The organism is Bradyrhizobium sp. USDA 4473 (assembly GCF_054063335.1).
Genome location: NZ_JBSSGE010000001.1, coordinates 5,119,447 through 5,567,390, shown reverse-complemented (window position 1 = coordinate 5,567,390; position 447,944 = coordinate 5,119,447). Strand labels below are relative to the sequence as shown.

Here is a 447,944-nt window from a genome sequence, read left to right as displayed (position 1 = left end):
GGTCGCCCATGACAAGGGCCATATCGCCGCCGTCAATCTCGATACCGGCCGCAACGTCGCGGTCGACATCCTGTTCGCCAATCCGCGCAACAAGCCGTCCGCGAGCCTGCATGAAGCACTGGGCCTTGCCACCGTGGCTACGCCCGCCGGCATCGTCCTCAAGGTCGACGAACGCCGTCAAACCAGCACGCCTGGCATCTACGCCGCCGGCGACCTCACCACGCCCTTCTTGCCCTCGGTCACCCAGGCATCATCGCAGGGCGCGATGGCGGGTATCTTTGCCCAGCAGTCGATGGTGGTTTGAGAGAACCAATGAACAGCTTCGCCGGGAAATGGGCTCTGATCACCGGGGCGTCGAGTGGCCTCGGCCTCGACTTCGCAGATCTCCTGGCTGCGCAGAAAGTCAATCTCGTATTGGCGGCCCGAAGGCGGGAGTCGATGGAAAAGCTTGCCGCCGATCTCCGCCGCAAATACGGGATGGACGTGCTGGTCGAGGCGATCGATCTTGCCGCGCCGGGCGCCGCCAGCCACTTGAAAAGCAGTCTCGATGCGAGGTCGGTGACGATCGACATCTTGCTGAACAATGCCGGATACGGCTTGCACGGCGCTTTGTTGGACACGCCGATCGAGCGCACGACAGACATGATCCAGCTCAACATCACGACGCTCACAGAGCTGACCTACCTGTTCGGCCGTGACATGGCCGCGCGGCGCTCTGGACATATCCTTCTCGTCGCCAGCCTCATGGCCTTCCAAGCCGTTCCCAGCTACGCGGCCTATGCGGCGACCAAGGCATATGTACTCGCCCTTGGCGAGGCCCTGCACGACGAACTCCGCCCGCATGGTGTGGTTGTTACCACTCTCTGCCCGGGGCACACCGCGACGGGCTTCGATGCGGCAGCCGGCGCAGCCACAACGGCCTTGCTGCGCCTCCTCACCATGAAGCCTCGTCCGGTCGCCGCGAGCGGTGTGCGGGCGCTTATGGAAGGTAAGGCCTTGGTGATCGCGGGCCTGACGAACAAGATGGCAGCCTTTTCAAATCGTCTGACGCCGCGATCAATGCAAAGGGCGACGTTGAAAAGAATAGTGGACGGTTAACTCCCGGGGCGCTGGCGTGTGGAGCTCATCGAACAAGCGGGGCTCTGAAGGCTGACGATGCACACGGAGCTTCGACCCGGATCTTGTCGTTCCTCTCAAGGATCAGCGGGGAATCGAGCGCTTCATCCCGTTCGCCCTCGCTGCTCGCTGGAGAGGATGCGCGCTTTGACATCGGACGGTTCAGAGAACAAGGATATGTCATGGCACAGTACAATGCCGATCGGATCGCCGGCTGGAATGACCAAAGCGGAGAGCGTTGGCTCGCCCACCAGGCCCGGCTCGACGCCATAGCGGCGGTGTTCGGTCAGGCCGCGATCGAAGCCGCCGCGCCCGCGATGGGCGAGCGCGTGCTGGACGTCGGCTGCGGCGCAGGCGCGTCGAGTCTGGCTCTGGCTGCCCGCGTCGGCGCGGGGGGCCAAGTACTGGGCGTGGACATATCCGAACCGCTGATCGCCCGAGCGCGCGCGCTCGCGCCACAGGATGCGCCAACCCTGTTCCGCGTCGCCGACGCCAGCAGCGCCGAGCTGCCCGAGGGGGCGTTCGACATCCTGTTCTCGCGTTTCGGGGTGATGTTCTTCGACGATCCGACAGGCGCGTTCGCCCATATGCGCCGCGCGCTCAAGGCGGGCGGGCGGGTCACTTTCGTCTGCTGGCGTGGCGCGGCCGAGAACGATTGGATGCGCCTACCGATGGGCGCGATCAAAGGCATCGTCCCGGCGACCGCGCCGCCCGATCCCGAAACGCCCGGCCCGTTCTCGTTCGGCGACCGGGGGCGGGTGGCGCGCATCCTGACGGGGGCCGGCTTCACCGATATCGCTATCGCGCCCTTCGATGCTTCCGTCCCGTTTGGCGAGGGCGCGACGCGGGACGCGGCGATCGACGACGCGGTGAAGATGACGTTCGAGGTCGGCCCGCTGTCGCGCGCGCTTGTCGATCAGCCCGACGACATCCGCGCCCGCGCCTCGGCCGCGGTTCGTGCCGCCTTCGCGGACTGCCCCGGCGAGCGGTCCGTGATGATCGACGGCGCGACGTGGATCGTCACGGCGCGCAATCCTCCAAGCTGAGGGATTAACAGGTTTCGACGCGACGGCCGGCGAAACTGCCTCGCGGGCCTGGCGAATAAGACGGCCGCTTTCTCGAATCGTCCGACGCCTCTAAGGGCGCAAAGCGAACGTGGTCTGCGTTGCATCACGCGGCCAGGCTTTATGGGTACAAGGGCCGAATTGAAATGTCTTCATTTTGCGTCTGGGTACGCGCAGCGAAACATCGCCCCTTTGGAAGCCGAATGCGATCGCCTTGCCCCTACACCGTCTCGACGTCGACCACGCCGGCGACCGCCTTGATCGCGCCGGCGATCTGCGGCGAGACCTTATAGCGGCCGGGCAGCTTCATCTCCACCTCCGTCCCGAGGTCGAGCATCATCACCAGCAAGACGTCGCCGTCGGCTGCACCGACAGGCGCAGCTGACGACGCGGGCTTGGCTACCTGTGGCTTTGCCGCACCGCCCGGCACGGGCGCGGCGTCCGGCATGTTGAGCCGGCGCGCGATCGAATCCAGCGGCCTGGTGTCGCGGACGAAGATGCGCAGGCCCTTCTGCGTCTTGGCCGCGGCATGATCCAGCGGTTCGGCGTGCAGCACCCTCGCCCGCACGTCCTCGCCCTGCAGCTCGGCGCCGAGCTGCAGCAGCACGGCCGCGCCCGGCTCCAGCACGTCGCGGTACTGCGCCAGCCCTTCCGAGAACAGCACCGCCTCGAAATGGCCGGTCGGGTCCGACAGGCCCATGATGCCCATCTTGTTGCCGGTCTTGGTGCGCCGCTCCATCCGCGACACCACGGTTGCCGCGACCTTGCCCGCGGTGGCGCCGGTTTTCACCGCGCGCGAGAACTCCGCCCAGGATTGCACCCGCAGACGCTTCAGCGCGGTCGCGTAATCGTCGAGCGGATGGCCCGACAGGAAGAAGCCGATCGCATCATATTCGCGCCGCAGCCGATCCGCCGGCAGCCACGGCTCGACCTGCGGCAGGATGATGCTCGGCGCATCAGGCGCGCTGCCGAACATGTCGTTCTGGCCCGAGGTCGCCGCCTCGTGGCTGCGCTGGCAGGCGGCGAGGATCGCGTCCGCTCCGGCGAACACGCGCGCGCGGTTCGGATCGAGCGTGTCGAACGCGCCTGCCGCCGCGAGGCTCTCGATGATCCGCTTGTTGACCGCGCGCGGGCTCACCCGTGCGGCGAAATCGGCCAGCGAGGTGAAGGCGCCGCCCTTGTTGCGCTCGGCGATGATCTGCTCCACGGCCTGGATGCCGACGCCCTTCAGCGCGGCGAGCGCGTAGTAGATCGTGTTGTCGCTGACCTCGAAGGTCGCGCCGGAGCGATTGATGTTGGGCGCCTCGACCTTGATGCCGAGCCGCTGCGCCTCGGAGCGGAATTCGGACAGCTTGTCGGTGTTGTTGAGTTCGAGCGTCATCGACGCCGCGAGGAACTCGACCGGATAATGCGCCTTCATGTAGGCGGTGTGGTACGACACCAGCGCATAGGCCGCCGCGTGGCTCTTGTTGAAGCCGTAGTCGGCGAATTTGGCGAGCAGCTCGAAGATCGTCTCGGCCTGGCCCTTGCCCACGCCGTTCTTCATCGCACCGGCGACGAAGATGTCGCGCTGCTTGTCCATCTCGGCGCGGATCTTCTTGCCCATGGCGCGGCGCAGCAGGTCGGCCTGGCCGAGCGAGTAGCCGGCCATCTGCTGCGCGATCTGCATCACCTGCTCCTGATAGATGATGACGCCGAAGGTCTCCTTCAGGATCGGCTCCAGGATCGGATGCAGATATTCCGGCTCCTCGTCGCCGTGCTTGCGCGCGCAATAGGTCGGGATGTTCGCCATCGGGCCCGGGCGATACAGCGCCACCAGCGCGATGATGTCCTCGAAGCGGTCCGGCCGCATGTCGATCAGCGCGCGCCGCATGCCCTGGCTTTCCACCTGGAACACGCCGACCACATCGCCACGCGCCAGCATCTGATAACTCGGCGCATCGTCGATCGGCAGCGTCGCGAGGTCGACATGAACGTCGCGCTGCTTGAGCAGCTTCACCGCGACGTCGAGCACGGTCAGCGTCTTCAGGCCGAGGAAGTCGAATTTCACGAGGCCGGCCGGCTCGACCCATTTCATGTTGAACTGGGTGACCGGCATGTCCGATTTCGGATCGCGGTACATCGGCACCAGCTCGCTCAGCGGCCGGTCGCCGATCACGATGCCGGCGGCGTGGGTCGAGGCGTGGCGCGTCAGGCCTTCGAGGCGCTGCGCGATGTCGAACGCGCGTGCCACCACCGGATCCTCGTCGCGGAACGCCTGCAGCTTCGGCTCGCCCTCGATCGCCTGCGCCAGCGTCACCGGGGCCGCGGGATTCTGCGGCACCAGCTTGGTCAGCTTGTCGACCTGGCCGTAGGGCATCTGCAGCACGCGGCCGACGTCGCGCAACACGCCGCGCGCCTGCAACGTACCGAAGGTGATGATCTGCGCCACCTGGTCGCGGCCGTAGCGCTCCTGCACATACTGGATCACCTCGCCGCGGCGGTCCTGGCAGAAGTCGATGTCGAAGTCCGGCATCGAGACGCGTTCGGGATTGAGGAAGCGCTCGAACAGCAGCGCGAAGCGCATCGGATCGAGGTCGGTGATGGTCAGCACCCAGGCCACCAGCGAGCCGGCGCCGGAGCCGCGGCCCGGTCCGACCGGGATGCCCTGCGCCTTGGCCCACTTGATGAAGTCCGACACGATCAGGAAATAGCCCGCGTATTTCATGCGGGTGATGACGTCGAGCTCGAAGGCGAGCCGCTTGCTGTAGTCCTCTTCCGTCATGCCCGGCGACAGGCCGTGCACCCGCAGGCGGTTGGCGAGCCCCTCCTCGGCCTGGCGCTTCAGCTCGGCGGCCTCGTCGGCCGCGGCATCGGCGCTCGCCGCACCGCCGACCGTGAAGAACGGCAGGATCGGCTTGCGGGTCTTCGGCCGGAACGAACAGCGTTCGGCGATCTCCACCGTCGAGGCCAGCGCCTCCGGAATATCGGCGAACAGCACCGCCATTTCGGCGCGGGTCTTGAAGCGGTGGTCGGGCGTCAATTGCTCGCGGTTGGTCTCGGCGATCAGATGGCCGCCGGCGATGCACAGCAGCGCATCGTGCGATTCGTAATCGTCACTGCTGGCGAAATACGGCTCGTTGGTCGCAACCAGCGGCAGGCCCTTCGCATAGGCGAGATCGATCAGGCCGCCCTCGGTGCGGCGCTCCTTGTCGGCGCCGTGGCGCTGCAATTCGATGTAGAGGCGATCGCCGAACAGGCCGGCCAGACGCTCGCAGCGGGTGGCCGCAAGCGCCGCCTGCTCTGCCCGCAGCGCCAGCGCGATCGGCCCGTCGGGGCCGCCGGTCAGGGCGATCAGGTCTTCGGCGGCGTCGGTCAGCCAATCGATCTTGATGTGCGGGGTCTGGTTGACCGGTGTCTCCAGGAACGCCCGCGAGTTCAGCCGCATCAGGTTCTGGTAGCCGCGCTCGCGCGCCGCGAGCAGCACGATTCGCGTAGGCCCGCTCGTCGCCAGGATGCTCCGCGTCGTGGGGTCGACGTCGCCGAAATCCACTGCCAGCTCGCAGCCGACGATCGGCTGGATGCCGTAGCCGGCCATCTTGTCGGAGAATTCCAGCGCCCCGAACATGTTGTCGGTGTCGGTGAGCGCCAGCGCCGGCTGGCGATCGGCCTTCGCAAGCTCGCCAAGCTTGGCGATCTTGATCGAGCCCTTCAGCAGCGAATAGGCGGAATGAACGTGAAGATGGACGAATCCGGCATTCGGCATGGCTGCTTACGGGATCTCTTGAGGCAAGGCTCGAGGCAAGGATAGTGCGAGTGCCTCGGCCGGAACGCGAAAGCATCAGGCCCGACTCGCGTCCCCATCGTGGGGCCTCGATCCCGCCAAGTCCACGCCGAACACGGCGTGGCTGCAGGTCCTCCCGCTTTTCCCCAGGGGGTACCGATGCCCGTGTCCCGCGGGCACAATCTTCAGAACTGGGTGATCAGCTGGGCCCAAACCGCGATCATCCCCACGAACAGCGTGATCGATGCCAGCGCCGCAGCTTCCTGCACGAAAATCTTCAACATGGCCGCTCTCCCTGAACTGGAACGTATGCAGAACATTGTTCCTTTTTTGTTCCGGGAGTCAAGCAAGGGTGGTGGGTGAGCTTGAAAACTGACCTCGAAAGAATTCCCTTGGTTAATCATGGCGGGAGCTGGCAGCGAGGGCCCACGCCGCCCCGCAGCTTCGCATTGCCGGGCGCTTTCTCAGGACGCCTCAGCCCAGGGCAATCCCGTCCAGCCAACAAAAAACCCCGGGCTGAAGCCCGGGGTTTTCGCCGTCGCTTGGATCAAGCGAGCGATCAGTCGTTGGCTAAGTACTTGGCTCAGTACTTGGCAATGATCGGACCACCGAACTTGTAGTTCAGGCGGCCGAGGACCATGTCGGTGTCGCCACCGGTGTGGAAGCCGGTAACCGCAACACCAGCCGGGGTGACGAAGGTCGCGCCATGGGTGTCTTCGAAGATGTGGTTGTATTCGACGCCGAGCGACCAGCCCTGGGCGAAGGCGAATTCGAGGCCAACACCAACCGTCGGGCTCCAACGGGTGTCGTAGCCGGTCGAGGACGCCAGCGCGCCGCCGGGAGCCAGGAACTGGTAGTTGCGGTCGGTAACCGCAGCACCGCCCTTGGCGTACAGCAGGACGTTGTTCCAGGCGTAGCCGATCTGGCCGGTGAACAGGCCGAACGCATCGGTCTTCGAGCGAACGACACCGCCCGGGACGACCAGGTTGCCGGTGCTGCCGGAGAAGTCAGCCCAGTTGCCCTGAGCTTCCAGACCGAACACCCAGCCGCCGGTCTGCCAGCGGTAGCCGATCTGGCCACCGACGGTGCCGCCGTTGGCATCGTAGCTGCCGACGCCACCGAGGCCGTCGACCGAACGGTTGTCGTGGCTCTGGCCCCAACCACCGTTGATACCGATGTAGAAGCCGGTCCAATCATAAACAGCGGCAACCATGGGCGGCGGAGCCTTGGTGTAAGGGCGAGCCGCGAGGTCAGCCGCGGAAGCAGCGGTCGCGCTGAGCGCGATCAGGCTGGCGGTGACAAGCAAAATCTTCTTCATTTTTCCCGTTCCAACTTTTCTACAGGCCCCCAAGGCCGCGAGACACCCTCATAGCAGCCCGGAACGGAATTGCTGTAACTTCGCTGCAACAGGCAGGCCCAAACGACTTCGCTCAAATTTGAAGTTAATACTGTATTACAAGCCACTTCCTGGAACCTCTGCCACACGGCTGCCGCATAATTTTCACAATTCAAATCCGCGCGCGCAACTGCGCGCAAGATCGTGTTGACCGGCACCAGCTTGTCCGATTTGGATCATCGCCGAAATCGAATCTTCGCAGCAAAAGGAATGCACATGCGGACGATGATATTTGCTGCTGCGGCCTCGGTGGTCGCCCTCGCTACGCTCAACCCCGCTCCGTCACATGCCGTCGGCGTGCGCTACCCGTTCTGCATTCAGGGCGACCGTTATCCCGGTCTGAGCAACTGCTCTTATCCGTCGTATCAAGCGTGCCTCGCGACAGCCAACGGCATCGGCCAGACCTGCGTCGCCAACCCCTATTATGCCGGCGACAACGACCCGCGCTCGTATCTTCACACGCCCGCGCGGGAGCGCGGTGACAGCTTCTTCGATCTGTTCATCCACTGACAGTCCGGGCTTCGGGCAACGGCTGCGGAATGCGGCTTGATGCACAATTCCCGCAAGAGCTTCTATGACTCTGATGCGCAGCTTGATCCTCGGACTCGCGGCCCTTGGCATCGTCGCGAGTGCGCCGGCCAACGCGCAGAAATACGATTCGACCTCGCCGGTCTGCAAACGCAACTACCGTTGGGGCGGAGAGGACACCGACTGCGGCTACACCTCGATGGCGCAGTGCCAGGCATCGGCGTCCGGGCTGGGAGCGATGTGTATCGACAACCCCTACTATGTGGGTCCGCCGGTCGACCATCGGACGCGGGCATCCGGCAGACGGTCCCGCCCGGCCTATTGAGAATCCAGGCGCCTTCCGTGCCGCTTGAAGTACAGCGAAAAGGGCTTCGAATTCTATGGCTTAGCGCGCGCTCTTAACGCGGGGCGTCACCCGCTTCGTGCAACAATGCCGCTATTCGAGCTCGACGATCTGTCCGTTCGACAGCGACACCCGGCGGTCCATCCGCGCGGCGAGATCCATGTTGTGGGTCGCGATCAGCATCGCGACGCGGGTCGCCTTCACCAGTTGCATCAGCGCGTTGAAGACATGATCGGCCGTGCCCGGATCGAGGTTGCCGGTCGGTTCGTCGGCAAACAGCACCCGCGGCGCGTTGGCCACCGCGCGTGCGATCGCCACGCGCTGCTGCTCGCCGCCCGAGAGCTCGGCCGGACGGTGGGTGATGCGGTCGCCAAGTCCGAGATAGGCCAGGATCTCGGTCGCGCGCTTGACGGTCTCGGAGCGTTTGAGGCCGCGAATCATCTGCGGCAACATGACGTTTTCGAGCGCCGAGAACTCCGGCAACAGCCGGTGCGATTGATAGACGAAGCCGATATCGGAACGGCGAATCTGCGTACGGTCGACATCGGACATCTGCGAGGTCGGCGTACCCGCGACATAGACCTCGCCGTCATCGGGGGTCTCCAGCAGACCCGCGATGTGCAGCAGCGTCGACTTGCCCGATCCCGACGGCGCCACCAGCGCCACCGATTGGCCGGGCCACAGCGCCAGCTTGGCGCCGTTCAGGATCGTCAGCGTCGCCTCACCCTGCCGGTATTCCCGCTTGATGTCATGAAGATAGATGACCGGTGTGTCTTCCGCCCCCTCCGCCATGTGCGCTCCTATTCGTACCGGAGCGCATCGACCGGATCGAGGCGCGCGGCGCGCCACGACGGGTAGAGCGTCGCCAGGAAGGACAGCGTCAGCGCCATGATCACGACGGCGAGTGTCTCACCGAAATCGACCTCAGCCGGCAACTTCGACAGGAAATACAGTTCGGGCGAGAACAGCTCGGTGTTGGTCAGCCATGACAGGAATTGCCGGATCGATTCGATGTTCAGGCAGATCAACATGCCGACCGCAAAGCCGGTCAGCGTTCCCACCACACCGATCGAGGCACCGGTGATCAGGAAGATCCGCATGATCGAGCCCTGCGAGGCGCCCATGGTGCGCAGGATCGCGATGTCCTGCCCCTTGTCCTTCACCAGCATGATCAGCCCGGAGACGATGTTGAGCGCCGCAACCAGCACGATCATGGTCAAAATCAGGAACATCACGTTGCGCTCGACCTGCAGTGCGTTGAAGAAGGTCGAATTGCGCTGCCGCCAGTCGACCAGGAAGACCGGCCGCCCGGCGGCCTCCGTCACCAGCTTGCGGTAGGTGTCGATCTTGTCCGGATTGGTGGTGAACACCTCGATCGAGGACACGTCGTTGTTGCGGTTGAAATAGGCCTGCGCCTCGGCCAGCGGCATGAACACGAAGGTCGAATCGTATTCCGACATGCCGATCTCGAACACCGCGGTGATCTTGTAGGGCTTGATGCGCGGCGTGGTGCCCATCGGCGTCACCGCGCCCTTCGGCGACACCAGCGTGATCATGTCGCCGGCGTGCAGCGAGAGCTGGTCGGCGAGCCGGCGGCCGATCGCGACCCCCTGCCCCTCGTCAAAACCCTCGAGCGTGCCTTGCTTGATGTTCTTGGCAATCGAGGTGAGGTTGTTGAGGTCGTCGGCACGGATGCCCCGGATGAACACGCCGGCGGCGTTGAACGGCGATGAGCCGAGCCCCTGCCCGTCCACGACAGGCGCGGCAAGGCGAATGCCCTGCACCTGGCTGATGCGGTCGGCGACATCCTTCCAGTCGGTCAGCGGCGATTCCAGCGGCTGCACCAGAAGATGTCCGTTGAGGCCGAGGATCTTGTCGAGCAGTTCCTTGCGGAAGCCGTTCATGACCGCCATCACCACGATCAGCGTGGCAACGCCGAGCATGATGCCGAGGAACGAAAATCCGGCGATGACCGAAATGAAGCCTTCCTTGCGGCGCGCGCGCAGATAGCGTCCGGACAGCAGCCATTCGAATGGCGCAAAAGGCGGGGTACGGACTGGCTCGTTCATGGTCTCATCCATCTCTCGATAATCCCATGATTCGGGCCAAATGTGGCCGGATTACCCCGCCGACAGCGCAGCGTGAATAAACTTTAACCCGCGAGCTTCGCGACTACGTCGGCGGGGGTCATGTTGTCGCGCGAGCCGTCGCTGCGGCGCTTGACCTCGACCTTGCCGTCCGCAAGCCCCTTGGGTCCGACCAGAATCTGCCAGGGGATTCCGATCAGATCGGCCGCGGCGAACTTGGCGCCGGCACGCTGATCGGTGTCGTCGTAGAGCACGTCGACGCCCTTCGCCGAGAGCTCGCGATAGAGCTGCTCGCAGGCGCCGTCGACCGCAGCATCGCCCTGCTTGAGGTTGAGGATCGCGGCGCGGAACGGCGCCACCGCCTCGGGCCATTTGATGCCGGCGTCATCGTGGCAGGCCTCGATGATCGCGCCGACCAGACGCGACACGCCGACGCCGTAGGAGCCGCCATGGATCGGCACGTCGACGCCGTCGGGGCCCGCCACCATCGCCTTCATGGTGTCGGAATATTTGGTCCCGAAATAGAAGATCTGGCCGACCTCGATGCCGCGGGTGTTGAGCCGCTTTGCTTCGGGCACTTCCCGTTCGAAGCGCGTGGCCTCGTGAACGTCCTCGGTCGCAGCGTAGACCGAGGTCCACTGCTTGATGATCGGCGTCAGATCGCCGTCATAATCGACGTCCTCGCCCGGCACCGGCAGGTCCAGCACATCGCGGTTGATGAACACGCCGGACTCGCCGGTGTCGGCGAGCACGATGAATTCGTGGCTGAGATCGCCGCCGATCGGGCCGGTCTCGGCCCGCATCGGGATCGCCTTCAGGCCCATCCGCGCGAAGGTGCGCAGGTAAGCCACGAACATCTTGTTGTAGGAGCGCCGTGCGCCGGCCTCGTCGAGGTCGAACGAATAGGCATCCTTCATCAGGAATTCGCGACCGCGCATCACGCCGAAGCGCGGACGCTGCTCGTCGCGGAACTTCCACTGGATGTGGTAGAGGTTCAGCGGCAGGTTCTTGTAGGACTTGATGTAGGAGCGGAAGATCTCCGTGATCATTTCCTCGTTGGTCGGGCCGTACAACAGCTCGCGCTTGTGACGGTCGAGGATGCGCAGCATCTCCGGGCCATAGGCGTCGTAGCGGCCGCTTTCGCGCCAGAGATCGGCGAGTTGCAACGTCGGCATCAACAGCTCGAGCGCACCGGCGCGGTCCTGCTCCTCGCGCACGATCTGCTCGATCTTCTTCAGCACCCGGAAGCCGAGCGGCAGCCAGGCATAGATGCCGGCGGCCTCCTGCCGCATCATGCCCGCGCGCAGCATCAGCCGATGCGAGACGATCTCCGCCTCTTTCGGGTTTTCTTTCAGGATGGGCAGGAAAAACCGCGACAATCGCATGGCGTTACTCGGGAATCAGGAAAGCATGGGAAGAGCTGCAGTGAAACCGGATCGGGTGTGAAAACACAAGGCCGCCGAATGACAAAAACCCTTCAAATCAGGCGATTTTCGGCCCTTTGATCGAATTGCGCCCTGGCAAAGCGCCGAGCTTGCCGACCGCGGCTTTACCTGACCTCGAAATCGTCTTCCAGTGTCACTTTCTTGAAATCGCTCACCAGGGCGTCGATCTGCATGTGCCAGCGCCCCGGGACCGTCAACGGCACCTTCTTCACGTGCCAATAGCCGTCGGGACCGCGCGCGGCGGCGCGTTCCATCGGTTCGATGCCGCGCTCGGGCAGGCTCAACGTCACCGTCGCTTCCTTGGCGGCGAACGGGCTGGCATCGCCGTTCATCAGCTGCAGCACGAAGTCATTCTGCCCGACCTTGCCCGGCCCGATCAGCACCTGGAACATCGCCGCATCGGTGTGGATATGCACCGCCAGCGGAACATCGGTCGACATCGCCAGCACGCGCGGCGGCGGCGTGAAGCGCCACAGTGCGACGAGACCGAGGATGGCGATCATCAGCACGAATTCGACCGCGATCGAACGCTGCAGCGGCCGTGTCCGGTGAAATTCGCGCGCGATCGCCGGTGTGAACACCAGCCGGTTCAGCGCGGCGAACCCGAGCAGCAGCGCGACGAGCACAAGTTTCGCGACCAGGACGTTGCCATATGCGGTGTCGATCAGCGCGCCAAAGCTGTCGAGCTGGACGATCGCGAGCGCCAGGCCCGACAAGGCGATCAGTGCGACCACCGGCACCGCGAGCGTCGAAAACCGCCGGAGCACCCGCAGCAGCGTATCCTTGCGCTGCCAGGCAAGCACGGCCAGCGGAGCCAGGGCCCCCATCCAGAACGCCAGGCCGACGCCATGGATGAACAGCGCCGTCCGGGTCAGCCATTGCGGAGAAGCGGTCGCGGCATGGCCGCTGACGGCGAACGACAGCCCGACGCAGATCATCGCGACCGCGGTGCGGATGAAGGCCGCGCGGAATGACGGGCTGCGCCAGGCGATTGCCGAGATCAGCATCGCGGCAATCGCGAGCAACAGGGCCGGAAACAGGCTGGTGCCGGCGGCGCTGGCCCATGCCGCCCAGGTCAGAAGTCCCGAGAGCGGCAGGTTCAACAGGTCGACGCCCTGCAGGCCGAGTGAAGTGACCGCGCCGGCAAGGCCGATCTTCAGCGCCGACATGATCAGCCGCTCGCCGGCCGGGCCCTGCCCGATCCAGGCGGCAAAGAACACACCGCCGACGCCGGCGAACAGTCCGAAATAGAGCGCGAGCCGCGCCAGCCAGATCAGCGCGTGGAGCACGCCATCGCCTGATGGCGCCGCCGAGCCGGTGACGACGCCGATGGAGAACAGCAGTGAGCCCGCCACCGGGTGGCCGTCCTGCGACACCACCCGATAGCTCACCACCTGCGTGCCCTGAGGCAGACCTGCCGGCAGCGTCACTATCACCGATTGATCGACGGCGCGGAACGCGACGTCGCGCGGCTTGCCCGCGGCATCGAGCAGGCTAACCGCCGTCGGCGCCACCGCTTCGTTGAAACGGAGCACAACCGTCTTCGGTGCTTCCGCCACCACGCTGCCGTCCGCCGGCTCGGCCGCGATCAGGACGGCATGCGCATGGGCCGCGGTCGCAAGGCACAGCGCCAAGAACAACGCCAAGAACAACGCCGAGAGCAGCACAGCAAGACTTGCTTTCACTGCGCTTGCGACCCGCCGCATGGCCTTACGACTTCGGTAGCAGCTTGACGCCGGGCGCCGGTGTCTTGCTGCCATGGTCGTGCCCACCACCCTGCCCCTCGGCCGGGATATCGATCCAGCGGCTGACACCCTGCTCGCATTCCTGCACGACGGGGAAATACAGCGTGGTGTTGGGCTTCAACGTGTCGGTGAGAAACGTCTGCATCACGAACTCGTCGTAGTTTTGGTCCGCGAGCTTGCCGCCGCTCCAGGCGACTTCCGTGACGCCCTCGGAGAGCTTGGCACCGTGATAGTCGTATTGCGCGGCGTACTTGCCGGTGACCGTATCGAGACTCCAGCCGGGCTTCGGCATCGGCTTGACCCCGATCACGCCTTCCGGAATCTGCACGCGAATCTTGACCGTCGCCGATCCCGCGCAGCCATGCGGCACCGCGAACACCGCCTTGTAGTACGAACCGACCGTCGCCTGCTTTCCTTCGAGCGTGATATGCGCAACGGCGGGCGACGCCGCGAGCAGCGCCGCCGTGGCCATGAGGAGCGTGTGTGACCGCATGGCCGCCTCACATCTTCTTCATGTCCATGTGACCGGAATGGTCGCCATGGCCGGAATGATCGCCGCTGCCCGGCGCCTGCGCGCCGACCGCCTGCACATCGAGCGAGACCGGGACCTTGCCGGCCTTCTCGAACTCGAGCGTGACCGGCACCTTGTCACCCTGCTTCAGTGGGTTCTTCAGATCGAACATCATCAGATGATAGCCACCGGGCGCGAGCTTCACGGTCTTGCCCGGCTCGATGGTCAAACCTTTGTCGAGCGCGCGCATCTTCATCACGCCGTTGTCCATCGACATCTCGTGGACCTCGACCTTGCCGGCGATATCGGCTGTGCCCGACACCAGCCGGTCAGCCGTCGTCCCCTTGTTCTCGATCGTCAGATAGCCGCCGCCGATCTTGGCACCGTTCGGCGTCGCGCGCGTCCACGCCTGGGTGATCACGAGGTCGCCGGCCTTGACGTCCTCGGCGCGCGCGGACGTCGACACCAGCGCCGCGGTCAGCGCGGTGAGAGCGAGGATGCGGGAGAGCATTTTCATGGCGGCGGATTTCCTTTCAGGTTGAGATCGTCGCGTTATCGGATTGCTGCGGTCTGAGCTTCAGACCATTTGTTGAGATCGGCCATTTCGGCCGAGCCTTCGATCGTCGTGATCGTGCCGTCCCGCGCGATCAGCATGGTTCGCGGAATGTCGCCTTGCCAGGTCGGATCGATCTCGAATCTCAACCGCTCGGCAAAGCCGTCGTCGAAAATCCAGTTCTCGGCCGATCCGAGCCCGGCCTTATCCAGCATCGATCGGGTCGCCTCCGGGAGGTTCGGCACCAGATCGGCGCTGATCGTGACGACGTCGATACCCGGGTGATCCTTCATGAACTGACCGAGCTGCGGCAGCTCGACCTTGCAGGGGCCGCACGTCACGCCCCAGAAATGCACCAGGGTCAGATGACCGGCATGGGTATGCAGCAGCTTTTGCCAGCTGCCGCGTTCGAACGGCTTTGGCGCGCCCTCGCCTGCCGCCAATGCGGACGGCAGCGTCGCGAGCAGCACAAGAGCCGCGAGCAAATGACGCGTCATGGTTCGCCCTCGATCGCTTGAAAATGGTAACCCTCGGCCTTCGTCATCCACGACAAATAGGTCTGGCGGCCGTCCGAGACGAGCAGCGGATGGTCGGAGCTGTCGACGGTCCCGGCGATCACGGCTGGTGGCGACCAGGTCGCTCCATCGTCGTGCGATGTCATCAGATTGATCGATGTCGTTTGCCCGTCGAATTCCTTCCAGGCCATCACGAGCCCCCGCGGCCCCGCGATGATTTGCGGCCGCGACGGGCTCCGGTTCGGCTGACCGACCGGAATCGGATCGGAGAAGGTTTTGCCGCCGTCGCGCGACCGCGCATAGAACAAGCCCTTGCGCGCCTTGCCATTGGTGTACCACGTCACGTGATACGTCCCTTCGCGCGAAATGGTCAGGCTCGGACCATGGTGCGGACATGCCGCGATCTGCCAGTCGTCGCGGCTCACCCGATGCAGCTCACCCGGCGTTGCGAGATCGGTGAATGTCACGATCGCATGGTCGCGCACACCGCCTTCGAAGATGTTCCGGAACACCACCACCGGATGGCCTGCGCCGTCGAACGCCAGCGCGAGACGGCAGCATTCGCAGGTATTGTCCGCCACCAGCTGCGCATCGGAATAGGTCGCGCCGCCGTCCTTCGACGAGGCGAAGAACAATCCGGCCCCATCATATTTCTCGCCACGCTGCTGCGCCGGGACGCGGTTGCGCTTGTCGAGCCACACCGCAAACACGGCGCCGGCGGAATCGAAGCCGATCGCCTCGAACCGCTGGCTCTCATTGTTCGCGGTGATCGGCTTCGGCGGCTCAAAGCTGCGCCCTCCGTCGGTCGACCGCGTGGTCAGCACCTGACCGTTGAAGGCCTGATCGCGAAAGATCGAAAACGCCACGGCGATGCCGCCCTTGGCATCAATTGCAAGCTTCGGCCGCGCATCCGGCCCCCAATCCAGGTTGAGACGGTCACGGGTGACCTGCACCGGGGAGGAAAAGCTCGTGCCCTGGTCCTTCGAGCTTGCGACCGAGATCTGGCCTCCGGCGATCCACGTCAGCCACAACGTGCCGTCCGGCCCAAAGGCCGGCGTGACCTTGCTCGCGCAACGCAGGCTGGTGTCTTCGCAGGCCGCCTCGGAGGCGTGCTGATGGCTCATCTGCGCGCTGGCAAGGTTCGGCAGGGCCGCAAGCATCATCGTTGCGAACACCGTCAGAGCCGCAGACTTGCGGTATGTCATCGATGCGCTGCTCATTTGAACGCGATCCTCATGCCTGCCACGAAGGCGCGCGGCGATCCGGCATAGATCGAGTTGGTCGCGTTCGCCAGTACGCTCGCGGGATTTTGAATGCCGGCCGCGGTCACCGAATTCGCGATGTTGTTCGCCGAAGCCACATAAGTGCGGTCGAACACGTTCCGCACCTCGAGATACAGATTCAGCGACTTGAAATAGTCGGAGATCAGAGCCGTCGTGTAGTGAACATTGAGATTGACCAGCTCGTAGCCCGGCGCCTTCAGGAGATTGGCGTTGTCCATGTAGAAGCTGTCCTTCCACTGGACTTCGACGAACCCGCCGAGCCCCTGCAATGGGCCCGACAATTGGTCATAGCCCAACCGGGTCGTCAGCTCGTTCGGCGAAATGCCGGGGATCTTGTTGCCAGCCCGATTGAAGCTGAACACCGCACCGTTGGTGAGGTTCTCGACGTATTCCGTGTAGACCTCGTCGAGATAGGTATAGGCCGCCGTGAACCGCCAGCCCGGCAGGAATTTCCAGTCGGCGGCGAGTTCGACGCCGCGGTGCTCCGATCGTGGCGCATTGAACGTGTAGGAAACGCCGGAGATTGGCGTGGCCTGCGAAACCAGCTCGTCCTTGAAGAATTCGTAGAACCCGGTGACGCTGACCTTGAGCGCATTGTTCGGCGTCCAGTCGGCGCCAAGATCGTAGCCGAGATTCTTCTGCGTCCGCAGCTGGGTGTTGTTGCCCGACGTGCCGTCCGGCAGGACGAACAGGTTGCTGACTTGCGGTGTGCCATAGCCCGTTGCCACGCGGCCACGTAGTTGCCATTCGCTGTTGAGCCGGTAGAGCAACGCGAGCTCAGGCGCGGTATTCTGGAATTGCCGGTCCGCGGTCGTGATCGCCGTGGTCGTCGCCCCGGCCGCACCGGTGTAGGTATAGGCGGTGTTCCGCCCTGTGAGTTTGGTGGTCTCCCAGCCGATGCCGGCGATGGCCGTCAACGCAGGCGTGAGCTTCAATTCCTCGCGCGCGCGCAGGCCGTAATTCGCCGTCGTGCTGAACAGATTGCTGGACAGGCTTCCGAGCGTCGCATTGCCGCCCGGCATCACATTGCGGGTGTCGCTCGAGGCCGTGAGCGTGTTGTAGAAGCCGCCGAAATAAGTCGTCGAATCCAGTCCGAAGATATCGCCGCGCCTGACCACGTCGCTCATGTAGTTGTAAGACGGGAAGTCGCCGATCGCGCTGGTCGATCCCGTCGGCTGGCTGATGTTGCGGTCGTCGAATACGAACTGGTTGCGCCAGGTGGTCTGGTTGTCGAAATCGTGCTCCCAGCGGCCGCCGACGATGGTGCGGCGGTCGTCGCGTCCGAGGCCCGCCTGGACCGCGGTTTCCTTGTCGGTCCCCGCCGCGGAGTTGAAGCCATTGTTGAACAGGGTCACGGTTCCGCATCCCGGCGCGGCGGTCGCGCCGGTCGTGCAGCCCTGCTGGAACGGGTTTTGAGTGAACTGATTGAGCGACGAGCGGATCGGCAGCCGCGCGGTCAGATCATTATTGATCAGCTTGAACGTGAAACGGTCGTCCGGCGTCACCTGAAGTGTGCCGAGGAAATTGACGGTCTGGGTGTTGAACCAGCTGTTGCCGATATAGCCGTCGCCGCGGGCGTCGCTCGCGAACAGCGAGCCCTCGAAATTGCCGACCTTCTTGCCGGCAGCCAGATAGTTGTTGAGATAGCCGAAGCTGCCGCCGTCGACGCCGTACTCTACGCCGTCGATCGTGCCACCCGGCCGGGTCCGGAAGTTCAACGCACCGCCGGTGGCGTAATTGCCGTACAGCGCCGACGATGGGCCGCGGACCACGTCGATTGCGCCATAGGCATGCGGATCGATCAGGTCGCTGCGCGACAGGCCGTCCGGCTGGGTCACCGGGAAGCCGTCGTCGAAGATGACCAGGTTGCGGATGCCGAAACCGTTCCGGGCGTTCGACCCGCGGATCGAGATGCCGAAATCGCGTGGGCCGTTGCCCTGCTTGATCGAGATGCCCGGACTGTCGCGCAGCACGTCGGCGACCGAGAACGACGGCCGGTTGTCGAACTGGCTGCGGTCGATGGTGGTCTGGGTCTGGCCCGTGGGCGCCCGGTTCAAGCCGTCGCGGGTCGCGCCAAGAGTCTCTCCTGGTCGCGCGCCGCCAGCCGGGGCTGCGGCCACGGCCGGTGCCGCTGCCAGCTTCGGGACACGCCGGACCGATGCCGCCCGCGCGCGCGGTTTCGGCGCCGCCGGCTTGGCGCGCGCCGCCCGCGGCGATGGGGCGTCGACGGTGACGGAGGGCAGCGTCGTCTGCGCCTCCGCCTCGAACGTGAACGTGGAAAGGGCCGCGCCCAGCACGAGCGCACCTGCCCCGCCGCGCGGTTGAAACCGAAACATGGATGAATCCTGACACCGGCTGTTCGGCCGGCTTGTTCAAGGGCACTCGCCGGCGCGGACGCGCACCGGCAGCGGGAACGTGGTCAGGAGAACAGCGGCGGCGCGCGGGCTTGCGCGGTGAGGCCCGCCCGCGAACGATCGAGCTCGCTGGCGAAATCGAGCCAGGAGATCCGGCTCGGCACGCGTTCGACGGCCTGGATCGCAACTTGCGGATGATCGACCGGCGCACCGGTCTGCAGCACGCTGCAGGCGGAGCAACAGCCGTCATGGGCGTCGTGACCGGTCTGGTCGCCGTGAGCGGCTCCGGAACCGGCGTCGCCGTGGCAGATGGTGGCGGCCGCCAGCGGATCGGACAGCGCAAGGCTCGCCGCCCAGCAGGCCCCGATCGGTGCGAAAATCTGCACCAGCAGGGCAACCAGGACGATGGGCAGAAAATTCTTCAGCCGCCGGCGCATCGCAAAATCCATCCGGAACGGACCTAACCACCACGGCCGTCGGAAGTCGAGATCGTGGACGCGCCCGGTTTCTTCCAACTGACGGAATTAGCCGAGCGTGACACTTGCGTCACGGCAGTCCCGACACGGTCGTATCCCCTTACCCCATCACGTGTTTTCAAGCGACTTTCGCAACCGGCGGTGGCGCCATCCCAATCATTTCGCAAATTGCTCGAAATTTGAACAATCGTTGCCGAAAATGGTGACAAGGCTGGAAAGATGGTCTACCAATTCGGGCTCAGGCCAGCCGCGAGGTGTGTCCTGGTGGTCCAAGTCTCGGGAGGAGCCCGACGCGCACAAGCAGCGTCACCCCATCAATCAAGATCAAATCGAATTTTTGGGGCAAATAGGGTCGACACAATTTTTGGAGCAGGGCTTGGAGCCCTGCTCTTTTTTTATGTGATGATCGCATCGTGCAATGACCTCATCAGCGAATCCAATCGAACGTAGTTTCGAACTGGCAGCCGCACTCTGCGATGATCTAACGCCGCGCGTGTACCAGCGCCTGTTTCGCGAGCATCCCGAGGCGCAGGCGATGTTTCGCAGCGAAGGCAGCGAGTCCGTGAAAGGCTCGATGCTAGCTTTGACGATCGAGGCCATCCTCGATTTCGTCGGCGAGCGGCACGGACATTTTCGTCTGATCGAATCGGAAGTGTTCTCGCATGACGCCTACGGCACGCCGCGCGAATTGTTCGTCGCGTTCTTCGCCGTGATCGCGGACTGCCTGCGCGACATCCTCGGCGAGCAATGGTCGCAGGAGATCAATGCTGCGTGGCACAAGCTGCTCCGCGAGATCGAGGCCGTCGTGCTGCAATAGAAACATCTGGTAGACGCGAAGGCGTAGCGTCGCCGTTCCGATTGTGACACACTCCCTTTATCCGCGGCGCGTGCAACTGACGCCGACGGTCAGAAAAAACATGAGGGAGCAAACAATGCCAGGAATCGACAAGCGAATCGACAAGGGCATCGACAAGGGGATGGACAAGGCGTCGACGACGCGGCGCGACCTTCTGCAGATGGCGGCCGCAGGTGGAGCTGCAGCCGGCCTGCTCGGCGGAATGGGCATGACGACGTCCGCGCTCGCAGCCGAGACGGGACGTTCGGAAAAGCCGCTGAAGGCCGCATTCTCCAACGCCGGGCTGCAGGCGACGTGGTGCGCGCAGGGCAAGCAGGCCGCAGAGTTCTGGGGCAAGCTGTTCAACGTCGAGGTGACCTGGTTCGACGGCCAGCTCGACGCCGTCAAGCAGCGCGCCGCGATCGACAACATGGCCTCGCAGAAATGGGACTTCGTCGCGATCCAGGCCTTCGGCATCGGCACGCTGACCCAGCCGGTGCAGAAGATGATCGACGCCGGCACGCCTGTCATCGACATGGACACGCTGATCGCGCCGCTCGATCAAATCAACGTCCATTCGTTCCTGGCGCCCGACAACGAGTTCATGGGCGCTTCGGTGACGCAGGCGCTGTGCAACGCGATCGGCGGCAAGGGCAAGGTCATCATGACCCAGGGCGCGCTCGGCCACACCGGCGCGCAAGGCCGCGCCAAGGGCTTCAACTCGGTCGTGAAGCAGTTCCCGAACATCGAGGTGCTCGACACCCAGCCCGCCGACTGGGACGTCTCCAAGACCGCCCGGCTCTGGGAAACCTATCTGACGAAATACTCGCAGATCGACGCGGCGTTCTTCCACAATGACGACATGGCGCTCGCCGCCTACAACATCATGAAGGCGCGCAACCGCACCAACATCCTGATCGGCGGCGTCGACGCCATGCCGCCGGCGATCCAGGCGGTCAGCGAAGGCCGCATGTTCGCGACCGTCCGCAATCCGTCCTGCCGCATCCATGGCGGCGCGATCGTCGCGGGCGTTGCCGCCGTGGTCGGCGGCGAGAAGAGCGGCCAGGGCATCCCGAAGAACGTCGTCACCGACGGTCCCGTCGTGACCAAGGCCAACGCCGCCGGCATGCAATGGATGGAGGATCACTTCCTGATCTGAGCGGGCCTCATGTCGCAAGGACGCTCGGCGATCCTCGAGTTGAACCAGATCACGAAGGCCTTCGGCGGTGTCGAAGCCCTTCGTGGGGTCGACTTCGCGCTGCACGCCGGCGAGATCCATGGTCTCGTCGGCGAGAACGGCGCCGGCAAAAGCACGCTGATGAAGATCATCGCCGGCGTGCATCCGGAGTTCTCCGGCCGCTTCATGCTCGACGGCAAGGAGACCCGCTTCCGTTCCACCCGCGACGCGCACGCCGCCGGCATCGGCATGGTGCATCAGGAGCTCAGCGTCGCGCCTGACCTCACGGTCGCCGAGAACGTCTTCCTCGGCAACCAGCCCACCAACCGCCTCGGCTTCGTGCAGTGGCGGCGGATGGCGCGCGAGGCCGGCGAGCAGCTCGCTCGGTTCGGTATCGACGTCGATCCGATGACGCGGCTCGGCGATTTGCCGATCGGCTTGCAGCAGCTGATCGAGATCGCCCGCGTGCTGTTCTCCGGCGCGCGCATCATCATCCTGGACGAGCCGACCTCCGCCCTCTCCCCGCCCGAGGTCGAACGCCTCTTCACGACCTTGCAGAAGCTTCGGGACGAAGGCACCAGCATCGTCTTCATCTCGCATTTCATCGAGGACATCCTGCGCGTCTCCGATGTGGTGACCGTGTTCCGCAACGGCCGCAAGATCGCCGAGACCGCCTCCGCCGACACCACCAAGGGCGCGCTGATCGAGGCCATGATCGGCCGCGGCGGCGAGGCGCTGGAGCACAGCTACACCGACGACCTGATGCTCCCGCAATCCGGCGGCGGCGCGACGGTCCTGAAGGTCGACCAACTGTCGCTTGGCCGCACCCTGCAGGACGTCTCGTTCGAGGCCCGCGCCGGCGAGGTGCTCGGCATCTACGGCTTCATGGGCTGCGGCCAATTGGAGCTGTCGCGCATCCTGTTCGGCAAGCTGCGGCCCGACGGCGGAACGCTCGCGGTCGACGGCGCCGCGAAAACCTTCCGCAGCACCGCAGCCGCCCGGCGCGCCGGCGTTGCGCTGGTGCCGGAGAGCCGCCGCGCCATGCTGTTCCACCAGGAGCCGGTCTACAAGAACATCTCGATCAGCATCCTGGAGCGGATTTCGGCGCTGCTGCTCAAGCCGATGCGCGAGCGGGCCATCGCCCAGCGCCAGGTCGAGCAGTTGCAGATCAGGCCGCCGGTGGTCGGCCTCGATCTCGGCATGCTCTCCGGCGGCAACCAGCAGAAGGTGGCGCTGGCGAAATGGCTGACCTACCCGCCGCGCCTGCTGGTGCTGTGCGAGCCGACCCGCGGCATGGATGTCGGCGCCAAGAACGACGTCATCAACATCGTGCGCGACCTCCGCGCCAAGGGACTGGCGATCATCGTGCTCTCGACCGAGCCGGAAACGGTGCTGTCGCTGGCCGACCGCATCCTGGTGCTGAAGCGCGGCGCGGTGGTGCGCGAATTCGCCGGCGAAGCGGTCAGCAAGGATCGGCTGCTGGAGGCGGCGTAGAGCATGATCCGGAAACGTGCGAAGCGGTTTTCCGAAAGGATCATGCGCAAGTAAATCAAGGAAGCGCGATGAGCGGCTCATCGCGCTGAATGGAGTGGAATAATGGCAAGCAGTGACAGCGCGACGGCACCTGCGGATCACAAGCGGCCGCGCGGGCTGGCGTCCTTCCTGCGCTCGCAGATGCGCAACATCGCGCCGTTCCTGACGCTGATCTTCCTCAGCGCCTTCTTCGCGATCGCGAGCCCGTCGTTTGCGACCATCGACAATGTCGGCAACATCCTGACTCAGGTGTCGGTCACCGGCATCATCGCGGTCGGCCTCACCTTCGTGATCCTGTGCGCCGAGATCGACCTGTCGATCGCCAGCATCGCCAACGTGACCGGCATTGCGGTGGCGTATTTCACGTTGCAGGAATCCTACGTCAACATCGCCAACGTCCCGATGCCGGGCATCGTCGCGATCATGCTGGCGCTGGCGCTGTGCGCGCTGCTCGGCCTCGTCAACGCACTGGGGCTGACCATGATCGGCATCCCCTCCTTCATCATGACGCTCGCCATGATGCAGATCGCAGCCGGCGTCTCGGCGCTTTTGGTGCGCGGCCAGATCGCCTACAAGGTGCCGGACCTGATCACGACGCTCGGCTCGGGCTCGATCGGCGGCATCCCCTGGATCGTGATCGTCGCCGCGATCATGCTGCTCGGCGGCCATCTGGTGCTGACCTACACGCGGTTCGGCCGCTACGTCTACATGGTCGGCGGCAACCGCGAGGCTGCGGAATTTGCCGGCCTCAACGTCAAGCTCATCCTCGGCGCCGTGATGGTGATCTCGGCGGTCTGCTCGGGGATCGGCGGCATGCTCGGCGTCGCCCATTTCGGCAGCGCGCAGCAGAACGAGTTCGACACGTATCTTCTGGATTCGATCGCGGCCGTGGTGGTCGGCGGCACCAGCCTGTTCGGCGGCCGCGGCGGCATCGGCAACACCATCGTCGGCCTGTTCGTGCTCGGCGTGCTCAACAACGGCCTCGACCACGTCAATATCGACAGCTTCCTGAAGATCCTGATCCGCGGCCTGATCCTGCTCGCGGCCCTGATCATCAACGTGTATGCGCAGCGGCTGCGCGAGCAGGCGGCGGATTGAGGATGATAGAGATGAACACGCGTCTCTCTCCATTTGTCGATATGGCGGTGCATCCTCGGCTTTCGCCAGGACGACGAGGATGAGGACGCAGCTTCGCGTTCTCGCGACATGAATTGTCCGAGCTTCGCTTGTCGTTCCGCCCTCTCTCCTTGAAGAGGGCGCAGGGAAAGCCGGGTGCCGATCGCACCCATGGGCCCCGAGCAATGGGGTAGAAAGCTCGGGGCAGGACCACAGGTGTAACCGGAAACAACCCGGCCTGCGCGATGGGTTACGGCTTATACGTGCTCTCCCCGGCGAGACTGGGCTTGTTTGTCACCGTCTTCGCAACGCGCATTGCGCAATCGGAAGAGACACCTACCACTAGGGCGTCAGGCCTGCACGATTTCGCCGTCCGCCTCATGCGCACTCGTCAGTTGCGCAATCGGCGTCCACCGCATCTCGACCCGCGTTCGTGACGACCGCGAAGCGCCCCTCGATCGGGCGAGATGGGTGGATTTATACACTGAGTTGTCCTTCGGATAAAGCGAAATATTTTTGTCCAAGGGGCTTGCGCCGTCGGGCAAATCAGTGGCATGGGCACCTGCAGCGAGCCGCAGGCCAGCAAGCCACAAGCGGCCAACCGCGCGCAAGCACGTGTCGATCTTGCTCAAGCATTCAGGGCGTCCGGCGAGCGCTGTCAATGGCGCCAGGTTCTGCTATGCTGATCGCGTTCGGCAACGTCGCGGGGCAGTAGCGGTGATCCATCCGGGGGTCAGTACTGGGGAATCGCCGCCGCAGAGGCGCGTGCTCGCTATTCTGGCCGCTGATGTTGTCGGCTATGCCCGCCTGACCGAGGTGGCGGAGGAAGCTACCCACATTCGCCTGCGCGCGCTTCGCTTTGGCGTGATCAACCCGTGCATCGTCTCCTACCGCGGCAAGATCGTGAAGAATACGGGTGACGGCTTTCTCGCCTCGTTCGATTCCTCACTCGATGCCGCGCGATGCGCGGTCGCCTTGCAGCATGAAGTCGCCGCGGCACAGAGCCAAGAAGGACATGATCGGAAGATACAATTCCGGATGGGTCTGAACGTTGCACGGACCATCGTTGAATCGGAGGACATTTTCGGAAAGGGCGTCAACATCGCGGCGCGGTTGGAGCAGTCAGCGCCGGCCGGCGGCGTGGTGATTTCAGATGGGATGTTTCAGGAGATCAAGGACCGGCTCGAGGTGGCTGTCGAAGACCTCGGCCTGCTCCGGCTCAAGCATCTTTCGCGGCCGGTCCACGCTTATTCTCTCCTGCTACCGGAAGCCGAACGCTTGCCGCCGAGCCGGGCGAGCCGCCAGGCCAAGGTGCCTTTCATCGCGGTCCTGCCGTTTCGTACGCAAGGAAGCCCGGAGGACGATTACTTCGGCGACGGAACGGCCGACGAGATCGTTGTGGCGCTTCAGAGCATCCGTGGGCTGTTCGTCATTTCAAGCACGTCCACGCTTCCCTATCGTACCGGCCCCATCGACAGCCAGAAGGTCGGCCAAGAGCTCGGCGTTCGTTATGTGTTGAGCGGCAGCATCCGCCGCGCCGACAAGCAGCTTCGCATTGGCGTGGAACTGAAGGACGTCGAGGCCGGGATCGTGCTGTGGGCAGATCACTATGACGGAAATGTCTCCGAGCTATTTGAGTTTCAGAGCCGCATTGCGACGCGCATCGTGTGGAGTATCGCCCCCCAGGTCCGCGAGGCGGAGCTGAAGCGGGCACTCCGCAAGCGTTCGGACAATCTCAATGCCTATGAGTTGCTGATGAAGGCGATCGACTTCATGTATCGCATGAATTTCTTCGACTTCAGTCGAGCGGGCGAATTGTTGCAGGCCGCCATCGCTTCGGATCCGAACTATGCGACCCCCTATGCCTATGCCGCGCTTTGGCACATTCACAATGTCGCGCAAGGTTGGGGCGCCGAGGGCGGCCCCGACGCCGCTGAAGGGGCACGTCTTGCCGCCGCCGCGGTCGATCGTGCTCCGGCCGACGGCTTCGCGTTGGCGGTTCTTGGACACACCAAGGCACTTTTATTCAAAGACTACGATGCCGCACTCGACCTCTTTGATAGAGCATTGAGCGCTTCTCCCGGAAATGCTATGGCTTGGACGCTTAGCAGCGGCGTGTACGGCTACCTTGAGGAGGGGCAATCGGCAATCACGCGCGCTGAACAGGGATTGCGGTTATCGCCGGCCGACACACAGGCATATTTTTACCTGATGTTCCTCGGCCAAGCGCATTACATCAGTGGCAATTTTGATGAAGCGGTCGTCTGGGCACGCAAGACCGCTGCTCTAAACGGACGGCTATCCGCCAACTTGCGTGTCCTGGCAGCCGCCTATGTTGCAAATGGCCGAGGCGCAGAAGCGCGGGCCGTCGCCAAGACGCTTCTTGAAATACAGCCTCGCTTCCAACTTTCGGCCTACAGCGAGAGGTGTCCATTCAAAGAAGGTCTGCGGGAGCGCTTCATCGATCATTTGCGGCAAGCGGGTTTGCCAGACTGAAGTCGTGGTGCATTTCACAGCGAACGACAGGAGTCCGTGATGGGGGGCAATTGGTTCGGAGGAAATTGGTTCGGAGGCAACTGGACAGGTGGCTCGGGCGCCGGCAATGCAACGCCGGTGTTTGCGATGCGGGCAGATCGGCCCCTTGCCGAGATCGCCATACCGCGGGCGTACAACGCGAAGTTCACGGAAGCGGAATGGGATCCGGATCTGCGCGCCACGGCGATCCTGCCCGAGTTCCTGGCGCAGCAGATCGGCGGCCAGCACTGGCAGGCGGCGGTCGCGCTGCCACCACCCACCTACCCGGTCACGACGCAGATGATCGACGAACTCCTGGTGCTGGCTGTCGCGGAGCGCCCCGAAGCGCTCGGCGAGATCGTGGAGGAAGATCAGAATTTTCAGCTGCGCTGGCTGCAGCTTCTCAACATCAATGCCGCATCCCGCCCGCACACGTTCCTGCTGATGAAGATCATGGCCCGGATCGGCGAGTTCACCATGGTCCAGCTCAAGCTTCAGTATTCGAACATGGCTGGTGCCGGCGCCCCACCCTATTGGTACCAGCCGCGACCAAACCAGGTCTGCCCGACACTGTATCCGCCGGTCCCGGTCCCGGGGCATCCAGCCTATCCGGCCGGGCACGCGCTCATCGGCACGCTCACGTCCGCGTGCCTTTCCGATCTGCTGCCTCAATACAGCCAGGCATTGAGCGCGTTGGCTGCGCGAGTCGCGATGAACCGGATGATCGCGGGATTGCATTATCGCGAGGACATCGACGCCGGCGCCAGGTCAGCGCTCGCGCTGAAACCGTTCCTCACGGCTTGCCCGTTCTATGCGGCCACGTTCGCGCTCGCGCAGACCGAATGGTAGCGAGATCGCGCCCAACCTGAACCACTGGACCAGGAAGGAGCCATGAACCCCTGGAAAATGCCGACCGGCTATGTACGGGTGCTGGCGCAGCGCAATCAGCACGACACGCTAGTCCAGGCCGCGAATGACATGCTGGAGGGCCGGAGCCCAACCCGGCAAATGCGGAGTTACGCCGACGCGAATGCGACGCACGACTTCGTCGTCGACACTGAATTCGGCGCCGTGCCGATCTGGGACGGCGCCGATCGCCGACCTGCTGTCTCGATCAACGACAGGGGCGCAAAGGCACGCTCGCTGCTTGCCCTCGATAAATCGAAGAAATTCCTGATCCGCGCCTACGTTGCTCCCGCGAGCCTCGCCAAACCGGATTTCAACGATGGCGAGCCGGTCTGGTCCGACGCGGATCTCCGCGGCAACTATGCCTTACCCCCGGCAAACCAGGCCACCGGCGACACCCACCAGGTTCGGCAAGACCTCGACACGGCGACGTTGCAGGACAACGGACTCTATGGTGGAGGCGTTGCCGTCGCCATCGTCGATACCGGCATCTACAGACCGCACCTTGCCAAGCGGCTTGGCTTCAACCCGGCGCTTGATGTCGGCAATTCCTGGACGCCCCCGACCCTGGCCACGACGCCGGGTCTCAATCGCATCGGACATGGCACGATGTGCGCTTATGGCGTGCTCGCGATCGCCCCGAACGTGACGCTGCTCGATTATCCGCTGCTGCTCGGACGGCCGGCCGGGGAGCACACTGTCAGCGCAACGATCGGAGAAATGATCCGTGGCTATTTTGTCCTGATCTGGCGCTGGGCGATCATCGGCACCATTTCGCAGAGCGCGCTCGTGGTCAACAACAGTTGGGGCATCTTTCATCCGAGCCTCGACGAATTTCCGCCCAACGATCCCAGGCGTTACATCGACAATCCCAATCACCCCTTCGCACTGTATGTCTGGTTGCTGACGGCATTCGGGGCCGACGTGGTTTTCGCCGCCAGCAATTGCGGCAACGGGTGCCCGAGCGCTGTATGTCTGCAACGCACGGCGGGAATGATCATGGGCGCCAACGCGTATGACGATGTGCTGACACTCGCCGGCTGCGATATTCACGACGTGCGCGTCTGTTATTCCTCGCAAGGACCGTCGATCGCGGGCATGCCTCCACAGAAGCCGGACATCACTGCCTATACGCAGTTCCTTGGTTCGAAGGTGCTACGAGGCCCGCGCGGCTTCGAGCCGGACACCGGAACGTCGACATCATGCGCCGTCGCATCCGGGTGCATCGCCGCGCTGCGAACCCGGCAGCCCCCGACGGCGACGGATCCTGCAAGCATGATCGCAGTGTTGCAGGCGACGGCGTCGCCGGCAGGCGGCGCCGTGCCCAATTACGACTACGGCTATGGCATCATTCGGCCGGTGGCGGCGGGGCGGAGCCTCGGTATTATTCCGTGATCCGCAAGCGGCCGGCAGAGCCGGCTGTTGCAGTCGTGGCAGGATTTCCGAAGAGGCCCGGCCGAGCCGGCGCTAGACTAGCCTCTGCCGGGCAGCGGAGGATTACTCTTTTGTCGGCGGCGACGGTACATCGCGAGATCTTCGGGCCGCGATCATCTGGCGAAATCCGGCTGCCAGTGGCGTAGCTCGCGCGCGGCGTAGGTGACGGTGCCGATCGTCGTGAACGACGCCGGCTCCAGCATCATGTTGCGTGCGAGCTTCAGCGCCCGCGCCTCGCAGATCGCGCGCTGCTTCTCGTCGGCGATCCATTCGAAATCGATGTTGTGCGCGAGGCCGAGGATGCGCCGGATGGTCTTGGCGGCGGCGAAGCCGACCGTGTCCTGAAACAGCCGCGCCATGTAGGCCTGCCGCTCCGCCTCCAGCCGCGCCGCGCCCGCCTCGCCTGCGAACAGCGACAGCGGATAGCCGTCGCCTTTCGCATCGTCGCGCCAGAGCGCGAGAAATTTTCGCGAGAACTCGCTCCAGACGCCCTCGATGGTGGCCAGGAGCCAGGCCTCGAACGCGGCGCGATCGCCCGCGGCGCGCTCGTGGCCGGCGGAGGCCAGATAGGCCATCAGCAGGTTGCCGATGACGGCGCCGATGTCAAAACCCATCGGGCCATAGAAGGCGAATTCGGGATCGATCACCCTGGTCTCGGTCTCCGTGACCATGATCGAGCCGGTGTGCAGGTCGCCGTGCAGCAGCGCCTCCGGGCTCGCCATGAATTTCAGCTTGAGCCTGGAGATCGCGACATGAAGGTCGAGGTCGTCGCGGAAGGCTGCCGCCGTCGCGTCGAGATAGGGCGCGGTCCAGCGGTTCTGCTCGGCGATGCGGTAGGGATCGGTGAAGATCAGATCCTCGGTGATCTTGCAGAGCGCGTGGTTGCCGGCGAAACCGGCGATCCCCTGCTTCTTCTCCGCGGCCGACAGCGCCAGATCGGACGTGAAGAACAGCGTCTGCGCCAGGAAGGTCGAGATATCCTCGACGAAGCGCGGATAGCGCGTGGCCCCGATCAGGCCCTTGCGCATTATGATGTGCGGCTCGAGCAGCTCCATCACGGTGAGCGCAAGCGGCGCATCATGGTGCAGCACCGCCGGCACGAGTTTGGGCGCCATCCGCGCCTGATGCACCAGCGCCAGATGCTCGTAATGCGCCCGCGACAGCGGCAGCGGCCAGCTCTCGCCGACCAGCCGCACATAGGGCAGCGCCTGCTTGACGGCGATGCCGCCGCCCGGTCCCTTGACGATGAAGACGAGATTGAGGTTGCCGTCGCCGACCTCGCTGATCGACCAGTCGGCGGGGGCGCCGCCGAGGTGGGTGACGATGGCGGGAAGCCCCGCGAGATAGTCGCGCAGATCGGCTTCCCGCAGGATCCGATATGCGCTCTGCCCTGGGGCCGATTGCGCCTGCAGGTTCATCGTGGTCGCCTCCTCCGCATCGCCGGGGTGAGGTTGATCCTCACTCCATCGGCATCCTTGAAATTCCAATTCGTAGCCCGGGTGAGCCAACGCGCGCCCGATGGCAGGCTCCCCGGTACCCGGTAAAAGTGTTCCCGCATGTCGCTTCGCTCATGCGGGCTACGAACCTATTCCTCCGAACCGTTCTCTAGAACGGCATTCCCATCAGCCTCGACAACCGCTCGACCGAGAGATAGCCGGCATAATAGGCCCACATCCCGATCGCGAAGATCACGGCCGACAGCAGCGTGGTCCACAGCAGCTTGCGGCCCATTCGCGCCAGGATCGGCGCGCCGGGGTCGGTGCCGGGCGCGCCGACGCCGTCCTCGTGCTGGCTGCGCACGCCGAACGGCAGCGTCAGGAACAGCACGAGCCACCACAATACGAAGTAGATCGCAAGGCCGGTGGAGATCTGGTACGCCATATTGGCCTCAGGCCTGCTCGATCTCGACCAGGGCGCCGGAAAAATCCTTGGGATGGAAGAACAGCACCGGCTTGCCGTGCGCGCCGATCTTCGGCTGGCCATCGCCGAGCACGCGTGCGCCCTCGGCGATCATGCGATCTCGCGCCGCGATTATGTCGGGCACGTCGTAGCAGACATGGTGGATGCCGCCGTCGGCATTGCGCTCGACGAATTTCGCGATCGGCGAGGCCTCGCCGAGCGGCTCGATGAACTCGATCTTGGTGTTGGGCAGCGTCACGAACACCGTGATGACGCCGTGTTCCGGCAGCGGCACGGCGTCGGAAATCTCGGCGTTGAACGCCGTGCCGTAGATCTTCGCGGCTTTCTTGGCATCCTTGACCGCGATCGCAACGTGATTGAGCCGGCCCAGCATGTTTGTCTCCCTACCTTATAGAGCTCAAGCGCGATGCGACGATCGTGCTCCAGCTACTTGTCTTTCCATGATCTTTCGGAAATCGCCGCACGCTTTCCGGATCATGCTTCAGGCTCAGACCGTCAGGACGTGCACGACGCAGATCGGCTTCTTGCCCCATTGCTCGTTCAGCGCGGCCCGCACCGCCCGCCGCACCGACTCACCCAGCGCATCCGGATCGCGCCGCCGCGGCTTCGGCAGGCCCTCGATCGTCGATACCACCACATCGAACACGATGTCGTCGAGCAGTTCGCCCGCCGCATTGTTCTCCGGCATGCCGACCAGATCAACCTCGGGATCGTCGACCAGCTCGCCCTGCGCGGTCATGGCGATGGCGACGAAGGCGCAGCCGGCAAAGCCCATCCGGCGCCGCTCGACCACGGCGCGCGACTTGGAATCCTCCAGGATGGTCCCGTCCTTGTAGAGCCGGCCCGCCGGCACTTCGCCGACGATGCCGGGCTCGCCGGGCCCGAGCTTGACCAGGTCGCCGTTGCGGCAGGTCAAGACCTTCGGCACGCCGGCGGCGCGCGCCAGCTTGGCGTGCTCGGACAGATGCAGCGCCTCGCCATGGACCGGGATCAGGAGCTGCGGCCGCACCCAGGAGATCATGTCGCGCAGCTCGTCGCGGCGCGGGTGGCCGGAGACGTGCACCAGGTGCTCGCGGTCGGTGACGATCTCGACGCCCTGCATGACCAGGTTGTTGATGATGGAGCCGACCGCCTTCTCGTTGCCGGGAATGGTGCGGGAGGAGAAGATCACAGTGTCGCCCTTGTTCAGGGTGACCTGCGGATGGTCGTCATTGGCGATCCGGGCCAGCGCGGCGCGGGGTTCGCCCTGGCTGCCGGTGCACAGCGCCAGCACCTTGTCGGCCGGGAAATGGCCGTAGTAGTCGGCGCTGCGGAACTTGTGCGAGGCGTCGAGATAGCCGCATTCGCGGGCGACCTGGACCACGCGCTCCATGGCGCGGCCGACCACCACGACCTCGCGATCGGCGGCGTTGGCGGCATCCGCCACCGCCCGCACGCGGGCGACGTTGGAGGCGAAGGTCGTGACCGCGACCCGGCCCTTGGCCGCCTTGACCAGCTTCTTGATCGTGGCCGCAACCTCGGTCTCCGAGGGCGACCGGCCGTCACGCACCGCGTTGGTGGAATCGCCGACCAGCGCCAGCACGCCCTCGTCGCCGAGTTCGCGCAGACGCCGCTCGTCGGTCGGCTGGCCGATGATCGGGGTCGGATCGATCTTCCAGTCGCCGGTGTGCAGCACGGTGCCGACCTCGGTCTTGATCGCCAGCGCGTGCGACTCGGGAATCGAATGCGCGACCGGGATGAACTCGACATTGAACGGGCCGATATCGACCCGTCCGCCCGATGGGATCACGGTGACCGGAATTTTCGGCGGGTTGCGCTCGGCGGCGCATTTGGCCTCGAACAGCGCCGCGGAGAACTGCGTCGCGTAGATCTTGCAGCCGAGCTTCGGCCAGAGATCGATGATGGCGCCGAAATGGTCCTCATGGGCGTGCGTCAGCACGAGGCCCATCAGGTTGTTGCGTTCCTTCTCGAGGAAGCGGACGTCCGGCATGATCAAATCGATGCCCGGCAGATGCTCCTCGTCACCGAAGGAGACGCCGAGATCGACCGCCAGGAACGAACGCTGGTGGCGGTTGCCAAGGCCATAGATCGACAGGTTCATGCCGATCTCGCCGACGCCGCCGAGCGGTGCAAAGGTGAGCTCGTCGGGTCGCGCCATCAGTTCGCCCTCACCGAGGCTGCGTTGCCGAAATAGACCTCGCCGGCCGTCACGGGCATGCGCTGTCCGTCAGCGGAACGGACGATCAGGCAGCCGGTCTCATCGATCGTATCGAAGGTGCCTTCAAGGGTCGCGCTGCCGGTCTGGACCGCGACCTTGTCGCCGAGCCCGGCGGCACGCTCCAGCCACAGCCGGCGGATCTCGGGGAAGCCGCGGCCATCGTCCCAGATGCCGCGAAACTCGACCCAGGCGTCCGACAGTGCGGTAAACAGCTCCTCGGCACCGATCTCGACGCCGAGCGCGGCCAGCGACACCGCCGGCGTCGGCGTTCCCTCGGGTGCGGCGACGACATTGGTGCCGATGCCGACCACGACCGCAAGCCGATCGCCGATCGCTTCGGCCTCCAGCAGGATGCCTGACAGCTTCCTGCCGTTGGCCAAGACGTCGTTCGGCCATTTCAGGGTGAATTTCGGGGTGCCCGGCCCGAGCCGCAGCGCGGCCTCGATGCTGACTTTCCGGAGTGCTGCTTCGAGCGACAGCCCGGCGGCGAAACCGAGCGTGGCGGCGACCGCCGGCTGGACGTCCGTGACCTCGAGGATGCTGCTGGCGAGGTTGCCGCGCGGCGCGACCCAGACCCGCTGGCGGCGGCCGCGGCCGGCGGTCTGCTCCGGCGTCACGAACCACATCGGCCCCTGCTCGCCGTCGCGGGCGCGCAGCATCGCCTCGGCATTGGTCGAGCCGATCTGATCGAAGGCGGCGAGCCGATAGCCCGCCGTAATGGCCCGGGGTCCGAGCGTGAAGGTCATGTCGGAGTTATGCGCATGATCCGTTCCGAAAGCCAGCATCCCGTTTCGGAACCGTCCGCGTCAGAATAGCGACTTCGCGGCCGCCGTGGCCACGCTCACCAGCGGGCCCGGATAGGCGAAGAAGAAGATGTTGAAGATGCCGGCGACCGCAAGCACGGTGCGCAGCTCGACGCGGACCGGATCGAGCTTGCCGAGCGGCTGGTCGAAATACATCACCTTGACGATCGACAGATAGTAGAACGCGCCCACCACGCTGGTCAGCACGCCGATCACCGCGAGCGTGAACAGATTGGCCTTGATCGCGGCGACGAACACGTACCACTTGCCGAAAAAGCCCGCGAGCGGCGGCACGCCGGCCAGCGAGAACAGCAGCATCGCGAAGACGAAGGCGATCAGCGGGTTGGTGCGGGACAGGCCGGCGAAATCGCTGATCTGCTCCAGCGCCACGCCATTGCGCTTCATGGCCAGGATGATCGAGAACGAGCCGAGCGTCATCGCGACATAGATCGCGATGTAGACCAGCACGCCCTGCGCGCCCTCGACGGTGCCGGCAGCCAGGCCGACCAGCGCGAAGCCCATATGGCCGATTGAGGAATAGGCCATCAGGCGCTTGATGTTGCTCTGGCCGATCGCGGCAAACGAGCCCAGCGCCATCGAGGCGATCGCCACGAACACCAGGATCTGCTGCCACTGGGTGACGATGCCCGGGAACGCGGTCAGCGTCGCTCGGGTGAACACCGCGAGCGCCGCGACCTTCGGCGCGGAGGCGAAGAACGCGGTCACCGGGGTCGGCGCGCCCTCATAGACATCGGGCGTCCACATGTGGAACGGCACCGCCGACACCTTGAAGCACAGGCCGGCGAGCAGGAACACCAGGCCGAACACGATGCCGATGCTTCCCGTGGTCGCGGCCGCCGCGATGCCGGCGAAGCTGACCGTGCCGGTGAAGCCGTAGATCAGCGAGGCGCCGTAAAGCAGCATGCCCGACGACAGCGCGCCGAGCACGAAGTACTTCAGACCGGCCTCGCTCGACTTGGCATTGTCGCGCGCGCTGGCCGCGACGACGTAGAGCGCGAGGCTCATCAGCTCGAGGCCGAGATAGAGCGAGATCAGATCGCCGGCCGAGATCAGCACCATCATGCCGAGCGTCGACAGCAGCACCAGGATCGCGAACTCGAAATTGCGGGTCGACGGCTGCGACAGGTATTCGGTCGACAGGATCAGCGTCGCCGCCGAAGCGATTAGCGCCAGCACCTTCAGGAAGCGGGCGAAATCGTCGACGATGAAGCTGCCGCCGAAGGTGACGAGCTTGCCGGCCGGCAGCCAGAGCTCGAGCACGCCGGTCAGGATCAGCAGACACACCGCGAGCGCGGTGACGAGGCGCGTGGTGCCCTGCCCGCGATAGGCCCCGATCATCAACAGCACCATGGCGCCGACCGCGAGCACCAGCTCCGGCAGCACCGGCTGCAACTGATAACCTGCACTGGAAAAGCTCATGGGCGGAGGCCTTACTGGACGGTCAGCGCGGCTGCCTTCACGGCAGTCACGGCGGTTTGGTAATTGTTGACGAGTTGCTGCACCGAGGCCGCCGACATGTCGAGCACCGGCTTCGGGTAGACGCCGAACAGGATGGTCAGCGCGATCAGCGGGAACAGCGTCACGCATTCGCGGAAGGTGAGATCCTTGATCGACATCAGCGACGGCTTGACCAGCGCGCCGAACACCACCTTGCGGTAGAGCCAGAGCGCGTAGCAGGCCGACAGGATCACGCCCGTGGTGGCGAAGAACGCGGTCGGCAGCGAGATCTTGAAGGTGCCGAGCAGCGTCATGAACTCGCCGACGAAGCCGGAGGTGCCGGGCAGACCGACATTGGCCATGGTGAAGACCATGAAGGTCAGCGCGTAGAGCGGCATGCGGTTGACGAGGCCGCCATAGGCCGCGATCTCGCGGGTGTGCATGCGGTCGTAGACTACGCCGACGCAGAGGAACAGCGCGCCGGAGACGATGCCGTGCGAGACCATCTGGAACATGCCGCCGGCGACGCCCTGCGTCGTCACCGCGAAGATGCCCATGGTGACGAAGCCCATATGCGCGACCGAGGAGTACGCGATCAGCTTCTTCATGTCCTCCTGCATCATCGCCACCAGCGAGGTGTAGATGATGGCGATGACCGACAGCGTGAACACGAACGGCGCGAAGTCGTGGCTGGCCAGCGGGAACATCGGCAGCGAGAAGCGCAGGAAGCCGTAGCCGCCCATCTTCAGGAGGATCGCGGCCAGGATCACCGAGCCCGCCGTCGGCGCCTCGACGTGCGCATCAGGCAGCCAGGTGTGCACCGGCCACATCGGCATCTTCACCGCGAACGAGGCGAAGAACGCCAGCCACGCCCAGGTCTGCATCGAGCGCGGCACCGCGGTGTGCATCAGGGTCGGGATGTCGGTGGTGCCGGCGTTCCAGTACAGCGCCATGATGGCGAGCAGCATCAAGACCGAGCCGAGGAAGGTGTAGAGGAAGAACTTGAACGACGCATAGACCCGGCGCGGACCGCCCCAGACGCCGATGATCAGGAACATCGGGATCAGGCCGCCCTCGAAGAACAAATAGAACAGCACGAGGTCGAGCGCCGAGAAGGTGCCGACCATCAGCGTCTCCAGGATCAGGAACGCCATCATGTATTCGCCGACGCGGCTCGTCACCGACTTCCAGCTCGCGATGATGCAGAGCGGCATGATCGCGGTGGTCAGGATCACGAGCGGCAGCGAGATGCCGTCGACGCCCATGTGATAGGTGATGCCGGTGGCGAGCCAGGACGCCTTCTCGACGAACTGGAAGTCGGTGTTCGCGGCATCGAAGCGCGCGACCAGGATCAGCGACACCGCGAAGGTGATCAGCGTGGTCCACAGCGCGATCCAGCGCGCCGTGCGGTTGGCGCTCTCGTCGCCGCCCCGCGCCAGCAGATAGACCAGGATCGCGCCGACCGCCGGCAGGAAGGTCGTGACCGAAAGGATGGGCCAGGTTGTCATTTACTGGCCTCCCAAGCCGAACATGAACCAGGTGATCAATCCGGCAGCTCCGATCAGCATCGCGAAAGCGTAGTGATAGAGGTAGCCGGTCTGCAATTTCACGACGTTGCGGGTGACGTCGAGCACGCGGGCCGAAACGCCGTCGGGACCGAATCCGTCGATGACGAAGCCGTCGCCCTTCTTCCACAGCGTATAGCCGAGCCACTTGGCCGGACGGACGAAGATCCAGTCGTACAGCTCGTCGAAATACCATTTGTTGAGCAGGAACTGGTACAGCATCGGCTGCTGGTTCGCGAGCTCGACCGGCAGGTACGGCCTGCGGATGTAGAACAGGTACGAGACGAACAGGCCGAGCGCCATCATCACGGTAGGCAGCGGCGCGAGCCAGCTCGGCATGTGCTCCATGTCCTCGAGGATGTGCGGGTTCATCTTGATGGACTCGCGGAAGAACTCCTCGACGCCGTGCGGGCTGGCGAACACTTCCTTGAACGGCAGGCCGGCCAGGATCGAGCCGGCGGCGAGCACGCCGATCGGCACCAGCATCCAGACCGGGCTCTCATGCGCAGCCTCATAGTGCTTCTGGTCGTGCGGCTCGCCGAAGAACGTCTTGAAGATCAGACGCCAGGAGTAGAACGAGGTCAGGCCGGCGGCCGCGATCGTCAGGAGATAGGCGTAGGTCGCGAACGGATTGTGCGCCGCATAGGCAGATTCGATGATCGCGTCCTTGGAGAAGTAGCCGGCGAACAGCGGGAAGCCGGTCAGCGCCAGGGTGCCGATGCACATCACCGCGAAGGTGTACGGGATCTTGCGCCACAGGCCGCCCATGTTGCGGATGTCCTGCTCGTGATGCATCGCGTAGATCACCGAGCCGGAGCCCAAGAACAGCAGCGCCTTGAAGAAGGCGTGCGTGAACAAATGGAACATGCCGACCGAATAGGCCCCCGCTCCCATCGCCACGAACATGTAGCCGAGCTGCGAACAGGTCGAGTACGCGACGATGCGCTTGATGTCGTTCTGCACCAGGCCGATCGTGGCGGCGAAGAACGCCGTGGTCGCGCCGAAGAACATCACCACCGCCTGCGCGGTCGGCGACAGCTCGAACAACGGCGACAGCCGCGCCACCATGAAGACGCCGGCGGTGACCATGGTCGCGGCGTGGATCAGCGCCGACACCGGGGTCGGGCCCTCCATCGCGTCCGGCAGCCAGGTGTGCAGCAGGAACTGGGCCGACTTGCCCATCGCGCCCATGAACAGGAACAGGCAGGTCAGGGTCAGCGCGTCGACCTGATGGCCGAAGAAGTCGACGGTCTTGCCGGTCAGCCCGGGCGCGGCGTGGAAGATGGTCTCGAAATCGGTCGAGCCGACCAGCGCGAAGATCGCGAAGATGCCGAGCGCGAAGCCGAAGTCGCCGACGCGGTTGACCACGAAGGCCTTGATCGCAGCCGCATTGGCCGACGGCTTCTGGTACCAGAACCCGATCAGCAAATAGCTCGCGAGACCGACGCCCTCCCAGCCGAAGAACAGCTGCACGAGGTTATCCGAGGTCACCAGCATCAGCATCGCGAAGGTGAACAGCGAGAGGTAGCCGAAGAAGCGCGGCCGGTTCGGATCCTCGTCCATGTAGCCGATGGAATAGAGGTGGACGAGCGCCGAGACGGTGTTGACCACGACCAGCATCACGGCGGTCAGGGTGTCGACCCGCAGCGTCCAGGCCACCTGCAGGTCGCCCGACGTGATCCAGGGCAGCAGCACGACGCGGGCGTCATGGTGCATGAAGCCGACATCGACCAGGGTGAACCAGGACAGCGCCGCCGAGACGAACAGCAGACCCGTGGTAATCAGCTCGGCCAGCCGCGAGCCCGCCGCCGGCGGCTCGGAGACATGGTGGTCGTCATGGCCGCCATGCTCCATCGGCTCGTCGTGCGAGACGTGAACCTTGGATGCGTCCTCGCCGATCGTGTTGACGGGCTTCTCGCTGTGCGAGACGGCGGCATGACCGTGCGTATCATCGTGATGGTCGACGGTGTCGCCGCTCGGGCAGCGCGCATGCGCGCCGGTCAGCGCGATGATGCCCGCGAGAATGGCTCCCAGCAGCGGCAGGAAGACGATTGCCTGTATCATCGGATTCTCTCACTGCGCATGATCTCCTGACAAACGAAGGCGTTTGTCGGGGAAAACCGGCATCCACTTTTCCGGATCATGCGCGCCTAGCCCTTCATCAGATTGACGTCTTCAACCGCGATCGAACCGCGGTTGCGGAAATACACCACCAGCACGGCGAGGCCGATCGCGGCCTCGGCGGCGGCCACCGTCAGCACCAGCAGTGCGAACACCTGGCCGACGATGTCGCCGAGGAAGGTCGAGAACGCCACCAGGTTGATGTTGACCGACAGCAGGATCAGCTCGATCGACATCAGGATGACGATGATGTTCTTGCGGTTGAGGAAGATGCCGAGGATCCCGAGCGTGAACAGGATCGCGGCGACCGCCAGATAGTGCCCTAGCCCGATCGTCATTTCACCCACTCCGCCGCATCGGCATCCTGCAGGCCCTGCCCCGATGCCACCTTGCGCATCGCCATCGCCATGTCCGGCGTGCGCGCGTTCTGCACGTTGATGTTCTGCCGCTTGACGTTGGCCTTGTGGCGCAGCGTCAGCACGATAGCGCCGATCATCGCGACCAGGAGCACCATGCCGGCAAGCTGGAAGTAATGGATGTACTTCGTATAGAGCACGAGGCCGAGCGCCTCGGTGTTGCTGACATTGCTCGGGATCGCAGCCGTGATCGTCTTGGTCACCTGCGGGTTGATCACCCAGGCGCCAACGACCAGCAAGAGCTCGAACATGAAGATGCCGCCGATCACGATGCCGATGGGCAGGTACTGGATGAAGCCCTCGCGCAGTTCGACGAAGTCGACGTCGAGCATCATGATGACGAACAGGAACAGCACCGCGACGGCGCCGACATAGACCACGATCAGCATCATGCCGAGGAACTCGGCGCCCATCAGGATGAACAGGCCGGAGGCGTTGACGAAGGCCAGGATCAGATACAGCACGGAATGCACGGGATTGCGCGAGACAATCACCATGACCGCGCAGGCCACGCAGACCGTGGCAAACAGATAGAAGAACAGCGCCGGAAGGATCATGCCCTCACCTCACCGGTACGGCGCGTCGAGCGCGATCGACTTCGCAATCTCGCGCTCCCAGCGGTCGCCGTTGGCGAGCAGCTTGGCCTTGTCATAGTACAGTTCCTCGCGGGTCTCGGTCGCGAATTCGAAATTCGGCCCCTCGACGATGGCGTCGACCGGGCATGCTTCCTGGCACAGGCCGCAATAGATGCACTTCACCATGTCGATGTCGTAGCGCACCGTGCGGCGGGTGCCGTCGTTGCGGCGCGGGCCGGCTTCGATCGTGATCGCCTGCGCCGGACAGATCGCCTCGCACAGCTTGCAGGCGATGCAGCGCTCTTCGCCGTTCGGATAGCGGCGTAGCGCGTGCTCGCCACGGAAGCGCGGCGAGATCGGGCCCTTCTCGAACGGATAGTTCAGCGTCGGCTTCGGCTGGAAGAAATAGCGCATCGCCAGGAAGAACGCCGAGACGAATTCCGAGAGCAGAAGCGAGCGGGCTGTTGCGTTGACATTGACACTCATGACGGCCTCACTTCGGCGCGATGCCGGCGAACTGCAGCACACCGGCCACGATCACCACCATCGCCAGCGACAGCGGCAGGAACACCTTCCAGCCGAGCCGCATCAGTTGATCGTAGCGGTAGCGCGGCACGATCGCCTTCGCCATCGCGAACATGAAGAACATGAAGAACACCTTCAGGGCGAACCAGACGATGCCCGGAATCCAGGTGAACGGCGGCAGGTTGACCGGCGGCAGCCAGCCGCCCAGGAACAGGATCGACGCCAGCGCGCACATCGTGGTGATCGCGACATACTCGCCGAGCATGAACAGGAGATACGGGGTCGAGCCGTATTCGGTCATGAAGCCGGCGACCAGCTCGGATTCCGCTTCGACCAGGTCGAACGGCGGACGGTTGGTTTCCGCCAGCGCCGAGACGTAGAACACCACGAACATCGGGAACAGCGGCCACACATACCAGTTCAGGATGGTGAGCTGCGGGAGGCCGATCAGGTGCGCGAGGCCGCGCGTGTTCTGCGCCTCGACCACCGCCGACAGGTTCAGCGAGCCGACGCAGAGCAGCACGGTGATGATGACGAAGCCGATCGAGACCTCGTAGGACACCATCTGCGCCGCCGAGCGCAGCGCGGCCAGGAACGGATACTTCGAGTTCGACGACCAGCCGGCCATGATGACGCCGTAGATCGACAGCGACGAGATCGCGAAGATGTAGAGGATGCCGACATTGATGTCGGAAATCACCCAGCCGAGGTTGAACGGGATCACGGCCCAGGCGGCCAGCGCCAGCACACAGGAGACCAAAGGCGCCAGCAGGAACACGCCCTTGTTGGAGCTGGACGGGATCACAGGCTCCTTGAGCACGAATTTGAGCAGGTCGGCGAAGGATTGCAGCAATCCGAACGGCCCGACCACGTTGGGGCCGCGGCGGATCTGCACTGCCGCCCAGATCTTGCGGTCGGCGAGCAGGATGTAGGCGATCGCGATCAGGAGCACGACGAGCAGCAGCAGGCTCTCCGCGACCATGATGATCAGCGGCCAGAGGAAGCCGGTCCAGAACGCGCTTGCGAAGAAATCAGCCATCAGGTCACGCTCACTCCGCTGCCGTCAGCATTTTGCCCGACGCCAGCCGCGAGCATTCCGCCATCACGGCAGAGGCCCGCGCGATCGGGTTGGTCAGATAGAAATCCTCGACGGTCGGCTTGAATGCCGCCTTGTCGACGCTGCCGCCCTTGCCGGCCTGCGCCCTGACGTCGTCAGCGTTGCCGGCCTCGATCTGGTCGAGCCGCATCAGGTGCGGATAGGTCTTGAACATGGACTGGCGCAGCGCCTGCAACGAGTCGAACGGCAGCTTCTTGCCGAGCACGTCGGACAGCGCGCGGATGATCGCCCAGTCCTCGCGGGCTTCGCCCGGCGGGAACGCGGCGCGGTTGGCGATCTGCGCCCGGCCCTCGGTGTTGACGTAGATGCCGGACTTCTCGGTATAGGCCGCGCCCGGCAGGATCACGTCGGCGCGATGCGCGCCCTGGTCGCCATGGGTGCCGATATAGACCACGAAGGTGCCGTCCGGCGCCTTGATCTCGTCGGCGCCGAGCAGAAACAGCACGTCGAGCGTGCCGAAGGTCGTCATCTGCGCGGCGGTCAGGCCGCCGGTCGCAGGTGAGAAGCCGATATCGAGCGCACCGGCGCGCGAGGCGGTATCCTGCAACACGGCAAAGCCGTTCCAGCCGTCCTTGAGCGCGCCGACATCGACGGCGAGCTTGGCCGCCTGCGCCAGCACCGCGGCGCCGTCATGCCTGGTGTAGGCGCCGGGGCCGACCAGGATGATCGGGTGCTGCGCGTTCTTCAGCACGTCGGCGAAGGAATGCTTGCCTGCGACGAGATCGGCCAGGGTATCGGTGCCCGCACCGAGATAGTCGATATCATAGGTGAAGTCGGCCTTGGCGCCGATCATGCCAACCTTGAGCCCGCCGGCTCGCCAGCGCTTGCGAATCCGCGCGTTCAGCACGGCCGCTTCCTTGCGCGGATGCGAGCCGATGATCAGGATCGCGTCGGCCTGCTCGATGCCGGCAATGGTCGGGTTGAAGATGTAGGAGCCGCGGCCCGCCTTGGCGTCGAAGGCGTCGCCGCCCTGCACCGCCAGATTGACCGAGCCGAACCCGGCGAGCAGCTGCTTCAGCGCGTACATTTCATCGACCGCGGCGAGATCGCCGGCGATCGCGCCGATCCGCTTGCCGTCGCTGCGGCCGACCTTGGCCGCAATAGCGGCGAAGGCTTCCTGCCAGGTCGCAGGCTTGAGCTGGCCATTCTCGCGCACGTAGGGACGGTCGAGGCGCTGCGTGCGCAGACCATCGACGACGTGGCGGGTCTTGTCGGAGATCCACTCCTCGTTAACCGCCTCGTTGATGCGCGGCAGGATGCGCATCACCTCGCGGCCGCGGGTGTCGACGCGGATCGCGGAGCCGACGCCGTCCATGACGTCGACCGACTGCGTCTTGCCGAGCTCCCAGGGCCGCGCCGCGAACGCATAGGGCTTCGAGGTCAGCGCGCCGACCGGGCAGATGTCGACGAGATTGCCCTGCAGCTCCGAGCTCAACGCGTGCTCGAGATAGGTGGTGATCTCCATGTCCTCGCCGCGCCCGGTCGCGCCCATTTCCGGCGCGCCGCAGACTTCGGCGGAGAAGCGGACGCAGCGCGTGCACTGGATGCAGCGGTTCATCGAGGTCTTGACCAACGCGCCGAGATACTTGTCCTCGACCGCGCGCTTGTTCTCGGCGAAACGGCTGGTGTCGACGCCGTAACCCATCGCCTGGTCCTGCAGGTCGCACTCGCCGCCCTGGTCGCAGATTGGGCAGTCCAGCGGATGGTTGATCAGCAGGAACTCCATGACGCCTTCGCGCGCCTTCCTGACCATCGGCGAACGGGTCGAGATCTCCGGCGGCTCGCCCTTCGGGCCCGGACGGCAGTCGCGCACGGCCCAGGCGCAGCTGGCGACGGGCTTCGGGCCGCCCTTCACCTCGACCAGGCACATCCGGCAATTGCCGGCGATCGACAGCCGCTCGTGATAGCAGAACCGCGGAATCTCGGCGCCGGCCGCCTCGCACGCCTGCAGCAGCGTGTACTCGGCCGGCACATCGATCTCTTTGCCATCGACGATGATCTTGCTCATGTGTCTTCTCTACTCCGCCGCGACCATGTGGACGGGATCACGAACGCCCTGATCGTCGAGATCGGCCTTGTGCGAATATTGATCGATGCGCTCTTCGATCTCGTGACGGAAATGCGCAATCAGCCCCTGGATCGGCCACGCGGCTGCGTCGCCGAGCGCGCAGATGGTATGGCCCTCGACCTGCTTGGTGACCTCGAGCAGCATGTCGATCTCGCGCTTGTGGGCACGGCCCTCGGCCATGCGGGTCAAGACGCGCCACATCCACCCGGTGCCCTCACGGCACGGCGTGCACTGGCCGCAGCTCTCGTGCTTGTAGAAATACGAGATGCGCGCGATCGCCCGGATCAAATCGGTCGACTTGTCCATCACGATGACCGCCGCGGTGCCGAGGCCCGAGCGCAGCTTGCTCAGCGAGTCGAAATCCATCGGCGTGTCGATGATCTGCTCGGCCGGCACCATGCGCACCGACGAGCCGCCGGGGATCACGGCCTTCAGATTGTCCCAGCCGCCGCGGATGCCGCCGCAGTGCTTCTCGATCAGCTCGCGGAACGGAATCCCCATCGCCTCTTCGACGTTGCAGGGCCGCTCGACGTGGCCGGAGATGCAGAACAGTTTGGTGCCGACATTGTTCGGCCGGCCGATGCCGGCGAACCAGGCGGCGCCGCGGCGCAGGATATCGGGCGCGACCGCGATCGATTCAACGTTGTTGACGGTGGTCGGGCAGCCATAGAGGCCGACATTGGCCGGGAACGGCGGCTTGAGCCGCGGCTGGCCCTTCTTGCCCTCGAGGCTCTCGAGCAGCGCGGTTTCCTCGCCGCAGATATAGGCGCCGGCGCCGTGCGCGACGTAGATGTCGAACGGCCAGCCGTTGATGTTGTCCTTGCCGACCAGCTTGGCGTCATAGGCCTGGTCGATCGCGGCTTGCAGGCGCTCGCGCTCGCGGATGAACTCGCCACGGATGTAGACGTAGCAGGCATGCGCGCCCATCGCGAAGCTCGCGAGCAGGCAGCCCTCGACCAAAAGATGCGGATCGTGCCGCATGATCTCGCGGTCCTTGCAGGTGCCGGGCTCGGACTCGTCGGCGTTGACGACGAGATAGCTCGGACGGCCGTCCTTGGATTCCTTCGGCATGAACGACCACTTCATGCCGGTCGGGAAGCCCGCGCCGCCACGGCCGCGCAGACCCGATGCCTTCATCTCGTTGATGATCCAGTCGCGGCCCTTGTCGATGATCCCCTTGGTGCCGTCCCAGGCGCCTCGGCGGCGCGCGCCCTCGAGGCCCCAATCATGCAGGCCGTAGAGGTTCTTGAAGATGCGGTCCTTGTCGTCGAGCATAACAAAAACTTTCCGAACATCACCGATTGGCTTGGGAGTAAGCGAGCCCGGCGGCGCAGCCGCCGAACACGATGGCCCACAACAGGCTGGATTCCAGCGTGGCGCTCAGGCCGTAACGTTGCAGCAGGAACATGAAGCCGGCCGCGACGGCGGTATGCAGCGCGATCGTGCGCCAGGCCTGCATCGCTGCGCCCCTCCCTGCCCCGTCTTCCTGCCCGTTCGCCCGCACCTGAAAGCCCCGCATCAGGTGGTTTCCTTCAGCGTCGTCGGCCCGCCTGCGGGCGCCGAGAACTGACGGTCGATCTGCGGGCCCGGCTTCGGCGGATTGCCGGCGGCAAAGCCGTCGAGCACCTTGCCGAAGCTTTCCTTGGTCAGGTCCTCATAGGTGTCCTTCCAGATCAAGACCATCGGCGCGTTCACGCAGGCACCGAGGCACTCGACCTCTTCCCAGGAGAAGTTGCCGTCCTTCGACAGCTGGAACGGATCGTGATGGATGCGATGCTGGCAGACCTCGATCAGGTCGGCCGCGCCGCGCAGCCGGCACGGCGTGGTGCCGCACACCTGGACATGCGCCTTCTTGCCGACCGGCGAGAGCTGGAACATGGTGTAGAAGGTCGCGATCTCCAGCATGCGGATATGCGGCATCTCGAGCAGGTCGGCGACGGCGCGGATCGCCGCTTCCGAGACCCAGCCGTCATGCTGCTCCTGCACGCGCCACAGGATCGCGATCGCGGCCGAGGCCTGGCGGCCCGGCGGATATTTCTCGATCTGCTTCTTGGCCCAGGCCAGATTCTCGTCCGTGAACGTGAAGCTCGCGGGCTGCAATTCCTTCGGGGCAAGGCGCCGGACGGACATCGATCAAACTCTCAATTAGCGCGCGGTGCGGATACGGACATCGTCACCGGTCGACCTCGCCGAACACGATGTCCAGCGAGCCCAGGATGGCGGAAACGTCGGCCAAGAGATGGCCCTTGCAGATGTGATCCATCGCCTGCAGATGGGCGAAGCCCGGCGCGCGGATCTTGCACTTGTAGGGCTTGTTGCTGCCGTCGGCGACGAGATAGACGCCGAACTCGCCCTTCGGCGCCTCGACCGCAGCGTAGACCTCGCCAGCCGGCACGTGGACGCCTTCGGTGTAGAGCTTGAAGTGATGGATCAGCGCTTCCATCGAGCGCTTCATCTCGCCACGGCGCGGCGGCGCGATCTTGTTGTCCTCGACCACGACCGGGCCCTGCCCGTCCGGCGCCTTCAGCTTCTGCACGCATTGCTTCATGATACGCACCGACTGGCGCATCTCTTCCATGCGGATCAGATAGCGGTCGTAGCAGTCGCCGTTCTTGCCGATCGGAATGTCGAAATCCATTTCGGCGTAGCACTCATAGGGCTGCGACTTGCGCAGATCCCAGGCCGCGCCCGAGCCGCGCACCATCACGCCGGAGAAGCCCCACTCCCAGGCTTCCTTCAGCGGCACCACGCCGATATCGACGTTACGCTGCTTGAAGATGCGGTTGCCGGTGAGCAGCCGGTCGAGGTCGTCGACGACTTTGAGGAACGGATCGCACCACGCCTCGATATCGTCGATCAGCTTCGGCGGCAGGTCCTGGTGCACGCCGCCGACGCGGAAGAACGCCGCGTGCATGCGCGAGCCCGAGGCGCGCTCGTAGAACACCATCAGCTTTTCGCGCTCTTCAAAACCCCACAGCGGCGGGGTCAGCGCGCCGACGTCCATCGCCTGCGTGGTGACGTTGAGCAGATGCGACAGGATGCGGCCGATCTCGCAATACAGCACGCGGATCAACTGGCCGCGGCGCGGCACGGTGATGCCGAGCAGCTTCTCCGCCGCGAGGCAGAACGCATGCTCCTGGTTCATCGGCGCGACATAGTCGAGCCGGTCGAAATACGGAATCGCCTGCAGATAGGTCTTGTGCTCGATCAGCTTCTCGGTGCCGCGGTGCAGCAGGCCGATATGCGGATCGACGCGTTCAACGACTTCGCCGTCGAGCTCCAACACGAGGCGCAACACGCCGTGCGCCGCCGGATGCTGCGGACCGAAATTGATGGTGAAGTTGCGAAGATTTTGCGGTTGCTCGTTCATGGCTTCGGCTCCGCCTTGGCCTTCTCGTCACCGGGAAGCGGATAGTCCGCGCCTTCCCAGGGCGAAAGGAAATCGAACTTGCGGAATTCCTGGTTGAGCCGGACCGGCTCGTACAGCACCCGCTTCTCCTGGTCGTCGTAGCGAACCTCGACGAAGCCGGTGAGCGGGAAATCCTTGCGCAGCGGATGGCCGTCGAAGCCGTAATCCGTCAGCAGGCGGCGCATGTCCGGATGGCCGGTGAAGATCACGCCGTAGAGGTCGTAGGTCTCGCGCTCGAACCAGTCGGCGCCCGGGAAGACGCCGATGATCGACGGCACCTGCGTGGTCTCGTCGGCCTGGCCGCGCAGCCGGATGCGGGTGTTCAGCGTCGGCGACAGCAGATGGTAGACGACGTCGAAACGCCTCTCGCGGCTCGGATGGTCGACCGCGGTGACGTCGGTGATGTTGACGAAACGGCAGCCGGGATCGTCGCGCAGAAACGTCACGACGTCCACGATTCTGCCAATCTCGACGTCGATAGTCAGTTGATTGAACGCAACCGAGTGCGCCGTGGCGGCGCCCGGAAGCGCGCTCACGATCGTCTGCCCAAGGGCGTCGAGCTTGCCGTCGTCCATGCCTGAAACCTTAGCGTTCGATGGTGCCGATACGGCGGATCTTCTTCTGCAGCAGCAGCACGCCGTAAAGCAGCGCTTCCGCCGTGGGCGGGCAGCCCGGCACGTAGATGTCGATCGGCACGATGCGGTCGCAGCCACGCACCACCGAGTAGGAATAATGGTAGTAGCCGCCACCATTGGCGCAGGAGCCCATCGAGATGACGTAGCGCGGCTCCGGCATCTGGTCGTAGACCTTGCGCAGCGCGGGCGCCATCTTGTTGGTCAGCGTGCCCGCGACGATCATCACGTCGGACTGCCGCGGCGAGGCACGCGGTGCAAAGCCGAAGCGCTCGACGTCGTAACGCGGCATCGAGACCTGCATCATCTCGACCGCGCAGCAGGCGAGACCAAAGGTCATCCACATCAGGGAGCCGGTGCGCGCCCAGGTGATCAGGTCATCGGCGGCCGCGACGAAGAAGCCCTTGTCGGACAGCTCGTGATTGACCTCGAGGAAAAACGGATCATTGGCGCCGACCGGCTTGCCGGTCGACGGATCGAGAATGCCCTTCGGGGCGGTGGCGATTGCAGGCTTGGCGATCGCCGGCTGTAGCGCGGTGGGGCTCAATCCCATTCGAGCGCACCTTTCTTCCATTCATATGCAAACCCGACCGTCAGTACGGCCAGGAACACCATCATCGACCAGAAGCCAGTGACGCCGAGCTTTCCGAACGCCACGGCCCAGGGAAACAGGAACGCCACCTCGAGATCGAAGATGATGAAGAGGATCGCCACCAGATAGAAGCGGACGTCGAACTTCATGCGGGCATCGTCAAAAGCGTTGAATCCGCATTCATAGGCGGACAGCTTTTCCGGGTCCGGCGATTGGAACGCGACCAGGAACGGCGCGATCAGGAGCGCCAGACCGATCAGGCTGGCAACTCCGATAAAGACCACAAGTGGAAGGTAATTCTGCAGGATGCCGGTCATCGGCGAGGCCTTCTTGCTGCGGTTTCGGACGTCCCGCAGATTCGTTGATTGGAATTGTTCTTGCAGGCTTTAGCGCAGCGCAACAGGGGGCGCAAGACAAGCAATTTTGACGCTTTTACCGTCGTTCCCGCGGGCTCTCGGCCTCATCGGGCGGATGCGCTTGCCTCTTCGGGCAACGCCGCGGCGGCGATCCCGTGCCCTGCAACCTCGCCATATCAGCCCAGCTCCCGTTCGGCAGCGAGCATCTCGGCGGCCGTGGCAGTCAGCCGGTCGATGTGTCCGAGCAGCAGTGCAAGTTCCTGTGGATCAAGCTGTTCCAGCAGGCGCCGGTTTCGCTCCTGCGCGCCGGCCACGATGGCGTCATGGGCGGCGAGGCCAGCCTTGGTCAGGGAGATCAGGGTCTCCCGGTTGTCGCTCGGGTTGGCCGCCTTGGACACCAGCTTGCGCGCCACGAGTTCGGCGAGCGCCCGACTGATCTGCCCCTTGTCCATGCCGACGGCCTCGGCCAGCCGCACCACGCTCATCGGCGGGCGCCGCCCGAGCGAGACCACCAGGCCGAACTCGACCGAGGACAGGCCGGTCAGCCGCTTGTAGCGCAGCATCGCGCCGCGCCTCAGCAGATTCGCCAGCACCATCAGCCGTGACGACATCATCGCGGTGACCGGCGCGAGCTCCGCGTCGATGATCGCCTCCGGCGGCAACGCCTTCTCAGTCCTGAGCTTCTCGGTCATCGCCAACCTCTGCCAACAAAGCCCGCCACTGCCAAGCTAAACGAGATCGTTGACAATGTCATCGATATATCGTTGACTTCATCAACGATGAAGCGGCCGCAGGCGTCAGACCCGCGGCGGGAGGAGACATAAATGACCGTCACCCAGCGGGATCACGACCTCGGCACGGCCTATGCGATGAAGCCGTCCAGCACCCGGACCGAGCTCACCTCGGTGGTGCGCGGCACGCCGATGGGCGAGCTGTTGCGCCGCTACTGGCACCCGATCGGCCTCGCCGGCGACGCGACCGATATCCCCAGAAAAGTCCGCGCGCTCGGTGAGGACCTGATCCTGTTTCGCGACAAGCACGGCCGGGTCGGCCTGCTGCACGCGCGCTGCTGCCATCGCGGCACCACACTCTATTACGGCAAGGTCGAGGAAGACGGCATCCGCTGCTGCTATCACGGCTGGAAGTTCGACACCGAGGGCCACTGCCTCGAACAGCCCTGCGAGCCCGACGGCGGCCTGTTCAAGGACAAGGTGCGCCAGCCCTGGTATCCGGTGCGGGAGCGCTACGGCCTGATCTTCGCCTATATGGGCCCGGCCGATAAGAAGCCTGTGCTGCCGCGCTACGAGTGCCTGGAGACCATGGACGACGGCGAATTCGTCGAGGCCGACGATTCCTCGATCGGCGGTGGCGGCCCGGCCGTGATCCCCTGCAACTGGCTGCAGCATTTCGAGAACGTGGTCGACCCCTACCACGTGCCGGTGCTGCACGGCTCGTTCTCGGGGCCGCAGTTCACCAACATGATGGCCTCGATCCCCGAGGTGAAGTTCGAGATGTCGCCGCGCGGCGTCGCGGTGCGCTCGATCCGCAAACAGGACGACGGCAGGATATTCTATCGCGTCAGCGAGGCCGCCCTCCCGACGCTCCGCGTCGTCCCCAATCCGCGGGTCGCGCAATTCGCCCGCGTCGAGTCGATCGGCTGGACCTTGCCGATCGACGACACCTCGTTCCGCATCTATGTCGCCGGCCGGGTCAAGAACTCCGGCGATATCGGCCGCATGCGTTCGAAGTTCAACGGCAAGTTCTGGTGGGACATGACCGAGCGCGAGCACCAGCAATTCCCCGGCGACTACGAGGCGCAGGTCGGCCAGGGCCCCGTGACCGTTCATTCCGAAGAGCATTTCGGCCAGAGCGACCGCGGCATCCTGATGATCCGCCGGATGCTCTCCGACCAGCTCGAGGCGGTCGCCGCCGGCCGCGACCCGATCGGCGTGTCGTTCGACGCCGATGCCGGGCCGGTGCAGTTCGAAGCGGGAAACTACATCCGCGAGGCCTGAAGGCTCGCGCCCAAGCAAACAAGAACAACAAGACAATCGAGGGGAGCAAGTCATGGTCGACGTCGCACCGCAGGCGGCTGTGCCAACGCAAGCCGCGGCCGCGCCTTCCGCGCGCCGCTACTACGCCCTTGCGCTGCTCACCATCATCTACGCCCTCAACTTCCTCGACCGCACGATCTTCAACGTGCTGATCGAGCCGATCAAGAAGGAGTTTGCGCTCAGCGACACCACGATGGGCCTGCTGGCCGGGTTCGGCTTCGTGCTGTTCTATTCGCTGCTCGGCATTCCCATTGCGCGGATGGCCGATCGCCTCAACCGCCGCAATATCGTCGCTCTCGCCTTCGCGTTCTGGAGCGCCATGACCTATCTCTGCGGCATGGCCTCCAACGTCACGGCGCTGGCACTGGCACGGGTCGGCGTCGGCATCGGGGAGTCCGCCGGCACGCCGGCCTCGCAATCGATGATCGCCGATCTGTTCGACAAGAACGAGCGTCCGCGCGCGCTCGGCATCTACGCCATCGGCACCTATCTCGGCGTCTTCCTCGGCTATTTCATCGGCGGCTACGTCAATCAGCATTATGGCTGGCGGATGGCGTTCTTCACCGCGGGCCTGCCCGGTATCGCGCTCGCCGCGGTGCTGTGGCTGACCATCTCCGAGCCAAAGCGCGGCGCAATGGCCGAAACCTTCAAGGCCGAGCCGATCGGGCCGACCTTGGGTTTCCTGGCATCGCAGCCGAGCTTCGTCATCGTGCTGGTCGGCTTCTGTCTCACGACCTACACCAATTACGCCACCGCGGTGTGGATCCCGCCGTTCCTGGCACGCATCCATCATCTCAGCAGCGCCGAGATCGGCAGCTATGCGGGCACCTTCAAGGGTCTCGCCGGCATGGCGGGCACTTTGATCGGCGGCCTCGTGGTGGCCGAAATCGGCCGGCGCGACGACCGCTGGAAGCTGTGGGCGCCGGCGATCATGTCCGGCCTCGCCGGCCCCGTCTTCGCGCTATGCATGCTGACGCAAAGCTTCACGCTGATGGTCGCAACCCTGGCGCTGACGTCGTTCATGGTCGGCTTCCATCTCGGCCCGATCTTCGCGATTGCCCAGACGGTGGCAAAGCCGAGCATGCGGGCGCTGGCCTCGGCGCTCGTGTTGCTCACCGCCACTTGCTTCGGCCAGGGCGTCGGTCCCCTCGCCGTCGGCATGATCAACGACGCCCTGAAGGGCAGCTACGGCGTCGACGCGGTGCGCTACTCGCTGCTGTCGGCGGCGGTGACGACGACGCTCGGCGCGCTGCTGTTCGTCTGGGCCGCGCGCTGGATCCGTGCGGATATCGCGCGCGCGAGCTAAAGCGTTTTCGAGCGAAGTGGGTACCGGTTCGCGCCAAGAAAACGCGTCAAAACTCTAAGCGTCGATGAAGGCCAGCAAGTCGGCCATCAGGCGCGCGCTGTGCGTCAGCGGCAGAGCGTGCGGCGCACCTTCATAGACGACGAGCTTGCTTCCCCTGATCAGCTTTGCGGTCTTCGCGCCGGTCAGCTCGAGCGGTGCGCTGGCATCCTTGTCGCCCTGCACGATCAGCGTCGGGCGATCGATGGCACTCGCCGCAGTGCGCAGATCGGCAAAGGAGATCGTCTTGCGGCAGGCCAGCGCCACCGGCAGTGGCACGCTCAGCATCATCTCCCTGACCCAGGCCCGCGTGGTTTCGGGCGTGTCGGGCATGAAGAACGGCGCCTCGTTCTCACCCATCCATTTCGAAAAGTCCTGCGCGATCGCGGCATTCTGCGCCTCGACCATCGCTCGCGGCACCGCGTCCGGATTGTCGTCGGTCTGGATGAGATACGGCGTTGTCGGCGCCACCAGCACCAGCCGCGCGATACGGTCCGCGCCGTGATGCGCCAGATAGTTCACCGCCTCGATCGATCCCATCGAATGCGCGACGATGGTGACGTCGCGCAGTCCGCGCTGCTCGATCACGGCAGCGACGTCATCGGTCAGCGTGTCGAGATCGTATCCCGTGGTCGGCAGGTCGGAACGGCCATGGCCGCGCCGGTCCGGCGCGATGCAGCGATAGCCTTTTGCATTCAAGGCGACGATCTGGTTGCCCCAGACACTGGAATTGAACGTCCAGGCGGCGAGGAACAACACCGGCCGCCCCGAGCCCCAATCCTGCACGAACAGTTTTGTGCCGTCCCTGGCGGTCGCATAAAGCGGTTGGTTGGCCATCGTGTCTCTCCCTGTGCGGATCGATCGGCGCCATGTCGCCGATGCACCGACCATCGCAAAAGGAGGCCGCGCGCGCGATTACGCGTCAGGTAATCACGCGCATGATGTCAGACTGGGCTCAAGTGAGCTTGCCGGTGTATTTCTCCAGCGCCGCCCAGGCGTCCGCGCCGTAGGTCTTCTGCCACTGCGTGTAGAAGCCGGCCTTCACCAGCGCGGCCCTGAACTGCACCGGATCGGGCTTGTTGAAGGTCATGCCCTTCCCGGTCAGTTCGGCCTGCAACGAGCGATCCATCTCGATCAGATCGGCCCGCTCCTTCACCGCCGCCGCGTCGAACGTCGTGTTGATGAGTTCGCGCAGATCGGGCGGCAAGCCGGCCATGGCGCGGCGGTTGCCGATGATCCAGTAGCCGCTCCAGCAATGGTTCGACAACGCGCAGTATTTCTGCACCTCGTAGAGCTTTCCGGTCGAGACCTGCGCCAGCGGATTCTCCTGCCCTTCGACGATGTGGGTCTGCAGCGCCGAGTAGAGCTCGCTGTAGGAGATGCTCGACGGCAATGCGCCGAGGCCGGAGAACAGCGAGGTCAGCAATGCCGTCACCGGCACGCGGATCTTGAAGCCCTTGAGGTCGTCGACGCTGTTGAGCTGCCGGCTCGACGACGAGGTGATCTGGCGGAAGCCGTTGTCCCAGACCTTCTTCAGCGGCACGACGCCAGACCTGGCGATCGCCTCGCGCACGAGATCGCCGACGCCGCCGTCCATCGCGGCCCAGACCTGGTCGTAGGACTGGAAGGCAAACCCGATGCTCGGCAAGCCTGACAGCGGCACCAGGATCGACAGCGTCAGGCTCGGCGCCGCCATCAATTCGATACCGCCGGCCCTGACCTGGGACAGCATCTCGGGGTCGCCGCCGAGCTGGCTGTTCGAAAACACCGTGATGTTGACCCGCCCGGACGACTGCGCCGCAACGTCCTTTGCGGCCTCGACGAGACGGATTGTCAGCGGATGGGTTTCCGGCGTGTCAACGCCGAGCTTAAAGTCGAACTCGGCAGCGGCAAGGACTCGTTTGCCAAACAGCGTGGCGGCGACGGCGCCAGAGCCGGTTCCCAGCAAGCCCCGGCGCGTCATTTTCATTGTTTTCATTATTGTTTTTCTCCCGAGCGCGTTCGGCGCCTGGAGCCAGTTTCGGCCCTCCGCCTGTGTGACGCAAGGCACGGTGAAACCAATCCGCCCGTGGCACGAAACCATTTCCGGGAACTCACGAAACGATCCGGAAACAGATGGGGCTTACCAGTAGCTGCCATAGACGGCGCATAGACGCCCGGAGGCGACCATGAACCACTCGATCCATTCAGCCGATCGCGCGACCCACCTCAAGATTGTGGTAGTTGCCCTCGTTGCGGCGATCGGGATTGCAGCTTTCGGCATTTCGGCCCGCAACAACGCGGATTTCACCCAGACTGCCCAGACCACCCAGGTCATCAAGGCCGGCAAGCCGGTGGCGATCACCTCGTCGGGCACCTCGACCGTCCGCTAAGGATTGCGTCAGGCTTCCGCAAACAAGACGGCCGCCTTCGGGCGGCTTTTTTGTTGCGGCTCCAACGCCGCGACCGGCGGCCGTGTCGTGCGTCTCGCTCCGGTCGGGATGGAGTGGCCTTTGCCGGCAAGTTCGGCTACGGCGATTGCAGGACCACCGAGACCGGGGCGCGCGAGATCGACGTGCGCCAGGTCGCAACCCGGCTGAGCGCCGCGAATGACTGAGCCTCGCCTGCCCGGCGAAATCATCGCAATGCCGCGGGATGCTTCCCGCCTTGGCGGATCGCACACGCTGCTCGGACTGCCGACGTCGCTGCCGCTGGTGCTCGACCTCGACGGCACGCTGATCAAAGGCGACCTGCTCTATCTCAGCTTTGTCTCGGTCCTGCGCCGCAATCCGCTGATCGTCGTGTCATGCGCCGCCTGGCTGACGCGCGGCCGCGCGGCGCTGAAGCGCCAGCTCGCGCTGCGCCAGCGCATCGACTGGAGCGAGATCGAGTTGCACCAGGACGTTGTCGCGCTGGCCGAGCGCGAGACGGCGGCCGGCCGCCGCATCGTGCTGGCGACTGCGGCCGACGCCTTGCTCGCGGACCGGCTGGCATCGCGTCTGCCCTGGATCGACCAGGTGCTCGCCTCCGACGGCGCGCACAATCTCAAGGGTGCCAACAAGGCCGATCTGCTGCGCACGACCTTTCCGGAGGGCTTCATCTACGCCGGCGACAGCGTGTCCGACCTCGCGGTCTGGGCGCATGCTGCCGGCGTGATCACCGTCAATGCGCGGGACCGCGTGCGCACCGATGCGGCCGGGCTCGGCAGGCCGGCGCTGCATTTGCCGGGCCGCGCGACGGCGGCGAAATCTTAATCGCGTCCTAACGCAGTCGTTCGATTGCGATCCGCTCCGCGATCCCCGTTTTAAAAATTGTTCCGTATGGTCTGTCTCAACAGGGGCGCAGGCCACAATGAATTTACAGCAGCAAGTCATTTCGACCGGCTTCAAGATCACCTGCACGGATTGCGGCAGCCTGGCGATCAAGGTCGCCGATCCGGCGCGCGCGTCCGGCGACACCATCATCGAATGCCGCCGTTGCAGCGCGGTGCGCGGCACGGTCGCCGATCTGCACATCCTGGCCCGGCGCGGCCGCGACCTGTTCGAATTCTAACCCCGGCGACGCCGATGCTGTCAGACCCGAAAGCGACCATGCAGAGCGACGTTCCCATGGACACGGTCTGGTCGATCCTGGAGGCGGCCAACGAACTGGGCGACACCCACACGGTCGACGCCTGCCGCCGCGTGATCGACGCCAATTTGCGCGGCGATACGCCGGGACAATCCGACCTGGAGGCCCTCGCCGCATTCTTTGCCTGATCACGGCAACGTGTGGCCGTCCATGACTTCAATACGGCACTGCGATGACAGGACGCCGGATAGAAACACACCAACACAGACCGAGACGTCGCTTAACTTTGCTTAACTTGCATCGGCCGAGTCCGGCTGGCTAGCTGCCACAAGCTTTCAATTCGGACGGACCGATGCCATTGACGCGCGATGACCTGGCTGTCGGTGTCACGATCGCCGGCTTCTTCGTCCTCAGCGTCGCCTCGCTGATCGCCTGCGGGCACGCGTTCCCGGCGATGCACGTCTGGCGATCCGACCTCACGGCGCAGGCGGTGCTTGGCACCGCGATCATGGTCGTGTTCATCCCGGCCTTCGTCGCCGGACGATTCAGCTTCGGCTATCTGGTGAGCTTCTCGCTGCTGTCGGCCGTGTTCGGCTTCGTCTGGCTCAGCTTCTTCAGCGCATTCGATTATCCGCACGCGACCGCCCGCTGGGCCATGATCGCCGCACTGGCCGCCGCGATGGTCCCCCTGATGGTCCAGACGGTCCCGCTCCGGCGGCCCGACCTGTCCGATGCGGCCGTCAAGCGCATCGCCATCGTGCTGCTGGCATCGTCGTTCGCGGTGCTGATCGGCGACATCTCCTACGGCGCCAATTTCGGCAATCCCTACGGCGCGGCGCGGAACGCGGTGGCGCGGCCGGCGCTGTTGAACTATCTGACCGGGATCATCATCGGCGCGGTGCTGCCCTATCTGTTCGCGCATTTGGCGTCGCGCAGGCAGTGGCTGCCGGCCGCCGGCGTGCTGCTGATTGCGCTCAGCTTCTATCCGGTCGTCAACAACAAGACCGTGCTGCTGTTGCCGCTCTGGCTGCCGTTCCTGTTCTGGCTGTTCGGCCGGTTCGACCCGCGGCTGGCCACGGTGCTCGCCTTCGTCATTCCGATGATCATCGGCCTCTTGGCGTTCGTCGTTCTCGGCGCCGACAGGAACTATGTCGTGTTCAGCGCCATCAATCTGCGCTTCGTCGCGATCCCGTCGCTCGCGCTCGATCAATACGCCGACTTCTTTGCCCATCATGAGCTCACCCGGTTCTGTCAGATCACCGCACTGCGCCACTTGACCGCCTGCCCGTATGGCGAGCTCGGTCCGACGCTCGGCGCGATCTATCGGGACGGCAATTTCAACGCCTCCTTCCTCGCCACCGAAGGCATCGCCTCGGTCGGTCTCGCGCTCGCGCCGGCATCGGCCCTCGTCTGCGGTCTGATCCTGGCGGTGGGATCGATGGTCTCGCGGCATCTCTCGCCACGCTTCACCGCGGTATCGTCAGGCATCGCCGTGCAGGCGGTCATGAACGTGCCGCTCACGACCGGCCTGCTGTCGAACGGCATCGCGCTGCTGTTCCTGCTGTGGTGGCTGACGCCCGAACAGCAGGCGGCAGCTTCGCATCGTCGAGAGCAGGCAGCGCAGGCCGGCGACGCCGTCGGTCTTGCCGCCTGATCGTTCCGTTTCGATCGGACGTGCGGTCGGGGGCAAGAAAGCGCGAAGCGGCCGAACAACAGGCGGCCGAACGTCTCACACTGGCGTGTGACACTTCTCAACAGCGGCAACGATCAGGGAACTAAGCTAAGGTTTTGATTTTGCGCTTGAATTGATGGCGCGAGAGACGGGACTCGAACCCGCGGCCTCCGCCGTGACAGGGCGGCGCTCTAACCAACTGAGCTACTCCCGCGGATGCTGATCATCGGACTGATCCGCGCAGGACCGAGGGCATAAAGGCCCGCATCCCGTTAGTCAAGGACGTTCCGGATCCCTGCACAGCGCCGCCGATTTTACGCTGTGGGACGCGCATTGTCGGCTATTTTCAGGGGGAACGGTGGTGTCGGCAAAGCCCCGAATCGAATAAGGCCTGATACGTCTGGGTTTCCTGTGGCCGGCCCGGCGCTGCCCATCCCCAGAACTGGCGGCTTTCAGGACTTTTCCAGACGCATTTTCCCGACGCGAACGGCGCGCCATTCGCGTGAAAGCAGCAATCCAGCCATTCAGCAACGAGGAGGGCCACACATGGCGAAGAAAGCAGCGACCCCGGCGACGATCACGCTGAAGCACCTGGCGGCGGCCATCGCCGAAGAGCAGGAACTGTCCAAGAAGCAGGCCGAGGCGATCCTGACCGACATGGTCACCCGCATCACCAAGCACCTCAAGAAGGGCGAGCGCATCAGGATCGTCGGCCTCGGCATCCTCCAGGTCCGCAAGCGCGCCGCCCGCATGGGCCGCAACCCGGCGACCGGCGAGCAGATCCAGATCAAGGCCAGCAAGAAGGTCGCCTTCCGCGCCGCCAAGGAGCTGAAGGAAGCGATCTAGGCGCTTTACGCTCCGTTGATCTCAAGCGCCATTCCGGCTCGTGCGCGGCCCCGGAGTGGCGCTTTTCTGTTATAGCTCTGTCTCCTGATGCATCCTGCCTGCGCGAACCGAACTCGCCCGGGCGCTTTGTTCCCGTCCCTCTCCTTGCGCGGTCTTCATGCTGGCACCGGCCCTCGACTTCAAGCACACCGTCACCGAGCGCTTCCTGCGCTATGTCGTGATCGACACCCAGTCCGACCCGGATTCCCCCACCACGCCCTCCACCGAGAAGCAAAAGAATCTCGGCCGCCTCCTGGTCGCCGAATTGCAGGCGATGGGGATATCGGACGCGCATCTTGATCCGCACGGCTACGTCTATGCGACGATCCCGGCCAACACCGACAAGGCGGTGCCGGTGATCTGCTTCTGCTCGCATATGGACACCTCGCCGGATTGCACCGGCAAGAACGTCAAGCCGCAGGTCGTGACGAACTACCGCGGCGGCGACATCATGCTGCCCGCCGACGCCTCGCAGGTGATCCGCGCCGCCGAGCACGAAGCGCTGGCCGACCAGATCGGCAACGACATCATCACGACCGACGGCACCACCCTGCTCGGCGCCGACAACAAGGCCGGCCTCGCTGAGATCATGGATGCCGCGCATTTCCTGGTCACCAACCCGCAGGTGAAGCACGGCACCATCAAGATCCTGTTCACGCCGGACGAGGAGATCGGCCGCGGCGTCGACAAGGTCGATATCAGGAAGCTGGGCGCCGATTTCGGCTACACCATGGACGGCGAGACTGCGGGCCATATCGAGGACGAGACCTTCTCGGCCGACGGCGCCAGCATCATCATCGAAGGCGTCGCGACCCACCCGGGCTTCGCCAAGGGCAAGATGGAGCACGCGATCAAGATCGCGGCCGCAATCGTCGATCGCCTGCCGAAGGACACCTGCTCGCCCGAGACCACCGAGGGCAAGGAAGGTTTTCTGCATCCGGTCGCGATCTCAGGCGCGCTGGAGACCGCGCGGATCGATTTCATCGTGCGCGATTTCACCGAGGCCGGCCTGAAGCAGAAGGAAACGCTGCTCGAAGCGATCGTGAAGGACGTCATGAAGGGGTATCCGCGCTCGACCTACCGCATGGAGGTCAAGCAGCAATACCGCAACATGAAGGAGGTGATCGATCGCTATCCCCAGATCGTCGCCTATGCGATCGAGGCGATCCAGCGCGCGGGCCTCGCGCCGGTGAAGACCTCGATCCGCGGCGGCACCGACGGCTCGCGGCTGTCGTTCATGGGATTGCCCTGCCCGAACATCTTCGCCGGCGAGCACGCCTTCCACTCGCGGCTCGAATGGGTCAGCCGCCAGGACATGGAGAAGGCCGTGCAGACCATCGTGCACCTGGCGATGATCTGGGAAGAGCGGGCCTGAGATCTCGAACAGTCCTCTTCGTCATTGCGAACCAACCGGTCGGCGCGAACCGCCGCCGGATGACAAGCTCCGCGAAGCAATCCATGTCTCCGCACGCGGCACGATGGATTGCTTCGTCGCTATGCACCTCGCAATGACGGCGCTAACAACCCGTTCCGTTACGCCCGCGCCGTGACGATCCAGATCGCGCCCGGCAGCAGCACCGAATCGCCCTTCGCAAACGGCGCCAGCGCCTCGCGCATCGAGGCGATGGCGGCCGCGCGCACCTCATCCGGATGCCCTTCCAGCGCGCGGCTGGCCGGTCCGATCTCGAGCGTGCCCTGGATCGCGGCATCGATGCCGCGGCCGGTGGCGACATCGAGCTCGACCCTGCACGGCTCCATCGCAATGCCGGAGAAGCCAGCTTCAGCGAGGATCCGCTTCACCCGGGCTTCGGATGCAAACGAAAACGGACCGGGATCCTCAGGCCCGAGCTGCGGCAGCTTCGGCACGTGCTTGTAGACCGCGGCAAGCGGCGCCATGAAGAACGGGTTCTCGCGCGGCTCCTGCCAGCAGGCGAAGGCAAGACGACCGGTCGGCTTCATCGCCTTGTGCAGATTGGCGAACGATGCCGCCGGATCGGCGAAGAACATCACGCCGAAGCGCGAGGCCAACAGATCAAAGCTTTCGGGCGCGAACGGATGGACGGTCGCGTCGGCCAGCGCGAACTCGACCGGCAATCCCTGCGGCGTGCTCTGCCGCGCCCGCGACAGCATCGGCTCCGAGACGTCGACGCCGAGCACCCGGCCGTCGGGCGCGACTTTCGCCGCCAGCGCGAAGCTCGAGGCGCCGCTGCCGCAGCCGACATCGACCACACGCTCGCCTCCCTTCGGCGCGGCGCGATCGATCAGGAGATCGAGCACCGGCTGCAGCACGATGTCCTGCGCGGCCTGCCGGGTGGCCCAGCGCTGTCCGCCCGGCCCGTTCCAATATGCAATCTGATCGGCGTTTTGCGGGTGGCCTGCGTTCATCGGATCAAACCTCGTTGCGGAAGCATCCGGCGATGCTAGCAGCTCTCGCGCGTCGCAGCGCGCAACATCGGCGTGACCTGATAGGTGAATCCGGCGTTGGCCCTGGTGACGGGATCGTTGGCGACGATCTCGTTGGGATCGGCATCATCCGATAGTTGCAGCACGCCCAATCCCCAGACACCGGTGGGATCGGCGACCGGTCCGAAGATCAGCGCCTTGCCGGCCTGCAGCAGCTCACCGCAATAGGCGACGTGCGCCTGCATGATGGCGGCCTCCTGCGGCGTCATGTCCTGCGGAAAGGTCGGGCGCGGTCCGGTCAATTTGCAAACGTAGTACTTCATCGGACGGATCCGCAGACGGGAATCATTTGGCGGCTGCGCTGGTCGGCTTGGCCTGCTTCGGTGCGGCGGTCTTCGCGGCAGCGCCCTTGGGCGCGTCATTGCTGCGCGCAATGCCCCACGGGTCGGACGGCTTCTGGTCCGGCACGCCGCTCAGCGCACGCTGATAGGCGCGCTGCTGCCGCGCCTCGTTGGCCAGATCCGCCGGTGATTTCTCGACCTCTTCGCGATAGCGCTGGACGTGGTCGGCCTGCGCGAGTGCTGGTCCGGCAATCATGGTGAGAAGAAAAATCGCGGCGAGTTTGCGCATGCATCAAGTTCCCGGTTAGGCGGGGAAGAATAGCATCGCAGCCGCGTCGGCATCAAACCCACATCGCATCGCGCCGGCAGGAACCGCTCTCAGGCGAAAGCGTGACTTTCGGCATCTTTTCCCCGATCGGAGACCAAATAGCCTTTGCACACCAGCGCGGAGCAAGCGCGATCCCGGCCACCCCACAACTACCCCGAGGCCGGGATCGCGCCCTCTCCGCGCGCGCATGGAGGCCGAGCCATGGCCTTGCTACGGAGAGCTCATCAGCCCGAGGCCGCCTTGCAGCTCGTGAAACACCGCGCCATCGTCATCCTGCGCGAGTACGTGCAAGTGGAGGCTGAGCTGGTTGGAAGGGCTGTGGTCCTTACCGATGGGACGGCGGGGACCGTCGCGGACGTGTTCCTAGACGAGTCCCATGGGCTGCGCATATCGATCAAGGGCCATATCGGGAAGTGGCCGATCTCGACGATCAAGATGCTTCAGCAATAGAGCGGCGGCGTATCAGAGATGGGAGAACCGGTCCGCCGCGCTCTTCGAGCTTCGGCGTGACAGCCTTCACCCTGCGGCACCGAACAAGCGGATGAATTTGTGCTCAAGGCTGGCTTGCCCAGCCGTAGCCCGTGAGGTGCGAAGGCTGGTGGGCGGTGAGAGGATCGAACTCCCGACCAATGGTGTGTAAAACCAGTGCTCTACCGCTGAGCTAACCGCCCTTGCCCGCGGCGCCTCTTTAGCCTCGCCTGCCCCCGAGGTGCAAGGCCGCAAAGTCTCGATCCGTGGGCTTCAATCCTTTTCAATCCGTGGACCGTGCCGGCAATCCCTGGAGATCGTTGATCCAGGGTGCAGCCGAGCGGCACCAGAGCTGGCGTCGCGGGGGCAATTGGCCGCGCTGGCGGATGCTGCCCCAGCGGATGCCCCAGTCGTCGGGGCCGCCATCCTCGCCGCTCGTGAACAGCGGCGAGCCGCAATCGCCGCAAAAATGCTGGAAGCGGATCCGGCCGTTATCGCCCCGCTTGCCGTACACCTTTGGCTGACGCCCGGTGAGGTGGACCTGCTCGGCGGCGCAGATCACCGTGACGCGATAGGGCGAGCCGGTCAGCGCCTGGCAGTCCGTGCAATGGCAGATCGACACGAGCTCGGGGTCGATCTCGGCCCGATAGGTCACCGCCCCGCAATGGCATTGCCCGTCGATCTGCATCCGCACTCTCCCAAGTCCGTCAGACAAAGTCACTCGCCGGACCCCGGTTCCACCAGCACGGCCGGGCCTCCGGCCTACCACGTCAGGGCGCAATGCTGGTATCCCGGATCGGCCTTGTTTGGGATACCAAACCGGGATACGCCGATCACCTGACGCAGGAACGGCGCCATGTCACAGATGCTGCAAATCCACGACCAGCTCCGGGAAATGATCCTCTCACTCGACCTCGGCCCCGGCGAACGGCTGACCGAGCGCTGGCTGGAGAGCCGGTTCGAGGGATCGCGCACTCCGATCCGCGCCGCGCTGGTGCGGCTCGAAGGCGAAGAGCTGGTCCGCCGCGACGGCCGCAACTGGATCGTCGCGCCGATCGACCTCGGTGAGCTCGAAGCGCTGGCCGAGTTCCGGATCCCGCTGGAGACGACGGCCGTCCGTCTCGCCTGTGCGCGCGCGAGCGCGGCCGACATCGCCGCGATCGAAGAGATGCTCGATGCCTGCCAGTCCGGCGCGCCGCGCGAGGAATGGCACCGGGTCGGCACGGATTTCCATGTCGAGATCGCGCGGCTCTCCGGCAACCCCTTCATCGTCAAGGCGATCAAGGGCGCCATGACCCGGCTGTCGCGGGCGCGCTGGCTCGAAGTGTGGACCGAACCGTCGCGCGAGCAGGCTTGGCGCGAGCACCGCCGCATCCTCGGCTTCATCGAGGCCAACGATCCGGAGGTCGCCGCGCGCGAAGCCGCCGATCATATCAAGGACACCCGCGATCGCCTGCTGCGTTCGCTGAACGAGGATCGCCGCGGCCTGCGGGCGCGCGGCTTCGCCGTGATCGGGCTGCGCTGACATGGATATGGAAGTCGATCGCGAAGCCCTGCTCGACGCGGGCCCCTGGAAGCGCAACCTGATCGTCTGCGTGTTCGGCTCCTTCACGACCATCGTCGGCATGACCCTGCTGCTGCCGTTCCTGCCGCTCTATGTCGAGCAGCTCGGCGTCACCGATCACGCCGCTATCGTGCAATGGTCGGGTATCGCCTATGGCGCAACCTTCTTCAGCGCGGCACTGACGGCGCCGCTGTGGGGCCGGCTTGCCGATCGCTACGGCCGCAAGCTGATGCTGATCCGCGCCAGCCTCGGCATGGCGATCGCGATGTCGCTGATCGGCATGGCGCATAACGTCTACGAGCTGGTCGGCTTGCGGCTGCTGACCGGCCTGCTCGGCGGCTACGCCTCGGGCTCGACCGTGCTGGTCGCGGCGCAGACGCCGAAGGCGCGGTCCGGCTGGGCGATCGGCGTGCTGTCCGCCGGCATCATGGCCGGCAGCCTGGTTGGTCCGTTGATCGGCGGCGTGCTGCCGAACCTGATCGGCATCCGCGCGACCTTCTTCCTGATCGGCGGCGTGATCTTCTTCACCTTCCTCGGCACCACCTTCCTGATCCGCGAGGAGCCGCGTCCGAAGACGGCTAAAGGTAGCAAATCGCGCGGCGGCTGGGCGCTGGTTCCGGACAAGCGCCCCGTCATCGCGATGTGGGGAACCGGCCTGCTGCTGATGATCGCCAACATGTCGATCGAGCCGATCATCACGGTCTATGTCGCCCAATTGGTCGAGGCGCCACAGGTCACGTTCGTGGCCGGGCTCGTGATGTCGGCTGCGGCGTTCGGCAGCCTGTTGTCGTCGTCGCATCTCGGCAAGCTCGCCGATCGCGTCGGCCACTGGCGGATCATCACCATTTGCCTTGCGGTCTCCGCGCTGCTCCTGATCCCGCAGGCTTTCGTGGTCAGCGGCTGGCAGCTGATCCTGCTGCGCTTCCTGATGGGGCTCGCGCTCGGCGGCCTCTTGCCCTGCATCGCCAGCGTGATCCGGCACAACGTCCCCGACGCCGTCACCGGCAGCATGCTCGGCTACTCGATCTCGGCGCAATATGCCGGCCAGGTGATCGGCCCGCTCGCCGGCGGATTCATCGGCGGCCATATCGGCATGCGCGCGGTGTTCCTCGGGACCAGCGTGCTGATGGCGCTCGGCGCGCTCGGCAATTTCATGGTCGAGAAAAAAGAGTAGTCGGCCTCGACCGAGCCCCCTCGCTCGCAAACCGCCAAAACAAAAACGGCGCCCGAAGGCGCCGTTTTCTATTTCAACTGGAGCTCGCGTCAGTGCGCCGTCAGGCCGCCGGACGCTTCATCCGAAGCATCGGGCTTGACGTCGACCTTGCTGGTCTCCTCTTCCCAGACGATCGGCGCGGGCACGCGGACCAGCGCCTTGGCGACGACCTCATCCAGCCGCGAGACCGGGATGATCTCCATGCCGCCCTTGATCGCATCGGAAATCTCCGTGAGATCCTTGGCGTTGTCCTCCGGGATCAGCACAGTCTTGATACCGCCGCGAGCGGCAGCCAACAGCTTCTCCTTCAGACCGCCGATCGGCAGCACGCGACCGCGCAGCGTGATCTCGCCGGTCATCGCGACATCGTGGCGGACCGGAATGCCGGTCATGACCGAGATGATCGCAGTGGCCATCGCCACGCCGGCGGACGGACCGTCCTTCGGCGTTGCGCCCTCCGGCACGTGAACGTGGATGTCGCGCCGGTCGAACATCGGCGGTTCGATGCCGTAGGTGATCGCACGCGAGCGGACGTAAGACGCCGCCGCCGAGATCGATTCCTTCATCACGTCGCGCAGATTGCCCGTGACCGTCATCTTGCCCTTACCGGGCATCATGACGCCTTCAATGGTCAACAGCTCGCCGCCGACATCGGTCCAGGCCAGACCCGTGACGATACCGACCTGATCCTCGTCGTCGATCTCGCCGAAGCGATACTTCGGAACGCCGAGGAACTCTTCGATATTCGCCTCGGTGACCTTCACCGACTTCTTCTTGGAGATCATCAGCTCCTTCACCGCCTTGCGGGCGAGTGTGGAGAGCTCGCGCTCCAGGTTACGCACGCCCGCTTCGCGGGTGTAGCGGCGGATCATCAAGAGCAGGGCCGCGTCGTCGATCGACCATTCCTTGGAGTCCAGACCGTGCTTGGAGAGCGCGCTCGGGATCAGATGCTTGCGCGCGATCTCGACCTTCTCGTTCTCGGTGTAGCCGGCGATCCGGATGATCTCCATGCGGTCCATCAGCGGGCCCGGAATATTCAGCGTATTCGCGGTCGTGATGAACATCACGTTGGACAGGTCGTAGTCGACCTCCAGGTAATGGTCGTTGAAGGTCGAGTTCTGCTCGGGGTCGAGGACCTCGAGCAGCGCCGACGACGGATCGCCGCGGAAATCGGCGCCCATCTTGTCGATCTCGTCCAGCAGGAACAGCGGGTTCGAAGTCTTCGCCTTGCGCATCGACTGGATGATCTTGCCGGGCATCGAGCCGATATAGGTGCGACGGTGACCGCGGATCTCGGCCTCGTCACGCACGCCGCCGAGCGACACGCGCACGAACTCGCGCCCCGTAGCCTTGGCGATCGACTTGCCGAGCGAGGTCTTGCCGACGCCGGGAGGCCCGACCAGGCACAGGATCGGTCCAGTCAGCTTGTTGGCGCGCGACTGCACCGCGAGATACTCGACGATGCGGTCCTTGACCTTCTCGAGCCCGTAGTGATCGGAGTCCAAGACCGCCTGCGCGGCCTCGAGGTCCTTCTTGACCTTGGACTTCTTGCCCCACGGGATCGACAGCAGCCAATCCAGATAGTTGCGCACGACGGTCGCTTCCGCGGACATCGGCGACATCTGGCGCAGCTTCTTCAGCTCGTGCTGGGCCTTCTCGCGCGCTTCCTTGGACAGCTTGGTCTTGGAGATCTTCTCCTCCAGATCGGCCAGCTCGTCGCGACCTTCGTCGTCGCCGAGCTCCTTCTGGATCGCCTTCATCTGCTCGTTCAGGTAATACTCGCGCTGGGTCTTCTCCATCTGGCGCTTGACGCGCGAGCGGATGCGCTTCTCGACCTGCAGCACCGAGATCTCGCTCTCCATCAGGCCGAGCACCTTCTCCAGGCGCTGCGTGACGGACAACGTCTCCAGGATGCCCTGCCGATCGGCGATCTTGACCGCGAGATGCGAGGCGACGGTGTCGCCGAGCTTGGCGAAATCGGTGATCGCCTGGACCACGCCGACGACCTCGGCGGAGATCTTCTTGTTCAGCTTCACATAGCTTTCGAAGTCGGACACCACCGACCGCGCCAGCGCCTCGGCCTCGACCGAGTTGGCGTCCGTGTCGGCGAGCGCAACCGCGGTCGCCTCGTAATATTCGCTGCGGTCGGAATACTTCTCGACCCGCGCGCGCTCGAGGCCCTCGACCAGCACCTTCACGGTGCCGTCGGGCAGCTTCAGCAGCTGCAGGACGCTGGCGAGCGTACCGGTCTCGTAAATTGAATCGGGAGCCGGATCATCGTCGGACGCGTTCTTCTGCGTCGCGAGCATGATCAGCGCGTCGTTCTTCATCACCTCTTCGAGGGCGCGGATCGATTTCTCGCGGCCGACGAACAGCGGCACAATCATGTGCGGGAAGACGACGATGTCGCGGAGCGGCAGCACCGGATAGGAGTGGCTTTCGCCGTGGACGATCGTTGGCCGGGGTTTTGAAGTCGTCATGGCCTATTCCTTTTGTTTTGCCCCCTTGCACGCAGTCCGCCTGCTTGCGCAACCGCCACAAGGTGCCTTGGTGATCCGGAACGAGAATGCCGTCAGCAGCCGCTTATTCCGCATCGTGAAGCGACGAATCTCAACGCGTGAGACCCCTCGCTGATAGCATTAGGTGGCTATCCGGCAGGGGGGTGTCAAGTCCGAGAAGTGCCGGGAAATATAGGCTAAACAAGCATTTGCGGCTACGCCGCAAGAGCGCTGCTGCTGCGCCACAGCGGCCGCCGGATCGCCCGGCAGCCGTGCATTTTTGGCGGGTCGGAGACCGCGCTCTTACGCGCTCGCGCTGCTCTCGACGGCGCGGTCGGAACGATCCGCGTAGATGTAGAGCGGACGCGCCGTTCCCTCGACCACTTCGCGCGAGATCACGACTTCCTCGACGCCTTCCAGGCCCGGAAGGTCGAACATGGTCTCTAGCAGGATGCTCTCCAGGATCGACCGCAGGCCGCGCGCACCGGTCTTGCGCTCGATCGCCTTGCGGGCGACCGCGCCAAGCGCCTCGTCGGCGAAGGTCAGCTCGATGTTCTCCATCTCGAACAGCCGCTGGTACTGCTTCACCAGCGCGTTCTTCGGATCGGTCAGGATCTTCTTCAGCGAGGTCTCGTCGAGGTCCTCCAGCGTCGCGACGACGGGCAGACGGCCGACGAATTCCGGAATCAGGCCATACTTCAACAGGTCTTCCGGCTCGACGTGACGGAAGATCTCACCGGTACGGCGGTCCTCCGGCGCAAGCACCTGCGCCGCGAAGCCGATCGAGGTCGAGCGGCCGCGCGCGGAGATGATCTTCTCGAGGCCCGAGAACGCACCGCCGCAGATGAACAGGATGTTGGTGGTGTCCACCTGCAGGAACTCCTGCTGCGGATGCTTGCGGCCGCCCTGCGGCGGGACCGAGGCCACCGTGCCTTCCATGATCTTCAGCAGCGCCTGCTGGACGCCCTCGCCCGACACGTCGCGGGTGATCGAGGGATTGTCCGACTTGCGGCTGATCTTGTCGATTTCGTCGATGTAGACGATGCCGCGCTGCGCACGCTCCGACGTTGTAGTCGGCGGCCTGCAGCAGCTTCAGGATGATGTTCTCGACGTCCTCGCCGACATAGCCGGCCTCGGTCAGCGTCGTCGCATCGGCCATGGTAAACGGAACGTCAAGGATGCGCGCCAGCGTCTGCGCCAGCAGCGTCTTGCCCGAACCGGTCGGACCGATCAGCAGGATGTTCGACTTCGCGAGCTCGACGTCGTTGTGCTTGGTCTGATGGTTGAGCCGCTTGTAGTGGTTGTGGACGGCGACCGACAGCACCTTCTTGGCATGGCTCTGGCCGATCACGTAGTCGTCCAAAACCTTGCAGATCTCCTTCGGCGTCGGGATGCCGTCGCGCGACTTCACCAGCGAGGACTTGTTCTCCTCGCGAATGATGTCCATGCACAGTTCGACACACTCGTCGCAAATGAAGACAGTCGGTCCGGCAATCAGCTTGCGAACTTCATGCTGGCTCTTGCCGCAGAACGAGCAGTATAGCGTGTTCTTGGCGTCGCTCGTGCCGACCTTACTCATTCATTATCTCCGTCCGCCGTTCGATCTTGTTTGCCAGATCGACCCAATCCGGCACAAAACCGGGGTCTTGGGTAGATAGAGCAAATTCCGTACCAAAAAAGACCCTACGCAATACTGACCGTTGCAATCACGGTTTATTCGAATCTCCGCGATCATAGTCGATGCATTACAGCCAACCATGCTGGCATCCGACTATCAAGAATTCGCTAATCGGATGGCCGGCTCAAGACCGTGACAATACCGTGATTTTCCACGACCGCACGTGGAATACACGTCGAAATCCACGGAACGTTGCGGGATTACCACGCCGGCCAATGAGCACGAAAGCGGAACTTTCCGCTCCCGCCCATGCACTTGCGGGGTACTCCGCCGTCCCCCGCTTTGCCGGGTATGTGAGGCGTCAATGTGGTGGTCACACCAACGCCTCGGGATCTCTGCCAGGATCAGGCGGCCTTCGCGGAGGCCGGATCCTCGGGACGCTTGTCGATCACCTTGTCGACGAGGCCGAACGCCTTGGCGTCCTCGGCGGTGAGGAACTTGTCGCGCTCGAGCGCGTCCTCGATCGCCTTGTAGGTCTGGCCGGTGTGCTTCACGTAGATCTCGTTGAGGCGCTTCTTGAGATTCAGGATCTCCTGCGCGTGCAGCATGATGTCGGTGGCCTGGCCCTGGAAGCCGCCGGAGGGCTGATGCACCATGATGCGGGAATTCGGCAGCGTGAAGCGCATGTCCTTCTCGCCGGCTGCCAGCAGCAGCGAGCCCATCGAGGCCGCCTGCCCCGTGCACAGCGTCGACACCGGCGGACGGATGAACTGCATCGTGTCGTAGATCGCAAGGCCCGACGTCACCACGCCACCCGGCGAGTTGATGTACATCGAGATTTCCTTCTTCGGATTCTCGGCCTCGAGGAACAGGAGCTGCGCGACGATCAGCGTCGACATGCCGTCTTCCACCGGGCCGGTGACGAAGATGATGCGCTCTTTCAAGAGGCGCGAGAAAATGTCGTAGGCGCGTTCGCCGCGATTGGTCTGCTCGACGACCATCGGCACGAGGTTCATGTAGGTTTCAACGGGATCGCGCATGGAAGAACCCAGGGGTTAGGGGTGATGCAGAACTTTGCTCAAGACGACACTTTGCTCAAGACGACTTGGCTTAACGCTTAACCCAGATATGGGCCAATTTCCGGCCGACAAGACCGGGCAGCTGGCCGCACTACCCATCTGGGCAGGTCGCAGGAGTTCAAGCTGATTCGCGTCCGCACGCCTAGCGACGGGAGCCGTCGCGAGGCGCGCTTTCGCGGTTCATCATTAACGCGAGGTGCCGGAATTAAGCGGCAGTTTTCTCGGCGTCGTCTTCATCCTTGAACAGCTCTTCCTTGGTGACCTTCTTCTCGGTCACATTGGCGAGCTCGAGCACGAAGTCGACGACCTTGTCCTCGTAGATCGGGGCGCGGAGCTGGGCCAGCGCCTGGGCATTGCTGCGGTAGTAGTCCCAGACTTCCTTCTCGCGGCCGGGCGTCTGGCGCGCGCGCTCGATCACGGCACGCGACACCTCGTCGTCGGTCACGGTGATCTTGTTCTTCTCGCCGATCTCCGACAGCACGAGGCCGAGGCGGACGCGGCGGTCGGCGATCTTGTGGTACTCTTCCTTGGCCGCTTCCTCGGTGGTGTTCTCGTCGGCGAAGGTCTTGCCGGACGAGTCCATCTCGGCCTTGATCGAGTTCCACATCAGGTTGAACTCTTCGGCGACAAGCGACGGCGGCGCCTCGAATTTGTGGCTCTCGTCGAGGCGGTCGAGCAGCGCGCGCTTGACCTTCTGGCGGGTCGCGCCGGCGAACTCGGCCGTCAGGCGCTCGCGCATCAGCTCCTTCAGCTTGTCGAGCGACTCGAGGCCCAGCGTCTTGGCGAACTCCTCGTCGACCGTGACCTCGCCGGGCGCCTCGATCAGGGTCGCGGTGGTCTCGAACTCGGCCGGCTGGCCGGCGAGCTTTTCGTTAAGGTAGTTCTTCGGGAACGGCACCATCAGCGTGCGGGTCTCGCCCGCGCCGATGCCGGTCAGCTGCTCCTCGAAGCCCGGAATGAACTGGCCGGCGCCGAGCACGACCTGGATGCCCTCGCCGGTGCCGCCCTCGAAGGCCTCACCGTTGATGGTGCCCTTGAAGTTGATGGTGACGCGATCGCCCTTCTCGGCCTTGGCCCCCTCGGCCTTGGCGTTGTACGGGCGGCTACCCTCGGCGATCCGCTTGATGGCATCGTCGACGTCGGCGTCGGAGACCTCGACCACCGGCTTCTCGACCGAGAACGACTTGAAATCGGCGAGCTGGATCGGCGGCACGACTTCGATCGCGACGGTGTAGGTCAGGTCGGTCTTGCCCGACAGCAATTCCTCGACCTCGGCCTTCTCGGTCGGCATCGTGATCTTCGGCTCGCCGGCGAGGCGGAAGCCGCGATCCTCGAAGATCTGCCGGTTGGTGTCGCTGATGGTCTGGTCGATGGTCTCGGCCATCACCGAGCGGCCGTAGATCTTCTTCAGATGCGCCACCGGCACCTTGCCCGGACGGAAGCCGTTGAGACGGACCTTGTCCTTGAGGTCGACCAGCTTGGCGCCCGCCTTGGCATCGAGATCGGATGCCGGAACGCTGATCTTGAATTCGTGCTTCAGTCCCTCGTTGAGGGTCTCGGTGACCTGCATGGTATCAATCTTCTTCCGCTTTTGCCGCGGCTTGAAGCAGCCGTGGCAGTGTTCAATCTGTGCGACGCTTAAGCCTTGCGGCCTGACGTCTGTGGGTTCGGCGAACCCTCGACCCCTTCGGGGCCCAAGGTTCTCCAAGAAATCGTCATGCAAACGCTGTAAGCGCTTGGTGCGGGCGGAGGGACTCGAACCCCCACAACTTTCGTCACTGGAACCTAAATCCAGCGCGTCTACCAGTTCCGCCACGCCCGCGCGAAAAGCATCCAGTCCGGCCGCGATGCCGCGGGCGGCCGGGCTTATAACATGCGCCCACCGGTTCGCAGCAAAAAAATGGCCACTGGAGAGCCCGCCCTGCGACCGATCGCGACTGGACAGGTACCCTCTAAAATGGTCCGCATCGGCCGGATGGCAAGTCCCGCAACACGTCCCGAATTTTCGCTCACCCGGCGCCACCTGATGGCCGCGCTCGGCGCCGCGGCGCTTTGCCCGGCATGGCCTGCGACCGGCTCGGCACAGGGCCGCGCCGCGGTCGCGCTGGTGGCCAAAACCGACCGCATCGCGCTGCGTCCGGACGGCCCGGAAACCCCGGTCTGGTCGCTCGGCAGCGGCGAGCTGCGCTTCAAGCGCGGCGAGCTGCTCGATGTGACCTTTGGCAACGAGCTGCCGGTCTCGGCCGCGCTCGATTGCCGCGGGCTCGATGGCATCCCGGCCGCGGAGCCGCTGGCCTCGCGGGCGCCCCTCGCCACAGGAGCAAAGGATACCTTCCAGCTGCCGCTCCGCCATGCCGGCACCTTCCTGTGCACGCCGCTGCTCGGCGATGGCGGAGCGGCGCCGACGCGGCCGCGCCCGCTGATCGTCACCGGCGCTTCCCCGGTCGCGGTCGATCGCGACGAGGTCTTGCTGATCGAGGAATGGCGCCTGCGGCCGGACGGCAGCGCGATCCCGCCCGGCAGCGATCCCAAGGATTCGACGCCAATTCATACAATTAACGGCAAAATCTCATACGAGATCTCGGCACCGGCCAATACCCGGCTCAGACTCCGCTTCATCAATGGCAGCCAACGCAGCGTGCTGGCGGTCAAGCTGGAGAACCTCGACGTCCGGGTGATGGCGATCGACGGCCAGCCGGCCGAACCGTTTTCGGCCCGCAACGGTGCCCTGGTGCTGGCTCCCGGCAGCCGTACGGATGTATTTGTCGACGCGGCCGGGCCGGCCGGAACCGGCTTTCCGATCCTGCTGCATGACGGCAAGCAGGCGCGCCCGGTCGGCAAGCTCATCGTCTCGAACGAACCGCCGATCCGGCCGGCGCCGTTCCCGCCCGCGCCGCCGCTGCCGGGTAACGACATGCCGGCCGCGCTCGACCTCAAGAGCGCCGCACGATTCGATCTCGCGCTCGGCATGCCGACCGATTGGTTCCGCCCTGCGGAGTTCAAGCCGTCGGCCGCGCCGGCGTTTCAGGCCAAAGCCGGCCGGCCGGTGGTGCTGGCGCTGACCAACCGCGGTGCGATCGCCAGCGTCTTTCGCCTGCACGGCCACCACTTCCGTCTGCTCGATCGGCTCGACGACGGCTGGAAGCCGTTCTGGCTCGACACGCTCGCGATCGAGCCCGGCCAGACCCAGCGCATCGCCTTCCTCGCCGAGTATCCCGGCCGCTATCTGATCGAGCAGGTCGCAGCCGATTGGGCCGCGCCCCGGCTCGTCCGATGGTACAGTGTCCAATAACAACAAGGGGAAACGTCCATGGGCCAGACAGTTGCGGCGATCCGCGGAGTGAAGGCGCGAAGCGTCGTGGTGCCGCTCAAGCGTCCGGTGAAGAACGCCTTCGGCGTGATCGATTCCGGCCCGCTGGTCCTGATCGATGTCGAGACCGATCAAGGTGTTACCGGCCGTACCTACATCTTCGCCTACAGCAAGCTCACGCTTAACCCGCTTTGTTATCTGATCGAGGAGATCGGCCGCGAGCTCATCGGCAAGCCGGTCGCGCCGTTCGACCTGATGAAGGCGATGGACGCCAGGTTTCGGCTGCTCGGCTCGCAAGGCCTGGTCGGCATGGCGGTGTCCGGCCTCGACATGGCCTATTGGGACGTGCTCGGCCAGCTCGCCGGCCGGCCGCTGGTCGAGCTGCTCGGCGGCTCGGCAAAGCCGATCAGGGCCTATGACAGCTACGGCGTGGTCGATCCGGTGGCTGACGAGCGCGCGCTGCGCCGTTCGCTCGACCAGGGTTTTCGCGGCATCAAGATCAAGGGCGGCGACGGCGATGCCGCCAATGACGAGCGCGTCGTCAAGGGCGTGCGCGCCCTGCTCGGTCCCGACATCGCGCTGATGATCGACTTCAACCAGTCGCTCGATCCGGCGGAAGCGACCCGCCGCATCGCCCGGCTTGCCCCCTACGATCTGCACTGGATCGAGGAGCCGGTGCCGCAGGAAAGCCTGTCCGGCCACGCCAAGGTCCGCGAGACCTCGCCGACGCCGATCCAGGCCGGCGAGAACTGGTGGTTTCCGCGCGGCTTCGCCGAGGCTGTCGCCGCCGGCGCATCCGACTTCATCATGCCCGACGTGATGAAGGTCGGCGGCGTCACCGGCTGGATGCAGGTCGCGGGACAGGCCGATGCCGCCTCGATCCCGATGTCGAGCCATCTGTTCGCCGAGGTCAGCGCGCATCTGCTGGCGGTGACGCCGACCGCGCACTGGCTCGAATTCCTCGACTTCGCCGGCGCGATCCTCACAAGGCCCGCCGAGATCATCGATGGCGCGGTGACCGCGCGCGGTCCGGGGCTCGGCATCGAGTGGAACGAGCCGGCGGTGGCGAAATATCTGGTAAGCTAGATTCGATCCAGTCTCATCGCGCTTTGGCGCGTCGAAATGGGTGAGGAGCCCGGAGGTCGTGCCAGTTCCCCCGCGCCTTTCGACCACCTCATTCGGCAAGTCCCTGGTGTTGTCGAGGCTCGTCCTGACCGGCCTGATCGCCGCATGCCTCACCGGACCGGCGTCCGGCAAGGATCGCGACGACGACAGCGGCAACTCGAACGCGGCGCCGAATATCTATCTCGATTTGCGGACAAGCTACGCAACGGTGCCGGCCGGCGCCCTGCCGGTCGGTTTCGGCAGCCCGGCTCTCTTCAGCGCGCTGCAGTCGCTCGCGCTTGCCAAGGGCGGCTCGCTTCCCGCGAGCGTACCCCTGCCATCCCGCCAATCGCTTGCCGTCGATTTCCCCTTGACGGTGGATGTCTCCGATACGGTCTCGCTCTACGCCGGCATGTCCGGCACGACGACCTACGGGCCAGCGCAGGGTTGGTCACCCTTCGACGCCACCAGTTGGAACGTCGGGTTCCAGGCGGACCTCTACAGTCAGAACGGCGGCTCGATCCCGACCATCACCTGGCAATCGACGTTCACCCAGACAATCCCGAACGGGCCGACGGCCACGACGACCTTCAACAACATTCTCGAGTTCGACTACGCCTTCGATGAGGACGCGACACGGGGAATGCTGGCGGGCATCCAGGACACCCGCGTCGAGGTCGCGACCGCGTTGGCCAGGATCCATCCGAACGTCATCGGCTATGTCGGCGGCTATTATCAGTGGCCGAGCAATTGGAAATTCACCGGCCGCGCCGGCGTGCAATACTTTGGCGGCGCGCAGCTCCTGAGCTTCGCGCCGATCCAGTCCTTCACCCAGCCCATTCTCAGGCTCGATCTCGATCGGATGGACGACAACGACAATCGTCTGTTCGGGGTCACGGCCCAGATCATATGGGTACCGAAGCCATCCTATCAGCTGACGCTGAGAACGCCGCTTTATCTCGTGCGCAAGTGATGCAGCCTGCCGCTCTCGCAATCATGAATCGGCGGATGGGCGGCGGCTGCCCACCGGCGATCATGCGCTTCACCTTTGGCACGCATTGATGTAGGCCAACAGGACATCGGAGCGCCCAATGTCCACCACCAACAAGCTGACGCTCAAATTCCGTTGCCCGGCGGAGCTTGAGGGACTGATTCCGCGGCCCATCCCGGCGGCCCAGGGTGTTCCCGACTGGCTCAAGGCGATGCCGGCGACGGCGTTCTCCTCGATCAACCTGCACGACGAGGACACCATCAAGCGCTGCCCGCCATTCGTCGATGCGATGACCTGCGGATTCCTGCTGCCGCTGGTCTGCGATCTCAAGATCGAGGACGGCGAGATCACCTGGGACCACGACCTGCCGCCGGGAGGCACGCCCGAATTCCCGCGCTCGCCGATCGGATTTCACGACCCCGGTCAGGTCACCGGCACCCCGCTGTTCGAAGAGGGCCGCTTCTTCCTCAAATTCCACAATCTGTGGACCGTCGAAGCGCCCGAAGGCTACGCGGTCTACTTCACGCATCCCGTCAACCGTTTCGACCTGCCGTTCACCACGCTCACCGGCCTGGTCAATTCCGATCTCTATGCCGACAATTGGGTGCATTTCCCGGCGTACTGGCACGACAGGAATTTCAGAGGCGTCCTGCCCAAGGGCACTCCGATCGCGCAGTGCATTCCGGTGAAGCGCGACAGCTGGACCGCGCAGGCATCGCCGTTCACCACGGATGAAGCCAAGCGCGTCGGCGAATTTCGCGGCGAGCTCAAGCGCGAGCCCAACCTCTACCGCAGAAAATTCAGGGCTTGACGCACGACGGGGTGTCGTCCGCTGCGCTCAGCCTGCGTCACCACCGAGGAATTTCGCGGCCGCGCGCTGCGAGAAGAAGAAGCGGCCATGCGACCCCGCGGCCATGACGAATGCCGCGCGTCCCAATAGCTGGGGCTGCCCCCGGACGACGGCACGCAGCGCCGCCTCGGCTGCGCCGCGCTCACCCTGTTCGAACAGGGATGACGCGAGATGGGCACGGGTCAAGCGGTCGTCCGGATACAGCGCGAGCGCGCGGCGCAACGCATCCGCGGCCGCGGCGTAATCACCATGAAGGATCAGGACTCGCCCGAGCTGGCTAAGGACGTCGGGACGTTCCGGTGCAGCCCGATGCGCGGCAGTGAGGACGCTCACAGCCCGCTCGATCCGGCCGGCATCGTGCAACAGGCGCCCCAAATCGTACTTCAGGTCGACGCTGTCAGGAGCCAGCGCAAGGGCGGCCTCGATCGTGCCGATCGCCTCGTCGTAGTCACCGGCCTTGGCGAGCTGGCCGGCGAGTTCCCGGAACGAGGGGAGGTATGGCGGCCGGCGCGCTGCCGTGCGGCGAAGCTGCGCAATCCCGTCCGGCGCGCGACCCGCGCCACACAGCAACGCGCCAAGCAGGGTTTCAACCTCGCCGTCCTCGCCGCGGCGCGCAACCCGCTCGAGCGGCGCGATCGCCTCGTCGCCTCGCTTCTGCCCCATCAGTGCATGCGCCAGCAGCAGCGCGGCGTGCCGGTCCGTGCGGTTCGATTTCAGGATGTTGGTCGCGATCTGCTCGGCCTGAGCAAACTGCTGCGCCCGCAACGCCAATGCGCCTTGTTGCAGCGCCTGAGCAAGGAAATTGTTCTGCCTGCCACTCACGAGCGAGATTCACGGTGCCGAAGGAATTTCCTGCGCGTTTAGCCCGCATCCCGCGACGCGTCCACCAAAAGTATCGTGAGACATGGCCACGAGCCGATGTTCGCATGCACGGATCATGCAAACATCACGCGCTTGATTTCACTCGCCGCCGGCGATCGCTCCGGGGCTCGGTTGCAGCTTGCCGTGCCTGCGCGAGCGGCCCCTCAGCGTCCATCGCCTCCGGCCGCAACGCCTCCAGCGGACGCTTGCGGGTCTCGATGCCGAGTACGGCGACCGCGACCGCCTGCACCACCAGCAGCCCGGCCACGACCGAGACGACGCCGGTGACGCCGAACCTCGTGAACAGCTCGACCACGGCGAACGGCGTGACGATCGACATCAGCCGGCCGGCCGTGTTGCAGATGCCGGATCCGCGCATCCTGAGCTCGGTTGGGAACAGCTCGGGGATGTAGAGCCCCCAGGCCAGCGCCAGCATCACCGCCACCGTGAACACCAGCAGGAATCCGATCACGACGAAGGCAACCGGATTGATGAACATCGGATAGATCAGCCCGAGCCCGGCCGCCGCGAGCGACAGCACGATCAGCGACGGCTTGCGGTCGATCTTCTCGCCGATCCACATGCCGGATAACGTGCCGAGTGGGCTGCCGAGCGTCATCAGCATGGTGTAGCCGAGCGACGACGACAGGTTGATGCCCTGCTTGACGAAGAAGGTCGGAATCCAGGCGATGAAGCCGTAGACCGCGGTGTTGAGCCCGACCAGGATCATGCAGCCGACGACGGTCCGCGCGATCAACGCGCGCGAGAACAGCCGCGTGAAGCTGGTATCGGGCCGGACCGGAGCGGGCTGATAGGCCGGGGTCGGCAGCGTCTTGCCGCTGCCGACCTCCTGCTCGATCGCAGCCAGCACGGCCTCCGCTTCCGCGCTCATGCCTTGCGTCTCCAGCCAGCGCGGCGATTCCGGCAGCGAGCGCCGCAGGAACCAGACCGATCATCGCGCCGATGCCGCACAGCGCGAACATCCAGCGCCAGCCGAGATGCGGAATGACGACCCAGCCGACCAGCGTCGCGACGAACAACGCGCCGTTGGTGCAGGTCGCGAGCGCCGCGCCCCAGCGCCCGCGCTGCTGCGGCGGGATGAATTCGCTGAGCACGACATAGCCGACGACGATCTCGGCGCCGAGCCCGAGACCCATCACGAAGCGCGCCGCGATCAGCCAGTTCATCGACGGCGCCAGCGTCGCCGCCAGCGCGCTGATGCCGAAGATCAGGAGGTTGGCCTGATAGGCGAACTTCCGTCCGAGGCGGTCGCCGGCAACGCCTGCCAGCCAGGCGCCGATCAGCATCCCGACAAACGTCGCCGAGATGAAGCGCGCATTCTGGGCGAGGTCCGAATATCCGGACTGGACCAGCGCGCCCAGGATGCTGCCGGCGAGGAAAATCTCGAAGCCATCGACGAACAGTCCGGCTCCGATCAGTGCGAAGATCCGGTAGTGAAATCCCGAGATCGGCAACCTGTCGAGCCGCCCGCCCGCGTTGACGCCTGTCGTGGTCAATTCTGCCTCCCTGATTTTGTTTTTTGATCGTTGTCTGCAGTGATGGTCGTGCTGGCATCATCCGGTCGAAACGCGCGCCTCCTCGCAGGCCTTGCTTGCACGCGCCGCTTCCGGCCGCGGCAAACCGAGGTTCTCGCGCAGGGTGTAGCCCTGGTACTCGCGCTGGAACAGGCCGCGGCGCTGCAGCTCGGGCACCACCAGGCGCACGAAGTCCTGGTAGGTGCCGGGCACATGGGTGGCGGCGACGACAAAGCCGTCGCAGCCGCCTTCGGAGAACCAGCGCTCCATCTGATCGGCGACGGCCTTGGGCGAGCCGACGAAGGTCGGCAGTTCGGCGAGCGTCCCTCGACCGCTGAACTGGACGAAGTCGCGCGGGGTCGGGTTGGGCTTGCCGCAGAGATTCATGACGCGGTCGCGGATCGCCTGCAGCCCGCTGATCGAGGCCAGTTCATCCGACGTGAACGGCTCGTCCATTGGCTTGGCCGCGAAATCGTAGTTCAAGACCTCCGACAACAGCGTCAGCGCATCGATCGGCTTGGCGAGGGCGTCGATCGCCGCGAACTTGTCCTCGGCCTCGGCCTGGGTCTCGGCGACAACCGGGTAGACCGCCGGCGCGATGCTGATGTCCCTGCCCGTCTTCGCCAATGTTCCCTTCAAATCGGCATATTGCCGCTTGGCGATGTCGAGAGTGGGATAGATCACGAAGATCAGCTCGCCCCAGCGCGCCGCGAAGGTCTTGCCGCGGCCGCTCTGCCCGGCCTGGATGATCACCGGATGCCCCTGCGGCGAGCGCGGCACCGTGAACGGCCCGCGCGAGCGGAAGAACTGCCCGTGATGATCGAGCCGGTGCACCTTCGCCGAGTCGGCGAACAGGCCGCTCTCGCGGTCAAAGCGGACCGCGCCGTCCTCCCAGCTGTTCCAGTGCCCGAGCACGACTTCCATGAACTCGTCGGCCCGGTCGTAGCGCAGATCATGGCTGAGATGCCGCGAGGCGCCGAAATTCGCCGCCTCGGAATCGTTCAGCGAGGTCACCACGTTCCAGGCGGCGCGGCCGCCCAGCAGCAGGTCCATCGTCGCGAACACCCGCGCGACATGGAACGGCTCGTAATAGGTGGTCGAGTAAGTCACGCCGATGCCGAGACGCTCGGTCGCCAGTCCCATCGTCAGCGCGACCGCAACCGGATCGAGCTTGGCCGCGCGCACGCCGTGGCGGACGGTCTCGCGGAAATCGTCGCCGAAGCGATCGGGGATCGCGAGCCGGTCGTCGAAGAAGGCGAGATGGAATTTGCCGTGCTCCAGCGTGCGGCCGATCTCCTGATAATACTCGCGCGAGAACCAGTTCGGCTTCGAGTCGGGATGACGCCACGAGGCCGGATAGTTCGAGCAATTCTGGGCCTGCAGGAAGCCGATCAGTTTCATCTGCCTGGTCATGGCGTCGTTCCTTCGTGGCCGCAGGATAATGGGTTCATGTCAGATCACCCCGTCGTTGCGCAGCGCGGCGAGCGCCGCCGCCGTTGCGCCGGCAAGCGAGGTCAGGATTTCATCGGTATGCGCGCCGAGCGCCACGCCGGCATGCTGGAACTGCGGCGGCGTGCGGGACATCTTCGGGATTGCGCTCGGCACCGCGATCGGCCCGGCACGCGACGGCACCTCGACGATATTGCCGCGGGCGCGGTACTGCGGATCGGCGAAGATGTCCGCGATGCTGTAGATCGGCCCGCACGGCACATCATAGCGTTCGCATTCCGCAAGCGCCGTCTCGAGCGGCATGGAGCCGATCCAGTCGGCGACCATGCCGTTGACCTCCTCGCGCCGCGCCAGCCGCCCGGCCATTGCCGCGTAGCGCGGATCGGTCGCAAGTTCGGGGCGCTGCATGGCTTGCGCCAGGCGCTCGAACATATTGTCGCTCGAGCAGGCCAGCGCCACCCATTTGCCGTCGGCGGTCTGGTAATGGCTGTGCGGCACGACGTTGACCGTGTCGGCGCCAAGCCGCTCGCGGACGAAGCCGGTCTTGGCAAACACGGTCGCCATCTCGTCGAGCAGGCGGAACACCGATTCATAGAGGGCGATGTCGACGACCTGGCCATGTCCGGTCGCGTCGGCATGGCGCAGCGCCAACAGCACGCCGAGTGCGCCCCACAGCCCGGAGATATAATCCGCGAGCGAGGTCGAGCCCGGCATCACCGGCTGGCGTCCGGCCTCGCCGGCGAGGTAAGCGAGCCCGCTGAACCCGTGGGCGATCCGGGCAAAGCCCGGCTTGTCGTGCAACGGGCCGTCCTGTCCGTAGGCGCTGATGCGCAGCATCACGAGCCTGGGGTTGATCTCGCGCAGCGCCTCGAAGCCGAGGCCCCATTTCTCCAGCGTGCCCGGCCGGAAATTCTCCAGCACCACGTCCGACTGGCGCACCAGCTCGCGGAACAGCGCAGCACCCTGCGCGTTCCTCAGGTCGAGCGTGACCGATTTCTTGTTGCGGGCCTCGCTGAGCCAGACATAGCTGTCGCCGCATTCGCTCGGCGTGCCGAACCGCCGCAAGGGATCGCCTGTGCCGGGCTGCTCGATCTTGATCACCTCGGCGCCGAAGTCGGACAGCACGGTTCCGCAGAACGGCGCCGCCACGAAGGTCGCAATGTCGAGAACCCGAATGCCGGCCAGTGGCGGCTCATGCGACATTGCGCGCCCCCTCCTTGCCCGCCGCCGCGATCGCCTCGTGACGGTCGATGATCGCCTGCGCGCGCTTCAGCACCGCGAGGTCGATCAGCACGCCGTCCTGCCCGAAGGCGCCGTCGCCGCCGGCACTCGCGGATTGGATTTTGGCCGCGATCTCGCGCGCCCAGCCGATCTCCCGCGCGGTCGGCGAGAAAATTTCATTGGCGATCTCGAGCTGCGCGGGATGGATCGCCCATTTGCCTTCGAAGCCGAGCGCGGCCGCCCGCGCGGCGCTGGCGCGAAATCCCGCGGCATCGCCGAAATTGGCATAGGGACCGTCGATCGCGCGCAGCCCGTGGGCACGGCAGGCATTGGCGATGCGGGCCAGCGCGAAATGCCACTGGTCGTTCCAGTGCATCTGGCGCGCGCCGCCCGCACCGGCATCGGTGAGCACCGCATAGCGCGGATCGGACGCGCCGATGATCTCGCCGCAGGTGCGCAGGTCGATCGAGTAATCGCCGATGCCGAAGATGACGGCCTCCAGCCGCTCCGACGCCTGCACGATGTCCTCGACATTGGCGAGGCCGAGCGTGGTCTCGATCAGGATCTCGATGCCGAGCGGCTTTGCGCGCGGGAACTCGCGTTCGAGCCCGGTCAGCAGCGCGTCGACGAAACGGACGTCGAAGGCGGTGCCGACCTTCGGCACCATGACGAGGTCGAGGCGCGGCGCGCGACTGACGATCTCGATGATGTCGCGATGCGCCCATTCGGTGTCGAGCCCGTTGATCCGCACCGCCAGCGTCTTGTTGCCCCAGTCGATCCGGTTCAGCGCCTCGATCGCGATCTCGCGCGCCTCGACCTTGCGCGGCGGTGCCACCGCATCCTCGAGATCGAGGAAGATGAAGTCGGCCGCGCTGTTCGCCGCGCGCTCGAAGAAGTGGGTGGAGGTGGCCGGAACCGCGAGCTCGGAACGCTGGACGCGGCGTGTCCGCGGCTTGGTGACGGTGAAGGACATGAAGCTTCTTTTCTGCATCGCGCCGCCGGATCGTCTCCCGCGGCCAATGCAATCATGCTAGATGTCCGACACTGATCTTTCTAACGAGATTATCTTAAGAACTATTCAGTTTGTCGGGATAATCTCTGCGGGGCACAATCGATGTCGCAGATCAATTTCAAGCTGCTGCACATGTTCATTGCGGTTGCCGAGAACAAGAGCTTTCGCCAGGCTTCCGAGCAGCTCAACCGCTCGCAATCCGCGGTCAGCATGCAGATCAAGCTGCTGGAGGACCAGGTCGGCGCCGCGCTGTTTCACCGCACCACGCGGCGCGTCGAACTGACCGCGGAAGGATTGCAGTTGCTCACGCATGCGCGACGCGCGCTCGGCGAATGGGAGAACGGTCTGCGCGAGATCCGCGAGGTGATCGACATCCAGCGCGGCACGCTGTCGCTCGCCTGCGTGCCGACCATCGCCGCGACCGTCCTGCCGCAAGCGCTGCATGCCTTCCAGGCAAGCTATCCCGGCATCAACATCAATCTGCGCGAGCTCGCGGCCGAGGACATGCTGGACTGCCTGCGCCGGCGTGAGGCCGATTTCGGCATCGGACCGGAGATGGACGGCTCGACCGAGTTTCAGTTTGCGCCGTTGTTCAACGATCCGATCTATGCCCTGGCGACGAGGGCGTTCCCGTTTCGCAAGCGCAGCTCGGTCGATCTCACAGAACTGTCCGCCTACCCGATCCTGCTCAACTCCAAATCGGCGGCGCTGCGCTCGATGCTGGAGCGCGCGCTCGCGGTGCGTAACCTTCAGATGAAGATCAAGTTCGAGGTCGAGCACAGCTATACGCTGGCCGCGCTGGCCGGCGCCGGCCTTGGCGTCGGCATTTTGCCGAAGGTCGCCCTGCCGCGGCCGGTCAGGAAGACGATGCAGGCGCTGCCGATCACGAATCCGACGCTGGAGCGCACGGTCTGCATCGTCTCGCTGCGGGGCCAATCTTTCTCGCCGGCCGCCAGCGCGCTGACGTCAGTGGTTCACAAATTCCTCAAGCCGCGCCCCTGAGCCGTCCGTCTCGGTCGTCACGCCGGAGCGAGCGCGCGGAATGCGCCGCCGAAATAGACCAGCGGTGTCTCCCCCTCACGCAAATGCATCGCGCGCACCGCGCCGACGAAGATCGAATGCGTGTCGTGCGCATGTTCGTCGATCAGCTCGCAATCGAGCCCGATCAGCGCACCTTTAAGGATCGGCGCGCCCGTGGCAAGCGACAGCCAGCCGTCACTTTCCCTGAAGCGACTGTCCCGCTCGATGCCGCGGCGGCCGGCGAACACGTTGGCGAGTTCGGCCTGGTCGGCATGCAGCATGTTGACGCCGAACGCGGCCGTGCGCCGGATCAGGCCATGCGCGCTCGCCGCGCGGTTGACGCAGGCGATCAGCCGCGGCGGCGTGTCGGACAGCGAGCAGACCGACGTCGCGGTCATTCCGGTCCGGTCGCCCGGCCCGCCCGCGGACAGGATCGTCACCGCACCGGCGTGATGTCGCATCGCCGCGCGATAGGACGCCGGGTCGACGCTCCCGTGAAACGGAGCGGCGGTCCGCTCGGTGGTGGAAAGCGGATTGCTCGGTGCGTTCATCGAATTGGTCCATGCGAGGCAACGATCGCGATCGTATAGGCCAGCCGGACCGATCGAAGAAACGCAAATATCTAACCAGTTGTTCAGTTCCCGCGAACAATGCGGGGCGGCGGCTGCCACGCAAGCGACCCGGCGTCCCTGTGCGCCGGCTTCAGCGGTGCTCAAGGCGAACGGCGAAGTAGTGCCGCATTCCGAGAGGCCTTCGCAGGGCCGCCTAATACTCAATCCCGAACTCGTCATAGAGGCGGCGGAACACGGCCGGCAGCACCTCGGTGAGGTCTTCCGCGATCAAGCCGGGCCCCGCCTCGCCGGCCGCCTCGCCGTGCAGCCAGACGCCGATGCTGGCGGCCTCGAAGGCCGCGACGCCCTGCGCCAGGAAGCCTGCGATGATGCCTGATAGCACGTCGCCGGCGCCGGCGGTGGCAAGCCAGGGCGGCGCGTTGGCGGCGATGGTGGCGCGGCCGTCGGGCGAGGCGACCACCGTGTCGGCGCCCTTCAGCAGCACCACCGCGCCGGAGCGCTCGGCCGCGGCGCGCACGCGCTCGAGCTTGGAGCGGCCGGGATGCTTGTTGGAGATGTCGCTGAACAGCCGCGGAAACTCGCCCTCATGCGGCGTCAGCACCACCCCGTGTCCATCGGACGCCTTGATCGCCTCGAACAACCGGTCCGGCGAGCCGGCGAAACTCGTCAGCGCGTCGGCGTCGAGCACCAGATGGCGCTGCGCCGACAGCGCGGTGTGCACGAAGTCGCGGGTGCGCGCGCTGACGCCGGCACCGGGGCCGATCACGCAGGCGTTGAGGCGCTTGTCGTCGAGCAGTTCGGCGAACTGGATCGGGTTGTCGACCGCGCGCACCATCACCGCGGTCAGCGCCGCCGCGTTGACGGCCAGCGCATCGCGCGGCGAAGCCAGCGTCACGAGGCCGGCGCCGGCGCGCAGCGCCGCGCGCGCGGCAAGCCGCGCCGCGCCGGTCGAGGCGAGATCGCCCGACACCACGACGGCATGCCCCCTCGCATATTTGTGGCCGTCGATCCGCGGCACCGGAAACGACCAGCGCCAGGCCTGCGGCACGTTCTCCGCGGTCAGCGGCTTGATCTCGTCGAGCACCTGCGCGTCGATCCCGATGTCGGCGACGCGCACCCGTCCGCAATGGATCCGGCCCGGCAGCAGCAGATGCGCGGGCTTCTTGCGGAAGAAGGTGACGGTCTCGGTCGCCTGCACGGCCGCGCCCATCACGGCACCCGTGGTGCCGTTGATGCCGCTCGGCAGGTCGACCGCCAGCACCGGCGTACCGTTGGCGTTGATGGCCGCGATCATCTCCAGCGGATCGCCCTTGACCGGCCGGTTGAGGCCCGCGCCGAACAACGCGTCGATGATCAGCGCCGGCTTGCCGAGCGCCTGCGGGTTGAACGGCAGCACCGGATATTTCCAGCCCTTGGCCGCCAGCGCCGCGTCGCCCTGCAGGCTGTCGCGCTCGCAGAGCAGGATCACCGAGACCTCGCGGCCGCGCGCGGCAAGCTCGGCGGCGGCGACAAAGCCGTCGCCGCCATTGTTGCCGCGGCCGGCGACCACGACGATCGGCCCCTCCTCGACCAGGTCCATCGCGGCTTCAGCGACGGCCTGGCCGGCGCTCATCATCAGCGCAAAGCCCGGGGTGCCGGCTGCGATGGTCAGCCGGTCGGCGCGCTCCATCTCGGTTGTGGTCAGAACGTCCATGCCGAATCCTCAATCGCTTCGCCTTTTCGAGAGGCAATTCCTGTGACGTTCGCGGGACTTCTCATGACCGAATGCATACGGATTGATCTATTTGCCTATTTGTTAGGCTTGGATATCATGGCCCATGTGGTTCGATATCAACCGATTGCCTGTTAAAAGGCTGATAACGTTCCGAAATCGGGGACCTTAACAACTTGGCATAGACCCTGCTTTTGAGGAAGCCGCGTACAAGGGCCGCATCATGCGACCATTGCGCGTGTTTCCGGCCACAAGCCGGAAGGCTTACGACCAACCTGACTGCGCCCCACGCGCATCGAACTCGACCCTGCAATCTGCAATGCCCGGGAGGCGCTCAGTGAAGAAGATTGAAGCCATCATCAAGCCCTTCAAGCTCGACGAGGTGAAAGAAGCGCTCCAGGAAGTCGGACTGCAAGGCATCACCGTGACCGAGGCCAAGGGATTTGGCCGCCAGAAGGGCCACGCCGAACTCTATCGCGGTGCGGAATACATCGTCGACTTCCTGCCCAAGGTGAAGATCGAGATCGTGATCGGCGACGAGCTGGTCGAGAAGGCGATCGACGCGATCCGTCGCGCGGCCCAGACCGGGCGGATCGGCGACGGCAAGATCTTCGTCTCCAACATCGAGGAAGCCATCCGCATCCGGACCGGCGAATCCGGGCTGGACGCTATTTAAGGGCGGTGCTATCCGGAATTTCTGACGGCAAAAGAGAAAAAAGGCTGCTTCGGCAGCCTGATTTCGTTTGAGCAGTCACACGAACCCGCCAAAAGCGGGAATAACGTCGCTCACCGCTGGAAACCGACCCGCACATCATAAGGGGTATTCATGAAGACCGCCAAAGACGTCCTGAAATCGATCAAGGACAACGACGTCAAGTACGTCGACCTGCGCTTCACCGATCCGCGCGGCAAGTGGCAGCACGTCACCTTCGACGTCAGCATGATCGACGATGACATCTTCGCCGAGGGCACGATGTTCGACGGCTCGTCGATCGCCGGCTGGAAGGCGATCAATGAATCCGACATGTGCCTGATGCCCGACCCCGTTACCGCGACGATCGATCCGTTCTTCGCCGAGACCACCATGGTCATCACCTGCGACGTGCTCGAGCCGACCACCGGCGAACCCTACAACCGCGATCCCCGCGGCATCGCCAAGAAGGCCGAGGCGATGGTGAAGTCGATGGGCGTGGGCGACACCGTGTTCGTCGGCCCCGAGGCCGAGTTCTTCGTGTTCGACGACGTGCGCTACTCGGCCGACCCGTACAACACCGGCTTCCGCCTCGACTCCTCGGAACTGCCGATCAATTCGTCGACCGAATATGAAGGCGGCAACCTCGGCCACCGCATCCGCACCAAGGCCGGCTACTTCCCGGTGCCGCCGCAGGACTCGGTGCAGGACATGCGCTCCGAGATGCTCGGCGCGATGGCCAAGATGGGCGTCAAGGTCGAGAAGCACCATCACGAGGTCGCGTCCGCCCAGCACGAGCTCGGCATGAAGTTCGACACCCTGACGCTGATGGCCGACCAGATGCAGGTCTACAAGTACTGCATCCACCAGGTCGCCCACATCTACGGCAAGACCGCAACCTTCATGCCGAAGCCGGTCTATGGCGACAACGGCTCGGGCATGCACGTCCACCAGTCGATCTGGAAGGAGGGCAAGCCGACCTTCGCCGGCAACAAGTACGCCGACCTGTCGGAGACCTGCCTGCACTACATCGGCGGCATCATCAAGCACGCCAAGGCGATCAACGCCTTCACCAACCCGTCGACCAACTCCTACAAGCGCCTGGTCCCGGGCTATGAGGCGCCGGTGCTGCTCGCCTACTCCGCGCGCAACCGTTCGGCGTCCTGCCGCATTCCCTATACGGCGAACCCGAAGGCCAAGCGCGTCGAGGTGCGCTTCCCCGACCCGATGGCCAACCCCTATCTCGGCTTCGCCGCGATGCTGATGGCCGGCCTCGACGGCATCAAGAACAAGATCGATCCGGGTCCGGCGATGGACAAGGACCTCTACGATCTGCCGAAGGAAGAGCTGAAGCAGATCCCGACCGTCTGCGGCAGCTTGCGCGAAGCGCTCGAGAGCCTCGACAAGGATCGCGCGTTCCTCAAGAACGGCGGCGTGTTCGACGACGACTTCATCGACGCCTATATCGAGCTGAAGATGACCGAGGTCGCCCGTTTCGAAATGACCCCGCACCCGGTCGAGTTCGAGATGTACTACTCGCTGTAAGTCTTGCAGCACGCACGAATGCGAAAGGCGCTTCCGATGGGAGCGCCTTTTGTTTTGAACGGTGCGGATGGGTAGAGCGCAGCGAAACCCATCGACTCTGGTCCGCGGAAAACATGATGGGTTTCGCTTCGCTCTACCCATCCGACGGTTCTGCGCACTTACTTTCGCGCCTTGCGATCATTCGACAGCCGGCTCGCGAATCCCTGGGTCGCCGCGATCAGCGTCTCGATCGCGCGTGACGAGCGCGCCTTGTTCGGCTTCGCCAGCTCCTGCAACAGCAGGCCGTCGATACCGGCCAGCATGAAGCGGGCGACGTCGGCGCATCCCGCCGCATCGAGCTCGCCGGTTCGCACCGCGACGCCTTGCAGGATGTCCTGATAGACCTTGATGTAGGCGTCGTACTGATAGGCCGCTAGCCCGGCCGCATCGTCACGGCGGAGCGCATAGAGCGTGAGTTCATACTGCACGATCTGCAGCTCGAGCGTTCGCGTCAGATAGCGCCAGCCGGCGCGCAGGGATTCGCGGATGCAGCTCGCGATGTCGGCGCTATCGCCGGTTTCCTCGCGCAGCGCCGTGGTGGTCTCGTCGATCAGATGTTCAAGCACCGCGAGCAGCAGCGCGCTCTTGCTCTCGAAATGATAGTGCAGCGTGGCGAGGCGGACGCCGGCGCCGGCCGCGATGTCGCGCGTCGTGGTCGCCGCGACGCCGCCGGTGCCGAGTGCCTGCAAGGCGCCCTCGATGATCTGGCGCCGCGTCCGTTCGCCCTTGGCACCGACCGCCTCACGTCCCGCGATTGCCATCCGTTTCTCCAATGCGCTCAACGATTGTTTATCCCGTGCCGCACAAATTTGCATGTTGCACAAAATTGGTCATTTGACCAGTTTTGTCTCCTGTGTTTATCCTTGCGGCAATGAGCACCGGATGAACCGGGGACAACACTCGTCGAGAGGAACGGGACCATGACCGCAGCCACCGCTCGCAACAACGACACGCTGATCCGTCACGTCGTCTACCCCTTCGCCAATGCCAACTTCCTCGCCGAGAACCCGCCAATCTGCATCGAGGGCGGCGAAGGCGTCTATGTCTCGGACGGCCATGGCGGCCGCTATCTCGACGGACAGGCCGGGCTGTGGAACGTCAATGTCGGGCATGGCCGACCCGAGATCAAACAGGCGATCATCGAGCAGCTCGATCGTCTCAGCTTCTATTCGACCTTCGGCAACACCACCAACAGCCCGTCCGTCGCGCTCGCCGACGAGCTCTGCCGGCTGGCTGCGCCGGAGGGCATGGTGCGCGCATTCTTCTCGTCCGGCGGCTCGGAGGCCAACGAGGCGGCGATCAAGCTCGCCAAGCAATATTGGCGGCTCGCCGGCCAGCCGCTGCGCACCAAGATCATCTCGCTGCGCGGCGCCTATCATGGCGTGACATTGGGAGCGCTGTCCGCCGGCGGCGTCAACGTCTACAAGGAGCAATTCACGCCACTGCTGCCGGGCTTCTTCCAGGTCGAGACGCCGCACGTCTATCGCAACCCGTTCACGTCGGACCCGGAGGCGCTCGGCCGGCTCTGCGCCGAGTTGCTCGAGCGCGAGATCGTCTATCAGGGACCGGACAGCGTCGCCGCCTTCATGGCCGAACCGGTGCAGGGCGCCGGCGGCGTGATCGTGCCGCCGGCGAATTTCTGGCCGCTGCTGCGCGAGGTCTGCGATCGCCACGGCGTGCTGCTGATCGCCGATGAGGTCGTCACTGGGTTCGGCCGCTCGGGGAGCATGTTCGGCAGCCGCGCCTGGGGCGTCAAACCCGACATCATGGTGTTCGCCAAGGGGATCAACAGCGGCTACATCCCGCTCGGTGCCACCTTGATCAACGCGAAGGTCGCAGCCGCCTTTCAGTCCGACGACAAGTCGCAATTCACGCCGCGCGCCTTCATGCACGGCAATACCTATGCCGGCCATCCCCTCGCCTGCGCCGCCGCGATCGCCAATTTGCGCATCGTCGAACAGGAGGAGCTGCCGGCCAATGCCGGCAAGGTCGGCGCCTATCTGCTGGCGCGGTTGAAGGACATCCAGAAGCGTCATCCCAATATGGGCGACGTGCGCGGCAAGGGGCTGATGCTCGGCATCGAGCTGGTCGCCGATCCCGTGACCAAGCGGCCATTCGACCTCGCGGAGAATTTCGGCCAGCGCATCTGGGAGCGCTGCGTCGCCAAGGGCGTCCTGATCCGCAACCTCGCCGATACCTTCATCATCTCCCCGCCGCTGACGTTCACCACCGAACACGCCGACAAGATCGCGGATACGTTCGACGAGGCGATCAGCGCGGTGGAATAGATCGACACGAGGCGGGCGCGACAGGGACAAGGGATCGTTCGCATGGCTACTGGGTTCGTCTGCCATGAACTTTACATGTGGCACAACACCGGCAACTGGGCCCAGGTGTTTCCGCCGGGATTGACGATCCAGCCCGGCACTCATGCCGAGAATCCGGAGACCAAGCGCCGCTTCCGCAACCTGGTCGAGGTCAGCGGCCTGCTCGATCATCTCGTGCAGATCAGGCCGCGCGCGGCGACGGTGGCCGAACTCGCCCGCGTCCATACGTCGGAGCATATCGCCCATATCAAGCGCCTCAGCGACGCCGGCGGCGGCGATGCCAGCCAACTGACGCCGCTCGGCGCCGGCAGCTACGAGATCGCATTGCTTGCAGCGGGCGGTGCCATTGCCGCGGGCGAAGCGGTCGCATCGGGCGCGGTCGAGACCGCCTATGCACTGGTCCGTCCGCCGGGACATCATGCCCGGCCGGAGCTGGGCATGGGGTTCTGCCTGTTCGCCAACGCCAGCATCGCGATCCGGCATTTGCAGGCCACCGGCCAGGTGGCGCGCGTCGCCGTGGTCGACTGGGACGTCCATCACGGCAACGGCACCCAGGCGGTGTTCTACGAAGACCCGAGCGTGCTGACGATCTCGCTGCACCAGGACAACCTGTTCCCGCCCGATTCCGGTGCGCTTGCCGAGAACGGCGACGGCGCAGGCGGCGGCTACAACATCAATGTCCCGCTGCCGCCGGGCTCCGGCATCGGCGCCTATCGCACAGCATTCGAACGCGTCGTGCTGCCCGCGCTCTACCGCTTCGCACCCGACATGATCGTGGTGGCATCGGGCTTCGATGCATCGGGCGTCGATCCGCTCGGCCGCATGATGCTGTCATCTGCGGCGTATCGCGAGATGACGCGCATGCTGCGCGCTGCTGCCAAGACGTTGTGCAACGGCCGCATCCTGATGACGCATGAAGGCGGCTACTCCGAAATGTACGCACCCTATTGCGGGCTCGCGGTGCTCGAGGAGTTGTCAGGCATCAAGACCGATATCGCGGATCCCTGGGAGCCGTTGATGGCCGCATGGGGCGGCAATGAATTGCAACCGCATCAGGCCGCGGTGATCGATGCGGCTGCCGCGCTCGTCAGCCGGCTGCCTGCTGCGCGCTGACGATGGCATTGCTGAATGCGATTGCCGGATGCCATGGCACGGTTCGTGCAGTAATCGCTGCAACAGCCGCGGCCGTGCATCTCCTGCTTTAAAGGGAGGCGTCGGATAGTCCGCGCCGGAGACGAAGGGTACTGACGATCATGCTCGACCGACGTTCACTTCTCGGCGGCGTTGCCGCCGGCGCAGGTTCAATTGCAATGCTGGCGAGCTTGAACAACGGCGCGCGCGCCGCAGGCGGCCCGGTCAAGGTGGGCTCGGCCTTGCCGATGTCAGGTTTTGCCGCCGCTGACGGCATCGAGTTCAAGAACGGCCTCACGCTCGCCGCCGAAGAGATCAACGCCGCCGGCGGCATCCTGGGACGTCCGATCCAGATCGCGATCGAGGACACCAAGGAGATGGGCGCCGATATCGTGACCCAGGCGATGCAACGCCTGATCGATCGCCACTCGGCCAGCGCGATCATCAACGGCTACAATGTCGGCACCAACATGGTGGAGATGGACGTCGCCGCCGACAACGACGTGATCTTCGTGCACTACAACACGCTGATCTCGCACAACACGAAATTCCTCAGCGATCCGCAGCGCTACTACTCCTGCTTCCAGGGTGATCCGCCCGAGTTCTACTACGGCCCCGGCTTCCTGCTGTTCCTGAAATCGCTGATCGACAGCAAGCAGTGGAACCCGCCGAACAAGAAGATCGCGATCATCCCATCGGCGAACGAATATTCGATCGTGATCGCCAACGCGATCCGCGACCGCGTCAAGGAATTCGGCTTCGAGCTCGGTCTTTATGAAACCGTGCCGTTCCCGACCAACCAATGGGGACCGACGCTCGCCAAGCTGCGCCAGGACCCGCCGGCCGCGATCGCGGTGACGCACTTCCTGCCGCAGGATCTGGCGCAGTTCATGACCCAGTTCCTGCCCGAGCCGACCCAAAGCCTGGTCTACATGCAATACGGGCCGTCACTCCCTGCATTCCGCGAGATCGGCAAGGAAGCGGTCAACGGCGTGATCTATTCCACCGTGATCGGCTGCCTGCCCGACGAATTCTCCGCGGCCTACCGCAAGACCTATCGCGAGAAGTTCGGCGCCAATGCCGCCTTCATCACGGGCTCGCAGACCTATGACGGGCTGTGGCACTATGCATTGTCGGCCGCGATCGCCGGCGGCGCCAGCGAGCCCAGCAACAAGGAGCAGACCCGCAAGATCTCGGAAGCGATGAAGCGGCTGATCTATCGCGGCGTCAACGGCATCTACCACGCCGATCCGAAGGGCCAGTCCGCCTTCTGCTATCCGACCCAGATCAAGGATCCGTCGCTCGGAATGGTGCACCAGTTCCTGCAACACCAGGACTACCGCACCGATCCCAAGCTGATCGCGCCCGCGCTCTACGCGACGGACACCATGAAGCTGCCGCCGTGGATCAAGGCGTAAAGGCCGACGCGGTGACCTCCCCTGACCAGACGAACGGCCCGCTGCTCGTCTGCGAGGACGTGACCAAGACCTTCGGGTCGCTCCGTGCGGTGGATGGTCTGTCCTTGAGCGTTCGCCCCGGCGAGGTGGTCGGGCTCGGCGGCCCGAATGGTGCCGGCAAGACGACATTCTTCGACGTCGTCACCGCCGTCACTGACATCACCGAGGGCCGCATCCTGTTTGCGGGGCGCGACATCACCGGCCTTGCCGCACATGAGGTGTGCCGCGCCGGAATCGCTCGCACCTTCCAGCTCAATGCGGCGTTCGACAGCCTTTCGGTGCAGGAGAATATCGAGGTCGCCGCGCATTTCGGCGACACTAACCGCCGCTTCCCGGGCTTTGCGGTCAGCCGGGCCGCCCGGCAACGCGCCGCCGCAGCGCTCGATCTGGTCGGCATCGCCGGCCGCCAGCGCATCGCGCGCGACCTGCCGGTGCTCGACCGCAAGCTTCTGATGATCGCGGGCGCCGTTGCGACCTCCCCGCAACTGCTGCTGCTCGACGAACCGGTCGGCGGCCTCAGCCCGTCGGAGGTCGATCGCATCGCCGACGTCGTCAGGCGGCTGTCGGCATCGGGGATTGCGATCCTGCTGATCGAGCACGTCATGCGCTTCCTGCTCTCGCTGTCGACGCGCGTGGTGATCATGCACCACGGCAAAGCGATCTTCGAAGGCGCGCCCTCGGCGGTCGCCGATGACCAGACCGTGGTCGAGACCTATCTGGGCAAGGCCGCCACCAGCCGGCTCAAGGCCTTCTTCGTCAAGCAGCCGGAGCTCAGTGCCCATGGCTGACCCGTCCAATTCCTCCGGCCTCGTCGTCAACGGGCTCGTGACCGGCTACGACGCGCGCAACGTCCTCACGGGCGTCTCGCTGTCGCTCGATCCGGGCGAGCTCGTCACCGTGGTCGGCCCGAACGGGCACGGCAAATCCACGCTGCTGCGCGCGATCTCCGGCCTGCTCCCGGTGCGCAAGGGATCGATCTCGCTGAATGGCCGCCTGATCTCCGGCCAGCCGGCGCATCGGGTCGCGGCCAGCGGCGTGATCCATGTGCCGCAAGGCGATCTGTTGTTCGCGGGCATGAGCGTTCTCGAGAACCTGCTGATGGGCGCTTATCTCGATTCCGATCAGGCGGCGGTGGCGCGGCGGCTCGATGAGGTCTTCACGCTGCTGCCAAAGCTCGCCGAGCGGCAGAGCCAGATCGCAGCCAGCCTGTCCGGCGGCGAGCGGCGGATGGTCGGCATCGGCCGCGGCTTGATGATGAAGGGCACCGTGATGCTGATCGACGAACCGTCGCTCGGCCTCGCCCCGATCATCATCGAGCAGATCTACGAGGTGATCGGGCGGTTGAAGGCCAGCGGCCGCACCATCCTGCTGGTCGAGGAGAACCCGGCGCGCGTCGCCGACATCGCCGACCGCATTCACCTGCTCGACAACGGTGCTTTCGTCTGGTCGGGCGAACCATCCGTGCTGTTGCAGCGCGACGAGCTGCTCGCAACCTATCTCGGAGGCTGATCGCGTGGAGATCATAGGACCCGTCATCGTCTCCGGGATCACCACCGGCGCGCTGTACGCGCTGGCGACGCTCGGCCTGTCGCTGGTCTGGGGCTCGCTCGGCATGCTCAATATGGCGCACGGAACGCTGTTGACGCTCGGCGGCTACACCGCGTTCACCGCCGCCAGCCAGCTTGGCTTGCCTGTGCCGCTCGCGGTGCTTGCCGCCGCCGCGGTCGGCGGCGTGATCGGCGCGCTGATCTTCATGCTGGTCGCCTATCCGCTGTCGCGCCGCAGCCCGGAGACCTTCGAGACCACCATCATGATCGCGACCTTCGGCGTCGCGCTCACGCTCGAGAATGCGGTGCTGCGGCTCTATGGCGGCCAGCCGCTGGGGCAGCCGCTCTCGGTCGGCGGATCGATCAATCTCGGCGGCTTCGTGCTGCCCTGGCAGAACCTCGTCATCATCGTCAGCGCCATCGCATTGATGGGCGCAACCGCGCTGTTTCTCACCCGTACCAAAGCTGGGCGCGCCATTCGCGCCACCGCGCAGAACCCCGATGCCGCCAAGCTGATGGGCGTGCCGGTGGCACGGGTCTATCTCCAGGTCCTGATCCTGTCCGGCATGCTCGCCGGCGTCTGCGGCGTGCTGGTGTCGTCGATCACCCAGCTCTCGCCCTCGCTCGGCGCCGATCCGATGCTGAAGGCCTTCATCATGTGCGTGGTGGCGGGGCTCGGCAACCTGCCCGGCGCGATCATCACCTCGTTCGGCCTCGCCATCGTCGAGGCGCTGGTCCAGTTCCTGGCCGGCGCGCGCTGGGGTTTTCCGGCGCTGCTGGCGATCGTGATCCTGGTGCTGATCCGCCGGCCCGGCGGGCTGTTCGGCCGGGTCGAAGTGCGGCGTCTGTGAGGCCGATGTGAAACGCAGTGATCTCGCCAACCTCCTGATCGGTCTCGTCGTGCTCGCCGCGGCGGTTGCGTTGCCGTTCTATGTCGACAGCCGCTACGTGATCGGCCAGGTCACGCTCGGCCTGTTTTATGCGATCGTCGCCTCGCAGTGGAACCTGCTGTTCGGCTTCTCCGGCGTGTTCTCGCTGGCGCAGATGGCGCTGTTCGGCTTCGGCGGCTACGCCACCGCGATGCTGTGCTTCTATTTCGGTCTCAACGTCTGGGCTGCGATGCCGCTCGCGGCGATCGCGACCGTGCTGTTCAGCCTGGTGATCGGTGCGGCTTGCCTGCGCCTCAGCGGCGCCTATACCGCGCTGCTGACGCTCGCGGTCGCGCAGGTGATGTATCTGTTGATCGTCACCGACACCGACTGCTTCGTGATGGTCGGCACCCAGTGCCGGCAACTCACCGGCGGCGCGGTCGGCTTCGCGCGCTTCGGCGATCTCGGCACCCGCGCGATGTTCAAGGCCAAGTTCCTGGTCGCGGACTACGCGCTGGTGGTGGCGCTCTTCGCGATCACGATGCTGTTCACCTGGGCCATCATCCGCGGCCCGATCGGGCTTGCCTTCCGCGCGCTGCGCGACAATCCCGGCTGCGCCATGGACCCGCGGCATCAGCCGCTTCCAGATGCAATTGCTGGTGTTCGGCCTGTCGGCGTTCTTCACCGGGCTCGCCGGCGGGCTCTATGCCGCGCATTTCAATGCGATCGGCCCCGGCGTGCTGTCGTTCTCGCAGCTGTTCTTCATCATCGCGATGGTGGTGGTGGGCGGCATCGGCCGTCTCTGGGGGCCGCTGGTCGGCGCCATCGTGCTGGTCGCCGCCGACGAGGCGATGCGCGAGATCGGCGAATTCCGCTCGCTCGGGCTCGGCATCATCATCGCCGCTGTCATGGTGCTGATGCCGAACGGCCTGATCGGCTTGTTTGAGAGCATCTGGGACCGCTTGCGCCGGCTGCGCTCGCGCGGTCCCGCGATGACGGCAGAAATCTCCGGCGACACGCCGGCGTGACCAATGGAGTGACAGATGTACGATACGATCATCGTGGGCGCAGGTTCGGCCGGCTGCGTGCTGGCCAATCGGTTGTCCGCCGATCCTGCCCGCAAGGTGCTGGTGCTGGAGGCGGGCCGCGCCGCGCCGCTGGCGTCCGACATCCCCTCGGACTGGCCGACGATGTTCAACACCGCGGTCGATTGGGGGTTCTACACCGAGCCCCAGGCCGGCTGTCGCGGCCGCCGGGTGTTCTGGCCGCGCGGCAAGATGGTCGGCGGCTCTGGCGCGATGAACGCAATGATCTACATCCGCGGCCTGCCCTCCGATTATGATGGCTGGGAAAAGGCCGGCTGCACCGGCTGGGGCTGGCGCAACGTGCTGCCTGACTTCATCGCCTTCGAGAACAATGGCGATTTCACCGACAGCCCGCTGCACGGCACCAAGGGCCCGCTGTATGTCGCCCATGTTCCGTTCGTCGATCCCCACGAAAAACTCTGGCTGGAAGCGGCCAACGCCGCCGGTCATGCGCACAATCGCGACTTCAACGGCGCGAGCCAGGAAGGCGCCGGCTTCTTCCAGTTCGTGATCAAGCAGGGCGAGCGGTTCGGCACCGGCAAGGCCTATCTGCGTCCCGCATTGGAACGGCCGAATCTGACGGTCAGGACCGGCGTCCGCGTGATCCGCGTGATCGTCGAGAAGGGCCGCGCCACCGGGGTCGACTATCTCGAGAACGGCCAGCTCAAGACCGCACACGCGGCCGGCGATGTCGTGATGTCGTCAGGCGCGATCGGCTCCGCGCAGCAATTGCTGCTGTCGGGCATCGGTCCTGCCGACGAGCTGAAGGCCGTCGGCGTGACGCCGGTGCACGATCTGCCCGGCGTCGGCAAGGATCTGCAGGACCACATCAACATCCCCATCACCTTCTACACCAAAGAGAAGATCGGCGTCGGCGCCTGGACCGACGAGAGCCTGGAGGCCAGCCTGAAGGAATGGCAGGACGGCCGCAGCGGTCCCCGCTCCTCGCCCTGGGTCGCCGCCGGCGCCCATGTCCGCAGCCGCCCCGATGTCGAGCCCGATCTGCAGCTCTACGGCGCCATCAGCCCGCACCGCGACTATGTGCGCTTCCTGTCCTCGAAGCCGGGCATCACCCTGCATTCGACCTTGCAGCGGCCGAACAGCCGCGGCGAATTGACCCTGCGCTCGGCCGATCCGCTGGAAAATCCGGCGATCGACCCGCGCTATTTCTCGTCCGATCCGAGCGGCAGTGACATCGCAACGCTGGTCGAAGGCGTGCGGATCAACCGCCGTATCGCGGCGCAGTCGCCGCTGAAAGAGCTGATCGAGGGCGAGATCACGCCGAGCGTGGAGGCGACCGGCGACGCCGACATCGCCGACTACGTCCGCGGCCATTGCACGACGCTGTACCATGCGTCCTCGACCTGCCGCATGGGCAACGACGGGATGGCAGTGGTCGATCCCACAAGCTTCAAGGTGCACGGCCTCGACGGCCTCCGCGTCGCCGACGCCTCGGTGATCCCGATCATGATCTCGGGCAACATCCAGACGCCCACGATCCTGATCGCCGAACGCGCCGCCGCCGCGATCGCCGCCTGACGTATCTGCGCCGACCTTTCCAATCGTGCGTGCAAAAGGCGCTTCCGGTGGAAGCGCCTTTTGTCGTCGTCGCGGTCGGTTACACCTTCGCTTTCGCAATCCGCCGCCCGCCGGCGTCAAGCGGCCCGAAATTGCCCGCGATCAGGTCCGGCGACGGGATCATGCCGCCGAGCGACCAGCTCGCCGGCTCGCCCTCCTCGATCTTGACCCAGACGTTGCGGCGGAAATCGGGATTACCCTGGCCCTCGATCTCGACCATGAGATCGGTGACGCGCTCGAGCATCGCGCGCTTCTGCGCGACGTCGAAGATGCCGCGGACGGTGGAAATGGTGACGTAAGGCATGGTCTCTCTCCATTGCTGAGGTGGTGACAACGATCGCGAAGATGGACCGCCATGGCCTAATCAGGCAGTGGCCGATCGGACAGAGATCGGGCAATATCTGCCACTGGCCCGCTCGCCCCGATCGGATAGGATGACGGCAACGTCTGGAGGCCCCATGAAACTTGCGATCCTTGCGCTGGAAGGCTGTATGCAATCGGCGGTCGCCGGCATCGCCGACATCCTCACCCTCGCCAACCATGTGATGCAGCTGCGCGGCGGCAACGCGCGCTTCAGCTGGCAGACGCTCTCGCTCGACGGCAAGGCAGTGCGCGCCGGCGGCGGCAAGCTGCTCGCGGTCGATGGCGCCGTCGGCAGCCGCACCGGCTGCGACGCGGTCATCGTGCCGGGCAGCCTCGTCGACCACCTGACCGCCGAGCGCCTGCAATCGCAATATGACCGCGCCGGCGCCTGGCTGCGCCGGCAGCACGCGAGCGGCCGGCTGATCGGCGCCTTCTGCAGCGGCGTGCTGCTGCTCGCCAATGCCGGCCTGCTCGACGGCCGCCGCGCCACCATCACCTGGTGGCTGCAAAGCGAGCTGCGCCGCCGCCATCCCAAGGTCGACCTCGCCAGCGATGCCGTCATCACCCAGGCCGACCGCCTGGTCTGCGCCGCCGGCCCGATGTCATGGGTCGATCTGCTGCTGCGGCTGATCGAGCTGGTCGAAGGCGCGGAGGTCGCAAAGGTCTGCGCCGACTATGCGGTGATCGACACCGCACAGCGCACCCAGGCGATCTTCATGCCGCTCGGCTACATGTTCGGGCAGGACCCGCTACTGATCAAGGCGGACATGCTGGTGCGCCGCACCGGCAGGACGCCGGTCACGGTGCGCAGCCTCGCACATGCGCTGGGCCTGAGCGAGCGCACGCTGAACCGCCGCTTCCGCGAATTGACCCACGAGCCCCCGCAGGCCTTCATCATGCGCCGCCGCGTCGAGCACGCCCGCACGCTCTTGGAGACCACGACCCAACCGATCAAGACGATCGCCCGCGCCACCGGCTACGAGGACGAGAGCAGCTTTCGCAAGGCCTTCCGCAAGCTGACGCTGCTGTCGCCGCAGGCCTATCGCGCCCAGCGCACGATGCGTGCGGCATAGCCACCCGGAAGATTACGGTCAGCAACACTGACAAACTGCGCGACGTGATGCGACGCGGCACGCACGCTTTGACGTTCGGAATCGACAATGATCGGTGCCGGGTGTTCACTCAACGGCAAGGCCCCGAAAGCGGCCGCGATAAAACAGACACGCTCATTTTGCATTTGGGAGAAACGAGATGTCCTTCGTCGCTCGGCGAATGGCGGCGGTTTCGACCGCCATCATTATTCTCGCCGTCTGTTCCGGCAGCGCATTTGCCCAGAAGAAATACGACACCGGCGCAACCGATACCGAAATCAAGATCGGCAACATCATGCCGTACAGCGGGCCGGCATCCGCCTATGGCACCAGCGGCCGGGCTCAGGCGGCCTATTTCCGCAAGATCAATGCCGAAGGCGGCATCAATGGCCGCAAGATCAATTTCATCTCCTATGATGACGGCTACAGCCCGCCGAAAACGGTCGAGCAGGCGCGCAAGCTGGTCGAGGGCGACGAAGTCCTGCTGATCTTCGCCGCGCTCGGCACGGCGCCCAACGGCGCCATTCAGAAATACATGAACACGAAGAAGGTGCCGCAGCTGTTCATTCAGACCGGTGCGACCAAATGGAATGATCCGCAGAACTTTCCGTGGACCATGGGCTGGCAGCCCAGCTATCAGAGCGAGGGCCGGATCTACGCCAAGCACATCTTGAAGGAAAAGCCGAACGGCAGGATCGCCGTGCTCTACCAGAACGACGATTACGGCAAGGACTACCTCAAGGGGCTGAAGGACGGCCTCGGCGACAAGGCGGCATCGATGATCGTTGTCGAGGATGCGTATGAGGTCGCCGAGCCGACCATCGACACGCACATCGTCAAGATGAAATCGCTGAATGCCGATGTGTTCGTCGACATCGCCACGCCGAAATTCGCGGCGCAGGCCATCAAGAAGACGGCCGAGATCGGCTGGAAGCCATTGCACATCCTCAATTCGGTCGCCTCCTCGATCGGCGCCGTGATCCAGCCTGCGGGCTTCGAGAACGCGCAAGGCATCATCTCGGTGGCCTATCTGATGGATCCGCTCGACCCGCAATGGAAGGACGATCCCGGCATGAAGGCCTTCGACGAATATCTCGCTAAGTACTTCCCCGAAGGCAATCGGGCCGACGGCCTGGTGGTGACGGGTTACAATTCCGCTCAGACCCTGGTCCAGGTACTGAAGCAGTGCGGCGACGATCTCACGCGGGCGAACGTGATGAGACAGGCCGCGAACCTCAGGGCTTTCCGCACCAACAACCTGCTGCCGGGAATCACCATCAACACCAGCCCGATCGATTTCGCGCCGATCAAGCAGATGCAGCTCCGACGGCTCAAAGGCGAGCGCTGGGAGTTGTTCGGGCCCATGCTCAGCGCGGAAGTCGGAGGCTAGCCGACCGCAGTCACCGCACCGTTGCCCTGGCATCCGCCGGGACGACGATGCGACGCCTAACGTCTACACCCTGAACAGCTTCGCGTAGCGTGCCTTGATCGCCTCGCTCTGCGCCTGCACCTGGGCCGGATCGGCCTTCAGCATCTTCAATTTGTCGAGCGGCACGTGGCCCGCCTTCTCCTTCACCTTGCCGTGGAACGAGCGGTGCGCGAACTCGTCGGCCAGCATCTGCTGGGTCTCGGCGCTGAAGACGAAGCTCTGGAACAGCCGCGCCGCGTTCGGGTTCGGCGCGTTCTTGAAGATGCCGCTCGGCACGATGATCAGCGGCGCGCCCTCGGCCGGATAGACCACCTCGACCGGCTTGCCCTGGTCCTTGGCCAGCACGAGGTTGTAGTCGTTGCCGTCGGCCATGACCGCGCGCTCGCCGAGCAGGATCTTCTTCGGCGGATCGGCCGCCGACTGCACCTGCATCACCCGCTGCTGCGAAAGCTTCTCCAGATACGGCCAGCCGAGATCGCGCGCCAGCACGAAGGTCGCGGTCATGATCGCGCCGGAGTAGCCCGGGTGACCCTTGACGATCTTGCCGCGCCATTTGGGATCGAGCAAATCGGCGTAGCTCTTCGGCGCCTCCTCGCGCCTGACCTGCTCGGTGTTGTAGCCGATCACCTCGAACCAGGCGCAGGACGTCGCGGACGTGCCGTCCGGATCGATCTGGTCGGCGGGAAAATTCCTGGCGACCTCTTCCGGCAGATAGGCGGCGAGCCAGTCGTTCTTCTTCCAGTCGAGATAATGCGCGGGATCGGTCGAGTTGGCGACGTCGACGGCATGGATGCCGCTGCCCTGCTCCTGCGCGATGCGCTGGAAGATCCGCTCGGCGCCGGAACGTTCGACGCGGATGCTGATCCCGGGATATTTCTGCTCGAAGTCGCGCGCGAGCCGCTCGGCGGTGTTCAATTCCAGCGCGCTGTAGAACGAGATCTTGCCTTCCTTCTTGGCCGCCGCGATCAGGTCCGGCGTCACCGCCTCCGCCGGCGGCGCCGCCGCCCGTAAGGGTTCGGCGAACACCATGCCGGCCGCGGTCGCTGCCGTCACCTTGAGCCAGTCGCGTCTCGACCATTTGCGGTCCTGCATTCCATGCTCCCCAGAATCGGGCCGTTGACCGGCCGCGCCGTTGTTGCAGGAGCATAGCAGCCTGGGCGCGCTACGTCTTGTCAGGCGGATTCTCGCGCAGGAAGCGTTCGAGATCGGGCTGCACGGAGTAAGGCTGCGGAACCGGATCGCCCTGGAAGTCGATCTGAAGATCGAGGCAGCGCCGCAGCATTCGCGCCAGCTCGCTGCGCCGATACGGCTTGGTGAGGAGCGGGATGCCGTGGCCGCTGCGCCCCTGCTGTGCCGGCAGCACGCCGTCGCTGTAGCCCGAGGTGAACAGCACCCGCAGCGCCGGACGCCCGGCCATCAGCGTATCGGCCAATTGCCGGCCGTTCATGCTGCCGGGCATCACGATGTCGGTGAACAAAAGATCGAACGCGGTGCCGGAGCCGACGATCTCGAGCGCGGCGTCCGCGTTGGCCGCCACCAGCACCTTGTAACCGAGGCCTTCGAGCTGCTCGGTGACGTAGGCGCGGATCGTGGGATCGTCCTCGACGCACAGGATGGTCTCGCTGCCGCCCCTGACCGGCTGATCGTCCTCTTCGGCTGCGCGCTGCGCGGCGCCGTCGGCCTTGGGCAGATAGATCCTGAAGATCGCGCCGCGTCCGGGCTCGCTCTTGACCTCGATGCCGCCGCCGCTCTGCTTGACGAAGCCGAACACCATGCTGAGCCCGAGTCCGGTGCCCTGCCCGACCTCCTTGGTGGAGAAGAACGGATCGAAGATCTTCTCCAGATGCGACGGCGAAATCCCGGTGCCGGTGTCGCTCACCTCGATCACGAGATGGTCGCCGGCGCGCTCGACCCCGCGCGCCACGGCGTCGGGAACGCCGAGCTGGACGTTGCGGGTCGCAAAGGTCAGCGTGCCGCCCTCGGGCATGGCATCGCGCGCATTGATGGCGAGATTGACCAGCGCAGCACCGAGCTGGCTGCGGTCGACAAAGGCGAGCCAGGCGCCGCGGCCAAGCTCGGTCCTGATCTCGGTCTGCGAGCCGAGCGTCTGCGATAGCAACCGCACCACCTCGCCGATCAGGTCGTTGACGTCGGTCTCCGCGGGCTGCAGCGGCTGCTTGCGCGCGAATGCCAACAGGCTCGTGGTGAGCTGCGCGCCGCGATCGGCGGCATCGCTGATCAGCTTGGCGATCGCGGCAAGCTGCGGGTTGTCCTTGACGCCGTCGGCAAGGATCTCGACCGTGCCGGTGATCACGGTCAGCATGTTGTTGAAGTCGTGCGCGATGCCGCCGGTCAGCCGCCCGAGCGATTCGGTTCGCTGCGCCTGGATCAGCTGCTCCTCGGCGATCCGGCGCTGGGTGATGTCCCGGACGAAGGCATTGATGACGTAACCGTCGCCGCGCCTGAGCGCATTGAGCGACACCTCGACGAAGAACCGGTGGCCGTCGCGGTGCACGGATTCGGACTCGTACCGCATCCCCATGCCGCCGCCGGCGGTCTCCTGCAGGAATCGGGCGATCCGCTGCCTGTGCGCATCCCGAAGCTCCTCCGGAAACACCAGCTCCACCACCCGGCAGCCGAGCGTCTCGGTCCGCGTCCAGCCGGTCAGTGCCTCGGCCTGCGGACTCCAGTCGAGCACGATGCCGTCCTGGTCGGTCTGGACGAAGGCGTCGAGCGCGGTCCTGATGATGGCCTGTGCCATCTGCTCGCTGTCGACCAGCGCCTGATGCGCCCGCCGTTGCGCGGTCACATCGTGCAGCACGGCCACCGCGCCGCGCAACCTGCCGGCGTCGTCGCGCAGCGGCCTGGCGTTGGCGACGATGCAGACCTCCGGATCCGGCGACAGCGGTCTGACGATCAGCTCGAAATCGTCGACGTCATCGCCGCGCAACGCGCGCGCCACCGGCGTCTCCGAGATCGGCATCACGGTCGTGCCGTCGGGATAATAGTTCTGGAAGCTGCGAACCCCGGTCAGGGTGTCGAAGCCGGGGTCGACTTTGTACAGCCGCCGCGCCGCGGCGTTGGCGATCACGACCACCCCATGCTGCTCGACCACCACCACCGGATCGCGGATGCTCTCGATGGTCTTCTCCAGCAGGTTCTGCCTGCTGCCCAATTGCGCCGACAACTCGGCCAGCGTCGCGGCGAGCCGCGCGGCTTCGGGATTGCCATCAGGGCGGACCGGCGCCGGCTCGCCGCGCGACAGCGTCTCCGCCGCCCGTGTCATCTGGGCGAGCGGCTCGGACGTTGGCCTGGCAATCCCCTCAGCACTCATCAATACCACCGCAACCACGCCACCCGCGAGCAGGATGCCCGACGAGGTGACGGCATGGATGAAGCCCGGCGCGAGCAGCAGCACCACGACCGGAGGCATCAACCCGGCCGCCAGGCGGCCCGACAAACTCATCCCGACCGACTCATCGCGAGCCGCTGCACCGGAAAATGGAAAAGGAAAACAGTGTCAGAAAGGACGTCGGCGCCGGGGCAATATCGGGTGGCTTACCCCTTTGCTTAGCCGAGTCCGGGCTGCCAATCCGCCACTTTCGTGTCCGTATAAGTACGGAGACAAGCCGCAGGCATGGGCCGATGCCGGATGAACCGGTCCCAGTATGGGGCGGATCGGGGTCAATTGAGGCGATCTTCGCGTGATCCCGGCCCTGCTCGGGCGACGGCGGAGACGTTCACCGCCTCGCGGAAGGCCTTGTCAAACGCGACGTGGCGCGGGAGCGAACCCCGCGGAGCTCCTGCAATGCGCGTCAGCCCTGCAGGCTGGAGCCGTTGGAGAGAACCGACGCCGGCTTGGCCAGGCCGAGATGATCGCGAAAGGTCGAACCGGAATATTCGGTCCGGTAGAGGCCGCGCCGCTGCAATTCGGGGACGACCAGGCTGGTGAAGGCCTCGACGGATTCCGGCACATAAGGCGGGAAGATATTGAAGCCGTCGGCCGCCCGTTCATCGAACCAGAACTGAATGTGATCGGCGACCTCCCTCGGATTGCCGACCACGACCGCGCCGGTGCTGATGTGTCCGACGATGAGATCGCGATAGGTCAGACGGTTGGGACCTTTGACGTCGCGGCGGGTGAGCCGCGTGACATCGGCAAACAGCCGCCGGCCGTTTTCATTAGCCTCCGCCAGCACCGCGGGATCGACCGGCGCATCCCGGTCCTGACCGGAAACGTCGACGCCGATCGCGGCCGACACCGCGGTGAGGTTGCGGCGCTTGCCCATCCTGCCGAGGGATCCGTAGCGGCTGGCCTCGCCGCCATCGCCCTCGGGCTCCAGCGCGACAAAGGAATTGAGGTGGTCGAAGATCGCGACGGCCTTCTCGGTGGTCTCCGCGACGACGGGAGTGAGCCCGGGCAGGATCGCGATGTCGGCATCGCGCCTGCCGTATTTGCCGGCCCTGGATTTGACGTCCGCGTAGTACGCCTTCGCGCTCTCGATCGTCGCCTGGCCGGCGAAGATGACATCGGCATCGCGCGCGCCGAGCTCGCGCGAACGGTCCGAGGTGCCGGCATGCAGGATCACCGGGTGGCCCTGCGGCGGGCGCCGGACATTCAGCGGCCCGGCGACGTCGAAATAGCGCCCCCTGTGATGCAGCGGCGTGATCGCATCGCTATCCCAGAGCCCCCGCACCACGGCGACGAATTCGTCCGCCCAGTCGTAGCGCCGCTCAGTGTCCCAATGGGCCTGGCGGGAGAAATTGCCCGCGGCGATCTCATCGGCGCCGGTCACCAGATTCCATGACGCGCGGCCCTGGCTCAAATGATCCAGCGACGCCAGCATCCGCGCGAGATTGTACGGATCGTAATAGGTCGGATTGGCCGTGACGACGATGCCGATATGGCTGGTCGCGGCCGCCAGGCTCGCGCCGGACACGAACGGCTCGAGGCGCGACATCTGCGAGGGATTGGTGGTTTGCAGGCTCGGATCGCTCGCGAGCCGATCGCCAAGGAACAGGAAGTCGAACTTGGCCGCCTCCACAAGCCGGGTGACCCGCTGCAGGAACTCGATGTCGAAGGCGGCGCCTGCATGCGAGGACGGATAGCGCCAGCCGCTCGGGTGTGTGCCACCGGCCCAGAACATCAAGCCGAAATGCAATTCTCGCTTGGACATGATGAAACGCTCGCAGGATGGTTCAGGCAGCCGTGCTGGCCGGCCGTGGTGCTTGCTGTTCGAAGACATTGCGCGGCCGGGCCAGGCCGAGCCTGTCGCGCAGGCTGGCCGGTCCGTCGCCGGACCGCAGCCGCTGCCGCCGCACCAGTTCCGGGACGACATCGCGGGCAAAGGCCTCGAGGCCGCGGCCGACAACCCGAGGCGCCACCAGCAGGCCATCCAGCGTCACGGCATTCGCCAGCGACTCGATCCGGTCAGAGATCTCCGACGGGGTGCCCGACAGATGATTGAGGGCGGACGTCCCTGGCGCGGCTGCCGTATGGTCCAGCCCGATGAACGGCACGATCTCCGCAAACAGGCGCACGCGCTCATCGCGCTGCGCGGCCCGCGCAGCCGCGAGCACGCCGTCACGCAAGGCGACGACATCGCCCTCCGTCCCGGCCCCGAGGATGGCGATGTCGGCGTGCCGACCCGCGAACTCCGCCGACCGCTTGTCCACCACGCGGTGAGCGACGATGACCTGGCCCTGAGGCGGCCGTGCGACGTTCAGCGGTCCCTTGACCCTGAACGAAGGCCCGGCGTGATCGATCGGATGGATCTTGCTGCCATCGACGAACACGCCGCTGTGCTTGTCGCGAACAAAGGCATCGTCCTCCCAGCTATCCCAGAGCCGGCGCGCGATATCGAGGATCTCGCCGGCACGCGCATAGTGGAGGTCAGGCGCAACCGCGGCCTGCCCGTAATTGGCGCCGGCAGGATCGACCGCGCCGGTCGAGACCAGCCAGCCGGCCCGCCCATGCGTGACATGATCGAGCGAGGCGGCGAGCCGCGTCACATTATACGGCTCGACATAGCTGGTGTTGGCCGCCGCGATCAGACCGATACGGCGCGTCCTGGTCGCGAGAAAGGACGCCGTCGTGAACGCTTCGCTGCGGGCAGGCGCGGCATCGCCGACGCTGTCGTCGATCAGGAGGAAGCCAAAGCCGGCCTCCTCCAGGTCGCGCGCAAGACTGGTCAGGTGGACGGGATTCAGCGGATCGAAGCTTTCGTCATGCGTCTGCTGGCCGGATTGCGGCGCATAGAGAAAGCCGAGGTGGAGCGGTTTGGCCATGTTGGTCTCCGTTCAGTCAGGCCACGGTTGCAGTCGCCGCTGGCTCCAGCGCGCGGAGTGCCTCGTAGATCCGGGCTTCGCGTTGCAGAAGCTCGATGTCGCCCCGCCGACGCGGGCGCGGCAGCTCGAGGGTGACGATCTCGGCGATCCGTCCGGGCCGCGGTGACAGCAGCACGATGCGATCGGCAAGGAACACCGCTTCGCCGACGTCGTGCGTCACGAACACGATGGTCTTGCGGCGCTGCTGCCAGATTCGGATCAGGTCTTCCTGCAGCCTGTTGCGGGTGACGTAGTCGACCGCGCCGAACGGTTCATCCATCAGGATGACGTCGGGATCATTGACGAGCGCACGCGCGATGCCGGCGCGCTGCTTCATGCCCCCGGAGATCTGGTGCGGGAATTTGCCGCCGAAGCCATCGAGCCCCACCAGCGCCAGATGCTCATCGACCAAACGCCGGGCTTGCTGCTTGTCCACGCCGCGTAATTCGAGCCCGAGGCCGACATTGGCCGCAACCGTTCGCCACGGATAGAGCGAGGCATCCTGGAATACGACGCCGAGCTCTCCGCCGGGGCCGTCGATCGGCTTGTTGCGAAACAGCACCGAGCCGCCGCTCGGCTGCTGCAACCCGGCGAGGATTTCCAGCAGCGTGCTCTTGCCGCAGCCGCTGGGTCCGAGCAGCACGACGAACTCGCCCTCCTCGACCGAGAAGCTGATGTTGCTGAGCGCACGCACCGGCGGCGTGCCGGGATAGATCTTGTCGAGCGACCTGATGGTGAAGGCAGGCATGCCCTCGCGCTCCTGCTTGCTCTCGCTCACTGCGTCTTGCGCCCGGGATAGACGAACGGCTTCACGTACTCCTGGGGAATGAAGCGCTCATCGATGTATTTGGCGGCGTCGTAGAACTCCTTCTGGTTGCCGACATCGATCTCGAGCTGCTGGGTGTCGTGGATCGCCTTCGGATCGATCGCCGGATTGGCGTCCCAGACGTCGTCCTCCTGATAGATGGCGCGCTTCACCGCCTCCGGATTGATCTTCAGGCGGGCCTGCAGCCAGGGCAGGTATTCGTCGTAGTGCGCCTTGGCGTAGGTATAGGACTTGAAGTAGGCCCGTAGGCCGCGCCGCAGCAGATCGGGATCGTTCGCGATCACCGCGTCGCCCGCGATCAGGACGCCGGTGTGATAGGTCGGCAGATAATCCCAGGCCCGCGCCAGCGTGGTCGAGACTCCCTCGATCTCCCCGAGCGCCGCGAAGGGCTGATGGATGATGGTGGCGTCGACCTGGCCGGTCTCCAGCGCGCCGTAGGCCTTTTCGGTGGCACCGGCGGCAAACAATGTCACGTCGCGGTCGGGATCGATGCCTTCGGCCCGCAGCAGATAACGCGCGACCGACGCGAGGTTGCCGCTGGTGTCGGGTCCGACGCCGATCGTCTTGCCCTTCAGGTCCGCAAACGACTTGATGCCTTTGCGCGCGATCAGGAAATACGGCCCTTTCGAACGGAACGCGGCGGCGACGATCTTGATCGGCGCTCCCAGGGCGGCAGCACGCAGATAGACGCTGGTCGGCCCGAAGGCGAAGGTCACGTCGCCGCGCGAGGTGGCCGTGACCGGATCCTGCGTCCCGACGAATTCGACGTTCAGGCCTTCCTCGGCGAAGAACCCCTTCTCCACGCCGAACACGATCGGCTGCTGCGTATAGCTTGTGGTGTCCTGCAGTTTGAGGGTTTTCTCCTCCTGCGCACCGGCCGCCGCGGCGAAGCCGAGCGCAAGTGCGGTCAAGACGAGCAGACGAGCCGGTAGGGCTGTTGAGAGCATGATCGATCCCTTCGAAACGAACTGTGACGGGAAGACGCGGAACCGGGATCGGTCAGACGTATTTCCACCTGAGCAAGACGCGCCGCTCGAGCAGATCAACCAGATAGATGATCAGCAATGCGATCGACGTGACGAGAATGACGAGGGCGAAGACACCGGCGGTGTCGTAGATGCCCGACAGCTTGTTGAGCAGGTTGCCGACGCCGGCCTTGGAGGCGACGATCTCGGCAAAGAGAGTCGCAAGCAGGCAGGTCGCCGCCTCGATGCGCACCGCGGCCACGATCGACGGCGTGGCGGACGGCAGCACCACCTTCCAGATGATCTGACGCTGGCTCGCGCCGAGCGCCCGCGCGACCTTGATATGGTTGTCCTGAACCTGCTTGATGCCGGCAATGGTGTTGAAGACGAACAGGAAGTAGCAAAACAGGAAGATGATGAACACCTTGTGTTCGAAGCCGAGGCCCAGATAGAGCGTGAGAAGCGGAATGATGGTGACCTTCGGGATCGCCATGAACCAGATCAGGAACGGGTTGAGAAACCGGTGCACCTTCGGGAACAGGGCCATGGCGATGCCGGTCGCGATCCCGAGGATCGCGCTCAGCGCCACGCCGACGCCGGCCTCGGCGAGGGTCACCGAAAGATGAAACAGCAAATTCTCCCTGGTGAAGAGCTGAGGGAAAGCGCCAAGAATCTGCGTCGGTGACGCCAGATAGATTCGTTTCACTGCACCGCTATCGACCGCGACCTGCACGGCCAGCAGGATCGCGGCGACCACCAGCATCTGGATGATAACGATCCACGGCAGCCTGGCGGCGTAAGAGCGTAGCGTCTTGCTTCTGTCCTTGTCAGCGGCCTGAACATCAACGACGGTTTCGATCGACTCGACTGACATAACCACGTCCCATTACGCAACGGTCGAAGATCACGCTTGCGACCGCGCTCTTGCAGTGCAAGCAAGCTAGACCATTTCGACAGAGAAGATATTCCATAGTTTCGAGCCAGGCGTGATGACCTATCTCGCAAAGCCGCGTGCGACAGTGAAGGAATATGCAGATGAACTACGCAACGCTCGCGAACACCGGAATCCAGGCGTCCCGAATTACGTCGCGTGTTCGAGCGGTGGACCGAAGGATTGAATGCCGCGGGCGGTGAGCGAGGAATTTCGGTTATCTCCTCTGCATCGGCGAGCAACGTCCCCTTGCGCGCGCGCCACTGAGTTGCCCGACGTCACAAGCCGCAACCTCCTTCGTCATTCCGGGGCTCGCGAAGCGAGAACCCGGAATCCATTTCACCACACGTGATGCGGCCCAATGGATTCCGGGCTCGTGCTTCGCACGCCCCGGAATGACGAGGGGAGAGAGCCGCGGGCCCTTACATCTGAGTTGCCCGACGGCGCAAGCCCCCCGACGAAAATATTTCGCTTTATCCGAAGAGCAACTCAATGTATGAATTCCCCGTCTCACCCGATCGAGGGGCGCTTCGCGGTCGTCACGAACGCGGGTCGAGATGCGGTGGACGCCGATTGCGCAACTGACGAGTGCGCATGAGGCGGACGGCGAAATCGTGCAGGCCTGACGCCCTAGCGGTAGGTGTCTCTTCCGATTGCGCAAATGCGCGTTGTGAAGACGGTGACAAACAAGCCCAGTCTCGCCGGGGAGAGCACGTATAAGCCGTAACCCATCGCGCAGGGAAAGCCGGATTGCTCCGGTTACACCTGTGGTCCTACCCCCGAGCTTTCTACCCATTGCTCGGGGCCCATGGGTGCGATCGGCACCCGGCTTTCCCTGCGCCCTCACCAACGGAGAGGGCGGAACGAAAGAGCAAAGCTCGGACAAAAGATGTCGCGAGAATGGAAAACTGCGTCCTCACCTAAAACCGTCATCGCACGGCTTGACCGGGCGATCCAGTACGCCGCGGCCCATCGGCTCAATAGCGCCTGCCTCTGGAATACTGGATCACCCGGTCAAGCCGGGTGATGACATCGTGCTTAAAACGCGCAGGAACAACAGCAGTGAAAGCAGCCCCTACGCCGCGCGCCGCCTCTCGCGCAGCGCGTCGCCGAAGGCCTCGAACAGCGCGCGGTTGATCGGATTGCGTTGCGGATCGTATTCGGCGTGCCACTGCACGCCGAGCGCAAAACCGGGCGCGTCGGCGATCCGGATCGCCTCGATGGTGCCGTCCTCGGCAATGCCCTCGATCACGACGCGCTTGCCGGGCTCGAGGATGCCCTGACCGTGCAGCGAATTGACCCGGATGGTCTCGCGGCCAAGGATTTTTGCGAAGGCGCCTCCCGGCGTCAGTGCGACATCGTGACGATCGGCGAACACCACGGTCGGATCGGGATGGATCTCGCCGTTCTCGAGCCGCGGCATGCGGTGGTTCATGCGGCCCGGAATCTCGCGGATCTCCGGATGCAGCGAGCCGCCGAAGGCGACGTTCATCTCCTGCAGCCCGCGGCAGATGCCGAAGATCGGCACGCCGCGCGCGACGCAGGCCTCCGTCAGCGCCAGCGCCACGTCATCGCGGTGGATGTCGTAGGGCTCGTGGGCGGCGCAGGGCTCGGTGTTGAAGCGGGTCGGATGGACGTTGGCGCGGGCTCCGGTCAGGACGACGCCGTCGACCACGTCGAGCAAGGCACCGACCTCGGTGATTTCGGGGCTGCCCGCGAACATCAGCGGCACGGCACCCGAGACCTCGGCAACCGCACGCAGGTTGCGCTCCCCGACCATCTGGACTGTGAAACGATTTTCGATGCGATGGGCGTTTCCGATCACGCCGACCACGGGCCGTCTCATTATTGAAGTCTCGCGCAATGATTCTTCTAAGCTTGCGACGTTGCGGAGACGATCATGCCTTCGAGTTCCCGCCGGATCAACCGTCTATTCCTGCACAGGGGGGCTTGCAGCCCTGCACAGATTGGCGCCCCGGCGGGCCGAAATCCGGCCGGACGCCCGGCAGGTCGTCCCCGTCACCACGGCGCGTCAGCGGCAAACCGGCACGGCCGGCCCAGCTTGATCCCGGCGGGATTTTCGCCAAAGACTGCTCCGGACACCGTCCGCGAAAGGGGAATCACCCGTGACTGACTCGGCTGACAATCGCCTGCAGGCCCGCAACGACCTGGCGTGGGCGATCGCCATCGGCGGCATCGGCATCGTGCTGTTCGCCGCCCTGCTGCTGTTCGCCTGGCAGTTCGCCGCGACGCTGTTCCTGCTGTTCGCGGGCATGCTGCTCGGGGTCGGCCTCAATGCCATGACCACCCTGCTCGGCCGGCTGACCGGGCTGCCGCACGCGCTGCGGCTTGCGATCGTCTGCCTGGCGATGGCAGGCCTGTTGTCCGGCATCGTGTTCCTCGGCGGCACCACCATCGCCCAGCAGGCCACCGTGCTGAGCAACACGATCAAATCGCAGCTCGGCAGCGTCAAGGAATTCCTCGAGCAGCACGGCGTCGATACTAGCTATCTCGATTTCACCAATGCCGCCGGCGAGGCCAAGGGCGAAGGCACAGCGGTGGCGACGACGACAACGAGCCCGGCGGCGGCGTCCCAGTCCCATGGCATCCCCGGCGCCGGCGCGCTGGCCTCCAGCGGCGGCGCCATCATCAGTCAGACGCTGAAAGTCCTGCTCGGCACCGTCAGCGTGGTCGGCAACTTCTTCATCGTGCTGTTCCTCGGGCTCGCCTTCGCGGCGCAGCCCGGCATCTACCGCGCCGGGCTGTTGTTCATCGCGCCGGCCAAATACCGCGCGCAGGCGACCGTCATCGTCGACCGCATCGGCGAGACGCTGGAGCGCTGGCTTATCGCCCAGATCATCACCATGGCGGCGGTGTTCCTGGTCACCTGGATCGGGCTTGCCATCATCGGGATTCCGAGCTCGTTCATCCTGGGCATCCAGGCCGGGCTGCTCGCCTTCATCCCGACGGTTGGCGCCATCCTCGGCGGGCTGATCGTGGTGCTGGCGAGCCTGGCGAGCGGCTGGATCGCGGCGCTGTCGGCCTTCGTCCTGTTCCTCGGCGTGCATGCGCTGGAAAGCTACGTGCTGACCCCGATCATCCAGCGCCAGGCGCTCGACATCCCGCCGGCCACGCTGTTCGCGTTCCAGATCCTGCTCGGCGTCGTGTTCGGCGTCTGGGGTCTGGCGCTGGCGCTGCCGCTGATGGCGATCGCCAAGGTGATGATCGATCACTTCAAGGCGGAGGATCAGGCTCCGGCGCACAGCTAAAGCGTTTTCAAGCGAAGTGGTACCGGTTCGCGTCAGGAAAACGCGTTAGGACGACAACGAAAGCACTTCAGGAGAACAGCAGGACTGTCCCCACCACCATCAGCAACAGGCCGAGCAGCATCACGATCGGCCAGCGGCTGTTCGGCGCCTCGTATCGCCCTTGCGCGCGCCGTTCGGCGATCAGCGCGGTCTCGTATTCATCGGAGTCCGCGAACAGGCAGGCGAATCCGCTGCGGGCCGAAGCCGCGTCGGCTTCGAGCGACATCAGGGCGGATTGCGGATTGCGGCTGCGGATCGACTCCATGCCCGAAAGCATGGGATCGAATGGTTAACCAGTCGTTACCGTGCTCATGTCCGCACAGTCGCGGGCCTCTGTCGCGCCGCGGCCGGCAGGCCGGCGGTCTTGCGCCGCCAGTTCTCCAGCGACAGCGGCAGCTCCTCCGCCGCCTCGACGCGGTTGCGGCCGCCGCGCTTGGCCTGATAGAGCGCGGTGTCGGCCGAGGCCAGCAGCACCTCGAGCTCGGTCCCGGCCGGACCGCCGGCGACGCCGATGCTGACCGTGGTCTCGACCGCGCCTTCCTCACAGGTGATGTTGCTGTTCTCGAAGGCTTCGCGCACCCGCTCGGCGACCAGGACGCCCTCCTCCAGCGAGCACGGCAACAGCGCCGCGAATTCCTCGCCGCCGATCCGGCCCGACAGATCGCTGATCCTCAGGCTGTTGACCACCACGGCGGAGAACAGTTTCAGGATCTCGTCGCCCGCGGGATGGCCGAAGCGGTCGTTGATCGACTTGAAGTGATCGAGGTCGAAGATCATCACCGTGACCGGCCGACCGGCCGTGGCCTCGCGGTCGATCACCCGCATGCAGGCCTCGGTGAAGCCGCGGCGATTGAGCATGCCGCTCAACGGATCGATCGACGCGGCCGTCTTGTGCACGGCCACTGCACGGTCCGACACCATCATGAAGATCACGAACACGGTGCCGATCGCATAGAGCACGAGTTCGATCGAGAACAGCGTGACCCAGAAGCTGGAGATGACATTCTGGCCGTTCAGGCGCAGCAGATCGCCGACCAGGATCGGCAGCATCAGCACGCAGCCATGGGCGACCGGGATCACGATCGCAATCCAGCGCCGCTGCATCGCACGGCGGCGCTCGCTCCACAGTTCAGACGCGGTCAGCGCCGCGTAGACCGCGACGATCGCAGCGCCGATGGTCAGGCGCATCGCCGGATCCTGCACCGTCGTCACCGCACCGATCCACGCGATCGGGCCGAGCAGCAGGCCCGGCAAATTGGCCTTGCGGCCGTGGAAGATCCGCGCGGCGTTCCAGACCATGCCGCAGGCGGCGAAGCCGATCGCATTGAGGCCCAGCAGCACCATCGGATCGAGCATCGCGCTGCCGACCGTCCACAGCGCGACCGAGGCCGCGCCGAGCAGATAGGCGGTGCCCCACCATTTCAGCGCGGGAATGTTCTCCTGCCTGCCGAACAGCCAAAGCATGGCGCCGAGCATGCCCGCGACCATGGTGGCGAACAAATAGAGCGTCGATGGATCGAACGACATAAACTCACCCCAGCCCGGTGTGATGCAACGTTCGCAGGCGCAATTAATACGGTGATGCAGCGCCGGTGCGAGATCGCACGCTAGAAGGCCCGAGTTCCGATTTCGTTTGCACGCACACGCAAGTTTTCATGAAAAACTGCGCTAATTCACCGCGAAGCGCGCGGCATTGGACGCAGCAAAAAGGGCGCCTTGCGGCGCCCTCTGCAACTCGATGCTCGCGGCAATTGCCGCGAATTTTACAGCTCGAATTAGCGCTTCGAGAACTGGAAGGACTTGCGGGCCTTCGCCTTGCCGTACTTCTTGCGCTCGACCGAACGCGAGTCGCGGGTCAGGAAGCCGCCCTTCTTGAGGACGCTGCGCAGCTCGGGCTCGAAATTGGTCAGCGCCTTCGAGATGCCGTGGCGGACCGCGCCGGCCTGGCCGGACAGACCGCCGCCGGCGACGGTGCAGATGACGTCGTACTGGCCGTTGCGGGCGGCAGCGACCAGCGGCTGCTGGATCATCATGCGCAGCACCGGACGGGCGAAGTAGACTTCGAACTCGCGGGTGTTGACCGAGATCTTGCCGGAGCCGGGCTTGACCCACACGCGCGCAACCGCGTCCTTGCGCTTGCCGGTGGCGTAGGCGCGGTTGAACTTGTCGACCTTCTTGACGTACTTCGGCGCGTCGGGCGCGGCCGGCTTGACCTGCGAGAGCTGGTCGAGGGACTGCAACGTGTCGGACATTATGCGGCCCTCGTGTTCTTGCGGTTCAGGGAAGCGATATCGACCTTCTCGGGGCTCTGGGCCTCATGCGGATGCTCGGCACCCGGATAGACGCGCAGATTGCCCATCTGCATGCGGCCGAGCGGACCGCGCGGGATCATGCGCTCGATCGCCTTCTCGACGACGCGCTCGGGGAAGCGACCCTCGAGGATCTGCTTCGCAGTGCGCTCCTTGATGCCGCCGATGAAGCCGGTGTGCTTGTAGTAGGTCTTCTGGTCGCGCTTGCGGCCGGTCAGCACCACATGCGCGGCGTTGACGATGATGACGTTGTCGCCGCAATCGACATGCGGGGTGTAGGTGGGCAGGTGTTTGCCGCGCAGGCGCATCGCGACGAGCGTGGCCAGACGACCGACGACCAGACCCTTGGCGTCGATCACGACCCACTTCTTCGTCACTTCGGCGGGCTTGGCCGAGAACGTGCTCATGTGTGAAATCCGTGAAAAAGAAATCGGCGCCGTATGCGCCGAACTGGGTGGGTTTCTAGAGAAGCCGCGGGCGCGCGTCAACGCCGACGCACAGGAATTACATCAGTAAAAACAATGACTTAAAAATATGGTGCAATAATACCGCGAAAAAGACTATTGATTTGGAATGGAATAGGTCGCCGTGACATGGGCGATCGGATCCGGCGAGGTGCCGGACAACAGGTTCACCTCGCCGACCGCAAGCCGCTTGCCGAGCTTGAGCAGCTTGGCGACCGCGAGCACGTCCTGCCCCGGCTGGCCCTTGCGCAGGAAGTTGATGTTGAGGTTAGTGGTGACGGCAAGGCCGATCGGCCCGATCGCCGACAGCAGCACCACATACATCGCGAAATCCGCCAGCCCCATCAGCGTCGGCCCCGACACCGTACCGCCCGGCCGCAGCATGCGCTCGCTGAAAGCCTGGCGCAGCAGCGCCGTCTCGCCATCGGCGCTCTCGATCCTGATGTCGTCGAAGGCGAACGCCTGCGGAAATTCCTTGCGCAGGAACTCCTCCAGCTCAGCCACGCTCATTTTCGCAATCGCCATGCGGTCCCTGCCCTCGCGTCTGCCTGCCTGTTACATTAAGTTGTCATACAGACCAACGTGGAATTTCACCATGTCCGCCCAAGCCGCCCGCGCAGAAGCGCCGCAACACCAGCCGATCCTGCTGCGCGAGACCGTCGGCAGTATCGCGCTACTGACGCTCAATCGGCCAGCGGCGCGCAACAGCCTGTCCGAAGGCCTGATCGGCGAACTCCACGCTGCGCTGAACGAGATCGGCGGTGACAAGAGCATCCGCGCCGTCGTGCTCGCCGCCAACGGCCCGGCGTTCTGCGCCGGCCACGACCTCAAGGAGCTCACCGCGCGCCGCACCGATGCCGACCGTGGCCGCGCCTATTTCGCTGAGATCATGAACGCGTGCAGCGCGATGATGCAGGCGATCGTGCATTTGCCGAAGCCGGTGGTGGCATCGGTCCAGGGCATCGCGACCGCGGCCGGCTGCCAGCTCGTCGCAAGCTGCGACCTCGCGGTCGCCTCTGAGGCGGCGGCGTTCGCGACACCGGGCGTCGACATCGGGCTGTTCTGCTCGACGCCGATGGTGGCGCTGTCGCGCAACGTGCCGCGCAAGCAGGCGATGGAAATGCTGCTGACCGGTGAGCCGGTCTCCGCGGCAACGGCGCAGAGCATCGGCCTCGTCAACCGCGTGGTGCCGGCAGGCACCGAGCGCGACGCCGCGATCGCGCTAGCCGAGAAGGTCGCGCTGAAATCGGCCTATACCGTCAAGCTCGGCAAGGAGGCGTTCTATCGCCAGGCCGAGATGAGCCTCGCGGACGCCTATCGCTTCGCCGCCGAGGTGATGACCGAGAACATGATGGCACGCGACGCCGAGGAAGGCATCGGCGCCTTCATCGAGAAGCGCGATCCGAAGTGGCAGGACAAGTGACGACCGCAGGTCGTCATTCCGGGGCGATGCGAAGCATCGAACCCGGAATCTCGAGATTCCCCGATGCGCGATTGCGCATCTGAGGTCTGGTGCTAACGCACCATCCCGGAATGACAAAGCGGAAGAAAAATGAATCACGACGCCTACGACGACAACTACATCCGCAGCATCCTGAACGGCGTCAAATCGATCGCGATGGTCGGCGCCTCGCCGGTCAATGTGCGGCCGAGCTATTTCGCCTTCAAATATCTGGCGCAGCGCGGCTACGACATGATCCCGGTCAACCCCGGCCATGTCGGCAAGACGCTGATGGGCAAGCCGTTCGTCGCTTCGCTTGCGGATATCGACCGCCCGATCGACATGATCGACATCTTCCGCAATTCAAGCCACATCATGCCCGTCGTCGACGAGGCGCTGAAATTGTCGCCGCCGCCGAAGGTGATCTGGATGCAGCTCGGCGCGCGCGACGATGCCGCGGCCGAGAAGGCGGAAGCCGCCGGTCTCAAGGTGGTGATGAATCGCTGTCCGAAGATCGAGTATGGCCGTCTGTCGTCTGAAATCTCCTGGATGGGCGTCAACTCGCGCACGCTGAGTTCCAAGCGTGCACCGATCCCGACGCAGGGCATGCGGCTGTCGCTCAACCGCACGAGCTTCGGCGGCGGCCAGACTGCGGCATCCGACCGCGCGGCAAAAAACAAGACCGAGACCACCTGACATCGCGGCGGAATAATCGTTCCGCTCGGCCGGTATGGCGTGGGATGCCTTTTCAGCAAATGGCGGCGTCCCGAACGCGCTTGACGGCGGCGGCCGCCGCCATCAGCATGCCGCGCATTTTCGACCAGGCCACAACAGGACACCAAGAATGACCGATCGCCTTCCGGGATTTTCCACCCTCGCCGTGCACGCCGGCGCACAGCCTGATCCCACCACCGGCGCGCGGGCGACGCCGATCTACCAGACCACGTCATTCGTGTTCAACGATGCCGATCACGCCGCCTCGCTGTTCGGCCTGCAGGCCTTCGGCAACATCTATACCCGCATCGGCAATCCGACCAACGCCGTGCTCGAGGAACGCGTCGCAGCGCTCGAAGGCGGCACCGCGGCGCTCGCCGTCGCCTCCGGTCACGCCGCGCAGGTCGTCGTGCTGCAACAGCTGCTGAAGCCCGGCGACGAGATCATCGCCGCGCGCAAGCTCTATGGCGGCTCGATCAATCAGTTCACCCACGCCTTCAAGGCGTTCGGCTGGAACGTGGCCTGGGCCGATCCGGACGAGATCGAAAGCTTCGAGCGTGCGGTGACGCCGCACACCAAGGCGATCTTCATCGAGTCAATCGCCAACCCCGCCGGCAGCATCACCGACATCGAGGCGATCGCCGCAGTCGCCCGCAAGGCCGGCGTGCCGCTGATCGTCGACAACACGCTGGCCTCGCCCTATCTGATCAAGCCGATCGACCACGGGGCCGACATCGTCGTGCACTCCCTGACCAAGTTCCTCGGCGGCCACGGCAACTCGCTCGGCGGCATCATCGTCGACGCCGGCACCTTCGACTGGTCGAAGGACAACAAGTACCCGATGCTGAGCGAGCCGCGCCCGGAATATCACGGTATCCGGATCCAGGAGACCTTCGGCAATTTCGCCTTCGCGATCGCCTGCCGCGTGCTCGGCCTGCGCGACCTCGGCCCGGCGCTGTCGCCGTTCAACGCCTTCATGATCCTCACCGGCATCGAGACGCTGCCGCTGCGCATGCAGAAGCACTGCGACAACGCCAAGGCGGTGGCGGAATTCCTCTCCACCCACCCGGCCGTCTCGGCGGTGAATTATGCCGGCCTGCCTGGCGACAAATACAATGCGCTGCAGCGCAAATATGCGCCGAAGGGCGCCGGCGCGGTGTTCACCTTCAGCCTCAAGGGCGGCTACGACGCCGGCGTCAACCTGGTGTCGAACCTGAAACTGTTTTCACATCTTGCCAACGTCGGCGACACCCGCTCGCTGGTGATCCACCCGGCCTCCACCACCCACAGCCAGCTCGACGACGCCGCCAAGGTGAAATCCGGCGCGGCGCCCGAGGTGGTGCGGCTCTCGATCGGTATCGAGGACAAGGAAGACCTGATCGCCGACCTCGACCAGGCCCTGCGCGCCTAAATCCAAAGGATGTGCCGGAGCAGTGCGCCGCATCGCTCCGGCAATTCCGGCCAAACGGCAGGTTTCCCGTTAACGCTTAATCCCGACAGGTCTCTCGTTAACGTTCAATCCGGCATAAAGTGGCAGTGATAGGCTCCGGATGATTCGGGAGACCATGGATGCTGCGCTGGATATTGCCGCTCGCGATCGCGCTGTCTGCGATATCGCCTGCTGACGCCGCCGACGGCCCGGTCGTCGCCAAGAGCCCAACCGTCAAGGCTGCACGCCAATTGCCGGCCGGCCTGCCGCGCCGGCACTACGCCTACCGCACCACCATCACAGGGCCGGCCTATGTGCGGCGCGGACGCCAGCTCGTGGTCGTCGAGCCCAAGGTGATCCCGCTCAATTCGGAGCCGTATATCCCGTTCGTGCGCGGCGAGCCGTTGCTGCCGGGATCGTCATCACTGCCCGGCTACTACGGCAATTCGCGTTCCTACAGCTATCTCGGCCCCTATTACGGCGGCGCCTATGTCGATTATTGGAACCGCCTGCCCTACGCCTGCGGCGTCTACGGCTACTGCTAGCGCGGAACGATCGCGTGGCCAGATCGCCGCAGAAATCCAGTGCGCCGGCTTCGGGAAACGCCGTCACCGCCGACCTCGTCGCCGTGCTCGTCGCCGTCACCGACGGCACGCCCAGGATCATGACCATCGCCGGCGGTGCCGCGCTGCCCAGCGGCCCGTTCGAGTTCACCCACCGCTCGCTGCAGACCGCGCTGCGAGCCTGGGTCGAGGCGCAGACCGGCCATCCGCTCGGCTATGTCGAGCAGCTCTATACCTTTGCCGATCGCGGCCGCTCCGGCGACGCCAAGGGGCCGCACAGCGTCTCGATCAGCTATCTCGGCCTGACCCGCGAGGACCGGGTCGGCGAAGGCTTCGAGGCGCATTGGTCGGGCTGGTACGACTACTTCCCCTGGGAGGATCATCGCGCCGGCCCGCCTTCGTGCCTGGCCAAGATCATCGCGCCGAAGCTGAAGGCATGGGCGAAAGCCGCGCCGACGCCGACATTGCAGCGGGAGCGCTGGCAGCGCTGCGCCATCACCTTTGGTCTCGACGATCGCGACTGGAACGAAGAGCTGGTGTTGCAGCGCTATGAGCTGCTCTACGAAGCGTCGCTGGTCCCCGAAGCCGACCGCACGCGCGCGCGCGATGCGACCGTGGTGCCCGGCAAGCCGATGACGGCGGATCATCGCCGCATCCTCGCGACCGGGATCGCGCGGCTGCGCGCCAAGATCAAATATCGTCCGGTGGTCTTCGAGCTGATGCCGGCCGAGTTCACCCTGCTGCAACTGCAACGCAGTGTTGAGGCGCTCGCAGGCCGTCTGGTCCACAAGCAGAACTTCCGCCGGCTCATCGAACAGCAGGAACTCGTTGAAGAGACAGGCGCAATGGCTGCCGATACCGTCGGACGGCCGGCCAAGCTGTTCCGCTTCCGCCATGCCGTATTGGCCGAACGGGCCGTCGCCGGGACCAAGCTTCCGCTTTCACGCACTTGACACGCTTTATGCTCAGGATAAGTATAAGCCATCTTATGCTCACGGAGAGTATAAATGGTTGCACCCGATACCGATCTGCTCACCCGCACCGCGCCGCTCTATGAGCGCGTCAGACGCGTCATCCCGCGATTCGAATGGGCCACCTTCGCCGAGGACGTCGATGCGATCCTCGCGCTGAAGCGCCGCCGCAACGCGGTGGTGCTGGCGCACAATTACCAGACGCCGGAAATCTTCCACGGAGTCGCCGATATCGTCGGCGACAGTCTGTTGCTGGCGCGCGAGGCGACCAAGGTCGACGCCGACGTCATCGTGCTCGCGGGCGTGCACTTCATGGCCGAGACGGCGAAGCTGCTCAATCCGGCCAAGACCGTGCTGATCCCCGACATGAAGGCCGGCTGCTCGCTGGCGGATTCCATCACGGCCGAGGATGTCCGGCTGATGCGCGCGCGCTACCCGGATGCGCCCGTGGTCGCCTACGTCAACACGTCGACCGCGGTGAAGGCGGAGTCCGACATCTGCTGCACGTCAGGCAATGCGCTCAAGGTCGTCGAGTCGCTCGACGCCACGCGCGTCATCATGCTGCCCGATGAATATCTGGCGCAGAACATCGCCAAGCAGACAAGCAAGAAGATCATCGCCTGGAAGGGCCATTGCGAGGTGCACGAGCTGTTCACTGCCGACGACGTCCGCCAGCTGCGCGAAAATTATCCTGATGTCACCGTCCTCGCGCATCCGGAATGCCCGCCGGAGGTGGTCGCGGAAGCGGACTTTGCGGGCTCGACGGCGGCGATGCAGTCGTTCGTCGAGACCAAGCGTCCGCCGCGCGTCGTGCTGCTGACGGAATGCTCGATGAGCGACAACATCGCGGCGCGCAATCCGGATGTCGACTTCGTCCGCCCCTGCAATCTCTGTCCGCACATGAAGCGGATCACCTTGAAGAACATCCGCCACGCGCTGGAAACCAACCAGCACGAGGTCACGATCGATCCGGAGATCGCCGATCGCGCGCGCAGGAGTGTCGAAAGGATGCTGACGATATGAGCAATGATTTCTCCGATCTCAATGGCCGCCCGGTCATCATCGGCGGCGGTGCCGCAGGACTGATGACGGCGCTGCAACTCGCGCCCGAGCCGGTCGTGCTGCTCTCGAAGTCTCCGCTCGGCGCCGAGGCCTCCAGCATGTGGGCGCAGGGCGGCCTCGCCGCTCCGGTCGGCGCGGATGACAGCCCTGCGTTGCATCTCGCCGATACGCTCGCGGCCGGTGCCGGCCTGTGCGACGCGGCGGCGGCGAGCCGCATCGTTCATGCCGCGCCCGCCGCGGTGGAGCATCTGGCCGAGCTCGGCGTCGCCTTCGACCGCCGCGCCGACGGCAGCTGGCGCCTCGGGCTCGAGGCTGCGCATCGCTGCAATCGCATCGTGCACGCCACCGGCGACGGCACCGGCCGGGAGATCATGCGCGCGCTGATCGCGGCGGTCCGCCGGACGCCGTCGATCACGCTGCTGGAAGGCGTCGAGGCGCGCCGGCTGCTGGTCGAGGACAACGCGATCAGGGGCGTGCTCGCAGCCAGCGACCGCGGACCTCTGACGATCGCGACCAACCGCGTCGTGATCACGACCGGCGGCATCGGCGGGCTGTTTTCCGACAGCACCAACCCCGCCGGATGCTTCGGCCAGGGCCTCGCGCTCGCGGCGCATGCCGGCGCAAGGCTGTCGGATATCGAATTCGTCCAGTTTCATCCGACCGCGTTCGACGGTCCGTCACGGCCGATGCCGCTATTGACCGAGGCGATCCGCGGCGACGGCGCTGTGCTCATCGACGAGACCGGGCAGCGCTTCATGGCCGGTCAGCCCGGCGCCGAGCTCGCGCCACGCGACATCGTCGCGCGCGCCGTGTGGCGCCATCGTGCCGCGGGGCATCGCACCTTCCTCGATGCGCGCCAGCATCCGGGTGCGGATTTCGCCGAGCGCTATCCCGTGATCAGCGCGTTCTGCAAGATGGCCGGTATCGATCCCGCCCGTGATCCGATTCCGATCCGGCCGGCGGTCCACTACCATATGGGCGGCATCGCGGTTGACGGCTTTGGCCGCAGCAGCGTGCAGGGCCTGTGGGCCTGCGGCGAAGCCGCACGCACCGGCCTGCACGGCGCCAACCGACTCGCCAGCAACTCGCTGATGGAGGCGATCGTCTGCGCGCGCTGGGTCGCCGAGAGCATCGAAGGCGTGAGCGCAGGCCCGCGCGCGATGCTGCGTGACGACACGCTGCCCCCGGCGTCCGATCCTTCGGCGGTACGACCGATCCTCACCCAAGGGCTCGGCGTGCTGCGCGATCGCGACCGCATCGCGCGCGCGATCCGGAGCCTCACTCCGCTCGCACGCAGCCAGAGCGCGGCATCCGACGCAGCATTGGTCGGATTGATGATGGCCGTTGCCGCGATCCGGCGTGAGGAAAGCCGCGGCGGCCATTTCCGCACCGATTTCCCGCACACCGCGGTGTCGGCATCGCCATCGTCGCTCACCCGCGCCGAGGCACTCGCCGCCGCACGCGACATCGTTGAATCCAAGCCATCAGCCAGGAGCGCCCTGTCATGACCCTCAATCCCCTATTGCCGCTGCTCTATGAACCGATCGTGCAGACCGCGCTGCGCGAAGACCTCGGCCGCGCCGGCGACATCACCGCAGACGCCATCGTGCCGGCCAGCCAGCAGGCCCGGCTGGTGATGCGGGCACGGCAGCCCGGCGTGATCGCCGGCCTCGATGTCGCGCGGACGGCCTTCCAGACGGTGTCGCCAGCCGTCACGCTGCGCGCCGAGCGGCCCGACGGCAGCGCGGTCGAGCCCGACCAGGTCATCGCGATCATCGATGGCCCAGCCCGCAGCCTGCTCACCGCGGAACGGACTGCGCTCAACTTCCTCTGCCATCTCAGCGGCGTCGCCACCGCCACTGCCACGCTGGTCAAGGCCGTCGCAGGCACCCGAGCGCAGATCGTCTGCACCCGCAAGACCACGCCGGGACTGCGGACGCTGGAGAAATATGCGGTGCGCGCCGGCGGCGGCAGCAATCACCGCTTCGGGCTCGATGACGCCGTGCTGATCAAGGACAACCACATCGCGCTCGCCGGCGGCATCCGCAGCGCGATCGAACGCGCAAAGGCCAACGCCGGCCATCTCGTCAAGATCGAGGTCGAAGTCGACACGCTGTCGCAGCTCGAAGAGGCGCTGGCGCTCGGCGTCGATGTGGTGCTGCTCGACAACATGACGACCGAGCAGCTCAGCCAGGCGGTGGCGATGGCGCGCGGCAAGGCGATCACCGAAGCCTCCGGCCGCATCACCGCGGCGACGGCGGCGGCAATTGCCGCCACCGGCGTCGACCTGATCTCGGTCGGCTCAGTGACCCATAGCTCGGCCGCGCTCGATATCGGCCTCGATTACCTGTCCTGATTGATCAGGATCAAAGCGACTGGCCGACCGGAACTAGGGTCGGCTGGTCCCGTTCGGTGCGGCGCGCCGCGAAGCGCTCGGCCTGCAACACCGCGAGCGTCAGCACCACGATCGCGACGGCCTGGTGCGTCAGCGCCAGATCGATCGGCACCTGATGCAGCAGCGTCAGGATGCCGAGGGTGGCCTGCAGCGTGATCGCCGCCACCAGCCACCAGGCGCCCGCGATCACCGCGGCGCCGGCGCGCGCCCGCACCGCATCGATAGCGTGCGCGATCGCCAGCGCGAACAACAGGTACGCGGTCATGCGGTGCTCGAACTGCACCGTCAGCGTGTTGTCGAATAAATTGCGCCACCACGGCGTCTCGAACCAGAGACGATCGGCCGACGGGATCAAACCGCCGTCGATGTCGGGCCAGGTGTTGTAGACCCTGCCCGCGCGCAGGCCCGCGACCAGCGCGCCGAAATAGAGCTGCACGAAGGTCAGCACCAGCAGCACCACGCTTGTAATCTTCAGCCTGACGGGCGCGATCACGGACGGGCGGTCGGTCAGGCGCCGCAACGTCCAGACGATCGCCGCGAAGATCAGCAGCGCCAGCACCAGATGCGTCGCCAGCCGATACTGCGACACCTCGACGCGCTCCGAGAGGCCGGATGCCACCATCCACCAGCCGACGCCGCCTTGCAGCGCACCGAGGCCGAAGATCACCCAGAGCCGCCGGCCGAGTTCGCCACTCACCGCGCCGCGCCACAGGAAATACAGGAACGGCAGCAGATAGGCCGCGCCGATCACCCGGCCGAGCAACCGATGGCTCCACTCCCACCAGAAGATCGTCTTGAACTCCGCGAGCGTCATCCCGGCGTTGAGCTCGCGATATTGCGGAATCTTCCGGTAGCCCTCGAACGCCTGGCTCCACTGCGTCTCGGTCAGCGGCGGCAGCGCGCCGGTCACCGGCTTCCATTCGACGATCGACAGGCCGGACTCGGTGAGCCGCGTGGCGCCGCCGACCAGCACCATCAGCGCGATCAGGCCGGCGACTGCGAGCAGCCATACTCGGACGGCGCGGAGCTGCGATGTCTTTGCGGAAATACCGGCCATTTCGCCCTGACTTGATTGGATTTTCGCGCCCCTTATAGTCCGCCGCGCCGGCCGCGCAAGCGCTGCCGAAACGCTTGAGATCACGAGTTACAGATATCCGCCATGGCCATACGCACCCGCAAATTGCTCGGAACCATCTTCCTGCTCATCCTGGTGGTGGTGTGGTCGCTGCTCGGCATGACCGTGGCCCAGACGCCGTGGCTCGCCAGTTCGGGCCTGTTGCAGGCGATCTTCTACGTCGTTGCCGGCCTCGGCTGGGTGCTGCCGGCGATGCCGATCGTGTCCTGGATGTCGCGGCCTGATCGCGCCTAAATCACGTGTTGGCCGCGCGCGCTCCGCGTCGGCCGCACCGGCGCGAACATCACGCCCGAGAGCAGCACCCGCATGATCCGTAGCGAACGCACCCGGCCATCCCACGCGATCCGTGGCAGCGCATGGAGATTGGTCCGGCCCTGTGCCTCGACCACCCCCGAGATGGTCGACACCGCGCTGGCAAAGCCGGTCTCCTCGGCCATCACCACATCCGTACGGGCGAAGGCGTCGCGGTCGCCGAAGGGATAGGCGAAATGCCTGACCGGCCGGCGAAGCGCGCTCTCGGCCACCGCCTTGCCCATCGCCATCTCGCGCTGCGCGGCGGCATCCTTCACGCTCGACAGCGCCGGATAGTTCACCGTGGCGCTGCCGAACGTCACGTTCGGATCGGCGGCGAGCTTCGCCAGATCCGCCCAGTCGAGCGAGGCGTCGCGTGACAATTGCACCGCGTCGGCCGCATAGCGCCGGCCGAGATCGTTCACCGCATAGGCGAGATCCGACGGCGGCAGCTGGCGCAGCCAGCCGGACAGGAAATCGAACAACTCGTATTTGTCCGACAGGCTGGAGATCGCGAAGTGGCGTTCCCTGCCGTCGATCACCAGGCTGATGCGGCGCTCGCGCGCGATGATGTCCTCCAGCGCCAGCCACCACGCCACGCCGACGCCATCCGGGAACGCCGTCGGCAGATAGAGCGTGAACGGCACGCCGTGCCTGGCGAGCACCGGATAGGCATGGGTGACGATGTCCTTGCTGGCGCCGTCGAAGGTCAGGCAAGCAAACCGCCGGCGCTCCGGCATGGTCACCGCGCGGCGGCAGGCCTCGTCGATCCCGACGATGTCGTACTTCCAGCGCTTCAGCGCACGGATCGTGCGATCGAGGAAGGCGGGCGTGATCTCCTGCGACTTCAGCGGCTGAAACCGCAACCGGCGCGCGGGACGCACGCGCGCGAAGCGCAGGATCGCCCCGGCGCCGCCGGCCTCGCGTTCCCGCAGCCTGAAGGTGCCGCTGAAATAAGCGAGCTCCATCCTGGCCCGCCGCAAGATCCCGTTATCCGGCGCCAAAATCTCCCGCCTGTCCCAGCCTTTTGCCCGGCGGTTTCCGCCAACCGCCACGCCCCCATCGAAGCATTCTTATTACTCTTTGTTGACATTTCCCTGCGAAGGTCGCGCCGGCCGAGACCTGTAAATTAATACCTTAAAAAATTTGGGCTCCGAGATGATCATGGCGGCGGCAGTTGAAGGCCAGACGGCGGGCACGCGAACATGGCCGAACGCAATCCGCGTGGCCGGCGTCGACATTTTTCATGACCTCGCGGCCGCCGAAGCGACCTGGCGCAGTCTCGAGACCCCACAGCACAGCTACACGCCCTATCAGCGCTTCGATTTCTTGGCCAACTGGCAGCGCCAGGTCGGCGAGCGCGAGGGCCTGCGGCCCTTCATCGTCGTTGCCCATGACGGCGAGCGCCGGCCGCTGCTGCTGTTGCCGCTCGCCGTCGAATCTCGCCTGGGCGCGAGCTGCGCGAGCTTCATGGGCGGCAAGCACGCGACCTTCAACATGGCGCTGTGCGACAAGGATTTTGCCGCCAACGCGACCGAGGCCGACATCACCGCCCTGATCGGATCGATCGCCGAACGCTCCCGCGTCGATGCGCTGGTGCTGTGCCAGCAGCCGCTGCGCTGGCAGGACCAGCCCAATCCGCTGGCGTTGCTGCCGCACCAGGCTTCCGTCAACGACTGCCCGCTGCTGGTGATCGAGCCCGGCGCCGCGCCCGCGACGCTGATCAGCAACTCGTTCCGCCGCCGCCTCAAGGGCAAGGAGCGCAAGCTGCAGCCGCTGCCCGGCTACCGCTATCATGTCGCGAGCACGAGCGCGGACGTCTGCCGGCTGCTCGACTGGTTCTTCCGCGTCAAGCCGCAGCGCATGGCCGAGCAGAAGCTGCCCGACGTGTTCGCCGAACCCGGCGTCGAGCAGTTCATCCGCGCCGCCTGCCTCGCGCCGCGCGCCGACGGCAACGGCTATGCGATCGACATCCATGCGCTGGAATGCGACGAAGAAGTGATCGCGATCTTCGCCGGCGTCTCCGACGGTCATCGCTTCTCGATGATGTTCAACACCTACACGATGTCGGCCAATGCCAAATTCAGCCCCGGGCTGATCCTGATGCGCGACATCATCGATCGCCATGCCGGGCAGGATTACCGCGCCCTCGATCTCGGCATCGGCTCGGATGAGTACAAGCGGCTGTTCTGCAAGGACGACGAAGCAATCGTCGACAGCTTCATTCCGCTCAGCCTGCGCGGCAAGCCGGCGGCCGGCATGCTGTCGGCGATCAGCCGCGCCAAGCGCGCGGTGAAGCACAATCCGGCGCTGTTCGAGATCGCGCAGAACCTGCGCAGCATGTTCCGCTGAGGACGCCTGCGGCGACGTCTAGGCCGACGAGCCTTCAGGCGCCTGCCGCCCGCTCTCGACACCGAGCCGCATCATCGCATCGAACACCAGCATCGCGGCCGGCGACAGCGCGCGCTTGCGCAGCTTGATCAGCCCGTAGCTCTCGAGCATCAGCTGGTCGCGGATACGCAGCATCTTGAAGCGCTGCGGATCGAGCAGATCGAAGATCAGCAAGGGGATCGGCACGATCGCATCGATTCCCGCAGCAATCCCGATCGAGGCGGAAAAGGATTCGGTGTTGATCATGCGCTGCGGGGGCGCAATGCCGCGGCTGTAGAACAGCCGCTCGAGCGCCTGGCGCATGAAGGATTCCCGCGGCTGGGAGATCCATTGCAGTTCGACGGTGTCTTCCAGATTGACGCTGTCGAGCGCCGCCAGCGGATGCTCGGCGCGCACCAGGAGAGCGGCCTGCTCGGCGCCGATCTCGTGATAGTCGAACTGCGCCGGATCGACGCCGGCGGGTATTCGCGCCACGATGAAATCGAGCTCGAGCGCGAGCAGCCGCGCGACCAGCGGCGGGCTGGTGCTGACATCGAGCGAAATGCTCACCCGGTGCAGCTTCTCGCCGAGATACTGCATGACGTCGACGACGAGGTCGATGCTGGGCTTGGCCACCGTCCCGACCGAGACGGTGCCGAGCTCGCCGGACCGGTAGCCGGCGAATTCATTGGTGACCCGGTCAAGGTCGGCCAGCACGCTCCGGCCACCCCGGATCAGGATCGAGCCGTAGGCGGTCGGCTCGACACCGCGCGCGGTCCGCTCGAACAGCGGAACCCGCGCCACCGCCTCGATTTCGGCCAGCATCTTGGATGCCGCCGACTGGGTGATGTTGAGGCGCTCGGCGGCCAGCTGCAGCTTGCGCTCGCTGTCGAGCGCGACCAGCAGGCGCAACTGGCGCAATTTCAGATTATTGATCACGGCCCGTCACCATCCTGCCCGGCTAAAGCCATCCGATCCGATCGATCGGAACGAACAGAACTCCAGATTCTTGTCTCGACGCGTTTTCTACACGCCCCCCGGTATCCACTTCGCTGAAAATACTCGAGTTCCAACGGTTATACCGCGGTGCATCATGACAGTTTCGCCGTGGCTCCATTCCCAAATGCCATTAGTCACGCGGCCGTCAATTACACAACAATGAACGCAAGGCTTGCAACAAAACTTGCAAGGGCCAAGCGACGGACCGCTGCGGGTGTACACTGTACGCCCCCGGAGAGCGCGGTGACCGTGCGCCGAATCGAAAAGCCAGAAGGGACGGGAACGATGAGCGACGATGTCGAGAAGCGCGCGGTTGGAAAGATGATGCGGCGGCTGATTCCGTTCCTCATCCTGTGTTACTTCGTGGCCTATCTCGATCGCGTCAATGTCGGCTTCGCCAAGCTGCACATGAATGCCGCGCTTGGGCTCAGCGAAGCCGCCTACGGGCTCGGCGCCGGCCTGTTCTTCGTCGGCTACTTCTTCTTCGAGGTGCCCTCCAACATCCTCCTCGAGCGGTTCGGCGCGCGGCGCTGGATCGCCCGCATCATGATCAGCTGGGGCATCGTCTCGGCGGCATTCGCGTTCATCCCGCAGATGTCGGCGGCGAGCGGCGTCTCGAGCGAATGGATCTTCTACTTCCTGCGCCTCTTGCTCGGCGCCTGCGAGGCCGGCTTCTTCCCCGGCATCATCTTCTATCTGACGCTCTGGTTCCCGACGATCTACCGCGCCCGCGTCATCAGCCTGTTCATGCTCGCGATCCCGATCTCCAGCATCATCGGGGCGCCGATCTCGGGCCTGCTGCTCAATTTGTCGGGTGCCGGCCTGACCGGGTGGCAGTGGCTGTTCATCTGCGAAGCGCTGCCGTCGGTGCTGGTCGGCTTCGCCGTGCTGGCGATGCTGCCCGACTTCCCGCGCCAGGCAAGCTGGCTGCAGCCGGACGAGATCAAATGGGTGCAGAACTCACTTGAGATCGAGCGGCAGAAGAAGGAAGCCGTGGAGCACATCTCGGTCATGCAATCGCTGACCGATTCGCGGGTGCTCGCCTGCGCGCTGGTGTATTTCTGCCTCAATGCAGCGAGCTACGGCGTCGCGTTCTTCCTGCCGACCATCATCAAGGCGTTCGGCGTCACCGACACCCAGACCGGCTTCCTCGCCGCCCTGCCCTTCGTGTTCGGCGCGATCGGCATGGTGCTGCTCGGCCGCCATTCCGACAAGACCGGCGAGCGGCGTTACCACGTCGCCGGCGCATTGACGCTCGCCGCCGTCGGTATCGGCCTCGCCGGGCTGGTCTCAAGTCCGGTGCTGATCATCAGCCTGCTCTGCCTCGCCCAGATCGGCGTCTCCGCGGTGCCGCCGATGTTCTGGCCGATGCCGGCCAGCATCCTGAACGGTGCCTCGGCCGCCGCCGGTATCGCCGCGATCAACTCGCTCGGCAACCTGTCGGGCTTCGCCGGCCCGTTCGCGATGGGCTACCTGAAGGACCTGACCGGCGGATTCACCGCGGGCCTGCTGCTGCTCGCGGTCGTCGGACTGATCGGCGCCCTGGTCACGATCCGGCTGCGGATCGATCCGGTGCTGGAGCGAGCCGCGCGCGAGCCGGTGCTGGCACACTGAAGCGCCATCAGGGAACAGCGCGAATGACGATCCGATCGGATCTCATCGCGCTTTAACGGCTCGATTCAGGCCGCCACGACCCGCGGGCCGGCAGCAGCCGCTTGCGACGGCGCGCAGGGCTTGCTCAGCATCGTCACCTCGGAGAAGCCGACGGCCCTGAGCTGGTCGACCATCGAACGGCGGGCATCCTGCGTCATCGCGGCATCGGGCACCACGACGGCCTGCGCCTTCGCGGTCAAGAGTTCGGCCGGCAGGTCGAGCGCCGAACCGGCGTCGAGCAGCACGTGGTCGTAGACCCTGAGCAGCGCATCGATCGCAAGCACGAGCCGCGGCGATTGCAGATAGCTGCGATCGAAGCCCGGACGCCCGGCGCTGACGATCTGGACGCGCGACTGCCGATCCTTGGTGATGATCTGCGCGAACGTCGCCTCGCCCTGCATCAACTCGGCAAGGCCGGGCGCTGCGGGATCGACGGTGGCTGCCGCCAATACCGGCGAGAAGCCGACGAGATCGACCATCACGACCTTGGCCTGGCGCGCCATCAGACGGGCCAGCGCCAACGCCGTCGCCGTCACGCTCTCGCCGGCCGCCGGACCGAGGACCGTGACCTTATGCGCGGCAGGGCCGGCCGCGACCAGACGCTCGGCGAGTTGATCGATCTCGTCGACCGGCTGGGCCGGCGCGGGCTGCGGTTCGCTGATGGCGGGCTCGTAGGCAACCGCCGGCGCCGGCGGCAATTCGGGCTGCGGCGGTGTCCTCGGTGCAACCGGCGCCGCGCGGGCCGGCTCAGGCGGCAGCGCTGACACCGGCTCGTCTGCGGCTGCGGTCTCCATGACCGGCTCGCGACGCCGGATCACGGCAGCCGCCGGTGCGAAGGCCCGGCCGACCGCGCCGGGCGCGGTGATCCGCAGCAGCTCGCCGGTGATGATGATGCCTGATGACAGCAACAGCGTCGCCAGCGTCGCGATCAGCACGATCGGCAGCTTCTTCGGATAGGCCGGCGTGTTCGAGACCGTGGCCCGCGAGATGATGCGGCCGTCGGTCGGCGCGGCCTCGATGTTCTCGCGTGCGGTCGCCTCGCGATACTTGGCGAGGTAGGCCTCCAGGAGATCGCGCTGCGCCTTGGCTTCACGCTCCAGCCCGCGCAGCTGCACATCCTGGCTGTTGCTCGACGAGGCCTGCTTCTTCGACTGGTCAAGGCTCGCCTGCAGCGCCTGCACGCGGCCGTCGGCGACACGGGCATCGTTGTCCAGCGAGCGCGAGATCTTGCCGGCCTCCTCGCGCAATTGCCGGTCGAGGTCGGCGATCTGCGCCTTCAATTCCTTGATGCGCGGATGGTTGTCGAGCAGTGTCGATGATTGTTCGGCAAGCTGCGCGCGCAGCGTGCCGCGCTGTTCGGCGAGCCGGCGGATCAGCTCGGAATTGAGCACTTCCGAGGCCTCGATCGGCTTGCCGCCCTGAAGCATCTCGCGGATCAGCCGCGCCTTGGTCTCGGCATCGGCCTTCAGCGCGCGGGCATTGTTGAGCTGGGTGTTCAGCTCGCCCATCTGCTGGTTCGACAGCGGGATATTGTTGGTGCCGACGAACAGGCTCGACTTGGAGCGGAACTCCTCGACCCGCGAATCGGCGTCCGCGACCTTGCCGCGCAGCTTGTCGATCTCGCCGAGCAGCCAGGTGCTGGCGGACTTGGCCTGATCCTGCCGCGCGCCCTGCTGCAGCACGAGATAGCCGTCGGCGATCGAGTTGGCGACACGCGCCGCAAGCTCGGGATCCTCCGACTGGAATTCGATCACCATGACGCGCGACTTGTCGACCGCGTAGGCCTGGAAGCGCTCGTAATAGGAATCGAGCACCCGCTCTTCCGGCGTCAGGCTGAACGGGTCACGGCCGATGCCGAACAGCGCCAGCAGCGACTTCAGCGGGGAAAAACCGCGCAGCACCGGATCGAACTCGGGGCGCTCGGCGAGCTTGTTCTTCTTGATGATGTCGCGCGCGAGATCGCGCGACAGCAATAGCTGCACCTGGCTCGTCACCGCCTCGGCATCGAGCGAGGCGCGCTCCAGGTCGCGCTCGCCGTTCGGACGCAGGAAGGCGTTCTCGCGATTGTCGATCAGGATTCGCGCTTCCGACTTGTAGCGCGGCGTCACGACGTTGACGGCGGCAAGCGACAACGCAAACACCAGCACGGTCGGCACGACGATCCAGCCGCGCTTGCGTGCCAGCGCGCGGCCGAGCACATGCAGATCGAGATCGGTTGCCTCGGCCGGACGCGCCGGCTTGTCGGGAATGGGCTTCGGCGCAACCGGCTTCACGACAGCTTCATCGGCAACGCGCGCGGACTTCGGCACCGCCCGTTGCACGACGGCCTTTTCCTTGTCTCTACGCCAGAATGCAAACCGCATAACCAACTCCCGCGGACGCCGCGACTCCCCTTCAATGGCGGCGATTACAGTCCATTAAGGTTGCTGCCGGGTTAATCGGTGCGGTTGCCGGACATCGCCGCCACCACCTGATCCGTCACTGTTTGTTAACCATGAGCGCCGTTAATCGGGACCGATATTGTCGCGGGATTCCTCACATGCGCGATCTGCGCGCTCCCCCTGTTTGTCTGATTGCTGCGCTCGCGCTGTCGGGCTGCATGGGCCGGACGTCGCCGGTTGCCGGCGACCCCGGCCTCGACTCGATGGCTTACGGCCAGCCCTCCTATGCCGCGCCGATCGCCTATGCCGAGCCCGCGCCGAGGCGCGAGGCCTATAATCTCGGCCCCGGCGACAAGCTGCGCGTCGTGGTCTATGGCCAGGAAGGCCTCACCAACTCCTATGCGATCGATGCCGCCGGCGCGATCACGATGCCGCTGATCGGCTCGGTGCCGGCACGCGGCCGGACGCCGGCGGGGCTCGCCGCCGAGATCACCGCACGGCTGCGCAACGGCTTCATCCGCGAGCCTTCGGTGGCGGTCGAGATCGAGTCCTACCGGCCGTTCTTCATCCTCGGCGAAGTCCAGGCCCCTGGCCAATATCCCTACGTGCCCAACATGACGGTCGAGAGCGCGGTGGCGATCGCCGGCGGCTTCTCGCCGCGCGCCAGGCGCGACGAGGTCACCCTCACCCACACCGATGCATCGGGCGCAGGCCGCTTCGTTGCTCCCCTGGGCACCCCGATCGGGCCTGGCGACACCGTGTTCGTCGGCGAGCGCTGGTTCTGATCGATGGCCCAGGATCAAAACCAGCAAGCGCCGCTCCGCATCCTGCACGTCGTCCGTGCCCCGGTCGGCGGCATCATTCGCCACATCCTCGATGTCGCCAACGGCCAGATCGAGCGCGGCCACCATGTCGGTATCGTCGCCGACAGCCTGACCGGCGGCACCCGCGCCGACGGCGTGCTGGCCGAAATCGCGCCGCGCCTCACGCTCGGCGTCCACCGCGTGGCGATCCGCCGCGAGCCGCGCTTCGCCGACGTCATGGTCTGGGCGCATATCGCCGGGCTGATCCGCAAGCTGAAGCCCGACGTCGTGCACGGCCATGGCGCCAAAGCCGGCGCCTATGTTCGCCTGCGGCGGCGCTCGAGCAAGGTGATCCGGGTCTACACGCCGCATGGCGGCTCGCTGCACTACCCGCTCGATACCTGGAAGGGCCGCTTCTACAGCCAACTCGAGCGCACGCTGATGAACAGCACCGATCTGTTCCTGTTCGAGAGCGCGTTTGCCCGCGACACCTACCAGCGCACCGTGGGCAAGCCGACCGGCCTCGTGCGCTGCGTCTTCAACGGCGTCACGTCGGAGGAGTTCGAGCCGGTCCGGAGGGCCGACGACGCCACCGATGTGGCCTATGTCGGCGAGTTCCGGCGCATCAAGGGCGCCGACCTCCTGATCGACGCGGTGGCGAAACTGCGCGCCGAGGGCAAGCCGGTGACACTGACGCTCGGCGGCGACGGCGAGGAATTCGAGCGCCTCAAGGAACAGGTCAAGCGGCTGTCGCTAGGCGATGCCGTCCGCTTCATCGGCCACGTCAAGGCGCGCTTCGGCTTCTCCAAGGGCAGCCTGCTGGTGGTTCCCTCCCGCGGCGACTCGATGCCCTACGTGGTGATCGAGGCCGGCGCCGCCGGCGTTCCGATGATCGCCGCCAATGTGGGCGGCATCCCGGAGATCTTCGATACCCACACCGACGCCCTGTTCGCGCCGAGCAATGCGGGAGCGATGGCCGACGCCATCAAGGCCGCGCTGGACAATCCGATGGCGACCACAGCGCGCGCGCAGCAACTGCGCGAGCGCATCTCCGAGCATTTCTCACAGAGCGCAATGGTCGAGGGCGTGCTCGCCGGCTATCGCGACGCGTTTGCCGAACGTTAACCATTTCTTGCACACGTAACCGTTTCTTCCGATTTGTCCCCTTAAGTCGCGTCCAGGGGAATTTCGCTGCTGCGCGCGGATGCCCATCTGCATGCGCAGGAATGGACGTGGACTCGTGGAACCGTTTAACGCACGCTCGATGCTGGACGCCGCGGCGTCAGCGACGGCCGCTCAGCCGCAGATCGAACGCCGCCGCCGTTTGTCGCCGGCCGCGCTCGCCGTCACCAATCAAAAAGTTCGCGGCGCCTATTCGCCGGTCGTGATCGCCGGCGTGGTTCGCCTCGCCGATTTCGTGCTGCTCAGCCTGGTCGGCGTCGGGCTCTATCTCGCCTATGTCAGGCCGCTCGCCGGCGGCGGCATCCACTGGGGATACGTCAGCTCGATCCTCGGCATGTCGGCCGCGGCCGTGGTCTGCTTCCAGGCCGCCGACATCTACCAGGTGCAGATCTTCCGCGGCCAGCTCCGCCAGATGAGGCGGATGATCTCGTCATGGGCCTTCGTGTTCCTGCTGTTCATCGGCGTCTCCTTCCTGGTCAAGCTCGGCGGCGAGGTGTCGCGGGTCTGGCTGTCGTCGTTCTTCTGCGTCGGCCTCGCGGTGCTGATCGCCGAGCGGCTGCTGCTGCGCTCGATGGTGCGGGCCTGGGCGCATGACGGCCGGCTCGACCGCCGCACCATCATTGTCGGCGCCGACCAGAACGGCGAGCAGCTGATCGAGGCGCTGAACACCGACGACGACACCGACATCCACGTGCTCGGCGTGTTCGACGACCGCAATGACGCCCGCGCCATGGATACCTGCGCCGGCTCGCCGAAGCTCGGCAAGGTCGACGACATCGTCGAGTTCGCCCGCCGTACCCGGGTCGATCTCGTGCTGTTCGCGCTGCCGATCTCCGCCGAGACCCGCATCCTGGAAATGCTGAAGAAGCTCTGGGTGCTGCCGGTCGACATCCGCCTGTCGGCCCATACCAACAAGCTGCGCTTCAGGCCCCGTTCCTACTCCTATCTCGGCAAGGTGCCGACGCTGGATGTGTTCGAGGCGCCAATCACCGATTGGGATCTGGTGCTGAAATGGCTGTTCGACCGCGTGGTCGGCGGCCTCGCTTTGCTTGCCGCGCTGCCGGTACTCGGACTGGTGGCGCTCGCGGTGAAGCTCGACAGCCCCGGCCCGGTGCTGTTCCGCCAGAAGCGCTTCGGCTTCAATAATGAGCGGATCGACGTCTACAAATTCCGCTCGCTCTACCACCACCAGGCCGATCCCACCGCCTCCAAGGTGGTGACCAAGAACGATCCGCGCGTCACCCGCGTCGGCCGCTTCATCCGCAAGACCTCGCTCGACGAATTGCCGCAGCTGTTCAACGTCGTGCTGAAAGGCAACCTCTCGCTGGTCGGCCCGCGTCCGCACGCCGTGCAGAGCAAGCTGGAGAACCGGCTGTTCGACGAGGCCGTCGACGGCTATTTCGCCCGCCACCGCGTCAAGCCAGGGATCACCGGCTGGGCCCAGATCAACGGCTGGCGCGGCGAGGTCGACACCGACGAGAAGATCCAGAAGCGCGTCGAATACGACCTCTATTACATCGAGAACTGGTCGGTGCTGTTCGACCTCTACATCCTGCTCAAGACCCCGTTCTCGCTGGTTACCAAGAACGAGAACGCGTACTGAGAATTGAGATCAACTGCCGTCAGTGCGAGGAGCGAAGCGACGAAGCAACCCATGCCGCAATTCAGGGATAGGTGGATTGCTTCGCTTCGCTCGCAATGACGAACCAAGATTTTTGTACCGCGTTGCGTGAGTATCCGATGGCCTATGCGGCGACAGCCGGGACGTCTCAATCGCTGACATCGGCGCCGTCAGGCGTGCTGGCGTTGCAGCGGGCGCTGGTGTGGCTGGCCGGCGCGTCGATCGCCATCGTGTTCATCGAGCCGAGCCCGTATGAACTGGTCACGCTGACCGCCTGCGTGCTGTTCTTCGCCACCGGCCTGCGCATGCAGCTGGTGTTCATGCCGCTGTTGTTTTCGCTGATCGTGCTCAATGTCGGCTACAGCATCGGCGCGGTGCCGTTCCTCGACAAGCCGGAGGTGGTGAACTGGGTGCTCACCTCCTGGTACATGGCCGTCACCGTCGTGTTCTTCGCGATGGTGATGTCGGAGGACACCGAAGCGCGCCTCGACATGCTGCGCCGCGGCCTGATCGTCGGCGCGATGATCGCCTCGCTCGCCGGCATCGCCGGCTACTTCCATCTGGTGCCCGGCGGCTACGACCTGCTGACGCTGTACGATCGCGCCCGCGGCACTTTCAAGGATCCCAACGTGCTCGGCGCGTTCCTGATCCTTCCGGCGCTGTTCACGCTGCAAAGCGTGGTCTCCGACCGCTTCGGCAAGGCGTTCCGCAACGCCATCGCGTTCGGCATCATCTCGCTTGCGATCCTGCTGTCGTTCTCGCGTGCCGCCTGGGGCGGGCTCCTGATCACCGCGGCCTTCATGCTGGCGCTGATGGTGTTCACCAGCCGCTCGCAGGCGCAGCGCTCGCGCATCATCGTGATGACCTTGATCGCCGCGGTCCTGGCGGTCGCGCTGATCGCGGTGCTGCTCTCGATCGGCTCGGTCGCCGACATGTTCAAGCAGCGCGCGAGCTTCGACCAGAGCTACGACGAAGGCCGTTTCGGCCGCTTCGGCCGCCACATCCTCGGCGCCCAGATGGCGCTGGAATTGCCGTTCGGCATCGGGCCGCTGCAATTCCACACCTATTTTCCCGAGGACACCCACAACTCCTTCCTCAACGCCTTCATGTCGGGCGGCTGGATCTCGGGCATCTGCTATCCGGCGCTGGTGTTCGTCAGCGCGATCATCGGCTTCCGCTACATCTACACGCGGGTGCCGTGGCAGCGCGACTATCTTGCGATCTTCTCGGCATTCCTCGGCATCGCCGGCGAGAGCTTTATCATCGACACCGACCATTGGCGGCATTTCTGGATGATGCTGGGCACGATGTGGGGCATGTACGCGGCCACCGAGCGCTATCGCGCGATGCCGGCCGAAATCAGCGACGAGACTTCGGCGGCAGCTTGAGATTGGCGCGCTGCTCCGGCGGCATGTCGATCACCGCCTTCAGTGCTTCGGTTGCTTCCAGCACGCCCTTGTAGCCGTCATTGGCGAAACGCAGCAGCAGCCGCAACTCGTCGTCGCTGTAGCTGCTCCAGAGCTTGAGCATGGCGTTCTGCATCGGCACGTAGAACTTGCCGATCTCCATCGCCTTGTCCTCAACCACCGAGATGAAGACCTTGCGGCGGTCGCTCTCGTCCCGCTCGCGGCGCACGTAGCCCGCCTTCTCCAGGCGATCGATCACCCCGGTGATCGCACCCGTGGTCAGCCCGGTGACTTCGGCGAGCCGCCCCGCGGTGACGCGGCCCTCAAGGTGCAGGATGTCCATGCACTCCATATCGGAATTGGAAATTCCGGCCATGTTTGCAACGGCTTGACCGTACATCACGCCCTGCGCGGAGGACCGCCGCATGGCCTCCTCGAGTTGCTGCATCAGCGCATCGCGCGACTTGGCGCTTGACAAAGGCGACCTCTTACCTCAGAAGATAAATATCTTAGTGACTAAGATGATTAGCCACTAACCCTTCCTAGCCGACACGGATGCATGGAGCAAGACATGATGACCAGACGTCCCCGCAAGGCACTCATCATCGGCGCCGGCATCGCAGGTCCGGTGACCGCGATGTTCCTGACCCGCGCCGGCATCGAGGCCGAGCTCTATGAGGCCTGGCCCTATTCGACCGGGATCGGCGGCGGATTGCAGATCGCACCGAACGGCATGCATGTGCTGGCCGAACTCGGGCTCGCCGACGAGCTGATCCGCAACGGCTCGATCGCGGAGTCCTTCGACTTCTATTCGCAGAGCGGCAAGAAGCTCGGCTCGCTCAACCAGAACATGCAGCAACGCTTCGGCCAACCTGCGGTGAACATGTGCCGCGCGACCTTGAACGAGACGCTGATCGACAAGGCCTGGGCCTCCAACGTCTCGGTGTTCTTCGAGAAGCGCCTGGTCAAGATCGAGGATCGCGGCGATCAACCCGTGATCGCGTATTTCAACGACGGCACCACCGCCGAGGGCGATTTCGTGATCGGCGCCGACGGCGTGCATTCGGCGGCACGGCGGCACGTGATCCCGGACGGCCCGACGCCGTTCGACACCGGGCTGCTCGGCTTCGGCGGCTTCGTGCCGCGCAGGGTGATCGAGCATCTGCCGATCGGCCAGAAGGTCGAGACCACGTTCGGACAAAGCGGCTTCTTCGGTTACGGTCTGTGCAGCCCCGATCCGGATGCGGGTGCGATGTGGTGGAGCACGCAGCCGTCGCACGGCATGACCGCGGCGGCCTACCGGCTGCAAAGCCAGGACGCGATCAAGCAGCATCTGCGCGATTTCCACGCCGGCTGGCATGCGCCGATCCCCGCAATCATCGAGGCCGCCGAGAACATCGGGGTCACCGACACGCTCGACGTCGCGACGCTGCCGACCTGGTCGCGCAAGCGGACGCTCTTGATCGGCGATGCGGCGCACGCCACCAGCCCGCATGCCGGCCAGGGCGCATCGCTCGCGCTGGAGGACGCGCTGCGGCTCGGCATGCTGATGCGCGACGGCCAGGAGCTCGGCATGACCTTCCAGGCCTTCGAGCATGAGCGGCGCCCGCGCGCCGAGAAGATCGTGGCGATCGCCCGCCGCAACGGCAACAGCAAGCGCGAGTTCAGCCCGACCGGTGCCTGGCTGCGCGATCACATGCTGAAGCTGCTGCTGCCGGTGTCGTCCAAGGGCATGGACTTCATGTACGCGTACAATCCGCGGGCGGCGGCGTAGCGCTCTCGCTGTCATGCCCCGCGAAAGCGGGGCATCCAGTATTCCAGAGACGTCCGTGCCTGAGCGGATAGGCCGCGGCGTACTGGATCGCCCGGTCGAGGCCGGGCGATGACACTGAGCAAAATTGCGAGAAACTACTTCTCAACCTCGAACGTCAGCCCGGCGTGATCGACCAGGCGCTTGATCAGTTTTCCCTGCATCGCGGCTCCCGGCGTCCAGAAGCCGGGTGCGACGTCGGGCGTATCGCGCAACAGGCAGATCGCACATTCCGAGATCATCTTCGAGGTCGAGCCGTAGCCGGGATCGCGATCGCCCTTGATGCCGGCGCGGACCGTGCGGCCGTCGGGGGCCACCGCGAGATAGAGCAGATCGTAGCGGCCGTTCTCGCGCTCTTCCTTTGACGGCCCCTCGCCCGGCTTCGGCGCGCTCGGGCCGGTCTTCTCGGCGTTCAGCGCCATCACCTTCTTGGCATTGGCCTCGCCCTTCTCGCCGGGGCCGGTCAGGACCATCTCGTCGTAGACGAAGTCGCGTCCGTAGGGAAAGCCCATCAGCATGTTGGAGCGGTGGACGTTGCGCGTGTTGATCAGCGCCATCATGAACGGCGCGGTCCACGAGTGCAGATCCTCCTCATAGGCCGGCTTGCTGCCGCGCGGCTGCTTCGGGCCCTCGAAGCCCGGCGTCAGCGCGAACGGATTGTTGAGGATCGCAACCAGGCTGAGGTCCTTGGCGACCGCATCGAAGGTCGCCTTGGCACTTGCCGCGGTGCCGCCCGACAGCGTGCCGCGCATGTCGCGCACCCGGCCCTTGACGCGCGGTGCCGGCGCGCCGAACACGCGCCTGGCTTCCTCCTGGACAAAGAATGCGCCGAGCTCGAACGGCACGGAGTCGAAACCGCAGGAGAACACGATCCGCGCGCCGCTGGCCTTTGCCGCGGCCTCGTATTTATCGATCATCTGCCGCATCCAGACCGGCTCGCCGCAGAGATCGAAATAGTCGGTGCCGCTTTCCACGCAGGCGGCGATCAGCTCATTGCCATACAGCTGATACGGGCCGACCGTTGAAATGACCGACTTGGTCTGCGCCAGCATCGCCTTCAGCGATGCGGTGTCGCCGGCATCGGCAACGATCAGCGGCATGTCGGCGGGCGCGCCGATCGCATCGCGAACCGCGGCGAGCTTGTCCTTGCTGCGTCCGGCCATCGCCCATGTCAGGCTACTGTCGCGATAGTTCGCCGCGAGATATTCGGCGACCAGCTGGCCGGTGAAGCCGGTCGCTCCGTAGACGACGATATCGAGTTTCGACGAGGACATGGATCAGGCTCCCACACAACGAAATTGCCCCGTTTTGTCATTGCGAGCGAAGCGAAGCAATCCATTTCACCGCGTGTGCGGTGCGATGGATTGCTTCGTCGCTATCGCTCCTCGCAATGACGCGCGTGCCGCTACTTTTTGTACGACACCCCCATGCCGGCGCGGACGTCGGCCTGAATGCCATAGGGCGCGATCGGGTAGCGCAGGCCGTTCTTGGCAAGCTGCTTCATTCCGGCGATCGCCTTCACCAGATAGGCCGGCGGCAGCGCCATCAGCATCTCCTCATCGGGCACGCCGCCATAGCGGCGCTCGGCGAAGCACGGCAGCGACAGGCTCGGCTCGCCGGTCTTCAGCGCCCGCCCCCACGAATCCGCGCAGGCGGTCTCGCCGACGACGCCCCATTCGAACTTCTTGTAGCCGGTATGTTGCAGCCCGTTGATCAGGATGATCATCTGCCCCGGCGTCGCATAGACGAGGCAAATGTCGGGCGGATTGAGGCGGCCGCTGGTCAGCGGGCTCACCGCCATCGCCTGGTACTGGCCATAAGGCACCACGTCGAGCGCTTCCTGGCGCTTGCGCGCGTCTTCCGCTGTGCCATGCCAGACGCCGACATAGTTCTCGCCGGCAAGCCACGTCTCGTCCTGCGGCGCGAGCCCGATCACCGCGCGGCATTGCGCGCCGACCAGATCGTCGGCGGTGATGCCGACGGTCCAGCCGAGCCGCGAGGCCATGCTGACAATCTGGTCCGTGGTGTGCACCGCCGACGGTCGGCGAATTTTTGGAATCGCCTCCATCTCCTCGACGCGCGCGAACATCTTGATGCCGATCACCGTGGTCTTCAGCCGCAGCAGGCCGTTCAGATCGGCGACGGTCGCGGCGAGATCGAATTGTTCCGGCGGTGTCTGTTGCTGCATGCGTAAGCTCCCGTGATCGGCGGCCTGGCGCCGCCTGTTGCATGGATGTTAGCCGGAATGCACGGTCGACGCGACAGGTGCCTTGCGCTACCGCGCAGCCGGTCCCGGCAGCAGATCGTCGGTTTTGCCGGCCAGACGATAGGCCACGAGCCCGATCCACTCCCGCGTGCCGAGATCGGTGCGCGACAGGCCCTCGATCGCCAGCGTCGCGAAGCTCATGACATTGCCGACCCGCCAGTCGACCGGATAGGCCTCGACGTCGAATCCCACCTTGCGGAACAGCCCGACCGCGCGCGGCATGTGATAGGCAGAGGTCACGAGCAGCCAACGCTCGCCCGGCTTGGGATCGACCAGCGCCTTGGAAAATTCGGCGTTCTCCACCGTGTTGCGCGAGCGGCGCTCGATAGTCACTCGCGACTTGGGAATGCCGAGGCTCTCGAACATCTCGGCGGCATAGTCGGCCTCGCGCGCATCGTTCGAGATCAAATTGGCGCTGCCGCCGGTGAACACCAGGCGCGCGTTCGGATATCGGCGCGCGAGCGCGGCGGCAGCGATGACGCGATCGGCGGCGCTGCGCACCACCGGCGTGCCGTGTGCAACCGACAGGTCGGCATCGATCGAGCCGCCGAGCACGATGATGCCGTCGGGCGCGCCGCGCGAGGCGTCCCATGGCGGGAAGCGCTGCTCCAAGGTCGCGATCAGCACACTGCCGAGCGGCGAGAAGCCGCAGATTGCGAGCAGCAGCACCGAGGCCACCATCAATCTGCGGCCGAGGCGCGCAAACCGCATCAGCACCAGCACGGCGCCGATCACGCCGATGCCGATCAGGAAATTGATCGGCAGCAGCATGATGCCGAGCGTCTTGGAGAGCACAAAAAACAAGGGAAGCCTCTGCGAAGTTCTGCTACAGCGTCATACGCTGCTGGCCATGCAATAAAAAGAAGTCACATGACCCATCATCATCTGAAATCCAGCCCCGAAACCTGCCATTGGGGCTTCTTCGAAGCCAAGCTGAAGCCGGTCCTGACCATCGCGAGCGGCGACGAGGTCACGATCGAGACCGTCAGCGGCGGCGCCGATGTGGTGCCCGACCGCGGCAAATTCCATGTCCCGCCGGAGCTCGACGAGATCCATGCGAAGTGTGAGCGGATGGTGCCCGGGCACATCCTGACCGGCCCGATCGCGGTTGCCGGCGCCGAGCCCGGCGACGTGCTCGAGGTCGATATCCTCGACGTCCAGCTGCGCCAGGACTGGGGCTACAACCTGATCAAGCCGCTGTCCGGCACCCTGCCCGACGATTTCCATGAGACCCGCATCCTCAACATCCCGCTCGATCGCGCGCGGATGGTCGGCCGCATGCCCTGGGGACTCGACCTGCCGCTGAAGCCGTTCTTCGGCGTGATGGGCGTGTCGCCGCCGCCGGCCTGGGGCCGCATCTCCTCGCTGATCCCGCGCGCGATGGGCGGCAATCTCGACAACAAGGAGCTCGGCGCCGGCGCCAAGCTCTATCTGCCGGTGTTCGTGCCGGGCGCGCTGTTCTCCTGCGGCGACGGCCACGGCGTGCAGGGCGACGGCGAGGTCTGCGTCACCGCGATCGAGACCGCGCTCACCGGCCGCTTCCGCCTCACCCTGCGCAAGGATCTCAAGCTCGCCTATCCGCGCGCCGAGACCGCCGACCACTACATGACCATGGCGATGGATCCCGACCTCGACCAGTGCGTGGTGCGGGCGCTGCGCGACATGATCGTGCTGCTCGGCGAGAAGCGCAACCTGTCGCGCGAGGACGCCTACACGCTGTGCAGCCTGGCCGCCGACCTGCGCGTGACGCAGACGGTCAACGGCTCCAAGGGCATTCACTGCATGATCGCCAAATCCGTGGTCCACGGCTGACAGCCGGTCGATAGGCCGCACTTGTGTTCCGCAAGCGCGGCTCGCTACACTCCCCCTCCTAACGAACAAAAATGGACGGGGACGGATATGCTGAAGGACAGGCTTTCGCCGGCCGACGAGGCTCTGCGCGACAAGGAGATGCAGGAGACGCTCGCCGCCTGCCCGCGCATCCTCGATCTCATCGCCCGCGGCCCGCAGGCCGCTCCGGACGCTGAGGCCGCGATCTATCTGCGCTCGCCGCTCGATCGCAACCCGGTCGTGATCTCGAACGATCAATTGATGGGCTCGATCAAGGCTGCGGAAGACTATTTCCGCGGCCAGGGCATCGGCAAGGACGATGCGGTGGCGATCCTGGTGCCGGCGTGTCCGGCAAGCATCGTCGCGATCTTCGGCGCGGCCGCCTGCGGCGTCGCCGAACCGCTCAATTTGTTGTTCACCCGCGAAGCGATCGCAGCCCAACTCAATGCGATCAACGCCAAACTGCTGCTGGCGCCGCCGCCGGGCATGCCCGGCGGGCTGTATGAGCGGATCGAAGGCCTCGAGCGCGAGGTGCCGTCGCTCAAAGGCGTCGTGATCGTGCCGCTCGACGGCACGATCTCGTTCGACGGCGAGGTGCTGCGGCCGGATCCGGCGTGGCGCGACGACTACGGCAAGTCCAGGGATATGCGCGAGGCCGACCGCGTCGCGGTGATGCTGCCGACCGGCGGCACGACAGGCCATCCCAAGGTGGCGCGGCTCACCAACCGCGCGATGGTCGCCTCCACCGTCTCGTCGCGAATGGCGCTCGATTTCCATCGCGGCGAGCGCGCGATGATCACGATGCCGCTGTTCCATGTCGGCGGCCTGTTCTGCACCTCCGCCAATTGCCTGTCGGCGGGCACGACGATGGTGATCCCCGGCCCCGCCGGCGCGCGCGATCCGGCGCTGGTCCGCAACTTCTGGCAGATCATCGAGCAATACCGCATCAACATCGCCGGCAACGTGCCGACCATCCTCGGCGCGCTGGCCGACGTTCCGGTCGGGGAGAGCGACATCTCGACCCTGCGCGTCACCGCCACCGGTGCCTCGATCTGCCCGCCGGAGATCGAGCGGCGTTATCTCGCGACCTGGGGCGGCGCCTGCATCCAGCAGCTTTACGGCATGACCGAACTCGCCGGCGCCATCACCCATGACGTGCACGGCGTGAAGCCGCGTGCCGAAAGCGTCGGCACCCGCAATCCGCTGGTCGAGCTTGCGATCCTCGAGGGCGACAAGCTGCACACCGGGCCGTGGCCCTCGCCGGTCGGCGAGCTCCTGACACGGGGTCCGCAGGTGTTTGCGGGCTATGTCGACAAGAAGCAGACCGAGGAGGCGTTCCGCGACGGCTGGCTGCGCACCGGCGACATCTGCCGGATCGATGCCGACGGTTTCGTCTACATCCTGGGCCGCGCCAAGGACGTCATCATCCGCGGCGGCCACAACATCGATCCGCGCGCCATCGAGGACGCCGCGCTGGCCTTCCCGGGCGTGGCGCTGGCTGCGGCCGTCGGGCGTCCCGACACCTATGCCGGCGAGGTGCCGATGCTGTTCGTCTCGGCGCAGCCGGGCGCCCAGATCGATCCGAACGCGCTCGCGGCGTTCGTGCAGGAGAATATCCTGGAGCCGCCGGCGCGGCCGCGCGTGGTGTCGGTGATTGCGGAGATGCCGGTCACGCCGGTCGGCAAGATCTTCAAGCCCAAGCTGCGCGAGATCGCCGCCGGCGAGGCGGCGCGTGAGTTGCTGGCGCTCGAAGGGTTGTCCGGCGAGGTCAGCGTCGACGCCATCACCGACCCGTCCCGCGGGCTATACCTGAGCGTGAAGGCACCGCCGGACAAGGCCGAAACGGCGGAGCGGCTTCTCAAGAAGTTCCCGGTCAAGGTCGAAGTACGACCCTAACCACTTCATTTGTCTCGATAATCAGACAAACGCGGCGCGCCGGAGTTGATCAGCGGCGTGCCGCTGGGCGGCTGTCTTCATTTTGCGGCTGAACGGCTTGACGGACAGCCTTATTCCTAAATAGACTCTAAATAGATACTTTTCAGTACGGGCGTTCAGAGTTAAGCGTTTCACCATGGCTACGGAAAAGGCCGAAACCGACCGCGTCCCGGTCACGTTGGCGCTCTCGACCATCGGATACCTCGAGAAGCTGGTGAGACAGGGCACCCACGGCACGAGCGTCCCGGGCGTCGCACGGACATTGATCGAGGAAGGCATTCGGCTCGCCATCAAGGACGGGTTGCTTGCAATCCGCGACAACGGCCGCACGCCCTGAGAGCATCCCTCGCGACAAACGCGAAAGCGTTTGGGCGGAGCTCAAGAACTAAGGGCGCGTGTGCCGGCGCGGCGGTTCAACACAGAACGTGGAACCGTCAGATGATTGCGATCGAACCCACCTGGACGCCGGAGCGCGTCGACCAACTCAAGATCTACTTTGAAGCCGGCCTCTCCTGCCGCGACATCGCCGTCAATATCGGCGTCAGCCGCAATGCGGTGATCGGCAAGCTGTCGCGGCTGAACCTGATGCGTACGACGCCGGACCAACGCCGCGCACGGCGCAAGAAGTCCGCCGCAAACGCCGCGCAGCGGGCGACCGCGAAGCAGCAGCTGCAGTTGCTGGAGGCGCTCTACGAACCGGAGCCCCGCGACGCGCCCGTTGTCAGCGCCAACAATTGCTCGCTGTTCGAGCTCAGCGAGCAGCGCTGCCGCTGGCCGATCAGCAGCCCGGGCGCCGACGATTTCTGCTTCTGCGGCAACCCGCCGCTCGGCGGCATGCCCTATTGCTCAGGGCATTACCGCCTCGCCTATCAGGCAGGATCGCGCCAGCGCGCGATGCGCGGGTAGTTAACCCCGTCATCCTGAGGAGGCCGCAACGCGGCCGTCTCGAAGGATGAACGGCCACCAGCTCGGCCGCGCATGCTTCGAGACGCGCGTTCCGCGCTCCTCCAGCGACAACGGCAAAGCCGTCGCGCGGGCATGACGGATCTTATGAGGATTGATCAACCGACCTTCCAGCCGGTCGCCGCGACGAGGTCCTGATAAAACTCCGGCGTGTAGGCCTGCTCCGGGGTCCTACGCACGCGCTCGTCGAGCAGGTGGGCATCGTCGCCGACCAGGATGCGCCAGCGATCGGTCTTGACGCCATCGAGGATGATCTTGGCGGCGGCGGCCGCCGTGGTCGGCGCCTCGTCATGGAAGATGCGGGCGCGATCGAGCGCGAGCTGCTGGATGTCGGCATCCGACATCTTGGCGACATCGATGCCCTGCCCTTGCAGACGCTGCCGGGCCTGTTTCAGCTCGTCGGCATTGAGTTGATCGGCGCCGTTCTGCACCTTGCGCGAGTTCGACACGATCGAGGTGCCGATGTGGCCGGGCATCACCACCGAGCACTTCACATGCGGCGCGTTGAGACGGAGATCGTTGATCATTGCCTCGGTGAAGCCCTTCACGGCGAATTTCGCCGCGCTGTAGGCGGTGTGCGATACGCCGAGACCGACCGAGGCCCAGAAGCCGTTGACGCTCGAGGTGTTGACGATGTGCGCCTCGTCGGCCTTCACCAGGAGCGGCAGGAAGGTACGGACGCCGAGATAGACGCCGCCCCAGCAGATGTTGAAGGTGCGCTCCCACTGCTCGCGAGTGTTGGTGAACAGGCTGCCACCGCCGCCGATGCCGGCATTGTTGAACAGCAGATGGATCTTGTCGGTCGCCTGCTGCTCGATCAGCTCGTCGCGGAAACGCTTGTAGTGATCCTCGATCGAGACGTCGGCAACGTGCGTGGTGATGCGCAGGCCCTGCGGCAGCTTCTCGACCTCGCAGAGCCGCTTGGTCTCGGCCATCGCCTCGGCCGAGACATCGCACATCGCGACGTTGCAGCCCTCGGCCACGAGCTGCCGCGCCAGCTCGCGCCCCATGCCCGTGCCGCCACCGGTGATGACGGCAATCTTCCCGGCAAAATCCTTCATGTGAGATCCGTTCCCTGATTTTTCTCGCCCTGATTTTTCTTTTCGGTTGGAGCGCGGATCGCAGTCCCAACCGCTTGGTGTAAGGCAGTCTACATCACCGAATTATCGCGCAGCAACGCCGCCTGCTGGCACGCGCAAGCGAGCTGAGTGCAGCAGATCGAGGCGGCGGGCGACGCAACGAAATCATTCCGCGAGACGAACAATCCGACTTCAATAATCGGAAGCGACAGATCGCCAACATCTTGAACGGATGAGGCGTGACAACGCTGATCGCGATCGCCGCTGCAATTTCCGACGCAGCTGTCACAGGCGCGGAAGCGATGACGCGGCCGGCGTGTGCCAGTCCACCGGACTAATGCGAATGGCTGGAGCCGACGATGCTGTTGCCGGGAGCAGACGTAACGGCCGCGTCGGCACGGAGTCCACCGGCATCATGTGCCGGGAGCACGGGACGCGGTGGAAAGAGGAAACGCCAGAGGCCGCGCCAAGAGAAGTCGATCACCACCTCATGGTGCCGCAATCCCTTGCCGCCCTTTACCAGCCCGAGATCCCGGATCAAGCAATAATGGCCGCTGCTCATGCGAGCCAGGCGGCTGTTCTTGAAGCGTCCCATGACTGACGAGAATGCACTGCGGATCGATTCCGTCAAATCTTGACGGCCTCGAATCGGAGAGGACGACGACGGGAGCAAGCTCGCATCATGGCCGGGCCCAGGCCTTGAATCGAAAGAGCCTTGAATCGAAAGAGCTTCGAATCAAAAGAGCCTTGAATCAAAAACCTCCGGCAGGGCATTGCCGGAGGTTTGGGAGGCTTAGCAGAGAGCTAAGAGCCATCATGCAATGTGTTGGCTGACGGCTATATAGTTTAGTAGATCAGGTAAGTAAATAAGTTTGCAGGCGAATGAATCGCATGGCTCGTCTTCGTTGTTCGCGTGGACCGAAATGACGCAGCCAACGCCTTCATCAATCCCGCTTTGACGTCCTTTGTTCACGCCAGGCGGCAGCCACTTCGCCGAACCACGCTCGCAGCTTTCGCGGCTGCTGTTTCCCAAACAAAAACCCCGGCAGTTGCCTGCCGGGGTTCTGTTGGATCGTGATCAGATCAACCGGTATTACCAGTTGCGCTGAGCGCGGAAGAGCATCTGGACAGTGTCCTGATCCTTCAGCTCGTAGGTTGCGCTCGGCTTGCCGATACCAGCCGAAGAGGTGGTGATCGTGCCGGCATACTTCTGATCGAGATGGACGTAGGTCACGTCGGCCGAGAAGGTCAGGTTCTTGACCGGGGTCCAACGGGTGATCACGCCGATCTGACCGATGTTGTAGTCGGGGTTGCAGCTGGTCACGCCAGCGCCGCCGCCGAAGGCGGTGCGGAACGTACCACCGACGCCGCCAATGCCGCAAATGAGCGACTTGGCCGTGTCGTTATACATGACCGCAGCGTAAGCACCGTACAAGCTGGTGTTCCAGTAGGGATCCCAGTTGTGGGTGTACGCACCGCGGAAGCCCCAGGTCTTGATCGACTGCTGCTGGCCATTCAAACCGAACACCGTGTCGGGTGCCGTGCCGAAGCCAACGCTCTGATAGACGCCGGGCAGGTTCGAACCGCCATAGATGGCGACCGAGCTGAACTGGCTGGCCAGTTCCTGGATGTTGTAACGGGTCGCACCGTCGGTGTAGACGCCCTGGATGTTGATGGTGTCGCCGGGGCCGGTCGGAATGTTCTTGATCGACAGGGCCAGTGCACCAGCCCAACCCCACTTGTCGTCGGGATGACCGGTCAGCTCGGTGCCACCGTAATAGGCAGCATGGTTGTCATGCGCGGCCACCGACGCCTGGAAGATACCCCAGGCCTGGTCGACCTTGAGCGCAGCGACGAAGTCCGGCGCGATCGTGCCGGCGTAGTCGCTCGAGCCGTAGGCGCCGCCAACCGAGAGGTTGTTCACGCCAGCCTGCATGTAGGCAACCTGATCCTGCGCCGACAGAGCCAGCGACACGCCGTTGCCGAACTGCGCGGTGTAGGTGAACTGGTTGATGCCGTTGGTGGTGCTCACGCCACCGACGAGACCGTCGTAGTTGTTGCCCGGATAACCGTTCCAGGGAGCAGCGAACTGCGAGACCGCCTTACCGATGGTGAAGCCGGCGAACTGGATGAAGGCGTAGTAGACGCCGACCGTGCCGGCAGCAACGCCACCCGACGAGGCATTGTTCGGCGCCGCCGAGGTGCCGATCGCCGAGTAGATCGACGAGCCGTTGCCCTGGCCGGTGTAGCTGTCCGAGGTCCAGGTGAACACTGCATCGAAATAGGTGCGGACCACGCCGTACTCGGTCGCGGTGCGCGTATCGATGTTCAGGTCTTCACGCGAACGCCAGGTGTAGCCGTTGGTGAAACGGTTGTTGGCACCGCTGGCGCCGTTGACGTTCGGGCCGTAGACGCTGTTGCCGTTGACGACCACGTCGGCGCGAACAAAGCCGCCCAGCTTGATGCAGGTGTCAGTGCCGGGGATGTAGTAGAAGCCCGGGCCATACAGGGAGCAAACCTTCACGTACTCGACCGCTTTGGCCTTGACGGGAAGATCGGCCGCCTGTGCCCCGCCGACCGCGACCAGCGCAGCAGCCGAGCTCAGAATAAGGCTCTTCGCCAATTTCATATTAAACCTCCAAGTTGCTCATATGCGGAGAGTCCAAGGCTGCGAGCGCCCTGTGATCCTCCCGCATTGTCCAAGACCGCTTTCCCCAAACCCCGCACCCGCAGATCAATCTGTGGTGTGCGACGGACTTGAACGATCACCGCAACGGGACGATCGAGATTCCCCTACCGCCGGGTTCAATATGCATTGGCGAGTTCGCCAATCAAAATAGTTTATAAAGTCAGGAATGCGAATGCGGCCACACTGTGTCTCGCCGGCAACGCTGGTGGTAAGCCCTTTACCTACCTGAGAAAACTTGTCACACCCTATTTCGTCGAATCTTCACGCGCCCGTTATAATTACTTTACGTTCACTTGCGTTCGTTGGTGGCTTACGAGAAAAATTCGACCGCCAAGGCGGGAAACCAAGAAATAAATCAGCGCAAAGCTGAGTCGGCACCTAAGGGAAGAGGAAAGCTTTGTCAGTGACAAGGAAGGATACGACGCGCCAGCGCGCCATCGAACATCTCGACCTCATCAAACGATTCACGCTCGAGATTTCATCGATCAATTCGCATCTGGAACGGGTCCGCCAGATCTGGGGCAAGGCCCTCGGTGTCAGCGGTCCGCAGTGGATGATCCTGATCGCCATCTCGGATCTCGACAAGGATGACGGCGTGCCGATCAACGTGGTGTCGAAGCTGCTGCACGTCGATCCGTCATTCGTGACCACGCAGTCGAAGCTGCTCGAGCAGAAGGAACTGCTGCGCCGCGCGCCCTCCCCGGCCGACGCGCGCGTGGTGCGGCTGTCACTGACCGACAAGACCCGCAAGCATCTCGCCGGCCTTTCCGAGCAGCACAAGGCGTTCAAGAAGACCGTGTTCGAGGAGTTCAGCGAGGCTGAGCTGGCCGAATTCACCGGCAAGCTTGCGATGCTGACCAACCGCCTCGAAAAGGCCTGCCTGATTGTCGCGATGGATGCCGAGAGCTGAAACGCGGGCCACAGCGGGGTCCAAAACAACCCCACCACCGAATGCTTCGGGGAACCGGCCTCCCAGATGGCAGCCATTATAAGGCCCAGATAAGGCCCAGTCCGCCTTGCGCGAACACAGGATCGCGGCTAATGGAACGGCATCGGAGCGTGGCGCAGCCCGGTTAGCGCACTAGTCTGGGAGACTAGGGGTCGGAGGTTCAAATCCTCTCGCTCCGACCATTCTTCAAACTCAAAACTTAGCCGTCCTTCATCGCCGCGTCGATCATCTGCCGGCAGGCAACCAGTTCCTGCAGCACGCGCTCGAGCCGCTCCCGATCGACCGTGGGAACGGAGGGACGCACCGGCGGCGCTGCAGCGGACGCCCTTCCGGGCTGCGCCGCGGCCTTGCCCGGCTGGGCGTGCGCCTTGTAGGTCGAGAGGATCGGATCCTCGTCGGGATCGACGAATCGGTAATCGATGCCCTGCTCGTCGCCGTCGGCTTCCTCGCTGTCGAAATCCAGGCCGTCATTGCCGTCGTGCTCATCCGGCTCGGCCATGCTGTTGCCGACCGCCTCCTCGACCGCGCCGAACGAGACGGCCGCGGTCTGGTCGGCGATGCCCTGCACGGACTTGATACCGTGCTCTTTCAGGATCCGCTGCACGCCGCGGATGGTGTAGCCCTCGCCATAGAGCAGCCGGCGGATGCCCTTGAGCAGGTCGACGTCGTCGGGGCGATAATAGCGGCGTCCGCCGCTGCGCTTCATCGGCTTGATCTGCGCGAAGCGGGTTTCCCAGAATCGCAGCACATGCTGGGGAATGTCGAGCTCGTCAGCGACCTCGCTGATGGTACGGAACGCATCCGGCGCCTTGTCCAAATGCCCGCTCCTTCTACCTCAATGCCCAGAGCCTTGCCGGTTCCGATCAAATCGGAACGCGGCCCTGGATGCTAGGTTTGGCGCGTCTTCTTCACGCGAATCGGGAATCCACTTCGCTTGAAAACGCTTTACAGCATGATCCGGAAAAGTGCGAAGCGGTTTTCCGAAAGGATCATGCTCAAACAAACAAGCTAAAGCGCGACCGCGCTTTAGTCGGCCTTGCTGCCGTCGCCATTGGTGACGACGTGGCCATTGATCCGCTGCTTCAGGATAGCCGACGGCTTGAACACCATCACGCGCCGCGGCGAAATCGGCACCTCGGTGCCGGTCTTCGGATTGCGGCCGATACGCTGGCCCTTCTTGCGCACCATGAAGGAGCCGAACGAGGACAGCTTCACCGTCTCACCCTTTTCCAGGCAATCGGTGATCTCCTTCAGCACCAACTCGACAAACGCCGATGATTCCGTGCGCGACAGCCCTACCTTTTGGTAGACCGCCTCACACAAATCGACGCGCGTTACCGTTTTTCCAGTTCCCGTGGTCATCGCCTGCCCCGCACTCTCGGCGAACAATTTCTTGACTGAAATTAAAAGCTTAGCGCGCAATGGTCAACAGCGACCAGCATTCGGGCGCCGGAAAGATACCGGCAACTTGTCGGTACTCTTTAACGAGGCGCTACCAGCGCACGAGCGCCGAACCCCAGGTGAAGCCGCCGCCCATCGCCTCGAACAGCACCAGATCGCCCTTCTTGACGCGTCCGTCCCTGACCGCGACCGACAGCGCCAGCGGGATCGAGGCCGCCGAGGTGTTGCCGTGCTTGTCGACCGTCAAGACCACCTTCTGCGGCGCAATATGCAGCTTGTGGGCCGAAGCATCGATGATTCGCTTGTTGGCCTGATGCGGAATGAACCAGTTGATGTCCTCGGCGGTAAAGCCGGTGGCGTTGAACGCATCGACGATCACGTCGGTGATCATGCCGACAGCGTGCTTGAACACCTCGCGACCTTCCATCCGGAGATATCCGACCGTCTTGGTCGAGCCGGGGCCGCCATCGACGAACAGCTTCGACTTGTGGCGCCCGTCGGAGCGCAGATGCGTGGTCAGCACGCCCGGATCGTCTGTGGTGCCGGAATGCTGCTGCGCCTCGAGCACGACCGCACCGGCGCCGTCGCCGAACAGCACGCAGGTGCCGCGGTCGTTCCAGTCGAGGATCCGCGAAAAGGTCTCGGCACCGATCACCAGCGCCCGCTTGTGGTGGCCGGCGCGCAGGAAATTATCCGCGGTGGTCAGCGCGAAGACGAAGCCGGAGCACACCGCCTGCAGGTCGAAGGCGACACCGTGGTTGATGCCGAGCGCATGCTGGACCGCAACCGCGGTGGCCGGAAAGGTGTTGTCGGGCGTCGAGGTCGCCAGCACGATCAGGTCGATCGACTGCGCGTCGACCTTGGCGTCGGCCAGCGCGGCCTGCGCGGCCTTGATCGCGAGATGCGAGGTGAACTCGTCGTCGGCCGCGATGTGGCGCTCGCTGATGCCGGTGCGCTGCACGATCCAGTCGTCAGACGTGTCGATCCGGCTGGCCAGTTCGGCATTGGTCAAAACCCGCTCCGGCAGATAGGAGCCGCAGCCGAGCACTACCGAACGTATCGCAGTCACGAGACAGCCTCCTGCGCGGTCTGCGCCTGCACCAGCGCACTGCCGTCGCGATTAAGCATCTGATTGATCTTGGTGAGGAGATCGAAGCGGGCCATCTCATAGCCAACATCGACCGCATAGGCAAAGCCTTCCGCGTTGGTGCCGCCATGGCTCTTGACCACGACGCCATTCAAACCCAATAGCACGCCGCCGTTCGACTTGTTGGGGTCCATCTTGTCACGCAATGCCCGGAAAGCGCGGCGGGCCAGCAGATAGCCGAGCTTGGACATCCAGCTCCGTTGCATCTCGTTACGGAGCAATTCCGCCATCTGCCGGGCGGTTCCTTCGGCCGCTTTCAGCGCGATATTGCCGCTGAAACCTTCGGTCACGATCACGTCGGCCAGACCCTTGCCGATGCCGTCGCCCTCGACGAAACCGATATAGTCGAGTTCCGGCAGGTTCATCGCACGCAGGATTTCGCCGGCCTCGCGAATCTCCTCGTGTCCCTTGATCTCCTCGGTTCCGATGTTCAGGAGACCCACCGTGGGCCGCGGCTTGTCGAATTGCACGCTCGCCATCGCAGCGCCCATGACCGCCAGCGACACCAGGTGGCGCGCGTCGCCGCCGATCGTGGCGCCGAGGTCGAGCACGACGGACTCCCCGCGCTTGGTCGGCCAGATCGCGGTGATGGCTGGCCGGTCGATCCCCGGCAGGGTCCGCAGGTTGAACCGCGCCATCGCCATCAGTGCGCCGGTGTTGCCGGCCGACACCGCCACATCGGCCTCGCGCTTCTTCACCGCGTCGATCGCAAGCCACATCGAGGAGGTCTTGCGGCCACGCCGCAGCGCCTGGCTCGGCTTCTCGTCCCCCGCCACGGCGACATCGGTATGGATCACCTTCGAGACAGCCTTGAGCGGGGGATATTTCGCGAGCTCGGGATCGATCTTGGCCTGGTCGCCGACCAGCAGGAATTCGCTGTCGGGATGCCGGCTCAATGAGATCGCAGCGCCGGGAATGACGACCGATGCGCCCTCATCGCCCCCCATGGCGTCAAGCGCGATTCGAACCTTGTGAGGCATGAACGTCCCGGAAGCCTGCTCTCCCACAGCCCTTCAGACGAAGACCGCGAGCTTGAAGTCACCGCCGTCAACGGCGCGCGGCCAAACACCAATTCGGGTCTAGGCCGGGCCGCGACAATAGCGTGTCCACGGTTCGGCACAACCTCTTGACCGCAAAGGATGGCGTTGCCGAACCGTCACGCGGCGCCACTCAACAATACCAGAAATGCGTTGTACTTCAACACATTATGAAACTTATTTGAAGTGACGCCAGACACCGCTCGCGCAGCGGCGCAAGCAAGCCATCCCCTCAAATGTTGGCCGAAGGCACCTTCGACTTCGCTCAGCCGCCGTCTTTGGGCTTCTTGCCGTCAGGCTTGCCCTTCAGCGCCTTCAGCGCCGCGAAGGGATGATTTTCCGGATCAGGCGCTTCAACTTCCTGTTCAAAGACTGCATCCGACTTGCGCGGATACGGGTCTATGCCGAGGAACAGCGCGTCGGTGGCGAGCCGGCCGATGTCGATGAATCCGCCCGTGATCGGCTCCGGCGGGTCCGGCGTTTCTTCGTCGCCGTCCTCGGCATCGTCGACGAGGTCGGACATCTCCGGAATCTGCTCCGGCGGCGCAAACACCACATCGATCGGCTCAATGATCTCATTCTCGATCGGATCGAGCGTGACCACGCAGGTCTGCCCGATGCGGGCCTGGACCCGGCCGGTGACGTGGTAACTGCCGTCGCTCTTCGGCTGCAGGTCGAACTCCGCCCGCGCCGAGACGACCTCGCGCAGCTCCGCGACTTCGGCCATCGCCTTGCGCGCGGCCTCGTCGGCCGCGATCTCGCGATGCAGCCCGGTCTCGGGAATCTGCGCGACATTGACGAGCACGCGCCAAGGGTCGCGGTTATCGCGGTCCGGCCGCCCTGTTGTGCCACTGCTCATGCCGCAGTGCCCGCAGCCTGCGGCGCCGGAAAGCGCCACGCGCCCCTGGTCAGCGCCGCGAGGTCGGCGCGCGCCAATTCCGCCATCGCCTCCCGGGCATAGGCGGCGAGGTCGCGGGCCTTGTCGAGGGCCTCGCCATTGAGGATGTTCTTGCAGAACGACGCGGCCAACGCCTCGTCGCTGTCAGCCGCCGCCAGATCATAGGCCGCGGTACGGCCGTAGAAGGCCTCGCCGAACGCCTGCATGCGCTTGGGCACCGTGAGGTCGCCGACGCCCATTTCCCGGAGATTGTCGTCCATGTCGATGCAGAAATGATCGAACAAGGCCTGCGATAATTCCGCGCCGCCGTCTGCGGATTTGAGTCGCCGCAACACCAGCCACAGATGCATCAGAAGCAAGTCAAAACGCCCATTAACCGTGTCGGGAACGCCCAAGTCACGGTAAAACAACGGTTCTCGCGCCTGCGTCACGATCATGCCATAGATGGTCTCAATGGTGCTGCGCGCGGGCACCCGGGGTTTTCTGAAGTGATTGAACGGCCAAAGCATGACGGGTTCCGGCTGCCGGTCCCCAAAGGGACGCCTGTTGAGGGGGCGCCCGTAGGACGCCGGCGTTATTGCAATCCATTGAGCTGCCCGGTACGTCAATGCCCCGGCCGATGCAAGAGGACGGATCAGATCCGCCGATGAACCACACCCTTTCACGACAGTCTCGCGCGGCTTCCGCGCGCGGGTTCCTTTCGCGCTTCCGCGCCATCGCGGTCGTTGGCCTCGTCTGCTCCGCCGCCCTCGGCGGCTGCACCGGCGAACAATTCCAGAAGGGCTATATCCTGCCCGATGGCGCGCTCGAGCAGATTCCGATCGGCGCCAGCCAGGATCAGGTCCTGATCGTGCTCGGCACGCCCTCGACGGTCGCAACGCTGGACGGTGAGGTGTTCTATTACATCTCGCAGCGGACCTCGCGCCCGGTCGCCTTCATGAATCAGCGCGTGATCGACCAGCGCGTGATCGCGGTTTATTTCGACAAGAACCGCCAGGTGCGCCGGCTCGCCAATTACGGCTTGAAGGACGGCAAGATCTTCGACTTCGTCAGCCGCACCACGCCGACGTCGGGCCAGGAAATGTCCTATCTGACGCCGCTCTTCAAGCTGCTGAGCTTCAACTAGAGCGTTTTCGAGCGAAGTGGACTTCCGGTTCGCGTGAAGAAAACGCGTCGAACGGGAGTCCAAAACCTCTGCTGCGCCAAGTTGTCGCGCTTGCCCGACGGGCAAGCGGTCCCCTAGGCTTGTTCGCAAACAAGAAGCCTGAACAGGGGGTAAGCGCGTGAGAGCCAAGAGATTTTCCCGTCGCACGGTATTGTCGGGCGCATCCGTGCTGGCGGCCGCGTCGATCCTGCCGCGCGCCGGTCTCGGCGCCGGCGATTGGCGGCCGAACGAGACGGTTCGCATCATCGTGCCGGCAGCGGCCGGCGGCTCGACCGACGTGATGGGGCGTCTGCTGGCGGCACATTTGCAGCCGCTCTGGGGCCAGTCGGTCGTGGTGGAGAATCGCTCCGGCGCCGGCGGCACCATCGGCACGGCCGAGGTCGCGCGCAGCAAGGGCGACGGGCACACCATCCTGATCGGCAATCCCGGCCCCAACGCGATCGCCTACAGCATCTTCCGCAACCTGACCTACAAGGCCGACCAGTTGCAGGCGGTCTCCAACATGATCCGGATCCCGAACATCGTCTCGGCGCATCCGTCGACCGGCATCAAGTCGATCCCGGAACTGATCGCCTATCTGAAGAAGAACCCCGACAAGCTGACCTACGGCTCGTCCGGCACCGGGCAGAGCCCTCACCTCACCGGCGCCTGGTTCCTGCAGCTCACTGGGCTGAAGATGACGCATGTGCCGTTCCGCGGCGCCGGACCCGCATTGCAGGCGGCGCTTGCCGGCGACATCCAGATCCTGTTCGACAACCTCTATCCGTCGCTGCCGCAGGTGCAGGACGGCAAGCTCAACGGGCTCTGCGTCACCACGACCGAGCGCAGCGAGTCCGCGCCCAATCTGCCGACGATGCGCGAGGCTGCGCCGGAGCTGGCAAAGTTCGACGTCGCGTCCTGGTTCGGCGTGTTCCTGCCGAAGACCGCACCCGCGTCCGTCGTCGACGAGCTGAACCGCCAGATCAAGGCGATGCTGGAGCGCGACGACGTCAAGAAGAACATCAGTGGCATGGGCGCGCGCGCCGACTACGGCACGCCGCAGCAATTCTCCGATTTCGTCGATGCCGAGACCAAGAAGTTCGCCGCCATCATCGAGAAGGAAGGACTCCAGATGGAGGTGAAATAGCTTCCGAACAAGGCTCGCGCCGCGCACTCCGCGTCATCCCTGAGGAGCCGCGCGCTTGTGCGGCGTCTCGAAGGATGGCCGCATGCACCGCCTCTCATCCTTCGAGGCTCGCTCCGCTCGCACCTCAGGATGGCGACCGCTGAGTTGTAGGACGCACGCGGCCCAGGCTACGAGGACTTATTGATCTTCTTGACCTTGGCGTCGGTTGCTTCGATCGACATCGCCAATTCCATGATCGCCTGCGACAGCAGCTCGATGGCCTCCTTCTGGTCCTGCGACTTGGCGGCACGCAGCGCGTAGTTCCGTGCGGATGAGAGCGACATTGATTGACCTCCGAGGTGTTGGCGCCAAGCTACTGGCGGATATCGTTGGCGGAATACACCGTCATTGCGAGGAGCGACAGCGACGAAGCAATCCATTTCCCCGCTTGTGAAGCGATGGATTGCTTCGCTCCGCTCGCAATGACGGTGCGATATTTTGCACCCACCTGAAGCAAAAACCCCGCGGCTCGCACCGCGGGGTTTGCATTCGTTCGTTGCACGCCGCTTAGCGCGCCAAGACCTTAGTGCGCCAAAATCGCCAGCAGCAGCAGCGCCACGATGTTGGTGATCTTGATCATCGGGTTCACCGCCGGACCCGCCGTATCCTTGTAGGGATCGCCGACGGTGTCGCCGGTCACCGCGGACTTGTGGGCATCACTGCCCTTGCCGCCATAGTGGCCGTCCTCGATGTACTTCTTTGGCATTGTCCCAGGCGCCGCCGCCCGAGGTCATCGAGATGGCGACGAACAGGCCGGTGACGATGACGCCGAGCAGCATGGCGCCGACCGCGGAGAACGCCGCAGACTTGCCGTCCGCTCCGCCGCCGGCGATGAAGTAGATCAGGAAGTAGACGACGATCGGCGACAGCACCGGCAGCAGCGAGGGGATGATCATCTCCTTGATCGCCGCCCGGGTCAGCAGGTCGACCGCCTTGCCGTAGTCCGGCTTGTCGGTGCCCTGCATGATGCCGGGTTTCTCGCGGAACTGACGCCGCACCTCCTCGACGATCGCGCCGGCGGCGCGGCCGACGGCGGTCATGCCCATCGCACCGAACAGATACGGCAGCAGGCCGCCGAACAGCAGGCCGACCACGACGTACGGGTTGTTCAGGGAGAAGTCGGGATTGACGCCCTTGAAATAGGCATGGGCGTTGGAGTCGCCGATGAAGAATTTGAGGTCCTGATTATAGGCCGCAAACAGCACCAGCGCGCCGAGACCGGCGGAGCCGATCGCGTAGCCCTTGGTCACCGCCTTGGTGGTGTTGCCGACCGCGTCGAGCGCGTCGGTCGACTTGCGCACCTCCTTGGGCAGCCCCGCCATCTCGGCGATGCCGCCGGCATTGTCGGTGACCGGGCCGAAGGCATCCAGCGCGACGATCATGCCGGCCAGCGCCAGCATGGTGGCGGTCGCGATCGCGATGCCGAACAGGCCGGCCAGGCTGTAGGTGACCAGGATGCCGGCGATGATGACGATCGCGGGCAGCGCGGTCGCCTCCATCGAGACCGCGAGGCCCTGGATCACGTTGGTGCCGTGACCGGTGACCGAGGCGGAGGCGATCGACTTCACCGGGCGGTAGTCGGTGCCGGTGTAGTATTCGGTGATCCAGATGATCAGGCCGGTGACCACGAGGCCGACCACGCCGCACCAGAACAGCGCCATGCCGGTGTAGTCGACGCCGTCGAGCTTGCCGAAGCCGATCAGCCAGTTGATGACCAGCGCGACGCCGACCAGCGACAGGATGCCGGTGGCGATCAGGCCCTTGTACAGCGCGCCCATGATCGACTGGCTGGCACCGAGCTTGACGAAGAAGGTGCCGATGATCGAGGTGATGATGCAGATGCCGCCGATCGCGAGCGGCAGCGTCATCATGTTCACCAGGATCGGCGTCTTGGCGAAGAAGATCGCCGCGAGCACCATGGTGGCGACCGCGGTCACCGCATAGGTCTCGAACAGGTCCGCCGCCATGCCGGCGCAGTCGCCGACATTGTCGCCGACATTGTCGGCGATGGTGGCCGGGTTGCGCGGATCGTCCTCGGGGATGCCGGCCTCGACCTTGCCGACGAGGTCGCCGCCGACGTCAGCACCCTTGGTGAAGATGCCGCCGCCGAGACGGGCGAAGATCGAGATCAGCGAGGCGCCGAAGCCGAGCGCCACCATGGCGTCGACCACGGTGCGGCTGCCCGCTTCCAGACCCATGAACTTGACCAGGATCATGAAGTAGATGGTGACGCCGAGCAGCGCGAGGCCGGCGACCAGGAGACCGGTGATCGCGCCCGCCTTGAAGGCGAGCTCGAGGCCGCCGGCGAGCGAGGTGGTTGCCGCCTGCGCGGTGCGGACGTTGGCGCGCACCGAGACGTTCATGCCGATGAAGCCGGCCGCGCCCGACAGGATCGCGCCGATCGCAAATCCGAGGGCCACCAAGAGGCCGAGGAAGTAGGCCAGCAGCACGAAGATCACGATACCGACCATGCCGATCGTCGTGTATTGCCGCCGCAGATAGGCTTGTGCACCCTCGCGCACCGCGCCTGCGATTTCCTGCATGCGGGGACTGCCCGCATCCGCGTTCAGGACCGACTGGGTCGCCCAGATCGCGTAGACGATGGAAAGCGCCCCGCAGAGCACTATCAACCACAAAGCTGTCATTGAATGTTGCCTCAGATCCTTGATGTAACCCCCGCGCCTATTTGTGCCGCTAGGGGGCAGCAGGCGCTTATTTTGCGAAGACAACCCTCCCCAAAAACGGATTGCCTCAAATCGGGCGCGACCTTGCCAAAATCGTTACCGCTGTGCAACGCCACCTGTGGCCGAAAACGCCGATATCGGCAGCAATTTGGAAGGAAAATCGGCGCCAGCCGGCGCGAGGATTCTAGAAATGGCTGTAGGACAGCCGCGTCAGCGCCAGTTCCCTGCCCTGCCCGTCGAGGAAACTGGGCGGCGACGAACCGGCGATGAGGCCACCGATCGCGGTCACCGCGACCTTGGCCTGCCGGGCCTCCCGCAGGAAGGCGTCGACATGATCGCCCGGGACCGCGCACAGGATCTCGTAGTCGTCACCGCCGGCGACGAGGGTCTCGATCCCGATCGCCTTGCGTGCGACGAGGCCCGCAGCCACCGACGACAACGGAATGCTCGGGACGTTGATCACGGCCGTCACGCCGCTGGCCGCGCACAGCTTGGCCAGATCGCCGGCGAGACCGTCGGACACGTCCATCGCCGCGCTGGCGTGGCTACGGACGGCGTTGGCAAGGAGGTTGCGCGGCTGCGGAACACGGTAGCGGGCGGCCAGAAAATCCCGGCCTGCGGCATCGTCTGCCAGCGCCGCCGCGACCGGTCCATTCCGGAGCACATCGAGACCGAGCGCGGCATCGCCGATTGTGCCGGTGACGAACACGCGGTCGCCCGCCTGCGCGCCCGCGCGATGCACCATCTTGCCCTGCGGCAGCCGGCCGAACGCCGTGATCGAGATCATCAGCGGCCCCGGCGTCGAGACCGTATCGCCGCCAAGCAGCGGACAGCCAAAATCGGCTGCGTCCTCGCCGAGCGCCCGGGCGAACGGCTTCAGCCAGACCTCATCGACCTTGCGCACGGCCAATGTCAGCACGAAGCCCGCCGGCGTCGCCCCCTTGGCCGCGATGTCTGACAGGTTCACCCGCAGCGCCTTGCGCGCCAGCGTGTCCGGCGGATCATCGGGGAGGAAATGCACGCCCTCGACGATGGCGTCCGTGGTCACCACGATGTCCTCGCCGGCCGCCCGCAGCGCGGCAGCGTCATCGTCGAGACCGAACGCGCCGGGATCGGTCGCCAGCGGCTTGAAATAGCGCGAGATAAGGGAATCTTCGCCGGAGGGGCTGTCGTGACGCTCTGCCATGTCGCGCGCCTTCCCCTCAGCTGTCATCGCCCGGCTTGACCGGGCGATCCAGTACGCCGCGGCAGCTGTTGTTGCCAATGACCGCCGCGGCGTACTGGATCACCCGCCTGCGCAGGTGATGACGGCGGAATACGTGGTTCAGCTCCGCACAAACTCGTCGCCGCGGAACTGGCGTGCGATCTGGTCGAGCACGGCGTTGACCATGCCGGTCTCGTCCTTCTCGACAAAGGCATGCGCGACGTCGACATATTCGGACACCACGACGCGGCCCGGGACGTCCTTGCGATGCTCGAGCTCGTAGGACCCGGCCCGCAGCACCGCGCGCAGGATCGCATCGATGCGCTTCAGCGGCCAGCCCTTCGATAGCGCTTCGTCGATCAGCGGATCGAGCTTGGCCTGGTCGCGCACCACGCCGGAGACGACGTCGCGGAAGAACGCCGCTTCCGCGGGCAGATATGTCTCGCCCTCGACCTCGTTGCCGAGCCAGTGGCTCTCGAACTCGGCGAAGATGTCGTTGATCCCGGCGCCGCCAATGTCCATCTGGTAGAGCGCCTGCACGGCGGCAAGCCGGGCCGCGCCGCGCCGGTTGGCTTTTCGCTCAGGGGCTTTGCCGGGTTTGTTGCTGTCAGCCATGATCAGGCCTTTGCCAGGCGGCGTTTGATCCGCAGCATCGCGATCGCCGCGCGCGCGGCGTCGCCGCCCTTGTTCAGTTCGCTGGCGCGCGCCCGCGCCCAGGCCTGGGCCTCGGTGTTGACGGTGAGGATGCCGTTGCCGAGCGGGAATTTCCGGCTCACGGCCAGATCCATCAGGCCGCGCGAGGATTCCTGGGAGACGATCTCGAAATGGATGGTGTCGCCGCGCACCACGCAGCCGAGCGCGATCGCCGCGTCATAGGGCTTGCCGTTCGCCGCGGCGGCATCGATCGCGATCGCGATCGCCGCCGGGATCTCCAGCGCGCCCGGCACCGTGATCACGTCGTGGCTGGCGCCGGCCGCCTTCAGCTCGGCGAGCGCGCCTTCCAGCAGCGCATCTTGGATGTCGTCGTAAAACCGGGCTTCGACGATCAGCACGCGTGCGCCTGATATGTCGGTCTGGTCCTTCAGGGGTGCGCGCCGCGCGTCAGCCATCTGCGTATCCGTTTCAATTTGTTGACATTCACCGATAACGTTGGATGTCAACGTTTCGCGAGTTTTTAGTCGCCCCAACGGCCGAAGCCAAGCAGGAATGCTTTCGACATCGTCATTCCGGGATGGTCCGCAGGACCAGACCGCAGATGCACAATTGTGCATCGGGGACTCTCGAGATTCCGGGTTCGATGCTTCGCATCGCCCCGGAATGACGTCTGCATGACGGCTAAGCCGTCATTTCATCTCCGACAGCCGCGCGGCGTAGCGGGCCATCAGATCGACCTCGATATTGACCTCGCTGCCGGCCTTCCAGCCGCTCAGGGTCGTGACACTGAGCGTGTGCGGGATGATCAGCACCGAAAAGGCAACGTCCTCGACCGTATTCACGGTCAGCGACACGCCGTCCAGCGTGACCGAGCCCTTGGCCGCAATGAAACGCGCCAGTTCGCGGGTGGTTCTCAGCTCAAAGCGCGCCATGTCGGGCAGATCGTCGCGCTTGACGATGGTGGCGATCCCGTCGGCATGGCCGGCCACGATGTGACCGCCGAGCTCATCACCGATCTTCAGCGCGCGCTCGAGGTTGAGCCGGCCGCCCTGCATCCAGTGCTTGGCGGTGGTCATGCCGAGCGTCTCGGCCGCGGCATCGACGTCGAACCAGGTCTTGCCGTCGGCTGTGCCGGAGGCGACCACGGTGAGGCAGACGCCATTGCAGGCAATCGAGGCGCCGTCGGCGATCGTGGTCTGGTCGTAGTCGCAGGCGATCCGCAACCGGTGCAGCTGCCCCTGCGCGACCGGCTTCAGGCTGACGATCTCACCGATATCGGTGACAATTCCGGTAAACATTACGCACGCTCGTAGATATTGAGACTGTCTTTGCCGTGGGTTTCGCTAGCACGAAGCCGAAACGCGGGCGACTGCGTGATTGCGTCGAGCGGCATTGCGTCCAGCGCGGGAACGCCATCGGCACCGATCGCATCGGGCCCGCGCAGCAGCCAGATTTCATCGACAAGGCCGGCCGCCACGAAAGAATTTGCCACGCGCGCGCCGCCCTCGACCAAAAGCCGCGTGATCCCCCTCTCCGCCAGCGCATGCAAGACGGCCGGCAGGTCGAGCCCGGCCGCGCCGGTGGTGGCCACGCGGATCACCTCTGCGCCGGCAGCGCCGAGCTTCACTGCGGCGGGCGCCTCCGCCATGTCAGACGTCACCACCCAGAGCGGCGTCTCGCGCGCGGAATGCACCAGGCGGCTGTCGCCGGAGATCCGCAGCGCGCGGTCGAGCACCACCCGCACCGGCGAGCGCGCCGCCATGCCGGGGAGCCGGCAGGTCAGCAGCGGGTCGTCAGCCCTCACCGTGCCGATGCCGACCAGGATCGCATCGCTCCGCGCGCGGAGCAGATGCACGCGGGTCCGCGCCGCCTCGCCCGTGATCGCGACCGGTTGGTGACCGCTGGCCGCGATCTTGTCGTCGGCGGACACCGCGAGCTTGAGGCTCACATGCGGGCGCTTCTCCGTGATCCGGCGGAAGTGTCCGGCATGGTCATGCGCGGCCTCCGCCCGGCACAGCCCGACATCAACACTGATACCGGCGGCACGCAGCTTGGCGTGCCCCTTCCCGCCGACCTCCGGATTGGGATCCTCGATCGCCGACACCACGCGGGCAAGCCCGGCCGCGACCACGGCATCCGCGCAAGGCGGCGAGCGGCCGAAATGCGAGCAGGGTTCGAGCGTGACATAGAGCGTCGCGCCGCGCGCCGCCTCGCCTGCGCGCCGTAGTGCCTCGACCTCGGCATGCGGGCGGCCACCGGCCTGGGTCCAGCCGCGGCCGACGATCACGCCGTCCTTGACGATGACGGCGCCGACCGCCGGATTGGGCCAGGTGCGCCCGAGCCCGCGCCGGCCGAGCGCGAGCGCGAGCTGCATGAAGCGCAGGTCGGCGGCTTTGGCTGCTTCCTTGGCCTCTTTGGCTTTCTGCGCGAACTGGTCTTCCAATATCCGGAAGATCATTTTCGCAACGTCGCGAGCCGCGGGTCCTCTTCGCCGGTCAGCTCGTCGAGCACCGCCTCAAAGTCCTTGGCTTCGCGGAAATTGCGATACACCGAGGCGAAGCGCACATAGGCGACGTCGTCGAGCTGGCGCAGATGCTCCATCACGATCTCGCCGATCGCCTCCGAGGAGACCTCCGCCTCGCCGCCGCTTTCGAGCTCGCGCACGATGGTGGAGACCATCTTCTCCACCCGCTCCGACTCCACCGGGCGCTTGCGCAGCGAGATCTGCAGCGAGCGCACCAGCTTGTCGCGGTCGAACGGCACGCGGCGGCCGTTGCGCTTGATCACGGTGAGCTCGCGCAGTTGCACCCGCTCGAAGGTCGTGAAGCGGAAATTGCAGGCCATGCAGACGCGCCGCCTGCGGATGACGGCGGAGTCCTCGGTCGGACGCGAGTCCTTGACCTGCGTATCAAGAGAATTGCAGCTCGGACAGCGCATCCAGCGGGACCTCTAGCTTGTTTGCGCGTGATTTCTTCGGAAAACCGGTGCCCACTTTTCCGGATCACACGGCTCTTATTGATAGATCGGGAAGCGATCGGTCAGCGCCTTGACGCGCTCCTTGATCGCGGCCTCGACCAGCGGCGCCTTGCCGTCCGGCGACTGCGCCAGCGCGTTCAGCACCTCGGCGATCATGCCGCCGACCTGCTTGAACTCGGCGACGCCGAAGCCGCGCGTGGTCGCAGCCGGCGTGCCGAGCCGCAGGCCCGAGGTCACGAACGGCTTCTCGGGATCGAACGGAATGCCGTTCTTGTTGCAGGTGATGGCGGCGCGCACCAGCGCCTTCTCGGAGACGTTGCCCTTCAGCCCCTTCGGCCTGAGGTCGACCAGCATCAGATGGTTGTCGGTGCCGCCGGACACGATGTCGAGGCCGTGGCCGCGCAGCGTCTCGGCCAGCGCCTTGGCGTTCTCGACCACGTTCTTGGCGTAGACCTTGAAGTCGGGCCGCAACGCCTCGGCGAACGCCACCGCCTTGGCCGCGATGACATGCATCAGCGGGCCACCCTGCAGGCCGGGGAAGATCGCCGAGTTCAGCTTCTTGGCCAGCGTCTCGTCATTGGTGAGGATCAGGCCGCCGCGCGGACCGCGCAACGACTTGTGCGTGGTCGTGGTGGTGACGTGGGCATGCGGCACCGGCGAGGCATGCACGCCGCCGGCGACCAGCCCTGCGAAGTGCGCCATGTCGACCAGCAGATACGCGCCGACGCTATCGGCGATCTCGCGGAAGCGCTTGAAGTCCCAGGCGCGCGAATAGGCCGAGCCGCCGGCGATGATCAGCTTCGGCTTGGCGATCTCGGCCTGCTTCTGCACCTCGTCCATGTCGATGATCTGGTCCTCGCGGCGCACGGTGTAGTGCGCGGCCTTGAACCACTTGCCGGACATGTTGACCGGCGAGCCGTGGGTGAGATGGCCGCCGGCGGCGAGATCGAGACCCATGAAGGTGTCGCCGGGCTGCAGCAGCGCCAGGAACACCGCCTGGTTCATCTGGCTGCCGGAGTTCGGCTGGACGTTGGCAAAGCCCGCGCCGAACAGCTTCTTAGCGCGCTCGATCGCCAGGTTCTCGGCGACGTCGACCCACTCGCAACCGCCGTAATAGCGCGCGCCCGGATAACCCTCCGCGTATTTGTTGGTCATCACCGAGCCCTGCGCCTCCAGCACGGCGCGGCTGACGATGTTCTCGGAGGCGATCAGCTCGATCTCATGGCGCTGCCGGCCGAGCTCACCCTTGATCGCGGCGGCGATCTCGGGATCGGCCTCGGCAAGAGGCGCCGTGAAGAAGGAATCGGGCGCGGAAGCAGTCTTGGGGGATGAGGTCATCGGCGAAATATCTCCACCGCCGCAAGCCCTTAGGCAGGATGCGGACGGTCACGAGTGGCGGTCGAAGCTGGTTTCAGAGCGTTACCACATCGCCCCAAAATGGCCAAGCGGTTGCGGTCGGTGGCGGTCAATTATGCCAGATATGGTGGGGATGGCGGGGATTGCGAGGGGACCGGACCATCTGGTGTGCTTCCGGGGCCGAACCTCCAGCTTCCGTTGGCCTCAGAACTCCGTTGGCCTCAGAACAACGTGGTCAGATCTCTTCGGCCGTCCACGATGCGCACGATCTCGACAGAACGGATTGGTCCGTCGTCGGCATCAGGCTGAGTGCGGGACAACAGGAGGTAAGGTGCCTCGACAAGCATCCGGACTTCATCTCGAATATCCGGGCGTCTCACACCCATTCGTGGCTGCAATGCCAGTGCATTGGCCTTGGCTTCTATTCGGTCGAAATAGCGTTCAGCTGCAGGTGGCTGCTCCAACCCGATCAGAACGTAGATTTCCAGCAAATCCTCGCGCGCTTGGTTTGACCAGATAATCTCCGCCGGCATCTCCTACGCTTTCTTCGCCGACCTGCGTGACAGTCTCGCCCGGGCTTCCTTGCGCAACGCCTTCGTGTCGAGCACGCCCGCCATCCCACTTGCCACGCCTTCGTCCCACAGCTGCCGCAGCCGTCTGACGTCTCCCTGGCGGAGTTCCCGCTTCAGCTGCCAGTCTCGGACAGCCTCCCGTACGATCTCACTCGTGGTCGCATATTCCCCGGCATCGACGGCGGCCCTGAGCGCAGCAGCCTGCTCGCCGGTCAGCGCCACGCTGAGCTTCTCAACATTGCTTGCCATCCGCACACCTCCGTGGAGTAAGAATTACTACTTTATCCTACCATTGCCAAGCGTCGCCGCCCCCTCTCACAAGGCACGGACCTGCGCGATCAGAGAGGCGCTCATACCGATTTGAATCGTTCAAGACTGGATCGATTCAAAGCTCTCTCGCAACACGTGCAATTGCGCTTCGTACTCCGTTGTCTCGCGGTCACACACGCGAGCTTAGCGCACAGCTTCGAGAGCTTCTAACTGCGCGCAGGCTGTCAACGAACATCAGCGTGATAACGACGCCGAAGAAAATTCTCTTCGGGGGCGTTGAATGACGGACGGATGGATTCGGCCGCAGCGGTTGGCTGCTTCGGCCTTGGTGGTGTTCTCGGTCGCGAGTGCGGACGATGTGTTCGCGCAGACGCAACTGCCGTCTGTGACGATCGACGCGCCGCAGCAGCGGCAAGCGGCGCGCTCACAGCAGCCTTCGCAACGGACCACGCGCGCACGCAGCGCCGCACGCCGCGCGACAAGCGCTCCGGTGAGCGCACAGCCACAGGCCGCGCAGCAGGCCGCCGGCTCAGGCGGCGGGCACGAGCGCGCCAACGGCCCGGTCACCGGCTACCTGGCGCGACAGAGTTCGAGCGGCACCAAGACCAGCACGCCGATCATCGAGACGCCGCAATCGGTGAGCGTGATCAGCGCCGAGCAGATCCGCGACCAGAAGGTCGTCAGCAAGTTCGACGAGGTGCTGCGCTACACGCCGGGCGTGATCGGCGGCACCTACGGCGCCGATTTCCGCAACGACTGGTTCATGATCCGCGGCTTCCCGGCACAGAACGAGTCGCTGTTCCTCGACGGATTGCAGCTGTTCTACACCTCCTATGCGAGCTGGAAGCTGCAGCCCTTCAACCTCGAGCGCGTCGAGGTGCTACGCGGCCCGTCCGGCATCCTGTATGGCGGCTCGGCGCCCGGCGGCCTCGTCAATGCGGTGAGCAAGCTGCCGTCCGCCGAGCCGATTCGCTACATCGAGACCGGCATCAACAATTTCGGCAACGCCTACACCCAGTTCGACATCGGCGGCGCGATGGCGCAGCCGGCGGGCGGCCAGGTGCAGTATCGTCTGGTCGGCCAGGCCCAGGGCGGCGGCACCCAGACCGACTATGTCTACGACAACAACTTCTTCTTCGCTCCGTCGGTGACCTGGCGGCCGGACGCCGACACCAGCCTCACGGTGTTCGGCATGGCCTCGCACGCCAACACCCGCGCGCTGAACTTCCTGCCCTATGAAGGCACCGTCACCAACGCGCCGTTCGGCCGGATTCCGACCAGCCTGTTCGTCGGCGATCCCGGCGTCGACCAGTTCCGCCGCGATCAGGAGATGGTCGGCTATCAGTTCCAGAAGAGCATCACCGACAACGTCGACTTCCGGCAGAACGCGCGCATGGCGCATGTCGATGTCTACTATGCCGGCCTCTACGGGCTCGGCTACGCGACGACGCCGGCGGCCGCCGACATCAGCCGCGGCAATTTCTATACCCGCGGCATCGCCACCCAGCTCAACCTCGACAATCAGGTCGAATACCGCTTCGCCACCGGCGCGCTGCAACACACCGCGCTGGTCGGCGTCGATCTGAAATATTACGGGATCGACGACCGCCAGGGCTTTGGCATGGGCACCAACCTCAAGGTGCTCAATCCGGTCTACGGCAACAATCTGCCCTACAGCGGTGCGCTGTATCAGGACGCCTATCTCACCCAGGGCATGGCCGGGCTCTATCTGCAGGATCAGGTCAAGCTCGACCGCCTGACCGTCGTGCTGTCCGGACGCCAGGACTGGGTCGATCTCACCAACAACAACCGGATCGGCGCCGATCAGAGCCGCCAGGACAGCAAGTTCTCCGGCCGCGTCGGCGCGATCTACAATTTCGACGTGGGCGTTGCGCCCTACGTGTCCTACATGACCGGCTACAATCCGGTTGTCGGCACCAATGCCGCCGGCCAATTGCTGCTGCCGGAGACCTCCGAGCAGACCGAGATCGGCGTCAAGTACGAGCCGGTCGGGCTCAACGCGCGGTTCGGCGTCGCGCTGTTCGACCTGAAGCGCAAGAACGCGCTGACGACAGACCCGAACAACCCCTTATTCCAGACCCAGAACGGCGAGGTCACCTCGCGCGGCGTCGAGCTCGAGGCGGTCGCCAACATCACGCGCGATTTCAAGCTGGTGGCGAGCTACACCAATTACGAACTGTTCGTCAGCAAGGACCTCAATCCCGCGCTGATCGGCACCGTGCCGACCAACACGCCGCGCGAGCTCGCCTCGGTCTGGACCGACTACACCTTCCGCGATGGTCCGCTCACTGGCTTCGGCCTCGGCGGCGGCGTGCGCTATGTCGGTTCGTCCTTTGCCGACACCGCGAATACCGCGCGCGTTCCGGGCGTCGTGCTCGGCGACTTTGCTTTGCACTACGAATGGGACAACCACTGGCGCGCGGCGCTCAATGTGGTGAACATCACGGACAAGATCTACGTCGCGAGCTGCGCGACCATCAGTTCCTGCTACTACGGCGATCGCCGCCGCATCACGGCAAGCCTCGGCTACAAATGGTGAGCATGCCGCGAGGCATTCTGGTCACAAACATTGCGACAGCGAGGGGCGGTATTCGACCGCCTCTTTTTTTGACCGTCGTCAGGGTGGTGTCAGCATGTCGCGCTAGGTTTCGCGCCGCGGTGATATTTGCCGCGCCCAGACTGGCCCGCTCCGAAATGCGAGCCCCGGAGCGGGCCTTTTACGTCGCCAAGGGGTTTCCCGAGGCGGCCGGGACGATTCTTCCTCAGCGTGCCGGCCGCCGCGGCCGTTCGTGATGGCCGTCGGGCCTTTTGCACCACATCGAGACCGCAACCCCGCATCAACAGCCCCTGCCCGTTCCCGGCGCGGCCGCGATGGACATCGAACGATGATTACCCGACATTGCCGCGTTGAGGGCAAGCGATGATGTTCTGGATTGCAGGTCTGGTTGGATTGGCAGGCGCGTATCTGCTCGGTTCGATTCCCGTGGGCTATCTGGCCGGGAAATTGCTGCGGGGCATCGACATCAGGGAGCACGGTTCCAGATCCACGGGAGCAACGAACGTGTTGCGGACCCTGGGCAAGTGGCCAGCGTTGGTCGTCCTCCTGCTGGATGTGCTGAAAGGCGCGGCTGCGATTGCATTTGCCCGCTGGTTCTATCCCTGGCTGTCCACATGGCCATCGGTCACGCCACCGACGGCGCTTGATCTCCCTATCGTGGTGCCCTGGGCGGTCTGCCTGGCCGGCCTCGCCGTGTTGCTGGGACACGGCCGTTCGATCTGGTTGAATTTCAGCGGCGGCAAATCCGCGGCCACCGGACTCGGCGTGCTACTGGCGATCTCGTGGCCCGTAGGCTTGGGTGCCGCGATCGCCTTTGGCGTCGTGGTGGCGCTCTCCCGGATTGTCTCGCTCGCCTCAATGCTGGCGGCGCTCACCGCGGTCGCGCTGGTCTGCGGCCTGGAGCAATCATTGCCCTATCGGCTCCTGGTCATTGCGGGCAGCCTCTACGTCATCATGCGCCATCGCGCCAACATTCAACGGCTGCTGGCCGGGACAGAGCCACGTCTCGGACAGCCGTCGAATGCGACATCGCAAAGCTAGCGCTGAGTCCGCAAACGAATCCTCGTTGGCCACAACCGGCCGAGCAGAGGCCGCAGATTCTAGGAACCTTTGCCAATTTTTCCCGTTCCACCTCCGCCGATTGATACGGCTATTGGAGGAGACAACATGAACTTTAAGACCATTGTCGCGGCATCCTTGCTTGCCGCTTTCGTCGCGCCGGCCTTTGCCGCGGACGAATACTACGTCGTGCAGGACGTCAAGACGAAGAAATGCACGATCGTCGACCAGAAGCCGGTCGACACGACGACCACCGTCGTCAGCCCGTCAGGCACCGTTTACAAGACTCGCTCCGAGGCCGAGGCCGGCATGAAGACCGTCAAGGTCTGCAGCTCCAACTAATCGGCGCTCAGCCAAGGAGTTCTCTGATGAAGAAATTTGCCATCGGCTGCATCCTGGCCGCAACGCTCGCGACCGCCGCGCATGCGGCGACCACCATGTCTTCCGCCCCGACGGAGAGCTGGACCATCACCAACTACTACAAGCAGAACGTCTACGACCCGAAGGAATCCAAGATCGGGACGATTGACGACGTGCTTGTCGACAAGACCGGCAAGGTGACCGGCCTCGTCGTTGGCGTCGGCGGCTTTCTCGGTGCCGGCGAGAAGGATGTGATCGTGCCATACACGGCGATCAAATCTCAGAAGAAAAACGACAAGTGGTGGCTCACTCTCGATGAAACCAAGGACAGCCTGAAGGCTGCGCCGGGCTTCAAGTATGATCGGGCCAGCACGACCTGGAAGCCGGACAACAAGTAAGCACTGACGTCCCGTCTGCTCCTGTGTGCAGACGGGACGCGCTCCTGCGCGGACCGGAGGAGACTGCGCACAGGCTGTGGCTTGTTGAATTCCGATCTCGCCTGCGTTTCGATGTCTGAGCGATCTGCGCCGCTCCGCTCGCGCGCTACTGCTTCCGGAATACGGGATCACCCGCAGACGCATGCGCATACGCGGGCGATGACACTGAGCAGGCTGCTTGACAGGCGAACCGGCAACACGGAACGAGAGCCCCTACAGCCCCGTATAGCCGGCCTTCACATGATCGGTGCTGCCGTCGAGCTGCCGGAGATAGGTCAGTCCGCACACGGTCAGCCGATGCGGATCGCGCTCGCCGGCGTCGAACAGCGTTTGCACGTACTCCGTCACCTTCGCCCGCGCCTCGTCGCTGGCAGCGGACGTGCGGTTGAGCAGCAGATCATACGTCTGCATGATCCGATCGATAGCGGCTTCCATTGAAGTCTCCGGGTTGACGCTCAGGCGACCACCAACGTCTCGGCCTCGAATTTCGCGATCGCCTTGTTGGCGAGGCGGAGCCGGTTCAGTTCACCGCGCTGGAACAGCTTGACGATGATGCCGAGCAAACGCTCGTTGGTGGCGAAAGTGTCGGGAATGGCGCCGGATTTGCGCAGATAGTTGGAGGCGATCGCGTAGGCGTCACCGACGACCTCGACGTTCAGCACCTCGATCCCGCGCTCGACAAGCATATCCGGCCTCTCCATCAGAGCGTTTGCAAGCGAAGGCACCACTTCGCATGAAGAAAACGCGTCCAAAGCATCCAACGTGACGAGATCCGACCGGATCACGTCACGTCGGGAAACGAGATAAAGCGCAGGGAATGTCTTGGTTCCTCACCGAGCCCCATTTATTTTCGCAACTGCAGCATGAACCAGGCGCAGCATGAAAAACGCATCGGCCGGGCATGACCGATGCGCTGACTGCAGCAAGGCTGGACTGGAGCAAGGCTGGACTGAAGCAAGGCTGCCGGTCTTCTCACACGGCCGGCTTGGCCATCAGGCGAACAACAGGAAGGCTCAGAGGCGATACAGGATCTGGTCGGTCCAGAACCGCTCGAGGCGATGCAGCGACTTGTTGAGACTCGCGAACTCCTCGTTCGAGATGCCGCCGACCTGCTCCACCGTCTTGACGTGCTTCTGATAGAGCGCGTCGACGATCTTGCGCACTTCCTGGCCCTGCGGGGTCAGGCGGATGCGGACCGAGCGGCGGTCAACGCGCGAGCGCTGATGATCGAGGAAGCCGAGCTCGACGAGCTTCTTCAGATTGTAGGAGACGTTGGAGCCGAGATAGTAGCCGCGGGTGCGCAGCTCGCCGGCGGTCAGCTCCTTGTCTCCGATATTGTACAGCAGCAGCGCCTGCACCGAGTTGATATCGGCGCGGCCGCGACGATCGAATTCGTCCTTGATGACGTCGAGGAGCCGGCGATGCAGCCGCTCCACCAAAGTCAGGGCTTCGAGATAGAGCGGCTGCACCGGAGCTTGGCCGGCAGCGCGATCGGCGGCATCCGCCGCCGTTGTCGCAACGGCTTTCATCATGACACTTCCCCTGTTTGTCGATTTTATCGACTTTATTCGACGAAACTTGTGTCCCGCCTGATAGGTCCAACGTAAGGGGCCCGTTTGAATATCCGCTTAAATAAGAGAATAAAGAGATCATGAATTTAAGACAGTGAATCGTGGATTAAGCCCATGGATCAAGGGCTTTTCGCAACTTTTCATTGACGGTGGCAGCCCCCTGTTCACGCTTCGTCTGCCTGCCCTGTCACATTCGGAAACAGCATCGTTCGAATTCGAAACGGCGGCGTAAGGTGTGTGAGGGAACCCTTTACGGTGACCGATCGGTTACCGGAAAATTCTTTGAAAATTTTATCGGGATGCATCGGAGCGGACGCGTGCGATGCGCAGGCGGTCATCATTCGTTGCCGCGGCCAGATCGGTTCCGCCGTCAGCCCGCGCAAAGCCGGCCGGCACACGCGCCGAGATCCGGTGAAATGGGTCCCGACGGCAGGTCCCGCAGAGACGCCTTGGGAATGGGGCGCCTCGAAAGGGTGCGATCTGTCGGCAGACACCTAGCAGAACCAGCTGACCTGTCTTCTCGTTGGGCGCACGGCTGCCAAAAATCGCCAGCCGCCGCCGGGTATTCGCAGCGCTGTCGCAGCCAGGCAACACTGCATCGGTCCAGCGCGGCACGCGGGCCTTATCGATGACAGGATCTATGGCGGGCGTTCGCGCGCCGACATCCAGGCCAGCGCCAGATAGGCCGCGAGCATCAGGGCCTCGAGCCCGACCACGGTGAGGCTGCCGCCATAGATGCCGGGAAACATCAGCTCGATGACCGCCATCGACACGACGGTGGTCAGCCAGACCACGGCGCCCCACGGGGTCGCGAGCCAGAGCCCGACCGCGGCGACGAGCTCGATGACGGCGAAATAGATCGTGGCGGTCTGCCAGGCCATCGACTGGTTCTCGAAGGCCTCCTCCTCGCCGCCGACGAAGCCGGTCACCTGGGCCCAGTGGTAGAGGCCCTTGGCGACCGAGACGACCGCCATGATGCGCAGGAAGATGACGAGACGCCGCGTCCAGGCATTGTCGTCCGGCTCGATCCGGTCGGACGAGATCGCGCTGACCGAGATGGCATTGTCGCGCGCCTGATCGCGTGCAGAGGTGTCAGACATCCGAATCGCCGAACAACGGCCGCAAAATGGGGTTCATGGCGCAGTCTTGGCCCGCCGGGGAGGCAAAATCAATTGCCGTTGCGGCAATTCAAGGGCGCCCGGGATGCAATGGCGGCGCCATGACGGCGCCCCTGCGAGGTGCTAGAACGCGACTTATATCAGGTCCAGACCAGTATCAGGTCCAGACAAGGCTGCCGTCGAGGAGAAGACAACATGGCGATCAAATTCGGGCGCCCGATCGAATTGCGCGACACGCCGCGGCGCCAGACCGATGCCCTCGCCTCGCCCTCGCTCGACCTCACGATCCGGATGCGCCGCAACCGCAAGACCGAATGGGCCCGCCGCCTGGTGCGCGAGAACGTGCTGACCACCGACGACCTGATCTGGCCGATGTTCGTGGTCGACGGCCACAACGCCCGCACCCCGGTGGCCTCGATGCCCGGCGTCGAGCGGCTCACCGTCGACCAGATCGTGCGCGACGCCGAGCGCGCCGCCAGGCTCGACATCCCCTGCATCGCGCTGTTCCCGTTCACCGAGCCGTCGCTGCGCGACGAGCAAGGCTCGGAGGCGCTCAACCCCGACAACCTGGTCTGCCAGGCGGTGCGCGCGATCAAGCAGGAATTTCCTGATATCGGCGTGCTCTGCGACGTCGCGCTCGATCCCTTCACCAGCCACGGCCATGACGGGCTGATCGAAGGCGGCAAGATCCTCAACGACGAGACGGTTGCGGTGCTGGTCAAGCAGGCGCTGACCCAGGCCGAGGCCGGCTGCGACGTGATCGCGCCGTCCGACATGATGGACGGGCGGATCGGCGCGATCCGCGCCGCACTCGACGACAACGGTTTCGGCGACGTCCAGATCATGTCCTACGCGGCGAAATACGCCTCCGCCTTCTACGGCCCGTTCCGCGACGCGATCGGCTCGGCCAAGACGCTGACCGGCGACAAGCGCACCTATCAGATGGACAGTGCCAATTCCGACGAGGCATTGCGCGAGGTCGAGCTCGACATCGCCGAAGGCGCCGACATGGTGATGGTGAAGCCCGGCATGCCCTATCTCGACATCGTCCGCCGCGTGAAGGACAATTTCGCGATGCCGACCTTCGTCTATCAGGTGTCCGGCGAATACGCGATGATCGCAGGCGCCGCCGCCAATGGCTGGATCGACGGCGAGCGCGCGATGATGGAGAGCCTGGTCGGCTTCAAGCGCGCCGGCGCCGACGGCATCCTGACCTATTTCGCGCCGCAGGCCGCCGCGAAGATCCGGGCGGAACGCTGACAATTCCTTCGCCGTCATTTGCGAGCGAAGCGAAGCAATCGATGCCGCCGCGAGCTGAGAAATGGATCGCTTCGCTTCGCTCGCAATGACGGCGTGGGGTAAGAACCGCTCAATTCAGCCGCCGAATCGCCGGATTATTTCAGCTAGTTAATGTTCGCGTGGACTTGGCAGGCGGGCCTCCTGATCCCATGTCCTGCGCGGGAGTTTCATCGGAGGTTGGTCATGTCTTACGGCAATGACGGCAGCACTCGGCGCAGCGAGGCTTGGCGTAGCGAGGCCTGGCGCAACGACGGCGGCGTGCCTCCGCATGCGTTCGATCCGTCGATAGAGCCGGATCTGTTCCGCGGCGTGCTGACGCGGCGCGTGTTCGCGTTCCTGATCGACCTCTTCGTGCTGTCGGTGCCGGTGATCCTGGCCGTGATCTTCATTGCGGTGTTCGGCCTTGTCACGCTCGGCCTCGGCTGGGCGCTGTTCTGGCTGGTGTCGCCGGCCTCGATCGTCTGGGCCATCGTCTATTACGGCGCCTCGATCGGCGGCCAGCATTCGGCCACGATCGGCATGCGCATGATGGATCTGGAACTGCGCACCTGGTACGGCGCCCGCGGCTATTTCGTGCTCGGCGCCACCCATGCGGTGCTGTTCTGGGTGACGATCTCGTTCCTGTCGCCGCTGGTGCTGCTGGTCGGCCTGCTCAACGGCCGCCGCCGGCTGCTGCACGACATCATCCTCGGAACCGTTGTTATCAACAGCTCGGTCCGGACCCAGGTCAGTCCGGCCGCGCGGGCCTCCTATTAGGGCCACCTAAACCAATTGACCGTTAGCCTCCGGGGGGCGATGCTAACGCGGCTGCCTTTACTGTTTGTGGAGCCCGACGATCTGACGTGACCCAGCACTCGCGTGATACCCCGCAGTTTTATCTGACGGCGCCCTCGCCCTGCCCGTATCTCCCGGGCCGCCACGAGCGGAAGGTTTTCACGCACCTGGTCGGCGACAAAGCGGGCGATCTCAACGACTTGCTGACCCATGGCGGCTTCCGCCGCAGCCAGTCGATCGCCTATCGCCCGGCCTGCGACCAGTGCCGGGCCTGCGTCTCGGTCCGCGTCGTCGCCAACGAATTCCGCCCCTCCCGCAACTTCCGCAAGGTTCTGGCCCGCAACGCCGACATCATCGGCGAGCAGCGCACCGCGGTGCCGACCTCGGAGCAATATTCGGTGTTCCGGGCCTATCTCGACCGCCGCCACCGCAACGGCGGCATGGCCGACATGACGGTGCTGGACTACGCGATGATGGTCGAGGACAGCCATGTCGAGACCCGGATCATCGAATACCGCAAGCGCAACGCCGACAGCGCCATCACCGGCCGCGGCGACGAGCTGATGGCGGTGGCGCTGACCGACGTGCTCAGCGACGGGCTGTCGATGGTCTATTCGTTCTTCGAGCCGGGGCTTGAGGCGCGTTCGCTCGGCACCTTCATGATCCTCGACCATATCGCCCGCGCCCGCCGGCAGGGCCTTCCTTACGTCTATCTCGGCTACTGGATCGAGGGCTCCAAGAAGATGGACTACAAGGGCCGCTTCCTGCCGCAGCAGCGGCTCGCGCCCGTCGGGCTGGCTGCGCGTCGACGCGACCGGCGAGGTGCCTGCGGAGCCGCAGGACTGAACGCGCGAATAGCGACTGGCCAATAGCGAATAGCCGTTGGCCCTCAATTCGCTGACCCTATTCGCTATTCGCCTGCTCACCCGAAGATCGTATCGAACAACAGCTTCACGTTCAGGATCACGATCAGCCCGGCGATGATCCACGCCACGGCCGCGACCGGCGCTGAGATCGCAAGCTTGCCCATCTTGCGCTTGTCGGACACGAAGCGCACCAGCGGGATCACCGCGAACGGCAGCTGCATCGACAGCACGACTTGGCTGAACACCAGGAGCTGCGCGGTGCCGCTCTCGCCATAGAGCGCGGCGACCACGATGACCGGGACGATCGCGATGCCGCGGGTCACCAGCCGTTGCAGCCAGTCCGGCAGCCGCAAATCGAGAAAGCCCTGCATCACGATCTGGCCGGCCAAGGTCGCCGTCACCGTCGAGTTGAGACCGGAGGCGAGCAGCGCCACCGCAAACAGCGTCGAGGCGATGCCGAGCCCGAGCAGCGGCGACAGCAATTCGAACGCCTGATCGATCTCGGCGACATCGGAATGGCCGCTCTTGTGGAAGGTCGCGGCCGCCAGCACCAGGATCGCGGCATTGACGAACAGCGCCAGCATCAGCGCGATGGTGGAATCGGCGGTCGCCCACTTGATCGCATCGCGCCGCCCCTCGTCGGTGCGCGGATAGGCGCGGGTCTGCACGATCGAGGAGTGCAGATAGAGGTTATGCGGCATCACGGTCGCGCCGATGATGCCGATCGCGATGTAGAGCATCTCCGGATTGGTGACGATCTCGCGCGACGGCATGAAGCCGCCGAGCACGCCGGCGATCGGCGGCGCCGCGGCGGCGATCTGCACCACGAAGCAGACCGCGATGACGATCAACAGCGCGATCACGAAGGCCTCGAGGAAGCGGAAGCCGCGGTTCATCAGCAGCAGCAGCAGGAACGCATCGAGCGCGGCGAGCAGCGCGCCGCCGATCAGGGGAATGCCAAACAACAGCTTCAGCGCGATCGCGGTGCCGATCACCTCGGCCAGATCGCAGGCGATGATCGCGGCCTCGCAGGCGAGCCAGAGCAAGAGATTCACCGGCCGCGAATAGGTCGCGCGACAGGCCTGCGCGAGGTCGCGGTCGGTGGCGATGCCGAGCCGCGCCGACAGCGCCTGCAGCAGGATCGCCATCAAATTGGAGAGCAGGATGACCGACAGCAGCGTGTAACCGAACTTCGATCCGCCGGCGAGGTCGGTCGCCCAATTGCCGGGGTCCATGTAGCCGACCGAGACCAGATAGCCGGGTCCTGCGAAGGCCAGCAGCCGGCGCCACCACACGCCCGTGCTCGGCACCCGAACGGTCGCGTTCACCTCGGGAAGGCTGCGCGCATGGCCGGCGTCATTGCGCCAGCCGCCCGGCCCGGCGCTGGGAGCGGAAACGGAAGGCATTTCAGGGGTCCTGGCATCCATCGCGTCAGGATGGCCGATCTCTCCCGTTATTGCAACTCATTTGCAACTGCATCTAGGCTCACGAAGCCGCGACTGCCCCGTCGGCGGCAATTCTGCGGTCCGCAGCCCTTCAGTTTTCCACAGTTGCGAAGTGGGGTGCGTTGCCGAATAACCTACCAGTTGATAGTATAATAATTGAGGATGTTGCGAGGCTGGCCCTCCGCCAAGCATGCCTCGGAGTCGCGTTCAATCCATGAAACCTTGAGAGGATACTATGGCTAAGAAAGCGAAGAAGGCGAAGAAAGCGAAGGACGACCAATGTGCACAGTGAGACGGACTCCTTGCACACCCGCACCCTCGGCTTAGTCCAGGTTGCGATCATGAACGTGATTATTAACCGACCCGATCGTGCGTACGGGACCGCAATATCCGCTGAAGTTTCTCGTATCGTTGGTCGCGAGCTCGCAGATGCGCAAATTTACATCGCTCTGGGACGGCTCGAAGAGCACGGGTTGATTAATTCTCGCGTTGATGAAGTTTCGACGCCCTCCAAGAAATCGAGAGGGCGCCCGCGGAAGTATTATGCCTCAACTGCTAAGGGGCGGAGGGCGCTGAAAGACGCGGGCGCATACACCCTTTCGACTAGCCCCTTCATGAAATCTGTTGCCGCCACTTTTGGAGGTGATCATGAAGGCACGCAGAATGGCCCGATGCCGCCCCCCGTGGTGGTGTAAAGCCGCTCTGTACGCGGCTCTGTGGCCGCGTGCAGAGTTCTACGACTACCGTATTGGACTACAGCGTAAATACTTGAGGCTTGTTCGCGATAAGGGCTTGAACGAAGCAAAAAGATATGCGCGGCGACAGGCTTTGGGTTGGTGTTGGGCGTTCGGTTGGCGTGTTGCTAGGAGTACGGTCGTCTTGTTTCACATTGCAAGATGACGCGAGCAGAATGCGGATAAAGGCGGAGCATAGTGCTCCGCCTTTTGCGTGGTCTCCGTGATCGCGCTTCACCTCACGCTCGACGCCAACGAGCGCACTTGCCCTTCCTTGCTGATGTCCCGCCTGCCTCGGCGCCTTCGCGGATTCTCGGACCGCGGCTTTTGGCGTTGTCAGGAAACGGGTGGGATCGGACGTCGTCCAACCACACACTATGGCGAGATCGAATTTGCCCAGGGATTCTGCCATGTCCGCCGATACGCCGCCTCGCCTGCCAAGCACCTTCAATCGCCTGGCCTGGTCCAACCTCGCCGCGCAATCGGCCGAGCAGATCGCGCTTGCCGCCGCGCCGATCGTCGCCGTGCTGGTGCTCGGCGTCGGCGAAGGCCAGACCGGCCTGTTGCAGACCGCGCTGACGCTGCCCTTCATCCTGTTTGCGATTCCGGCCGGCCTGTTGGCCGACCGTGTGTCGCGGCGCTGGGTGATGGCGGGCTCCGAGGCGCTGCGTGCGGCGGCGCTGGCCGCGATCCTGCTGTTGCTCTGGCTCGGCCTGATGACCTTGCCGCTGCTTGCCGTGCTCGGCTTCATCGCCGTCTGCGGCACGGTCGCCTACAGCGTCGCGGCGCCGGCGCTGGTCCCGTCGCTGGTGACGTCACAGCAATTGCCCGCCGCCAATGCCCGCATCGAGCTCGCACGCACCGTCGCCTTCGCCAGCGGCCCCGCGCTCGGCGGCGTGCTGGTCGGCTGGGTCGGCGCCGCGCCCGCCTTCGGCTTCGCCGCGGCACTGTCGGCGATCGCGGTCGTGCTGCTCGCCGGCCTCTACGAGCCGGCGCGCCAGCCCGCCCCGCGGCGTCATCCGATGCAGGACATCAAGGAAGGCGCTGTTTTCGTGATGCACCACGCCCTGCTGCGGCCGGTGTTCATCACCCAGTTCATCTTCAACACCGCGTCGTTCCTGCTGCTCGCCGTGTTCGTGCCCTATGCGGTGCGCCATCTCGGGCTCAGCGCCACCGGCGTCGGCACCACGCTTGCGATGTACGGCGTCGGCATGGTGGTCGGCGCGCTGTTCGCAACCCGGGTGATGAAGCGGCTGGCGTTCGGCACCGTGATCGGGCTCGGCCCGGTCACCGGCCTGGTCGCCTCGCTGGTGATGGCGCTGACCACCTGGATCGCGACGCCGCTGCTCGCGGGCCTCGGCTTCTTCCTGCTCGGCGTCGGCCCGATCCTCTGGGTGATCTCGACCACCACGCTGCGGCAATCGGTGACGCCGCCCTCGCTGCTCGGCCGCGTCTCGGCGATCAACATCATGAGCTACGGCGCCCGCCCGCTCGGCTCCGCGCTCGGCGCCGTCGTCGGTGGCCTCTACGGTGCCGAAGCCTGCCTCTACCTCGCGGCCGCGATCTTCGCCGCCCAGGCGCTGGTGATCCTGATGTCGCCCGCAGTGTCGCTGACGCGGCAGCCCGACATGGTCGGAGAGCCGGCACGGTGTTGAACAGCCCCTGCCCCCGCGTCATTGCGAGGAGCGAAGCGACGAAGCAATCCATTGCTCCACAAGCGGTGAAATGGATTGCTTCGCTTCGCTCGCAATGACGGGAAACGAGTCCGGCTAGCTCGCCAGGTACCGCTCATACTTGCCGCCGACCACCTCGTCGGCTGCAACGGCCGGATCCAGCGTGTAGAGATCCTGCGCGTGGCTGATGCCGCGCAGCACGAAGCGGCCGGTGGAGACCAGGTAGTTGCGGCCGGCGGCGTCGAGCCCGGTGCGGAAATCGCTCGAGGTCAGCAATTCCCGGTCGACCGACGCGCACATCGAGGCGATCCGGCTGACCTCGTTGACGGCGGGCCCGACCACGGTGAAATCCAGCCGGTCCTCGCTGCCGATATTGCCGTAAAACACCTGGCCGACGTGGAGCCCGACATAGGCTGTCGTGGTCGGACGTCCCTCGTTCTCGCGGCGATCGTTCAGCACGCGGATGTTGTGGCGGAATCTGTGCTCGGCCCGCAGCGCTGCGCGCTTGGCGCTCGCCAGGTTCTCGCTGGTGAACATCGCCAGCACGCCGTCGCCGATCAGCTTCAAGACCTCGCCGCCGGCGTCATGGATCGCGTCGATCGAGGCCTGCGCGTAGTCGTTGAGGAACGGGATGATCTCGTCGGGCCCGATGCGCTCGCTGATCGCGGTCGAGCCGCGCACGTCGGAATACCACAGCACGGCCTTGATCTTCTCGGTGATGCCGCGCTGCATGCGCCCGCGCAGCACCTGCTCCGCCGTCTCGCGTCCGAGATAGACCCGGCCGAGCGTGCGGGCGATCTCGACCTGAGCAGCCGACTTGATCGCGAGTCCGAGCACCGGCACCAGATCGCGCAGCGCCGCCATGTGATCGTCGCTGAACCCGTCCGAATGGCGCGTGGTGTAGTAGGAATAGAAGCAGTCCATCTCGCCGATCGTGCCGGCCTCGCCGAACCGGTGGACGAACGCCGCGAAATGCTTGTGGCCCTTCTCGGCCAGCTCGCCGATCATCGAGAAATCATGGTTCTCGGCGAGATCGATCACCATCTCGTCATGGCCGTTTTCGAGCATGTGATGGAACGCCGACCGCCGCCAGGTCTGACTGGCCTCGCCGCTGCTGGTCGAGCCGTATTCGAAGATGTCGGCCTCGTTGCTCTCGCCGTCGTTCCAGCGGAAGCCGCGCCCCTCGAAGATCGGATGCAGGGTGTCGATGAAGACGATCGCCCGCGACAGCGGCATGCCGGCCGCCCGGCAGCGCTCGCAGAAGCCGCGCAACAGGTCGTTTTCCGGCAGGCCGGTGAGGCCCTGGCGGACCAGCCAATTCATCAGGCGCAAGCGGGGCGTCAGTTCCATCAGTGGATTATGCCGGGCAATCGGTGCGGGAGGAAGGGCTCGTCGTCGCGTGACAGATGCGAACGCCCATGCGGCATTGCAGGGCCGCCTCGCCTCGCCATTTCACAGGGAACAGCGCGCCGATTCGGCTTTCCTTTGCCCCGCCCTTCGCGCACAAGGGCGCATGGACAACGACCGCGACGAGCCCAATCCGATCCGACGCCTCGTGCATTGGGCGATCACCCCGCCGCAATCCTATGGCGTGTATCTGGCCGGCATCATCCTGGTGTACGCCCTGTCGTTCTACGCCGGCACGATGAAGCCGAAGCACGTCCCCGCCGCGCCGGTGAGCGCGCCGTCCGCTCCGCACAGCTGATCGGGCGGTAACAAGGCCGCTCAGTCATAAAACTCCGGCGACAGCTTCAGCCCGTCGCGCTGCACCTTGTCGTGGTTGATCCAGAGCTGCGCTTTCTCTTTCGTCAGCGTGTCCGCGATCTTCTGCATCGAGGCCAGCGTCTGCTCCTTGCTGGCATTCAGGCTCGGCACCCGTCGATTGTCCCAATTATCCCTGAAGTGAACGGCATCGCCGGTCAGCACGACCGCGCCGGTGTGCGGCAGCTTGACCAGCAGCGACTGGTGGCCGGGCGTGTGGCCCGGCGTCGACAGGATCGTCACGCTGCCGTCGCCGAACACGTCGCGGTCGCCCTCGAGCCTGGTGACGGGATGCTCGGGCTTGAGGCGCGGCGCATTGTTGGCGCCGGGCCATTCGTACTCGGCCTTCTGCACATACAGCATCGCGGCCGGAAACATTTCGACATTGCCGATGTGATCGGGATGGGTGTGCGAGACCGCCATCGCCTTGATGTCCGACGGCTTGACCCCGAGCTGGTCGAGCTGCGCGGCGAGCGTCTTCGGCCGCCGCCGGGTGACGGCCTTGGGGTCGGCGGGCGCAAGGCCGTTCGGCATCGCCGCGACCGCGTCGGGAATGCCGGTGTCCCACAGGAACCAGCCCTGCGCGTGCTTGATCAAGTAGCAATTGTCGACGAAGTCCATCGACTTGCCTTCGTTCACGCCGGGCGACCAGCGCGAAATGTCGCCGGCAACGCCTTCACCGCAGTTGAGGATGTAGAGCCGCTCGACGCCGGATTTCTCCGGCTGGGCGCCTGCGTGCGGCACAGCGCCCACCGCCCAGAGCAGCATCGCAAGACCGATTGCCTTCTTCACGTCGCCCTCCGCTGATCGCGCCGGTTGTCTGCATGCGCGGCCGCAATGTGCCGCCTCGTCGGCGGCCGTGGAAGACGCGGAGATGGGCCGGTCGATCAATTGAATGCGAGTGGATGGTGACGGCTAGACCATTTCCGCCGGTGCCAGCCGGCAGGTCTCGCTGCTGATCTCGACCTGCAACGTCGCGTGGTGAATGCTGAACCGCTCCGACAGCTCGGCGCAGACGCGATGCAGGAAGACGTCATCATGGCCGCCGGGCCGCACCAGGTGCGCGGTCAACGCGGTCTCGCTGGTGCTCATCGCCCAGATGTGCAGGTCGTGCACCTCGGTGACGCCCTCGAGCGCGGCGAGATAGTCCCGCACCCGCTTGAGATCGATCCCCCTCGGCACCGCGTCGAGCGCGAGATTGACGCTGTCGCGGGCAAGCTCCCAGCCGCTCAGCAGCACGACGGCGGCGATCACCAGGCTGATCGCCGGATCGAGCCACTGCCAGCCGGTCGCCATGATCAAGAGCGCGGCGACCACGACGCCGAGCGAGACGCCGGCATCTGCCGCCATGTGCAGATAGGCGCCGCGGACGTTGAGGTCGCTGTCGCGGCCGCGCATGAACAGCAGCGCGGTGCCGCCATTGATCAGGATGCCGAGCGCCGCGACCCAGACCACGGTCCAGCTCGCGACCTCCGCCGGCTCGCGGAAGCGGTTGATCGCCTCGACCGCGATGCCGCCGACCGCGATCAAGAGCAGCCCGGCATTGAACAGCGCCGCCAGGATCGAGGCGCGGCGATAGCCATAGGTGTGGGTGTCGGTCGGACGCCGGCCGGCGAGCCACGCCCCGGCCCAGGCCAACAGCAGCGCGATGACGTCGGAGAGATTGTGGACGGCATCCGAGACCAGCGCCAGCGAGTTGGCGGAGTAGCCGAAGATCAGCTCCGCAATGACGAAGGCGGTGTTGAGCGACGCGCCGATCGCGAACGCCGTGCCGAAGCTGTCGGGCGCGTGGCTGTGCCCGGCGTGAGAGTGCCCTGCATGGGAATGGTCGTGAGAATGACCGCTGTGGTCGTGACTGTGATTGTGCGCCATGGCAACCGTCGCCCGAGATCGTCGGCGACGGTTATAGCGCGGTGAAATGTGGATACTATCACACCGCGGCAGGGCCGTAGCCCGGATGGAGCGCAGCGCAATCCGGGATCATTGCCACGTGTGACAGCGGCCCCGGATTTCACTTCGCTCCATCCGGGCTACCAAACGTTTACTCCACGCCGCGATTGAACTTGTTCGACTTCGGCAGGCCATGGGCAAGCCGGCCGGCATCGGCGCGGTTGCCGCGCCAGTCGGCCAGTTCCTTCATGGTCATGCTATGCTCGCGGCCGGCGGAGTCCTTCCAGGTCAGGCCGGTCTTGGAGTCGAACACCGCGACGTCGGACAGCGAGGCGCTGGTGTATTTCTGCAAGCGCACGCCGCGGCCGCGCGCCATCTCCGGCACCTGGTCGAGACCGAACAGCACCATTTTGTGGTTGGTGCCGATCACCGCGACGGTGTCGCCGTTGACGGTCGTGATCGCGCGGGCCTCGTTCGGCATCTCGACATTGAGCACCTGCTTGCCCTTGCGGGTGTTGCCGACGCAGTCCTCTTCCTTGACGACGAAGCCCTGGCCCTCGCTGCTCGCGATCAGGAACTTGCGCTCGCCCTTGTTGACGAACAGCGAGATGATCGCGGCGTCCTGCTCGAGGTCGATGAACATGCGGATCGGCTCGCCATGGCCGCGGCCGCCCGGCAGCTTGGCCACGTCGAGCGAGTAGAACTTGCCGTTGGTGGCGAACAGCAGCAGCTTCGAGGTGGTCTCGGCGAAGAACGAGTGCTCGAGCTTGTCGTCGGTCTTGAAGGCGAGCCCCGAGAGGTCCTCGACATGGCCCTTCAGCGTCCGCACCCAGCCCTTCTCCGAGATCACGACGGTGCACGGCTCGCGCTCGACGAGAGCTTCCTCGATCGCCGCAAGATCGTGCTCGGGCGCATCGGCGAAGGTAGTGCGGCGCTTGCCGAGCGGCGTCTTCGGTCCGAAGATGTCGCGGACCTTGCGCACCTGATCGCCGACCTTGGCCCACTGCTCGGGCTCGGAGGCGAGCAGGCCCTCGATCCCCTTCAGCTCCTTCCGCAACTCCTTGTCCTCGGTGCGGATCTCCATCTCCTCCAGGCGGCGCAAATTGCGCAGGCGCATGTTGAGGATGGCTTCGGCCTGGATCTCCGACAGCTTGAAGGTCTTGATCAGGACCGGCTTCGGCTCGTCCTCGGTGCGGATGATCTTGATCACCTTGTCGAGGTTCAGATAGGCGACGAGATGGCCGCCCAGGATTTCGAGCCGGTGCTCGATCTGGCCCTTGCGGAAGTTGGAGCGGCGCACCAGCACGTCGCGCAGATGGTCGAGCCATTCGCGCAGGCACTCGGCCAAGCCGACCACCTTCGGGATGCGGCCCTTGATCAGCACGTTGAGGTTCAGCGAGATCTTGCTTTCCAGCTCGGTCAGCCGGAACAGCGACTCCATCATCAGCGCCGGATCGACGGTGCGCGATTTCGGCTCGAGCACGATCCGGACGTCTTCGGCCGACTCGTCGCGGATGTCGGCGACCAGCGGCAGCTTCTTCTCATTGATGAGCTCGGCGACCTTCTCGACGATCCGCGACTTCTGCACCAGCCACGGGATCTCGGTGACGATGACCACCCAGCTGCCGCGGGCGCCCTCTTCCACGCTCCAGCGCGAACGGGTGCGGAACGAGCCGCGCCCCGTGGTGTAGGCCTCGATGATCGATTCCTTGGAATCGACCACGATGCCGCCGGTCGGGAAGTCCGGACCTTTGACCCATTTCAAAAGCGCCTTCGACTTGGCGTCGGGCTTCTCGATCAGGTGCAGCGCGGCGTCGCAGAGCTCGGCCGCGTTGTGCGGCGGGATCGAGGTCGCCATGCCGACCGCAATGCCCTGCGCGCCGTTGGCGAGCAGGTTCGGGAAGCCGCCCGGCAGCACCCACCGGCTCCTTCGACTGGCCGTCGTAGTTGAGGCGGAATTCAACGCCGTCCTCGTCGATGCCGTCGAGCAAGAGCCGCGCAACCTCGGTCATGCGGGCTTCGGTGTAGCGGTAGGCCGCCGGATTATCGCCGTCGATGTTGCCGAAATTGCCCTGGCCGTCGACCAGCGGATAGCGCGAGGAGAAATCCTGCGCCAGCCGCACCATGGCGTCGTAGATCGCCTGGTCGCCGTGCGGATGGAACGAGCCCATCACGTCGCCGACGATCTTGGCCGACTTCTTGAATGCGGCGCGCGGGTCGAGCCCGAGCAGGTCCATGCCGTAAAGGATGCGCCGGTGCACCGGCTTCAGCCCGTCGCGGGCGTCCGGCAGCGCGCGATGCATGATGGTCGAGAGCGCATAGGCGAGATAGCGCTCCTCGAGCGCATCACGCAGCGGCACCTCGTGAATTTCGGCCGGCTTTTCCGGCGGTATCTGTCGTTTTCCCATGGGGAGGCGTTAAACCTTGGCGGTGAATCGGGCAAGCCGCGAATCGGCGGGAATTTAGGACCCGAATCGGCCTTACGGAACCGGCGTCCGGCTCCGCCGCCTGGTGACAGCGTTGATAAATCCGTCACGGGCATCGGAATGGCCCTGGCCGCGTGGCTCCAGCACATGGCGGAGCAGGAACAGGCCGGTGATCTGGAAGCCGTCGCGCAGGTCCTGGTCCGACCAGCTGTTGGCGCCGCCCTCGCCTTCGCGCAGGAACGCCGGCAACGGCAACAGCCGGTCGCGCCACGGCTCGCCGGCGCTGCGCGACACCGCGCCACCGGATTTCGGCGATACATAGATCAGGTCGGTGGTCTCGCCGGTGGCCGCGCAATTGTCGAGGTCGAGCCCGAAGCCGAGCTCGGTCAGCATCGCGAGCTCGAACCGGATCACGTGCACGGCGGCGACGCCAGTGTCGTCGAAGTCGTCGAGCGTCCCCTGCAGCATCTCGTAGATGTCTTCATGCGGATCGCGCTCCGGCAGCAGCCGGGCCAGCGCCGCCAGGTGCGTGACGCCATAGACCGCGTGCGATGACGCCAGCAGCGTCGCCGCCCGCAGTCGCGTGCCCTCCAGCGCGTACATGCCGAGATGCTCGTCGAGCCGCGCCCGCCATACCGCGGTGACGCTGTTGCCGGGTTGCAGCAGCGGCCGCATCCGCGAGCCGGCGCCGCCGCGCACCAGGCCGAGATGGCGGCCGTGCTCGCGCGTCAACAGCTCGACGATGGCGGAGGATTCGCCATGCCGCCGCACGCCCAGCACGATGCCTTCGTCGGTCCATTCCATGGTCGGAAGTCTATCAGGATTCCGAGGGTGGACGCAGCGATCTCGACACGTCATTCCGGGGCGATGCGAAGCATCGAACCCTCAGGTGCGCAACTGCGCACCGAGAATCTCGAGATTCCGGGTTCGGTCCTGCGGACCGCCCCGGAATGACAGCGGAACCCCTACGCGTTGAACCAGCCCTGCGCGTCGCCGGTGAAGGAGTAATACAGCCCGGCCGCGGTGAGGATGCAGGACACGATCTCGATCGCGCTGTCAATCTCCAGGCCCTTGTCGCCGATCACCTGCACCAGCGAGATCGCCGACAGCACCAGCATCGCGGCCAGCGCCCAGCGCGGCCAGTTCTTGCGATGTCGCGCGGCGAGCCGGACGAAATACATCAGGAGCAGGATCATGCAGCCGGCGGTCAGCGTCTCGCCCATGATCATCTGATCGGTTCTGACATCGGTCGGCGTGCGGTCCTGGAACGCCACCGACAACGCGTCGAGCGTCAGCGACAGATAGAGCAGCACTTCGAACCACAGCACGTTCCTGGGCACGTTCATCGCTTGGGGCACGTCCATTAGCAAACGCCGGCTCTATTCCTTGGGGAAGTCCAGTCCCATTTCCTTGTAGCGATCGGGATCGTCGCCCCAGTTCTCGCGCACCTTGACGAACAGGAACAGATGCACCGGCACGCCCATGATCTCGGCGATCTCGGCGCGGGCCTGCGCGCCGATCGACTTGATGGTGGCGCCCCCCTTGCCGAGCACGATCTTGCGCTGGCTTTCGCGCTCGACGAAGATCGTCTGCTCGATGCGGATCGACTTGTCCTTGCGGTCGGTCCAGCTGTCGGTCTCGACCGTCGACTGATACGGCAGTTCCTGATGCAGATGGCTGTAGATCTTCTCGCGGGTGATCTCGGCCGCGAGATGGCGCATCGGCGCATCCGACATCTGGTCCTCGGGATAAAGGAACGGCCCGGCGGGCACCATCCTGGCCAGCGTCCGGCGCAGATCGTCGACGCCGTCGCCCGACAGCGCCGAGATCATGAAGGTGTGCTCGAAGCGCATCCGCTCGTTGGCGGCCTGCGCCAGCGCCAAGAGCTTCTCGCGCTGCACGAGATCGACCTTGTTCAGCACCAGGATCTTCGGATGCGCGACGCTCTCGAGCTTGGCCAGGATCGCATTGGCCTCCTCGTCGATGCCCGACTTGGCGTCGAGCAGCACGCAGACGAGGTCGGCGTCGTGGGCGCCGCTCCAGGCGGTCGACACCATGGCGCGGTCGAGCCGGCGGCGCGGCGCGAAGATGCCGGGCGTGTCGACCAGGATGATCTGTGCGTTGTCCTCGATCACGATGCCGCGGATCAGCGCCCGGGTGGTCTGCACCTTGCGCGAGACGATGGTGACCTTGGAGCCCACCAGCGCGTTGACCAGCGTCGACTTGCCGACATTGGGCGCGCCGATCAGCGCGACGAAGCCGCAGCGCGTCGTATCGCCCTGTGCCTCCGCCTGTTCTTTGGCTTCGTCAGTCATTGGTGCCGACGCCTTCGCGCTCGATCATCGCGGATGCTGCTGCCTTCTCGGCCGCGCGCTTGTTGCCGCCGAGGCCCTCGGCGGAAGCCAGGCCCGGCAGGTCGACCGCAACGCGGAATTGCGGATCGTGGTGCGGGCCGGTGCGTTCGACCTCGCGATAGACCGGCGTCGGCAATCCCTTGCCCTGCGCCCATTCCTGCAACACGGTCTTGGGATCGCGCAGCGGCCGGCGCAGCTTGTGCATCCGTTCGGTCCAGTTGCGCTCGACGAACTGGCGCGCCGCCTCGTAGCCGCCGTCGAGGAAGATCGCCCCGATCACCGCCTCGCAGATATCGCCGAGCACGGATTTGCGCAGCCGCGCGCCCTCGACCGCCTTCACCATGCCGAGCTTGATGTCCTCGAGCAGCCCGAGCGACTTGGCGACGTCGGCGCAGCTCTCCTTGCGCACGAGGTCGGCGAGCCGCTTCGACAATTCGCCCTCGTCGGCCTTCGGGAACGCCCGGAACAGCATGTCGGAGACGATCAGCCCGAGCACGTGGTCGCCGAGGAATTCCAGCCGCTGGTAGCTGTCGGCGCGGTTGCGGGTGGCGGGCTTCAGCGCCGAGACGTGGGTGAACGCGGTGGTCAGCAGCACGGGATCCGCGAACGTGTAGCCGATGCGCGCCTCGGTGCCCGCGATCGCGGCCTTGGCCTCGGCGGCCTTGACCGCCTTGCTGCGCCGCTTCTTCGGCGCGGCTGTGCTGTCGGCGGCAGGCGTCTGGCTCGGCTCGCCGGGCGGCGCTTGATCGTTGATGGCTGCGGTATCGTCGTTCATCGCACGATGGAGAATAGGCGATTCCACCGCACCGCGAACGGCCAGCGCCAGATCATCCAGGCCTGCTCACCCTCGGCGATCGAGAAGAAGATCATCTGGGCCCGCCCGATGATGTTCTCGAACGGCACGTAGCCGACCTGCGACAGGAAGCGGCTGTCGGTGGAGTTGTCGCGGTTGTCGCCCATCATGAAGAAATGCCCGGGCGGAACGGTGTAGACGATGGTGTTGTCCATGTAGCTGTTGTCTTGGCAGTCCAGCGCCTCATAGCTGACGCCGTTCGGCAGCGTCTCCTTCCAGCGTTTGACGTGGGTCGCGGCATCGCCGGAGCCGCAGGGGTCCTCGCCGACGTAATCGCTCAGCCGCTCCCGCTTGACCGGCTCGTCGTTGATGTAGAGCAGCCCGTTCTTGACCTCGATGCGGTCGCCCGGCAGGCCGATGACGCGCTTGATGTAGTCGGTGGAGTCATCGCGCGGCAGGCGGAACACCACGATGTCGCCGCGGTTCGGCTCCGAGCCGAAGATGCGGCCGGAGAAGATGTTCGGCGAGAACGGGATCGAATAGTGGCTGTAGCCGTAGGAATATTTCGAGACGAACAGATAGTCGCCGACCAAGAGCGTCGCCTTCATCGACCCCGAGGGGATGTTGAACGGCTGGAACAGGAAGGTGCGGATCACGAGCGCGATCAGAAGGGCATGGATGACGACGCGGATGGTTTCGCCCAAGCCGCTTTCAGATTTGGTCCCGGTGGTCACGCTCATTGCTTTCCCAATTCCCGTGGGCCTTGATGTCCACGCGGTGGCAGAACGTTCTCTTCGCGCGAAGCGCTCGGCCCTCGCGTGAGGAAAATGGCCTTGATTCTGATCTTGAGGGCAAATTCCGGCCTGAGCCCGGAATCCGCGTCTCGCTCGATATACCCTGCGGCGTTTTAGACGGTTGTTCGCAGGGGCGCAATCAATCGCCGCGTCAAAACTTCGCAATTCATTGAAATGTCAATGATTTCAGGGTTTGCTGAAGTTTTCCGGCAAAATTCCGGCGCCGCCGGTTCATCTGGCCGCGGCAACCGCCGAAATTATGACGAAGGCCTGCGCCAGCGGCCAATCGTCCGTGATCGACAGGTCGATCTGGGCCTGCATACCTTCGGGCGTCAGTTCCTGGAGCCGGGCCAGCGCCCCGCCGGTCAGCCGCATCGACGGCCGCCCACCCGGCAGGTTCACCACGCCCATGTCCTTCCACCACACCCCGCGCCGGATACCGGTGCCGAGCGCCTTGGAGCAAGCCTCCTTGGCGGCGAAGCGCTTGGCGTAGGTCGCGACCACCATCTTCTCGTTGTTGACGCGGCGCATCGCCTTGGCGCGCTCGGCGTCGGTGAAGATGCGATCGAGGAAGCGTTCGCCGTGGCGCTCGATCACCTTCGCGACCCGGGTGATGTCGATCAGATCGGAGCCGATGCCGATGATCATGCGCCGACCGCACCCGCCTTGGCGCGGCCGCGGTCCATCGCCGCCCGCATCTCGCGCACTGTCTCGGCGATGCCGACGAACAACGCCTCGCCCATCATGAAATAGCCGATGTTCAGCTCACGGATCTCGGGCAGCGCGGAGATCGTCTGCGCGGTCTCGTAGTCGAGCCCGTGCCCGGCATGGACCTCGAGCCCGGCCGCCTGCGCGAGCCGTGCGCCGGCCACGATCCGGGTCCACTCGGCCTCCGCCTTGTCCTTGTGGCCGTCGACCACGGCGTCGCACCAGCCGCCGGTGTGGATCTCGATGACCGGCGCCTTCAGCTTCGCGGCCATCTCGATCTGCCTGGGATCGGCGGCAATGAACAGCGAGACCCGGATGCCGGCGTCATTGAGCCGTGCGATGAACGGCGCCAGCGCGTTGTGCTGGCCAACCACGTCGAGGCCGCCTTCGGTGGTGAGTTCCTGGCGCCGTTCCGGCACCAGGCAAACCGCGTGCGGCTTGGTGGCGAGCGAAATCCGCATCATGTCGTCGGTCGCCGCCATCTCGAAATTCAGCGGCTTGGAGATCTCGGCCTTGAGCCGCGCCATGTCCTCGTCGCGGATGTGGCGGCGATCCTCGCGCAGATGCGCGGTGATTCCGTCGGCGCCGGCTGTGATCGCGGCAAGCGCCAGCCGCACCGGATCGGGCCGCGCCCCGCCGCGCGCGTTGCGCAGGGTCGCGACGTGATCGACATTGATACCAAGACGGAGCGGAGGAGCGTTCGACATTTTCTGACCTGCAAATCTAGTCGTGTCATGCGCGCGCGGGAGCCGCGCACCCATCTTCAGCCATTGACGCGCTCGACCCGTGCGACGACGGCCTTGGCGCGCAGCTGCGCGATGATAGCGCTGAGATGCTTGAGGTCATAGACCTCAAGATCGATGGTCAGCTCGGTGAAATCAGGCGATTGCCGCGACATGTGGATGTTGTCGATATTGCCGTCATGCTCGGCGATTACGGTCGCGATCTGGGCGAGGCTGCCTGGCTCGTTGACGTTATGGACCAGGATGCGCGCCGGGAAGCGCTGCGGCATGGTCTCGTCGATGTCCCAGCGCACGTCGAGCCAGCGCTCCGGCTCCTCCTCGAAATCCTTCAACGCCGGCGACTGGATCGGATAGATCGTGATCCCCTCGCCCGGCGTGACGATGCCGACGATCCGGTCGCCCGGCACCGCGCCGCCGTTCGGCGCGAACTTCACCGGCAGGTCGGAATTGATGCCGCGCACCGGGATCACCGAGGTGGCGCGCGCCGGATGCGGCGGATTCTGCGTCTTCAGCTTGGCGGCGAGCCCCTTCTTGGCGCCGTAGCGCACCAGCCGCTCTTCCTTGTAGTCGGGATACATCGCGCGCGCGACGTCGGACGCCTTGATCTCGCCGCGGCCGACCGAGGCCATCACCTCCTCGATCGAGCTGCGCGCGAGCCGCGGCAACGCGCCCTTCAGCTTGTCGTCGGCATATTCGATCTTGGCGCGGGCAAACAGGCGGTCGACGATGCGGCGGCCGAGACCGGCATACTGGTCGCGCACCGCATCGCGGGTGGCACGGCGGATCGCGGCGCGCGCCTTGCCGGTGCGGGCGAGCGCCTCCCAGGCCGACGGCGGCGCCGACTGCGCCTTCGAGGTCAAGACCTCGACCTCGTCGCCGTTCTGCAGCTCGGAGGACAGCGGCGCGAACTTGCCGTTGATCTTGCAGCCGACCGCGCTGTTGCCGACACCAGTGTGCACCGCATAGGCGAAATCGATCACGTTGGCGTTGCGCGGCAGCGCGATCAGCTTGCCCTTCGGGGTGAAGCAGAACACCTGGTCGTGGAACAGCTCGAGCTTGGTGTGCTCCAGGAACTCCTCCGGATTGGAGCTCTCGGAGAGGATGCCGATGGTGTGGCGCAGCCAGGCGAAGGCGTTGGACTCATGTTTCAGCCGCTCATGCGGCGAGCCTGCCCCCTCCTTGTAGAAGGCATGCGCGGCGATGCCGAACTCGGCGATCTGGTTCATCTCCTCGGTGCGGATCTGCAATTCGACGCGCTGCTTGCCCGGCCCGATCACCGTGGTGTGGATCGACCGGTAGTCGTTCTGCTTCGGGGTCGAGATGTAGTCCTTGAAGCGGCCCGGCACCACCGGCCAGGTGGTGTGGACGATGCCGAGCGCGCGGTAGCAGGCGCCGACGTCGTCGAGGATGATGCGGAAGCCGTAGATGTCGGACAGCTGCTCGAACCCGACCGACTTGCGCTCCATCTTGGTCCAGATCGAAAACGGCTGCTTGCGGCGGCCGAACACCCGCGCGGTGATGCCGTTGTTCTGCAGGTTCTTGGAGAGCTGGGTTTCGATCTCGCCGATCAGATTGCGGTTGCGCTCGGCCAGTGAATCGAGCCGCTGCTTGACCACCGCATAGGCCTCGGGGTCGAGCACGAAGAACGACAGGTCCTCGAGCTCCTCGCGCATCTCCTGCATACCCATGCGGCCGGCCAGCGGCGCATAGATATCCAGCGTCTCCTCGGCGATGCGGCGGCGCGAGGCCGGCGGCATGAATTCCATGGTCCGCATGTTGTGCAGGCGATCGGCGAGCTTGATCAGCAGCACGCGGACGTCGTCGGCGATCGCCAGCAGCAGCTTGCGCAGATTCTCGGCCTGCTTGGCCTCGCGCGACACCAGTTCCAGCCGCTTCAGCTTGGTGAGGCCTTCGACCAGTGCGCCGATCTCGTGGCCGAACACATGGTCGATCTCGGCCCGCGTCGCTTCGGTGTCCTCGATCGTGTCATGCAGCAGCGCCGCCACGATCGTGGCGTCATCGAGCTTGAGGTTGGTGAGGATCGCGGCGACTTCGAGCGGATGCGAGAAATAGGGATCGCCGGAGGCACGCGTCTGGGTGCCGTGCGCCTTCATGGCGTAGACATAGGCGCGGTTGAGCAGGTCTTCGTTGGTGTCGGGGTTGTAGGAACGGACGCGCTCGACGAGGTCATATTGTCGCATCATGCGCGTTCGCGGCTTGGCCGGCCGCTCCGCCGCGGACGACGCCGGCGCCACCGCGACCGTTTCGGTTGCAGCCTGCATCTGGATGGAACTGCGGCGTCGATACGCCATGAACTCGCTGCCTCTCGCGCGGGACCGGATGTCCCCTGTTCCTCAATCTAGTGCGCTTTTGAATGAAGCTGCACCCCGCGCGGGCCCCGGAACCATTCAAATTCCCGCGCCCGCATAGGACGCACCGTAACAGCGAAATTGTCAACAAAAGCAAAGGCCCGGAGCAATGTCCGGGCCTTTTTCAAATCCGTTCGAAACGAAGAGCTGAACGACGCGCCTACTCGTCTTCCTCGGGCTGCTCTTCCGGGGGCGCGAGCCCCTCGAGGCCCTTCAGCAGCTCTTCCTCGGTCATCCGCTCGACCGCGACCTCGGTGTCGTCGGCATCGACGCTGGCCCCGGCGGAGCCGATCAGCGGCACCGTGTCCGGCTCGGGCTCGTCGACCTCGACGAACTTCTGCAGGGAGTGCACCAGTTCCTCCTTGAGGTCTTCCGGCGAGATCGTCGAATCGGCAATCTCCCGCAACGAAACGACCGGGTTCTTGTCATTATCGCGATCAACCGTGAGTTGCGACCCCGACGAGATCATCCGGGCGCGATGCGCAGCCAACAGGACGAGGTCGAAACGATTGTCGACCTTATCAATGCAATCTTCGACGGTGACGCGAGCCATCTCGAGGCGCTCCGTGGTAAAAGGGATCGAACATGTAGGTTATGAGGGTTAGTTATAGGGCTGGTCCCGGTTTCGCAAGGTAAAATTTGTGATTTGCCTTCCCAACTGGCTCTGATAACCCGGTCTGCCGGGGCCAGAAGGGCCGGAGCGTCTGACGACATGGCTTGGTTGCTGTCCCGGACAAGTAAATCTCTCGATTGCAATGTCAAAGGTCTAGGCTTTTTGCCCTCGCCTCACCATAATTGCGGTGGTGACTGTCGTGGGGAAAGATTCACAGAACTTTAGGCAGCAGCGCCGGAAATTGCGCGCGGTTGATCACCGCCGCGCTAAGAACACTAACAACCACGCGAGAACACTTTGATGTCGTCACCTGTTTCCAACAAGATCGCGCTCTTCATCGACGGAGCCAATCTTTACGCCACCGCAAAGACGCTGGGCTTCGACATCGACTACAAGCGCCTTCTCAAGGAATTCCAGAGTCGCGGCACGCTGCTTCGCGCGTTCTACTACACGGCGATCATCGAGGATCAGGAGTACTCCTCGATTCGTCCGCTGATCGACTGGCTCGACTACAACGGCTACACCGTCGTCACCAAGGCGACCAAGGAATTCATCGACGCCAGCGGCCGCCGCAAGGTAAAGGGCAACATGGACATCGAGCTCGCGGTCGATGCCATGGAACTCGCCGAGCATATCGACCAGATGATCCTGTTTTCCGGCGATGGCGACTTCCGCTCGCTGGTCGAGGCCGTGCAGCGCCGCGGCGTTCGCGTCACCGTCATCTCGACGATTGCCAGCCAGCCGCCGATGATCGCCGACGAGCTGCGCCGCCAGGCCGACGTCTTCACCGATCTCGTCGAGCTGCAATCCAAGCTCGGCCGCGATCCGTCCGAACGTCCGGCCCCCCGCGAGCCCCGCGAACCGCGTCACCACTCCCCGCAATTCCTGCAGCGTGCGACCACCATGGCCCCACGGGGAGCCGATGACGATTTCGACGAGTAATCTCGTCACTGCTGCGACGCGACCCGACAGCAACTGTCAGCTCTGCCCAAGGCTGGCCGACTTCCGCGCAGAAGCCCGCACGCGCAACCCGGACTGGTTCAACTCGCCGGTGGACTCGTTCGGCGATCCGAATGCGCGGCTGCTGATCGTTGGCCTGGCGCCCGGCATGCAGGGCGCCAACCGCACCGGCCGTCCGTTCACCGGCGACTACGCCGGTGACCTGCTCTACGCGACCTTGCTCGAATACGGCTTCGCCAGCGGAGTCTATCAGGCGCGCCCGGACGACGGCATGAAGCTGGTCGACGCGCGGATCAGCAACGCGGTGCGCTGCGTGCCGCCGCAGAACAAGCCGCTGCCGGCCGAGATCAACACCTGCCGGCAATTCCTCCGCGCCACCATCGCGACGATGCCGAAGCTGCGCGCGATCGTGCTGCTTGGCCGAATCGCGCACGAATCAACATTGCGGGCGTTGGACATTCGCCTGGCCGCAGCGCCCTTTGTGCACGGCGCAGTGCATAGCAGAGGCAAATTCAAGCTCTACGACAGCTACCACTGCTCGCGCTACAACACGAACACCGGCGTGCTGACGACCGCTATGTTCCGGAAGGTGTTCGCGACCGTGCGCGAGGAACTCGGCTAGCGCGCTTTCCGGTATCCGCTTTGCGAAACGCAATCCGCAAATGTCGGGGACACCCTGCGCTATTTCGGAATAATAGAAGAATATCCCTGAGTTGCCCGACGTGTCAAGCTGCCTGGTCGAGCGCCGGCCGCGGCCGGCTCCTTTGCATGGGGTTGTTCCTCGGTATTTTGGCAACGCCCCGTGCGACGGCCCCCAGACTTCGTATCGCGCTAGTCCTTTCGCGGGTTGGCCTGCAGCCATTCCAGCACGTCGCCGGCGTTCCGGTCGGGCGGAAACACCGGATAGAACACGTGGCTGATGCGCGCGTCGTCGATCACAAGGGCGAGCCGCCTGATCAGGGTCAGGCCCGCGACCGCCATCGTCGGCAATCTCAGCGCGTGCGTCAGCTCCAGCGCTTCGTCCGACAGCACCGGAAACGGCAGATGCAGGCGCGAGGCCATCTCGGTCTGGTAGGCATTGCTTTGCGTCGACAGCCCGAACACCTGCGCGGCGCCGGCCGCCTTGAGCTCGGCGAACAGGTCGCGGAACGCGCAGGTCTGCGGCGTGCAGCCGCGCGCACCCGGGATCATGTCCCAATCATCGACCAGCCCGATCTTGCCGGGCTCGCCGGTTCGCGGATAGGCGAACACCACGGTGCGGCCCGTAAGCGTCGATAACGTCACCGACATGTCGTTGGTGGCCCGCAGGGTCACCGGCGGGATCGTCATGCCGACAAGATGCGCCGCGCCGCCATCGTCGGTCGGCGGGGGGATCTTGCTCCAGTCGACGTCGGTCAGGCTCGATTGCGTCATGTCCGGCTCCAAGAAGTGGCGAATGGCGAGTGGCGAATACGAATTGAAAAAGGATGTCCTTCCTGCCCTATTCGCCACTCGCCATTCGCTACTCGCTCTACCCGCGCGCCCGCATCAGGCGGCCCTTCTCGCGGCTCCAGTCGCGCTTTTTCTCGCTCTCGCGCTTGTCGTGCAGCTTCTTGCCCTTGGCGACCGCGAGCAGCAGTTTGGCACGGCCGCGCTCGTTGAAGTACAGCTTGAGCGGAATGAGCGTCATGCCCTCGCGGTCGACCGCGCCGAGCAGCTTGTTGATCTGCTTGCGGTGCAGCAGCAGTTTTCGCGGCCGCTTCGGCTCGTGGTTGAAGCGGTTGGCCTGCAGATATTCCGGGATATTGGCGTTGATCAGCCAGATCTCGCCGTCCTTGGAATCCGCATAGGATTCCGCGATCGTGCTCTTGCCGCTGCGGATTGACTTCACCTCGGTGCCGGTCAGCGAAATGCCGGCCTCGATGGTGTCCTCGATGGCGTAGTTGAAGCGGGCCTTTCGGTTCTCGGCGACAACCTTGATCGGGCGTTCGTTCTTCTCGGCCACTTTAGCTCTTCTTGAGGAGGTCGCGGATTTCCGTCAGCAGCACGACCTCGTCGGACGGCTTCGGCGGCTCGGCGGGCGCAGCCGCCTCCTTGCGCTTGAATTGGCTCATCAGGCGGATCACGATGAACAGCACGAAGGCGACGATCACGAAATTCACGATCAGCGTGATGAAATTGCCGTAAGCCAGCACCGCGCCCTGCTTCTTGGCATCGGCCAAATTGGTGGCGGTCACGTTCTTGGCGAGCGGGATGAAGTAGTTCGAGAAGTCGAGACCGCCGATCATGCCGACGATCGGCATGATGATGTCGCCGACCAGCGAGTTGACGATGGCGCCGAAGGCCGCGCCGATGATGACCGCAACGGCGAGGTCGACGACGTTACCCTTCATGGCGAAATCGCGGAATTCCTTCAGCATCCCGATCCCCTTCTGTTCGACGTTGCGCACGGTAGTGTTCACGGCGGTATGGTCCCGGTTCAGTTGATCAGGCCGGCATGCACCATGGCGCTGCGGACCGCCTGGCGGGTGGATTCGCTGACCGGCACCATCGGCAGGCGCAGCTTCTCGTCGAGCTTGCCGAGCAGCGACATCGCATATTTCACCGGCGCCGGGTTGCTCTCGATGAAGAGGTTGGTGTGCAGCGGCATCAGCTTGTCGTGGATCTTGAGCGCCGTGGTGACATCGCCCTTCTGCCAGGCGGTCTGGAATTCCGCGCACAGCCGCGGCGCGACGTTCGAGGTCACCGAGATGCAGCCATGGCCGCCATGGGCCATGTAGCCGATGATGGTGGCGTCCTCGCCGGACAGCTGGTTGAAGTCCTCGCCCATCGCGGCGCGCTGCTGCGAGACCCGCACCATGCTCGCGGTCGCGTCCTTGACGCCGGCGATGTTCTTCAGCTCGAACAGCCGCTTCATGGTGTCGACCGACATGTCGATCACCGAGCGCGGCGGAATGTTGTAGATGATGATCGGAATGCCGATCGCATCGTTGATCGCCTTGAAGTGCTGATACAGGCCTTCCTGGGTCGGCTTGTTGTAGTACGGCGTCACCACCAGCACGGCGTTGGCGCCGGCCTTCTCGGCATGCTCGGCGAGCTCGATCGCCTCCTTGGTCGAATTGGAGCCGGCGCCGGCGATCACGGGCACCCGGCCCTTGGCCTCCGCGATGCACCACTCGACCACCCGCTTGTGCTCGTCATGGCTCAGCGTCGGGCTCTCGCCGGTGGTGCCGACCGGCACCAGACCGTGGGTGCCTTCCGCGATCTGCCAGTTCACGAGACCGCGGAACGCCGCCTCATCGACCGCGCCGTTTTTGAAGGGCGTCACCAAGGCAGTGAATGATCCCCGGAATTTTGTCTTGGCTGCCATGGACTTCCTCCAAACGCTTCAGGCTAAAGGCTAGGTCGACGGACCCTTGTTGTTGTCGTGCTTCACGTCCGTGCAACCGGCACCCGGTTGTTGCGAAACGCCATGTAAGGCAATTCATATCGGGTCTGGCCGACAGGCGAAAGGGCCGCACCGTACCTATTCCCAGCCGGTTCCAGCCGCGATTTTGCCGTTGTGCTGGCGCAAACAGCCGCACCGGCAGGCTTCTTAGTATTTTGTCTACGTTTTCAATCAAATAAGAACCCATGGCCCGAACGATCCGATGATTCGGGGCCGCAGAGGACTTCTGTGATCCGATCCGCCCGCGCAGGCACATTGCGATCGACGGCGCTGGCGACGAGCCTGGCGCTCGTCGTCGGCCTTGCCGCCGTCACGGCCAGTGCATGGGCCGCCGAAGACGCGCCCGCAGCCAAGCCGGCTGCCCAGGACACGACTGCCAAATCCAGCGCTGCGAAGCCGGCCGCGCCGAAGAGTGCGGCTCCCAAGAGCACCACTCCCAAGAGCTCGACCGGGAAGCCGGTGCATTCCAAGCCGGCCGCGAGCAAGAGCGGCGAAACCAAACACAGCGCCGTCAAGACCGACGCTGCCAAGACGACCGGGTCCAAGTCCGGCACGGCCAAGACGGACGGCGCCAAGACGGACGGCGCCAGGGCCGCTCCCAAGGCCGAGGCCCACAAGACCACGACTCCTAAGTCCACCGAATCCAAGACCACCACTTCCGCGACATCAAAGCACACTGCGCCGGCTGCAACAGGAACGATCTCGACCAGGTCGGTGCCCGCGCCCGCGCTGGTTCCGGCGACCCGCCAGCATGCCGCGCCGATCGCGCGCAAGCCGGTGCTGCCTGCGGCGATCGCCGCGACATCGTCGACGTCGCAGTCGGACAAGGAAGCGCTCGCCGGCGTCGTCGAGCTGTTGCGCAAGCGCAAGCCGTCGGATGCCACCGAGGCCGAGGCCTCGATCTCCGATCCGGTCGCGCGCAAGCTTGCCGAATGGCTGATCCTGCGCAGCGAGGACAATGGCGCCTCGGTCGAACGCTACCGCGCCTTCCTCGACGCCAATCCGAGCTGGCCGTCGCAGACGTTCCTGCGCCGCCGCATCGAAGCCTCGCTGTGGGACGACCGTCGCGACGACTCCGTGGTATGGGGCTGGTTCCAGAATGAATCGCCGGTCTCGGCCAAGGGCAGGCTCGCGCTCGCCAAGGTGATGCTCGGGCGCGGCGACCGCGGCAATGCCGAGCGCCTGGTACGCGAGGCCTGGCGCAACGATCCGATGAGCGAGGACACCGAATCCGCCGCGCTCGAGATGTTCGGCTCGTTCCTGACCGCCGGCGATCACAAGGCGCGCATGGACACCATGCTCTACGGCACCGACAACGAGGCCGCCGGCATCCGCGCGGCCAAGCGCCTCGGCTCCGGCTATCTGGCGCTGGCCAAAGCGCGGATCGCGGCCAACCGAAAGGGCTCGAACCTGCGCGCGCTGCTCGAAGAGGTGCCGCGCGAATTGTCCGGCGACACCGGCTATCTGTTCGCCAAGATCCAGCTGCTCCGCCGCGAGGAGAAATTCGCCGAAGCCGCGCAGCTGATGCTGAGCGCGCCGAGGGACGCTGCGCGCCTCTACAACGTCGACGAATGGTGGGTCGAGCGCCGGCTGCTGGCGCGCAAGATGATCGACGTCAACGAGTTTCGCACCGCCTATCTGATCGCGCGCGACGCGGCGCTGCCGGCGCGCGACATCTACAAGACCGAGCAGGAATTCACCGCGGGCTGGATCGCGCTGCGCTTCCTCAACGATCCCGCCCTCGCCGCCCAGCATTTCGCGCGGATCGGCGTCGGCAGCGCCAACCCGACGGCGCTGGCGCGCGCCGGCTATTGGCAGGGCCGCGCCGCGGAGGCTGCCGGCCGCAGCCAGGAGGCGCGCGCCGCCTATGGGCGCGCGGCCGAACAATCCACCAGCTATTACGGCCAGCTCGCGCGCGCAAAACTCGGCCTGCCGCAGATCGAGCTCAACAGCGCGCCGCGCGGCCGCGGCGCCGACCGGCTCGAGATCGTGCGCGCGGTCGCCCTGCTCTACGAAATCGACGCCCGCGAACTCGCGATCCCGATCTTCGGCGACATGGGCGACAACGGCGATCCGGAAGCGCTGGCCGGCCTCGGCGAGCTCACCGCGCGCCACGGCGATGCCCGCGGCATGCTGCTGATGGGCAAGGCCGCACTCAACCGCGGCCTGCCGTTCGACCACTACGCCTATCCGGTCAACGGCATCCCCTCGTTCCGCCAGGTCGGGCCCGAGGTCGAGCAGAGCGTGGTCTACGCGATTGCGCGGCAGGAGAGCGCGTTCAATCCGGCGGTGGTGTCGCCGGCGCAGGCCTACGGCTTGATGCAGGTGACGCCGGACGCCGGACGCTACGTCGCCAAGCGCGCCGGCATCGGCTTCGACCTCAACCGGATGAAGACCGACCCGGTCTACAACGCGATGCTCGGCGCTGCCGAGCTCGGCGGCCTGCTCGAGGACTATCGCGGCTCCTACATCCTGACCTTCGCCGCCTACAATGCCGGCCGCGGCAGCGTGCGGAAGTGGATCGAGCGTTATGGCGACCCGCGCGACCCCAAGGTCGACGCGGTCGACTGGGTCGAGCTGATTCCGTTCTCGGAGACGCGGAACTACGTCCAGCGGATCATGGAGAACCTGCAGGTCTATCGCGCCCGGTTCGGCGGCGGCACCCGATTGCAGATCGAGGCCGACCTGCATCGCGGCACCGGGGTGGAATGAGCCGTTGCGGCCGGTTTTCAACAGCCGTGCGGCGACGCGCCTCCGGCCCCGCCCGATCTTCAGTCTAAGCCATTGCTACATCTTATATTTCCGTCCATGATCCGAGCCGGCGCCGGCTAGCCGATGCGCGATATAAGGGCTCGGCGCCCGCCCGCGGGCCGCCGGAGACCGCGCTGCCACCAAATCACCTTGTCGCAATCTGAATCTGCCGCTTGCGGCTCAGCGCCCACTCGGGCATATCGGCGCCACCGGAGAGGTGGCCGAGTGGCTGAAGGCAACGCTTTGCTAAAGCGTCATACGGTCTCAAGCTGTATCGAGGGTTCGAATCCCTCCCTCTCCGCCAGCCCGTTGAAATCGCCACAGAATTTCGGCACTTTTGATTGAGCCCGCTCGCCTGATACAAGCGGGCTTTCTTTTCCTATTCCGCCGGATCGGGCTTCCGCAGCGAGTCGCGGCTTCCATCGTGCATCCAACGGATCGCAGCAGCTAAGACACAATGTTGAAATTGGACGCGCTAACGGTGCTCGAGGTCGCGCCGTTCAGCCACACCGACGTGTCGCTGTCGACCTGGACCACGAAGTAGGCGCCGTTCTGGTAGGAGTGCGACAGCACGTCCGCAAACGAACTGAAGCCTGTGCCGTTCAGTTGCACCGTGTCGGTGGCGGCATTGAAATCCTGAATCACCTGGACGCTCGGCACATCGTTGGAGACAAAAGTGTTGTTGCCGCCACCGCCGAAATAATAGTTCACGCCGGTGCCGCCATCGAAATAGTCGTTGCCTGCACCGCCCAACAGCACATCGGTGCCGTCGCCGCCAAACATCACGTCGTTGCCGGCTCCCCCGTAGAGGTAGTCGTTACCTCCGTATCCGTAGGCGGTATCGTCGCCGGCATCGCCAATCAGCACGTCATTGGCGCCAGAGCCAACAGCGACATCGTTGCCGTCGCCTCCATAGGCCGTGCCTCCGCCGGACGGCATGTACAGGTAATCATCGCCCGCGTTGCCTTCGAGCAGGTCGACACCTTGATCGCCGATAAGGGTGTCCGCGCCCTGGCCGCCGTAAATGCTGTCGTTGCCCTGTCCTCCGTAGGCCATCAGCCGGTCGGTGACTGATCCGGAGCTACTGATGATAATACTGTCGTTTCCATCGCCGCCCTGGAGCACAGTCAGGGTGTTACCCAAGCCGATGGTGCCGCCATAGATCGTGTCATCGCCGGCGCCGCCGTCGATCGCAGACCCCGGTCCAGTGATGACGTCGTTACCGAGGCCACCATAGGCGTTCCCCAGACGGAAAGACCCGTCCCAGCCCGTGGTGATCGTATCATTGCCTTCGCCGCCATAAAGGAAACTGCCTTGGCCCTGGATGGAATCGTCGCCTCCATCTCCTGACAAGGTCGAATCGAAGGCTGACAGAGTGTCATTGCCTTCGCCGCCGTAGATTATGGCTGAATCCTCGTGAGAGATGCTCGAACTGAGGCTATCGTTGCCATTGCCGCCATAGATGACGCTACCGGTCATCGTCGCAACGAGCGTATCGTTGCCGTCTAGTCCATAAAATACGTCCTCACCTGCAGTTGCGGCGTGGTCGTCGTCGCTCAGCGTTCCAACGTACGTTGTCATGGCGTCCTCCGCATATCCCGCTCACAGAGTATAGTAAGGGAGTATAGCAAGCTCGCAGCACTACCAAAGGTAGACGATGGTGCGAGCGTGGTGTCGGGAACCGCAGTCCGGGAACCGGTGTCTATGCACCTCCGGCCGCAATTCGAACTCATTGCAGCTTGCTGGAGGGTTGCCGTCTCACCCTCATGGTGCCGATCGCCCTGCTTTCCGGAGCTTATGGCCAGCCCCGGACGGTTGACCTCACAGAACTTTATTTACCTTTTCGGCACCACAAATCGGACGAGATAAAGCTTCGGAAGCGAAGTATCGCGATATTGGCTTCCGGTGAGACGCAACAGGCAGCAAGCTCCATGGCCGACTACAACTTGGAAGGACCCGTCTGGTCATCGAAGACCATCACGTGGAGTTTTGCCACGGCCAATTTCTCGGGGCAGCCCGAGACATACTCGGCGTTTTTTCAGCCCGGTGAATATGAGCAGGAAATCATCGATGCCTTGAGGCGATGGTCTGCCGTGGCCGATGTGACGTTCGTCGAGGTGGCGGATTCTGCCAGCGCCGACATCCGTTTTGGACTCGGCACTTTTGACGGCCCTTACGGGATCCTGGCAGAGACCTCGTACTACTACTCCAACGGCGACTTTCTGCCCGATGTCACGATCAGCTTTGACCAGGCCGAGACTTACTCGTCTACGTCCAGCGGCTTGGAGCTTTCGGGAGGAATAAGTTTCGAGGCCGTCGCGACCCACGAAATCGGCCATGCACTGGGCCTCGCTCATTACGACGGCGGCCCGGCCATCATGAACACCTACGCTAGCGCCGGCGTGACCAATCTGACGCAGTCGGACATCGACGGCATTCAGGCACTTTATGGACCGGCCTCCGGCCAACCGGATGTCCCAGCCGGCACCGTCGTCACCAACGGCTCGGCGGCGAATGATGTTCTGCTGGGAAGCAATGCGGCCGATGCCATCTACGCTTTCGGCGGCAACGACTACATCTATGCCTACGGAGGCGACGACTTTCTGTTCGGCGGCGACGGCACTGATGTCCTGCTTGGCGGCAGCGGAAATGACGCGCTTTATGGCGGCACGGGTTTCAACTACCTGTATGGCGGCGACGGCAACGATGCGCTGTTCGGCTCGGGGGGAGCGTCGGCGTCCGATGTCAACGTGATGTTCGGCGAAGCCGGGAGCGACCTGCTCTATGGCGGAGCCGGCACGAACTATTTTTACGGCGGCGCTGGCGTCGACACCATGTTCGGCGGTTCCGGGCTGAACATCTTCATCTCGTCAGGCGAGAGCGACGGCAACGTCATCTATGGCGGTTCGGGCCAGAACTACGTCTACGGCTCCAACGGAGGCGACACAGTCACGGGCGGCAGCGGCGTCGACGTGTTTCTGATGGGCTCCGGTAACGACCTCATCAGCGGCGATGGCGGGGTTGACTACGCGTGGGGCGGCGGCGGGAGGGATACATTCCTGATCAGCGATGCCTCATCTGGAGTCATGGTGATCGAGGACTTCAACACGGGCGGTGTGAATGACCTCCTGAGCTTCGCAGCTACGTCGCTCCATTCGTTTGCCGATGTTCAGGCAGCCGAGTTCTATTCGCCCGGCATCAACACCACGATCATCACGGACGCGGCCGGCAACGCCGCCTGGCTGATCGGCATCGCGCCCGGACAGCTCAGCGCAAGCATGTTCAGCTTCGCTTGAGACGGTCGTTCCGCGCGCCCCCTTTCAGGGTGGTGGTCGCCAACAGCGCCACCCGGCTGTTCGCCTGAAAAGGCGCCGCACCACTTCCGGACCGTTGGGGGCACACGGTTGGACACGGTTTGATAGAGGCGATCGCTGACAGCAAGCCTCGCCTGGACACCGGCATTCACCTCCGCGTGAATGAAACATCATTTCCACCGCCGCGAAGCGAGCGCGCAACAAACCGCGCTCAGCATCCCCGCATCGTTTTCATTCACCTGAATATTTTCCGGAGTAGAGCCATGCAGCAAGACAGCGGCGTTCAATTCCAGGATCTCGACCAGATTTTGCGCAATGCCCAGCTTCGTCGCTCCGCCGACCTCGGTCCCTGGCTACGGCAGTGCTTCTCGCCCAAGGTAACCAGGCTCGTCTTCGCAACGTCGCTGGCTTGCATGGTCGTCGTGCTGGCGATCATCGCCGCCCCGCGGCCCGTCTCGAGCGCAGCACTTGGCAGCCAATGGCAGTGCAGCAAGGCGGCGTTCGTCCTAACGACCTGTCGCCAAGCCGGCCCTGCGCACTCATAGCGAGCAGCCGCATTGCCTGCAGGAACGTCAAGGAAGCAAAGGTGATCTGACCCAGCCGCGCGAAAGGGATCGCACGACCGCGACCTTGCTTGGCCGGTGAAACCATTTGGCGGGCGATACCGTAGCTGGAGCGCCGGCCGCTTTCTTCCATTTTGGTGCTACCGGCCGGCTGGGGCCGTTCGGTCTTTCCCAGTCACGGACGGCCCCACTTTGCGTCCATCCATGCTGGGTGTCAGCTTCCCCTCGGCCGGATTATCTGGCATCGTCATGAACGATCCTCCGCCTGGTCGGGATCGGGCTGCACGCGACGACATAAGAGACGACATAAGAAGAATTGGGATGAACGGCCCAAGCCGCGGTCTCAGGATAGCGATCTGCTTCGCGCTGGCTCTCGTTCTGCCGGCAGCGCAGACGCCGCCAAAGGTACATGCCCGCGATGCGTGGGGTGTGGTTGACAGGGAATGTCGCGATGTCGCGCCGCCGCAGGCCAAGATTCGGGCATGCCTCAACCTGCTCAGGGATCGACGGCTCTCGACCGCCTATCTTGCGCCGATCAACGGCGAAATATCGAGCACGTTCGAGAGCTTGCGGGATTACGCCAAGGCCATCAAATACAAGAAGATCGAAATTGAGCGCGCGAACACTGCGGTGACGCAACCTTCTCCGTCGCGCGAAGCTCTTCCTGCGAGTTTTGGCGCGATGTCTCTCCGTTACATGGAGCTCGGGACATTGCAGTCGCTCAATCGCCTCGCCAACTTCAACAGCCAGTCCGATGAAGCGCGCCGAGGCGCCGCCGAGGAGCAAGGCAACTACAATCTGGCGCTGTCATACAACCCGATGAACTATAGGGCCTATCGCTACCGGGCCGACATTCACAGCCTGTTCTGCGACAGCGCGTCCGCCGCTCAGGACATGGAGGCCGCAGTCAGGTTTGCCGAACAGACCGGAGATCAGGATGCCGCGCGCGACTACAAGCGCGCCGCGCTCAGCGCCTGCATTCCGGCCTGGCGCCGCGACTAGCCGGCGAGACCAAGGCTGCACCCGCCGATGGCCTCTTCCGCGCCAGACCGCCCCGACCGTAGTCCTGCGGACCCGCAACTGGCAGGCAATTTGCGATGTCTCCGTGAACGGTTCGGCGCCAGCTGTTCCCTGTGCCGAACTCAGACATTCGGAGCCCGCAAATGAACATGCATCATCGTTTTGAGACAGCCCGCGGACGCGCCGGACGCGAGTCGACGATCAGCAAGATGCTGTCCGACCTGGCCCGCGCCTGCCAGCAGATCGAAGCCGACATCGCGACCGAAGAAGCGCGCACGGGAATTTACGACCGATCGGACGCGAGGTATCCAATCCTGGCAAGGTCGCTCAACGAGCGGTGCGCCAATCTCAAGGGCACCATCGCCACACTCGAGCAGCGTATCACCGACGGATCCCGGCGCTAACGGCGTCAGCCGCTGCCGCGGGTCGACGGATCGAGATTCCGGTTCTCGCCCGGCGGGATCGGCCCAAAGCCTGGATATCTGTACCAGCCCGAAGGGAAAGGCTGTTCGCTTGGAGCAATGATGAGGTGCTGTCGCACCCGCCGGTGATGTGCCGTTGCCGCGTCGGCAGCCGCGTTCACGAGGGCCAACGTCAAGGCCAAGGACATACGCAAGGACATCCGCAAGGCGACACGCATCGCGATCACTCCGCTTCAATGAACACGTGATCGCCGACCGTAACGCTCCATTCCGCCCCGGCCCCTCACCCCTGATCAAAACGGCGAGATCGCCGATCTCCGTGACCTATCGCGGATCGCGCGGGGTCCTCCGCGGCCGCGGGAAGGCCTGCGCGCAGGCGACGCCGAGCAGCGCGAGGCCGCCGCCAACGACGTGGAAGGGCCTGACCGGCTCGCCCAGCATCACGATCGCGGCCACGGCCGTCAGCACCGGCAGCAGGTTCATGAAGATCGCGCAGCGGTTCGGGCCGAGTTGCGCGACACCACGGATCCAGAGGAACGGCAGCACCACCGAGGCCAGCGCGCCGGCATAGAGGATCAGCGGCAGCGTTGCGCCATTGATCTGCCGCAGCGGTGCCGGGGTCGCGAGGAATGCGGGAAACATCACGGCCAGCGCGCACAGCGCCTGCATGAAGGTCGATTGCCATCCGGTGATCGGCAGATTCCAGCGCTTCAACAGCACGCCATACAACGCATAGACCATCGCGGCGAGCAGCATCAGCGCGTCGCCCGCGTGCACGCCGCTCTGCAACAGCGACGGCAAGTCGCCGCCGCTGACGAGATAGACCAGCCCCGCAAACGACAGAGGCGCGCCCCAGAGCATGCCAAGCGTCGGCTGCTCGCCGAGCAGCGCGGCACTGAGCGCGACCGTCAACAGCGGTGTCAGCGCAGTGAACACGGCCATGTTGGTCGCGGTGGTGGTCTCGGCGGCCAGATACGACAGGCTCTGGAACAGGCACATCGCGAGGAAGCCGAGGATCGCGAGCGGACCGAGATGCGGCCAGATCGCGCGCCGATTGCGCCAGGCGGCGCGCGCCACGAACGGCGACATCAAGAGCACCGCGACCAGCAGGCGATAGAAGGTGATCGCCTGCGGACCGATCGTGTGCGCCGAGAGGCGCGAGACGATGACGTTGCCGGCCCACAGCACGATGGCAACGAAGGGATACAGGAGTGCAACATTCTTCTTGAACATGATCCGGCAGCGCGTTGGTGAAGGACCCACCAGCAACTAGCTGTCGCGCCAAAGTCCGTCTCACGCTAGAATGACCTCGCCTAGCGAGATTGGGACATACGATTGGGACTTGCGATTGGGACTTGCGAGACGAACGTGTTGGACGAGCTGATCACACGGCACCTCGACTATCACGCCACGGCACGGCCGATGGCGGCGATGGAGATCGACTATCCGAGCGGCGCGTCGACCGGCCAGCATGCGCATCCGCGCGGGCAATTGCTCTACGCGATCGAAGGCGTGATGATCGTGCGCTGCGCCGAGGGCACCTGGGTGGTGCCGCCCAACCGCGCGGTATGGCTGGTCGCCAATCTCGCACACGAGGTCCGGATGTGCGGCGCGGTCAAGATCCGCACGGTGTTCGTTGATAGCACCGCGGCACCCGATCTGCCGCAGACCAGCTGCGTCTTCACGGTCTCGCCGCTGCTGCGCGAATTGTTCGTCGCGGCGATGCGGGTGCCGCTGGACTACACCCCCGGCACCAGCGACGAGCGGCTGATGCGGGTGCTGCTCGACCAGCTCAGCGAAATCGATGTGCTGCCGCTGCATCTGCCGATGCCGCGCGACATCAGGCTGGCGCGGATCTGCAAGGCGCTGGTGAACCGCCCGGACGATGCCTCGACCGCCGGGCAATGGGCGCGAAGGCTGAAGCTGACGTCGAAGACGATCCATCGCCTGTTCGCGAAGGAAACCGGCATGACCTTCGGCGAATGGCGTCAGCAGGCCCGCCTGCTGTTCGCGCTCGAACGCCTCGCGCAGGGCGCGCGCGTGGTCGACGTCGCGCTCGATGCCGGCTATGCCAGCCAGAGCGCCTTCACCGCGATGTTCCGCAGGCATTTTGGCGTGCCGCCCAACGCGTTTTATCGATAGCGCGTGGCGGCGGGATAGCTAGCGCTCCGCAGGCGCGGACTGCGCCGCCGGTCCCAAAATCCATTCCCTGAACGCTGCGATCTTCGGAAGCCCCTGCCGGTTGTCGGGGCAGACGAGATAGTAGGCGAACTCCTCCAGATGCGCGGTATCGAGCAACTGGATCAGTTCGCCGCTCTCGATCTCGCTTGCGACCATCGCCGCCGGCAGCAGGCCCGCGCCCTGCCCGGTCAGCACGGCCTTCAGCAGCAGGCTGCTGTCGTCGAACGAGGGACCGCGCGGCGCGCGGACCTCTTCGATGCCGTTGGCCTGAAACCACAGGCTCCAGCCCTTGCGATCGGCGTCGTGGACCTGCGGCCAGCCCGCGAGATCAGCGGGAGAGGCCGGCCGCCCGAGCCGCGCAACCAGCGAGGGCGCCGCCACCACCACCATCGCGACCGTGACGACGCGGTCGCTGCGTAGCCCCGGATAGCGGCCAAGGCCGTGGCGCACCGCGACGTCGATGCCGCTGCGCGAGAAATCGACCAGCGTGTTGCTGGTGACGATCTGAAGATCGATCTCGGGATGCGTGTGCTGGAACGACGCCATCCGCGGCACCAGCCAGGCCGACGCGAAGAACGGCGTGACGCTCACCGTCAGTGTGCCGACGTCGACAGATGCAGCGACGCGGCGCGAAGCTTCCGCGATCTGGCGAAACGCATTGCGGATCGACGGCAGATAGTCGCGCCCGGCGTCGGTGAGGTAGATGCCGCGCGGCACCCGCTCGAACAGTTTTGTGCCGAGATGCGCTTCCAGCGTCTTGAGCATCTGGCTGACCGCGCCCGGCGTCACGCACAGCTCCTCGGCCGCGAGCTTCACCGAAAGATGGCGGGCGGCGGACTCGAACGCCTTGAGCGCGTTCAGGGGTGGAAGCCGGCTTTCCATGATTTAGATTTTCTAATCTCAATCCCGCAGCAAATCTGGTTTGCCAATTCAGCTATTCAGCGTTGGATTAGCCTATCTCAACGCTGAAAGCCGCGTCAACGCAGAGAAATCAGAGCCAATAAAGTTAGATTATCTAATCATCAAATGGAGCTCTGACGGCGGCTTTCGGTTTCCTGATGGAGACAAGACATGACTGATATCCCCAACAAGCTCGCTTTGCGCGAGATCGGCGCGCGCGGCCAAACCGGCCAACTCGTCGATCGCATCAACGCATCGCAAGCAGGCAGCCTGCCCGGCCTGCTCGACTTTCAATGGCTCGACGCCGGACGTGGCCACATCCGCGGCCGCTTCGAGATCGCCGCGAAGCACTTCTCGCCGCACGGGCTGTTGCACGGTGCAAGCCTCGTCGCGTTGGCGGATACCGCGTGCGGGTTCGGCTGCCTCGCCTCCTTGCCGGACGGCGCGATCGGCTTCGCCACCTCAGAGCTGAAGACCAACTTCATCGGTGCCGCGCGCGACGGCAGCGTGAGCTGCGAAGCCCACCTCGTTCACGCCGGCCGCACCACCCAGGTGTGGGACGCGGAGATCAAGAGCGAGGCGACCGGCAGGACCATCGCGCTGTTCCGCTGCACGCAGATGCTGCGCTATCCGCCGGCCAAGCCAGCAGATCGCGCAGCTTAGGGAGAACGAACATGAGGAACGCGGTCATGCACGCCGGTTATCAGAGAGCAAAACCGTTCTACGGCTGGGCGGTCGTCGCGGCCGCCTTCGTCGTGACCATGATCGGCTTCGGCAGCGCCTACACGTTCTCGTCCTTTGTCGAGTCGTTGCAGCGGGAGTTCGGCGCCTCGCGCGGCTCGGTCTCGCTGGTGTTCTCCTTCGCGGGCTTCCTGTATTTCGGCCTCGGAATCGTCTCCGGCCCGCTTGCCGATCGCTGGGGCGCGCGCCGGCTCGCTTGCCTTGGAATGGCACTGGTCGGTCTCGGCATGGTGCTGGCGGGACAGGCGCAGACCATCCTTCAGGTCTATGCCGCCTACAGCATCGGGATCGGCGCCGGCGTCGGCTGCGCCTATGTCCCGACACTGGGCGCCGTGCAACGCTGGTTCGTCCGGCGGCGCGGTTTTGCGTCGGGCCTCGCCGTCAGCGGGATCGGCGTCGGCACGCTGGTGATGCCGCCGCTCGCGACCTGGCTGATCACGAGCCTCGGCTGGCGCGACGCCTATGTCGTGCTCGGCGTCGTCGCAGTCGTTGCCGGGATCGGCGCGTCGCTCTTGATCGCGGACGATCCCCGGCGCTACGGCACCGGCCCGGACGGCGATCCGCTTGAGGCAGGCTCGAGCGCGCCGCTCCAGCAGGGCGTCTCGATCCGCGGTGCGATCAAGACCGCCCGCTTCGCCGGGCTCTATGCGGCCTGCCTGATCAGCGCGTTCGGGGTGTTCGTGCCGTTCGTGCATCTGGTGCCGTTTGCGGTCGATCATCAGGTGGCACCGGCGCTTGCCGTGCTGCTGCTCGGGATGATCGGCGTCGGCAGCACCGCCGGCCGCTTCTTCCTCGGCGGCATCGCCGACCGGGTCGGCCGCGATGCGTTCCTGGTCGCGATGTATCTCGGCATGGCGGTGTCGCTGGCGATCTGGGCGATCGCCGGCAGCTTCTGGTCGCTGACGGTGTTCGCGCTGCTGTTCGGCGTGTTCTATGGCGGCTGGGTCGCGATCCTGCCCGCCGTGGTGACCGATCATTTCGGCGGCCGCATTGTCGGCGGCATCATCGGCATCCTCTACACCAGCGTCGCCTTTGGCACGCTGCTGGGTCCGAGCGCCGCCGGCTTCGCCTACGACATCGGCCACAGCTACTTCATCCCGGTGGCGATCAGCGCCGCCGCCAACCTCGTCGCCGCCGTCATCGCGATGGCGACGATGCGGACGGCCTCACCGATCGTATCGGTCGCGCGGTGACGCCTCATGACGGTCGGGGATGTCAGTGCTAGGTTTGGAAAGCACCACTTCCATCGGCTCGATACCTGCATGACCATCCCGTTCGCCATGACCAATGCCTGGACATACCGGCGAGCCGACCGGGCCGGCATCGTCGAGCTGGCATCTTGGCGCGGTGCCGGCTCGCTCGGCCTCCGGCCGCACTTCCATGACGAAAGCCAGATTGTGCTGGTGCTGTCGGGGTCGCGCGCCTTTCGCATCGATGACGCGACCGTCACGGTGCCTGCCGGCCATGCCGCGCTGATCCCGGCGGGACTGCTGCATGCACCGATGCCGACGGCGGACGCGGAGACGGTCTGCCTGAACGCCTATCTACCGGCGAGCCGCGCCTGCTCGACGCTGCGGGTCGTTCGGATCGGAAAGCGCTGGCGGAGCGTCGACGAGATATCGCCCGAGGACATCCTCGAGATCGCCGACGCTAGCCTGTCGCACAAGCCGTCCCCGGCCGGGCCCACCGACCGGGCGAAGCTCGGCGGCACCCTGACCGAGAGTGCGGAGTCGATCCGCGCTATTGCCGCGAGCCTGGGACGAAGCCGCGAAGGGTTCAGCCGCTTGGTGAGGCGCGAGCTCGGCGTCGCACCGCATGCCTTCCGACAGCTCGCCCGGCTCAATGTTGCCCGGCAGTTGCTGCGCGCCGGTGAGCCGATCGCCGCAGCAGCGGCCGATGCGGGTTTCGCCGACCAGAGCCACCTCACCCGCCTGTTCCGCCGCACCTTTGGCACCACGCCGGGCGTCTACTGGCGCGATTGACGACGTCACAGACGTTCCAGACGGAGCGCGGCTCCGCCCGCTAGCCTGCTCACCCTCGAATGGGTGAAGCATGGACGTTCAGACCGGTCTCTTGCTGCTCGCCGCCGGCGTCGCGGGCGGCATCATCAACGCACTGGCGGGCGGCGCGACGCTGATCACGTTTCCGGCGATGCTCGCGGCAGGCCTGCCGGCCGTGATCGCCAACGCGTCGAATGCGGTGGCGATCTCGCCGGGGCATCTGATCGCGGCGCTCGCCGATCGCGGCAAGCTGCCACGGCCGAGCCGGCGCACGATCAGCTTCGTCGCCGTCTCCACCCTGGGCGGCGCGATCGGCGCCGGCGTGTTGCTGCTGCTTCCCGAGCGGCTGTTCGTGCTGCCGGTGCCGGGGCTGATCGCATTCGCCACGCTGCTGTTCGCGTTCGCGCCGCCGATCCAGCGATGGAGCATCGGGCACCAGACGGAGGCAGCTCTGCCCTCGACCGGTGCGAGCAGTACCGTCCTTGGATTGGCGTGCGTCTATGGAGGGTTCTTCGGCGCCGGGCTCGGCGTCATACTGACCGCGGTGCTCTCGATCACCGAGCCCAACGACATCAGGGCGATCAAGGCGTTGAAGAACCTGCTCGCGACCTGCGTGTCGCTCGCCGCCACAGTGATCTTCATCGGCGAGGGAGCGGTGCGATGGCCGGAGACGCTGGCGATGCTGCTCGGCGCCATGATCGGCGGTTACGCCGGAGGCTACCTGATCCGGATCCTTCCCGCGCCCATCGTCCGGCACTTCGTCATCGTCGCCGGAGCTGTCATGACCTTGATCTACGCGGCGCGATACTGGTTCTAGATGGAGCGAGGGAGCCGAGGCTCCCAGCTCGATAGCAGAGCGTTTTCGAGCGAAGTGGACGACCGGTTCGCGTGAAGAAAACGCGTCAAAACGACAGATTAGTGCGTCGTCATCCAGGCGCGGGCTTCGCGCTGGGCAGCCGCGATCTCGACGTCGGACATCTGCTCGGCGACTTCGCGACGGTGCGCGATCGCATCGGTACGTCCCTTGAGCGCCGCCAGGTTGAACCATTTGTGCGCCGCGACGAGATTGACCACGCCGGAGCGGCCGCTCGCCCAATACATGCCACGCTCGAACAGCACGTCCTGGATTGCCGTCGCAGCAACCGGGACCGCGCTTTCCTGATCGATGACCCCCTGAAACATTGTCGTCATTCCCCTTTTTGTTGTTGGCCGCCCTCCCCCGAGCGCGGCCCCCGTCCACTGTTGAACTACCCTGATATCCCCGGGCTGATCTCTTGATCATGCCCGCGCTGGTCCCGGAGGATCATGCGCTTGCCGTTTGCCGGCTTGTTGGGATGATCATGGCCCATCAAATTTGAAGAGCGGTTTAAGTATCGCGATGAACGGGATGTAAATCGGCGCCGCCCGGGCCGTTTGCAGGAATCGCAAAAGTGCCTGTGCCGCAGGCACATCTGTGCATTCGTGAACGCCGGTTTACCCTGCTGTTTCGGACAACGATAACCATCGCGGACAATGGCCCGCGGGCGCTGCCGCCCGGGCGGTCGGCAGTCAGTCCTGAGATTGACGAAGGGATGGCAGAACCGGCGAACGGTCCGCGGAATGACGCACCACCGGGTGCACAGGCACATGCAACGCGAGGCCGTGAAGCCTGACGTCAGTCCAGAGCTGGAATGGGGAAAATGGTTGCCGGGGCGCGGACTGCGCAGGCCGCCGGAACGAGGGGGTCGGCGAACACGTCAGGACCAGATTTCAGTCGGCATTCTCGCCGGTGAAATTGCGGAACCGAGCGGGCTCCGCACCGAACGAAGAAATCTCTGTTTCTTCTGCCGGACCGGTTTGGGAAGGTTGCCCTCTCCGAAATTCGATCCAGCCGTTTGACCTGATGTCTCGCCGACACCCTCTTTCGTCAGCCAGAGCCTTGGGTGGGATGTGCCTCTCAGCAGTCCGTCCGCCGGCTCTTGCGACGTGCCGGCGTCAAAGCCGCCGGCAATCCTCTCAAGGCGAGAGGCTTACTTCTTCTTGGCGACCTTGCGGGTCTTCTTCGCAGTCTTCTTCACTGCGCTCTTCGCCTTCTTAACCTTCTTCGCCTTCTTTGCCTTCTTAGCCATGTTGCCCTCCAGTATGTGAGATGGCTCTACTTCGCTGCGTGCACTCGGGAATCGATATGCACTACTTCCCGAATACACCAACAGACCGAAAAAAACAGTGTCCCGCTTAAGGAAGTGTTGACGCAGCGATGGCAGTGCGCACAGCGCGCGCCGCCGTTCAAATCGACGATGCATTCGCGCGACGATGCGAGAAGTGCAACAGCGGCCGACATCGGCATTTGTCAACGTCGCAGGAAATGCCTTGTATTGCAGGCTTTCGTTGAATTCGCATCGAAGCGATCGACGCGCGATCGACGTTGCGCTGAGTCGCGAGCGGCGACGAAAAGCGGCGCGGCGCGGACGCCGAGTCGTAATTTTTGGCAACGAAAAAATTTTCGTGGGAAAGACGGCTTTTGCCTCGTTTGAGGTCGTCCGAGCCGGTTTCGCGAACGAATCGCAGCTGCGCCGATTCGGCGCCGAGGGCGGCGGTGCGACCGTCGCAAGAGGCTGTGAGGCAGGATCACGCCGCGTTCACGCGCGCGCGACGAGGCGAGAGGCGATCGCGCGAGAGCATGATCCGGTCGGATCATGCGCCAAGGACAACATCATTGTCCTGTCGGTTCAGATGCCGAGCTTCGACTTCAAGAGGTCGTTGACCGCCTGCGGGTTCGCCTTGCCGCCCGACGACTTCATCACCTGACCGACGAACCAGCCGACCAGTTGCGGCTTCGCCTTGGCCTGCTCGACCTTGTCGGGATTGGCCGCGATGATGTCGTCGACCACCTTCTCGATCGCGCCGAGATCGGTGACCTGCTTCATGCCGCGCGTCTCGACGAGCGTGCGCGGATCGCCGCCCTCCTGCCAGACGATCTCGAACAAGTCCTTGGCGATCTTGCCGGAAATCGTTCCCTCGCCGATCAGGGCGACGATCGCGGAGAGTTGCTCGGCCGACACCGGCGACGCTGCGATGTCGACGCCTTCCTTGTTGAGACGGCCGAACAGCTCGTTGATCACCCAGTTGGCGGCGAGCTTGCCGTCGCGCGCCTTGTCGGCAAGGCCTGCAAGAACCGTCTCGTAGAACTCCGCGCTCTCGCGCTCGGCGACCAGCACGCTCGCATCATAGGGCGACAGGCCGAAGCCCGTAATAAAACGGGACTTCTTCTGGTCCGGCAGCTCCGGCAACTGCGCCTTGAGATCGTCGACGAAGGCCTGGCTGAACTCGAGCGGCAACAGATCGGGGTCCGGGAAGTAGCGATAGTCGTGCGCCTCTTCCTTGGAGCGCATCGAGCGCGTCTCGCCCTTGTTCGGATCGAACAGCCGGGTTTCCTGGTCGATCGAGCCGCCGTCCTCGATGATCTCGATCTGGCGCCGCGCCTCGTACTCGATCGCCTGGCCGATGAAGTTGATCGAGTTCATGTTCTTGATTTCGCAGCGGGTGCCGAACGCGGTCTCGCCGTAACGGCGCACCGAGACGTTGACGTCGGCGCGCAGGCTGCCCTTCTCCATGTCGCCATCGCAGGTGCCGAGGTAGCGCAGTATCGAGCGCAGCTTGGTGACGTAGGCCTTGGCCTGCTCGGCGTCGCGGATGTCGGGCTTGGAGACGATCTCCATCAGCGCGACGCCGGAACGGTTGAGGTCGACATAGGACATCGTCGGCGACTGGTCGTGCAGCAGCTTGCCGGCGTCCTGCTCCAGATGCAGCCGCTCGATCCCGATCGTGGTGCTGCGGCCGCCGTCGAGCTCGAGCGACACCTCGCCCTCGCCCACGATCGGCGACTTGTATTGGCTGATCTGGTAGCCCTGCGGCAGGTCGGGATAGAAATAGTTCTTGCGGTCGAACACCGAGCGCAGATTGATCTTCGCATTCAGCCCGAGACCGGTGCGCACCGCCTGGCGGACGCACTCCTCGTTGATCACGGGCAGCATGCCCGGCATCGCGGCATCGACCAACGAGACATGAGAGTTGGGCTCGCCGCCGAATGCGGTCGATGCGCCCGAGAACAGCTTTGCGTTCGAGGTGACCTGGGCATGGATCTCCATGCCGATCACGACCTCCCAATCGCCGGTGGCGCTCTTGATCAGTTTATGCGGGGCGGCAGCTGCGGTCATGGATCTCGGTTTCCGGACAAAGTGATATCTGGGATGGATTGGGCTTCGCGCAACCGACCGCGCCAGTCAAGCCGCCTTGCTGTCCCCTTGCTGCCCCTTCGCGGCCCGCAGCGGCGCGTCAGGCGCGGATCAGAGCCCGCGCCGGAACTGCTGATAGGCCTTGCTCGAGCGCAGCGCGTCCGCGCCGCCCATGATCAGCTGGTCGACCTGCTCCGGCGGCAGCGACAACCGCGTCGGGATGGCGTTCAGGATGCCGGCCCGCTCCGGTCCGAGCCGGTCGAAGCCGAGCCGCTCGACATAGATCGCGACGTCGCCGCATTTCCAGCCGGCGCCGACCCCGAGCCTCGAGCGATCCGCCGCCGACAGGCCGCAGCGCCAGCGCTTCAGCTTGCCCGACCAGTCGTCGGCGAGCGCGGTGAAGGCCGCATAGCTCGAGCGCACGCTGGCATCGATTGCGGTGTCGGCGGCCGCCGACACCAGCTCGACACCGCTCGGCCCTTCCAGCGTCTGCACGAAATCGCCTGAGATGCCGCGGCCGGCATCGACCACCAGGAACAGGATGCGCTTCAGCCTGGCCGCCTGGCGTTCGCTCAGCGGTTCATAGGGATGCTGCGCGGCGAGCAGACCGATGCTCAGTCCCGACAGGCCGTAATTGTCGACCAGGCCGCCGTCGAGCAGCTTGACGTAGCGCATCGAGCCGTCGCGGTAGCGCGCCTGGGCCTCGGCGTAGGAACGCAGCAACGGCTGCGCGTTCGGATCGTTGCGTACCCGGTCGTACCAGGGCGGCAGCGGCGCGGCGCAGCCGCCGGGATAGGTTTGTAGCACGATCGGCGCGAACGCCAGCGGCACCGCGGCCGATGCCGCCACCGCTTCGGCGACGCGATAGGCGCGGATGTCGCTGCACAGCGCGTCGAACGACGTCTTGCCGAACACGAACGGCGTGCGGTTGTAGATGTCGGAGGCATTGATCCACACCCGCGGCCGACGGTCGTCGGGCAATGCCTCGAACCGTGCGCCGTCGAACAGGTTCTGATCGAGCCAGTCGGTGAACTGGCTGTCGTTGACGCCGCCCCCCAGCGCGCGCCCGATATTGCCGAGCGAGATCCTGGTCTTCAGCCCTTCCTCGGCATTGCGCAGCAGGAAACGTTCGCGGAAATCGGCGAGCGCCGCGCGCCGCTTCAATCCGAAGTAGGCGGCGGTGATCGATCCGCCGGAGACGCCGGACACGAAGTCAACGCGGTCGAGCAGTGTCTTGGTGCCCGCCACACTCGAATGCGTATGATCGAGCTCCTCCAGCACGCCAAAGGAGAACGCCGCCGCACGGGTGCCGCCGCCGGAGAACGACAGCGCAAGCAGCAAATCATCTTCGTAGGTCGGGAAATCGCGGGCGCTGTTGTTGTCGGCAAGCGCGGCACCGAGCGGCACGTTGCCCGGGAGATTGTAGACGGACGCGCAGCCGGCAAGGCCCGCCGCCACCCCGGCCACCAGCAACGCCGACAGCCATCCCCCTATCCCCAACCCACGCACGACTACTCTCTATTGCCGCTGGTCCCCGCCCGGTTCCATTAGCCTATCACGGCCAATCTGGGCGGCGGCATGGCGGCCGAAACACGGTTAATGATCGCGGTGCCAAGACACCGGCATCTGGCTGCGGCATCCGGCACCGATCGTTCAGGCCAGCAGCGCGGAGACGATCCGCTCCCACTCGGCCTCGACCGTGTCCGTTGCGACGGGTTGGCCGGCCTGGCGATACCAGTAGCCGGCATTGGAAAGATCGCCCTCGACGCGATGCAGATGTGCGTGCACCCAGGCCGAATTGGCGTCGCTCTCGTTCATCACGATGCGGTGCGCCTGGTCCCAATCGCCCTTCCTCGCCCACCACAATGCGGCGAGCGGCGGCGACAGCGCCGGATCCGGCGCGGCGTCATTCAGGCTGGCACGGAAACCCGTCATCGCTCACCACCATTTCGGCGCCGTGAAACGTCCAGCCGCCTGCTCGATCACTTCACCGAGCGAGAACAGCGTCTCCTCGTCGAACGGACGGCCGATCAGTTGCAGGCCGAGCGGCAGGCCCTGCGTGTCCTTGCCCGCGGGCACGGCAATGCCCGGCAGGCCCGCCATGTTCACGGTCACGGTGAAGATGTCGTTGAGATACATCTCGACCGGATCGGCGCCGCCCTTCTCGCCGATACCGAACGCCGCCGACGGCGTCGCCGGCGTCAGGATCGCGTTCACGCCCTTGGCGAAGCAGTCCTCGAAATCCTTCTTGATCAGCGTCCGCACCTTCTGCGCCCGCAGATAATAGGCATCGTAGTAGCCGGCCGAAAGCACATAGGTGCCGATCAGCACGCGCCGCCGCACCTCGTCGCCGAAGCCGTCGGCGCGGGTGTTCTCGTACATCTCGATGATGTTCTTGGCCGGCTCGCGCAGCCCGTAGCGCACGCCGTCATAGCGCGCGAGGTTCGACGAGGCTTCCGCCGGCGCCACGATGTAATAGGCCGGCAGCGCGTATTTGGTGTGCGGCAGCGACACCTCGACGAGCTCGGCGCCTGCGGCCTTCAGCCACTGCGCGCCCGCTTCCCAAAGCTTTTCGATCTCGGCCGGCATGCCGTCGAGGCGATACTCCTTGGGGATGCCGATCTTCATGTCCTTCACGGATTTGCCGATCGCGGCCTCGTAATCCGGCACCGCGATGTCGACCGACGTGGTGTCCTTGGGATCGTGTCCCGCCATCGAGCGCATCAGGATCGCAGCGTCGCGCGTGGTGCGCGCGATCGGGCCGGCCTGGTCGAGCGAGGATGCAAACGCCACGATGCCCCAGCGCGAGCAGCGGCCATAGGTCGGCTTGATGCCGACGGTCGCGGTGAACGCGGCGGGCTGGCGGATCGAGCCGCCGGTGTCGGTCGCGGTCGCACCCATGCAGAGCAGCGCCGCGACTGCCGAGGCCGAGCCGCCGGACGAGCCGCCCGGCACCAGCGTGGTGTTGGAGCCTTCGCGCCGCCACGGGTTGGTGACCGGACCGAAGCACGAGGTCTCGTTCGACGAGCCCATCGCGAACTCGTCATTGTTGAGCTTGCCGAGCAGCACCGCGCCGTCGCGCCAGAGCTGCGAGGTCACCGTCGACTCGTAGGGCGGAATGAAATTGCCGAGGATCTTCGAGCACGCCGTGGTCCTGATGTCGCGGGTCGCGAACAGGTCCTTGATGCCGAGCGGGATGCCGGCCAGCGGTCCGCCCTCGCCCTTGGCGATCTTCGCGTCAGCCACCTTCGCCATCTCGCGTGCGCGGTCGGGTGTCTCGAGCACATAGGCATTGAGCACGCGCGCGGCTTCGATGGCGGCGAGATGTGCGTCGGTCAGTTCGCTCGCGGTGAAAGACTTGCTCGCCAGGCCCTCGCGGGCCTCGGCGATCGTCAGCGATGTCAAATCGGTCATTTATTGATCGGGCTGCAGAAGAACGGAGACAGGGTCTTGTCGTTGGCGGGGTCGTCCTGGCGCGCTTTATTCTCTTTGGCGCGCTCGGCGTCGAGCGCCTCGAGATGGTCGAGCACGGCGTCCATCGCCGCATTGGGATCGGCGACCTTCCCTTTGCGCTCCATTGCATCGAGGAAGTCCATATAGGCCTTGTAGGCCTTCTCATCGTCGCAGAGCAGACACATCGGGATCGTCCCAGAACAGAGAGCTACTCGACCACCTTCGGCACCAGGAAGAAGTCGTTCACGGTGTCGGGCGCGTTGCGGACGATGATATCGGCGATCTCGCCGTCATTGACCACATCGGCGCGCTTCTTCATCTCCATCGGCGTCACCGAGGTCATCGGCTCGACGCCCTCGATATTCACTTCCGAGAGCTGCTCGACAAAGGCCAGCATCGCGTTCAGCTCGCCCTGAAGGTGGGGAACTTCGGCGTCGCTGACCGCGATCCGCGCCAGATGCGCGATGCGGCGGACGGTCGTGGCGTCGACGGACATTATATAGGGCCCCAAGTCTGAAAGGTCAGGCTGAAGATCAGCCTGCCGTATAGCAGAGGCCGGTTTTGCGCCGCAACAGCGCCGGCCAAGGCCCAGCCCGAAGACCCTCGCCGGACGGGCCGCGGGCCTGGGCCGCCGACGATTCGGCGGCAAAACCGGGCGATGAAACCACTTTGCCGGCCCGGCGCAGTCGTCCGGAAACATTCGCGGCGCCTACTGCCCGCAAAGAGAAGACTACGGGAGTCCGTCATGTCCATGCCCGAAACCACCCCCCAGCCGGGAGGCTGGGACCCTGCGCTGTGGTCGATCGGTACCGTGATCGGCGTCGCGATCCTTTACGTGGCCTGCCTGGTCTGAGCGAGGCCGTCGCCATGTCGTCCCAGGCAAAAATCCTGCAGGAAAAGGCCGAGATGTTCGAGCGCCGCGCTGAAAGCGCCACCGACCCGATCTCCCGGCAACATTACCGGGAAATGGCCGCGCATTACCGCAGGCTCGCGACCGAGCATCTGGAGATCAACCAGAGCGAGCCCGCGCGTCAGGCTTGAGATCGCGTCAAGCCTGAGAGAGCGCCCCCATCCGCGCCAGCGCGGCGCCTGCCAGTGCCCGGGTCAGTTCGGCCGCGGGCATCTCCTTGCCCATGCGCACCGCCTGCCCGGCCCACAGATTGGTGAAATCGACCTTGCCCTGCTGTTCGGCCGCGGCCTTCAGCGGACCGAGCGCGGTCGCGGCATGCGGAAACGCCGGCGCGTCCGGCGAGATCGGGCCGACCTCGCGCATCACACGGTTGGCGACGCCGCGCGCCGGACGCCCGGTCATCACATTGGTGATGACGGTCGATTCATCGTTCGCCTGCGCCAGCGCGATACGGCCCTGCGCGGTCACCCTGGACTCCCGGCAGCGCAGATAGGCGGTGCCGATCTGCACGGCTGAGGCGCCGAGCGCCAATGCCGCCGCGATGCCGCGTCCGTCGGCGATGCCGCCGGCCGCGACGACCGGCACCTTCACCGCATCCACCACCTGCGGCAACAGGGAGAACGTGCCGGGCTGCTCGGAGATATTGTCGGTCAGGAACATGGCGCGATGGCCGCCGGCGTCGGCGCCCTGCGCGATGACGACATCGGCGCCGTTCTCTTCCAGCCAGATCGCCTCCCTCACCGTGGTCGCCGACGACATCACGATGGCGCCCGCTGCCTTCACCCGCTGCAACAGCTTTGGCTCCGGCAGGCCGAAATGGAAGCTGACAACCTCGGGCTTCAGCTCCTCGACCACGGCGCAGAACGCCGCATCGAACGGCGCGCGGTTCGCGGCGTTGATGTGCGCATCGGGATCGAGGCCGTGCTCGCGATAGTAAGGCGCCAGCCGCTGCCGCCATTGCGCCTCGCGCGCCGGATCGGCGTCGATCGCCTTGTGGCAGAAGAAGTTGAGATTGACCGGCGCCGACACGCGCTGGCGGATGATGTTGACCTGCTCGCGCGCCTTCTCGGCCGACAGCATCGCGCACGGCAGCGAGCCGAGCCCGCCGCCCTGCGCCACCGCAATCACCAGTTCCGCATCCATCACGCCGGCCATCGGCGCCAGCACGATCGGGAATTCGGTGTTGAAACGATCGATCAATCGACGGTCCGGCCACATGGTGTGTCTCGCGCTTGTTCAGGACAAAGATGAAAGAGAATTGCGCCGGCCCTGCAGCGACTGCTCGGCTTCGGCGACGATACGGCCGACGATCTCGGCCGCGGGAACGATATCATGGATCAAGCCGACGGACTCGCCGGCGAACACCGCAGCGATGTCGAAATTGCCCGCCTCCCTCGCGGCGGCATACTCCACCGCGATCTCGTCCGCGCGCTGCATCAGCTCGATCTCGTTTCCGCTCCAGCGCCGCAGATGATCGTTGGCAAGCGAACGCGCGGTGAACGGCGCCGGCCAGATCAATTTGCGCGACCAATCCATCACCACACCGCGCACCGTCTCGCCGCTCTTCGCCGCACGGATCAGTTGCTTCGCCTCCTCGGGCGCAGCCGCCTCGACACTGGCATAGAACCGCGTTCCCATCAGCACGCCGGAGGCGCCGAGCATCATCATCGCCGCCAAGCCCCGTCCATCCGCGATGCCGCCGGCCGCCACCACCGGCGCACGCCCCGCCGCGAAATCGATGATCGCCGGCACGATATCGAGCGTGGTGCGCGATGCGCCATGACCCCCCGCCTCGGTGCCCTGCGCGATCAGGATGTCGGCGCCGCAGGCGAGCGCGGCTTGCGCCATCTGCTCGCTCTGCACCTGGCAGATCAGGAGCGCACCCGCGGCCTTGATCCTGGGCGCGAACGGCGCGGGATCGCCGAATGACAGCATCACCGCGCGCGGCTTTGCATCCAGCGCGATGTCGATCAGTTCGGGCTGCCTGGCGAGACTCCAGGTGATGAAGCCGATGCCGAACGGCTTTGCGAAATTCTTCAGCTTTGCGGTTTCAGCCCTGAGCCAGGCCGCATCTCCGTAGCCGCCGCCCAGAATGCCGAAGCCGCCTGCCTCGCTCACCGCCGTGACCAGCCGGCTCCCCGCGATCATGGCCATCGGCGCTGCCAGGATCGGATGCTGGATGCCCATACGCGCCGTCAATTCGGTGCTGATCGGCATGCGCTCGCTCCCTGTCTTGAACTTGCTGTTCTGGACTCGCAGCCTAACCCGGCCTAACATTCTGTGAAAATGAATACTATAGAACGCTCCCATCTCTAAAATGAAACGGTGGTCTCAGATGGAATTGACCGACCTGCTCACCTTTTCCACCGTCGCCCGGCTCGGCGGCATCACCCGCGCCGCCGACGAGCTCAACACCGTGCAGTCCAACGTCACCCAGCGCATCAAGGCGTTGGAGGCCGAGATCGGCACCGCTTTGTTCGAGCGCCACAGCCGCGGCATGTCGCTGACCGGCGCCGGCCGCCGGCTGTTGCCGTATGCGCAGCGGATGGCGGCGCTGACGCGCGAAGCCGTGCTCGCCGCACGCGACGACGGCGAGCCGAGAGGTCCGCTGTCGATCGGCTCGATGGAGACGACTGCTGCGGTCCGGCTGCCGACGCTGCTCGCCGAGTTTCACCGCCGCTATCCCGCCGTGCGGCTGACCTTGCGCACCGCGCCGACCGCCGATCTCGTTGCTGCGGTGCTCGACGGTTCGCTCGACGGCGCCTTTGTCGCCGGCCCGATCGAGCACGCCGAACTGGTGGCGACATCGGCCTTCACCGAGGAACTGGTGCTGGTCACCGCACAGCGCTGGACATCGCTATCCGCGTTGCGCGCCGGCACGCCGGAGTCGGGCCCGACAGCGCTGGTGTTCCGCACCGGCTGCACCTACCGCCAGCGCCTCGAACAGGTGTTCACCGAATTCGGCTGGCCGTCGGCCGCGCGCTTCGAGCTCGGCACGCTCGACGGCATGGTCGGCTGCGTCGCCGCCGACATGGGCGTGACGCTGCTGCCGCGCGCCGTGGTCGAGCGCGACCACGTCCAGCGCGACATCAAGATCCACAAGCTCAGTCCGCAGCACGCTCGCGTCGAGACGCTGTTCATCCAGCGCCGCACCGCACATCAGTCCAGCGCGTTGCAGGGACTGGCCGCATGCCTTGGCGGCGCCGACCGGGTGATCGCCGCCTGATCGGCGTTTTCGCATGGACGCCCGCCCGCCGCCGGGCTTTGCCTCGGCGCGCGGGTGCGTGCTAAGCGCAAGGCCATGCCCGCCCCCATCCTTCCCTTGATCGAAGCTGCGCCGCATTGGCCCGAGCGCGGCGCGCTGGTCGGCCTCGACCTCGGCACCAAGACCATCGGCGTTGCCGTGTCGGACCCGGACCGGCGGCTCGCGACCGGTGTCGAGACCATCCAGCGCAAGCAGTTCAAGGTCGACGCGGCGCGGCTGCTCGCGATCGCAGCCGAGCGCAATGCGGTCGGCTTCGTGCTCGGCCTGCCGATCAACATGGACGGCAGCGAAGGCCCGCGCGCGCAATCGACCCGCGCCTTCGCCCGCAATCTCGCAAACCTGACCACGCTTGCGATCGGACTGTGGGACGAGCGGCTGTCGACCGCAGCCGTCGAGCGCGAGCTGATCGGGATGGACGTCAGCCGCAGCAGGCGCGCCGAGGTGATCGACGAGCACGCCGCGATCTTCATCCTGCAGGGCGCGCTCGACCGGCTGGCGAAGCTGCGGGGGGAGCGCTGACCATGGCCGTGGTGATCGCGGCGCTGCTGCCGGTGTTCCTCTTGATCGTGCTCGGCGTCGTCCTCAAGCGCAGCCTGATGCGGCTGGAGACCCAATGGCACGGGCTGGAGCAGCTGACCTATTACGTGCTGTTCCCGGTGCTGCTGGTGCAGACGCTGGTGAAAGCCGACCTGTCCACGGTCCCGGTCGCAGGCGCCGGCGGCGCGCTGCTGCTCGCGGCGCTCCTAATGTGCCTGCTCTGTCTCGCGCTGCGTGCGCCCCTCGCCCGCGCCAGGGTCGATGGTCCCGCCTTCAGCTCGATCTTCCAGGGCGCGACGCGCTGGCAGACCTATGTCGCGTTGTCGGTGTCGGGCAATCTGTACGGCAAGGTCGGCCTTGCGCTCGCATCGGTCGCGATGGTTGCGATCATCCCGCTGGTCAACGTCTTCAGCGTCGCCGTGCTGGCGAAATATGCCTCATCCGGAAAGCGGTCGGCGGGCGCGATCGTGATGACTGTGGTGAAGAACCCGCTGATCTGGGCCTGCGTGATCGGCCTTGCCATCAATGTCGCGCACATCCCGCTGCCGAAAATCTGGCACGATGTCGCCGATGCGCTGGGCGGCTCGTCGCTGGCGATCGGCCTGCTGGTCACCGGCGCCGGCCTGCATCTGGAAGGCATCTTCCGCCCCAGCCTCGCCGCCAGCGTCGCGCTGGCGTTGAAGCTCGTCCTGATGCCGGTGCTGACGGTCGCGCTCGCGGTGTGGTTCGGCGTCACCGGCGCCAATCTCGCCATCGTCGCCGCCTGCGCCGCGGTGCCGACCTCGCCATCAGCCTATGTGCTGGCGCGCCAGATGGGCGGCGACGCGCCGCTGCTCGCCCAGATCATCACGCTGCAGACGATCTTGGCGGCGATCACGATGCCGATCGTGATCGCGGCGGTCGGGCTGTAGCAGTCGGCAGCCTGCGCTGATCGTCGCTATTTCCCGCTCGAACCGGTGAACGCCGTATCGAGCACCTCACCGATCGGCTGCCAGCTGCGGCCGTCAAACTGCAGCAACCGCAATTGCTCGACCGGCCGGAAGCCACTGCTGTTGATCTTGATGCCCGGGAGCAAGGCCGACGCCTGGTAGTCCCTCAGCGCCGCGGCATGCTTCATGACGTCCTCGCGCGACAGATCGTTGCCGCATTGCCTCGGCACCATGCGCCGGTGCGCTGCTACGTTCCGGATCGTCAAGATGCAGACGATCCGGGGCGATCACGTTGGGTCGAAGGGCTGTTCCAGCGGGGATCTTCGCGGATGTCCCGCTCAGCTGATGATCTTGAAGTCGCCTGCCACCACACTGGTGGCGGTTGCCCCGTTCAGCCACACTGCGGTGTCGGAATTGAGCTGGACCACGAAGTAGGCGCCATTCTGATAGGAATGCGCGAGCACATCGGCAAAGGACTGGAAGCCCGAACCATTGAGCTGCACCGTGTCCTTGCCCTCGGTCCAGTCCTGCACCACATCGATGCCGCCCTGGCTGACATTGAAGGTATCGGTGCCGATGCCCGTGCCCGGACCGCCGCCGTTGCCGCCATAATAGTAATTCACGCCGGTGCCGCCGTCGAAATAGTCGTTGCCGGCGCCGCCGATCAGAACGTCGGTGCCCGCGCCGCCGTACATCACGTCGTTGCCGGTCCCGCCGTACTGATAGTCGTTGCCCGGCCCGCCGTACAGGGTGTCGTTGCCGTCATCGCCGATCTCGGTGACGTTGCCGGTTGCGCCTGCGATCTCGACGTCATTGCCGGCGCCGCCATAGGCCACGTTGCGTCCCACGAGGCCGGTGGAGAGATAGAGCCAGTCATCGCCGCCGCCGCCTTCGAGCAGATCGCGGCCATCGCCGCCGACCAGCGTATCGTTCAGGGATCCGCCATACAGGCTGTCGTCGCCGGACCCGCCATACAGGCGCGCCGCGCCGACCGCCACCATCAGATCATTGCCGTCGCCGCCGAACGCGACGTTCGGGATCGAATAGATGACATCGTCACCGGCGCCGCCGTAGATGGTGCCAGCGTCGCCGCTGTAAACGCTTCCCGGCACCACCAATCCGCCTGGAAGCGTGACAAAATCGCCATCATGCGTGTAGCCGGACGATCCGAAGATCGTGTCGTTGCCATCGCCGCCGTATATCATATTTTGCTGGTAATCGACGTAGTTGGGCGAGTAAGGATATCGAATATTCGGAAACTCGACGGTGTCCGAACTTGCGAATATGACGTCGTTCCCCGCACCGCCGTAGAGATACTTGGTATCGAGCGCATTTGACGGGACGCCATAATTGTACAACCAACCTTGCGGTTGACTGCTGTCCCCATAAACAACATCGTTTCCGTCGCCGCCATAGATGGAATCGCCGCCGTTGCCGCCCGCCAGCGTGTCGTCGCCGCCATAGCCGTTGATGACATCGTTGTCGCTTCCGCCGACGAGACTGTCGTTGCCGGAGCCACCATCATAGATCGCCATCGCATTCTCCCTGAAAATGACTTTGAAACCTTCAAGCCGCGATATTCGCTGAGGATACTACAGCACTCCCCCGGAGGTTGTATGACAATCCTTGTCATATGACGGTGCCCGAAGCGCCGTGGACGGGCGATCCGGGACTCCCGACCAGCCGTCGCGGCGCCGGCCTCGCCGCCAAGCGATGTCATGGCGCGCCAAGTGGGCGACGCTCCCTGCTCGCTTGGATCGATGGTTGCCGGCGAAGCTAGGTGTAAGGGCCCCGCACAAGAAAACAAACCATGTTCATGGCGGAATGAACGATCACTGTCAGCCAAGTCGAATTGCTGCGCCAGCGAAAATAGCCAAGAGCAAGACCTGAGACGAAAATCCAGAAACGCCAAAACCAATCGTACTGAGTATGCATCATCGCCCACACGACTGACGTCAGCACGATGGCGCCAGTCGGACCGAGGAACGACTGCGACCAGCCGCGAAACATGAATCCGCGGACAACGAGTTCCTCCATGATCGGTACGGCAATGCAGACTGCCACAAGGAGTGTCAACAGCCCGCCGGGTCCTTTGACGATCAGGAATGAATCGGGTGTGCCGTCCTCCGAACCGATGAGGAATCCGCTCCAGCTCTCGGCAACCATTATGATGGCCATGAACACCAGAGCGCGAACCAACTCATTTCTGCTCGGCCAGTTGAGCGCAAGATATTCGGCGAACCCGCGGCCGGCCATTCGGATCGCGATCCAAAGCACGCCGATCGCCAACGGGCTCGCGATGATGATGGCTGGACCTTGCCATCGCCCCTGGGCTGCGAAGTCCTGGAATTGAGCCGGTGACATCGTAGCTACGCCATCTTGCAGCGCGACGATGAACGCCACGGCGAAACCTCCCGCCAGCACATAAATGGCGTAGGCGATCAGGACGACGAATGCGGTCCCCGCGAAGTCCCAGGTTCGCGGCGGTGCCGAAGCAGGTGTCTGCGCGCCGGCATTTTCAAAGTTCGACATGCTGGATTCTTCTGCAACAATTTGGCAGCGAAGGTAGGCCCGAACTCAACCTAGCATATCGGACGATCAGCCCGCCAGCCACCAGGTCTGGATCGTCGCGGCAAAATTGTTCAGGCCGTGCAGCAGGATGGTCAGCCAGGTCGAGCCGGTGCGGAAGCGCAGATAGCCGAACAGGAGCCCGATCGTCAGCACCTGACAGAGGAAGAACCAGTCGTATTGCAGGTGCATCACCGTCCACACGATCGACGACAGCAGGATCGCGCCGTAGGGACCGAGCCGGGATTCCGACCAGCCGCGATAGAGCCAGCCGCGCGCGAACAGCTCCTCCCAGAGCGGCGCGGCGACGGCGAAGGCGATCACCAAGAGCCAGAGCGCGCTGTGCTCCTGCGCCGATTTCAGCACGTCGCCCATGAAGCCCGGCGCCACTTCGCGGCCGGCGGCGCGGGACACCATGTCCCAGGCGCCGACCAGCACGATCAGCGCGACGATGCCGATGATGACGTTCTTCCACGACGTCGAGCGCAGCCCGAGATAATCGGCAAACGAGAGTCCGGTCCGGCGGATCGCGAACCACAGCACCAGCAGCACCATCGGCAGCCCGGCGAGGACCGAGAGCGAGATCGTCAGGCCGTCGGCGACCACATGAGTGATGCCTCCTGTCGACATCTCGCCACCTTGCGCGATGATCCGCCAGATGATGACCGCGAGCTGGCCGAGGAACATCGCGGCGAAGATCAAGAGACCCCACAGCGCGGTGCCCCAGAACTTCCAGACCCGCGGCGGGCGCGGCGGCGGTTCGATCGCGGCCGGCGACGTATCGGGATTGAGTGCGTCCATCAGCAAACCTTCATGGTAGCGCCCGCGCCAGCAGCGCGCGTTGATCGGCTTCGGAAAGATCCACCGCGCCGTACATGCCGGCGTGGCGTTCGGCAAGCCGTGTCGCGGCGAACAGCTCGGCGCTTTTCGGCGAGACCTGGTTGAGCGCCGCGGTGGCCGCCAGCAGCGCCAGCTGTTCGACCGCAAGCCGCGCGACGCCCTCGCTGTCGGGACGGCGGAACGACTGCCCGATCGATGCGACGGCCTCGGCGGCGCCCGGCAGGCCCTTAGCCTGATCGGCGAGCGCACGCAGCACGGCGAGCGCGGCATCGGCCTCGCGGCCGAGCGCGCGCAGCACGTCGAGGCACATCACGTTGCCGGAGCCCTCCCAGATCGCGTTGACCGGCGCCTCCCGGTAATGGCGCGCCAGAATGCCCTCCTCGACATAGCCGTTGCCGCCGAGGCACTCCATCGCCTCATAGAGGAAGCCGGGTGCGCTCTTGCAGGTCCAGTATTTGATCGCCGGCGTCAGCAGACGCATATAGGCGGCCTCGCCCGCGTCGCTGGGCGCGCGATCGAAGGCGCGGCACAGCCGCATCACCAGCGCGATGGATGCCTCGACATGCAGCGCCATGTCCGACAGCACCGCCTGCATCAGCGGCTGATCGGCGAGATGCTTCTGGAACACGCTGCGATGCCGCGCATGATTGAGCGCATGCGCGAGCCCGGAGCGCATCAGGCCGGCGGATGCGATCGCGCAATCCTGCCGCGTCAGCTGCACCATCTGGATGATGGTGCGGATGCCCTTGCCCTGCTCGCCGATCAGTTCGGCATGAGCGCCGTGGAATTCGACCTCCGAGGAGGCATTGGAGCGGTTGCCGAGCTTGTCCTTCAGGCGCTGGAAGTGGATCGCGTTGACGGTGCCGTCAGGCGCAAAGCGCGGCATGAAGAAACAGCTCAAGCCGTCCTTGGTCTGCGCCAGCACCAGGAATGCGTCGCACATCGGCGCCGACATGAACCATTTGTGCCCGGTGATGCGATAGCCATCGCCGTCGCGCTCGGCGCGCGTCATGTTGGCGCGCACATCGGTGCCGCCCTGCTTCTCGGTCATGCCCATGCCGAGCGTCATGCCGCGCTTGGTCCACCACGGCGCAAAGCCCGGGTCGTAGGCGCGCGTTCCGATCACCGGCATCGTCTTCGCCAGGATGTCCGGCTGCGAGGCCAGCGCCGCGACCGAGGCGCGGGTCATCGTGATCGGACAGAGATGACCGGTCTCGACCTGCGCGGCGATGTAGAACCTCGCCGCGCGCACCACCTCGGCGGCGCCGCCGGCCGGCTTGCCGTCCATGGTCCAGGTCGAATTGTGCACGCCGGCATGCGCCGAGTGCGCCATCAGCTCGTGATAGGCCGGATGAAACTCGACCTCGTCGCGGCGATTGCCCCTGGCATCGAAGCTGCGCAGTTTCGGCGTGTTCTCGTTGGCGATGCGGCCGCGCTCCGCCATGGCGGCGGATCCCCAATGCCTGCCGAAATCGATCAGCTCGGCCGTGGCTGCGGCGGCGCCATTGGCCGCGACGGCCGCGACCAGCGGCGCATCCGTCGTGAACAGGTCGACGTTCCAGAACGGCGGCGACTGGTTGAGCACGTCGTGGGTGGCAAACGGAGCCTGCTTCATGGTCTCCTCGGCATTCGTCGCGCATTGGAATCGGGGGATCATAGCCCGCGCGCAGGCGCCGGGCAGCGAAAAATGCGGCTTTCGCTGCGCCCCCTATTCATGAATTGGGCTGATTTGCCCCGCGCGGCTGATGCCCCGCGCCAATGGCGGCGCAATGCCGGCGTCGCCAGGGGCGCGGAAGGCTGCGAGCGCCCCTTTGACCTCGACTGACCGCCCGTCCTTGCAGTTGGAACCTGCACTCCGGTTGGAGACCGCTTCTCTCGTGATCCACCGCTCTTGCTGCAATCCTAATCGCCGCATTTTTGGCAGCAACCAAACGCGGTCAGCATTGTTGCAGTCGCTAGCCTGCGCCGGGAAAAACAGTCAGCCAACCAAAAGAAGCGCGCATCCAGGGCCCTCCCAACCGAAAGAGAACTGATGATTGATAGATCCGAAACCGGCGGCACTGTGCGGAAACATCATGCAATACTGAGAATATCCGCGGTCGGCGTCGCGGGATTGCTGTCTATCCTGATGCTGACAGCGGTAGCGCCCCCGATCGTTGCAGATCAATCGGATCGCGCCGTGGTCAACGCACCCGTTACGCTTCTGACGGCGCCAATCAGCGGCGAAATCGAGCTGTTGACGGCGCTTCCGGGCCACGACGTCCGCGATGGCGACACGCTAGCGCAAATCAGCAATCCCAGGGTTGATCGCGGGACACTCATCTCGTTGCAGGAAAAGGCGTCCGACGCACGGCAGAAGCTCGATGCGACGCGCTCAAAATACGACTCGGACGTCAACTATGTTTCGTCTCTCGACGGCGAGCTCGCTGACCAGACAAACCAGCTCAAGGGCCAGTTCCAGTCGCAGATCGAGGAGCTTCGCGCCCGCGTCGCTCAATCCAACGCTGCGAGCAGTGAAAAGAAAGCCCTGGTCGACCGACAGAGCAATATGGTGACACGCAATGCCGCGAGCATGGATATGCTCAGGCCGACGACCCAGCAATATGCTGCGGCGATGCATGGCGCGGACGCAGAAATGGCCAAGCTGAATCAAAAGACGGCACAGCTCAACGCCCTAAGCAAGGGCATCTATATCGGCGACGAATTGGTTGCGCTCAATAATCTCGCTCAGAAACGCAGGGACATCGACTTGGACGCCATGCGGATGAAAATCGAGGAAAAGCAGCAAACCGCAGTGCTTGCCGACCTGGAGCACCTGATCGACGCCGAACAAAAACGGCTGGCGACGTTGGCCGATGCCAAAGTCCTTGCGCGCGGCCAGGGCAAGGTCTTGACCGTCGGCGCCGCGATGGGGCGACACGTGAGCGCCGGTGATACGATCAGCTCCGTCATCAACTGTGACAAGCGCTTTGTTGTCGCCATCTTCTCCTACCGGCAGGGCCAGAGCATGACGCCCGGCACGCGCGTCCGCATCGACGGCAGCTCGTTGCGATCCGGCCTCGTCACTGCGGTCGTGCCGAAGACCAGCGACAAGGCCGACGAACGCTTTGCGGTTCCGTTCCCGCAAACCGAGCGCCGCGAACTCTACGCTATCATCACCCCGGATCCGGCGAACGACGGCGGACCGGCACAGCAGGCAGCCACGGCGGAGGAGTCCGCCTGTCCGGTCGGCCAATGGGTGACGGTGACCCGCGAGAACGGCGTCGTCCCCTCGATGTCGGTCACGTGGCGACGGCTCGGCCATTTCGTCGCGGCGTGGATGCGGAACGACGCAAGCACCGTCAACGCCGCGCAGAACACGTCATCGGACGCGGATGCGCGGCGCGCTGGCATGGCTCATCTGCACGATGCATTCCGGGCCTCGCAACCGCAGCAGCCAACGGCCGATGAGAATGGGTCGCCCGGAACTCGTACCCTCGTATCGCGATGAAGTCTGCCATCGTGATGACGCTATGCGCGGCCGTCCTGGGCGCGCCCGCAGCGGGCCACACAACCCCAACCGCAAACGCATTCTGCGCCGGGTTGAAAAGGGCGGTCGCCCCGCGCGCAAGCGCGGCCGACGCGGTTTTCATCCGGAGTTACGACCCCGGCACGGATGAACCGGCGCTTCCGGCGGGTCTCGCCACGACGGCGTTCGTCTACGACAACGCGCTCGCCGCCATTGCGCTGATTGCCTGCGGCAATGTGTCGGATGCGAGGCCGATCGGCAACGCGCTGAGCCGCGCCGTTGGCAAGGACCGCAGCTTCGATGATGGCCGCGTGCGCAACGCCTATCGTGCGGGCGCGGTGAACAAGCTCGCTCCCGATCTGCCGGGCTGGTGGGATGGACATGCCAATATCTGGGCGGAGGACGCGGCGCAGGACGGCAGCTCGACCGGAAACGTCGCCTGGGCCGCATTGGCATTGCTGACCCTGCATCAGGCAACCGGGGACCCTCAATATCTCGCCGACGCAAGGCGCTTGATCGACTGGGTGATCGACACAACCGCTTCTCAAGACGGCTTTTACGGCGGCTTTCACGGCTATGATCCGAAGCAGGTCAAGCTCACCTGGATGTCGACGGAGCACAACGCCGACGTTCACGCCGCCGCGCGCTGGCTGTTTCGCCTGACCGGCGACCGGAAATACGACGGCGCGGCCGGACAGGCCAAGCGTTTGCTCGATCGCGCCTTTCGTGGCGATCACTTCCTGCTTGGGACCAAGCCTGACGGCAGCCTTGCCAACGAAGGCTTGCTCGCGCTCGACGCTCAGCTTTGGCCCTGGATGGCAATCCCTGAATCGCCCGCGGCGTGGAAGAGCACGCTCGGTTTCGCGAAAGCTCACCTCGGGGTCGATGGCGGCTTCGATTTCAACGGCGATCGCGACGGCCTCTGGGTCGAGGGCACGGCGCAGGCCGCCTTGGCCTACCGGATCGTCGGCGACACCCACGAAAGCGATCGCCTGCTGGGCAACCTGAAGGCCGACCAGACGTCATCCGGCCTGCTCAACGCCGCACGACCGGCGCGACTGACGACGGGATTGTCGATCGATCCAACCGGCGGCGATCCCGACTTTTTCTATTATCGCCGCCCGCATCTCGGCGCGACGGCGTGGGCCGCGCTGGCTGAAACAGGCTGGAATCCGTTCACCGGGAAGAGGATACGCTGATGTTTCCGACTGCCGCCGACAATTCAACGATCCTGACCATCGACATCGGAATTTTGCTCGGGCTTCTGGTCATGGCGCGACTGCTGGAGCCGCTGCGCGCCGGCCATCGTATCCTGTTCGGAGCGACGACGATGGCCCTTCTGGTCGTTTACACGCTGTGGCGATGGAACGATACGCTGCCGCCGTTTGAGTGGTCGGCGCAGAGTCTCTGGCCGCGGCTCTTCATTGCGTTCGAATCGCTTGCGATCCTGTACACGCTGATCTCGATCGTCATCCTGTTCCGCAGTACCGACCGCATCGCGCAGGCCGACGCCTCACAACAGCTTTTGGCTTCGGACGATCGCAATCCGGCTGTCGACATCTTCATCTGCACCTATGACGAACCGCTCGAAATCCTCGAGCGATCGATCCTGAGCGCGCTGGCGCTCGACTATGCCAATGCGACGGTCTGGGTCCTCGACGATACGAGACGCGACTGGCTGCGGGACTATTGCGATCGGGTCGGCGCGCGTCACCTGACGCGGCCGGATAACAAGGGCGCCAAGGCCGGCAACCTCAATAACGGATTGATCGCAACCGCTCGCGCCACCAATGCGCCGGTCATTCTGGTGCTCGATGCGGATTTCGCGCCACGGCGAGACTTCCTGAAGCGCACGATCGGCCTGCTGCTGTCCGATCCGGGGATTGCGATCGTGCAGACCCCGCAATTCTACTACAACGCCGATCCGATCCAGCATAATCTGCTGGCCGAAAAGAGCTGGGTCGACGATCAACGCTTCTTTTTCGACATCTTTCAACCGGCCAAGGATGCGTGGGGCTGCGCATTCTGCGTCGGCACCTCCTTTGTCGTTCGCCGCGACCGTCTGGATGAGATCGGCGGCTTTCCCGAGCAGGCCGTCTCGGAGGATATCAATCTCACCTACACCATGCTGGCGCACGGCTATCGCACGGCCTGGCTCAACGAGCCGCTCAGTTTCGGACTTTCAGCCGAAGGCATTCCGGAATACGTCACCCAGCGAGCTCGCTGGTGCCTCGGGACCATCCAGGTCGCCCTGCTGCGCAACGGACCGCTATTTGGCCGCGGCTTCCGCTTCACCGAGCGCTGGCACTACCTGCACGGCGTGCTGAACTGGCTCTCCAAACCGTTCGTGGTGCTGCTGTTGATCGCGCCGACAATCTATTGGTTCGGCGGGCTGCCCGCGTTCGAGGCCGACTATCAGTCCTTCCTGCGCTACGGCATGCCGGCGCTGCTCGGGCAAATCGTCTACATGAGCTGGATATCGCGCGCGCGGACGCTGCCTTTGTTCATGGAGGCGACCCACGCAGTCACCTGCTTTGCGGTGACCGCAACCCTGTTCACCGCTATCGTCAAGCCATTCGGACGCCCCTTCAAGATCACCGACAAGGGAGGCGATCGATCGGCGCCGCGCGTTCACTGGAAGCTTGCCGCCATCTTTGGGTTGATCGCGGCCAGCTCCGCAGCCAGCATCACATGGGAGTTCATCTCCCCGTATGCCGCCGACGAAATCTCCTCTCTCGATTTCTTCAACCTGTTGTGGGCGGCGATCGCGATGTTGATCGCCTTCATCGCGTTTCTGGTCTGCTTCGAAGTGCCGCGTTCCGGTCACATGTTCGAAACGAACGAGCTTGTCTGGCTCGCCGGCGAAGGAAAAATCCTTTCGTGCCGCCTGCTCGCAATATCGCCGTCCTCGGTGCGGCTCGCGGGCGCGGCTGGCGAGCCGCTCGAGCTTGCCGGCTGCCGCTATAAAATTCACCTGGAAGGGTCGGGATGGACCGACATGTCCATGGCCTCGCGATCCGGCCGCACGGTGCTGGCGCGTCTTGAGCCGAGCGCCGAACAATATGAGCGTCTGGTGGTACGGCTGTTCAGCGCATCCCAGGACAACATTGCCGGCGTCGCCAGTCTTCGCGGGGCTCTGGCGGGGCTGCTGCGCCGCGGGTTTATTGGCGCTTAGCTGAGCTCGAACCGGTCGGATCGTTGGCGCATTGATCAGTCCCTGCCCTAGATGCTGCCGTGGCTCGGCGCATCGCGACCGAGCCGCCGGTCCAGCCAATCGTTGGCCCGGGTCCTGTTGGCCTCTTTCCGGGACGCCTGGAGCGGAAAGATGTCGCCGGCGTGCAGCGGCCGGTTATCGGGATAGGACGCCAGTTGCAGGCTCGATTCATGCGCGGCGCCGTCCACCGGGGAGATGTAGGCAAACCGGATCTCGATCTTGTGCTTGATGTCGTAGCCCTGCCATTTCGGATGGTTGCGCGCCAGAAGCTCGGTCAGTTCGCACGGCAGGAGATCGGACGTCGAGCTCCGATTGCCCTCGGTCTTCTCCATATAGCATTGCTCCTTGACGCTGCTGACGCGCGCGTCGATCGGACGGAAGTTCACCCGCTTGTCGAGCTCGATGTAGGCATAGAGGCCCGCGACGCCGATAGCGATCAGTCCGTAGAGGCCCAGGCGCATGGTTGAACTCCGATCCTTTTCGAACCGCCGCGACGGTCAGATCGTGCGGGTCTTGTCCGCCTTGGTCTTGGAGGCCAGCACCGGAAACATGTCGCCGGCGCGCAGCGGCTTGCCGTTGGGGAAGGAGGACATTTGCAGGCTCGACTGGTGCGAGACGCCATCGACCGGCGAGACGTAGACCACGCGCACCTCGATCTTGTGCCTCAGGTCATAGCCTTGCCACTTCGGATGCTCCTTGCGCAGCAGCTCGGCGACCTCGCAGCGGGTCAGGTCGGAGGTCCACGTCGTCTTGGTGATGACGCCGCGCTCGACCTTTTCCAGATAGCATTGCTCGTTGACGGCGCTGATGCGCGCATCGACACGCTGATAATTCGCGCCCTTGTCGTACTGATCGTAAATCGCGATGCCGGCGGCGCCGACGGCAATAAGTGCAAAGACTGCTAGACGCATGCTTCGTGCTCCCGCAATGCCCGCACCTCATACGGACACAATTAAGGAGTGTTGAAAGCGCATTCAGCCACTTTTGCGATGGCAAGCTTTGGCTTGCCGAAACGCTTCAGATTTGAGGAAATTCCGCGCTATCGCGCCCGCCCGATCGGGAAATCATAGGCGCCGCCGCCGGCCCCCGGCAGCGAGAAGTGCCACCATTCCTTCGAGTAGTTCACGAACCCCTGCCCGGCCATCGCCGCGACCAGCCTGGCCCGCCAGCGCCTCTGTGCCGGCGTGATCGAGCCGGCGGCGGTATGGGCCTTGACGTCGGAGCAGTCATAGCCGGTGCCCATGTCGACGCTGCCCTCCGGGGCGCGCGCGGCGGCGGGCGCCGTGCAGTCGGCATAGTCCGTGGCGGAATCGAACTTGCGCGAATTGTCGGCAGCCAGATCGACCAGCGTGAGATCGACTGCCGCGCCGGTCGAATGTCCCGAATGGGTGGCGATATAGCCGAGGCGGAACAGATCCGCCTTCGAGAACGCCGGGTTGTAGCGCCGCTCGGCGGCGGTCTCGGTGCCGTTCCTCGACCACGCCACCATGTCCGCGACCGCGCGGGCCGGCCGGTAGCAATCGAACATCTTCAGCGACAGTTTTTGCCGCGCCAGTTCCTGCTGCACGACCTTCAGGCGCAGCCCCACCTCCCGCTTCACCACACATTCCGCCGCACCGTAGCCCGCGATCGGCCGTCCCATGAAGTTGTTGGACGTCGCGTAGCGGATGTCCTGGAGGATGGTCGGATCGATGTTGCGCAGGAACACGAAGCCGCCGGGCAAGTTCTGAGCGAAGACAGGCGAGGTCGATCCCGAGATCAACGCGAAGGCCAGCAATGCGATCACGGCAATTCTCACCAGTCCCTGCTCCCCGGCGCTCGGTCCCGACCGTCCAATGGGCCATACGGCTCGGCGCCATCCGCGGCCGGCCATCATGTCTTGTTCCGGAAAAACCAGCAAAAGCAAGGTGCCAATGCCCGGCGCCAAGCCCGGGCAAGACGGCCGAGACGACTGTCGCATCTTACTCGGGGAAAACTCCACCTAGCCCTCTTCGCGCTTGCCCCACCGGCCATCCGCGCCTATAGCTCTGGCTTTAATGACCCCATCATTGAAATCGACTTTTGTCCTCGGTCACCGGCATCTGCTGGGCATCGAGGGCCTTTCCGCTGACGACATCACGGGCCTGCTCGACCTCTCCGAGGAGTATGTCGAGCTCAACCGCCAGGTCGACAAGAAACGCGCCAGCCTGCGCGGCCGCACCCAGGTCAATCTGTTCTTCGAGGCCTCGACCCGGACCCAGTCCTCGTTCGAGATCGCCGGAAAGCGCCTGGGCGCCGACGTCATGAACATGTCGGTGTCATCGATGTCGACCCGCAAGGGCGAGACCCTGATGGACACCGCGGTGACGCTGAACGCGATGCACCCGGACATCCTGGTGGTGCGCCACCACGCCTCCGGCGCGGTCGAACTCTTGGCGCGCAAGGTTGACGGTTCCGTGATCAATGCCGGCGACGGCGCCCACGAGCACCCGACTCAGGCGCTGCTGGATGCGCTGACGATCCGCCGCAACAAGGGCCGGCTCGAGGGGCTCGTGATCGCGATCTGCGGCGACGTGCTGCATTCGCGCGTGGCGCGCTCCAACATCTTCCTGCTCAACACCATGGGTGCCCGCGTCCGCGTGGTGGCGCCCTCCACCTTGCTGCCGCCGGGCATCGAGCGGATGGGCGTCGAGGTCGCGCGCGACATGCGCGAGGGGCTGAACGGCGCCGACATCGTGATGATGCTGCGGCTGCAGCGCGAGCGCATGAACGGCTCCTTCGTGCCGTCGTCAGGCGAATATTTCCACTATTTCGGCCTCGACCAGAAGAAGCTCGGCTACGCCAAGCCCGACGCGCTGGTGATGCATCCGGGCCCGATGAACCGCGGTGTCGAGATCGACACCTTCGTCGCCGACGGCGCGCAGTCGCTGATCCGTGAACAAGTCGAAATGGGTGTGGCAGTGCGCATGGCGGTGCTCGAAGCGCTCGCCCGCAACCTGCCGAACGCGTGACGCCATGCTGATTGACCGCCGCCCCATCCTGCTCGCCAATGCCCGCGTCATCGATCCCTCCCGCGATTTCGACGGTCCGGGCGATGTCCTGATCGCCGACGGCGTGATCCGCGACACCAAGCGCGGCATCGGCGCGGCCGGCGTCCCCGAAGGCACCGACATCGTCAACTGCGCCGGCAAGATCGTGGCCCCCGGCCTGATCGACATGCGCGCCTTCGTCGGCGAACCCGGCGCCAGCCATCGCGAGACCTTTGCCTCCGCGAGCCAGGCCGCGGCCGCCGGCGGCATCACCACCATCGTCTGCCAGCCCGACACCTCGCCTGTGATCGACAATTCCGCCACCGTCGACTTCGTGCTGCGCCGCGCCCGCGACACGGCGATCGTCAACATCCATCCGATGGCGGCGCTGACCAAGGGCATGCAAGGCCAGGAGATGACCGAGATCGGCCTCTTGAAGGCCGCCGGCGCGGTCGCCTTCACCGATGGCGACCGCAGCGTCACCAACGCCCAGGTGATGCGGCGCGCGCTGACCTATGCCCGCGATTTCGACGCGCTGATCGTGCATCACACCGAGGACCCGCATCTGGTCGGCGAAGGCGTGATGAACGAGGGCGAATTCGCCACGCGGCTCGGCCTCGCCGGGATCCCGACCGCCGCCGAGTCGATCATGCTCGAGCGCGACATGCGGCTCGCGGGCCTGACCGGCGGCCGCTATCACGCGGCCTCGCTGACCTCGACCGAGTCGCTGGAGATCCTCAAGCGCGCCCGCGACGCCGGCTACAACGTCTCGGCCTCGGTCTCGATCAACCACGTGACGCTGAACGAGAACGACATCGGCCCCTACCGCACCTTCCTGAAGCTCGCGCCGCCGCTGCGCACCGAGGACGACCGCCGCGCGCTGGTCGCCGCGCTCGCCTCCGGGCTGATCGATGTCGTGATGAGCGATCACAATCCGCAGGACGTCGAGGTCAAGCGGCTGCCGTTCGCGGAAGCGGCGAGCGGCGCGGTCGGGCTGCAGACCATGCTGCCGGCGGCGCTCAGGCTGATCCACAATGGCGAGATGGAGTTCAAGACGCTGATCCGGGCGATGTCGACCCGGCCGGCGGAGTTGCTCGGCCTGCCCGGCGGCACGCTGCGCGCCGGCGCCCCGGCCGACGTGATCGTGATCGACGCCGACACACCCTGGGTGCTCGACCGCGACGATCTCAAATCGCTGTGCAAGAATACGCCGTTCGACGACGCCCGGTTCTCCGGCCGCGTGACGCGGACCATTGTCGGCGGCCGCACCGTGTACGAGCACGTTTGAGTTTGGGTCGAATAAGTTTGGGCTCGAACTCAGCGCGCCGCGAGTTGCGACATCGCTTCCATCGTCGTTCCGACGACGATGGCCGCGACGTAAACGACAAAGAAAAGCTGCTCCAGCCGCCTGCGAACAGAAGCCATGACAAGCTCCCTCATTTCCAAGGCCATGGTGCGGATTTATGGTTAATATTTCATTGACGGGATGGTCCGACATCGGCCCGACCGACCGTCCGGGGGACCATTGCGATGTCTGCTGACGCGTTCCTGCTGGTCGCCTTCCTGATCGGCTATCTGCTCGGCTCGATCCCGTTCGGCATGATCCTCACCAGGCTCGCCGGCACGCAGGATCTGCGCACGATCGGCTCGGGCAATATCGGCGCCACCAACGTGCTGCGCACCGGCCACAAGGGCCTCGCCGCGGCGACGCTGCTCGGCGACATGCTGAAGGGCACGGTCGCCGTGATCATCGCAGGCACCATCGACGGCCCGAACGCCGCGATGCTGGCGGCGCTCGGCGCCTTCCTCGGCCACCTCTTCCCGGTCTGGCTCGGATTTCGCGGCGGCAAGGGCGTCGCGACCTATATCGGCGTGCTGCTCGGGCTGTTCTGGCCGGCAGCACTGATCTTCGCCGTGATCTGGCTCGGCACCGCCTACACGACGCGCTATTCGTCGTTGTCGGCACTGATCGCCGCGTTCGTGACGCCGCTGTTCCTGTGGTTCTTCGGCCACAACGCGCTCGCCTCGCTGTTCGCCGTGCTGACGCTGTTGCTGTTCTACATGCACCGCGAGAACATCAAGCGGCTGCAGGCCGGCACCGAAGGCAAGATCGGCGGGACGAAATAACCCTTTCCGTCATTCCGGGACGCGCCGCTTGGCGCGGGCCCGGAATCCATTGGGCCGCATCAGTAGTGGAGGAATGGATTCCGGGCTCTCGCTCCGCGAGCCCCGGAATGACGAGAGACTACTTCCTCAGCGCGTCCTCGACGAAACTCGCCGCTGCGAGCGCCTTCGCATCATCGCCAAAGCCTGCGATCACGGTGACGCCGACCGGCAAGCCGCCTTCGGCGGTCAGCGTCGGCACGTTGACGCAGGGCACGCCCATCAGGGTCCAGAGCCGGTTGTAGCGGGGATCGCCGGTCGAGCTCAAGCCGTGCGGCGCGGCGCCCGGCGCCGACAGCGTCAGCAGCACGTCGATCTCGGCAAAGAGCGCGGCCAGCGCCTGCCGCGCGCGCAGCGCGACGTCCATCGCGGCGTCGTATTCGACCGGCGTGCCGCCCTTGCTCTCGTCGAGCCGGCCGCGCAGCAGCGGCGGCATCGCATCGTAGTTCTGGCCGTATTCCCAGGCGAAGGATTGATGCGCCTCGAATTCCTGCACCACCGGATGGATCCGCCAGGCCTCGGCGATGACCTCGGGCAGCGCGAGCTCGCGTGCGACGGCGCCGGCCTGCTCCGCGGCACGCGCGGCTGTCTGCACCGCCTCCGCACCCGACGCGTCAGGCGCCCCGGCGAAGGCCTGCGTCACCACGCCGATGCGCGGCGCAACGAGCTTCGACGGCACGGCCAGCTCGAGCCGTTTGGTCATCGCGGCCAGCCCCAACGCGACATCGCGCACGCCGGCGCCGAACAGCCCGACGGTGTCGAGCGTCCAGGAGAAGCATTTCACCCCGACGGTCGGCAGCAGCCGGTAGCTCGGCTTGATCGCGGCGACGCCGCAGAACGAGGCCGGCCGGATCACCGAGCCGCCGGTCTGGGTGCCGAGCGCCAGCGGGATCATGCCGGCGGCGACCGCGGCCGCCGAGCCCGCCGACGATCCGCCCGGCGTATGGGCGTGATTGTGCGGGTTGAGCGTTGCGGTCGGGTCGTTCGCCGCGAAGGCGGTCGTCGTGGTCTTGCCGACGATGGTCGCGCCGGCCTGCTTCAGCGCCATCACGACGGGCGCATCGGCGCGCGGCCGATGGCCGCGATAGATCGCAGCCCCCATTTCGGTCGGGAAGTCGGCGGTATCGATGATGTCCTTGATCCCGACCGCGATCCCGCGCAACGGCCCGGACGTTTGCGCACGGGCCTCCTGGTCGTAGCGGACGAAGGCGCCGATCGCATTGTCCTGCGCCCGGATCGCCGCCAGCGATTGGCCGATGGCCGCATCGGGCGACAGCGCGCCCTGCTCGATACGCGCTTGAAGGTCGGCAAGTGAGATCATGGGGACTTCCTGATGTTGGCGGCTGCTTTTAGCGCGTCGCGCGCGGTAGCGCCAATGTCGCAGTTGATCACAATCTCAGGTTGGGCGAAGCTGCGGCCCGCATGCATGACCGCTCGCCCAGCCCCGCAAAACTCACCGACGCCGAACGGCTCAACCGTTTGCGGCTGATCCGCTCCGACAATGTCGGCCCGCGCACCTTTGCATCGCTGCTCCGCCATTTCGGCGATGCCGCGCAGGCCCTGGAGCGGCTGCCGGACCTGGCGCGCCGCGGCGGCGCATCGGGACCGCAGCGGATCTGCAGCGAGGCCGACGCCACCGCCGAGCTCGCGGCCTGCCGCAGGTTCGGCATCGATCTCGTCGCGCCGGAAGAGGCGCATTATCCGCCGCGGCTTGCCACCATCGACGACGCGCCGCCGCTGCTGGCCGTGCGCGGCGCGCGCGACACGCTGATGCGGCCGATGATCGCGATCGTCGGCTCCCGCAATGCCTCCGGCGCCGGGTTGAAATTTGCTGGCACCCTGGCACGCGATCTCGGCGATGCCGGCTTTGTCGTGATCTCGGGCCTCGCCCGCGGCATCGACCAGGCCGCGCATCGCGCCACCGTTGCCAGCGGCACGGTCGCCGTGCTCGCCGGTGGTCACGACAGGATCTACCCGCCGGAGCACGAGGATCTGCTGGCCGCCCTGCTCGAACAGGGCGCTGCGATCTCGGAGATGCGGCTCGGCCATGTGCCGCGGGCGCGCGACTTCCCCCGCCGCAACCGGCTGATCTCGGGCGCATCGCTCGGCGTCGTGGTGGTGGAGGCCGCGCACCGCTCGGGCTCGCTGATCACGGCGCGGATGGCCGCCGAACAGGGCCGCGAGGTGTTCGCGGTGCCGGGCTCGCCGATCGATCCGCGCTCAGCCGGCGCCAACGATTTGATCAAGCAAGGCGCCACCTTGGTCACGGAGGCGGCCGACGTCATCAACGCGGTGACGCCGATCATGGAGCGGCCGGTGATGCTGTCTGCGCGCGAAGACGACGAGCCGCTGGATTTTGCCACCGACGGCGGCGATCGCGCCCGCATCATCAATCTGCTCGGGCCGAGCCCGATCAGCCTCGACGATCTGATTCGGATGGCCGACGTCTCGCCCGCCGTCGTCCGCGCGGTGCTGTTGGAGCTCGAGCTCGCCGGCAAGCTCGAGCGCCACGGCGGCGGGCTGGTGTCGATGATCTAATCTGTCGCTCCGCCACCGCGAATGCTTCCCCGTCAGCCTGAGGAGCGCGTAGCGCGTCTCGAAGGATCGACGGCCACCAGCCGGGCCGTGCATCCTTCGAGACGCCTGCTACGCAGGCTCCTCAGGATGACGGTTCAACAATGCGCTGGTGACGGATAACAATCACTCCGCATTCCGCGTATCAAAATCCTGTCGTGCGCCTTCGATCTCCGGCAGATGGGTGAACGCCCACTGGCCGAGCGCCTTGACCGGCTCCGCCAGCCCGCGGCCGAGGTCGGTCAGCTCATAGTCGACCCGCGGCGGAATGGTCGGAAACACCGTGCGCGTCACCAGCCCGTCGCGCTCCAGGCCGCGCAGCGTGAGCGTCAGCATCCGCTGCGAGATGCCGTTGATCATGCGCTTCAATTCGTTGAAGCGCCTCGCTCCGTCGATCAGCATCATGATCACGAACACGCTCCATTTGTCGCCGACCCGCGACAACACGGAGGCGACCGCGCGGCAATCGCTGTGGTCGGGACTGGGCCGCGGCACCGGGGCGGTTACATCAATGTTCTCGGGTCTCATCGGTGTGCTCGGGTTTCAAAAATGTGCGTTCTTGCGGAGATTTAGGACGGTCACTCATATAGCGCCAGTTACAAACCTATACCAAAGGTGACCTCTGCCATGAAACTTCTGCACATCGATTCCTCGGTCCTCGGCCCCCACTCCGTCAGCCGCCAGGTCTCGGCCGCCGCCGTCGAGCGGCTGCGCCAAGCCAATCCCGGCCTCGTCGTGAGCTACCGCGACCTCACCCAGACCCCGCTCGCCCACCTCTCCGGCCTGCACCTCGCAGCCGGCCAGGGCGCGGCTCCGGACCCGTCGGTGCGCGACGACGTCGCCGCCGGCCAGGCGGTGCTGGACGAGTTCCTCGCCGCCGACATCGTGGTGATCGGCGCGCCCATGTACAATTTCACCATTCCCTCCCAACTCAAGGCCTGGATCGATCGCATCCTGGTCGCAGGCAAGACCTTCAAATACGGCGCTGGCGGCGTCGAGGGACTGGCCGGCAACAAGCGCGTCGTCATCGCCATCTCGCGCGGCGGCTATTACGGCGCCGATACGCCGATGGCCGCGCTCGAACATCTCGAGACCTATCTGCGCGGCGTGTTCGGCTTCATCGGCGTCAGGAACGTTGAGTTCATCCCGGCCGACGGCATCCAGGTCGGTCCCGAGCATCGCGAAAAGGCGGTTGCAGGCGCGCTGCAGGCCGCCGGCAGCCTGAACGCGGCCTAGTTCCGGAAACCGCTGTCGTCCTCCGCGAAGGCGGAGGACTCAGTATTCCAGAGACGGCGGTCGTTGAGCGGAGAGGCCGCAGCGTACTGGATACCCCGCATGCGCGGGGCATGACAGTTGTGGGCGGGACAAGTCGGGTTGCCTCAGTACCAGACGCCTTGAATGCCGCAGATGACGGCGACGAGCGAAATCAGCAAACCGATGCCGGAAAACAGCGCGACGGTCACAAGCTGCGTCGAGTCTGAACTGTCTGAACTCTGGGACGCGGACGAAACAGGAATCGACGTCGAAATGCGGGCTGCTGCTTTCGGCATGAAGGAACTCCAAAATGATTCCGTGGTGAAAAATTTCCCCGCCCATTCAGGAGTCCGGGCAGTACGACAAAGGTTCAATACGCACGATGATAGTCGCAGACGAAAACGGCCGGTGTGATCGGCTTCACACCGGCCGCTTCTTACAATGAGAAACAAATTATCCGCGATAGATCGGCGCGCCGGCGGGCGATGCCGTTGCGCCGCCATCGATGAACAGTTCCTGCCCCTGCACATGGGCTGCATCGTCGGACGCCAGGAACAGCACCGTCTTTGAGATATGATCGGGCTCGCCGATGCGGCCGAGCGGCGTGGTCTTGCCGATCCGCGCCTCGAAGACCTTCTCGGCCTCCGGCGTTGCGATCGCAGCCCCCCAGATCGGCGTCCGCACCGCGCCCGGCGCCACCACGTTGACGCGGATGTTGCGCGGCGACAGTTCTGACGCCATCACGCGCGCCATCGCACGCACGCCGGCCTTGCTCGCCGCATAGGCCGAGTAGCCGGGATTGCCGAGCACCGAAATCACCGAGCCGTTGAGGATGATCGAGGCGCCGTCGTTGAGATAGGGCGCGACCGCCTGCACGGTGAAGAACACGCCGGTGAGATTGGTGCGGATCACATTTTCGAATGCCGCCAGCGTGGTGCCGCCGACCGGCGTCTGGCCGGGAATGCCGGCATTGGCGAACAGCACGTCGTATTTGCCGAACTTCTCGGCGCCCTGCTTCACCGCGGCCTCCAGCGCCGCGACGTCGGTGGCATCGGCCACGACGGCAAGCGCGTTCGGTCCGAGCTCCCTGGCTGCCGCGGCAAGCGTCTCCTTGTTGCGCCCGGTGATGACGACCTTGGCGCCCTCCGCCACGAACAGCTTTGCGGTCGCAAGCCCGATGCCGCTGTTGCCGCCGGTGATCAACGCCGTCTTGTTCGCCAGTCTCATGTCCGCCTCCAGTTGGTTGCATTATTAAACTTCATTGCCTAACTAAGGCATGCGGTTTAATATTGCAACCACACAAGGCCGTGATGAACTCATCAAAGCGTTTTCGAGCGAAGTGGATCCCGGTTCGCGTGAAGAAAACGCGTCAAAACAAGATTCCCGGAGGCACGTGGTGAAGAGAACCAGCCTTGCCGGCGACAGCTGCCCGGTGGCGCGCGCGCTCGACGTGTTCGGCGACTGGTGGTCGCTCCTGATCATCCGCGACGCCAGCCTCGGCCGCCGCCGCTTCGGCGAATTCCAGGCGGGCCTCGGGCTTGCCAAGAACATCCTCACGACCCGGCTGCGCACGCTGGTCGAGCGCGGCATCCTCAAGACGGTCCCCGCCTCCGACGGCAGCGCCTATCAGGAATATGTGCTGACGCCGAAGGGCCACGGCATCTTCCCGATCCTGGTCGCGCTGCGGCAATGGACCGAGGAGTTCGACGAGCATCCGGACGAGATCGCGACCGTCCTGGTCGATCGCAACAAGGGCAAGCCGGTGAAGAAGCTCGCGCTGCTCTCGCAGGACGGACGCGTGCTTGGTGCAGCGGACACGACGCTGAAGCCGCGGCCTGTGCGGAAGACGGCGCGGCGCGAATTGGCGTAACCCTCGCCGTCATTCCCTGGTGCGCAATTGCGCACCTGGGAATGACAGCGGGATCGCGCGGATGATTGCAGTGACGGATGTTGCTAATTCGACACGACGGGCAACACAGCAAAACCTGTCAATCCTGCCCAGCAAAAATAATTCGGTTTATCGTAATGACAACTCGGTGTATGGTTCGTCCGTCTCACCTGACACGAGGGGCGCTTCGCGGTCGTCACGAACGTGGGTCGAGATGCGGTGGACGCCGATTGCGCAACTGACGAGTGCGCGTGAGGCGGACGGCGAAATCGTGCAGGCCTGACGCCCTAGCGGTAGGTGTCTCTTCCGATTGCGCAGTGCGCGTTGTGAAGACGGTGACAACAAAGCCAAGTCTCGCCGGGGAGAGCACGTATAAGCCGTAACCCATCGCGCAGGGAAAGCCGGATTGCTCCGGTTACACCTGTGGTCCTACCCCCGAGCTTTCTACCCATTGCTCGGGGCCCATGGGTGCGATCGGCACCCGGCTTTCCCTGCGCCCTCTTCAAGGAGAGGGCGGAAAGAAAGAGCAAAGCTCGGGCAATTGCTGCCGCGAGAACGCGACGCCATGGCCTACCTGCCGTGCAACACATCTGGTGTCGTCCCTGCGAAAGCAGGGACCCATAACCACAGTTGGCTATCGTCGAAGGACGGTGGAATGACGAGCAAGCCCGTTACATCCGCCGCGGAGTATGGGTCCCTGCTTTCGCAGGGACGACGATTATGGATGCTGGCTTCGCCAGGACGACGAACGGAGCGAGCTCCGAGCACAAGGCAGGCGCTATCTCCAACGCCTCCCCCTTACGACAGCTTCCGTCGGCTGCGCAGGCGCAGCTGCTCGTCGGCCTCCAGGCTTGCCATCGCGAGCAGATGGTCGAGAACCTCAAATTTGTGGCGCTGGGCGAGTTTGGCGAGTTCGGTCGCGGCGGCTGCGATCAGGATCAGGGCGTCATCCGGGCCGCCCGCCCCGCCTGTCTCCTCGTCCACCGGTCGCCGCCGGCCGGATGCCCGGCGCTTCCGGCCGCCCCCTGTCCTGCTCAAAAGGCCTAATCCGATTCCCACCCTATATATAAAGAGATACGCCCTTTCCGGCCGCAACTCTAGGACGCATTTTTCAACCTTTGGGATCAAAACTCCACAGTTGGAACCCTTCCTTCAATATCTGGCGATTTGACACCGACCGCCCCAGCACCCATGTTCGCCCCGACACGGCGGGTCGCGAGTCTAGCGGAACCCGCCTTCAAGTTTTCCCGTAAGCTATTGGAATGACATGAATATCGTCATTGTGGAGTCGCCGGCCAAGGCCAAGACGATCAACAAATATCTGGGGTCCTCCTACGAGGTCCTGGCGTCGTTCGGCCATGTTCGCGACCTCCCGGCCAAGAACGGTTCCGTCGATCCGGACGCCAATTTCCAGATGATCTGGGAGGTCGATGCCAAGGCGGCGAGCCGGCTCAACGACATCGCCAAGGCACTCAAGGGCGCCGACCGCCTGATCCTCGCAACCGACCCTGATCGCGAGGGCGAAGCGATCTCCTGGCACGTGCTGGAGGTGATGAAAGAGAAGCGCGCGCTGAAGGACCAGAAGGTCGAGCGCGTGGTGTTCAACGCCATCACCAAGCAGGCCGTCTCCGAGGCCATGAAGGCACCGCGCCAGATCGACGGCGCGCTGGTCGACGCCTATATGGCGCGCCGCGCGCTGGACTATCTGGTCGGCTTCACCCTCTCCCCGGTGCTGTGGCGCAAGCTGCCCGGCGCCCGCTCCGCCGGCCGCGTGCAGTCGGTCGCGCTGCGGCTGGTCTGCGACCGCGAGCTCGAGATCGAGAAGTTCGTGCCGAAGGAATACTGGTCGCTGGTCGCGACGCTGCTGACGCCGCGCGGCGAAGCCTTCGAGGCGCGGCTGGTCGGCGCCGACGGCAAGAAGATCGCACGTCTCGACATCGGCTCCGGCGCTGAAGCCGAGGATTTCAAGAAGGCGATCGAGGCCGCGCTGTTCAAGGTTGCGACCGTCGAGGCCAAGCCGGCGCGGCGCAACCCGCAGGCGCCCTTCACCACCTCGACCCTGCAGCAGGAAGCCAGCCGCAAGCTCGGCTTCGCGCCGGCGCACACCATGCGCATCGCGCAGCGGCTCTATGAAGGCATCGACATCGGCGGCGAGACCACCGGCCTGATCACCTATATGCGAACCGACGGCGTGCAGATCGCCCCCGAGGCGATCACCCAGGCGCGCAAGGTGATCGGCGAGGACTACGGCAATGCCTACGTGCCGGACGCGCCGCGCCAGTACCAGGCCAAGGCCAAGAACGCGCAGGAAGCCCACGAAGCGATCCGCCCGACCGATCTGTCGCGTCGCCCGGCCACGATCGGCCGCCGGCTCGATGCCGATCAGGCGCGGCTCTATGAACTGATCTGGAAGCGCACCATTGCGAGCCAGATGGAATCGGCCGAGCTCGAGCGCACCACCGTCGACATCGAGGCCAGGGCCGGCTCCCGCGTGCTGGAGCTGCGCGCCTCCGGCCAGGTCATCAAGTTCGACGGCTTCCTCGCGCTCTACCAGGAAAGCCGCGACGACGAGGAGGACGAGGATTCGCGTCGCCTGCCCGCGATGAGCCAGGGCGAGGCCGTGAAGCGCCAGAGCCTCGCCGTCACCCAGCATTTCACCGAACCGCCGCCGCGCTTCTCGGAAGCCTCGCTGGTGAAGCGGATGGAAGAGCTCGGCATCGGCCGTCCCTCGACCTACGCCTCGATCCTGCAGGTGCTGAAGGACCGCGGCTACGTCAAGCTGGAGAAGAAGCGGCTGCACGGCGAGGACAAGGGCCGTGTCGTGGTCGCCTTCCTGGAGAACTTCTTCTCGCGCTATGTCGAATACGATTTCACCGCCGATCTGGAAGAGCAGCTCGACCGCATCTCCAACAACGAGATCGCCTGGCAGCAGGTGTTGCAGGAGTTCTGGCGCGGCTTCATCGGCGCGGTCAACGACATCAAGGACCTCCGGGTCGCCGAGGTGCTCGATGCGCTCGACGAGATGCTCGGCCCGCACATTTATCCGCCGCGCGCGGATGGCGGCGACGTCAGGCAGTGCCCAACCTGCGGCACCGGCCGGCTCAATCTGAAGGCCGGCAAGTTCGGCGCCTTCGTCGGTTGCTCGAACTATCCGGAATGCCGTTACACCCGCCCGCTCGCGGCCGACAGCGCCGAGAGCGCCGACCGCGTGCTCGGCACCGATCCCGACACCGGCTTCGACGTCACGGTGAAGGCCGGCCGCTTTGGCCCCTACATCCAGCTCGGCGAGCAGAAGGATTACGCCGAGGGCGAGAAGCCGAAGCGCGCGGGCATTCCGAAGGGCACTTCGCCGGCCGATGTCGATCTCGAATTGGCATTGAAGTTGCTGTCGCTGCCGCGCGAGATCGGCAAGCATCCGGAAACCGGGCAGCCGATCACCGCCGGCCTCGGCCGGTTCGGGCCGTTCGTCAAGCATGAGAAGACCTATGCCAGCCTGGAGGCCGGCGACGAGGTATTCGACATCGGCTTGAACCGCGCGGTCACGCTGATCGCGGAGAAGATCGCCAAGGGCCCGAGCGGCCGCCGCTTCGGCGCCGATCCGGGCAAGCCGCTCGGCGATCACCCGACGCTCGGCGCGGTCGCGCTGAAGAACGGCCGCTACGGCGCCTATGTCGCGGCGGGCGGCGTCAACGCCACGATCCCGAGCGACCGCACGCCCGACGAGGTCACGCTCGCGGAAGCGATCGCGCTGATCGACGAGCGCGCGGCCAAGGGCGGCGGCAAGAAGGCCAAGAAGGTGGCAAAACCTGCCAAGGCGGCCAAGGCCAAATCGGACAAGACCGAGCCGGAGAAGGCTGACGGCGACGCCGAGGCCAAGCCCGCCAAGAAGGCTGCATCGAAAAAGGCCGCGGCGAAACCGAAAGCGGATGCGACCAGCAAAGCGCGCGCGCCGGTCGCTTCCGGTGCCAAGACGTCACCTGCAAAGTCATCGGCACCAGCGAAAGCGCCCGCGAAGAAAAGCGCCGGCAAGGCACGAGGATAAGTGAAACGAAAACCCGACCATGGCTTTCCGGGCCGGGACGCCATCGTCGCCTTCATCCGCGCCAATCCAGGCAAGGTCGGCACCCGCGAGATCGCGCGCGAGTTCGGCCTGAAGAACGCCGACCGTATCGAGCTGAAGCGGATCCTCCGCGAGCTCGCCGACGACGGCACGGTTGCCAAGCGCGGCCGCAAGATCCACGAGCCGGCGGCGCTGCCGCCGACCGTGCTCGCCGACATCACCGGCCGAGACAGCGACGGCGAGTTGATCGCCACCCCCGCCGAGTGGGATAGCGAAGAGAACGGCACCGCTCCGAAAATCCGCATCGAGACGCCGCGGCGGCCGAAGCCCGGCACCACGGCCGGCGTCGGCGACCGCGCGCTGCTGCGGGTCGAGGTGACCGACGAGCAAGACGGCACGCCCTATCGCGGCCGCGTCATCAAGGTGATCGATCACGGCCGCACCCGCATCCTCGGCATCTTCCGCCGCAATCCGGATGGCGGCGGACGCCTGATCCCGGTCGACAAGAAGCAAGCCGGCCGCGAGCTCAACATCGCCAAGTCGGACACCGGCGGCGCCGAGGACGGCGACCTGATCAGCGTCGACCTGATCCGCACCCGAAGCTTCGGGCTCGCATCCGCCCGCGTCAAGGAGCGGCTCGGCTCGATCGCGAGCGAAAAGGCGATCAGCCTGATCGCGATCAACACCCACGACATCCCGCAGGTGTTCTCGTCTTCGGCGCTGCGCGAGGCCGAAGACGCCAAGCCTGCGACCCTGCCGGGCCGCGAGGACTGGCGCGACGTGCCGCTGGTCACCATCGATCCGCCCGATGCCAAGGATCACGACGACGCCGTGCATGCGGAGGTCGACCCCGATCCGAACAACAAGGGCGGCTTCATCGTCCATGTCGCGATCGCCGACGTCGCCTACTATGTGCGCCCCGGCTCGGCGCTCGATCGCGACGCGCTCCAGCGCGGCAACTCGGTATATTTCCCCGATCGCGTGGTGCCGATGCTGCCCGAGCGGATCTCCAACAATCTCTGCTCGCTGGTGCCGGGCGAGCCGCGCGGCGCGCTCGCGGTGCGGATGGTGATCGGTGCCGATGGCCGCAAGCTCTCGCACAGCTTCCACCGCGTGCTGATGCGCTCGGCCGCGAAGCTCGCTTACGCGCAAGCGCAGGCCGCGATCGATGGCAGGCCGGACGACACGACGGGGCCCCTGCTCGATCCGATCCTCAAGCCGCTGTGGACGGCCTACGAGCTGGTCAAGCTCGCACGCAACGAACGCGACCCGCTCGATCTCGATCTGCCCGAGCGCAAGATCCTGCTGAAGGGCGACGGCACCGTCGACCGGGTGATCGTGCCGCAGCGGCTCGATGCGCACCGGCTGATCGAGGAGTTCATGATCCTCGCCAACGTCGCCGCGGCCGAGATGCTGGAGAAGAAGGCGCTGCCGCTGATCTATCGCGTGCATGACGAGCCGAGCCAGGAGAAGGTGCACAACCTCCAGGAATTCCTGAAGACGCTCGACCTGCCCTTCACCAAACAAGGCGCGCTGCGTCCCGCGCAGTTCAACCGCGTGCTGGCGCAGGTTGCCGGCGAGGATTATGAACCGCTGGTCAACGAGGTGGTGCTGCGCTCGCAGGCACAGGCCGAATACTCCGCCGAGAATTACGGTCATTTCGGCTTGAACCTGCGCCGCTATGCGCACTTCACCTCGCCAATCCGCCGCTACGCCGATCTGATCGTGCATCGCGCGCTGATCCGGGCGCTCGGGCTCGGCGAAGGCGCCTTGCCGACCGACGAGAGCGTGGAGACGCTGGCCGAGATCGCCGCGCAGATCTCCGTCACCGAACGCCGCGCAATGAAGGCGGAGCGCGAGACCACCGACCGGCTGATCGCGCATTTCCTTGCCGACAAGGTCGGCGCCTCGTTCCAGGGCCGCGTCTCCGGCGTGACCCGCGCCGGCCTGTTCGTGAAGCTCGACGACACCGGCGCCGACGGCCTGATCCCGATCCGCACCATCGGCAGCGAATATTTCAACTACGACGAGACCCGCCACGCACTGATCGGCACGCGCAGCGGCACCATGTATCGGCTCGGCGACGTCGTCGACGTGCGGCTGGTCGAGGCGGCTCCAGTGGCCGGCGCGCTGCGCTTTGAGCTATTATCCGACGGTCGGGCCGTTCCGCGTGACAGAAAACGTGACGGCAAGAGAGCCGAGCGTCGTGCTGCGGGATTCGGCAAGGGACCAAATAAGGGATCGGGCAAGAAGGCGCACAAGGAGCGGAAGGCGCGCAACAAGAAGGACCGCAAGCCGGCGAAGCCAAAGCCCGGCAAATCGAAGCGAGGCAAGTCATGGACCTGAAGTCATGGACCTGAAGTCATGGACGTGACACCGCCGACAGTGGTCTGGACTCGCGATGCGGCCAAGCCCGAGAAGCGCGACGTCTGGAGCGCGATGAAGCGCGGGTTCCGCGGCCGTTGTCCGCGCTGCGGAAAAGGCAAACTGTTCCGCAAGTTTCTGAAATGCGACGGCCATTGCCCGGTCTGCGATCTCGATTTCACACCGCATCGTGCCGACGATCTGCCCGCCTATCTCGTGATCGTCATCGTCGGCCATATCGTGGTACCGACCGCGCTATGGATCGAGACCGACTATTCGCCGCCGGTGTGGCTGCAACTTGCGATCTATCTGCCGTTCACGCTGTTCGCATCGCTGGCGCTGTTGCAGCCGGTGAAGGGAGCCGTGATCGGCTTGCAATGGGCCCTGCGCATGCATGGCTTTGACGAAAATGCCCCTAGCGACATCCCGCCGGTCTAGCTAAACCGGGCGATAAGAAGAAATGAAAGGGATGAAATGACTGAAGCTGCCGCACCCGCCGCCGTCGTCCATCAGGGCGAAAAAGAAGCCGATCATCACGCGTATTTCCGGCCGAAGGATGCGGCGACGCTGATCCTGATCGATCGCTCCGGCGCCAAGCCGAAGGTGCTGGTCGGCAAGCGCCACGACAAGGTGGTGTTCATGCCGGGCAAATTCGTCTTCCCCGGCGGCCGCGTCGACAAGGCCGACAACCGCGTACCGGTTGCGGCCCCGATCACGCCTGAGCTCGAAGCCAATCTGCTCAAGGGCAGCCCGAAGATCACGCCCGGCCGCGCACGTGCGCTCGCCAATGCCGCGATCCGCGAAGCCTGCGAGGAAACCGGACTCTGCCTCGGCCGCAAGGTGGAGAAGACGGCGAAGCTCGACGGTCCCTGGGCGCCGTTCGCCGACGCTGGCCTGCTGCCCGATCCGTCCGGTCTGTTCCTGATCGCGCGTGCGATCACCCCGCCCGGCCGCGTCCGACGCTTCGACACCCGTTTCTTCACTGCGGATGCCTCGACCATCGCGCATCGTGTCGAAGGCGTGGTGCATGCCGATGCCGAGCTGGTCGAGCTGGTCTGGGTCGAGATCGGCTCCGAGCCGCTCGCGGATGCGCATGCCATGACCAAGAACGTGCTCGCCGAGCTCGACCGTCGTCTCGCCACCGGCCCGCTCCGCCACGACGCGCCGGTGCCGTTCTTCCACTTCTACGGCGGCAAGATGCAGAAGGACGTGCTGGGGGCGTGAGGAGCGCACAATCGTCATTCCGGGGCGCGCCTCTTGGCGCGAGCCCGGAATCCATTCCTCCACCGACCATGCGGCCCGATGGATTCCGGGCTCTCGCTTCGCGAGCCCCGGAATGACGATGTCGAGGGATCGGCCAAAAACAAAATAATCTTCCCGATGGCGCGCCGCGAAGCGCCACCCTATCTGTTCCGCTAACCACAACAGTGACGGAACGGGGCAATGGCGAAGCGTCAACTCAAGCTCGGCGCATTCATGCGGCCGATCAGCATCCACACCGGCGCCTGGCGCTATCCCGGGGCGTGGCCCGACGCCAATTTCAACTTCGATCACATCAAGACGCTGATCCGCAAGCTCGAGGCCGGCAAGTTCGACGCCTTCTTCATGGCCGACCATCTGGCCGTGCTCAACATGCCGATCAATGCGCTGAAGCGCAGCCACACCGTGACCTCGTTCGAGCCGTTCACGCTGCTGTCGGCACTGTCCGCCGTCACCGAGCGGATCGGGCTGATCGCGACCGGCTCGACCACCTTCGACGAGCCCTATCACGTCGCCCGCCGCTTCGCCTCGCTCGACCACATCTCGGGCGGCCGCGCCGGCTGGAACATCGTCACGACCTCCAATCCGGATGCGGCGCTGAATTTCGGCCTCGACGATCACATGGAACATGCCGAGCGCTACAAGCGCGCCCGTGAATTCTACGACGTCGTCACCGGCCTGTGGGACTCGTTCGCCGACGATGCCTTCGTGCGCGATGTCGAGTCGGGGCTGTTCGTCGATCCCGACAAGATGCATGTGCTCAATCACAAGGGCAAATATCTCTCGGTCCGGGGCCCGCTGAACATCGCCCGTCCCGTGCAGGGCTGGCCTGTCATCGTGCAGGCGGGAGCCTCCGATGACGGACGGCAGCTTGCGGCCGAGACCGCGGAAGCCGTGTTCACCGGCGGCGGCAGCCTTGCGGACGGACAGAAGCTCTATGCCGACATCAAGGGCCGCATGGAAAAGATCGGCCGCGATCCCGAGCATCTGAAGATCCTGCCCGGCGCCTTCGTGGTGGTCGGCGACAGCGTCGAGGAAGCCAAGGAGAAGCGCGCGCTGCTCGACAGCCGCGTGCATTACGACAGCGCGATCGCCTCGCTGTCGGTGATCCTCGGCACCGATGCGTCCACCTTCGATCCCGACGGGCAATTGCCACCGATCCCGGAGACCAATGCCAGCAAGAGCGGCCGGCAGCGCCTCGTCGACGTCGCCGCGCGCGACAAGCTGACCGTGCGCCAGCTCGCGCAGCGCGTCGGCGGCTATGGCGGGCTCGCCTTTGTCGGCACGCCGCAGACCATCGCCGACCAGATGGAGGAATGGCTGGTGGGCCGCGGCAGCGACGGCTTCAACATCATGTTCCCCTATCTGCCGCAGGGCCTGTTCGAGTTCGTCGACCGGGTGGTGCCGGAACTGCAGAAGCGCGGGATCTTCCGGACCGAGTACGAAGGGCGCACCCTGCGCGAGAATCTGGGCCTGCCGCGGCCCAAAAATCAGTTCTTCGAGGGGTAATCGGGCCGGAATCGGCGGGATTTCAGCCCGGAAATCCTTGACTTCTCACGGTTTGTGGCTAGTTTCCGGGCCAAACGCGGGCCGATTTGGCCGGCTCCCGATACCCCTTCATTTTCGAGGATTTGCACATGGCCAAAGCGGTCACCATCAAGGTCAAGCTCGTGTCGACCGCCGACACCGGCTTCTATTACGTCGCCAAGAAGAATTCGCGCACAATGACCGACAAGCTGGTCAAGAAGAAGTACGACCCGGTCGCGCGCAAGCACGTCGAGTTCAAGGAAGCCAAGATCAAGTAAGATCGCCTGCTTCTGACGTTTCAAACGGGGCCCTCGCGGCCCCGTTTTTGCTTTGTGGCCTGACGTCATCCCTCATGTCTTTCGGGCAAGTCCCGGGCGCAGGGCTCACATGATCGCAGGCTTGGACGAGGGAAACGTCGGCGGCTACTCGGTCGCCTACGGCCGCGAGGACACCTACTTTCCGGTCTATGTCACGGCCGCGCTGGCCGCGATCTTCCTGACCACGACCTGGATCACCGGCGCGATCTATTGGCTGGCGCCGGCGGCGGCAGCCGCCGGCTTCACCTATTACAACATCCCGCTGCTGGAGGCCGGCCGTCCGACGATCGGGGCCAATCAGTACGGCATCTTCATCCAGGCCTTCGGGCTGATCCGCTGGCGCGCCATCACGCGCATCGACCTGGTCGAGATCGCCGAGCGCGCGATGACCGTTCACGAATTGCAGATCGCGCTCAACGGGCCGCTCGGCAGCGCGCTGGTGGCCGATTGGCGCAAGCGGCCGGCCTATCGGCTGCTGATGCGCTTGCCGTGGCGCATGGACCATCGTGGCGTGGTCCGCGTCAATCTCGAGCCATTCGACCGGACGCCCGACGAGATCCACCGGACGTTCCTGAGGATGTGGCGCTACTATCGCAGCTAACGCCCGCCGAACGCCTCATCAGGCAGATGCGCATCCGCGACGCGCGCATCCGGATTGTGCGTGATGGTCATGAACCAAATGAGGCTGAAGAACAGCGACCACGCCGTGTTCCAATAGAACCAGTTCATCGGATCACCTCGAACAGCTTTGATCCGCGCCAGCGGGCGAAGATCGCCAGCCGGCGCGGAACGCCGCCAAGTCTACTGCACGACCTCGCCGTGCAGTGCCAGATCCAACCCTTCGCGCTCGATGTCCTTCGTGACGCGAAGCCCGACGAAGAGATTGATCACGAACAGGATGATCAGGCTCACGACCGCATCATACACGAAAACCGTCGCGACGCCGATGCACTGATTGAGGAACTGCCCGGTATTTCCCTCCCAGGACGCCTGCCGTGCCGCCATACTGCTCGACCGCGAACACCCCGGTCAGCAGCGCCCCGACGATGCCGCCGAGAGCGTGGACGCCGAAGCAGTCCAGCGCGTCATCGTAGCTGAACATGCGCTTCAAGCCGGTGCATCCCCAGTAGCAGCAGACGCCGGCGGCGATCCCGATCGCGAAGGCGCCGACCGGTCCGACGAAACCGGAGGCCGGCGTGATCGCGACGAGGCCCGCAACAGCACCCGAGCAGATGCCGACAACGGTCGGCTTGCCCTTCAATCCCCACTCCACCAGCATCCAGGTGAAGCCCGCGACCGCCGTGGCGATCTGGGTCACCAGCATGGCCATGCCCGCCTGCATTCCGGCCGTGACCGCGGAGCCGGCGTTGAAGCCGAACCAGCCGACCCACAGCAGCGACGCGCCGATGAAGGTCAGCACCATGTTGTGCGCCGGCCCGGTCTCGACGCGCTTGCCGAGCATGATGGCGCACATCAGGCCGGCCACGCCGGCATTGATGTGCACGACGGTGCCGCCGGCGAAATCGAGAACCTTGACATACGCAGCGTCGTTACCCGCCGAGAAGATGCCGTCGGGCCCCCAGACCCAATGTGCGATCGGCGCGTAGACGAAGATCGCCCACAGCCCGATGAACCAGAGCATCGCGGAGAACTTCATCCGCTCTGCAAACGCGCCGGCGATCAGCGCCGGCGTGATGATGGCGAACGTCATCTGGAAGCAGATATAGACGGACTCGGGAATCGTCGCGGCGAGCGGATTGGGATTGCCGATGCCACCCTTGCCGATGTCGCTCAGGATGTCCTTGAGGAACATGCGGTCCAGGCCGCCGATAAACGGCGTGCCGGCACGAAACGCCAGGCTGTAGGTCAGGACCGCAAACAGGATCGTGACCAGGCAGGTGACGGCGAAACTGGTCATCACGGTGTCGCCGACATTCTTCTTGCGCACCATGCCGCCATAGAACAGGCCGAGCCCCGGCACCGTCATCATCAGGACGAGCGCGACCGACGTGAGCATCCAGGCGGTATCGCCGGAATTCGGCGTGCACTTCTCGAGAATCTTGCCGCCGCAGGCCGGCGGTGCCGCCGCATCCTCAGCCAGCGCAAGGTCGCTGAACAGCAGGCAAAGGAATGCCACGCCCAGCAGAGCAACCACGATTCTCACGAGGTTCCGGCGCGTGTATGTCCCAGACTCCATCATCGTCCTCCCATCACAAGAAATGCTGGTGTTCGGAATGGGTGCAGCGCATTCGGGAGCGCGACGCCGAAAGACGGCGCACGTTCGGTTATCGGGATATCTCGAAGGGCCGCGCGAGGCACAAGGGCTTCCTGCTTGGCGGCGCGGCGAAGGCCGTGGTGCGCGGATCGCTGGAGAATGACGGCGACTAGCCTCATCGCGGCCAGCCCTTCCCATGGGTCCCCAGGCCGGAACCTCAGCGACGGCTTCCGGCACGATTTCTAGCCAACTTCAATCAAGATTCGTGCCACCGGTGCGTGCAGAGTAACGCATTGAAGACGCAGCGACTTCAATCCGTGCACGGAACGGCTTCGCGCCCCATTGCACGTTCTCGTAGCAAGTCATCGATGGAAAAATAGGCAGCAATCAGCGGCTGCCCACGCACGGGGCAGCCGCTGATTTGTCGCGGGATCGGAAACTAGAGCGTTTAGAGTCGAGAGCTCCGTTCCGATTCTATCGGAACGGGAAAGGCGCTAGGCGGTCTTGAGCAGCGGCGGCTGCGCCGGCCGGATCAGCGCGAAGGCAACCTGGATGATGCCGCCGGCAAGACCAAGCGCGACGCCGATGCGCCAGGCCATGGTGTAGGAGCCGAGCGAGTCGTAGATCAGCCCACCTCCGTAAGCGCCGAGGAAGCTGCCGATCTGGTGGCTCATGAAGGCAAGGCCCTGGATCATCGCCTGCCAGCGCAAGCCGAACATTTCGGCCACCGCGCCCGCGACCAGCGGACCGACGCCCATCCAGAGGAACCCCATGATGGCGCCGAACAGCAAGGTCGAGCCCGGCGTTGCCGGCAGCATGAAATACCAGGCAAGCGCCAGCGAGCGCAGGATGTAAATCCCGCCGAGCAGCGCGAGCTTATTCCAGCGCTGGCCGGCCCAGCCGAAGAACAGCGAGCCCAGCACGTTGAAGCCGCCGATCATGCCGAGCGTCTGCGCACTCAGCATCGGATCGAGCCCGCAGATCGCCAGATACGACGGCAGATGCGTGGTCAGGAAGACGAGTTGCATGCCGCAGACCATGTAGGCGCAGGTCATCACCACGAAGGATGCATTGCTGAACGCGGTCTTGGCCGCGGTCGCCGCAGTGGCGTTGCCGATATCGTCACTCGCTGGCTTCGGCAGCGGAATCTTGTCGACGCGGCCGGCGAACAACGCCGCCGGAATCATGAAGACCGAGAGGATCACGAAGCCGGCGAGCCCGACGCGCCAGCCGAAACCTTCATTGAGCATCTGGCCGATCGGCGCCGACAGCAGCGCACCGAGCGAGCCTGCCGCGGAGACGATGCCGAGCACGGTCGAGCGCACCGTCTCCGGCACCGCGCGGGCAGCGACCGACATCGCGATCGCATTCGCGGTGCAGGCGAGCGAGATGCCGATCAGCACGCCGGCACCGATCATGATGCTGACGAGCCCATGCGCGGTCGTCATCAGCACGAGGCCGGCGATATAGGCCAGCGCGCCGACCACCATGATCGGGCGGAAGCCGTAGCGCACCGTCATCGCGCCTGCCAGCGGTTGCAGAAAGCCCCAGGCGAGGTTCTGCACTGCGAGTGCCAGCGTGAAATGGGACACCGAGATACCGATGTCGTGCGTCAGCGGCTGCATGAAGATGCCGAGGCTCTGCCGCAGCCCCATGCTCAGCGTGAGCATGATGGAGGCACCGATCAGAATGGGAAGCGTGGGACGCAAGACCTGCAGCAAGGGCATTGTTTTTGTTCTCCCATAACGGCGCGGCACGTGTGCCACGGCCTGCGATTCACGCATGTTTTAGTTACACAGACCTGTGTACTTAGGCTATACAGGGGGCGAACTGTCAAGCCAAGAGGATCACGGCCGACGCATGGCTTCCCCGCCTCCCAAACAGACCATGAAAGAGCGGATCCTCGAGACCGCCGACAAGCTGTTCTACCTGCAGGGCATTCGCGCCATCGGCGTCGACACCATCGCGGCCGAGATCGGCATCAGCAAGCGCACGCTCTACAATCATTTCCCGTCGAAAGACGCCCTGATCGAAGCCTATCTGCAACGCCGCTTCGTGCAGCCCCGCCCCTCCGACAAGCCGCCGGCCGAGCAGATCCTCGCGACTTTCGATTCGCTGGAGCGGCGCTTTGCGGCGAAGGATTTTCGCGGCTGCCCGTTCGTCAATGCGGTCGCCGAGCTCGGCCCTGACGACGAGGATCGCACCTTCCGAAATATCGCGGTCGCCTTCAAGGAAAGCCGCCGGGTCTGGTTTCGCGATCTGCTGCTGCAACTCGGCGTCGCCGACGCCGAGGGACTTGCGACCCAGCTCACGCTTTTGGTCGACGGCTCGATCGCGCAGGACCTGGTGCGCGACGACCCGGCGATGGCACGCGCAGCCAGGGAAGCCGCCCGCGTGCTGCTGGCGAATGCCGGCGTCAAGGTCGAAAACTCCGCGCCCACGGACAAGAAGCGCCCTGGATAAATCCCGGTTGCATACACAAGTCCGGTTTGGTTGTTAGCGTTGACGGCATGCGACGGCATCCCAATCGGAAATTCCGTCCGGCGAGATAGAGAGTGACCGCACGACAGCCGGCGGCACAACAGGGGAGCGACCATGGAAGATCTTGACGTGACGGCCACCGGCTACGATTTCGCGCCGGCGCGCGCCGCCATGCAGCGGTATATCGACAACGATCTCTTGTCCGGCATCTCCTGGACGGTTCTGGTCGGGCGCGACATCGCCGACACGGGCTGCGTCGGATGGGCGGACAAGGAAGCGCAAACGCCGCTGCGCACCGACCACATCTTCCGGGTGTTCTCCAACACCAAGCTGATCACCTCCTGCGCGGCGCTGCTGTTGTTCGAGGACGGCCGCTTCCGGCTCGACGATCCGATCGAGACCTACATCCCGCAACTCGGAAACCGCAAGGTGCTGCGCCCGGGCGCGACATCGATCGACGACACCGAGCCGGCACAGCGGTCGATCACGATCCGCCAATTGCTGAGCCACAGCGCCGGCTTGAGCTACGGCTTCTTCGATCCCGGCACCGTCATCTTCAAGGCGCTGAACGAGCGCGGCGTGCACAATCCCAATGCGACCCTGGCTCAGATGGTGGACGTGCTGGCCGATCTGCCGCTGATCTATCAGCCGGGCACATCATGGGAATATTCGCTCGCGATCGACGTGATCGCACGCCTGGTGGAAGTCGTCAGCGGCCAGCGCTTCGACCAGTTCATCAAGGAGCGCATCCTCGATCCGCTCGGCATGGTCGATACCGGATTCGTTGTTCCGGAACAGGATCACGGCCGGCTCGTTGCCTATTACGCCGGCGCGGATCTGATGGAGCCGATGAAGCCAGGCCTCACCCGCACCGACAATGCACCGTTCCCCGGCGCCTATCTGCGGCCGATCGCGAGGCTCAACGGCGGCGGTGGGCTGGTCTCGACACTGCCCGACATGGTCGCGCTGATCCGCAGCCTGCTGCCGGGCGGACCGACGCTGCTGAAGCCGGACACCATCACGGCGATGATGTCCAACCAGCTGCCCGCAGGACAGTGGATCCGCTTCGCGATGATGGGCGAGCAGCCCGGCAAGGCGCATGGCCTTGCCGGCGGCCTGATCCTCAACCCCTCCCCGATCGATCATCCCGATGCGGCCGGTGAATTCTACTGGGGCGGCGTCGCGGGCACGCAGTGGTGGATTTCGCCGAAGACGGGCATCGCCGGCGTCATGATGGCGCAGCGCCAGATGGCGTTCGTCCATCCGTTCTCGTTCGAGTTCAAGCGGATGGCTTATGACGCGGTGAAGCGCGGGCCGTAGGTTTATCTACCCTGTCGTCATCCGGAAAGCAGGGGAGGTGGATTCACACTCGAAGTGCAACACTTGAGAGAAGGCCTCGAGAGGGGTTTGGAAGTCAAGGCATTTGCGCGGGGTGTTGTTGTAGGCGTTGATCGACTGGCGGAGGCGGCGCGTCGGGAAGGTCGCGAGATCGGTTTTGCGTGGAATGAAGCGGCGCATCCGACCGATCGCATTCTCGATGCCGCCCTTCTGCCAGGGCGCGTGCGGATCGCAGAAGAAGGTCTCGATCGCGAGGCGGTGCAGCTCCAGGTGACAGGCGAACTCGGTCCCATTGTCGAAGGTAACGGTCTGGCACAGGCCTTCCGGCAAGGCAGCAAACAAGCGGACGAGATGACGGGCGATACCGCGCGCGAGCTTGCTGGCGATGCGGATGCCGAGCAGCAGGCGCGAGGTGCGCTCGTGCACGGTCAGGATCGCCTGACCGTATTTGGAGAACATCATCAGGTCGGCTTCCCAATGACCGGGGGCATTGCGATCGGCGGCCTCGATAGGCCGTTTGTTCAAGGAAACACGGCCTTCTATGAAGCTTGCGGGACTGCCGCCCTTCTTGCCGCGGTAGCCGCGTTTGCTCTTGCCGCGTGGCAGATAACGCCGCCAGCTGAAGTCCGAGGTGCGTCGGATCTGGGCGTATATGAAGCGGTAGATGGTCTCGTGGGAGATCACCTTGCGGCCGTGTTCGCGGGCCAGCCGGCCCGCGACCTGCTCGGGCGACCAGCCCTGACCAAGGCGCTCCAAGACCGCGCGGCGCAGGCCGGGCTCCCGTTCGAGGCGTACGCCCGTCCAGCGCCGCGCTCGCATCTGTTGCTGGGCATAGCTGGGTTTGTAGCCGACCTGGGCGCCAGAATTGCGGTTCAGCTCCCGAGAGATCGTTGATGGCGAGCGATCCAGAGCTGCCGCGATTTGCCGCACCGAGCTGCCATTGGCTGAAAGCCGGGCAATCTCGCATCGCTCGTCCAGGGATAGCTGCTCGTAACTCCGCCCCATCGCAACACCTCCTCAAGGAAGTGTTGCACTTCGTTTGTGAACTCAGGGTGCCCAGTATTCCAGAAGCAGTGGCGCTTGCAACGAGAGGCCGCCGCGTACTGTACCCCGCTTTCGCGGGGTATGACGATCGATAATGCGGAGAACGTGACGTGCGCTACGCCGCGGCTGACACCACGCGGTTGCGGCCGTCGTGCTTGGCGCGATAGAGCGCGGTGTCGGCGCGCTTGAGCACGTCGGTGACCTGCTCGCCCTTGCGCTCCAGCGTCGTCAGCCCGATCGAGATCGTGACCGTGATCCGCTTGCCGCCCTTGTCGACGGCAAACGGCTCGCCGGCGATCGAGCGGCGCAAGCGCTCGGCGACCATGCCGGCGACATGCAGATCGGTCTCGGGCATCACGATCACGAACTCCTCGCCGCCATAGCGGCAGGCGAGATCGATGCCCCGGATCGACTTGCGGATGCGAACCGCGAATTCGCGCAGCACGTCGTCGCCGGCATCGTGGCCATAGGTATCGTTGATCGCCTTGAAATAATCGATGTCGAGGATCATCAGCGCCAGCGGCTTGCCGCGGATCGAGGCCTGTTCCGCCAGCGTCGCGAGATGGCTCTCCATGTAGCGCCGGTTATGCAGCCCGGTCAGCGCGTCCGTGATCGCCATCTCGATCGAGTTCTGCACATTGTCGCGCAGATGATCGGTGTAGCGGCGGCGGCGGATCTGGGTGCGCGCCCGCGCCAGCAATTCGTTCTTGTCGACCGGGCGCAGCAGATAGTCGTTGACGCCGATCTCGAGCCCGCGCATCAGCCGCGTGTTGTTGTCGGCATCCGAGATCGCAAGGATCGGCACCTGCCGCGTCCGCTCCAGCGAGCGGGCCTGGCTGCACAGCCGCAGGCCGTCGAAATTGTCGAGGCTGAGCGACACGATCAGCAGATCGTAATTGCCCTCGGCAGCGTGGAACAGCGCTTCCGACGGATTGGTCTCGACGTCGACGGTGTGCTCGGCGGAAAGGATCGGCGCCAGCTTCTCGTAGGACGACGGGCGGTCGTCGACCAAGAGGATGCGGCCGCCGGTGCCCTTGTCGGCGATCGCGCTGCGCTCTGGCGCCTGCATGCCGATCTCGAGCGAGGTGATGGCGCGCATGCGCAGCTCGTCGGTCATCATCTTCAGCCGCGTCAGCGAGCGCACGCGTGCGATCAGCACCACGTCGGACACCGGCTTGGTCAGGAAATCATCGGCGCCGGACTCCAGCCCGCGCACGCGATCGGCCGGACTATCGAGCGCGGTGACGATCACCACCGGAATGAAATGCGTCGCCGGATTGGACTTCAGCCGGCGGCAAACCTCGAAGCCGTCCATGTCGGGCATCATGACATCGAGCAGGATGATGTCGCATTCGGCGCGCGCGCAGATTTCCAGCGCCTCGGTCCCGTTGGACGCGGTCAGCACATCGAAATATTCGGCCGACAGGCGGGCTTCCAACAGCTTGACGTTCGCCGGAACGTCATCGACGACGAGGATACGCGCGGACATTGCACCACAACTCCCCTATCCGATAAAGCGTCGGACAGTCTCAATAAATTTGCCGACCGAGATCGGCTTGGACAAATAGGCTTCGCAGCCGCCCTCGCGGATGCGTTCTTCGTCGCCCTTCATGGCGAAGGCGGTGACCGCGACCACCGGGATCGTGCGCAGGTCGGGATCGTCCTTGATCCAGCGCGTGACCTCGAGGCCGGAAACCTGGGGCAGCTGAATATCCATCAGGATGAGGTCGGGGCGCAGCTTGCGGACGAGATCGAGCGCTTCGAAACCATTGCTGGTGCCCGAAGTCTGATAGCCATGCGCTTCCAACAGATCGCGAAAGAGCTTCATATTGAGCTCATTGTCCTCCACGATCAGGACGGTTTTGGCCATCCCGTCCCTCCCAAACCCAGGAGACGGGCCCTGCTGCGGCACCTCACGCACCGCGCTCGGGACGCGTCGAAAATGTGAATTCAAACTAGCGCCAGAATCGCTCTAACCCGTTAACCCGACATCCAACTTCCGCAGCGTGGTTTCCGTTGCTTGAACACCCGCGGAAGACTCGGGCATGATGGGCCACTCAATAGAGACCATAAGTTAACGGAAAGGCAAACCGACGCGTTGAAAAAGCCTGTTCACAACCCGCGGGAAGTCGCTGAAATCGTTGCGATTCAGGCGCTCGGCTTCGTTGCCGGCGATCCCGAGCGGCTGGGCCTGTTCCTGGCCGAAACCGGAATCGGTCCGGAGACCTTGCGGAACGCGGCATCCAATCCTCAATTTCTTGCGAGCGTGCTCGATTTCGTGATGCGTGACGATGCCACCGTGAAGGCATTCGCCGCCGCCTCCGAATTGCACCCGACCAATATCGCGGCCGCCCATCAGGCGCTTAGTGACCCGAGATGGGAGCGCGACGTGCCGTGACGACGGCAGCGACAGCGCCCAACGGCCCCCTCAGTTTCTGCCGAGACTGCCTCGGCGATCTCGACATCAAGGTGAAGCGATGCAGCCATTGCGGCTCGCCGCGGCTGGTGCGTCACCGCACCCTGCCCGCGCTGGCGCTGGCGCATATCGACTGCGACGCGTTCTATGCGACCGTCGAGAAGCGCGACAATCCCGAGATCGCCGACCGCCCCGTCATCATCGGCGGCGGCAAGCGCGGCGTGGTATCGGCGGCCTGCTATATCGCGCGCACCTATGGCGTCCGCTCGGCGATGCCGATGTTCAAGGCGCTGGAACTCTGCCCTGACGCGACCGTGATCCCGCCCGACATGGCGAAATATGTCCGGGTCGGGCGCGAGGTGCGCCAGGCGATGCAGGCGCTGACGCCGCTGGTCGAGCCGCTGTCGATCGACGAGGCGTTCCTCGATCTCTCCGGCACGCAGCGGGTCCACGGCATGATCCCGGCCAAGGTGCTCGCCAAATTCGCCCGCGAGGTCGAGCGCGACATCGGCATCACGGTGTCGGTCGGGCTGTCCTGCAACAAGTTCCTCGCCAAGATCGCCTCCGACCTCGACAAGCCCAGGGGCTTTGCGGCGCTCGACCAGGAGGAGGCGCGCGAGATGCTGGCAGCCAAGCCGGTCGGCTTCATCTACGGAGTCGGCCCCGCGACGCAGGAAAAGCTGGTACAGCGCGGCTTCCGCATCATCGCCGATTTGCAGCGCGCCGACGAGAACGAGCTGATGAAGCAATTCGCCGGCGAAGGCCGCCGGCTGTGGCGGCTGGCGCGCGGCATCGACGACCGCAGCGTGGTGCCCGACCGCGGCGCCAAGACGATCTCGAGCGAGACCACCTTCGAGACCGACATCCGCGACTTCGCGACGCTGGAAAAACTGCTCTGGAAGCTGTCGGAGAAAACCTCGGCGCGGCTGAAGAGCAGCGACCTCTCAGGATGCACCATCACGCTGAAGCTGAAGACCGCGGATTTCCGCCAGCGCACCCGCTCGCAATCGATCCAGACCCCGACCCAATTGGCCGCAAAGATCTTTGCGGTGACGCGCGAGATGCTGGCCAAGGAGATCGACGGCACCGCGTTCCGCCTGATGGGCGCCGGTGTCAGCGCACTACGCCCGGGCGCGCAGGCCAACGATTCCGACATGCTCGACCGCCGCTCGGCGCACGCCGAACGCGCGATGGACAATCTGCGCAAGAAATTCGGCAATGCCGCCGTGATCCGCGGCATTGCCTATGAGGGGCCGACGAAAAGCGCGGAAGATTAACTCTCACCGGACGTCATCCTGAGGTGCGAGCGGAGCGAGCCTCGAAGGATGCGCGGAAAGATTGGGGCCGTCGCCCTTCGAGACGTGCGCAAGTGCGCGCTCCTCAGGGGTGACGGTCCTTCTTCACGACAGCGCTCAATCCGCGACCGCCACCGCCTCGATCTCGATCAGCCATTCCGGCGCCGCGAGCGCGGTGACGCCAACCAGCGTCGAGGCCGGCGGCTCCATGCCCTCGAAGAACGCCGAGCGTGCCTTGCCGATGATTGCACGCAGCTCCGGCTTGTAGCCGACGACGAAGGTCGTGATCTTGACGATGTTGGAATAGTTCGCGCCGGCAGCCTTCAGCGCCAGGCCGAGGTTCTGCATCACCTGCGTCGTCTGCGCGGCGAGATCGCCGGCGCCGACCACCCGGCCCTCCTCGTCGGTGGACACCTGCCCCGAAATGTAGATCGTGCGCGCGCCCGACGCGACCACGACGTGCGAGTAAGCCGGATTGTGATGCAGGCCGCTGGGACGAAGATGATCTGATTTGCTCATGATGTGCCTCCCTGACACCTGTGTTTCGGGAAGCGTACTCGTCGCGGGTGGTTCAGGCCAGAGGCGGTTTCACAAGCTGCGCAGGCTTGCTCCGCTGTCGTCCCTGCGAAAGCAGGGACCCATAACCACCGAAGGTGATCATTGCGCGACACTGGGGCCACAGCCCCTTCAACAACTCGGCCCTGTGGTTATGGGTCCCGGGTCGCGCGGAGCCTGTCATCGGGCGGCGCTGCGCGCCGACCCGTTGGCTTGCACGGGACGACGGCTGTGTATGTCGAGAAGATCAGCCCTCACTTGCAGGGCTTGGAATCCCTGACGTCGAACTTGTCGAGCGCGCCCGAGATCACGAAATCGTTGTAGTCCAGCACCAGCGCGCGGGACACGCCGTTTTCGTAGAGCTCGAACGACATCGCGTAGACCGGCGTCTGCTCGCCGTCCTTGGCGCGCGCGTCGCTGTCGTAATAGCTCACCGTCACCGGCCAGCGCGTCATGGTCTTCATCGCATCGTTCGCCGTCGACGGATCGGGCGACGACGGCGCGCGGTCGCCTGCGATCGGACGGCCGATCACGGTCAGCGTGTTGTAGACCTTCTCGCCATTGTCGGAGCCGTCATAGACGGTCTGCTCGAGCACCGATTTGCCGTCGCGGGCGGCGGCGATGATGTGCTGGATCTGCTCGGTCGGGAACACGATCTTGCCGTCGATGTTGAAGGTCTTCTTCACCGGCTGGGTCAGCTTCACCGTGATATGATCGCCGACCCGCTCGGCGATGCCGTCGACCGGCGTCGAGTCACCGTCGTTCATCCGCGTGTCGATCTTGAAGCGGTAGCTCTTGCCAGACGCGTCCTCCCACGACGAGGAACGCAGATCCGACAGCGTCACCTTGCCCTCGCCGCTGTCGAGCTCGGAGACCTGGCGGAATTCGGAGGTGTAGCCTTCGCAGGAGTTGCCGGAGAAATTGTACAGGATGCGCCCGCGCGCATCGCTGACCGAATTGGAGCCGCGCGATTTCACCAGGCTCAGATCGTACAGCGCCTGATGCGCGAGAAACGGCCCGCTTGCCGCAACCGCGGCAGACCCTTGAACCAGACCGGATCCTGCGGCAACGGCGATCGTGAGCACCAGGGCACGCAACGGAGTCCGAAACGGCAGGGTCATGGTCTTTCCTCGGGGAGGCAGGGATTCGCCACAATAGTGACGGTGGTATTGCGCCGCAACTGGGGCAAGTTTGACAAAAAATTCATCTCGGCGCCGAAAGTGCCGTCAATTTCAGCAACTTTCCCTGCGATTCCGCACGCCATGGCCGCACGGACTTCACTTTCCCGTCGCTTGCAACCGGCGGCACGATGCGCGAAACAATCGAAACAAACCCGGCCCTGACCGCGTTTCAGGCTTCGTGCAATTCAATTGGGGGACAAAAAATGGCGGGTACCGTCGAACAAAAACTGGCGTCACAGGGCATCACACTTCCCGAGCCGACCTCCCCGGTCGCCAATTATGTGCCCTTCGTCCGCAGCGGAAACCTGCTGTTCGTCTCGGGCCAGGTCTGCTTCAACGCCGACGGCAAGCTGATCGCCAAGGGCAAGCTGGGCGCCGGCGTCACGCTCGAGCAAGGCGTCGCTGCCGCGCAGGGCTGCGCGATCAATTTGCTGGCGCAGATCAAGGCCGCGCTCGGCGACCTCGACAAGGTCGTGCGCGTGGTGCGGCTCGGCGGCTTCATCAACTCGGCGCCGGATTTCTTCGACGGACCGAAGGTCCTGAACGGCGCGTCCGACCTGATGGTTGCGGCATTCGGCGACAAGGGGCGTCACGCTCGCACCACCGTCGGCGTCGCCTCGCTGCCGGCGGATGCCGCGGTCGAGGTCGAAGGCGTGTTCGAAGTCGCCTGATCGATGCGCGCGCCGGATTGGCTGACCAAGCGGCCGGTCGCCCATCGCGGCCTGCATGATGCCGCACGCGGCATCATCGAGAACATGCCGGCCGCGGCCAACGCCGCGGTATCAGGCAATTTCGCCATCGAATGCGACATCCAGCTCAGTGCCGACGGCGAGGCGATGGTGCATCACGACGATGCTCTTGGCCGCCTCACCGAGGGTTCGGGTCTGCTGGCGTCCAAGACCGCGGCCGAGCTGAAGGCGGTCAAATTCAAGGACACTGCCGAGCAGATGATGACGCTCGGCGATCTCTGCACGCTGGTCGCCGGCCGCGTGCCGCTGGTGGTCGAGGTGAAGAGCCATTTCGACGGCGACCGCAAGCTGGTCACCCGGATGGCCGAGGTGCTGGCGTCCTATTCCGGTCCTGTCGTCGGCATGTCCTTTGATCCCGACCAGGTGGTGGCGCTGCGCGAGATCATGCCGGACCTGCCGCGCGGCATCACCGCCCAGCGCAGCTATGACGACGGTTACTGGGACAAGCTGACGCCGGCGCAGCGCGACGGCATGCTGTATCTGCGCCACGGCTTCAGGACCGAGCCGCATTTCGTCGCCTTCTGGGTCAACCAGCTCCCGGCGCCCGCGCCCTGGATCGCCCGCAATGTGTTCGGCTGCCCGCTGCTGGCCTGGACCGTGCGCACGGCGGAACAGCGCGAGCGCGCGGCCCGTTACGCCGACCAGATGATTTTCGAAGGGTTTGTGCCGGGAACCTGACATGTCCCAGGCTGGCCCTTTGCAGTCTTGAACTCGTCGCTGCAACGCACGATGTTGGCAGTGGTTGGTCGTCATCGGCGATGGCGGAATGCGGAGCATGATCCGGAAGTGGAGCCAGCTGTTCCGGAAAGATCATGCTCAAACGAGGCACCGGTCTTCATTCTCGATGGCGTCGTCTGAAATCACCCTGGAGGCTGTAGCTGACATCGGCGCCATTCCGGCCGCCGAATGGGATGCCTGCGCCAATCCGAAGGTGGACGCGGACGGTATCCACACTCTCGACACGCTGGCCTCGCCCGGTTCCGCAAGCGATTGCCAGACCACCGCAGGTTCAAGCTATAACCCATTTGTTTCCCATGCCTTTTTCGCCGCCGCCGAGGCCTCCAATTCGGCTTGCCCGCGGACTGGCTGGGGACCGCGGCACCTGATCGCAAAGCTCGATGGCCGGATCGTCGGCATCGTGCCCTGCTACCTGAAATCGCACTCGCAGGGCGAATACGTGTTCGACCGCGGCTGGGCCGAGGCTTATCACCGTGCCGGCGGCAGCTACTATCCGAAGCTCCAGGTCTCGGTTCCCTTCACGCCGGCGACCGGGCCGCGGCTCCTGATCCGCGACGGCGTCGACCGCGAGGTGATCGGCTCGGCGCTGGCGCGCGGCTTAAGGGCGCTCTGCAGCGCCACCGAGGCCTCCTCCGTGCACGTTACCTTTGCCCGCGAGGATGAGGCCAGGTTCCTTGGTGCGCATGGCTTCCTGCAGCGGACCGACCAGCAGTTCCACTGGCATAATCGAGGCTACAAGACGTTCGACGACTTTCTCGGCTCGCTGAACTCACGCCACCGCAAGGGCATCAAGCGCGAGCGCCGCGAGGCGCTTGCCGCAGGGATCACGATCCACTGGCTGACCGGCTCTGATATCACCGAGGACGCCTGGGACGCGTTCTTCGAGTTCTACATGGAGACCGGCTCGCGCAAATGGGGCCGGCCGTATTTGACCCGGCAGTTCTTCTCGCTGATCGGCGAGAGCATGGCGCGTGACGTGCTGCTGGTGATGGCCAAGCGCAACGGCCGCTGGATCGCAGGCGCGATCAATTTCATCGGCTCCGACACGCTGTTCGGCCGCAACTGGGGCGCGATCGAGCACCACCCGTTCCTGCATTTCGAGGTCTGCTACTATCAGGCGATCGATTTCGCGGTTCAGCGCGGGCTCAAGGTGGTCGAGGCCGGCGCCCAGGGCGAGCACAAGCTGGCGCGCGGCTACCTGCCACAAACGACCTACTCGGCGCATTTCATCGCCGACCCCGGGCTGCGCCGCGCGATTGCCGACTACCTCAAGCGCGAGCGCGATTATGTCGCCGAGGTCGGCCGCGAGCTCACCGAGGCCGGTCCGTTCCGGAAGACCATTGACGACGACGCTTGACGTTTCCGTCGTGACCGGGACATCTGTTTGAGCATGATCTCCGCGCAAACGCCTTTGGCGTTTGTCGCGAGGGAAAACCGGTTTCCACTTTTCCGGATCATGCTCTAGCCTTCTAAAAAATTGAGGAGCCGCCATGCCCGCCGCCTATGACAACAACAACCCCTTCGCGAAGATCCTGCGCGGCGAGTTTCCCTGCTACAAGGTCTACGAGAACGAGCACGTGCTCGCCTTCCTGGACATCATGCCGCGCTCGCCCGGACACACGCTTGTCATCCCGAAGGCGCCTGCCCGCAACATCCTCGACGTCACGCCCGACGACTACGCGCACGTCGCGCGCGCCGCGCACAAGATCGCCGCGGCCAGCATGAAGGCGTTCGAGGCCGACGGCATTACCGTGCAGCAGTTCAACGAGGCCGCCGGCGGCCAGGTCGTGTTCCACCTGCACATGCATGTGATGCCGCGCAAGGACGGCATAGCCCTGCTGCCGCCCGCGAGCGTCAGGGAGGACGGCAAGGTGCTGGAGGCGAATGCCGCGAAGCTGATTGCAGCGTTGAAATAGGTAGCCTCTCACCTCGTCATTCCGGGGCGCGCCTCTTGGCGCGAGCCCGGAATCCATTTCACCATGAAACGCGCGGCCTGATGGATTCCGGGTTCGATGCTTCGCATCGCCCCGGAATGACGAGGGAGAGATCCTACTCCGTCTCGAAATCGCCCGGCTGCGGTGGCGCCAGCGGGGTGAACTCGCAGCGGTCGGGCTTGACGTCGATCAGCGGCGTCTCGTCGAGGCAGTCGAGGCCACGCACCAGGATGACATTGCCCTCGACGCCGACCAGCTTGACGATCGAGGTCCCGATCGGGTTCGGCCGCACCGGCGAGCGCAGCGAGAAGGTGCCGCGGGTGTTGCCGTTGTTCTTCGGGCTTTGCAGCACGATGTCGCGGCGCGACTGGTGCAGCCAGTACAGCACTTCGAGGTTCGAGTAGAAATCGACGCCCTTGATTGCGGCGACCCAGGGCTCGAAGATCTCGAGCCGGCACACCGGGCCGTCATGCCGCCCCTGCCGCGGCGTCGCCAGCCGCGAGGTCCACGGCGTGCGGATGCGGCCGACGAAGACGAGCCCGGCGTCGCGCGCCGCCGGCATGTCGACGGCGACCTCGCCCTGGCGCAATTCCATTTCACGTACCATGTGTCAGTCCAACGATATGTTCAGCGCCTTGACCACATCGGCCCACCGCGCGCGATCGGCGTTCACGAATTTGTCGATCTCGGCCTGGCTCTTCGCGCGCAGCGGGGGAAAGCCGATCTTGACCAGCGAAGCGCGAAACGCCTCGTCGTTCAAGGCCCGGTCGAGGCTCGCCTTGATCTTGCCGGCGATCTCGTCAGGCACCTTCGACGGCGCAGCGATACCATACCAGACGCTGACCGCATAATCCGGATAGCCGCTCTCGGCGATGGTCGGCAGATCGGGCAGGTCCGGAATGCGCTCGGTCGAGCTTACACCGAGCGCGCGCAGCATGCCGGACTTGACCGGCGGCAGCGCGGTGCCGAGCGTGTCGAACATCAGCTGGATGTTGCCCGATAGCAAATCCTGCAGCGCGGGCCCGGCGCCCTTGTAGGGCACATGGGTCATCTCGACGCCGGCCATCTGCTTGAACATCTCCCCGGCGAGATGAACCGTGCCGCCGGTACCGGCCGATCCGAAATTGAGTTTGCCGGGATTCTTCTTCCCGTAGGCGACGAACTCCGCGATCGTCTTCGCGGGCACCGACGGATTCACCTCCATGATCATCGGCGCGTCGGTGATGACGGACAGCAGACGAAAATCCCTTACCGGATCGTAGGGCAGCTTCTTGTACAGCAGCGGATTGAGCACGAAGATCGAGGCCGCGGTCACGAACAGCGTGTAGCCGTCGGGACCGGAGCGCGCCACCGCCTCGGCGCCGATCGCTCCTTGCGCTCCGGCCTTGTTCTCGACCACGACCACCTGCTTGAGATCGCGCCCGAGATATTCGCCGACGATGCGGCCGAGCACGTCGGTCGGTCCGCCCGCGGCATAGGGCACCACGAGCTTGATCGGACGCGTCGGGTAATCGGCGGCACGCGCGGGTAGCGCCGTCGCCAGCAACGCCGTCAGAGCAACCATGAATAGCGATGATGCGCGCCGCTGCATGCCGTTTCCCCCCGTTGTTATCTTGTTGGAGACGAGAGTAACGGATATTGCGGTCGCCGCAATCAGCCGAGCCAGTATTTGCCTGACAGCATCACGATTTCGCCCGCGATCACGCCGGCGAAGATCGACTTCCGTGCCAGCATGAACACGATGAAGCCCGCCGCGACGGCACCGTAGCGCAGCCAGTCCGGCACACTGGCGAGCGCACCCGGCGGCTGCACCACGATCTGCGCGATGATGCCGGCGAGGATCGCGGTGGCGACCGCCCTCACCCAGACCAAGAGCTCGGAATTCTCATCGATGCCGCCGCCGAACCACAGGCCGAGCATGCGCCAGATCTGGTTGGGAATGACGCCTGCCACGAACAGGATCGCGAGCGCGTGCCAATCGCCGATGAAGGTGCTCATGCGCGCGCCCTCACGATGCCCGCCCGCGCACGGTGCACGGCATAGGCAATGGTTCCCGCGACCACACCGCTGACCAGGATGTCGGCGCCGCTGTTGAGCCGTGCGGCCAACGGAAACAGCAACAACCCGAGCACCAGCGCGATGACGTCGGCAAGCTCGCGGCAGTTGCGCGCGGTGGAGAACAGGAAGGCGAGCGGCGTCAGCATCAGCATGCCGGCGGCGAGCAGCGGCGTTAGATTGGCTGCAAGCATGTAGCCGATCGTGTTGGCGATCAGGCAGACCGAAACCAGCCCGAGTCCAAGCCCGTGGATGAAGGCGATCCGCCGGTTGCGCGGCACCTGCGGCAGGAAGCGGTAGCATTCGACCCACAATGTCACGGCCGTCAGATGCGCCACGAGGATGAGATGCCGCCGCTTGGTCTGTTCGGTGCGCATCAACGGCAGCACCGTGACCACCATCGGAAACAGCCTGATCGCGCTGACGGTGACCGCAACAGCCGATTGCAGCACGGTGGCGCCGGAGCCGAGCGTCGTGATCACGATGATCTGCGCAGGCCCCGCCCAGACAAACGCGGTGCTCGCCAGGGTCCAGCCCAGCGAGAAGCCGGAATCATGCGCCAGCGCGCCGATGCCGAGATAGGTCGCAAACAGCACCAGCGTGAGCACCGTCGCGCCGACCGACCGCGCGCCCCACAGGAAGGCGCGGAACGAGGTCTGCCATTGCGGAGAATCGAGCGGAGGAAGCGCCACGGGGAACCGGATGGTTTTGCAATCGCGGCGGCTTAGGGCGCGGTGGGCACAGGGTCAAGCAAGTGAGGACACAGGTCCGGTATGCGACGGTGGCAGCCCCAACCGTCATTGCGAGGAGCGTAGCGACGAAGCAATCCATCTATCTATTCCGCGGAGGCATGGATTGCTTCGCTTCGCTCGCAATGACGCGGAGAGATCACGCCCGGTTCTTCAGCACGAAGCATGCGCCGCCCGCCTTGCGGATGCGGTTGCACAGGCCGTCGGCCTCGGGGCGCGTGTCGGCGCCGATGCGCACCTGATAGAACGTCGCGCTGCCGCGGGTGCGCAGCCGCGAACCGAGCAGGCTCGGGTCCTGGTCGCCGATCACGCTCGACAGCCGCTTCATGGCGCGGGCATACATCGCGAGCGCCTTGTCGCGGCTGAAGCCGGCAGCGAGCTGCACGCCCCACACCTTGGCCGCCGACAGCGTGATGTGCTGTTCGAGACCCGCCACGAACGGGTTGGGCGCGCGCTTCAAGAGCGCCATCAGCTCGCGGCAGCTTTTGGCCGGCGGACGCTCCGGCATCTTGCCGTTGTTGCGGGCGGCAGCGGCCCAGTCGTCGACGCTCGAGCCGGTGATCGCGGAGACGTAGTTGCGCGTCTCCTGCGGCATGTATCCGGTGCCGGCAAGCCAGTCCTGAATCCGGCGCGGGCCGGCGTTGTAGGCCGCCGCCGCGAGGCCGAGATTGCCGAACTGGTTGCGCAGCTCGCTCAGGAATTCGGCCGACTTCGGCAACGCCTGAACGGGATTGAAGGGATCAAGAAGCCCGCGCTCGTTCGCCGTTCCCGGCATGAACTGCGCGATGCCCTGCGCGCGCTGGCCGCTCCGGGTCATCGGACCGACCGCGTCCGCCTGGAAGCGGCTCTCCTGCCAGATCACGCGCGCGAAGAATTCGAGCGGCAGATCGTTGGCCCGCGCCGCCGATTCGATCATCAGGCACATCGCCTCGCGGGTATCACTCTCGCGCGCGTCGTCCGCGGGCTTGTCGGTTGCCGCCGCAGGCTTCTCGGCGGGCGCCGCAGGCGCGTCTGCCGGAGGTGCCGCAGGCTTCTCGGCCGAGGGTGCGGCCTGCTCGCCCGGCGGTGGCGCAGGCTGCTCAGGCGCCGCCACGGGCTTCTCGGCAGGCTTGTCCGCAGGGGGCGCCGCCGGCTGCTCGGCGCCGGGCGGCGTTGCCGGGGCTGCGGCAGGCGCGTCGTCTGCGCCGGCGCCGGCCGGCGACACCAGCAACAGAAGCATGACCCATGCGGCGCAAAGACCTGTTCGCATCGCAAATCTGTTCCCGCGCAGCGCGGCTTGACACCCGAAGCTCGTGGTCTAGCTATGGACCGAAATGATGGCGCGCAAAAGGGAGCGCAAAATGGCCGCAGCCTCGGACGATCAGACCGGCTTTGCCCCCGATGACGACGCCCCGATCGGCTACATGAAGCGGACCCGCGACTATTACGCGGCGATCGGCTACACCACCCCCTACCGCTGGGCCCATTACACCTCCGCCCCGTTCCAGCCGCTGAAGAAGCCGCTGAAACAAGCCCGCGTCGCCCTCATCACGACGGCGGCCCCGTTCGATCCGGCCAAGGGCGACCAGGGTCCCGGCGCCAAATACAATGGCGGGGCCAAGTTCTATTCGGTCTATGACGGCGACACGTCAAAACAGCACGACTTGAGGATTTCGCATATCGCCTATGACCGCGCCCACACCACGGCGACCGATAGCGGCACCTGGTTCCCGCTGGCGCAACTCAAGCGCCTCGCCGCGGCCGGCATGATCGGCGATGTCGCGCCGCGCTTCTTCGGCGCCCCGACCAACCGCAGCCATCGCGTCACGATCGAGACCGACGCGCCCGAAATCCTCAGGCGCTGCCGTGACGACAAGGTCGACGCCGCGGTGCTGGTGCCGAACTGCCCGGTCTGCCACCAGACCGTCAGCCTGGTGGCGCGCCATCTCGAGGCCAACGGCATCCCGACCGTCGTGATGGGCTGTGCCAAGGATATCGTCGAGCACGCCGCGGTGCCGCGTTTCCTGTTCTCCGACTTCCCGCTCGGCAATTCCGCCGGCAAGCCGCATGACGAGGCCTCGCAGGCCCTCACGCTGGAGCTGGCCCTGCGCGTGCTGGATTTGGCGCCCGGTCCGCAGACCACGGTGCAGTCGCCGCTGCGCTGGAGCGAGGATGCCTCCTGGAAGCGCGACTACAGCAACGCCGATGCGCTCAGCGCCGACGAGCTCGCGCGCCTGCGCCGCGAGTTCGACGCGCAGAAGGAAATCGCCAAGGGCCTCCGCGTCGCGTAACGCGTGAGGCTCGGCGTTAAGCACAAGCGCTTACCCAACTCACGGTGTCATCGCCCGGCCTCGACCGGGCGATCCAGTATTCCAGAGACAGCCGCTTTCGATCGAGACGCCGCAGCGTACCGGGTCCCCCGGTCGAGCCGGGGGACGACAGCGGATGCAAAATGCTTATGCTCACTGCACGGCGCCCAGCATCCCCGTCCGGTCGTGGCAGCCGAGATATTCGAAGAACTGCTCGTCGGCGGCAGCGACCGTGACCTCGTGATACAATCTGAGCTTTGCACTCGGTCCCAAGGTCGACAGATACTTCATCGCCGCGCCGAATATCCTGACATGGGTCGGGTGTGATTCCGCCCAGCGCTCCAGTGCCGCGAGGCTCTTCCACCAGCTCTGACCGTAGGATTTTTCCGTCAGTCGTCCCTCTGCATCGACGACGCGCATATAGCGGTTGGCGTAGCAGCCGATCGGCACGCCCTCGTCGCGCAGGAAATCCATGCCCTCGCGCAACACCGGCTCGACATCGTCGAGATACATCTTGCGTTCGGATGCTTCGGTGTCGCTCCAGTCCTGGCCGGAGCGGATCAGGCACAGATTGTCATGCGCCACGACGCGGATCCGCGCGCCGTCGCGGATCAGGCGCGGCTCGCCGCCGGGCGTCATCGCGTCGGTCTGCGACAACGGGATGCGGTCGCGCATGCCGCCCCAATAGGCGTGCTCCTGCACCTCGCCGCTCATGGCGTCGGCAAGAACGGCGACGCCCTCCGGGCGGCCGAGCGACGAGAACAGCGTCTCGTAGCGCGCAACATGCGGCCGCAGCACCTCGACGAAACGGCCGACGCCATCGCGGGCGCTGCCGCCGGTCCAGGCCTTGCGCGCGTCCTCGAACCAGGCGTCGAAGCGTCCGGCATCGTCCCAATAGGCAACCGAGACGATGTTGGTGAAGCCGGCCTGGTCGACGTAGTGCGCGCGGTCCCAATGCGTCGGGCCGTTGTCGCCGGCAAAGCGTTGTGCGATCTGCGCCAGCGCCTCGGCCGCCGCGGCGGTCGGCTCACCGCGAAACTGCACGCCGAAATAGGTCATGATGACGCCTGCGACCGCGGGCTTGTGGCGCGCGACGAAGGACGGATATGGCGGCGCGTAGTCGTCGGGCACGCGACGATGACGGGAGCGCGCCGTTTGCAGATGGGATGGAATTGCAGATTCCATGGCAGTCGCCTCCGGTTGGATGTCGGTCAGTTCGCGGCCGCGTCGATCTCCTCAAGACTGTCGAGCGGCAGCGCGAAATGCTCGACGCGCTTGGAGGGCTTCTTGTTTAGGAGCAGCCGCGTGACGTCCGGCCGCGAATAATGCCCGGCCGGATCGGCGGCGTTTTTCGCGATCCCGATTGCGCCGAGGTCGATATCGGCGAGCAGCAGGCCTTCCTGATCGGGCAGCAGCTTCTCGGCGATCGAGCTGCCGTCCGGCCCGTAGATCGCGGCGTGGCCGCCGCCGACATGCAGCAGCGCATGCTTGTCGTCGCGGTCGCACATCTCGTCGACCATCGCCTGCGAGACCGTGGCGCATGGCGCCAGCACGAAGCACGAGCCTTCGACCGCATAGACCCGCGAGGCCGCGTTGTTGACCTCCCAGCCGAGCGCCGGCGCGAACGGATCGTACAGCGAGAAGCTCGGCCAGGCCGCGACATGGACCTGCTCGTTCTGGGCATACATGGCGTATTTCGACAACGGCTGTAGATGCTCCCAGCAGCACAGCGCGCCGAGCCGGCCGATGCCGGGGCGGTCATGCACCGCAAGGTCGCTGCCGTCGCCCTCGCCATAGACGGTGCGCTCGGCGTGGGTCGGCCGCAGCTTGCGCCGTTTTGCAATCGTCTCGCCGTCGGGTCCGATCAGCCATTGCGCGAGGTAGAGGCTGCCGCCGTCGCGCTCGGACAGGCCGAGCACCGCGGTCATGCCGGCCTTCTTCACTGCGAGCCGCAGCTTCTCGGCCTGCGGACTGTCATAGCTCAGCGAATTATCGAAATAGCGCTGCACGAAGCCGCGCCCGATCGCCCAGGCTGGCGAATCCAGCCAGATGTACCAGGGATAGCCGGGGATGAAGGCTTCGGGGAACGCGATCAGTTTCGCCCCCCTGGCGGCCGCCTCCTCGATCAACGCAATGCTCTTGGCGATGGAGGCGTCGAGATCGAGCCAGGCAGGTGCCGCCTGCACCACCGCAACGCGATATTTCGGATGTTCGATGCCCATGATGTCCTCCTCATGACCGGCCGCTCCGGCCGGTTCGGTCTTGATCGGCAAGCCGCTTCTGACATCATGCTGCCTCGGGATCGGGGACGCCGTTCGACCAGGACGGAAGGAAAATTCGACTGCGGAGGAGATTCCCCCGGCCGTCCCCGGTACGAAGCTTGCTTTGCTTGCGTGGCCAGCGTTTGCACTCGTGAAGGGAGGAAATCATGCCGGCCCTGTTCACCACGGACAACGCGCCCACCCATCGGCGCCTCGCGCTCTGGCGGGACATCGTCTGCGACGTGTTCGTGCAGCTCGACTGCAAGTCCGATCTCGGCAGCGCCTTCCACGGCGCCATCACCAGCGCGCAATTCGGCGCGGTGAAATGCTCGGTCGTGTCGTCGAGCCGGCAGCGGGTGCTGCGCACGCCGTCGCGGATTGCGCGCACCAGCGAGGATTTTGTCCTGTTCGCGCTTGGCCAGCGCGGCGCCGGCGCCGTGCTGCAGGACGGCCGCGAGACCGTGATCCAGCCTGGCGAGTTCGCGTTCTACGACACCACGAGGCCCTACGAGCTGCGCTTCAACGACGATTTCACGCAGACCATCTTCCAGGTGCCGCGGGCGATGCTGCACCGGCGCTTTGCCGGCACCCAGGGCCTCACGGCAACCACGTTCGCGTCGGATGGTCCGGTGCAGCGGCTCGCCTGGCAGTTCGTGACGGGGCTTTCGGAGACCGCCGACCGGCTCGATCCTGACAACGCGATCCGCCTCGCCGATCAGGCCGCCGACCTGCTCGCGATGGCGATGAGCGAGCGGCTCGGCGGCGCGGCGCTGCCGGCCTCGACCCATCGCTCCGCGCTGCTCTACCGGCTGAAGGCGCATGTGCTGGCGCACCTGCCGAACCCCGAGCTCGGACTCGCCGGGACCGCTGCCGCGCTCGGCATCTCGCCGCGCTATGTCAACAGCCTCTTGGCCGACGAGGACACCTCGTTCCAGCGCTTCGTGCTGGCGCAGCGGCTGGAGCGCTGCAAGCGCGACCTCGCCTCGCCGGCGCACGCGCATCGCCATATCGGCGAGATCGCATTCGCCTGGGGCTTTAACGATCTCTCGCATTTCGGCCGCGTGTTCCGCGAGCATTACGGCCTGTCGCCGCGCGACTGGCGACACAGCCGGCTGCCGAACTAAAGCGTTGTCGAGCGAGGCGGATACCGGCTCGCGTTAAGAAAACGCGTCAAAGGAAGAATCCGGTTCCAGAGGCCCTTCGGGTGTGCTTTGCGGCGCAAAATAGCCGGGAATCCAGGCCTTCACGGATGCAAACAATTTACACTAACTGCAACGGTTTTTGCGGCACCCTTCTTTTCGCTAATGCCGAGCGGTACAGTCCTGCCGTTGATTTAAGGAGGATTTCCCATGCAGGACCGGCGCCAGAGCGTTCGCGACAAGGTGTTTTACGGTGCGGTTGCGGAGATCAATGAGCGCGGCTCGACGATGGATTGCGTCGTCCGCAATATCAGCGAAGGCGGCGCCTGCGTTGAATTCGGTGATGCCGCGCGCCTGCCCGACGAGATGAATCTGAGCATCGCCCGCAAGGGGCGCTCGTTCCTGGCCCGCCTGATCTGGCGCCAGGCCAACAAGGTCGGCCTCGCCTTCCGGATCATGACCTCCGACACGCCGGTCAGCGATCTCGACGAGCGGGTCCGCCGTAGCGAGATCAAGAAGCGGCAGCTGCAGCGGCGCATCAAGGAACTGCTCGGCCAAGGCTGACGATCAGGGCTAACGATCAAGGCTGAGCCGCGGCTCGGCTCCAGCCCTCGTTTTCCGACGCAGCCGGCATCCGGCATTCGGGGTTGCAAAGGCACGGCCAATCCAGCATCCGGTAAGCCCGCCACGCCGGAACCGAGAGCCACTCCACGACATGTCGTCCGCGATCCCTGAGCATCCCGATGGGCTGCCGCAACCGCAGCGCAATTGGGCCATTCTCACGATCGCACTCGGCCTCGTGATGGCCGTCGTCGACGGCTCGATCGCCAACGTCGCGCTGCCGACCATTGCCCGGGATCTCGATGCCAGCCCCGCGTTTGCGATCTGGATCGTCAACGGCTATCAGCTGGCGATCACGATCTCGCTGCTGCCGCTGGCCTCGCTCGGCGAGATCATCGGCTATCGCCGCGTCTATCTTGCCGGGCTGCTGCTGTTCATGCTGGCCTCGCTGTTCTGCGCGCTGGCGCATACGCTGCCGCTGCTCACTGTCGCCCGCATCCTGCAAGGGTTCGGCGCCGCCGGAATCCTCAGCGTCAACACCGCGCTGGTCCGCTTCATCTATCCGGGCTCCCTGCTCGGCCGCGGCATCGGCGTCAACGCGCTGGTGGTCGCGATCTCGGCCGCGGTCGGCCCGACCATCGCCTCGTTCATCCTGGCGGTCGGGACCTGGCCCTATCTGTTCGCCATCAACGTCCCGCTCGGCCTCGTGACGCTGGCCTTGGGCTGGCGCTTCCTGCCGCTTACCAGGCCCGCCGTGCACGCCTTCGACTGGCAAAGCGCCGCCATGAGCGCGATCGCGTTCGGGTTCGGCATCAGCGCGATCGACAGCGCCGGCCATGGCGAGGCGCTGTATGTCTGCGCCCTGGAGTTCGCGGTCGCTGCGGTCGCCTCGCATCTGCTGTACCGGCGACAGCAGCATCTGCCCTCGCCGCTGCTGCCGGTCGACCTCCTGCGGATCCCGATCTTCGCGCTGTCGATCGGCACCTCGATCGCCTCGTTCTGCGGCCAGATGCTGGCCTTCGTCGCGATGCCGTTCTATCTGGAAAACCATTTCGGATATTCGGCGGTGCAGATCGGGCTGTTGATCACGCCCTGGCCGATCGCGGTCGCCTTCGCCGCCCCGCTCGCCGGCTGGCTGGTCGAGCGCTACCCGGCCGGCCTGCTCGGCGGCATCGGCCTGCTGATTTTCGCGACCGGTCTGGGCTCGCTGGCGCTGATGCCGGCCAACGCTGCGCCGATCGACGTGATCTGGCGCATGGCGCTCGCCGGCGCCGGCTTCGGCCTGTTCCAGACCCCGAACAACCGCACCATGATCGCCGCCGCGCCGCGCGAGCGCTCCGGCGGCGCCAGCGGCATGCTGGGCACCGCGCGCCTGCTCGGCCAGACCATCGGCGCCGCCCTGGTGGCGATGCTGTTGGCGCGCTATCCGGCCGACGGCACGCGGATCTCGCTAATGGTCGGCGTCGGCTGTGCCCTCGCAGGCGCCGTGCTCAGCACACTGCGGCTGTCCTCCGCCGGCAGCCGCGGCGCCGACCGAGTCCGGGTTCAGGAGGGCCAACGGTTGAAGGGTGAGTAAGGCTGATCCCGGTTCGCGTCATACTCGACAAACACGCGCGCCCGCGCGACGATTCCTACGAGCCGGCACGCCCCCCCCAGGCTCGCGCTTGGTAACCATGGACAAGGTGCGCAGCGATGCCAAACTTCAACCGAAGCGAGTATGCGCAACTCAAGGATTTCTTTTCCTTCTATGTCCACATGCGGATGAAAGCTTCGCCGCCCGAAGAACCGCAGCGCGCCCTCGACAACCTGGAATCCTTGGAAAAGAAGAGTCTACGAATAGCTCTTCAAGGGCTGCGGCAAGCGATCAATGATTGTGTCGAAGAATCTTGGCACTTCGATCCAGCAAAGGTTGCGAGTTTGGATGCCGAGCTGATCAACCGCGGGATCATTACCCTCTCCGAATTGCGCAGACGATATTCGCGCGGTTACGCCAAGGTTCTTAAGCGAGGACGTGTCAAAAACGACACCGAATTCTATTTGCTGCAGAACGTCATTAATGATCCGACTGAAAAATCTCCTGAAGAGCATGAACTGCTCGCAAAACTGCTATCCGACTATGACGGAGCTTAGCGGACGCAGTGCCGACTGGCTCCGGCCTCACCCGTGCATCACGGCAAACAAAAAAGGCCGGCTGTTTCGGCCGGCCTTTTCATTTGATTGCTTACTCGCGCCTCAGGCCTTGACCACCGGCCCGCTCGGTTACACCGGCCAGCGCATCGCCGCGCGGCACTATTCGACGGCCTTGGGGCGGTTCCTGCAAACTGACCCAATCGGAACCAAAGGTGGAATCAATCTCTACGCCTACGCCGGAAACGATCCTCTCAATCTGATCGATCCAGATGGCATGGCGTCCGTATTCGATACCGGCGCCAGTCCTTGGACTTATACGGGACAACAAACATCGCTTGCCGGAAACGGGGCTCTGGGAATTGTGGGATATGGAACAAATGCAGCGCTCGCGACGGAAAACTGGAACGCTGGGAACTACGGACGCGCGATATTTTACGAGGCACTCCATACGCTAGATACCGCTATCGCGATCACACCGTTCGGTGGCGTGGCTGCCAGAGGAGTAGGCATCGGAACGCGGGCTGTCGAAGAAGCGGGGTTGAGCGGAACTGCGCTCGCTCGGAACCTTGGTCAAGCTGGTGAGGACGCGGTCGGAATTGCCGGACCAAAGGTACGCATTGAAATTCCAGGTTCGGGTCGATGCGCTGACTGAATCGACCTTGAGCGAGGTAAAGAACGTCGGTTCGCTAAGCTACATCCAGCAACTTCGGGATTTCACGACATATATAGCTAAATTAACAGTCTTGCTTTTCAGCTGTATGTTCGGCCATCTCGGGTCCCCTGCAACAAGCGATCATGAACGGCCAGATAAGATTGAATTTTATTCCGGGGGCTCAATGAAATCGAAACCTCCCAAATCAGCCGCTGAGCTGATGAGCCGTCTTCAAAACGACCCCGAATGGGTTCGTGACACTGCTAAACGGGAAGCTGAACATAGAGCTGCTATAGAGCAAAGGCGTGAGGAAATCAGGCCCGAGCAAACCCCGATCTTGGCCGAGCTTGGATCTATTGGAATCAAAGTTGATTCCATTTGGGACCTCGTGAATGCGAAGTGGTCTTATCCGGCCGCGATCCCGGTCCTAAGCAAATATCTACAGCAGGTGCACCACCCCCTGCTACGTGAAGGAATCGCCCGCGCCCTAACGGTTCCGGAGGCCCGCGGCTCGGCCGGTCACGTTATTCTAGCCGAGCTACAACGACCATATGATCAGTCTACTCACGCAGAGAGGTGGGTTTTGGCCAATGCCCTTACGGTGGTTGCAGATGAAGCCATGGCAGGCACAATCGAAAGCCTGATTGCCAACGACGATTACGCTGATGTTCGGGAGCGGCTTATAACTGCCTTGCGAAAGTTGCGATGAAGAAGACCAAACGCTCTGCTTGATCAAAACCATCAAGCAAATTCTCCGGTCGCATAGTCGCCACCACAAACAAAAAGGCCGGCTGCACAGCCGGCCTTTTCATTTGATTGTTTGCTCGCGCCTCAGACCTTGACCATCGGCCCCTTGGAGACCGGGCCCTTGGTGCCGCCTCCGCCGCCATTGTTCGGGCCACCCTTCGGCGGCTTGCGCTTGCGCGGCGGCAGGTTCTCAGGCTTCGGCGTGACCGGGCCCTCGACATATTCGAAGCCGATCTTGTCCTTGGCGGTCGCCTCGTCCTTCGTCAGGATGACGCGGACGTGGCCGCCGCCCTTGAGCTGGCCGAACAGCACCTCATCCGCGAGCGGCTTCTTGATGTGCTCCTGGATGATGCGCGCCATCGGGCGCGCGCCCATCTGCTCGTCATAGCCGTGCTCGATCAGCCAGGCCTTGGCGGGCTCGGACAACTCGATCGTGACGTCGCGGTCGGCGAGCTGCGCCTCGAGCTGCAGCACGAACTTCTCGACCACCATGCCGATGACGTCGGCATTGAGGTGCGCGAACGAGACGATGGCGTCCAGACGGTTGCGGAACTCCGGCGCGAACTGCCGGTTGATCGCCTCGTGGTCGTCGCCTTCCCGCTTCGAGCGGGTGAAGCCGAAGGCCTGCCGTGCGAGGTCGGCCGCGCCCGCATTCGTGGTCATGATCAGGATCACGTTGCGGAAGTTGACCTGCTTGCCGTTGTGGTCGGTGAGCCGGCCGTGATCCATGATCTGCAGCAGCACGTTGTACAGGTCCGGATGCGCCTTCTCGATCTCGTCGAGCAGCACCACGCAATGCGGATGCTGGTCCACGCCATCGGTGAGCAGGCCGCCCTGGTCGAAGCCGACATAGCCGGGAGGCGCGCCGATCAGGCGCGACACGGTGTGCCGCTCCATGTATTCGGACATGTCGAAGCGCAACAGCTCGACACCGAGCGTCGCCGCCAGTTGCTTCGCCACCTCGGTCTTGCCGACGCCGGTCGGACCTGAGAACAGGTAGCAGCCGATCGGCTTCTCCGGTTCGCGCAGGCCGGCACGCGCCAGCTTGATCGACGCCGACAGCGACTCGATCGCCTTGTCCTGGCCGAACACCGTGCGCTTCAGGGTCTGCTCGAGATGCTTCAGCACCTCGGCGTCGTCCTTCGACACGCTCTTCGGCGGGATCCGCGCCATGGTCGCAATCGTGGTCTCGATCTCCTTGATGCCGATCGTCTTCTTGCGCTTGCTCTCGGCGACCAGCATCTGCGCCGCGCCGGACTCGTCGATCACGTCGATCGCCTTGTCGGGCAGCTTGCGGTCGTGGATGTAGCGCGATGACAGCTGCACCGCCGCCTCGATCGCCTCATTGGTGTATTTCAGCCGATGGTAATCCTCGAAATAGGGCTTGAGGCCCTTGAGGATCGCGATCGCGTCTTCCACCGTCGGCTCGTTGACGTCGATCTTCTGGAAGCGCCGCACCAGCGCGCGGTCCTTCTCGAAGTGCTGACGGTATTCCTTGTAGGTGGTCGAGCCCATGCAGCGGATCGTGCCCGAAGCCAGCGCGGGCTTGAGCAGATTGGACGCATCCATCGCGCCGCCCGAGGTGGCGCCGGCGCCGATCACGGTGTGGATCTCGTCGATGAACAGGATCGCGTTCGGATGCGCCTCCAGCTCCTTCAGGACCTGCTTCAGCCGCTCCTCGAAATCGCCGCGGTAGCGGGTGCCGGCGAGCAGCGTGCCCATGTCGAGCGAGAACACGGTCGCAGCCGCCAGCACTTCCGGCACATCGCTGTCGACGATGCGCTTGGCGAGGCCTTCGGCGATCGCGGTCTTGCCGACGCCGGCTTCGCCGACGAACAGCGGGTTGTTCTTCTGGCGGCGGCACAGCACCTGGATCGCACGGTTGATCTCGGCATTGCGGCCGATCACCGGATCGATCTTGCCGTCACGCGCCTTCTTGTTGAGGTTGACGCAATAGGTCTCGAGCGCCTCGCCCTTCTTCTTGGCGTCCTCGTTGCCCTTGGTCTCGGTTTCCTCGTCGACGCCGCGCACCGGCCGCGCCTCGGAGACGCCGGGCCGCTTGGCGATGCCGTGGCTGATGTAGTTCACCGCGTCGTAGCGCGTCATGTCCTGCTCCTGCAGGAAATACGCAGCATGGCTCTCGCGCTCGGCGAAGATCGCGATCAGGACATTGGCGCCGGTCACTTCCTCGCGACCGGACGACTGGACGTGAATCACCGCGCGCTGGATCACGCGCTGGAACCCGGCGGTCGGCTTCGCGTCGTCGGCGCCGTCCGTCACCAGGTTTTCGAATTCGGTTTCGAGATAATTGACGAGGCTGGTCCTGAGCTTGTCGAGATCGACGCTGCAGGCCCGCATCACCGCCGCCGCATCCGAGTCGTCGATCAGTGACAGCAGCAGATGTTCGAGCGTCGCATACTGATGGTGACGCTCGTTCGCGATCGCCAAGGCACGGTGTAGCGATTGTTCAAGGCTTTGAGAAAAAGTTGGCATTCGCGTCCTCTATGGCCCCCGGCCATCATGATCGCCATTACCGGGTCAGGCAATAACAACCTTCGTGATCGCCATTGATATAGTTACGACGGATCGTGGCGAAAGACCGGTCCCGCGGTGATGGTTTTCTTCTAAATTCCGGGCGTCCGGACGTCGCACCACCGCGTTCCGTGTTCATACGGGAACGCCGTTCGCCACCATCAAAACGCGATGCAAGACCCGTTCCGCGCCGCGGCGCAGTCAATCGTTCCCGCGAACTACTTCTTTTCCATCACACATTGCAGTGGATGCTGATGCTTGCGCGCGAAATCCATGACTTGCGTCACCTTGGTCTCGGCGATCTCATAGGTAAAAACGCCGCACTCACCGATCCCGTGATGGTGAACGTGCAGCATGATCTTGGTCGCCGCCTCGGCGTCCTTGTTGAAGAACCGCTCCAGCACGTGCACGACGAATTCCATCGGCGTGTAGTCGTCGTTCAGGATCAGGACACGGTAGAGATTCGGCCGCTTGGTCTTCGGCTTGACCTTGGTGATGACCGAGGTCGACGGGCCGCTCCCCGCCCCGGTGCGGTTGTCGTCATTGCTCATTGTCGGCGCCGGCATGGCTGGCACGGCCGGCATGGACGAAACCGGCTCGGAGAAAACCGGCTCGGAGATCAGGGCTGTCAACGTGGATCGCAACATGGCTCAGGCGTTCGAATTCCCCAAGGGGGGCCGGCGGGAAACCGGTTGGCGATTGGAAGGTGGTCGCGACGGCCGCAAGACTGATCGCGGAACCCCAGCAATGCTTTCCAGATTGCCGCTCCCGGTTCGATCCGGCGGCCGGATCGACCCTCCGAATATGGGCCTCAGGAGGCCCTGCCGCAAGCGCAGACCGGCCGCGGCCCACCGGTTCGATTCCCGGCGCAGCAACTCCTGGAAGGTTAATCATTTCTGCCCGATTTGACAAAGGAGTCGGGCATCCAATTTAGCGGGCATTCAGGATAGCGCGTGCTTTTGCCCTGCTTTTCATCGTGTGCCGGGCCTCCTGCCGGGTTTCCCCGGCCCGATTCACCAACTGTTTAGCCGCGCGCGTAGAGATGATGGCGCCATCAGTAATTTCGATGAGAGTATCATGCTGGGCTCAGCCATTTTCGACCGCGTCTGCGCGGCTGCCCGCCGTTTTGCCCGGGCAAAGGACGGCAATGTCGCCGTCATCTTCACCCTCGCCATTCTGCCGATTTTCGCCTTCATTGGCGCCGCGATCGACTATACCCGCGCCAACAACGCCCGCACCGCGATGCAGTCGGCGCTCGATTCGGCCGCGCTGATGCTGTCCAAGGACCTGACGATGGGCAACATCACGGCCGCGCAAATCCCGAGCAAGGCGCAGAGCTATTTCAGCGCCCTCTATACCAACAAGGACGGCCAGGGCATTTCCGTCTCGGCGACCTACACGACCCCGACCTCGAGCGCGGCGGCGACCATCCTGCTCGGCGGAACCGGCTACATCAAATCCGATTTCATGCAGCTTGCCGGGTTTCCGACGCTGAACTTCAGCAGCTCGTCGACCACCACCTGGGGCAACGTCAAGATGCGCGTCGCCCTCGCCCTCGATAACACGGGGTCGATGAGCCAGAACGGCAAGATTACCGCGCTGCGGAACGCGGTGGCCGGATCCGGCGGCCTGATCGACCAGCTCAGCGCGCTGAGCAAGACCAACGGCGACGTCTATATCTCCGTCATTCCGTTCGCCAAGGTCGTCAACCTCAGCGCCAGCAACTATAGCCAGAGCTATATCGACTGGACCGACTGGCTGAACCCACCGACCGCGCAACCTGCCATCCCGAGCTCGATGGCGGCGAGCCTGCCGATGAACTGGCATGCGGTCGGGCCCGGCGCGCAGTGTCCGTGGTCCAACAGCAGCGGCGGCTTCTACTGCACGACCGGTCCCACCAACGGCGCCGGACGATCGCCGAACAACTACAGCACCAACACGATTCCATCGAGCGGCACCTACAGCGGCTATATCTGCCCGAGTGTCGATTACAATACGCACACCATGTACAATGGCTGCTGGGTCAGCACCCAGGTCGGCACGACCGCGCAGACGTTCTGCTCCGGGTCGTCGTCCTGCGCCTGTCCGCTCGACGCCAACTACAACAATGTCTCCGGCTGCAGTTGCAGCGGTACCGGCACGGGCAAATCATGCACCGGCCTCATCTATACCCACAACTGGACGCAGCCCGGCCCCAACGATACCGCCGACAATCCGGGCCAGCCCCGGGTCAGCGCCGTCGTAGGATGGACCAACAACAAATGGACCTCGACCAACCAGACCCCCACCGTCCAGAACGACTGGCGGGCGGCGTCGACCAATCCGATCACCACCTGGACGGGCTGTATCACGGACCGCACCCAGCCCAATGATGCGACCGGCGTGCTGCCGACATCGTCCGACGTCACGACGCTGTTCCCGCGCCAACCAGTATTACGAGAACAACTCGGCCTATTGCGCCGACAACGCCTCGCCGCAGCTCGAGCCGATCATTCCCCTGACCTACAACTGGAGCGCGCTGAAGACCGCCGTCAACGCCATGCAGCCGACCGGCGGCACCGACCAATCGGTCGGCCTGGCGTGGGCCTGGCAGTCCCTTCTGGTGGGCGGTCCGCTGAACACGCCGGCGGAAGACTCCAACACGACCTACAACCGGGTCATCATCCTGCTGTCCGACGGTCTGAACACCGAGGACCGCTGGCCCAACTATGGCGACGGCAGCTCGCAGGCCTCAGGCAATCCGATCGATGCCCGGCAGGCGCTGCAGTGTCAGAATCTGCAGAACGCGAGGGATGCCAACGGTGCACCGATGTTCACCATCTACACGATCCAGGTGAACACGAGCACGCCCGCCGACCCGACCTCGACCGTGCTGAAGAATTGCGCCAGCAGCCCCGACAAATTCTTCATGCTGACCAGCTCGAGCCAAATCGTGACGACGTTCAACACGATCGGCACCGCGCTCAGCAAGCTGCGGCTGGCGAAGTAGCGTCCGCGCCTGGCATATAAACCCGGCACAACAAAAAAGCCCGGCCGCAATGGCCGGGCTTTTCGTTTGTCTTGGTCGGCGGCGCTTACTGAGCCGGCGCGAACTTGGAGACCAGGCCCTCATAGGGCTTGAAGGTCTGCTTGGCGCAGTCGCTGTAGAGACCCGCGATCTTCTGCGATTCCGAGACGAAGGTCTCGTAGGACGAGCGCAGGTACTCGGTCTGTGCCTCGAGCGCCTTGTCCAGCGACTTCACGCCCGACAGCTTCTCGACGAACGACTTGGTGTCCTCGAAGGACTTCTTGGCGTAGTCGCCATAGGCGGTGGCGATCGCCTGGACGCCGCTCTGCAGGTTGTTCGCAGACGCCGTGACCGACTCGAAATGCTCTTTGCCGTAGTTCTGAATGTCTTCGATCTTGACCATGGATGGAATTCCTTTTCCCAGACTTGAAGGCGCAAATTCCCATTGCCGGGAAGCTTCCCGGCCCCCTGACAACGATTGAAATATCGCATCGCACAATAAAGTCAATAAATATTGTGCGTCGCACAACGGTATTTGCCCGAATCCTGGGCATTTGCAATAAACCCCGGGGGACTACGCAACGGTTGCTTAATCTTTTGGAAACTCGGGCCGCCTAACCTGATTCCCGGACTTTGTTCGCCTTCCGACAAGCAGCCTTGAAAGCTGTTTGTGAACAACACCTTAGCTAGAAGAGCGACCTGAGCCGCCACCAGGGCCGATGGTTCTGTCCGACGTGGTCTGTTGCGCAGGCAAGGATCGATGGCCGCCGGGCACAATTTCGCCCCACGAGCCAGTGATCTAGATAGAAATTGGGACGGGGAAGTAGATGCTTCGAACAACCTTGGCTTCCTCGCGGGCGCTGCGAGTTGGCGTTCTTGGGCTCGTGACCGTCACGACGGCGATCCTGATCACCAGTGACAGCGCCGAGGCGCGCCGCCACCGGCGCCACACTGTGCGGCACCATCAGAGCGAGGCCGCGCGCGAGAGCTACAGCCCGCAATTCGCATCGATCGTGGTCGACGGCAACACCGGCTCGGTGCTGACGTCAAACAGTCCCGACGGCCTGCGGCACCCCGCCTCGCTCACCAAGATCATGACGCTCTATCTGCTGTTCGAGCGCCTCGAGTCCGGGAAGATGAAGCTCGATACCGAGATGCCGGTGTCCGAGCACGCCTCCGAACAGGACCCGACCAAGCTCGGCTTGCGGCCCGGCCAGACCATCCGCGTCGAGGACGCGATCAAGGGCCTCGTCACCCGCTCCGCCAATGACGCCGCCGTCGTGATCGCCGAGGCGGTCGGCGGCAGCGAAGACGATTTCGCCCGGATGATGACCCGCAAGGCCCGTGCGCTCGGCATGAGCCGGACCACCTATCGCAATGCCTCCGGCCTGCCCAATGACGAGCAGATCACGACCGCGCGCGATCAAGCGACGCTCGGCCGCGCCATCCAGGATCGCTTCCCGCGCTACTATCGCTATTTCTCGACGACGGCGTTCAATTTCCGCGGCCACACCATCACCGGGCACAATCGGCTGCTCGGCAGCGTCGAGGGCGTCGACGGCATCAAGACCGGCTACACCCGCGCCTCCGGCTTCAACCTCGTGACCTCGATCCACCGCGGCAATCGCTTCCTGGTCGGCGTGGTGCTCGGCGGCCGCAGCGGCGGCTCGCGCGACGCCATCATGCGCAACCTGCTCGCCGAGAACATCGGCAAGGGCGCGACCACCCGCACGGCCGCCGCGATCACCGAGCGCAACCCGGCCGACGCCAATGTCGAGGTTGCCGATGCGGACGATGCGCGCGCCGCGGCGGAGACCACGCCGGTCGCAGCCTCCGAACCCGCCCCGACTCCCATGCCGGCGCCGCGTCCGGCCAGCAAGCCGTCGCTGATGGCCGCCGCAGCCGCCGCCCTGCCGCCGCTCCCGGCCAAGCCGGAGCCGCAGGCCAAGCCCGAACCGGCGCCGCTGACCTCCGGCGTGATCCAGACCCAGCAGCTCGCCGCAATCCCCGGCTCGGCTGAGCCGATGAAGCCGGTCAAGGTGAAGACCGTGCAGGTCAAAGCCGGCCAGGTCAGGCTCGCTGCCGCAGGCCCAGCGCAGTCGGCGCCGCCGATCACCAGCACGATCCCGTCGCGCGGCGAGATTCCCGAGACCTCCAATGCGATGATGGCCCGCGCCGCCGAGACCTCGCGGCCCGAGATGCCGCCACAGCCGGCCAATTTCGGCACCGGCAACGGAATCCTCGGCGTGCTGCCGGCCGCTTCCGTCCAGGCACCCGCCGCGCAGCCGGCGCCGCAGGCGGTGGCGTCGATCGAGCCCGCCACCCGCAGCCTGCAAGCGGCTCCGCAGAGCAGCGCCGTCAAGCCGGCCGCCGCGCATACCGGCTGGATCATCCAGGTCGGCGCGCTGGAGTCCGAAGGCGAAGCCAACAAGCGCATCGATCTCGCGCGCAGCTCGGCCCGCGGCCTGCTCAGCAGGGCCGATCCGTTCACCGAAGTCGTCGCCAAGGACAATCGCAAGCTCTACCGGGCGCGCTTTGCCGGTCTGGAGCGCGATCAGGCCGAAGCGGCCTGCAAGACGCTGAAGCGCGCCGAGATCTCCTGCATCACCGTGCGCAACTGATCGACAGCATCACTTGATCCCAAGGGATCCCGGGAGATCAGAAGAGATCCCAAGGCATACCAAGGGCCGGCGCCGCAAGCGCCGGCCCTTTTGCTTTTGCCGGCTGCGTTGCATGGCCGGCACAAATGCCCGCCCGATGCGCGCGGCGCCGTTATGAAAACTTCTCGTCAAGATTTTACGGTTAAGTTTTCCCGAAACAACGATCGGCTACGCCGGACAGCGGCGGGCCAGACGGGGCATCGATCAGAGACGGAAGGCAGCTCTCGGCTGTGGCGTTGGTAGCGTCGGAGTTAGAGATGCGTGCGAAGCAGAGTATCCCTGGCCTCGTTCACACGGGCCGCGAGGTACGTCGAGCCCCCCTGGTCGGGATGGAGTTTCTTCATCAGGGTGCGGTGAGCCCGGCCGATGTCGTCACGCGACGCGCCCGGCTGCAGGCCAAGGATCTGATAGGCCTCCTCATCGGTCATTTTGCCACTCGGCGCCGCGCGGCCGTGCCCCCCTGCCCGGTTTCCCTGTGCGTCCTGACGCCAGGCGGGAAAACGGCGGTCCAGATAGCTTTCAAGTAACGCGACGCTTTCGGCATCGAAGCTCGGGACCATCGCCAGCAGCTGCGCGAGGTCGAATTCGTCGAGCATGCGGCCGGCCTGCGGTCCGGCCACGATCTGGCCCGTGAGCACGCCGCTGCCGTGATCGAGGCTCATATCGAGGTATTGCGAGCGCACCCGCGAGCTTTGTCCGGGGCTGCGCGTCCCGCCGAACATGCCGCCGAAATTGGGAAAGCCTGATGTCCCGAACGGCGACCAGCCGAGCAGTCCGGCGCCGAAAATGCCGAGCGGGATCGCCACCGCGAGCTCGCCCCGCACGCCGGTGAAGGCCGCGACGGCCAACGCGAGCCCCCCGCCGCCGATCTTGATCGCACGCGCAAGCACGGCGGGATTGGCCGCACGAAACATCTGCAGCGCGGAATAAAGGACGACAACGGCGACGACGCCGGCGATCAGGGTTGGCATGCGCGGAATATAAGCGGCCCGGCGGCAAAAAGCATGCGAAGCTTCGTCTCACCGGCGCGTGAACCGCTGCCGCGTCACCGCGGTCTCCGATGACGCAGGGCTATTTCATCTGGCCGATCAGCTTCGCCGCGCCGTTCGCGGTCTTGGCCAGTTGCAGCAGCGCCTCACGGCCGCCGGCGGCATAGGCTGCGGCGGCGCGCAGCAATTCGCGGAGCTGCGCGGCCGCACCGGGATCGAACCTGCACCATGCGCCGCCGGTCAGCCGCGCGATCTCGCGAAAGGTCTGCTCGGCGGTCGCGTCCGCGCCTTCCTGGAACATGAAGACCGGCACCTTGAGCAAACCAAGCTCGCCGGCCTTGGCGCAGAGCTCGTCGGCGTTCTCCTCCATCGCGTCGCCCACGAACACCAGGGCGCGCACGCCCGAGGCGACCGCCTCGCGACGCGTCTCCGTCAGCACCTTGCCGATCTGGGTATTGCCGCCCTGGCAATCGATCTTGCTCATCAGCCGCGCGAGCTGCGCGCTGTCGGAGATCCAGCCGGTGGCACGGCACTCATGAAAGCCGCGGTAGTAGACGAGGCGGATGTCGAGGCTGCCGAGCGCGCCGGCCTCGCGGAACATGTCGGCCTGCAGCGTGCACGCCATGTCCCAGGTCGGCTGCCGGCTCATCGTGGCGTCGAGCGCGAACACCAATCGGCCGCGTGCGCCGGCGCGATGCGGCGACATCGCCCGCGCCTTCGCCACGAAGGCGGCGATGTCGTTGGCGCTCGATGTCGCCACGCCCGGCGCATCGGCCGGGCGCACATCGTTTCCGGATGTCGGTTTGATCGTCTTGCCGGCCATCAGCGCTTGCCTCGTACAGCAAACACTATGTGGGCCGCCGTATCGGATTGGTCAACGTGGCCGGGCGGCCCGCGCCACGGGCCGCCAGTCAGTTGGTGACCGACGGATCCTTCTTGGTCTCGGTCTTGGTCAGCGAGAGCGACTTCTTGACCTTGTCGGTGAAGGACTGCGGCTTCTCGACCGGCACGTAGAGCGAGACCGGACCAGGCTCCAGGATCTTCGGCGGCGCATTCCTCGTGTCGACCGGCGCAACCGCGCTGTCGGTGTCGGCCAGGAATTTATCGAGCATGGCCTGGATCGAGTCCTTGGCCTTCTCGGGCCCGGTGTCACGCATGTCGTTGTGCTGGAAGTTGGTGTTCACGACGGTGATGCCGGCCTTCTCGCACTGCTCCTCGTCCGGCACCACGCCGGGATCGGGCTTGAACTGCGAGTCATGCGAACGGAAGGACAGGATCTTGAACTTGCCGTCGGTCATGAACGGCACGCGCAGATTGTCCAGCGTCACGACCTTCTTGATCTCGTCCGGATACTGCTTGGCGAAATACATCGCGATGTCGCCGCCATTGGAGTGGCCGACCATCGTCAGCTTGCTGTAGTCCGCGTTCGGCTGACGCTTCTTCATCTCCTCGATCGCGAATTTGATGTTGGTGATGCCGCGCTGATACTGCGGCAGCCGGCCGACGTAGATCTCGCCGACCTTGGTCACCATCGGTCCGTCCGACGGCAGGTCGTTCTGGATGCTGATCGCCAGATAGCCGCGCGCCGCGAACACGTTCGCGAGGAAGGAATATTCGGTGAATTTGACGGTATTGCCATGATTGAGGATCGCAACCGGCAGCGTGATCATGCCTGCGTCGGCCTGCATCTCCTTGTCGAAGCGCACGGCAACGTCGACCGCGACCGGCCGCTCATCGCGCGTCGGATCCTTGAACATGAGAGTTTCGTGACGGATCGCCCACTTGCTCGCGGTGAAATACGCCGCCGTGATCACCACGGAGAGAGAAAGCAGAACGAGAATTCCACGCTTCATGACGTCCTCGAGGTGCCCGCCTTTTCAGGGCTATTCTTGGCCGGAGACTCTTCGGCCTCCTTGTCAGGATATATGTCACAGCACCGTGACAGGAAGTCCAAATGTTGGGACTTCGCAGCACGTTCATTGTGCGGTGCACACAACCTTTGTGCAATCGCTTCTATGAAGATAGCACTGTGGCACGATAATACCTCTGGGCCAACCAGCGCATTCGCGCGACGGCGGCACGGAGGAAACCGGATTTGGGCAGCATTGTTCCGGCAAATTGGCAATGAAATGACCGGAAACCCCGCAAGAATACCGTGCTTCCGCAGCGCGCGGAAGTGACGATCGTCATCTGCTGGACGCCCGGTCCACCGGACTGCGCGCCCATTGGATTGGGAGCCGCCGAGCCACCACAGGTATCCGTAGACATATGGTCCGCGGCCTTGAGCTTCGCTTCCGCGAGGTCAGCGCCGCCGATGGCGTGAAATAGACTGACGACGTTCCATTGCCTCTCCGGCCCGCAGCTCAACGGCTGGGCTAGCTGCCGATGATGTCGTCGAGTTCCAGCGGCTTGTCGACCTGGCTGAACCATTCGGCCCGGTTGGCGGCCCGGCGGCGGCCGCGCTCGTCGAGCGGCAGCTTGAGCTGGCGCAGCAGGCTCATCACCTCCTCGCGCGCGGTGACGTGGCCGAGGCTCGGGCGGGTGCCGAGCGTCGCCTCGTCAATGTCGTCGAGCGCGGTCAGCCCGCGCGGGAAGAACTCGCGATAGACCACCCGCTCGGCAAAGCCGTCGACCGAACGGAACCCGAGCCGCAGCGACAGCTGCTTGAGACCGTCGGCGACCAACTGCTTGTTGCGCGAGCCGAGCATCGACAGCCGGTTGCGCACCACGATCCAGTCGGTCGAGGCGCCGTCGATCTGGCGGCGCTTGCGCCTGGTGTCGCGCACCATCTCGGCGTAGTGGCTCTCGCCGGTCACCGCGTAGGTGGCGGGGTCGACGGTGCCCAGCACGTCGAAATCGAGGAAGCTGTCGTTGATCGGCGTCACCAGCGTGTCGGCCATCGAATGCGCGAGCCGCATCAGGTAGCTGTCGGACCCCGGGGTATCGATCACGATGAAATCATAGGCACGTTCCACCGCGCTCACCGCTGCCATGAACTGCTCGAATTCGGTGTTCTCGTTGTCCTCGATTTGCATCGTCTCGCCGTATTTGATGCAGTGATGCGCCGGCAGCTCGAGGTCGATCCCGCTGCGCCGCGCCCAGGCCTGGCGATTGCTGATGTAGCGGGTGAAGCTTTGCTGGCGGCAGTCGAGATCGATGCTGGCGACGCGCTGTCCGGCCTTCAAGAGCGCGACGGCGATATGCAGGGCGGTGGTCGACTTGCCCGAACCACCCTTCTCGTTTCCCAGCACAACGACATGTGCGGAGCCGGACTGACCCTGACTAGCCTGCACCAACATGATTCAATCCCCGGCGATGATCTTCAAATCGAGCACGCCTGCGGTCAAGTGAAATGCATCACTGCGAGAGGAAATCAATTGCAGGCGTCCTTAATGATGAATCGAACGCGCACGCCTGCTGCGTCGATCGGCGGCACGCCGCCTGCGATCCATGCGGATGCGAGATCGGGTAATGCTTGCGCGGCGGTTTGCCGATAGCGGATCGGACTTGGTAAGGTCCGCCGCCTGCCGAACGCCGAACATCCCACCCCGGTTGCCCCACGAGTCGAGACCAGATGCCGAGAAATCCCACCGTCGTCCGTACCGTCCCTGCCCTTCGTCGCGCCGTCGACGCCCTGCGCGCCAAGAAGGCGACTGTCGCGCTGGTCCCAACCATGGGTGCGCTCCATGACGGCCATGTGTCGCTGGTGCGGCTCGCCAAGCGCCGCGCCAAGCGGGTCGTGGTCTCGATCTTCGTCAACCCGACGCAGTTCGCGCCGACGGAAGATTTCGGATCGTATCCGCGCACCTGGAAGCAAGACCTCGCCAAGCTCGCAGCCGAAGGCGTCGACCTGATCTGGCACCCCGAGGTGAAGGCGATGTATCCGGATGGCTTCGCCACACGGATCGTGCCGGAGGGACCGGCCACCGCGGGACTGGAGGATCGCTTCCGGCCGCATTTCTTCGGCGGCGTCGCCACCGTGGTCGGCAAGCTGTTCACGCAGGTCCGGCCCGATGTCGCGATCTTCGGCGAGAAGGATTTTCAGCAGCTCCGGGTGGTCACCCAGATGGCCGCCGATCTCGACCTCGGCGTCAAGGTGGTCGGATCCAAGACGGTGCGTGAACGCGACGGCCTCGCGATGTCGTCGCGCAACGTCTACCTCTCGGCCGAGGAACGGCGCGCCGCCCCCGCGCTCAACCGGGTGATGAAGCAAGCGGCAGGCCGCCTGCGCGCCGGCGAGAACACCGCAACCGTCATGGCCGACGGCGCCGCCGAGATCGCCAAGGCCGGCTTCGTGCTGGATTATCTCGAGGTCCGCCACGCCGCCTCGCTGGCGCCGATCGGCTCGCTGAAGGACGGCCCGATGCGGATGCTGGTGGCGGCCAGGCTCGGCAGCACCCGTCTGATCGACAACATCGCGGTCTGAAATCCGGATCGGCAAAAGTGTGAGGCGGTTCACGCGCAAACAGGCTGCGAGCCTGTAATGAGGGCCCGGCCTCATCTGCGCGGCCGTCTCCTGCTTGCGCCACGCGCGCGACGCGGGGATGATCGCGCGTTTCACGGGCGGTCGGAATGAGCGGGACTTTCAGGCAAGGCATTGGTCTCGGCATCGCGCTATTGGCCGCAGGCCTTTCGCAGGCGCAGACCCGGCCGCCGGTCGGCGGCGTCAATTCGGTACCCGGCGCGATGATCTTCTATGTCGCGCATGGCGCGCCCGATGCCTGCGGGCCGGGCTGTTCGGACTGGATCGCCGCCGAAGGCTCGGTGCAGTGGGACACCTACAAGCGCCTGCTGGCGATCCTCGACCGCCAGAACGGCCGCAAGCTGCCGGTGGTGATCAACGTCAAAGGGAATTCCAACCTCAATGTCGCGGCCAGCCTCGGCCGCATCCTGCGCGATCGCGGCATCGATGCGGTGGTCGCGGCGACCGAGGTCGAGGCCTGCGCCGGAAAGTCCGAGGAGGAGTGCTTCGCGCTGAAGCGGCCCGGCGGCCCGCTGGATGCGAAGGAGAAGCTGTCCGGCATCGCCTGCGATTTCGCCTGCGTGCTGATGCTGTCGGGCGGCGTGCATCGCAGCCTGCCGGCGGGCAGCCACGTGGTGCTGAGCGGCATGGAGATCCACAACCGGCTGGCACCCAACGTCTCGGCCGAGCATCGCGAGAGCCTGACCTCGATCTTCACCGACCAGTTCCGGCGCTATCTCGGCGAGATGGGGATCGACCACGAGCTGCTCGACGTCGCCGTCAGCAACGCCGGCGGCGGCCGCTATGTCGAGATTCCGGCCTCAGAATGGGGCCGGCTGCATCTCGTGACCCAGTAATCGCGCAGAGCAATCCGATTGCTCAGAGCAATCCCGATTGCTTACAGCAATCCGAGGTCGCGCAGCTCGCGGCGCATCGGTTCGGGCATCGACGCCACGCTGGCGGCGCTCGATCTGGTGAGATCGGTCGGCGCGGAATCCGCGGTCAGATAGCGCCAGCCCTGGAACGGCCGCGTCGGCCGCGGCGACACCGCGATCACCTTGGGCTGCATCACGATGCGGCAGCGCCCGATGCCGTCCTTGTCGCGGAACGGCTCGATCGCGATGATCTTCTCGCGCGCGGCGATCTCGCCGCGGATCACCCAGTACAACGAACCGCCGGCGAGGAGCTCCTCCTCGCGCTTCGGCGTCATCCGCGTGATGTGGATATGGCGGAGCGGCAGGCCCTTTTTCTTCGCGGTCGCCATCCGCTCGGCGACCCAGCCCTTGAGTTCCTTGACGGAGTCGCAACCGACGGCGAGCTTGATGAGATGAAGCGGCATGCGCCGGATGTAGCGGCCGGCGCGGGCTTTGAAAAGGGAGCGCTGTCCACGGCAGTGGATAGCGGGATTTACGCGCACGAAACGAGGCCGTGATGACGGCTCAAGCCGCCGTCAGCACGCTCGGGCCGGCTCGGCCTCCGCTCAGTCCTGGCTCGCGGCCGCCGGCGCACTCGCCGCGGCCGGCGGCGGTGCCGCCGCGGGCGCAGCAGCCGGCGCAATCTGCACCGGCCGCTTCGCCGCGGTCGGCCGCTTCGGGGCGGCAGCAGGCGTGGCCGCGGCGCGGGCGGCCGGCGGCGGCGCGGCCGCTGCGGGCTTCGCCGGTTCCGGCGTCATGATACTGACCGGCGGCGTCGACGCCGCGCTCGGAAACTCCGCATTGGTCGGCCTGCCCGTGGGCATCGACGGCGGCAGTGCGGCGACCAGACCGGCGGCCGACGCCTGGGCAGCGGCCGGCGCATTCCAGGATCCCGCATAGCGCGTGACCAGGTTCTCGTAGGTCCGCTCGTTCATGTTGGCGATGATCTGATGATTGTCGCCGAGCGAACGGAACGCGGGGCATGCGGTCGGCGTGCAGTGGTCGCGCGCCATCAGCGCGTAGGCGACCAGGCCGTAGCGATCGTGCTCGATGGCGCGGCGCAGCGCCTGCAGCTCGGTGGTCGAATTGCGCTCCGCGGTCGCGAGGTCGCCGAGCGCGGTCAGCCGCGAGACCTGCGCCGCGGCATAGCTGACCGCCGCGGCCGCGGTATCCGATGAGCCGAACAGCACCTTCTCGCAGGCATTGAGGACGGCATCGCCGGCGAGATCGTCGATGCAGGCCAGCGCCGGCACCGTCTGGCCGGTCAATTGCGCGGTCCGTGTCTCGGCCGGCGCCGCCTGCCCGCCCGGCCCGAAGCCTCGGATCGTCGCGGCGACCGCAACCGCGATCGACAGCAGCGTAATGACGGTCAGCGCGCCATTGGCGACGGATTTTTCCGCGCGCAGCAGCGTGACCAGAACGACGATCCCAAAGAACCCCGCCGCGGCCAGGGTCAGCCACATCGGGAAGGTCGGTGAGCGCCAGATCTGATCCAGCGAGGAAGCCCAGTTCATGCGCGATGTCCCTCAACGCAGCGTAAGCACAATCGGCGGCGGCGAACGCCGCCACCCCGACGTCCAACCTTCAGCACAATGGGTCTGCGAACAGGGCCTTTTGACGGCGGCGGCGCGAAACCCGCTCCAGCCTCCGGCTTGCGCACAACTGATCAGGACAGCGCGAGCTGACTCTCCTTGGCCACCCGTTCGAAAGCTTCAGTCGAGCTCTTGATGCGGTACTGGCAGTCGTCACCATCGGTCGGCAGCAGACGGATCACCTCATAGGTGCCGCTCGCCGCCGGGCGAGCCACGTTGCTGGCCGTGAAATAGACGATCTCGCCAATCGAGTACTTATGCTTCAACGCCCTCTCCATTTTCTTAGAGATTGCAGGCCGAGCTGACAGTCCCGATAGCTCCGGCCGGCATTTTGAGAACCCTGCGGCAAGCTAGCACATCGCACCGCCCCAAATCCAGCAAGATTGAGGCATGGCAAAGCTACGATTTTTGCAGGTTTTTCAGGGCGATAGGCAGCAATTTACGTGCCAGCCGGAAATTGGAAGCCAACCCCGGCTGGAACCCGGTTCCACCGCGTCAGGCGGTGTGCGGCAGCTTGCCGTTGGGGCTCGCACTGTCGACCGCACCCGGGAGCTGCTGGGCCAGCACCTGGGACAGCTGGTCGACCGGAATGTTGAACTTGGCGGCGAGCTGCTTGACCGTGTCGCTGCCCAGCACCTCCTGGAGCTGCTGCGCCGTGATCGGCAGGTTCTGGCCGGTGCCGATCCAGGATTTGACCTGCTCGCCGAACCCGGCCTGCTCGAGCTTGGCGACGATCGCCGACAGGCCACCCTGCCCGCCATTGCCCATCACCTGGCCGAGCACGACCGGGATGACGGCCGCGCCGAGCTGGCCAAGCATGCCTTTCAGCTCCGGCGAGTTCTCCAGGGAATCCAGAATGCCCATGGTCTAAGTCCTTTCACGACTTGCAAATCCGCTGTTCCGGATTCGACGCCTTCGGCCGTGCGGCGTCAAGCCGCGATCTTTGTGAGCCCTGTCACAATTCGGAAGCGTACGGCCAGTCAGACGTCCTCGAATCGCGGGATGCGAAGCGTCTCGGCGAGGCCGTCGCGGGTCCATTCCTGGAACGCCGGAAGCTGCATCATCGCGTCGACATAGTGCTGCGCCTCCGCTCTCACCGGGATCGCGTAGGTGCGGAAACGATGCACCACGGGGGCATACATCGCGTCCGCGGCCGAGAATGCGCCGAACAGGAACGGGCCCTGCTTGCCGTAACGCGCATGGCACTCGGCCCAGATGTCCTGGATTCGCGCCGCATTGGCCTTCGCATCGTCCGACAACGCGACCGCGCGGATCGGCCGGTGCAGGTTCATGCCGCATTCGCTGCGCAGCGGCACGAAGCCGGAATGCATCTCCGCCGAGATCGCGCGGGCATGGGCGCGCGCGGCGCGGTCCGAGGGCCACAGCTCCGCCTCGGGAAATGTCTCGGCGAGATACTCGATGATCGCCAGCGAATCCCACACCGTGACCTCGCCGTCGATCAGCGTCGGCACCTTGCCGGCCTTGCTAAAGGCGAGGATGCGGTCCTTGTCGGCCTGGTCGGTATAGAGCGGAACGAAGATTTCCTCGAACGGAATGTCGTTGGCGCGCAGCGCCAGCCACGGCCGCATCGACCATGACGAATAGTTCTTGTTGCCGATGACGAGCTTGAGCATGTCCTGGGGAATCCTGTTGCCACGCCAGTTTGCCATAGTGCATTGCACGCGTTCAACCTGTACATGACGCGGGATGCGGCGCGGAGCGGCAGCCCGCGCGTTGACGAAGGAAGGCACCATGACCGGCTATTGGGTCGACATCCTGGCCGTCGGCTTCTTTGCGCTGGAGTGGCTGGTCTACGCCATCACGCTGGAGCACACCGCCTATGGGCGCGACAGCCTGTCGGCACGAATGCATGTCTATCGCGAGATCTGGGTGCGGAATCTGCTCCACCGCGAGGCGCGGATGGTCGACATGCAGATCATGGCCTCCTTGCAGAACGGCACCGCGTTCTTCGCCTCCACCAGCCTGATCGCGATCGGCGGCGCGCTGGCGCTGCTGCGCGCCACCAATGACGCGCTCGCCGTGCTCGGTGCGCTGCCGGTCAATCTCTCGCCCTCGCCCGCGCTGTGGGAGATCAAGTGCATCGGCCTGATCCTGATCTTCATCTACACCTTCTTCAAATTCGCCTGGGCCTATCGCCTGTTCAACTATGTCGCGATCCTGTTCGGCGCGATGCCGCCGGCCGGCCAGCGCGATACGCCGGAGGCGGAGGCCCATGTGATCCGCACCACGCGGCTGTTCGAGACCGCGGGCCGGCACTTCAACCGCGGCCAGCGCGCGTTCTTCTTCGCGCTCGGCTATCTCGGCTGGTTCCTCAGCCCCTGGGTGCTGTTCATCACCACAGCGGCCGTCGTGATCGTGATCTGGCGCCGGCAGTTCGCCTCCAACGCCTGGCAGGCGATGGGAAGCTGAAACCTGCTGCCGCTCACGACGCGAAATCGCGCGGCGTGAAGTCGAGGTCGAGCACCTTCCATTCGCCGTAGCGCTCCTTCGGCAGCATCGCATAGGGCTGGCAGGCCTGCAGTGCCTCGGTCGCGCTTTTCAGCAGCAGCGGCCCCTTCTCCGACGCGGTGGCCTCGATCAGCAAGGGCGATGCGGCGAGCTTGCCGTCAGGCGTCATGAACACCCGGAGCTTGATCCTGACGTCGTCGCTCGCGGTCACGTTCGCCGGGAGCTTCAGGCAGGTCTTCAGATGGCGGCGGAATTCCGCCGCCACGCTGGAGCCGACATCGGCCTGCTCGGTGGCCGCCGCGTCGAAATTGTCCTTGCCGGGACCGGGACCCGACGGCGCATCGGCGGCCGGCTTCACGGAGATGTCGGGCGGCAGGCCGAGCATCACGTTGTATTTCACCGACAGGTCAGGCTCGGGCTGCGTATAGGCAGGCGGTGACGCCGCCGCCTGTTGCTGCGGCATCGGCTGGGGCATCGGTGGCGTCTGCGTCGCCGGCGGCGGCTCGGCCGCGGCATGTTGCGGCGACGGGCTGGCCTTGGGCGCCGGTGGCGTCGCCTGCTTCGGCGCCGGCTGCTGCTTCTGCGGCGCTTGTGCCTGAGCTGCCGCTTCGGGCTTGGCGGAGTCGACCGGCTTGTCGAGCGACGGCAACCGCAATTCAGGCGTCGGCGACGGGCTCGGCACCGGCTCGAGCTCGGTCTTGGTCTCGGTCCTGGCGACCTCCTGCGGCGTCACGATCTCGACCGGCACCGTGTCAGCGGCGACGGGATCGAACTGATGGACTTCGGAATACAGGAAAATCAGCGCGAGCAGCATCAGGTGCACGAACACCGATGCCAACATGTCCGCGTTTGGCCGAAACTTCATCCCGCTCGATCACATCAGTGATGTCTCCCCGCCGGCAACATTACCGGCCGGAACCCGCCTGCCTCAATCCCCCTCCGGTTCAAATCGGGAAAGCGGCCAGCGCGCAATAGCATGATCCGGGCTGCTGCCCAGCGATTTTCCGCACAATGATGCCCTGGCAAGCAGCGCATCGGCCGATCAACGTGCGCCGGCGCCGGCCATCGCCGAAATCTCGGCCATATCCGCATCCGACAGCTCGAAATCGAAGATGTCGATGTTCTCCTGGAGCCGCTCGAGCTTCGAGGTGCGCGGGATCGCGGACACATTCTGTTGCACCAGCCAGCGCAGGCAGATTTGGGCCGCCGTCTTGCGATAGCGGTCGCCGATCCGCGCCAGCGCGCGGTCGCCCTTGACCCGCCCTTTCGCGATCGGACTGTAGGCGACGAACGCCATGCCATGGCGCACGCAGGCCTCGATCACATCGGCCTGGGCGACATAGGGATGGTACTGGACCTGATCGCAGGCGAGCGGCTCGGGGCACGCCGCCACCGCCTCCTCGATCAGCGGCACATTGAAGTTCGAAACGCCGATATGCCGCGCCAGTCCCGCTTGCTTGACCCGCGCCAATGCGCCGAGCGTCTCGGCCAGCGGCACTTGCGGATTGGGCCAATGCAGCAACAGCAGATCGACCTCGGTCAGGCGCAGCCGCGCCAGGCTCTCTTTGGCGGAGCGCTCGAGATCCTTCGCCATGAAATGCGTGGTCCAGATCTTGGTGGTGACGAACACGTCGTCGCGCTTGATGCCGGAGGCGCGCAGCCCCTCGCCGACCTCGCGCTCATTGTCGTAAATCTGAGCAGTGTCGATGTGCCGGTAGCCGAGCCGCAGCGCCTGCTCGACGATGCGCGCGCAGGTCCGCCCGCGCAACTCCCATGTGCCGAGCCCGATCGCGGGGATTTTGGCGCCGTTGCCTTCGACGACATTCATGTGCCCATTATGCGCGCCTGGCGGAGGCCTGCCAACTCACGTATCGGTTCCGCCGGTGACGGTGACCACGGTTCACCGCTCCGGCTGGTAACCGTCGGTCAATGTCTTCAGGAAGGCGATGATGTCCGCTTCGTCCTGCGACGTCATTGCCGGCGTCTCGCCGGGATGGCGCTCGAACGGCGGATCGCTGACGTCGACATTGCCGTGATATTTCTCCGGCAGGTCGTCGTATTTCTGCACCGTTCCGCTGGCGGTGCGCGGAAACACCTTCTCCGGATTGGTATCGCGGAAATTATAGAAGTCGAGCACCTGCTCGAGGCTGGTGAAGACGCCGTTGTGGAAGAATGCGCGGCGCGTTGCGGTGTTGCGCAGGGTCGGCGTCAGAAACATTCCGCAATATTGCGTCTGCTCGGCGATGTCGGTGCGATACGGGCCGCAGACCCCGAGATCGAAATGATCGGGATCGCGGTTGCCGGCGAGCGCGGCGTTGCGCGGCGCGCCGAGCGCTTCGTACTGATGGTCGGTGAACAGCGGCGGCAGCCCGTCGCGGGTCGTCTGCGAGGTGTGGCAGCCGCCGCAATTGGCTTTCTCCGGATCGTTGAAGAGTTGCAGGCCACGCAGCTCGCTCTCGCTGAGCCGCGCCCTGCCCTCCAGCCAGTAGTCGAACTTGCTGGTGTAGGGATGGAAGCTCGGCTCCTCGACCTGATAGCGCGCAACCGCGAACATCGCCTCGGCGACCAACAGCCGCGTATTGTCGAAAACGCCGGCGCCGAACAGTTCGGCAAAGCGCGAGGCGTAGCTCGCCTGGCGCAGCTTCTGCGCCACCACCTCGATGCTGCCGCCGTCCATCTCGTTGGGATCGAGCAGCGGGAAGAGCGCCTGATCCTGCAGCGTATCGGCGCGGCCGTCCCAGAACAGCCCACCCTGCGGCACGATGTTGACCGCAGACGCGGCCGTGCCGGTCGCAACCTTCCTGGCGCGCACGGCCTGCTGGCCGGCTGCGGCCAGTTGCGCGAAGTCGACGACGTTGTCGTCCTCGTCCTTCTCCGGACCGATGCTGAAATTCGGTTGGCGCTCGAGATAGGTCAGGCCGGGAACGGCCCGCGTGCCTTGCCGGGATTGCGTCGGCCCGCCGAGCATGACCGGCCCATCATTGGGCGGACCATAGGCGTGGTCCGGGCTGTGACAGGATGCGCATGACAATGCGCCCGACGACGACAGCGAGGCGTCGAAGAAGATCATCTGACCAAGCTGCGCCATGCCGGACAGCGGAGCGACCGGCGGACGCCTGAGCTGCACCGGGTTCGGATTTGTCCCCGGCAGCCGCTCGGTCTCGACAGCCGCAACGGCGCCGGCCATGCAGAGCAGGCCGGCGCCGAGAAGCCACAACATGCGGCCGTTCATATGACGTCCAGTAATCCCAAGGGCGCTAGTCCCGGAGCGTTAGTGATGGTGGTGCTCGTCGGGCGGGCTGACGATGACGGTGCCGGCGGTCGGATCGAGGAACAGCGTATCCTGCCGGTACTCGTGATCCTGGCCATGGCCGCGATCGAAGTCGAACAGGTCCGCGATCGATTCGACGCTGTCGTCGAACGAGCCGCCGCCGAGACGCTGGCCATGCAGCCAGTTGTCCTCGATGAAGCGCACCACGGAGGCCTGCGAGATCAGCGTGTGGCTGACGTAGTTCCGCTTGGCGAACGGCGAGATGACGATGAACGGGGTACGCGTACCCGGTCCGCAGCGGCCGTTGACCGGCTTGCCTTCGAGGCCCTTCGGCTGGGTCTGCTTGCCGATGCCGCGGCCGCACTGGCCGGGACCGTTGACCTGGTCGGCGGTCGGATCATACGAGGCGCTGATCGGCGCGAGGTACTGATGGTCGTACCAGCCGTCCGAGTCGTCATAGGTGATGATGACCGCGGTCTCGCCCCACTCCTTCTGCTTCTGCAGGAAATTGATCAGCTCGACATTGCCCGCCTGCTCGTCGAGCGGATCGGAGTTGCCGGGATGACCGTCCTGATAGGCCGGCATCTTGATGTAGGAGACGGCCGGGAAATTGCCGGCCTTCACCGAGGCATAGAAGTCCTCGAGATCGTAGGCATGGTTGGCCGGGTCGACCGTCTTGCTGCCGGGCACGTAGGTGTGGCCGATGGCGTTCACCGAGCTCGGCCGCGCATGGGTCGGATTGGCGGTCGACTTGTAGTACTGGAACCAGGCGTGGTGCGGGATGTAGTCCACGACGGTGCCGTTGACGTTGCTCGAGAAGGTGCTGCGGGCGCAGCTGGTGGTGCCGTTGGCGTTCTTCAGCGTCAGGTCGAAGCCGCCCATGAAGCTGCCCCAGCTGATCTGCTCGGCGTTGAGCAGGTCGCCGATGTTCTTGCTGGTCATCAGGACCTGGCTGGTCGTGCTCGAGCAGGAGTCGTAAGCCGGGTCGGTGTCGCCGATCAGCGTCAGGCCGCCCTGGCCGTCGGCGATCGACGATGAGGTGCCGACGATGTTCTGCGCGCCGTTGGTCTGGCCGGACACCACCTCGAGCGCGCCGGGCGTCGACGGACCGAACGTGTCGGTCCAGTTGTTGTCGCTCATCGCGAAGTTCTGCGCGTAATTCCAGAACGCAGTGACGGTGTTGCCGTCGAAATAGCCCATCACCTGGCCGTTGGTGCCGAACGCGCCGACCCCGCCGGCGGTGCCGCGACCGGTGAATTTCGGAAACAGGTCTTCCTTGCCGTTGTCGACCGCCTGCTGCTCGGGCGTATAGGCGTGGTTCTGCGACTTGGTGTTGGCCTGCGTGCGGTCGAGGCGGAACGGATTGGTCGCGCCGGTGCCGTTGGCCGGATTCAGGTTCGGATTGTTGGTCAGCAGATTGGCGGTGGCGAGGTTGTTGACCCGCGGCGTGTGCGGCTTCGCGACGAATGGGATCGACCCGGTCGGGTTGGCCGCATTCGGATAGGTCGCGAAATAATGATCGAACGAGCGGTTCTCGTTGAAGATCACGACGAGATGCTTGATCGGCGTTGCGGTGTGGATGTGGTGCGGATGATGATCATCGCCGTGATTGTCGTCCTGCGCCGCAGCGCCATACATAACCGCAGTCGCGGCGATCAGACAGACTCCGACCGTCGAAAGAAACTTGGCTTTCACGTAGTGCCCCATTTTTTAAGGATTTGTGACGTCGACCTGCGACAAGTTAGCCGCCGCCGATGACAGCTCTGTGTAAGTTTTTTGCGAGCAACACTTCGTCACAACGTTTCATCATCGCGCGTTTCGATTCACGCGTCGGTTGCAGCACTTGCGGTATTGGATTGATCTCTATCCCGACGATATGTGCATCGCGCGTCGATCCGCACCAGTGCGAGCGCGAGGCAATGGAGCGCCACGCATGGCGAGGACGGCAAATACGTGCCAGAGCTTTTCGAGCGAAGTGGATGCCGGTTCGCGTGAAAAAAGCAAGATTCTAGAGCCCCGTTCCGATTCTATCGGAAGGAAAGGCCCTAATCCTTCATCCCGGTAATCGAGGCACTCACCGCGCGCGGATCGCGCTGCGGCCAGCGGCCGCTTTCGACCTGCGCCAGGAATTCGCCGACGATGCGGTTGTATTCGTCGGGCTCCTCGATGTTGATGGCGTGACCGCAATTCGGCATCACGGCGAGCGCGGCCGACGGGATACTCTGCTTCATCAGGATGCCCGGCAGCAGGCACGGCCAGTCCTCGTCACCGGTGATGATCAGCGTCGGCACTGTGATGCGCTTCATCTCCTCGACCAGCGTGTAGAGTGAGGGGCGCTCCTTCTGCACGCCCTGCTGGGTGTTGGCCGACCCGACCGCCGAATGCTCGGCCAGCATGCGCTTGAACTCGGCATGGCCGCGCGGATCCTTGTTCTCGTACTGCACCCGCGTCGGCCCATAGGCATAGCGCTCGGCGAAGGCCGGCATGCCTTCTCTGAGGATCATGGCCGCGATCGCGTCGGCCTCGGCGCGGAACGTCTCGCGCCTGTCGAGCTCGGCGCCGTAGCCGCAGCCGCCGATGCACAGCGACAGCGCCCGATCAGGGTGACGCAATCCGAAATGCAACGTCGCGAAACCGCCCATCGAGAGGCCGACGATATGTGCCTGCGGCGCACCGATGTGGTCGAGCACGGCCAGGATGTCGTCGGCGGCGCGCGCCTGCGAATAGGAGGCGACCTGCTCGGGCACGTCAGACGGCGGAAAGCCGCGCGCGTTGTAGGCGATGGTGCGGAAGCGCTTGCCGAAATGCCGCATCTGCGGCTCGTAGCTGCGCAGGTCGCCGGCGAATTCGTGGACCAGGATCACCGGATGACCGGATCCGGTCTCCTCGAAATAGAGGCGTACGCCGTCATCGGTTGTCGCATAGGGCATGGTGGTCTCCTGCCTTCTGGTTCGCGTGTTACGGAATGGTCGCTCCTGCCGCCGGCCTGGTGCGCGCAAGGTACGTACCGTGCTGCTTGCTGCCGACCAGGGTGCCGTTGTCGACGACCACTTTGCCGCGCACCATGGTCAGCACCGGCCAGCCCGTGACCTCAAGGCCATCATAGGGTGTGTAGTCCGCGCCGTCGTGGATCAGCTCGTGGCGGATCGTCACCTTGCGCGTCGGGTCCCACAGCGCGATGTCGGCATCGGAGCCGATCGCAATGGTGCCCTTGCGCGGATACAGGCCGTAGATCTTGGCGTGATTGGTGGCGCTGAAGGCGACGAAGCTGTTGATGTCGATGCGGCCCTTCGCGACGCCTTCCGAGAACAGGATCGGCAGCCGCGTCGCCACGCCGGGGATGCCGTTCGGCACCCAGCGGAAGCTGGTGCGTCCCTTGGGCGCGAGCTTTCCTTTCGGGTCGTCGTAGCGGAACGGACAATGGTCCGACGAGAACACCGAGAACACCTTCTGCTGCAGTCCCTCCCAGCACGCCTGCTGGCTGGCGACGTCCCGCGGCGGCGGCGAGCAGACGTATTTGGCGCCTTCCATGTTGAGCTGGTCGAGATCCTTCTCGGTCAGCATCAAATACTGCGGGCAGGTCTCGCCCATCACCCGCAAGCCCCGCTGCTGCGCGCGGCGGATTTCCTCCATCGCCTCGCGGTTCGAGACATGCACGATCATGATCGGCACGTCGACCAGCTCGGACAACGAGATCGCGCGATGGGTGGCCTCGCGCTCGACCGGGATCGGCCGCGAGGTCGCATGGAAGCGCGGCGCGGTGTTGCCGGCGCGCTCCAGCCGGTCGGTCAGGAAGCGGATCGCGTCGAAATTCTCCGCATGCACCATCAGCATCGCGCCGGTCTCGCGCGCCACCGACATGGTCTCGAGCAGCTCGCGATCCGACAGCGCCAGCCCCTCATAGGTCATGAAGACTTTCAGCGAGGTGTAGCCGTCCTCGACCAGTGCCGGCAGCTCCTGGCCCAGCACGTGCTCGGTCGGATCGGTGACGATGAGGTGGAAGGCGACGTCGACATGGCATTCGCCTTCGGCCAGCGCATGGTAATGTTTCAGAGCCTCGCGCAAGGTCTGGCCCTTCTCCTGCAGGCAGAACGGCAGCACCGTGGTGTTGCCGCCGAACGCCGCCGAACGGGTGCCGGAGGCAAAGCCGTCGGCCATCACGATGCCGTCGCCCGACGGCTGAGCGAAATGCACGTGGCTGTCGATGCCGCCGGGCAGCACCAACCGGCCGGTCGCATCGATGACCGTGGCCGCACTGCCGAGATCATGGCCGAGCGCGGTGATCTTGCCGTCGCGGATTCCGACGTCGCAGGCAAAGCTGTCGGCAGCGGTGACCACGGTGCCGCCGCGGATGATGGTGTCGATGGACATCAGCGGGTCCCCTCTTTCGGTGAGCGATGTTCGATGATGGCGGCAAGCGGCTCGGCCAGCCCGATCGTCGGCTTCGGGTCGGGTCTGCGGAACGTGCCGGCGACCGCCTTGCGCGGCCTGAGCACGGCGAGCGTCTCCGCCTGGCGCACGGCGGCCGCGACCGGATCGACCACCGGCACCGGCACGCGATCACGGACCTTTGCCGCAAGCCCGGCGAGCGGCGCGCCGGACAGGATGACGACGTCGGCATTGTCCTGCGCGACCGCCTGGTTGGCGAGCGCGACCAGCAGCTCTTCCTTCTCGGCCTGCACCTCAGAAATCGACTGGAAGCCGCCATCGAGCGTGCGGATGCCGGCGCAGCGCGCGCTCAGCCCATGCATCGCAACGCATTCCTCGTACCAGGGCGCCAGCGCGCCGGCGAAGGTCACGATCGAGAACCGCCGTCCCAGCATGCAGGCAGTGAGCATCGCGGCTTCGGCAAGGCCGACGACCGGATAGGCAAACAGCTCGCGGGCGCCGAACAGGCCGGGATCGCCGAACGCGGCGATGATCGCGGCATCGATGCCGGCGCCGGCCTCGGCCAGCATCTCCAGCGCGATTGCGCCGCCGATCTGCGCCTCGGCGCGGGTCGCGATATAAGGCACGCCGCGCGTGGCGGTGACCGGCACGAGCTCGGTGCCGGGCGATGCCACCTTGCTGCCCGCGGCATGGAGCAGGTCCGTCACCGCTGCGGTCGTGTTGGGATTGAGCAGCAGGATCTTCATGACGCAGCTTTCTTCATCTTGCGGCCGCGCGGCTTCGCGGATGCGTCCGGCACGGCGGCGTCATCAGGTGTGTCGTCCAGCGTCTCGGCGACGATCTCGCCGGTGCGGCGGACGTGATGGGCCAGCATCTGCCCGGCTTGGGCTCCGTCACGCGCTTTCAGCGCGGCCAGAATGTCCTGATGCTCGCGCACCGATTCATCCCAGCGCCCGAGCACCGAGAGCGCAAAGAAGCGCGCCCGCTCGGCCCGCGCCAGCAGCGCCTCGTGCGTCGCTTTCAGCACCGCATTGCGGGCGAAGCCGACGATCGCCGAATGGATCTGCTGGTTGACCTGGAAATAGTCGCGCAGTTCGCCGCGGCCGTGATGCCATTCGATCTTGTCTTGTAGTGCATCGAGCCGCTCGAAATCGGCCTCCTCCATGCGCAGCGCGGCGAGCTCGGCGGCGCAGCGCTCGATGCCGCTGACCGCCTCGAACAATTCGGCCAGCTCGGCGCGGCGGAACGGCGCCACCACCGCGCTGTGGTTGAGCCTGAGCTCGACCAGGCCTTCGCTCGCCAATTGCTTCAGCGCTTCGCGCAGCGGCGTCCGCGAGATGCCGAGCGCGTCGGACAGGTCCGCCTCGCCCAGCGATTGTCCCGGCGCCAGCTCGCCGCGCACGATCATGCTGCGCAGCCGCACCGCCGCCTGCTCGTGCAGTCCGACCCGCGGCACGCGCAGGCGGCGCCGTTGCTGCGCCGTGATCGCGTGCTTGGGTTCCTTGCCACGTCTGGCCGGCTTGGCCTTGGTCTCGGCTTTGGTTTTGGCTTCAGTCACCGCACGCCTATATCGTCATCATTGTGTTCGGAGATCGCGGTCGCCGCGCGCAGATCGGGATTCGTGAACAGGCTGCCCCAGCCGTGCACGCGCGACGGATCGCAGCCGACAGCGGTGAGGCATCCCCACAGCGTCACCGCGATCGAATCCAGAACCGGCACGCCGAACTCGCGCTCCAGCCGCTCGGCGGCGCCCGCGCCGCGCATGTTGGTGCAGAGCACGACGGCGGCATCGCAGCCCTCGCGCACGACCTCCTCGATCAGCGCGGCCACCTTGGCTTCGCTGACCTCGGCAAAGGAGAAATTGTCCTGCAGCGACAAATGGCGCTCGGCAAAGCAATTGAGCCCCTCCGAATTCCAGTTGGCGATGATCTTGTCCTGCACGTCCTTGCGATACGGCGTCACCAGCCCAATGCGCCTGGCGCCGATCCGCCGCAGCAGATCGCGATAGGCCAGCACCGTGGTGCAGGCCTTGATACCCGTTGCCGCAGTGATCTGCTCGCACAGGCTCTCGTCGCGATCGAAGCCGAGCCAGCTTGCCGAGGTGCCGTTCCAGGCGATGACGTCGACCTTGGCGTGCGCAAGCAGTTCCGCTGCGCGAAGGATCTCGCTGGCGTCGAATTGGCGCAGCGCCGCCTCCGACAGCGCGATCTCCGTCACCTTGAAGCGCGCAAAATGCGCCGAGACGCCGTCGATACCTGCCAGCATCGCATAAGTGATCGGCTCGAGCGCGGTATTCGACGACGGCGTCAGCATGCCGAGCCGGACGGGACGTGTCATGGTTGCTTCCGTTGCTCGCTCCGTTCTAGACCGGGAGCTTGCGGCTGTAATCGATCAGGGTCGAGCAGATCAACAGCGCAATGCCCGCGGCGGCGAAATACATCAAGGCCAGGAAGTAGGAGCCGGTGGCCTGCACGATGAAGCCGACGATCAGGGGCGTGGTGATGCCGGCGATGTTGCCGCCGAGATTCATGCAGCCGCCGAGGAAGCCGGACTTGCCGCGGCCCGCCAGTGCCGACGGGATCGCCCAGTACATGCCGCACCAGCGCAGGAAGAACAGCGTCGTCGACAGCAGCACCACCACCGCGACCGCATTGGTGACGTAGGCGACCAGGAAGATCGACACCGTCGCCATGATCGCGGCGATGCCGAACAGGGTGCGGAACACGGTGTTGGGTGCCCCGCCCCGCTCCCGCCAGGTATCGCCGATCCAGCCGCCGACCAGCTCGCCGACGAAGCCTGAGAAGAAGATGATGAAGGAGGCGCCGCCGAGCGCCTTGATGTCGAAGCCGTGCACCTTGAACAGATAGGTCGGCATCCAGGTCAAGAGCCCATAGAAGGTGGTGTTGAAGAACATCCAGCCGAGACACATGCACCACACCGAGCGGAAGCGGAAATAGGCCATCCAGCTGGCGCCGGAGGACGGCGGCGTCGCCGCGTCCTCGATCGCATGCGCCTCCTCGAGGTAGCGCGCCTCGGCTTCGTTGACCGCGGGATGCTCGCGCGGCACGTTGCGGATGTAGTACCAGGCCCACAGCCCGCACAGCATGGTGCCGACGCCGGCGACGACGAAGGCGACCCGCCAGGAGCTGAACGCCGCCATCAGCCAGGCGATCACGATCGAGCCGAGCGCCGCACCGAGCGGCGCGCCGCCGTCCAGCAGCGTCGCGCCGCGGCCGCGCTCGGTCTGCGTCATCCAGATCGCGTTGAGCTTGCCGCCGGCCGGATAGATCGGCGCTTCCGAGGCGCCGAGCCCGAGCCGGGTCAGCAGCAGCAGCATCCAGCTGGTCGACAGGGCCGCCAGCGCTTGGAAGAAGCCCCAGAACAATGTCGCGAGCGCGATCACGATGCGCGGCTTGAAGCGATCGGCGAGCATGCCGCCCGGCACCTGCATCAGTGCGTAGGTCCAGAAGAACGAGCTCAGGATCAGGCCCTGCATCGCCGGATCGATATCGAACTCCTTGGCCATGACGGGCATTGCGACCGACAGCGACGCGCGATCGATATAGTTGATCGAGATCAGGAACAGCATCAGCAGGAAGATCTTCCAGCGCACGCCGGATGGCTTCGCCGCATCTGCCATTGCGATGGTGGACACCTGATCGCTCATTGCTCGCTCCTCATGGCAGATTGTTTCGCCGCTGGCGTCACCTCCGTAACCGAAGGTCACCGGCCCTCCTGCCCGGCGAGAAGTCTGCTTCAAGGCGGCTGGCGCCACAAGCACATTTTGTATTCTGCATACACTATATAATATCATATTGATATTATGAGATATTATTGATAAAGCGCTTCGTTATTGATCAGCCCGTGGCGAGGAATTGGGCGTGAGATAACCAGCCCGTAGCCCGCATGAGCGAAGCGATATGCGGGATCTGATTGCCCCGGATATCGCTTCGCTCATCCGGGCTACATGCCCCGACGGCTGCGTCCCAGGCTGTCGCCTGGGACGCATGTGCATGAACTAGCGGCGGATGAACGTCGCCACCACCGCGCTCGACGTGGCGCAGACCGCGACCACCAGGAACACCAGCGAGGTCTGGTTGTGCTTGTCCATGAAGTGGCCGATCATCGGCTCGCCGAGGCCGGCGAACAGATAGGCGAAGAAGTTCATCACGCCGGTCGCAGTCCCTGCCCGCTTGTGCCCGACCAGGTCCGGGCACAGCGCCCAGAACGAGGATTGCGGGCCGTAGGTGAAGAAGCCGCACAGGAACAGCACCGTCATGCCGAGAACGATTTCCGAGGTCGGGATCGCGTACATGCACAGCGAGGTGATCGCGGCGAGTGCCATGTAGAGCACGATGGCGAGGTAGCGGCGCGAGCCGAACACCTTGTCCGAGACCCAGCCATTGCTGAAGGCGCCGACCGCCATGCCGACCGGCAGCGCGATGCTGATCCAGCGCGGATCGATCACCGAGCTGGCGCCGGCCTTGGCCCAGTTGCTGCCGAGGAAGTGCACCGGCACCCACACCAGCAATCCGTAGCGCGCCGCGTTCTGGAAACCGATCGCGACGCCGGCGACCAGCAGGCGCCAGTTCGACAGCACCGCCTTGTAGCGCGCCAGCGAGCCCTCATTGGCGTCGACTGCGGCCTCGGTTGCAGCGACCTCGTCGCCCTCGTCATGCGGCGAGGCAAAGCCCATATCCTCGGGCTTCTCGCGCGCGATCAGATAGAACGCAATGCCGCCGAGCAGCAGCAGCACGACCGGGATGCGGAAGATCCAGCGCCAGTCGAGCTGGAAATAGCCGACCACGACCAGCGAGGTGACGAACGACAGCACCGAGGCCAGACCGGCCGCGAAGGTATAGAGTCCGTAGACCGTGCCGCGCTCGTGGCGGCCCCACCAGTTCGACAAGAGCCGGCTGCCCGGTGCCCATCCCATCGACTGGAAATAGCCGTTGATGCCCCAGAACGCGGTGAGGCTGACGATCCCGGTCGACAGCGAGGTCGCCCAGTTCATGATGAAGGAGAGGATCGCGCCTGCGCTCATCACCCGGCGGCCGCCGAACTTGTCGCCGAGATTGCCGTTGATGGCTTGGCCGACCGCGTAGCACCACAACAGCGCCGCGCTGGCCCAGCCCAGCGCCTCCTTGGTGACGCCGAACTCGGCCTGGATGCCGGGAATCGCGAACCCGAAGGTCTGCCGCCCGGTGTAGAAGAACAGATAGCAGAACATCGCCGCGAACAGCATGCGCCACTGCGCGCGCCGGAACGAGCTCGCAAGCTCCGGATTCTGCACCCCGACCGAGCCGACGCTCGACGGACTGAACGTGATCGACATTGAACCCTCCCCTGATTGATCGGTGATCGCAATCGGCCGCCGCGTTGTTGTTGTTGTCCGCGCGCGGCCCTCTACGCGCTGCTCTAGACCGGCCAGGGCAGCGAATAGGTCTTGACGTTGGTGAAGCTCTTGATCGCCTCCTGTACGCCTTCCTTGTAGCCAAGGCCGGAGTCCTTGATCCCGCCGAACGGCGACAGCTCGATCCGGTAGCCCGGCACTTCCCAGACATTGACGGTGCCGACATCGAGCTCGTTGACGAACCGCGTGATGTAGTCGAGCCGGTTGGTGCAGACGCCGGACGACAGGCCGAACGCGGTTGAATTCGAAATCCGGATCACGCTGTCGATATCGTTCGGCACGCGGATGATCGGAATGACAGGGCCGAAGGTCTCCTGCATCACCAGCTCGCTGGTGTAGGGAATCCGGTCGACCACGGTCGGCGGATACAGCGCGCCGTTGCGGTCGTTGCCGTGCAGCAGCTCGGCGCCGTCGGCGACCGCCGCATTGACGCGGCGCTCGAACTCCTTCGCCGCGCCCTCATGGATCACGGTGCCGACATCGACCGTCGGGTCCATCGGATCGCCGCACTTCAGCGTACGCGCCTTCTTCAGCACGAGCGCGGCGAAATCGTCCGCAACCGCCTCGACGCAGAGGATGCGCTTCACCGCCGTGCAGCGCTGGCCGGAATTCTTGGTCGCGCCGGTGACCGCAAGCTCCGCGGCCTTCTCGAGGTCTGCGTCCTCCATCACGATCAGGGGATCGTTGCCGCCGAGCTCGAGCACCAGGCGCTTGTAGCCGGCCTTGCTGGCGATGTGCTTGCCGACCCTGACCGAGCCGGTGAAGGTCACGAGGTCGGCGTCGGGATCTGATATCATCGCATCGCCCATCGACTGCGGATTGCCTGTCACCACCGACAGCATCTCGGGCGGCAGCCCCGCCTCATACAGCACGTCGGCGAGCGCGAGCGCGGTCAGCGGCGTCAGCTCGGTCGGCTTCAGCACCACGCGGTTGTTGGTCGCGATTGCGGGGGCGATCTTGTGGCTCACCATGTTGAGCGGATGGTTGAACGGCGTGATCGCCGAGATCGCGCCGAGCAGCGGCGTCCGGGTGGTGAAGATCTTGCGCGCCTTGCCCTGCGGGCTGATGTCGCAGGAAAACGTCTCGCCGTCGTCCTGGATCGCGAGCTGGCCCGCGAAGGAGTAGACGTCATAGGCGCGGCCGGCCTCGTACAGCGAGTCCTTCCAGCACAGCCCGGATTCGGCGGTGATCAGCCGCGCGAACTCTTCCTTGCGGCCGGCCAGGAGCTCGGCCGTGCGCAGCAGGATGCGCTGGCGCTCATAGCGCGTCAGCTTCGGCTTGAACGCGGCCGCCTTGGCAAACGCACTGCGGACATGCTCCGGCCGCGCTGCCGGCACGGTGCCCACCACCTTGTTGGTGTAGGGATTGAAGACCTCGACATGCTCGTCGGTGTCGACGAGCGTGCCTGCGATGCGCATCTGCTCGTGGCGGACGGCTGCGCTCTGGATGTTCATGATGGTGTCCTCTGGTCCTGGCGTCACTGGATGCGGTTGAGCGCGACGTCGAAGGCGTCGAAATTGCGCAAGGCGTGCCCTTCCGGCAGCGCGATCCTGCGGTTGGCGATCAGCGGCACCCGCTGCTCGGTCAGCCCGCCATGCGAACGCAGCGGCTCGGTCAGCCCCGAGAGATCGTGGCGGGATTCGCTGGTGCCGAGCACCTTGTGCTTGGTCGAGATCACGACGATGTCGCCGATCCGGTCCGGCGGCAGCTCGAACCGGGCACAGGCCTCCTTGCGCGTCAGCGCGATCTCGATGCCCTTGGTATCGCGCAGCCGCATCAGCAGCGTGCCGACGTCGGCACCGTCGGGCGTGTAGATCGTCGCGAACGAGCCGAGCGACCCGTGATGGGCGACATAGGGATCGGTGATCGGCAGGATCACCCGCGCGGCACCCGCACCGGTCCAGTCGTCCATCACGTCCTGGAGGTAGATCACGTCGGGCCTCCCGTCGGGCAAGAACTTGTCGTTCATGCCGTGGTCGGCGGTCGCCACGATGTTGCAGCCGAGCGCATCGAGCTCGGCAAGATAGCCGTCGATCATCGCGTAGAAGTCGTTGGCGATCCTGGTGCCGAGCCCGACCTTGTGCTGGATGTAGTCGGTGGTCGACAGATACATCAGATCGGGACGGTATCGCTCGACCAGCTTGACGCCGGCCGCGAACACGAAGCGTGACAGGTCGGCCGAATAGACCTCCGGCAACGGCAGGCCGACGAAGTCGAGCACATTGTCGATGCCGTTATTGGCCTTGGTGGCCTGATCGGCTTTCTCCGACGAGAAGGCAATCGCACGGCCGCTCGCATAGTCGAGCCCGTCGGCCAGCAAGGTGCGCAGCTTGTCCTTGGCGGTGACGGCGGCGACCTTGTAGCCGGCGTCATGAACCCCGGCCAGGATGGTCGGCGCGCGCAGGAATTTGGGATCGTTCATCATGACTTCGACATTGTTCGCCGTGTCGTAGAAGTAGTTGCCGGCGATGCCGTGCACCGCGGGCGGCCGTCCGGTGATGATCGAGAGGTTGTTCGGATTGGTGAAGCTCGGGATCACGCTGGCGGCATGGACATGCGCGCCCTCCCTCATGAAGCGCGCGAAGGTCGGCGCGACGCCGGCCTCGATTGCGCGCTCGATGTAGCCGGGCTCCGAACCGTCGAGGCAGATCACGACGGTTGGCCGCGTCGGCGCATCGTAGCGGCGCCCATTGACGGTGATGATTTTGCGATTTTCCTGGCGATCGTCTTGCATGAGTTATCTCCTTGTCACTGCGCCGCCGTCACGCGCTCACCGCGCTCGGCATCCGCTGGGTCTGCGCTGCCTCGATCAGCCGCTCTTTCGACCCCAAGAAGTTGCGGCCGCGTTCGCCCTCGAGCGAGTCGGCGATCAGCGCGTGCCATTCGGCGCGCTCGATCCGGTAGGCGGCCGGATTGCAGGAGATGCCGAGCCGCGCCATGAAATCCTCGAGGTCGTCGGCCGCCCGCATAAGGTCCGCGCCGAAAATCTGCTTCAGGCTGTCCTCGCAGAGCCCGCCCGCCCCCCTGACGCTGCGCAGCACCATCGGCAGCGAGAACGAGCAGGCAATGCCGTGCTGCACGCCGTGCCGCAGCGTGATCGGATAGGACAGCGAATGCGCGATCGCGGTCTTGGTGTTGGAGAACGCCAGCCCGGCGAACAGCGCCGCCTGCGCCATGCGGCTGCGCAGCTCGAGATTGCCGAGATCGTTGGCGAGCTTCGGCAGCACGTCGAGAACACCGCGCGCCGCCGCCACCGCGTGGTTGGCCGACACCGGGTTGTTGTTGACGTTCCAGATGCTCTCCAGCGCATGCGACAGCGCATCGAGCCCGGTGCTGATGGTGAGCAGCTGCGGCTTGCCGAGCATCAGGCGCGGATCGATCACCGCATGGGTCGGATAGAGCGACGGACGCGCCAGCGAATATTTCTTGCCGTTGGCCTCGTCCCACACCGTGCCCCAGCAGGTTACCTCGCTGCCGGTGCCCGCGGTGGTCGGCACCGCGATGATCGGGATCGCGGCAAGCCGCTCGGCGCCCTGCTGGGTCTCCAGATAGGCTTTCACCGTGGCGAAGTCGCCGCCCGCCGCCGCGAACACTTTTGCGGAGTCGATCACCGAGCCGCCGCCCAGTGCGATGATCACGTCCGGCTGTTTGGCGAGCCCGGCAAAGCGCGCGCTCTGCTCGGTGAGCAGCCGGTAGTCCGGATTGGGCGCGACGTCGCGGATGGTCAGGACCGACGGCCCTGCCGCGGCGCGCAGCCGGCGCTCGAGTTCGTCGAACACCGGTTCGCCATAGGTCACCAGCGCATAGGCGCGCTTGCCGATCAGCGCCGGCAGCTTGTCGAAGCTGTCGGCTCCGAATTCAACTCTTACCGGGTTGGAATAAGTCCAGGCCATCCACGCGTCCTCCGTTTGGCGCGAAGGTACGTCGCCCGTTGCTATTGACAAATTCATTCTACGGATGCGTTCTATTGATTATGTCAATAGTATTCAGCCAGCTCCGCGCCTTCCATGCGGTCGCCGCCCATGGCGGCTTCACTGCGGCGTCGCGTGTGCTCAACGTCGGCCAGCCGACGCTGACCATCCAGGTCAAGGAGCTGGAGGAGAGCTACGGCGTCGAGCTTTTGATCCGCAAGCCCAGGCACACCGAGCTCACCGAGGCAGGCAGCGCGCTGTTCGAGATCACCCGCGGCATCATGACGTTCTGCGACGAGGCGCACGAATTGCTGGCCGCGCATGGCAAGGCCACCAGAGGCCATCTGCGGGTTGCAACCGTCGGTCCATTCCATGCCACCGAGATCATCGCCGCCTTCAAGCGCGACCATCCGGAGGTGCAGATCTCGACCCTGCTCGGCAATTCCGAGCGCACCTTTCGCCACATCGTCGACTTCGAGGCCGACGTCGCGATCCTGGCGGAGGTGCCGGAAGATCCGCGCGTCACCATGATCCCCTATCGCACCCACCGCGTGATCGTGTTCGTCAACCGCGATCACCCCTGGTTCAAGCGCAAGTCGGTCCGGCTGCGCGAGCTGGCCGACCAGCCGATCGTGCTGCGCGAGCGCGGCTCGACCACCCGGCGCGCCTTCGAGGCGACGATGCAGGCCGAGGGCATCCGGATCGAGCCGGTGTTCGAGATCGAAAGCCGGGAGGGCGTCTGGAAGGCGGTCGAGCGCGGGCTCGGCATCAGCGTCGTCGCGGACTTCGAATTCGTGCCGCACCCGAACCTGCGCGCGCTCGAGATCAGCGACCGCACGATCAAGACCCAGTACAGCATCGCCCACCACAGCGGCCGCGGCCACTCACCCATCATCAAGGCATTCATCGACACGGTCCGCCGGATGAAGGGTGGCGATGCTACCGCGAAGGGCTCCTCCCGGCCTTGAGTGCGAGCAACGCCACGAGTCCAGCCAAACTCAAAGCCGACGTGACCGCAAGCGTATAGCCGCCGAGCGGTGCAATCAGGAAGCCGAATGCCAGCGGCGCGATCGCTTGAGACAGCCGCGACGGCGCGCCGAGCAGCCCCAGGCGGTAGCCGTAATCCTTTGGACCGAAGATCGCCAGCGGCAGCGTACCCCGCGCGATCGTCAGGATGCCGTTCCCTGCGCCGTGCAGCAGCGCGAAGACACCGGCAAAGCCACCGCCGAACAAGCCGATCACGCAGGCGCCCAACGGGTGCGTGATGCAGGCCAGGCGTGCTGACCACAGCGGATGGAAGCGCTTCAGCAGGCTCGCTTCGACAATGCGCGCTGCCACCTGCGCCGGGCCGATCAACGCGCCTGCCGCGATCGCCTGCGCTTGCGTCGCGCCGAGCGACTCGAGAATGCGCGGCAAGTGCACCGCCATCGCCGACGTGACGCTCCAGGCGGCCGCGAAAGCGAAGGCCAGCAGCACCATCGCACGATCGATCGGAATATGTGGCTTCGGCGTGTCCGCCGCGAGCCGATGCTCTCGCCTCAATCTGGGGATCAGAAAGCCATTCAGCGGCAGGCAGATCAGAATGTGCGCCGCCGCCCAGCCGAAGCAGGTCCAGCGCCATCCGATGGTTGACAGTCCCCACGCGCTGAGCGGCCAGCCGATCGTGCTGGCAAAGCCCGCGATCAAGGTGATGCCGGTGATGGAGCGGCGGGCGGCATCGCCGTAGATGCGCCCGAGCGCCGCGAAGGCCGCGTCATACAGGCCAAGGCCCATGCCGACGCCGAGCAACAGCCAGCTCACCGCCATCAGGACGCCGCCCTGCGCAAGCCCGAGCAGGATCAGGCCGGACGCCAGAATGAGATTGGACGCGCACAGCACTTCGCGTCCGCCCATGCGGTCGATCTGGCGGCCGACGCGCGGACCGAGCAATCCCGAGATCACCAGCGCCATCGAGAACGCGGCGAACAGCCAGTTCGTCGAGATGCCGAGGTCGCGCGCGATCGGGTCCGCGAGGATGGCCGGCAGATAGTAGCTCGAGGCCCAGGCAAGGGTCTGCGTGGTGCCGAGCGCGACGATCAGGATATTATCGGCACGGCGGCTCATCCAGCGCGCGTGCCCGTCGTCTTCGGCGAAACCACCTCTCCGTCCTCCTTGACGAACCGGCCGATGTCGGCGACCGGGAGGAGATCAAGAACCGCCTCGGACGGCCGGCATAACTTCACGCCCTTTGGCGAGACCACGATCGGCCGGTTGATCAGGATCGGATGTGCCATCATGAAATCGATCAGTTCGTCGTCGCTCCATTTCGGATTGCCAAGATCGAGCGCGGCATAGGGCGTGCCTTTCTCGCGCAGCAACGCGCGCGGCGTCATGCCCATGGCTGCGATCAGCGCGACCAGCGTGTCGCGCGCGGGAGGCGTCTTGAGATATTCGACGATCTCGGGCTCCTCCCCGCTTTGCCGGATCATGGCCAGGGTGTTGCGCGACGTCCCGCAATCGGGATTGTGATAGATCGTGATCGTCATTGGATCGCTTCCTTTGTGGTCTCAGTGCCGCGCAGCAGCCAGGTCATGAATGCCGCCGCGACCACGGCGCCCAGAACCTCGGCCACGATGAAGCCCGGCAGGTCCTGCGCCCTGATGCCGGAAAACGTATCGGTGAACGATCGCGCGATGGCGACCGCCGGATTGGCAAAGGACGTGGACGCGGTGAACCAGTAAGCGGCCGTGATGTAAAGCCCGACCAGCCATGGAATTGCGGCCTCGCGAAACCGGAGGCCACCGAGAATCGCTGCGATCAATCCGAACGCGGCAACGAATTCCGCAAACCACTGCGGAAAGCCTGTCCTCGCCTTGACCGAGAACTCCAGCAGCGGCAGGCCGAACATGCCGTGCGCAACCATTGTACCCAGGATTCCTCCGAGCATTTGCGCCGCGACGTACTGCGCGGCGTGCGGCAGTCGGAGTTCCCCCTTCAGTATGAACACCAGTGTCACCGCCGGATTGAAGTGCGCGCCGGAGATCGGCCCAAAGATCGTGATCAGCACCACCAGAATGGCGCCGGTCGGAAGCGTGTTGCCGAGCAGCGCCAACGCCACGTCCTTGGTCAAGGTCTCGGCCATGATGCCGGAGCCGACGACGGTCGCGACCAGGAGCAAGGTACCAACCCCCTCGGCCGCGAGGCGTCGTGACAGGTCGAAGTCGCGCATCAGGCACGCGCCTTCTTCTTGGCTGTGGAGGGCCTGCACTGCGCATCGGCGAGCGCCGGCGCGCAGATTTCCGGGTGGCCCGCGCAGCAATCCTTCATCAGGAAGGCGATGAGATCCCGCAAGCCGGTGAAGTCCGCCGAGTAGATGATCGAACGCGCCTCGCGACGCGGCACGATCATGCCGGCGTGCTCGAGATCCTTCAGATGAAACGACACGTTGGACGGCGATACCGCGACCGCCTCGGCGATCGCACCGGCCGCCATCCCGCCGGGACCGGCCTGCACCAGCAACCGCACGATCCGCAGCCGCGTTTCCTGCGACAGCGCGGCAAAGGCGGTTCGGGCTTGACGCTCCTCCATATTTCGACAATCCTACAATTCAATAATCATTGAAATGAGGATAGCAGCCATGGACACGCTTGCCAACACCCGATCGATCGTCGGCGCCCTGCTCCCGGTGGACGAGCTGTCGGCTGCGGCGCTGCTATCCAGCCTCGAGGCGCACAAGGAGAAGCCGCTGATCTTCAGCTACGATGGAAGGGACGTCCGCCCCAGCTACCACGTGACCGAGGTCAAGACCGGCTCATTCAGAGGGCTCGATTGCGGTGCGAATCCCGAGAGCTGGAGCGAGACCTTCATTCAGCTCTGGGACATCGAGGAGGAAAACCGCGGCCACATGGCTGCCGGGAAATTCCTCGCGATCATCCGCAAGGTCGACCAGGCCGTCGGCTTCGATCCGCAAGCCAAGCTGACCTTCGAAGTCAGCGACGGCGTGCGGCCGATGCAGATCTATCGCGCGGAACGCATGGATGCCGGCGACACCGCGGTCCGCGTCTATCTCTCCGCGCGTCCGTCGAGCTGCAAGCCGCGCGACCGCTGGCTGCAGGAGCAGCAATCCTGCTGCGTGCCGACAGCCAAGCAGCCGTGCTGCGGCTGATTGATGTTCGAGCGGGTTCGCGCCAAAAATCCCGATCACTGAGTTGCCCGACGGGTCAAGCCTCCGCAGCAAAAATATTTCGGTTTATCCGCAGACCGACACAGTGTATGTATCCGCCCGTCTCACCCGATCGAGGGGCGCTGCGCATCGTCAGGAGTGTTGCGGTGAGATGCGGTGGACGCTGCTTGTGCACTGACGACGTGCGCGATGCGGCGGACGGCGAAGTCGTGCAGACCTGACGCCCTAGCGGCAGGTGTCTCCTAGCGGAACGCGCAAGCGTTCTCGCGAAGGACGGTGACAAACAAGCCCAGTCTCACCGGGGCGAGCACGTATAAGCCGTAAAACCATCGCGCAGGGAAAGCCGGGTTGTTTCCGGTTACACCCGTGGTCCTACCTCCCGCGTTTTTCATTACGCGGGACCCATGGGTGCGATCGGCACCCGGCTTTCCCTGCGCCCTCTGCTTTCAGGGCGGCGAAAACGACATGCAAAAGCTCGGACAGATGATGTCGCGAGAATGCGAAGCCGCGTCCTACCCACACCTGTCATCGCCCGGCTCGCCGCCTCCGCTAAAGCTTCGGCGCGCCACGGACTGCTTGCCTCGTCGAAGCCTTGGCGTAGACGGGACCGGCCGATCCAGTACGCCGCGGCTTCTCGACTCAAGCACAGCCGCCTCTGGAATACTGGATCACCCGCTTTCGCGGGTGATGACACCGCGTTGTGAGGCATCTTGAATCCAGAACTGTCCTCATCGTCGTCCTGGCGAAAGCCAGGATCCATTACCCCAAATCTCAGTTGTTGCGCGAAGCTGCGGCCGCGGTCCCGCTCATCATCAAACGCGGTGGTTATGGCTTTCGCCAGGACACCGGTGAATGTGACGATTGCCGCAATGACGGCAAACTGCGCCCTACCCCTTCAAGCCGCCGTCGGCGCGCTCGACAGCGCGGCGAACACGGTCTCCGGCGAATGCGCGATCACCGCGAGCAGCGCGCGGGCGGGACCGCGTGGGGCGCGCTTGCCCTGTTCCCAGTTGCGGATGGTTTCCACGGGCACGCCGAGCTTGGCGGCGAATTCGAGCTGGGTGAGCTGGGCGCGGCGGCGCAAATCGCGCACGGCCGGCTGGGCGGCCGCAGGCTGCATTGCCGCTTCGGCCGGCTGCGCGGGGACGAGCGGGATTTCCTGCCCGTCGCGCAATTCGACGATCCGTCCGTCCGCCTTGAGCCGCAACCGCTGCATGATGGCCCCCTTGAAGATAGGCGCATCATCCGCCAACCCCGTTAAGGCGCGATTAACGATAAGACGGCCGGCCGGGGGGGAGCTATTTCAGCCCGAACCACAGCGTGGCGATGCCGAGAAACGAGAAGAAGCCGACCACGTCGGTGACGGTCGTGACGAAGGTGCCGGAGGCGACCGCCGGGTCGGCGCGCACCCGCTCCAGCACCATCGGAATCAGGATGCCGCCGAGCGCACCGGCGACCAGATTGCAGATGATCGCAAGCCCGATCACGATGCCGAGGCCTGGGATCTTGAACCAGGCCACCGCGGCGATGCCGGTGATGACCGCAAAGGCGATGCCGTTGACGAGCCCGACCATGGTCTCGCGCAGCACCACGCGCATCGCGTTGAACGCGCCGAGCTCGCGGGTGGCGAGCGCGCGGACCGCGACCGTCATGGTCTGGGTCGCGGCATTGCCGCCCTGGCTCGCTACGATCGGCGCCAGCACCGCGAGCGCCACCATCTTCTCGAGCTGGCCCTCGAACAGGCCGAGCACCGACGAGGCCAGGAACGCGGTGGCGAGATTGACCAAGAGCCAGTTGAAGCGACCGCGGGCAATGGTCCAGACCGTGTCCGACAATTCTTCGGGATGGGTGACGCCGCCGAGCGCCTTCAGGTCCTCGTCGGCCTCCTCCTCGATCACGTCGACGACGTCGTCGATGGTGATCACGCCGACCAGGCGCTCGGTGGTGTCGACCACAGGAGCCGCCACCAGATTGTACTTGCCGAACATCCGCGCGACCTCTTCCTGGTCCTCCAGCGCGGAGACCCGGCGACGGTCCTCGTCGATCAGGTCCTTGACCGGAACCGGGCGGCGCGTGCGCAGCAGCACGTCGAGCGGCACGGCGCCGAGCAAATGCCTGTCGGCATCGACCACATAGATCTCGTAGAATCGATCCGGCAGGTCGGGCGTGTCGCGCATGTAGTCGATCGCCTGCCCGACGGTCTTGTCCGGCGACACCGCGATGAACTCGGTCTGCATCCGCCGGCCGGCGGAATTCTCCGGATACAGCAGGCTGCGCTCGATGTCCTCGCGCTCGGCCGCCGGCAGCTTCTCCAGGATCTCTTCCTGGTCCTCCTCGTCGAGGCTCTCCAGCAACTCGACGGCGTCGTCGGATTCGAGCTCGCGGACGCCCTCGGCGACGGTCTCCGGCTCGAGTTCCTCGAGGATCTCCTCACGGACGCTCTCGTCGACCTCGTTGAGCGCCGAGAAGTCGAAATCGGTGCCGGTGATCTCGACCAGGGTGACGCGGTCGTCGGGCTCCAGCGCCGCGATCAGGTCGCCGAGATCGGCCTCGTGCAGTTCCGCGACCACCTCGCACAGCAGCGGCCGGTCGGCAGCGTGGATCGCCCGGGTGATCTCGTCGACGAATTCGGGGCGGAGCTGGCCCTCCTCGTCCCGCATCGGCATCCGGGCGAGCGGGTCGTCCTTTGGGCGGTCCTTGGCGGGCTCGGCAACGTCGAAATTCTCGGCCATGCCGTGTTTCGCCGGTTTGACAGGAGGGGAAAATCTGGTCTGATTGATGCGGACCGGATTACCTAATCGGCGGGGCACAGTGCAATGAGAAAGATGTCGAGCGCACCACGACCGATCCTCAACATTGTGGCGACGTTGGTCGCGATCGCGCCGCTCGCGCTGTTCGGCGCGGCGCAAGCCAACGAATGCCCGCGCAAGGACGCACTCGGCACCTCACGTGTGCTCGAGGTCGATCCTGCGACTTATCCGCGCGTCGGGCTGAAGAGCTTTCCGCAGACCCTGCCGCTCAGGGATGGCGAGGTGGTGCTGACGTTCGACGACGGACCGTCGCCTTTCGTCACCGACAAGGTGCTGGCGGCGCTGGGCACCGAATGCGTGCAGGCCACCTTCTTCATGGTCGGCCGCAACGCCTCCGAGCACCCCGACATGGTCCGCAAGATCGCGCGCCTTGGCCACACCGTCGGCTATCACACCTGGGACCATGCGCATCTCAACAAGCTGCCGACCGACCAGGCCGAGGCGAGCATCAACCGGGGCATCGAAGCGGTCCAGGCCGCCTTGCGCGGCACTGCCAGCACGGTTCCGAGCACGCCGTTCTTCCGGTTCCCCTATTTCGAGTCGACTCCGACGTTGCTCGACCATTTGGAAAAGCGCGGTATCGCGGTGTTCGGGGCGGATTTCTGGGCCAGCGACTGGGTCAAGATGACGCCCGAGGAAGAATTGAAGCTGCTCACCGGCCGGCTCGAAGCCCACCGGAAGGGAATTATCCTGCTGCATGACCCGCAAATGCGAACGGCCGAGATGCTGCCGGCCTTCCTGAGGTATCTCCAGGAGCATAATTTTCACGTCGTCCACATCGTCCCGCCGGCGATGAAGACCGTGTCCGACCGGACACATTGAACCCGGGGCCAAAGCTGGATTACAGACTGTTAAGGCGGCGTTCATGGCGCCCTTCTTAAGGATTCGTCAGTGCGTTTGGAATGCGGCCTGGATTTAATGATTGCAAACGTCCTGGTGATGATCCGGAAGCGGTCGCGGACCGTGATCGGCGCGGCGCTGCTGGGCTGCGGCTTGATGCCGCCGCATGCCGCCCTCGCCGCCGACTGCCCCAATCCCAACGCACTCGGCACCTCGCGGACCCTCGTCGTCGATCCCAAGGAGCATCCGCGGATCGGCACCATGCAGTATCCGGAGACCCTGCCGCTCGCCGACCACGAGGTGGTGCTGACCTTCGACGACGGCCCGCTGCCGAAATACAGCAACCAGGTGCTGGCCATCCTCGCCAGCCAATGCGTCAAGGCGACCTTCTTCACCATCGGCTCCCAGGCCCGGTTCAATCCGGAGGGCGTGCGCAAGCTGATCGCGGCCGGCCACACCGTCGGCACGCACAGCCAGAACCACCCGCTGACGATGAACAAGATGCCGCTCGAGCGGGTGAAGCAGGAGGTCGACGACGGCATCGCCTCGACGCTCGCAGCCCTCAACGGCGACAAGAGCAAGCTCGCGCCGTTCTTCCGGATTCCCGGCCTGATGCGCGCCGAGATCCCCGAGGCCTATCTGGCGTCGCAGGGCATCCAGGTCTGGAGCGCCGACTTCCCGGCCGACGACTGGCGCCACATCTCGCCGCAACGGGTTTACGATCTCGCGATCCAGCGCATCGAGGCCAAGCACAAGGGCATCCTGCTGCTGCACGACATCCAGCCGCGCACCGTCGCGGCGCTGCCGCGCATCCTCAATACGTTGAAGGAGCGCGGCTATCGCATCGTGCACGTCGTGCCGGCGACGGCGGAGCGCCCGGCGACGCCGACCGAGCCGCAGCAGTGGTTCATGCACCCTCCGACCGAGACGGTGGCGACCACGCGCTGGCCGAAGATTCCGAACTTCATCTTCACCGCGACGCGGACGCTGCCTGCGCCCGTGTTTGCCGGCATGGACTGGCGCGATGCCGACATCCTCGATCACGCCCAGCACGCGCGCCTCGGTGTGCCCGTCCGTACGGCCTGGCCGCAACCGCAGCTCTCGCAGCTCGCCGCCGTCTCGACCTTGCCGATCCCGGCGGCCAATGTGTTTCGCGTTCCCGAGGCGCTGGATCTGACGCTGCTCGCGGCCCGCTCGGCCGGCAGTCGCCGCCTCACGCAGCGCGCGGCAACTGTCCCCGGCGTCGGCGCGCCGCGCGCGCAGGCGATCTCCGCGCGCCAGACGACGCATCCGAGGCAGGCCGCACATCAGCTCCCCGCTCCGGTCCGCGGTAGAGCCCACGGCGCGCCGTTGCGCGTCGCACCACCGGCTGCGAGCAATGCCTCGGTCCATGTCGCCAGGCGCACCCCGCGCGCCGAAGCCTCGGCGGCCAACAAGCGCGTGCCCGATTGAGCTGACTTGGCTGGCCACGATCTCGGCGATGCAGAGCAGGATCACCAGCGCCTCGCCGCGCTCAGTTCATCCAGGTCACGGTATAAGTGAGCGGCAGGCCGAGCAGGCTCATCGACCTGATCCGATAATCGGTGACGCCGGCCGCCCGCAAAACGGATTCCAGCTCGCTGCGCGACAGCAGATTCATGTAGTCGCCCGCCGCCCAGCCCTTGCCGATGAATTCCAGGAAGCGATCGAACTGCTGCTTGGACAGCATGAGGTGCAGCAGCGGCAGGCGGGTGTGGACCTCGATCGGGAACAGCCGGTTCGGCGTCGTCAGATAACCGCGCTTCGACACGCGCCGCATCTCGCGAACGAATTGGATCTGCCGCTCGCGGCTGCCGACATGTTCGATCACGGCGTTCGAGTAGCCGATATCGAAGCTGCCGTCGGAAAACTGCAAATCGCAGCCGTCGCCATTGACGATCTTGATCTGCGGATGGTTCTTGCTGAAGTGCTCCATCTTCTCGGGCGTCAGGGCCGTGATCTGTCCCGGATAGGGATAGTGCTTGGCCAGATAATTGTCGGTCGACCAGTAATCGGTATCGGTGACGCCGATATCGATGATGGTGTCCGTGCTGCGCGGCTGCAGCAGATCGATGAATTCCTGATATTTCCTGGCGCGGTTGCGACCGGACACTTTCGACGCCAGCGACTCGATCAGATCCGTTGCCGGATTGGTCACAAGCTCCATGAGCGATCTCCCTTCGAATGTGCGAGCGACGATGTTGCGTGACCAGCATGGCTGCTCGCGCGCGTCAGTTTCCTGGTGGTGACGCCATCCATTGGCGGACGGCAACGCAACGGTGCTCTCGCGCACGTCAGGGAGTAGCACCGGTCTTGCAGCTACAGCCTTGGTCTTCGCGTACAGAATTTGACTTCGTACCAGCCCGGCAACAAATAGACGAAATTCAACGACACGTTGCGATTACATCGCACTAACCTTAATGCGGCGGCGTGCTGCCCGGAGCCTGCCGGCCCCAGGATAGCGCGTTTCGCGCCCTCGCTTTCGCTAGGCTTGTGGCCGGTTCTGGTCGTACAGCACCCGCACGCGGATCGTGCCGTGAATGGCCTTCAGCTCGGCCAGCAAGTCCTCGCCCTCGCCGCCGACCACGTCGGTCTCGAGCACGACGTAGCCGACTTCCACATCGGTCTGCAGGTATTGCGCCAGGATGTTGATGCCGTGCCGCGACACCGCGTCGTTGACCTGCCGCATCACGCCGGGAACGTTGCGGTGGACATGGATGAAGCGCGTGCCGGTCGGCCGTGCCGGCAACTGCACCTGCGGAAAGTTCACCGCGCCGAAGGTCGAGCCGACGTCGGAATGGTCGATCAGCTTGCGCGCGACCTCGCTGCCGATCCGATCCTGCGCCTCTTCGGTCGAGCCGCCGACATGCGGCGTCAGGATCACGTTGGGCAGGCCTTGCAGCGGCGAGACGAAACGATCCTGGTTCGACGTCGGCTCGACCGGAAACACGTCGGCCGCAGCACCCGCCAGCCTGCCCTCGCGCAGCGCGCTCGCCAGCGCATCGAGATCGACCACGGTGCCGCGCGAATTGTTGATCAGATAGGCCTCCGGCTTCATCAGCCTGATCTGGGCCGCGCCGATCATGTTGGCCGTGGTCGGCGTCTCCGGCACATGCAGCGAAACGACATCGCTCGCTGCGAGCAGTTCATCGAGCGTCTCGACCGGCTCGGTGTTGCCGTGACGCAATTTGTCGGTCTGATCGAAATAGATCACGCGCATGCCCATGGCTTCCGCGAGATTCGACAGCTGCGAACCGATGTTGCCGTAGCCGACGATGCCAAGCGTCTTGCCGCGCACCTCGCGGCTGCCCTCGGCGGACTTGTCCCACCCGCCGGCATGCGCGGAGATCGAGCGCGGAAAGATCCGGCGAAACAGCATCACGATCTCGGCGATGGTCAGCTCGGCCACGCTGCGTGTATTGGAGTAAGGAGCGTTGAAGACCGGAATGCCAAGACGCCGCGCGGCGTCGAGATCGACCTGGTTGGTGCCGACCGAGAAGCAGCCGACCACCAAGAGCCGGTCCGCCGCCTCCAGGACCTCCGCGGTCAATTGCGTCCGCGAGCGGATTCCCAGCATATGAATGCCCGACAGCGCCCGCTTGAGCTCGGCAGGTCCCAGCGCCTTGGGCAGGCGTTGCAGCTCGGTATAGCCGTTGGCTTCGAACATCCGGACTGCGGAATCGTTGACGCCTTCAAGCAGCAGGACGCGGATCTTGGTCTTGGGAAGAGACAGCATCGTCGGACTTGGCCTTGTTCAGGGGGAGTCGGTTGGCGCAAGGGCTATCACGCGCGATGCTGATCAGCGAGCAAATCGCGGCCTTTCCCGGCCCGACTCGGTTCAAAAGACGGCGCGAGCGTCGCGAACAACGGATGAATCAGAAGTGGCAGCCTTGCGTGAGACAATGCCGGCTTCCACCAGTCGGCGCGAGGATTGACATCCCCGAAATCTCATTTGATATCAATGTCTTATGAGATTGGTGCGCTCGGAGGGACTCGAACCCCCACGGTGTTACCCACTGCCACCTCAAGGCAGCGCGTCTACCAATTCCGCCACGAGCGCTGGGATGCCGGATGGAACCCTAGGGCGCCGCCGCATCGACGGGGCCATGTAACAAATCATGCATGCAGGGACAAGGCGATTAATGCGCGAATTAACCGCGGATACCGGGAGATTTCGGCAGCATCTGCTTGACCTCGACCGCGATCCGGTTGCGATCGACCAGGACGACGCCGCTGGCCACCGGGAGGTTGTTGGCGAGGATCTTGACCTCGTCGGCCTCGGTGGCATCCAGTTCGATGATGGCACCGCGGGACAGCCGCATGACTTGGTGAATCGGCATGGTGGTGGTCCCGAGGACCACCATGAGATCGACGCTGACTTTATCGAGCGTGGGCACTTCTGAACCGCCGAACGGGAACTAAATTGTGGGTTCACCTGACCACGTTAGGGTTAGCTAATGGTTAACGACCGCCAAAGCCTCGATCTGACGACCTTTGCCCGCGCTTCGCGCGGCGCAGCGGTCGAATGGCGGATTGCGGACCGTCCGGTGCCCTACCCCGATTCGCTCGCCGCGATGGACGCACGGGTGGCGGCGATCGCCGACGGATCGGCGCCTGAGCTGGTGTGGCTGCTCGAGCACCCGCCGCTCTATACCTCCGGCACTAGCGGCAAGGCCGACGATCTGCTCGATCCGCGCTTTCCGATCTTCCAGAGCGGCCGCGGCGGCCAGGTCACCTATCACGGCCCGGGGCAGCGCGTCGGCTATGTGATGCTCGATCTCAAACAGCGCCGGCCGGATGTCCGCGCCTATGTCGCCTCGCTGGAGGAATGGATCATCCGCACGCTGGCCGCCTTCAACGTCCGCGGCGAGCGCCGCGAGGACCGCGTCGGGGTCTGGGTGAAACGCCCGGACAAGGGCCCCGGCTTCGAAGACAAGATCGCCGCGATCGGCGTCCGGCTGCGCCGCTGGGTCTCGTTCCACGGCATCGCGATCAATGTCGAGCCCGAGCTGTCGCACTTCCAGGCGATCGTGCCCTGCGGCGTGGTCGATCCGCGCTACGGCGTCACCTCGCTGGTCGATCTCGGGCTGCCGGTCACGATGGCCGATCTCGACATCGCGCTCCGGCAGGCATTTGCCGAGGTGTTCGGCGACACCGCAGCGCGGCTGCCGGAAGCGACGTCCTAGGACCTCACGCCGCCTTCTGCGGCGCCAGCTCGAGCTTGCCGGCGATGTAGCGGCGCTCCTGGGTCAGGCCGCCGAAGCCGTAGGCATCGCCCTTCACCTCATCGACATGGGCATAGCTCTCGGTGTGCAGCGGCCCGAGCAGCTCGCCCATCCACTTGAACAGCGCGGCGAGATAGGCCGCCTTCTCGTCCTTGGTGTTGGTGCCTTCGCTGACGTGAATGTCGAGCCAGTAGCTCGCGAGCCCCTGCTCGGCGAGCGACTTGCCGCCGGCGAACCAGTCGGCAGCATCGGCGGCCTTGACGATGATGGCGGTGACCTGGGGATCCTTGTGCAGGATCTTTGCGGTCAGCTCCGACACGGCGGCGGCGATATCGGACTTCAGCGACGGCGACGGGCGCGAGGTCGCATAGGTGACGGTGATGAGCGGCATGATCGGATCTCCTCGAATTCGGTTAGCGCGGGTCATTCGCGCCTCCTTTAGCTAGACCTTCCCGCATCATCTTGGTATCTTATCTATCCTGATAGCAATGATAACGATTTATGATCATTACCACCTCGCTCGACATCGACACCGTGCAGGCGTTCCTCCTGGTCGCCGAGCTGCAAGGCTTCACCCGCGCCGCTGAGGCGCTCGGCACCACGCAGGCCGCGATCAGCATGAAATTGCAGCGGCTGGAAACCGTGCTCGGCAAGCGGCTGGTTGAGCGCTCGCCGCGCGCGGTGCGACTGACCGCCGATGGCGCGGCATTCCTGCACCACGCCCGCGCGCTGATCGAGGTGCACGACCGCGCACTGTCCGGCGAGAGGCCGGCGCGGCAACAGCTCACGCTCGGGATCAGCGACCATGCCGCAGGTCCCGAGTTGGTGCCGCTGCTGGAGCGGCTGCACGCGATGGCCTCGCAGCTTGCGCTCGCGGTGACGATCGGCTTCTCGCGCGCGATGCTTGATGCCTACGATGCCGGCGAGCTTGACGCCGTGATCGTGCGCCAGGAAGGCAGCCGGCGTGGCGGCGAGAAACTGACGGAAGACGAATTCGGCTGGTTCGCCGCCAGGCGTTTCGTCTGGCCGCGTGGCGATGCCTTGCCGCTCGCGACCCTCGCACCGCCTTGCGGGGTGCGCGCCCTGGCCGTGCGCGCGCTCGACAAGGCTGATATCGCGTGGACCGAAAGCTTCATCGGCGGCGGCGTCACCGCGGTGGTGGCTGCCGCGCTCGCCGGCCTTGCCGTCGCGCCCCTCGTCCGCCGCATCGCGCCGCCGGGCCTGATCGACATCGGACCCGCGCACAAGCTGCCGCGGCTCGGCGCGTCGAAGGTGATGCTGCATTCGAAAGTCGGCGATCCCGCCAAGCTTGCGGCATTGCGGACGCTGGCGGCGACGTTCCGCAGCGTGGCGTCTGCGGCGTAGCGTGAGCATCCGCATGGGTCACATCTATTCCTCGCGGGCTGCCAGTTCGCCCATGACGAACCAGTAGGTCAGGCCGGCGACACATCCGGCCGCGACGAACAGACAAACAAGCCCCGACGTCCAGACGGCCGGCGAGCGGACCAGCACGGTGATGCTCAACGCGCCGATCGCAGCGCCGGCGCAAGCGAAGAAGCCGGCGGCCCGGATCTGGAACTCCTCAGTGAACCAGACGACCATCGCCGCGGGAATTGCGGTGAGCAGACAGGTGATGACGAAGACCACGGCCGACGGAAGCAGCAACACGACGATGCCGTAGAGCAGCCGGGCAAAATCGCCGTGGGACGCCAGCATCAGAAAGGTCTGGCCAACGGCGGAGATCACCGCAGTCGCGGCGCCACAGCCCGCCAACCAACCCCCGATAGCGCGCGAACAGGTGCTGGACATCGTGCCCTCCTCTACAGGATTGCCTCGAATGCGCTGCGCAAGGTTTCGTGCCGGAACACAAAGCCGTTGCTCAGCGCCTTGTTCGGCAGCACGCGCTGGCCGCCGAGCAAGAGTTCGTTGGCGAAATCGCCGCCCACGGTGCGGAGCAGCCCGGCAGGCACGCGGAAGATCGCGGGCCGGTGCAGGCGGCGCCCCAGCTCTTCGGTGAATTTGGTGTTGGTCACCGGGATCGGCGCGGTCGCGTTGATCGGCCCAGAGAGCTCGGGCTTCGCGATCACATGCGCGATCAGGCGCACCAGATCGTCGCGCTCGATCCACGACATCCACTGCTTGCCGGAGCCGAGCGGTCCGCCGAGACCGAATTCGAACGGCGTCAGCATCCGCGTGATGAAGCCGCCGTCGGTGCCGATCACGAGACCGGTCCGCAGATACGCCACGCGCACGCCGTGCTCGGCGGCCGGCTTCGCGGCATTCTCCCAGGCCTCGCACAGGTCATGACTGAAGCAGGCGTGGGATTTCGCCGACTCCGTCAGCACCTGGTCCTGCCAAAGCCCGTACCAGCCGATCGCCGATCCGCTCACCAGCACCGACGGCTTGCGCTCGAGCCGCGCGATCAGCTTGACGACGTCGGCCGTCATGTCGATCCGCGAGGCGATGATCCTGCAGCGCTTGGCCTCGCTCCACAGGCCGTTGCCGATCGGCTCGCCCGCGAGATTGACGATGGCGTCGATCGCTGTGTTGGCCGGCAACTGGTCGAGGCGCGTGATCAGCGTCACCGGCGGCGGTAGCATCTCGGCCTTTGCGGGATTGCGGATCAGCGCGATCACCTGATGGCCCGATGCGGTAAGGCTTGCGACCAGGCGGCTGCCGATGAAGCCGGTCGCACCGGTGACCAGCACGGTCTGCCGCGCCGGCAATGTCTCGACCAGCGTCGCGGCCGGCACGCTGGACATCCGCCCCAAGCGCCTTGCCGCGGCAAAGTCACGCGCGCCGAACAGCGCGGCACCGAACGCCGCGGCTCTCGCAAAAGCACTCAAGGCACCCGCATAGGCCGGCACGATGGCCGTCGGCAGCATCGCCCAGCCGATCAGCACCGGCAAAAGCAGCACGAGGATGGCGCCGTAGTTGATCGCCAGCAGCGTATGATTGACCCGCTCGCTCGGCGGCAGCTTTCGGCTCAGATCCTCCTCGACGAAATCCATCAGCGTGATGACGATCTCGACGACCAGCACGGCCATGACGGCGATCGCGAGAATGCCGTGCACCTCGAGCCACCCGAGCACGAGGAATAGCAGCGCATAGAGCATGTTGCGCACGCTGTGCAATTGCAGCTCATGGCGCTGCGACGGACGCCACGCCAATCGTTCGGTGAATTCGTGATGATAGAAGGTGTCGAACGCGCCCATCGCGATCTGGATGGCGACCAGGGTCCAAAGCAGCGGTGTCATGACGAAGCCTCCCTGAACACGGCCGACTGACGGAGCAGCCGGCCGAAACGCGGGTGGATGATCTCCAGCGTGAAGCGGAAGTCGCCGCAGCCGAGATCGGAATGGGTCACGGTGAGATCGCCGGGCGTGAGCCATGCGGGCAGCGGCAGGCGAACCGGACCGAGCTGCAACGAATAGCCGACGCTGCGGAAAACCAGGGCCTCGTGCTCGACCATGATCTGCAGCGCCATGCTGACGCCGAAGCCGACATATTCCTCGAGCCCGGTCGGCCCGGCAAAGCGCTTGGCGGAATGGATCACCTGCGGGAAGCCGTCGCGGCGCGCGCAGATCCGGGTCCAGACCTGGCCGCCGCTTGCGGCATCCTCGGTCACCGTGACGATCATCGGCACGCCGGTCTCGCTGCCGGTCGGAAGCGGCCCGCCGATCAGCCGCGCGGCCTGGGCCAGCCACCAGCCGGCGCGGCTAGTTGAGGCCTCCTCGACCTCGCCGACATAGACGACGGTGTTGCCGTCCTCGAACCGCTTCGAGAAACGGCGCCAGATCGCGACCGGCAGGCGGCCCCAATCCTCGTCCGACAGCAAGGCGCGGAAGCGATGATCGTCGAGCAGTTTGGTATCGGAAGCCGGCGCGGTCTTTAAGGTCGATCTCCTTGCTGACGCCATCGCACACTCCCGTTACGCCGCCGTCCCTATTTGGCTCTGCCGGTGGGCAGGAAACTCACGATCTTCTCGCCGAGCTTGATCAGTGCGACCAGGCGCGGCCGCGGCACGTTCAGCATCTGCGTGTACCAGCGGTCGACCAGCTCGGTGAAAGTCAGCATCTCCTTCAGCCGCTTGCTGGCGAGCGGCGAGATCGCCGGGTCGTCCGCCGCGTCGGAGACGCAGGCGCGCAGCGCCGCCAGCGCGGGATCGATCTCGCGCTCCTTGCGCCCGGCCGCGATCTTGGCCGCGACCTCCCAGATGTCGGTCTCGGCCTCGAAATGGTCGCGGCGGTCGCCGAGGATCGGCACCCGGCGGATCAGTCCCCAGGACAACAATTCCTTGATCGAGTTGGAGACGTTGGAGCGCGCCATGCCAAGCGTGTCGGCAATGTCCTCAGCCGTCATCGGCGCCTCGGCCAGATAAAGCAGTCCGTGGATCTGGCTGACCGAGCGGTTGACGCCCCATTCGTCGCCCATGTCGCCCCAATGCAGGATGAAGCGCTCGACGACGGCGGGGAGTTTTTTCTTGGCGGTTATTTCTGTCACGACAGAAATATCAGACCGTTCGGAGTGAAAGTCAAGGGCTGCGGCCGGCCCTCCGCAACGCGGGCTGGACGCGATTCGAGCCGTTGGCGCGTACGGAGCGCTGGTTCATACTTCGGAGGCGGCTTCTGCCCGTGACGGCCACGATGGCCGTCCGCTTTTCGAGGAAATGCATATGACGGCTCCACTTTCCGACAAGGTGTTCGCGGGATCCGTCCCGCAGCTCTACGACCGGCTCATGGTGCCGATGATCTTTGCGCCCTATGCCCGCGACCTCGCGCAGCGCATCAAGGGCCACCGGCCGCGCGACCTGCTGGAGGTCGCGGCGGGCACCGGCGCCGTCACCACCGTGCTGGCGACGGAATTGCCCGATACCCAAATCACCGCGACCGATCTCAACGAGCCGATGCTGGCGCAGGCGAAGACGCATCTCGCTGATAAGACGAACATCAGGTGGCAGCAGGCCGACGCATTGTCGCTGCCGTTTGGCGATGCGAGCTTCGACATCGTCGCCTGCCAGTTCGGCGCGATGTTCTTTCCCGACCGCGTCAAGGGTTACGCCGAGGCACGGCGCGTGATCAGGCCCGGCGGCCGCTACTTCTTCAGCGTCTGGGACAAGATTGCGGAGAACGATTTCGCCGACGTGATGCAGCAGACGATGTTTCAGGTATTTCCAGGCAACTCGCCGCAATTCATGGCACGGACGCCGCACGGCTATCACGATCCCGCGCGCATTCGCGCCGACCTGACCGCTGCCGGCTTCCGCGACATCGTCATCGAGCTGGTCAGCCAACGGAGTCCCGCCGCCTCGCCGCTGGACGTGGCCGTCGCCTACTGCCAGGGCACGCCGATGCGCGGCGAGATCGAGGCGCAGGGTCAACCGAGTCTCGAGGCTGCCACAGAGCGCGTGGCAGAGGCGCTGACGCGCCGCTTCGGCAACGGCCCACTCAACGGAAAGATTCAGGCGCTGGTGATCTCGGCGGCGTAGGCCGCGCGTCACACCGTCGGCAGGAACGCGAACCGCTCGCCCGCCCCGCGCAGGTTCAAAAGGTCTGATGTGCCGTCATCGGCCTGCACGCGGTCGACGCGCGCCGAGATCGGTCCGCGGCCGCACGCCTTGATCATGTCGGCAACGATATCTTCGGGGCCGGAAAACACCGCCTCGACGCTGCCGTCGCGACGATTGCGGACCCAGCCTTCGAGGCCGCGTGCACCGGCGTGTTCGTGAACCCAGGCACGATAGCCGACGCCCTGGACGCGGCCGGTGATCGTGACGTGGCGGATCACGCCGCTCATGTCTTCAAGCCGAGGAATTCGCCGCTGCGCGCCTTGGTCTCCGCCTCGCGCATCACGCGGCCGGTCAGTTCGGACGACGCGATGCCCTTCAGGTTCTTCGGCGAGGTGCCGTCGCGCAGCGCCTTCAGCGTCTCGTAGACCGCCTGCGTCGCGGCCGCGAACGGCGCGTGGCCCTGCAACGCGATCCTGACGCGCTGGCTCGCCAGATAATCCGGCGCGGTCATTTCCTCCGGCGCGCCGCCGAGCACGATCGGCAGCGTCGTCGCGGCCGACAGCGCCTCCAGCTCGTCGCGCGATTTGATGCCGGTGAAGAACAGCCCATCGACGCCGACCGCCTCATAGGCCTTCGCGCGTGCGATCGCATCGTCGAGATCAGTGATCGAGACGGCGCCGGTGCGGCCGAGGATCACGAGCGACGGATCGCTGCGACCGTCGAGCGCGGCCCTCATCTTGCCGACGCCCTCCTCCAGCGAGATCAGCTGCGTCTTGGCCTGGCCGAACGCCTGCGGCAGCAGCGTGTCCTCGATGGTGAGGCCGGCAGCGCCGGCGGATTCCACCTCCTGGACGGTGCGGCGGACATTGAGCGCATTGCCGTAGCCATGGTCGGCATCGACCAGCACCGGCAGGGTCGACGCCCGCGACATACGGCGGATCTGCTCGGCGAATTCGGTCAGCGTGATCAGCGCGATGTCGGGATCGCCGAGAACCGCGAGCGAGGCCACCGAGCCGCCGAACATGCCGAGCTCGAAGCCGAGATCCTCCGCGAACCGGATCGAGATTGCGTCATAGACCGAGCCCGGGCGGATGCAGCTTGATCCGTTGAGGATCGATCGCAGTGCTTCGCGGCGTTTGCGGAAGGCCATGGTGTTGTCTCCATCCGCGTCATTGCGAGGAGCGAAGCGACGAAGCAATCCACGGCTTGAGGAGATATGGATTGCTTCGCTTCGCTCGCAATGACGGTGCTATGCGAACTCCAGGATCAGCGCATCGACCGCGAGCGTGGCGCCGGCGGCGGCGTGGATCTTCTTGACCGTGCCGTCGCGCTCGGCGCGCAGCACGTTCTGCATCTTCATGGCTTCCACGACCGCCAAGGTCTCGCCGGCCTTGACCTCCTGCCCTTCGGTCACCGCGATCGACACCACGAGCCCGGGCATCGGGCACAGCAACTTCTTGCCGGTGTCGGCGGCCGAAACCACCGGCATCAGCTGCGCCGAGGTCGCCTCGGTCTCGGTGAAGACATAGACCGGCACCTCAAAACCCTGATGCGCGAGGCGGAAGCCGTTGTTGATCGCCCGCACCTGCACGGCGACGAAATTGCCGTCGATGGTGCCCTGCCAGACCGGCTCGCCCGGCACCCAGCTCGACACCAGGTTATGCGGATTGCCGGGCAGCCCGTCGGTGCCGATGAAGCGCACTGCGATGGCGTCGGCTTCGCGCGCGACGTCGAGCGCGATCTCCGCGCGATCGAGCCACACCGCGCGGCGGCGTTCGCGCAGCACCACGCGACCGCCCATCTGGCCGGAGATCTGCCGCTTGCGTTCGCCCAGCACATGATCGATGGCAGCGCCGACCGCCGCAAGGCGCCGCGCGATCTCGCCCTCGGGCGCGCGCGCGGAAAATCCCTTCGGGAATTCCTCCGCGATGAATCCGGTCGAGAGCCGGCCCTCGCGCCAGCGCGGATGATTCATCAGCGCCGATAGGAACGGGATGTTGTGCCTGATGCCGTCGACATAGAAGGCGTCGAGCGCGGTCGCCTGCGCCTCGATCGCCGCCGCGCGCGACGGCGCGTGGGTGACGAGCTTGGCAATCATCGGATCGTAATGGATCGAGATCTCGCCGCCTTCCTGCACGCCGGTGTCGTTGCGGATGGTGATGCCGTCATGGCTGGCTTCGGCCGGCGGACGATACTTCACCAGGCGCCCGATCGACGGCAGGAAGTTGCGGAACGGATCCTCGGCATAGACGCGGGATTCCACCGCCCAGCCGGTCAAGGTGACGTCCTTCTGCGCGATTGCGAGCTTCTCGCCGGCCCCGACGCGGATCATTTGCTCGACGAGGTCGATGCCGGTGATCAATTCGGTGACGGGATGCTCGACCTGCAGGCGGGTGTTCATCTCCAGGAAGTAGAAGCTCTTGTCCTGGCCGGCGACGAATTCCACGGTGCCGGCCGAATCGTAGTTCACCGCCTTGGCCAGCGCGACCGCCTGCTCGCCCATCTTGCGGCGGGTGGTCTCGTCGAGCAGCGGTGACGGCGCCTCCTCGATGACCTTCTGGTTGCGGCGCTGGATCGAGCACTCGCGCTCGCCGAGATAGATCACATTGCCATGCTTGTCGCCGAGCACCTGGATCTCGATGTGCCGGGGATCGACGATGAATTTCTCGACGAAGACGCGGTCGTCGCCGAACGACGACTTCGCTTCGGCCTTGGCGAGGTTGAAGCCTTCGGCGACCTCCGCCTTGGAATGCGCGATACGCATGCCCTTGCCGCCGCCGCCGGCGGAAGCCTTTATCATGACGGGGTAACCGATCTCGTCGGCGATCTGGACCGCGTGCTTGTCGTCCTCGATGACGCCGAGATGGCCGGGCACGGTCGAGACCTTGGCCTTCGCAGCCGCCTTCTTGGATTCGATCTTGTCGCCCATCGCGGCGATGGCGCCGGGGTTCGGGCCGATGAAGACGATGCCGGCGGCCTCCAGCGCCCGCGGGAACGCCTCGCGCTCGGACAGGAAGCCGTAGCCGGGATGCACGGCCTCAGCGCCGGTCTTGCGGCAGGCCTCGACGATCTTGTCGATCAGAAGATAGCTCTCGGCCGCGGCGGGCGGCCCGATCAGCACGGCCTCGTCGGCCATCTCGACATGCAGCGCGTCGCGGTCGGCCTCGGAGTAGACGGCGACCGTCTCAATCCCCATACGGCGCGCAGTCTTGATGACCCGGCAGGCGATCTCGCCGCGGTTGGCGATCAGGATTCGTTTGAACATGCTCTTCTTGGGCTTCTTGGACTGGGCTTCTTCGGATTTGGGCTTTTGGCAGGATTCCTCCCCGCGCAATCCGGCACGGGCCACTCCGTTGGTACAGCAAATTGCCCCGGAGGCAACGGTAAATAGATAGTGCGCCGGGCTTTGTGGTCAGAACCTAGGAAATAATCCTTCTTTACCGGTGCCCCTCAGCGCTAGTCGTACTGCACGAGGGCTTTTGTCGCTTGAGCTCCGTCCAAGACTTTACTCAAGCCGCCCTGGTCCTTTGAGGCGAGAATAACCAAGCGATGCTCTGCGCGGCTCAGCCCCAAGTACAGTTCAGATAAAAACCGTCTCAGCTTGTAAGCTTTATATTGCCCTTCTGGGACTTGGTTAGCATTGGCGTCAAGCGCAGGCGCAACGTCGTGCACCGAACGAATTAGCGCGGCGATCTCAGGCGTGTAACCTTGAAGAACTTTCGCGATGACGCGTCTCGTCGCTCTTCATAGGCGGTTGGAAGGCCGATGTCTGAGAACACGCGCGCAAGATTTTGAGTAATTGCATACCGATAGGGTGCAGCAATTCGACCGAGCCGCTTCGCGGTCGGATTCCGCAAAGTCATGTCTGCAACACGGATCGAGATGTCAGATATCTCGATTTGACGGATATACCTAAGCATAAGAAACAGACCCGTCTCCTCCTCTTCGTGCTCCAATGGAAGATAAAAGACATCACCCGGCAGGCTGGATACCGACGACTGCACCTCATCCGCCAGAGCCGACAAATCATCAGGCTGAATCTGCTTGCCTTTATGTTTCAAACAAAAGCAACTTTGGAGAAGAGCGATGTCGGGCACCTCGGATTGAATCAAGGCCTGGAGCGTGCTGAGCTCTTCCACCAAGCTCGCGAGCTCTTTCCTCTGCCCATTGTCAGTAATCTTTAGCTCGTTGTGCAGCCCTTCGAGTCCCACCCGCCCAAGCCATTGAAGTGCCGCCTCTAAGGAAATCGGTGCCGCCGTTTGGCCAAGCTTCGAGAGACGATTATTGATCTTACTAACAAACCTTGAGGACGACGCCTGCAAGGCTTTTTCAAATTTCCCATCTTTCCAATGGTGCCAAATATAGTCCTCCATCATCAACGCCGGCACGTAGGAGGCAACGCCTTTGGTCTTTGACCGTACGAGGTCGCAGTCGGCCGTAACAATCACACCATAGGTGGACCATGGCCGTTCGTAGTGATCTGCAGTCCGTTTGAAGATATCACCTTGGAGGAGAGGTTCATCACCCGCCTCTTCGATTGCAATGTAATGGCCCATAATCAATTTCAGATTCAGACGTGCATAGAATTGGGAGCTGAACCAGTTCCTTCAGATCCTGCGATTAAGTTTATAAATTCAGCCTGAACAACCTACAAGAAACCTGATGGTTTGCTGCAACGCAAAGCACAGATTAAATGGCAGCCGGAGTACGTCAGCCCGTGTAGGTCTTGAAGCGGCCGCGGGAATGGGCCTTCGCGACGGCCTTCATCAGCTCGCTGACCTCGTTCTCCAGGAAGTCATTGGCCACGATCAGCGCTCGAATGGTCGCGCGCAGATTTCCGCCGCAGGCGGAAATCGCCTGATCGACAGCCGCTTCCAGCCCGTCATCGTCGTCAGATTCGGGCCGTGCAGACATCATCAGGTATCCGGGATTCAAATCGCGCATCATGTTCCTATTTTGTTCTCATCGAGTCAATCGGATCTTTGATCGGACGCAGTCTCCTGCGCCGCCTTTCTCTTCCGCCGCCAGCGCGCGAGCCATTGCAGGGTCCAGATGTCGGCGACGACCTCGACGAGGACGTTGATGATGAAGTCGGCCATGCCCGCATCTCTCCAATCGCGATGTCCGGCCGTTCTACGTCGCGGAATGCCGATCGGGATGTGACGGCGCGCACGCCCCCTCTGTACGAACAGTCCTTGGTTGGATCGTACCGGCCTGTGCTAGAAGTCCGGCTGTCCGCCAAAGACCTGAAGTGAGCAAGATGCGGTTTCGAAATCCGGTCGTCACGACGCTTCTCCTGACATGCCTTTCTGCAATCCCCGGCCTGCCGGCGATGGCCGCCGCCCCGGCGGTGCCAGCGGTCGTCAAGGACGCCGGCACCATCCAGCTCGGCAACACCACCTACCGGCTCGACGGCATCGACACGCCGGCGGTCGATCAGCTCTGCATCGATGAGCACGCCGACGTCTGGACCTGCGGGATCGAAGCGCGCGACCAGCTGACCAGGCTGATCGGCGGCAAGCCGATTCACTGCGACGACATCGGCGTCGATCCGACCTTCAAGAAGCGCCGGCTCGGCGTCTGCAAGCTCGAGGGCGACCCGACCAGCCTCAGCCAGGTGCTGGTGCAGAAGGGCTACGCGCTCAATCTCGAGGGGTCGGCCACTGGCCGATTCAAGCCGGATGAGGCCACCGCCAGGGACAATCGTGCCGGGCTGTGGAAGGGCTGCTTCGTGGCGCCGCGGGATTTCCGAGCCGCCAAGAAGGATGGCACCCTGCTCGGCAACGCCTGCCCGGCCGACCGCGCCACGCAGATCCGCGATGCGCTCTTCCCCGACGACCTGCCGATGCCGGCAAGCTGCAACATCAAGGGCAAGTATGCCGTGCGCGCCCGCGTCACCGGCAATGTCGGCATCTATCATTTGCAGGCGTGCCGCAGTTACCCCGGCCTCGGCAATCCGGATCGCTGGTTCTGCTCCGAAGAGGATGCGCAGGCCGCCGGGTTCCGCCGGGCCTATAATTGCCGCCCGCCCAAAAGCAAGTGAAGTGCAAGTGAACGACAAATGATGCGACAAATCACACTGGCAAAGCCGCCTCGTCCTGTGTGACACTGCGCCTAGAGGTTGCCGGCGCGTATGACCCCTCCCGATCGCTCTGATGTGCTTCCCGAAGCTGCGGCAGCCGAACGGCTGCGGCAGCACCTTGAGGAGATCGCACGCGAACGCGATCGCGCCCATCGCGAGTTGCAGGAGCGCGAGGCCGAGCTGGCGCGGATCCAGCGCATCGCCCGGGTCGGCGGGCTCGAGATCGATTTCCGCGACGGCGTGCGCAACCGCCGCTCTCCCGAATATCTGCTGGTGCACGGGCTGCCGCCCGAGGAGGTCAACGAGACCTACGAGAACTGGGTCGCGCGCATCCACCCCGACGACCGCGAGCGCACCATCAAGCATCTGTTCGATGTGCTCAAGGAAGGCGGCGAGGACTACACGGCCGAATACCGCATCATCCGCCCGAACGACGGCGAGAGCCGCTGGATCCGCGTCGTCGCCAAGATCGAGCGCGACCGCAGCGGCCGCGCGCTGCGGCTGGTCGGCGCCGATCTCGACGTCACCGACCAGATGCTGGCGCAGGAGACCCTGCGCGAGAGCGAGGAGCGCTTCCGCCTGATCGCCGACAGCGCGCCGGTGCCGATCTGGGTGACCAAGCTCGACCGCACCCGCTCGTTCGCCAACCAGGCCTATCTCGATTTCCTCGGCCTGCCGTTCGAGGAAGCGGTGGTGTTCGACTGGCGCAAGGCGCTGCATCCGGATGATCTGCCCAACATCCTGCAGGAGCAGATCACCGGCGAACTCTCGCTCAAACCGTTCGTGCTCGAAGCGCGCTATCGCAACGCCACCGGCGACTGGCGCTGGCTGCGTTCGGAATCGCAGCCGCGCTGGGATCCGAACGGCAAGCATATCGGCTTCATCGGCGTCGCCCACGACATCACGGCCGCCAAGGAAGCCGAGATCGAACTGCGCAAGCTGAACGAGTCGCTGGAGCGCCGCATCCTGGAGCGCACCGCGCAGCTCGAATCCCGCGAAGCGCAGACCCGCGCCATCCTGGAAACCAGCCATCAATATCAGATGCTGCTCAACCACGATGGCGACCTGCTCTACACCAACCAGACCGCGCTGGCCGGCATCCGCGCCGAGGCCGGGCACGTCGTCGGCAAACCGTTCTGGGACACGCCCTGGTTCACTGCGACCGACGGCATGCCGCGCGTGATCCAGAATGCGTTCGCGGCCGCGATGCGCGGCGAAGAGGTCAAGATCGAGCTGCAATTGCAGTTGCCGATCGGCGAGCGCTATTTCGATTTCGCGATGCGGCCGCTGCAGGACCAGCACGGCACGATCGTCGGCGCGGTGCCGGAGGCCGTCGACATCACCGAGCGGCGACGCGGCGAGGAAGCGTTGCGGCAATCGCAGAAGATGGAAGCGGTCGGCCAGCTTACCGGCGGCGTGGCGCACGATTTCAACAATCTGCTCACCATCATCCGCTCGGCGACCGACTTCCTGCGCCGCCGCGAGCTGCCGGACGAACGGCGCCGCCGCTACATCGACGCGATCTCCGAGACCGTGGAGCGGGCCTCCAAGCTCACCGCGCAGCTGCTGGCGTTCGCGCGCAGGCAACCGCTCAATCCCGAAGTGTTCAATGTCGGAACGCAGGTCGACAGCGTGGTGCAGCTGATCCGCCCGCTGGTCGGTGCCCGGATTCATATCGAGGTCAGGATCGAGGATCCCGACTGTTTCGCGATCGCCGACATCGGCCAGTTCGAGACCGCGATGATCAACCTTGCGGTCAACGCCCGCGACGCCATGAACGGCGAAGGCCAGCTGACGATCGGCGTGAGAAAGGTCAGGCACATCCCCGCTTTGCGGGCCCAGGCCTCGCGCAGCGGCGATTTCGTCACGGTCTCGATCCAGGATACCGGCACCGGCATCTCGCCGGAGCATCTCGACGCGATCTTCGAGCCGTTCTTCACCACCAAGGAGGTCGGCAAGGGAACGGGCCTCGGGTTGAGCCAGGCGTTCGGCTTCGTCAAGCAATCCGATGGCGACATCGAGGTCACCTCGACGCCCGGGCACGGCGCCACCTTCACCATCTATCTGCCGCAGGCGATGCCCCCCGCGGATATCAAGGTCGCAGCCAACGCGGGCACCGAGCAAACCTCGATCGGCCGCGGCTATCGCGTCCTCGTGGTGGAGGACAATGACGATGTCGGCCAGTTCTCCACCGAACTGCTCGAGGATCTCGGCTATTCGGTTAAGCGCGCGGCCAACGCCAATGCAGCGCTCTCGATCCTTTCCGAGAACGAGTTCGCCGCCGACCTCGTGTTCTCCGACGTGATCATGCCCGGCATGAACGGCGTCGAGCTCGCCGGCGTGATCCGCGATCGCTTTCCCGGCCTGCCGGTGGTGCTGACCAGCGGCTACAGCAACGTGCTCGCCGAGAACGCGCATAGCGGCTTCGAGCTGATCCAGAAGCCCTACTCGGTCGAAGCGCTGTCGCGCACGCTCCGCAAGGCGATCGCCGAGCAGCGGGCGACCGCTCCGAAATCCTGACAGCGTGCAGCCTCCGCTGCGCCCTACTCGATCACCACATGCGCGACGCCGAGCTGAAAGATGCCGAGCGCGCGCGCTGCCGTGGTCGAAACATCGATGATCCGCCCGCGGATGAACGGGCCGCGGTCGTTGACCCGGCACTGGATCGACTTGCCGCGATAGGACACCGTGATCATGCTGCCGAACGGCCGCCGGCGATGCGCGCAGGTCATCTCGCCGCGCTTGCCGATGCCATGATAGTAGGACGCAAGGCCACTCTCTGCGTTCGCCATAGACGAGGCAAACAGCAGCATGGCCGCGGACGTGACTGCGGTTTTCATTAATCGCCTGCCGGTGAGCCCCGCAAGGGAACGCGGTTCCGCGATTTCGGTTCCGCATCCGTCGCGTTTCAGGTCGATTTTTTGGAACTTTTCCTGTGGAAACTGCGAGCCTGAGGGCGCAAGGGTAACGCCCTCAGGCGGCGTCCTCGACGCTGTCGGCCGCGAGCAGCGTGCGGACATCCTGCGCCGGCACCGGCCTGCTGAACAGATAGCCCTGCATCTGCGTGCAGCCGAGCATCTGCACGGTGTCGCGCTGCTGATCGGTCTCGACGCCCTCGGCCGTCGTGATCATGTTGCGGTCGGCGGCGATCGAGACCACCGCGCGGATGATCGAGGCCGAGCCAGAGTTGCGGGTGACTTCCTTGACGAAGCTGCGGTCGATCTTGATCTTGTCGAACGGGAAACGCTGCAGATATTGCAGCGACGAGTACCCGGTGCCGAAATCGTCCAACGCGATATGGACGCCGAGCGCACGGAGCTGGCCGAGCGTGACCAGCGCGGCATCGTCATCGGCGATCAGCACCGCCTCGGTGATCTCGAGTTCGAGCCGGCGCGGGTCGAGCCCGCTCTCGGCGAGCGCATTGGCAACCTTCAGCGCCAGCGTCTCCGACCTGAACTGGATCGGCGAGACGTTGACCGCAAGCCGTACATGCGCCGGCCAGGCCGCCGCCTCGATGCAGGCGGTGCGCAGCACCCACTGCCCGATCTCCTCGATCAATCCGGTCTCCTCGGCGACCGGTATGAAATCCGCCGGCGAGATCATGCCGCGCACCGGATGGCGCCAGCGCAGCAGCGCCTCGCAGCCGGTCACTTCGTCGCTGCGCAGGTCGACCAGCGGCTGGTAATGCAATTCGAAGCCGCCCTCGGCCAGCGCGGTCCGCAGATCGGCCTCCAGCGCACGGCGCAGATTGGCCTGCTTCTCCATCGCCGGATCGAAGAAGCGATAGGTCCTGCGGCCGGCGGCCTTGGCCGCGTACATCGCAAGGTCGGCGCATTTCAGCAGGCCGAACAGGTCGGAGCCGTGGCGTGGGGCGATCGCGATGCCGATACTGGCATCGCTCGACAGCCGATGGCCGAGGCAGTCGAACGGCGTGCGCAACGACTGATAGACGCGCGCCACGAGGTCGCTGACGTCGTCGTCCGAGGTGATGTCGTGCTGGACGATCGCGAACTCGTCGCCGCCGAGCCGCGCGATGAAGTCGTTCGATCCGACCGATTGCCGCAGCTTCTCGGCCACGCGGCGCAGGAATTCGTCGCCGATCGGATGGCCGAGCGTGTCGTTGATCCGCTTGAACTCGTCGATATCGATATAGTGGATCGCGAATTCGCGCACCACGGCCTCGCGCAACAGCTCTTCCGCGTGGCGCTGGAACAGCGCCCGGTTCGGCAGATTGGTCAGCGCATCGTAATGCGCGAGATACTCGATCCGCGCCTGCGCACGCCGCCCGTCGGTGACGTCCTCGAGCGTGGTGGCCCAGCCGCCGTCCGGTGCGCGCTTGTAGATCAGGCGGATGCTGCGGCCATCGGGCGTCATGATCAGGGAGTCCCGGACCTGGTCACCCCTGGGATCGGTGAAGCGGGCGCAGTAGGCGTCGACATCGCCCACGAACGAGCCGAGCGCCTGGCGATGCAGGACCAGGTCGCGCAGATGGCATCCGGGTTTGACGATGTCGGGCGACAGGCCGAACATGTCGATATACTGCTGGTTGCAGATCACGAGCCGCGCCGAAGCGTCGAACAGCAACAGCCCCTGCGTCATGGTGTTGATTGCGGTGTCGAGGTGCTGGCTCTTCTCGGACAGCCGGCGCTGCGCCGCATCGTGCTGCCGTTGCAGCTGACGCACGATCAGGAACACCATCATGATCACGATCAGCACCGCCAGCACCGCGGCACAGAACTGCAGCTTGGTCTGGGCGCGCCAGTCCTCCAGCGCGCTGGAGGTTTTCGTGGTGGCGAGGATCAGGATCGGAAAGTGCGACAGCGAGCGGACCGCGCCGACATTCTCCTCGCCGGCGGCGCCGATGAACCGCCCGGACGTGTTGCCGCCGAGGCCGATGATCTTGCGGAACAGCGACTGGTCGGTGATGTTGCTGCCGACCACGCTCGCATCCTGCGGATAGCGCGCGATGATGGTGCCATCGCGATGGATCATCGAGATCACGGTGTCGCCGTTCAGCGCCAGCGAGGCCACGAAATCCTCGAAATGGCTGGGCTCGACGCCGCGGCTCGCAAAGCCGATGATCTCGCCGTTGCGCCCGGTGATCTTGCGGGCAAAGACCGTGGTCCAGTTGCCCGTCACCTTGCTCATCGCGGGCTCGACGATCACGGGCGATGTCGGCCGTCCCGACGTGAATTCCTTGAAGTAGCGCCGGTCAGCGATGCTGATGTCGGGCACCGGCCACATCTCGGACGAGTTGATCAGCCATCCCTTGGCGTTGAACAGATTGAGCCCGCCGACATGCGGCAGCGCTGCCAGCCGCGTGCGCAGCATCTCGTGCGCGCTAAGCAGCGACATGCTTTTCTCGAACTGATCGGCGGTCTCGACCTGCTCCGATCGCAGATAATTCAGGATGTCGTCGTGGACATGCTGGAGGTCGCTGAGCTGCTGGTCGAAATGCCGCGACAGCAACAGCGCGGTGTTGTTGAGCTCGCGTTCCGACACCTCCAGCGCGCGTTCGCGGAACTGCAGCGCGAGGTAGCCGGTGCCAAGCGTGATCGCGAGCACCAATAGCGCGGCACTCAGGACGAGCCACTGAACGGCCCTCATCCGCGTGGCACGCGACACACCTTTGATCGACAGCCGCCGGTGATCCGGCGTCACGCTGCTCGTTTGGACAACCGACATTTTCCTGCCCCTGTGGGTGCCCTTCTAAGGGAGCACAACCCAAGGGGTCGTTAGGAAAATCAGTTATCGGACGGTTAAGGCGAATGCGCACACGAGCGCGATCGGCAGGACGATCGTCAGGAGACGACTGCCACAGCCTATGCCGCCGCCTCCTTCAGGCTGCACTCGATCAGCGCGCCGTCGATGGTGAATTTCGAGAATGGCGAGAACGGCGTCACCGCCTTGAGTGCTGCGAAGAATTGCGAGTCGCCCGGAGACTTCAGGAGAAAGCGGATGTGGTTGGCCGACAACGCATCGCGCGACAGCCAGACGACGCCGGAGAACAGCGCCACGAGCATTTGCGCGTAGTCGGCGGTCCCGGCGAGGCCGAGATCGTAGATGGGGGACACATTGACGAAGCGCGCGCTGAGCGCCGGCGCCGTATACCGGCTCATCAACAGGCGGCGGACCTGGCAGACCGCATGGACCCGCTCTCCGTCGGTCAGGTAATACAGACCCTGGCTGTCCCCCTCCCTGGCGGTCAGCGCCTCGAAGGCGGCAATGCCGCCGAAAGTGGCAAAATCCTCTCCGACGCCTTCAGCGTCCTTCTTCCATTGTGCCTTGATATGACGCCAGGACCGCTCAGGATCCTTGAGTGGCAAAAGCCGCATGGTTAAGGGGCTGTTAGCACGGAGGGGAGTCGACGCCGGGATAATATGTCGCAGGCATTAAGCGTTTGCTTACAGCGGTAGCCGGTTGCGCCGACGCGACGGCTGCCGGGTAGCCCGGATGAAGTCAACGGGTCGCGCCAATGCGCGCCCGATGACAGGCTCCGCGCAATCCGGGGAGCCGTGTCCGCGGTTAGCGCGCGCCCGGATTTCGCTGCGCTTCATCCGGGCTACAAGATAAGCATCCATTTGGCATAGTCGGATTTGACCACTGTGGGCTCGGCCCCGAACAGCGCCGAGTAGAAGCCGACCGATTGCGGGATGTCCTTGACGGCGACGTGGACATGCAAGCGCTTCATGGGCGGTCCTTTTCGAGCAGCGGCGACGCTGGATGGATATTCCGTCCCAAGCATGCTCAGATATCAACAGTATTACAACAAGGGTTCAAGCGCGCGATGGATGCGCTGACGCTGTTCGGATTGTTCGCCGTCACCATGATGCTGGTCTGCTACGCGGCCGAAGATCGCAGCCCCTGGTTCATCCTGGCCTTTGCGGTGTCGTGCGCGCTGGGCTCGGCCTACGGTTTCCTGCAGGGCGCCTGGCCGTTCGGCCTGGTTGAGGCGATCTGGGCCGTGGTCGCCGCGCGCCGGTGGTTGCTGCGCCGAACCGCCGAGGGCGTGTAACGTTATAGTATCCACGGCCAATCTGTCGCGGTGGCGAACTTGAATGCACGCGGTCACGGCGCTAAGTAGGCGCCATGGCCGCTTCGCGCACCATGATTCAATCTTCTCGCACAGCGGGACCGCGCCGTTGGCGCAGCCTGCTTGCGGGGCTGATCTCGGTTGCGCTCGTGCTGTCGTTCTTCCACGGCTGGACCTCCGACGACGATGACGATGCAGGTCCTGTCTTCTCGATCGCACAGTCGATCAAGGACACCGGCGGCAAAGCCCCCGCACATCCGGCCTCACTGCACGGCGATCACTGCCTGACGCACGTCGCCTCGGTCGCTCCGCAGGAAACCGCATTCCCGATCGCCTATGCGCCGCACCGCTACGCGGACAGCAGCATCGAGTTGCCGGCATCGGCCGAGCGCCTCTCTCCCTTCAAACCACCCCGCGCCTGATCCGGTCGGCATGACCGGCCGTGCGCGGCTGCCCTTGGGCAGCACGCATGCTTCCGCACAGATCGATGTCGCGACAGCGCACGGCCATTGGCCGGCGCTGCGGAGAGGCGCACATGAAACGGATTGTTCTATTTTTCGCCGGCGTGACCGCCGGCATTGCACTGGTATTGCTCGCGGCCGGAGGGATCGGCTGGCCGGTCAAGTTCCCGGCCACGACGCTTGAGGCCGCGTCCGAGAGCCCGCAGAAGGCCGAAGCCAAGCATGAGGCTCCCGGACATATCGAGCTGGGCGAAGACCAGATTCGCGAAGCCGGCATCACGCTTGCGCAAACCAGCGGCGGCATGCTGAAGCGGCATTTCCTCGCGCCGGGATCGCTGATCCCCGACGCCGACCATATCGGCCGCGTCTCGGTCCGCGTGCTCGCCACCGTCACGGAACTGCGCAAGCGTCTCGGCGACGTCGTCGAGAAAGGCGAGATCGTCGCCGCCATCGAAAGCCGCGAGGTCGCCGATGCCAAGAGCGAATATCTCGCCACACGGCTCACCAACGATCTGCAGCAGACGCTCTACATCAGGCAGAAGACCCTGGTCGAGACCCGCATCGTCTCGGAAAACGAGTTCCTGCGCACGCGGTTGAGCGCGAACGACGCCCAGATCAAGCTCGACGGCGCGCGGCAGAAGCTGTTTGCGCTCGGCCTGTCGGAAAGCGAGATCGCCGATCTGCCGAACCAGCCGCCGGAGAGCCTGCGCACCCAGTTCCTGCGCGCGCCGATCAGCGGCCGGGTGTCCGAGCGGCGCGTCGATCTCGGAGGGTTGATCGGGCGCGAAGGCCAGGAGAGCGAGCTCTACGTCATCGTCAATCTCGACGACATCTGGGTCGACCTGGCGGTTTCGCCGGAGGATATCAACGCAGTCCGCGAAGGCGTGTCGGTCAAGATCCGCGCCATCGGCACCGAGGACGAAGCGAGCGCCGGCGTGATCTTCGTCAGCCCCCTGCTCGACCGCGAGACCCGCAACGCCCGCGTGATCGCGACCATGCCCAACAAGGATCACCGCTGGAAGCCCGGTACCTTCGTCACCGCGGAGGTCCCGCTGTCAGGCGCGCCGTCGACCGTCATCATCCCGAAGAACGCACTTCAAACCATCAAGGGGACACCGACCGTGTTCGTGCGCGATGCCGACGGCTTCGAGGCGCGGTCGGTGCGCACCGGACGCGAGGACGACGACGACATCGAGATCGTCACCGGCCTCGCCGCCGGCGAGGCCATCGCGGTGCAGAACACCTTTACGCTGAAGGCCGAGGTCGAGAAGGACGAGGCGGAGCACGGCCATGATTGAGCGCATCATCGCTCTCGCGATCCAGCGGCGTTGGGTTGTCGTCACGCTGGCGGCGATCCTGATGTTCATCGGCGGCCTGGCATTGACCAAGCTGCCGATCGAGGCGGTGCCCGACATCACCAACAAGCAGGTCCAGATCAACACCGTGGCGCCGGCGCTGTCGCCGGCCGAGATCGAGAAGCAGATCACCTTCCCGATCGAAACGGCGCTCGCCGGCGCACCGGGACTGGAGAGCACGCGCTCGCTGTCCCGCAACGGCTTCTCGCAAATCACGGCGGTGTTCAGCGAATCGACCGACATCTATTTCGCCCGCCAGCAGGTCGGCGAACGCCTCACCGAAGTGCGCGCGCGCCTGCCGCAAGGCATCGAGCCGCGGATCGGCCCGACCTCGACAGGTCTCGGCGAGATCTACATGTGGACCGTCCATTACTCCGGCGACAAGGTCGAGACCGACGGCGCGCCGGGCCTGCAAAGCGACGGCCGCTTCCTGACGGCGGACGGCCAGGTGCTGCACAGCGAGGTCGAGAAGGACGCCTATCTGCGCACGGTGCAGGACTGGATCATCAAGCCGCAGATCAAGATGGTGCCGGGTGTCGCCGGCGTCGATTCGATCGGCGGCTATCTCAAGCAGTACCAAGTCCATCCCGATGCCGCGAAGCTGATCGCGCTCGGCCTCACCTTTGCCGACGTCGCCAAGGCGATCGAGAGCAACAATGTCAGCCGCGGCGCGCGCTATATCGAGCGCAACGGCGAAGGCTTCGTGGTGCGCTCCGGCGGCCGGCTCGAGAATATCGAGGAGCTCGGCGCCGTCGTCGTCACCACGCGCGGCGGCGTCCCGGTCCGGATCCGCGACCTCGCCACGCTGTCGATCGGCGGCGAGACCCGCACCGGCAGCGCCAGCGAGAACGGCCGCGAGGTCGTGGTCGGCACCGCACTGATGCTGATCGGCGCCAACAGCCGCACCGTGTCGGCCGCGGTCGACGCCAGGCTGCGTGCGATCACGCCATCCTTGCCGGCAGGCATCAAGGTCGAGACTGTGCTGGACCGCACCCAATTGGTCGATGCGACCATCGGCACCGTGGCGCGCAACCTCTCTGAAGGCGCGCTGCTGGTGATCGCGGTGCTCTTTGTCCTTCTCGGTAACTTCCGGGCGGCGCTGATCACCGCGCTGGTGATCCCGATCGCGATGCTGATGACTGCCATCGGCATGTGGCAGGGGCGGATCAGCGCCAATCTGATGAGCCTCGGCGCGCTGGATTTCGGCCTGATCGTCGATGGCGCCGTGATCATCACCGAGAACAGCCTGCGTCACCTCGCCGAGAAGCAGCATACGCTCGGCCGCATCCTGACGCGCGACGAACGGCTGGCGACGGTGCGCACCTCCGCCGTCGAGATGGTGCAGCCGAGCCTCTACGGCCAGGCCATCATCCTCCTGGTCTATGTGCCGCTGCTCACCTTCACCGGCGTCGAGGGCAAGATGTTCGAGCCGATGGCGCTGACCGTGATCCTCGCGCTCGCCGCCGCCTTCGTGCTGTCGCTGACGCTGGTACCGGCGCTGATCGCGATCGGCATCACCGGCCGCGTGCAGGAGAAGGAAAACTGGCTGGTCGCCGCGCTGAAGCGCTGCTACAGCCCGCTGCTGCGGCATGCGGTGACGACGCCCGTTCCCGTGATCGCGGTGGCGGTCGTGCTGTTCGCCGCCGCGCTGTTGGCCTTCTTCCGTCTCGGCCAGGAGTTCATCCCCTCGCTCGATGAGAAGAACATCGCGATGCACGCGCTGAGGATTCCGAGCACCGCGCTGTCGCAGTCGCAGGCGATGCAGCTCTCGGTCGAGAAGGCCGTCAGCCACTTCCCGCAGGTGTCGTTCGTGTTCTCGAAGACCGGCACCGCGGAAGTGGCGAGCGACCCGATGCCGCCGAACGCCTCCGACACCTTCATCATCCTGAAGCCGCGCGCGCAGTGGCCGGATCCATCGCTGACCAAGGAGCAATTGATCGAGGACATCTCGAAAGCAGTCGGCCGGCTGCCCGGCAACGTCTACGAATTCACCCAGCCGATCCAGATGCGTTTCAACGAACTGCTCGCCGGCGTTCGCGGCGACATCGCCGTCAAGGTGTTCGGCGACGAGTTCGAGCCGATGCAGAAGGCTGCCAACCAGATCGCGGCCGCATTGCGCGGCGTGCGCGGCGCGACCGACGTCAAGGTCGAACAGGCGAGCGGCCTCCCCGTGCTCGAGATCAAGGTCGACAAGGCGGCGATCGCCCGGCGAGGCCTCAGCGTCTCCGAAGTCCATGATGTGATCGGTGCCGCGGTCGGCGGCCAGGATGCCGGCGTCGTCTACGAGGGCGATCGCAGCTTCGACATCGTGGTGCGACTGCCGAAGAGCGTGCGCTCCGATCTCGAGGCGCTGAGCAATCTGCCGGTCGCCTTGCCGAAGGCAACGCCGAGCTCGCCGGTGCAGAGCCTGCCGCTGAACCGCGTGGCGCAGTTCTCCTTCACCGAAGGACCGAACCAGATCAGCCGCGAGAACGGCAAGCGCCGCATCGTGGTGACGGCCAATGTCCGCGGCCGCGATCTCGGCTCGATGGTCGAGGAAGCACAGACGAAAGTCGCGCAAGCGGTCAAGCTGCCGCCGGGCTACTGGATGACCTGGGGCGGCCAATCCGAGAATCTCGCCGCGGCGCGCCGGCGCCTTGTCGTCGTGGTGCCGGCCTGCTTTGCCATGATCTTCCTGTTGCTGCTGGCGGCGATGGGGTCCGTGCGCGACGCGCTCCTGGTGTTCAGCGCGGTGCCGCTGGCGCTCACCGGCGGCATCGCGGCGCTCTGGCTGCGCGGCATGCCGTTCTCGATCTCGGCGGCAGTCGGCTTCATCGCACTGTCGGGCGTTGCCGTACTGAACGGGCTCGTGATGCTGAGCTTCGTGCGGCAATTGCGCGAGCAAGGCGTGCCGCTTCGTGACGCCATCGAGCAAGGCGCCCTCACCCGCTTCCGGCCGGTGGTGATGACGGCGCTGGTGGCCTCGCTCGGCTTCGTGCCGATGGCCTTCGCCACCGGCACCGGCGCCGAGGTGCAGAAGCCGCTCGCCACCGTGGTGATCGGGGGCCTGATCAGCGCGACCCTGCTGACGCTCGCCGTGCTGCCCGCGCTCTATGCACGGTACGGCCATGTCGGCAGCGCTGCGCAGAATGAGAGGACCGCGATTCAGCCGGCGGAATGAGGATATGTTGACCGGCAGTGCCAAGGAAAATCCGGCAGTTGCAGCGCCGAACCGGTGCTGTAACAATTCTGTCATATGGCAAAACTAAACGAAGGCTGCGGCGGGCTGCCGCGGGGCTTCATCAGGGGGAATAACAAGATGCGTCGTGCCATTACATTGCTGTCCGCGAGCATGATCGCGCTCTCAATGGGAGCCGCCTCGGCGCAAAATGCAAAGCCCCGCAACCTGATCCTGTTCGTCCCCGACGGCCTGCGCGGCGGCATCGTGACGCCGGAGACGGCGCCGGCGATGGCCGAGATCCGCGACAAGGGCGTCTACTTCAAGAACTCACATTCGCTGTTCCCGACCTTCACGATGGCGAACAGCTCGGCACTGTCGACCGGCCATTATCTCGGCGACACCGGCACCTTCTCCAACACGATCTTTACCGGCTACACCTCGGTGCCGGCCGGCGACACCGTGGTGCCGTTCATCGAGAACGACGCGGTGCTCGCCGATATCGACGATCACTTCAACGGCGACTATCTCAACGAGGAGACGCTGCTGAAGATGGCCCGCGGCCAGGGTTTCAGCACCGCCGCCATCGGCAAGGTCGGCCCGACCCTGCTGTTCGATCACACCGATCGCGGCAAGAACACGATCGTGATCGACGATTCCACCGGCGGCAAGACCGGCGTGCCGCTCTCCGACGAGATGAAGGACGCGTTGACCAAGGCCGGGCTGCCGCTCGCCACGCCGAGCCGCGGCGATAACGCCAAGGCCGGTGACGCCAAGACACCCGGCACCACGGTCGCCAACGTCGCCCAGCAGGCCTACATGGCCGATGTCGCGACCAAGGTGGTGCTGCCGATGTTCAAGGCGCGCAACAAGCCGTTCGTGCTGGTGTTCTGGTCGCGCGATCCGGACGGCAGCCAGCACAACACCGGCGACAGCCTCAACACCATCACCCCCGCCATCAACGGCCCGACCTCGATGGCCGGCATCAAGAATGCCGACAACAACCTCGCCCAGCTGCGCAAGGCGCTCGACGAACTCGGGCTGTCCGCCACCACCAACATCATGGTCTCCTCCGACCACGGCTTCTCGACGATCTCGAAGGAGAGCAAGACCAGCCCCTCGGCCAAGATCGCCTATGACGACACGCCGAAGGATTTCCTGCCGATGGGCTTTTTGGCGATCGATCTCGCCAAGGCGCTGGACCTGCCGCTGTTCGACCCCAACGACAAGAATGCCAAGGTCGCCGACAACGCCCATCCGAAGGCCGGCAACGGCGTGCTCGGCCAGGATCCCACCAAGCCCGACGTCGTGATCGCGACCAATGGCGGCTCGGACCTGATCTACCTGCCGAACCGCGACAAGAAGCTCGCCGACCGCGTCATCAAGGCGCTGCTCGAGCAGGACTATGTCAGCGGCCTCTTCGTGGACGACAAGCTCGGCAATTTCCCCGGCACGCTGCCGATGTCGAACCTCAATCTGAAGGGCAAGGCGGTGACGCCGAACCCGTCGATCGTGGTCAACTTCCGCTCCTGGTCGAGCGGCTGCCCGATCCCGACCAACTGCTCGGTGCAGATCGCCGACACCGTGCTGCGCCAGGGCCAGGGCATGCATGGCAGCTTCAGCCGCGGCGATACCTACAACTTCACCGCCGCGATCGGCCCCGACTTCAAGGCGGGCTATGTCGATCCGCTGCCGGTCAGCAACGCCGACGTCGGCATGACCGCGGCGCAATTGCTCGGCCTGCGCGCGCCGAACAACGGCGGACTGATCGGCCGGGTGATGTCGGAAGCGCTGCCGAACGGCATCGTGCCGAAGATGGCCGAGGGCACGCTGGTATCGAAGAAGGCGTCGGCCAACGGGCTGCGCACGGTGCTGAAATTCCAGCGCGTGCTCTCGACCCGGTATTTCGACGTCGCCGGGTTCCCGGGGCGGACGCTCGGGCTCGAGGAGAGCGACGGCAAACAGAAAACGGCGGGGAAGTGATCCCCGCCGCCTCCGCTTGAAGCCGTTTCGTTCGGGATGATTACATCATCCCGATGTCGAACACGTTGGGCAGCTGGGTCGCGAGCGGCAGTGCCGCGGCGCCGACCAGCGTCGCCACCATTGCAGCCAGTGCACGGCCGGTGCGGCGCTGGCCGCGCATCCGGCCCGCGATCCACTCCAGGACTTTGGTGTCGATCTTGGCGCCCTGCGTCGGCGCCCAGCGATCGATCTCGGTGTCCGCCGACAGCGCCACCGTGCGCGGCGGCACCGGCAGGCCGGACTCGGAGGCGGCATGGTGGGCGATCGCCTTGGCGAGCAGGTCGTCGAACCGGCCGCCATCGCTGCGCTCGGCAGCCGCCTCGTTGATCGCGAACAGCGCCTCGATCTCGGCCCGGCTGACCGGCTGATGCTCGACCGCGGCCGCCGTCAGGATACGCGCGCACCAGGCAGCGTCATCGGCATCGAGGGAGCGGGAGAAATGGATGCGGCCCTTGGTGGTCGGGCCTTCGCCGGTGATGACGCCGTCGCGCACGATGGTCAGCGCATGGGCGGCGGTCTTGCGGCAGGATGGATGCAACGCACCGCTGAGAGCCTCAGCGGTCTTGGTACTTGGGGTAGACATTGTGGGAGCTTTCAATTGCTATCTCAGGCCAGCTTTTCCATGCGGGCGTAAACGAGTGGTTAACGATTCGGAACTTGGGTTCCGAGATTTTTAGATGGTTGCTATTTGGTCGCTTTGGAAGCTGTCACGGTTCAGTCCTATAGCACCCAAGGGGTCGTCGAGGCCGGCGTGATGACGGCGATAAGCGGCTTTATCTAGGCATTTCCAAGCTTTTGTGCCGCAGTTGATATTTCGCCGCAGCGGCCTGGATCAAAACAAGTTGCTTGGAATTCCACCCCAAAGGAGAAATGTTTCACCTTTTTTCAGAACCCGTTCACTTAAGCCTTTTCGCGTCCTATACTGGAACAGACCACCTCAAATACAAATTTATCCGCAACTTCAAAGGGATGAGGTAACATCATGGCACTTCAGATTGGCGCTGTCGCCCCCGACTTCGAAGCCGAGACGACCGAAGGAAAGATCAAGTTCCATGACTGGATCGGCAGCAGCTGGGCGCTTTTGTTCTCCCATCCGAAGGACTTCACCCCGGTCTGCACCACCGAGCTCGGCGCGCTGGCCCGCCTGAAGCCCGAATTTGACAAGCGCGGCGTCAAGCTGATGGGCCTGTCGGTCGACCCGGTGGATCGCCACGCCAAATGGTCCGAGGACATCAAGGAGACCCAGGGCGCCGCGCCGAACTACCCGATGATCGGCGACACCGATTTCAACGTGTCGAAGCTCTACGACATGCTGCCGGCCTCGACCTCGGGCGATCCCCTCACCCGCACCGCCGCCGACAACCAGACCGTCCGTAACGTCTTCATCATTGGCCCCGACAAGAAGATCAAGCTCGTGATGGTCTATCCGATGACCACGGGTCGGAACTTCCACGAGATCCTGCGCTCGATCGACTCGCTGCAGCTCACCGCCAAGCATCGCGTCGCCACCCCGGCCGACTGGAAGCAGGGTGAGGATGTGATCATCGCGGGCTCCGTCAACAACGACGAGGCCAAGACGATCTATCCGCAGGGCTGGAAAGAGCCGAAGCCTTATATCCGCATCGTGCCGCAGCCGAAGTAACGGCCGGAACGACGAGGTCGAGTGGCAAGGACACAGCCCGTTATCGTCTGGTTCCGCGACGATCTGCGGCTGTCGGACCACCCGGCCCTGCACGAGGCAGCCAGCCGCGGCGCTCCCGTGGTTGGCCTCTACGTTCGTGACGAAGCTAGCCGCGCTCTGAGAGTTCCGGCCGCGCGTCTCCTCGGGGGTGCGACGCGCTGGTGGCTGGCGCAGTCGCTGCGCGCGCTCAGCAAGAGCCTTGAGGCAATCGGTGGGCAGCTGGTGCTGCGCACCGGACCGGCCGCCTCCGTGATCACCACGCTGGCGCGCAAAACCAATGCCAGCGCCGTGTTCTGGAACCACATCGCGCAGGCGCCGCATCAAGCGGTTGCCGCCGACGTTGAATCGGCGCTCGCAAGTGATGGCATAGACTCGCAAATTTTGCCGGGCGACTTGTTGATCGAACCCAACGCGATCCGCAACAAGGACAACCGCGGCCTGCGCGTGTTCACGCCATTCTGGCGGCGCGTGCAGGGGCTCGGCGATCCGCCCAAATCGCTGCCAGCACCGAAGCAGCTAACATCGATCGGCGGCGTCGCGAGCGAAGACCTCGACGATTGGCAGCTTGAGCCGACCCGGCCCGATTGGGCCGGCGGCCTGCGCGAGACCTGGACACCGGGCGAAGCTGCGGCCCAAGCCCGGCTGAAGGCCTTTCTCGACGACGGCATCCGCGGCTACACCGATGACCGCGACCGACCCGACCGCGACGGCACCTCGCGCCTGTCGCCGCATCTGCGCTTCGGCGAGATCAGCCCGCGACAGATTTGGCACGCCGCGCGCTTCGCCGCCGCCGAGCACCCACGTCTGGCCGGCGACATCGACAAGTTCCTCAGCGAGCTCGGCTGGCGCGAGTTCTGCCGCCATCTCCTGTTCGACGTTCCTGACCTCGCCGAGCAGAATTTGCAGGCGCATTTCGACGCCTTTCCGTGGAAACGAGACGCCAGTGCATTGAAGGCATGGCAGCGCGGCCTGACCGGCTACCCGATCGTCGACGCCGGCATGCGCGAGCTCTGGCACGCCGGCGTGATGCACAATCGGGTGCGGATGGTGGTGGCCTCGTTCCTGGTCAAGCATCTGCTGATCGACTGGCGCGCCGGCGAGCAATGGTTCTGGGACACGCTGGTCGATGCTGATGCCGGCTCCAACCCGGCGAACTGGCAATGGGTCGCCGGCTCCGGCGCCGATGCCGCGCCCTATTTCCGCGTCTTCAATCCGGTCCTGCAGGGCGAGAAGTTCGATCCCGACGGCGCCTATGTCAGGCGCTGGGTGCCGGAACTGGCGCAGCTCCCCGACAACCTGGTCCATCAGCCCTGGACCGCGACGCCGATCGAACTCGCCAGCGCCGGCGTCGAGCTCGGCAAGACCTACCCGCAGCCGATCGTCGATCACAAGCAAGGCCGCGAGCGGGCGCTTGCGGCTTATGCGAAGATTAGGCGCGGCGATTGACCAGCAGCACCGCCGCGGCGCAGGCGGCCATGCCGGCAATCGCGACTGCGTCGAGCTTCTCGCCGAACAGCACATAGGCCATCAGCGCCGTCACCGCCGGCACCAGGTAGAACAGGCTCGCGACGGAGGTCGCGGCATGGTGCCGGATCAGCCAGTACAACAGCCCGATCGAGCCGATCGACAGCGCGAACACCAGCCAGGCCAGCGCCAGCACGAACTCGCTGGTCCAATGCACGACATTGCTCTCGAACAGCCACGCGCCGATGCCGAAGAAGATCGTCACCGCGACGTACTGCACCAGATTGCCGGCGCGCCAGTCGATCGCATTGCAGTAGCGGCGCTGATAGAGCGTGCCGAGCGTGATCGAGATCAGCGAGACGCCTGAGGCAAGCCAGCCCCAGCCCGCCTCGCCCGTCATCGGACGGTTGTGCAGGATCAGCACGACGCCGGCGAGGCCGAGCACCAGCCCGCCCCATTGCAGCGGCGTGACACGCTCGCCGAGCCAGCGGTTGGCGATGGTCGAGGTCAGGATCGGTTGCAGGCCCGGGATCAGCGCCGAGAGCCCGGCCGGAATCGAATGCGCGATCGCAATCGCGGTGCCGCCGAGATAAAAGCCGTGCACCAGGATGCCGGCCACCGCGCTATGGAAGATGCCGGCCCGGTCCGGCCATTTCGGCTGCGCCACCCCGGCGATGACAGCCATCACCACCACCACGAGCGCCATCCGGATCGCCAGGTAGGTCAGCGGATCGGCATTGTTGATGACGTATTTGGTGCCGATGAATCCCGTGCTCCACAGCACGACAAAGATCGCCGGCGCCAGACGAGCGGCAGTTTCCTCGAAGCTCTTGTTCATTGCCTGCTGTCATTGCCCGAACATGAGGCAGCCGGCAATCGCGAAGTTCGGCGGAGGTTGTGGACGCGCGCGCCAAGCACATTGTCGCCCCGCGAACGCGGGCAATCACAGACGGCTGCGGCCACATCTCATAGCGCCGCGTGCGTCATAGCGCAGGGTGAGGCACGCCCGAGCAATTTCTGGATAATAGACTATGCCGCTGATTGCCCGACATGTCAGGTGGCCATGTCGCAAGCCGGCAAGCCGACGGCTCCTTTGCATGGGGTTGTTTTCGATATTTTGGCAGCGACACCATCTGCCGGGCAGCGGCGGCCTCCCCATCACCTGAGGTGATACTTCCTGCCGTTGGTGTTCGGGTCGCTATTGTCGCTTGTCGAGAACATCAGGGCGGGACCGAAATAGTTCCAGGTATCCCGATAGAACGCGAAGCGGCCAGCTCCCTTGTCGATGATCTCCTGCTGGACGCTGTTTGCCGGGCCGAGCAGCTTGTCGTCCTCATACAGCCGGGCGGCCTCGAGCGCGCCGTCGACATATTTGACGGGGATGAGATACGCATGTCCCTTGTAGAGGCGGAAGGCACCGCGGATCAGACTCGGATCGAGCGGGCTCGCAGGAACCAGATAAAGCGCAGCGCTCGACACCAGCGCAAAAAAAGCTGATCCGATCAGGACACGCGCGCTGGATGAAATCCTGAACGGCACCTTGCCGGGCTCTTGCTCGCCGGGCCGCCCGTCATTGGCGGCGTCTGCTCTCGTCGCGTAGAGCTGATAGGAATCGGTCAAGCCTTGCTCGAGTCCGTCACGAAAACCCATCTGGTAGGACACGCGTCCGCATAGCGCGAACAGCAGGATCAAAGCGAGAAGCAATGTGATCAGCATGAGGTGACGCCAATTGGTGTGACGGCCGGGATTGTCGACTTACCTAGCGGTTCGGGACGTCAAAATCCATTCCCTGCGCGGGGCTTCCGGTTCCCGAGGCTGCGCTGCCATGCCGGACGAACCTGAGCTGCATGGTACAGCAACGTCTCTCCCGTCCTGACCTGCCCGATTTAGGAACGCCACCCGGCGCCCAGGCGTTTTTGACACGCAGGCTGGCGACACGCGAGCCGCCCGCATCGAGGATACCCGATGCCCTATGCGCTGTTCGATCGTGACCGGCAAATCGACGAGGCTTTTCCGACGGAGAAGCAGGCTTGGGAGCATGCGTTGACGTCCGGCCTGATCTTCGACGTTCCGGTCGCGGACGAGGCGCCGGGCATGGTGATTCCGGCCGGCTATCACATGAAGCAGATTCCCGGCGACGGTGAAGTGTGCACCCCCGCGCCCGAGTGGAACCTGCCGAAGGAAATTTCGTGATCGGCCGACGGCCGGGATGCCGCTTGCGATCGCGCAACACGTAACGGCAACCAGACCAACAATCCAGGATGAGCGTATGGCCGAAACCGGCAAGTATTTTCGCGTTCGCTGCGTCGACAACACCCTACAGCGGGACACGCTCGCGCTCGGCCGCGTCTATGACGTGACCAGGGATATCGAACGTGACGGTTACTACGAGCTCGGCGGATTGGGTCGCTTCAGCCGCTCCAGGTTCGAGGTCGTCGAGCCTGATGACGACGAGGAATAGACAGCAAATACCGGGCGTTGGGACGGCACCTCGCAAATCCGTGATCGATGCCACCGCTGATTGCCTTCATTTGGGCACCTCCCGGGAACAGCCTGCTGGCAGCGACAGCCAAAGGCTGCGACCGCAGGGGGTGCCTGCAAGTGCCGCATCAATCCCGCACTGCGATGCAAGACGTCGATCTGCGCAATTTCGCCCGGGTCATCTCGGCGTGCACCCTCGGGCTTTGGGCATTTGCGGCCGGCCTCCTGATCGGGACTTTCGTGCTCTGGTGATTGCCTGACTTCAGGATTGCCCGTCATTGGCGGACACGCCGCCCCTTAGCTGCCGCTCAGGTGGTGCGCGGCGACGAACAAAGCGAGCGCGCTCAGCACCAACGCTGACGCGGCACCGGCAACGGTCCGTGCCAGTTCTGCCTTCGAAAGATTGGATCTGGTTGCCATCACAGCCTCCCGTGCGCGCGAGCTGAGCCAAGACCGCTCGGCGGTCAGGCTCGCTCATGAAGATCATCGCATCATGAGGATGAACGCATCGTGAGCAAAACGAACTGCGCGCGCCGTCGGTTCCAAAAATGACCGCTGGTGGATCGCTTTCGGAAAGCCGGCGTTGACCGCACGCGGCCAGGGGTGGAGCGAGCCGCGCTGGAATGTTCGGAATCGGAGAGGCAATGGCGATCCGCAGGCGGCGGCTTCAACCGACGATCTGGGCGGTCATCATCCTGCTTGCGACCGTCACGGTAGCCGGCGCCGAAGGCGGCAAAGCGGGCAAGCCGTCCGAGTTCATCCTGCTCGTCCAGATCGCGCTGCTGATCGCAGTCGGCCGCGGCCTCGGCGAGTTGATGCAGCGGATCGGCCAACCCTCCGTGATCGGCGAACTGCTCGGCGGCCTGTTGCTCGGCCCCTCGCTGTTCGGCTGGCTATGGCCGTCAGCCCATGACGTCGTCTTTCCGCCGTCCGGCGAGCAGAAGGCGCTGATCGACGGCATCGCGCAGATCGGCATCCTGCTGCTGCTCCTGCTGACCGGCATGGAGACCGACCTCAAGCTGGTGCGCAAGGTCGGCCGCGCGGCGATGACGATCTCGATCGCGGGCATCGCGGTGCCGTTCGCCTGCGGCTTTGCGCTCGGCGAAGTCTTGCCGCAGAGCCTGCTGCCGCACCCCGAGGCGCGGTTGATCGCCGCGCTGTTCCTCGGCACCGCGCTGTCGATCTCCTCGGTGAAGATCGTCGCCGTCGTGGTGCGCGAGATGAACTTCATGCGCCGCAATGTCGGCCAGATCATTGTCGCCAGCGCGATCATCGACGACACCATCGGCTGGATCATCATCGCCGTCATCTTCAGCCTCGCCTCGCGCGGCACGCTCGATGTGCTGTCGGTCGCGCAGGCGCTGTTCGGCACCCTCGCCTTCCTCGCCGTCAGCTTCACGATCGGCCGCCGGCTGGTGTTCCGGCTGATCCGCTGGGCCAACGACAATCTGGTCTCGTCGGCGGCGGTCATTACCGCAATCCTGCTCCTGATGAGCGGGATGGCTGGCATCACGCATCTGATCGGCGTGCATACCGTGCTCGGCGCCTTCATCGCCGGTGTGCTGGTCGGGGAATCCCCGATCCTGACCCGGCAGATCGACGAGCGGCTGCGCGGGCTGATCTCCAGCCTGTTCATGCCGGTGTTCTTCGGGCTCGCCGGGCTGAGCGCCGACCTCACCGTGCTGAAGGATCCGTCGGTGCTGGCGCTCACCGCCGCGCTGATCCTGATCGCGAGCATCGGCAAGTTCGGCGGTGCCTTTGCCGGCGGCGCGCTGGGCGGGCTGACCCGGCAGGAATCCTATGCGCTGGCGAGCGGCATGAACGCGCGCGGCTCGACCGAGGTGATCATCGCAACCATCGGCCTGTCGATGGGCGTGCTGAGCCAGACCCTGTTCTCGATGATCGTGACCATGGCGATCCTGACCACCATGGCGATGCCGCCGATGCTGCGCAACGCGCTGATGCGGCTGCCGCTCGGCAAGGAGGAGAAGGAACGGCTGGAGCGCGAGGAATATGAGCAGCGCGGCTTCGTCGCCAATCTCGAGCGGCTGCTGCTCGCGGTCGACCAAAGCACCAACGCGAAATTCGCCGCGCATCTTGCCGGGCTGCTCGCCGGCGGCCGCGGGCTGCCGATCACGGTGCTGCATGTCGGGGCGCATGCCAAGCTGCCGGAGCAGAACCATACCGACGCGGAGAGCCCGGAGGCCACGGTGATCAACGCGGCCAAGATCAGCGCCGAGGCCAGCGCCGAGGCCGACGCCGACGGCGGCGGCAATGTCGACGTCATCAGCCGCGCGCCCGAAGAGACGGTGGCGGAGGCGATCGCCGAGGAAGCCAAAAAGGGCTTTGACCTGCTCGTGGTCGGCATGGACGCGGTCGCGGGCCCCGATGGCGGCTTCGACCGGCGGATCAATGAGCTGACCTCCGGGTTCGACGGCCCGCTGGCGATCGCCGCCGCCAAGGGCGTACACGCAGACGAGCCGGCGGCGAATGCGCGCAAAATCCTGGTGCCGGTCTCGGGCAGCAACGTCTCGCGGCGCGGCGCCGAGGTCGCGATCGCGCTGGCGCGTCTCGCCAGCGAACCGTTGCAGGTGGTCTATGTCTCGACCACCCGCGACAGGGGCGCCCGCCGCTCCAGCCCCAGCATGTCGCTGGCGCCGGAGGAAGCGATCCTGAAGGACATCGCGGCGACCGCGGCGCGCTACGACATCAATGTCGCGACCCGGCTGCGCGCCAACACCGCGCCCGAGGTCGCCATCTTGCAGGAGATCACAGCAAGCGGGGCCGACCTGGTCGTGATCGGCGTCGACCGCATCCAGGGCGACAGATTGAATTTCGGCAGCGTCGCGGCCGCCGTGCTCGGCAAGGCGAAGGCCTCGGTGCTGCTGGTGTCGGGCGGCGACGTCAGGCCCAAGACTTAAGGCAAAGAGCTGAGGGAGATCCCGAGGGCGCCCGCGCCTACCACTCTTCCGGACAGGGATCGACGATCTTCCAGAGATCGACCCCGTTCTTGATCTTCTTCATCTCGGTGGTCAGCCCGCCATTGCGGCGGATCCAGTCCTTCACCGTATCGGGATAATAGGACATCAGGTCGGATGTGCCCTCGAGGCTGGTGACCTTGATGCCGAAGGTGAAGGCCTTGTCGTAATAGGCCTGGTGGAAGCCGATGCTGGCCTTCGGCGTCACGCAGATCTTGTTCAACGGCACGATGCCGAACACCAGCGTGCAGGCCGAGTTGCAGATGCCGTCGATCACGACGCGCTCGCGGCGGTCGCGGATCTGCTTGTACTTGGCCTTGTATTCCTCGACATAGCCGCCATGATCGCGCGTGATGTGCAGCACGGCCCGTGCCGGCGTGACCGCCAGGACCGAGAGCAGCAGGGCGACAAGGGGCGTGATGCGCATGAAATGTTCTAAACCGAGGGAAAGACGGCCCGGGCGGACCTGACCGCAAGACTCTGGCCGGACTGTGTTGGCAATCCGTTAAGCATCCGCAAAAAGGCAAAATTTGGCGCGCTGTGGCTGATTTCCCGCAGCTTTCGGCCCCGATTCCGGGTTAAATGATGGCTTGGGACCGGCCGAGAAGCCGATTCCAGCGTGAATGCCCGGAGGCCGCCAATGACCAAGACCAAACTTTTCGCCGCGCTCGTCCTGACTGTTTCCCTGGCCGTCCCGGCCCTGACCCCCGCAGTTGCCGCCGACCTCACGGTCTATCCGCACCACCGGCATCACCACTACCGGCACGCTTATTACGGCCTGCCCTACCACATCAGCTACCTGCACAATTACGGCCCCGGCCCGTCCCCGGGCAGCTTCGCCTATTACGACGGCCCGTCGACCAACAAGTGCTACCAGGGCTCGGCCGCCTATATCGGCCAGGACCGCCGCCGGCATCCCTGCTTCTGAGGTCCCGCGGCAGGCCGATGGGGCAACGGGACGCTAAGGCGTCCCGGCTGGCCCTGTCAGCGCAAGTCTGATAATCGACCCGCAACGCGCTCGTAGCTCAGCTGGATAGAGCATCGGATTTCGATTCCGAGGGTCGGGAGTTCGAATCTCTCCGAGCGCGCCATTGGTCAGACGGCAGGCCACGAAACCATTTTCAGCAGCCGACGAAACCGGGCGGAAACATTTGGCCGCTAGCCTCCCCCAAATAATCAAAGAAATTGCGGGGAAGTGTCATGATGGAAGTGACCATTGTCGCGCTGCTGCTGCTCAGCGCCGCCGTGTTTTGTGCCCACGCCTACGACGCCCTGCATACGCATTGAGGGGACCGGCGTAGCTCGTTCCGCGTGCTGTCCGCGAGGTTTCGGGCCCGCGCGAACCGCGGCCTGCTATCCCCGCGCGGCCCTCTCCCCAAACCACCGCCGGCACGCCCGGCTGAAGCTCGTCGCATCCGTGTAGCCCAGCGCCGCCGCCATCTCGTCGCGTGACTGGGTGCCTGCCGCGAGCATCGCCTTCGCGCGCTCGCGCAGCACGGCGTCGAGCAGCGGGCGGAAGGCGACGTCGGCCTCCGCGAGCCGCCGCACCAGGGTGCGGCGCGAGGTGCCGATCAGGCGCGCGGCCTCTTCCTCGCCGAGGCGATGCGGCAGGCGCGATGCGATCAGGTTCTCGACGGCCCGCGTCAGCGCCTCGGCATCCGAGCGCGGCCTCTCGATCGCCTCGAGCGCTTCGATCGCCTTGGCCTGCAATTCCGGATCGGCAAACGGCGACGCCCGACCGCAAAGCTCCTTCGGCACATCGAAGCGGAAGGCGGCCGCGTTGAACTTCACCGCGCAGGCAAAATGCGGCGCCAGCCGCTCGGCGCCGGCGGGCGGAGCCCAGGGAAATTCAAGCGTCGCCTGCCCGATCGCGTCCTCGAGCAGCTGCACATACACCGCGTGCACGTTGAGGCTCACTGCCAGCGCCACGGCGCGCCAGAGCGGGTCGTCCATCGCAACGGCAGGCGTAATCTCGATCTGGATTGCGCGCGCGGTCCGGCGCAGTCGGTTGCGGATGAAAGGCGCGCGGGTCGACCCGAAGCGTGCGCCGATGCTCAACGCGCCTTCGATGGTCGGCGCCGTCCGGGTCGCGACGTCGAGTGCCCCTTGCAGCGACGTCGACCACACCGCCGCGGCCGACAGCGGCCACAGCTCGCCATGCAGCCGCGTGATATTGGCGGCGAGCATCACCAGCGACGACACCGGCATGTGCGCGCCGGGCTGGTCGAGCGCATCCTGCTGGATTGCCGTGCCGGCCAGCAGCTCGTCGCGCTCGCTCCGCGTCTTGCCGAAGGTGCGCACCAGCGCCCGTGCGTAGGCCGCGGACACCGGCGTGCGAAGGGCATCGGCCTCCGATCCCTGCATTGTGTCGGCACCCTCCCTCGCGAACGTCCGGCCGAACAGGCTTGGCGCAAAATGCCACAAATTTGGCCTGTTGGGAACTGGCGGCGCAGGCCTGCCTCGCGGCATGCTCCGCACAACAACGGCGAATGCCGACTCGAAGCGATGCTGGAGGGAATGCGATGATCTTCAAAGGCACCAATGCGGCCGGCGAACCGGTCGAATACCGGGACGGCAAGCGCTATCTGTGGATGCTGTCATTCATCCCGCCGCTGATCCCGCTGCTGTCCTACTGGTGGTATCTGCAGACGCACGATCCGCTGGTGACGCTGATCCCCTTCGTCTTCATCTTCATCCTGATCCCGCTGCTCGACGTCGTGTTCGGCGAGGATACCCACAATCCCCCGGCGGAAGTCGTCGCCGCGATGGAGGCCGATCCCTATTACCTGCGGCTTGCGCGCATCACCGTGGTGTTTCCCTGGATCAACTACGTCGCCCTGATCGCCTTCTTCGGCACCCAGGAATTGCCGTGGTGGTCCTACGTCGCGCTGCTGCTCGGCGTCGGCACCATCAATGGCGGCGCGCTCCTCATCGGGCACGAGCTCGGCCACAAGGCCGACCGGCTCAACATCCTGTTCGGCATGCTCGCCAACTGCGCGGTCGGTTACGCGCATTTCCGCGTCGAGCACAATCGCGGTCATCACACCTGGGTCGCGACCCCCGAAGATCCAGCCAGCGCGCGGTTCGGTGAATCGATCTATGCCTTCGCAACCCGCGAGCTGCCGGGCGCCTTCAGGCGCGGCTGGCGCAACGAGGCCGAACGGCTGACGCGGCGCGGCGAGCCGGTATGGTCGGTCGACAACGAGATCCTGCAGGGCTTTGCGCTGACGCTCGTCGTCGCCGCCGTCCTGATCGCGCTGTTCGGCTGGAAGGTCGCGCCGTTCATCGTCGCGCACCACTTCCTCGGCTGGTACGCGCTGACCCAGGCCAATTATGTCGAGCACTACGGGCTGTTGCGCGAGAAGCTGCCGAACGGCCGCTATCAGGCAGTCGAGCCGCGCCACTCCTGGAACACCAACCACATCGTCTCGAACCTGATGACGTTCCATCTGCAACGCCATTCGGATCATCACGCCAACCCGATGCGGCCCTACCAATCGCTGCGCGATTTCGACGACATCCCGCGGCTGCCGAACGGCTACACCGGCATGTTCGGGCTCGCCGCGATCCCGTGGCTCTGGTTCCGCGTGATGGACCCGAAGACCCTGGCCTGGGCCGGCGGCGACAAGGGCAAATTGAATCTGGGTTAGCGGCCGGCGACGTCGCGATCGCACGATCGCCCGGCTTCTCCGTTCCTACGGCTGCGCTTGTCGGCGCTTCATGGCGCCGATGCCGAGGAACGAGCCGTTGACGGACGGATACTGGCTGGTGAACTCGACCATATCGAAGCTCGGCGCCTCGAACTGCTTCAACGCCGTCCAGAGCAGTGTCGTATCCGGGCAGGCCTGGGAATGGATGTCGTGATGCACGATGATGCCGGCATGCGTGCGCACCAGCAGGTGATCCTGCAACGCGCCGCGCAGGCTGTGATCGCCGTCGATGAAGACGAGGTCGGGCTTCAGCTGCTCGACATGCGCCGCGACCAGCGGCGAGGTTGAAAAGTCCTGTATGTAGATCGGCTCGACAGCGGCCTGCTGTTGCAGCAGATCGAAATAGGTCGAGATGAACGGCGTCGGCGCGATCGGATCGAGCGCGATCACGGTCTTGAGGTCGGCACCGCTGGTCCTGAGCCATTCCGTAACCAGGATGAACATGCCGCCCCAGCGGCAGCCGATCTCCATGTAGGAGGAAACGCCGGAGGCGTTGCGCGCAAGCCAGGCCAGATAGGGCGCGAGCTGGCTCGGATACTGCCAGAGGTGGAGGCCCCTGCCGAAATACGGCGCAAGCTCGGGCGGCTGCTCGCGCAGCAGCTCGTCATTGAGCCCCAGCGCAGGGATGAACTCCCGTTCGAGGAATTCCACATCCAGCCGCTGTGCCGGGGTCAACGCCGCGATGGTGCCGATCGCCTCGCGAACGAACGGCGCAAGATCGGTGAAACGCTGGTACCGGTCGGCTGGAGCAAACTGGGCGGTGAGCATCGGCGTAATCACACGGGCGGCTGGAGGGACACGCGGAGACCCCGGTCGTCGCGCCTCCGACGATTGAACGGATGGGATAGCCGTCTCGGGCGCGAAATCTCGCAGACGAACTCAAATAATCTGGCGCGAACCGTTGCTGCGCTGACTTCAGCCGCTCGGAATCTTCCGCCGCACCGCCTCCGTGCCGGCATCGGTGACGCGGTATCGACGGCCCAACTCCGGGACGATCCAGCCCTTCTCGATCATTCCGGCAATGGTGCTCGGGCCGACGCCCGCGGGAAACGAACGGCGGTTGCGGATCGCGTCGATCGCGACCCGCTCGAGATGGGTCGCGACATGCGACGGGCGGGCGCGAAACGCCTTGGCCATGATAAGGACGGACAGCACCTCGGCGCGTCGACGCACCGCCGATGCGCTACGGGTCAGTTCGTTGCTGATCTCCAGTGCATTCTTGCCGGCCCTGGCGAGCTCTCTGAGCTTGTCATCCTCGTCAGGGCTCCAGCGCCGCACAATCCCCATCTGCCCCTCACCGCCTGGATACCCACCCCGAACCGATGCATACGCAGGCGGCGCTGATTTGCCATGTGACTTTCGGCACCTCTTGAGGAGACGTCGGAGACTGTCACCATCAAGAGAGCCGATCGTCGACGTTGCTTCACTTAGTGCTTGCTGGGTTCGAGCGCGATGAGCACGCCGGTCGGCTCGGGCTCGTGCGGCCGCAGCGATGTCAGCTCCGGGTCGCTCCATTCGGCAAGGCTCACCACCTCGCCGGTCTGTCCTGACATGTCGGAGCTCTGCGCGGGTTCGAGCACCTTGAGGCCGCTGGTATCGACGAAGAACGTGTGCTCGCCGAACACGCTGTTGAGTTGCGCCACGGCGGGATGATCATCCGGAAGCACCTGCGCGTTCAGTTGCGTCATGGTCTGTTTGACTTGGGTGGAATTAAGCTTCATCCGCTGCTCCTTCTTTTGGTTCCGGCCCTGAATGTTTCCCTGGCTGGCTCCTCCCGGCCCGCACCCCGCGTCTGGGGGCTTCAAGGTCTCGAACCGATCAGGCCACGAAACGTTCCGCCCGCGCGACGCATTGACCGCAGGCGCGCGGGTTCCCGGTGCATCGACGTGAGAGGTGCGGCGCGGCGTCACACCTGCCCGCCACTCATGTGGCGGAAGACTTCTTCTTCCCGGCGAGCCCATCCAGATGCACGCGGCGCGCGGCGGATTTGCGTGCGCGCTCCTTGGTGCGGCAGGCCCGGCAGCGCACGGCCTTGGTGAACACGTCACCCTTGGCGGTCTCGTACCACCATTTCTGCTGCAACGGCGTCCAGACCTCGGCCACGCCGCAGTCCTTGCAGACGAAGGGCTCGGGCCGATAGGTGCCCCGCAAGACGAAATCGGGTGTCGAATAGCTGTTCGAGGGCGCAAGCGCGCTCGTCAGCACGGCAACCTCGTCGCGCGCCAGCGCGATCTTGTAGTCGCGCTGGCGACGCTGCTCGGCAGCCTTCTGCGCCTGCAGGCGCAGCCATTCGTCGGCCTTGCGCCGTTTCGCGTCGATTTCCCCGCGCTTCTGCCTGTTGCTTTTCACGTCCGCGCACATCGTCGAACCGAATGCTCCGGCGGCCAGACGCGGCAGCATCAAAGATGCGCTTCAGTTCGGCCGCAGGTTTGCCATGGTAGCCGCGGCATTGCGGAGCGGCCAGACCAATCCGGGCGAAACCTATGCCCGCTCCCGCTCCGCCGGCCGCATGTGGATCAGCGCGTCGAGCACGAGGACAAGAACCGGCCGCTGCTCGTCGTTGACCAGCTCGGTCTTGAAGATCACGACGGCATCGCGCCGCTCCGGCCTGATGGTGATCTTCTGGATCTCCGATTGGCCAGTCAGCGTGGCTCCCGGGCGTACCGGGCTCGGCAGGCGTATCTCGAAGCTCCGTCCGACGATGCCCGCCACCTTGCTCCAGATCGCCTCCACGGCCAGCCGCTGATAGATCGCAATGGTGTTGAAGCCGCTTGCGATCAGGCCGCCGAACGGACCCGCCGCAGCCGCGACGGGATCGGTGTGGATCGGCACCGGATCATATTTCCCGGCGAACTCGAGGATTTCGGCCTCGCCGATGGTGTAGCGGCCAAGCTTGAAGGTCATTCCCTCGGTGAGATCTTCCGCATACAGCATCGTGCGCCTCCGTGTGTCGCGCGACGATAGACCAATGCTGCAGGCTTTCCATTACCTGCGAGGTCATCAACTTCGCGCACGGAATATCCAAGCGGAGCCACGAGACGCGAGCAGCACCGACCGCTCGCGCATCGCTCCGAGCATCCTGCGCTAATGCGGCCGCGCCGCCCTCGCCTTCACCCTCGCCGTGGCGGCCTTCACCGTGTTCTCCATCAGGCAGGCGATGGTCATCGGGCCGACGCCGCGCGGCACCGGCGTGATCGCACCGGCGACCTGCACCGCTTCCTCGAAGGAGACGTCGCCGCGCACCGCGTAGCCGCCGTCCGGCTTCTCGACGCGCGTGGTGCCGACGTCGATCACGATGGCCTGCGGCTTGATCCAGTCGCCGCGCACCAGGCCCGCCTTGCCTACCGCGCTGACCAGGATATCGGCCTGACGGCAGATCCGGCTGATGCCGCGGGTGTGGATGTGGGTCTGTGTCACGGTCGCCTGCTCCTGCAGCAGCAGCGCGGCCATCGGCTTGCCGACGATATTGGAGCTGCCGATCACCACGGCATGAGCGCCGGTGAGATCCGGTCGAATCGACTTGATCAGCCGGAGGCAGCCGAGCGGCGTGCACGGCACCAGCGCATCGTCGCCGTGAAACAGCCGGCCGGCGTTCAGCGCGTGCAGGCCGTCGACATCCTTCGCGGGATCGACCGCCGCCATCACGCGCAGCGCGTCGATATGCGCCGGCAGCGGCAGCTGGATCAGGATGCCGTCGATATCGTCGCGCGCATTGAGCCCCTCGATCCTGGCCAGCAGATCGGCCTCGCTGCAATCGTCCGGCAGGCGTTCGACCGCGCCGTGCAGGCCGAGCCGCTCGGCCATCCTGACCTTGCTCTGCACATAGATCTGGCTCGCCGGGTCGCAGCCGACCAGCACGACCGCAAGCCCCGGCGCGCGCGGCAGCCGGTCAAGTTCACTGGCAATTTTGTCGATGACAATCCGGGCATGGGCATGCCCATCGAGAAGTTTCGCCGTCATGGCACCTCCGTTTCGAAGCGGTGCCCAGGCGCGCGGCGTTCAGTCTCTGCGCTCCCCGATGGTGGTCCATCCAAGCGCCAGTCGCGCAGATGGCGTGGTCATAGCCGCCCCGCCCGGCAAAGGCAAATCATGCTCCCCTGGCTGATATCCCTTGGCGCTTCCTGGCTGCCGCAAAGCGACGATTTGCCCGTATTTGCCCGGTGGATCGGTGCAGCACGGATCGCGTCTGGGGGTAGGATTCGGGCAAGACTTGCGATAAGCCTCGGCGCTTGCCGGGCTTTTCCGATCCCCGGCGCCATCCTTCCGGTCATCACGCCCATTTCGGACATTTTCACCATGAGACATATCATCCTCGCGCTGGCGCTCCTCTGCCCGGCTGCCGCGCTTGCTCAAGGCACCACTCCAGCCCCAGCGCCCGCCGACAAGCCGGCGGCGGCGACGCAGCCGATGGTCGGCGACAAGCCGCTGGTCCAGGTCGGCAAGAAGCAGGCCGCCAGGAAGGGCGAGAAGCCGCCCGCTGCCGGCAAGCCGCAATCGGTGGCGCAGAAGCTCCAGGCCTGTCAGGACATCGACGACGCCACCAAGGAGCGGCTGATCTGCTACGACGAGATCTTCAAGCCGCAGCCGAAGCCGACGGCCACCCCTGCCAAGGGCGTCAACGAATGCCGCTTCGTGAAGGAAGAGGACGAGCGGCTGACCTGCTACAACGGCTTCGCCGACAAGATTCCGCGCCTGCCGCGCTAGGCGCGCCGATCGACACATGAAAATGCCGCCGCAAGTGTTTGCGGCGGCGTGTCGATTGCCGAAGCGGCCCTGCTACCAGGTGCCGAAGCCGCCGAAGAAGCCCATGCGCGGCTGCTGCTGCGCGACACGGTAGGGCTGATACATGCCGGGCTGGGCCAGCCGCATCGGCTGCTGCGGATGGGCATGGTAACGCGCGACCTTGCGCTTCTTGGGTGCCTGCGGCTGGGCCTGAACCGGCTTCGCCTCGGCCACGACCTTGTTCGCGTCAGCCTTTTCCGGCGGGATGAACTCGGCAAATGTGTTGCGGACGCGGGCCTGCGCGTCGCCGGCAACCGACGGGGCCGCTGCGGCAACCGCATTGACCTGCGCCGGCACGATGGTCGGCAGGCTGGTGTCATACACCACCCGCTCCGGCAATTTCTGAGCCGACCTGATGCGCACCATGGTCTTGTCGACGCCCGGCGACGAGACGGTCTGGCTTGGGCCGGGAATCGTGGCCTCCTGCGGCACCACGGCGTTGACGACGAAGAGCAGCGCCAGCAGCACGCCACCAACATACAGGAAATAACGCGCCACAGGCATCTTGGTAGCTCCCCCCGCGCACCGGGCGCGGTTCATCTCGGCGCGACGACATCAGTCATCGCGCGGGCGAAATCGTCGTCTGCGCATGATCACCCGGATAGTCGCCATCCCGCGCTTCCGGGTCGTTCTCTAACGGTCGGCTTATTAGTTAGTTCCTGCCTCGCCGTTGCGGTTCACCCGGGAAGTCAATTCCCAGTCACTTTTTCGAGATGCAGGGTTTAGGCGCGACTGGCGGTCACGACCGTACATTTCGCCTTGTTCGCGTTAACATTGACGAACCCGATTAACATCCGGGGATAGGTCTTGCGGCTCCTCATGCCGATGGTATCCGGGATCAGCCGCTTCCGCTCGGTCATGGGGCTGCCGTCCCGACGGATGAAGGCGCAGGCGATCTCGATATCCTTGACCGCGAAATCATTGGCGTTGCGCAGCGTCAAGGTGACCAGCGCCTTCGAACCCAGCCCACCGCGCTGAAAAGATTGCGAGGCGATCCGCAGCTTGTCGAGCGGCGACCGCTCGACGCCCGGCGCGGACGGCCTCGTCTCCTCGGCCGGCTGCGCTGTGGCCACGCCGACCGTGGCCGGCTCATCTGCGGCTGTGGCCGGCGCATCCTTGCGCGCGTCCCTGGGCGAATCCTTGGGCGCATCCTTGGCAGTCTGGGCGGGCGCGTCCGCCGCGCTGCGGACGATGGCGGGTGACACCGGCGAGGCATCGTGGTCGCCGGCGTCGCTGGGCTCGGGCAGCATGAACCAGGCACCAATCCCGGCGAGCGCGATCAACGGCAGCAGCAGGCTGGCGTAGAAGCCGCCCTGACGTCCGGCGGCCACCCTTCGAAACGACGCCAGGCCGATCCGCATCGTCGTGCCCTCACCCTCGACGCCCGATTGCGCCGCCACCCATAAAGCAGGTCTGTAGAGACGGCCGCAGGTCGAGCGGCCACGCGAGAACAATCGCCGACCATCGGAATGGTTTCATCCCGGGACGACAATCTTGCGATTGCTCGGGCGGAGGGATGGCATCCCAGGCGGCCGATCGCTAAATTCGCGCCGCCCGAGAGCGAGTGCCGCGTTCCCAAACCGCGCGAGAACAACAAGGAGTTTCGCAATGCCCGTCGTCACCTGGGACCACGTCCATCTGCGCAGTCCCGATCCCGAGGCCACCGCGACCTGGCTGCGCGACATTCTCGGCGGCGAGATCATCCGTGGGCCCGGCCGCATCGACGTCCAGCTCGGCGGCGCCAAGGTCTTCATCGCCGAGGTGACGCAGGGCGACGGCGTCAACGCGCCGCCGGTGACGCCCTATCAGGGGCTCGATCATTTCGGACTGACGGTGAAGGACATCGACGCGGTCGCGGCCGAGATCAAGGCCAAGGGCGTCGAGTTCACCAAGGAGCCGACCACGATCCGCCCCGGCGTGCGGATCTGCTTCATCCGCGGACCGCAGGGCATCTCGATCGAACTGCTCGAGCGCGACAAGAAGTATGCGTGAGATCTCTCCGCGTCATCCCCGCGCAAAGGCATCACCTTTGCGCAGGGATGACGCGGATCTGGCCGCGTCTAGCGTTACGTCATGCTGCCCGGCATGAAGCAGCGGATCGTCACGCCCATGTAGCTCTTGATCGGCCACACCATGGCGCGGCCGGCGCGGTTGGGCTCGGTGACCACGGCTTCGTCGGGGACGTCGATCCAGGCCCCTTCGAGGCGCACGCGATAGTGTCCGTCTTTGGATTCCCAATCGACATCGCTGACCGCACTGCCGTCGGCATCGGAGCAGCACGGTCCCTTGCCGCTGCGCAGACTGTCGAACCATTCCTTGAGCGGCGAATTGGCGTAGCGGCCGTCGGGATCGCGCGCCTGCGCCAGCTGCGCCGCGGCGACCGATGCAAACGCAACCAGACCAAGCGGCAAAGCCACTCGTATCCGACGTTTGCGACGGCGGGTCGAAGTTCCGGGATCGTCATACCGGCCCGCCGAGCGGCCGCCAGCTTCCATCCTGTCAGTCATTTATGTTGCTCCAGCACCACCGGCCAGTGCAACCAGAGCTATGCATTTCGCGGGCCAGTTCGATTCGCGCGCACGGTCCGCTGTCATCGCGCCGTCACACCGCCTGGCAGGAACCGAGGGTTCATGGTCACTCCGGATACCCCCGGAATCAACCTGCCGCATTGCACGAGGTTGCTCGCTTTGGCATAAAAAACCAACCCGGATTGCTGCGGGCACGGCAGCCGGCCATGGGACATTATGAAGAACGGGCTGTACTCAATCCACGTTACCCTGCTGGACGGACGCGTCGGCAAGGGCAGCGGAGTGATTCTTTTCCGCGACGGCCAGATTCTGGGCGGCGACGCCTATCTGTATTACACCGGCAGCTACACGGTGAAGGGCGACGTGTTCAAGGGCGAGATCCTCGTGCAACGCCACACCACGCCGCGCGACACCGACAACCCGCTGTTCGGCGGACCGGCACCGGTCGGCATCGGCGTGTCCGGCACCTTCACCGACACCCGCGGCAACATGAGTGGAACCGCGCTGGTCGGCAAGGCGAGCCTGATCTTCGGCGCAACGCTGCACTGGCTCGCGGATATCAATTAGCACCCAAAGCTATCAGCCCGTCATCCTGAGGAGCCCGCAAGGCGTCGCGCCCTACTCCGCGGCCTGCTCCAGCGGCGCGACGCGCGGCAGGATCATCTGGATCCGGGTGCCGTTGCCCGGGGCGGAATCGAGAGAGAGCCGGCCGCCGAGGCGCGTGGTGACGATGCTGTAGACGATGTGCAGGCCAAGCCCGGTGCCGCCCTGGTCGCGCCGCGTCGTGAAGAACGGATCGAAGGCGCGGCGGCGGACGTCCAGGCTCATGCCGCAGCCATTGTCGGCGAAGATCACCTCGACATAGTCGTTGCCGGAGGCGTGCACCTGGATCTCGACCTCGCCGGCCTTGCCGTCCGGGAACGCATGCGCGACCGCGTTGAGGAACAGATTGGTCAGCACCTGGCCATACGGTCCGGGATAGGAGTTCATGATCAGGTTCGGCTCGCAATCGACGTTGAGCGTCAGATTGTGCTTGCGCAAGCCGGGCCGCAAACTCATCACCACCTGCTCGGTGAGGTCGCCGAGATCGAAGGTGCGCTGATCCGAATAGTTGCGGTCGGCGGCGACCTGCTTGAACGACTGGATGAGCTCCGCGGCGCGGTTCAGATTGGCGACCAGCTGCGAGGAGGCATCCCGCGCGGTGTTGAGGAAGTCGTTGAGGCTCGAGCGCCTGAGGTCGCCGCGCTCGACCTGGGCGGCGAAATTCGCGGTCTTGCGCTCCAGCGCGGACGCCACCGTCAGGCTGATGCCGACGGGGTTGTTGACCTCATGCGCGACGCCGGCCACCAGGCGGCCGAGCGCGGCGAGCTTCTCGGCCTCGATCAGCGAATTCTGGGTTTCCCGGAGATTGCGCAGCGCCGCCTCCGCCGAATCCCTCGCCTTGCGCATCTCCTGCTCGGAGCGCTTGCGTTCGCCGATATCGAGCGCGACCGTGACGATGTTCTCGATGTCGCCCTGCGAGTCCAGGATCGGCAGCTTGTTGACCAGCCATTGCCGCATGTTGCCGGCGGCGTCCTTGTACTCTTCTTCGTAGAAGCCGAGCTCCCGCCGCGCCGACAGCACCCGCTTGTCGTTCTCGTCGGTCTTGGCCGCGCCGTAGCGCGCCATCAGCTCGGCGGTGGTCTGCCCGATCGCGTCCTGCGGCTCGATGCCGAAGATGCCCGCCATGTAGCGGTTCATCAGCACGTAGCGCAGCTCGTGGTCCTTGACGTTGATGACGGCGGGCACCGTGTCGATCACCATCTGGAGCAAGCGTCGGCCTTCGGCGATCGCATCTTCGGCACGCTTCTGGTCGGTGATGTCGCGCACCGTACCCTCGTAGCGCACCACCTCACCCTCGTCGTTGCGCACCACGGTCGCGGAATCCGACAGCCACAGCACCGTGCCGTCGCTCGAGCGCACCTGATACTCGTAGTCGCGCACCGTGCCGTCGCGCTGCATCAACTGCATGTATTGCTCGCGCGCCGCCGGATCGACATAGACGGTGGTGGCGATATCGTCGATGCCCTTGATCAGGTCCTGCGGCGTGGCATAGCCCATCATCCGCGCCAGCGCCGGATTGGCGTTGAGCAGCGTGCCGCCCGGCGTCGTGACGTAGATGCCCTCGACCGACGCCTCGAACAGCTTGTGGTAGCTCTCCTCGGCGAGCCGCTGTTCGGCGAGCGCGCGCAGCGCCGCCTCGCGCGCGCTGTCGGCGTCGACCAGGGTCTGGCGGAACACCTCGGCGGCGCGCGCGATGTCGCCGATCTCGTTGTCGAGGTCGGCGCCGGGGATGAAGGCGCTCTTCTCGCCGCCCGCGACCTTGCGGATCGAGCCTGCGATCCGTGCGAGCGGCCGGACCGTGCGGCGAACCACCAGCACCGCGGCGAACAGCCCGATCAGCACGCCCGCCGTGCCGAGCACGATGCTCTGCCATTTGGCTTCAGCCAGCGTCCGCGCAAAATCGCGCGACAGCACATGGCCGCGACGGGAGCTGAGCTCGCGCAACAGCTCGGTGACCTTCTGAATCAACACGCCTTCGGCGCCGAGCACCTCGCGGTCGATGTCGGCGATCTGGCCCTCGCGGACCGCGATCGCGCTGATCGCCTCGGCATAATTGTCGACGGCGCTGCGCAGGGCGGGATCGGCGATGGTCATCGCCCGCATGCTCTGGGCGGCGTGCTCGGCAGCGGACGTGTTGTGCGCCAACAAAGCAGTCGCAATGCCGCTCTGGACCTGCGACAGCGCGTTGGCCAGCGCCGCATCATTGCTCGCGGCGACCGCGCGGTCGAACGCATCGCGCAGCGGCGGCAGCCCGGCGACGATCTCGGCGCGACGGCTGAGCAGCGCCGAGATCCGCTCGATCCCGTTGCGATAGGTCGCCAGCCGCTGCGTGACGCCGTCGATCATGTCCTGCTGCTCGGGCGCGAGCTCAATCCGGGTCTTCTTCAGGATCTCGCTCAGCGACTGGGCCGCCTGCGCGACCTGGGCCGACTGGTTGCCGGGCTCGGTGACGAAGTCCCGCGCCGCCAGCCGCAGCTCGTTGGTGCGGCGGTCGATATCCTCGGCGATGTCGCCGACGCTTTGCAGCCGCTGCAGCTCGGCAAAGGTCGTATCGATGTGGCGGATCGCGATCACGCTGGCAGTGGATGTGATGATAATCACAGCCAGCACCAGCAGGAAGCTGCCGAACGTCAGTTGGCCGATCGAGAGGGAGAACGCACGCGGCGCTTGCGAATTCGGCGGCAATTCAGCGGTCATGTCATCAAGGCCGGGGGTCCAATGCACCTCAATATACGGGAAATTACGGGGTTTGGGTAAACATGCTGACGGGCCCGGCCGGCCGGTGTGACCGGTGTCACCCCGCGGCCGCCGGTGACCGATTCCGGTACAGGGCGGCAAGCATCGTCCGGCGGCTGCTTGGTGCTGTCTCGGAAGTCGAAACTTCAGGCCGTGGCAGTCGTCCGCACCGGAATCGCCATCGCGGCGATGACGTCAGACTGTGGCGATCCTTCGCACCGGAATCGTCATCGCGGCGACGCCGATCACGACGCAGGCGAGCCCGATCCACGCCATGGGGCTGAGTCGTTCGCCGAGAAACGTCACGCTGAGCGCGACCCCGATCGGCACCCGCAAGTAAGCCTGCGCGGTGGTTCCGACCGAGCCCAGGGTCTGGATCAGGCGGAAGTAGATCGCGAAGGCGATCGCGGTCGAGAACACCGCCAGCGCCAGCAAGGCGAGCAGCGAGCTGATCGATGGCGCCAGCGTCCAGGGCTGTTCGACCGCGAGGCTGAGCGGGATCAGGATCGCGGCACCCGCGAGCAGCGAGCCCGCAGCCGGCGCCATTGGGTCGAGCCCCTTGAAGCCGCGGCTGAAGATCGCGGCACAGGCGTAGCAGATCGTGGCGGCAACGATCGCCACCTCGGCCACCATGCCTTGTCCGAGATCGCGGAAGGCGTCGACCCCGACGATCAGGCAGATGCCGGCCATGCCCGCGATCACCCCGAACAGCTTGCGCGGGCTGGCGGCCTCATGGCGGGTGATCGCAGCCGTGAACAGGAAGGTGAAGATCGGCGAGGCCGAATTGAGGATGGTGGCGAGCCCGGCATCGACGTAGCGCTCGCCCCAGGCGATCAGCGTCCACGGGATCACGCTGTTGAGGCAGGCCTGGAAGATGAAGCGGCGCCAGGTCATGCCATCCCCCGGCATCGAGACGCCGCGCATCCGCATGATGACGAGCAGCAGCAGCCCCGCGATCGCGGTGCGCGCCGCGATCAGCGTAATCGGCGGAATGGTCGCCACGCCGAGCTTGATCAAGGTATAGGAGCCGCCCCACAGGCTCGCGAGCGCGAGCAGCAAGGCCAGCTCGAAGGCCATGTTGGGCTGGCGTGGGGTCGTGGTCATTGGGCTGAGGATTCCGTCTCGGTGAAACGGAAACTACATCGCCGGAGTTGATGATATTTCGATATAGGCCGAAGTGTGAAGAGAGTGATCCGTCCCCTGAGGTGCGAGCGGAGCGAGCCTCGAAGGGTCGACGGCCACCAGCCGGGCCGTCGATCCTTCGAGGCGCGCAAGAGCGCGCACCTCCAGCGACAAAGGCGAAGCCTTTGCGCGGGGATGACGGGTCTGTCCGAGGACGGACCTACCCCATCGCGCCGACGTCGAACACCTCGCCGTCATAGCCCGCTTCCCTGGGGATGCGGAGCTGGCGGCCGGTGGCGGTCTTGGTCATCACCGGCATCACGGCGACGATCGACTTGCCCGCGCTGTCGGCGAGCGCGGCGCCAACGTTCGGCTGCTTGCCGAGCTTGATCAAATTGCGTGTGGTCGGGAACGGCAGCTTGAAGCGGCCGGTCTCGCCGCCTTCCAGCGCCTCGCGAGGCGACACCCAGATTGAGTCGGTGGATTCCTTGCCGTCATGGGCGCCGAGCTGCTCGGGCGGCGCGGCCGCGAGGAAGAACCAGGTGTCGAAACGCTTCGGCATGCCCTCCGGCGTGATCCAGTGCGCATAGGGTACGAGCTCGTCGAGCGCGAGCACCATGCCGTTGTCTGTGAGCACCTTGAGGAAGCTGATCTTGCCTTCGTTCAGCGCGGTCCGATGCGCGGTCGCGATCTCGCTGGCACGCCCCGCGTCGACCAGATCCGTCGAGCCTTTCGGCCGCGCCAGCAGGATGCCGCTCTCCTCGAAGGTTTCGCGGATCGCAGCGATCCGGAACCCGAGCGCGTCGCCGTCGAGCCCTGCGCCGCCCGAATAGAGCGTGGGATCGGCGGCGATCTCCTTGTCGTTCTTGTCGACGCTGCCGCCCGGAAACACCAGCGCGCCCGAGTTGAACTCGATCTGGTGATGGCGAACCATCATGAAGACCTCGATCTCGCGGCGGCTGCCGTCACGCAGCAGCAGCACGGTCGAGGCAAGGCGCGGGGCAACGATCTCGGTCATTATTATCCTGCTGCACTGGATTGCGGTTGCAGATTGGCGCGGCGGTCGACCCGCGCCACGCGAGACAGCAGATAATCGACCTCTGCCCTCGCCTGCGGCGTGATCACGGCACCCGGCTTGCGCTGGGCGCTGGAGGAGATGATGCCGCGCTTCTGCAGCACGTATTTGCGCACGGTGAGACCGACGCCGGGCTGCTGCTCGTAGCGGATCAGCGGCAGATGCGCGTCGAACAGATCATGCGCCGCATCGCGTTTTCCCGCCTTCGACAGATTGACGACGTCGATCAGCAGCTCGGGGAAGGCGTAGCCCGTCATCGCCCCGTCAGCGCCGCGCTCCATCTCGAAATCAAGGAACAGGCCGCCATTGCCGACCAGGATCGACAGCGGCCGCAGCGAGCCGTCCTTCTGGAAATTGCGCAAGGTCGAGATCTTCTCGAGACCCGGCCAGTCCTCGTGCTTGAGCATCACGCAGGACGGCGAATCCATCACGATCTTGCGGATCACGGCGGGCGTGAACACCACGGTGAGCGTCAGCGGATAGTCCTGCAGCACCCAGGGAATGTCGTCGCCGATCGCTTCCTGCGCCTGCTTGAAGTATCCGATGATCTGGTCGTCGGTGCGCAGATGCGGCGGCGGCGCGATCATGACGCCGGCGGCGCCGGCATCCATCGACTTCCTGGCCAGCGAGCGCATCGTGGCAAAGCCCGGCGCCGAGACGCCGACGATCACCTGCAGCTTCTTGGCGCGCTTGACGAAGCGCAGCGCGACCTGCTCCGCCTCGGCGGCATCGAGTTTTGGCGCCTCGCCCAGGATGCCCAGCACCGTGACACCGTCGCAGCCGACCTCGGTATAGAAATCGGTCAGCCGGTCGATCGATGCCTCGTCGATGCGGCCGTCATCGAAGAACGGGGTCGGCGCGATGGCGAAGGTGCCGGCGGCCTGGGCGGTGAGTTTGGTCATGGCTATCCTCTTGTCCGTCATTCCGGGGCGATGCGTCAGCATCGAGCCCGGAATCTCGAGGTTCTCGGTGCGCAATTGCGCACCTGAGGGTTCGCGCTATGCGCGCCCCGGAACGACGTTTAGCATCTAAAACCGCCGCGCGCCCATCTTGATCTGCTCCTCGGAGAAGAAGATCTCCTTGGCGTGGGCGACGATGTCCTCGGCCTTCCAGCCGGTAAATGGCGGCTTCCAGCCCTCCATTTCCATCATCCGCATCTCGCGGACGCCGCGCGGGCCGGAGACGCCGAGAACCTTGCCGGTCTGGTCGCCGGAGAGATCGCTGACCATGTAGAGCACGGCCGGCGCGATGCCGTCCGGCCCGAGCGCCGCACCGGGGTTCTCCTTGTAGCGCGGCAGATCGGCAGTCATGCGGGTCAGCGCGCCCGGCGCCAGGGTCCAGATCCGGATGTTGTACTTGCGGCCCTCGATCGCCAATACGTTGGAGAGGCCCCAGATGCCGCCCTTGGCGGCGCCGTAATTGGTCTGGCCGAAATTGCCGATCAGCCCTGAGGTCGACGACGTGTTGACGATGACGCCGCCGCCATTGTCGCGCATCCATTTGAACACCGGCTGGGTGCAGCAGAAGGTGCCCTTGAGATGCACCTTCAGCACCTTGTCCCAGTTGGCTTCCTTGGCCTTGTGGAAGGTCTCGTCGAGCAGGATGCCGGCATTGTTGACCAGGATGTCGGCGCGGCCGAAATGCTTGATGGCATCGTCGAACACCGACTGGCCGCCGGCCATGGTCGAGATGTCGGCGCCGTTGGCGACCGCGCGGCCGCCCTCGGCCTTGATCGCATCGACCACCTTGTCGGCCATCGACTGGTCGGAGCCTGAGCCGTCGCGCGGTCCGCCGAGATCGTTGACCACGACAGCCGCGCCCTCGCGCGCAAACAGCTTTGCGTAGGCCTCACCCAGTCCGCCGCCCGCGCCCGTGATCAGCGCCACCTTGCCGTCGAGTAATCCCATGGTCGTTTTCTCCGTGTTGTTCTTTTTTCTTCACCTCGCCCCGCCTGCGGGGAGAGGTCGGATCGCCCTTGCGATCCGGGTGAGGGGGTACCGGTCTCACCACAGTCACAGCTCGCGGTGAGAGCCCCTCACCCCACCCTCTCCCCGCAAGCGCGGGGCGAGGGAGTCGACGGCCGGCGCGTGTTGCTACGCCAGCACCGTCTTGCCGCTCTTGATCACAGTGACGCCGCGCGATTTCACCTTGGCCTCGAACGACACCACATTGCCGTCCTTCCACAGCTCCATGGTCACGGTCTCGCCGGGAAACACCGGCGAGGAGAACCGCGCCGCGTGCTGCTTAAAGGCTGAGGGATCGTAGTCGGCATAGGTCTGCAACACACCGCGGCAGGTGATGCCGTAGGTGCACATGCCGTGCAGGATCGGCCGCGGGAAGCCGGCCTTCTTGGCGAACTCCGGATCGGAGTGCAGCGGGTTGCGGTCGCCGCACAAGCGGTAGAGCAGCGCCTGGTCCGGCCGCGTCGTGATGTCGACCACCTGGTCCGGCGCGCGCTCCGGCACCTTGTGCGGCTCGGGCTGGCCGTCCGACGGGCCGCCGAAGCCGCCATCGCCGCGGGCGAAGCGCGACGCGACGAGGGTCGCGAGCTTGTCGCCCTTCTCGTCCCTGAGCACGGTCTGGTGGCGGATCACCGCGCCCTTGTCCTTGCCCTTGTCGAACACGTCGAGCACGGTCGAGTCCGCCGTGATGTGGGCCGCGGTCGCGAACGGCTTGTGGAAGGTGATGTCGCGCTCGCCGTCGACCACCATCACCCGATTGAGGTTCATCTCGCCGGGACCGGCGCCCCAGGCCGCGACCGACGCAAATGTCGGCACTACCTTCAGCGGGCGCGGCGTTAGTGTGCCCTCATTGACGAAGGCGAGTTCCCTCTCGTCCATCGGATCGGCGCCGAGGCCGATGCCATAGGCATAGAGCATCACGTCGCGGTCGGTGTAGCTGTATTTCTGGCCGAGATTTTTCAAGGCCATCAGCTGTTCGTACACGATCGGCATTGTTGTTTCTCCCCGAACCTTCTCTACGACGCGGTGCCCATTGCTGCGCCCTCTCCCCTTGTGGGAGAGGGCTACACCGACGCTTTCACAAACTCGCTTCGGTGAGGGGTTCGCGCCGCAGATAGGCTCTTTTCGCGGAGAGACACCCCTCACCCGCCTTCGCTTCCAGCGAAGGCACCCTCTCCCACAAGGGGAGAGGGTAATAATCAGGCCGGCGTGAAGAACGGCAGCGGGGCGCCGTCGGTCGGCTTCCACACCACCTTGACCTTCTGGCCGATCTTCACCGTCTCCAGATCGCAATCGACGATATTGGTCTGCAGCGACGGACCTTCCTTCAGCGTCACATAGGCGATCGCATAGGGGCCGGTCGGCGACTTCCGCATCAGGCTGTAGGTGTAGACCGTGGCCTCGCCGCTCGACTCCTCCCACACCGTCTTGTCGGAGAAGCAGAACGGGCAGATCGCGCGCGGGAAGTAATGCGCCTCGCCGCAGGTGTTGCAGCGCTTGATCATGAACTTGCCGGCCTTCGCCGCTTCCCAGAACGGCGCGCTCTCCGGGTTGGTCACCGGGGCATTGTACTTCTTGGCTTCAGACATCACGCACGCTCCAGAATGCAGGTTGAGGCGGCGTGGCGAACGCCGAGCAGACCGCCGGTGCCGTGGGCGATCGCGAGGTCGCAGTTCTTCACCTGCACCTTCGGATGCGCCTCGCCGCGCAACTGGCGCACAGCTTCGAGGATCTTGGTCATGCCGCCGCGATTGACCGGATGGTTGCTGCACAGGCCGCCGCCGTCGGTGTTGAACGGCAGCTTGCCGACGCCCGAGATCAGATTGCCGTCGGCGACGAACTTGCCGCCCTCGCCCTTCTTGCAGAAGCCGAGATCCTCGAGTTGCATCAGCACCGTGATGGTGAAGCTGTCGTAGATCGAGGCGTACTTGATGTCCTTCGGCGTCACGCCCGCCTCTTCGAAGGCGCGCGGACCGGACCACACGCCGGCGGAGTATGTCAGGTCGAGATCCTTGCCGCCGCGCGGGCCCTTCGCCGCCTCGCCGTGGCCGATCAGGCGCACCAGCGGCTTCTTCAGGCTCCTGGCGATTTCGGGCGTGGTGACGATCATCGCACCGCCGCCGTCGGTGACGACGCAGCAGTCCATCCGGTGCAGCGGATCCGAGATCATCGGCGAGTTCAAGACGTCCTCGACGGTGACGACCTCCTTCAGCATCGCATGCGGATTGTATTGCGCATGATGCGAGGCCGCGACCTTGATCCAGGCGAGCTGCTCGGAGGTGGTGCCGTAGTCGTGCATATGGCGCATGGCACACATGCCGTAGGCATTGTGCGTGGTAGCCCCGTAGGCGGATTCGAAATCGGCCTCGGCGCCGGACGCGCGCGGCGGCATCGGACCGGTGCGCGGCTTGCCCGCCAGCGTGACCAGCGCGACCGAGCATTTGCCGGCGGCGATCGCCTCGGCGGCATGGCCGAGATGGATCAGATAGGAGCAGCCACCGGTCTCGGTGGAGTCGATGTGACGCAGCTTCCTGGTGTTGAGGCCGAGATAGTCGACCATCGGCCACAGCCCGCCCGGCGCGTCGCCGGCGCAGAAATAGCCGTCGATGTCGTCCTTGGTGAGCCCGGCATCCTCGATCGCGCCCTTGGCGACCTCGGCGTGAAGCTGTGCTGTTGATTTATCCGGCGCATGCCGGGTGGGATGTTCGTAGATCCCGGCAATGTAGGCCTTGCCCTTGATGGTCAAATCGCTCTCCGCTGGCGTTCCTCGCTCCAGCGTTTTTCTGAACCGGCGACGCGACCTTGGCAAGCGCGGAAATATTCCGTCAGGCGAGACTGAGTCCGCAACCTCGGAAATCGGAGGGTGGGGTTAGCCGAAGGTGTAACCCGCTATCGCATCAGCGCGTGGCGACGAATGGTGGGTTACGCTTCGCTACGCAGCTTCGCCGTACCTACTCCGCCGCCAGCTGCCGTGGCGCGGGCGGCGGATTGGCGAGGTCGGCGGCGAGTTGCGCGTAGCGAACCTTTGCTTCCTTGACCGCCTTCTCCTTCACCGGGCCGTAGCCGCGGATGCGATCCGGCAACGACAGCAGTTCGACCGCGATGTCGTGATTGAGCGGCGACAGCAGGTTCAGCACCGTCGCGACATCCTTCTCATAGCCCGCGATCAGATCGCGCTCGAGCTTGCGGTCGGCGCTGTAGCCGAAGATGTCGAGCGGCGTGCCGCGCAGGAAGCGGAATCGCGCCAGCACCCTGAAGGCCGACATCATCCACGAACCGAAAGCCCGCTTCTTCGGGCGACCCTGCGCGTCGAGCCCACCGCCGAGGATCGGCGGCGCCAGATTGAAATTGAACTTGAACTCGCCCTCGAACTGGTCGCGCAGCTGCTTCTCGAAGCGGCCGTCGGTGAACAGCCGCGCCACCTCATACTCGTCCTTGTAGGCCAGCAGTTTTGCGTAGTTGATCGCGACCGCGCGCGGCAGCGCCTCGCCATAGCCGCCCTTGGTGGCGGCGTCGCGGACCTGGTCGACCAGCTTGCGATAGCGCTTGGCCAAACGTCCGTTCTGATAGTCGGTCAGAAGCGCCATGCGATGGGTGACGATCTCGTCGAGCGACATCGCCTCCAGCGACTTGACCGGTGCTCCGTCATCATCCTGCCCCTTCATCATCGCGGCGAGCCGCGCCGGATCGGCGGCAGCGAGGCGCCCGAGCTGGAACGCCTGCGTGTTCATCTTGATCGAGACGCCGTTGACCTCGATCGCCTGCTGGATCGAGTCCGCCGACAGCGGCAGCAACCCGCGCTGATAGGCATAGCCCATCATCATAATGTTGGTGGCAATGCTGTCACCGAGCAGCGCTTCGGCCGGCTTGGTGAAATCGAAGAACGCGGAGTCCTTGCGCAGCTCGGTCTCCAGCACGCTGTTGACCTTGCGGCTCTGGAAGTTGAAGTCGCGGTTGAGGATGAAATCCGCGGTCGGGATGATGTGGCTGTTGATGATGCCGACGGTGCGGCTCGGATCGCACAGCGTGATGGTGTCCTTCGACACCGCCACGACCTCGTCGGCGGCGAGCACCAGATCGGCCGTGCCGGTCACGATGCGCGAGCAGGTCACGTCTGCCGTGTGCTCGGAGAGCCGGACGTGGCTGAGCACCGCGCCGCCCTTCTGCGCGAGGCCGGACATGTCGAGGATCATCGAGGCCTTGCCCTCGATATGCGCGGCCATGCCGAGCAGCGCGCCGATCGTCAGCACGCCGGTGCCGCCGACGCCGCCGACCGCGATGTTGTAGGGCCGGTCGAGCGCGGGCTTCGAGGCCGGCTCCGGCAAGGCGCCGATATCGCCGAGTTCAGCCGGCGCGCGACGCTTGAGGGTGCCGCCATCGACCGTGACGAAGGACGGGCAAAAGCCCTTCACGCAGGAATAGTCCTTGTTGCAGGTCGACTGGTTGATGGTGCGCTTGCGCCCCAGTTCCGTCTCCAGCGGCTCGACCGAGATGCAGTTCGACTGCACCGAGCAGTCGCCACAGCCTTCGCAGACCGCAGGATTGATCAATACACGGCGCGCCGGATCCTCCATCTGGCCGCGCTTGCGGCGACGGCGCTTCTCGGCGGCGCAGGTCTGCACGAACACGATCGCCGAGGTGCCCTTGGTGTCGCGGCACATCTTCTGGACGTTCTCGAGCTCGTCGCGATGGAACAGCTTGACGCCGGGCGCGATGGTGTCGGCCGGATAGGCACTCGGGTTTTCCGAGACCAGGTAGATCTCCCGAATGCCTTCAGCATGCAGCTGGAAAGTGATCTGCTGCGGCGACAGATCGCCGTCATGGCGCTGGCCGCCGGTCATGGCGACCGCGTCATTGTAGAGGATCTTGTAAGTGATGTTGGCCTTGGAGGCGATCGACTGGCGGATCGCCAGAATGCCGGAGTGGAAGTACGTGCCGTCGCCGAGATTGGCGAAGATGTGGTTCTCGTTGGTGAACGGCGCGATGCCGACCCACGGCACGCCCTCGCCGCCCATATGAGTGAACGTTTCGGTCGAGCGGTTCATCCACAGCGCCATGAAGTGACAGCCGATGCCGCCGAGCGCGCGGCTGCCTTCCGGCACCTTGGTCGAGGTGTTGTGCGGGCAGCCCGAGCAGAAATACGGCGTGCGGCTGACCGGCGCCGTCGCCTGCATCTGGCTCGACTGGCGGCCGTTGAACCAATCCGCCTTGGCACGCAGCATCTCGGCGATTTCAGGGTTGAGATTCAGTCGAAGCAGACGTTCGGTGAGCGAGCTCGCAAGCGAGGCCACGCTGAGCTCGGCGGCGAAGGTCAGGAAGCGCTTGTCGTGATCGTCCATCTTGCCGACGATGCGCGGGCGGACATCGTCGCGCCAGTTGAACAGCTCCTGCTTGACCTGGTTCTCGACGATCTCGCGGCGCTCCTCGACGATGAAGATCTCCTCGAGGCCGACGGCGAAGTTGCGCACGCCTTCCGGCTCCAGCGGCCAGGGCATGCCGATCTTGTAGAGGCGCAGCCCGATCTTGGCGGCGATCTCAGGCGTGATACCGAGCTCGCGCAGCGCCTGACGGATGTCCTCGTAGCTCTTGCCGGACGCCATGATGCCGTAGCGCGCGTTCGGCGAATCCATCGTGATGCGGTTGACCTTGTTGGCGCGGGCAAAGGCGATCGCGGCAAAGCCCTTGTAGTCCTGCAACCGGCGGTCCTGCTCGAAGCGGTCGTCGGGCCAGCGGATGTTGAGGCCGCCCGGCGGCAGCTCGAAATCGGCCGGGATGATGAACGGCGTCATCTCGTCGGTGAGGTCGATCTCGGCCGTGGTCTCGACCGTTTCGGTGATCACCTTCATGCCGACCCAGCAGCCCGAGTAGCGCGACATCGCGATACCCAAGAGGCCCATCTCGATCATTTCATGGATGCTGGAGGGATAGAGGTAGGGCATCAGCGCGGAGATGAAGGCGTGGTCGGACTGATGCGGGACGGTGGAGGACTTGGCGCCGTGGTCGTCGCCGGCTAGGCAGAGCACGCCGCCATGCTTGGCGGAGCCCGCGGCATTGCCGTGGCGGAAAACGTCGCCGCAGCGGTCGACACCCGGGCCCTTGCCGTACCAGATGCCGACCGCGCCATCATATTTGGCGCCGGACGACAGGCCGAGCTGCTGCGAACCCCAGATCGCGGTGGCCGCGAGATCCTCGTTCACGCCGGGCTGGAATTTGATGTTGTACTGCTCGAGATGCTTGCGGGCGGCGAACAGCTGCTGGTCGTAGCCGCCGAGGGGGGAACCGCGATAGCCGGAGATGAAGCCCGCCGTGTTGAGGCCTGCGGCGCGGTCGCGTCTGATCTGCGCCATGGGCAGGCGGACCAGCGCCTGGATGCCGGTCATGAAGACGTGGCCGGTGCCTTGGGTGTACTTCTGGTCGAGGCTGATAGGCCCTTGGTTGATTCCCATTTAGCCCTCTTTGCGCTGGCCGCGACGGCTGCTTTTTAGCTAGTCATCCGAGCTTGTTAGAACCAGTCTATGTCGGATTTTCCGGCCCGCGCAGCACAATTCTGGGCGACCGAGCCCGTCGCCCAAAAATCGCAATTTCGTGCCGGGAATATCGGAGGGCCGTTTCGATTTCTGTCGCAGGACAGGCCCGCGGCGAAATGGCGTGACGCGTCTTGTGGACCGGAAAGGTGCGGAAGGTGAATGGATGCGGCGACGACATCGAACGACGGGTGCGATTCTGGCCGGCCTGCTGTTGTGCAGTGCGTTCGCGGCGCGCGAATGTGCCGCAGCATCGACCGACGACGTCATTGCCCGCGGCAAGGCGCTGATCATCGCCGGCGACTGCGCGAGCTGCCACACCGCCGACCCGGCCAAGCCGTTCGCCGGCGGCAAGCGGATCGACACGCCGTTCGGCGCGGTATTCTCGCCGAACCTCACCCCTGACCGCGATACCGGCATCGGCGGCTGGAGCGACGACGACTTTGTCCGTGCACTGCGGATGGGTGTCGCACCGAACGGAAAGCATTATTATCCCGCCTTCCCCTACCCGTACTTCACGAAGCTGATCCGCGACGACATCCTGGCGATCCGCGCCTACCTCGCGACGTTGGCGCCGGTCAGCAACAGGGCGCCGCCGCCGCAGTTGCGCTGGCCGCTGTGCTACCGCGTGCTGATGCGGGCGTGGAATGCGCTGTTCTTCACGCCAGGCATCATCCAGCCCGACCAGAGCAAGGGCGCGGAATGGAATCGCGGCCGCTATTTGGTCGAAGCCCTCGGCCATTGCGGCGCCTGCCATACGCCGAAGAATGCCTTCGGCGCCGACGAGCGCGGCCGGGCGCTCAGTGGCAGCATGGTCCAGGGCATGTTCGCGCCCCGGCTCGACGGCGCCGCGCGCAGCGGGCTGAAGACATGGAGCGCCGACGACATCGCCGAATATCTGCAGAGCGGCCGCAATGCGCACAGCCACGCCGGCCCCTTGATGTCCGAGGTGGTGCTCAATTCGACCTCGAAGATGAGCGACGCCGATGTGCGCGCGATCGCCGCCTATCTGAAGGGCCTGCCGGCCGGCGCGCCGGAGCCGGAGGTCACGGCGCCCTCGCCGGCGCAGATGAGCGACGGCGAGCGCATCTATCGCGGCGCCTGCGTGGCCTGCCATGAGCTCGACGGCTCGGGGAGCCCACGAATCTATCCGCCGCTGCCCGGCAATGCCAATCTGCAATCGGCCAATCCGGCGAGCACGCTGCGCATCATCCTCGACGGTGCACAGACCGTGACCACGCCACGCGCGCCCAATTCAGGCTCGATGCCGGCCTATCCGAAGCTCACCGACCAGGAGATCGCCGACGTTGCGACCTACATCCGCAACTCCTGGGGCAACGTCGCGCCTGCCGTGACGGCGGACGAGGTCGCCAAGGCGCGGACAGCGAAATGAAGGCGCGGGCGGCGAAATATCCGCTCAGCGGTCCTGGCCCGAGAACACGAATTTCGGCATCTCCCATTTGTAGCGGATCGCGAGCATCCGGAAGGTCAGTCCGATCGCGAAGGTCAGCAGGGTCCAGACCGGAGGGTTGAGGTTCAGTCCGAACGCGGTCGCATAGAACAGTCCCGTCACCACGGAGACGCTGGCGTAGAGCTCGCTGCGGAACAGCAGCGGCACCTCGTTGCAGAGGATGTCGCGCAGCACGCCGCCGGCGCAGCCGGTGATCATGCCCGAGACGATCACGATCGGCAGCGAGGCATCGACCTGCCAGGCCACGTCGCAGCCGGCCATGGTGAACACCACGAGCCCGATCGCATCGAGCACCAGGAAGGCGAGATTGAGCCTGACCACCAGCCGCGCCAGCAGGATGGTGGCGAAGGCGCCGGCGGCTGCGATTGCCAGGTAGACCGGCTGCGCGACCCAGAGCAGCGGATAATGCCCGAGCAGCACGTCGCGGATGGTGCCGCCGCCGAGCGCGGTGATCGCCCCGAGCATGCAGACGCCGGCCCAATCCATGCTGCGCCTGCCGGCCGCCAGCGCCGCCGTCATCGACTGCGCCGCCACCGCGATGAAGGAGAGCACGTGCAGCACCGAATCGGTGGGCGGCATGGTCCACATCGAAAACGCCTCATCAAGCAGGTCGGAACCGGGAATCGCGGGTTCCATCGTGAACAGGTTGCAACATTGACGCGGAACATCCTCGCGCGCCAGCCATTGTCCCCTGCGTTGAGCTTGAGGTGCTAACGGAGGAACTTTGCAATGGCTTACAACCCTGACGATCCGTATCGCGCCAACCTGACCGATGACGAAGTCCGCCGTCAGGCGCGCTTCAACAGCTTGGACAATGAGCTGCAACCGGATCCGGAACTCCAGGAGGGACCGGCCAGCACCACCAAGATCGCAATGTTCGCAGTTGCGGTGGCCGTGGTGCTCGGTGCGCTGTTCTACGGCTTGAACAATACGTCGGTGCACGAGGCCGGCACCACGCCATCGACGCAGACCGCGCAGCAGGCACAACCGGCCAACCCGGCCGCGCCGCCTCCCGGCATGCGCGACGTGACGCCGAAGCCGAACAGCCAACCCGGCATGACGACCGGCGCGGCGCCGGCCCAGCCGGCGTCCCCTTCGCAGAACAAGCCGACCGGACAAGAGATCGACCGCTCGGCGGCACCGACCGATTCGACGGGCGACAAGAAGTAACTCGCTCGCTTGGCGTGAGTGGAGAAGCGGCGGGCCGAGATGGCCCGCTGCTTTTTACGCGCGGTCTACTTGAACATCCTGTTGAGCTCGCCGCCGGGATAGCCATTGGCGAATTCGGTGAAGGTGCCCTTCTCAGCCATCTCCTTCGCCGCCTTCATGACGCCGGTCCAGGCCATCCGCGCCAGCGCGCCGCCGACGCTGATCCGGCGCACGCCGAGATCGGCAACCGTTTGCAGCGTCAGATCGGACCCACCCCCGACCAGGAGATTGACGGGCTTCGGCGCCACCGCCTTCACGACAGCGACGATATCGTCCCTGGTCGAGATGCCCGGCGCATACAAAACGTCGGCGCCGGCTTCGGAATAGGCCTGCAGCCGCTCGATCACCAGGTTGAGATCCTTCTTGCCCCACAGGAATGCCTCGCAGCGGCCGGTGAGCAGCACGCCGCTGTGATCGGCATCGATCGCCTTGCGCGCCGCCCGGATGCGCTCGACCGCCAGTTTGTGCTCGAACAGCGGGTTGGCGGCGTCTCCGGTGGAGTCCTCAATCGAGAGCCCGGCGACGCCGGTCTTGACGCCACGCGCGACATTGACGGCGACCTTGTCGGGCTCGACAGCGAAGCCGCCCTCGAAATCCGCATTGACGGGAATATCGACCGCCGCGCACACCGCGGTCAGATGATTGCAGACGTCATCGACGGTCACGCGGTTGTCGGCCTTGGCGATGGTCCAGGCGAAGCCCGCGCTGGTCGAGGCCAGCGCCTTGAAGCCGAGATGTTGCAAGGCACGGGCGCTGCCGACATCGAACGGGTTCGGGATGATGAAGCACCCGCTCTCATGCAGCTTCTTGAAGGCGGCTCGTTTGTCAGCAGTTGGCAGTGGCATGGGTCGCTCCCTGATGTCGTTGGCCGCGCACAGATAGGCACGCATGCGTCCAGACGCTAGTGCGGCTCATGCGCCGCGCGACTGTCTTTCGGCGCCTGCTCGCGCTCGTTCAGTCCGTAATCCCTGATCACGCTCGCAACGCGCAGGCGATAGTTGTCAAAAATCCGCGCGCGGCCCCTGGCCTGGGTGCGGCGATGCTCGACGGTGTTGCGCCAGGCTTCCACCGCGGCCTCGTCGCGGAAGAACGACAGCGACACGAACTTGCCCGGCTCGGTGATGCTCTCGAACCGCTCGACCGAGATGAAGCCGTCGATCTCCTGCAGGATCGGCTTCAGCTCGGCGGCGAGGTCGAAATAGTGTTGCCGCTCGTCCGGCTTCGGCCAGACTTCGAAGATCACGGCGATCATGGGCGCCTCCGCTCGTTGTTGTTATGGCACCATTATAGCTCGACCTTGCGCAGAAATGTCCGCTCTTCGGCGAGGATGAAGCGGTTTTCTTCCGCGAAGTTGAAGTTCGCCATGGCTTCCTTGTCCTGGCGCAGCCGCGCGCGATAGGTCTCATAGGCGGCGAGGCTTTCGAACGAGATCAGCGCGAAGCCGATATTGTTGGTGCCCTCATGCGGCATCCAGTAGCCGATGAGATCGCCGCCGCAGCGCGGGATGATCGACAGCCAGTTCCGCGAATACTCCTCGAACATCGCGCGTTTGAACGGATCGAGCTGGTAGCGGATGAAGACGGTGATGGTCACTTGATTATCCTCCATTTGATCGTCATTGCGAGCGCAGCGAGGCAATCGATCGCTCCACATATGCGGGACGATGGATTGCTTCGGCGCTTCAGCGCAAAATTGCTTTGCAATTTTGTCGCGAGCGCCTCGCAATGACGGCACGGTGAAGACTACCCGCTTGCCCGCCATCGATGCTTCGGCTATCATCGAACTATGAAAGCAGGACCCGACATCTCCCGGATCGCCGCTCTGGTCGGTGATCCCGCACGCTGCAACATGCTGACTGCGCTGATGACCGGCCGCGCGCTGACCGCGAGCGAGCTGGCGCAGGAGGCCGGCATCACGCCGCAGACCGCGAGTTCGCATCTCGCCAAGCTCGAGGCCGGCGGGCTGATCGAGCCCGAGAAGCAGGGCCGCCACCGCTACTATCGCCTCTCCGATCCCGACGTCGCCGACGTGCTCGAAGGGTTGCAGGGCATCGCCGCCCGCGCCGGCCATATGCGCGTGCGCACCGGGCCGAAGGATCCGGCGCTGCGCCGCGCCCGCATCTGCTACGACCATCTCGCCGGCGATCTCGGCGTTCAGATGCTCGACAGCATGAAGCGGCAGAAGCTGGTGCGCCAGAGCAAGCAGGCGATCGAGCTGACCGGCGAAGGCAAGCGCTTCATGGCGGAGGAGCTGCAGATCGACGCCGATGCGCTGACGCATCCGCGCCGTCCGGTGTGCAAGGCCTGTCTCGACTGGAGCGAGCGACGGCACCATCTCGCCGGCACGCTGGGTGCTGCGATGATGGACCGCTTCACCGCATTGAAATGGGCCGTGCGCGATGCGACGCCCGGCAACCGCGTGGTGAATTTCTCGCGCAACGGCGAGAAGCGGTTCGCGGCGCTGTTCGGCGCCGGCGAATAAGGTCGCGCGCTCCCATGAGCGTCGGCGCGCTCGCGCGCGATGTCACAGTCTTACTTGTTTCGTTCTCACTTGTTTCGTTCTCCGATATTTTTGTGTCCGCGTCGCGATGCGCTCCGTCGTGCCCGCGCCTGCGAAATATTTCGAAACGATGCCGCGCATGGTTGCGGCGCACTGACGCAGGTGTGAGCTGCAACATTCATGTCGCATTCAGCCCGCAACACTAACGTCGGCGACATCGGGCACGGCTTCTGCAATGATCCGGCCGGGCGAATCGGTAATCTAAAGTTTGTTGCGGTGCCGCAGCGCGGCCCAAATAAAAGGAGAAGACATGAAGTATCTTTTTACAGCAGCAGTCTTGGTGACGACCGCTTTCGCCGGCATCAGTGCCGCTGATGCTGCCGGTGGCTGCGGCCCGGGCTGGCATCGCGGGCCCTATGGCGGCTGCGTCAGGAATCGCGGTCCCGTCGTCGTTGCGCCCGGCCCGGTCGTGGTTGAGCGCCCAGTTGTCGTCGCACCCGGCCCGGTCGTGGTGGCGCCGCGCGTGCGCGCCTGCCCCTATGGCTTCGCCTGGCGCTACGGCCGTTGCCGCCCGATCTGATCGCGGCACATTGCGAGCAAACAAAACCCCGCCTCGCGCGGGGTTTTTCTTATGTGATGACCGCGGCAGGCACGCTAACGCCTGCCGCGGTCAAAGGCTCACCAATTGGGGAAGCAGCGGCGGCCGAATGGGCCCGAGTGCCAGCCCGGCGGGCAATTGTACATCGGACGGCAGCCGCCATAGGGCCCGCGATGCCAACCCGGGCCGCAGCCGCCGGCAACGCGGATGGTGTTGTCCGATGCGGCCTGGGCCGGATCGAGCGGCGCGATCGGCATGGCCTGTGATGCAGACATCGCCGCCAGACCAAGGCCAAGCGCAAGCACCGACGCAGCAACAATTTTCATGAGCAATCCTCTTCGTTGAAACCACTGCACTTGAAACGACGTCTCGCGCGGATATCAGCCGGTTCAATCACCAGCGGCGCCAATGATGATGCCGGCGCCAGTGGCGGCGGCGCCAGCCCCAATGCCGGTGGTGCCAATGCCGGTGATGCCAGCGGCGGTGGCCGTGATGCCAGCGCACCTGCTCGGGCTTCAGCCGATCGACCTCGTCGCCGGTGGTGACGGCGGGATGCGCATCGTTGCCCGCGGGCGATCGTGCATCCTGATCGAGGGGAAGCGGCGCGAGCGGCGCCGCCTGCGCCGTTGCGGCGAACGTCGCGGCGCCGGCGACGACACCGAAGGCGATCTTCAGAAAATCCCTGCGTTCCATGAGAGTTTCCCTTTGTTGCTAGAATGGACCGACCAAGTCAGTGAGTTTTTTCGCCACGACCTGAACGCTTGCTGAACCGCGCAGTCACGTTTGACGGAACTCGATGGGTTGCCGACGTTGTGATGTCACACAACCGTCCGCCCGACCCGCCCGCACCTCGTCACCAACGCCGGCACCTCGTCGCTGACGTTCCCGATCCTGCAAGGCGCCGGCGAATACGACTACGTGCCGCTGGCTTCGAGCTAGCCACGCGCACCGCTGCCAATACCGTTATCCTGAGGAGCGCGAAGCGCGTCTCGAAGGATGCACGGCCACCAGCCGGGCCGTCGATCCTTTGAGACGCCGCTTCGCGGCTCCTCAGGATGACGGGGAAGCGTCTCTCTCTCCACGTCATTGCGAGGAGCGAAGCGACGAAGCAATCCATCCCTCCGCATGCGCTGAATGATGGATTGCTTCGCTCCGATCGCAATGACGGGGTCAGATTCCGATTCACATCTCAAACAGCATTGAGAGTAAGCGTCCGCATTCTCGCGGCGCGTTTCGCCCGAGCTTTGCGTTTGGTTTCGCCGCTCTGCGAGCAGAGGGCGCAGGGAAAGCCGGGTGCCGATCGCACCCATGGGCCCCGTGCAAAAGGGTAGAAAGCACGGGGGTAGGACCACAGGTGTAACCGGAGCAATCCGGCTTTCCCTGCGCGATGGCTTACAGCTTATACGTGCTCACCCCGGCGAGACTTGGCTTTGTTGTCACCGTCTCCGCACGCGCAAATGCGCAATGGGAAAGACACCTGCCACTAGGGTGTCAGGCCTGCACGATTTCGCCGTCCGCCCGATCGCGCACTCGTCAGTTGCGCAATCGGCGTCCACCGCATCTCACCGCAACACTCCTGACGATGCGCAGCGCCCCTCGATCGGGTGAGACACGCATATTGAACATCTGAGTTGGGTGAAACGCGAAGCGGAATTTTGCCCGTCGGGTTAATATGTCGCAGGGCACGCGCACTCCACCCGTCATTCCAGGGCGTGCGAAGCATGAGCCGGAATCCATTGCCCCACACGCTTTGCGGCCCAATGGATTCCGGGCTCTCGCCTACGGCGAGCCCCGGAAATGACGGAGAGTAGTGAGCGAAGCATGTAGCCCGCATGAGCGAAGCGATATGCGGGGCGATGCTCGCCGAGCGTTAGAACGGCCCCGGATATCGCGGAGCCTATCATCGGGCGCGCGTTCGGGCGACCCGTTGGCTCATCCGGGCTACAGCCTTTGCCTCACATCAACTTTAGCGGCGCATCATGCACGAGCCGAAGATCGATATTGCCGATCAGCCGCGCACGACGCGCCTCGGCGGTGCTGATCGCGGCCTCGGTCTGCCGCAAGGTGCTGACATTCGATCCGAGCGACACGATACCGCCGAGCACCAGCGCGATCGATCCGAGCGCTGCGGTCTGCCCTGCCCCGAACAGGCCGATCAGCGCGATCGCCAGCAATGCGAACCCACCGGCGATTGCGACCTTCGAGCCGAGAATGATCCGCCGCGATCGTTCGGCGCTTTCGGCCAGTTCCTCGATCTGCGCCTCGATGTCGGAAATCTCGTCGGTCGGATCGTCTTCAGTCATCGGATTCGAACCCTGCAGAGCGGGTCAGGCAACGGCGGAAGCCGTAACCCGCCATGTTCATTTTCGCAAGGAACCGCTACGCTCACAAGCACGCCATCCGATCGGGGCTCAAATCGATGCTAGCCTGCGCAACGCTTGACGACGGATGGGCCGTTGCGGCTCCCGCCGAGGTCGACTTCGATGCCGACCGGCTCTCGGCGCTCGACGCGTTTCTCAAGCAATGGCCCAAGCGTAATGTTCACGCCGTTGTCATCGTGCGGCGCGGCAAGCTGGTGTTCGAGCGCTATTTCTCCGGCCGGGAACGGCGGTGGATGGAGTGGTCTGCACCCGTTCAGTTTTCGCCGGAAACGAAGCACGACATCCGCTCCATCACGAAAAGCGTGACCTCGCTGCTCATCGGCCGCGCCGTGAGCGACGGACAATTTCCGCCACTCGATTCCTCACTGATCGACTACTTCCCCGAATATGCCGATCTTCGTACAGCCAAGAACGCGCGGATCACGTTCCGGCACCTGCTCACCATGTCGCATGGCCTGCGCTGGGACGAGGCGCGCGGCTGGAAAAGCCAGGCGAACAACGAACGGCATCTGCTCGAAGCGCAGGATCCCTATCGCTATGTTCTGCAGCAGCGGATGGCGCTACCGCCCGGCGTCCTGTTCAACTATAGCGGCGGCGCCACCAGCCTGCTCGCTGCGGCCCTTGCCAAGAGCGTCGGCCAAAGGATCGATGTCTATGCCCGCGAGAAGCTTTTCGAACCGCTATGCATCACCGACGTCGAGTGGCTGACCTTTACTGGCAGCTCCGAACTTGCGGCCTTTGCCGGATTGCGACTGCGGCCGCGCGACCTCGCCAAGCTTGGCCAACTCGTCGCGGATGATGGACGCTGGAACGGCAGACAGGTCGTGCCCGCCGCGTGGATCGCCGAGTCGACCAAGCCCCGCGTCAACGCCGGAGGGCACGTGGGCGTCTACTATGGCTATCAATGGTGGCTCGGCCGTTCCCTGCTGCACGGTCGCGACCTGACCTGGATTGCCGGGTTCGGCGCTGGCGGCCAGCGCCTTTTCATCCTGCCCAGGCTCGATCTCGTTGTCGTCGTGAACGCCTTCGATACCCATCTCATCCCGAACGCCATCTTCAACCAGTTCGTCCTGCCTGCCGTCACGGATTGTCCGCCCGTTTCCGGATAAAAGGGCGCGAATGGATTGAGGTCCACTTCGGTTGGTAGGGCGGGTCAGGCGAAGCCGTAACCCGCCGCGGATCGTGCGGACGAAGATGGCGGGTTACGCTTGCGCTAATCTTACTGCGTCATAATTCTGCCTCCGCCGTCATTGCGAGGAGCGATAGCGACGAAGCAATCCATCCAACCGCGTTTGCGGGCCGATGGATTGCTTCGCTTCGCTCGCAATGACGGCTGGATTCGTTCACGGCCTCTCAGGATCGGCTGAAAGAGCGCTTGTGACGCAGTAGTACTAACCCACCCTACGCTGCCGTCACAACGGCAAATTGTCGTGCTTCTTCGCCGGGATCTCCACCTTCTTATCCCTGAGCATCGCCAGCGCCCGCGCGATCCGCTTCCTCGTCGAATGCGGCATGATGACGTCGTCGATGTAGCCGCGCTCGGCGGCGATGAAGGGGGACAGGAAGCGGTCTTCGTATTCCTTGGTGCGCGCCGCGATCTTGTCGGGGTCGCCGATGTCACTGCGGAAGATGATCTCCACCGCGCCCTTGGCGCCCATCACGGCGATCTGGGCGGTCGGCCAGGCGTAGTTCATGTCGGCGCCGATCTCCTTCGACGCCATCACGTCGAAGGCGCCGCCATAGGCCTTGCGGGTGATGATGGTGACGAGCGGCACCGTGCACTGCGAATAGGCGAACAGCAGCTTGGCGCCGTGCTTGATCAGCCCGCCATATTCCTGCGCGGTTCCGGGCAGGAAGCCCGGCACATCGACGAAGGTGACGATCGGGATGTTGAAGGCATCGCAGAACCGCACGAAGCGCGCGGCCTTGCGCGAGGCGTCGGAGTCGAGCACGCCCGCCAGCACCATCGGCTGGTTGGCGACGAAGCCCACGGTGCGGCCGGCGATGCGGCCGAAGCCGGTGACGATGTTCTTGGCGAAGGTCTCCGAGATCTCGAAGAAGTCGCCCTCGTCGACGACCTTCAGGATCAATTCCTTCATGTCGTAGGGCTTGTTCGGATTGTCGGGGATCAGCGTGTCCAAGGACATGTCGAGGCGGCCGACATCGTCGAAGCTCGGCCATTCCGGCACGCCGTCGGTGTTGTTCGACGGCAGGAAGTCGATCAGCCGGCGCATCTGCAAGAGCGCGTCGACGTCGTTCTCGAACGCGCCGTCGGCAATCGAGGAGCGCGTCGCATGCACCGAGGCGCCGCCGAGTTCCTCCGCGGTCACCACCTCGTTGGTGACGGTCTTCACCACGTCGGGGCCGGTGACGAACATGTAAGAGGTGTTCTTCACCATGAAGATGAAGTCGGTCATCGCGGGCGAGTAGACGTCGCCGCCGGCGCAGGGGCCCATGATGACGGAGATCTGCGGGATCACGCCCGAGGCAATGACGTTGCGGCGGAACACGTAGGAATAACCTGCCAAGGCAGCGACGCCCTCCTGGATGCGCGCGCCGCCGGCGTCATAGAGGCCGATGATCGGCGCCCTCGCCTTCATCGCCATGTCCTGAAGCTTTGTGATCTTCAGCGCATGGGTTTCGGACAGCGAGCCGCCGAACACGGTAAAATCCTTGGCAAAGACAAACGTCTTGCGGCCATTGACCGTGCCCCAGCCGGTGACGACGCCGTCGCCGGGAATCTTGCTCTTCTCCATGCCGAACTCGATCGAGCGGTGCTCGACGAACATGTCGAATTCCTCGAACGAGCCCTTGTCCAGCAACAGCTCGATCCGCTCGCGGGCGGTCAGCTTGCCGCGGGCATGCTGCGCCTCGATGCGCTTTTCGCCGCCGCCCAATTTGGCGCCGGCGCGCCGCTCTTCGAGGGTGTCGAGGATGTCTTTCATTTGTTTCCGCCCGTGTTAGCTACAGTTCGCGTCCCGGCGCCAGCCGGGGGTCCGTTTGGTTCGGAAATGGCTTTAGCACGGCCATTTCGGAACCGGAAAGCCGCTTGTGGGCGGCTAAAGCGCGATGGAATCGAGTGAATGGCGCTTTAGCTCCTTGTTTGGGCATGATCTCTTCGGAAAACCGCTTCGCACTTTTCCGGATCATGCCGTGGGGCGCAAAAACGGTAGGATTTTCCGACATCTGGGGAGACAGCGATGACTGACACGACCACGGCCGAGACCGGCGCTGCGACCGGCGGGGTCCGCACCCTCCTCCGGCTGGAAGGGCTGGTGCTGTTCGTCGGGATGACCGTGCTCTATTACAAGTGGGAGGGCTCCTGGCTGGTCTATGTGCTGCTGTTCCTGGTGCCGGATATCAGCTTCGCCGCCTACCTGATCAGCCCGCGCGCCGGCGCCATCGCCTACAATGCCGCCCACACCTATCTGGCGCCGGTGGCGCTGATGACGCTGGGTTTTGCCGGCGAAGGCCCGCTGGTGCTCTCGATCGCGATGATCTGGCTCGCCCATATCGGGATCGACCGCGCGCTCGGCTACGGGCTGAAATACTATGCCGGGTTCGGCTACACCCATCTCGGGCGAATCGGCAAGGCACAGGATCCCGCCTGAGGAGAAACAGCCGTCAGGCGAAGCGGCGCGCGAACACCACGCAGACGACGACCAGCATGGTCGCTGCCATCATCGACCACGGCACCGGCTCGTGCAGCAGCAGCCCGGCCAGCGCGAGGCCGAAGAACGGCTGCAAGAGCTGCAACTGGCCGACGCTGGCGATGCCGCCGCGCACAAGGCCGCGGTACCAGAACATGAAGCCGACCAGCATGCTGAAGATCGAGACATAGCCGAGCCCGAGCCAAGCCGGCGCGCCCGATGCCCTGCCAGCTCGGCGGCAGCGTCATGACGGTCATCACGAGCACCACCGGCGCCGAGAGCACCAGCGCCCAGGAGATCACCTGCCAGCCGCCGAGCCGGCGCGACAGCGCAGCCCCCTCGGCATAGCCGAGGCCGCAGACGATGATCGCCGCGACCATCAGCAGGTCGCCGGTGAGCGACGCCGATCCGCCGCCCGACAACGCGAAGGCTGCGACCGTGGCGCTGCCGACGCCGGAGAACAGCCAGAATTTTGGCCTCGGCCGCTCGCCGCCGCGCAGCACGCCGAAGATCGCGGTCGACAGCGGCAACAGCCCGATGAACACGATCGAATGCGCCGAGGTGATGTGCTGAAGCGCGAGCGCCGTCAGCAGCGGAAAGCCGATCACGACGCCGAGCGCCACTGTCGTCAGCGACACCAGGTCGCGCCGTTGCGGCCAGGGCTGCCGCAGCACCGCGAGCAGCACGGCCCCCAGCAGCGCCGCGATCGCGGCGCGGGCCGAGGTCAGGAACAGCGGCGAGAACCCGGCCACCGCGACACGGGTCGCCGGCAGCGAGCCGCTGAAGATGATCACGCCGAGCAGGCCGCTGCCCCAGCCCTCCAGCGACGCGCCGCCGCTCCCCTCGCCCGCCCAAGACGTTTCCGACAATGACTTTCCCGACAATGACTTGCCCGACAACGTCTTCGAATCGCTCATCGCACACCTCGACTTTCGCGGGCGAGGATAGCGGCGACGGACTGGCCAAGGCAGTCACGGATCAGTACAATATCGCCAAGCTGTATGGGTAAAGGTAGGCATACACTTGCGGCAATCATCCAACGATCGCGCTATTTTGGCGCCGAAGGCGAGGCGGACCACCGACGTGATGAACGCGATCCGCGCCAGGATCGCGAGCCGCACGCTCGCCGCCAGCGACCGCCTGCCCTCGATCCGCAGCTTTGCCGCGACCATGGGCGTCTCGCCCTCGACCGTGGTCGAGGCCTATGACCGGCTCGCCGCCGAAGGCCTGATCCGGGCCCGGCCGGGCTCAGGCTTCTATGTCTCGTCCGCGGCGCTGCCGCCGCTGTCGCTGGCCAAGGACCAGCCGCAGCGCGACCGCGCCGTCGATCCGTTCTGGGTGTCGCGGCAATCGCTCGATGCGGCGAGCGGCGCGCTGAAGCCGGGCTGCGGCTGGTTGCCCGCCGACTGGATGCCGACCGAGGCGCTGCGGCGCGCGTTCCGCGGCCTGGCGCGGGCCGAGGACGCGGTGCTTGCCGATTACGGCGCGACGCGCGGCTCGCTGGCCCTGCGCCGCACGCTGATGGCGCGGTTCGCCGACGAGGGCCTCGACGTATCGCCCGAGCAGGTGCTGCTGACGATGTCCGGCACCCAGGCGATCGACCTGATCTGCCGCTTCCTGCTGCGGCCCGGCGACACGGTGCTGGTCGACGATCCCTGCTATTTCAATTTCCGCGCGCTGCTGCGCGCCCATCAGGTCAAGCTGGTCAGCGTGCCCTACACCCCGGCGGGCCCCAATGTTGCAAGCTTCGAGGCGGTGCTCGAGGCCGAGCGGCCGCGGCTCTACATCACCGTGTCCGGGCTGCACAATCCGACCGGGGCGACGATGTCGCCGCAGACCGCGCACCGCGTGCTGAATTCCGCCACCGCCTGCGATCTCACCATCGTCGAGGACGACATCTTCGCCGATTTCGAGCCGGAGCCGTCGGCGCGGCTCGCGGCGCTCGACGGGCTGAACCGCGTGATCCGGATCGGCAGCTTCTCCAAGACGCTTTCGGCGTCGTTGCGCTGCGGCTTCATCGCGGCGCGCGCCGACTGGATCGAGCAGCTGGTCGATCTGCAGGTCGCGACCGGGTTCGGCGGCCCCTGCGCGGTCGCGACCGAGATCATCGCCAGCGTGCTCGCGACCGGCTTCTACCGCAAGCATGTCGAGGAGCTGCGCCGGCGGCTCGTGCGCGCCCGCCGCGACGTCGGCGAGAAATTGCAGCGCATCGGCATCGAGCCGTGGCTGATGCCGCGCGGCGGCTTCCAGCTCTGGTGCCGCCTGCCCGACGGCTGCGACTCCGCCGACGTGGCACGCGCCGCGCTCGCCGACAACATCGTGCTGGCGCCGGGCAACGTGTTCTCGACCACGCAATCGGCCACCGGCTTCATGCGCTTCAACGTCGCGCAATGCCGCGACCCGAAGCTGATGCCGGCGTTGCAGCGGGCGATCGGGCGGTGATGGCTACCGCGACGGCGCTCTACTCCCTCGTCCCGTTCTTACGGGGTCGAGACAAGCGAAGCTTGCTCTTAGAGGGTTGGGGTGAGGGGCTGTCTCCGCAAACACGGTAATAGCTGCATTCGCGGAGACTCCCCCTCACCCGGACCGCATCTACGATGCGTTCCGACCTCTCCCCGCAAGCGGGGCGAGGTGAAGTGGGGGCAGCACCCTACTTCTCCCCGACCTTGAACGGCTCCTCCTTGCCGGGCGGCACGGTCTCCTCGGCCATCGCCAGGATCATCGCGACCATCACGTAATTGCCGGCGAGCGCGGTGAGATCGACGATCTGCTGATCGTTGAAGATCTTTTTCGCCCGCGCATAGGTCTCGTCGGACACCTTCTTGGTCGTGGTCAGCTCGGTGACGAAGTCGTACACGACGGCCTCGTCGTCGGCCATTTTCGACGGCCGGTTGCCGGCCTTGAGCTCGGCGATCACGTCGGTCGACAGGCCGGCCTTGGCCGCCAGCGGCGCATGCGCGAACCATTCGACCTGCGAGCGCCACTGCCGGCCGATGATCAGGATCGCGAATTCGTTGAGCCGCGTGGGCACCGAGGTCTGCCAGCGCAGATAGTAGAACAGATCGTACAGGCGTTGGCCGAGCACCGGGCTGCGGATGATCGGATTGTAGGGCCCGCCGATTCCGACGCTCGACACCTTCATGATCTGCTCGCCGAGCGGCTTCTGCAGATCGTTGAGCTGATCCATCGTGAGCTGCGGGAAGCGCGGCTCCTTGCTGGTTGCCGGTGCCGAGAACGTCGTGGCCGCGAGCCAGCCGCCGGCTGCGGCCAGCGTCAGCGACGAGAGCCAGACTGTTGCCGAATGCATGATTTCCTCCGCTTGATTTTATTGGAGGATGCTAGTCGAGCGCAGCGGCGGTCACCAGCCGTTGGGAACGCAGGTCAGCTCGTCACAACGCGACGATATCGGTGAGGCATTGCTGCGTCACGCTCATCCGCGCGTCGATCTGCGCCTGGGTCTTGCAGTCCATGTTCATCGCGAACACGGTGACGTCATTGCCCTTCTCGCTCCAGCCGACCAGCCATCCCAGCGAGCCATGCTCCTTGTCGGTCAGGCCGGTCTTGGCGCGGATGACGGCGTCGCCGACCTTCGTCACCGGCAGGATGTCGCACACCAGCTGCTGGCTGCGCTTGCCGACCGGCAGCACGCCGCGGCGCAGCCGGTCGAGGAAGTCGATCTGCTGCACCGGATCGATCCGCAAATTGCCCGAGACCCAGAACCGGTCGATGCCGCCGCCGATGTCGCGGTTGCCGTAGTCGATGATGTCGACATACTTCTTCATCCGCTCCTCGCCGATCCGGCGGGCGATCTCCTGGAACACCGGAAAGGCCGACACCGCGAGCGCCGAGCGCAGCGTGTGATCCTTGTTCCAGGCCTCGATGCTGCGGGTCGTGCCGTCCCATTTGAAGACGTCCTTGTCGGGGTCCTGCACCACGCCGGTCTCGAGCGCGATCAGCGCGTTCGGGATCTTGAAGGTCGAGGCCGGCAACTTGCCCTCGCCCGAGCGGGTCTTGTCGCTTGCGATGATCAGATAGTCGTCGATCTTGTAGCCGACGAAGGTGCCCTCAGTGCCGAGATCGAAGAACCGCTTCTGCAAATCCTCGCGAAACTCGCTGCGCTGGTAGGATACGTTGGCGAAGCTGCGCGACGGCAGGATGCCCGCGGCAGCAAGCAGACCGAGCGCATGGCGGCGATGGATCACGGGAGACCTGATCTGGTTCGGGTTGGCGACGATGGTGGATGCCATCGTGGTGAAAGGATGGCAAGAAGGCTCTCGTCTGACGCGCGATCGCTACCGCGCCCGGCCCGACATCCGCAGTACGAACACCAAGACCTCGGCGACGGCCTTGTAGAGCTCGGCCGGAATCTCGTCGCCGAGCTCGACATTGGAGAGCGCGGCGGCCAGGACCTCATTCTCCTCGATCGGGATATCGTTGGCCTTGGCGACTTCGATGATCTTGGCGCCGATCGCGCCCTTGCCTTTGGCGACCACGCGCGGCGCGCCGGCATGGTCGTAATGCAGCGCGACCGCGAGCTGGTTCTGCGTCTCGCTCATGATGCGCGGTCCAGGAAATGGCCGGCGCGCGCCGGCGCCGGTTGCGGCGGGCTGCCGTCGCGGATCTCGATGTCGCCGGGCACGAGCTCGGCCCTGGTCAGCGCCTGGCTGAGTTCGGAGGCGCCGGCGCGCAACTGCGCGGCGGTCGAGGGACGCTCGGCCCACATCCGCACCGAGGTGCGCTCGCCGTTCAGCGAGACCAGCGCGTGCACCGGCCCGGCCGGCTCGACGTCGAGCGTGAAGCGCGCCCGCCACACCCGCTTGGCGGCTTCGGCCTCGTTGCCGCCGCCGTCGCGGGAAATCTCGAACTGCGCCATCGCCGTGCCCTGCTGGGTCAGGAACGGGATCTCGAAATTCCAGCGCGGCACCAGAGCGTCGAGCTGCGCGTGCGCGGCATCGCCATGGCCCGGCAGCGACGCGACCTGCAGCAGCGTCTGCCGCGCCAGCGCGGCGTCGGTGTTTTCCAGAAGACGATGGGCCGCGGTCGCGAGCGGCGTGCCCTGCGCAATCGACGGCTCGGCGACGGCCTGCGCCGACGGCAGCGCGCCGTGAAACGGCGGTGGCGGCGTGCTGCCGCGTGCGGGCATATCGCCCGGCAGCATCTCCCGCGGCGCGGTGCCCTGCCGTGCCGGATTGCCGAGCTCGTGCAGCGCTTCCTGGATCAGATTGAGCGCGCCGCCCGATGACGGGCCGGCATCGAGCGCGTCCGCGAGCGCGCCCGCGAGCCCCGTGGCGGTGCGCGTCACATCCTCGGCGACCGGCACGCGGGCCTGCGGCAGCAGGATCTCCTGAACCTCGAGGCCGGGCGTATCCGGCGGCACGATGCTCGGCGCCGTGCCGACGCTGGGCAGCGCCGGTTGCGGCGGTGGTGGCGCGGACGCCGGGTTTGCGGCATCCCCGGCGCCGAGCGAGGTCAGCGCCTGGCGCAGCACGATCAGCGCGGCCTTCAGATCGGGCGCGCTGCCGGCTGGTGGCGTGACGCCCGCGGCGAGCGTCGCCTCGAGCAGCAGGCCGGATTTCTGGAAGCCCGCCTTGACGGCATCGCCGCTCAAAGTCCCGTCGAGGCTGGTCTGCTGCGCCAGCACCTGCGCGATCGCAGCCTGTAGTTTGGGCGGCAGATTGGCTGTCGCGACCGCGGTGAGATTGGCAAACAGCGGCGCCTGGCTGCCCTGCACCGTGGCCGCGTGCTGCGCCGTCGCGGTGATCGTGACGCGCTCCAGCGGCGTCAGTGCAATCCTCGGTGCCGTGGCGGCAGGCTGAGCGGCTGACGTGGCGTTGGCCGCCTGGGGCGACAGCTGCACCGCATCGCCGGTGTCCGCGCCCGGTCCGACCAGTTGCAGGCGGACGCCGCCGTCATTGCTCTGCGACACCGCGAGTTGCAGGGTCTGGCCCTGTTGCAGCGGCACCTCGGTCTGGACGTCGATCGCGAGGCTCGCAATCACGATCCGCACCAGATCGGCGGACAAGACCTTCAGCACCTGCGCGTTGACGACGCTGCCGGTCTCGAGCGTGAGATCGGGCGCAACGCCGTCCGCCTCCTTCGAGGCGAGCACAGGCAGCACGGGATTGACGGCAATTGCCATGTCGGGGGTCTCGGCCGGGCGCGAGGAACGTGCCGCAGGCTAGCCCGGCGCCGTAAAGGTCTCGTTAACCGGTCGCCGGCCTGAGCTCCCTGAGGACGCCGGCGGCGGCCTTGAAATCGACCAGGCGGGCGGCGCGGCGCTGAGCGACCTCCTCGTCGACGCCCCATTTCTCGATATTCCAGTCCTCGTCGACATGGGCTGCCGCCCAGATCTGGTCCTCGTCGCGGACACCATGCGCCAGCGCCAACGCCAGCAGCGCCGAGCCGGTCAGCGTCGTCACCACATGGAGTGCGGCAACCGACCATGGATCAGTCGGGAACGCGGCGCGCGCGGCCTTGATCGCGGGTTCGGGCTGGCCGACATGCATGACCCCCTCCGCCATCACGAAATGGGCGCCGAGCGCGTCCGCGGCCCAGAACAGGATCGGATCCCAATGCTGGGCCTCGCGCGCCACCAGGGTGTCGGGGTAGCCGGCGCGATAGAACAGCAGATCGCTGCCGAGGAATTTTGCCGCATCGTCGGCGACCTCGTCGACGCGATCGATCACGCCCTCGATCACGCTGTTGGCAAGCCGCGTCAGCGGCATGGTGGTGGGATCGATGGTCTCGCCTTGCGCATTCCATTCCGCTGCGGCCGTATCCGCGAGAGCACGCGTGGGCACCACGATCGGCTTGCCGGAGGGCGAGCGGATCTGCTTGCCGTCGAGCGTGACCGAGAATCCGCCATCGGCTTCAGTGACACCGGCGCTGGTGTAGAACCGCTTGCGCTGCGGCGTGCGGATGTGGCGCCGCACCGCCTGCTGCGGATCGAGCGGAGCTTGGTCGGGGACGTCTTCGAAGAGTTCGCGCATTGCGCCGGCAGGCTTTCGTTCGGAGGGATTTCCCTGCAAGATATGTCAGCGGCAACGGCAAATAAAGCTGATGGGACGCGGCAAATTCCTTGCGGGTTTCTCACTGGTTGCGGCGGTTTTCGCCGCCACTACCGCCGGTGCCGGGTTCCGCTCGCCGGAATCCCTGATCCGCAACGTCTACGCCCATTACGGCAAGGGCAGCGCGGAGCATTCAGCCGGGCTGCCGCGCGACGAGGCGACGGCGCGGCAGTTCTTCGAGTCCGGCCTGCGCGCGGCGTGGTCCGCCCCGCACGATGCGCCCTATGATTTCCTGGTGCAGAGCCCGGCCTGGCAGCTCGGCGCCGTCTCGATCGCGATCCTGCGCCGGCAGTTCGACAGGACCTACCTGACCGTCACGTTCGACAACCAGGGCCGCAACGTCACGCTCAACTTCATCGTCGTCAACGGCCCCGACGGCTGGGTGATCTCGGACGTCGAGAGCCCGCACGATTCATTGCGGATGTTTCTGGCGCAGTTCAGACGGTAGATGGCAGTCGGCCGCGATCGACGCCCACATCGTGCGATTTCGGAACAAGCCTTTCGGTTTGCGTTGCTGTAAAGCTGTGGGGGCGACATCAGAGGAATGGATCGTGGCCAACGAACCTGACAGCTCCAACGACGGGCCACTGGATCGGGCGATCGCGATCCTGAGCTTCGTTGCCGAACAGAAGAAGGCCTTGTCGGCTGCCGAGATCGCGGCCGCGTTGTCCCTTCCGCTTCCGACGGCGCACCGGCTGATCGGCAATCTCGAAGCGCGAGGCCTGATCCAGAAGGCGCTCGGCACCAAGCGCTACGTGGTCGGAAGCAAGCTCGTGACGCTCGCCGCCAAGACGATCGGCGCCGCGTTTCGCACCGTGCGCCGGCACGCGGTGCTGAGTGCGGTGGCTGATCGCATCGGCGAGCAATGCGAGATCGGCGTCGTCCGCGACAACGTCGTGGTCTATGTCGACAGCGTTCGCTCCAAGCAACAGCAAGCGCTACAGTTCAATCCGGGTGAAGCGGCGCCGCTGCACTGCACGTCGACCGGCAAGATCTACATGAGCCGTCTGCCCGCCAAGATCCGCCAGCGGCTGGTGCAGTCGCTCCCCCTCGTGCGCTACACCCCGACCACCATCGCCGATCCCGACGCGCTGTTGGCGTTACTCGAGGAGACGCGGCGCAGGGGCTGGGCCAAGACCAACGAGGAATTCGTACAGGGCGTCGTCGGCTGCGCCGTGCCGATCGTCTCGCCGGACGGCGACCTGATCGCATGCCTCGGTGTTTCGGTGCCGGCGGCACGCGTCGGCTTCGCCGGGCTCGACGCCTTCATCGCCCCGTTGCAGGAGGCGGCAACGCTGCTGTCCGAGACCATTCTACAGGATCATGAAGAACATTTCGCATATTCTCATTTTTCGGAATAAATTCTCTCGTTTTTCGAATTAGTGATCGATCTTACGCCAATCCTGTGTATCCTTGAGGCAGTTGATTGCGCTGACCACGATTGAGGCAGCGCACGCCAAGTCCACTTTGCGACGTCAGACCTGATCGCGCCGCCGGCCCGTCCGGCGGAACGTCTTGCCCTGCCCAGAGCCACCGGAGTGATCATGCGCCAGCACTATGACATCTCGGCCGTTCGCAAGGCCTTCCCGGCCGCCGAGCGCGTGGTCTACCTCGACAGCGGCTTTCAGACGCCGCTCTCCCGTCCGGTGAAGGAGGCGTATGAACGCTTCCTGTCGGAGAGCTTCGAAAACGCCGGCCCGAAGCAGGTCTGGCTCAATCGCCTCGAGGAGACCCGCGCCAAGGTCGCCAATTTCCTCGGCGTCAAGCCGCGCGAGATCGCGTTCACCAAGAACACCTCCGAGAGCATGAACATCGCCGCCAATGCGCTGCCACTGCGGGCCGGCGACAAGGTGCTGATGATCCATGGCGATCATCCCAACAACGCCTACGCCTTCCTCAATTTGCGCAAGAAGGGCGTCGAGATCGTGTTCATCCCGATGACCGACGTGGTGGATGCGGACAGCTTCCGGCCGCATATCGACGAGCGGACACGGGCGATCTCGATGTCGCAGGTCACCTTTCACGCCGGCCATCGCTTCGACGTCGAGAGCGTCGGCGAACTCTGCGCACAGCATTCGCTCTACTTTGTCGTCGACGTGATGCAGGGCATCGGCGTGGTGCCGATCGACGCCAAGACCATGAAGGCCACCTTCATCGGCTCCGGCACGCACAAGGGCCTGCTGGTGCCGCAAGGCCTCGGCCTGCTCTACTGGGATGCGACACGGACCGAGCTGCAGCCGGCCTACCTTGCGGCAGCCAGTCTCGCCGAGCCGCCGCTCGATTTCATCGCTAGCGCGGACAACATGGCACTATCAGCGACCGCGGGCCGCTTCGAGCTCGGCAATTTCAACCTGCCGGCGGTCCAGGCCCTGGGCGCGGCGATCGACCTCATCAACCAGATCGGACTCGAGAACATCCAGCAGCATTGCTTCGAGCTCGGCGATTACCTGATCGAGCGCCTCGATCGGCTCGGGATCGGCCTGATCGGCCCGCGCGCGCGGCAGCATCGCGCGCCGCACATCTATGTCATCGCGTTGCCGGCGGCCGACTGGCTGGACTACTTCACCCGGAACGGCATCCGCATCTCGCCGGAGCGCGACGGCATCCGCGTGTCGCTCGGCATGTTCAACACCACTGAAGACATCGACCGTCTGATCGAGGCCATCCGTGCCCGCAACGCGCCATCGACCCAGGCGCGTGCGGCCGTCTTGTCCAAGCTAGGCTAGCCTATTCGACTGTCCATTCAATTCAGCGGCACCCCGAGACGCCGGAAGGCGCGCCACAGCTCGGATGCGGCAACTCTCCGGTGGCGCAGGATCACGTCATGCAGGCAGGCAGCAGAGTCCAGACTTCGAGCAAGCTGACCACGTACATCATGGTCAGCCTGTTGCTGGGTATCGCCGTGGGTTACGCGTGCAATGCTCTCGCGAGCCCGGAACAAGCCAAGGCGATCGCCGGCTATTTCGCCATCATCTCCGACATCTTCCTGCGCATGATCAAAATGATCATCGCGCCGCTGGTGTTCGCCACCATCGTCTCCGGCATTTCCAGCCTCGGCGCCAGCGGAGGCGCGGTGGGACGCATCGCAGTCAAATCGCTGGCCTGGTTCATCACGGCGTCGGTGGCGTCGCTGACGGTCGGTCTGGTGCTCGCGAACCTGCTGCAGCCGGGGCACGGCCTCGGTCTTACGCTGCCCGACGCCAATGCCACCGCCAACGTCCAGACCGGCGCCCTGAACATCAAGGATTTCGCCGCCCACGTCTTCCCGATCAGTGTGGTCCAGGCGATGGCCGGCAACGAGGTGCTGCAGATCCTGGTGTTTTCGATGTTCTTCGGGTTTGCGCTGAGTGCGGTCAAAGGCACGCTTGCCCCCGACATCGCGCGGTCGATCGATCAGATCGTTCCTGTGATGCTGAAATTCACCGACTATGTCATGCGCTTTGCGCCCGTCGGCGTGTTCGCCGCGATGGCCGCGGTCATCACCACGCAGGGACTTGGCGTGCTCGTCACCTATGGCAAGTTCGTCAGCGCCTTCTACTTCGGCCTGCTGGTGCTCTGGGTGATCATCATCGGCGCGGGCAGCGTCGTGCTCGGCGGGTCGATCAGGAACCTGCTGCGCCTGCTGCGGCAGCCGATGATGATCGCGTTCTCGACCTCGAGCAGCGAGGCCGCCTTCCCGAAGATGATCGAGCAGCTGATGAAGTTCGGCGTATCGGAGCGGATCACCGGCTTCGTGCTGCCGCTCGGCTATTCGTTCAACCTCGACGGTTCGATGATGTATCAGACCTTCGCCGCGCTGTTCGTCGCCCAGGCCTTCAACATCGAGATGCCGATCACGACCCAGATCGCGATGCTGCTGCTGCTGATGATCACCAGCAAGGGCATCGCCGGCGTGCCGCGCGCCTCGCTGGTCGTGGCCGCCGCCACCCTCCCCACCTTCGGCCTGCCGGCCGGCGGCCTGGTGTTGCTGATCGGAATCGACGCCTTTCTCGACATGGGACGGACGATGACCAATGTCATCGGCAATGGCGTCGCAACCGCCGTCGTTGCGAAATGGGAGAACGAACTGAGCGAGCCTGCCGAGCAAGACGCAAAGTTCCTGCCAACCGCTGTCGCGGGATAGCGAGAGGTCGCGGCCGTGGAATCACGCGGCCGCTTGCTGGAATTTGTTCGTCGTCGGCAGGGATGCACGCGACGGCATCATCGTTGCTGAAAAAATTTCTGCCTATTGCCTGCGCGTCTCCGTATCTCCGCAATTCAGTCGGTGAATGGGCCATCCGATTGATCGCTCAGCAGGTTTGAACGTTGCGCGCACTTCTGCGTCGAAGTGCCGCAAGTTTCTGTCATCTGCGTGTTAAATACTTGCCAGATTTCGGCAACAACGCGCCGCTAGCTTTCCGATACCAAACAGAAGCATTTGCCGACCCCTGCGGTCGCAAGACGTGAACTGACGTCACCCGTGACGCCGGTCGCGCGCTTGCGCACGCGTGGCGGCGCATAAGCGGGGCGGCGTGGCGCGACGACTTTCGACCGTGTGTTGTGTCATCGCTGCGGCATGCCTCGGGCTCGCTGCGAGCGGCGTGACGGCCTTGTTCGGTGCAACCGGCCTGCAGGATGCGCCGCGAGCACAACCGGACGTCTGTGCCCGCCCCGACCCCGGCAGCACGATCAACGAGCCCGGCGAATTGCGCAGCCGCGACGGCGTGCTCGAAACCGACCTCGGCATCCACGACGAGAAGCTGGCCGATGGAGCGAGCCGCTATTGCTACCTGACGCCGGACGGCAAGCCGTCGCCGACGCTGCGGCTGAAGCCCGGCGATCAGCTCGTCATCCATTTCAAGAACGACCTCGTCGATCTCGATACAGCCACGCCTGCGATCGACAAGCCTCTCGCGGGCGCGCCGATCTGCACGACCAGGCCGAAGGTCGATGCCTGCGCAAGCGGCGCGATGACGCCGATCTCGACCAATCTGCACTTCCACGGACTGACAGTGCCGCCGGTCTGCCATCAGGATGATGTGCTGAAGACCTCGATTCAGCCCGACGATGCGCCGTTCGAATACCGCCTGCGGATTCCGGACGACGCGCCGCCCGGACTCTATTGGTATCACCCGCATCTGCACGGCTTCAGCAAGACGCAAGTGCTCGGCGGTGCCTCCGGCACCATCATCATCGAAGGCATCGAGCGCGCCGATCCGCAGCTCGCTGGCCTGCCCGAGCGCGTGCTGGTGATCCGCGACCAGGACCTCGTCAATCCCGACGCGCCGCCGTCGAGATTCGAGCCGGTCATGACCAAGAGCCAGCTCGACAATGACGGCGATGTCGCCAACTCCGGCACCGGCTTCGGCAAGCCGTCGAAGGATCTCTCGGTCAACTTCGTGCCGGTGCCCTATCCGAACTATCCGCCGGCCCAGTTGAAGATGAAGCCGGGCGAGCGGCAGCTCTGGCGCGTGCTGAACGCCTCCGCGATCACCTATCTCAACCTCGCTTTGTTGGTCGGCCGCGCACCGCAGCAGATCGGCATCGTCGCCCTCGACGGCATGCCGTTGCAATTCCAGGGCAGCCCGTCGCCGCCGGTGCAGTGGGTCAACCATATCGGCCTGCCGCCGGGCTCGCGCGCCGAGTTCATCGTCGAAGGACCGCCGGCCGGCTCACAGGCATTGCTGGTGACGCGTGCGGTCGACACCGGGCCCGCCGGCGAGAACGATCCCAATCGCGCGCTGGTTGCCATCACTGCCTCAGCGGATGCCGCCGCGCCGCAGGCCGCGCTGCCTGCGCATGCCGAGCCGATGCCGCGGCCGGAGCGGCCCTGGGTCGGCAACGTCGCGCCGGTGCGGGTGCGAAAATTGTTCTTCTCCGAACAGCCGGAGAACCCGAACGATCCGAACAGCCCGACCAAGTTCTTCATGACGGTCGACGGCGAGACCCCGAAGCCGTTCGATCCGCAATCCGATAGTCCCGACATCACCGTGAGACAGGGCGACGTCGAGGACTGGATCATCGAGAACCGCTCGATGGAGCTGCATGATTTCCATATCCACCAGCTGCACTTCCAGCTGCTCGACTGGTCCGGCGTCGCGGTCAACGAGCCGTTCCTGCGCGATACCGTCAACGTCCCCTACTACAACGGCCGGATGCTGAAATATCCGAGCGTGCGCCTGCGCATGGATTTCCGCGATCCCAACATCGTCGGCACCTTCGTCTACCACTGCCACGTCCTCGAGCATGAGGACGGCGGCATGATGGGACGGATCAAGGTCGTGCCGCGAGACACCGCAAGTTCCACCAAGCCGCTCAACGAGCAAAAAGGAGAGCTTTAATGCGCGACAGGCACAAGTCACGTTGGCTGCAGGGATGCCGCCTCACCCTCAGCGCGCTGGCGCTGGGTCAGTTCACCGCCGGCCCGGTGCTTGCGGAAGACTGGAATCACCATGGTGGCGGACACGAAACCCGGACCCCGATCAAGCACGTGATCGTCATCGTCGGCGAGAACCGCAGCTTCGACCATGTGTTCGCGACCTACGTGCCGCAGCGTTCCGGCGAAAGCGTGTTCAACCTGCTCTCGCAGGGCATCGTCAAGCTCGACGCCAACAAGAACGCGATTCCCGGTCCGAACTTCGAAAGGGCGCACCAGCAGGCGGCGATGGATAACGGCCCGAACGATGCGTTCCTGCTGAGCCCGCCGAAGCAGAACTTCCCCAAGGACCAGCTGCCGGCGCCGCTGGTCGGCGGCCCCAAGGTCTCCTACATCCCGAACCAATGCGGCAGCTCGCCGATCACCAGCTGCGAGGCGTCGCTTGCGCTTGCGCAGCAGTCGGAATCCGGCCTGCCGTCCGAATACTACCAATACCTGCTGTCCGGCGGCACCGGCCAGACCTCGCAGACCCCCGACCAGCGCATCACCAATGTCAGCGCGCTGCCGGCCGGCCCGTTCCAGCTCACCAACGGCGAGGCGATGCCCTACGACTCCTATTCGGCGAGCCCGGTGCATCGCTTCTACCAGATGTGGCAGCAGCTGAACTGCAACCACTCGGCGGCCAGCCGCGACAATCCGTCGGGCTGCGGCGGCAACCTGTTCGCCTGGGTTGAAGTGACCGTCGGCGCCGGCGCCAACGGCGCGACGCAGCCCTCCAACTTCTCCACCGAGTATTCGCCGACTGCGACGACCACCGGCGAGGGTTCGACGGCGCTCGGCTTCTACAATGTGCAGAAGGGCGACGTGCCCTACTTCACCTCGCTGGCACAGAAATATGCGATGAGCGACAACTTCCACCAGTCCGTCAACGGCGGCACCGGCGCCAACCACATCATGCTCGGTCATGCCGACATGATCTACTTCAGCGACACCTACGGCAACGCCGCGGTGCCGCCGAACGGCACGCAAGTGTTCGGCGGCACGCCGGACGCCGGCATCGTCCATCAGATCGAGAATCCGAATCCGGCTTCCGGCACCAACAACTGGTACACCGAGGACGGCTACGGCGCCGGCGGCAATGGCGGCTATCCCCCGCCCTACCAGACCAGCCCGGTGTCCGGCGGCGGCTCCTACAGCGACTGCTCGGATCCGACCCAGCCCGGCGTCAAGCCGATCCTCGACTATCTGAAGAACATCCGGATCAACGCGAATTGCGAACCGGGCCACTATTATCTGTTGAACAACTACAATCCCGGCTATTTCGGCAACGGCAAGAACGCCTACACCGACACCAATCCGTCGAACACGCCGTTCACGATCCCGCCGTCCACCCGCAAGAGCATCGGCGACAGCCTGAACGAGCGCAACATCTCCTGGAAGTATTACGGCGACCAGTGGAACAACTACGTCAACGATCCCTACCAGCTCAACTGGGGCGTCGCCGGCCCGACCGCCGACGAGTACTGCAACATCTGCAATCCGTTCCAGTACGACACCTCGATCATGTCGCATCCGGAACAGGTCGCAGCCCACATCAAGGACTCGGTTGATCTGTACTCCGACCTCTCCAAGCACTCGCTGCCGGCGGTCTCCATCGTCAAGCCGAGCGGCTTCACCGACGGTCACCCGTCGTCGTCCAAGCTCAATCTGTTCGAGGGCTTCGCCAAGAAGATCGTCGACCAGGTCCAGGCCTCGGACTACGCCAAGGACACCGCGATCTTCATCACCTTCGACGAAGGCGGCGGATACTTCGATTCCGGCTATGTGCAGCCGCTCGACTATTTCGGCGACGGCACCCGCATTCCGCTGATCGTGGTGTCGCCGTTCGCGCGGCAGGGCCACATCTCGCATGAATATGCCGATCACGTCTCGATCATCAAATTCATCGAGCGGAACTGGCGCCTGGAGCCGATCACCAACCGCAGCCGCGACAACTACCCGAATCCGGTCACGGCGCCCGGCAATCCCTATGTTCCGGTCAACAGCCCGGCGCTCAGCGATCTCTTCGACTTCTTCGACTTCGACGGCGGCGGCCATCATCATCACGATGGCGACGGCAACGATCGGGGCGGTAACTGGAACAACTGACGACCGCACCTCGCAACCTAACGATCCGCCGGCCCGAAAGGCCGGCGGATTTCGTTTTGTCGGGCTTGCGATTGGCGTGGAGGCCGCATGAGCGCAGCGATAGACGGGAACGGGCTTTCCCGGATGTCGCGGAGCCTGTCATCGGGCGCGCGTTCGCGCGACCCGTTGGCTCATCGAGCTACGGATTCCCGACTGGGCGGCAATGGTTCGCGTGACTGCCGAATGCGTCCAAGCTGCCGTTGAAGTGTCCCCGCCGGCCGTTACGGCTTCTGATAGATCACGTGGCCGGCGCGGATCGTCGTGCTCACCTTCGCGAGATTGCCGACGTCGGCGAGTGGATCGCCGTCGAGCACCACGAGATCGGCGTCAAAGCCCTGCTCGACCTTGCCCTTCTTCGCCGCCTTGAAGAACCGCGCCGGATTGGTGGTCAGCGACGCCAGCACCTGGCGCTCCGACAGCACCCGGTGCATCAGCCGGACTTCCTGCGTGGTATCGTACTGCGTCGTGAAGCCGACATCGGTGCCGAACAGCACCGTGCCGCCGTTGTCGGAGAACTGCTTGAGCTGGTTGACGGTCGCAGCAATCAGACGGTTGGTGACGTTGGGATCGAGCACGACGGTGGTGAACAGCCCGAGCGTCGGAATGAGCGCCGTGCCCTGCGCCTTGAACCGCGCCAGCTGGTCGTCGGTGTAGGCGCGCTCGCTCGGCGTGGTGTGCGCAAGCACGTCGACATCGGATGCGATCACCGTCTCGACGCCGACCTTGTTCTGCGGGTGCGCGAACACCGGGCGGCCCTGCGCATGCGCGACGTCGACGGCCGCCTTGGCAATCGCGGGATCCATGTTGATGACAGGCTTGTCGCCCATGAACGCGCCGGTGAACAGCTTGATGCCGTCCTCGCCTATCGCGAGCCAGTCGCGCGCCCATTTTGCGGCCTCCTCCGGCGTCGCGACCTCGGGCAGTTGCACCTCGCTCGGGACGTAGACGGGATGGCCTCCCTTCGGAAAAATGTTGCCGGCGAGCAGGATGGTCGGACCCGCGACCTCGCCCGCCGCGATGCGCTTGCGCAGCGGCAACGTGTCGTTTGGATCGGAGCCGAGATCCCAGACCGTGGTGAACCCCCACCGCGTCAGCATCTCCTGCATGTGCTGTGTCAGCACCGCGGCCGGCGCTGCGCCGGCGTTGTGCCAGACACGCTCCGTGAAATGCACATGGCTGTTCCAGAACCCGGCGACGATGGTCTTGCCGCTGCAATCGATCACGCGCGCATCCGGGGGCGCCGTGACCTCGCCTGATTTGCCGACCGCGCTGATGACGCCGTCCGATATCACGATCACCGCATCCGGCAGCGCCGCCGCATCGGCCGATGCGTAAAGCGTGCCGCCGCGGAGCACCATGGTTTCGGCATCTGAAGTCGCCGTCGTGGCGACCAAGGCAATGAGAACAAGCGCGACGCGTAGCCGGATCCCGGTCATGGACAGCCTCTTTCAGGATTGCACGCCGGCAACGGTCCGGCGCGCGGCACCATAGAGGCTGTGTGCGGCGCGGTTTGATCGTTCTTGCTGTGCGCGAGGGATATTGGGGCAGCGCGCCCGCCTCGTCACTCCTCGGGCGCGTTCTCGATCGGGTCGAAGCGATCGGCCTCGAGCCCGAGTAGATTCCAGGATTGCAGCATGTGCGGCGGCAACGGCGCGCTGACATCGATCACGCCGCCGCGCGGGTGCGGGATCACGATGCGGCGGGCGAGCAGATGCAGCCGGTTTTGCAGGCCACCGGGCAGCTGCCAGTTCTCCTTGTTGAAATATTTGGGGTCGCCGACGATGGCGTGATCGATATGCGCCATGTGCGCGCGCAATTGATGGGTGCGGCCGGTCACCGGCTTGAGCGACACCCAGGCGAGCTTGGTCGCGGAAGCCTCGACCACGGCGTAATAGGTCACGGCGTGGCTGGCGCCTTCGTCACCATGCTCGGCGATCCGCATGATGCTGTCCTCCTCGCTCTCCTCCTTGGCGAGGTAGGTCGAGATGCGGCCCTGCTTCGGCTTCGGCACGCCGGCGACCAGCGCCCAGTAGATTTTTCGCGCGGAGCGGTGGCGGAAGGCGCCGGTGAGGAACGATGCAGCGAAGCGCGTCTTGGCGATCAAGAGGCAGCCGGAGGTCTCGCGGTCGATGCGATGCACCAGCCGCGGCTTCTGCCCCTTGGCATCGCGCATCACCTCCAGCATCTGGTCGACATGGCGCGTCATGCCGGAGCCGCCCTGCACGGCGAGACCGGCCGGCTTGTTCAGCACCAGCACGTCGTCGTCCTCGTACAGCGTCATCTCCTTCAGCGCCTGCAGCGTCTTCGCCTCGGCCTCCGAGAGCGTACCGACCGTCTTCGGCGTATCGAGCCGCAGCGGCGGGATCCGCACGCTCTGGCCTTCCTCCAGCCGGTCCTTGGAATCGGCGCGCTTGCCGTTGACGCGAAGCTCGCCTTTCCGGACGATGCGCTGGATGTGGGAGAACGACAGGCCGGGAAACCGCGCCTCGAGGAAGCGGTCGACGCGCATGCCGTTCTCGTCAGCGGTAACGACGACGGTCTGCACCTTGGTCGGCAAGAGCTGCTCGGCCGCGGGCTTCGCGGCGGCGGGCTCGACCCGCTCCCCGCGGTCGCGGCGCGGCTCGGCAAAGCGCGGCGGCTTTCCCGGCGCACGGTGCGCGAACGGACGGTCGCCCGACTTGCGGTCAGCTTTGCGATCGTCCGGCTTGCGGCCGCGTTGTGCCGATCCGCCCTTGCTGCGATCCTTGCTGCGATCCTTGCCGTGTTCGCCGGCACGGTCACGGCCCTTGTCGCGCCCTTTGGCGCGATCGCCCGGCGATGTGGTTCTCTTGATGCGGCGGCTCATGATGGTGTTTCGGCTCCAGACCTGCATTGTGCCTAGCGCAAATGCCGCGAATCGTCACGGCGAAATCGGTACAATTCCGGCGCAACATCGGCCATGGTCGCGCCGGCTGCGGCAAGCGATGGGGGCGCCCCCCGCAATGAGACCTTCGATAGCGGCGCTGGCGGGCACCCAGTTGGTGAAGTGCGGCCGCCCAGTTGGTGAAGTGAAGCGCTAGCCGCCGCGCTCCTTGCGCAGCCGCTGCCAATAATCCAGCCGTTTCCTGATCTCGCGCTCGAAGCCGCGGTCGGGCGGATCGTAGAAGGTCTGGCGGCCGAGCGCTTCCGGGAAATAGTCCTGGCCGGAGAACGCGTCGGGTGCGTCGTGATCGTATTGATAGCCGGAGCCATAGCCCTCCGACTTCATCAGCTTGGTCGGCGAATTCAGGATGTGCTTCGGCGGCAACAGCGAGCCGCCCTGCTTGGCGGTCTGCATCGCCGCACCGAACGCGGTGTAGACCGCGTTCGATTTCGGCGCGGTGGCGAGATAGACCACCGCCTGTGCGATCGCGAGCTCGCCTTCCGGCGAGCCGAGGAAATCATAGGCATCCTTGGCGGCGTTGCAGACCGCCAGCGCCTGCGGATCGGCCAGGCCGATATCCTCGACCGCCATGCGTACCACGCGTCGCGCCAGGAACAGCGGATCCTCGCCGGCGTCGAACATGCGCGCGAGATAATACAGCGCCGCATCCGGATCGGAGCCGCGCACCGACTTATGCAGCGCCGAGATCAGATTGTAGTGGCCGTCGGCCGATTTGTCGTAGATCGGCGCGCGGCGTTGCAGGATCGCCTGCAACTGCTCGGCGTTGAACACCTCGCCCTTCCGCGCGGCGCGCCAGACCTCTTCGGCCAATGTCAGCGAGGCGCGGCCGTCGCCGTCGGCCATGCGCACCAGCACGGCGCGTGCCTCCGCATCGAGCGGCAGGGCCTTGCCCTCGATCTTCTCGGCATTCGCGAACAGCCGCTCGATCGCCGCGGTATCGAGCGAATGAAACACCAGCACCCGGGCGCGCGACAGCAGCGCCGCGTTGAGCTCGAACGACGGGTTCTCCGTGGTGGCGCCGACCAGCACCACGGTGCCGTCCTCCATCACGGGCAGGAAGGAATCCTGCTGCGCGCGGTTGAACCGGTGCACCTCGTCGACGAACAGCAGGGTGCCCTTGCCGGTCTCGCGGCGGGCACGCGCGGCATCGAACGCCTTCTTCAGATCGGCGACGCCGGAGAACACCGCGGAGATCTGCTCGAAATGCAATTCGGTGGCGTCGGCGAGCAGCCGCGCCACGGTGGTCTTGCCGGTGCCGGGCGGTCCCCAGAACACCAGCGAGCCCAAGGTGCGCGTCTCCAGCATGCGGGTCAGCGCGCCGTCGGGGCCGAGGATGTGATCCTGCCCGACGACGTCGGCCAGCGTGCGCGGGCGCAGCCGGTCCGGCAGCGGGTGTGGCGCGTCCTGCTCCATCCCCGCCGCAGCGAACAGGTTCGGCGCGTCGCGCGGTCTCTTTGGGCTCATCCGCCGAGCGTCACGTTGATCTGCTGGCCGCCGCGCACCAGCGTGATGCGCCAGATCCGCGAGCCTGCCTTCGATACCTTCTCGAGATCGCTGGTGCGCACGATCTTCTCATTGTTGACCGCCAGAATGATGTCGCCCTTCTGGAAGCCGACATTGGCGGCGGTGCCGTCATCGGCGAGCTCGGTGACGACAACGCCCTCGGCGCCGGCATCGAGATGCAGCTCATCGGCGAGCGCCGGCGAGATGTTGGCGACCCGTGCGCCCTGGAACGGCGAGCGCGCGGTCAGCACGATCTCGTCGCGGTTGGTGTCGGGCGCGGTCTCCAGCGGCACGGTCAGCTTCACCGGCTTGCCGGCACGCTGCACCTCGATCTCGGCGCTGCCGCCGAGCGGACGGGTGGCGAAGCGGTAGTCGAACGCGTTGGGATCGTCGACCGGCGTCCCGTCGATCCCGACGATCAGGTCGGACAGTTTGAGCCCGGCCTTCGCCGCCGGGCTGTTCGGCGCGACGTTGGCGACCAGCGCACCGGACGGCAACTTCAGCCCCAGCGTCTCCGCGATCTCCGGCGTGACCGCTTGCAGCCGCGCGCCGAGCCATGGCCGCTTCACATTCTTGCCGCCGCTCTTGGCGGAGGCCACCACCACGCGCACCATGTTGGCCGGGATCGCAAAGCCGATGCCCTGCGAGCCGCCGGAGCGCGAGAAGATCGCGGTGTTGATGCCGGCGAGCCGGCCGGTCATGTCGACCAGCGCACCGCCCGAATTGCCGGGATTGATCGCGGCGTCGGTCTGAATGAAGAATTGATAATCCGTGATCCCGACTTGAGTACGCGCCAGCGCCGAGATGATGCCGTGCGTCACGGTCTGGCCGACGCCGAACGGGTTGCCGATCGCGAGCACGACGTCGCCGACCTGCAGCTGGTCGGAATTGGCGAAGTCGAGCGTTGCGAACTTCTCCTTGTTGGTCTCCTTCAGCCTGAGCACCGCAAGGTCGGTGCGGCTGTCCTTCAGCACGATCTCGGCCTCATATTCGCGCTTGTCGGCGAGCGAGACCTTGACCTGGTCGGCGCCCTCGATCACGTGATTGTTTGTGACCACGAGGCCGGACGCATCGACCATCACGCCGGAGCCGAGCGAGCGCTGCATCTGCTCGGGCTGCTGCCCGGGCACGCCGAAAAAGCGGCGGAAGATCGGATCGTCCAGGAACGGATTGCGGTTCTGCACCATCTTGGCGGCGTAGACATTGACCACCGCCGGCTGCACCCGCTGCACGATCGGCGCATAGGATAATTGCAGTTCGGCCTGCGAGGACGGCACGCGGCGGTCCTGGGCTGCGGCCGGGGATAGAATCCCCATGAAAGCCAATGTGCACAGGGCGGATATGGCAGCAAAACGGACGGGTCGGAGCATTCTCACCTCTCGAGGAAACGCCGGAATATAGGCGCGTTCGCCGGGCAAATGAAGGGCGCCCGACCGGATAAACCGCCCCTGCCGGACCGGTGCAAAACCCCTGGCCGCCGCGTTGAAGCGCGCCGCCAGGCTTCTATGATGGCTGTCATCTCACTGCGCCGCGCCGCTTGTTGCCTGCGGACAACAAGCGGAACTGCGAGGCTCGAAATCGCTGTCGTGCGTCAGTCACGTTCGACTCCTAGGACGTCTCGGTGAGTGAGTGGGGACTTCAAAACACAACAGGGGTGCACAATGGGTGCAACAAAACTTGGTGCCATCGCCATCGGGCTGGCCGGGGCGCTCGCCGCCTCGCCGGCCTATTCGCAATCGGCCGGAGGCGGCAGCGACGCGGAGATCGCGCTGCTCAAGCAGCAGCTGAAGATGCTCGAGCAGAAGCTCGATAAACTTCAGAAGCAGACCAATGCCAACACCGCGACCGCGGCCAGCGCGAACGCCAACGCGAAGGCGGCCGATGCCAAGGCAACCGATGCGAAGGCCGCGCGCGTCGCAAGCGCCAACGCCGCGATCCCGGTGAAGGGCCCGGTCGCGCCGTCGGGCGTCGTGGTGACGATGCCGAACAACCGGCCGACGATCTGCACCGCGGACGAACAGAACTGCGTCGCGATCACCAGTCGCGTGCACTGGGATGTCGGCGGCTACGACTATCGGCCGAACACCGCAGCCACCTCGCCGCAGAAGCTCGACAGCGGCGAGAACGTGCGCCGCGCGCGCATCGGCATCGTCGGCAAATTCCTCGGCGACTGGAATTACGCGTTGATCTACGACTTCGGCGGCTCGTCCGACGGCTTCGGCGGCGCGGCAGCGGGATCGCTGCCCGGCGGCGGCACCTCCGGCATCGAGAACGCCTATCTGAGCTACACCGGCTTCAAGCCGTTCGGCGGCAAGATGGCGATCGAAGGCGGCATCATGGATATCCCGTGGACGCTCGACGAAGCCACCAGCTCCAACGACATCCTGTTCATGGAGCGCGCCTCGGTCGGCATCATCGCGCAGAACATCGCCGCCGGCGACTTCCGCTCCGGCGCCGGCACCCGCTGGTGGAACGACCAGCTCTGGATCGGCGGCTACGTCACCGGACCGACCACCGGCGCGATCCACTCCGCCTCGTCGGCCTCGCCGGCCGGCACCTCCGAGCAGTATGGCGGCGTCGTCCGCGTCGCCGGCAATCCGATCAGCGGCAAGAACTATTCGGTGCATATCGGCGCCGACGCGGAATGGCTGGTGCAGCCGCCGCGCAACCAGCTGACGCAGGCGCAGACGCTCACGCTGAGCGACCGGCCCGAGCTGCGCATCGATCCGACGACGCTGATCTCGACCGGCGCGATCGCCAATGTCTCCGGCGCCCAGGTCTACGGCGTCGAGGCGGCGGCGACCTATGGCCCGTTGATCGCCCAGGGCGAGTACTACTGGTTCAACGTCGACCGCTCCGCGAATACCGGCCTGCCGCCGTTCGGCGCGCCGAGCCTGAAATTCGACGGCGGCTACGCGCAGGTCGGCTACGTGCTGACCGGCGAGAACCACGCCTACAATGCGGCGACGGCCTCCTATAGCGGAATCAAGCCGCACGATCCGGTCTCGCTCGCCGGCGGCGGCATCGGCGCCTGGGAAATCGCCGGCCGCGTCAGCACGATGAACCTCAACGACCAGGTCGGCCAGGCGGTCGGCGTCGCCGGTGGACGGCAGACCGTCTACACCGCCGCGCTGAACTGGTACGTCAACAACAACGTTCGCTTCATGCTGAACTATCTGCACGGCGACGTCGCCAAGCAGGCTTCCGCGACGTCGAGCGCGGATGCCGGGTCGAAATTCGACGCGGTCGCGCTGCGCACGCAGGTCGCGTTCTGAGGCAGTGTGATCTGTCGCTAACAAACAGACGGCCGGGGCATTGCTCCGGCCGTTTCGTTTTGGAGTGCTAAGCCGCGCGCTTCTTCTTCACCACGACCTCCGGCGCCGGCGCACAGGACAGCCGCTCCTGATGGCCCTCGCCCCAGGCTTTCAGAATATCGATCACCGGGCGCAGGCTCTCGCCGAGTTCGGACAGCGTGTATTCGACCCGCGGCGGCACCTCGGCATAGACCTTGCGGATCACGAGGCCGTCGTCCTCGAGCGCCCGCAGCTGCTTGGTCAGCATGCGTTGCGTGATGCCGGGCATCCGCCGCCGCAGCTCGCCGAAGCGCTGGGTGCCGGCCTGCAAGTGATAGAGGATCACGCCCTTCCATTTACCGTCGATCAGGTCGAGCGCCGCCTCGACCGCGCAGCCCGGCCGGCGGGCAAAATTCTTCCGTTTCATCGGTATTTTCCCAATAGTATACAAACAGTGACTAGTTCCCTGATTTTACAGTACTTGCCAAAAGGACGCCAGCGCGACAGGTATCACGGCAGGCAATCGCCCATCACGGAGACCAACATGAAGGCCGTCGGATACCAGAAGTCGCTGCCGATCGAGGCGGCGGAGTCGCTCGTCGATTTCGAGATCGCCAAGCCCGAACCGAAGGGACGCGACATCCGCGTCGCGGTGAAGGCGATCTCGGCCAACCCGGTCGACTACAAGGTGCGCAAGCGCGCGGCGCCGACCGACGGGAGCTACAAGATCCTCGGCTTCGATGCGGCCGGCGTGGTCGACGCCGTCGGACCCGACGTGTCGCTGTTCAAGCCGGGCGACGAGGTGTTCTACGCGGGCTCGATCCAGCGCCAGGGCACCAATTCGGAATTTCACCTGGTCGACGAGCGCATCGTCGGCAACAAGCCGGCCTCGCTGTCGTTCGCGCAGGCCGCTGCCCTGCCGCTGACCTCGATCACCGCCTGGGAGCTGCTGTTCGACCGGCTCGGCGCCGTACCCGGCAAGAGCCTCGATCCGCGCACGCTGTTGATCATCGGCGGCGCCGGCGGCGTCGGCTCGATCCTGATCCAGCTTGCCCGCCGCCTCACCGGCCTCACCGTTGTCGCAACCGCGACGCGGCCGGAGTCGCAGAAGTGGTGTCGCGATCTCGGCGCACATGCGGTGATCGACCACTCGCAGCCGATGAAGGAGCAAATCGAGACGTTGAAGCTGGCGCCGGTCGGCCTGGTCGCCAGCCTCACCTTCACCGACCAACACTACAAGTCGATCGCCGACTTCATCGCGCCGCAAGGCAAGTTCGGCCTGATCGATGATCCCGCCGAATTCAACGTCGCCGTGTTCAAGGGCAAGGCGGTGTCGGTGCACTGGGAATCGATGTTCACGCGCTCCTCGTTCCAGACGCCGGACATGATCGCGCAGCATCACCTGCTCAACGACGTTGCCGACCTCATCGACAAGGGCGTGCTGCGCACCACGCTCGACCAGACCTTCGGCACCATCAACGCCGCCAACCTCAAGCGCGCCCACGCGCTGCTGGAGAGCGGCAAGTCGCGTGGCAAGATTGTGCTGGAGGGCTGGTAGCCCCCGCTGCGGTGGGTGGATTGGGCCTACTGCGTCATGGTTCTGCCCCCGTCGTCATTGCGAGGAGCGATAGCGACGAAGCAATCCATCCAACCGCGTTTGCGGGCAGATGGATTGCTTCGCGGAGCCTGTCATCCGGCGGCGCTTCGCGCCGATCGGGTGGCTCGCAATGACGGCTGGGCCGCAGGATCTGTGGAGAATCGGCTGCAGCGCGGTAGGCGCAGCCAAGCCGCCCTACATGACTTCCCCACAGGCCTGCTTGTGGCTTTTGCCAAAGCCGCCGGCGCCTGTATGATTTGCGCAACGATCACCCCGTCTTCAATCCGGCCGATGCAAAGCGTGGCTGGAACGGTGGTGACGCTCACGGGGATGGGAGGAAACCGATGCGTTTGCTCACGGCCGATCCGTCGCGGATCGATCCGGAGTGGATGACGCGGGTGCTGCGCACGGGCGGTGCGATCGACCAGGTCAGGGTCACTGATCTCGTGTGCAATCCGGTCGGCAACGGCCTCGTGGGCGACAGCTATCGATTTCACCTGAGCTATGACGGTTGTGAGCCGAATGCGCCCGCGAGCGTGGTCGGCAAATTCCCGGCCGCAGATCCCGACAGCCGCCATTCCGGTTCCGCGCACACGCTTTACGTCCGCGAGGTCGCGTTCTATCGCGAGCTGGCAACAACGGTTGCCATTCACACCCCGCGGCCGATCCTCGCCGAAATCGATCCGGCCACCGACGATTTTACGCTGATCCTGGAAGATCTGGCCCCCGCACGCCCGGGCGACCAGCTCGCCGGATGCACAATCGCGGACTGCCAGACCGCGATCCGTGAGGCCGCCGCGTTGCACGCGCCACGCTGGAACGATCCGACGCTCGATGCCGTGCAATGCTTCACGGTTGCTGCCAGCCGGCGCAAGGACCTGCGCGCGGTGCTGCCCGGCATTATCGGCCACTACAAGGAGCGCTATCGCGGCGTGATCGAGCCCGAATTCCTCGATCTGATCGATCGGCTTCCGGACGCGATCCCGCGCTATCAGGCCGATCGATCGGTGCCGCGAACCCTGCAACATGCGGACTTCCGGCTCGACAACATGCTGTTCGACGTCCGCGGCAACAGCCGTCCGATGGCGACGCTGGATTGGCAGACGCTGACGGTGGGGCCCGGGATGGTCGACGTCGCCTATTTCCTGTCGGCCGGAATCGATCCAGCCGAACGGCGATTGCATGAATCCGATCTGGTGCGGCTCTATCATTCCGAGCTGATCCGGCGCGGCGTGCGCGACTACGGCTGGGATCAATGCTGGCGGGATTACCGGCGCTACACGCTGCATGGCATCATGATGGGCGTGGTCTCGGCGCTCAGTGTGCAGCGCTCCGAGCGCGGCGACGCGCTGTTCCTGAAGATGACCCGCGGCGCCTGCGCGCAAGCGCTCGACCACGACAGTTTTGCATATTGGCAGGACTGAAGCGGTTCGCGTGAGGAAACCGCGTCAAGACATCGAAAGGGATCGCGTGCTCAACAAACTGGACGACTTCCCCATCCACCAGACGCCCGAGCCGATCGCGGTTCCCTCGACCAGCGACCGCAATGTCTATGACCGGACCTGGTTCAACGGCTACACCGCCGACGGCGCGTATTATTTCGGCATCGGGATTGCGATCTACCCGCACCGCAGGATTCTCGACTGCGCCTTCAGTGTCGTCGAGCGCGGCGGACGGCAGCACTGCTTCTACGGCTCGCGGCGCGCGCCGCTCGAGCGCACCGAGATGCAGGTCGGCCCGTTCCGGCTCGAGGTGCTCGAACCGATGCTGCGGACCCGCGTCGTGCTCGACGACAATGCGACCGGCCTAGCCTGCGACCTGACCTTTTCCGCACGCACGGCCGCGATCCAGGAAGCGCGCCAGACGCTGTGGTCGGGCGACCGCCGCGCGATGGATGCGACCCGGTTCGACCAGTTCGGCCGCTGGAGCGGCGTCATCCGCCACCCCGACGCCGAGATCAAGGTCGACGATCAGACATGCTACGGCACCAAGGATCGCTCCTGGGGCGTACGCAATGTCGGCGAGCGCGACGTCGGCGGCGCGCCGATGCCGCTGCCGAGCGTGTTCTTCCTGTGGGCGCCACTGGTCTGGGACGACCACATCTCGCACGCCATCTTCTTCGACGGCACGCAGGGCGAGGCGCTGGTCCGCGAAGGCATCACCGCGCCGCTCTACCGCAGCGAGGCCGAGATCCCCGGCGTCATCGACGGCCTCGATCGCCGCATGGCGACCGCACGGCATCGCGTCACCTATGTGCCAAAGACGCGGCTGGCGCGCTCGGCCGAAATCGACCTGGTCGACATCGACGGCCACACCACGACCATCGCGCTCGACCCGATCCTCAAATTCCAGATGAAGGGCCTCGGCTACGGCCATCCGCAATGGGGCCAGGGCATGTGGAAGGGCGAGCTCGAAATCGGCGGCGAGTCGTTCGATCCCCTGACGCTCGACCCGCTGGCCCGCGAGAACGTCCACGTGCAGCAGGTGGTGCGCGCCAGCCAGGGCGGCGAGACCGGAATCGGCGTGCTGGAGCAGATCTGCTTCGGCCCCTACCGTCCCGCGGGGTTCAGCGAGTTCCTGGACGGAGCGAAGGGATAGCTAAACCGGCGGCACGCCCTCGACAAACAGCAGCCGCCGCTCCAGCGCCGTCCACCGATGCTTGAGCGCTTCCGCGTACTCCGCGGACGCGTACCATTCGCGCAGACGCGCCATCGTCGGAAATTCGACGATGATGATTGTCTTCGGCGGCGGACCGCCCTCCGCCAGTTCGGCGCCGCCGCCGCGCACGATGTAACGCCCGCCATACTGTTCGATGGTCTTCGCCGCCAGCGTGCGATAGACCTCGAACGCGGCAGCGTCCCGTATCTCGACTTCCGAGATCACATAGGCCGGCATGCGGCCTCACGCGATGGTATTGACGATGCCGCCTTCGGCGCGCAGCGCGGCGCCGTTGGTCGCGGAGGCCTGCTTGGAGCAGACATAGACCACGAGGTTGGCGATCTCCTCGGTGCTGGCAAGGCGCTGCAACAGCGAGGTCGGCCGGTGCTGCTTGACGAAGTTGGAGGCCGCCTCCTCGACCGACTGCCCGTTCTGCCTGGCGAGGTCCTTGATGAAGGTCTCGACGCCTTCCGACATGGTGGGTCCGGGCAGCACGGAGTTGACGGTGACCGCGGTGCCCTTGGTCAGCTCGGCAAGCCCGCGCGCGATCGCAAGCTGCGCCGTCTTGGTCATGCCGTAGTGGATCATCTCGGTCGGGATGTTGAGGCCCGATTCCGAGGAGATGAAGACGATGCGGCCCCAGTTGCGCTTCAGCATGCCCTGCATGTAGCCGCGCGACAGCCGCACGCCCGACATCACATTGACGTCGTAGAAGCGGCTCCAGTCCTCATCGGGAATATCGAAGAAGCCCTTCGGCTCGAAGATGCCGGCATTGTTGACGAGGATGTCGACCTCGGGCAGCGCCGCGAGCAGCGTCTTGCATCCCTCCGCGGTCGAGACGTCGGCGGCGATGCCGCGGACCTTGGCGCCGGGCACGGTCTTCGCGACCGCGGCGACCGCTGCATCGACCTTGGCCTGACCGCGGCCGTTGACCACGACCTCGGCGCCGGTTCCTGCCAGCCCCCTGGCGATGGCGTTGCCGATGCCCGCGGTCGAGCCGGTCACCAGCGCAGTCTTTCCGGAAAGGTCGATTTTCATGACTTCATCTCCATTGATGGTGACGGAGATATCGGGCGCGGCATGATGCATCGCAATTGCATCTCACCGACGCGTGAGGAACATGCCACAGCGAGGTCGTTCTGGCGAAGGCCAGGAGGTGGATTCACACTCGAAGTGCAACACTTGAGAGAAGGCCTCGAGAGGGGTTTGGAAGTCAAGGCATTTGCGCGGGGTGTTGTTGTAGGCGTTGATCGACTGGCGGAGGCGGCGCGTCGGGAAGGTCGCGAGATCGGTTTTGCGTGGAATGAAGCGGCGCATCCGACCGATCGCATTCTCGATGCCGCCCTTCTGCCAGGGCGCGTGCGGATCGCAGAAGAAGGTCTCGATCGCGAGGCGGTGCAGCTCCAGGTGACAGGCGAACTCGGTCCCATTGTCGAAGGTAACGGTCTGGCACAGGCCTTCCGGCAAGGCAGCAAACAAGCGGACGAGATGACGGGCGATACCGCGCGCGAGCTTGCTGGCGATGCGGATGCCGAGCAGCAGGCGCGAGGTGCGCTCGTGCACGGTCAGGATCGCCTGACCGTATTTGGAGAACATCATCAGGTCGGCTTCCCAATGACCGGGGGCATTGCGATCGGCGGCCTCGATAGGCCGTTTGTTCAAGGAAACACGGCCTTCTATGAAGCTTGCGGGACTGCCGCCCTTCTTGCCGCGGTAGCCGCGTTTGCTCTTGCCGCGTGGCAGATAACGCCGCCAGCTGAAGTCCGAGGTGCGTCGGATCTGGGCGTATATGAAGCGGTAGATGGTCTCGTGGGAGATCACCTTGCGGCCGTGTTCGCGGGCCAGCCGGCCCGCGACCTGCTCGGGCGACCAGCCCTGACCAAGGCGCTCCAAGACCGCGCGGCGCAGGCCGGGCTCCCGTTCGAGGCGTACGCCCGTCCAGCGCCGCGCTCGCATCTGTTGCTGGGCATAGCTGGGTTTGTAGCCGACCTGGGCGCCAGAATTGCGGTTCAGCTCCCGAGAGATCGTTGATGGCGAGCGATCCAGAGCTGCCGCGATTTGCCGCACCGAGCTGCCATTGGCTGAAAGCCGGGCAATCTCGCATCGCTCGTCCAGGGATAGCTGCTCGTAACTCCGCCCCATCGCAACACCTCCTCAAGGAAGTGTTGCACTTCGTTTGTGAACTCAGGGGACCCATTACCACCGCCTTCGATGGTGAGCGGGAACGTGGCCCCAGCGTCAACAATGAGCTGTTGGGGTTATGGGTCCTGGCCTTCGCCAGGACGACCGCGGGGAGAGAGCCATTTCTCCTGACCAAACAAAAACGGCGCCCGAAGGCGCCGCTTTCAAACCTTGGCTCGTAGACCGGCTTACGCCGCCTCGGCTTCTTTGTCCTGGGCGGGACCCGAGTCCTGGCCCTTGGCGTCGACGTCGCGATCGACGAACTCGATCACGGCCATCGGTGCGTTGTCGCCGTAGCGGAAGCCGGCCTTGATGATGCGGGTGTAGCCGCCCTGGCGGTCCTTGTAGCGGGTCGCCAGCGTGTCGAACAGCTTCTTGACCTGGTCGAGGTCGCGCAGCTCCGAGATCGCCTGGCGGCGCAGCGACAGCCCGCCCTTCTTGCCGAGGGTGACGAGCTTCTCGACGATCGGCCGCAGCTCCTTGGCCTTCGGCAGCGTGGTGACGATCTGCTCGTGCTTGATCAGTGCGGCCGCCATGTTGGCGAACATCGCACGCCGGTGCTCGGCGGTGCGGTTGAGTTTCCGATGAACCTTGCCGTGACGCATTGACTTCTTCCTTCTTCAATTCTGTCGCGGTGGTTCAGCGACAAGTGCAGGTGGGCATCCCGCGTTCGCCCAAGACAGCGAATAGCGAATGGCGAGTAGCGAATGGTGTTCTATTCGCTATTCGCCACTCCCAATTCGCTCAGTAATGATCCTCGAAGCGCTTGGCGAGCTCGTCGATGTTCTCCGGCGGCCAGCCCGGCACTTCCATGCCGAGGTGCAGACCCATCTGGGCCAGCACTTCCTTGATCTCGTTCAGCGACTTGCGGCCGAAGTTCGGGGTGCGGAGCATTTCCGCTTCCGACTTCTGCACGAGGTCGCCGATATAGACGATGTTGTCGTTCTTCAGGCAGTTTGCCGAACGCACCGACAGCTCGAGCTCGTCGACCTTCTTGAGGAACGCCGGATTGAACGCGAGATCGGGGATGATCTCCTGCGTGACTTCCTTGCGCGGCTCTTCGAAGTTGACGAACACGTTGAGCTGATCCTGCAGGATGCGCGCGGCATAGGCCACCGCGTCCTCCGGCGTGATCGCGCCGTTGGTCTCGATCGTCATGGTCAGCTTGTCGTAGTCGAGGATCTGGCCCTCACGGGTGTTCTCGACCTTGTAGGACACCTTGCGGACCGGCGAGAACAGGCTGTCGACCGGGATCAGGCCGATCGGCGCATCCTCGGGCCGATTGCGCTCGGCGGCGACGTAGCCCTTGCCGGTCGTGACCGTGAACTCCATGCGGATCTCGGCGCCGTCGTCCAGCGTGCAGAGCTGCAGGTCGGGGTTGAGCACGGTGACGTCGCCGACGGTCTGGATGTCGCCGGCGGTGACGGCGCCCGGGCCCTGCTTCTTCACGACCATGCGCTTCGGGCCTTCGCCCTGCATCTTGATCGAGATGTCCTTGATGTTGAGCACGATGTCGGTGACGTCTTCACGGACACCGGCGATCGAGGAGAACTCGTGCAGCACGCCATCGATGTGCACCGACTGCACCGCGGCGCCCTGCAGCGAGGACAGAAGGATGCGGCGCAGCGCGTTGCCGAGCGTCTGGCCGAAGCCACGCTCGAGCGGCTCGGCGACCACGGTGGCGAACCGGCTCGCGTCCGAGCCCGGCGTCACCTGCAGCTTGTTCGGTCGAATGAGTTCTTGCCAATTTTTCTGGATCGTCACTTTTTCACCCTTTGCCGGTCGTTCGGGCCACGCGAATGGCCGAGCCTGGCGTTGGAGATCGCGGATCAGTCCGCGCGGTCAATTCCAAAAACCATCGCAGGGCGGCCAAGGGCCGCCCGCGACTTACAGATCAAACGCGCCGACGCTTGCGCGGACGGCAGCCATTGTGCGGGATCGTGGTCACGTCGCGGATCGAGGTGACGGTGAAGCCCGCAGCCTGCAGCGCGCGCAGCGCCGACTCACGGCCCGAACCCGGGCCGGCCACTTCAACCTCCAGCGTGCGCATGCCGTGTTCCTGCGCTTTCTTGGAGACGTCTTCGGCCGCGACCTGCGCGGCATAGGGGGTCGACTTGCGCGAGCCCTTGAAGCCCATCGTGCCGGCCGACGACCAGGCGATGGTGTTGCCCTGCGCGTCGGTGATGGTGATGGTCGTGTTGTTGAACGACGAATTCACGTGCGCGATGCCGGAGGCGATGTTCTTGCGTTCGCGGCGGCGTACGCGGGTGGCTTCCTTGCCCATTTCAAACCTTTCCTGTGATCTCAACGCCGCCGTAGTGCCAGCGGCTACACCTCAAAACGCAAATAGCGAGTAGCGAATTTCGATTCGCTACCCCCCACCTGCAATTCGCAAAACTTACTTCTTCTTGCCGGCGATCGCCTTGGCCGGCCCCTTGCGCGTGCGCGCATTGGTGTGGGTGCGCTGGCCGCGGACCGGCAGACCGCGGCGGTGACGCAGGCCGCGATAGCAGCCGAGGTCCATCAGCCGCTTGATGTTGATGCCGACCTCGCGACGGAGGTCGCCCTCGACCAGATAGTCGCGGTCGATGACTTCGCGGATCTGGAGGACCTCCTGGTCGGTCAACTGATTGACGCGACGGTCCACCGGGATCTTCACCTTCTCCATGATGTCGGCCGCGTTCTTCTGGCCGATGCCATGGATGTACTGAAGCGCGATCAGCACGCGCTTGTTGGTCGGAATGTTGACGCCGGCAATACGGGCCACGGACTTCTCTCCTGTCGCCGCTCCATCACGGATACGGGCTTCTCAAGTTCTTGCTACTTGCGGGCTTGTGTCCACAAACGCGAACACGACGCCCACCCCTCATGTCCTTTGGGGCCCGGCATCGTCATAAAACTATCCACTTGGATGCGGGGCTTATTAAAGGATTCATGTCGGTTTCGTCAACCGCTCCTAGCGTTTAGCTCGCTTTTTCGTGAGCTTTTTTGCGGCCTTTTTGGCGGTCTTTGCCCCCTTCCGGGCGTTCGCCGCGCGAGCGGCCTTCTTTGGGGCTTTCTTGGCAGTCTTCCCGGCAGCCTTCTTGGCCGCTTTGGCCTTGGAGGGCGCCTTGGCGGCCTTCCGAGCAGGCTTTGCGGCTTTTTGGGCCGCCTTGGCTGCCTTCTTGGCCGGTTTCTTCGCTGTCTTCTTCACCGTCTTGGCGGCCTTCTTGGCCGCCTTGGGGGCGTGATCCTCGTGTTCCCGGGGTTCCAGCGCGCCGAGCGCGGTCAGGATCCGGTTGATCTCGCGGGTGACGTGCTCGATGGTCATCATGCCATCGACCGTCAAAAGCTTCCGCCGCTCCGAGTAATAGTGAATCAGCGGTTCCGTCAGCGAGCGGTACTGCGCCAGCCGCTTGGTCAGCACTTCCGGCGTGTCGTCGAGGCGGACTTCCTCGCCGCGGGCGCGGGTCTCTTCGGCACGCTTCTCGACCCGGGCGAGCAGCGCGCTCTCGTTGACGCGCAGCTCGACGACGGCGTCGAGCTTGAGGTGCTTCTTCCGCAGCAGCTCGTCGAGCGCCTCGGCCTGCGGCACGGTGCGCGGGAAACCGTCCAGGATGAAACCCTTCTTGGCGTCGGGCTCCTCGATCCGGTCGGCGATGATTCCCACCACCACCTCGTCGGGCACCAGGCCGCCATTGGCCATGATCTCCTTGGCCTGCAAGCCGACCGGGGTGCCTGCGGCAACCGCTGCGCGCAGCATCTCGCCGGTCGAGAGCTGAACGATGCCGTGCCGGTGCACCAGCCGCTGCGCCTGGGTTCCCTTGCCCGAGCCCGGCGGCCCCAAAAGGATCAATCTCATATCTGTTTCGCCCCCCGGCTAGGTGGGCGACGTCCGCACACCTGTGTTTTGAGTTTGGCGCCGCGCCGCGATCAGCGGCGGCGGCCTCCCCTGAGCTTCGACTTCCTGATCAGCCCTTCATACTGATGAGCGAGCAGATAGCCCTGCACCTGCGACACCGTATCCATCGTCACGCTGACGACGATCAGGAGCGAGGTGCCGCCAAAGTAGAACGGGACCGAAGCGTAGGAAATCAGAATTTCGGGAATCAGGCAGACGATCGCCAGATAGATCGCACCGAGCACCGTGATGCGCGACAGCACGTAGTCGATGTATTCCGCGGTGCGCTCACCGGGCCGGATGCCCGGGATGAAGCCGCCATGCTTCTTGAGATTGTCCGCGGTCTCGGTCGGGTTGAACACGATCGCGGTGTAGAAGAAGGCGAAGAACACGATCAGCGCCAGATAGAGCAGCAGGAACAGCGGGCGGCCGTGGCTGAGCTGGGTGGTGAGCCACTGGAACCACTCCGGACCCTTGCCGGCGTTGAAGTTCGCAACCGTGGTCGGCAGCAGCAGCAGCGACGAGGCGAAGATCGGCGGAATCACGCCGGAGGTATTGAGCTTGAGCGGCAGATGCGAGGACTGGCCCTCGAACATCTTGTTGCCGACCTGGCGCTTCGGATACTGGATCAGCAGCCGGCGCTGGGCGCGTTCCATGAACACGATGAAGGCGATCACCGCGACCGCCATCACGATGACGATCAGGATCAGGCCGGTCGACATCGCGCCCTGGCGGCCGAGTTCCAGCATGTTGGCGAGTGCCGACGGCAGCTCGGCGACGATGCCGGACAGGATGATCAGCGAGATGCCGTTGCCGATGCCGCGCGAGGTGATCTGCTCGCCGAGCCACATCAGGAACATGGTGCCGCCGGTCAGCGTGATCGCGGTCGAGATCCGGAAGAACATGCCGGGGTCGCTGACGACATTGCCGGCGCCTTCGAGGCCGATCGCGATACCGTAGGACTGGAACAGCGCCAGGATCACCGTCAGATAGCGGGTGTACTGGTTCAGCGTCTTGCGGCCCGCCTCGCCTTCCTTCTTCAGCGCCTCGAGCTGCGGCGACACGGTGGTCAACAGCTGCACGATGATCGATGCCGAGATGTACGGCATGATGTTGAGCGCGAAGATCGCCATGCGGTGGATGCCGCCGCCGGCGAACATGTTGAACATGCCGAGGATGCCGCCGGACTGGCTGCGGAACACCTGCTCCCAGATGTTGGGATCGATGCCCGGCAGCGGGATGTAGGTGCCCAGCCGATAAACAAGCAGCGCACCCAGCGTGAACCAGATGCGCTTCTTCAGCTCGTCGGCTTTCGCCAGAGATCCGAAATTGAGGTTGGCTGCGAGTTGTTCGGCTGCTGAGACCATGTTCGGCTTTCTCCCGGAGCCCCCTATGCCCACCGCCCCGAGAACTCGTTCTGTTGGGGTGGTCGGCAGACACCGGACATTATCTGGTGCTCGGCCTCGATAAGTCCATCATTCGATCTGCGGATTGCCCGCGCAGGCCGCGGGCAATGACGCAGATGTTACGCGGCTTCGCCTTCTTCCTTGGCGGGGGCCAGGATCTTGACCGAGCCGCCGGCCTTCTCGACCGCGGCAATGGCCGACTTGGAAGCGCCGTGCACTTCGATGGTCAGCTTGGCCTTGATTTCGCCGCGGCCGAGCAGCCGCAGGCCGTCCTTGGCGCGGCGCAGCACGCCGGCCTTGACCAGCGTCTCGACGTTCACCGTCGCGCCCGCATCGACCAGCTTATTGTCGATCGCTTCCTGCAGACGGTCGAGATTGATCTCGGCGAAGTCGAGCCGGAAGATGTTGTTGAAGCCGCGCTTCGGCAGACGGCGATGCATCGGCATCTGGCCGCCTTCGAAACCCTTGATGCGGACGCCCGAACGCGCGGTCTGGCCCTTGCCGCCGCGGCCCGAGGTCTTGCCCTTGCCGGAACCGATGCCACGGCCGACACGCATGCGCTTCTTGCGCGAGCCGGCGTTGTCGGCGATATCGCTGAGCTTCATCGCCCTTCTCCTTATCTCTGCTTACTCGCCGACGACGCGGACGAGATGCTGAACCTTGCTGATCATGCCGCGAACTTCAGGGGTGTCCTGCAGCTCGGCAACCCGGCCGATCTTGTTGAGCTTGAGGCCGATCAGCGTCGAACGCTGCGAGTGATGGCGGCGGATCGCGCTGCCGGTCTGCTCGACCTTGATCGTCTTGCTGGCCTTGGCCATCGTCTTGAACTCCAGAAAGCGCTGGTCGCGCGGGGTTATTCCGCCACCGCTTCAGCGTCGCCGCCGACGCGGCGCGACTGCAGGGTGGAGACCTTGATGTTGCGGCGCGCAGCCACCGAGCGCGGCGAATCCTGATGCTTCAGCGCGTCGAAGGTCGCGCGAACCATGTTGTAGGGATTCGACGAGCCGATCGACTTCGCCACCACGTCCTGGATGCCGAGCGTCTCGAACACCGCGCGCATCGGGCCGCCGGCGATGATGCCGGTACCGGCCGGAGCGGCACGCAGATAGACGCGGCCGGCGCCATGACGGCCGGCGATGTCGTGATGCAGCGTGCGGCCTTCGCGCAGCGCGACGCGAGTCAGGTTGCGCTTCGCCGATTCGGTCGCCTTGCGGATCGCTTCCGGCACTTCGCGCGCCTTGCCGTGGCCGAAACCGACCCGGCCCTTCTGATCGCCGATCACGACCAGCGCCGCAAAGCCGAAGCGCTTGCCGCCCTTGACGACCTTCGCCACGCGATTGATGTGGACGAGCTTGTCGACGAACTCGCTGTCGCGCTCCTCGCGCTCCCTGCTCCGTTCGCGTCCGCCGCGTTCGCGTTCACCTGCCATGGTGTTTTCCAATCTCTAGGAGGCCCGAAGCCTCTTTCCTTGTAATCGTTCGATTCGTTTAGAAGCTCAATCCGCCTTCACGCGCCGCATCCGCGAGCGCCTTGACGCGCCCGTGATAGATGTAGGCGCCGCGATCGAACACGACTTCCTTGACACCCTTCTGCGCCGCGCGCTCGGCGAGCAGCTTGCCGACCGCCTTCGCCGCATCGATGTCGGCGCCGGTCTTGCCGGCGTCGCGCATGGTCTTCTCCAGCGACGAGGCGGACGCCAGCGTCTCGCCCTTCTGGTCGTCGATGACCTGGGCGTAGATGTGCTTGGACGAGCGGAACACCGACAGCCGCGGACGGCCGCCAGCCGAGCGGCGAATTGCAAGGCGCACGCGCTGCTTGCGCCGGGCATTCGTAACCTTGAGTGACATGACCGGCTCCGTTACTTCTTCTTGCCTTCCTTGCGGAAGATGAATTCGTTGGCGTACTTCACGCCCTTGCCCTTGTAGGGCTCCGGCGGACGGTAGGCGCGGATCTCGGCGGCGACCTGGCCGACGCGCTGCGGATCGTTGCCGGTGATCGTGATCTCGGTCGGCTTCGGCACCGCGATGGTGATGCCTTCCGGGATCGCGTAGACCACGTCGTGGCTGTAGCCGAGCGCGAGCTGCAGGTTCTTGCCCTGCATCGCGGCGCGGTAGCCGACGCCGGTGATCTCGAGCTTCTTCTCGAAGCCCTTGGTGACGCCCTCGACGAGGTTGGCGACCTGCGCGCGCGCGGTGCCGTACATCGCCTGCGCGCGGTTGGTCTTGACGCGCGGAGCGACCTTGACCTGGCCGTTCTCGAACTTCACCTCGACGTCGTCATGCACGACGAACTGAAGCTGGCCCTTCGGCCCCTTCACCTTCACCGTCTGGCCCTCGACGGTCGCCGTCACACCCGACGGGATCGCCACCGGCCGCTTGCCGATACGTGACATCGTAAAATCCTTCCTCAGAACACCGTGAAGAGAACTTCGCCGCCCACGTTGGCGTCGCGCGCCTCGTGGTCAGCCATGATCCCCTTCGGCGTCGACAACACCGAAATGCCGAGACCGTTGTTCACGCGCGGCAGGTTCTTCACCGAGGCGTAAACGCGGCGGCCCGGCTTCGACACCCGCTCGATCTCGCGGATGACGGGCTCGCCGTCGAAATACTTCAGCTCGATCTCGAGCTCGCTGCGGCCCGAGGCATGCTCGACGCTGGCGTAGCCGCGGATGTAACCCTCGGACTTCAGCACTTCGAGCACGTTGGCGCGCATCTTCGAGCCCGGGCTCGAGACCTTGGACTTCGAACGCATCTGCGCGTTGCGGATGCGGGTGATGAGATCGCTGATCGGATCGTGCGTAGACATGGTTCCGACCCTCCCCTTACCAGCTCGACTTCACGAGGCCGGGAACCAGGCCCTTGGAGCCGAGTTCACGCAGCGCGATGCGCGAGAGCTTGTTCTTGCGATAGTTCGAGCGCGGACGCCCGGTCAGCTCGCAACGGTTGCGGATCCGCGTCGGCGACGAGTTGCGCGGCATCTCGGCGAGCTTCAGCGTCGCCGCGAAGCGCTCTTCCATCGGCTTGGTCTTGTCGGCGATGATCGCCTTCAGCTTCTCGCGGCGCGGGCCGGCGTTCTTCGCCATCCGCTTGCGCCGGTTGTTCTTCTCGACTGAACTCTTCTTTGCCATGCTTGGCTCCTGGGTATCCGCGTTTGAGTGGCTTTGGCTCAGCTACTCACTGCCGGAACGGGAAATTGAAAGCGGTCAACAAGGCGCGCGCCTCGTCGTCGGTCTTGGCGGTGGTGCAGACCGTGATGTCCATGCCACGCGCTTCCGAGACCTTGTCGAAGTCGATCTCGGGGAAAATGATGTGCTCCTTGATGCCGAGCGAATAGTTGCCGCGGCCGTCGAAGCTCTTCGGGTTCAGGCCGCGGAAGTCACGGACGCGGGGCAGCGCCACGTTCACCAGGCGGTCGATGAACTCGTACATATGGGCCTTGCGCAGCGTGACCTTGCAGCCGATCGGCTGGTTCTCACGCAGCTTGAAGGTCGCGATCGCGATCCGCGAATAGGTCACGATCGCCTTCTGGCCGGCGATCTGGGTCAGCTCGGCGGCGGCGGTCTCGGCCTTCTTGCGGTCGTTGACGGAATCGCCAACGCCCATGTTCAGCACGACCTTGTCGAGCCGCGGCACCTGCATCACGTTGGCATAACCGAACTTCTCGGTCATCATGCCGCGGATCTTCTTGTCGTACTCCGTGCGCAGGCGCGGAATGTAAGCGGTATCAGCCATCGATCTCTGCTCCCGAGCTCTTGGCAACACGAACCTTCTTGCCATCGGCCTGAATCTTGAACCCAATGCGGGTCGGCTTGCCGTCCTTGCCGACATACGCAATGTTGGACAGGTGGATCGGCGCCTCCTTGGAGATGATGCCGCCTTCCTGGGTCTGGCTCTGCTTCTGGTGACGCTTCACCATGTTGATGCCGCGAACCAGCGCCTTGTTCTCGTCCGGACGCACCTCGAACACCTCGCCGGTGCGACCCTTGTCGCGGCCGGTGAGCACCATCACCTTGTCGCCCTTGCGGATCTTGGCAGCCATCACAGCACCTCCGGCGCGAGCGAAATGATCTTCATGTGGTTCTTGGCGCGCAGCTCGCGCGGCACCGGCCCGAAGATACGGGTGCCGACCGGCTCGGACTGATTGTTGATCAGCACGGCGGCGTTGCGGTCGAAACGGATCACCGAACCGTCGGCGCGGCGGATGTCCTTGCGGACCCGGACCACGACGGCCTTCATAACGTCGCCCTTCTTCACCTTGCCACGCGGAATGGCTTCCTTGATCGACACAACGATAACGTCGCCCACGGTGGCATAGCGGCGCTTGGAACCTCCAAGAACCTTGATGCACATGACACGGCGTGCGCCAGAATTATCGGCCACGTCGAGGTTGGTCTGCATCTGAATCATTGATGCACCTCGTCCTCTTTCTGCGCTTTAGCGCGCTCAAAATTTCCCTGAAGTACTTCGGCCAGGCCGAAGAAATCAGGCCGTTTTCTTGTGTTCGCCCCGGACCACGGTCCAGCGCTTCAGCTTCGAGATCGGCTTCGATTCCTCGATCCAGACCATGTCGCCCGGCTTGAACTGGTTGTTCTCGTCGTGCGCGTGGTAGTTCTTGGAACGGCGGATCGTCTTCTTGTAGATCGGGTGGGTGAAGCGGCGATCGACGCGCACCACGATCGTCTTGGCTTGCTTGTCGCTGACGACCACGCCCTGCAGAGTACGTTTCGGCATAGCGGCCCCTTACTTCTTCTTCGCGCGCAGCTGCGCGGCGATGGTCTTGATACGAGCGATATCGCGGCGGGCTTCCCGCATCCGCGAGGTGTTCTCCAGCTGCCCGGTGGCGCGCTGGAAACGCAGGTTGAAGCGTTCCTTCTTCAGGTTCAGGACCGCGTCTTCCCGCTGGTCGTCGCTCATCGCGCGAATGTCTTCAACTTTCATCTCGGCCATGGCGATTACTCCGCAATGCGCGCGACGAAGCGCGTCTTGATCGGCAGCTTGGCGGCGGCGAGCGACAGTGCTTCCTTGGCGGTCTGCACCGGCACGCCGTCGATCTCGAACATCACGCGGCCCGGCTTGATCCGGACCACCCACAATTCCGGCGCACCCTTGCCGGAGCCCATGCGGACTTCGGCGGGCTTCTTCGACACCGGCACGTCCGGGAACACGCGGATCCAGACGCGGCCGGCGCGCTTCATGTGACGGGTCAGCGCGCGGCGGGCGGCTTCGATCTGACGGGCGGTGACGCGCTCAGGCTCCATCGCCTTCAGGCCGAACTGGCCGAACGCCAACGTCGCGCCAGAGGTCGCAACGCCGTGGATACGGCCCTTATGCGCCTTCCGGAACTTCGTTTTCTTAGGTTGCATCATGGCTTTAAGCCCTCAAATTCCTGCTTTGCCTCAAGCGGCGTCGCGGCGCGAACGCGGCGTGTTGTCGCCTTCGGCCATCTTCTTGTCCTGGGCCATCGGATCGTGCTCGAGGATCTCGCCCTTGAAGATCCAGACCTTGACGCCGCAGGTGCCGAAGGTCGTGAACGCGGTGGCAACGCCGTAGTCGACGTCGGCGCGCAGGGTGTGCAGCGGCACGCGACCTTCGCGATACCACTCCATGCGCGCGATTTCGGCGCCGCCGAGACGGCCCGAGCAGTTGATGCGGATGCCCTCGGCGCCGAGACGCATCGCCGACTGCACGGCACGCTTCATGGCGCGGCGGAACGCAACGCGGCGCTCGAGCTGCTGGGCGATCGATTCGGCGACCAGGGTCGCGTCGAGCTCCGGCTTGCGGATCTCGACGATGTTGATCACGACGTCCGACGAGGTGATGTCGGCAACCTTCTTGCGCAGCTTGTCGATGTCGGCGCCCTTCTTGCCGATCACGACGCCCGGACGGGCCGAGTGGATCGTCACGCGGCACTTCTTGTGCGGACGCTCGATCACGATGCGGGCGACAGCCGCCTGCTTGAGCTCCTTGTGCAGGATCTCGCGGATCTTGACGTCCTCGTGCAGGAGCTTGCCGTATTCCTGCTTGCCGGCGAACCAACGGGAGTCCCAGGTCCGGTTGATGCCGAGACGCAGCCCGATTGGATTGATCTTTTGACCCATCGTCTTCTCCTGCGCCCTTCTTAGGCGCTTGCCTCGGCCTCGACCTGACGAACCACGATGGTCAGGTGCGAGAACGGTTTGAACACACGGCCCGAACGGCCACGGCCGCGCGGAGCAAAACGCTTCATCACGATGCCGTTGCCGACATGCGCCTCGGCAACGACGAGAT

438 protein-coding genes, 7 tRNA genes, 8 pseudogenes and 1 riboswitch (2 of these 454 only partly in view) are annotated in these 447,944 nt (G+C 65.0%); of the genes and pseudogenes, 175 read left to right on the top strand and 278 right to left on the bottom strand.

The window, feature by feature from the left end; all coding sequences use genetic code 11:
• The 3 genes from ACVW17_RS26270 to ACVW17_RS26260 all read left to right on the top strand — a co-directional run.
• Window positions 1-304, top strand: the 3' portion of a protein-coding gene (locus ACVW17_RS26270; protein ID WP_456754566.1) for an NAD(P)/FAD-dependent oxidoreductase. 590 nt of this gene lie to the left of the window's left edge; only the last 304 of its 894 coding nucleotides appear in the window; its start codon lies off the left edge, out of view; the stop codon is at window positions 302-304.
• Between the two features lie 8 nt (window positions 305-312).
• Complete coding sequence (locus tag ACVW17_RS26265; protein WP_456754565.1) at window positions 313-1,098, top strand: SDR family NAD(P)-dependent oxidoreductase; 786 nt, start codon at window positions 313-315, stop codon at window positions 1,096-1,098.
• A 200-nt stretch (window positions 1,099-1,298) separates the two neighbouring features.
• Window positions 1,299-2,162 carry a class I SAM-dependent methyltransferase gene (locus ACVW17_RS26260; protein WP_456754564.1) on the top strand — a complete coding sequence of 288 codons (864 nt, stop codon included), beginning with the start codon at window positions 1,299-1,301 and terminating at the stop codon, window positions 2,160-2,162.
• Between the two features lie 238 nt (window positions 2,163-2,400).
• Here ACVW17_RS26260 and dnaE read toward each other — a convergent pair whose 3' ends face one another.
• Window positions 2,401-5,925: a DNA polymerase III subunit alpha gene (gene dnaE, locus ACVW17_RS26255; protein WP_456798019.1), complete on the bottom strand. Its 3,525-nt coding sequence runs from the start codon at window positions 5,923-5,925 to the stop codon at window positions 2,401-2,403.
• A gap of 601 nt (window positions 5,926-6,526) precedes the next feature.
• Window positions 6,527-7,261: an outer membrane protein gene (locus tag ACVW17_RS26250; RefSeq protein ID WP_456754562.1), complete on the bottom strand. Its 735-nt coding sequence runs from the start codon at window positions 7,259-7,261 to the stop codon at window positions 6,527-6,529.
• Window positions 7,262-7,486: 225 nt separating this feature from the next.
• Here ACVW17_RS26250 and ACVW17_RS26245 point away from each other — a divergent pair, with 225 nt between their 5' ends.
• Together ACVW17_RS26245 and ACVW17_RS26240 are read left to right on the top strand one after the other, a co-directional pair.
• A complete protein-coding gene (locus tag ACVW17_RS26245) occupies window positions 7,487-7,849 on the top strand; it encodes a DUF3551 domain-containing protein (RefSeq protein WP_456798018.1) in 363 nt (120 codons plus the stop codon).
• Between the two features lie 64 nt (window positions 7,850-7,913).
• Window positions 7,914-8,192: a DUF3551 domain-containing protein gene (locus ACVW17_RS26240; protein WP_456754560.1), complete on the top strand. Its 279-nt coding sequence runs from the start codon at window positions 7,914-7,916 to the stop codon at window positions 8,190-8,192.
• 111 nt (window positions 8,193-8,303) lie between these two features.
• On the opposite strand, the gene ACVW17_RS26235 is transcribed toward ACVW17_RS26240, so the two are convergent.
• The 10 genes from ACVW17_RS26235 to ACVW17_RS26190 all read right to left on the bottom strand — a co-directional run bounded on the left by ACVW17_RS26235 (window position 8,304) and on the right by ACVW17_RS26190 (window position 19,140).
• On the bottom strand, window positions 8,304-9,002 hold the full coding sequence (locus ACVW17_RS26235) for an ABC transporter ATP-binding protein (protein ID WP_456754559.1): 699 nt from the start codon (window positions 9,000-9,002) through the stop codon (window positions 8,304-8,306).
• 8 nt (window positions 9,003-9,010) lie between these two features.
• On the bottom strand, window positions 9,011-10,291 hold the full coding sequence (locus ACVW17_RS26230; RefSeq protein WP_456754558.1) for a lipoprotein-releasing ABC transporter permease subunit: 1,281 nt from the start codon (window positions 10,289-10,291) through the stop codon (window positions 9,011-9,013).
• Window positions 10,292-10,362: 71 nt separating this feature from the next.
• A complete protein-coding gene (proS, locus tag ACVW17_RS26225; RefSeq protein WP_456754557.1) occupies window positions 10,363-11,682 on the bottom strand; it encodes a proline--tRNA ligase in 1,320 nt (439 codons plus the stop codon).
• A 164-nt stretch (window positions 11,683-11,846) separates the two neighbouring features.
• Complete coding sequence (locus ACVW17_RS26220; protein WP_456754556.1) at window positions 11,847-13,388, bottom strand: copper resistance CopC/CopD family protein; 1,542 nt, start codon at window positions 13,386-13,388, stop codon at window positions 11,847-11,849.
• Window positions 13,389-13,452: 64 nt separating this feature from the next.
• Window positions 13,453-13,980, bottom strand: a complete 528-nt coding sequence (locus tag ACVW17_RS26215; protein WP_456754555.1) for a YcnI family copper-binding membrane protein — start codon at window positions 13,978-13,980, stop codon at window positions 13,453-13,455.
• Between the two features lie 7 nt (window positions 13,981-13,987).
• A complete protein-coding gene (locus ACVW17_RS26210; RefSeq protein ID WP_456754554.1) occupies window positions 13,988-14,515 on the bottom strand; it encodes a copper chaperone PCu(A)C in 528 nt (175 codons plus the stop codon).
• Between the two features lie 35 nt (window positions 14,516-14,550).
• Window positions 14,551-15,048 (bottom strand): TlpA family protein disulfide reductase, encoded by a 498-nt coding sequence (locus ACVW17_RS26205; RefSeq protein ID WP_456754553.1) that lies wholly within the window; start codon window positions 15,046-15,048, stop codon window positions 14,551-14,553.
• Window positions 15,045-16,271, bottom strand: coding sequence for an exo-alpha-sialidase (locus tag ACVW17_RS26200; RefSeq protein WP_456756536.1), 1,227 nt, complete (start codon window positions 16,269-16,271; stop codon window positions 15,045-15,047). Before ACVW17_RS26200 ends, ACVW17_RS26205 begins: the two co-directional genes overlap by 4 nt.
• 11 nt (window positions 16,272-16,282) lie before the next feature.
• On the bottom strand, window positions 16,283-18,685 hold the full coding sequence (locus ACVW17_RS26195) for a TonB-dependent receptor family protein (RefSeq protein WP_456754552.1): 2,403 nt from the start codon (window positions 18,683-18,685) through the stop codon (window positions 16,283-16,285).
• 83 nt (window positions 18,686-18,768) lie between these two features.
• The gene (locus ACVW17_RS26190; RefSeq protein WP_456754551.1) at window positions 18,769-19,140 is read right to left on the bottom strand and encodes a DUF2946 domain-containing protein; all 372 of its coding nucleotides are present in this window, start codon (window positions 19,138-19,140) and stop codon (window positions 18,769-18,771) included.
• Window positions 19,141-19,597: 457 nt separating this feature from the next.
• Here ACVW17_RS26190 and ACVW17_RS26185 point away from each other — a divergent pair, with 457 nt between their 5' ends.
• The 4 genes from ACVW17_RS26185 (at window position 19,598) to ACVW17_RS26170 (ending at window position 23,822) form a co-directional block, all read left to right on the top strand.
• A complete protein-coding gene (locus ACVW17_RS26185) occupies window positions 19,598-19,996 on the top strand; it encodes a globin (protein WP_456754550.1) in 399 nt (132 codons plus the stop codon).
• 115 nt (window positions 19,997-20,111) lie between these two features.
• On the top strand, window positions 20,112-21,173 hold the full coding sequence (locus ACVW17_RS26180) for a sugar ABC transporter substrate-binding protein (protein WP_456754549.1): 1,062 nt from the start codon (window positions 20,112-20,114) through the stop codon (window positions 21,171-21,173).
• 9 nt (window positions 21,174-21,182) lie between these two features.
• On the top strand, window positions 21,183-22,685 hold the full coding sequence (locus tag ACVW17_RS26175; RefSeq protein ID WP_456754548.1) for a sugar ABC transporter ATP-binding protein: 1,503 nt from the start codon (window positions 21,183-21,185) through the stop codon (window positions 22,683-22,685).
• Between the two features lie 102 nt (window positions 22,686-22,787).
• On the top strand, window positions 22,788-23,822 hold the full coding sequence (locus ACVW17_RS26170; protein ID WP_456754547.1) for an ABC transporter permease: 1,035 nt from the start codon (window positions 22,788-22,790) through the stop codon (window positions 23,820-23,822).
• Window positions 23,823-24,190: 368 nt separating this feature from the next.
• On the opposite strand, the gene ACVW17_RS26165 is transcribed toward ACVW17_RS26170, so the two are convergent.
• The gene (locus ACVW17_RS26165) at window positions 24,191-24,472 is read right to left on the bottom strand and encodes a hypothetical protein (protein ID WP_456754546.1); all 282 of its coding nucleotides are present in this window, start codon (window positions 24,470-24,472) and stop codon (window positions 24,191-24,193) included.
• Window positions 24,473-24,605: 133 nt separating this feature from the next.
• Between ACVW17_RS26165 and ACVW17_RS26160 the strand changes: the two genes are divergently transcribed.
• Genes ACVW17_RS26160 through ACVW17_RS26150 form a run of 3 tightly spaced genes read left to right on the top strand, consistent with a single transcriptional unit; the run spans window position 24,606 to window position 28,655 of the window.
• Window positions 24,606-26,336 (top strand): adenylate/guanylate cyclase domain-containing protein, encoded by a 1,731-nt coding sequence (locus ACVW17_RS26160; RefSeq protein ID WP_456754545.1) that lies wholly within the window; start codon window positions 24,606-24,608, stop codon window positions 26,334-26,336.
• Between the two features lie 39 nt (window positions 26,337-26,375).
• Window positions 26,376-27,203, top strand: coding sequence for a phosphatase PAP2 family protein (locus tag ACVW17_RS26155; RefSeq protein WP_456754544.1), 828 nt, complete (start codon window positions 26,376-26,378; stop codon window positions 27,201-27,203).
• 42 nt (window positions 27,204-27,245) lie between these two features.
• Complete coding sequence (locus ACVW17_RS26150; RefSeq protein WP_456754543.1) at window positions 27,246-28,655, top strand: S8 family serine peptidase; 1,410 nt, start codon at window positions 27,246-27,248, stop codon at window positions 28,653-28,655.
• A 152-nt stretch (window positions 28,656-28,807) separates the two neighbouring features.
• Here the strand turns inward: ACVW17_RS26150 and mtnK are convergent, their stop codons facing one another.
• From mtnK to ACVW17_RS26045, 21 genes are all read right to left on the bottom strand, one after another.
• On the bottom strand, window positions 28,808-30,112 hold the full coding sequence (gene mtnK / locus ACVW17_RS26145) for an S-methyl-5-thioribose kinase (RefSeq protein WP_456754542.1): 1,305 nt from the start codon (window positions 30,110-30,112) through the stop codon (window positions 28,808-28,810).
• A 187-nt stretch (window positions 30,113-30,299) separates the two neighbouring features.
• Complete coding sequence (locus ACVW17_RS26140) at window positions 30,300-30,575, bottom strand: DUF1467 family protein (RefSeq protein WP_456754541.1); 276 nt, start codon at window positions 30,573-30,575, stop codon at window positions 30,300-30,302.
• A 7-nt stretch (window positions 30,576-30,582) separates the two neighbouring features.
• The gene (gene mce, locus ACVW17_RS26135) at window positions 30,583-30,987 is read right to left on the bottom strand and encodes a methylmalonyl-CoA epimerase (protein WP_456754540.1); all 405 of its coding nucleotides are present in this window, start codon (window positions 30,985-30,987) and stop codon (window positions 30,583-30,585) included.
• A gap of 114 nt (window positions 30,988-31,101) precedes the next feature.
• A complete protein-coding gene (locus ACVW17_RS26130) occupies window positions 31,102-32,772 on the bottom strand; it encodes a ribonuclease J (protein WP_456754539.1) in 1,671 nt (556 codons plus the stop codon).
• Window positions 32,772-33,578 carry a biotin--[acetyl-CoA-carboxylase] ligase gene (locus ACVW17_RS26125; protein WP_456756535.1) on the bottom strand — a complete coding sequence of 269 codons (807 nt, stop codon included), beginning with the start codon at window positions 33,576-33,578 and terminating at the stop codon, window positions 32,772-32,774. The genes ACVW17_RS26130 and ACVW17_RS26125 overlap by 1 nt, the downstream gene beginning before the upstream one ends.
• A 60-nt stretch (window positions 33,579-33,638) precedes the next feature.
• Window positions 33,639-35,075 (bottom strand): NADH-quinone oxidoreductase subunit NuoN, encoded by a 1,437-nt coding sequence (gene nuoN / locus ACVW17_RS26120; RefSeq protein ID WP_456754538.1) that lies wholly within the window; start codon window positions 35,073-35,075, stop codon window positions 33,639-33,641.
• An 11-nt stretch (window positions 35,076-35,086) separates the two neighbouring features.
• Complete coding sequence (locus tag ACVW17_RS26115; protein WP_456754537.1) at window positions 35,087-36,601, bottom strand: NADH-quinone oxidoreductase subunit M; 1,515 nt, start codon at window positions 36,599-36,601, stop codon at window positions 35,087-35,089.
• Entirely contained in the window at window positions 36,602-38,722 is a 2,121-nt protein-coding gene (gene nuoL, locus ACVW17_RS26110; RefSeq protein WP_456754536.1) for an NADH-quinone oxidoreductase subunit L, read from the bottom strand.
• A gap of 86 nt (window positions 38,723-38,808) precedes the next feature.
• Window positions 38,809-39,117, bottom strand: a complete 309-nt coding sequence (gene nuoK / locus ACVW17_RS26105; protein ID WP_016841823.1) for an NADH-quinone oxidoreductase subunit NuoK — start codon at window positions 39,115-39,117, stop codon at window positions 38,809-38,811.
• Window positions 39,114-39,752, bottom strand: coding sequence for an NADH-quinone oxidoreductase subunit J (locus ACVW17_RS26100; RefSeq protein ID WP_456754535.1), 639 nt, complete (start codon window positions 39,750-39,752; stop codon window positions 39,114-39,116). The genes nuoK and ACVW17_RS26100 overlap by 4 nt, the downstream gene beginning before the upstream one ends.
• A gap of 9 nt (window positions 39,753-39,761) precedes the next feature.
• Entirely contained in the window at window positions 39,762-40,256 is a 495-nt protein-coding gene (gene nuoI, locus ACVW17_RS26095) for an NADH-quinone oxidoreductase subunit NuoI (protein WP_018271854.1), read from the bottom strand.
• Between the two features lie 7 nt (window positions 40,257-40,263).
• On the bottom strand, window positions 40,264-41,334 hold the full coding sequence (gene nuoH, locus ACVW17_RS26090; protein WP_456754534.1) for an NADH-quinone oxidoreductase subunit NuoH: 1,071 nt from the start codon (window positions 41,332-41,334) through the stop codon (window positions 40,264-40,266).
• 10 nt (window positions 41,335-41,344) lie between these two features.
• Entirely contained in the window at window positions 41,345-43,420 is a 2,076-nt protein-coding gene (gene nuoG / locus ACVW17_RS26085) for an NADH-quinone oxidoreductase subunit NuoG (RefSeq protein ID WP_456754533.1), read from the bottom strand.
• Between the two features lie 9 nt (window positions 43,421-43,429).
• Entirely contained in the window at window positions 43,430-44,755 is a 1,326-nt protein-coding gene (nuoF, locus tag ACVW17_RS26080) for an NADH-quinone oxidoreductase subunit NuoF (RefSeq protein ID WP_194454135.1), read from the bottom strand.
• A 19-nt stretch (window positions 44,756-44,774) separates the two neighbouring features.
• On the bottom strand, window positions 44,775-44,999 hold the full coding sequence (locus ACVW17_RS26075; protein WP_456754532.1) for a hypothetical protein: 225 nt from the start codon (window positions 44,997-44,999) through the stop codon (window positions 44,775-44,777).
• Window positions 44,999-45,610, bottom strand: coding sequence for an NADH-quinone oxidoreductase subunit NuoE (gene nuoE, locus ACVW17_RS26070; protein ID WP_016847752.1), 612 nt, complete (start codon window positions 45,608-45,610; stop codon window positions 44,999-45,001). The genes ACVW17_RS26075 and nuoE overlap by 1 nt, the downstream gene beginning before the upstream one ends.
• Window positions 45,611-45,653: 43 nt before the next feature.
• A complete protein-coding gene (locus tag ACVW17_RS26065) occupies window positions 45,654-46,850 on the bottom strand; it encodes an NADH-quinone oxidoreductase subunit D (protein WP_456754531.1) in 1,197 nt (398 codons plus the stop codon).
• Entirely contained in the window at window positions 46,847-47,464 is a 618-nt protein-coding gene (locus ACVW17_RS26060; protein WP_456754530.1) for an NADH-quinone oxidoreductase subunit C, read from the bottom strand. The genes ACVW17_RS26065 and ACVW17_RS26060 overlap by 4 nt, the downstream gene beginning before the upstream one ends.
• Before the next feature lie 10 nt (window positions 47,465-47,474).
• The gene (locus ACVW17_RS26055) at window positions 47,475-48,074 is read right to left on the bottom strand and encodes a NuoB/complex I 20 kDa subunit family protein (protein ID WP_456754529.1); all 600 of its coding nucleotides are present in this window, start codon (window positions 48,072-48,074) and stop codon (window positions 47,475-47,477) included.
• Window positions 48,065-48,430, bottom strand: coding sequence for an NADH-quinone oxidoreductase subunit A (locus ACVW17_RS26050; RefSeq protein WP_456754528.1), 366 nt, complete (start codon window positions 48,428-48,430; stop codon window positions 48,065-48,067). The genes ACVW17_RS26055 and ACVW17_RS26050 overlap by 10 nt, the downstream gene beginning before the upstream one ends.
• Window positions 48,431-48,645: 215 nt before the next feature.
• Window positions 48,646-49,161 carry a MarR family winged helix-turn-helix transcriptional regulator gene (locus ACVW17_RS26045; protein ID WP_456798017.1) on the bottom strand — a complete coding sequence of 172 codons (516 nt, stop codon included), beginning with the start codon at window positions 49,159-49,161 and terminating at the stop codon, window positions 48,646-48,648.
• Window positions 49,162-49,293: 132 nt separating this feature from the next.
• Here ACVW17_RS26045 and ACVW17_RS26040 point away from each other — a divergent pair, with 132 nt between their 5' ends.
• Window positions 49,294-50,484, top strand: coding sequence for a Rieske 2Fe-2S domain-containing protein (locus ACVW17_RS26040; RefSeq protein WP_456754526.1), 1,191 nt, complete (start codon window positions 49,294-49,296; stop codon window positions 50,482-50,484).
• A 52-nt stretch (window positions 50,485-50,536) separates the two neighbouring features.
• A complete protein-coding gene (locus ACVW17_RS26035; RefSeq protein WP_456798016.1) occupies window positions 50,537-51,829 on the top strand; it encodes a spinster family MFS transporter in 1,293 nt (430 codons plus the stop codon).
• A 54-nt stretch (window positions 51,830-51,883) separates the two neighbouring features.
• Here ACVW17_RS26035 and ACVW17_RS26030 read toward each other — a convergent pair whose 3' ends face one another.
• The gene (locus ACVW17_RS26030; protein ID WP_456754525.1) at window positions 51,884-52,702 is read right to left on the bottom strand and encodes an alpha/beta fold hydrolase; all 819 of its coding nucleotides are present in this window, start codon (window positions 52,700-52,702) and stop codon (window positions 51,884-51,886) included.
• Window positions 52,703-52,820: 118 nt separating this feature from the next.
• A complete protein-coding gene (locus ACVW17_RS26025) occupies window positions 52,821-53,834 on the bottom strand; it encodes a TRAP transporter substrate-binding protein (RefSeq protein ID WP_456756534.1) in 1,014 nt (337 codons plus the stop codon).
• Window positions 53,835-54,033: 199 nt separating this feature from the next.
• Between ACVW17_RS26025 and ACVW17_RS26020 the strand changes: the two genes are divergently transcribed.
• The 5 genes from ACVW17_RS26020 (at window position 54,034) to ACVW17_RS26000 (ending at window position 57,068) form a co-directional block, all read left to right on the top strand.
• Entirely contained in the window at window positions 54,034-54,237 is a 204-nt protein-coding gene (locus ACVW17_RS26020) for a hypothetical protein (RefSeq protein ID WP_212013533.1), read from the top strand.
• 216 nt (window positions 54,238-54,453) lie between these two features.
• On the top strand, window positions 54,454-55,098 hold the full coding sequence (locus tag ACVW17_RS26015; RefSeq protein WP_456754524.1) for a haloacid dehalogenase-like hydrolase: 645 nt from the start codon (window positions 54,454-54,456) through the stop codon (window positions 55,096-55,098).
• A 97-nt stretch (window positions 55,099-55,195) separates the two neighbouring features.
• Window positions 55,196-55,396 (top strand): hypothetical protein, encoded by a 201-nt coding sequence (locus ACVW17_RS26010; protein ID WP_456754523.1) that lies wholly within the window; start codon window positions 55,196-55,198, stop codon window positions 55,394-55,396.
• 14 nt (window positions 55,397-55,410) lie between these two features.
• Window positions 55,411-55,602 (top strand): hypothetical protein, encoded by a 192-nt coding sequence (locus tag ACVW17_RS26005; RefSeq protein WP_456754522.1) that lies wholly within the window; start codon window positions 55,411-55,413, stop codon window positions 55,600-55,602.
• Window positions 55,603-55,766: 164 nt separating this feature from the next.
• On the top strand, window positions 55,767-57,068 hold the full coding sequence (locus ACVW17_RS26000) for a hypothetical protein (RefSeq protein ID WP_456754521.1): 1,302 nt from the start codon (window positions 55,767-55,769) through the stop codon (window positions 57,066-57,068).
• A 155-nt stretch (window positions 57,069-57,223) separates the two neighbouring features.
• Here the strand turns inward: ACVW17_RS26000 and ACVW17_RS25995 are convergent.
• Window positions 57,224-57,300: transfer RNA gene (locus tag ACVW17_RS25995), tRNA-Asp, on the bottom strand.
• Window positions 57,301-57,608: 308 nt separating this feature from the next.
• On the opposite strand from ACVW17_RS25995, the gene ACVW17_RS25990 reads away from it, so the two are divergent.
• On the top strand, window positions 57,609-57,932 hold the full coding sequence (locus ACVW17_RS25990) for an HU family DNA-binding protein (RefSeq protein ID WP_349629985.1): 324 nt from the start codon (window positions 57,609-57,611) through the stop codon (window positions 57,930-57,932).
• 157 nt (window positions 57,933-58,089) lie between these two features.
• Window positions 58,090-59,346, top strand: coding sequence for a peptidase T (gene pepT, locus ACVW17_RS25985; RefSeq protein ID WP_456754520.1), 1,257 nt, complete (start codon window positions 58,090-58,092; stop codon window positions 59,344-59,346).
• A gap of 158 nt (window positions 59,347-59,504) precedes the next feature.
• Here pepT and ACVW17_RS25980 read toward each other — a convergent pair whose 3' ends face one another.
• Genes ACVW17_RS25980 through ACVW17_RS25970 form a run of 3 tightly spaced genes read right to left on the bottom strand, consistent with a single transcriptional unit; the run spans window position 59,505 to window position 61,004 of the window.
• Window positions 59,505-60,356, bottom strand: a complete 852-nt coding sequence (locus tag ACVW17_RS25980) for a class I SAM-dependent methyltransferase (protein WP_456754519.1) — start codon at window positions 60,354-60,356, stop codon at window positions 59,505-59,507.
• A 35-nt stretch (window positions 60,357-60,391) separates the two neighbouring features.
• Window positions 60,392-60,697, bottom strand: a complete 306-nt coding sequence (locus tag ACVW17_RS25975) for a YciI family protein (RefSeq protein WP_456754518.1) — start codon at window positions 60,695-60,697, stop codon at window positions 60,392-60,394.
• 22 nt (window positions 60,698-60,719) lie between these two features.
• Entirely contained in the window at window positions 60,720-61,004 is a 285-nt protein-coding gene (locus tag ACVW17_RS25970; RefSeq protein ID WP_456754517.1) for a hypothetical protein, read from the bottom strand.
• Window positions 61,005-61,283: 279 nt separating this feature from the next.
• Between ACVW17_RS25970 and ACVW17_RS25965 the strand changes: the two genes are divergently transcribed.
• Entirely contained in the window at window positions 61,284-61,493 is a 210-nt protein-coding gene (locus ACVW17_RS25965) for a PRC-barrel domain containing protein (RefSeq protein ID WP_456756533.1), read from the top strand.
• Between the two features lie 146 nt (window positions 61,494-61,639).
• On the opposite strand, the gene ACVW17_RS25960 is transcribed toward ACVW17_RS25965, so the two are convergent.
• Window positions 61,640-61,714, bottom strand: a tRNA-Val gene (locus tag ACVW17_RS25960).
• Window positions 61,715-61,794: 80 nt separating this feature from the next.
• Window positions 61,795-62,199, bottom strand: coding sequence for a GFA family protein (locus ACVW17_RS25955; protein ID WP_456754516.1), 405 nt, complete (start codon window positions 62,197-62,199; stop codon window positions 61,795-61,797).
• A 168-nt stretch (window positions 62,200-62,367) separates the two neighbouring features.
• On the opposite strand from ACVW17_RS25955, the gene ACVW17_RS25950 reads away from it, so the two are divergent.
• Both ACVW17_RS25950 and ACVW17_RS25945 read left to right on the top strand, forming a co-directional pair.
• A complete protein-coding gene (locus tag ACVW17_RS25950) occupies window positions 62,368-63,036 on the top strand; it encodes a GntR family transcriptional regulator (RefSeq protein ID WP_456754515.1) in 669 nt (222 codons plus the stop codon).
• A 1-nt stretch (window position 63,037) separates the two neighbouring features.
• Window positions 63,038-64,249, top strand: coding sequence for an MFS transporter (locus ACVW17_RS25945; RefSeq protein ID WP_456798015.1), 1,212 nt, complete (start codon window positions 63,038-63,040; stop codon window positions 64,247-64,249).
• Window positions 64,250-64,338: 89 nt separating this feature from the next.
• On the opposite strand, the gene lon is transcribed toward ACVW17_RS25945, so the two are convergent.
• The 5 genes and pseudogenes from lon to ACVW17_RS25920 form a co-directional block, all read right to left on the bottom strand.
• On the bottom strand, window positions 64,339-66,768 hold the full coding sequence (gene lon / locus ACVW17_RS25940) for an endopeptidase La (protein WP_456754514.1): 2,430 nt from the start codon (window positions 66,766-66,768) through the stop codon (window positions 64,339-64,341).
• 321 nt (window positions 66,769-67,089) lie between these two features.
• Window positions 67,090-68,365: pseudogene (clpX, locus tag ACVW17_RS25935) on the bottom strand (ATP-dependent Clp protease ATP-binding subunit ClpX).
• A 443-nt stretch (window positions 68,366-68,808) separates the two neighbouring features.
• Window positions 68,809-69,444 carry an ATP-dependent Clp protease proteolytic subunit gene (locus ACVW17_RS25930; RefSeq protein WP_076857756.1) on the bottom strand — a complete coding sequence of 212 codons (636 nt, stop codon included), beginning with the start codon at window positions 69,442-69,444 and terminating at the stop codon, window positions 68,809-68,811.
• Window positions 69,445-69,688: 244 nt separating this feature from the next.
• Window positions 69,689-71,053, bottom strand: coding sequence for a trigger factor (gene tig / locus ACVW17_RS25925; RefSeq protein ID WP_456754513.1), 1,365 nt, complete (start codon window positions 71,051-71,053; stop codon window positions 69,689-69,691).
• A gap of 167 nt (window positions 71,054-71,220) precedes the next feature.
• Window positions 71,221-71,305, bottom strand: a tRNA-Leu gene (locus ACVW17_RS25920).
• A 135-nt stretch (window positions 71,306-71,440) separates the two neighbouring features.
• Here ACVW17_RS25920 and ACVW17_RS25915 point away from each other — a divergent pair.
• The 4 genes from ACVW17_RS25915 (at window position 71,441) to ACVW17_RS25900 (ending at window position 75,699) form a co-directional block, all read left to right on the top strand.
• Window positions 71,441-72,775 (top strand): multicopper oxidase family protein, encoded by a 1,335-nt coding sequence (locus ACVW17_RS25915; protein WP_456754512.1) that lies wholly within the window; start codon window positions 71,441-71,443, stop codon window positions 72,773-72,775.
• An 18-nt stretch (window positions 72,776-72,793) separates the two neighbouring features.
• Complete coding sequence (locus tag ACVW17_RS25910) at window positions 72,794-73,879, top strand: enolase C-terminal domain-like protein (RefSeq protein ID WP_456798014.1); 1,086 nt, start codon at window positions 72,794-72,796, stop codon at window positions 73,877-73,879.
• 58 nt (window positions 73,880-73,937) lie between these two features.
• Complete coding sequence (locus ACVW17_RS25905; RefSeq protein ID WP_456798013.1) at window positions 73,938-74,870, top strand: hypothetical protein; 933 nt, start codon at window positions 73,938-73,940, stop codon at window positions 74,868-74,870.
• A 118-nt stretch (window positions 74,871-74,988) separates the two neighbouring features.
• A complete protein-coding gene (locus tag ACVW17_RS25900; RefSeq protein ID WP_456798012.1) occupies window positions 74,989-75,699 on the top strand; it encodes a hypothetical protein in 711 nt (236 codons plus the stop codon).
• A 27-nt stretch (window positions 75,700-75,726) separates the two neighbouring features.
• Here ACVW17_RS25900 and ACVW17_RS25895 read toward each other — a convergent pair whose 3' ends face one another.
• From ACVW17_RS25895 to ACVW17_RS25870, 6 genes and pseudogenes are all read right to left on the bottom strand, one after another.
• Window positions 75,727-76,560 (bottom strand): tetratricopeptide repeat protein, encoded by an 834-nt coding sequence (locus ACVW17_RS25895; protein WP_456754506.1) that lies wholly within the window; start codon window positions 76,558-76,560, stop codon window positions 75,727-75,729.
• A gap of 124 nt (window positions 76,561-76,684) precedes the next feature.
• The gene (locus tag ACVW17_RS25890; RefSeq protein ID WP_456798011.1) at window positions 76,685-77,491 is read right to left on the bottom strand and encodes an MFS transporter; all 807 of its coding nucleotides are present in this window, start codon (window positions 77,489-77,491) and stop codon (window positions 76,685-76,687) included.
• A 100-nt stretch (window positions 77,492-77,591) separates the two neighbouring features.
• Window positions 77,592-78,074, bottom strand: a pseudogene (locus ACVW17_RS25885) (MFS transporter); the annotation flags it as partial.
• A gap of 99 nt (window positions 78,075-78,173) precedes the next feature.
• On the bottom strand, window positions 78,174-79,547 hold the full coding sequence (locus ACVW17_RS25880; protein ID WP_456798010.1) for an LLM class flavin-dependent oxidoreductase: 1,374 nt from the start codon (window positions 79,545-79,547) through the stop codon (window positions 78,174-78,176).
• Between the two features lie 39 nt (window positions 79,548-79,586).
• A complete protein-coding gene (locus ACVW17_RS25875) occupies window positions 79,587-80,786 on the bottom strand; it encodes a CaiB/BaiF CoA transferase family protein (protein WP_456798009.1) in 1,200 nt (399 codons plus the stop codon).
• On the bottom strand, window positions 80,776-81,777 hold the full coding sequence (locus tag ACVW17_RS25870) for an HpcH/HpaI aldolase/citrate lyase family protein (RefSeq protein ID WP_456798008.1): 1,002 nt from the start codon (window positions 81,775-81,777) through the stop codon (window positions 80,776-80,778). The genes ACVW17_RS25875 and ACVW17_RS25870 overlap by 11 nt, the downstream gene beginning before the upstream one ends.
• A gap of 141 nt (window positions 81,778-81,918) precedes the next feature.
• On the opposite strand from ACVW17_RS25870, the gene ACVW17_RS25865 reads away from it, so the two are divergent.
• Window positions 81,919-82,818, top strand: a complete 900-nt coding sequence (locus tag ACVW17_RS25865; RefSeq protein ID WP_456754501.1) for a LysR family transcriptional regulator — start codon at window positions 81,919-81,921, stop codon at window positions 82,816-82,818.
• A 17-nt stretch (window positions 82,819-82,835) separates the two neighbouring features.
• Here the strand turns inward: ACVW17_RS25865 and ACVW17_RS25860 are convergent, their stop codons facing one another.
• Together ACVW17_RS25860 and ACVW17_RS25855 are read right to left on the bottom strand one after the other, a co-directional pair.
• Window positions 82,836-83,387 (bottom strand): flavin reductase family protein, encoded by a 552-nt coding sequence (locus ACVW17_RS25860; protein WP_456798007.1) that lies wholly within the window; start codon window positions 83,385-83,387, stop codon window positions 82,836-82,838.
• Between the two features lie 214 nt (window positions 83,388-83,601).
• Window positions 83,602-85,101: an NAD(P)H-hydrate dehydratase gene (locus ACVW17_RS25855; RefSeq protein WP_456754499.1), complete on the bottom strand. Its 1,500-nt coding sequence runs from the start codon at window positions 85,099-85,101 to the stop codon at window positions 83,602-83,604.
• Between the two features lie 355 nt (window positions 85,102-85,456).
• On the opposite strand from ACVW17_RS25855, the gene ACVW17_RS25850 reads away from it, so the two are divergent.
• Both ACVW17_RS25850 and glnA read left to right on the top strand, forming a co-directional pair.
• A complete protein-coding gene (locus ACVW17_RS25850; RefSeq protein WP_044542445.1) occupies window positions 85,457-85,795 on the top strand; it encodes a P-II family nitrogen regulator in 339 nt (112 codons plus the stop codon).
• A gap of 150 nt (window positions 85,796-85,945) precedes the next feature.
• Window positions 85,946-87,355 carry a type I glutamate--ammonia ligase gene (glnA, locus tag ACVW17_RS25845; RefSeq protein WP_456733062.1) on the top strand — a complete coding sequence of 470 codons (1,410 nt, stop codon included), beginning with the start codon at window positions 85,946-85,948 and terminating at the stop codon, window positions 87,353-87,355.
• 158 nt (window positions 87,356-87,513) lie between these two features.
• On the opposite strand, the gene ACVW17_RS25840 is transcribed toward glnA, so the two are convergent.
• Window positions 87,514-88,155, bottom strand: coding sequence for a TetR/AcrR family transcriptional regulator (locus tag ACVW17_RS25840; RefSeq protein ID WP_456754498.1), 642 nt, complete (start codon window positions 88,153-88,155; stop codon window positions 87,514-87,516).
• Window positions 88,156-88,314: 159 nt separating this feature from the next.
• Here ACVW17_RS25840 and ACVW17_RS25835 point away from each other — a divergent pair, with 159 nt between their 5' ends.
• The 9 genes and pseudogenes from ACVW17_RS25835 (at window position 88,315) to ACVW17_RS25795 (ending at window position 97,349) form a co-directional block, all read left to right on the top strand.
• Complete coding sequence (locus ACVW17_RS25835) at window positions 88,315-89,682, top strand: aminotransferase class III-fold pyridoxal phosphate-dependent enzyme (protein ID WP_456754497.1); 1,368 nt, start codon at window positions 88,315-88,317, stop codon at window positions 89,680-89,682.
• Window positions 89,683-89,724: 42 nt separating this feature from the next.
• Window positions 89,725-90,834 carry a class II histone deacetylase gene (locus ACVW17_RS25830; RefSeq protein ID WP_456754496.1) on the top strand — a complete coding sequence of 370 codons (1,110 nt, stop codon included), beginning with the start codon at window positions 89,725-89,727 and terminating at the stop codon, window positions 90,832-90,834.
• 197 nt (window positions 90,835-91,031) lie between these two features.
• A complete protein-coding gene (locus tag ACVW17_RS25825; RefSeq protein ID WP_456798006.1) occupies window positions 91,032-92,270 on the top strand; it encodes an ABC transporter substrate-binding protein in 1,239 nt (412 codons plus the stop codon).
• The gene (locus tag ACVW17_RS25820; protein WP_456754494.1) at window positions 92,255-93,097 is read left to right on the top strand and encodes an ABC transporter ATP-binding protein; all 843 of its coding nucleotides are present in this window, start codon (window positions 92,255-92,257) and stop codon (window positions 93,095-93,097) included. The genes ACVW17_RS25825 and ACVW17_RS25820 overlap by 16 nt, the downstream gene beginning before the upstream one ends.
• The gene (locus ACVW17_RS25815) at window positions 93,090-93,818 is read left to right on the top strand and encodes an ABC transporter ATP-binding protein (protein ID WP_456754493.1); all 729 of its coding nucleotides are present in this window, start codon (window positions 93,090-93,092) and stop codon (window positions 93,816-93,818) included. Before ACVW17_RS25820 ends, ACVW17_RS25815 begins: the two co-directional genes overlap by 8 nt.
• A 4-nt stretch (window positions 93,819-93,822) precedes the next feature.
• Entirely contained in the window at window positions 93,823-94,707 is an 885-nt protein-coding gene (locus tag ACVW17_RS25810) for a branched-chain amino acid ABC transporter permease (protein WP_456754492.1), read from the top strand.
• Window positions 94,708-94,714: 7 nt separating this feature from the next.
• A pseudogene (locus ACVW17_RS25805) lies at window positions 94,715-95,284 on the top strand (branched-chain amino acid ABC transporter permease); the annotation flags it as partial.
• 88 nt (window positions 95,285-95,372) lie between these two features.
• Window positions 95,373-95,753 carry a branched-chain amino acid ABC transporter permease gene (locus tag ACVW17_RS25800; protein ID WP_456798005.1) on the top strand — a complete coding sequence of 127 codons (381 nt, stop codon included), beginning with the start codon at window positions 95,373-95,375 and terminating at the stop codon, window positions 95,751-95,753.
• A 15-nt stretch (window positions 95,754-95,768) separates the two neighbouring features.
• Window positions 95,769-97,349, top strand: a complete 1,581-nt coding sequence (locus ACVW17_RS25795; RefSeq protein ID WP_456754490.1) for a GMC family oxidoreductase — start codon at window positions 95,769-95,771, stop codon at window positions 97,347-97,349.
• 79 nt (window positions 97,350-97,428) lie between these two features.
• On the opposite strand, the gene ACVW17_RS25790 is transcribed toward ACVW17_RS25795, so the two are convergent.
• Window positions 97,429-97,692: a tautomerase family protein gene (locus tag ACVW17_RS25790; RefSeq protein ID WP_456754489.1), complete on the bottom strand. Its 264-nt coding sequence runs from the start codon at window positions 97,690-97,692 to the stop codon at window positions 97,429-97,431.
• A gap of 154 nt (window positions 97,693-97,846) precedes the next feature.
• Here ACVW17_RS25790 and ACVW17_RS25785 point away from each other — a divergent pair, with 154 nt between their 5' ends.
• Window positions 97,847-98,824, top strand: a complete 978-nt coding sequence (locus ACVW17_RS25785; RefSeq protein ID WP_456754488.1) for a GlxA family transcriptional regulator — start codon at window positions 97,847-97,849, stop codon at window positions 98,822-98,824.
• A 178-nt stretch (window positions 98,825-99,002) separates the two neighbouring features.
• The gene (locus tag ACVW17_RS25780) at window positions 99,003-100,232 is read left to right on the top strand and encodes an ABC transporter substrate-binding protein (protein ID WP_456798004.1); all 1,230 of its coding nucleotides are present in this window, start codon (window positions 99,003-99,005) and stop codon (window positions 100,230-100,232) included.
• A gap of 63 nt (window positions 100,233-100,295) precedes the next feature.
• Here the strand turns inward: ACVW17_RS25780 and ACVW17_RS25775 are convergent, their stop codons facing one another.
• From ACVW17_RS25775 to ACVW17_RS25740, 8 genes are all read right to left on the bottom strand, one after another.
• Complete coding sequence (locus ACVW17_RS25775) at window positions 100,296-101,363, bottom strand: ABC transporter substrate-binding protein (RefSeq protein ID WP_456754486.1); 1,068 nt, start codon at window positions 101,361-101,363, stop codon at window positions 100,296-100,298.
• 70 nt (window positions 101,364-101,433) lie between these two features.
• Window positions 101,434-103,737: a PAS domain S-box protein gene (locus ACVW17_RS25770; RefSeq protein ID WP_456754485.1), complete on the bottom strand. Its 2,304-nt coding sequence runs from the start codon at window positions 103,735-103,737 to the stop codon at window positions 101,434-101,436.
• Window positions 103,738-104,086: 349 nt separating this feature from the next.
• A complete protein-coding gene (locus ACVW17_RS25765; protein ID WP_456754484.1) occupies window positions 104,087-105,448 on the bottom strand; it encodes an LLM class flavin-dependent oxidoreductase in 1,362 nt (453 codons plus the stop codon).
• A 22-nt stretch (window positions 105,449-105,470) separates the two neighbouring features.
• Window positions 105,471-106,559 carry an LLM class flavin-dependent oxidoreductase gene (locus tag ACVW17_RS25760; protein WP_456798003.1) on the bottom strand — a complete coding sequence of 363 codons (1,089 nt, stop codon included), beginning with the start codon at window positions 106,557-106,559 and terminating at the stop codon, window positions 105,471-105,473.
• Between the two features lie 16 nt (window positions 106,560-106,575).
• On the bottom strand, window positions 106,576-107,376 hold the full coding sequence (locus ACVW17_RS25755; protein WP_456754482.1) for an ABC transporter ATP-binding protein: 801 nt from the start codon (window positions 107,374-107,376) through the stop codon (window positions 106,576-106,578).
• Window positions 107,373-108,371, bottom strand: coding sequence for an ABC transporter substrate-binding protein (locus tag ACVW17_RS25750; protein ID WP_456754481.1), 999 nt, complete (start codon window positions 108,369-108,371; stop codon window positions 107,373-107,375). The genes ACVW17_RS25755 and ACVW17_RS25750 overlap by 4 nt, the downstream gene beginning before the upstream one ends.
• A 52-nt stretch (window positions 108,372-108,423) precedes the next feature.
• On the bottom strand, window positions 108,424-109,263 hold the full coding sequence (locus tag ACVW17_RS25745) for an ABC transporter permease (protein WP_456754480.1): 840 nt from the start codon (window positions 109,261-109,263) through the stop codon (window positions 108,424-108,426).
• A 1,132-nt stretch (window positions 109,264-110,395) separates the two neighbouring features.
• Window positions 110,396-111,166, bottom strand: a complete 771-nt coding sequence (locus tag ACVW17_RS25740; RefSeq protein ID WP_456754479.1) for a gamma-glutamyl-gamma-aminobutyrate hydrolase family protein — start codon at window positions 111,164-111,166, stop codon at window positions 110,396-110,398.
• Window positions 111,167-111,446: 280 nt separating this feature from the next.
• Here ACVW17_RS25740 and ACVW17_RS25735 point away from each other — a divergent pair, with 280 nt between their 5' ends.
• On the top strand, window positions 111,447-112,589 hold the full coding sequence (locus ACVW17_RS25735; RefSeq protein ID WP_456754478.1) for an AI-2E family transporter: 1,143 nt from the start codon (window positions 111,447-111,449) through the stop codon (window positions 112,587-112,589).
• 67 nt (window positions 112,590-112,656) lie between these two features.
• On the opposite strand, the gene ACVW17_RS25730 is transcribed toward ACVW17_RS25735, so the two are convergent.
• From ACVW17_RS25730 to ACVW17_RS25710, 5 genes are all read right to left on the bottom strand, one after another.
• A complete protein-coding gene (locus ACVW17_RS25730; RefSeq protein WP_456754477.1) occupies window positions 112,657-112,893 on the bottom strand; it encodes a hypothetical protein in 237 nt (78 codons plus the stop codon).
• A 44-nt stretch (window positions 112,894-112,937) separates the two neighbouring features.
• Window positions 112,938-114,155: a diguanylate cyclase gene (locus ACVW17_RS25725; protein ID WP_456754476.1), complete on the bottom strand. Its 1,218-nt coding sequence runs from the start codon at window positions 114,153-114,155 to the stop codon at window positions 112,938-112,940.
• A gap of 248 nt (window positions 114,156-114,403) precedes the next feature.
• A complete protein-coding gene (gene rpsI / locus ACVW17_RS25720) occupies window positions 114,404-114,880 on the bottom strand; it encodes a 30S ribosomal protein S9 (protein WP_212013477.1) in 477 nt (158 codons plus the stop codon).
• Window positions 114,880-115,344 carry a 50S ribosomal protein L13 gene (gene rplM, locus ACVW17_RS25715; RefSeq protein WP_021079117.1) on the bottom strand — a complete coding sequence of 155 codons (465 nt, stop codon included), beginning with the start codon at window positions 115,342-115,344 and terminating at the stop codon, window positions 114,880-114,882. Before rplM ends, rpsI begins: the two co-directional genes overlap by 1 nt.
• A 153-nt stretch (window positions 115,345-115,497) precedes the next feature.
• The gene (locus ACVW17_RS25710; RefSeq protein WP_456754475.1) at window positions 115,498-115,926 is read right to left on the bottom strand and encodes a PaaI family thioesterase; all 429 of its coding nucleotides are present in this window, start codon (window positions 115,924-115,926) and stop codon (window positions 115,498-115,500) included.
• A gap of 70 nt (window positions 115,927-115,996) precedes the next feature.
• Between ACVW17_RS25710 and ACVW17_RS25705 the strand changes: the two genes are divergently transcribed.
• The 8 genes from ACVW17_RS25705 to nadC all read left to right on the top strand — a co-directional run bounded on the left by ACVW17_RS25705 (window position 115,997) and on the right by nadC (window position 123,937).
• Window positions 115,997-116,824, top strand: coding sequence for an enoyl-CoA hydratase (locus ACVW17_RS25705; RefSeq protein ID WP_456754474.1), 828 nt, complete (start codon window positions 115,997-115,999; stop codon window positions 116,822-116,824).
• A gap of 129 nt (window positions 116,825-116,953) precedes the next feature.
• Window positions 116,954-117,538, top strand: a complete 585-nt coding sequence (locus ACVW17_RS25700; RefSeq protein WP_456754473.1) for a CoA-binding protein — start codon at window positions 116,954-116,956, stop codon at window positions 117,536-117,538.
• Between the two features lie 148 nt (window positions 117,539-117,686).
• Window positions 117,687-118,967 carry an O-acetylhomoserine aminocarboxypropyltransferase gene (locus ACVW17_RS25695; protein WP_456754472.1) on the top strand — a complete coding sequence of 427 codons (1,281 nt, stop codon included), beginning with the start codon at window positions 117,687-117,689 and terminating at the stop codon, window positions 118,965-118,967.
• Window positions 118,968-119,125: 158 nt separating this feature from the next.
• Window positions 119,126-119,530 (top strand): hypothetical protein, encoded by a 405-nt coding sequence (locus tag ACVW17_RS25690; protein WP_456798002.1) that lies wholly within the window; start codon window positions 119,126-119,128, stop codon window positions 119,528-119,530.
• Between the two features lie 14 nt (window positions 119,531-119,544).
• Window positions 119,545-120,501 carry an NUDIX hydrolase gene (locus ACVW17_RS25685; protein ID WP_456798001.1) on the top strand — a complete coding sequence of 319 codons (957 nt, stop codon included), beginning with the start codon at window positions 119,545-119,547 and terminating at the stop codon, window positions 120,499-120,501.
• Between the two features lie 54 nt (window positions 120,502-120,555).
• Window positions 120,556-121,542: a quinolinate synthase NadA gene (gene nadA, locus ACVW17_RS25680; protein ID WP_456798000.1), complete on the top strand. Its 987-nt coding sequence runs from the start codon at window positions 120,556-120,558 to the stop codon at window positions 121,540-121,542.
• Entirely contained in the window at window positions 121,539-123,089 is a 1,551-nt protein-coding gene (locus ACVW17_RS25675; RefSeq protein WP_456797999.1) for an L-aspartate oxidase, read from the top strand. Before nadA ends, ACVW17_RS25675 begins: the two co-directional genes overlap by 4 nt.
• A complete protein-coding gene (gene nadC / locus ACVW17_RS25670) occupies window positions 123,086-123,937 on the top strand; it encodes a carboxylating nicotinate-nucleotide diphosphorylase (RefSeq protein ID WP_456797998.1) in 852 nt (283 codons plus the stop codon). The genes ACVW17_RS25675 and nadC overlap by 4 nt, the downstream gene beginning before the upstream one ends.
• Window positions 123,938-123,947: 10 nt before the next feature.
• On the opposite strand, the gene ACVW17_RS25665 is transcribed toward nadC, so the two are convergent.
• Entirely contained in the window at window positions 123,948-125,033 is a 1,086-nt protein-coding gene (locus ACVW17_RS25665; RefSeq protein WP_456797997.1) for a COX15/CtaA family protein, read from the bottom strand.
• A 102-nt stretch (window positions 125,034-125,135) separates the two neighbouring features.
• On the opposite strand from ACVW17_RS25665, the gene ACVW17_RS25660 reads away from it, so the two are divergent.
• Complete coding sequence (locus ACVW17_RS25660; protein WP_229183239.1) at window positions 125,136-125,345, top strand: DUF2842 domain-containing protein; 210 nt, start codon at window positions 125,136-125,138, stop codon at window positions 125,343-125,345.
• On the opposite strand, the gene ACVW17_RS25655 is transcribed toward ACVW17_RS25660, so the two are convergent.
• A complete protein-coding gene (locus tag ACVW17_RS25655; RefSeq protein ID WP_456797996.1) occupies window positions 125,342-126,406 on the bottom strand; it encodes a polysaccharide deacetylase family protein in 1,065 nt (354 codons plus the stop codon). The two genes, ACVW17_RS25660 and ACVW17_RS25655, sit on opposite strands and share 4 nt — an antisense overlap.
• Window positions 126,407-126,560: 154 nt before the next feature.
• Between ACVW17_RS25655 and ACVW17_RS25650 the strand changes: the two genes are divergently transcribed.
• On the top strand, window positions 126,561-127,754 hold the full coding sequence (locus ACVW17_RS25650) for a GNAT family N-acetyltransferase (RefSeq protein ID WP_456797995.1): 1,194 nt from the start codon (window positions 126,561-126,563) through the stop codon (window positions 127,752-127,754).
• 18 nt (window positions 127,755-127,772) lie between these two features.
• On the opposite strand, the gene ACVW17_RS25645 is transcribed toward ACVW17_RS25650, so the two are convergent.
• Window positions 127,773-128,711 carry a LysR family transcriptional regulator gene (locus ACVW17_RS25645; RefSeq protein ID WP_456797994.1) on the bottom strand — a complete coding sequence of 313 codons (939 nt, stop codon included), beginning with the start codon at window positions 128,709-128,711 and terminating at the stop codon, window positions 127,773-127,775.
• 345 nt (window positions 128,712-129,056) lie between these two features.
• Here ACVW17_RS25645 and ACVW17_RS25640 point away from each other — a divergent pair, with 345 nt between their 5' ends.
• Window positions 129,057-130,385: an MFS transporter gene (locus ACVW17_RS25640; RefSeq protein ID WP_456797993.1), complete on the top strand. Its 1,329-nt coding sequence runs from the start codon at window positions 129,057-129,059 to the stop codon at window positions 130,383-130,385.
• 65 nt (window positions 130,386-130,450) lie between these two features.
• On the opposite strand, the gene ACVW17_RS25635 is transcribed toward ACVW17_RS25640, so the two are convergent.
• A complete protein-coding gene (locus ACVW17_RS25635) occupies window positions 130,451-132,787 on the bottom strand; it encodes a GumC family protein (RefSeq protein WP_456797992.1) in 2,337 nt (778 codons plus the stop codon).
• Window positions 132,788-132,963: 176 nt separating this feature from the next.
• On the opposite strand from ACVW17_RS25635, the gene ACVW17_RS25630 reads away from it, so the two are divergent.
• The 4 genes from ACVW17_RS25630 to ACVW17_RS25615 all read left to right on the top strand — a co-directional run bounded on the left by ACVW17_RS25630 (window position 132,964) and on the right by ACVW17_RS25615 (window position 137,799).
• Window positions 132,964-133,590, top strand: a complete 627-nt coding sequence (locus tag ACVW17_RS25630; protein WP_456754460.1) for a polysaccharide biosynthesis/export family protein — start codon at window positions 132,964-132,966, stop codon at window positions 133,588-133,590.
• Between the two features lie 3 nt (window positions 133,591-133,593).
• Complete coding sequence (locus ACVW17_RS25625; protein ID WP_456797991.1) at window positions 133,594-134,733, top strand: glycosyltransferase family 4 protein; 1,140 nt, start codon at window positions 133,594-133,596, stop codon at window positions 134,731-134,733.
• 115 nt (window positions 134,734-134,848) lie between these two features.
• On the top strand, window positions 134,849-136,393 hold the full coding sequence (locus ACVW17_RS25620; protein WP_456797990.1) for an undecaprenyl-phosphate glucose phosphotransferase: 1,545 nt from the start codon (window positions 134,849-134,851) through the stop codon (window positions 136,391-136,393).
• Between the two features lie 137 nt (window positions 136,394-136,530).
• Window positions 136,531-137,799, top strand: a complete 1,269-nt coding sequence (locus ACVW17_RS25615; protein ID WP_456798996.1) for an O-antigen ligase family protein — start codon at window positions 136,531-136,533, stop codon at window positions 137,797-137,799.
• Here ACVW17_RS25615 and ACVW17_RS25610 read toward each other — a convergent pair.
• Window positions 137,771-138,244, bottom strand: a complete 474-nt coding sequence (locus tag ACVW17_RS25610; RefSeq protein ID WP_456798995.1) for a MarR family transcriptional regulator — start codon at window positions 138,242-138,244, stop codon at window positions 137,771-137,773. The two genes, ACVW17_RS25615 and ACVW17_RS25610, sit on opposite strands and share 29 nt — an antisense overlap.
• A gap of 147 nt (window positions 138,245-138,391) precedes the next feature.
• Here ACVW17_RS25610 and ACVW17_RS25605 point away from each other — a divergent pair, with 147 nt between their 5' ends.
• Window positions 138,392-139,591 (top strand): FAD-dependent oxidoreductase, encoded by a 1,200-nt coding sequence (locus ACVW17_RS25605; RefSeq protein ID WP_456797989.1) that lies wholly within the window; start codon window positions 138,392-138,394, stop codon window positions 139,589-139,591.
• A gap of 134 nt (window positions 139,592-139,725) precedes the next feature.
• Here the strand turns inward: ACVW17_RS25605 and ACVW17_RS25600 are convergent, their stop codons facing one another.
• From ACVW17_RS25600 to ACVW17_RS25590, 3 genes are all read right to left on the bottom strand, one after another.
• A complete protein-coding gene (locus ACVW17_RS25600; protein ID WP_456797988.1) occupies window positions 139,726-140,901 on the bottom strand; it encodes a saccharopine dehydrogenase family protein in 1,176 nt (391 codons plus the stop codon).
• A gap of 131 nt (window positions 140,902-141,032) precedes the next feature.
• Complete coding sequence (locus tag ACVW17_RS25595) at window positions 141,033-141,815, bottom strand: DUF169 domain-containing protein (protein WP_456797987.1); 783 nt, start codon at window positions 141,813-141,815, stop codon at window positions 141,033-141,035.
• An 87-nt stretch (window positions 141,816-141,902) separates the two neighbouring features.
• A complete protein-coding gene (locus ACVW17_RS25590) occupies window positions 141,903-142,697 on the bottom strand; it encodes a YdcF family protein (RefSeq protein ID WP_456797986.1) in 795 nt (264 codons plus the stop codon).
• A 66-nt stretch (window positions 142,698-142,763) separates the two neighbouring features.
• Between ACVW17_RS25590 and ACVW17_RS25585 the strand changes: the two genes are divergently transcribed.
• The 4 genes from ACVW17_RS25585 (at window position 142,764) to ACVW17_RS25570 (ending at window position 146,564) form a co-directional block, all read left to right on the top strand.
• Window positions 142,764-143,705: an acetamidase/formamidase family protein gene (locus tag ACVW17_RS25585; protein ID WP_456797985.1), complete on the top strand. Its 942-nt coding sequence runs from the start codon at window positions 142,764-142,766 to the stop codon at window positions 143,703-143,705.
• 87 nt (window positions 143,706-143,792) lie between these two features.
• Window positions 143,793-145,619, top strand: coding sequence for an AMP-binding protein (locus tag ACVW17_RS25580; RefSeq protein ID WP_456797984.1), 1,827 nt, complete (start codon window positions 143,793-143,795; stop codon window positions 145,617-145,619).
• Window positions 145,620-145,794: 175 nt separating this feature from the next.
• Complete coding sequence (locus ACVW17_RS25575) at window positions 145,795-145,995, top strand: hypothetical protein (protein WP_016844973.1); 201 nt, start codon at window positions 145,795-145,797, stop codon at window positions 145,993-145,995.
• Window positions 145,996-146,096: 101 nt separating this feature from the next.
• A complete protein-coding gene (locus ACVW17_RS25570; protein WP_456754450.1) occupies window positions 146,097-146,564 on the top strand; it encodes a GcrA family cell cycle regulator in 468 nt (155 codons plus the stop codon).
• 155 nt (window positions 146,565-146,719) lie between these two features.
• Here the strand turns inward: ACVW17_RS25570 and ACVW17_RS25565 are convergent, their stop codons facing one another.
• From ACVW17_RS25565 to ACVW17_RS25555, 3 genes are all read right to left on the bottom strand, one after another.
• Window positions 146,720-147,682 carry an SDR family oxidoreductase gene (locus ACVW17_RS25565; protein ID WP_456797983.1) on the bottom strand — a complete coding sequence of 321 codons (963 nt, stop codon included), beginning with the start codon at window positions 147,680-147,682 and terminating at the stop codon, window positions 146,720-146,722.
• A 352-nt stretch (window positions 147,683-148,034) separates the two neighbouring features.
• A complete protein-coding gene (locus ACVW17_RS25560; RefSeq protein WP_456798994.1) occupies window positions 148,035-148,262 on the bottom strand; it encodes a hypothetical protein in 228 nt (75 codons plus the stop codon).
• Window positions 148,263-148,793: 531 nt separating this feature from the next.
• Window positions 148,794-150,329: a porin gene (locus ACVW17_RS25555; RefSeq protein WP_456754448.1), complete on the bottom strand. Its 1,536-nt coding sequence runs from the start codon at window positions 150,327-150,329 to the stop codon at window positions 148,794-148,796.
• Between the two features lie 457 nt (window positions 150,330-150,786).
• Here ACVW17_RS25555 and ACVW17_RS25550 point away from each other — a divergent pair, with 457 nt between their 5' ends.
• Window positions 150,787-151,299 (top strand): MarR family winged helix-turn-helix transcriptional regulator, encoded by a 513-nt coding sequence (locus ACVW17_RS25550; RefSeq protein ID WP_456754447.1) that lies wholly within the window; start codon window positions 150,787-150,789, stop codon window positions 151,297-151,299.
• Between the two features lie 143 nt (window positions 151,300-151,442).
• Window positions 151,443-151,520, top strand: a tRNA-Pro gene (locus tag ACVW17_RS25545).
• Window positions 151,521-151,537: 17 nt separating this feature from the next.
• Here the strand turns inward: ACVW17_RS25545 and ACVW17_RS25540 are convergent.
• The 6 genes from ACVW17_RS25540 to ACVW17_RS25515 form a co-directional block, all read right to left on the bottom strand.
• Window positions 151,538-152,155 (bottom strand): MerR family transcriptional regulator, encoded by a 618-nt coding sequence (locus ACVW17_RS25540; RefSeq protein ID WP_456754446.1) that lies wholly within the window; start codon window positions 152,153-152,155, stop codon window positions 151,538-151,540.
• 209 nt (window positions 152,156-152,364) lie between these two features.
• On the bottom strand, window positions 152,365-152,700 hold the full coding sequence (locus ACVW17_RS25535; RefSeq protein ID WP_035631661.1) for an integration host factor subunit alpha: 336 nt from the start codon (window positions 152,698-152,700) through the stop codon (window positions 152,365-152,367).
• A gap of 130 nt (window positions 152,701-152,830) precedes the next feature.
• Window positions 152,831-153,808 carry a beta-ketoacyl-ACP synthase III gene (locus tag ACVW17_RS25530; protein ID WP_456754445.1) on the bottom strand — a complete coding sequence of 326 codons (978 nt, stop codon included), beginning with the start codon at window positions 153,806-153,808 and terminating at the stop codon, window positions 152,831-152,833.
• Window positions 153,805-154,866, bottom strand: coding sequence for a phosphate acyltransferase PlsX (plsX, locus tag ACVW17_RS25525; protein ID WP_456754444.1), 1,062 nt, complete (start codon window positions 154,864-154,866; stop codon window positions 153,805-153,807). The genes ACVW17_RS25530 and plsX overlap by 4 nt, the downstream gene beginning before the upstream one ends.
• Before the next feature lie 322 nt (window positions 154,867-155,188).
• Window positions 155,189-155,782: a YceD family protein gene (locus ACVW17_RS25520; RefSeq protein ID WP_456756530.1), complete on the bottom strand. Its 594-nt coding sequence runs from the start codon at window positions 155,780-155,782 to the stop codon at window positions 155,189-155,191.
• Entirely contained in the window at window positions 155,779-156,330 is a 552-nt protein-coding gene (locus ACVW17_RS25515) for a ubiquinol-cytochrome C chaperone family protein (RefSeq protein ID WP_456754443.1), read from the bottom strand. Before ACVW17_RS25515 ends, ACVW17_RS25520 begins: the two co-directional genes overlap by 4 nt.
• Before the next feature lie 137 nt (window positions 156,331-156,467).
• Between ACVW17_RS25515 and ACVW17_RS25510 the strand changes: the two genes are divergently transcribed.
• Together ACVW17_RS25510 and ACVW17_RS25505 are read left to right on the top strand one after the other, a co-directional pair.
• The gene (locus tag ACVW17_RS25510; RefSeq protein ID WP_456754442.1) at window positions 156,468-156,947 is read left to right on the top strand and encodes an outer membrane protein assembly factor BamE; all 480 of its coding nucleotides are present in this window, start codon (window positions 156,468-156,470) and stop codon (window positions 156,945-156,947) included.
• 157 nt (window positions 156,948-157,104) lie between these two features.
• On the top strand, window positions 157,105-158,112 hold the full coding sequence (locus tag ACVW17_RS25505) for a Bug family tripartite tricarboxylate transporter substrate binding protein (RefSeq protein ID WP_456754441.1): 1,008 nt from the start codon (window positions 157,105-157,107) through the stop codon (window positions 158,110-158,112).
• Window positions 158,113-158,279: 167 nt separating this feature from the next.
• On the opposite strand, the gene ACVW17_RS25500 is transcribed toward ACVW17_RS25505, so the two are convergent.
• The 11 genes and pseudogenes from ACVW17_RS25500 to ACVW17_RS25450 form a co-directional block, all read right to left on the bottom strand.
• Window positions 158,280-158,435 (bottom strand): hypothetical protein, encoded by a 156-nt coding sequence (locus tag ACVW17_RS25500; RefSeq protein ID WP_167528976.1) that lies wholly within the window; start codon window positions 158,433-158,435, stop codon window positions 158,280-158,282.
• Window positions 158,436-158,674: 239 nt separating this feature from the next.
• Window positions 158,675-160,796: pseudogene (locus ACVW17_RS25495) on the bottom strand (sodium-translocating pyrophosphatase).
• Between the two features lie 223 nt (window positions 160,797-161,019).
• A complete protein-coding gene (gene thiL, locus ACVW17_RS25490) occupies window positions 161,020-162,021 on the bottom strand; it encodes a thiamine-phosphate kinase (protein ID WP_456754439.1) in 1,002 nt (333 codons plus the stop codon).
• A gap of 138 nt (window positions 162,022-162,159) precedes the next feature.
• Window positions 162,160-162,654, bottom strand: a complete 495-nt coding sequence (gene nusB, locus ACVW17_RS25485) for a transcription antitermination factor NusB (protein ID WP_212013410.1) — start codon at window positions 162,652-162,654, stop codon at window positions 162,160-162,162.
• A gap of 2 nt (window positions 162,655-162,656) precedes the next feature.
• Complete coding sequence (gene ribH, locus ACVW17_RS25480) at window positions 162,657-163,148, bottom strand: 6,7-dimethyl-8-ribityllumazine synthase (protein WP_456754438.1); 492 nt, start codon at window positions 163,146-163,148, stop codon at window positions 162,657-162,659.
• Window positions 163,149-163,382: 234 nt separating this feature from the next.
• Complete coding sequence (locus ACVW17_RS25475; protein WP_456754437.1) at window positions 163,383-163,991, bottom strand: riboflavin synthase; 609 nt, start codon at window positions 163,989-163,991, stop codon at window positions 163,383-163,385.
• Window positions 163,991-165,151, bottom strand: coding sequence for a bifunctional diaminohydroxyphosphoribosylaminopyrimidine deaminase/5-amino-6-(5-phosphoribosylamino)uracil reductase RibD (ribD, locus tag ACVW17_RS25470; RefSeq protein ID WP_456754436.1), 1,161 nt, complete (start codon window positions 165,149-165,151; stop codon window positions 163,991-163,993). The genes ACVW17_RS25475 and ribD overlap by 1 nt, the downstream gene beginning before the upstream one ends.
• Window positions 165,148-165,630, bottom strand: a complete 483-nt coding sequence (nrdR, locus tag ACVW17_RS25465; RefSeq protein ID WP_016844999.1) for a transcriptional regulator NrdR — start codon at window positions 165,628-165,630, stop codon at window positions 165,148-165,150. The genes ribD and nrdR overlap by 4 nt, the downstream gene beginning before the upstream one ends.
• 75 nt (window positions 165,631-165,705) lie before the next feature.
• Window positions 165,706-167,007 carry a serine hydroxymethyltransferase gene (gene glyA / locus ACVW17_RS25460; protein WP_456754435.1) on the bottom strand — a complete coding sequence of 434 codons (1,302 nt, stop codon included), beginning with the start codon at window positions 167,005-167,007 and terminating at the stop codon, window positions 165,706-165,708.
• Between the two features lie 239 nt (window positions 167,008-167,246).
• Complete coding sequence (locus tag ACVW17_RS25455; protein WP_456754434.1) at window positions 167,247-167,558, bottom strand: type II toxin-antitoxin system RelE/ParE family toxin; 312 nt, start codon at window positions 167,556-167,558, stop codon at window positions 167,247-167,249.
• Window positions 167,559-167,561: 3 nt separating this feature from the next.
• Window positions 167,562-167,846, bottom strand: a complete 285-nt coding sequence (locus tag ACVW17_RS25450; protein ID WP_456754433.1) for a ribbon-helix-helix domain-containing protein — start codon at window positions 167,844-167,846, stop codon at window positions 167,562-167,564.
• Between the two features lie 301 nt (window positions 167,847-168,147).
• Between ACVW17_RS25450 and ACVW17_RS25445 the strand changes: the two genes are divergently transcribed.
• The 4 genes from ACVW17_RS25445 to ACVW17_RS25430 all read left to right on the top strand — a co-directional run bounded on the left by ACVW17_RS25445 (window position 168,148) and on the right by ACVW17_RS25430 (window position 172,262).
• Window positions 168,148-170,427 (top strand): TonB-dependent siderophore receptor, encoded by a 2,280-nt coding sequence (locus ACVW17_RS25445; protein ID WP_456754432.1) that lies wholly within the window; start codon window positions 168,148-168,150, stop codon window positions 170,425-170,427.
• 381 nt (window positions 170,428-170,808) lie between these two features.
• On the top strand, window positions 170,809-171,486 hold the full coding sequence (gene plsY, locus ACVW17_RS25440; RefSeq protein ID WP_456754431.1) for a glycerol-3-phosphate 1-O-acyltransferase PlsY: 678 nt from the start codon (window positions 170,809-170,811) through the stop codon (window positions 171,484-171,486).
• 126 nt (window positions 171,487-171,612) lie between these two features.
• Window positions 171,613-171,846, top strand: a complete 234-nt coding sequence (locus tag ACVW17_RS25435) for a hypothetical protein (RefSeq protein ID WP_456754430.1) — start codon at window positions 171,613-171,615, stop codon at window positions 171,844-171,846.
• A gap of 26 nt (window positions 171,847-171,872) precedes the next feature.
• Window positions 171,873-172,262, top strand: coding sequence for a PRC-barrel domain-containing protein (locus tag ACVW17_RS25430; RefSeq protein ID WP_456797982.1), 390 nt, complete (start codon window positions 171,873-171,875; stop codon window positions 172,260-172,262).
• Window positions 172,263-172,514: 252 nt separating this feature from the next.
• On the opposite strand, the gene ACVW17_RS25425 is transcribed toward ACVW17_RS25430, so the two are convergent.
• The 4 genes from ACVW17_RS25425 to ACVW17_RS25410 form a co-directional block, all read right to left on the bottom strand.
• Window positions 172,515-172,736: a hypothetical protein gene (locus ACVW17_RS25425; RefSeq protein ID WP_456754428.1), complete on the bottom strand. Its 222-nt coding sequence runs from the start codon at window positions 172,734-172,736 to the stop codon at window positions 172,515-172,517.
• A gap of 20 nt (window positions 172,737-172,756) precedes the next feature.
• On the bottom strand, window positions 172,757-172,987 hold the full coding sequence (locus ACVW17_RS25420) for a hypothetical protein (RefSeq protein WP_050627401.1): 231 nt from the start codon (window positions 172,985-172,987) through the stop codon (window positions 172,757-172,759).
• Between the two features lie 327 nt (window positions 172,988-173,314).
• A complete protein-coding gene (gene ldtR / locus ACVW17_RS25415; protein WP_024583358.1) occupies window positions 173,315-173,833 on the bottom strand; it encodes a transcriptional regulator LdtR in 519 nt (172 codons plus the stop codon).
• A 677-nt stretch (window positions 173,834-174,510) separates the two neighbouring features.
• Window positions 174,511-174,972: a DUF6163 family protein gene (locus ACVW17_RS25410; protein WP_016845013.1), complete on the bottom strand. Its 462-nt coding sequence runs from the start codon at window positions 174,970-174,972 to the stop codon at window positions 174,511-174,513.
• Window positions 174,973-175,185: 213 nt separating this feature from the next.
• Here ACVW17_RS25410 and hemB point away from each other — a divergent pair, with 213 nt between their 5' ends.
• The 3 genes and pseudogenes from hemB to ACVW17_RS25395 all read left to right on the top strand — a co-directional run bounded on the left by hemB (window position 175,186) and on the right by ACVW17_RS25395 (window position 177,909).
• On the top strand, window positions 175,186-176,250 hold the full coding sequence (gene hemB / locus ACVW17_RS25405) for a porphobilinogen synthase (RefSeq protein ID WP_456754427.1): 1,065 nt from the start codon (window positions 175,186-175,188) through the stop codon (window positions 176,248-176,250).
• 222 nt (window positions 176,251-176,472) lie between these two features.
• The gene (locus ACVW17_RS25400) at window positions 176,473-177,045 is read left to right on the top strand and encodes an RDD family protein (RefSeq protein WP_456754426.1); all 573 of its coding nucleotides are present in this window, start codon (window positions 176,473-176,475) and stop codon (window positions 177,043-177,045) included.
• Between the two features lie 86 nt (window positions 177,046-177,131).
• Window positions 177,132-177,909, top strand: a pseudogene (locus ACVW17_RS25395) (arginyltransferase).
• Between the two features lie 76 nt (window positions 177,910-177,985).
• On the opposite strand, the gene ACVW17_RS25390 reads toward ACVW17_RS25395, so the two are convergent.
• Window positions 177,986-179,356: an Nramp family divalent metal transporter gene (locus ACVW17_RS25390; protein ID WP_456754424.1), complete on the bottom strand. Its 1,371-nt coding sequence runs from the start codon at window positions 179,354-179,356 to the stop codon at window positions 177,986-177,988.
• 359 nt (window positions 179,357-179,715) lie between these two features.
• Here ACVW17_RS25390 and ACVW17_RS25385 point away from each other — a divergent pair, with 359 nt between their 5' ends.
• A complete protein-coding gene (locus tag ACVW17_RS25385) occupies window positions 179,716-180,069 on the top strand; it encodes a PadR family transcriptional regulator (protein WP_456754423.1) in 354 nt (117 codons plus the stop codon).
• A 449-nt stretch (window positions 180,070-180,518) separates the two neighbouring features.
• The gene (locus tag ACVW17_RS25380; protein WP_456754422.1) at window positions 180,519-181,763 is read left to right on the top strand and encodes an MFS transporter; all 1,245 of its coding nucleotides are present in this window, start codon (window positions 180,519-180,521) and stop codon (window positions 181,761-181,763) included.
• A gap of 114 nt (window positions 181,764-181,877) precedes the next feature.
• Here ACVW17_RS25380 and ACVW17_RS25375 read toward each other — a convergent pair whose 3' ends face one another.
• Window positions 181,878-183,131 (bottom strand): adenylate/guanylate cyclase domain-containing protein, encoded by a 1,254-nt coding sequence (locus tag ACVW17_RS25375; protein WP_456754421.1) that lies wholly within the window; start codon window positions 183,129-183,131, stop codon window positions 181,878-181,880.
• 163 nt (window positions 183,132-183,294) lie between these two features.
• On the opposite strand from ACVW17_RS25375, the gene ACVW17_RS25370 reads away from it, so the two are divergent.
• Window positions 183,295-183,486, top strand: a complete 192-nt coding sequence (locus tag ACVW17_RS25370; protein WP_456754420.1) for a hypothetical protein — start codon at window positions 183,295-183,297, stop codon at window positions 183,484-183,486.
• A 20-nt stretch (window positions 183,487-183,506) separates the two neighbouring features.
• Here the strand turns inward: ACVW17_RS25370 and ACVW17_RS25365 are convergent, their stop codons facing one another.
• From ACVW17_RS25365 to rpoZ, 12 genes and pseudogenes are all read right to left on the bottom strand, one after another.
• Entirely contained in the window at window positions 183,507-184,310 is an 804-nt protein-coding gene (locus tag ACVW17_RS25365) for an N-acyl homoserine lactonase family protein (protein ID WP_456798993.1), read from the bottom strand.
• A 147-nt stretch (window positions 184,311-184,457) separates the two neighbouring features.
• Window positions 184,458-185,414: a cation diffusion facilitator family transporter gene (locus tag ACVW17_RS25360; RefSeq protein ID WP_456754419.1), complete on the bottom strand. Its 957-nt coding sequence runs from the start codon at window positions 185,412-185,414 to the stop codon at window positions 184,458-184,460.
• Window positions 185,415-185,583: 169 nt separating this feature from the next.
• A pseudogene (gene parC / locus ACVW17_RS25355) lies at window positions 185,584-187,840 on the bottom strand (DNA topoisomerase IV subunit A).
• Window positions 187,841-187,912: 72 nt separating this feature from the next.
• A complete protein-coding gene (gene recO, locus ACVW17_RS25350) occupies window positions 187,913-188,662 on the bottom strand; it encodes a DNA repair protein RecO (RefSeq protein WP_456754417.1) in 750 nt (249 codons plus the stop codon).
• A 161-nt stretch (window positions 188,663-188,823) separates the two neighbouring features.
• Window positions 188,824-189,204 (bottom strand): hypothetical protein, encoded by a 381-nt coding sequence (locus tag ACVW17_RS25345; protein ID WP_456756528.1) that lies wholly within the window; start codon window positions 189,202-189,204, stop codon window positions 188,824-188,826.
• 33 nt (window positions 189,205-189,237) lie between these two features.
• Entirely contained in the window at window positions 189,238-190,173 is a 936-nt protein-coding gene (gene era, locus ACVW17_RS25340) for a GTPase Era (RefSeq protein WP_456754416.1), read from the bottom strand.
• A complete protein-coding gene (rnc, locus tag ACVW17_RS25335) occupies window positions 190,166-190,987 on the bottom strand; it encodes a ribonuclease III (protein ID WP_456754415.1) in 822 nt (273 codons plus the stop codon). Before rnc ends, era begins: the two co-directional genes overlap by 8 nt.
• Window positions 190,984-191,745 (bottom strand): signal peptidase I, encoded by a 762-nt coding sequence (gene lepB / locus ACVW17_RS25330; RefSeq protein WP_456754414.1) that lies wholly within the window; start codon window positions 191,743-191,745, stop codon window positions 190,984-190,986. Before lepB ends, rnc begins: the two co-directional genes overlap by 4 nt.
• A gap of 285 nt (window positions 191,746-192,030) precedes the next feature.
• Complete coding sequence (acpS, locus tag ACVW17_RS25325; RefSeq protein ID WP_456754413.1) at window positions 192,031-192,447, bottom strand: holo-ACP synthase; 417 nt, start codon at window positions 192,445-192,447, stop codon at window positions 192,031-192,033.
• On the bottom strand, window positions 192,444-193,214 hold the full coding sequence (locus tag ACVW17_RS25320) for a pyridoxine 5'-phosphate synthase (RefSeq protein ID WP_456754412.1): 771 nt from the start codon (window positions 193,212-193,214) through the stop codon (window positions 192,444-192,446). The genes acpS and ACVW17_RS25320 overlap by 4 nt, the downstream gene beginning before the upstream one ends.
• 56 nt (window positions 193,215-193,270) lie before the next feature.
• A complete protein-coding gene (locus ACVW17_RS25315; RefSeq protein WP_456754411.1) occupies window positions 193,271-195,562 on the bottom strand; it encodes a RelA/SpoT family protein in 2,292 nt (763 codons plus the stop codon).
• A 217-nt stretch (window positions 195,563-195,779) separates the two neighbouring features.
• Window positions 195,780-196,172 (bottom strand): DNA-directed RNA polymerase subunit omega, encoded by a 393-nt coding sequence (gene rpoZ, locus ACVW17_RS25310; protein ID WP_016844003.1) that lies wholly within the window; start codon window positions 196,170-196,172, stop codon window positions 195,780-195,782.
• A 360-nt stretch (window positions 196,173-196,532) separates the two neighbouring features.
• Between rpoZ and ACVW17_RS25305 the strand changes: the two genes are divergently transcribed.
• Complete coding sequence (locus ACVW17_RS25305; RefSeq protein WP_050422617.1) at window positions 196,533-197,174, top strand: LabA-like NYN domain-containing protein; 642 nt, start codon at window positions 196,533-196,535, stop codon at window positions 197,172-197,174.
• The gene (locus ACVW17_RS25300; protein ID WP_456754410.1) at window positions 197,155-197,814 is read left to right on the top strand and encodes a uracil-DNA glycosylase; all 660 of its coding nucleotides are present in this window, start codon (window positions 197,155-197,157) and stop codon (window positions 197,812-197,814) included. The genes ACVW17_RS25305 and ACVW17_RS25300 overlap by 20 nt, the downstream gene beginning before the upstream one ends.
• Before the next feature lie 209 nt (window positions 197,815-198,023).
• Here the strand turns inward: ACVW17_RS25300 and ACVW17_RS25295 are convergent, their stop codons facing one another.
• The 4 genes from ACVW17_RS25295 to dapA all read right to left on the bottom strand — a co-directional run bounded on the left by ACVW17_RS25295 (window position 198,024) and on the right by dapA (window position 200,541).
• Window positions 198,024-198,605 carry a peroxiredoxin gene (locus ACVW17_RS25295; protein ID WP_456754409.1) on the bottom strand — a complete coding sequence of 194 codons (582 nt, stop codon included), beginning with the start codon at window positions 198,603-198,605 and terminating at the stop codon, window positions 198,024-198,026.
• Window positions 198,606-198,702: 97 nt separating this feature from the next.
• A complete protein-coding gene (gene smpB / locus ACVW17_RS25290; protein WP_212013348.1) occupies window positions 198,703-199,176 on the bottom strand; it encodes an SsrA-binding protein SmpB in 474 nt (157 codons plus the stop codon).
• Between the two features lies 1 nt (window position 199,177).
• The gene (gene mscL, locus ACVW17_RS25285; RefSeq protein WP_456756527.1) at window positions 199,178-199,591 is read right to left on the bottom strand and encodes a large conductance mechanosensitive channel protein MscL; all 414 of its coding nucleotides are present in this window, start codon (window positions 199,589-199,591) and stop codon (window positions 199,178-199,180) included.
• A gap of 59 nt (window positions 199,592-199,650) precedes the next feature.
• Window positions 199,651-200,541 (bottom strand): 4-hydroxy-tetrahydrodipicolinate synthase, encoded by an 891-nt coding sequence (gene dapA, locus ACVW17_RS25280; protein WP_456754408.1) that lies wholly within the window; start codon window positions 200,539-200,541, stop codon window positions 199,651-199,653.
• Between the two features lie 306 nt (window positions 200,542-200,847).
• Between dapA and ACVW17_RS25275 the strand changes: the two genes are divergently transcribed.
• Window positions 200,848-203,331: a transglycosylase SLT domain-containing protein gene (locus ACVW17_RS25275; protein ID WP_456797981.1), complete on the top strand. Its 2,484-nt coding sequence runs from the start codon at window positions 200,848-200,850 to the stop codon at window positions 203,329-203,331.
• A 250-nt stretch (window positions 203,332-203,581) separates the two neighbouring features.
• Window positions 203,582-203,674: transfer RNA gene (locus tag ACVW17_RS25270), tRNA-Ser, on the top strand.
• Between the two features lie 143 nt (window positions 203,675-203,817).
• On the opposite strand, the gene ACVW17_RS25265 is transcribed toward ACVW17_RS25270, so the two are convergent.
• The gene (locus ACVW17_RS25265) at window positions 203,818-204,951 is read right to left on the bottom strand and encodes a calcium-binding protein (protein ID WP_456797980.1); all 1,134 of its coding nucleotides are present in this window, start codon (window positions 204,949-204,951) and stop codon (window positions 203,818-203,820) included.
• A 350-nt stretch (window positions 204,952-205,301) separates the two neighbouring features.
• Here ACVW17_RS25265 and ACVW17_RS25260 point away from each other — a divergent pair, with 350 nt between their 5' ends.
• The 4 genes from ACVW17_RS25260 to ACVW17_RS25245 all read left to right on the top strand — a co-directional run bounded on the left by ACVW17_RS25260 (window position 205,302) and on the right by ACVW17_RS25245 (window position 208,671).
• Window positions 205,302-206,666: a matrixin family metalloprotease gene (locus tag ACVW17_RS25260; RefSeq protein ID WP_456797979.1), complete on the top strand. Its 1,365-nt coding sequence runs from the start codon at window positions 205,302-205,304 to the stop codon at window positions 206,664-206,666.
• Between the two features lie 281 nt (window positions 206,667-206,947).
• Entirely contained in the window at window positions 206,948-207,229 is a 282-nt protein-coding gene (locus ACVW17_RS25255; protein WP_456797978.1) for a hypothetical protein, read from the top strand.
• Window positions 207,230-207,451: 222 nt separating this feature from the next.
• Window positions 207,452-208,249, top strand: coding sequence for a hypothetical protein (locus ACVW17_RS25250; RefSeq protein ID WP_456797977.1), 798 nt, complete (start codon window positions 207,452-207,454; stop codon window positions 208,247-208,249).
• A gap of 161 nt (window positions 208,250-208,410) precedes the next feature.
• Window positions 208,411-208,671, top strand: coding sequence for a hypothetical protein (locus tag ACVW17_RS25245; RefSeq protein ID WP_456797976.1), 261 nt, complete (start codon window positions 208,411-208,413; stop codon window positions 208,669-208,671).
• A gap of 342 nt (window positions 208,672-209,013) precedes the next feature.
• Here ACVW17_RS25245 and ACVW17_RS25240 read toward each other — a convergent pair whose 3' ends face one another.
• Window positions 209,014-209,922 (bottom strand): DMT family transporter, encoded by a 909-nt coding sequence (locus ACVW17_RS25240; protein WP_456797975.1) that lies wholly within the window; start codon window positions 209,920-209,922, stop codon window positions 209,014-209,016.
• 135 nt (window positions 209,923-210,057) lie between these two features.
• Between ACVW17_RS25240 and ACVW17_RS25235 the strand changes: the two genes are divergently transcribed.
• Complete coding sequence (locus tag ACVW17_RS25235; RefSeq protein ID WP_456754401.1) at window positions 210,058-210,831, top strand: helix-turn-helix domain-containing protein; 774 nt, start codon at window positions 210,058-210,060, stop codon at window positions 210,829-210,831.
• Between the two features lie 18 nt (window positions 210,832-210,849).
• On the opposite strand, the gene gcvA is transcribed toward ACVW17_RS25235, so the two are convergent.
• The gene (gene gcvA, locus ACVW17_RS25230) at window positions 210,850-211,752 is read right to left on the bottom strand and encodes a transcriptional regulator GcvA (RefSeq protein ID WP_456797974.1); all 903 of its coding nucleotides are present in this window, start codon (window positions 211,750-211,752) and stop codon (window positions 210,850-210,852) included.
• 189 nt (window positions 211,753-211,941) lie between these two features.
• Here gcvA and ACVW17_RS25225 point away from each other — a divergent pair, with 189 nt between their 5' ends.
• The 4 genes from ACVW17_RS25225 (at window position 211,942) to ACVW17_RS25210 (ending at window position 215,328) form a co-directional block, all read left to right on the top strand.
• The gene (locus ACVW17_RS25225; RefSeq protein WP_456754399.1) at window positions 211,942-212,433 is read left to right on the top strand and encodes a PaaI family thioesterase; all 492 of its coding nucleotides are present in this window, start codon (window positions 211,942-211,944) and stop codon (window positions 212,431-212,433) included.
• Between the two features lie 11 nt (window positions 212,434-212,444).
• Entirely contained in the window at window positions 212,445-213,704 is a 1,260-nt protein-coding gene (locus ACVW17_RS25220; protein ID WP_456754398.1) for an MFS transporter, read from the top strand.
• 69 nt (window positions 213,705-213,773) lie between these two features.
• Window positions 213,774-214,493: a helix-turn-helix domain-containing protein gene (locus tag ACVW17_RS25215; RefSeq protein WP_456797973.1), complete on the top strand. Its 720-nt coding sequence runs from the start codon at window positions 213,774-213,776 to the stop codon at window positions 214,491-214,493.
• 70 nt (window positions 214,494-214,563) lie between these two features.
• Window positions 214,564-215,328: a sulfite exporter TauE/SafE family protein gene (locus ACVW17_RS25210; RefSeq protein WP_456754396.1), complete on the top strand. Its 765-nt coding sequence runs from the start codon at window positions 214,564-214,566 to the stop codon at window positions 215,326-215,328.
• A gap of 98 nt (window positions 215,329-215,426) precedes the next feature.
• Here the strand turns inward: ACVW17_RS25210 and ACVW17_RS25205 are convergent, their stop codons facing one another.
• Complete coding sequence (locus ACVW17_RS25205) at window positions 215,427-215,693, bottom strand: hypothetical protein (RefSeq protein ID WP_021078341.1); 267 nt, start codon at window positions 215,691-215,693, stop codon at window positions 215,427-215,429.
• Window positions 215,694-216,812: 1,119 nt separating this feature from the next.
• Here ACVW17_RS25205 and ACVW17_RS25200 point away from each other — a divergent pair.
• Window positions 216,813-217,298: a hypothetical protein gene (locus ACVW17_RS25200; protein WP_456754395.1), complete on the top strand. Its 486-nt coding sequence runs from the start codon at window positions 216,813-216,815 to the stop codon at window positions 217,296-217,298.
• On the opposite strand, the gene gatB is transcribed toward ACVW17_RS25200, so the two are convergent.
• The 6 genes from gatB to gatC form a co-directional block, all read right to left on the bottom strand.
• Complete coding sequence (gatB, locus tag ACVW17_RS25195; RefSeq protein ID WP_456754394.1) at window positions 217,220-218,707, bottom strand: Asp-tRNA(Asn)/Glu-tRNA(Gln) amidotransferase subunit GatB; 1,488 nt, start codon at window positions 218,705-218,707, stop codon at window positions 217,220-217,222. The two genes, ACVW17_RS25200 and gatB, sit on opposite strands and share 79 nt — an antisense overlap.
• A 129-nt stretch (window positions 218,708-218,836) precedes the next feature.
• A complete protein-coding gene (locus ACVW17_RS25190; protein WP_456756525.1) occupies window positions 218,837-220,198 on the bottom strand; it encodes a patatin-like phospholipase family protein in 1,362 nt (453 codons plus the stop codon).
• A gap of 180 nt (window positions 220,199-220,378) precedes the next feature.
• Entirely contained in the window at window positions 220,379-220,660 is a 282-nt protein-coding gene (locus ACVW17_RS25185; protein ID WP_456754393.1) for a hypothetical protein, read from the bottom strand.
• A 3-nt stretch (window positions 220,661-220,663) separates the two neighbouring features.
• Window positions 220,664-222,139 (bottom strand): Asp-tRNA(Asn)/Glu-tRNA(Gln) amidotransferase subunit GatA, encoded by a 1,476-nt coding sequence (gatA, locus tag ACVW17_RS25180; protein ID WP_456754392.1) that lies wholly within the window; start codon window positions 222,137-222,139, stop codon window positions 220,664-220,666.
• Window positions 222,136-222,363, bottom strand: coding sequence for a hypothetical protein (locus tag ACVW17_RS25175; RefSeq protein WP_456754391.1), 228 nt, complete (start codon window positions 222,361-222,363; stop codon window positions 222,136-222,138). Before ACVW17_RS25175 ends, gatA begins: the two co-directional genes overlap by 4 nt.
• A gap of 23 nt (window positions 222,364-222,386) precedes the next feature.
• Window positions 222,387-222,674 (bottom strand): Asp-tRNA(Asn)/Glu-tRNA(Gln) amidotransferase subunit GatC, encoded by a 288-nt coding sequence (gatC, locus tag ACVW17_RS25170; protein WP_456754390.1) that lies wholly within the window; start codon window positions 222,672-222,674, stop codon window positions 222,387-222,389.
• A 371-nt stretch (window positions 222,675-223,045) separates the two neighbouring features.
• Here gatC and ACVW17_RS25165 point away from each other — a divergent pair, with 371 nt between their 5' ends.
• Window positions 223,046-223,219, top strand: coding sequence for a hypothetical protein (locus ACVW17_RS25165; protein WP_456754389.1), 174 nt, complete (start codon window positions 223,046-223,048; stop codon window positions 223,217-223,219).
• Window positions 223,220-223,226: 7 nt separating this feature from the next.
• Here the strand turns inward: ACVW17_RS25165 and ACVW17_RS25160 are convergent, their stop codons facing one another.
• Window positions 223,227-224,306 (bottom strand): NAD(P)H-dependent flavin oxidoreductase, encoded by a 1,080-nt coding sequence (locus ACVW17_RS25160; RefSeq protein WP_456754388.1) that lies wholly within the window; start codon window positions 224,304-224,306, stop codon window positions 223,227-223,229.
• 18 nt (window positions 224,307-224,324) lie between these two features.
• Window positions 224,325-225,365 carry an NAD(P)H-dependent flavin oxidoreductase gene (locus tag ACVW17_RS25155; protein WP_456754387.1) on the bottom strand — a complete coding sequence of 347 codons (1,041 nt, stop codon included), beginning with the start codon at window positions 225,363-225,365 and terminating at the stop codon, window positions 224,325-224,327.
• A gap of 58 nt (window positions 225,366-225,423) precedes the next feature.
• Between ACVW17_RS25155 and ACVW17_RS25150 the strand changes: the two genes are divergently transcribed.
• The 3 genes from ACVW17_RS25150 (at window position 225,424) to ACVW17_RS25140 (ending at window position 227,801) form a co-directional block, all read left to right on the top strand.
• The gene (locus ACVW17_RS25150) at window positions 225,424-226,314 is read left to right on the top strand and encodes a LysR substrate-binding domain-containing protein (RefSeq protein ID WP_456754386.1); all 891 of its coding nucleotides are present in this window, start codon (window positions 225,424-225,426) and stop codon (window positions 226,312-226,314) included.
• Between the two features lie 75 nt (window positions 226,315-226,389).
• A complete protein-coding gene (ruvX, locus tag ACVW17_RS25145; RefSeq protein WP_456754385.1) occupies window positions 226,390-226,872 on the top strand; it encodes a Holliday junction resolvase RuvX in 483 nt (160 codons plus the stop codon).
• A gap of 2 nt (window positions 226,873-226,874) precedes the next feature.
• Window positions 226,875-227,801 carry an AEC family transporter gene (locus ACVW17_RS25140; RefSeq protein ID WP_456754384.1) on the top strand — a complete coding sequence of 309 codons (927 nt, stop codon included), beginning with the start codon at window positions 226,875-226,877 and terminating at the stop codon, window positions 227,799-227,801.
• A 26-nt stretch (window positions 227,802-227,827) separates the two neighbouring features.
• On the opposite strand, the gene ACVW17_RS25135 is transcribed toward ACVW17_RS25140, so the two are convergent.
• The 5 genes from ACVW17_RS25135 to ACVW17_RS25115 form a co-directional block, all read right to left on the bottom strand.
• A complete protein-coding gene (locus ACVW17_RS25135; protein ID WP_456754383.1) occupies window positions 227,828-228,007 on the bottom strand; it encodes a hypothetical protein in 180 nt (59 codons plus the stop codon).
• A gap of 150 nt (window positions 228,008-228,157) precedes the next feature.
• On the bottom strand, window positions 228,158-229,354 hold the full coding sequence (locus tag ACVW17_RS25130) for a calcium-binding protein (protein ID WP_456797972.1): 1,197 nt from the start codon (window positions 229,352-229,354) through the stop codon (window positions 228,158-228,160).
• Window positions 229,355-229,595: 241 nt separating this feature from the next.
• Window positions 229,596-230,351, bottom strand: coding sequence for a CPBP family intramembrane glutamic endopeptidase (locus ACVW17_RS25125; RefSeq protein ID WP_456754381.1), 756 nt, complete (start codon window positions 230,349-230,351; stop codon window positions 229,596-229,598).
• Between the two features lie 66 nt (window positions 230,352-230,417).
• Window positions 230,418-231,188: a CPBP family intramembrane glutamic endopeptidase gene (locus ACVW17_RS25120; protein ID WP_456754380.1), complete on the bottom strand. Its 771-nt coding sequence runs from the start codon at window positions 231,186-231,188 to the stop codon at window positions 230,418-230,420.
• A gap of 10 nt (window positions 231,189-231,198) precedes the next feature.
• Complete coding sequence (locus tag ACVW17_RS25115; protein WP_456754379.1) at window positions 231,199-232,842, bottom strand: acyl-CoA dehydrogenase family protein; 1,644 nt, start codon at window positions 232,840-232,842, stop codon at window positions 231,199-231,201.
• A 417-nt stretch (window positions 232,843-233,259) separates the two neighbouring features.
• Between ACVW17_RS25115 and ACVW17_RS25110 the strand changes: the two genes are divergently transcribed.
• From ACVW17_RS25110 to ACVW17_RS25100, 3 genes are read left to right on the top strand one after another with little or no spacing between them, the layout of a single operon-like run.
• The gene (locus tag ACVW17_RS25110; RefSeq protein WP_456754378.1) at window positions 233,260-234,717 is read left to right on the top strand and encodes an HlyD family secretion protein; all 1,458 of its coding nucleotides are present in this window, start codon (window positions 233,260-233,262) and stop codon (window positions 234,715-234,717) included.
• Between the two features lie 14 nt (window positions 234,718-234,731).
• A complete protein-coding gene (locus ACVW17_RS25105) occupies window positions 234,732-235,934 on the top strand; it encodes a hypothetical protein (RefSeq protein ID WP_456756524.1) in 1,203 nt (400 codons plus the stop codon).
• On the top strand, window positions 235,934-237,910 hold the full coding sequence (locus tag ACVW17_RS25100; RefSeq protein ID WP_456797971.1) for a glycosyltransferase family 2 protein: 1,977 nt from the start codon (window positions 235,934-235,936) through the stop codon (window positions 237,908-237,910). Before ACVW17_RS25105 ends, ACVW17_RS25100 begins: the two co-directional genes overlap by 1 nt.
• A gap of 47 nt (window positions 237,911-237,957) precedes the next feature.
• Here ACVW17_RS25100 and ACVW17_RS25095 read toward each other — a convergent pair whose 3' ends face one another.
• The 3 genes from ACVW17_RS25095 to ACVW17_RS25085 form a co-directional block, all read right to left on the bottom strand.
• A complete protein-coding gene (locus ACVW17_RS25095) occupies window positions 237,958-238,410 on the bottom strand; it encodes a hypothetical protein (protein ID WP_456754377.1) in 453 nt (150 codons plus the stop codon).
• A gap of 36 nt (window positions 238,411-238,446) precedes the next feature.
• On the bottom strand, window positions 238,447-238,860 hold the full coding sequence (locus tag ACVW17_RS25090) for a hypothetical protein (RefSeq protein ID WP_456754376.1): 414 nt from the start codon (window positions 238,858-238,860) through the stop codon (window positions 238,447-238,449).
• Window positions 238,861-238,988: 128 nt separating this feature from the next.
• Window positions 238,989-239,822, bottom strand: a complete 834-nt coding sequence (locus ACVW17_RS25085; RefSeq protein ID WP_456756523.1) for a M15 family metallopeptidase — start codon at window positions 239,820-239,822, stop codon at window positions 238,989-238,991.
• 163 nt (window positions 239,823-239,985) lie between these two features.
• On the opposite strand from ACVW17_RS25085, the gene ACVW17_RS25080 reads away from it, so the two are divergent.
• From ACVW17_RS25080 to plsY (ACVW17_RS25070), 3 genes are all read left to right on the top strand, one after another.
• Window positions 239,986-240,939: an aspartate carbamoyltransferase catalytic subunit gene (locus ACVW17_RS25080; protein ID WP_456754375.1), complete on the top strand. Its 954-nt coding sequence runs from the start codon at window positions 239,986-239,988 to the stop codon at window positions 240,937-240,939.
• 4 nt (window positions 240,940-240,943) lie between these two features.
• The gene (locus ACVW17_RS25075; protein ID WP_456754374.1) at window positions 240,944-242,245 is read left to right on the top strand and encodes a dihydroorotase; all 1,302 of its coding nucleotides are present in this window, start codon (window positions 240,944-240,946) and stop codon (window positions 242,243-242,245) included.
• Between the two features lie 242 nt (window positions 242,246-242,487).
• Window positions 242,488-243,084 carry a glycerol-3-phosphate 1-O-acyltransferase PlsY gene (gene plsY, locus ACVW17_RS25070; protein WP_456797970.1) on the top strand — a complete coding sequence of 199 codons (597 nt, stop codon included), beginning with the start codon at window positions 242,488-242,490 and terminating at the stop codon, window positions 243,082-243,084.
• A 118-nt stretch (window positions 243,085-243,202) separates the two neighbouring features.
• On the opposite strand, the gene ACVW17_RS25065 is transcribed toward plsY (ACVW17_RS25070), so the two are convergent.
• Entirely contained in the window at window positions 243,203-244,441 is a 1,239-nt protein-coding gene (locus ACVW17_RS25065; RefSeq protein ID WP_456797969.1) for an amidase, read from the bottom strand.
• A gap of 101 nt (window positions 244,442-244,542) precedes the next feature.
• Between ACVW17_RS25065 and dprA the strand changes: the two genes are divergently transcribed.
• Window positions 244,543-245,658 (top strand): DNA-processing protein DprA, encoded by a 1,116-nt coding sequence (gene dprA / locus ACVW17_RS25060; RefSeq protein ID WP_456797968.1) that lies wholly within the window; start codon window positions 244,543-244,545, stop codon window positions 245,656-245,658.
• A 162-nt stretch (window positions 245,659-245,820) separates the two neighbouring features.
• On the opposite strand, the gene ACVW17_RS25055 is transcribed toward dprA, so the two are convergent.
• The gene (locus tag ACVW17_RS25055; RefSeq protein WP_456797967.1) at window positions 245,821-246,222 is read right to left on the bottom strand and encodes a winged helix-turn-helix transcriptional regulator; all 402 of its coding nucleotides are present in this window, start codon (window positions 246,220-246,222) and stop codon (window positions 245,821-245,823) included.
• Between the two features lie 99 nt (window positions 246,223-246,321).
• On the opposite strand from ACVW17_RS25055, the gene ACVW17_RS25050 reads away from it, so the two are divergent.
• A complete protein-coding gene (locus tag ACVW17_RS25050; RefSeq protein ID WP_456797966.1) occupies window positions 246,322-246,930 on the top strand; it encodes an FMN-dependent NADH-azoreductase in 609 nt (202 codons plus the stop codon).
• Between the two features lie 143 nt (window positions 246,931-247,073).
• Here the strand turns inward: ACVW17_RS25050 and ACVW17_RS25045 are convergent, their stop codons facing one another.
• Both ACVW17_RS25045 and ACVW17_RS25040 read right to left on the bottom strand, forming a co-directional pair.
• Complete coding sequence (locus tag ACVW17_RS25045; protein WP_456754368.1) at window positions 247,074-247,244, bottom strand: hypothetical protein; 171 nt, start codon at window positions 247,242-247,244, stop codon at window positions 247,074-247,076.
• Between the two features lie 157 nt (window positions 247,245-247,401).
• A complete protein-coding gene (locus ACVW17_RS25040) occupies window positions 247,402-248,175 on the bottom strand; it encodes an SDR family NAD(P)-dependent oxidoreductase (protein ID WP_456754367.1) in 774 nt (257 codons plus the stop codon).
• Between the two features lie 166 nt (window positions 248,176-248,341).
• Here ACVW17_RS25040 and ACVW17_RS25035 point away from each other — a divergent pair, with 166 nt between their 5' ends.
• Window positions 248,342-248,818, top strand: coding sequence for a winged helix-turn-helix transcriptional regulator (locus tag ACVW17_RS25035; RefSeq protein WP_456797965.1), 477 nt, complete (start codon window positions 248,342-248,344; stop codon window positions 248,816-248,818).
• 816 nt (window positions 248,819-249,634) lie between these two features.
• On the opposite strand, the gene ACVW17_RS25030 is transcribed toward ACVW17_RS25035, so the two are convergent.
• Window positions 249,635-249,820 (bottom strand): hypothetical protein, encoded by a 186-nt coding sequence (locus tag ACVW17_RS25030; RefSeq protein WP_456754365.1) that lies wholly within the window; start codon window positions 249,818-249,820, stop codon window positions 249,635-249,637.
• A 283-nt stretch (window positions 249,821-250,103) separates the two neighbouring features.
• Between ACVW17_RS25030 and topA the strand changes: the two genes are divergently transcribed.
• From topA to ACVW17_RS24995, 7 genes are all read left to right on the top strand, one after another.
• Complete coding sequence (gene topA / locus ACVW17_RS25025) at window positions 250,104-252,878, top strand: type I DNA topoisomerase (protein WP_456797964.1); 2,775 nt, start codon at window positions 250,104-250,106, stop codon at window positions 252,876-252,878.
• Window positions 252,879-255,242, top strand: a complete 2,364-nt coding sequence (gene rnr, locus ACVW17_RS25020) for a ribonuclease R (RefSeq protein ID WP_456797963.1) — start codon at window positions 252,879-252,881, stop codon at window positions 255,240-255,242.
• A gap of 18 nt (window positions 255,243-255,260) precedes the next feature.
• Complete coding sequence (locus tag ACVW17_RS25015; protein ID WP_456797962.1) at window positions 255,261-255,698, top strand: DUF983 domain-containing protein; 438 nt, start codon at window positions 255,261-255,263, stop codon at window positions 255,696-255,698.
• A 36-nt stretch (window positions 255,699-255,734) separates the two neighbouring features.
• The gene (locus ACVW17_RS25010; protein ID WP_050627458.1) at window positions 255,735-256,484 is read left to right on the top strand and encodes an NUDIX hydrolase; all 750 of its coding nucleotides are present in this window, start codon (window positions 255,735-255,737) and stop codon (window positions 256,482-256,484) included.
• Between the two features lie 219 nt (window positions 256,485-256,703).
• Window positions 256,704-258,029 (top strand): LLM class flavin-dependent oxidoreductase, encoded by a 1,326-nt coding sequence (locus tag ACVW17_RS25005; RefSeq protein WP_456754361.1) that lies wholly within the window; start codon window positions 256,704-256,706, stop codon window positions 258,027-258,029.
• Between the two features lie 128 nt (window positions 258,030-258,157).
• Window positions 258,158-258,325: a 50S ribosomal protein L33 gene (gene rpmG / locus ACVW17_RS25000; protein WP_018271988.1), complete on the top strand. Its 168-nt coding sequence runs from the start codon at window positions 258,158-258,160 to the stop codon at window positions 258,323-258,325.
• Window positions 258,326-258,434: 109 nt separating this feature from the next.
• A complete protein-coding gene (locus ACVW17_RS24995; protein ID WP_456754360.1) occupies window positions 258,435-258,965 on the top strand; it encodes a hypothetical protein in 531 nt (176 codons plus the stop codon).
• Here ACVW17_RS24995 and ACVW17_RS24990 read toward each other — a convergent pair.
• Window positions 258,962-259,093 carry a hypothetical protein gene (locus tag ACVW17_RS24990; RefSeq protein ID WP_456754359.1) on the bottom strand — a complete coding sequence of 44 codons (132 nt, stop codon included), beginning with the start codon at window positions 259,091-259,093 and terminating at the stop codon, window positions 258,962-258,964. The two genes, ACVW17_RS24995 and ACVW17_RS24990, sit on opposite strands and share 4 nt — an antisense overlap.
• A gap of 72 nt (window positions 259,094-259,165) precedes the next feature.
• Window positions 259,166-260,561: pseudogene (locus ACVW17_RS24985) on the bottom strand (ammonium transporter).
• Between the two features lie 41 nt (window positions 260,562-260,602).
• Here ACVW17_RS24985 and ACVW17_RS24980 point away from each other — a divergent pair.
• A complete protein-coding gene (locus ACVW17_RS24980) occupies window positions 260,603-260,752 on the top strand; it encodes a hypothetical protein (protein ID WP_456754357.1) in 150 nt (49 codons plus the stop codon).
• Between the two features lie 321 nt (window positions 260,753-261,073).
• Here the strand turns inward: ACVW17_RS24980 and ACVW17_RS24975 are convergent, their stop codons facing one another.
• Window positions 261,074-262,306: an MFS transporter gene (locus ACVW17_RS24975; RefSeq protein ID WP_456754356.1), complete on the bottom strand. Its 1,233-nt coding sequence runs from the start codon at window positions 262,304-262,306 to the stop codon at window positions 261,074-261,076.
• 133 nt (window positions 262,307-262,439) lie between these two features.
• Here ACVW17_RS24975 and ACVW17_RS24970 point away from each other — a divergent pair, with 133 nt between their 5' ends.
• Both ACVW17_RS24970 and ACVW17_RS24965 read left to right on the top strand, forming a co-directional pair.
• On the top strand, window positions 262,440-263,042 hold the full coding sequence (locus ACVW17_RS24970; RefSeq protein WP_456754355.1) for a TetR/AcrR family transcriptional regulator: 603 nt from the start codon (window positions 262,440-262,442) through the stop codon (window positions 263,040-263,042).
• A 132-nt stretch (window positions 263,043-263,174) separates the two neighbouring features.
• Complete coding sequence (locus ACVW17_RS24965; protein WP_456754354.1) at window positions 263,175-264,380, top strand: serine hydrolase domain-containing protein; 1,206 nt, start codon at window positions 263,175-263,177, stop codon at window positions 264,378-264,380.
• Between the two features lie 6 nt (window positions 264,381-264,386).
• Here ACVW17_RS24965 and ACVW17_RS24960 read toward each other — a convergent pair whose 3' ends face one another.
• From ACVW17_RS24960 to ACVW17_RS24950, 3 genes are all read right to left on the bottom strand, one after another.
• Window positions 264,387-265,403: an IS30 family transposase gene (locus ACVW17_RS24960; protein ID WP_456797961.1), complete on the bottom strand. Its 1,017-nt coding sequence runs from the start codon at window positions 265,401-265,403 to the stop codon at window positions 264,387-264,389.
• A gap of 154 nt (window positions 265,404-265,557) precedes the next feature.
• On the bottom strand, window positions 265,558-266,931 hold the full coding sequence (locus tag ACVW17_RS24955; RefSeq protein ID WP_456754352.1) for a PleD family two-component system response regulator: 1,374 nt from the start codon (window positions 266,929-266,931) through the stop codon (window positions 265,558-265,560).
• 15 nt (window positions 266,932-266,946) lie between these two features.
• Window positions 266,947-267,312 (bottom strand): response regulator, encoded by a 366-nt coding sequence (locus tag ACVW17_RS24950; RefSeq protein ID WP_016845968.1) that lies wholly within the window; start codon window positions 267,310-267,312, stop codon window positions 266,947-266,949.
• A gap of 228 nt (window positions 267,313-267,540) precedes the next feature.
• Here ACVW17_RS24950 and ACVW17_RS24945 point away from each other — a divergent pair, with 228 nt between their 5' ends.
• Window positions 267,541-267,840 carry a DUF3572 domain-containing protein gene (locus ACVW17_RS24945; RefSeq protein ID WP_456756522.1) on the top strand — a complete coding sequence of 100 codons (300 nt, stop codon included), beginning with the start codon at window positions 267,541-267,543 and terminating at the stop codon, window positions 267,838-267,840.
• Complete coding sequence (locus tag ACVW17_RS24940; protein ID WP_456754351.1) at window positions 267,819-269,135, top strand: DNA polymerase IV; 1,317 nt, start codon at window positions 267,819-267,821, stop codon at window positions 269,133-269,135. Before ACVW17_RS24945 ends, ACVW17_RS24940 begins: the two co-directional genes overlap by 22 nt.
• Before the next feature lie 135 nt (window positions 269,136-269,270).
• On the opposite strand, the gene ACVW17_RS24935 is transcribed toward ACVW17_RS24940, so the two are convergent.
• Both ACVW17_RS24935 and ACVW17_RS24930 read right to left on the bottom strand, forming a co-directional pair.
• Window positions 269,271-269,672, bottom strand: a complete 402-nt coding sequence (locus ACVW17_RS24935; protein WP_456754350.1) for a RidA family protein — start codon at window positions 269,670-269,672, stop codon at window positions 269,271-269,273.
• A 290-nt stretch (window positions 269,673-269,962) separates the two neighbouring features.
• Window positions 269,963-270,829 (bottom strand): cell envelope integrity EipB family protein, encoded by an 867-nt coding sequence (locus ACVW17_RS24930; RefSeq protein WP_456797960.1) that lies wholly within the window; start codon window positions 270,827-270,829, stop codon window positions 269,963-269,965.
• 263 nt (window positions 270,830-271,092) lie between these two features.
• Here ACVW17_RS24930 and ACVW17_RS24925 point away from each other — a divergent pair, with 263 nt between their 5' ends.
• The 4 genes from ACVW17_RS24925 (at window position 271,093) to ACVW17_RS24910 (ending at window position 274,292) form a co-directional block, all read left to right on the top strand.
• Entirely contained in the window at window positions 271,093-271,560 is a 468-nt protein-coding gene (locus ACVW17_RS24925; protein WP_456754348.1) for a RidA family protein, read from the top strand.
• Window positions 271,561-271,563: 3 nt separating this feature from the next.
• Window positions 271,564-272,316: a glycerophosphodiester phosphodiesterase gene (locus tag ACVW17_RS24920; RefSeq protein WP_456797959.1), complete on the top strand. Its 753-nt coding sequence runs from the start codon at window positions 271,564-271,566 to the stop codon at window positions 272,314-272,316.
• 166 nt (window positions 272,317-272,482) lie between these two features.
• Window positions 272,483-273,733 (top strand): GNAT family N-acetyltransferase, encoded by a 1,251-nt coding sequence (locus ACVW17_RS24915; protein WP_456797958.1) that lies wholly within the window; start codon window positions 272,483-272,485, stop codon window positions 273,731-273,733.
• Between the two features lie 133 nt (window positions 273,734-273,866).
• On the top strand, window positions 273,867-274,292 hold the full coding sequence (locus ACVW17_RS24910; protein WP_456754345.1) for an HIT family protein: 426 nt from the start codon (window positions 273,867-273,869) through the stop codon (window positions 274,290-274,292).
• Between the two features lie 133 nt (window positions 274,293-274,425).
• Here the strand turns inward: ACVW17_RS24910 and tsaA are convergent, their stop codons facing one another.
• From tsaA to ACVW17_RS24885, 5 genes are all read right to left on the bottom strand, one after another.
• Window positions 274,426-274,917 carry a tRNA (N6-threonylcarbamoyladenosine(37)-N6)-methyltransferase TrmO gene (gene tsaA, locus ACVW17_RS24905; protein ID WP_456797957.1) on the bottom strand — a complete coding sequence of 164 codons (492 nt, stop codon included), beginning with the start codon at window positions 274,915-274,917 and terminating at the stop codon, window positions 274,426-274,428.
• Window positions 274,918-274,920: 3 nt separating this feature from the next.
• On the bottom strand, window positions 274,921-275,874 hold the full coding sequence (locus ACVW17_RS24900; protein ID WP_456797956.1) for a Bug family tripartite tricarboxylate transporter substrate binding protein: 954 nt from the start codon (window positions 275,872-275,874) through the stop codon (window positions 274,921-274,923).
• Between the two features lie 89 nt (window positions 275,875-275,963).
• Complete coding sequence (locus ACVW17_RS24895; protein ID WP_456754342.1) at window positions 275,964-276,308, bottom strand: AzlD domain-containing protein; 345 nt, start codon at window positions 276,306-276,308, stop codon at window positions 275,964-275,966.
• Window positions 276,305-277,057: an AzlC family ABC transporter permease gene (locus ACVW17_RS24890; RefSeq protein ID WP_456797955.1), complete on the bottom strand. Its 753-nt coding sequence runs from the start codon at window positions 277,055-277,057 to the stop codon at window positions 276,305-276,307. Before ACVW17_RS24890 ends, ACVW17_RS24895 begins: the two co-directional genes overlap by 4 nt.
• 196 nt (window positions 277,058-277,253) lie before the next feature.
• Window positions 277,254-278,333, bottom strand: a complete 1,080-nt coding sequence (locus tag ACVW17_RS24885; RefSeq protein WP_456797954.1) for a transglycosylase SLT domain-containing protein — start codon at window positions 278,331-278,333, stop codon at window positions 277,254-277,256.
• A 121-nt stretch (window positions 278,334-278,454) separates the two neighbouring features.
• Here ACVW17_RS24885 and ACVW17_RS24880 point away from each other — a divergent pair, with 121 nt between their 5' ends.
• The gene (locus tag ACVW17_RS24880; RefSeq protein ID WP_456797953.1) at window positions 278,455-279,384 is read left to right on the top strand and encodes a glycine/sarcosine/betaine reductase selenoprotein B family protein; all 930 of its coding nucleotides are present in this window, start codon (window positions 278,455-278,457) and stop codon (window positions 279,382-279,384) included.
• Between the two features lie 171 nt (window positions 279,385-279,555).
• Here the strand turns inward: ACVW17_RS24880 and ACVW17_RS24875 are convergent, their stop codons facing one another.
• Window positions 279,556-280,587 carry a phenylacetaldoxime dehydratase family protein gene (locus ACVW17_RS24875; protein WP_456797952.1) on the bottom strand — a complete coding sequence of 344 codons (1,032 nt, stop codon included), beginning with the start codon at window positions 280,585-280,587 and terminating at the stop codon, window positions 279,556-279,558.
• Between the two features lie 26 nt (window positions 280,588-280,613).
• Window positions 280,614-281,624, bottom strand: a complete 1,011-nt coding sequence (locus ACVW17_RS24870) for a carbon-nitrogen hydrolase family protein (protein WP_456797951.1) — start codon at window positions 281,622-281,624, stop codon at window positions 280,614-280,616.
• A gap of 206 nt (window positions 281,625-281,830) precedes the next feature.
• Here ACVW17_RS24870 and ACVW17_RS24865 point away from each other — a divergent pair, with 206 nt between their 5' ends.
• The 6 genes from ACVW17_RS24865 (at window position 281,831) to ACVW17_RS24840 (ending at window position 286,854) form a co-directional block, all read left to right on the top strand.
• A complete protein-coding gene (locus tag ACVW17_RS24865; RefSeq protein ID WP_456797950.1) occupies window positions 281,831-282,787 on the top strand; it encodes an AraC-like ligand-binding domain-containing protein in 957 nt (318 codons plus the stop codon).
• Window positions 282,788-283,012: 225 nt separating this feature from the next.
• Window positions 283,013-283,366, top strand: a complete 354-nt coding sequence (locus ACVW17_RS24860) for a PilZ domain-containing protein (protein ID WP_456754335.1) — start codon at window positions 283,013-283,015, stop codon at window positions 283,364-283,366.
• Between the two features lie 151 nt (window positions 283,367-283,517).
• Entirely contained in the window at window positions 283,518-284,939 is a 1,422-nt protein-coding gene (locus ACVW17_RS24855) for an MFS transporter (RefSeq protein ID WP_456797949.1), read from the top strand.
• A gap of 116 nt (window positions 284,940-285,055) precedes the next feature.
• Window positions 285,056-285,493 (top strand): hypothetical protein, encoded by a 438-nt coding sequence (locus ACVW17_RS24850; protein WP_456797948.1) that lies wholly within the window; start codon window positions 285,056-285,058, stop codon window positions 285,491-285,493.
• A complete protein-coding gene (locus tag ACVW17_RS24845) occupies window positions 285,420-286,145 on the top strand; it encodes an RHS repeat-associated core domain-containing protein (protein WP_456797947.1) in 726 nt (241 codons plus the stop codon). The genes ACVW17_RS24850 and ACVW17_RS24845 overlap by 74 nt, the downstream gene beginning before the upstream one ends.
• A complete protein-coding gene (locus tag ACVW17_RS24840; RefSeq protein WP_456797946.1) occupies window positions 286,111-286,854 on the top strand; it encodes a hypothetical protein in 744 nt (247 codons plus the stop codon). The genes ACVW17_RS24845 and ACVW17_RS24840 overlap by 35 nt, the downstream gene beginning before the upstream one ends.
• A 122-nt stretch (window positions 286,855-286,976) precedes the next feature.
• Here the strand turns inward: ACVW17_RS24840 and clpA are convergent, their stop codons facing one another.
• The gene (gene clpA, locus ACVW17_RS24835) at window positions 286,977-289,385 is read right to left on the bottom strand and encodes an ATP-dependent Clp protease ATP-binding subunit ClpA (RefSeq protein WP_456797945.1); all 2,409 of its coding nucleotides are present in this window, start codon (window positions 289,383-289,385) and stop codon (window positions 286,977-286,979) included.
• A gap of 257 nt (window positions 289,386-289,642) precedes the next feature.
• Entirely contained in the window at window positions 289,643-289,975 is a 333-nt protein-coding gene (gene clpS, locus ACVW17_RS24830) for an ATP-dependent Clp protease adapter ClpS (protein ID WP_456754332.1), read from the bottom strand.
• A 13-nt stretch (window positions 289,976-289,988) separates the two neighbouring features.
• Between clpS and ACVW17_RS24825 the strand changes: the two genes are divergently transcribed.
• Both ACVW17_RS24825 and ACVW17_RS24820 read left to right on the top strand, forming a co-directional pair.
• Window positions 289,989-290,333, top strand: coding sequence for a hypothetical protein (locus ACVW17_RS24825; RefSeq protein WP_456797944.1), 345 nt, complete (start codon window positions 289,989-289,991; stop codon window positions 290,331-290,333).
• 168 nt (window positions 290,334-290,501) lie between these two features.
• The gene (locus tag ACVW17_RS24820) at window positions 290,502-292,433 is read left to right on the top strand and encodes a TadE/TadG family type IV pilus assembly protein (protein ID WP_456797943.1); all 1,932 of its coding nucleotides are present in this window, start codon (window positions 290,502-290,504) and stop codon (window positions 292,431-292,433) included.
• A 65-nt stretch (window positions 292,434-292,498) separates the two neighbouring features.
• Here the strand turns inward: ACVW17_RS24820 and ACVW17_RS24815 are convergent, their stop codons facing one another.
• Window positions 292,499-292,834, bottom strand: a complete 336-nt coding sequence (locus ACVW17_RS24815; RefSeq protein WP_074129073.1) for a phasin family protein — start codon at window positions 292,832-292,834, stop codon at window positions 292,499-292,501.
• 424 nt (window positions 292,835-293,258) lie between these two features.
• Here ACVW17_RS24815 and ACVW17_RS24810 point away from each other — a divergent pair, with 424 nt between their 5' ends.
• Window positions 293,259-295,052 (top strand): serine hydrolase, encoded by a 1,794-nt coding sequence (locus ACVW17_RS24810; protein ID WP_456754329.1) that lies wholly within the window; start codon window positions 293,259-293,261, stop codon window positions 295,050-295,052.
• Between the two features lie 290 nt (window positions 295,053-295,342).
• Here the strand turns inward: ACVW17_RS24810 and ACVW17_RS24805 are convergent, their stop codons facing one another.
• The 4 genes from ACVW17_RS24805 to ACVW17_RS24790 form a co-directional block, all read right to left on the bottom strand.
• Window positions 295,343-296,062: a DnaJ domain-containing protein gene (locus ACVW17_RS24805; protein WP_456754328.1), complete on the bottom strand. Its 720-nt coding sequence runs from the start codon at window positions 296,060-296,062 to the stop codon at window positions 295,343-295,345.
• A 100-nt stretch (window positions 296,063-296,162) separates the two neighbouring features.
• Entirely contained in the window at window positions 296,163-296,903 is a 741-nt protein-coding gene (locus ACVW17_RS24800; RefSeq protein ID WP_456754327.1) for a VWA domain-containing protein, read from the bottom strand.
• A gap of 88 nt (window positions 296,904-296,991) precedes the next feature.
• Complete coding sequence (locus ACVW17_RS24795; RefSeq protein ID WP_456754326.1) at window positions 296,992-297,933, bottom strand: alpha/beta fold hydrolase; 942 nt, start codon at window positions 297,931-297,933, stop codon at window positions 296,992-296,994.
• Window positions 297,934-298,455: 522 nt separating this feature from the next.
• Window positions 298,456-299,379, bottom strand: a complete 924-nt coding sequence (locus ACVW17_RS24790; protein WP_456754325.1) for a division plane positioning ATPase MipZ — start codon at window positions 299,377-299,379, stop codon at window positions 298,456-298,458.
• Window positions 299,380-299,654: 275 nt separating this feature from the next.
• Between ACVW17_RS24790 and panC the strand changes: the two genes are divergently transcribed.
• Window positions 299,655-300,506, top strand: a complete 852-nt coding sequence (gene panC / locus ACVW17_RS24785; RefSeq protein ID WP_456754324.1) for a pantoate--beta-alanine ligase — start codon at window positions 299,655-299,657, stop codon at window positions 300,504-300,506.
• Between the two features lie 146 nt (window positions 300,507-300,652).
• Entirely contained in the window at window positions 300,653-301,399 is a 747-nt protein-coding gene (locus ACVW17_RS24780) for a hypothetical protein (RefSeq protein ID WP_456754323.1), read from the top strand.
• A 41-nt stretch (window positions 301,400-301,440) separates the two neighbouring features.
• On the opposite strand, the gene ACVW17_RS24775 is transcribed toward ACVW17_RS24780, so the two are convergent.
• The 5 genes from ACVW17_RS24775 to ACVW17_RS24755 all read right to left on the bottom strand — a co-directional run bounded on the left by ACVW17_RS24775 (window position 301,441) and on the right by ACVW17_RS24755 (window position 304,682).
• The gene (locus ACVW17_RS24775) at window positions 301,441-301,881 is read right to left on the bottom strand and encodes a DUF1489 family protein (RefSeq protein WP_456797942.1); all 441 of its coding nucleotides are present in this window, start codon (window positions 301,879-301,881) and stop codon (window positions 301,441-301,443) included.
• 141 nt (window positions 301,882-302,022) lie between these two features.
• A complete protein-coding gene (locus ACVW17_RS24770) occupies window positions 302,023-302,970 on the bottom strand; it encodes a hypothetical protein (RefSeq protein WP_456754322.1) in 948 nt (315 codons plus the stop codon).
• Between the two features lie 152 nt (window positions 302,971-303,122).
• Window positions 303,123-303,326, bottom strand: a complete 204-nt coding sequence (locus tag ACVW17_RS24765) for a hypothetical protein (RefSeq protein WP_092114848.1) — start codon at window positions 303,324-303,326, stop codon at window positions 303,123-303,125.
• Window positions 303,327-303,543: 217 nt separating this feature from the next.
• Complete coding sequence (locus ACVW17_RS24760) at window positions 303,544-303,912, bottom strand: YidB family protein (RefSeq protein ID WP_456754321.1); 369 nt, start codon at window positions 303,910-303,912, stop codon at window positions 303,544-303,546.
• A 116-nt stretch (window positions 303,913-304,028) separates the two neighbouring features.
• Complete coding sequence (locus tag ACVW17_RS24755) at window positions 304,029-304,682, bottom strand: glutathione S-transferase family protein (RefSeq protein WP_456754320.1); 654 nt, start codon at window positions 304,680-304,682, stop codon at window positions 304,029-304,031.
• Window positions 304,683-304,800: 118 nt separating this feature from the next.
• Between ACVW17_RS24755 and ACVW17_RS24750 the strand changes: the two genes are divergently transcribed.
• Complete coding sequence (locus tag ACVW17_RS24750) at window positions 304,801-305,478, top strand: DUF599 domain-containing protein (RefSeq protein WP_456754319.1); 678 nt, start codon at window positions 304,801-304,803, stop codon at window positions 305,476-305,478.
• Window positions 305,479-305,491: 13 nt separating this feature from the next.
• Here the strand turns inward: ACVW17_RS24750 and ACVW17_RS24745 are convergent, their stop codons facing one another.
• From ACVW17_RS24745 to psrA, 14 genes are all read right to left on the bottom strand, one after another.
• On the bottom strand, window positions 305,492-306,382 hold the full coding sequence (locus ACVW17_RS24745) for a hypothetical protein (RefSeq protein WP_456754318.1): 891 nt from the start codon (window positions 306,380-306,382) through the stop codon (window positions 305,492-305,494).
• A gap of 177 nt (window positions 306,383-306,559) precedes the next feature.
• A complete protein-coding gene (locus ACVW17_RS24740; protein ID WP_456754317.1) occupies window positions 306,560-307,345 on the bottom strand; it encodes an aldo/keto reductase in 786 nt (261 codons plus the stop codon).
• Between the two features lie 72 nt (window positions 307,346-307,417).
• Window positions 307,418-308,737: a cytochrome-c peroxidase gene (locus ACVW17_RS24735; RefSeq protein WP_456754316.1), complete on the bottom strand. Its 1,320-nt coding sequence runs from the start codon at window positions 308,735-308,737 to the stop codon at window positions 307,418-307,420.
• 51 nt (window positions 308,738-308,788) lie between these two features.
• On the bottom strand, window positions 308,789-310,426 hold the full coding sequence (locus ACVW17_RS24730; protein ID WP_456798992.1) for a phospholipase C: 1,638 nt from the start codon (window positions 310,424-310,426) through the stop codon (window positions 308,789-308,791).
• A 407-nt stretch (window positions 310,427-310,833) separates the two neighbouring features.
• On the bottom strand, window positions 310,834-311,718 hold the full coding sequence (locus ACVW17_RS24725; RefSeq protein ID WP_456754315.1) for an alpha/beta fold hydrolase: 885 nt from the start codon (window positions 311,716-311,718) through the stop codon (window positions 310,834-310,836).
• 28 nt (window positions 311,719-311,746) lie between these two features.
• Window positions 311,747-313,159: a dihydropyrimidinase gene (gene hydA / locus ACVW17_RS24720; RefSeq protein WP_456754314.1), complete on the bottom strand. Its 1,413-nt coding sequence runs from the start codon at window positions 313,157-313,159 to the stop codon at window positions 311,747-311,749.
• Complete coding sequence (locus tag ACVW17_RS24715; RefSeq protein WP_456754313.1) at window positions 313,159-313,923, bottom strand: aspartate/glutamate racemase family protein; 765 nt, start codon at window positions 313,921-313,923, stop codon at window positions 313,159-313,161. Before ACVW17_RS24715 ends, hydA begins: the two co-directional genes overlap by 1 nt.
• Window positions 313,920-314,735, bottom strand: a complete 816-nt coding sequence (locus ACVW17_RS24710; RefSeq protein WP_456754312.1) for a GntR family transcriptional regulator — start codon at window positions 314,733-314,735, stop codon at window positions 313,920-313,922. The genes ACVW17_RS24715 and ACVW17_RS24710 overlap by 4 nt, the downstream gene beginning before the upstream one ends.
• Entirely contained in the window at window positions 314,732-315,514 is a 783-nt protein-coding gene (locus ACVW17_RS24705; RefSeq protein WP_456754311.1) for a maleate cis-trans isomerase family protein, read from the bottom strand. Before ACVW17_RS24705 ends, ACVW17_RS24710 begins: the two co-directional genes overlap by 4 nt.
• Before the next feature lie 25 nt (window positions 315,515-315,539).
• Entirely contained in the window at window positions 315,540-316,844 is a 1,305-nt protein-coding gene (locus tag ACVW17_RS24700) for an MFS transporter (protein WP_456754310.1), read from the bottom strand.
• 351 nt (window positions 316,845-317,195) lie between these two features.
• A complete protein-coding gene (locus ACVW17_RS24695; RefSeq protein ID WP_456754309.1) occupies window positions 317,196-318,512 on the bottom strand; it encodes an MFS transporter in 1,317 nt (438 codons plus the stop codon).
• An 83-nt stretch (window positions 318,513-318,595) separates the two neighbouring features.
• Window positions 318,596-320,044 carry a phosphonoacetaldehyde dehydrogenase gene (phnY, locus tag ACVW17_RS24690; protein WP_456754308.1) on the bottom strand — a complete coding sequence of 483 codons (1,449 nt, stop codon included), beginning with the start codon at window positions 320,042-320,044 and terminating at the stop codon, window positions 318,596-318,598.
• A gap of 23 nt (window positions 320,045-320,067) precedes the next feature.
• On the bottom strand, window positions 320,068-321,324 hold the full coding sequence (gene phnA / locus ACVW17_RS24685) for a phosphonoacetate hydrolase (RefSeq protein ID WP_456754307.1): 1,257 nt from the start codon (window positions 321,322-321,324) through the stop codon (window positions 320,068-320,070).
• Window positions 321,325-321,352: 28 nt separating this feature from the next.
• Window positions 321,353-322,483, bottom strand: coding sequence for an iron-containing alcohol dehydrogenase PsrA (psrA, locus tag ACVW17_RS24680; RefSeq protein WP_456754306.1), 1,131 nt, complete (start codon window positions 322,481-322,483; stop codon window positions 321,353-321,355).
• 80 nt (window positions 322,484-322,563) lie between these two features.
• Between psrA and ACVW17_RS24675 the strand changes: the two genes are divergently transcribed.
• Entirely contained in the window at window positions 322,564-323,469 is a 906-nt protein-coding gene (locus ACVW17_RS24675) for a LysR substrate-binding domain-containing protein (protein WP_456754305.1), read from the top strand.
• On the opposite strand, the gene ACVW17_RS24670 is transcribed toward ACVW17_RS24675, so the two are convergent.
• From ACVW17_RS24670 to ACVW17_RS24655, 4 genes are read right to left on the bottom strand one after another with little or no spacing between them, the layout of a single operon-like run.
• Window positions 323,441-324,604 (bottom strand): MFS transporter, encoded by a 1,164-nt coding sequence (locus ACVW17_RS24670; RefSeq protein ID WP_456754304.1) that lies wholly within the window; start codon window positions 324,602-324,604, stop codon window positions 323,441-323,443. The genes ACVW17_RS24675 and ACVW17_RS24670 overlap by 29 nt on opposite strands.
• Complete coding sequence (gene arsC, locus ACVW17_RS24665; RefSeq protein ID WP_456754303.1) at window positions 324,601-325,026, bottom strand: arsenate reductase (glutaredoxin); 426 nt, start codon at window positions 325,024-325,026, stop codon at window positions 324,601-324,603. Before arsC ends, ACVW17_RS24670 begins: the two co-directional genes overlap by 4 nt.
• Entirely contained in the window at window positions 325,023-325,709 is a 687-nt protein-coding gene (locus tag ACVW17_RS24660; RefSeq protein WP_456754302.1) for an aquaporin, read from the bottom strand. The genes arsC and ACVW17_RS24660 overlap by 4 nt, the downstream gene beginning before the upstream one ends.
• Window positions 325,709-326,068, bottom strand: coding sequence for an ArsR/SmtB family transcription factor (locus tag ACVW17_RS24655; protein ID WP_456754301.1), 360 nt, complete (start codon window positions 326,066-326,068; stop codon window positions 325,709-325,711). The genes ACVW17_RS24660 and ACVW17_RS24655 overlap by 1 nt, the downstream gene beginning before the upstream one ends.
• A gap of 49 nt (window positions 326,069-326,117) precedes the next feature.
• Between ACVW17_RS24655 and ACVW17_RS24650 the strand changes: the two genes are divergently transcribed.
• The gene (locus ACVW17_RS24650; RefSeq protein WP_456754300.1) at window positions 326,118-326,645 is read left to right on the top strand and encodes a DUF6428 family protein; all 528 of its coding nucleotides are present in this window, start codon (window positions 326,118-326,120) and stop codon (window positions 326,643-326,645) included.
• A 913-nt stretch (window positions 326,646-327,558) separates the two neighbouring features.
• Here ACVW17_RS24650 and ACVW17_RS24645 read toward each other — a convergent pair.
• Window positions 327,559-327,879 (bottom strand): helix-turn-helix domain-containing protein, encoded by a 321-nt coding sequence (locus tag ACVW17_RS24645; RefSeq protein ID WP_456754299.1) that lies wholly within the window; start codon window positions 327,877-327,879, stop codon window positions 327,559-327,561.
• A gap of 82 nt (window positions 327,880-327,961) precedes the next feature.
• Window positions 327,962-329,395 carry a magnesium transporter gene (gene mgtE, locus ACVW17_RS24640; RefSeq protein WP_456754298.1) on the bottom strand — a complete coding sequence of 478 codons (1,434 nt, stop codon included), beginning with the start codon at window positions 329,393-329,395 and terminating at the stop codon, window positions 327,962-327,964.
• 84 nt (window positions 329,396-329,479) lie between these two features.
• Here mgtE and ACVW17_RS24635 point away from each other — a divergent pair, with 84 nt between their 5' ends.
• Together ACVW17_RS24635 and ACVW17_RS24630 are read left to right on the top strand one after the other, a co-directional pair.
• On the top strand, window positions 329,480-330,295 hold the full coding sequence (locus ACVW17_RS24635; protein ID WP_456754297.1) for a polysaccharide deacetylase family protein: 816 nt from the start codon (window positions 329,480-329,482) through the stop codon (window positions 330,293-330,295).
• Between the two features lie 96 nt (window positions 330,296-330,391).
• Window positions 330,392-331,765, top strand: a complete 1,374-nt coding sequence (locus ACVW17_RS24630) for a polysaccharide deacetylase family protein (protein ID WP_456754296.1) — start codon at window positions 330,392-330,394, stop codon at window positions 331,763-331,765.
• A 61-nt stretch (window positions 331,766-331,826) separates the two neighbouring features.
• Here ACVW17_RS24630 and ACVW17_RS24625 read toward each other — a convergent pair whose 3' ends face one another.
• From ACVW17_RS24625 to ACVW17_RS24610, 4 genes are all read right to left on the bottom strand, one after another.
• Complete coding sequence (locus ACVW17_RS24625) at window positions 331,827-332,498, bottom strand: methyltransferase domain-containing protein (RefSeq protein ID WP_456754295.1); 672 nt, start codon at window positions 332,496-332,498, stop codon at window positions 331,827-331,829.
• Window positions 332,499-332,816: 318 nt separating this feature from the next.
• The gene (gene serA / locus ACVW17_RS24620; RefSeq protein ID WP_456754294.1) at window positions 332,817-334,067 is read right to left on the bottom strand and encodes a phosphoglycerate dehydrogenase; all 1,251 of its coding nucleotides are present in this window, start codon (window positions 334,065-334,067) and stop codon (window positions 332,817-332,819) included.
• Window positions 334,068-334,306: 239 nt separating this feature from the next.
• A tRNA-Leu gene (locus ACVW17_RS24615) sits at window positions 334,307-334,391 on the bottom strand.
• Window positions 334,392-334,482: 91 nt separating this feature from the next.
• A complete protein-coding gene (locus ACVW17_RS24610; protein ID WP_456754293.1) occupies window positions 334,483-334,728 on the bottom strand; it encodes a FliM/FliN family flagellar motor switch protein in 246 nt (81 codons plus the stop codon).
• A gap of 60 nt (window positions 334,729-334,788) precedes the next feature.
• On the opposite strand from ACVW17_RS24610, the gene lipB reads away from it, so the two are divergent.
• Window positions 334,789-335,517, top strand: coding sequence for a lipoyl(octanoyl) transferase LipB (gene lipB / locus ACVW17_RS24605; protein WP_456754292.1), 729 nt, complete (start codon window positions 334,789-334,791; stop codon window positions 335,515-335,517).
• 4 nt (window positions 335,518-335,521) lie between these two features.
• Here the strand turns inward: lipB and ACVW17_RS24600 are convergent, their stop codons facing one another.
• Complete coding sequence (locus tag ACVW17_RS24600) at window positions 335,522-335,947, bottom strand: tautomerase family protein (RefSeq protein ID WP_456754291.1); 426 nt, start codon at window positions 335,945-335,947, stop codon at window positions 335,522-335,524.
• Between the two features lie 116 nt (window positions 335,948-336,063).
• Here ACVW17_RS24600 and ACVW17_RS24595 point away from each other — a divergent pair, with 116 nt between their 5' ends.
• Window positions 336,064-336,921 (top strand): LysR family transcriptional regulator, encoded by an 858-nt coding sequence (locus ACVW17_RS24595; RefSeq protein ID WP_456756520.1) that lies wholly within the window; start codon window positions 336,064-336,066, stop codon window positions 336,919-336,921.
• Between the two features lie 24 nt (window positions 336,922-336,945).
• On the opposite strand, the gene ACVW17_RS24590 is transcribed toward ACVW17_RS24595, so the two are convergent.
• Genes ACVW17_RS24590 through ACVW17_RS24575 form a run of 4 tightly spaced genes read right to left on the bottom strand, consistent with a single transcriptional unit; the run spans window position 336,946 to window position 340,059 of the window.
• Window positions 336,946-337,365, bottom strand: coding sequence for a hypothetical protein (locus ACVW17_RS24590; protein ID WP_456754290.1), 420 nt, complete (start codon window positions 337,363-337,365; stop codon window positions 336,946-336,948).
• An 11-nt stretch (window positions 337,366-337,376) separates the two neighbouring features.
• Window positions 337,377-338,813: a TIGR01777 family oxidoreductase gene (locus tag ACVW17_RS24585; RefSeq protein WP_456797941.1), complete on the bottom strand. Its 1,437-nt coding sequence runs from the start codon at window positions 338,811-338,813 to the stop codon at window positions 337,377-337,379.
• Window positions 338,810-339,475 (bottom strand): DUF4166 domain-containing protein, encoded by a 666-nt coding sequence (locus tag ACVW17_RS24580; RefSeq protein WP_456754288.1) that lies wholly within the window; start codon window positions 339,473-339,475, stop codon window positions 338,810-338,812. The genes ACVW17_RS24585 and ACVW17_RS24580 overlap by 4 nt, the downstream gene beginning before the upstream one ends.
• 26 nt (window positions 339,476-339,501) lie before the next feature.
• Window positions 339,502-340,059, bottom strand: a complete 558-nt coding sequence (locus ACVW17_RS24575) for a GbsR/MarR family transcriptional regulator (protein WP_038385827.1) — start codon at window positions 340,057-340,059, stop codon at window positions 339,502-339,504.
• Window positions 340,060-340,231: 172 nt separating this feature from the next.
• Between ACVW17_RS24575 and ACVW17_RS24570 the strand changes: the two genes are divergently transcribed.
• Window positions 340,232-341,044, top strand: a complete 813-nt coding sequence (locus ACVW17_RS24570) for a methyltransferase domain-containing protein (RefSeq protein WP_456754287.1) — start codon at window positions 340,232-340,234, stop codon at window positions 341,042-341,044.
• An 8-nt stretch (window positions 341,045-341,052) separates the two neighbouring features.
• Here the strand turns inward: ACVW17_RS24570 and ACVW17_RS24565 are convergent, their stop codons facing one another.
• From ACVW17_RS24565 to ACVW17_RS24540, 6 genes are all read right to left on the bottom strand, one after another.
• Window positions 341,053-341,352: an acylphosphatase gene (locus ACVW17_RS24565; RefSeq protein WP_456754286.1), complete on the bottom strand. Its 300-nt coding sequence runs from the start codon at window positions 341,350-341,352 to the stop codon at window positions 341,053-341,055.
• Window positions 341,349-342,215, bottom strand: coding sequence for an isocitrate lyase/PEP mutase family protein (locus tag ACVW17_RS24560; protein WP_456797940.1), 867 nt, complete (start codon window positions 342,213-342,215; stop codon window positions 341,349-341,351). Before ACVW17_RS24560 ends, ACVW17_RS24565 begins: the two co-directional genes overlap by 4 nt.
• Window positions 342,216-342,314: 99 nt before the next feature.
• Window positions 342,315-344,330: an acetyl-CoA carboxylase biotin carboxylase subunit gene (locus ACVW17_RS24555; RefSeq protein WP_456754284.1), complete on the bottom strand. Its 2,016-nt coding sequence runs from the start codon at window positions 344,328-344,330 to the stop codon at window positions 342,315-342,317.
• Between the two features lie 415 nt (window positions 344,331-344,745).
• A complete protein-coding gene (locus ACVW17_RS24550; RefSeq protein WP_456797939.1) occupies window positions 344,746-345,621 on the bottom strand; it encodes a hypothetical protein in 876 nt (291 codons plus the stop codon).
• A 154-nt stretch (window positions 345,622-345,775) separates the two neighbouring features.
• Window positions 345,776-345,982: a hypothetical protein gene (locus tag ACVW17_RS24545; protein WP_456797938.1), complete on the bottom strand. Its 207-nt coding sequence runs from the start codon at window positions 345,980-345,982 to the stop codon at window positions 345,776-345,778.
• Window positions 345,983-346,035: 53 nt separating this feature from the next.
• A complete protein-coding gene (locus tag ACVW17_RS24540) occupies window positions 346,036-346,164 on the bottom strand; it encodes a hypothetical protein (protein WP_456797937.1) in 129 nt (42 codons plus the stop codon).
• 161 nt (window positions 346,165-346,325) lie between these two features.
• Here ACVW17_RS24540 and ACVW17_RS24535 point away from each other — a divergent pair, with 161 nt between their 5' ends.
• Window positions 346,326-347,108, top strand: a complete 783-nt coding sequence (locus ACVW17_RS24535) for a thermonuclease family protein (protein ID WP_456754282.1) — start codon at window positions 346,326-346,328, stop codon at window positions 347,106-347,108.
• A gap of 90 nt (window positions 347,109-347,198) precedes the next feature.
• Window positions 347,199-349,667 (top strand): PAS domain-containing protein, encoded by a 2,469-nt coding sequence (locus ACVW17_RS24530; protein ID WP_456754281.1) that lies wholly within the window; start codon window positions 347,199-347,201, stop codon window positions 349,665-349,667.
• 23 nt (window positions 349,668-349,690) lie between these two features.
• Here the strand turns inward: ACVW17_RS24530 and ACVW17_RS24525 are convergent, their stop codons facing one another.
• The 4 genes from ACVW17_RS24525 to ACVW17_RS24510 form a co-directional block, all read right to left on the bottom strand.
• Window positions 349,691-349,987, bottom strand: coding sequence for a septal ring lytic transglycosylase RlpA family protein (locus tag ACVW17_RS24525; protein WP_456754280.1), 297 nt, complete (start codon window positions 349,985-349,987; stop codon window positions 349,691-349,693).
• Window positions 349,988-350,120: 133 nt separating this feature from the next.
• Complete coding sequence (locus tag ACVW17_RS24520; protein WP_456797936.1) at window positions 350,121-352,832, bottom strand: bifunctional diguanylate cyclase/phosphodiesterase; 2,712 nt, start codon at window positions 352,830-352,832, stop codon at window positions 350,121-350,123.
• A gap of 137 nt (window positions 352,833-352,969) precedes the next feature.
• Window positions 352,970-353,482, bottom strand: coding sequence for a hypothetical protein (locus ACVW17_RS24515; RefSeq protein WP_456754278.1), 513 nt, complete (start codon window positions 353,480-353,482; stop codon window positions 352,970-352,972).
• Between the two features lie 227 nt (window positions 353,483-353,709).
• Window positions 353,710-353,838, bottom strand: coding sequence for a hypothetical protein (locus ACVW17_RS24510; RefSeq protein ID WP_456754277.1), 129 nt, complete (start codon window positions 353,836-353,838; stop codon window positions 353,710-353,712).
• Window positions 353,839-353,934: 96 nt separating this feature from the next.
• On the opposite strand from ACVW17_RS24510, the gene ACVW17_RS24505 reads away from it, so the two are divergent.
• The 5 genes from ACVW17_RS24505 (at window position 353,935) to ACVW17_RS24485 (ending at window position 361,136) form a co-directional block, all read left to right on the top strand.
• On the top strand, window positions 353,935-354,162 hold the full coding sequence (locus tag ACVW17_RS24505) for a hypothetical protein (protein WP_456754276.1): 228 nt from the start codon (window positions 353,935-353,937) through the stop codon (window positions 354,160-354,162).
• Window positions 354,163-354,236: 74 nt separating this feature from the next.
• Window positions 354,237-354,602 carry a hypothetical protein gene (locus ACVW17_RS24500; protein WP_456754275.1) on the top strand — a complete coding sequence of 122 codons (366 nt, stop codon included), beginning with the start codon at window positions 354,237-354,239 and terminating at the stop codon, window positions 354,600-354,602.
• A 113-nt stretch (window positions 354,603-354,715) separates the two neighbouring features.
• Window positions 354,716-355,939 carry an efflux RND transporter periplasmic adaptor subunit gene (locus tag ACVW17_RS24495; RefSeq protein WP_456797935.1) on the top strand — a complete coding sequence of 408 codons (1,224 nt, stop codon included), beginning with the start codon at window positions 354,716-354,718 and terminating at the stop codon, window positions 355,937-355,939.
• Window positions 355,932-359,156 carry an efflux RND transporter permease subunit gene (locus ACVW17_RS24490; protein WP_456754273.1) on the top strand — a complete coding sequence of 1,075 codons (3,225 nt, stop codon included), beginning with the start codon at window positions 355,932-355,934 and terminating at the stop codon, window positions 359,154-359,156. The genes ACVW17_RS24495 and ACVW17_RS24490 overlap by 8 nt, the downstream gene beginning before the upstream one ends.
• 138 nt (window positions 359,157-359,294) lie before the next feature.
• The gene (locus ACVW17_RS24485; RefSeq protein WP_456754272.1) at window positions 359,295-361,136 is read left to right on the top strand and encodes an alkaline phosphatase family protein; all 1,842 of its coding nucleotides are present in this window, start codon (window positions 359,295-359,297) and stop codon (window positions 361,134-361,136) included.
• Window positions 361,137-361,176: 40 nt separating this feature from the next.
• Here the strand turns inward: ACVW17_RS24485 and ACVW17_RS24480 are convergent, their stop codons facing one another.
• Window positions 361,177-361,758 carry a hypothetical protein gene (locus tag ACVW17_RS24480; protein ID WP_456754271.1) on the bottom strand — a complete coding sequence of 194 codons (582 nt, stop codon included), beginning with the start codon at window positions 361,756-361,758 and terminating at the stop codon, window positions 361,177-361,179.
• Window positions 361,759-362,157: 399 nt separating this feature from the next.
• Here ACVW17_RS24480 and ACVW17_RS24475 point away from each other — a divergent pair, with 399 nt between their 5' ends.
• Both ACVW17_RS24475 and ACVW17_RS24470 read left to right on the top strand, forming a co-directional pair.
• Window positions 362,158-362,817: a peroxiredoxin gene (locus ACVW17_RS24475; RefSeq protein ID WP_456754270.1), complete on the top strand. Its 660-nt coding sequence runs from the start codon at window positions 362,158-362,160 to the stop codon at window positions 362,815-362,817.
• Between the two features lie 21 nt (window positions 362,818-362,838).
• A complete protein-coding gene (locus ACVW17_RS24470; RefSeq protein WP_456754269.1) occupies window positions 362,839-364,302 on the top strand; it encodes a cryptochrome/photolyase family protein in 1,464 nt (487 codons plus the stop codon).
• Here the strand turns inward: ACVW17_RS24470 and ACVW17_RS24465 are convergent.
• Window positions 364,286-365,158, bottom strand: a complete 873-nt coding sequence (locus ACVW17_RS24465; RefSeq protein WP_456754268.1) for a DMT family transporter — start codon at window positions 365,156-365,158, stop codon at window positions 364,286-364,288. The two genes, ACVW17_RS24470 and ACVW17_RS24465, sit on opposite strands and share 17 nt — an antisense overlap.
• A gap of 320 nt (window positions 365,159-365,478) precedes the next feature.
• The gene (locus ACVW17_RS24460) at window positions 365,479-366,036 is read right to left on the bottom strand and encodes a hypothetical protein (RefSeq protein ID WP_456754267.1); all 558 of its coding nucleotides are present in this window, start codon (window positions 366,034-366,036) and stop codon (window positions 365,479-365,481) included.
• Window positions 366,037-366,285: 249 nt separating this feature from the next.
• Between ACVW17_RS24460 and ACVW17_RS24455 the strand changes: the two genes are divergently transcribed.
• Both ACVW17_RS24455 and ACVW17_RS24450 read left to right on the top strand, forming a co-directional pair.
• Window positions 366,286-366,513: a hypothetical protein gene (locus ACVW17_RS24455; RefSeq protein ID WP_456754266.1), complete on the top strand. Its 228-nt coding sequence runs from the start codon at window positions 366,286-366,288 to the stop codon at window positions 366,511-366,513.
• A 76-nt stretch (window positions 366,514-366,589) separates the two neighbouring features.
• Window positions 366,590-366,781: a hypothetical protein gene (locus tag ACVW17_RS24450; protein ID WP_456754265.1), complete on the top strand. Its 192-nt coding sequence runs from the start codon at window positions 366,590-366,592 to the stop codon at window positions 366,779-366,781.
• 317 nt (window positions 366,782-367,098) lie between these two features.
• On the opposite strand, the gene ACVW17_RS24445 is transcribed toward ACVW17_RS24450, so the two are convergent.
• Complete coding sequence (locus tag ACVW17_RS24445; protein WP_456754264.1) at window positions 367,099-367,221, bottom strand: hypothetical protein; 123 nt, start codon at window positions 367,219-367,221, stop codon at window positions 367,099-367,101.
• A gap of 224 nt (window positions 367,222-367,445) precedes the next feature.
• On the opposite strand from ACVW17_RS24445, the gene ACVW17_RS24440 reads away from it, so the two are divergent.
• On the top strand, window positions 367,446-369,722 hold the full coding sequence (locus ACVW17_RS24440) for a cation:proton antiporter domain-containing protein (RefSeq protein WP_456754263.1): 2,277 nt from the start codon (window positions 367,446-367,448) through the stop codon (window positions 369,720-369,722).
• Window positions 369,723-369,759: 37 nt separating this feature from the next.
• Here the strand turns inward: ACVW17_RS24440 and ACVW17_RS24435 are convergent, their stop codons facing one another.
• Window positions 369,760-370,206, bottom strand: a complete 447-nt coding sequence (locus ACVW17_RS24435) for a hypothetical protein (protein WP_021080599.1) — start codon at window positions 370,204-370,206, stop codon at window positions 369,760-369,762.
• Window positions 370,207-370,419: 213 nt separating this feature from the next.
• On the opposite strand from ACVW17_RS24435, the gene ACVW17_RS24430 reads away from it, so the two are divergent.
• Both ACVW17_RS24430 and ACVW17_RS24425 read left to right on the top strand, forming a co-directional pair.
• Complete coding sequence (locus ACVW17_RS24430; protein WP_456754262.1) at window positions 370,420-370,707, top strand: hypothetical protein; 288 nt, start codon at window positions 370,420-370,422, stop codon at window positions 370,705-370,707.
• Between the two features lie 86 nt (window positions 370,708-370,793).
• Window positions 370,794-370,870 (top strand) — tRNA-Arg (locus ACVW17_RS24425).
• A 262-nt stretch (window positions 370,871-371,132) separates the two neighbouring features.
• Here ACVW17_RS24425 and ACVW17_RS24420 read toward each other — a convergent pair.
• The gene (locus ACVW17_RS24420; RefSeq protein ID WP_456754261.1) at window positions 371,133-372,143 is read right to left on the bottom strand and encodes a helix-turn-helix domain-containing protein; all 1,011 of its coding nucleotides are present in this window, start codon (window positions 372,141-372,143) and stop codon (window positions 371,133-371,135) included.
• Between the two features lie 158 nt (window positions 372,144-372,301).
• Here ACVW17_RS24420 and ACVW17_RS24415 point away from each other — a divergent pair, with 158 nt between their 5' ends.
• Complete coding sequence (locus ACVW17_RS24415; RefSeq protein WP_456754260.1) at window positions 372,302-373,429, top strand: alkane 1-monooxygenase; 1,128 nt, start codon at window positions 372,302-372,304, stop codon at window positions 373,427-373,429.
• A 45-nt stretch (window positions 373,430-373,474) separates the two neighbouring features.
• Here the strand turns inward: ACVW17_RS24415 and ACVW17_RS24410 are convergent, their stop codons facing one another.
• The 6 genes from ACVW17_RS24410 to ACVW17_RS24385 form a co-directional block, all read right to left on the bottom strand.
• Entirely contained in the window at window positions 373,475-374,257 is a 783-nt protein-coding gene (locus tag ACVW17_RS24410) for a hypothetical protein (protein WP_456754259.1), read from the bottom strand.
• A gap of 147 nt (window positions 374,258-374,404) precedes the next feature.
• On the bottom strand, window positions 374,405-374,776 hold the full coding sequence (locus tag ACVW17_RS24405) for a hypothetical protein (protein WP_456754258.1): 372 nt from the start codon (window positions 374,774-374,776) through the stop codon (window positions 374,405-374,407).
• 140 nt (window positions 374,777-374,916) lie between these two features.
• The gene (locus tag ACVW17_RS24400; RefSeq protein ID WP_456754257.1) at window positions 374,917-375,210 is read right to left on the bottom strand and encodes a hypothetical protein; all 294 of its coding nucleotides are present in this window, start codon (window positions 375,208-375,210) and stop codon (window positions 374,917-374,919) included.
• 202 nt (window positions 375,211-375,412) lie between these two features.
• Window positions 375,413-375,838, bottom strand: coding sequence for a zinc-ribbon domain containing protein (locus ACVW17_RS24395; RefSeq protein WP_456797934.1), 426 nt, complete (start codon window positions 375,836-375,838; stop codon window positions 375,413-375,415).
• A gap of 132 nt (window positions 375,839-375,970) precedes the next feature.
• Window positions 375,971-376,423, bottom strand: a complete 453-nt coding sequence (locus tag ACVW17_RS24390) for a MaoC/PaaZ C-terminal domain-containing protein (protein WP_456754255.1) — start codon at window positions 376,421-376,423, stop codon at window positions 375,971-375,973.
• Window positions 376,424-376,573: 150 nt separating this feature from the next.
• Entirely contained in the window at window positions 376,574-377,449 is an 876-nt protein-coding gene (locus ACVW17_RS24385; RefSeq protein ID WP_456754254.1) for a bifunctional 5,10-methylenetetrahydrofolate dehydrogenase/5,10-methenyltetrahydrofolate cyclohydrolase, read from the bottom strand.
• Between the two features lie 15 nt (window positions 377,450-377,464).
• Window positions 377,465-377,544, bottom strand: a riboswitch (ZMP/ZTP riboswitch).
• A gap of 241 nt (window positions 377,545-377,785) precedes the next feature.
• Here ACVW17_RS24385 and ACVW17_RS24380 point away from each other — a divergent pair.
• Window positions 377,786-378,193: a hypothetical protein gene (locus ACVW17_RS24380; protein WP_456754253.1), complete on the top strand. Its 408-nt coding sequence runs from the start codon at window positions 377,786-377,788 to the stop codon at window positions 378,191-378,193.
• A 72-nt stretch (window positions 378,194-378,265) separates the two neighbouring features.
• Here the strand turns inward: ACVW17_RS24380 and ACVW17_RS24375 are convergent, their stop codons facing one another.
• On the bottom strand, window positions 378,266-378,775 hold the full coding sequence (locus ACVW17_RS24375) for a hypothetical protein (protein WP_456754252.1): 510 nt from the start codon (window positions 378,773-378,775) through the stop codon (window positions 378,266-378,268).
• A gap of 218 nt (window positions 378,776-378,993) precedes the next feature.
• On the bottom strand, window positions 378,994-379,632 hold the full coding sequence (locus ACVW17_RS24370) for a hypothetical protein (protein ID WP_456754251.1): 639 nt from the start codon (window positions 379,630-379,632) through the stop codon (window positions 378,994-378,996).
• Window positions 379,633-379,879: 247 nt separating this feature from the next.
• Here ACVW17_RS24370 and ACVW17_RS24365 point away from each other — a divergent pair, with 247 nt between their 5' ends.
• Window positions 379,880-380,263, top strand: a complete 384-nt coding sequence (locus tag ACVW17_RS24365; RefSeq protein ID WP_456754250.1) for a VOC family protein — start codon at window positions 379,880-379,882, stop codon at window positions 380,261-380,263.
• A 74-nt stretch (window positions 380,264-380,337) separates the two neighbouring features.
• Here the strand turns inward: ACVW17_RS24365 and ACVW17_RS24360 are convergent, their stop codons facing one another.
• Window positions 380,338-380,778, bottom strand: coding sequence for a hypothetical protein (locus ACVW17_RS24360; RefSeq protein ID WP_456754249.1), 441 nt, complete (start codon window positions 380,776-380,778; stop codon window positions 380,338-380,340).
• A gap of 237 nt (window positions 380,779-381,015) precedes the next feature.
• On the opposite strand from ACVW17_RS24360, the gene ACVW17_RS24355 reads away from it, so the two are divergent.
• Window positions 381,016-381,366, top strand: a complete 351-nt coding sequence (locus ACVW17_RS24355) for a GrlR family regulatory protein (RefSeq protein ID WP_456754248.1) — start codon at window positions 381,016-381,018, stop codon at window positions 381,364-381,366.
• Between the two features lie 51 nt (window positions 381,367-381,417).
• Here ACVW17_RS24355 and ACVW17_RS24350 read toward each other — a convergent pair whose 3' ends face one another.
• The 9 genes from ACVW17_RS24350 to ACVW17_RS24310 form a co-directional block, all read right to left on the bottom strand.
• Window positions 381,418-384,099 carry a PAS domain S-box protein gene (locus ACVW17_RS24350; RefSeq protein WP_456754247.1) on the bottom strand — a complete coding sequence of 894 codons (2,682 nt, stop codon included), beginning with the start codon at window positions 384,097-384,099 and terminating at the stop codon, window positions 381,418-381,420.
• A 234-nt stretch (window positions 384,100-384,333) separates the two neighbouring features.
• Entirely contained in the window at window positions 384,334-385,242 is a 909-nt protein-coding gene (locus tag ACVW17_RS24345) for a DMT family transporter (RefSeq protein WP_456754246.1), read from the bottom strand.
• Window positions 385,243-385,480: 238 nt separating this feature from the next.
• The gene (locus ACVW17_RS24340) at window positions 385,481-386,278 is read right to left on the bottom strand and encodes an NUDIX hydrolase (protein WP_456754245.1); all 798 of its coding nucleotides are present in this window, start codon (window positions 386,276-386,278) and stop codon (window positions 385,481-385,483) included.
• Window positions 386,279-386,280: 2 nt separating this feature from the next.
• Complete coding sequence (locus tag ACVW17_RS24335) at window positions 386,281-387,237, bottom strand: dihydrodipicolinate synthase family protein (protein WP_456754244.1); 957 nt, start codon at window positions 387,235-387,237, stop codon at window positions 386,281-386,283.
• A gap of 126 nt (window positions 387,238-387,363) precedes the next feature.
• On the bottom strand, window positions 387,364-388,242 hold the full coding sequence (locus ACVW17_RS24330; protein ID WP_456754243.1) for an SDR family oxidoreductase: 879 nt from the start codon (window positions 388,240-388,242) through the stop codon (window positions 387,364-387,366).
• A gap of 186 nt (window positions 388,243-388,428) precedes the next feature.
• Entirely contained in the window at window positions 388,429-389,289 is an 861-nt protein-coding gene (locus ACVW17_RS24325) for a MaoC/PaaZ C-terminal domain-containing protein (protein WP_456754242.1), read from the bottom strand.
• A 206-nt stretch (window positions 389,290-389,495) separates the two neighbouring features.
• Window positions 389,496-389,885, bottom strand: a complete 390-nt coding sequence (locus ACVW17_RS24320) for a Zn-ribbon domain-containing OB-fold protein (protein WP_456754241.1) — start codon at window positions 389,883-389,885, stop codon at window positions 389,496-389,498.
• The gene (locus ACVW17_RS24315) at window positions 389,885-391,042 is read right to left on the bottom strand and encodes a thiolase domain-containing protein (protein ID WP_456754240.1); all 1,158 of its coding nucleotides are present in this window, start codon (window positions 391,040-391,042) and stop codon (window positions 389,885-389,887) included. Before ACVW17_RS24315 ends, ACVW17_RS24320 begins: the two co-directional genes overlap by 1 nt.
• Window positions 391,043-391,247: 205 nt before the next feature.
• The gene (locus ACVW17_RS24310) at window positions 391,248-394,742 is read right to left on the bottom strand and encodes an indolepyruvate ferredoxin oxidoreductase family protein (RefSeq protein WP_456797933.1); all 3,495 of its coding nucleotides are present in this window, start codon (window positions 394,740-394,742) and stop codon (window positions 391,248-391,250) included.
• 244 nt (window positions 394,743-394,986) lie between these two features.
• On the opposite strand from ACVW17_RS24310, the gene ACVW17_RS24305 reads away from it, so the two are divergent.
• Entirely contained in the window at window positions 394,987-396,213 is a 1,227-nt protein-coding gene (locus ACVW17_RS24305; protein WP_456754238.1) for a c-type cytochrome, read from the top strand.
• Between the two features lie 24 nt (window positions 396,214-396,237).
• Here the strand turns inward: ACVW17_RS24305 and ACVW17_RS24300 are convergent, their stop codons facing one another.
• Window positions 396,238-396,879, bottom strand: a complete 642-nt coding sequence (locus ACVW17_RS24300; RefSeq protein WP_456754237.1) for a trimeric intracellular cation channel family protein — start codon at window positions 396,877-396,879, stop codon at window positions 396,238-396,240.
• A gap of 141 nt (window positions 396,880-397,020) precedes the next feature.
• Between ACVW17_RS24300 and ACVW17_RS24295 the strand changes: the two genes are divergently transcribed.
• Window positions 397,021-397,461 (top strand): hypothetical protein, encoded by a 441-nt coding sequence (locus tag ACVW17_RS24295; protein WP_456754236.1) that lies wholly within the window; start codon window positions 397,021-397,023, stop codon window positions 397,459-397,461.
• 65 nt (window positions 397,462-397,526) lie between these two features.
• Here ACVW17_RS24295 and ACVW17_RS24290 read toward each other — a convergent pair whose 3' ends face one another.
• The 3 genes from ACVW17_RS24290 to ACVW17_RS24280 are packed head-to-tail and all read right to left on the bottom strand — an operon-like array spanning window position 397,527 to window position 399,093.
• A complete protein-coding gene (locus tag ACVW17_RS24290) occupies window positions 397,527-398,345 on the bottom strand; it encodes an isocitrate lyase/PEP mutase family protein (RefSeq protein ID WP_456754235.1) in 819 nt (272 codons plus the stop codon).
• 56 nt (window positions 398,346-398,401) lie between these two features.
• Window positions 398,402-398,752 (bottom strand): antibiotic biosynthesis monooxygenase family protein, encoded by a 351-nt coding sequence (locus ACVW17_RS24285; protein ID WP_456754234.1) that lies wholly within the window; start codon window positions 398,750-398,752, stop codon window positions 398,402-398,404.
• 32 nt (window positions 398,753-398,784) lie between these two features.
• A complete protein-coding gene (locus tag ACVW17_RS24280) occupies window positions 398,785-399,093 on the bottom strand; it encodes an NIPSNAP family protein (protein ID WP_456756519.1) in 309 nt (102 codons plus the stop codon).
• 192 nt (window positions 399,094-399,285) lie between these two features.
• Between ACVW17_RS24280 and ACVW17_RS24275 the strand changes: the two genes are divergently transcribed.
• Window positions 399,286-399,981 (top strand): ArsR/SmtB family transcription factor, encoded by a 696-nt coding sequence (locus tag ACVW17_RS24275; RefSeq protein WP_456754233.1) that lies wholly within the window; start codon window positions 399,286-399,288, stop codon window positions 399,979-399,981.
• Window positions 399,982-400,309: 328 nt separating this feature from the next.
• Window positions 400,310-400,579, top strand: a complete 270-nt coding sequence (locus tag ACVW17_RS24270) for a GCG_CRPN prefix-to-repeats domain-containing protein (RefSeq protein WP_456754232.1) — start codon at window positions 400,310-400,312, stop codon at window positions 400,577-400,579.
• A gap of 98 nt (window positions 400,580-400,677) precedes the next feature.
• Here ACVW17_RS24270 and ACVW17_RS24265 read toward each other — a convergent pair whose 3' ends face one another.
• From ACVW17_RS24265 to ACVW17_RS24255, 3 genes are all read right to left on the bottom strand, one after another.
• Window positions 400,678-400,923 (bottom strand): GCG_CRPN prefix-to-repeats domain-containing protein, encoded by a 246-nt coding sequence (locus tag ACVW17_RS24265; RefSeq protein ID WP_456754231.1) that lies wholly within the window; start codon window positions 400,921-400,923, stop codon window positions 400,678-400,680.
• Between the two features lie 67 nt (window positions 400,924-400,990).
• Window positions 400,991-401,290 (bottom strand): twin-arginine translocation (Tat), encoded by a 300-nt coding sequence (locus ACVW17_RS24260; protein WP_456754230.1) that lies wholly within the window; start codon window positions 401,288-401,290, stop codon window positions 400,991-400,993.
• A 1,262-nt stretch (window positions 401,291-402,552) separates the two neighbouring features.
• Window positions 402,553-402,900 (bottom strand): hypothetical protein, encoded by a 348-nt coding sequence (locus tag ACVW17_RS24255; protein WP_456754229.1) that lies wholly within the window; start codon window positions 402,898-402,900, stop codon window positions 402,553-402,555.
• A 53-nt stretch (window positions 402,901-402,953) separates the two neighbouring features.
• Here ACVW17_RS24255 and ACVW17_RS24250 point away from each other — a divergent pair, with 53 nt between their 5' ends.
• On the top strand, window positions 402,954-404,087 hold the full coding sequence (locus ACVW17_RS24250) for a serine hydrolase domain-containing protein (protein ID WP_456754228.1): 1,134 nt from the start codon (window positions 402,954-402,956) through the stop codon (window positions 404,085-404,087).
• Between the two features lie 303 nt (window positions 404,088-404,390).
• Here ACVW17_RS24250 and ACVW17_RS24245 read toward each other — a convergent pair whose 3' ends face one another.
• Complete coding sequence (locus ACVW17_RS24245; RefSeq protein WP_456797932.1) at window positions 404,391-405,923, bottom strand: acyl-CoA carboxylase subunit beta; 1,533 nt, start codon at window positions 405,921-405,923, stop codon at window positions 404,391-404,393.
• A gap of 255 nt (window positions 405,924-406,178) precedes the next feature.
• Here ACVW17_RS24245 and ACVW17_RS24240 point away from each other — a divergent pair, with 255 nt between their 5' ends.
• Window positions 406,179-406,589, top strand: coding sequence for a DUF4260 domain-containing protein (locus ACVW17_RS24240; protein WP_456754226.1), 411 nt, complete (start codon window positions 406,179-406,181; stop codon window positions 406,587-406,589).
• Window positions 406,590-406,602: 13 nt separating this feature from the next.
• Here ACVW17_RS24240 and ACVW17_RS24235 read toward each other — a convergent pair.
• A pseudogene (locus ACVW17_RS24235) lies at window positions 406,603-407,452 on the bottom strand (DMT family transporter).
• Between the two features lie 262 nt (window positions 407,453-407,714).
• Between ACVW17_RS24235 and ACVW17_RS24230 the strand changes: the two are divergent.
• On the top strand, window positions 407,715-409,070 hold the full coding sequence (locus ACVW17_RS24230; RefSeq protein WP_456756518.1) for an aminotransferase-like domain-containing protein: 1,356 nt from the start codon (window positions 407,715-407,717) through the stop codon (window positions 409,068-409,070).
• A gap of 208 nt (window positions 409,071-409,278) precedes the next feature.
• On the opposite strand, the gene ACVW17_RS24225 is transcribed toward ACVW17_RS24230, so the two are convergent.
• The 5 genes from ACVW17_RS24225 to ACVW17_RS24205 all read right to left on the bottom strand — a co-directional run bounded on the left by ACVW17_RS24225 (window position 409,279) and on the right by ACVW17_RS24205 (window position 413,617).
• Window positions 409,279-409,935, bottom strand: coding sequence for a carboxymuconolactone decarboxylase family protein (locus ACVW17_RS24225; protein ID WP_456754224.1), 657 nt, complete (start codon window positions 409,933-409,935; stop codon window positions 409,279-409,281).
• 82 nt (window positions 409,936-410,017) lie between these two features.
• A complete protein-coding gene (gene blaOXA, locus ACVW17_RS24220) occupies window positions 410,018-410,830 on the bottom strand; it encodes a class D beta-lactamase (protein ID WP_456756517.1) in 813 nt (270 codons plus the stop codon).
• A 90-nt stretch (window positions 410,831-410,920) separates the two neighbouring features.
• Window positions 410,921-411,184 (bottom strand): EscU/YscU/HrcU family type III secretion system export apparatus switch protein, encoded by a 264-nt coding sequence (locus ACVW17_RS24215; RefSeq protein WP_456754223.1) that lies wholly within the window; start codon window positions 411,182-411,184, stop codon window positions 410,921-410,923.
• Window positions 411,181-412,767: a flagellar hook-length control protein FliK gene (gene fliK, locus ACVW17_RS24210; protein WP_456754222.1), complete on the bottom strand. Its 1,587-nt coding sequence runs from the start codon at window positions 412,765-412,767 to the stop codon at window positions 411,181-411,183. The genes ACVW17_RS24215 and fliK overlap by 4 nt, the downstream gene beginning before the upstream one ends.
• Window positions 412,768-412,831: 64 nt before the next feature.
• Complete coding sequence (locus ACVW17_RS24205; RefSeq protein ID WP_456754221.1) at window positions 412,832-413,617, bottom strand: ATP12 family chaperone protein; 786 nt, start codon at window positions 413,615-413,617, stop codon at window positions 412,832-412,834.
• A 70-nt stretch (window positions 413,618-413,687) separates the two neighbouring features.
• On the opposite strand from ACVW17_RS24205, the gene ACVW17_RS24200 reads away from it, so the two are divergent.
• From ACVW17_RS24200 to ACVW17_RS24175, 6 genes are all read left to right on the top strand, one after another.
• Entirely contained in the window at window positions 413,688-414,143 is a 456-nt protein-coding gene (locus ACVW17_RS24200) for a hypothetical protein (RefSeq protein ID WP_456754220.1), read from the top strand.
• A gap of 103 nt (window positions 414,144-414,246) precedes the next feature.
• A complete protein-coding gene (locus ACVW17_RS24195) occupies window positions 414,247-415,056 on the top strand; it encodes an IclR family transcriptional regulator (RefSeq protein ID WP_456754219.1) in 810 nt (269 codons plus the stop codon).
• 183 nt (window positions 415,057-415,239) lie between these two features.
• Window positions 415,240-416,421, top strand: coding sequence for an aminotransferase class V-fold PLP-dependent enzyme (locus ACVW17_RS24190; RefSeq protein WP_456754218.1), 1,182 nt, complete (start codon window positions 415,240-415,242; stop codon window positions 416,419-416,421).
• Window positions 416,422-416,519: 98 nt separating this feature from the next.
• Complete coding sequence (locus ACVW17_RS24185; RefSeq protein WP_456754217.1) at window positions 416,520-417,818, top strand: dicarboxylate/amino acid:cation symporter; 1,299 nt, start codon at window positions 416,520-416,522, stop codon at window positions 417,816-417,818.
• A 457-nt stretch (window positions 417,819-418,275) separates the two neighbouring features.
• Window positions 418,276-420,015: a multicopper oxidase family protein gene (locus ACVW17_RS24180; protein WP_456754216.1), complete on the top strand. Its 1,740-nt coding sequence runs from the start codon at window positions 418,276-418,278 to the stop codon at window positions 420,013-420,015.
• A complete protein-coding gene (locus ACVW17_RS24175) occupies window positions 420,015-422,198 on the top strand; it encodes an alkaline phosphatase family protein (RefSeq protein WP_456754215.1) in 2,184 nt (727 codons plus the stop codon). The genes ACVW17_RS24180 and ACVW17_RS24175 overlap by 1 nt, the downstream gene beginning before the upstream one ends.
• 260 nt (window positions 422,199-422,458) lie before the next feature.
• Here ACVW17_RS24175 and ACVW17_RS24170 read toward each other — a convergent pair whose 3' ends face one another.
• From ACVW17_RS24170 to ACVW17_RS24155, 4 genes are all read right to left on the bottom strand, one after another.
• Complete coding sequence (locus tag ACVW17_RS24170) at window positions 422,459-423,673, bottom strand: amidohydrolase family protein (RefSeq protein ID WP_456754214.1); 1,215 nt, start codon at window positions 423,671-423,673, stop codon at window positions 422,459-422,461.
• Between the two features lie 125 nt (window positions 423,674-423,798).
• Window positions 423,799-425,082, bottom strand: coding sequence for an RluA family pseudouridine synthase (locus ACVW17_RS24165; protein ID WP_456754213.1), 1,284 nt, complete (start codon window positions 425,080-425,082; stop codon window positions 423,799-423,801).
• Window positions 425,083-425,292: 210 nt separating this feature from the next.
• Window positions 425,293-426,624 (bottom strand): replication-associated recombination protein A, encoded by a 1,332-nt coding sequence (locus ACVW17_RS24160; RefSeq protein ID WP_456754212.1) that lies wholly within the window; start codon window positions 426,622-426,624, stop codon window positions 425,293-425,295.
• Complete coding sequence (locus tag ACVW17_RS24155; protein ID WP_456754211.1) at window positions 426,621-427,979, bottom strand: DegQ family serine endoprotease; 1,359 nt, start codon at window positions 427,977-427,979, stop codon at window positions 426,621-426,623. The genes ACVW17_RS24160 and ACVW17_RS24155 overlap by 4 nt, the downstream gene beginning before the upstream one ends.
• 345 nt (window positions 427,980-428,324) lie before the next feature.
• On the opposite strand from ACVW17_RS24155, the gene ACVW17_RS24150 reads away from it, so the two are divergent.
• Window positions 428,325-429,938 carry an OprO/OprP family phosphate-selective porin gene (locus ACVW17_RS24150; RefSeq protein ID WP_456754210.1) on the top strand — a complete coding sequence of 538 codons (1,614 nt, stop codon included), beginning with the start codon at window positions 428,325-428,327 and terminating at the stop codon, window positions 429,936-429,938.
• 67 nt (window positions 429,939-430,005) lie between these two features.
• On the opposite strand, the gene ACVW17_RS24145 is transcribed toward ACVW17_RS24150, so the two are convergent.
• On the bottom strand, window positions 430,006-430,383 hold the full coding sequence (locus tag ACVW17_RS24145; protein WP_021081638.1) for a winged helix-turn-helix transcriptional regulator: 378 nt from the start codon (window positions 430,381-430,383) through the stop codon (window positions 430,006-430,008).
• 117 nt (window positions 430,384-430,500) lie between these two features.
• On the opposite strand from ACVW17_RS24145, the gene ACVW17_RS24140 reads away from it, so the two are divergent.
• The 3 genes from ACVW17_RS24140 to ACVW17_RS24130 all read left to right on the top strand — a co-directional run bounded on the left by ACVW17_RS24140 (window position 430,501) and on the right by ACVW17_RS24130 (window position 434,151).
• Complete coding sequence (locus ACVW17_RS24140; protein WP_456754209.1) at window positions 430,501-431,514, top strand: zinc-binding alcohol dehydrogenase family protein; 1,014 nt, start codon at window positions 430,501-430,503, stop codon at window positions 431,512-431,514.
• 383 nt (window positions 431,515-431,897) lie between these two features.
• Window positions 431,898-432,977 (top strand): phosphotransferase family protein, encoded by a 1,080-nt coding sequence (locus ACVW17_RS24135; RefSeq protein WP_456754208.1) that lies wholly within the window; start codon window positions 431,898-431,900, stop codon window positions 432,975-432,977.
• A 46-nt stretch (window positions 432,978-433,023) separates the two neighbouring features.
• On the top strand, window positions 433,024-434,151 hold the full coding sequence (locus ACVW17_RS24130) for a hypothetical protein (protein WP_456754207.1): 1,128 nt from the start codon (window positions 433,024-433,026) through the stop codon (window positions 434,149-434,151).
• Here the strand turns inward: ACVW17_RS24130 and ACVW17_RS24125 are convergent, their stop codons facing one another.
• The 24 genes from ACVW17_RS24125 to rplV all read right to left on the bottom strand — a co-directional run.
• Window positions 434,152-434,448, bottom strand: a complete 297-nt coding sequence (locus ACVW17_RS24125; RefSeq protein ID WP_456754206.1) for a DUF1330 domain-containing protein — start codon at window positions 434,446-434,448, stop codon at window positions 434,152-434,154.
• A 6-nt stretch (window positions 434,449-434,454) separates the two neighbouring features.
• Entirely contained in the window at window positions 434,455-435,249 is a 795-nt protein-coding gene (locus tag ACVW17_RS24120) for an SDR family NAD(P)-dependent oxidoreductase (RefSeq protein WP_456754205.1), read from the bottom strand.
• 63 nt (window positions 435,250-435,312) lie between these two features.
• Window positions 435,313-436,353, bottom strand: a complete 1,041-nt coding sequence (locus ACVW17_RS24115) for an IS30 family transposase (RefSeq protein WP_456797931.1) — start codon at window positions 436,351-436,353, stop codon at window positions 435,313-435,315.
• Window positions 436,354-436,580: 227 nt separating this feature from the next.
• Window positions 436,581-436,997 (bottom strand): 50S ribosomal protein L17, encoded by a 417-nt coding sequence (rplQ, locus tag ACVW17_RS24110; protein ID WP_456754203.1) that lies wholly within the window; start codon window positions 436,995-436,997, stop codon window positions 436,581-436,583.
• Window positions 436,998-437,136: 139 nt separating this feature from the next.
• The gene (locus ACVW17_RS24105) at window positions 437,137-438,156 is read right to left on the bottom strand and encodes a DNA-directed RNA polymerase subunit alpha (protein ID WP_018272129.1); all 1,020 of its coding nucleotides are present in this window, start codon (window positions 438,154-438,156) and stop codon (window positions 437,137-437,139) included.
• A gap of 130 nt (window positions 438,157-438,286) precedes the next feature.
• Window positions 438,287-438,676: a 30S ribosomal protein S11 gene (gene rpsK, locus ACVW17_RS24100; protein WP_006021048.1), complete on the bottom strand. Its 390-nt coding sequence runs from the start codon at window positions 438,674-438,676 to the stop codon at window positions 438,287-438,289.
• Window positions 438,677-438,790: 114 nt separating this feature from the next.
• Window positions 438,791-439,159, bottom strand: a complete 369-nt coding sequence (gene rpsM / locus ACVW17_RS24095; RefSeq protein ID WP_016843766.1) for a 30S ribosomal protein S13 — start codon at window positions 439,157-439,159, stop codon at window positions 438,791-438,793.
• A gap of 189 nt (window positions 439,160-439,348) precedes the next feature.
• The gene (locus tag ACVW17_RS24090) at window positions 439,349-440,233 is read right to left on the bottom strand and encodes an adenylate kinase (protein ID WP_456797930.1); all 885 of its coding nucleotides are present in this window, start codon (window positions 440,231-440,233) and stop codon (window positions 439,349-439,351) included.
• 71 nt (window positions 440,234-440,304) lie between these two features.
• On the bottom strand, window positions 440,305-441,639 hold the full coding sequence (secY, locus tag ACVW17_RS24085; protein ID WP_456754201.1) for a preprotein translocase subunit SecY: 1,335 nt from the start codon (window positions 441,637-441,639) through the stop codon (window positions 440,305-440,307).
• A 158-nt stretch (window positions 441,640-441,797) separates the two neighbouring features.
• Window positions 441,798-442,283, bottom strand: coding sequence for a 50S ribosomal protein L15 (gene rplO / locus ACVW17_RS24080; protein ID WP_456797929.1), 486 nt, complete (start codon window positions 442,281-442,283; stop codon window positions 441,798-441,800).
• A 21-nt stretch (window positions 442,284-442,304) separates the two neighbouring features.
• Complete coding sequence (gene rpmD / locus ACVW17_RS24075; protein WP_024578582.1) at window positions 442,305-442,496, bottom strand: 50S ribosomal protein L30; 192 nt, start codon at window positions 442,494-442,496, stop codon at window positions 442,305-442,307.
• A gap of 35 nt (window positions 442,497-442,531) precedes the next feature.
• On the bottom strand, window positions 442,532-443,107 hold the full coding sequence (gene rpsE / locus ACVW17_RS24070) for a 30S ribosomal protein S5 (protein ID WP_139862949.1): 576 nt from the start codon (window positions 443,105-443,107) through the stop codon (window positions 442,532-442,534).
• A 58-nt stretch (window positions 443,108-443,165) separates the two neighbouring features.
• Window positions 443,166-443,525: a 50S ribosomal protein L18 gene (gene rplR, locus ACVW17_RS24065; RefSeq protein WP_456754199.1), complete on the bottom strand. Its 360-nt coding sequence runs from the start codon at window positions 443,523-443,525 to the stop codon at window positions 443,166-443,168.
• An 11-nt stretch (window positions 443,526-443,536) separates the two neighbouring features.
• On the bottom strand, window positions 443,537-444,070 hold the full coding sequence (gene rplF, locus ACVW17_RS24060) for a 50S ribosomal protein L6 (protein ID WP_024578581.1): 534 nt from the start codon (window positions 444,068-444,070) through the stop codon (window positions 443,537-443,539).
• A 14-nt stretch (window positions 444,071-444,084) separates the two neighbouring features.
• Window positions 444,085-444,483, bottom strand: a complete 399-nt coding sequence (rpsH, locus tag ACVW17_RS24055) for a 30S ribosomal protein S8 (RefSeq protein WP_021081651.1) — start codon at window positions 444,481-444,483, stop codon at window positions 444,085-444,087.
• 16 nt (window positions 444,484-444,499) lie between these two features.
• Window positions 444,500-444,805, bottom strand: coding sequence for a 30S ribosomal protein S14 (rpsN, locus tag ACVW17_RS24050; RefSeq protein WP_016843757.1), 306 nt, complete (start codon window positions 444,803-444,805; stop codon window positions 444,500-444,502).
• A gap of 46 nt (window positions 444,806-444,851) precedes the next feature.
• Window positions 444,852-445,409, bottom strand: a complete 558-nt coding sequence (gene rplE, locus ACVW17_RS24045) for a 50S ribosomal protein L5 (protein ID WP_106318314.1) — start codon at window positions 445,407-445,409, stop codon at window positions 444,852-444,854.
• Window positions 445,402-445,716, bottom strand: coding sequence for a 50S ribosomal protein L24 (rplX, locus tag ACVW17_RS24040; RefSeq protein WP_456754198.1), 315 nt, complete (start codon window positions 445,714-445,716; stop codon window positions 445,402-445,404). The genes rplE and rplX overlap by 8 nt, the downstream gene beginning before the upstream one ends.
• Entirely contained in the window at window positions 445,716-446,084 is a 369-nt protein-coding gene (gene rplN / locus ACVW17_RS24035) for a 50S ribosomal protein L14 (RefSeq protein WP_011473865.1), read from the bottom strand. The genes rplX and rplN overlap by 1 nt, the downstream gene beginning before the upstream one ends.
• 75 nt (window positions 446,085-446,159) lie before the next feature.
• Window positions 446,160-446,408, bottom strand: a complete 249-nt coding sequence (gene rpsQ / locus ACVW17_RS24030; protein WP_016843754.1) for a 30S ribosomal protein S17 — start codon at window positions 446,406-446,408, stop codon at window positions 446,160-446,162.
• Between the two features lie 9 nt (window positions 446,409-446,417).
• The gene (gene rpmC, locus ACVW17_RS24025) at window positions 446,418-446,624 is read right to left on the bottom strand and encodes a 50S ribosomal protein L29 (protein ID WP_021081654.1); all 207 of its coding nucleotides are present in this window, start codon (window positions 446,622-446,624) and stop codon (window positions 446,418-446,420) included.
• Between the two features lie 5 nt (window positions 446,625-446,629).
• Window positions 446,630-447,043 (bottom strand): 50S ribosomal protein L16, encoded by a 414-nt coding sequence (gene rplP / locus ACVW17_RS24020; protein ID WP_016843752.1) that lies wholly within the window; start codon window positions 447,041-447,043, stop codon window positions 446,630-446,632.
• Between the two features lie 30 nt (window positions 447,044-447,073).
• A complete protein-coding gene (gene rpsC / locus ACVW17_RS24015; protein WP_018272135.1) occupies window positions 447,074-447,775 on the bottom strand; it encodes a 30S ribosomal protein S3 in 702 nt (233 codons plus the stop codon).
• A 20-nt stretch (window positions 447,776-447,795) separates the two neighbouring features.
• Window positions 447,796-447,944: the final stretch of a 50S ribosomal protein L22 gene (gene rplV / locus ACVW17_RS24010; RefSeq protein ID WP_018272136.1), read on the bottom strand. The gene runs 238 nt beyond the window's last position; 149 of the gene's 387 nt are visible here — the last part of the coding sequence; its start codon lies beyond the right edge, outside the window; the stop codon is at window positions 447,796-447,798.

Excerpts from the sequence above, each read along its gene's own strand:
- ACVW17_RS26265 (WP_456754565.1), top strand. The coding sequence starts at position 313 with ATGAACAGCTTCGCCGGGAAATGGGCTCTGATCACCGGGGCGTCGAGT.
- ACVW17_RS26260 (WP_456754564.1), top strand. The coding sequence starts at position 1,299 with ATGGCACAGTACAATGCCGATCGGATCGCCGGCTGGAATGACCAAAGC.
- dnaE (WP_456798019.1), bottom strand. The coding sequence starts at position 5,925 with ATGCCGAATGCCGGATTCGTCCATCTTCACGTTCATTCCGCCTATTCG.
- ACVW17_RS26250 (WP_456754562.1), bottom strand. The coding sequence starts at position 7,261 with ATGAAGAAGATTTTGCTTGTCACCGCCAGCCTGATCGCGCTCAGCGCG.
- ACVW17_RS26240 (WP_456754560.1), top strand. The coding sequence starts at position 7,914 with ATGACTCTGATGCGCAGCTTGATCCTCGGACTCGCGGCCCTTGGCATC.
- ACVW17_RS26235 (WP_456754559.1), bottom strand. The coding sequence starts at position 9,002 with ATGGCGGAGGGGGCGGAAGACACACCGGTCATCTATCTTCATGACATC.
- ACVW17_RS26230 (WP_456754558.1), bottom strand. The coding sequence starts at position 10,291 with ATGGATGAGACCATGAACGAGCCAGTCCGTACCCCGCCTTTTGCGCCA.
- proS (WP_456754557.1), bottom strand. The coding sequence starts at position 11,682 with ATGCGATTGTCGCGGTTTTTCCTGCCCATCCTGAAAGAAAACCCGAAA.
- ACVW17_RS26215 (WP_456754555.1), bottom strand. The coding sequence starts at position 13,980 with ATGCGGTCACACACGCTCCTCATGGCCACGGCGGCGCTGCTCGCGGCG.
- ACVW17_RS26210 (WP_456754554.1), bottom strand. The coding sequence starts at position 14,515 with ATGAAAATGCTCTCCCGCATCCTCGCTCTCACCGCGCTGACCGCGGCG.
- ACVW17_RS26205 (WP_456754553.1), bottom strand. The coding sequence starts at position 15,048 with ATGACGCGTCATTTGCTCGCGGCTCTTGTGCTGCTCGCGACGCTGCCG.
- ACVW17_RS26200 (WP_456756536.1), bottom strand. The coding sequence starts at position 16,271 with ATGACATACCGCAAGTCTGCGGCTCTGACGGTGTTCGCAACGATGATG.
- ACVW17_RS26195 (WP_456754552.1), bottom strand. The coding sequence starts at position 18,685 with ATGTTTCGGTTTCAACCGCGCGGCGGGGCAGGTGCGCTCGTGCTGGGC.
- ACVW17_RS26190 (WP_456754551.1), bottom strand. The coding sequence starts at position 19,140 with ATGCGCCGGCGGCTGAAGAATTTTCTGCCCATCGTCCTGGTTGCCCTG.
- ACVW17_RS26185 (WP_456754550.1), top strand. The coding sequence starts at position 19,598 with ATGACCTCATCAGCGAATCCAATCGAACGTAGTTTCGAACTGGCAGCC.
- ACVW17_RS26180 (WP_456754549.1), top strand. The coding sequence starts at position 20,112 with ATGCCAGGAATCGACAAGCGAATCGACAAGGGCATCGACAAGGGGATG.
- ACVW17_RS26175 (WP_456754548.1), top strand. The coding sequence starts at position 21,183 with ATGTCGCAAGGACGCTCGGCGATCCTCGAGTTGAACCAGATCACGAAG.
- ACVW17_RS26170 (WP_456754547.1), top strand. The coding sequence starts at position 22,788 with ATGGCAAGCAGTGACAGCGCGACGGCACCTGCGGATCACAAGCGGCCG.
- ACVW17_RS26155 (WP_456754544.1), top strand. The coding sequence starts at position 26,376 with ATGGGGGGCAATTGGTTCGGAGGAAATTGGTTCGGAGGCAACTGGACA.
- ACVW17_RS26150 (WP_456754543.1), top strand. The coding sequence starts at position 27,246 with ATGAACCCCTGGAAAATGCCGACCGGCTATGTACGGGTGCTGGCGCAG.
- mtnK (WP_456754542.1), bottom strand. The coding sequence starts at position 30,112 with ATGAACCTGCAGGCGCAATCGGCCCCAGGGCAGAGCGCATATCGGATC.
- ACVW17_RS26140 (WP_456754541.1), bottom strand. The coding sequence starts at position 30,575 with ATGGCGTACCAGATCTCCACCGGCCTTGCGATCTACTTCGTATTGTGG.
- mce (WP_456754540.1), bottom strand. The coding sequence starts at position 30,987 with ATGCTGGGCCGGCTCAATCACGTTGCGATCGCGGTCAAGGATGCCAAG.
- ACVW17_RS26130 (WP_456754539.1), bottom strand. The coding sequence starts at position 32,772 with ATGGCGCGACCCGACGAGCTCACCTTTGCACCGCTCGGCGGCGTCGGC.
- ACVW17_RS26125 (WP_456756535.1), bottom strand. The coding sequence starts at position 33,578 with ATGACCTTCACGCTCGGACCCCGGGCCATTACGGCGGGCTATCGGCTC.
- nuoN (WP_456754538.1), bottom strand. The coding sequence starts at position 35,075 with ATGAGCTTTTCCAGTGCAGGTTATCAGTTGCAGCCGGTGCTGCCGGAG.
- ACVW17_RS26115 (WP_456754537.1), bottom strand. The coding sequence starts at position 36,601 with ATGACAACCTGGCCCATCCTTTCGGTCACGACCTTCCTGCCGGCGGTC.
- nuoL (WP_456754536.1), bottom strand. The coding sequence starts at position 38,722 with ATGATACAGGCAATCGTCTTCCTGCCGCTGCTGGGAGCCATTCTCGCG.
- nuoK (WP_016841823.1), bottom strand. The coding sequence starts at position 39,117 with ATGACGATCGGGCTAGGGCACTATCTGGCGGTCGCCGCGATCCTGTTC.
- ACVW17_RS26100 (WP_456754535.1), bottom strand. The coding sequence starts at position 39,752 with ATGATCCTTCCGGCGCTGTTCTTCTATCTGTTTGCCACGGTCTGCGTG.
- nuoI (WP_018271854.1), bottom strand. The coding sequence starts at position 40,256 with ATGAGTGTCAATGTCAACGCAACAGCCCGCTCGCTTCTGCTCTCGGAA.
- nuoH (WP_456754534.1), bottom strand. The coding sequence starts at position 41,334 with ATGGCTGATTTCTTCGCAAGCGCGTTCTGGACCGGCTTCCTCTGGCCG.
- nuoG (WP_456754533.1), bottom strand. The coding sequence starts at position 43,420 with ATGAGCAAGATCATCGTCGATGGCAAAGAGATCGATGTGCCGGCCGAG.
- nuoF (WP_194454135.1), bottom strand. The coding sequence starts at position 44,755 with ATGCTCGACGACAAGGACCGCATCTTCAAGAACCTCTACGGCCTGCAT.
- ACVW17_RS26075 (WP_456754532.1), bottom strand. The coding sequence starts at position 44,999 with ATGCGGGGCTTTCAGGTGCGGGCGAACGGGCAGGAAGACGGGGCAGGG.
- nuoE (WP_016847752.1), bottom strand. The coding sequence starts at position 45,610 with ATGTCCGTCCGGCGCCTTGCCCCGAAGGAATTGCAGCCCGCGAGCTTC.
- ACVW17_RS26065 (WP_456754531.1), bottom strand. The coding sequence starts at position 46,850 with ATGAACGAGCAACCGCAAAATCTTCGCAACTTCACCATCAATTTCGGT.
- ACVW17_RS26060 (WP_456754530.1), bottom strand. The coding sequence starts at position 47,464 with ATGGACGACGGCAAGCTCGACGCCCTTGGGCAGACGATCGTGAGCGCG.
- ACVW17_RS26055 (WP_456754529.1), bottom strand. The coding sequence starts at position 48,074 with ATGGGATTGAGCCCCACCGCGCTACAGCCGGCGATCGCCAAGCCTGCA.
- ACVW17_RS26050 (WP_456754528.1), bottom strand. The coding sequence starts at position 48,430 with ATGACCGGCATCCTGCAGAATTACCTTCCACTTGTGGTCTTTATCGGA.
- ACVW17_RS26045 (WP_456798017.1), bottom strand. The coding sequence starts at position 49,161 with ATGACCGAGAAGCTCAGGACTGAGAAGGCGTTGCCGCCGGAGGCGATC.
- ACVW17_RS26040 (WP_456754526.1), top strand. The coding sequence starts at position 49,294 with ATGACCGTCACCCAGCGGGATCACGACCTCGGCACGGCCTATGCGATG.
- ACVW17_RS26035 (WP_456798016.1), top strand. The coding sequence starts at position 50,537 with ATGGTCGACGTCGCACCGCAGGCGGCTGTGCCAACGCAAGCCGCGGCC.
- ACVW17_RS26030 (WP_456754525.1), bottom strand. The coding sequence starts at position 52,702 with ATGGCCAACCAACCGCTTTATGCGACCGCCAGGGACGGCACAAAACTG.
- ACVW17_RS26025 (WP_456756534.1), bottom strand. The coding sequence starts at position 53,834 with ATGAAAATGACGCGCCGGGGCTTGCTGGGAACCGGCTCTGGCGCCGTC.
- ACVW17_RS26020 (WP_212013533.1), top strand. The coding sequence starts at position 54,034 with ATGAACCACTCGATCCATTCAGCCGATCGCGCGACCCACCTCAAGATT.
- ACVW17_RS26015 (WP_456754524.1), top strand. The coding sequence starts at position 54,454 with ATGACTGAGCCTCGCCTGCCCGGCGAAATCATCGCAATGCCGCGGGAT.
- ACVW17_RS26010 (WP_456754523.1), top strand. The coding sequence starts at position 55,196 with ATGAATTTACAGCAGCAAGTCATTTCGACCGGCTTCAAGATCACCTGC.
- ACVW17_RS26005 (WP_456754522.1), top strand. The coding sequence starts at position 55,411 with ATGCTGTCAGACCCGAAAGCGACCATGCAGAGCGACGTTCCCATGGAC.
- ACVW17_RS26000 (WP_456754521.1), top strand. The coding sequence starts at position 55,767 with ATGCCATTGACGCGCGATGACCTGGCTGTCGGTGTCACGATCGCCGGC.
- pepT (WP_456754520.1), top strand. The coding sequence starts at position 58,090 with ATGCTGGCACCGGCCCTCGACTTCAAGCACACCGTCACCGAGCGCTTC.
- ACVW17_RS25980 (WP_456754519.1), bottom strand. The coding sequence starts at position 60,356 with ATGAACGCAGGCCACCCGCAAAACGCCGATCAGATTGCATATTGGAAC.
- ACVW17_RS25975 (WP_456754518.1), bottom strand. The coding sequence starts at position 60,697 with ATGAAGTACTACGTTTGCAAATTGACCGGACCGCGCCCGACCTTTCCG.
- ACVW17_RS25970 (WP_456754517.1), bottom strand. The coding sequence starts at position 61,004 with ATGCGCAAACTCGCCGCGATTTTTCTTCTCACCATGATTGCCGGACCA.
- ACVW17_RS25955 (WP_456754516.1), bottom strand. The coding sequence starts at position 62,199 with ATGCAGATCGACGGGCAATGCCATTGCGGGGCGGTGACCTATCGGGCC.
- ACVW17_RS25950 (WP_456754515.1), top strand. The coding sequence starts at position 62,368 with ATGTCACAGATGCTGCAAATCCACGACCAGCTCCGGGAAATGATCCTC.
- ACVW17_RS25945 (WP_456798015.1), top strand. The coding sequence starts at position 63,038 with ATGGATATGGAAGTCGATCGCGAAGCCCTGCTCGACGCGGGCCCCTGG.
- lon (WP_456754514.1), bottom strand. The coding sequence starts at position 66,768 with ATGACGACTTCAAAACCCCGGCCAACGATCGTCCACGGCGAAAGCCAC.
- ACVW17_RS25930 (WP_076857756.1), bottom strand. The coding sequence starts at position 69,444 with ATGCGCGATCCCGTTGAAACCTACATGAACCTCGTGCCGATGGTCGTC.
- tig (WP_456754513.1), bottom strand. The coding sequence starts at position 71,053 with ATGCAGGTCACCGAGACCCTCAACGAGGGACTGAAGCACGAATTCAAG.
- ACVW17_RS25915 (WP_456754512.1), top strand. The coding sequence starts at position 71,441 with ATGGTCCGCATCGGCCGGATGGCAAGTCCCGCAACACGTCCCGAATTT.
- ACVW17_RS25910 (WP_456798014.1), top strand. The coding sequence starts at position 72,794 with ATGGGCCAGACAGTTGCGGCGATCCGCGGAGTGAAGGCGCGAAGCGTC.
- ACVW17_RS25900 (WP_456798012.1), top strand. The coding sequence starts at position 74,989 with ATGTCCACCACCAACAAGCTGACGCTCAAATTCCGTTGCCCGGCGGAG.
- ACVW17_RS25890 (WP_456798011.1), bottom strand. The coding sequence starts at position 77,491 with ATGAGCGCGGAAGCGGAGGCCGTGCTGGCTGCGATCGAGCAGGAGGTC.
- ACVW17_RS25880 (WP_456798010.1), bottom strand. The coding sequence starts at position 79,547 with ATGACCAGGCAGATGAAACTGATCGGCTTCCTGCAGGCCCAGAATTGC.
- ACVW17_RS25875 (WP_456798009.1), bottom strand. The coding sequence starts at position 80,786 with ATGTCGCATGAGCCGCCACTGGCCGGCATTCGGGTTCTCGACATTGCG.
- ACVW17_RS25870 (WP_456798008.1), bottom strand. The coding sequence starts at position 81,777 with ATGTCCTTCACCGTCACCAAGCCGCGGACACGCCGCGTCCAGCGTTCC.
- ACVW17_RS25865 (WP_456754501.1), top strand. The coding sequence starts at position 81,919 with ATGTCGCAGATCAATTTCAAGCTGCTGCACATGTTCATTGCGGTTGCC.
- ACVW17_RS25860 (WP_456798007.1), bottom strand. The coding sequence starts at position 83,387 with ATGAACGCACCGAGCAATCCGCTTTCCACCACCGAGCGGACCGCCGCT.
- ACVW17_RS25855 (WP_456754499.1), bottom strand. The coding sequence starts at position 85,101 with ATGGACGTTCTGACCACAACCGAGATGGAGCGCGCCGACCGGCTGACC.
- glnA (WP_456733062.1), top strand. The coding sequence starts at position 85,946 with ATGAAGACCGCCAAAGACGTCCTGAAATCGATCAAGGACAACGACGTC.
- ACVW17_RS25840 (WP_456754498.1), bottom strand. The coding sequence starts at position 88,155 with ATGGCAATCGCGGGACGTGAGGCGGTCGGTGCCAAGGGCGAACGGACG.
- ACVW17_RS25835 (WP_456754497.1), top strand. The coding sequence starts at position 88,315 with ATGACCGCAGCCACCGCTCGCAACAACGACACGCTGATCCGTCACGTC.
- ACVW17_RS25830 (WP_456754496.1), top strand. The coding sequence starts at position 89,725 with ATGGCTACTGGGTTCGTCTGCCATGAACTTTACATGTGGCACAACACC.
- ACVW17_RS25825 (WP_456798006.1), top strand. The coding sequence starts at position 91,032 with ATGCTGGCGAGCTTGAACAACGGCGCGCGCGCCGCAGGCGGCCCGGTC.
- ACVW17_RS25815 (WP_456754493.1), top strand. The coding sequence starts at position 93,090 with ATGGCTGACCCGTCCAATTCCTCCGGCCTCGTCGTCAACGGGCTCGTG.
- ACVW17_RS25800 (WP_456798005.1), top strand. The coding sequence starts at position 95,373 with ATGCAATTGCTGGTGTTCGGCCTGTCGGCGTTCTTCACCGGGCTCGCC.
- ACVW17_RS25795 (WP_456754490.1), top strand. The coding sequence starts at position 95,769 with ATGTACGATACGATCATCGTGGGCGCAGGTTCGGCCGGCTGCGTGCTG.
- ACVW17_RS25790 (WP_456754489.1), bottom strand. The coding sequence starts at position 97,692 with ATGCCTTACGTCACCATTTCCACCGTCCGCGGCATCTTCGACGTCGCG.
- ACVW17_RS25785 (WP_456754488.1), top strand. The coding sequence starts at position 97,847 with ATGAAACTTGCGATCCTTGCGCTGGAAGGCTGTATGCAATCGGCGGTC.
- ACVW17_RS25780 (WP_456798004.1), top strand. The coding sequence starts at position 99,003 with ATGTCCTTCGTCGCTCGGCGAATGGCGGCGGTTTCGACCGCCATCATT.
- ACVW17_RS25775 (WP_456754486.1), bottom strand. The coding sequence starts at position 101,363 with ATGCAGGACCGCAAATGGTCGAGACGCGACTGGCTCAAGGTGACGGCA.
- ACVW17_RS25770 (WP_456754485.1), bottom strand. The coding sequence starts at position 103,737 with ATGAGTTTGTCGGGCCGCCTGGCGGCCGGGTTGATGCCTCCGGTCGTG.
- ACVW17_RS25765 (WP_456754484.1), bottom strand. The coding sequence starts at position 105,448 with ATGTCCAAGCGAGAATTGCATTTCGGCTTGATGTTCTGGGCCGGTGGC.
- ACVW17_RS25760 (WP_456798003.1), bottom strand. The coding sequence starts at position 106,559 with ATGGCCAAACCGCTCCACCTCGGCTTTCTCTATGCGCCGCAATCCGGC.
- ACVW17_RS25750 (WP_456754481.1), bottom strand. The coding sequence starts at position 108,371 with ATGCTCTCAACAGCCCTACCGGCTCGTCTGCTCGTCTTGACCGCACTT.
- ACVW17_RS25745 (WP_456754480.1), bottom strand. The coding sequence starts at position 109,263 with ATGTCAGTCGAGTCGATCGAAACCGTCGTTGATGTTCAGGCCGCTGAC.
- ACVW17_RS25740 (WP_456754479.1), bottom strand. The coding sequence starts at position 111,166 with ATGAGACGGCCCGTGGTCGGCGTGATCGGAAACGCCCATCGCATCGAA.
- ACVW17_RS25730 (WP_456754477.1), bottom strand. The coding sequence starts at position 112,893 with ATGGAGTCGATCCGCAGCCGCAATCCGCAATCCGCCCTGATGTCGCTC.
- ACVW17_RS25725 (WP_456754476.1), bottom strand. The coding sequence starts at position 114,155 with ATGTCGTTCGATCCATCGACGCTCTATTTGTTCGCCACCATGGTCGCG.
- rpsI (WP_212013477.1), bottom strand. The coding sequence starts at position 114,880 with ATGTCCGACACGTTGCAGTCCCTCGACCAGCTCTCGCAGGTCAAGCCG.
- rplM (WP_021079117.1), bottom strand. The coding sequence starts at position 115,344 with ATGAGCACGTTCTCGGCCAAGCCCGCCGAAGTGACGAAGAAGTGGGTC.
- ACVW17_RS25710 (WP_456754475.1), bottom strand. The coding sequence starts at position 115,926 with ATGGCGATTGCGAAAATGAGCGTGGCTGAGCTGGAGGAGTTCCTGCGC.
- ACVW17_RS25705 (WP_456754474.1), top strand. The coding sequence starts at position 115,997 with ATGTCCGCCCAAGCCGCCCGCGCAGAAGCGCCGCAACACCAGCCGATC.
- ACVW17_RS25700 (WP_456754473.1), top strand. The coding sequence starts at position 116,954 with ATGAATCACGACGCCTACGACGACAACTACATCCGCAGCATCCTGAAC.
- ACVW17_RS25695 (WP_456754472.1), top strand. The coding sequence starts at position 117,687 with ATGACCGATCGCCTTCCGGGATTTTCCACCCTCGCCGTGCACGCCGGC.
- ACVW17_RS25690 (WP_456798002.1), top strand. The coding sequence starts at position 119,126 with ATGCTGCGCTGGATATTGCCGCTCGCGATCGCGCTGTCTGCGATATCG.
- nadA (WP_456798000.1), top strand. The coding sequence starts at position 120,556 with ATGGTTGCACCCGATACCGATCTGCTCACCCGCACCGCGCCGCTCTAT.
- ACVW17_RS25675 (WP_456797999.1), top strand. The coding sequence starts at position 121,539 with ATGAGCAATGATTTCTCCGATCTCAATGGCCGCCCGGTCATCATCGGC.
- nadC (WP_456797998.1), top strand. The coding sequence starts at position 123,086 with ATGACCCTCAATCCCCTATTGCCGCTGCTCTATGAACCGATCGTGCAG.
- ACVW17_RS25665 (WP_456797997.1), bottom strand. The coding sequence starts at position 125,033 with ATGGCCGGTATTTCCGCAAAGACATCGCAGCTCCGCGCCGTCCGAGTA.
- ACVW17_RS25660 (WP_229183239.1), top strand. The coding sequence starts at position 125,136 with ATGGCCATACGCACCCGCAAATTGCTCGGAACCATCTTCCTGCTCATC.
- ACVW17_RS25650 (WP_456797995.1), top strand. The coding sequence starts at position 126,561 with ATGATCATGGCGGCGGCAGTTGAAGGCCAGACGGCGGGCACGCGAACA.
- ACVW17_RS25640 (WP_456797993.1), top strand. The coding sequence starts at position 129,057 with ATGAGCGACGATGTCGAGAAGCGCGCGGTTGGAAAGATGATGCGGCGG.
- ACVW17_RS25635 (WP_456797992.1), bottom strand. The coding sequence starts at position 132,787 with ATGCGGTTTGCATTCTGGCGTAGAGACAAGGAAAAGGCCGTCGTGCAA.
- ACVW17_RS25630 (WP_456754460.1), top strand. The coding sequence starts at position 132,964 with ATGCGCGATCTGCGCGCTCCCCCTGTTTGTCTGATTGCTGCGCTCGCG.
- ACVW17_RS25625 (WP_456797991.1), top strand. The coding sequence starts at position 133,594 with ATGGCCCAGGATCAAAACCAGCAAGCGCCGCTCCGCATCCTGCACGTC.
- ACVW17_RS25615 (WP_456798996.1), top strand. The coding sequence starts at position 136,531 with ATGGCCTATGCGGCGACAGCCGGGACGTCTCAATCGCTGACATCGGCG.
- ACVW17_RS25610 (WP_456798995.1), bottom strand. The coding sequence starts at position 138,244 with ATGCGGCGGTCCTCCGCGCAGGGCGTGATGTACGGTCAAGCCGTTGCA.
- ACVW17_RS25605 (WP_456797989.1), top strand. The coding sequence starts at position 138,392 with ATGACCAGACGTCCCCGCAAGGCACTCATCATCGGCGCCGGCATCGCA.
- ACVW17_RS25600 (WP_456797988.1), bottom strand. The coding sequence starts at position 140,901 with ATGTCCTCGTCGAAACTCGATATCGTCGTCTACGGAGCGACCGGCTTC.
- ACVW17_RS25595 (WP_456797987.1), bottom strand. The coding sequence starts at position 141,815 with ATGCAGCAACAGACACCGCCGGAACAATTCGATCTCGCCGCGACCGTC.
- ACVW17_RS25585 (WP_456797985.1), top strand. The coding sequence starts at position 142,764 with ATGACCCATCATCATCTGAAATCCAGCCCCGAAACCTGCCATTGGGGC.
- ACVW17_RS25580 (WP_456797984.1), top strand. The coding sequence starts at position 143,793 with ATGCTGAAGGACAGGCTTTCGCCGGCCGACGAGGCTCTGCGCGACAAG.
- ACVW17_RS25575 (WP_016844973.1), top strand. The coding sequence starts at position 145,795 with ATGGCTACGGAAAAGGCCGAAACCGACCGCGTCCCGGTCACGTTGGCG.
- ACVW17_RS25570 (WP_456754450.1), top strand. The coding sequence starts at position 146,097 with ATGATTGCGATCGAACCCACCTGGACGCCGGAGCGCGTCGACCAACTC.
- ACVW17_RS25565 (WP_456797983.1), bottom strand. The coding sequence starts at position 147,682 with ATGAAGGATTTTGCCGGGAAGATTGCCGTCATCACCGGTGGCGGCACG.
- ACVW17_RS25560 (WP_456798994.1), bottom strand. The coding sequence starts at position 148,262 with ATGAGCAGCGGCCATTATTGCTTGATCCGGGATCTCGGGCTGGTAAAG.
- ACVW17_RS25555 (WP_456754448.1), bottom strand. The coding sequence starts at position 150,329 with ATGAAATTGGCGAAGAGCCTTATTCTGAGCTCGGCTGCTGCGCTGGTC.
- ACVW17_RS25535 (WP_035631661.1), bottom strand. The coding sequence starts at position 152,700 with ATGACCACGGGAACTGGAAAAACGGTAACGCGCGTCGATTTGTGTGAG.
- plsX (WP_456754444.1), bottom strand. The coding sequence starts at position 154,866 with ATGCCTCACAAGGTTCGAATCGCGCTTGACGCCATGGGGGGCGATGAG.
- ACVW17_RS25520 (WP_456756530.1), bottom strand. The coding sequence starts at position 155,782 with ATGAGCAGTGGCACAACAGGGCGGCCGGACCGCGATAACCGCGACCCT.
- ACVW17_RS25515 (WP_456754443.1), bottom strand. The coding sequence starts at position 156,330 with ATGCTTTGGCCGTTCAATCACTTCAGAAAACCCCGGGTGCCCGCGCGC.
- ACVW17_RS25510 (WP_456754442.1), top strand. The coding sequence starts at position 156,468 with ATGAACCACACCCTTTCACGACAGTCTCGCGCGGCTTCCGCGCGCGGG.
- ACVW17_RS25500 (WP_167528976.1), bottom strand. The coding sequence starts at position 158,435 with ATGTCGCTCTCATCCGCACGGAACTACGCGCTGCGTGCCGCCAAGTCG.
- thiL (WP_456754439.1), bottom strand. The coding sequence starts at position 162,021 with ATGGCAGAGCGTCACGACAGCCCCTCCGGCGAAGATTCCCTTATCTCG.
- nusB (WP_212013410.1), bottom strand. The coding sequence starts at position 162,654 with ATGGCTGACAGCAACAAACCCGGCAAAGCCCCTGAGCGAAAAGCCAAC.
- ribH (WP_456754438.1), bottom strand. The coding sequence starts at position 163,148 with ATGGCTGACGCGCGGCGCGCACCCCTGAAGGACCAGACCGACATATCA.
- ACVW17_RS25475 (WP_456754437.1), bottom strand. The coding sequence starts at position 163,991 with ATGTTTACCGGAATTGTCACCGATATCGGTGAGATCGTCAGCCTGAAG.
- ribD (WP_456754436.1), bottom strand. The coding sequence starts at position 165,151 with ATGATCTTCCGGATATTGGAAGACCAGTTCGCGCAGAAAGCCAAAGAG.
- nrdR (WP_016844999.1), bottom strand. The coding sequence starts at position 165,630 with ATGCGCTGTCCGAGCTGCAATTCTCTTGATACGCAGGTCAAGGACTCG.
- glyA (WP_456754435.1), bottom strand. The coding sequence starts at position 167,007 with ATGACCTCATCCCCCAAGACTGCTTCCGCGCCCGATTCCTTCTTCACG.
- ACVW17_RS25455 (WP_456754434.1), bottom strand. The coding sequence starts at position 167,558 with ATGCCGGCGGAGATTATCTGGTCAAACCAAGCGCGCGAGGATTTGCTG.
- ACVW17_RS25450 (WP_456754433.1), bottom strand. The coding sequence starts at position 167,846 with ATGGCAAGCAATGTTGAGAAGCTCAGCGTGGCGCTGACCGGCGAGCAG.
- ACVW17_RS25445 (WP_456754432.1), top strand. The coding sequence starts at position 168,148 with ATGACGGACGGATGGATTCGGCCGCAGCGGTTGGCTGCTTCGGCCTTG.
- plsY (WP_456754431.1), top strand. The coding sequence starts at position 170,809 with ATGATGTTCTGGATTGCAGGTCTGGTTGGATTGGCAGGCGCGTATCTG.
- ACVW17_RS25435 (WP_456754430.1), top strand. The coding sequence starts at position 171,613 with ATGAACTTTAAGACCATTGTCGCGGCATCCTTGCTTGCCGCTTTCGTC.
- ACVW17_RS25430 (WP_456797982.1), top strand. The coding sequence starts at position 171,873 with ATGAAGAAATTTGCCATCGGCTGCATCCTGGCCGCAACGCTCGCGACC.
- ACVW17_RS25425 (WP_456754428.1), bottom strand. The coding sequence starts at position 172,736 with ATGGAAGCCGCTATCGATCGGATCATGCAGACGTATGATCTGCTGCTC.
- ACVW17_RS25420 (WP_050627401.1), bottom strand. The coding sequence starts at position 172,987 with ATGCTTGTCGAGCGCGGGATCGAGGTGCTGAACGTCGAGGTCGTCGGT.
- ldtR (WP_024583358.1), bottom strand. The coding sequence starts at position 173,833 with ATGATGAAAGCCGTTGCGACAACGGCGGCGGATGCCGCCGATCGCGCT.
- ACVW17_RS25410 (WP_016845013.1), bottom strand. The coding sequence starts at position 174,972 with ATGTCTGACACCTCTGCACGCGATCAGGCGCGCGACAATGCCATCTCG.
- hemB (WP_456754427.1), top strand. The coding sequence starts at position 175,186 with ATGGCGATCAAATTCGGGCGCCCGATCGAATTGCGCGACACGCCGCGG.
- ACVW17_RS25400 (WP_456754426.1), top strand. The coding sequence starts at position 176,473 with ATGTCTTACGGCAATGACGGCAGCACTCGGCGCAGCGAGGCTTGGCGT.
- ACVW17_RS25390 (WP_456754424.1), bottom strand. The coding sequence starts at position 179,356 with ATGGATGCCAGGACCCCTGAAATGCCTTCCGTTTCCGCTCCCAGCGCC.
- ACVW17_RS25385 (WP_456754423.1), top strand. The coding sequence starts at position 179,716 with ATGAACGTGATTATTAACCGACCCGATCGTGCGTACGGGACCGCAATA.
- ACVW17_RS25380 (WP_456754422.1), top strand. The coding sequence starts at position 180,519 with ATGTCCGCCGATACGCCGCCTCGCCTGCCAAGCACCTTCAATCGCCTG.
- ACVW17_RS25375 (WP_456754421.1), bottom strand. The coding sequence starts at position 183,131 with ATGGAACTGACGCCCCGCTTGCGCCTGATGAATTGGCTGGTCCGCCAG.
- ACVW17_RS25370 (WP_456754420.1), top strand. The coding sequence starts at position 183,295 with ATGGACAACGACCGCGACGAGCCCAATCCGATCCGACGCCTCGTGCAT.
- ACVW17_RS25365 (WP_456798993.1), bottom strand. The coding sequence starts at position 184,310 with ATGCTGCTCTGGGCGGTGGGCGCTGTGCCGCACGCAGGCGCCCAGCCG.
- ACVW17_RS25360 (WP_456754419.1), bottom strand. The coding sequence starts at position 185,414 with ATGGCGCACAATCACAGTCACGACCACAGCGGTCATTCTCACGACCAT.
- recO (WP_456754417.1), bottom strand. The coding sequence starts at position 188,662 with ATGGAATGGACCGACGAAGGCATCGTGCTGGGCGTGCGGCGGCATGGC.
- ACVW17_RS25345 (WP_456756528.1), bottom strand. The coding sequence starts at position 189,204 with ATGAACGTGCCCAGGAACGTGCTGTGGTTCGAAGTGCTGCTCTATCTG.
- era (WP_456754416.1), bottom strand. The coding sequence starts at position 190,173 with ATGACTGACGAAGCCAAAGAACAGGCGGAGGCACAGGGCGATACGACG.
- rnc (WP_456754415.1), bottom strand. The coding sequence starts at position 190,987 with ATGAACGACGATACCGCAGCCATCAACGATCAAGCGCCGCCCGGCGAG.
- lepB (WP_456754414.1), bottom strand. The coding sequence starts at position 191,745 with ATGAGCGTGACCACCGGGACCAAATCTGAAAGCGGCTTGGGCGAAACC.
- acpS (WP_456754413.1), bottom strand. The coding sequence starts at position 192,447 with ATGATCATCGGCATCGGCTCCGATCTGATCGACATCACCCGGGTCGCG.
- ACVW17_RS25320 (WP_456754412.1), bottom strand. The coding sequence starts at position 193,214 with ATGTCGAACGCTCCTCCGCTCCGTCTTGGTATCAATGTCGATCACGTC.
- ACVW17_RS25315 (WP_456754411.1), bottom strand. The coding sequence starts at position 195,562 with ATGGCGTATCGACGCCGCAGTTCCATCCAGATGCAGGCTGCAACCGAA.
- rpoZ (WP_016844003.1), bottom strand. The coding sequence starts at position 196,172 with ATGGCTCGCGTCACCGTCGAAGATTGCATTGATAAGGTCGACAATCGT.
- ACVW17_RS25305 (WP_050422617.1), top strand. The coding sequence starts at position 196,533 with ATGTCGTCACCTGTTTCCAACAAGATCGCGCTCTTCATCGACGGAGCC.
- ACVW17_RS25300 (WP_456754410.1), top strand. The coding sequence starts at position 197,155 with ATGACGATTTCGACGAGTAATCTCGTCACTGCTGCGACGCGACCCGAC.
- ACVW17_RS25295 (WP_456754409.1), bottom strand. The coding sequence starts at position 198,605 with ATGACGCAATCGAGCCTGACCGACGTCGACTGGAGCAAGATCCCCCCG.
- mscL (WP_456756527.1), bottom strand. The coding sequence starts at position 199,591 with ATGCTGAAGGAATTCCGCGATTTCGCCATGAAGGGTAACGTCGTCGAC.
- dapA (WP_456754408.1), bottom strand. The coding sequence starts at position 200,541 with ATGGCAGCCAAGACAAAATTCCGGGGATCATTCACTGCCTTGGTGACG.
- ACVW17_RS25265 (WP_456797980.1), bottom strand. The coding sequence starts at position 204,951 with ATGACAACGTACGTTGGAACGCTGAGCGACGACGACCACGCCGCAACT.
- ACVW17_RS25260 (WP_456797979.1), top strand. The coding sequence starts at position 205,302 with ATGGCCGACTACAACTTGGAAGGACCCGTCTGGTCATCGAAGACCATC.
- ACVW17_RS25255 (WP_456797978.1), top strand. The coding sequence starts at position 206,948 with ATGCAGCAAGACAGCGGCGTTCAATTCCAGGATCTCGACCAGATTTTG.
- ACVW17_RS25250 (WP_456797977.1), top strand. The coding sequence starts at position 207,452 with ATGCTGGGTGTCAGCTTCCCCTCGGCCGGATTATCTGGCATCGTCATG.
- ACVW17_RS25245 (WP_456797976.1), top strand. The coding sequence starts at position 208,411 with ATGAACATGCATCATCGTTTTGAGACAGCCCGCGGACGCGCCGGACGC.
- ACVW17_RS25240 (WP_456797975.1), bottom strand. The coding sequence starts at position 209,922 with ATGTTCAAGAAGAATGTTGCACTCCTGTATCCCTTCGTTGCCATCGTG.
- gcvA (WP_456797974.1), bottom strand. The coding sequence starts at position 211,752 with ATGGAAAGCCGGCTTCCACCCCTGAACGCGCTCAAGGCGTTCGAGTCC.
- ACVW17_RS25225 (WP_456754399.1), top strand. The coding sequence starts at position 211,942 with ATGACTGATATCCCCAACAAGCTCGCTTTGCGCGAGATCGGCGCGCGC.
- ACVW17_RS25220 (WP_456754398.1), top strand. The coding sequence starts at position 212,445 with ATGAGGAACGCGGTCATGCACGCCGGTTATCAGAGAGCAAAACCGTTC.
- ACVW17_RS25215 (WP_456797973.1), top strand. The coding sequence starts at position 213,774 with ATGACCATCCCGTTCGCCATGACCAATGCCTGGACATACCGGCGAGCC.
- ACVW17_RS25210 (WP_456754396.1), top strand. The coding sequence starts at position 214,564 with ATGGACGTTCAGACCGGTCTCTTGCTGCTCGCCGCCGGCGTCGCGGGC.
- ACVW17_RS25205 (WP_021078341.1), bottom strand. The coding sequence starts at position 215,693 with ATGTTTCAGGGGGTCATCGATCAGGAAAGCGCGGTCCCGGTTGCTGCG.
- gatB (WP_456754394.1), bottom strand. The coding sequence starts at position 218,707 with ATGACCGCAGCTGCCGCCCCGCATAAACTGATCAAGAGCGCCACCGGC.
- ACVW17_RS25185 (WP_456754393.1), bottom strand. The coding sequence starts at position 220,660 with ATGACGGGTTTCCGTGCCAGCCTGAATGACGCCGCGCCGGATCCGGCG.
- gatA (WP_456754392.1), bottom strand. The coding sequence starts at position 222,139 with ATGACCGATTTGACATCGCTGACGATCGCCGAGGCCCGCGAGGGCCTG.
- ACVW17_RS25175 (WP_456754391.1), bottom strand. The coding sequence starts at position 222,363 with ATGTGTCTGCTCTGCGACGATGAGAAGGCCTACAAGGCCTATATGGAC.
- gatC (WP_456754390.1), bottom strand. The coding sequence starts at position 222,674 with ATGTCCGTCGACGCCACGACCGTCCGCCGCATCGCGCATCTGGCGCGG.
- ACVW17_RS25165 (WP_456754389.1), top strand. The coding sequence starts at position 223,046 with ATGTCGTCCCAGGCAAAAATCCTGCAGGAAAAGGCCGAGATGTTCGAG.
- ACVW17_RS25160 (WP_456754388.1), bottom strand. The coding sequence starts at position 224,306 with ATGTGGCCGGACCGTCGATTGATCGATCGTTTCAACACCGAATTCCCG.
- ACVW17_RS25155 (WP_456754387.1), bottom strand. The coding sequence starts at position 225,365 with ATGTTAGGCCGGGTTAGGCTGCGAGTCCAGAACAGCAAGTTCAAGACA.
- ACVW17_RS25150 (WP_456754386.1), top strand. The coding sequence starts at position 225,424 with ATGGAATTGACCGACCTGCTCACCTTTTCCACCGTCGCCCGGCTCGGC.
- ruvX (WP_456754385.1), top strand. The coding sequence starts at position 226,390 with ATGCCCGCCCCCATCCTTCCCTTGATCGAAGCTGCGCCGCATTGGCCC.
- ACVW17_RS25140 (WP_456754384.1), top strand. The coding sequence starts at position 226,875 with ATGGCCGTGGTGATCGCGGCGCTGCTGCCGGTGTTCCTCTTGATCGTG.
- ACVW17_RS25135 (WP_456754383.1), bottom strand. The coding sequence starts at position 228,007 with ATGAAGCATGCCGCGGCGCTGAGGGACTACCAGGCGTCGGCCTTGCTC.
- ACVW17_RS25130 (WP_456797972.1), bottom strand. The coding sequence starts at position 229,354 with ATGGCGATCTATGATGGTGGCTCCGGCAACGACAGTCTCGTCGGCGGA.
- ACVW17_RS25125 (WP_456754381.1), bottom strand. The coding sequence starts at position 230,351 with ATGTCGAACTTTGAAAATGCCGGCGCGCAGACACCTGCTTCGGCACCG.
- ACVW17_RS25120 (WP_456754380.1), bottom strand. The coding sequence starts at position 231,188 with ATGGACGCACTCAATCCCGATACGTCGCCGGCCGCGATCGAACCGCCG.
- ACVW17_RS25115 (WP_456754379.1), bottom strand. The coding sequence starts at position 232,842 with ATGAAGCAGGCTCCGTTTGCCACCCACGACGTGCTCAACCAGTCGCCG.
- ACVW17_RS25110 (WP_456754378.1), top strand. The coding sequence starts at position 233,260 with ATGATTGATAGATCCGAAACCGGCGGCACTGTGCGGAAACATCATGCA.
- ACVW17_RS25105 (WP_456756524.1), top strand. The coding sequence starts at position 234,732 with ATGACGCTATGCGCGGCCGTCCTGGGCGCGCCCGCAGCGGGCCACACA.
- ACVW17_RS25100 (WP_456797971.1), top strand. The coding sequence starts at position 235,934 with ATGTTTCCGACTGCCGCCGACAATTCAACGATCCTGACCATCGACATC.
- ACVW17_RS25095 (WP_456754377.1), bottom strand. The coding sequence starts at position 238,410 with ATGCGCCTGGGCCTCTACGGACTGATCGCTATCGGCGTCGCGGGCCTC.
- ACVW17_RS25090 (WP_456754376.1), bottom strand. The coding sequence starts at position 238,860 with ATGCGTCTAGCAGTCTTTGCACTTATTGCCGTCGGCGCCGCCGGCATC.
- ACVW17_RS25085 (WP_456756523.1), bottom strand. The coding sequence starts at position 239,822 with ATGGCCGGCCGCGGATGGCGCCGAGCCGTATGGCCCATTGGACGGTCG.
- ACVW17_RS25080 (WP_456754375.1), top strand. The coding sequence starts at position 239,986 with ATGACCCCATCATTGAAATCGACTTTTGTCCTCGGTCACCGGCATCTG.
- ACVW17_RS25075 (WP_456754374.1), top strand. The coding sequence starts at position 240,944 with ATGCTGATTGACCGCCGCCCCATCCTGCTCGCCAATGCCCGCGTCATC.
- plsY (WP_456797970.1), top strand. The coding sequence starts at position 242,488 with ATGTCTGCTGACGCGTTCCTGCTGGTCGCCTTCCTGATCGGCTATCTG.
- ACVW17_RS25065 (WP_456797969.1), bottom strand. The coding sequence starts at position 244,441 with ATGATCTCACTTGCCGACCTTCAAGCGCGTATCGAGCAGGGCGCGCTG.
- dprA (WP_456797968.1), top strand. The coding sequence starts at position 244,543 with ATGCATGACCGCTCGCCCAGCCCCGCAAAACTCACCGACGCCGAACGG.
- ACVW17_RS25055 (WP_456797967.1), bottom strand. The coding sequence starts at position 246,222 with ATGAGACCCGAGAACATTGATGTAACCGCCCCGGTGCCGCGGCCCAGT.
- ACVW17_RS25050 (WP_456797966.1), top strand. The coding sequence starts at position 246,322 with ATGAAACTTCTGCACATCGATTCCTCGGTCCTCGGCCCCCACTCCGTC.
- ACVW17_RS25045 (WP_456754368.1), bottom strand. The coding sequence starts at position 247,244 with ATGCCGAAAGCAGCAGCCCGCATTTCGACGTCGATTCCTGTTTCGTCC.
- ACVW17_RS25040 (WP_456754367.1), bottom strand. The coding sequence starts at position 248,175 with ATGAGACTGGCGAACAAGACGGCGTTGATCACCGGCGGCAACAGCGGC.
- topA (WP_456797964.1), top strand. The coding sequence starts at position 250,104 with ATGAATATCGTCATTGTGGAGTCGCCGGCCAAGGCCAAGACGATCAAC.
- ACVW17_RS25015 (WP_456797962.1), top strand. The coding sequence starts at position 255,261 with ATGGACGTGACACCGCCGACAGTGGTCTGGACTCGCGATGCGGCCAAG.
- ACVW17_RS25010 (WP_050627458.1), top strand. The coding sequence starts at position 255,735 with ATGACTGAAGCTGCCGCACCCGCCGCCGTCGTCCATCAGGGCGAAAAA.
- ACVW17_RS25005 (WP_456754361.1), top strand. The coding sequence starts at position 256,704 with ATGGCGAAGCGTCAACTCAAGCTCGGCGCATTCATGCGGCCGATCAGC.
- rpmG (WP_018271988.1), top strand. The coding sequence starts at position 258,158 with ATGGCCAAAGCGGTCACCATCAAGGTCAAGCTCGTGTCGACCGCCGAC.
- ACVW17_RS24995 (WP_456754360.1), top strand. The coding sequence starts at position 258,435 with ATGATCGCAGGCTTGGACGAGGGAAACGTCGGCGGCTACTCGGTCGCC.
- ACVW17_RS24990 (WP_456754359.1), bottom strand. The coding sequence starts at position 259,093 with ATGAACTGGTTCTATTGGAACACGGCGTGGTCGCTGTTCTTCAGCCTC.
- ACVW17_RS24975 (WP_456754356.1), bottom strand. The coding sequence starts at position 262,306 with ATGCCCTTGCTGCAGGTCTTGCGTCCCACGCTTCCCATTCTGATCGGT.
- ACVW17_RS24970 (WP_456754355.1), top strand. The coding sequence starts at position 262,440 with ATGGCTTCCCCGCCTCCCAAACAGACCATGAAAGAGCGGATCCTCGAG.
- ACVW17_RS24965 (WP_456754354.1), top strand. The coding sequence starts at position 263,175 with ATGGAAGATCTTGACGTGACGGCCACCGGCTACGATTTCGCGCCGGCG.
- ACVW17_RS24960 (WP_456797961.1), bottom strand. The coding sequence starts at position 265,403 with ATGGGGCGGAGTTACGAGCAGCTATCCCTGGACGAGCGATGCGAGATT.
- ACVW17_RS24955 (WP_456754352.1), bottom strand. The coding sequence starts at position 266,931 with ATGTCCGCGCGTATCCTCGTCGTCGATGACGTTCCGGCGAACGTCAAG.
- ACVW17_RS24950 (WP_016845968.1), bottom strand. The coding sequence starts at position 267,312 with ATGGCCAAAACCGTCCTGATCGTGGAGGACAATGAGCTCAATATGAAG.
- ACVW17_RS24940 (WP_456754351.1), top strand. The coding sequence starts at position 267,819 with ATGGGAGCGCGACGTGCCGTGACGACGGCAGCGACAGCGCCCAACGGC.
- ACVW17_RS24935 (WP_456754350.1), bottom strand. The coding sequence starts at position 269,672 with ATGAGCAAATCAGATCATCTTCGTCCCAGCGGCCTGCATCACAATCCG.
- ACVW17_RS24930 (WP_456797960.1), bottom strand. The coding sequence starts at position 270,829 with ATGACCCTGCCGTTTCGGACTCCGTTGCGTGCCCTGGTGCTCACGATC.
- ACVW17_RS24925 (WP_456754348.1), top strand. The coding sequence starts at position 271,093 with ATGGCGGGTACCGTCGAACAAAAACTGGCGTCACAGGGCATCACACTT.
- ACVW17_RS24920 (WP_456797959.1), top strand. The coding sequence starts at position 271,564 with ATGCGCGCGCCGGATTGGCTGACCAAGCGGCCGGTCGCCCATCGCGGC.
- ACVW17_RS24915 (WP_456797958.1), top strand. The coding sequence starts at position 272,483 with ATGGCGTCGTCTGAAATCACCCTGGAGGCTGTAGCTGACATCGGCGCC.
- ACVW17_RS24910 (WP_456754345.1), top strand. The coding sequence starts at position 273,867 with ATGCCCGCCGCCTATGACAACAACAACCCCTTCGCGAAGATCCTGCGC.
- tsaA (WP_456797957.1), bottom strand. The coding sequence starts at position 274,917 with ATGGTACGTGAAATGGAATTGCGCCAGGGCGAGGTCGCCGTCGACATG.
- ACVW17_RS24900 (WP_456797956.1), bottom strand. The coding sequence starts at position 275,874 with ATGGTTGCTCTGACGGCGTTGCTGGCGACGGCGCTACCCGCGCGTGCC.
- ACVW17_RS24895 (WP_456754342.1), bottom strand. The coding sequence starts at position 276,308 with ATGAGCACCTTCATCGGCGATTGGCACGCGCTCGCGATCCTGTTCGTG.
- ACVW17_RS24885 (WP_456797954.1), bottom strand. The coding sequence starts at position 278,333 with ATGCTTCTGTTGCTGGTGTCGCCGGCCGGCGCCGGCGCAGACGACGCG.
- ACVW17_RS24880 (WP_456797953.1), top strand. The coding sequence starts at position 278,455 with ATGGCCGCAGCCTCGGACGATCAGACCGGCTTTGCCCCCGATGACGAC.
- ACVW17_RS24875 (WP_456797952.1), bottom strand. The coding sequence starts at position 280,587 with ATGGAATCTGCAATTCCATCCCATCTGCAAACGGCGCGCTCCCGTCAT.
- ACVW17_RS24870 (WP_456797951.1), bottom strand. The coding sequence starts at position 281,624 with ATGGGCATCGAACATCCGAAATATCGCGTTGCGGTGGTGCAGGCGGCA.
- ACVW17_RS24865 (WP_456797950.1), top strand. The coding sequence starts at position 281,831 with ATGCCGGCCCTGTTCACCACGGACAACGCGCCCACCCATCGGCGCCTC.
- ACVW17_RS24860 (WP_456754335.1), top strand. The coding sequence starts at position 283,013 with ATGCAGGACCGGCGCCAGAGCGTTCGCGACAAGGTGTTTTACGGTGCG.
- ACVW17_RS24855 (WP_456797949.1), top strand. The coding sequence starts at position 283,518 with ATGTCGTCCGCGATCCCTGAGCATCCCGATGGGCTGCCGCAACCGCAG.
- ACVW17_RS24850 (WP_456797948.1), top strand. The coding sequence starts at position 285,056 with ATGCCAAACTTCAACCGAAGCGAGTATGCGCAACTCAAGGATTTCTTT.
- ACVW17_RS24845 (WP_456797947.1), top strand. The coding sequence starts at position 285,420 with ATGATCCGACTGAAAAATCTCCTGAAGAGCATGAACTGCTCGCAAAAC.
- clpA (WP_456797945.1), bottom strand. The coding sequence starts at position 289,385 with ATGCCAACTTTTTCTCAAAGCCTTGAACAATCGCTACACCGTGCCTTG.
- clpS (WP_456754332.1), bottom strand. The coding sequence starts at position 289,975 with ATGAGCAATGACGACAACCGCACCGGGGCGGGGAGCGGCCCGTCGACC.
- ACVW17_RS24825 (WP_456797944.1), top strand. The coding sequence starts at position 289,989 with ATGGCTGGCACGGCCGGCATGGACGAAACCGGCTCGGAGAAAACCGGC.
- ACVW17_RS24820 (WP_456797943.1), top strand. The coding sequence starts at position 290,502 with ATGCTGGGCTCAGCCATTTTCGACCGCGTCTGCGCGGCTGCCCGCCGT.
- ACVW17_RS24815 (WP_074129073.1), bottom strand. The coding sequence starts at position 292,834 with ATGGTCAAGATCGAAGACATTCAGAACTACGGCAAAGAGCATTTCGAG.
- ACVW17_RS24810 (WP_456754329.1), top strand. The coding sequence starts at position 293,259 with ATGCTTCGAACAACCTTGGCTTCCTCGCGGGCGCTGCGAGTTGGCGTT.
- ACVW17_RS24805 (WP_456754328.1), bottom strand. The coding sequence starts at position 296,062 with ATGCCAACCCTGATCGCCGGCGTCGTCGCCGTTGTCGTCCTTTATTCC.
- ACVW17_RS24800 (WP_456754327.1), bottom strand. The coding sequence starts at position 296,903 with ATGGCCGGCAAGACGATCAAACCGACATCCGGAAACGATGTGCGCCCG.
- ACVW17_RS24795 (WP_456754326.1), bottom strand. The coding sequence starts at position 297,933 with ATGAAGCGTGGAATTCTCGTTCTGCTTTCTCTCTCCGTGGTGATCACG.
- ACVW17_RS24790 (WP_456754325.1), bottom strand. The coding sequence starts at position 299,379 with ATGTTGGTGCAGGCTAGTCAGGGTCAGTCCGGCTCCGCACATGTCGTT.
- panC (WP_456754324.1), top strand. The coding sequence starts at position 299,655 with ATGCCGAGAAATCCCACCGTCGTCCGTACCGTCCCTGCCCTTCGTCGC.
- ACVW17_RS24780 (WP_456754323.1), top strand. The coding sequence starts at position 300,653 with ATGAGCGGGACTTTCAGGCAAGGCATTGGTCTCGGCATCGCGCTATTG.
- ACVW17_RS24775 (WP_456797942.1), bottom strand. The coding sequence starts at position 301,881 with ATGCCGCTTCATCTCATCAAGCTCGCCGTCGGTTGCGACTCCGTCAAG.
- ACVW17_RS24770 (WP_456754322.1), bottom strand. The coding sequence starts at position 302,970 with ATGAACTGGGCTTCCTCGCTGGATCAGATCTGGCGCTCACCGACCTTC.
- ACVW17_RS24765 (WP_092114848.1), bottom strand. The coding sequence starts at position 303,326 with ATGGAGAGGGCGTTGAAGCATAAGTACTCGATTGGCGAGATCGTCTAT.
- ACVW17_RS24760 (WP_456754321.1), bottom strand. The coding sequence starts at position 303,912 with ATGGGCATTCTGGATTCCCTGGAGAACTCGCCGGAGCTGAAAGGCATG.
- ACVW17_RS24755 (WP_456754320.1), bottom strand. The coding sequence starts at position 304,682 with ATGCTCAAGCTCGTCATCGGCAACAAGAACTATTCGTCATGGTCGATG.
- ACVW17_RS24750 (WP_456754319.1), top strand. The coding sequence starts at position 304,801 with ATGACCGGCTATTGGGTCGACATCCTGGCCGTCGGCTTCTTTGCGCTG.
- ACVW17_RS24745 (WP_456754318.1), bottom strand. The coding sequence starts at position 306,382 with ATGAAGTTTCGGCCAAACGCGGACATGTTGGCATCGGTGTTCGTGCAC.
- ACVW17_RS24740 (WP_456754317.1), bottom strand. The coding sequence starts at position 307,345 with ATGAATGTCGTCGAAGGCAACGGCGCCAAAATCCCCGCGATCGGGCTC.
- ACVW17_RS24735 (WP_456754316.1), bottom strand. The coding sequence starts at position 308,737 with ATGTTGTGGCTTCTCGGCGCCGGCCTGCTCTGCATGGCCGGCGCCGTT.
- ACVW17_RS24730 (WP_456798992.1), bottom strand. The coding sequence starts at position 310,426 with ATGTATGGCGCTGCGGCGCAGGACGACAATCACGGCGATGATCATCAT.
- ACVW17_RS24725 (WP_456754315.1), bottom strand. The coding sequence starts at position 311,718 with ATGCCCTATGCGACAACCGATGACGGCGTACGCCTCTATTTCGAGGAG.
- hydA (WP_456754314.1), bottom strand. The coding sequence starts at position 313,159 with ATGTCCATCGACACCATCATCCGCGGCGGCACCGTGGTCACCGCTGCC.
- ACVW17_RS24715 (WP_456754313.1), bottom strand. The coding sequence starts at position 313,923 with ATGAAGATCCTGCTGCTCAATCCCAACACGACCGCAGCGGTGACGGAC.
- ACVW17_RS24705 (WP_456754311.1), bottom strand. The coding sequence starts at position 315,514 with ATGACACGTCCCGTCCGGCTCGGCATGCTGACGCCGTCGTCGAATACC.
- ACVW17_RS24700 (WP_456754310.1), bottom strand. The coding sequence starts at position 316,844 with ATGAGCGATCAGGTGTCCACCATCGCAATGGCAGATGCGGCGAAGCCA.
- ACVW17_RS24695 (WP_456754309.1), bottom strand. The coding sequence starts at position 318,512 with ATGTCGATCACGTTCAGTCCGTCGAGCGTCGGCTCGGTCGGGGTGCAG.
- phnY (WP_456754308.1), bottom strand. The coding sequence starts at position 320,044 with ATGAACATCCAGAGCGCAGCCGTCCGCCACGAGCAGATGCGCATCGCA.
- phnA (WP_456754307.1), bottom strand. The coding sequence starts at position 321,324 with ATGCAAGACGATCGCCAGGAAAATCGCAAAATCATCACCGTCAATGGG.
- psrA (WP_456754306.1), bottom strand. The coding sequence starts at position 322,483 with ATGGCCTGGACTTATTCCAACCCGGTAAGAGTTGAATTCGGAGCCGAC.
- ACVW17_RS24675 (WP_456754305.1), top strand. The coding sequence starts at position 322,564 with ATGTCAATAGTATTCAGCCAGCTCCGCGCCTTCCATGCGGTCGCCGCC.
- ACVW17_RS24670 (WP_456754304.1), bottom strand. The coding sequence starts at position 324,604 with ATGAGCCGCCGTGCCGATAATATCCTGATCGTCGCGCTCGGCACCACG.
- arsC (WP_456754303.1), bottom strand. The coding sequence starts at position 325,026 with ATGACGATCACGATCTATCACAATCCCGATTGCGGGACGTCGCGCAAC.
- ACVW17_RS24660 (WP_456754302.1), bottom strand. The coding sequence starts at position 325,709 with ATGCGCGACTTCGACCTGTCACGACGCCTCGCGGCCGAGGGGGTTGGT.
- ACVW17_RS24655 (WP_456754301.1), bottom strand. The coding sequence starts at position 326,068 with ATGGAGGAGCGTCAAGCCCGAACCGCCTTTGCCGCGCTGTCGCAGGAA.
- ACVW17_RS24650 (WP_456754300.1), top strand. The coding sequence starts at position 326,118 with ATGGACACGCTTGCCAACACCCGATCGATCGTCGGCGCCCTGCTCCCG.
- ACVW17_RS24645 (WP_456754299.1), bottom strand. The coding sequence starts at position 327,879 with ATGCAGCGGTTGCGGCTCAAGGCGGACGGACGGATCGTCGAATTGCGC.
- mgtE (WP_456754298.1), bottom strand. The coding sequence starts at position 329,395 with ATGGCCGAGAATTTCGACGTTGCCGAGCCCGCCAAGGACCGCCCAAAG.
- ACVW17_RS24635 (WP_456754297.1), top strand. The coding sequence starts at position 329,480 with ATGAGAAAGATGTCGAGCGCACCACGACCGATCCTCAACATTGTGGCG.
- ACVW17_RS24630 (WP_456754296.1), top strand. The coding sequence starts at position 330,392 with ATGATTGCAAACGTCCTGGTGATGATCCGGAAGCGGTCGCGGACCGTG.
- ACVW17_RS24625 (WP_456754295.1), bottom strand. The coding sequence starts at position 332,498 with ATGGAGCTTGTGACCAATCCGGCAACGGATCTGATCGAGTCGCTGGCG.
- serA (WP_456754294.1), bottom strand. The coding sequence starts at position 334,067 with ATGCTGTCTCTTCCCAAGACCAAGATCCGCGTCCTGCTGCTTGAAGGC.
- lipB (WP_456754292.1), top strand. The coding sequence starts at position 334,789 with ATGGTTAACGACCGCCAAAGCCTCGATCTGACGACCTTTGCCCGCGCT.
- ACVW17_RS24600 (WP_456754291.1), bottom strand. The coding sequence starts at position 335,947 with ATGCCGCTCATCACCGTCACCTATGCGACCTCGCGCCCGTCGCCGTCG.
- ACVW17_RS24590 (WP_456754290.1), bottom strand. The coding sequence starts at position 337,365 with ATGTCCAGCACCTGTTCGCGCGCTATCGGGGGTTGGTTGGCGGGCTGT.
- ACVW17_RS24585 (WP_456797941.1), bottom strand. The coding sequence starts at position 338,813 with ATGACACCGCTGCTTTGGACCCTGGTCGCCATCCAGATCGCGATGGGC.
- ACVW17_RS24580 (WP_456754288.1), bottom strand. The coding sequence starts at position 339,475 with ATGGCGTCAGCAAGGAGATCGACCTTAAAGACCGCGCCGGCTTCCGAT.
- ACVW17_RS24570 (WP_456754287.1), top strand. The coding sequence starts at position 340,232 with ATGACGGCTCCACTTTCCGACAAGGTGTTCGCGGGATCCGTCCCGCAG.
- ACVW17_RS24565 (WP_456754286.1), bottom strand. The coding sequence starts at position 341,352 with ATGAGCGGCGTGATCCGCCACGTCACGATCACCGGCCGCGTCCAGGGC.
- ACVW17_RS24560 (WP_456797940.1), bottom strand. The coding sequence starts at position 342,215 with ATGGCCTTCCGCAAACGCCGCGAAGCACTGCGATCGATCCTCAACGGA.
- ACVW17_RS24555 (WP_456754284.1), bottom strand. The coding sequence starts at position 344,330 with ATGTTCAAACGAATCCTGATCGCCAACCGCGGCGAGATCGCCTGCCGG.
- ACVW17_RS24550 (WP_456797939.1), bottom strand. The coding sequence starts at position 345,621 with ATGGGCCATTACATTGCAATCGAAGAGGCGGGTGATGAACCTCTCCTC.
- ACVW17_RS24545 (WP_456797938.1), bottom strand. The coding sequence starts at position 345,982 with ATGATGTCTGCACGGCCCGAATCTGACGACGATGACGGGCTGGAAGCG.
- ACVW17_RS24540 (WP_456797937.1), bottom strand. The coding sequence starts at position 346,164 with ATGGCCGACTTCATCATCAACGTCCTCGTCGAGGTCGTCGCCGACATC.
- ACVW17_RS24535 (WP_456754282.1), top strand. The coding sequence starts at position 346,326 with ATGCGGTTTCGAAATCCGGTCGTCACGACGCTTCTCCTGACATGCCTT.
- ACVW17_RS24530 (WP_456754281.1), top strand. The coding sequence starts at position 347,199 with ATGACCCCTCCCGATCGCTCTGATGTGCTTCCCGAAGCTGCGGCAGCC.
- ACVW17_RS24525 (WP_456754280.1), bottom strand. The coding sequence starts at position 349,987 with ATGAAAACCGCAGTCACGTCCGCGGCCATGCTGCTGTTTGCCTCGTCT.
- ACVW17_RS24520 (WP_456797936.1), bottom strand. The coding sequence starts at position 352,832 with ATGTCGGTTGTCCAAACGAGCAGCGTGACGCCGGATCACCGGCGGCTG.
- ACVW17_RS24515 (WP_456754278.1), bottom strand. The coding sequence starts at position 353,482 with ATGCGGCTTTTGCCACTCAAGGATCCTGAGCGGTCCTGGCGTCATATC.
- ACVW17_RS24510 (WP_456754277.1), bottom strand. The coding sequence starts at position 353,838 with ATGAAGCGCTTGCATGTCCACGTCGCCGTCAAGGACATCCCGCAATCG.
- ACVW17_RS24505 (WP_456754276.1), top strand. The coding sequence starts at position 353,935 with ATGGATGCGCTGACGCTGTTCGGATTGTTCGCCGTCACCATGATGCTG.
- ACVW17_RS24500 (WP_456754275.1), top strand. The coding sequence starts at position 354,237 with ATGGCCGCTTCGCGCACCATGATTCAATCTTCTCGCACAGCGGGACCG.
- ACVW17_RS24495 (WP_456797935.1), top strand. The coding sequence starts at position 354,716 with ATGAAACGGATTGTTCTATTTTTCGCCGGCGTGACCGCCGGCATTGCA.
- ACVW17_RS24490 (WP_456754273.1), top strand. The coding sequence starts at position 355,932 with ATGATTGAGCGCATCATCGCTCTCGCGATCCAGCGGCGTTGGGTTGTC.
- ACVW17_RS24485 (WP_456754272.1), top strand. The coding sequence starts at position 359,295 with ATGCGTCGTGCCATTACATTGCTGTCCGCGAGCATGATCGCGCTCTCA.
- ACVW17_RS24480 (WP_456754271.1), bottom strand. The coding sequence starts at position 361,758 with ATGTCTACCCCAAGTACCAAGACCGCTGAGGCTCTCAGCGGTGCGTTG.
- ACVW17_RS24475 (WP_456754270.1), top strand. The coding sequence starts at position 362,158 with ATGGCACTTCAGATTGGCGCTGTCGCCCCCGACTTCGAAGCCGAGACG.
- ACVW17_RS24465 (WP_456754268.1), bottom strand. The coding sequence starts at position 365,158 with ATGAACAAGAGCTTCGAGGAAACTGCCGCTCGTCTGGCGCCGGCGATC.
- ACVW17_RS24460 (WP_456754267.1), bottom strand. The coding sequence starts at position 366,036 with ATGCTGATCACATTGCTTCTCGCTTTGATCCTGCTGTTCGCGCTATGC.
- ACVW17_RS24455 (WP_456754266.1), top strand. The coding sequence starts at position 366,286 with ATGCCCTATGCGCTGTTCGATCGTGACCGGCAAATCGACGAGGCTTTT.
- ACVW17_RS24450 (WP_456754265.1), top strand. The coding sequence starts at position 366,590 with ATGGCCGAAACCGGCAAGTATTTTCGCGTTCGCTGCGTCGACAACACC.
- ACVW17_RS24445 (WP_456754264.1), bottom strand. The coding sequence starts at position 367,221 with ATGGCAACCAGATCCAATCTTTCGAAGGCAGAACTGGCACGGACCGTT.
- ACVW17_RS24440 (WP_456754263.1), top strand. The coding sequence starts at position 367,446 with ATGGCGATCCGCAGGCGGCGGCTTCAACCGACGATCTGGGCGGTCATC.
- ACVW17_RS24435 (WP_021080599.1), bottom strand. The coding sequence starts at position 370,206 with ATGCGCATCACGCCCCTTGTCGCCCTGCTGCTCTCGGTCCTGGCGGTC.
- ACVW17_RS24430 (WP_456754262.1), top strand. The coding sequence starts at position 370,420 with ATGACCAAGACCAAACTTTTCGCCGCGCTCGTCCTGACTGTTTCCCTG.
- ACVW17_RS24420 (WP_456754261.1), bottom strand. The coding sequence starts at position 372,143 with ATGCAGGGATCGGAGGCCGATGCCCTTCGCACGCCGGTGTCCGCGGCC.
- ACVW17_RS24415 (WP_456754260.1), top strand. The coding sequence starts at position 372,302 with ATGATCTTCAAAGGCACCAATGCGGCCGGCGAACCGGTCGAATACCGG.
- ACVW17_RS24410 (WP_456754259.1), bottom strand. The coding sequence starts at position 374,257 with ATGCTCACCGCCCAGTTTGCTCCAGCCGACCGGTACCAGCGTTTCACC.
- ACVW17_RS24405 (WP_456754258.1), bottom strand. The coding sequence starts at position 374,776 with ATGGGGATTGTGCGGCGCTGGAGCCCTGACGAGGATGACAAGCTCAGA.
- ACVW17_RS24400 (WP_456754257.1), bottom strand. The coding sequence starts at position 375,210 with ATGAAGCTTAATTCCACCCAAGTCAAACAGACCATGACGCAACTGAAC.
- ACVW17_RS24390 (WP_456754255.1), bottom strand. The coding sequence starts at position 376,423 with ATGCTGTATGCGGAAGATCTCACCGAGGGAATGACCTTCAAGCTTGGC.
- ACVW17_RS24385 (WP_456754254.1), bottom strand. The coding sequence starts at position 377,449 with ATGACGGCGAAACTTCTCGATGGGCATGCCCATGCCCGGATTGTCATC.
- ACVW17_RS24380 (WP_456754253.1), top strand. The coding sequence starts at position 377,786 with ATGAGACATATCATCCTCGCGCTGGCGCTCCTCTGCCCGGCTGCCGCG.
- ACVW17_RS24375 (WP_456754252.1), bottom strand. The coding sequence starts at position 378,775 with ATGCCTGTGGCGCGTTATTTCCTGTATGTTGGTGGCGTGCTGCTGGCG.
- ACVW17_RS24370 (WP_456754251.1), bottom strand. The coding sequence starts at position 379,632 with ATGCGGATCGGCCTGGCGTCGTTTCGAAGGGTGGCCGCCGGACGTCAG.
- ACVW17_RS24365 (WP_456754250.1), top strand. The coding sequence starts at position 379,880 with ATGCCCGTCGTCACCTGGGACCACGTCCATCTGCGCAGTCCCGATCCC.
- ACVW17_RS24360 (WP_456754249.1), bottom strand. The coding sequence starts at position 380,778 with ATGACTGACAGGATGGAAGCTGGCGGCCGCTCGGCGGGCCGGTATGAC.
- ACVW17_RS24355 (WP_456754248.1), top strand. The coding sequence starts at position 381,016 with ATGAAGAACGGGCTGTACTCAATCCACGTTACCCTGCTGGACGGACGC.
- ACVW17_RS24350 (WP_456754247.1), bottom strand. The coding sequence starts at position 384,099 with ATGACCGCTGAATTGCCGCCGAATTCGCAAGCGCCGCGTGCGTTCTCC.
- ACVW17_RS24345 (WP_456754246.1), bottom strand. The coding sequence starts at position 385,242 with ATGACCACGACCCCACGCCAGCCCAACATGGCCTTCGAGCTGGCCTTG.
- ACVW17_RS24340 (WP_456754245.1), bottom strand. The coding sequence starts at position 386,278 with ATGACCGAGATCGTTGCCCCGCGCCTTGCCTCGACCGTGCTGCTGCTG.
- ACVW17_RS24335 (WP_456754244.1), bottom strand. The coding sequence starts at position 387,237 with ATGACCAAACTCACCGCCCAGGCCGCCGGCACCTTCGCCATCGCGCCG.
- ACVW17_RS24330 (WP_456754243.1), bottom strand. The coding sequence starts at position 388,242 with ATGGGATTACTCGACGGCAAGGTGGCGCTGATCACGGGCGCGGGCGGC.
- ACVW17_RS24325 (WP_456754242.1), bottom strand. The coding sequence starts at position 389,289 with ATGCCGATCGTGTACGAACAGCTGATGGCCTTGAAAAATCTCGGCCAG.
- ACVW17_RS24320 (WP_456754241.1), bottom strand. The coding sequence starts at position 389,885 with ATGTCTGAAGCCAAGAAGTACAATGCCCCGGTGACCAACCCGGAGAGC.
- ACVW17_RS24310 (WP_456797933.1), bottom strand. The coding sequence starts at position 394,742 with ATGGGAATCAACCAAGGGCCTATCAGCCTCGACCAGAAGTACACCCAA.
- ACVW17_RS24305 (WP_456754238.1), top strand. The coding sequence starts at position 394,987 with ATGCGGCGACGACATCGAACGACGGGTGCGATTCTGGCCGGCCTGCTG.
- ACVW17_RS24300 (WP_456754237.1), bottom strand. The coding sequence starts at position 396,879 with ATGTGGACCATGCCGCCCACCGATTCGGTGCTGCACGTGCTCTCCTTC.
- ACVW17_RS24295 (WP_456754236.1), top strand. The coding sequence starts at position 397,021 with ATGGCTTACAACCCTGACGATCCGTATCGCGCCAACCTGACCGATGAC.
- ACVW17_RS24290 (WP_456754235.1), bottom strand. The coding sequence starts at position 398,345 with ATGCCACTGCCAACTGCTGACAAACGAGCCGCCTTCAAGAAGCTGCAT.
- ACVW17_RS24285 (WP_456754234.1), bottom strand. The coding sequence starts at position 398,752 with ATGATCGCCGTGATCTTCGAAGTCTGGCCGAAGCCGGACGAGCGGCAA.
- ACVW17_RS24275 (WP_456754233.1), top strand. The coding sequence starts at position 399,286 with ATGAAAGCAGGACCCGACATCTCCCGGATCGCCGCTCTGGTCGGTGAT.
- ACVW17_RS24270 (WP_456754232.1), top strand. The coding sequence starts at position 400,310 with ATGAAGTATCTTTTTACAGCAGCAGTCTTGGTGACGACCGCTTTCGCC.
- ACVW17_RS24265 (WP_456754231.1), bottom strand. The coding sequence starts at position 400,923 with ATGAAAATTGTTGCTGCGTCGGTGCTTGCGCTTGGCCTTGGTCTGGCG.
- ACVW17_RS24260 (WP_456754230.1), bottom strand. The coding sequence starts at position 401,290 with ATGGAACGCAGGGATTTTCTGAAGATCGCCTTCGGTGTCGTCGCCGGC.
- ACVW17_RS24255 (WP_456754229.1), bottom strand. The coding sequence starts at position 402,900 with ATGACTGAAGACGATCCGACCGACGAGATTTCCGACATCGAGGCGCAG.
- ACVW17_RS24250 (WP_456754228.1), top strand. The coding sequence starts at position 402,954 with ATGTTCATTTTCGCAAGGAACCGCTACGCTCACAAGCACGCCATCCGA.
- ACVW17_RS24245 (WP_456797932.1), bottom strand. The coding sequence starts at position 405,923 with ATGAAAGACATCCTCGACACCCTCGAAGAGCGGCGCGCCGGCGCCAAA.
- ACVW17_RS24240 (WP_456754226.1), top strand. The coding sequence starts at position 406,179 with ATGACTGACACGACCACGGCCGAGACCGGCGCTGCGACCGGCGGGGTC.
- ACVW17_RS24230 (WP_456756518.1), top strand. The coding sequence starts at position 407,715 with ATGAACGCGATCCGCGCCAGGATCGCGAGCCGCACGCTCGCCGCCAGC.
- ACVW17_RS24225 (WP_456754224.1), bottom strand. The coding sequence starts at position 409,935 with ATGCATTCGGCAACAGTCTGGCTCTCGTCGCTGACGCTGGCCGCAGCC.
- ACVW17_RS24215 (WP_456754223.1), bottom strand. The coding sequence starts at position 411,184 with ATGAGCGAGACGCAGAACCAGCTCGCGGTCGCGCTGCATTACGACCAT.
- fliK (WP_456754222.1), bottom strand. The coding sequence starts at position 412,767 with ATGGCAATTGCCGTCAATCCCGTGCTGCCTGTGCTCGCCTCGAAGGAG.
- ACVW17_RS24205 (WP_456754221.1), bottom strand. The coding sequence starts at position 413,617 with ATGCGCGAACTCTTCGAAGACGTCCCCGACCAAGCTCCGCTCGATCCG.
- ACVW17_RS24200 (WP_456754220.1), top strand. The coding sequence starts at position 413,688 with ATGGGACGCGGCAAATTCCTTGCGGGTTTCTCACTGGTTGCGGCGGTT.
- ACVW17_RS24190 (WP_456754218.1), top strand. The coding sequence starts at position 415,240 with ATGCGCCAGCACTATGACATCTCGGCCGTTCGCAAGGCCTTCCCGGCC.
- ACVW17_RS24185 (WP_456754217.1), top strand. The coding sequence starts at position 416,520 with ATGCAGGCAGGCAGCAGAGTCCAGACTTCGAGCAAGCTGACCACGTAC.
- ACVW17_RS24175 (WP_456754215.1), top strand. The coding sequence starts at position 420,015 with ATGCGCGACAGGCACAAGTCACGTTGGCTGCAGGGATGCCGCCTCACC.
- ACVW17_RS24170 (WP_456754214.1), bottom strand. The coding sequence starts at position 423,673 with ATGACCGGGATCCGGCTACGCGTCGCGCTTGTTCTCATTGCCTTGGTC.
- ACVW17_RS24165 (WP_456754213.1), bottom strand. The coding sequence starts at position 425,082 with ATGAGCCGCCGCATCAAGAGAACCACATCGCCGGGCGATCGCGCCAAA.
- ACVW17_RS24160 (WP_456754212.1), bottom strand. The coding sequence starts at position 426,624 with ATGAGCCCAAAGAGACCGCGCGACGCGCCGAACCTGTTCGCTGCGGCG.
- ACVW17_RS24155 (WP_456754211.1), bottom strand. The coding sequence starts at position 427,979 with ATGGGGATTCTATCCCCGGCCGCAGCCCAGGACCGCCGCGTGCCGTCC.
- ACVW17_RS24150 (WP_456754210.1), top strand. The coding sequence starts at position 428,325 with ATGGGTGCAACAAAACTTGGTGCCATCGCCATCGGGCTGGCCGGGGCG.
- ACVW17_RS24145 (WP_021081638.1), bottom strand. The coding sequence starts at position 430,383 with ATGAAACGGAAGAATTTTGCCCGCCGGCCGGGCTGCGCGGTCGAGGCG.
- ACVW17_RS24140 (WP_456754209.1), top strand. The coding sequence starts at position 430,501 with ATGAAGGCCGTCGGATACCAGAAGTCGCTGCCGATCGAGGCGGCGGAG.
- ACVW17_RS24135 (WP_456754208.1), top strand. The coding sequence starts at position 431,898 with ATGCGTTTGCTCACGGCCGATCCGTCGCGGATCGATCCGGAGTGGATG.
- ACVW17_RS24125 (WP_456754206.1), bottom strand. The coding sequence starts at position 434,448 with ATGCCGGCCTATGTGATCTCGGAAGTCGAGATACGGGACGCTGCCGCG.
- ACVW17_RS24120 (WP_456754205.1), bottom strand. The coding sequence starts at position 435,249 with ATGAAAATCGACCTTTCCGGAAAGACTGCGCTGGTGACCGGCTCGACC.
- ACVW17_RS24115 (WP_456797931.1), bottom strand. The coding sequence starts at position 436,353 with ATGGGGCGGAGTTACGAGCAGCTATCCCTGGACGAGCGATGCGAGATT.
- rplQ (WP_456754203.1), bottom strand. The coding sequence starts at position 436,997 with ATGCGTCACGGCAAGGTTCATCGGAAACTCAACCGCACCGCCGAGCAC.
- rpsK (WP_006021048.1), bottom strand. The coding sequence starts at position 438,676 with ATGGGCAAGGAAGCCACCCGCGTACGCCGCCGCGAACGCAAGAACATC.
- ACVW17_RS24090 (WP_456797930.1), bottom strand. The coding sequence starts at position 440,233 with ATGAGATTGATCCTTTTGGGGCCGCCGGGCTCGGGCAAGGGAACCCAG.
- secY (WP_456754201.1), bottom strand. The coding sequence starts at position 441,639 with ATGGTCTCAGCAGCCGAACAACTCGCAGCCAACCTCAATTTCGGATCT.
- rplO (WP_456797929.1), bottom strand. The coding sequence starts at position 442,283 with ATGAAGCTCAGCGATATCGCCGACAACGCCGGCTCGCGCAAGAAGCGC.
- rpmD (WP_024578582.1), bottom strand. The coding sequence starts at position 442,496 with ATGGCCAAGGCCAGCAAGACGATCAAGGTCGAGCAGACCGGCAGCGCG.
- rpsE (WP_139862949.1), bottom strand. The coding sequence starts at position 443,107 with ATGGCAGGTGAACGCGAACGCGGCGGACGCGAACGGAGCAGGGAGCGC.
- rplR (WP_456754199.1), bottom strand. The coding sequence starts at position 443,525 with ATGTCACTCAAGGTTACGAATGCCCGGCGCAAGCAGCGCGTGCGCCTT.
- rplF (WP_024578581.1), bottom strand. The coding sequence starts at position 444,070 with ATGTCACGTATCGGCAAGCGGCCGGTGGCGATCCCGTCGGGTGTGACG.
- rpsH (WP_021081651.1), bottom strand. The coding sequence starts at position 444,483 with ATGTCTACGCACGATCCGATCAGCGATCTCATCACCCGCATCCGCAAC.
- rpsN (WP_016843757.1), bottom strand. The coding sequence starts at position 444,805 with ATGGCAAAGAAGAGTTCAGTCGAGAAGAACAACCGGCGCAAGCGGATG.
- rplE (WP_106318314.1), bottom strand. The coding sequence starts at position 445,409 with ATGGCTGATACCGCTTACATTCCGCGCCTGCGCACGGAGTACGACAAG.
- rplX (WP_456754198.1), bottom strand. The coding sequence starts at position 445,716 with ATGGCTGCCAAGATCCGCAAGGGCGACAAGGTGATGGTGCTCACCGGC.
- rplN (WP_011473865.1), bottom strand. The coding sequence starts at position 446,084 with ATGATTCAGATGCAGACCAACCTCGACGTGGCCGATAATTCTGGCGCA.
- rpsQ (WP_016843754.1), bottom strand. The coding sequence starts at position 446,408 with ATGCCGAAACGTACTCTGCAGGGCGTGGTCGTCAGCGACAAGCAAGCC.
- rpmC (WP_021081654.1), bottom strand. The coding sequence starts at position 446,624 with ATGGCCGAGATGAAAGTTGAAGACATTCGCGCGATGAGCGACGACCAG.
- rplP (WP_016843752.1), bottom strand. The coding sequence starts at position 447,043 with ATGATGCAACCTAAGAAAACGAAGTTCCGGAAGGCGCATAAGGGCCGT.
- rpsC (WP_018272135.1), bottom strand. The coding sequence starts at position 447,775 with ATGGGTCAAAAGATCAATCCAATCGGGCTGCGTCTCGGCATCAACCGG.